Annotated in this window: 424 protein-coding genes, 3 tRNA genes, 3 rRNA genes, 1 pseudogene and 5 riboswitches (1 of these 436 running past the window's edge); of the genes and pseudogenes, 207 read left to right on the plus strand and 224 right to left on the minus strand. The window is 61.5% G+C overall.

The genetic code is table 11. The features are described from left to right. Window positions 1–915, plus strand: partial view of an MFS transporter gene (locus tag M1D89_RS17070; protein WP_498645280.1) — the 3' portion only. The gene continues 411 nt to the left of window position 1, outside the view; the window shows 915 of its 1,326 coding nt (coding positions 412–1,326); its start codon lies beyond the left edge, outside the window; it ends in the stop codon at window positions 913–915. Between the two features lie 25 nt (window positions 916–940). Here the strand turns inward: M1D89_RS17070 and M1D89_RS17075 are convergent, their stop codons facing one another. The 8 genes from M1D89_RS17075 to glyA form a co-directional block, all read right to left on the minus strand. Next, window positions 941–1,774, minus strand: coding sequence for an ABC transporter permease (locus tag M1D89_RS17075; RefSeq protein WP_026542871.1), 834 nt, complete (start codon window positions 1,772–1,774; stop codon window positions 941–943). Further along, on the minus strand, window positions 1,771–2,610 hold the full coding sequence (locus M1D89_RS17080) for an ABC transporter permease (protein WP_498650980.1): 840 nt from the start codon (window positions 2,608–2,610) through the stop codon (window positions 1,771–1,773). Before M1D89_RS17080 ends, M1D89_RS17075 begins: the two co-directional genes overlap by 4 nt. 31 nt (window positions 2,611–2,641) lie before the next feature. Continuing rightward, window positions 2,642–3,571, minus strand: coding sequence for an ABC transporter ATP-binding protein (locus M1D89_RS17085; RefSeq protein ID WP_498645282.1), 930 nt, complete (start codon window positions 3,569–3,571; stop codon window positions 2,642–2,644). 159 nt (window positions 3,572–3,730) lie between these two features. Continuing rightward, complete coding sequence (locus tag M1D89_RS17090; RefSeq protein WP_498645284.1) at window positions 3,731–4,051, minus strand: SHOCT domain-containing protein; 321 nt, start codon at window positions 4,049–4,051, stop codon at window positions 3,731–3,733. Window positions 4,052–4,201: 150 nt separating this feature from the next. Then, a complete protein-coding gene (locus tag M1D89_RS17095) occupies window positions 4,202–4,867 on the minus strand; it encodes a response regulator transcription factor (RefSeq protein WP_498645286.1) in 666 nt (221 codons plus the stop codon). Further along, the gene (locus M1D89_RS17100; protein ID WP_498645288.1) at window positions 4,864–6,048 is read right to left on the minus strand and encodes a sensor histidine kinase; all 1,185 of its coding nucleotides are present in this window, start codon (window positions 6,046–6,048) and stop codon (window positions 4,864–4,866) included. The genes M1D89_RS17095 and M1D89_RS17100 overlap by 4 nt, the downstream gene beginning before the upstream one ends. A gap of 171 nt (window positions 6,049–6,219) precedes the next feature. Beyond that, window positions 6,220–7,113, minus strand: coding sequence for a bifunctional methylenetetrahydrofolate dehydrogenase/methenyltetrahydrofolate cyclohydrolase (locus tag M1D89_RS17105; protein WP_498645290.1), 894 nt, complete (start codon window positions 7,111–7,113; stop codon window positions 6,220–6,222). Window positions 7,114–7,264: 151 nt separating this feature from the next. Continuing rightward, on the minus strand, window positions 7,265–8,560 hold the full coding sequence (gene glyA, locus M1D89_RS17110; RefSeq protein ID WP_498645291.1) for a serine hydroxymethyltransferase: 1,296 nt from the start codon (window positions 8,558–8,560) through the stop codon (window positions 7,265–7,267). Window positions 8,561–8,675: 115 nt separating this feature from the next. Next, window positions 8,676–8,761, minus strand: a riboswitch (ZMP/ZTP riboswitch). 35 nt (window positions 8,762–8,796) lie between these two features. Between glyA and purU the strand changes: the two genes are divergently transcribed. From purU to M1D89_RS17125, 3 genes are all read left to right on the plus strand, one after another. After that, a complete protein-coding gene (purU, locus tag M1D89_RS17115; RefSeq protein ID WP_498645293.1) occupies window positions 8,797–9,648 on the plus strand; it encodes a formyltetrahydrofolate deformylase in 852 nt (283 codons plus the stop codon). A 21-nt stretch (window positions 9,649–9,669) separates the two neighbouring features. Further along, window positions 9,670–10,347 (plus strand): class I SAM-dependent methyltransferase, encoded by a 678-nt coding sequence (locus M1D89_RS17120; protein WP_498645295.1) that lies wholly within the window; start codon window positions 9,670–9,672, stop codon window positions 10,345–10,347. 72 nt (window positions 10,348–10,419) lie between these two features. Next, window positions 10,420–10,938, plus strand: a complete 519-nt coding sequence (locus tag M1D89_RS17125) for a gamma carbonic anhydrase family protein (protein ID WP_498645297.1) — start codon at window positions 10,420–10,422, stop codon at window positions 10,936–10,938. A gap of 76 nt (window positions 10,939–11,014) precedes the next feature. On the opposite strand, the gene M1D89_RS17130 is transcribed toward M1D89_RS17125, so the two are convergent. Next, a complete protein-coding gene (locus tag M1D89_RS17130; RefSeq protein WP_498645299.1) occupies window positions 11,015–12,721 on the minus strand; it encodes a flavin monoamine oxidase family protein in 1,707 nt (568 codons plus the stop codon). Then, a complete protein-coding gene (locus M1D89_RS17135; protein WP_402938464.1) occupies window positions 12,718–14,148 on the minus strand; it encodes an amino acid permease in 1,431 nt (476 codons plus the stop codon). Before M1D89_RS17135 ends, M1D89_RS17130 begins: the two co-directional genes overlap by 4 nt. Window positions 14,149–14,342: 194 nt before the next feature. Here M1D89_RS17135 and alr point away from each other — a divergent pair, with 194 nt between their 5' ends. Together alr and M1D89_RS17145 are read left to right on the plus strand one after the other, a co-directional pair. Beyond that, window positions 14,343–15,590 (plus strand): alanine racemase, encoded by a 1,248-nt coding sequence (gene alr, locus M1D89_RS17140; RefSeq protein ID WP_498645301.1) that lies wholly within the window; start codon window positions 14,343–14,345, stop codon window positions 15,588–15,590. Beyond that, window positions 15,580–17,193: a PucR family transcriptional regulator gene (locus tag M1D89_RS17145; RefSeq protein ID WP_498645302.1), complete on the plus strand. Its 1,614-nt coding sequence runs from the start codon at window positions 15,580–15,582 to the stop codon at window positions 17,191–17,193. Before alr ends, M1D89_RS17145 begins: the two co-directional genes overlap by 11 nt. On the opposite strand, the gene M1D89_RS17150 is transcribed toward M1D89_RS17145, so the two are convergent. Continuing rightward, window positions 17,190–17,999, minus strand: a complete 810-nt coding sequence (locus M1D89_RS17150; RefSeq protein ID WP_498645305.1) for a carbon-nitrogen hydrolase family protein — start codon at window positions 17,997–17,999, stop codon at window positions 17,190–17,192. The two genes, M1D89_RS17145 and M1D89_RS17150, sit on opposite strands and share 4 nt — an antisense overlap. Window positions 18,000–18,308: 309 nt before the next feature. Between M1D89_RS17150 and M1D89_RS17155 the strand changes: the two genes are divergently transcribed. From M1D89_RS17155 to M1D89_RS17180, 6 genes are all read left to right on the plus strand, one after another. Continuing rightward, on the plus strand, window positions 18,309–19,499 hold the full coding sequence (locus M1D89_RS17155; protein ID WP_498645307.1) for an ROK family transcriptional regulator: 1,191 nt from the start codon (window positions 18,309–18,311) through the stop codon (window positions 19,497–19,499). A 130-nt stretch (window positions 19,500–19,629) separates the two neighbouring features. Further along, window positions 19,630–21,198 carry a multiple monosaccharide ABC transporter ATP-binding protein gene (gene mmsA, locus M1D89_RS17160; protein ID WP_498645310.1) on the plus strand — a complete coding sequence of 523 codons (1,569 nt, stop codon included), beginning with the start codon at window positions 19,630–19,632 and terminating at the stop codon, window positions 21,196–21,198. Between the two features lie 52 nt (window positions 21,199–21,250). Then, window positions 21,251–22,537, plus strand: coding sequence for a multiple monosaccharide ABC transporter permease (gene mmsB / locus M1D89_RS17165; RefSeq protein ID WP_498645315.1), 1,287 nt, complete (start codon window positions 21,251–21,253; stop codon window positions 22,535–22,537). 28 nt (window positions 22,538–22,565) lie between these two features. Further along, entirely contained in the window at window positions 22,566–23,663 is a 1,098-nt protein-coding gene (locus M1D89_RS17170) for a substrate-binding domain-containing protein (RefSeq protein WP_498650981.1), read from the plus strand. A 187-nt stretch (window positions 23,664–23,850) separates the two neighbouring features. Next, complete coding sequence (locus M1D89_RS17175; RefSeq protein WP_498645317.1) at window positions 23,851–25,314, plus strand: ABC transporter permease; 1,464 nt, start codon at window positions 23,851–23,853, stop codon at window positions 25,312–25,314. 2 nt (window positions 25,315–25,316) lie between these two features. Then, window positions 25,317–26,009 (plus strand): ABC transporter ATP-binding protein, encoded by a 693-nt coding sequence (locus tag M1D89_RS17180; protein WP_498645319.1) that lies wholly within the window; start codon window positions 25,317–25,319, stop codon window positions 26,007–26,009. Here M1D89_RS17180 and M1D89_RS17185 read toward each other — a convergent pair. Genes M1D89_RS17185 through M1D89_RS17195 form a run of 3 tightly spaced genes read right to left on the minus strand, consistent with a single transcriptional unit; the run spans window position 25,987 to window position 29,002 of the window. Continuing rightward, window positions 25,987–27,168 (minus strand): ABC transporter permease, encoded by a 1,182-nt coding sequence (locus M1D89_RS17185; protein WP_498645321.1) that lies wholly within the window; start codon window positions 27,166–27,168, stop codon window positions 25,987–25,989. The two genes, M1D89_RS17180 and M1D89_RS17185, sit on opposite strands and share 23 nt — an antisense overlap. Further along, a complete protein-coding gene (locus tag M1D89_RS17190) occupies window positions 27,165–27,893 on the minus strand; it encodes an ABC transporter ATP-binding protein (RefSeq protein ID WP_498645323.1) in 729 nt (242 codons plus the stop codon). The genes M1D89_RS17185 and M1D89_RS17190 overlap by 4 nt, the downstream gene beginning before the upstream one ends. Window positions 27,894–27,907: 14 nt before the next feature. Continuing rightward, window positions 27,908–29,002 (minus strand): efflux RND transporter periplasmic adaptor subunit, encoded by a 1,095-nt coding sequence (locus M1D89_RS17195; RefSeq protein ID WP_498645325.1) that lies wholly within the window; start codon window positions 29,000–29,002, stop codon window positions 27,908–27,910. Window positions 29,003–29,504: 502 nt separating this feature from the next. Here M1D89_RS17195 and M1D89_RS17200 point away from each other — a divergent pair. After that, window positions 29,505–30,575, plus strand: coding sequence for a Gfo/Idh/MocA family protein (locus M1D89_RS17200; protein ID WP_498645327.1), 1,071 nt, complete (start codon window positions 29,505–29,507; stop codon window positions 30,573–30,575). Window positions 30,576–30,679: 104 nt separating this feature from the next. Here M1D89_RS17200 and M1D89_RS17205 read toward each other — a convergent pair whose 3' ends face one another. The 3 genes from M1D89_RS17205 to M1D89_RS17215 form a co-directional block, all read right to left on the minus strand. Continuing rightward, window positions 30,680–31,120 (minus strand): DoxX family protein, encoded by a 441-nt coding sequence (locus M1D89_RS17205; RefSeq protein WP_498645328.1) that lies wholly within the window; start codon window positions 31,118–31,120, stop codon window positions 30,680–30,682. Between the two features lie 63 nt (window positions 31,121–31,183). After that, window positions 31,184–31,855: a phosphonatase-like hydrolase gene (locus tag M1D89_RS17210; RefSeq protein WP_498645329.1), complete on the minus strand. Its 672-nt coding sequence runs from the start codon at window positions 31,853–31,855 to the stop codon at window positions 31,184–31,186. Then, the gene (locus M1D89_RS17215; RefSeq protein ID WP_020372790.1) at window positions 31,852–32,619 is read right to left on the minus strand and encodes a GntR family transcriptional regulator; all 768 of its coding nucleotides are present in this window, start codon (window positions 32,617–32,619) and stop codon (window positions 31,852–31,854) included. The genes M1D89_RS17210 and M1D89_RS17215 overlap by 4 nt, the downstream gene beginning before the upstream one ends. A 127-nt stretch (window positions 32,620–32,746) precedes the next feature. On the opposite strand from M1D89_RS17215, the gene M1D89_RS17220 reads away from it, so the two are divergent. The 4 genes from M1D89_RS17220 to phnE all read left to right on the plus strand — a co-directional run bounded on the left by M1D89_RS17220 (window position 32,747) and on the right by phnE (window position 36,676). Continuing rightward, entirely contained in the window at window positions 32,747–34,003 is a 1,257-nt protein-coding gene (locus M1D89_RS17220; protein ID WP_498645332.1) for a TIGR03364 family FAD-dependent oxidoreductase, read from the plus strand. A 68-nt stretch (window positions 34,004–34,071) separates the two neighbouring features. Continuing rightward, window positions 34,072–34,986, plus strand: coding sequence for a phosphate/phosphite/phosphonate ABC transporter substrate-binding protein (locus tag M1D89_RS17225; RefSeq protein WP_498645334.1), 915 nt, complete (start codon window positions 34,072–34,074; stop codon window positions 34,984–34,986). Then, window positions 34,986–35,825, plus strand: coding sequence for a phosphonate ABC transporter ATP-binding protein (locus M1D89_RS17230; protein WP_498645336.1), 840 nt, complete (start codon window positions 34,986–34,988; stop codon window positions 35,823–35,825). The genes M1D89_RS17225 and M1D89_RS17230 overlap by 1 nt, the downstream gene beginning before the upstream one ends. Beyond that, on the plus strand, window positions 35,822–36,676 hold the full coding sequence (phnE, locus tag M1D89_RS17235) for a phosphonate ABC transporter, permease protein PhnE (protein WP_498645338.1): 855 nt from the start codon (window positions 35,822–35,824) through the stop codon (window positions 36,674–36,676). The genes M1D89_RS17230 and phnE overlap by 4 nt, the downstream gene beginning before the upstream one ends. Before the next feature lie 61 nt (window positions 36,677–36,737). On the opposite strand, the gene M1D89_RS17240 is transcribed toward phnE, so the two are convergent. Further along, entirely contained in the window at window positions 36,738–37,895 is a 1,158-nt protein-coding gene (locus tag M1D89_RS17240) for an IS30 family transposase (RefSeq protein WP_498645340.1), read from the minus strand. 162 nt (window positions 37,896–38,057) lie between these two features. On the opposite strand from M1D89_RS17240, the gene M1D89_RS17245 reads away from it, so the two are divergent. Beyond that, on the plus strand, window positions 38,058–39,167 hold the full coding sequence (locus M1D89_RS17245; protein ID WP_498645342.1) for an FAD-dependent oxidoreductase: 1,110 nt from the start codon (window positions 38,058–38,060) through the stop codon (window positions 39,165–39,167). Between the two features lie 63 nt (window positions 39,168–39,230). On the opposite strand, the gene M1D89_RS17250 is transcribed toward M1D89_RS17245, so the two are convergent. From M1D89_RS17250 to M1D89_RS17260, 3 genes are all read right to left on the minus strand, one after another. Beyond that, a complete protein-coding gene (locus tag M1D89_RS17250) occupies window positions 39,231–41,450 on the minus strand; it encodes an NADP-dependent isocitrate dehydrogenase (RefSeq protein ID WP_498645344.1) in 2,220 nt (739 codons plus the stop codon). A gap of 114 nt (window positions 41,451–41,564) precedes the next feature. Continuing rightward, on the minus strand, window positions 41,565–42,404 hold the full coding sequence (locus tag M1D89_RS17255) for a cytochrome c oxidase assembly protein (protein WP_498645345.1): 840 nt from the start codon (window positions 42,402–42,404) through the stop codon (window positions 41,565–41,567). A gap of 3 nt (window positions 42,405–42,407) precedes the next feature. After that, window positions 42,408–42,974, minus strand: coding sequence for a DUF2243 domain-containing protein (locus tag M1D89_RS17260; protein WP_498645347.1), 567 nt, complete (start codon window positions 42,972–42,974; stop codon window positions 42,408–42,410). 129 nt (window positions 42,975–43,103) lie between these two features. Here M1D89_RS17260 and M1D89_RS17265 point away from each other — a divergent pair, with 129 nt between their 5' ends. Beyond that, window positions 43,104–44,213, plus strand: a complete 1,110-nt coding sequence (locus M1D89_RS17265; RefSeq protein WP_498645349.1) for a trypsin-like serine peptidase — start codon at window positions 43,104–43,106, stop codon at window positions 44,211–44,213. An 89-nt stretch (window positions 44,214–44,302) separates the two neighbouring features. Here M1D89_RS17265 and purH read toward each other — a convergent pair whose 3' ends face one another. Together purH and M1D89_RS17275 are read right to left on the minus strand one after the other, a co-directional pair. Continuing rightward, window positions 44,303–45,973 carry a bifunctional phosphoribosylaminoimidazolecarboxamide formyltransferase/IMP cyclohydrolase gene (gene purH, locus M1D89_RS17270; RefSeq protein ID WP_498645351.1) on the minus strand — a complete coding sequence of 557 codons (1,671 nt, stop codon included), beginning with the start codon at window positions 45,971–45,973 and terminating at the stop codon, window positions 44,303–44,305. Between the two features lie 258 nt (window positions 45,974–46,231). Continuing rightward, window positions 46,232–47,206, minus strand: a complete 975-nt coding sequence (locus M1D89_RS17275; RefSeq protein WP_498645353.1) for an endonuclease domain-containing protein — start codon at window positions 47,204–47,206, stop codon at window positions 46,232–46,234. A gap of 190 nt (window positions 47,207–47,396) precedes the next feature. On the opposite strand from M1D89_RS17275, the gene M1D89_RS17280 reads away from it, so the two are divergent. Genes M1D89_RS17280 through M1D89_RS17290 form a run of 3 tightly spaced genes read left to right on the plus strand, consistent with a single transcriptional unit; the run spans window position 47,397 to window position 50,673 of the window. After that, complete coding sequence (locus tag M1D89_RS17280; RefSeq protein ID WP_498645355.1) at window positions 47,397–48,344, plus strand: N-acetylglucosamine kinase; 948 nt, start codon at window positions 47,397–47,399, stop codon at window positions 48,342–48,344. After that, window positions 48,319–49,269, plus strand: coding sequence for an N-acetylmuramic acid 6-phosphate etherase (gene murQ, locus M1D89_RS17285; protein WP_498645358.1), 951 nt, complete (start codon window positions 48,319–48,321; stop codon window positions 49,267–49,269). The genes M1D89_RS17280 and murQ overlap by 26 nt, the downstream gene beginning before the upstream one ends. A 51-nt stretch (window positions 49,270–49,320) precedes the next feature. Then, entirely contained in the window at window positions 49,321–50,673 is a 1,353-nt protein-coding gene (locus M1D89_RS17290) for an MFS transporter (protein ID WP_498645360.1), read from the plus strand. 57 nt (window positions 50,674–50,730) lie between these two features. Here M1D89_RS17290 and M1D89_RS17295 read toward each other — a convergent pair whose 3' ends face one another. Together M1D89_RS17295 and purN are read right to left on the minus strand one after the other, a co-directional pair. Further along, window positions 50,731–51,666 (minus strand): hypothetical protein, encoded by a 936-nt coding sequence (locus M1D89_RS17295; RefSeq protein WP_498645362.1) that lies wholly within the window; start codon window positions 51,664–51,666, stop codon window positions 50,731–50,733. A 120-nt stretch (window positions 51,667–51,786) separates the two neighbouring features. Next, window positions 51,787–52,368, minus strand: a complete 582-nt coding sequence (gene purN, locus M1D89_RS17300; RefSeq protein WP_498645363.1) for a phosphoribosylglycinamide formyltransferase — start codon at window positions 52,366–52,368, stop codon at window positions 51,787–51,789. An 11-nt stretch (window positions 52,369–52,379) separates the two neighbouring features. On the opposite strand from purN, the gene M1D89_RS17305 reads away from it, so the two are divergent. After that, entirely contained in the window at window positions 52,380–52,829 is a 450-nt protein-coding gene (locus M1D89_RS17305) for a hypothetical protein (RefSeq protein WP_017197777.1), read from the plus strand. Window positions 52,830–52,870: 41 nt separating this feature from the next. Here M1D89_RS17305 and M1D89_RS17310 read toward each other — a convergent pair whose 3' ends face one another. The 5 genes from M1D89_RS17310 to M1D89_RS17330 all read right to left on the minus strand — a co-directional run bounded on the left by M1D89_RS17310 (window position 52,871) and on the right by M1D89_RS17330 (window position 57,094). Then, entirely contained in the window at window positions 52,871–54,202 is a 1,332-nt protein-coding gene (locus M1D89_RS17310) for a cell division protein PerM (protein WP_498645365.1), read from the minus strand. A gap of 314 nt (window positions 54,203–54,516) precedes the next feature. Next, window positions 54,517–55,554, minus strand: a complete 1,038-nt coding sequence (locus M1D89_RS17315; RefSeq protein WP_498645367.1) for a VOC family protein — start codon at window positions 55,552–55,554, stop codon at window positions 54,517–54,519. A gap of 91 nt (window positions 55,555–55,645) precedes the next feature. Further along, window positions 55,646–56,023 carry a hypothetical protein gene (locus M1D89_RS17320; RefSeq protein ID WP_017197775.1) on the minus strand — a complete coding sequence of 126 codons (378 nt, stop codon included), beginning with the start codon at window positions 56,021–56,023 and terminating at the stop codon, window positions 55,646–55,648. Continuing rightward, window positions 56,020–56,445, minus strand: a complete 426-nt coding sequence (locus M1D89_RS17325; RefSeq protein WP_498645370.1) for a J domain-containing protein — start codon at window positions 56,443–56,445, stop codon at window positions 56,020–56,022. Before M1D89_RS17325 ends, M1D89_RS17320 begins: the two co-directional genes overlap by 4 nt. Window positions 56,446–56,671: 226 nt before the next feature. After that, window positions 56,672–57,094, minus strand: coding sequence for an Hsp20/alpha crystallin family protein (locus M1D89_RS17330; RefSeq protein ID WP_420180434.1), 423 nt, complete (start codon window positions 57,092–57,094; stop codon window positions 56,672–56,674). A 153-nt stretch (window positions 57,095–57,247) separates the two neighbouring features. On the opposite strand from M1D89_RS17330, the gene M1D89_RS17335 reads away from it, so the two are divergent. Continuing rightward, window positions 57,248–57,694 (plus strand): MerR family transcriptional regulator, encoded by a 447-nt coding sequence (locus M1D89_RS17335; protein WP_498645372.1) that lies wholly within the window; start codon window positions 57,248–57,250, stop codon window positions 57,692–57,694. Window positions 57,695–57,771: 77 nt separating this feature from the next. On the opposite strand, the gene M1D89_RS17340 is transcribed toward M1D89_RS17335, so the two are convergent. Continuing rightward, entirely contained in the window at window positions 57,772–58,806 is a 1,035-nt protein-coding gene (locus M1D89_RS17340) for an Abi family protein (RefSeq protein ID WP_498645374.1), read from the minus strand. 223 nt (window positions 58,807–59,029) lie between these two features. Here M1D89_RS17340 and M1D89_RS17345 point away from each other — a divergent pair, with 223 nt between their 5' ends. From M1D89_RS17345 to M1D89_RS17355, 3 genes are all read left to right on the plus strand, one after another. Further along, window positions 59,030–60,199 (plus strand): glycosyltransferase family 4 protein, encoded by a 1,170-nt coding sequence (locus tag M1D89_RS17345; protein ID WP_498645376.1) that lies wholly within the window; start codon window positions 59,030–59,032, stop codon window positions 60,197–60,199. Next, complete coding sequence (locus M1D89_RS17350) at window positions 60,196–61,581, plus strand: UDP-glucose dehydrogenase family protein (protein ID WP_498645378.1); 1,386 nt, start codon at window positions 60,196–60,198, stop codon at window positions 61,579–61,581. The genes M1D89_RS17345 and M1D89_RS17350 overlap by 4 nt, the downstream gene beginning before the upstream one ends. 391 nt (window positions 61,582–61,972) lie before the next feature. Next, window positions 61,973–62,401 carry a hypothetical protein gene (locus M1D89_RS17355; RefSeq protein ID WP_498645380.1) on the plus strand — a complete coding sequence of 143 codons (429 nt, stop codon included), beginning with the start codon at window positions 61,973–61,975 and terminating at the stop codon, window positions 62,399–62,401. A 24-nt stretch (window positions 62,402–62,425) separates the two neighbouring features. Here M1D89_RS17355 and M1D89_RS17360 read toward each other — a convergent pair whose 3' ends face one another. Next, a complete protein-coding gene (locus M1D89_RS17360; RefSeq protein ID WP_498645382.1) occupies window positions 62,426–63,688 on the minus strand; it encodes a plasmid pRiA4b ORF-3 family protein in 1,263 nt (420 codons plus the stop codon). Window positions 63,689–63,795: 107 nt separating this feature from the next. Between M1D89_RS17360 and M1D89_RS17365 the strand changes: the two genes are divergently transcribed. Then, window positions 63,796–64,209 (plus strand): hypothetical protein, encoded by a 414-nt coding sequence (locus M1D89_RS17365; RefSeq protein ID WP_498645384.1) that lies wholly within the window; start codon window positions 63,796–63,798, stop codon window positions 64,207–64,209. Window positions 64,210–64,445: 236 nt separating this feature from the next. Here M1D89_RS17365 and M1D89_RS17370 read toward each other — a convergent pair whose 3' ends face one another. From M1D89_RS17370 to cspE, 3 genes are all read right to left on the minus strand, one after another. Further along, window positions 64,446–65,708 (minus strand): APC family permease, encoded by a 1,263-nt coding sequence (locus M1D89_RS17370; RefSeq protein ID WP_498645386.1) that lies wholly within the window; start codon window positions 65,706–65,708, stop codon window positions 64,446–64,448. An 81-nt stretch (window positions 65,709–65,789) separates the two neighbouring features. Beyond that, window positions 65,790–68,348, minus strand: a complete 2,559-nt coding sequence (locus M1D89_RS17375; protein WP_498645388.1) for a helix-turn-helix transcriptional regulator — start codon at window positions 68,346–68,348, stop codon at window positions 65,790–65,792. A 390-nt stretch (window positions 68,349–68,738) separates the two neighbouring features. Then, window positions 68,739–68,942: a transcription antiterminator/RNA stability regulator CspE gene (cspE, locus tag M1D89_RS17380; RefSeq protein WP_011773907.1), complete on the minus strand. Its 204-nt coding sequence runs from the start codon at window positions 68,940–68,942 to the stop codon at window positions 68,739–68,741. 446 nt (window positions 68,943–69,388) lie between these two features. On the opposite strand from cspE, the gene M1D89_RS17385 reads away from it, so the two are divergent. From M1D89_RS17385 to M1D89_RS17400, 4 genes are all read left to right on the plus strand, one after another. Beyond that, window positions 69,389–69,754 (plus strand): TfoX/Sxy family protein, encoded by a 366-nt coding sequence (locus M1D89_RS17385; RefSeq protein ID WP_498645390.1) that lies wholly within the window; start codon window positions 69,389–69,391, stop codon window positions 69,752–69,754. Between the two features lie 76 nt (window positions 69,755–69,830). Further along, window positions 69,831–70,694, plus strand: coding sequence for an SDR family NAD(P)-dependent oxidoreductase (locus M1D89_RS17390; RefSeq protein ID WP_498645392.1), 864 nt, complete (start codon window positions 69,831–69,833; stop codon window positions 70,692–70,694). Window positions 70,695–71,036: 342 nt separating this feature from the next. Continuing rightward, a complete protein-coding gene (dcm, locus tag M1D89_RS17395; RefSeq protein WP_498188396.1) occupies window positions 71,037–72,284 on the plus strand; it encodes a DNA (cytosine-5-)-methyltransferase in 1,248 nt (415 codons plus the stop codon). A gap of 99 nt (window positions 72,285–72,383) precedes the next feature. After that, window positions 72,384–73,664: a type II restriction endonuclease gene (locus M1D89_RS17400; protein ID WP_498645395.1), complete on the plus strand. Its 1,281-nt coding sequence runs from the start codon at window positions 72,384–72,386 to the stop codon at window positions 73,662–73,664. A gap of 566 nt (window positions 73,665–74,230) precedes the next feature. Here M1D89_RS17400 and M1D89_RS17405 read toward each other — a convergent pair. Genes M1D89_RS17405 through M1D89_RS17425 form a run of 5 tightly spaced genes read right to left on the minus strand, consistent with a single transcriptional unit; the run spans window position 74,231 to window position 81,427 of the window. Beyond that, window positions 74,231–75,049 (minus strand): DUF6339 family protein, encoded by an 819-nt coding sequence (locus M1D89_RS17405; protein ID WP_498650982.1) that lies wholly within the window; start codon window positions 75,047–75,049, stop codon window positions 74,231–74,233. A 5-nt stretch (window positions 75,050–75,054) separates the two neighbouring features. Further along, window positions 75,055–75,894: a hypothetical protein gene (locus tag M1D89_RS17410; RefSeq protein WP_498645397.1), complete on the minus strand. Its 840-nt coding sequence runs from the start codon at window positions 75,892–75,894 to the stop codon at window positions 75,055–75,057. 41 nt (window positions 75,895–75,935) lie between these two features. Continuing rightward, complete coding sequence (locus tag M1D89_RS17415; RefSeq protein WP_498645399.1) at window positions 75,936–77,798, minus strand: hypothetical protein; 1,863 nt, start codon at window positions 77,796–77,798, stop codon at window positions 75,936–75,938. Further along, entirely contained in the window at window positions 77,791–78,798 is a 1,008-nt protein-coding gene (locus M1D89_RS17420; protein WP_498645401.1) for a PD-(D/E)XK motif protein, read from the minus strand. Before M1D89_RS17420 ends, M1D89_RS17415 begins: the two co-directional genes overlap by 8 nt. After that, entirely contained in the window at window positions 78,788–81,427 is a 2,640-nt protein-coding gene (locus tag M1D89_RS17425; RefSeq protein ID WP_498645403.1) for a Z1 domain-containing protein, read from the minus strand. The genes M1D89_RS17420 and M1D89_RS17425 overlap by 11 nt, the downstream gene beginning before the upstream one ends. A 252-nt stretch (window positions 81,428–81,679) precedes the next feature. Between M1D89_RS17425 and M1D89_RS17430 the strand changes: the two genes are divergently transcribed. Then, the gene (locus tag M1D89_RS17430; protein ID WP_498645405.1) at window positions 81,680–82,933 is read left to right on the plus strand and encodes an ABC transporter permease; all 1,254 of its coding nucleotides are present in this window, start codon (window positions 81,680–81,682) and stop codon (window positions 82,931–82,933) included. A gap of 107 nt (window positions 82,934–83,040) precedes the next feature. Here M1D89_RS17430 and M1D89_RS17435 read toward each other — a convergent pair whose 3' ends face one another. Beyond that, a complete protein-coding gene (locus M1D89_RS17435; RefSeq protein WP_498650983.1) occupies window positions 83,041–83,940 on the minus strand; it encodes an EamA family transporter in 900 nt (299 codons plus the stop codon). Between the two features lie 87 nt (window positions 83,941–84,027). On the opposite strand from M1D89_RS17435, the gene M1D89_RS17440 reads away from it, so the two are divergent. From M1D89_RS17440 to M1D89_RS17450, 3 genes are all read left to right on the plus strand, one after another. Beyond that, on the plus strand, window positions 84,028–84,531 hold the full coding sequence (locus M1D89_RS17440; RefSeq protein ID WP_498645407.1) for a MarR family winged helix-turn-helix transcriptional regulator: 504 nt from the start codon (window positions 84,028–84,030) through the stop codon (window positions 84,529–84,531). Between the two features lie 38 nt (window positions 84,532–84,569). Then, window positions 84,570–85,082: a hypothetical protein gene (locus M1D89_RS17445; RefSeq protein WP_498645409.1), complete on the plus strand. Its 513-nt coding sequence runs from the start codon at window positions 84,570–84,572 to the stop codon at window positions 85,080–85,082. Window positions 85,083–85,574: 492 nt separating this feature from the next. Next, a complete protein-coding gene (locus M1D89_RS17450) occupies window positions 85,575–85,814 on the plus strand; it encodes a PLDc N-terminal domain-containing protein (protein ID WP_402938116.1) in 240 nt (79 codons plus the stop codon). A 51-nt stretch (window positions 85,815–85,865) separates the two neighbouring features. Here the strand turns inward: M1D89_RS17450 and M1D89_RS17455 are convergent, their stop codons facing one another. Beyond that, window positions 85,866–86,171: a winged helix-turn-helix domain-containing protein gene (locus M1D89_RS17455; RefSeq protein WP_498645411.1), complete on the minus strand. Its 306-nt coding sequence runs from the start codon at window positions 86,169–86,171 to the stop codon at window positions 85,866–85,868. Further along, a complete protein-coding gene (locus tag M1D89_RS17460; RefSeq protein WP_498645413.1) occupies window positions 86,168–86,611 on the minus strand; it encodes a hypothetical protein in 444 nt (147 codons plus the stop codon). The genes M1D89_RS17455 and M1D89_RS17460 overlap by 4 nt, the downstream gene beginning before the upstream one ends. A gap of 185 nt (window positions 86,612–86,796) precedes the next feature. Between M1D89_RS17460 and M1D89_RS17465 the strand changes: the two genes are divergently transcribed. After that, on the plus strand, window positions 86,797–87,984 hold the full coding sequence (locus M1D89_RS17465; protein WP_498645415.1) for a TerC/Alx family metal homeostasis membrane protein: 1,188 nt from the start codon (window positions 86,797–86,799) through the stop codon (window positions 87,982–87,984). Window positions 87,985–88,015: 31 nt separating this feature from the next. On the opposite strand, the gene M1D89_RS17470 is transcribed toward M1D89_RS17465, so the two are convergent. From M1D89_RS17470 to M1D89_RS17480, 3 genes are read right to left on the minus strand one after another with little or no spacing between them, the layout of a single operon-like run. Next, window positions 88,016–88,618: a TetR/AcrR family transcriptional regulator gene (locus M1D89_RS17470; protein ID WP_498645417.1), complete on the minus strand. Its 603-nt coding sequence runs from the start codon at window positions 88,616–88,618 to the stop codon at window positions 88,016–88,018. Between the two features lie 28 nt (window positions 88,619–88,646). Then, on the minus strand, window positions 88,647–89,501 hold the full coding sequence (locus M1D89_RS17475) for an alpha/beta fold hydrolase (protein WP_498645419.1): 855 nt from the start codon (window positions 89,499–89,501) through the stop codon (window positions 88,647–88,649). A 32-nt stretch (window positions 89,502–89,533) separates the two neighbouring features. After that, window positions 89,534–90,529: an NADP-dependent oxidoreductase gene (locus M1D89_RS17480; protein WP_498645421.1), complete on the minus strand. Its 996-nt coding sequence runs from the start codon at window positions 90,527–90,529 to the stop codon at window positions 89,534–89,536. Between the two features lie 178 nt (window positions 90,530–90,707). On the opposite strand from M1D89_RS17480, the gene M1D89_RS17485 reads away from it, so the two are divergent. After that, the gene (locus M1D89_RS17485; protein ID WP_309073779.1) at window positions 90,708–90,920 is read left to right on the plus strand and encodes a metallothionein; all 213 of its coding nucleotides are present in this window, start codon (window positions 90,708–90,710) and stop codon (window positions 90,918–90,920) included. A gap of 95 nt (window positions 90,921–91,015) precedes the next feature. Here the strand turns inward: M1D89_RS17485 and M1D89_RS17490 are convergent, their stop codons facing one another. From M1D89_RS17490 to M1D89_RS17500, 3 genes are all read right to left on the minus strand, one after another. Then, window positions 91,016–92,380: an MFS transporter gene (locus M1D89_RS17490; protein WP_498645423.1), complete on the minus strand. Its 1,365-nt coding sequence runs from the start codon at window positions 92,378–92,380 to the stop codon at window positions 91,016–91,018. A gap of 78 nt (window positions 92,381–92,458) precedes the next feature. Then, window positions 92,459–93,847, minus strand: a complete 1,389-nt coding sequence (locus M1D89_RS17495) for a hypothetical protein (RefSeq protein ID WP_498645425.1) — start codon at window positions 93,845–93,847, stop codon at window positions 92,459–92,461. Between the two features lie 284 nt (window positions 93,848–94,131). Next, on the minus strand, window positions 94,132–94,869 hold the full coding sequence (locus M1D89_RS17500) for a GAF and ANTAR domain-containing protein (RefSeq protein ID WP_498645427.1): 738 nt from the start codon (window positions 94,867–94,869) through the stop codon (window positions 94,132–94,134). 268 nt (window positions 94,870–95,137) lie between these two features. Between M1D89_RS17500 and M1D89_RS17505 the strand changes: the two genes are divergently transcribed. Next, a complete protein-coding gene (locus M1D89_RS17505; RefSeq protein ID WP_498645429.1) occupies window positions 95,138–95,572 on the plus strand; it encodes a hypothetical protein in 435 nt (144 codons plus the stop codon). A gap of 9 nt (window positions 95,573–95,581) precedes the next feature. Here the strand turns inward: M1D89_RS17505 and M1D89_RS17510 are convergent, their stop codons facing one another. From M1D89_RS17510 to M1D89_RS17525, 4 genes are read right to left on the minus strand one after another with little or no spacing between them, the layout of a single operon-like run. Further along, window positions 95,582–96,601, minus strand: a complete 1,020-nt coding sequence (locus M1D89_RS17510; RefSeq protein ID WP_498645431.1) for a LacI family DNA-binding transcriptional regulator — start codon at window positions 96,599–96,601, stop codon at window positions 95,582–95,584. Window positions 96,602–96,623: 22 nt separating this feature from the next. Then, the gene (locus M1D89_RS17515; RefSeq protein ID WP_498645433.1) at window positions 96,624–97,385 is read right to left on the minus strand and encodes a cupin domain-containing protein; all 762 of its coding nucleotides are present in this window, start codon (window positions 97,383–97,385) and stop codon (window positions 96,624–96,626) included. After that, window positions 97,372–98,334, minus strand: a complete 963-nt coding sequence (locus tag M1D89_RS17520; protein WP_498645436.1) for a DUF6807 domain-containing protein — start codon at window positions 98,332–98,334, stop codon at window positions 97,372–97,374. Before M1D89_RS17520 ends, M1D89_RS17515 begins: the two co-directional genes overlap by 14 nt. A gap of 26 nt (window positions 98,335–98,360) precedes the next feature. Continuing rightward, entirely contained in the window at window positions 98,361–99,467 is a 1,107-nt protein-coding gene (locus tag M1D89_RS17525; protein WP_498645439.1) for a Gfo/Idh/MocA family protein, read from the minus strand. A 196-nt stretch (window positions 99,468–99,663) separates the two neighbouring features. On the opposite strand from M1D89_RS17525, the gene M1D89_RS17530 reads away from it, so the two are divergent. Together M1D89_RS17530 and M1D89_RS17535 are read left to right on the plus strand one after the other, a co-directional pair. Next, the gene (locus tag M1D89_RS17530) at window positions 99,664–102,018 is read left to right on the plus strand and encodes a glycoside hydrolase family 3 N-terminal domain-containing protein (protein WP_498645441.1); all 2,355 of its coding nucleotides are present in this window, start codon (window positions 99,664–99,666) and stop codon (window positions 102,016–102,018) included. A 125-nt stretch (window positions 102,019–102,143) separates the two neighbouring features. Continuing rightward, window positions 102,144–102,644, plus strand: coding sequence for a GNAT family N-acetyltransferase (locus tag M1D89_RS17535; RefSeq protein WP_498645443.1), 501 nt, complete (start codon window positions 102,144–102,146; stop codon window positions 102,642–102,644). Between the two features lie 115 nt (window positions 102,645–102,759). Here M1D89_RS17535 and M1D89_RS17540 read toward each other — a convergent pair whose 3' ends face one another. Then, on the minus strand, window positions 102,760–103,449 hold the full coding sequence (locus tag M1D89_RS17540) for a hypothetical protein (protein ID WP_498645445.1): 690 nt from the start codon (window positions 103,447–103,449) through the stop codon (window positions 102,760–102,762). A 55-nt stretch (window positions 103,450–103,504) separates the two neighbouring features. Beyond that, window positions 103,505–103,996 (minus strand): hypothetical protein, encoded by a 492-nt coding sequence (locus M1D89_RS17545; RefSeq protein WP_498645447.1) that lies wholly within the window; start codon window positions 103,994–103,996, stop codon window positions 103,505–103,507. Between the two features lie 142 nt (window positions 103,997–104,138). Here M1D89_RS17545 and M1D89_RS17550 point away from each other — a divergent pair, with 142 nt between their 5' ends. Together M1D89_RS17550 and M1D89_RS17555 are read left to right on the plus strand one after the other, a co-directional pair. Continuing rightward, window positions 104,139–104,570 carry a VOC family protein gene (locus M1D89_RS17550; protein WP_498645449.1) on the plus strand — a complete coding sequence of 144 codons (432 nt, stop codon included), beginning with the start codon at window positions 104,139–104,141 and terminating at the stop codon, window positions 104,568–104,570. Continuing rightward, complete coding sequence (locus tag M1D89_RS17555) at window positions 104,567–105,061, plus strand: DinB family protein (protein WP_498645451.1); 495 nt, start codon at window positions 104,567–104,569, stop codon at window positions 105,059–105,061. Before M1D89_RS17550 ends, M1D89_RS17555 begins: the two co-directional genes overlap by 4 nt. Before the next feature lie 24 nt (window positions 105,062–105,085). On the opposite strand, the gene M1D89_RS17560 is transcribed toward M1D89_RS17555, so the two are convergent. From M1D89_RS17560 to M1D89_RS17580, 5 genes are all read right to left on the minus strand, one after another. Beyond that, window positions 105,086–105,796, minus strand: coding sequence for a YesL family protein (locus M1D89_RS17560; protein ID WP_498645452.1), 711 nt, complete (start codon window positions 105,794–105,796; stop codon window positions 105,086–105,088). A gap of 6 nt (window positions 105,797–105,802) precedes the next feature. Continuing rightward, window positions 105,803–107,467 (minus strand): ABC transporter substrate-binding protein, encoded by a 1,665-nt coding sequence (locus tag M1D89_RS17565; RefSeq protein ID WP_498645454.1) that lies wholly within the window; start codon window positions 107,465–107,467, stop codon window positions 105,803–105,805. A gap of 5 nt (window positions 107,468–107,472) precedes the next feature. Next, on the minus strand, window positions 107,473–108,342 hold the full coding sequence (locus M1D89_RS17570) for a carbohydrate ABC transporter permease (protein ID WP_498650984.1): 870 nt from the start codon (window positions 108,340–108,342) through the stop codon (window positions 107,473–107,475). A 68-nt stretch (window positions 108,343–108,410) separates the two neighbouring features. Further along, a complete protein-coding gene (locus M1D89_RS17575; protein WP_498645456.1) occupies window positions 108,411–109,391 on the minus strand; it encodes an ABC transporter permease in 981 nt (326 codons plus the stop codon). Window positions 109,392–109,401: 10 nt separating this feature from the next. Continuing rightward, the gene (locus M1D89_RS17580) at window positions 109,402–111,450 is read right to left on the minus strand and encodes a beta-galactosidase (protein ID WP_498645458.1); all 2,049 of its coding nucleotides are present in this window, start codon (window positions 111,448–111,450) and stop codon (window positions 109,402–109,404) included. A 466-nt stretch (window positions 111,451–111,916) separates the two neighbouring features. Between M1D89_RS17580 and M1D89_RS17585 the strand changes: the two genes are divergently transcribed. Next, the gene (locus tag M1D89_RS17585; protein WP_091467577.1) at window positions 111,917–112,669 is read left to right on the plus strand and encodes an ArsR/SmtB family transcription factor; all 753 of its coding nucleotides are present in this window, start codon (window positions 111,917–111,919) and stop codon (window positions 112,667–112,669) included. 85 nt (window positions 112,670–112,754) lie between these two features. Here the strand turns inward: M1D89_RS17585 and M1D89_RS17590 are convergent, their stop codons facing one another. Continuing rightward, a complete protein-coding gene (locus tag M1D89_RS17590; protein WP_498645461.1) occupies window positions 112,755–113,747 on the minus strand; it encodes a nucleoside hydrolase in 993 nt (330 codons plus the stop codon). 97 nt (window positions 113,748–113,844) lie between these two features. Further along, window positions 113,845–115,317, minus strand: a complete 1,473-nt coding sequence (locus M1D89_RS17595; RefSeq protein WP_498645463.1) for an MFS transporter — start codon at window positions 115,315–115,317, stop codon at window positions 113,845–113,847. 134 nt (window positions 115,318–115,451) lie between these two features. On the opposite strand from M1D89_RS17595, the gene M1D89_RS17600 reads away from it, so the two are divergent. From M1D89_RS17600 to M1D89_RS17615, 4 genes are read left to right on the plus strand one after another with little or no spacing between them, the layout of a single operon-like run. Beyond that, window positions 115,452–116,225, plus strand: coding sequence for a GntR family transcriptional regulator (locus tag M1D89_RS17600; RefSeq protein WP_498645465.1), 774 nt, complete (start codon window positions 115,452–115,454; stop codon window positions 116,223–116,225). A gap of 37 nt (window positions 116,226–116,262) precedes the next feature. Then, window positions 116,263–117,156: a ribokinase gene (locus tag M1D89_RS17605; protein ID WP_498645467.1), complete on the plus strand. Its 894-nt coding sequence runs from the start codon at window positions 116,263–116,265 to the stop codon at window positions 117,154–117,156. Between the two features lie 56 nt (window positions 117,157–117,212). Further along, window positions 117,213–117,479 (plus strand): type II toxin-antitoxin system Phd/YefM family antitoxin, encoded by a 267-nt coding sequence (locus M1D89_RS17610; RefSeq protein ID WP_419200820.1) that lies wholly within the window; start codon window positions 117,213–117,215, stop codon window positions 117,477–117,479. Next, window positions 117,476–117,868, plus strand: coding sequence for a type II toxin-antitoxin system VapC family toxin (locus M1D89_RS17615; protein ID WP_498645470.1), 393 nt, complete (start codon window positions 117,476–117,478; stop codon window positions 117,866–117,868). The genes M1D89_RS17610 and M1D89_RS17615 overlap by 4 nt, the downstream gene beginning before the upstream one ends. Window positions 117,869–117,875: 7 nt before the next feature. Here the strand turns inward: M1D89_RS17615 and M1D89_RS17620 are convergent, their stop codons facing one another. The 3 genes from M1D89_RS17620 to M1D89_RS17630 form a co-directional block, all read right to left on the minus strand. After that, window positions 117,876–118,160: an acylphosphatase gene (locus tag M1D89_RS17620; protein ID WP_498645472.1), complete on the minus strand. Its 285-nt coding sequence runs from the start codon at window positions 118,158–118,160 to the stop codon at window positions 117,876–117,878. A gap of 94 nt (window positions 118,161–118,254) precedes the next feature. Next, window positions 118,255–119,205 carry a pullulanase X25 domain-containing protein gene (locus tag M1D89_RS17625; RefSeq protein ID WP_498645474.1) on the minus strand — a complete coding sequence of 317 codons (951 nt, stop codon included), beginning with the start codon at window positions 119,203–119,205 and terminating at the stop codon, window positions 118,255–118,257. 145 nt (window positions 119,206–119,350) lie between these two features. After that, a complete protein-coding gene (locus tag M1D89_RS17630; RefSeq protein ID WP_498645476.1) occupies window positions 119,351–120,382 on the minus strand; it encodes an adenosine deaminase in 1,032 nt (343 codons plus the stop codon). A gap of 83 nt (window positions 120,383–120,465) precedes the next feature. Here M1D89_RS17630 and M1D89_RS17635 point away from each other — a divergent pair, with 83 nt between their 5' ends. The 4 genes from M1D89_RS17635 to M1D89_RS17650 all read left to right on the plus strand — a co-directional run bounded on the left by M1D89_RS17635 (window position 120,466) and on the right by M1D89_RS17650 (window position 123,860). Further along, entirely contained in the window at window positions 120,466–121,380 is a 915-nt protein-coding gene (locus M1D89_RS17635) for an MSMEG_6728 family protein (RefSeq protein WP_498645478.1), read from the plus strand. Between the two features lie 89 nt (window positions 121,381–121,469). Beyond that, on the plus strand, window positions 121,470–121,715 hold the full coding sequence (locus M1D89_RS17640) for a hypothetical protein (RefSeq protein WP_498645480.1): 246 nt from the start codon (window positions 121,470–121,472) through the stop codon (window positions 121,713–121,715). A 754-nt stretch (window positions 121,716–122,469) separates the two neighbouring features. Then, window positions 122,470–122,832: a DUF1622 domain-containing protein gene (locus tag M1D89_RS17645; protein WP_498645482.1), complete on the plus strand. Its 363-nt coding sequence runs from the start codon at window positions 122,470–122,472 to the stop codon at window positions 122,830–122,832. After that, window positions 122,829–123,860, plus strand: a complete 1,032-nt coding sequence (locus M1D89_RS17650; protein ID WP_498645484.1) for an alpha/beta hydrolase — start codon at window positions 122,829–122,831, stop codon at window positions 123,858–123,860. The genes M1D89_RS17645 and M1D89_RS17650 overlap by 4 nt, the downstream gene beginning before the upstream one ends. Window positions 123,861–124,041: 181 nt before the next feature. Here the strand turns inward: M1D89_RS17650 and M1D89_RS17655 are convergent, their stop codons facing one another. Beyond that, the gene (locus tag M1D89_RS17655) at window positions 124,042–126,519 is read right to left on the minus strand and encodes a Tex family protein (protein ID WP_498645486.1); all 2,478 of its coding nucleotides are present in this window, start codon (window positions 126,517–126,519) and stop codon (window positions 124,042–124,044) included. An 88-nt stretch (window positions 126,520–126,607) separates the two neighbouring features. Here M1D89_RS17655 and M1D89_RS17660 point away from each other — a divergent pair, with 88 nt between their 5' ends. Further along, window positions 126,608–126,904, plus strand: coding sequence for a hypothetical protein (locus M1D89_RS17660; RefSeq protein ID WP_309073757.1), 297 nt, complete (start codon window positions 126,608–126,610; stop codon window positions 126,902–126,904). 48 nt (window positions 126,905–126,952) lie between these two features. Here the strand turns inward: M1D89_RS17660 and M1D89_RS17665 are convergent, their stop codons facing one another. Next, on the minus strand, window positions 126,953–127,387 hold the full coding sequence (locus M1D89_RS17665) for a CBS domain-containing protein (RefSeq protein WP_402938196.1): 435 nt from the start codon (window positions 127,385–127,387) through the stop codon (window positions 126,953–126,955). A gap of 324 nt (window positions 127,388–127,711) precedes the next feature. Here M1D89_RS17665 and M1D89_RS17670 point away from each other — a divergent pair, with 324 nt between their 5' ends. Beyond that, window positions 127,712–129,997, plus strand: a complete 2,286-nt coding sequence (locus tag M1D89_RS17670) for a hypothetical protein (RefSeq protein ID WP_498645489.1) — start codon at window positions 127,712–127,714, stop codon at window positions 129,995–129,997. Between the two features lie 24 nt (window positions 129,998–130,021). Here M1D89_RS17670 and M1D89_RS17675 read toward each other — a convergent pair whose 3' ends face one another. Then, window positions 130,022–130,474 carry a nucleoside deaminase gene (locus M1D89_RS17675; RefSeq protein ID WP_498645492.1) on the minus strand — a complete coding sequence of 151 codons (453 nt, stop codon included), beginning with the start codon at window positions 130,472–130,474 and terminating at the stop codon, window positions 130,022–130,024. Between the two features lie 98 nt (window positions 130,475–130,572). Here M1D89_RS17675 and M1D89_RS17680 point away from each other — a divergent pair, with 98 nt between their 5' ends. After that, window positions 130,573–134,160, plus strand: a complete 3,588-nt coding sequence (locus M1D89_RS17680; RefSeq protein ID WP_498645494.1) for a TM0106 family RecB-like putative nuclease — start codon at window positions 130,573–130,575, stop codon at window positions 134,158–134,160. A 92-nt stretch (window positions 134,161–134,252) separates the two neighbouring features. Here M1D89_RS17680 and M1D89_RS17685 read toward each other — a convergent pair whose 3' ends face one another. The 13 genes from M1D89_RS17685 to M1D89_RS17745 all read right to left on the minus strand — a co-directional run bounded on the left by M1D89_RS17685 (window position 134,253) and on the right by M1D89_RS17745 (window position 146,303). Next, complete coding sequence (locus M1D89_RS17685) at window positions 134,253–135,020, minus strand: triose-phosphate isomerase (RefSeq protein ID WP_498645496.1); 768 nt, start codon at window positions 135,018–135,020, stop codon at window positions 134,253–134,255. 6 nt (window positions 135,021–135,026) lie between these two features. Further along, entirely contained in the window at window positions 135,027–136,376 is a 1,350-nt protein-coding gene (locus M1D89_RS17690; protein ID WP_498645498.1) for an MFS transporter, read from the minus strand. A 147-nt stretch (window positions 136,377–136,523) separates the two neighbouring features. Continuing rightward, window positions 136,524–137,288, minus strand: a complete 765-nt coding sequence (locus M1D89_RS17695) for an SDR family NAD(P)-dependent oxidoreductase (RefSeq protein ID WP_498645500.1) — start codon at window positions 137,286–137,288, stop codon at window positions 136,524–136,526. Between the two features lie 20 nt (window positions 137,289–137,308). After that, window positions 137,309–138,307: a 3-hydroxyacyl-CoA dehydrogenase family protein gene (locus M1D89_RS17700; RefSeq protein WP_498645502.1), complete on the minus strand. Its 999-nt coding sequence runs from the start codon at window positions 138,305–138,307 to the stop codon at window positions 137,309–137,311. A 2-nt stretch (window positions 138,308–138,309) separates the two neighbouring features. Then, a complete protein-coding gene (locus M1D89_RS17705; protein ID WP_498645504.1) occupies window positions 138,310–138,792 on the minus strand; it encodes a ribose-5-phosphate isomerase in 483 nt (160 codons plus the stop codon). Continuing rightward, complete coding sequence (dhaL, locus tag M1D89_RS17710) at window positions 138,789–140,543, minus strand: dihydroxyacetone kinase subunit DhaL (RefSeq protein ID WP_498645506.1); 1,755 nt, start codon at window positions 140,541–140,543, stop codon at window positions 138,789–138,791. The genes M1D89_RS17705 and dhaL overlap by 4 nt, the downstream gene beginning before the upstream one ends. A 3-nt stretch (window positions 140,544–140,546) precedes the next feature. After that, window positions 140,547–141,548 (minus strand): sugar phosphate isomerase/epimerase family protein, encoded by a 1,002-nt coding sequence (locus M1D89_RS17715; protein ID WP_498645508.1) that lies wholly within the window; start codon window positions 141,546–141,548, stop codon window positions 140,547–140,549. Between the two features lie 676 nt (window positions 141,549–142,224). After that, entirely contained in the window at window positions 142,225–142,923 is a 699-nt protein-coding gene (locus M1D89_RS17720; RefSeq protein ID WP_498645510.1) for a GntR family transcriptional regulator, read from the minus strand. A 170-nt stretch (window positions 142,924–143,093) separates the two neighbouring features. Further along, window positions 143,094–144,164: an alkene reductase gene (locus tag M1D89_RS17725; protein WP_498645512.1), complete on the minus strand. Its 1,071-nt coding sequence runs from the start codon at window positions 144,162–144,164 to the stop codon at window positions 143,094–143,096. A gap of 102 nt (window positions 144,165–144,266) precedes the next feature. Beyond that, entirely contained in the window at window positions 144,267–144,890 is a 624-nt protein-coding gene (locus tag M1D89_RS17730; RefSeq protein WP_498645514.1) for an SIS domain-containing protein, read from the minus strand. A 27-nt stretch (window positions 144,891–144,917) separates the two neighbouring features. After that, window positions 144,918–145,475, minus strand: coding sequence for a hypothetical protein (locus M1D89_RS17735; RefSeq protein WP_498645516.1), 558 nt, complete (start codon window positions 145,473–145,475; stop codon window positions 144,918–144,920). 110 nt (window positions 145,476–145,585) lie between these two features. Then, window positions 145,586–146,008: a hypothetical protein gene (locus M1D89_RS17740; RefSeq protein WP_498650985.1), complete on the minus strand. Its 423-nt coding sequence runs from the start codon at window positions 146,006–146,008 to the stop codon at window positions 145,586–145,588. Window positions 146,009–146,099: 91 nt separating this feature from the next. After that, the gene (locus tag M1D89_RS17745) at window positions 146,100–146,303 is read right to left on the minus strand and encodes a hypothetical protein (RefSeq protein WP_498645518.1); all 204 of its coding nucleotides are present in this window, start codon (window positions 146,301–146,303) and stop codon (window positions 146,100–146,102) included. Between the two features lie 131 nt (window positions 146,304–146,434). Here M1D89_RS17745 and M1D89_RS17750 point away from each other — a divergent pair, with 131 nt between their 5' ends. Next, window positions 146,435–147,610: a zinc-dependent alcohol dehydrogenase gene (locus tag M1D89_RS17750; RefSeq protein ID WP_498645519.1), complete on the plus strand. Its 1,176-nt coding sequence runs from the start codon at window positions 146,435–146,437 to the stop codon at window positions 147,608–147,610. Between the two features lie 26 nt (window positions 147,611–147,636). Here M1D89_RS17750 and M1D89_RS17755 read toward each other — a convergent pair whose 3' ends face one another. Further along, complete coding sequence (locus M1D89_RS17755) at window positions 147,637–148,617, minus strand: SDR family oxidoreductase (RefSeq protein WP_498645521.1); 981 nt, start codon at window positions 148,615–148,617, stop codon at window positions 147,637–147,639. 109 nt (window positions 148,618–148,726) lie between these two features. On the opposite strand from M1D89_RS17755, the gene M1D89_RS17760 reads away from it, so the two are divergent. Further along, entirely contained in the window at window positions 148,727–148,912 is a 186-nt protein-coding gene (locus M1D89_RS17760; RefSeq protein WP_498645523.1) for a CsbD family protein, read from the plus strand. A 158-nt stretch (window positions 148,913–149,070) separates the two neighbouring features. Here M1D89_RS17760 and M1D89_RS17765 read toward each other — a convergent pair whose 3' ends face one another. Next, window positions 149,071–150,798, minus strand: a complete 1,728-nt coding sequence (locus M1D89_RS17765; protein WP_498645525.1) for a purine-cytosine permease family protein — start codon at window positions 150,796–150,798, stop codon at window positions 149,071–149,073. Window positions 150,799–150,991: 193 nt separating this feature from the next. Here M1D89_RS17765 and bioB point away from each other — a divergent pair, with 193 nt between their 5' ends. The 7 genes from bioB to M1D89_RS17800 all read left to right on the plus strand — a co-directional run bounded on the left by bioB (window position 150,992) and on the right by M1D89_RS17800 (window position 157,064). Continuing rightward, window positions 150,992–152,026: a biotin synthase BioB gene (gene bioB / locus M1D89_RS17770; protein WP_498645527.1), complete on the plus strand. Its 1,035-nt coding sequence runs from the start codon at window positions 150,992–150,994 to the stop codon at window positions 152,024–152,026. 113 nt (window positions 152,027–152,139) lie between these two features. Continuing rightward, window positions 152,140–152,247 (plus strand): biotin synthase auxiliary protein BsaP, encoded by a 108-nt coding sequence (bsaP, locus tag M1D89_RS17775; RefSeq protein WP_498650986.1) that lies wholly within the window; start codon window positions 152,140–152,142, stop codon window positions 152,245–152,247. Continuing rightward, window positions 152,244–153,581: an adenosylmethionine--8-amino-7-oxononanoate transaminase gene (locus tag M1D89_RS17780; RefSeq protein WP_498645529.1), complete on the plus strand. Its 1,338-nt coding sequence runs from the start codon at window positions 152,244–152,246 to the stop codon at window positions 153,579–153,581. The genes bsaP and M1D89_RS17780 overlap by 4 nt, the downstream gene beginning before the upstream one ends. 8 nt (window positions 153,582–153,589) lie before the next feature. Beyond that, complete coding sequence (locus M1D89_RS17785; RefSeq protein ID WP_498650987.1) at window positions 153,590–154,747, plus strand: 8-amino-7-oxononanoate synthase; 1,158 nt, start codon at window positions 153,590–153,592, stop codon at window positions 154,745–154,747. After that, window positions 154,744–155,427 carry a dethiobiotin synthase gene (bioD, locus tag M1D89_RS17790; protein WP_498645531.1) on the plus strand — a complete coding sequence of 228 codons (684 nt, stop codon included), beginning with the start codon at window positions 154,744–154,746 and terminating at the stop codon, window positions 155,425–155,427. Before M1D89_RS17785 ends, bioD begins: the two co-directional genes overlap by 4 nt. Next, the gene (locus M1D89_RS17795) at window positions 155,424–156,596 is read left to right on the plus strand and encodes a cytochrome P450 family protein (protein ID WP_498645532.1); all 1,173 of its coding nucleotides are present in this window, start codon (window positions 155,424–155,426) and stop codon (window positions 156,594–156,596) included. The genes bioD and M1D89_RS17795 overlap by 4 nt, the downstream gene beginning before the upstream one ends. A 9-nt stretch (window positions 156,597–156,605) precedes the next feature. Beyond that, a complete protein-coding gene (locus tag M1D89_RS17800; RefSeq protein ID WP_498645534.1) occupies window positions 156,606–157,064 on the plus strand; it encodes a very short patch repair endonuclease in 459 nt (152 codons plus the stop codon). Here the strand turns inward: M1D89_RS17800 and M1D89_RS17805 are convergent. Then, window positions 157,061–157,234 (minus strand): hypothetical protein, encoded by a 174-nt coding sequence (locus M1D89_RS17805; RefSeq protein WP_498645536.1) that lies wholly within the window; start codon window positions 157,232–157,234, stop codon window positions 157,061–157,063. The two genes, M1D89_RS17800 and M1D89_RS17805, sit on opposite strands and share 4 nt — an antisense overlap. Before the next feature lie 191 nt (window positions 157,235–157,425). Between M1D89_RS17805 and M1D89_RS17810 the strand changes: the two genes are divergently transcribed. From M1D89_RS17810 to fdxA, 10 genes are all read left to right on the plus strand, one after another. After that, a complete protein-coding gene (locus M1D89_RS17810; RefSeq protein WP_498645538.1) occupies window positions 157,426–157,806 on the plus strand; it encodes an Hpt domain-containing protein in 381 nt (126 codons plus the stop codon). A gap of 91 nt (window positions 157,807–157,897) precedes the next feature. Further along, window positions 157,898–158,497 carry a helix-turn-helix domain-containing protein gene (locus M1D89_RS17815; protein WP_420180356.1) on the plus strand — a complete coding sequence of 200 codons (600 nt, stop codon included), beginning with the start codon at window positions 157,898–157,900 and terminating at the stop codon, window positions 158,495–158,497. A gap of 164 nt (window positions 158,498–158,661) precedes the next feature. After that, window positions 158,662–159,993, plus strand: a complete 1,332-nt coding sequence (locus tag M1D89_RS17820; protein WP_498645541.1) for an MFS transporter — start codon at window positions 158,662–158,664, stop codon at window positions 159,991–159,993. Window positions 159,994–160,002: 9 nt separating this feature from the next. Further along, window positions 160,003–161,367 (plus strand): FAD-dependent oxidoreductase, encoded by a 1,365-nt coding sequence (locus tag M1D89_RS17825; protein WP_498645542.1) that lies wholly within the window; start codon window positions 160,003–160,005, stop codon window positions 161,365–161,367. After that, the gene (locus M1D89_RS17830; protein WP_498645544.1) at window positions 161,364–162,614 is read left to right on the plus strand and encodes a CaiB/BaiF CoA transferase family protein; all 1,251 of its coding nucleotides are present in this window, start codon (window positions 161,364–161,366) and stop codon (window positions 162,612–162,614) included. The genes M1D89_RS17825 and M1D89_RS17830 overlap by 4 nt, the downstream gene beginning before the upstream one ends. After that, complete coding sequence (locus tag M1D89_RS17835; RefSeq protein ID WP_498645546.1) at window positions 162,611–163,417, plus strand: enoyl-CoA hydratase-related protein; 807 nt, start codon at window positions 162,611–162,613, stop codon at window positions 163,415–163,417. Before M1D89_RS17830 ends, M1D89_RS17835 begins: the two co-directional genes overlap by 4 nt. A 38-nt stretch (window positions 163,418–163,455) precedes the next feature. Then, a complete protein-coding gene (locus tag M1D89_RS17840; protein WP_498645548.1) occupies window positions 163,456–164,418 on the plus strand; it encodes a dihydrodipicolinate synthase family protein in 963 nt (320 codons plus the stop codon). Then, window positions 164,418–165,230: an SDR family oxidoreductase gene (locus tag M1D89_RS17845; RefSeq protein ID WP_498645550.1), complete on the plus strand. Its 813-nt coding sequence runs from the start codon at window positions 164,418–164,420 to the stop codon at window positions 165,228–165,230. The genes M1D89_RS17840 and M1D89_RS17845 overlap by 1 nt, the downstream gene beginning before the upstream one ends. A gap of 26 nt (window positions 165,231–165,256) precedes the next feature. After that, a complete protein-coding gene (locus M1D89_RS17850; protein ID WP_498645551.1) occupies window positions 165,257–166,735 on the plus strand; it encodes an aldehyde dehydrogenase family protein in 1,479 nt (492 codons plus the stop codon). A 6-nt stretch (window positions 166,736–166,741) separates the two neighbouring features. Continuing rightward, window positions 166,742–167,062: a ferredoxin gene (fdxA, locus tag M1D89_RS17855; RefSeq protein WP_498645553.1), complete on the plus strand. Its 321-nt coding sequence runs from the start codon at window positions 166,742–166,744 to the stop codon at window positions 167,060–167,062. A gap of 71 nt (window positions 167,063–167,133) precedes the next feature. Here the strand turns inward: fdxA and M1D89_RS17860 are convergent, their stop codons facing one another. After that, entirely contained in the window at window positions 167,134–167,874 is a 741-nt protein-coding gene (locus tag M1D89_RS17860; RefSeq protein WP_498645554.1) for a response regulator transcription factor, read from the minus strand. A 99-nt stretch (window positions 167,875–167,973) separates the two neighbouring features. Here M1D89_RS17860 and M1D89_RS17865 point away from each other — a divergent pair, with 99 nt between their 5' ends. After that, complete coding sequence (locus M1D89_RS17865) at window positions 167,974–169,644, plus strand: sensor histidine kinase (RefSeq protein ID WP_498645556.1); 1,671 nt, start codon at window positions 167,974–167,976, stop codon at window positions 169,642–169,644. 3 nt (window positions 169,645–169,647) lie between these two features. Here M1D89_RS17865 and M1D89_RS17870 read toward each other — a convergent pair whose 3' ends face one another. The 6 genes from M1D89_RS17870 to M1D89_RS17895 all read right to left on the minus strand — a co-directional run bounded on the left by M1D89_RS17870 (window position 169,648) and on the right by M1D89_RS17895 (window position 176,865). After that, window positions 169,648–169,908, minus strand: coding sequence for a PLD nuclease N-terminal domain-containing protein (locus M1D89_RS17870; RefSeq protein ID WP_498645558.1), 261 nt, complete (start codon window positions 169,906–169,908; stop codon window positions 169,648–169,650). Window positions 169,909–169,941: 33 nt separating this feature from the next. Continuing rightward, on the minus strand, window positions 169,942–171,150 hold the full coding sequence (locus M1D89_RS17875; protein ID WP_498650988.1) for a 5-methylcytosine restriction system specificity protein McrC: 1,209 nt from the start codon (window positions 171,148–171,150) through the stop codon (window positions 169,942–169,944). Between the two features lie 115 nt (window positions 171,151–171,265). Continuing rightward, a complete protein-coding gene (locus M1D89_RS17880; protein WP_498645560.1) occupies window positions 171,266–173,500 on the minus strand; it encodes an McrB family protein in 2,235 nt (744 codons plus the stop codon). Between the two features lie 96 nt (window positions 173,501–173,596). Beyond that, a complete protein-coding gene (locus tag M1D89_RS17885) occupies window positions 173,597–174,199 on the minus strand; it encodes a DUF1349 domain-containing protein (RefSeq protein ID WP_498645562.1) in 603 nt (200 codons plus the stop codon). A gap of 102 nt (window positions 174,200–174,301) precedes the next feature. Beyond that, entirely contained in the window at window positions 174,302–176,239 is a 1,938-nt protein-coding gene (locus tag M1D89_RS17890; protein ID WP_498645564.1) for a DUF5107 domain-containing protein, read from the minus strand. Between the two features lie 62 nt (window positions 176,240–176,301). Next, the gene (locus M1D89_RS17895; RefSeq protein WP_498645566.1) at window positions 176,302–176,865 is read right to left on the minus strand and encodes a CGNR zinc finger domain-containing protein; all 564 of its coding nucleotides are present in this window, start codon (window positions 176,863–176,865) and stop codon (window positions 176,302–176,304) included. An 88-nt stretch (window positions 176,866–176,953) separates the two neighbouring features. Between M1D89_RS17895 and M1D89_RS17900 the strand changes: the two genes are divergently transcribed. From M1D89_RS17900 to M1D89_RS17915, 4 genes are all read left to right on the plus strand, one after another. Further along, window positions 176,954–177,454: a DinB family protein gene (locus tag M1D89_RS17900; RefSeq protein ID WP_498645568.1), complete on the plus strand. Its 501-nt coding sequence runs from the start codon at window positions 176,954–176,956 to the stop codon at window positions 177,452–177,454. Then, window positions 177,451–178,671 (plus strand): MalY/PatB family protein, encoded by a 1,221-nt coding sequence (locus M1D89_RS17905; protein WP_498645570.1) that lies wholly within the window; start codon window positions 177,451–177,453, stop codon window positions 178,669–178,671. The genes M1D89_RS17900 and M1D89_RS17905 overlap by 4 nt, the downstream gene beginning before the upstream one ends. 115 nt (window positions 178,672–178,786) lie before the next feature. Next, the gene (locus M1D89_RS17910) at window positions 178,787–180,178 is read left to right on the plus strand and encodes an MFS transporter (RefSeq protein ID WP_498645572.1); all 1,392 of its coding nucleotides are present in this window, start codon (window positions 178,787–178,789) and stop codon (window positions 180,176–180,178) included. 21 nt (window positions 180,179–180,199) lie between these two features. Then, window positions 180,200–180,631, plus strand: a complete 432-nt coding sequence (locus M1D89_RS17915; RefSeq protein WP_498645574.1) for a RidA family protein — start codon at window positions 180,200–180,202, stop codon at window positions 180,629–180,631. 84 nt (window positions 180,632–180,715) lie between these two features. Here the strand turns inward: M1D89_RS17915 and M1D89_RS17920 are convergent, their stop codons facing one another. The 8 genes and pseudogenes from M1D89_RS17920 to speB form a co-directional block, all read right to left on the minus strand. Continuing rightward, the gene (locus M1D89_RS17920) at window positions 180,716–181,480 is read right to left on the minus strand and encodes a copper homeostasis protein CutC (RefSeq protein WP_498645576.1); all 765 of its coding nucleotides are present in this window, start codon (window positions 181,478–181,480) and stop codon (window positions 180,716–180,718) included. 25 nt (window positions 181,481–181,505) lie between these two features. Next, window positions 181,506–181,922, minus strand: coding sequence for an acyl-CoA thioesterase (locus M1D89_RS17925; RefSeq protein ID WP_498650989.1), 417 nt, complete (start codon window positions 181,920–181,922; stop codon window positions 181,506–181,508). 56 nt (window positions 181,923–181,978) lie between these two features. Next, complete coding sequence (locus M1D89_RS17930) at window positions 181,979–184,057, minus strand: ABC transporter ATP-binding protein (RefSeq protein WP_498645578.1); 2,079 nt, start codon at window positions 184,055–184,057, stop codon at window positions 181,979–181,981. After that, the gene (locus M1D89_RS17935) at window positions 184,054–185,787 is read right to left on the minus strand and encodes an ABC transporter ATP-binding protein (RefSeq protein ID WP_498645580.1); all 1,734 of its coding nucleotides are present in this window, start codon (window positions 185,785–185,787) and stop codon (window positions 184,054–184,056) included. Before M1D89_RS17935 ends, M1D89_RS17930 begins: the two co-directional genes overlap by 4 nt. Window positions 185,788–186,098: 311 nt before the next feature. Continuing rightward, a complete protein-coding gene (locus M1D89_RS17940; RefSeq protein WP_498645581.1) occupies window positions 186,099–188,168 on the minus strand; it encodes an MFS transporter in 2,070 nt (689 codons plus the stop codon). 10 nt (window positions 188,169–188,178) lie between these two features. After that, window positions 188,179–188,661 carry a MarR family winged helix-turn-helix transcriptional regulator gene (locus M1D89_RS17945; RefSeq protein WP_498645582.1) on the minus strand — a complete coding sequence of 161 codons (483 nt, stop codon included), beginning with the start codon at window positions 188,659–188,661 and terminating at the stop codon, window positions 188,179–188,181. Window positions 188,662–188,875: 214 nt separating this feature from the next. After that, window positions 188,876–190,578 (minus strand): annotated as a pseudogene (locus M1D89_RS17950) (thiamine pyrophosphate-binding protein). Further along, window positions 190,575–191,645, minus strand: coding sequence for an agmatinase (speB, locus tag M1D89_RS17955; RefSeq protein WP_402938302.1), 1,071 nt, complete (start codon window positions 191,643–191,645; stop codon window positions 190,575–190,577). Before speB ends, M1D89_RS17950 begins: the two are co-directional and overlap by 4 nt. 219 nt (window positions 191,646–191,864) lie before the next feature. Between speB and M1D89_RS17960 the strand changes: the two genes are divergently transcribed. Then, the gene (locus M1D89_RS17960; RefSeq protein ID WP_498645584.1) at window positions 191,865–193,838 is read left to right on the plus strand and encodes an APC family permease; all 1,974 of its coding nucleotides are present in this window, start codon (window positions 191,865–191,867) and stop codon (window positions 193,836–193,838) included. Window positions 193,839–193,928: 90 nt separating this feature from the next. Here M1D89_RS17960 and M1D89_RS17965 read toward each other — a convergent pair whose 3' ends face one another. Next, a complete protein-coding gene (locus tag M1D89_RS17965) occupies window positions 193,929–194,504 on the minus strand; it encodes a helix-turn-helix domain-containing protein (protein ID WP_024819844.1) in 576 nt (191 codons plus the stop codon). A gap of 266 nt (window positions 194,505–194,770) precedes the next feature. Here M1D89_RS17965 and M1D89_RS17970 point away from each other — a divergent pair, with 266 nt between their 5' ends. Continuing rightward, the gene (locus M1D89_RS17970; protein WP_498645586.1) at window positions 194,771–196,288 is read left to right on the plus strand and encodes a sodium:solute symporter family protein; all 1,518 of its coding nucleotides are present in this window, start codon (window positions 194,771–194,773) and stop codon (window positions 196,286–196,288) included. Window positions 196,289–196,681: 393 nt separating this feature from the next. After that, a riboswitch (SAM riboswitch) is annotated at window positions 196,682–196,801 on the plus strand. A gap of 16 nt (window positions 196,802–196,817) precedes the next feature. Next, the gene (locus M1D89_RS17975) at window positions 196,818–197,129 is read left to right on the plus strand and encodes a hypothetical protein (RefSeq protein WP_498645588.1); all 312 of its coding nucleotides are present in this window, start codon (window positions 196,818–196,820) and stop codon (window positions 197,127–197,129) included. On the opposite strand, the gene M1D89_RS17980 is transcribed toward M1D89_RS17975, so the two are convergent. Beyond that, window positions 197,126–197,317 (minus strand): hypothetical protein, encoded by a 192-nt coding sequence (locus tag M1D89_RS17980; RefSeq protein WP_498645589.1) that lies wholly within the window; start codon window positions 197,315–197,317, stop codon window positions 197,126–197,128. The two genes, M1D89_RS17975 and M1D89_RS17980, sit on opposite strands and share 4 nt — an antisense overlap. Before the next feature lie 255 nt (window positions 197,318–197,572). On the opposite strand from M1D89_RS17980, the gene M1D89_RS17985 reads away from it, so the two are divergent. The 3 genes from M1D89_RS17985 to M1D89_RS17995 all read left to right on the plus strand — a co-directional run bounded on the left by M1D89_RS17985 (window position 197,573) and on the right by M1D89_RS17995 (window position 200,772). After that, window positions 197,573–198,739 carry a VIT1/CCC1 transporter family protein gene (locus M1D89_RS17985; protein ID WP_498650990.1) on the plus strand — a complete coding sequence of 389 codons (1,167 nt, stop codon included), beginning with the start codon at window positions 197,573–197,575 and terminating at the stop codon, window positions 198,737–198,739. 142 nt (window positions 198,740–198,881) lie between these two features. Then, a complete protein-coding gene (locus M1D89_RS17990) occupies window positions 198,882–199,718 on the plus strand; it encodes a matrixin family metalloprotease (protein ID WP_498645591.1) in 837 nt (278 codons plus the stop codon). Between the two features lie 52 nt (window positions 199,719–199,770). Then, the gene (locus M1D89_RS17995) at window positions 199,771–200,772 is read left to right on the plus strand and encodes a matrixin family metalloprotease (RefSeq protein ID WP_498645593.1); all 1,002 of its coding nucleotides are present in this window, start codon (window positions 199,771–199,773) and stop codon (window positions 200,770–200,772) included. A 4-nt stretch (window positions 200,773–200,776) separates the two neighbouring features. Here the strand turns inward: M1D89_RS17995 and M1D89_RS18000 are convergent, their stop codons facing one another. Then, window positions 200,777–201,910 carry an LOG family protein gene (locus M1D89_RS18000; protein ID WP_498645595.1) on the minus strand — a complete coding sequence of 378 codons (1,134 nt, stop codon included), beginning with the start codon at window positions 201,908–201,910 and terminating at the stop codon, window positions 200,777–200,779. Window positions 201,911–201,987: 77 nt separating this feature from the next. Here M1D89_RS18000 and M1D89_RS18005 point away from each other — a divergent pair, with 77 nt between their 5' ends. Continuing rightward, window positions 201,988–202,779 (plus strand): gamma-glutamyl-gamma-aminobutyrate hydrolase family protein, encoded by a 792-nt coding sequence (locus M1D89_RS18005; protein WP_498645597.1) that lies wholly within the window; start codon window positions 201,988–201,990, stop codon window positions 202,777–202,779. Window positions 202,780–203,088: 309 nt separating this feature from the next. Further along, complete coding sequence (locus M1D89_RS18010) at window positions 203,089–205,818, plus strand: chitobiase/beta-hexosaminidase C-terminal domain-containing protein (protein ID WP_498645599.1); 2,730 nt, start codon at window positions 203,089–203,091, stop codon at window positions 205,816–205,818. Between the two features lie 138 nt (window positions 205,819–205,956). Here the strand turns inward: M1D89_RS18010 and sucD are convergent, their stop codons facing one another. The 5 genes from sucD to M1D89_RS18035 all read right to left on the minus strand — a co-directional run bounded on the left by sucD (window position 205,957) and on the right by M1D89_RS18035 (window position 212,476). Beyond that, complete coding sequence (gene sucD, locus M1D89_RS18015) at window positions 205,957–206,859, minus strand: succinate--CoA ligase subunit alpha (RefSeq protein ID WP_091465756.1); 903 nt, start codon at window positions 206,857–206,859, stop codon at window positions 205,957–205,959. Between the two features lie 12 nt (window positions 206,860–206,871). After that, window positions 206,872–208,041 carry an ADP-forming succinate--CoA ligase subunit beta gene (gene sucC / locus M1D89_RS18020; protein ID WP_498645601.1) on the minus strand — a complete coding sequence of 390 codons (1,170 nt, stop codon included), beginning with the start codon at window positions 208,039–208,041 and terminating at the stop codon, window positions 206,872–206,874. A 264-nt stretch (window positions 208,042–208,305) separates the two neighbouring features. After that, entirely contained in the window at window positions 208,306–209,004 is a 699-nt protein-coding gene (locus M1D89_RS18025; RefSeq protein WP_498650991.1) for a hypothetical protein, read from the minus strand. A 14-nt stretch (window positions 209,005–209,018) separates the two neighbouring features. After that, a complete protein-coding gene (gene pcrA / locus M1D89_RS18030; protein WP_498645603.1) occupies window positions 209,019–211,565 on the minus strand; it encodes a DNA helicase PcrA in 2,547 nt (848 codons plus the stop codon). A gap of 65 nt (window positions 211,566–211,630) precedes the next feature. Beyond that, the gene (locus tag M1D89_RS18035; RefSeq protein ID WP_498645605.1) at window positions 211,631–212,476 is read right to left on the minus strand and encodes an inositol monophosphatase family protein; all 846 of its coding nucleotides are present in this window, start codon (window positions 212,474–212,476) and stop codon (window positions 211,631–211,633) included. A gap of 33 nt (window positions 212,477–212,509) precedes the next feature. Here M1D89_RS18035 and M1D89_RS18040 point away from each other — a divergent pair, with 33 nt between their 5' ends. After that, on the plus strand, window positions 212,510–213,133 hold the full coding sequence (locus M1D89_RS18040; RefSeq protein ID WP_498645606.1) for a hypothetical protein: 624 nt from the start codon (window positions 212,510–212,512) through the stop codon (window positions 213,131–213,133). Beyond that, window positions 213,130–213,555: a hypothetical protein gene (locus M1D89_RS18045; protein ID WP_498645608.1), complete on the plus strand. Its 426-nt coding sequence runs from the start codon at window positions 213,130–213,132 to the stop codon at window positions 213,553–213,555. Before M1D89_RS18040 ends, M1D89_RS18045 begins: the two co-directional genes overlap by 4 nt. On the opposite strand, the gene M1D89_RS18050 is transcribed toward M1D89_RS18045, so the two are convergent. Beyond that, window positions 213,542–214,327: a DUF998 domain-containing protein gene (locus M1D89_RS18050; protein ID WP_498645610.1), complete on the minus strand. Its 786-nt coding sequence runs from the start codon at window positions 214,325–214,327 to the stop codon at window positions 213,542–213,544. The genes M1D89_RS18045 and M1D89_RS18050 overlap by 14 nt on opposite strands. A 108-nt stretch (window positions 214,328–214,435) precedes the next feature. Here M1D89_RS18050 and M1D89_RS18055 point away from each other — a divergent pair. The 4 genes from M1D89_RS18055 to M1D89_RS18070 all read left to right on the plus strand — a co-directional run bounded on the left by M1D89_RS18055 (window position 214,436) and on the right by M1D89_RS18070 (window position 216,614). Next, window positions 214,436–214,508: transfer RNA gene (locus tag M1D89_RS18055), tRNA-Arg, on the plus strand. A 1-nt stretch (window position 214,509) separates the two neighbouring features. After that, entirely contained in the window at window positions 214,510–214,968 is a 459-nt protein-coding gene (locus M1D89_RS18060; protein ID WP_498645612.1) for a DUF6314 family protein, read from the plus strand. Next, entirely contained in the window at window positions 214,965–215,378 is a 414-nt protein-coding gene (locus M1D89_RS18065; RefSeq protein WP_498645614.1) for an NUDIX hydrolase, read from the plus strand. Before M1D89_RS18060 ends, M1D89_RS18065 begins: the two co-directional genes overlap by 4 nt. 78 nt (window positions 215,379–215,456) lie before the next feature. Continuing rightward, window positions 215,457–216,614 carry an IS30 family transposase gene (locus tag M1D89_RS18070; RefSeq protein WP_498645340.1) on the plus strand — a complete coding sequence of 386 codons (1,158 nt, stop codon included), beginning with the start codon at window positions 215,457–215,459 and terminating at the stop codon, window positions 216,612–216,614. A 49-nt stretch (window positions 216,615–216,663) separates the two neighbouring features. Here M1D89_RS18070 and M1D89_RS18075 read toward each other — a convergent pair whose 3' ends face one another. Together M1D89_RS18075 and M1D89_RS18080 are read right to left on the minus strand one after the other, a co-directional pair. Then, window positions 216,664–218,577 carry an ABC transporter ATP-binding protein gene (locus M1D89_RS18075; RefSeq protein ID WP_498645616.1) on the minus strand — a complete coding sequence of 638 codons (1,914 nt, stop codon included), beginning with the start codon at window positions 218,575–218,577 and terminating at the stop codon, window positions 216,664–216,666. A gap of 4 nt (window positions 218,578–218,581) precedes the next feature. Then, on the minus strand, window positions 218,582–220,243 hold the full coding sequence (locus M1D89_RS18080; protein ID WP_498645618.1) for an ABC-F family ATP-binding cassette domain-containing protein: 1,662 nt from the start codon (window positions 220,241–220,243) through the stop codon (window positions 218,582–218,584). A gap of 208 nt (window positions 220,244–220,451) precedes the next feature. On the opposite strand from M1D89_RS18080, the gene M1D89_RS18085 reads away from it, so the two are divergent. The 7 genes from M1D89_RS18085 (at window position 220,452) to M1D89_RS18115 (ending at window position 226,312) form a co-directional block, all read left to right on the plus strand. Then, on the plus strand, window positions 220,452–221,174 hold the full coding sequence (locus M1D89_RS18085) for a hypothetical protein (protein ID WP_498645620.1): 723 nt from the start codon (window positions 220,452–220,454) through the stop codon (window positions 221,172–221,174). Then, complete coding sequence (locus tag M1D89_RS18090) at window positions 221,171–221,878, plus strand: hypothetical protein (protein WP_498645622.1); 708 nt, start codon at window positions 221,171–221,173, stop codon at window positions 221,876–221,878. The genes M1D89_RS18085 and M1D89_RS18090 overlap by 4 nt, the downstream gene beginning before the upstream one ends. 230 nt (window positions 221,879–222,108) lie before the next feature. Beyond that, window positions 222,109–222,924: an amino acid ABC transporter substrate-binding protein gene (locus M1D89_RS18095; protein ID WP_498645624.1), complete on the plus strand. Its 816-nt coding sequence runs from the start codon at window positions 222,109–222,111 to the stop codon at window positions 222,922–222,924. After that, window positions 222,925–223,584 carry an amino acid ABC transporter permease gene (locus M1D89_RS18100; RefSeq protein WP_498645625.1) on the plus strand — a complete coding sequence of 220 codons (660 nt, stop codon included), beginning with the start codon at window positions 222,925–222,927 and terminating at the stop codon, window positions 223,582–223,584. After that, entirely contained in the window at window positions 223,571–224,377 is an 807-nt protein-coding gene (locus M1D89_RS18105; RefSeq protein WP_498645627.1) for an amino acid ABC transporter ATP-binding protein, read from the plus strand. The genes M1D89_RS18100 and M1D89_RS18105 overlap by 14 nt, the downstream gene beginning before the upstream one ends. Before the next feature lie 28 nt (window positions 224,378–224,405). Next, window positions 224,406–225,302, plus strand: a complete 897-nt coding sequence (locus M1D89_RS18110; protein ID WP_498645628.1) for a hypothetical protein — start codon at window positions 224,406–224,408, stop codon at window positions 225,300–225,302. A 2-nt stretch (window positions 225,303–225,304) separates the two neighbouring features. Next, a complete protein-coding gene (locus tag M1D89_RS18115; RefSeq protein WP_498645630.1) occupies window positions 225,305–226,312 on the plus strand; it encodes a hypothetical protein in 1,008 nt (335 codons plus the stop codon). Between the two features lie 26 nt (window positions 226,313–226,338). On the opposite strand, the gene M1D89_RS18120 is transcribed toward M1D89_RS18115, so the two are convergent. From M1D89_RS18120 to M1D89_RS18165, 10 genes are all read right to left on the minus strand, one after another. Beyond that, window positions 226,339–229,368, minus strand: coding sequence for an alpha-mannosidase (locus tag M1D89_RS18120; RefSeq protein ID WP_498645632.1), 3,030 nt, complete (start codon window positions 229,366–229,368; stop codon window positions 226,339–226,341). A 128-nt stretch (window positions 229,369–229,496) separates the two neighbouring features. After that, window positions 229,497–230,408: a formate dehydrogenase accessory sulfurtransferase FdhD gene (fdhD, locus tag M1D89_RS18125; protein ID WP_498645634.1), complete on the minus strand. Its 912-nt coding sequence runs from the start codon at window positions 230,406–230,408 to the stop codon at window positions 229,497–229,499. A gap of 1 nt (window position 230,409) precedes the next feature. Then, complete coding sequence (locus M1D89_RS18130) at window positions 230,410–232,716, minus strand: FdhF/YdeP family oxidoreductase (RefSeq protein ID WP_498645636.1); 2,307 nt, start codon at window positions 232,714–232,716, stop codon at window positions 230,410–230,412. A gap of 51 nt (window positions 232,717–232,767) precedes the next feature. Next, window positions 232,768–234,126: a molybdopterin molybdotransferase MoeA gene (locus tag M1D89_RS18135; RefSeq protein WP_498645638.1), complete on the minus strand. Its 1,359-nt coding sequence runs from the start codon at window positions 234,124–234,126 to the stop codon at window positions 232,768–232,770. After that, window positions 234,123–235,037 carry an NTP transferase domain-containing protein gene (locus M1D89_RS18140; protein ID WP_498645640.1) on the minus strand — a complete coding sequence of 305 codons (915 nt, stop codon included), beginning with the start codon at window positions 235,035–235,037 and terminating at the stop codon, window positions 234,123–234,125. The genes M1D89_RS18135 and M1D89_RS18140 overlap by 4 nt, the downstream gene beginning before the upstream one ends. Before the next feature lie 43 nt (window positions 235,038–235,080). Continuing rightward, on the minus strand, window positions 235,081–235,581 hold the full coding sequence (locus M1D89_RS18145) for an HNH endonuclease (RefSeq protein ID WP_498645641.1): 501 nt from the start codon (window positions 235,579–235,581) through the stop codon (window positions 235,081–235,083). A 218-nt stretch (window positions 235,582–235,799) separates the two neighbouring features. Then, window positions 235,800–236,597: an NlpC/P60 family protein gene (locus tag M1D89_RS18150; RefSeq protein ID WP_498645643.1), complete on the minus strand. Its 798-nt coding sequence runs from the start codon at window positions 236,595–236,597 to the stop codon at window positions 235,800–235,802. Between the two features lie 97 nt (window positions 236,598–236,694). Next, complete coding sequence (locus tag M1D89_RS18155) at window positions 236,695–237,438, minus strand: C40 family peptidase (RefSeq protein WP_498645646.1); 744 nt, start codon at window positions 237,436–237,438, stop codon at window positions 236,695–236,697. Window positions 237,439–237,442: 4 nt separating this feature from the next. Beyond that, a riboswitch (cyclic di-AMP (ydaO/yuaA leader) is annotated at window positions 237,443–237,605 on the minus strand. A 145-nt stretch (window positions 237,606–237,750) separates the two neighbouring features. Continuing rightward, entirely contained in the window at window positions 237,751–238,587 is an 837-nt protein-coding gene (locus M1D89_RS18160; protein ID WP_498645648.1) for a M23 family metallopeptidase, read from the minus strand. A 4-nt stretch (window positions 238,588–238,591) separates the two neighbouring features. After that, window positions 238,592–238,792: riboswitch (cyclic di-AMP (ydaO/yuaA leader) on the minus strand. A gap of 225 nt (window positions 238,793–239,017) precedes the next feature. Continuing rightward, on the minus strand, window positions 239,018–239,713 hold the full coding sequence (locus M1D89_RS18165; protein ID WP_017197636.1) for an iron-dependent transcriptional repressor DtxR: 696 nt from the start codon (window positions 239,711–239,713) through the stop codon (window positions 239,018–239,020). Window positions 239,714–240,005: 292 nt separating this feature from the next. Between M1D89_RS18165 and serC the strand changes: the two genes are divergently transcribed. Next, window positions 240,006–241,136: a phosphoserine transaminase gene (gene serC, locus M1D89_RS18170; RefSeq protein ID WP_498645649.1), complete on the plus strand. Its 1,131-nt coding sequence runs from the start codon at window positions 240,006–240,008 to the stop codon at window positions 241,134–241,136. Window positions 241,137–241,223: 87 nt separating this feature from the next. Here the strand turns inward: serC and M1D89_RS18175 are convergent, their stop codons facing one another. The 3 genes from M1D89_RS18175 to M1D89_RS18185 are packed head-to-tail and all read right to left on the minus strand — an operon-like array spanning window position 241,224 to window position 243,563. Beyond that, the gene (locus M1D89_RS18175) at window positions 241,224–242,531 is read right to left on the minus strand and encodes an MFS transporter (protein ID WP_498645652.1); all 1,308 of its coding nucleotides are present in this window, start codon (window positions 242,529–242,531) and stop codon (window positions 241,224–241,226) included. A 43-nt stretch (window positions 242,532–242,574) separates the two neighbouring features. Beyond that, window positions 242,575–243,171 carry a DUF3027 domain-containing protein gene (locus tag M1D89_RS18180; RefSeq protein ID WP_498645655.1) on the minus strand — a complete coding sequence of 199 codons (597 nt, stop codon included), beginning with the start codon at window positions 243,169–243,171 and terminating at the stop codon, window positions 242,575–242,577. 8 nt (window positions 243,172–243,179) lie between these two features. Further along, window positions 243,180–243,563: a cold-shock protein gene (locus tag M1D89_RS18185; protein WP_011773749.1), complete on the minus strand. Its 384-nt coding sequence runs from the start codon at window positions 243,561–243,563 to the stop codon at window positions 243,180–243,182. A gap of 227 nt (window positions 243,564–243,790) precedes the next feature. Between M1D89_RS18185 and M1D89_RS18190 the strand changes: the two genes are divergently transcribed. The 5 genes from M1D89_RS18190 to M1D89_RS18210 all read left to right on the plus strand — a co-directional run bounded on the left by M1D89_RS18190 (window position 243,791) and on the right by M1D89_RS18210 (window position 251,111). Then, a complete protein-coding gene (locus M1D89_RS18190) occupies window positions 243,791–244,006 on the plus strand; it encodes a hypothetical protein (RefSeq protein WP_498645657.1) in 216 nt (71 codons plus the stop codon). Between the two features lie 53 nt (window positions 244,007–244,059). Beyond that, window positions 244,060–246,522, plus strand: a complete 2,463-nt coding sequence (locus M1D89_RS18195) for a helicase-associated domain-containing protein (RefSeq protein ID WP_498645658.1) — start codon at window positions 244,060–244,062, stop codon at window positions 246,520–246,522. Window positions 246,523–246,595: 73 nt separating this feature from the next. After that, on the plus strand, window positions 246,596–248,254 hold the full coding sequence (locus M1D89_RS18200) for a DNA repair helicase XPB (RefSeq protein ID WP_017197630.1): 1,659 nt from the start codon (window positions 246,596–246,598) through the stop codon (window positions 248,252–248,254). Window positions 248,255–248,474: 220 nt separating this feature from the next. Further along, window positions 248,475–248,948 carry a hypothetical protein gene (locus M1D89_RS18205; RefSeq protein WP_178994263.1) on the plus strand — a complete coding sequence of 158 codons (474 nt, stop codon included), beginning with the start codon at window positions 248,475–248,477 and terminating at the stop codon, window positions 248,946–248,948. 12 nt (window positions 248,949–248,960) lie between these two features. Then, complete coding sequence (locus M1D89_RS18210; RefSeq protein ID WP_498645661.1) at window positions 248,961–251,111, plus strand: multicopper oxidase family protein; 2,151 nt, start codon at window positions 248,961–248,963, stop codon at window positions 251,109–251,111. A 40-nt stretch (window positions 251,112–251,151) separates the two neighbouring features. Here M1D89_RS18210 and M1D89_RS18215 read toward each other — a convergent pair whose 3' ends face one another. Both M1D89_RS18215 and M1D89_RS18220 read right to left on the minus strand, forming a co-directional pair. Further along, window positions 251,152–251,373 carry a hypothetical protein gene (locus tag M1D89_RS18215; protein WP_498645663.1) on the minus strand — a complete coding sequence of 74 codons (222 nt, stop codon included), beginning with the start codon at window positions 251,371–251,373 and terminating at the stop codon, window positions 251,152–251,154. Window positions 251,374–251,475: 102 nt separating this feature from the next. Continuing rightward, window positions 251,476–252,417 (minus strand): LysR family transcriptional regulator ArgP, encoded by a 942-nt coding sequence (locus M1D89_RS18220; protein WP_498645665.1) that lies wholly within the window; start codon window positions 252,415–252,417, stop codon window positions 251,476–251,478. Window positions 252,418–252,485: 68 nt separating this feature from the next. On the opposite strand from M1D89_RS18220, the gene M1D89_RS18225 reads away from it, so the two are divergent. The 4 genes from M1D89_RS18225 to M1D89_RS18240 all read left to right on the plus strand — a co-directional run bounded on the left by M1D89_RS18225 (window position 252,486) and on the right by M1D89_RS18240 (window position 255,832). Continuing rightward, complete coding sequence (locus M1D89_RS18225) at window positions 252,486–253,121, plus strand: LysE/ArgO family amino acid transporter (protein ID WP_498645667.1); 636 nt, start codon at window positions 252,486–252,488, stop codon at window positions 253,119–253,121. Window positions 253,122–253,207: 86 nt separating this feature from the next. Further along, window positions 253,208–253,918 carry a response regulator transcription factor gene (locus M1D89_RS18230; protein WP_024819794.1) on the plus strand — a complete coding sequence of 237 codons (711 nt, stop codon included), beginning with the start codon at window positions 253,208–253,210 and terminating at the stop codon, window positions 253,916–253,918. A gap of 3 nt (window positions 253,919–253,921) precedes the next feature. Next, window positions 253,922–255,385: a sensor histidine kinase gene (locus tag M1D89_RS18235; RefSeq protein WP_498645668.1), complete on the plus strand. Its 1,464-nt coding sequence runs from the start codon at window positions 253,922–253,924 to the stop codon at window positions 255,383–255,385. 156 nt (window positions 255,386–255,541) lie between these two features. Next, complete coding sequence (locus M1D89_RS18240; protein WP_498645670.1) at window positions 255,542–255,832, plus strand: WXG100 family type VII secretion target; 291 nt, start codon at window positions 255,542–255,544, stop codon at window positions 255,830–255,832. A 129-nt stretch (window positions 255,833–255,961) separates the two neighbouring features. Here M1D89_RS18240 and M1D89_RS18245 read toward each other — a convergent pair whose 3' ends face one another. The 5 genes from M1D89_RS18245 to M1D89_RS18265 all read right to left on the minus strand — a co-directional run bounded on the left by M1D89_RS18245 (window position 255,962) and on the right by M1D89_RS18265 (window position 260,589). Further along, window positions 255,962–257,008, minus strand: coding sequence for an RNase H family protein (locus tag M1D89_RS18245; protein WP_498645672.1), 1,047 nt, complete (start codon window positions 257,006–257,008; stop codon window positions 255,962–255,964). 236 nt (window positions 257,009–257,244) lie between these two features. Beyond that, the gene (gene groL, locus M1D89_RS18250; protein ID WP_011773738.1) at window positions 257,245–258,870 is read right to left on the minus strand and encodes a chaperonin GroEL; all 1,626 of its coding nucleotides are present in this window, start codon (window positions 258,868–258,870) and stop codon (window positions 257,245–257,247) included. A gap of 324 nt (window positions 258,871–259,194) precedes the next feature. Further along, entirely contained in the window at window positions 259,195–259,398 is a 204-nt protein-coding gene (locus M1D89_RS18255; protein ID WP_011773737.1) for a cold-shock protein, read from the minus strand. Between the two features lie 173 nt (window positions 259,399–259,571). After that, window positions 259,572–260,204, minus strand: coding sequence for a LytR C-terminal domain-containing protein (locus M1D89_RS18260; RefSeq protein ID WP_498645676.1), 633 nt, complete (start codon window positions 260,202–260,204; stop codon window positions 259,572–259,574). Between the two features lie 49 nt (window positions 260,205–260,253). Continuing rightward, window positions 260,254–260,589: a DUF3263 domain-containing protein gene (locus M1D89_RS18265; RefSeq protein ID WP_498645678.1), complete on the minus strand. Its 336-nt coding sequence runs from the start codon at window positions 260,587–260,589 to the stop codon at window positions 260,254–260,256. 106 nt (window positions 260,590–260,695) lie between these two features. Here M1D89_RS18265 and M1D89_RS18270 point away from each other — a divergent pair, with 106 nt between their 5' ends. Continuing rightward, entirely contained in the window at window positions 260,696–261,466 is a 771-nt protein-coding gene (locus M1D89_RS18270) for a uracil-DNA glycosylase (protein ID WP_498650992.1), read from the plus strand. Window positions 261,467–261,540: 74 nt separating this feature from the next. Further along, complete coding sequence (locus tag M1D89_RS18275; RefSeq protein ID WP_498645681.1) at window positions 261,541–262,380, plus strand: siderophore-interacting protein; 840 nt, start codon at window positions 261,541–261,543, stop codon at window positions 262,378–262,380. A 56-nt stretch (window positions 262,381–262,436) separates the two neighbouring features. Here M1D89_RS18275 and M1D89_RS18280 read toward each other — a convergent pair whose 3' ends face one another. The 10 genes from M1D89_RS18280 to M1D89_RS18325 all read right to left on the minus strand — a co-directional run bounded on the left by M1D89_RS18280 (window position 262,437) and on the right by M1D89_RS18325 (window position 275,135). Beyond that, window positions 262,437–263,924: a threonine/serine exporter family protein gene (locus tag M1D89_RS18280; RefSeq protein ID WP_498645683.1), complete on the minus strand. Its 1,488-nt coding sequence runs from the start codon at window positions 263,922–263,924 to the stop codon at window positions 262,437–262,439. Between the two features lie 28 nt (window positions 263,925–263,952). After that, a complete protein-coding gene (locus M1D89_RS18285) occupies window positions 263,953–265,269 on the minus strand; it encodes a peptidoglycan bridge formation glycyltransferase FemA/FemB family protein (RefSeq protein ID WP_498650993.1) in 1,317 nt (438 codons plus the stop codon). Window positions 265,270–265,380: 111 nt separating this feature from the next. Then, window positions 265,381–266,469 carry a lipid II:glycine glycyltransferase FemX gene (locus M1D89_RS18290; protein WP_498645685.1) on the minus strand — a complete coding sequence of 363 codons (1,089 nt, stop codon included), beginning with the start codon at window positions 266,467–266,469 and terminating at the stop codon, window positions 265,381–265,383. 109 nt (window positions 266,470–266,578) lie between these two features. Next, window positions 266,579–267,400 (minus strand): DNA/RNA non-specific endonuclease, encoded by an 822-nt coding sequence (locus M1D89_RS18295; RefSeq protein ID WP_498645687.1) that lies wholly within the window; start codon window positions 267,398–267,400, stop codon window positions 266,579–266,581. Window positions 267,401–267,415: 15 nt separating this feature from the next. Further along, window positions 267,416–267,667 carry a hypothetical protein gene (locus M1D89_RS18300; protein WP_498645688.1) on the minus strand — a complete coding sequence of 84 codons (252 nt, stop codon included), beginning with the start codon at window positions 267,665–267,667 and terminating at the stop codon, window positions 267,416–267,418. A gap of 42 nt (window positions 267,668–267,709) precedes the next feature. After that, complete coding sequence (locus M1D89_RS18305; protein ID WP_498645690.1) at window positions 267,710–269,122, minus strand: L-serine ammonia-lyase; 1,413 nt, start codon at window positions 269,120–269,122, stop codon at window positions 267,710–267,712. A gap of 436 nt (window positions 269,123–269,558) precedes the next feature. Then, the gene (gene gcvH, locus M1D89_RS18310; RefSeq protein ID WP_024819780.1) at window positions 269,559–269,945 is read right to left on the minus strand and encodes a glycine cleavage system protein GcvH; all 387 of its coding nucleotides are present in this window, start codon (window positions 269,943–269,945) and stop codon (window positions 269,559–269,561) included. A 274-nt stretch (window positions 269,946–270,219) separates the two neighbouring features. Beyond that, window positions 270,220–271,368 (minus strand): glycine cleavage system aminomethyltransferase GcvT, encoded by a 1,149-nt coding sequence (gene gcvT / locus M1D89_RS18315; protein ID WP_498645692.1) that lies wholly within the window; start codon window positions 271,366–271,368, stop codon window positions 270,220–270,222. Window positions 271,369–271,377: 9 nt separating this feature from the next. Continuing rightward, a complete protein-coding gene (gcvP, locus tag M1D89_RS18320; RefSeq protein WP_498645694.1) occupies window positions 271,378–274,224 on the minus strand; it encodes an aminomethyl-transferring glycine dehydrogenase in 2,847 nt (948 codons plus the stop codon). Between the two features lie 180 nt (window positions 274,225–274,404). Further along, window positions 274,405–274,502, minus strand: a riboswitch (glycine riboswitch). 93 nt (window positions 274,503–274,595) lie between these two features. After that, window positions 274,596–275,135, minus strand: coding sequence for a TetR/AcrR family transcriptional regulator (locus M1D89_RS18325; RefSeq protein WP_498645696.1), 540 nt, complete (start codon window positions 275,133–275,135; stop codon window positions 274,596–274,598). Window positions 275,136–275,207: 72 nt separating this feature from the next. On the opposite strand from M1D89_RS18325, the gene M1D89_RS18330 reads away from it, so the two are divergent. Beyond that, entirely contained in the window at window positions 275,208–276,758 is a 1,551-nt protein-coding gene (locus tag M1D89_RS18330; protein WP_498645698.1) for an MFS transporter, read from the plus strand. A 50-nt stretch (window positions 276,759–276,808) separates the two neighbouring features. On the opposite strand, the gene M1D89_RS18335 is transcribed toward M1D89_RS18330, so the two are convergent. Continuing rightward, window positions 276,809–277,468, minus strand: a complete 660-nt coding sequence (locus tag M1D89_RS18335; protein WP_498645700.1) for a cyclodeaminase/cyclohydrolase family protein — start codon at window positions 277,466–277,468, stop codon at window positions 276,809–276,811. A 90-nt stretch (window positions 277,469–277,558) separates the two neighbouring features. Here M1D89_RS18335 and M1D89_RS18340 point away from each other — a divergent pair, with 90 nt between their 5' ends. After that, the gene (locus tag M1D89_RS18340; RefSeq protein ID WP_498645702.1) at window positions 277,559–278,782 is read left to right on the plus strand and encodes an amidohydrolase; all 1,224 of its coding nucleotides are present in this window, start codon (window positions 277,559–277,561) and stop codon (window positions 278,780–278,782) included. Window positions 278,783–278,892: 110 nt separating this feature from the next. Here the strand turns inward: M1D89_RS18340 and M1D89_RS18345 are convergent, their stop codons facing one another. Next, window positions 278,893–279,105, minus strand: a complete 213-nt coding sequence (locus tag M1D89_RS18345; RefSeq protein WP_498645704.1) for a hypothetical protein — start codon at window positions 279,103–279,105, stop codon at window positions 278,893–278,895. Window positions 279,106–279,217: 112 nt separating this feature from the next. Continuing rightward, the gene (locus tag M1D89_RS18350) at window positions 279,218–280,219 is read right to left on the minus strand and encodes an NAD(P)/FAD-dependent oxidoreductase (protein ID WP_498650994.1); all 1,002 of its coding nucleotides are present in this window, start codon (window positions 280,217–280,219) and stop codon (window positions 279,218–279,220) included. 109 nt (window positions 280,220–280,328) lie between these two features. On the opposite strand from M1D89_RS18350, the gene M1D89_RS18355 reads away from it, so the two are divergent. Beyond that, window positions 280,329–280,910, plus strand: coding sequence for a helix-turn-helix domain-containing protein (locus M1D89_RS18355; RefSeq protein WP_498645706.1), 582 nt, complete (start codon window positions 280,329–280,331; stop codon window positions 280,908–280,910). A gap of 2 nt (window positions 280,911–280,912) precedes the next feature. Here M1D89_RS18355 and M1D89_RS18360 read toward each other — a convergent pair whose 3' ends face one another. Further along, window positions 280,913–281,215, minus strand: coding sequence for a helix-turn-helix domain-containing protein (locus tag M1D89_RS18360; protein WP_498645708.1), 303 nt, complete (start codon window positions 281,213–281,215; stop codon window positions 280,913–280,915). A 67-nt stretch (window positions 281,216–281,282) separates the two neighbouring features. Between M1D89_RS18360 and map the strand changes: the two genes are divergently transcribed. Next, the gene (gene map / locus M1D89_RS18365; RefSeq protein ID WP_498645710.1) at window positions 281,283–282,062 is read left to right on the plus strand and encodes a type I methionyl aminopeptidase; all 780 of its coding nucleotides are present in this window, start codon (window positions 281,283–281,285) and stop codon (window positions 282,060–282,062) included. Between the two features lie 82 nt (window positions 282,063–282,144). On the opposite strand, the gene M1D89_RS18370 is transcribed toward map, so the two are convergent. Continuing rightward, a complete protein-coding gene (locus tag M1D89_RS18370) occupies window positions 282,145–283,770 on the minus strand; it encodes an HNH endonuclease (RefSeq protein ID WP_498645712.1) in 1,626 nt (541 codons plus the stop codon). Window positions 283,771–284,087: 317 nt separating this feature from the next. Here M1D89_RS18370 and M1D89_RS18375 point away from each other — a divergent pair, with 317 nt between their 5' ends. The 3 genes from M1D89_RS18375 to M1D89_RS18385 are packed head-to-tail and all read left to right on the plus strand — an operon-like array spanning window position 284,088 to window position 286,792. Then, window positions 284,088–284,219, plus strand: a complete 132-nt coding sequence (locus tag M1D89_RS18375) for a hypothetical protein (RefSeq protein ID WP_498645714.1) — start codon at window positions 284,088–284,090, stop codon at window positions 284,217–284,219. Window positions 284,220–284,230: 11 nt separating this feature from the next. After that, window positions 284,231–285,241 (plus strand): agmatine deiminase family protein, encoded by a 1,011-nt coding sequence (locus M1D89_RS18380; RefSeq protein ID WP_498650995.1) that lies wholly within the window; start codon window positions 284,231–284,233, stop codon window positions 285,239–285,241. Window positions 285,242–285,253: 12 nt separating this feature from the next. Further along, window positions 285,254–286,792, plus strand: a complete 1,539-nt coding sequence (locus M1D89_RS18385) for an APC family permease (RefSeq protein ID WP_498645716.1) — start codon at window positions 285,254–285,256, stop codon at window positions 286,790–286,792. A 112-nt stretch (window positions 286,793–286,904) separates the two neighbouring features. Here M1D89_RS18385 and M1D89_RS18390 read toward each other — a convergent pair whose 3' ends face one another. The 12 genes from M1D89_RS18390 to M1D89_RS18445 all read right to left on the minus strand — a co-directional run bounded on the left by M1D89_RS18390 (window position 286,905) and on the right by M1D89_RS18445 (window position 297,378). Then, window positions 286,905–287,450 (minus strand): AMIN-like domain-containing (lipo)protein, encoded by a 546-nt coding sequence (locus M1D89_RS18390; RefSeq protein ID WP_498645719.1) that lies wholly within the window; start codon window positions 287,448–287,450, stop codon window positions 286,905–286,907. Between the two features lie 216 nt (window positions 287,451–287,666). Continuing rightward, window positions 287,667–287,969, minus strand: a complete 303-nt coding sequence (locus M1D89_RS18395; RefSeq protein ID WP_017199882.1) for a DUF4193 domain-containing protein — start codon at window positions 287,967–287,969, stop codon at window positions 287,667–287,669. A gap of 126 nt (window positions 287,970–288,095) precedes the next feature. Next, window positions 288,096–288,311 carry a hypothetical protein gene (locus M1D89_RS18400; RefSeq protein ID WP_498645723.1) on the minus strand — a complete coding sequence of 72 codons (216 nt, stop codon included), beginning with the start codon at window positions 288,309–288,311 and terminating at the stop codon, window positions 288,096–288,098. Window positions 288,312–288,388: 77 nt separating this feature from the next. Further along, window positions 288,389–289,609 (minus strand): L-2-hydroxyglutarate oxidase, encoded by a 1,221-nt coding sequence (lhgO, locus tag M1D89_RS18405; RefSeq protein WP_498645724.1) that lies wholly within the window; start codon window positions 289,607–289,609, stop codon window positions 288,389–288,391. A gap of 128 nt (window positions 289,610–289,737) precedes the next feature. After that, the gene (locus tag M1D89_RS18410; protein WP_498645726.1) at window positions 289,738–290,235 is read right to left on the minus strand and encodes a DUF805 domain-containing protein; all 498 of its coding nucleotides are present in this window, start codon (window positions 290,233–290,235) and stop codon (window positions 289,738–289,740) included. Between the two features lie 181 nt (window positions 290,236–290,416). Next, window positions 290,417–290,887 carry a DUF3237 domain-containing protein gene (locus M1D89_RS18415; protein ID WP_498645728.1) on the minus strand — a complete coding sequence of 157 codons (471 nt, stop codon included), beginning with the start codon at window positions 290,885–290,887 and terminating at the stop codon, window positions 290,417–290,419. Further along, window positions 290,884–292,434: an o-succinylbenzoate--CoA ligase gene (gene menE / locus M1D89_RS18420; protein WP_498645730.1), complete on the minus strand. Its 1,551-nt coding sequence runs from the start codon at window positions 292,432–292,434 to the stop codon at window positions 290,884–290,886. The genes M1D89_RS18415 and menE overlap by 4 nt, the downstream gene beginning before the upstream one ends. 12 nt (window positions 292,435–292,446) lie before the next feature. Beyond that, on the minus strand, window positions 292,447–293,772 hold the full coding sequence (locus tag M1D89_RS18425; protein WP_498645732.1) for an MFS transporter: 1,326 nt from the start codon (window positions 293,770–293,772) through the stop codon (window positions 292,447–292,449). A 57-nt stretch (window positions 293,773–293,829) separates the two neighbouring features. Beyond that, window positions 293,830–294,285, minus strand: coding sequence for a MaoC family dehydratase (locus M1D89_RS18430; protein WP_017199888.1), 456 nt, complete (start codon window positions 294,283–294,285; stop codon window positions 293,830–293,832). A 42-nt stretch (window positions 294,286–294,327) separates the two neighbouring features. Beyond that, window positions 294,328–295,545 (minus strand): acyl-CoA dehydrogenase family protein, encoded by a 1,218-nt coding sequence (locus M1D89_RS18435; RefSeq protein ID WP_498645735.1) that lies wholly within the window; start codon window positions 295,543–295,545, stop codon window positions 294,328–294,330. A 1-nt stretch (window position 295,546) separates the two neighbouring features. After that, window positions 295,547–296,437 carry an amidohydrolase family protein gene (locus tag M1D89_RS18440; RefSeq protein ID WP_498645737.1) on the minus strand — a complete coding sequence of 297 codons (891 nt, stop codon included), beginning with the start codon at window positions 296,435–296,437 and terminating at the stop codon, window positions 295,547–295,549. A gap of 2 nt (window positions 296,438–296,439) precedes the next feature. Next, complete coding sequence (locus tag M1D89_RS18445) at window positions 296,440–297,378, minus strand: SDR family NAD(P)-dependent oxidoreductase (protein ID WP_498645739.1); 939 nt, start codon at window positions 297,376–297,378, stop codon at window positions 296,440–296,442. 139 nt (window positions 297,379–297,517) lie between these two features. Here M1D89_RS18445 and M1D89_RS18450 point away from each other — a divergent pair, with 139 nt between their 5' ends. From M1D89_RS18450 to M1D89_RS18465, 4 genes are all read left to right on the plus strand, one after another. Next, complete coding sequence (locus tag M1D89_RS18450; protein WP_419203061.1) at window positions 297,518–297,976, plus strand: MarR family winged helix-turn-helix transcriptional regulator; 459 nt, start codon at window positions 297,518–297,520, stop codon at window positions 297,974–297,976. A 132-nt stretch (window positions 297,977–298,108) separates the two neighbouring features. Next, window positions 298,109–298,327 carry a hypothetical protein gene (locus M1D89_RS18455; RefSeq protein WP_498645741.1) on the plus strand — a complete coding sequence of 73 codons (219 nt, stop codon included), beginning with the start codon at window positions 298,109–298,111 and terminating at the stop codon, window positions 298,325–298,327. A 107-nt stretch (window positions 298,328–298,434) separates the two neighbouring features. Continuing rightward, window positions 298,435–299,307, plus strand: a complete 873-nt coding sequence (locus tag M1D89_RS18460) for a glycosyltransferase family 2 protein (RefSeq protein ID WP_498645743.1) — start codon at window positions 298,435–298,437, stop codon at window positions 299,305–299,307. 84 nt (window positions 299,308–299,391) lie between these two features. Next, window positions 299,392–300,657: a MinD/ParA family ATP-binding protein gene (locus tag M1D89_RS18465; RefSeq protein WP_498645745.1), complete on the plus strand. Its 1,266-nt coding sequence runs from the start codon at window positions 299,392–299,394 to the stop codon at window positions 300,655–300,657. A 19-nt stretch (window positions 300,658–300,676) separates the two neighbouring features. Here the strand turns inward: M1D89_RS18465 and M1D89_RS18470 are convergent, their stop codons facing one another. The 6 genes from M1D89_RS18470 to M1D89_RS18495 are packed head-to-tail and all read right to left on the minus strand — an operon-like array spanning window position 300,677 to window position 308,509. After that, window positions 300,677–301,561 (minus strand): DUF6177 family protein, encoded by an 885-nt coding sequence (locus M1D89_RS18470; protein ID WP_498645747.1) that lies wholly within the window; start codon window positions 301,559–301,561, stop codon window positions 300,677–300,679. Continuing rightward, complete coding sequence (locus M1D89_RS18475) at window positions 301,558–301,938, minus strand: hypothetical protein (protein ID WP_498645749.1); 381 nt, start codon at window positions 301,936–301,938, stop codon at window positions 301,558–301,560. Before M1D89_RS18475 ends, M1D89_RS18470 begins: the two co-directional genes overlap by 4 nt. Next, complete coding sequence (gene eccCa / locus M1D89_RS18480; RefSeq protein ID WP_498645755.1) at window positions 301,928–305,905, minus strand: type VII secretion protein EccCa; 3,978 nt, start codon at window positions 305,903–305,905, stop codon at window positions 301,928–301,930. Before eccCa ends, M1D89_RS18475 begins: the two co-directional genes overlap by 11 nt. Window positions 305,906–305,908: 3 nt before the next feature. Beyond that, window positions 305,909–306,904, minus strand: a complete 996-nt coding sequence (locus M1D89_RS18485; protein WP_498645760.1) for a hypothetical protein — start codon at window positions 306,902–306,904, stop codon at window positions 305,909–305,911. Beyond that, entirely contained in the window at window positions 306,897–308,249 is a 1,353-nt protein-coding gene (eccD, locus tag M1D89_RS18490; protein WP_498645762.1) for a type VII secretion integral membrane protein EccD, read from the minus strand. Before eccD ends, M1D89_RS18485 begins: the two co-directional genes overlap by 8 nt. Next, complete coding sequence (locus M1D89_RS18495; protein ID WP_498645764.1) at window positions 308,246–308,509, minus strand: hypothetical protein; 264 nt, start codon at window positions 308,507–308,509, stop codon at window positions 308,246–308,248. Before M1D89_RS18495 ends, eccD begins: the two co-directional genes overlap by 4 nt. 238 nt (window positions 308,510–308,747) lie before the next feature. Here M1D89_RS18495 and M1D89_RS18500 point away from each other — a divergent pair, with 238 nt between their 5' ends. The 7 genes from M1D89_RS18500 to M1D89_RS18530 all read left to right on the plus strand — a co-directional run bounded on the left by M1D89_RS18500 (window position 308,748) and on the right by M1D89_RS18530 (window position 315,130). After that, the gene (locus M1D89_RS18500) at window positions 308,748–309,086 is read left to right on the plus strand and encodes a hypothetical protein (RefSeq protein ID WP_091465631.1); all 339 of its coding nucleotides are present in this window, start codon (window positions 308,748–308,750) and stop codon (window positions 309,084–309,086) included. 2 nt (window positions 309,087–309,088) lie between these two features. Continuing rightward, entirely contained in the window at window positions 309,089–309,394 is a 306-nt protein-coding gene (locus tag M1D89_RS18505) for a pore-forming ESAT-6 family protein (protein WP_054808765.1), read from the plus strand. 18 nt (window positions 309,395–309,412) lie between these two features. Continuing rightward, window positions 309,413–309,784 (plus strand): DUF6507 family protein, encoded by a 372-nt coding sequence (locus M1D89_RS18510; protein ID WP_498645767.1) that lies wholly within the window; start codon window positions 309,413–309,415, stop codon window positions 309,782–309,784. A 4-nt stretch (window positions 309,785–309,788) separates the two neighbouring features. Then, window positions 309,789–312,203 carry a DNA/RNA non-specific endonuclease gene (locus M1D89_RS18515; RefSeq protein WP_498645769.1) on the plus strand — a complete coding sequence of 805 codons (2,415 nt, stop codon included), beginning with the start codon at window positions 309,789–309,791 and terminating at the stop codon, window positions 312,201–312,203. Further along, a complete protein-coding gene (locus tag M1D89_RS18520) occupies window positions 312,175–312,840 on the plus strand; it encodes a hypothetical protein (RefSeq protein WP_498645770.1) in 666 nt (221 codons plus the stop codon). The genes M1D89_RS18515 and M1D89_RS18520 overlap by 29 nt, the downstream gene beginning before the upstream one ends. 368 nt (window positions 312,841–313,208) lie before the next feature. Further along, window positions 313,209–314,063: a hypothetical protein gene (locus tag M1D89_RS18525; protein WP_498645772.1), complete on the plus strand. Its 855-nt coding sequence runs from the start codon at window positions 313,209–313,211 to the stop codon at window positions 314,061–314,063. Window positions 314,064–314,473: 410 nt separating this feature from the next. After that, window positions 314,474–315,130, plus strand: coding sequence for a hypothetical protein (locus tag M1D89_RS18530; RefSeq protein WP_498645773.1), 657 nt, complete (start codon window positions 314,474–314,476; stop codon window positions 315,128–315,130). 87 nt (window positions 315,131–315,217) lie between these two features. Here the strand turns inward: M1D89_RS18530 and M1D89_RS18535 are convergent, their stop codons facing one another. After that, the gene (locus tag M1D89_RS18535) at window positions 315,218–315,382 is read right to left on the minus strand and encodes a hypothetical protein (protein WP_498645775.1); all 165 of its coding nucleotides are present in this window, start codon (window positions 315,380–315,382) and stop codon (window positions 315,218–315,220) included. A gap of 318 nt (window positions 315,383–315,700) precedes the next feature. Between M1D89_RS18535 and M1D89_RS18540 the strand changes: the two genes are divergently transcribed. The 6 genes from M1D89_RS18540 (at window position 315,701) to M1D89_RS18565 (ending at window position 320,671) form a co-directional block, all read left to right on the plus strand. Continuing rightward, window positions 315,701–316,351, plus strand: a complete 651-nt coding sequence (locus M1D89_RS18540) for a hypothetical protein (protein WP_498645777.1) — start codon at window positions 315,701–315,703, stop codon at window positions 316,349–316,351. Between the two features lie 624 nt (window positions 316,352–316,975). Then, window positions 316,976–317,632: a hypothetical protein gene (locus M1D89_RS18545; protein WP_498645779.1), complete on the plus strand. Its 657-nt coding sequence runs from the start codon at window positions 316,976–316,978 to the stop codon at window positions 317,630–317,632. 238 nt (window positions 317,633–317,870) lie between these two features. Beyond that, the gene (locus M1D89_RS18550) at window positions 317,871–318,083 is read left to right on the plus strand and encodes a hypothetical protein (protein ID WP_498645781.1); all 213 of its coding nucleotides are present in this window, start codon (window positions 317,871–317,873) and stop codon (window positions 318,081–318,083) included. 3 nt (window positions 318,084–318,086) lie between these two features. Continuing rightward, window positions 318,087–318,737 (plus strand): hypothetical protein, encoded by a 651-nt coding sequence (locus tag M1D89_RS18555; RefSeq protein ID WP_364308054.1) that lies wholly within the window; start codon window positions 318,087–318,089, stop codon window positions 318,735–318,737. Between the two features lie 483 nt (window positions 318,738–319,220). Next, window positions 319,221–319,781 carry a hypothetical protein gene (locus M1D89_RS18560; RefSeq protein ID WP_498645784.1) on the plus strand — a complete coding sequence of 187 codons (561 nt, stop codon included), beginning with the start codon at window positions 319,221–319,223 and terminating at the stop codon, window positions 319,779–319,781. 158 nt (window positions 319,782–319,939) lie between these two features. Further along, window positions 319,940–320,671, plus strand: coding sequence for a DUF72 domain-containing protein (locus M1D89_RS18565; RefSeq protein ID WP_498645786.1), 732 nt, complete (start codon window positions 319,940–319,942; stop codon window positions 320,669–320,671). 5 nt (window positions 320,672–320,676) lie between these two features. Here the strand turns inward: M1D89_RS18565 and M1D89_RS18570 are convergent, their stop codons facing one another. Next, on the minus strand, window positions 320,677–321,138 hold the full coding sequence (locus M1D89_RS18570) for a GatB/YqeY domain-containing protein (RefSeq protein WP_498645787.1): 462 nt from the start codon (window positions 321,136–321,138) through the stop codon (window positions 320,677–320,679). Window positions 321,139–321,346: 208 nt separating this feature from the next. Between M1D89_RS18570 and M1D89_RS18575 the strand changes: the two genes are divergently transcribed. After that, entirely contained in the window at window positions 321,347–321,631 is a 285-nt protein-coding gene (locus M1D89_RS18575) for a DUF3040 domain-containing protein (RefSeq protein ID WP_498645789.1), read from the plus strand. Here M1D89_RS18575 and M1D89_RS18580 read toward each other — a convergent pair. Continuing rightward, window positions 321,617–322,912 carry an NAD(P)/FAD-dependent oxidoreductase gene (locus M1D89_RS18580; RefSeq protein ID WP_498645791.1) on the minus strand — a complete coding sequence of 432 codons (1,296 nt, stop codon included), beginning with the start codon at window positions 322,910–322,912 and terminating at the stop codon, window positions 321,617–321,619. The genes M1D89_RS18575 and M1D89_RS18580 overlap by 15 nt on opposite strands. A gap of 124 nt (window positions 322,913–323,036) precedes the next feature. On the opposite strand from M1D89_RS18580, the gene M1D89_RS18585 reads away from it, so the two are divergent. Genes M1D89_RS18585 through M1D89_RS18595 form a run of 3 tightly spaced genes read left to right on the plus strand, consistent with a single transcriptional unit; the run spans window position 323,037 to window position 325,248 of the window. Beyond that, entirely contained in the window at window positions 323,037–323,822 is a 786-nt protein-coding gene (locus tag M1D89_RS18585; protein ID WP_498645793.1) for a histidine phosphatase family protein, read from the plus strand. Further along, a complete protein-coding gene (locus M1D89_RS18590) occupies window positions 323,800–324,723 on the plus strand; it encodes an NAD(P)H-hydrate dehydratase (protein ID WP_498645795.1) in 924 nt (307 codons plus the stop codon). The genes M1D89_RS18585 and M1D89_RS18590 overlap by 23 nt, the downstream gene beginning before the upstream one ends. Before the next feature lie 18 nt (window positions 324,724–324,741). Next, complete coding sequence (locus M1D89_RS18595) at window positions 324,742–325,248, plus strand: hypothetical protein (RefSeq protein ID WP_498645797.1); 507 nt, start codon at window positions 324,742–324,744, stop codon at window positions 325,246–325,248. Here M1D89_RS18595 and M1D89_RS18600 read toward each other — a convergent pair. Further along, complete coding sequence (locus M1D89_RS18600) at window positions 325,245–326,909, minus strand: RecQ family ATP-dependent DNA helicase (RefSeq protein WP_498645799.1); 1,665 nt, start codon at window positions 326,907–326,909, stop codon at window positions 325,245–325,247. The genes M1D89_RS18595 and M1D89_RS18600 overlap by 4 nt on opposite strands. Before the next feature lie 127 nt (window positions 326,910–327,036). Beyond that, window positions 327,037–327,657, minus strand: a complete 621-nt coding sequence (locus M1D89_RS18605) for a dihydrofolate reductase family protein (RefSeq protein ID WP_498645801.1) — start codon at window positions 327,655–327,657, stop codon at window positions 327,037–327,039. A 102-nt stretch (window positions 327,658–327,759) separates the two neighbouring features. Between M1D89_RS18605 and M1D89_RS18610 the strand changes: the two genes are divergently transcribed. Next, the gene (locus M1D89_RS18610) at window positions 327,760–327,993 is read left to right on the plus strand and encodes a hypothetical protein (protein WP_402941223.1); all 234 of its coding nucleotides are present in this window, start codon (window positions 327,760–327,762) and stop codon (window positions 327,991–327,993) included. Window positions 327,994–328,019: 26 nt separating this feature from the next. On the opposite strand, the gene M1D89_RS18615 is transcribed toward M1D89_RS18610, so the two are convergent. Continuing rightward, window positions 328,020–329,579, minus strand: coding sequence for a glycoside hydrolase family 32 protein (locus M1D89_RS18615; RefSeq protein ID WP_498645804.1), 1,560 nt, complete (start codon window positions 329,577–329,579; stop codon window positions 328,020–328,022). 226 nt (window positions 329,580–329,805) lie between these two features. Between M1D89_RS18615 and M1D89_RS18620 the strand changes: the two genes are divergently transcribed. From M1D89_RS18620 to M1D89_RS18650, 7 genes are all read left to right on the plus strand, one after another. After that, window positions 329,806–331,242, plus strand: a complete 1,437-nt coding sequence (locus M1D89_RS18620; protein ID WP_498645806.1) for a family 43 glycosylhydrolase — start codon at window positions 329,806–329,808, stop codon at window positions 331,240–331,242. A gap of 47 nt (window positions 331,243–331,289) precedes the next feature. Next, entirely contained in the window at window positions 331,290–332,627 is a 1,338-nt protein-coding gene (locus tag M1D89_RS18625; protein WP_498645808.1) for an ABC transporter substrate-binding protein, read from the plus strand. Window positions 332,628–332,673: 46 nt separating this feature from the next. Beyond that, window positions 332,674–333,555 carry a carbohydrate ABC transporter permease gene (locus M1D89_RS18630; RefSeq protein ID WP_309075846.1) on the plus strand — a complete coding sequence of 294 codons (882 nt, stop codon included), beginning with the start codon at window positions 332,674–332,676 and terminating at the stop codon, window positions 333,553–333,555. After that, on the plus strand, window positions 333,552–334,454 hold the full coding sequence (locus tag M1D89_RS18635; RefSeq protein WP_498645809.1) for a carbohydrate ABC transporter permease: 903 nt from the start codon (window positions 333,552–333,554) through the stop codon (window positions 334,452–334,454). The genes M1D89_RS18630 and M1D89_RS18635 overlap by 4 nt, the downstream gene beginning before the upstream one ends. Window positions 334,455–334,492: 38 nt before the next feature. Continuing rightward, complete coding sequence (locus M1D89_RS18640) at window positions 334,493–335,572, plus strand: LacI family DNA-binding transcriptional regulator (protein WP_498645810.1); 1,080 nt, start codon at window positions 334,493–334,495, stop codon at window positions 335,570–335,572. 209 nt (window positions 335,573–335,781) lie between these two features. Then, window positions 335,782–336,378, plus strand: coding sequence for a DedA family protein (locus M1D89_RS18645; RefSeq protein WP_498645811.1), 597 nt, complete (start codon window positions 335,782–335,784; stop codon window positions 336,376–336,378). Window positions 336,379–336,431: 53 nt separating this feature from the next. Further along, a complete protein-coding gene (locus M1D89_RS18650; RefSeq protein WP_498645812.1) occupies window positions 336,432–336,926 on the plus strand; it encodes a DUF2306 domain-containing protein in 495 nt (164 codons plus the stop codon). 38 nt (window positions 336,927–336,964) lie between these two features. Here M1D89_RS18650 and M1D89_RS18655 read toward each other — a convergent pair whose 3' ends face one another. Together M1D89_RS18655 and M1D89_RS18660 are read right to left on the minus strand one after the other, a co-directional pair. Then, entirely contained in the window at window positions 336,965–337,987 is a 1,023-nt protein-coding gene (locus tag M1D89_RS18655) for a GlxA family transcriptional regulator (protein WP_498645814.1), read from the minus strand. Window positions 337,988–338,056: 69 nt separating this feature from the next. Continuing rightward, window positions 338,057–338,695, minus strand: a complete 639-nt coding sequence (locus tag M1D89_RS18660) for an HD domain-containing protein (RefSeq protein WP_498645816.1) — start codon at window positions 338,693–338,695, stop codon at window positions 338,057–338,059. Window positions 338,696–339,139: 444 nt separating this feature from the next. On the opposite strand from M1D89_RS18660, the gene M1D89_RS18665 reads away from it, so the two are divergent. The 9 genes from M1D89_RS18665 to M1D89_RS18705 all read left to right on the plus strand — a co-directional run bounded on the left by M1D89_RS18665 (window position 339,140) and on the right by M1D89_RS18705 (window position 348,510). Continuing rightward, the gene (locus M1D89_RS18665) at window positions 339,140–340,036 is read left to right on the plus strand and encodes an ABC transporter substrate-binding protein (RefSeq protein WP_498645818.1); all 897 of its coding nucleotides are present in this window, start codon (window positions 339,140–339,142) and stop codon (window positions 340,034–340,036) included. Further along, on the plus strand, window positions 340,033–341,022 hold the full coding sequence (locus tag M1D89_RS18670) for an amino acid ABC transporter permease (protein WP_498645820.1): 990 nt from the start codon (window positions 340,033–340,035) through the stop codon (window positions 341,020–341,022). The genes M1D89_RS18665 and M1D89_RS18670 overlap by 4 nt, the downstream gene beginning before the upstream one ends. Further along, window positions 341,019–341,792: an amino acid ABC transporter ATP-binding protein gene (locus tag M1D89_RS18675; RefSeq protein ID WP_498645822.1), complete on the plus strand. Its 774-nt coding sequence runs from the start codon at window positions 341,019–341,021 to the stop codon at window positions 341,790–341,792. Before M1D89_RS18670 ends, M1D89_RS18675 begins: the two co-directional genes overlap by 4 nt. A 96-nt stretch (window positions 341,793–341,888) precedes the next feature. Then, window positions 341,889–342,755: a LysR family transcriptional regulator ArgP gene (locus tag M1D89_RS18680; RefSeq protein WP_498645824.1), complete on the plus strand. Its 867-nt coding sequence runs from the start codon at window positions 341,889–341,891 to the stop codon at window positions 342,753–342,755. A 41-nt stretch (window positions 342,756–342,796) separates the two neighbouring features. Continuing rightward, on the plus strand, window positions 342,797–343,516 hold the full coding sequence (locus tag M1D89_RS18685; protein ID WP_498645826.1) for a B3/B4 domain-containing protein: 720 nt from the start codon (window positions 342,797–342,799) through the stop codon (window positions 343,514–343,516). Window positions 343,517–343,571: 55 nt separating this feature from the next. Continuing rightward, window positions 343,572–344,450 carry an EamA family transporter gene (locus M1D89_RS18690; protein ID WP_498645828.1) on the plus strand — a complete coding sequence of 293 codons (879 nt, stop codon included), beginning with the start codon at window positions 343,572–343,574 and terminating at the stop codon, window positions 344,448–344,450. A gap of 232 nt (window positions 344,451–344,682) precedes the next feature. Next, window positions 344,683–345,729 (plus strand): homoserine dehydrogenase, encoded by a 1,047-nt coding sequence (locus tag M1D89_RS18695; RefSeq protein WP_498645830.1) that lies wholly within the window; start codon window positions 344,683–344,685, stop codon window positions 345,727–345,729. Next, complete coding sequence (locus M1D89_RS18700) at window positions 345,722–347,137, plus strand: aldehyde dehydrogenase family protein (RefSeq protein WP_498645832.1); 1,416 nt, start codon at window positions 345,722–345,724, stop codon at window positions 347,135–347,137. Before M1D89_RS18695 ends, M1D89_RS18700 begins: the two co-directional genes overlap by 8 nt. Continuing rightward, window positions 347,134–348,510, plus strand: coding sequence for an aspartate ammonia-lyase (locus tag M1D89_RS18705; RefSeq protein ID WP_498645834.1), 1,377 nt, complete (start codon window positions 347,134–347,136; stop codon window positions 348,508–348,510). The genes M1D89_RS18700 and M1D89_RS18705 overlap by 4 nt, the downstream gene beginning before the upstream one ends. Window positions 348,511–348,604: 94 nt before the next feature. On the opposite strand, the gene M1D89_RS18710 is transcribed toward M1D89_RS18705, so the two are convergent. Together M1D89_RS18710 and M1D89_RS18715 are read right to left on the minus strand one after the other, a co-directional pair. Then, the gene (locus M1D89_RS18710) at window positions 348,605–349,060 is read right to left on the minus strand and encodes an Lrp/AsnC family transcriptional regulator (RefSeq protein ID WP_498645836.1); all 456 of its coding nucleotides are present in this window, start codon (window positions 349,058–349,060) and stop codon (window positions 348,605–348,607) included. Continuing rightward, window positions 349,038–349,985, minus strand: coding sequence for a LysR family transcriptional regulator (locus M1D89_RS18715; protein ID WP_498645838.1), 948 nt, complete (start codon window positions 349,983–349,985; stop codon window positions 349,038–349,040). Before M1D89_RS18715 ends, M1D89_RS18710 begins: the two co-directional genes overlap by 23 nt. 151 nt (window positions 349,986–350,136) lie before the next feature. Here M1D89_RS18715 and M1D89_RS18720 point away from each other — a divergent pair, with 151 nt between their 5' ends. The 3 genes from M1D89_RS18720 to M1D89_RS18730 are packed head-to-tail and all read left to right on the plus strand — an operon-like array spanning window position 350,137 to window position 352,719. Further along, entirely contained in the window at window positions 350,137–350,739 is a 603-nt protein-coding gene (locus tag M1D89_RS18720) for a helix-turn-helix domain-containing protein (protein WP_498645839.1), read from the plus strand. Then, window positions 350,732–351,505, plus strand: coding sequence for a B3/B4 domain-containing protein (locus tag M1D89_RS18725; protein WP_498645842.1), 774 nt, complete (start codon window positions 350,732–350,734; stop codon window positions 351,503–351,505). Before M1D89_RS18720 ends, M1D89_RS18725 begins: the two co-directional genes overlap by 8 nt. Continuing rightward, window positions 351,502–352,719, plus strand: a complete 1,218-nt coding sequence (locus M1D89_RS18730; protein WP_498645844.1) for a trans-sulfuration enzyme family protein — start codon at window positions 351,502–351,504, stop codon at window positions 352,717–352,719. Before M1D89_RS18725 ends, M1D89_RS18730 begins: the two co-directional genes overlap by 4 nt. A gap of 124 nt (window positions 352,720–352,843) precedes the next feature. On the opposite strand, the gene M1D89_RS18735 is transcribed toward M1D89_RS18730, so the two are convergent. The 3 genes from M1D89_RS18735 to M1D89_RS18745 all read right to left on the minus strand — a co-directional run bounded on the left by M1D89_RS18735 (window position 352,844) and on the right by M1D89_RS18745 (window position 355,800). Continuing rightward, window positions 352,844–353,215, minus strand: a complete 372-nt coding sequence (locus tag M1D89_RS18735) for a hypothetical protein (RefSeq protein WP_498645847.1) — start codon at window positions 353,213–353,215, stop codon at window positions 352,844–352,846. A 419-nt stretch (window positions 353,216–353,634) separates the two neighbouring features. After that, window positions 353,635–354,912, minus strand: coding sequence for an MFS transporter (locus tag M1D89_RS18740; protein WP_498645850.1), 1,278 nt, complete (start codon window positions 354,910–354,912; stop codon window positions 353,635–353,637). Continuing rightward, a complete protein-coding gene (locus tag M1D89_RS18745; protein ID WP_498645852.1) occupies window positions 354,913–355,800 on the minus strand; it encodes a dihydrodipicolinate synthase family protein in 888 nt (295 codons plus the stop codon). Window positions 355,801–355,914: 114 nt separating this feature from the next. On the opposite strand from M1D89_RS18745, the gene pdxR reads away from it, so the two are divergent. The 3 genes from pdxR to M1D89_RS18760 all read left to right on the plus strand — a co-directional run bounded on the left by pdxR (window position 355,915) and on the right by M1D89_RS18760 (window position 358,122). Further along, a complete protein-coding gene (gene pdxR / locus M1D89_RS18750; protein ID WP_498645854.1) occupies window positions 355,915–357,312 on the plus strand; it encodes a MocR-like pyridoxine biosynthesis transcription factor PdxR in 1,398 nt (465 codons plus the stop codon). A 145-nt stretch (window positions 357,313–357,457) separates the two neighbouring features. After that, a complete protein-coding gene (locus tag M1D89_RS18755) occupies window positions 357,458–357,772 on the plus strand; it encodes a DMT family transporter (RefSeq protein ID WP_498645856.1) in 315 nt (104 codons plus the stop codon). After that, a complete protein-coding gene (locus tag M1D89_RS18760; RefSeq protein WP_498645858.1) occupies window positions 357,772–358,122 on the plus strand; it encodes a DMT family transporter in 351 nt (116 codons plus the stop codon). The genes M1D89_RS18755 and M1D89_RS18760 overlap by 1 nt, the downstream gene beginning before the upstream one ends. Before the next feature lie 239 nt (window positions 358,123–358,361). Here the strand turns inward: M1D89_RS18760 and ppnP are convergent, their stop codons facing one another. Then, window positions 358,362–358,673 (minus strand): pyrimidine/purine nucleoside phosphorylase, encoded by a 312-nt coding sequence (gene ppnP, locus M1D89_RS18765; protein ID WP_091465575.1) that lies wholly within the window; start codon window positions 358,671–358,673, stop codon window positions 358,362–358,364. Between the two features lie 168 nt (window positions 358,674–358,841). Here ppnP and M1D89_RS18770 point away from each other — a divergent pair, with 168 nt between their 5' ends. The 18 genes from M1D89_RS18770 to M1D89_RS18855 all read left to right on the plus strand — a co-directional run bounded on the left by M1D89_RS18770 (window position 358,842) and on the right by M1D89_RS18855 (window position 378,350). Then, entirely contained in the window at window positions 358,842–360,404 is a 1,563-nt protein-coding gene (locus tag M1D89_RS18770; RefSeq protein WP_498645861.1) for a helix-turn-helix domain-containing protein, read from the plus strand. A 117-nt stretch (window positions 360,405–360,521) separates the two neighbouring features. Beyond that, complete coding sequence (locus M1D89_RS18775) at window positions 360,522–361,889, plus strand: MFS transporter (RefSeq protein ID WP_498645863.1); 1,368 nt, start codon at window positions 360,522–360,524, stop codon at window positions 361,887–361,889. 1,478 nt (window positions 361,890–363,367) lie between these two features. After that, entirely contained in the window at window positions 363,368–364,288 is a 921-nt protein-coding gene (locus M1D89_RS18780) for an ABC transporter ATP-binding protein (protein ID WP_498645865.1), read from the plus strand. Beyond that, complete coding sequence (locus tag M1D89_RS18785) at window positions 364,285–365,163, plus strand: ABC transporter permease (RefSeq protein WP_498645867.1); 879 nt, start codon at window positions 364,285–364,287, stop codon at window positions 365,161–365,163. The genes M1D89_RS18780 and M1D89_RS18785 overlap by 4 nt, the downstream gene beginning before the upstream one ends. Next, a complete protein-coding gene (locus M1D89_RS18790; protein WP_498645868.1) occupies window positions 365,160–366,077 on the plus strand; it encodes an ACP S-malonyltransferase in 918 nt (305 codons plus the stop codon). The genes M1D89_RS18785 and M1D89_RS18790 overlap by 4 nt, the downstream gene beginning before the upstream one ends. Beyond that, window positions 366,058–366,804 (plus strand): 3-oxoacyl-ACP reductase FabG, encoded by a 747-nt coding sequence (gene fabG / locus M1D89_RS18795; RefSeq protein WP_498645870.1) that lies wholly within the window; start codon window positions 366,058–366,060, stop codon window positions 366,802–366,804. Before M1D89_RS18790 ends, fabG begins: the two co-directional genes overlap by 20 nt. Before the next feature lie 13 nt (window positions 366,805–366,817). Further along, window positions 366,818–367,111: an acyl carrier protein gene (locus tag M1D89_RS18800; protein WP_498645872.1), complete on the plus strand. Its 294-nt coding sequence runs from the start codon at window positions 366,818–366,820 to the stop codon at window positions 367,109–367,111. Between the two features lie 11 nt (window positions 367,112–367,122). Continuing rightward, window positions 367,123–367,575, plus strand: coding sequence for a 3-hydroxyacyl-ACP dehydratase FabZ (fabZ, locus tag M1D89_RS18805; RefSeq protein WP_498645874.1), 453 nt, complete (start codon window positions 367,123–367,125; stop codon window positions 367,573–367,575). After that, entirely contained in the window at window positions 367,572–369,731 is a 2,160-nt protein-coding gene (locus M1D89_RS18810) for a GNAT family N-acetyltransferase (RefSeq protein ID WP_498645876.1), read from the plus strand. Before fabZ ends, M1D89_RS18810 begins: the two co-directional genes overlap by 4 nt. After that, complete coding sequence (locus M1D89_RS18815; protein WP_498645878.1) at window positions 369,728–370,723, plus strand: aminomethyl transferase family protein; 996 nt, start codon at window positions 369,728–369,730, stop codon at window positions 370,721–370,723. Before M1D89_RS18810 ends, M1D89_RS18815 begins: the two co-directional genes overlap by 4 nt. A 3-nt stretch (window positions 370,724–370,726) precedes the next feature. After that, window positions 370,727–373,114 carry a beta-ketoacyl synthase N-terminal-like domain-containing protein gene (locus M1D89_RS18820; RefSeq protein WP_498645880.1) on the plus strand — a complete coding sequence of 796 codons (2,388 nt, stop codon included), beginning with the start codon at window positions 370,727–370,729 and terminating at the stop codon, window positions 373,112–373,114. 1,657 nt (window positions 373,115–374,771) lie between these two features. After that, window positions 374,772–374,945, plus strand: a complete 174-nt coding sequence (locus M1D89_RS18825) for a hypothetical protein (RefSeq protein WP_498645883.1) — start codon at window positions 374,772–374,774, stop codon at window positions 374,943–374,945. A gap of 96 nt (window positions 374,946–375,041) precedes the next feature. Then, the gene (locus tag M1D89_RS18830) at window positions 375,042–376,235 is read left to right on the plus strand and encodes a Fic family protein (RefSeq protein WP_498645885.1); all 1,194 of its coding nucleotides are present in this window, start codon (window positions 375,042–375,044) and stop codon (window positions 376,233–376,235) included. 56 nt (window positions 376,236–376,291) lie between these two features. Next, the gene (locus M1D89_RS18835; RefSeq protein ID WP_498645887.1) at window positions 376,292–376,513 is read left to right on the plus strand and encodes a hypothetical protein; all 222 of its coding nucleotides are present in this window, start codon (window positions 376,292–376,294) and stop codon (window positions 376,511–376,513) included. A 100-nt stretch (window positions 376,514–376,613) separates the two neighbouring features. Next, complete coding sequence (locus M1D89_RS18840) at window positions 376,614–377,015, plus strand: hypothetical protein (protein ID WP_498645889.1); 402 nt, start codon at window positions 376,614–376,616, stop codon at window positions 377,013–377,015. Then, the gene (locus tag M1D89_RS18845; RefSeq protein ID WP_498645891.1) at window positions 377,012–377,359 is read left to right on the plus strand and encodes a hypothetical protein; all 348 of its coding nucleotides are present in this window, start codon (window positions 377,012–377,014) and stop codon (window positions 377,357–377,359) included. Before M1D89_RS18840 ends, M1D89_RS18845 begins: the two co-directional genes overlap by 4 nt. 59 nt (window positions 377,360–377,418) lie before the next feature. After that, window positions 377,419–377,946, plus strand: coding sequence for a hypothetical protein (locus tag M1D89_RS18850; RefSeq protein WP_498645893.1), 528 nt, complete (start codon window positions 377,419–377,421; stop codon window positions 377,944–377,946). After that, the gene (locus tag M1D89_RS18855; RefSeq protein WP_498645895.1) at window positions 377,946–378,350 is read left to right on the plus strand and encodes a HEAT repeat domain-containing protein; all 405 of its coding nucleotides are present in this window, start codon (window positions 377,946–377,948) and stop codon (window positions 378,348–378,350) included. Before M1D89_RS18850 ends, M1D89_RS18855 begins: the two co-directional genes overlap by 1 nt. A gap of 9 nt (window positions 378,351–378,359) precedes the next feature. Here the strand turns inward: M1D89_RS18855 and M1D89_RS18860 are convergent, their stop codons facing one another. The 3 genes from M1D89_RS18860 to M1D89_RS18870 form a co-directional block, all read right to left on the minus strand. Further along, the gene (locus M1D89_RS18860) at window positions 378,360–379,169 is read right to left on the minus strand and encodes a hypothetical protein (protein WP_498645896.1); all 810 of its coding nucleotides are present in this window, start codon (window positions 379,167–379,169) and stop codon (window positions 378,360–378,362) included. Between the two features lie 182 nt (window positions 379,170–379,351). Next, window positions 379,352–379,723 carry a hypothetical protein gene (locus M1D89_RS18865; protein ID WP_498645898.1) on the minus strand — a complete coding sequence of 124 codons (372 nt, stop codon included), beginning with the start codon at window positions 379,721–379,723 and terminating at the stop codon, window positions 379,352–379,354. Then, window positions 379,680–380,189, minus strand: coding sequence for a hypothetical protein (locus M1D89_RS18870; RefSeq protein ID WP_498645900.1), 510 nt, complete (start codon window positions 380,187–380,189; stop codon window positions 379,680–379,682). Before M1D89_RS18870 ends, M1D89_RS18865 begins: the two co-directional genes overlap by 44 nt. Before the next feature lie 98 nt (window positions 380,190–380,287). Here M1D89_RS18870 and M1D89_RS18875 point away from each other — a divergent pair, with 98 nt between their 5' ends. After that, window positions 380,288–380,716 carry a hypothetical protein gene (locus M1D89_RS18875; RefSeq protein WP_498645902.1) on the plus strand — a complete coding sequence of 143 codons (429 nt, stop codon included), beginning with the start codon at window positions 380,288–380,290 and terminating at the stop codon, window positions 380,714–380,716. Window positions 380,717–380,732: 16 nt separating this feature from the next. Next, the gene (locus M1D89_RS18880) at window positions 380,733–381,077 is read left to right on the plus strand and encodes a hypothetical protein (RefSeq protein WP_498645904.1); all 345 of its coding nucleotides are present in this window, start codon (window positions 380,733–380,735) and stop codon (window positions 381,075–381,077) included. A 503-nt stretch (window positions 381,078–381,580) separates the two neighbouring features. Here M1D89_RS18880 and M1D89_RS18885 read toward each other — a convergent pair. Next, window positions 381,581–382,915 carry an MFS transporter gene (locus M1D89_RS18885; protein WP_498645906.1) on the minus strand — a complete coding sequence of 445 codons (1,335 nt, stop codon included), beginning with the start codon at window positions 382,913–382,915 and terminating at the stop codon, window positions 381,581–381,583. Between M1D89_RS18885 and M1D89_RS18890 the strand changes: the two genes are divergently transcribed. Beyond that, entirely contained in the window at window positions 382,914–383,051 is a 138-nt protein-coding gene (locus tag M1D89_RS18890; protein WP_498645908.1) for a hypothetical protein, read from the plus strand. The two genes, M1D89_RS18885 and M1D89_RS18890, sit on opposite strands and share 2 nt — an antisense overlap. Before the next feature lie 77 nt (window positions 383,052–383,128). Here the strand turns inward: M1D89_RS18890 and M1D89_RS18895 are convergent. Both M1D89_RS18895 and M1D89_RS18900 read right to left on the minus strand, forming a co-directional pair. After that, window positions 383,129–383,205 (minus strand) — tRNA-Thr (locus M1D89_RS18895). A gap of 154 nt (window positions 383,206–383,359) precedes the next feature. Further along, window positions 383,360–384,238, minus strand: a complete 879-nt coding sequence (locus tag M1D89_RS18900) for a DsbA family protein (RefSeq protein WP_498645910.1) — start codon at window positions 384,236–384,238, stop codon at window positions 383,360–383,362. Between the two features lie 175 nt (window positions 384,239–384,413). Between M1D89_RS18900 and M1D89_RS18905 the strand changes: the two genes are divergently transcribed. The 5 genes from M1D89_RS18905 (at window position 384,414) to M1D89_RS18925 (ending at window position 391,133) form a co-directional block, all read left to right on the plus strand. Continuing rightward, the gene (locus tag M1D89_RS18905) at window positions 384,414–385,916 is read left to right on the plus strand and encodes an alpha,alpha-trehalose-phosphate synthase (UDP-forming) (RefSeq protein ID WP_402941139.1); all 1,503 of its coding nucleotides are present in this window, start codon (window positions 384,414–384,416) and stop codon (window positions 385,914–385,916) included. After that, a complete protein-coding gene (otsB, locus tag M1D89_RS18910; RefSeq protein ID WP_498645912.1) occupies window positions 385,906–386,703 on the plus strand; it encodes a trehalose-phosphatase in 798 nt (265 codons plus the stop codon). Before M1D89_RS18905 ends, otsB begins: the two co-directional genes overlap by 11 nt. Before the next feature lie 206 nt (window positions 386,704–386,909). Next, window positions 386,910–387,992: an ABC transporter ATP-binding protein gene (locus M1D89_RS18915; protein ID WP_207596410.1), complete on the plus strand. Its 1,083-nt coding sequence runs from the start codon at window positions 386,910–386,912 to the stop codon at window positions 387,990–387,992. Between the two features lie 103 nt (window positions 387,993–388,095). After that, window positions 388,096–389,721, plus strand: coding sequence for a beta-N-acetylhexosaminidase (locus tag M1D89_RS18920; protein ID WP_498645914.1), 1,626 nt, complete (start codon window positions 388,096–388,098; stop codon window positions 389,719–389,721). Beyond that, the gene (locus M1D89_RS18925) at window positions 389,718–391,133 is read left to right on the plus strand and encodes a DUF4032 domain-containing protein (protein ID WP_498645916.1); all 1,416 of its coding nucleotides are present in this window, start codon (window positions 389,718–389,720) and stop codon (window positions 391,131–391,133) included. Before M1D89_RS18920 ends, M1D89_RS18925 begins: the two co-directional genes overlap by 4 nt. A 61-nt stretch (window positions 391,134–391,194) precedes the next feature. On the opposite strand, the gene M1D89_RS18930 is transcribed toward M1D89_RS18925, so the two are convergent. Continuing rightward, a complete protein-coding gene (locus M1D89_RS18930; RefSeq protein ID WP_498645917.1) occupies window positions 391,195–391,896 on the minus strand; it encodes a GntR family transcriptional regulator in 702 nt (233 codons plus the stop codon). A gap of 34 nt (window positions 391,897–391,930) precedes the next feature. Then, window positions 391,931–393,397, minus strand: coding sequence for a chlorohydrolase family protein (locus M1D89_RS18935; RefSeq protein WP_498645919.1), 1,467 nt, complete (start codon window positions 393,395–393,397; stop codon window positions 391,931–391,933). Window positions 393,398–393,557: 160 nt separating this feature from the next. On the opposite strand from M1D89_RS18935, the gene M1D89_RS18940 reads away from it, so the two are divergent. From M1D89_RS18940 to M1D89_RS18965, 6 genes are all read left to right on the plus strand, one after another. Beyond that, window positions 393,558–394,589 carry an ABC transporter permease gene (locus M1D89_RS18940; protein ID WP_498645920.1) on the plus strand — a complete coding sequence of 344 codons (1,032 nt, stop codon included), beginning with the start codon at window positions 393,558–393,560 and terminating at the stop codon, window positions 394,587–394,589. A gap of 42 nt (window positions 394,590–394,631) precedes the next feature. Further along, on the plus strand, window positions 394,632–396,356 hold the full coding sequence (locus tag M1D89_RS18945) for an ABC transporter substrate-binding protein (protein ID WP_498645921.1): 1,725 nt from the start codon (window positions 394,632–394,634) through the stop codon (window positions 396,354–396,356). Between the two features lie 100 nt (window positions 396,357–396,456). Continuing rightward, window positions 396,457–397,458, plus strand: a complete 1,002-nt coding sequence (locus tag M1D89_RS18950; protein WP_498645923.1) for an ABC transporter permease — start codon at window positions 396,457–396,459, stop codon at window positions 397,456–397,458. After that, the gene (locus M1D89_RS18955; protein WP_498645926.1) at window positions 397,455–398,513 is read left to right on the plus strand and encodes an ABC transporter ATP-binding protein; all 1,059 of its coding nucleotides are present in this window, start codon (window positions 397,455–397,457) and stop codon (window positions 398,511–398,513) included. Before M1D89_RS18950 ends, M1D89_RS18955 begins: the two co-directional genes overlap by 4 nt. A gap of 8 nt (window positions 398,514–398,521) precedes the next feature. Further along, window positions 398,522–399,544, plus strand: coding sequence for an ABC transporter ATP-binding protein (locus M1D89_RS18960; RefSeq protein WP_498645929.1), 1,023 nt, complete (start codon window positions 398,522–398,524; stop codon window positions 399,542–399,544). A 36-nt stretch (window positions 399,545–399,580) separates the two neighbouring features. After that, on the plus strand, window positions 399,581–400,810 hold the full coding sequence (locus tag M1D89_RS18965) for an amidohydrolase family protein (RefSeq protein ID WP_498645931.1): 1,230 nt from the start codon (window positions 399,581–399,583) through the stop codon (window positions 400,808–400,810). 90 nt (window positions 400,811–400,900) lie between these two features. Here the strand turns inward: M1D89_RS18965 and M1D89_RS18970 are convergent, their stop codons facing one another. The 7 genes from M1D89_RS18970 to M1D89_RS19000 all read right to left on the minus strand — a co-directional run bounded on the left by M1D89_RS18970 (window position 400,901) and on the right by M1D89_RS19000 (window position 410,672). After that, the gene (locus M1D89_RS18970) at window positions 400,901–401,413 is read right to left on the minus strand and encodes a pyridoxamine 5'-phosphate oxidase family protein (RefSeq protein ID WP_498645934.1); all 513 of its coding nucleotides are present in this window, start codon (window positions 401,411–401,413) and stop codon (window positions 400,901–400,903) included. 35 nt (window positions 401,414–401,448) lie between these two features. Then, on the minus strand, window positions 401,449–402,684 hold the full coding sequence (locus M1D89_RS18975) for an MFS transporter (RefSeq protein ID WP_498645936.1): 1,236 nt from the start codon (window positions 402,682–402,684) through the stop codon (window positions 401,449–401,451). A 491-nt stretch (window positions 402,685–403,175) separates the two neighbouring features. After that, window positions 403,176–404,639, minus strand: coding sequence for an FAD-binding oxidoreductase (locus M1D89_RS18980; protein ID WP_498645938.1), 1,464 nt, complete (start codon window positions 404,637–404,639; stop codon window positions 403,176–403,178). A gap of 100 nt (window positions 404,640–404,739) precedes the next feature. Beyond that, complete coding sequence (locus tag M1D89_RS18985; protein WP_498645940.1) at window positions 404,740–406,683, minus strand: glycoside hydrolase family 13 protein; 1,944 nt, start codon at window positions 406,681–406,683, stop codon at window positions 404,740–404,742. Between the two features lie 2 nt (window positions 406,684–406,685). Then, entirely contained in the window at window positions 406,686–407,618 is a 933-nt protein-coding gene (locus M1D89_RS18990) for a sugar ABC transporter permease (RefSeq protein ID WP_498645942.1), read from the minus strand. Next, window positions 407,618–409,276 (minus strand): ABC transporter permease subunit, encoded by a 1,659-nt coding sequence (locus M1D89_RS18995; protein ID WP_498645944.1) that lies wholly within the window; start codon window positions 409,274–409,276, stop codon window positions 407,618–407,620. Before M1D89_RS18995 ends, M1D89_RS18990 begins: the two co-directional genes overlap by 1 nt. Window positions 409,277–409,373: 97 nt before the next feature. Beyond that, on the minus strand, window positions 409,374–410,672 hold the full coding sequence (locus M1D89_RS19000) for a sugar ABC transporter substrate-binding protein (protein ID WP_498645946.1): 1,299 nt from the start codon (window positions 410,670–410,672) through the stop codon (window positions 409,374–409,376). Between the two features lie 208 nt (window positions 410,673–410,880). On the opposite strand from M1D89_RS19000, the gene M1D89_RS19005 reads away from it, so the two are divergent. Together M1D89_RS19005 and M1D89_RS19010 are read left to right on the plus strand one after the other, a co-directional pair. Beyond that, the gene (locus tag M1D89_RS19005) at window positions 410,881–412,629 is read left to right on the plus strand and encodes a glycoside hydrolase family 13 protein (RefSeq protein ID WP_498645948.1); all 1,749 of its coding nucleotides are present in this window, start codon (window positions 410,881–410,883) and stop codon (window positions 412,627–412,629) included. A gap of 20 nt (window positions 412,630–412,649) precedes the next feature. Next, window positions 412,650–413,672: a LacI family DNA-binding transcriptional regulator gene (locus tag M1D89_RS19010; RefSeq protein WP_498645950.1), complete on the plus strand. Its 1,023-nt coding sequence runs from the start codon at window positions 412,650–412,652 to the stop codon at window positions 413,670–413,672. A gap of 7 nt (window positions 413,673–413,679) precedes the next feature. Here M1D89_RS19010 and M1D89_RS19015 read toward each other — a convergent pair whose 3' ends face one another. From M1D89_RS19015 to M1D89_RS19050, 8 genes are all read right to left on the minus strand, one after another. Beyond that, window positions 413,680–414,201: a GNAT family N-acetyltransferase gene (locus M1D89_RS19015; RefSeq protein WP_498645952.1), complete on the minus strand. Its 522-nt coding sequence runs from the start codon at window positions 414,199–414,201 to the stop codon at window positions 413,680–413,682. Further along, window positions 414,194–414,688, minus strand: a complete 495-nt coding sequence (locus M1D89_RS19020) for an SRPBCC domain-containing protein (RefSeq protein WP_498645954.1) — start codon at window positions 414,686–414,688, stop codon at window positions 414,194–414,196. Before M1D89_RS19020 ends, M1D89_RS19015 begins: the two co-directional genes overlap by 8 nt. A gap of 103 nt (window positions 414,689–414,791) precedes the next feature. Further along, window positions 414,792–414,908: ribosomal RNA gene (gene rrf / locus M1D89_RS19025) — 5S ribosomal RNA — on the minus strand. A gap of 147 nt (window positions 414,909–415,055) precedes the next feature. Then, a 23S ribosomal RNA gene (locus M1D89_RS19030) occupies window positions 415,056–418,198 on the minus strand. A 546-nt stretch (window positions 418,199–418,744) separates the two neighbouring features. Continuing rightward, a 16S ribosomal RNA gene (locus tag M1D89_RS19035) occupies window positions 418,745–420,265 on the minus strand. Together the 16S, 23S and 5S rRNA genes form the textbook arrangement of a ribosomal RNA operon. A gap of 514 nt (window positions 420,266–420,779) precedes the next feature. After that, a complete protein-coding gene (locus tag M1D89_RS19040; RefSeq protein ID WP_498645956.1) occupies window positions 420,780–424,442 on the minus strand; it encodes a 1,4-alpha-glucan branching enzyme in 3,663 nt (1,220 codons plus the stop codon). Between the two features lies 1 nt (window position 424,443). After that, complete coding sequence (treS, locus tag M1D89_RS19045) at window positions 424,444–426,240, minus strand: maltose alpha-D-glucosyltransferase (RefSeq protein ID WP_498645958.1); 1,797 nt, start codon at window positions 426,238–426,240, stop codon at window positions 424,444–424,446. After that, entirely contained in the window at window positions 426,240–428,327 is a 2,088-nt protein-coding gene (locus M1D89_RS19050) for an alpha-1,4-glucan--maltose-1-phosphate maltosyltransferase (protein ID WP_498650996.1), read from the minus strand. The genes treS and M1D89_RS19050 overlap by 1 nt, the downstream gene beginning before the upstream one ends. A gap of 125 nt (window positions 428,328–428,452) precedes the next feature. On the opposite strand from M1D89_RS19050, the gene glgP reads away from it, so the two are divergent. Beyond that, the gene (gene glgP / locus M1D89_RS19055) at window positions 428,453–431,077 is read left to right on the plus strand and encodes an alpha-glucan family phosphorylase (protein WP_498645960.1); all 2,625 of its coding nucleotides are present in this window, start codon (window positions 428,453–428,455) and stop codon (window positions 431,075–431,077) included. 119 nt (window positions 431,078–431,196) lie between these two features. Here the strand turns inward: glgP and M1D89_RS19060 are convergent, their stop codons facing one another. The 7 genes from M1D89_RS19060 to glgX form a co-directional block, all read right to left on the minus strand. Further along, on the minus strand, window positions 431,197–433,152 hold the full coding sequence (locus M1D89_RS19060) for an ABC transporter ATP-binding protein/permease (RefSeq protein WP_498645962.1): 1,956 nt from the start codon (window positions 433,150–433,152) through the stop codon (window positions 431,197–431,199). Window positions 433,153–433,211: 59 nt separating this feature from the next. Then, window positions 433,212–434,252 carry a hypothetical protein gene (locus tag M1D89_RS19065; RefSeq protein WP_498645964.1) on the minus strand — a complete coding sequence of 347 codons (1,041 nt, stop codon included), beginning with the start codon at window positions 434,250–434,252 and terminating at the stop codon, window positions 433,212–433,214. A gap of 164 nt (window positions 434,253–434,416) precedes the next feature. Next, entirely contained in the window at window positions 434,417–435,313 is an 897-nt protein-coding gene (locus tag M1D89_RS19070) for a hypothetical protein (RefSeq protein ID WP_420180213.1), read from the minus strand. Window positions 435,314–435,452: 139 nt separating this feature from the next. Next, window positions 435,453–435,779: a hypothetical protein gene (locus M1D89_RS19075; RefSeq protein ID WP_498645967.1), complete on the minus strand. Its 327-nt coding sequence runs from the start codon at window positions 435,777–435,779 to the stop codon at window positions 435,453–435,455. Between the two features lie 350 nt (window positions 435,780–436,129). Beyond that, on the minus strand, window positions 436,130–436,489 hold the full coding sequence (locus M1D89_RS19080) for a barstar family protein (RefSeq protein ID WP_498645969.1): 360 nt from the start codon (window positions 436,487–436,489) through the stop codon (window positions 436,130–436,132). Between the two features lie 8 nt (window positions 436,490–436,497). Then, window positions 436,498–436,971, minus strand: coding sequence for a guanyl-specific ribonuclease (locus M1D89_RS19085; protein WP_498645971.1), 474 nt, complete (start codon window positions 436,969–436,971; stop codon window positions 436,498–436,500). Between the two features lie 29 nt (window positions 436,972–437,000). Further along, entirely contained in the window at window positions 437,001–439,115 is a 2,115-nt protein-coding gene (gene glgX / locus M1D89_RS19090; RefSeq protein WP_498645973.1) for a glycogen debranching protein GlgX, read from the minus strand. 239 nt (window positions 439,116–439,354) lie between these two features. On the opposite strand from glgX, the gene M1D89_RS19095 reads away from it, so the two are divergent. Both M1D89_RS19095 and M1D89_RS19100 read left to right on the plus strand, forming a co-directional pair. Further along, window positions 439,355–440,164 carry a carbon-nitrogen hydrolase family protein gene (locus M1D89_RS19095; protein WP_498645975.1) on the plus strand — a complete coding sequence of 270 codons (810 nt, stop codon included), beginning with the start codon at window positions 439,355–439,357 and terminating at the stop codon, window positions 440,162–440,164. 113 nt (window positions 440,165–440,277) lie between these two features. Continuing rightward, window positions 440,278–440,577, plus strand: a complete 300-nt coding sequence (locus tag M1D89_RS19100) for a transposase (protein WP_498645977.1) — start codon at window positions 440,278–440,280, stop codon at window positions 440,575–440,577. A 297-nt stretch (window positions 440,578–440,874) separates the two neighbouring features. Here M1D89_RS19100 and rlmB read toward each other — a convergent pair whose 3' ends face one another. From rlmB to M1D89_RS19130, 6 genes are all read right to left on the minus strand, one after another. Then, complete coding sequence (rlmB, locus tag M1D89_RS19105; protein WP_017198049.1) at window positions 440,875–441,864, minus strand: 23S rRNA (guanosine(2251)-2'-O)-methyltransferase RlmB; 990 nt, start codon at window positions 441,862–441,864, stop codon at window positions 440,875–440,877. Between the two features lie 80 nt (window positions 441,865–441,944). Continuing rightward, on the minus strand, window positions 441,945–443,399 hold the full coding sequence (cysS, locus tag M1D89_RS19110) for a cysteine--tRNA ligase (protein WP_498645978.1): 1,455 nt from the start codon (window positions 443,397–443,399) through the stop codon (window positions 441,945–441,947). A gap of 35 nt (window positions 443,400–443,434) precedes the next feature. Beyond that, entirely contained in the window at window positions 443,435–443,788 is a 354-nt protein-coding gene (locus tag M1D89_RS19115; protein ID WP_498645980.1) for a hypothetical protein, read from the minus strand. Next, the gene (ispF, locus tag M1D89_RS19120; protein WP_498645982.1) at window positions 443,781–444,338 is read right to left on the minus strand and encodes a 2-C-methyl-D-erythritol 2,4-cyclodiphosphate synthase; all 558 of its coding nucleotides are present in this window, start codon (window positions 444,336–444,338) and stop codon (window positions 443,781–443,783) included. Before ispF ends, M1D89_RS19115 begins: the two co-directional genes overlap by 8 nt. After that, window positions 444,338–445,120 carry a 2-C-methyl-D-erythritol 4-phosphate cytidylyltransferase gene (ispD, locus tag M1D89_RS19125; RefSeq protein WP_498645984.1) on the minus strand — a complete coding sequence of 261 codons (783 nt, stop codon included), beginning with the start codon at window positions 445,118–445,120 and terminating at the stop codon, window positions 444,338–444,340. Before ispD ends, ispF begins: the two co-directional genes overlap by 1 nt. Window positions 445,121–445,241: 121 nt before the next feature. Then, the gene (locus M1D89_RS19130; RefSeq protein ID WP_011690592.1) at window positions 445,242–445,724 is read right to left on the minus strand and encodes a CarD family transcriptional regulator; all 483 of its coding nucleotides are present in this window, start codon (window positions 445,722–445,724) and stop codon (window positions 445,242–445,244) included. 293 nt (window positions 445,725–446,017) lie between these two features. Here M1D89_RS19130 and M1D89_RS19135 point away from each other — a divergent pair, with 293 nt between their 5' ends. Then, a complete protein-coding gene (locus tag M1D89_RS19135) occupies window positions 446,018–446,560 on the plus strand; it encodes a hypothetical protein (RefSeq protein ID WP_498650997.1) in 543 nt (180 codons plus the stop codon). 82 nt (window positions 446,561–446,642) lie between these two features. Here M1D89_RS19135 and M1D89_RS19140 read toward each other — a convergent pair whose 3' ends face one another. After that, window positions 446,643–447,323 carry a winged helix-turn-helix domain-containing protein gene (locus tag M1D89_RS19140; RefSeq protein WP_091465482.1) on the minus strand — a complete coding sequence of 227 codons (681 nt, stop codon included), beginning with the start codon at window positions 447,321–447,323 and terminating at the stop codon, window positions 446,643–446,645. Then, window positions 447,320–448,600, minus strand: coding sequence for a sensor histidine kinase (locus M1D89_RS19145; RefSeq protein WP_498650998.1), 1,281 nt, complete (start codon window positions 448,598–448,600; stop codon window positions 447,320–447,322). The genes M1D89_RS19140 and M1D89_RS19145 overlap by 4 nt, the downstream gene beginning before the upstream one ends. 199 nt (window positions 448,601–448,799) lie before the next feature. Here M1D89_RS19145 and phoU point away from each other — a divergent pair, with 199 nt between their 5' ends. Then, a complete protein-coding gene (phoU, locus tag M1D89_RS19150; RefSeq protein WP_498645987.1) occupies window positions 448,800–449,453 on the plus strand; it encodes a phosphate signaling complex protein PhoU in 654 nt (217 codons plus the stop codon). 136 nt (window positions 449,454–449,589) lie between these two features. Here phoU and M1D89_RS19155 read toward each other — a convergent pair whose 3' ends face one another. Continuing rightward, the gene (locus M1D89_RS19155) at window positions 449,590–450,336 is read right to left on the minus strand and encodes a phosphoglyceromutase (protein WP_043469799.1); all 747 of its coding nucleotides are present in this window, start codon (window positions 450,334–450,336) and stop codon (window positions 449,590–449,592) included. A 94-nt stretch (window positions 450,337–450,430) separates the two neighbouring features. On the opposite strand from M1D89_RS19155, the gene M1D89_RS19160 reads away from it, so the two are divergent. Then, window positions 450,431–451,252, plus strand: a complete 822-nt coding sequence (locus tag M1D89_RS19160) for a class I SAM-dependent methyltransferase (RefSeq protein ID WP_498650999.1) — start codon at window positions 450,431–450,433, stop codon at window positions 451,250–451,252. A gap of 22 nt (window positions 451,253–451,274) precedes the next feature. On the opposite strand, the gene M1D89_RS19165 is transcribed toward M1D89_RS19160, so the two are convergent. Continuing rightward, window positions 451,275–451,616 carry a DUF2516 family protein gene (locus M1D89_RS19165; RefSeq protein WP_017198060.1) on the minus strand — a complete coding sequence of 114 codons (342 nt, stop codon included), beginning with the start codon at window positions 451,614–451,616 and terminating at the stop codon, window positions 451,275–451,277. Between the two features lie 10 nt (window positions 451,617–451,626). Then, window positions 451,627–452,811 carry a trans-sulfuration enzyme family protein gene (locus M1D89_RS19170; RefSeq protein ID WP_498645990.1) on the minus strand — a complete coding sequence of 395 codons (1,185 nt, stop codon included), beginning with the start codon at window positions 452,809–452,811 and terminating at the stop codon, window positions 451,627–451,629. A gap of 73 nt (window positions 452,812–452,884) precedes the next feature. Here M1D89_RS19170 and tmk point away from each other — a divergent pair, with 73 nt between their 5' ends. The 3 genes from tmk to M1D89_RS19185 are packed head-to-tail and all read left to right on the plus strand — an operon-like array spanning window position 452,885 to window position 456,389. After that, the gene (gene tmk, locus M1D89_RS19175; RefSeq protein ID WP_498645992.1) at window positions 452,885–453,568 is read left to right on the plus strand and encodes a dTMP kinase; all 684 of its coding nucleotides are present in this window, start codon (window positions 452,885–452,887) and stop codon (window positions 453,566–453,568) included. Beyond that, window positions 453,565–454,716, plus strand: coding sequence for a DNA polymerase III subunit delta' (locus M1D89_RS19180; RefSeq protein WP_498645995.1), 1,152 nt, complete (start codon window positions 453,565–453,567; stop codon window positions 454,714–454,716). Before tmk ends, M1D89_RS19180 begins: the two co-directional genes overlap by 4 nt. An 8-nt stretch (window positions 454,717–454,724) precedes the next feature. Next, window positions 454,725–456,389 carry an alpha/beta hydrolase gene (locus tag M1D89_RS19185; RefSeq protein ID WP_498645998.1) on the plus strand — a complete coding sequence of 555 codons (1,665 nt, stop codon included), beginning with the start codon at window positions 454,725–454,727 and terminating at the stop codon, window positions 456,387–456,389. On the opposite strand, the gene M1D89_RS19190 is transcribed toward M1D89_RS19185, so the two are convergent. Continuing rightward, entirely contained in the window at window positions 456,386–457,132 is a 747-nt protein-coding gene (locus M1D89_RS19190) for an HAD family hydrolase (protein ID WP_498646002.1), read from the minus strand. The two genes, M1D89_RS19185 and M1D89_RS19190, sit on opposite strands and share 4 nt — an antisense overlap. 233 nt (window positions 457,133–457,365) lie before the next feature. Between M1D89_RS19190 and M1D89_RS19195 the strand changes: the two genes are divergently transcribed. Beyond that, window positions 457,366–457,438 (plus strand) — tRNA-Thr (locus tag M1D89_RS19195). Window positions 457,439–457,493: 55 nt separating this feature from the next. Here M1D89_RS19195 and M1D89_RS19200 read toward each other — a convergent pair. The 5 genes from M1D89_RS19200 to M1D89_RS19220 form a co-directional block, all read right to left on the minus strand. Beyond that, window positions 457,494–457,796 carry a DUF3592 domain-containing protein gene (locus M1D89_RS19200; RefSeq protein WP_498646005.1) on the minus strand — a complete coding sequence of 101 codons (303 nt, stop codon included), beginning with the start codon at window positions 457,794–457,796 and terminating at the stop codon, window positions 457,494–457,496. Window positions 457,797–457,856: 60 nt separating this feature from the next. Next, a complete protein-coding gene (locus tag M1D89_RS19205) occupies window positions 457,857–459,026 on the minus strand; it encodes a DUF6226 family protein (RefSeq protein ID WP_498646007.1) in 1,170 nt (389 codons plus the stop codon). A gap of 189 nt (window positions 459,027–459,215) precedes the next feature. Beyond that, window positions 459,216–460,055, minus strand: a complete 840-nt coding sequence (locus tag M1D89_RS19210) for an aldo/keto reductase (protein ID WP_498646008.1) — start codon at window positions 460,053–460,055, stop codon at window positions 459,216–459,218. 138 nt (window positions 460,056–460,193) lie between these two features. Continuing rightward, complete coding sequence (locus M1D89_RS19215) at window positions 460,194–460,634, minus strand: hypothetical protein (protein WP_498646009.1); 441 nt, start codon at window positions 460,632–460,634, stop codon at window positions 460,194–460,196. Between the two features lie 8 nt (window positions 460,635–460,642). Then, a complete protein-coding gene (locus tag M1D89_RS19220) occupies window positions 460,643–461,296 on the minus strand; it encodes a bacterial proteasome activator family protein (protein ID WP_498646011.1) in 654 nt (217 codons plus the stop codon). Window positions 461,297–461,373: the final 77 nt, after the last annotated feature.

Here is a 461,373-nt window from a genome sequence, read left to right on the forward strand (position 1 = left end):
GTTCAAGGATTCTCTGCCGGCGGTGAATGGGGAGGCGCTGCCTTGTTGGGAATCGAGGCGGCACCGGCGGGTCGCCGAGGACTGTGGGGAAGCTTCACCAGCATGGGCATCGGGTTGGGCGTGCTGATGGGTTCCGGCGTTTTTACGCTCACTGACGCCATCGCGGGCGGCGAAGTGGCCAGCTTCGCTTGGCGGGTACCCTTCTGGATCGGCGGCCTGCTGGTGCTGGCTGGCCTTATTGCCCGGCTGACCCTCCCCCAGGACGAACGCCCTTCCGGGACCCAGGCACCCCGGATTCCACTGTTGGCAGTCCTCAGGTCGCATCCGCGGCAGATCCTGATGTCGATCGGCGTCAGCTACGGCTACAACACCTTCACTTACATCGCCACAGTGTTCCTCATGTCGTACGTGCTCCAGCGCGGCTATTCCGACAGTGAATCACTTCAGTTCCAGCTGTGGGGTGCCCTGGCCAGCGTCATCTCCGCACCTCTCGCGGCGATTCTTTCCGACAGGATCGGCCGTAAGCCGGTGATGATAGGTGGTTCGGTGATGCTCATCATCTACTTCCTGGCGTTCTTCCCGGCCATCGAGACACACACCGGCTGGCTTGCCCTCCTCATGTTCACGCTGGGCGGCGCGCTGAACACTGTTCCGCAGGGCCCGTTGCCGGCATTCCTTGGAGAACAGTTCCCGGCAGCTTCCCGCTACTCGGCCATTTCGGCCAGCTATCAGATCGGCTCAGCCTTGGGTGGCGGCACGGCAGCCACTGTGGCCACGGCATTGCTGATCGCCACGCATGGCGACCCGATCGGCGTCGTGATTTACACAGTCTCCGCGCTGGCAGTCATGGGACTGTGCTCCTGGGGCCTGCGCGACAACGCGAAACTGACCATGGCTGAGATCGAGACGGCCTAGAAGGTGCGGGCTGCGCCGGCTGGTCCTACTTCAGGAACAGCTGGCGCAACCTCGCGGTGGTCAACATGATCCCGAGCGCGATCATCACAACGTAGTAGCCAACATGGATTGCGGTGGCCGGGCTGAACGAGCCCACGCTGATCTGGCGCAGGAGTTCCACCCCGTGCCACAGCGGCATGGCCTGGATGAACCACTGGATGACCTGCGGGTAGACGCTGAGCGGGTAGAACGTGGCGCTGAACAGGAACATGGGCAGCAGGAAGAAGTTGATCCAGTCCATCTGCTGGAAGGTCTTCATGAAGCTGGTGATGCCCATCCCGAAGCTTGCGAAACCGAACGCGATCAGCACCGAGGCGGGAATAACCAAGATGGCCCACCAACTCGTGAGCAGGCCCATCACCCCCATGACAGCAGTGAATCCGGTGGCGTACAGCAGGCCCCGAAGGAGAGCCAGGAAGATCTCGCCGATCGCCACGTCCAGCGGCCCCAAGGATGTGTAGAGCATCCCCTGATAGAGCTTGGCGAAGTTCATCTTGAAGAAGACGTTCCAGGTGGAGTCGTAAATGGCTCCGTTCATGGCCGAGACCGCCAGGAGTGCCGGCGCAATGTACGCCGCATAGCTGATTTCTTCGCCGCCTGGACCTTGGACTGTGCCCACGATGGAACCCATGCCCACGCCCATGGCCAGCAGGAACAGAACAGGCTCGAAGAAACCGGACACCATCACCAGCCACGTGCTGCTCTTGGCAGCCATCAGCCCACGGCCCACCACTGCCTTGGCGTTGCGGGAGTACAGCGAACCGAACTTGCGCTCACGGGCAAGATCCGTGGCGCTGTGGCCACCTGTCAGGACACTCACGAGCCCATCCTTTTCACGAACTGGCGGCGGACAAGTATCCAGCCAACAGTGGCGGTCACCAGCAGGAACACCACGTGGGTGATGGTCAGCAACGGGTTCTGGTCCATCCCGTAGGTGAAGACCCGGCCCAACTCAGTACCGTGCCACACGGGAGAGATCCAACCGATCCAACGAACTGCGATCGGCAGCGAATCCAGCGGGAAGAACGTCCCGGAGAACAGGAAGAGCGGCATGACGATGAACCGCTGCACCAGCGCGAACTGACCCTTGTCCTGCTTAATGCTGGCGGCATAGGCCATCAGCGGCAAGCCGAAAGAGAGCGCCGCAACGGTAGCCACGATCGCCGAAACCCAACCCCAGGGGTTCGGCGAAGCACCAAACATGGCCACCACCACAAAATAGACCACCGACTGCAGCAGGAAGCGCAGGGAACTGGCCATGATGTGGCCACTGGCGATCTGCTGTGGAATCAGGGGCGAGGCGTGCGGGCCATAAAACACGCGGCGCCATTTGAAGCCGTCCATGATGGGGTACGAAAATTCCCCCGACGCCGTCATCACCGCGGCGGAGACCAACAACGCAGGAGCCACGAACTCCAAGTAGCTGACGCCTCCGAAGGCAGCCTCGCTGTTGGCATCCACCAAGCTGGCGAGCCCCACTCCCATGGCGAAAAGATACGCCACGGGCTGCCCCACGCTGTACAGGATCACGGACCAGCCGTAGTTCCGCATGACGCGGAGCACTTGCTCGGCGTAGAAGAAGGAACCCCAGCGTCGCGCCCTGGCAGCCGAAACCTCAGGTGAGTGGGCACGCAACGGCTGCTCCGCCGTCGTGATTAATTTGTTCGCCGAGTCAGTCAACGGTTCCTCAGTCAACGAGACTCCTACCGGTAAGCCGCAGGAAGACGTCCTCCAGCGACGAGCGACGCACCAGTGAGGTCATGGGGTGCAGCCCGCGGGCAGTGACCTGCTCCAGCGCGGCCTCGCCGTCGTGTGCGTAGATGAGCACGCGGTCCGGCAGCGTTTCCAGCCGCTCGCCAATGCCTTGAAGTTCGACGCCGATGGTCGCGTTCCGCTCGGACCCGAACCTGAGCTCCAGTACTTCGCGCGATGAATGCTCGCGAATCAGGGCCGCCGGAGATCCTTCCGCCATAATCTTGCCCTTGTCCACCACGATCAGACGGTCGCAGAGTTGCTCGGCCTCGTCCATGTAATGGGTGGTGAGGATGAGGGTGACGCCGCTTTCCTTGAGCCGAAACAGGCGGTCCCAGAGAATGTGGCGCGCCTGCGGATCCAGGCCTGTAGTGGGTTCGTCGAGGAGCAGGATCCGGGGCTCATTGATGAGCGACCGCGCTATTGTGAGCCGTCGCTTCATGCCGCCGGAGAGCGCATCCACCTTGGAATTGGCTTTGTCGGTCAGCTGCGCGAATTCCAGCAGCTCGTCGGCTTTCGGGCGCAGATAGCTCAAGGGCAGGCCGAAATAGCGCCCATAGACGATCAGGTTCTCGCGAACCTTGAGTTCTTCATCCAGGTTGTCCTGCTGCGGGACGACACCAAGATGCGCCCTGACCTCCGGACCGTGCGACTCGGGGTCCAAGCCCATTATGCTCAGCGTGCCCGAGGTGCGTTGGGAGACGCCACCGATCATCTTCATGGTGGTGGATTTGCCGGCACCATTGGGGCCCAGCAGCCCGAAGGACTCCCCCGCCGGTACGTCGAAGGAGATGTTGTCCACGGCGGTGAGATCACCATAGGCCTTGGTGAGGTTCCGCGCGCTGATGACGGATGGTGGGTTCATGTCGAAGCCGGATTGCGACGATTCTGACTGTGTTGGTGACGGTGTCGGAGAGCGGATTGCTTCATTGTGCACCCTCAGCAGACTAGTAGCGCCCACTGAGATGTGAAAGGGCTCTTGCAGATAATCTTGCGAGAGCCCTTTCGATTCACTAGGTTTCGGTTACGCGACCGGCTGCGAGCGCAGCACCTCCAGCCGCTGCCGGAACTCGGTCTCGTCAATCTCGCCGCGGGCATACCGCTCACGGAGTACTCCCTCGGCGCCTTGCGTCGCGGCCCACTGATGGTTCCGGCGCCACGTCCGGCGCGCGACGAAGATGATCAGCCCGATCACGAGGATCCAGAACAAGGGGAACAGCAGGAAGAACGGCCAGGGAGTTCCGTCTCCCCACGAACCGTGCATGGCGACGGCGGCCGGCACTTGTACCAGGGCTCCCCCGAGGGTTGTGGTCTCCCCAACGATTGAAGTGATTGCGGTGAACATGTCAGTGATCCAAACTCTCTGCGCCGGTGCCCGGCGTGAACCGTCTTTCGGCTCTGCTTCGAGTCTGCCGATCCTCGGCCGGTGAGGCATCCGCCGTCGGGAGTCACCTTGGGAAGCGCCGCTACTCTTGGCGGAGTCGCCTTGGGAGCGTCAACTGCTCCACCCCGGGCGAACCAGGCCGGAGTCGTAGGCGAGGACCACCAGTTGTGAGCGGTCGCGGACCATGAGTTTGGTCATGATGCGTGAAACGTGGGTCTTCGCCGTGAGGGGTGTGATGAAAAGCCGTTCAGCGATCTCAGCGTTGTTGAGCCCCTCGCCCACCAGGGCCAGGACTTCCCGTTCGCGTTCCGTGACGTGTTTCAGCGGGATCACTTTGGCTGCAGCCCTGCTCTGCGATGCCAACTGGGCCATGATCCGCCGGGTCACTGACGGCGAAAGCAACGCATCACCGTCGTGGACCACCCGGACAGCGCGGATGAGCTCCGCGGGCTCGGTGTCTTTGACGAGGAACCCTGCTGCACCGGCCCGGACGGCTTCGGCAATGTACTCGTCGAGTTCGAAGGTGGTGAGGATGATGATGCGCGTCCCAGTCAGGTTCGGGTCGCTGAGGATCTTGCGGCTGGCGGTCAGGCCGTCGTCGTGCGGCATGCGGATGTCCATGAGGATGACGTCCGGCTTGTCCCGCGCAGCCAAGCTCACAGCATCCCGGCCGGTGCCGGCTTCTCCCACCACTTCCATGTCCGGCTCGGCGTCCAGGAGTGCGCGAAAGCCTGCCCGGATAAGGGTTTGGTCGTCAGCAAGGAGGATGCGGATCACTGGAGGTTTCCTTCTGCTGATGGTTGGCTGGGCAGGATCGCTTCGACCCGGAGGCCGGGGTCGAGTTCGTGTATTGAGAGCGTCCCGCCCAAGGCGGCTGCCCTCTCCCGCATTCCCGTGAGTCCATTGCCCGGGAGCGCGCCACGCATGCCGGCGCCGTCGTCGTCTACGGTCACGGTCAGCAGTCCGGCGGAGTCGATGACCCGTACGACGGCGGATTGGGCACCTGAGTGCCGCCCGACGTTAGTGAGGGCTTCCTGGATCATCCGGTAGGCGGCTTCCTGTTGGGCCTCTCCGACCGCTTGGTGGTTCGAGTGGTCCTCAAGGGCCACCCGCAACCCGCTCAGCTCCGCGTTCTTCACAAGCTCGGGGATTCTGGCCAGGGTAGGTCTGGCTGCCGGTGCCAGGGGAACGTCCTCGCGCAGCACGCCGAGGAGTTGCCGGACCTCCGTGAGCGATTCCTTGCTGGCAGCCTTGATGGCTTCGAGGGCGGGCCTTAGCTTTTCCGGATCATCGGCACCAACATGCAGCGCCACAGAGGCCTGCACGTTGATCATGGACAGGGAATGCGCCACGACGTCGTGGATGTCCCTGGCTAAAGTAAGCCTGTATTCATCGCGCTCGGCCTTCTGCGCTTCCTCGCGGCGCCGCCGGTATTCCGCCAAACGTTCGCTCCGGCGTCGGATTCCCTGCCCGATCAGCACCAGAATGGCTGCCCACGCTACGCCTGCGGAAGCACGCACGGGCCAAGTGGCGTCGCCGCTCATGGCCGCTCCTGTGATCACCGAGGTCGCTGCAATCCCCGCACCTGCCCAAGCCTGCCATCGCAGGCCTGCAGCTGCGGTCAACACGATGGCCACCGCCAGCGAGACCACGATCGGACCCCAGGCGTAGCCCAATGCCAGATACGTGCCGGTAGCAAGGAGGGCGACGGGGAGCATCATCTGCGGGGCGCGTTTCCGGAACGCCAGCCCGGCGGGCCCGGCCAGGAGCAAAAAGATTGCCAGTGCGTCCAAGGGACGTGCCGCGTCCTGGTGGCTCGCGGAAGCCAGTGTCCCCACCATCTGAATCACAGCGACAGTGATGACGATGAAACTCGTGGGCGGACGGGCGAATCGGCGCTGGCCCGGAATTCGCTGGGACCCCGGGTGCCGCTGTGATTCAGGGAAACGGGGCTGCATACACAGAGCCTAGCTTTGGTCCCCGGGTAAGTCGTCGGGTTAACGGAGCAGGGTGCCTACTCCCGGAGGAGTAGGCGAGGCCATTTCGAGGGTTCCCTGCCGAAGATGCCGTGCGCACGGCATCTTCGGCAGCTTAGCCCCGTAATGGCCCTTGCCGTGAGTCGCAGGAACCTAGGCGATGCCCGCCTGGCGCTCCGCACTCTCCACAACGTTCGCGAGCAGCATGGCACGGGTCATCGGACCCACGCCGCCGGGGTTCGGGGATAGCCAGGCGGCGACGTCGGCAGCTGCCGGGTCCACGTCTCCGGTAACGACCGCCTTGCCGTTGCCGTCGTCCACACGGCTGACGCCGACGTCGAGCACTATGGCGCCGGGCTTGAGGTCTTCGGCCTTGATCATGTGCGGTACGCCGGCAGCGGCAATCACGACGTCGGCCTGTTTGAGTTCCGCGGGCAGGTCCACCGTTCCGGTGTGGGCCAGGATGACCGTGGCGTTGACTTCCTTGCGGGTCAGCAGGAGGCCGATGGGGCGGCCGATGGTGACGCCGCGGCCAACAACCAGGACACGCTTGCCCTTGAGTTCAATGTTGTGACGACGGAGCAACTCCACACAGCCCTTGGGCGTGCAGGGCAGCGGGGACTTCATTTCGCCGTTGACGTTGGCCACCAAGCGGCCAAGGTTCATGGGGTGCAGGCCGTCCGCGTCCTTGTCAGGGTCCATGGCTTCCAGGATGACGTCCTGGTCGATGTGCTTGGGCAGCGGAAGCTGGACGATGTAGCCGGTGCATTCCGGGTTGTCGTTGAGCTCGCGGACAACTTCCAGGAGGTCTTCCTGTGAGATGTCTTCGGGGAGGTCGCGGCGGATGGACTGGATGCCAACCTCGGCGCAGTCCTTGTGCTTGCCGCCAACGTACCAAGTGCTGCCGGGGTCGGAACCCACCAGGATGGTGCCCAGGCCGGGGACGATGCCCCTTGCTGCGAGGACGGAAACGCGTTCGGTCAGTTCTGCCTTGATGGCTGCGGCGGTGGCCTTGCCGTCAAGGATCTGTGCGGTGGACTGTGTCATTCCATCTGCTCTTTCTGGTGGGTGACCTGTGTGAGGAAGCCTCTTAGGAGGCCCATGCCAACGGGACCCGCCGCCGTAGGTGTGGCGGCGGATCCCGTCGGCTCCGGTTCAATGCCCGGGTAGTGCGTTACCTATCCGCGGGGACGCGGATTTACCACTGCTCGTGCTGCGGGTACAGCGGGAAGTCAGCGGCCAGCTTGTCGACGCGTGCCTGGAGGCTTTCGACGTCGGCGGCGGAGCCTGCCTTCAGCGCGGTGGCGATGATCTCGGCAACCTCGGTGAACTCGGTGGCACCGAAGCCGCGGGTAGCCAGGGCAGGCGTACCGATGCGGAGGCCGGAGGTGACCATCGGCGGGCGGGGGTCGAACGGAACAGCGTTGCGGTTCACGGTGATGCCCACGGAGTGCAGGAGGTCCTCGGCCTGCTGGCCGTCCAGCTGCGAGTTACGCAGGTCAACCAGGACCAGGTGAACGTCGGTGCCGCCGGTGAGGACCGAGACGCCGGCTTCGGCGACGTCGGACTGGTTCAGCCGGTCAGCAATGATCTTGGCACCCTCGAGGACGCGCTCCTGGCGCTCCTTGAACTCTTCGCTGCCGGCGATCTTGAAGGCAACGGCCTTGGCTGCGATGACGTGCATGAGCGGGCCGCCCTGCTGGCCGGGGAAGACGTTGGAGTTGAGCTTCTTGGCCCACTCCTGCTTGGCCAGGATCACACCGGAACGCGGACCTGCGAGGGTCTTGTGAACCGTGGAGGTGACGACGTCGGAGTGAGGGACCGGGCTCGGGTGCAGGCCTGCTGCAACAAGGCCGGCGAAGTGTGCCATGTCCGTCCAGAGGAGGGCGCCAACTTCGTCGGCGATGGAGCGGAAGGCAGCGAAGTCGAGGTGGCGCGGGTACGCGGACCAGCCGGCGATGATGACCTGCGGCTTCTCGGCGATGGCCTGCTCGCGCAGCTTCTCCATGTCGATGCGGAAGTTGTCTTCTTCAACCTGGTAGGCAGCTACGTTGTAGAGCTTGCCGGAGAAGTTGAGCTTCATGCCGTGGGTCAGGTGTCCACCGTGTGCCAAGGACAGGCCAAGGATCTTGTCGCCCGGGGTGATCATGGCGGACAGTGCTGCAGCGTTTGCCTGTGCACCGGAGTGCGGCTGGACGTTGGCGTACTCGGCGCCGAAGAGTTCCTTGACGCGGTCGATGGCGAGTTGCTCGGCGACGTCGACGTATTCACAACCGCCGTAGTAGCGGCGGCCCGGGTAGCCCTCGGCGTACTTGTTGGTCAGGACGGAGCCCTGGGCTTCCATGACGGCGCGGGGGGCGAAGTTTTCGGACGCAATCATTTCCAGGGTGCCGCGCTGGCGGCCGAGTTCCTGGTTAAGGACTGCTGCGATCTCGGGATCGAGATCGGCGAGCGACTGGTTGCTGACAGACGCGGAAGTGGTTGTGGTAGTCACGGAAATCTCCTGGCTAGGCAACGGGTGGTGCTACAGGTCAGGCTACCGGCAGCAGCATTCCCGCGTCCCCTTTTTGACGGAGGGATCGGTCACGTGCGTGCAGCGGTAAGACATGACCCTCGGCCCAGGCGTACGATCCGTGGTCTTCATGATTGCCGCTCCCTGGTGGTAGTCCACCCAACGCCAGTTGCGACCCATTAACAGTACAACAAGGCAGCACAGGTAGGCTTGATCGTGTGACTGACTCCACCGCTTTCGTAGTAACACTCTCCTGCCCCGACCGCCCCGGCATCGTGCATGCGGTAGCTGGCGCCCTCCTTGAGGCCGGCTGCAATATCGCCGACTCCCAGCAATACGGAAGCCCCAGCACAGGCAACTTCTTCATGCGCGTGGAGGCAACGACGTCGTCCCCCCAGGACGAACTGGCCACTGCCCTGCGGCCTGTAGCCGAATCGTTCGGCATGACCTGGCAGATCAACCCTGTTGGCGAAAAGGTCCGCACCATCATCCTGTGCTCCAAGGACGCGCACTGCCTTAATGACCTCCTGTTCCAGCAGCGCACCGGCACCTTGCCCATTGACGTTCCGGCCATCGTGTCCAACCACCGTGACCTCGAAGAACTGGCCAATTTCTATGGCATCCCGTTCCACCACATCCCAGTCACGCCTGAGACCAAGTCCCAAGCCGAGGCGCAGCTGCTGAAGCTGATTGCCGAGCACGACGTGGAACTCACTGTCCTGGCCCGTTACATGCAGGTCCTCTCCAACGATCTGTGCACGGAGTTGAACGGCAAGGCCATCAACATCCACCACTCGTTCCTTCCCTCGTTCAAGGGTGCCAAGCCGTATCACCAGGCCCACGCCCGTGGGGTGAAGATCATCGGCGCCACGGCACACTACGTGACTGCGGACCTCGACGAGGGCCCGATCATCGAGCAGGAAGTCATCCGCGTTGACCACGCACGCACGGCTGCCCAGTTCGTCCAGATGGGCCGCGACGTCGAAGGCCGCACCCTGGCCCAGGCGGTCCAGTGGCACGCCGAACACCGGGTGCTCCTGGACGGCACCCGCACCGTGGTGTTCAACTGACGCCACTCCTATGCTGGGGGTATGCGGGGCATCCCTGACGCCGACCACGAGGCTGACCTGGCTGTCTTTTACGACCGCCAAGCACCGGTGCGGAACACCCGCGCGCTGACACCGCACCGGGTTGAATGCCGGGAATGGTTCATCCGGCTGTTGAAGTCCGAACACCGTCATTCGTTGTTTGAACTGGGTTGTGGCACTGGGGTTGAGGGCGTGGAATTTGTCCGCGCCGGGTTGCACTACACCGGAGTGGACCTGTCCTCGGAGAGCGTTCACTTGGCGCGCTCCGCCGGGCTTGATGCCACTGTTGCCAGCGGTCGCAGCTTGCCCTTTCCGGATGCCGTCTTTTCGACTGCCTGGACCATGAGCACTCTTCTGCACGTCCCCAACAGCGGAATTCACGACGTCGTCCGCGAACTTGTGCGGGTCACCGCACCTGGTGCGCCAATCGCCGTCGGGCTCTGGTCAGGTGAGGACGATGAAGTCCTGAACCCGGAAGATCTCGAGGAACCGCGGCGGTTCTTCAGCCGTCGCAGCGACGAAACCGTCCAGCGTATTTTTGGCGAGCACGGCTCGGTGGAGCATTTCCGGACGTGGCCGGAGGGCGTGGGGGTAGAGTCCGGGCCGGGCGCAGGAAACTGGTCCCAGCACTACCAATTCCTGATCCTCCGCACCCCTTCCCCCGCACCCGCACCCAACTAGGTCGCAGTTCAGGTCGTTCCCAGCGCTGAGAACGACCTGAACTGCGACCTACTTGGGAACTAAGCTGGGCTCATGGCTCCCTCTTACACTTTCGCCGGGGACACCCCGGCCATCCATGAAACCGCCTTCGTGGCACCCACGGCTTCCGTTATTGGCAAGGCCACGTTGGCCGAGGACTCCAGCGCTTTCTACGGCGTCTCCGTCCGGGCAGATACGGCGGCCATCAGCGTCGGCGCAGGGTCCAACCTCCAGGACAACGTAGTCCTCCACGCCGACCCCGGTTTCCCCTGCACAGTGGGCGAGCGCGTCTCCGTGGGGCACAGCGCCGTGGTCCATGGATGCACTGTGGAGGACGACTGCCTCATCGGTATGAGCGCGACCATCCTCAATGGCGCGGTGATCGGCACCGGCTCGCTCATCGCTGCCGGCGCAGTCGTGTTGGAAGGTACCGTCATTCCCCCGCGTTCCTTGGTTGCCGGCGTGCCCGCCAAGGTCCGCCGTGAACTCACCGACGAAGAGTTCGACGGCGTCAAGCACAACGCCGCCCACTATAAGGAACTCGCTGCGGCGCACAGGGAAATGCACGCTTAAACGCCGAATGCGAGGCCCGCTTTGTGCCCTAACCCGAAGGTTTAGGGCGCAGAGCGGGCCTCGCAACGTAAGGAGACTAGTCCAGGGAGATCGGGCCGAGCTCGTCCAGGAGGTCACCCGGTCCGGGGTTCCCGGCAGCCGACGAACCGCCCAGGTGATTTACTACTCCCCACACGGCATTCAGGCCCGTAGTTACAGCACCCTCAGCCCAGCCGGCGGTGAAGGACACGTCGTCACCGGCGAGGAAGATGCCGCGCTGGTGCTCCGGCAACTGATCCTGCTTGAAGTGGGTGAACAGGCGCTGCTGGTACCGGTAGTGGCCCGGCAGGTTGGCTTTGAACGCGCCCATGAAGTTGGGATCCGCTTCCCAGGACACCGTGATCGGCTGCCCCACGATGTGGCTCGCAATGTCAACGCCCGGGTAGATCTGTTCCAAGGAGTGCAGCATGAGCTTCACGCGCTCCTCTGCAGTGAGTGCAAGCCATTTCAGGGCGTCGTCGTTCCACGTGTAGGACAGGAGCATGACAGCGGGCTTATCGGGACCGTCGTCGAGCAAGTACGTGGCCCGGTTAAGGCGGTCGGTGAGGGTCATGGAAAGGACTTCACGTCCGGTCTCGGGATCGATGTCCTTCCAGAACGGGCGGTCCACCATCACGAACGTCTTGGACGACTGCATGTAGTGCGAACGCTCAATAGCGGTCCACAGCTCGGCCGGGAACAGGGCTTCCTCAGTGTGGATGCGTGTGGACAGCAGCCAGGACTGGCAGGTGGTCACCACGGCCTGGTAGGTGGCTTCGCGTCCCCAGTTCTCGCGGACCAGGAGGTCGCCGTTCTCTACCCGGCGGATGTTGTCCACGGCTCCGCGGGGCGAGCCGGAATGCAGCGACGCCAGTGAGGTGCCCTCCGGCCAGTACTTCAGGTCCGACGGCGCGTGGTTCCAGAGTGCCTCGGGGAGCCTTTGTGCTCCTCCCGCAATGGAGCGGTGCTGGTCGTCGGCGTCGGTGTAGACCACGCGGAGGATTTCGAGGATGGAGTTGGGGAAGTCGGTGTCCCAACCGCCCGTACCGAAACCTACCTGGCCGAATGCCTCGCGGTGTGCAAAGCCGGCCTCTTTGAAGGACTTGCTGGCGGCGATGAAGCCGTAGAAGGTTTGTTCGTCCAACTCCGGGAGGAGCGCGTTCCAGAGTTCTTTGATCCGTTTGGTGTCGCGGGCCTTGATGGCTTCCTGCATCTCAGCAAAGGCCGCGCCATCGTTGACTGCTGCTTTCCAAGCGTCGGCTACTTCGAGGAAGAACTCCGGCAGCTCGTCTGCAGTGGTGGCGTAGTGCTTCTTGCCCGCGAGCTCGATCACTGTGGAGGAAGTTGCCGGCGCCATGGGGTTAGGGAAATCGTTGGTATCCAGGCCCAGCAGGTCCACGTAGTGGTAGAACGCTTTGCCGGAGACCGGGAAACGCATGCCGCCAAGGTCCGCCACGACGCCGGGAGCAGACGGGAAGCTCGCAGTCCGGAGTCGTCCACCAATCTGGTCGGCCTCGTAGATGACCGGCTTGAGGCCAAGCTTCATCAGCTCATAGGCCGTGACCAGCCCGGACAGGCCTGCACCGATGATGGCTACTTCCGTGCCGTAGAGCGCTTCCGGGATTGAGCCGAGCCCATCAGGGTGCGCCAGGTAGTGGTCGTAGCTGAACGGGAAGTCCGGGTTCAGCATGGTGATAGGTGCTCCAGCGGCTGCGGCGGGCGCCCCTGGTTCCTCGATGACGGGGAGTTCTGTGGCGATGGTCATGAATTTGCTGCTTTCACAGATTCCGGGCTCACGGCCCTGGTGGTTAGTTCACGGTAGTCCTGCTCGCTGAGCGCGGCTACCTTGGAGTTCCGGCGTCCGTAGCCGAAGTAGATGGCGACGCCTACCAGCATCCAGATACCGAAGGTGATCCAGGTGTCGGCTCCCAGGTTGAGCATCAAGTAGGCGCACATCAGGGTGCCCAGGATCGGTGTAATGGGGTACAGCGGGACCCGGAAGCTGCGCTCAAGGTCGGGGCGGTTGCGTCGCAGGTAGATGACGGCCACGTTGACCAGCGCGAAGGCAAAGAGGGTTCCGATGCTGGTGGCATCCGCCAGGGCACCGAGCGGGACCAAGCCCGCAGTGAGGGCGACGGCGGTACCTATGATCAGCGTCCCAGCCACCGGAGTGCCGGTACGGCGGGAAACGCGGCCGAAGATTTTGGGAACCATGCCGTCGCGGGACATGGAGAGCATGATGCGGGTTTGGCCGTAGAGCACGGTCAGAACGATGCTTGCGATGGCTAGTACAGCACCCACCGAGAAGACCAGGGCGATCCATGGCTGGCCGGTGATCTCGTGCAGGATCTGAACCAGTGCAGCTTCTGTGCCGTCGAACCAACCCCACGGGCGGGCGCCGATGGCTGCAACGGCAACCAGAACGTAGATGGTGGTGACGATGACCATGGAGAGCATGATGGCCCGGGGAAGGTCGCGCTTGGGGTTCCTGGCTTCCTCGCCGGCGGTGGAAGCGGCGTCAAAGCCGATGTAGGAGAAGAAGACGCTGGATGCGGCAGCGGAAACACCGGCGGCACCCATGGGCAGCAGGGGCTCGAAGTTACCGGCGTTGAAAGCGGTGAAGGCTACTGCGCAGAAGAAGATCAGGATGCCTACTTTGATCACGACGATCGCCGTGTTGATCCAGGCACTCTCGCGGGCACCCCGGACCAGCAGGAGCATAGCCAGGATCACGATCACCATGGCGGGCACGTTCACCAGCCCGCCGTCCCCCGGCGGCTGGCTCATCGCGTCCGGCAGGAACTGGCCAAACGCGGCGAGTGTCTCGTTCACGTACTGGCCGGCGCCCACAGCAACGGCTGCCACGGAGACCGCGTACTCCAGCACCAAGCACCAACCACAAATCCAGGCCATGCCCTCGCCCATGGTGGCGTAGGAGTAGGAATAGCTGGAGCCTGCCACAGGGACAAGCCCAGCCATTTCGGCATAGGACACTGCCGAAAGCAGCGCGGCGAGGCCGGCAATGACGAAGGAGATCCAGATGGCCGGACCGGCCAGCGGCACTGATTCGCCGAGGATCACCAGGATGCCGGTGCCGAGCGTAGCTCCGACGCTGATCATGGTGAGTTGGAAGACGCCAAAGCTGCGGACCAGCGGCGTTCCGCCTTCGCCGCTACCGGCTTCGCTGACCATCTGGCCAATTGGCTTACGGCGCAGGAGTTGCGCGCCGAGGCTCGGCCTGGCGACGCTAGCCGCGGCCGGGTTTTTGGTGTTCACAGGCACAGTCACCCTTGACGTCCCTTCAAAGTAGTTTCGATTTCCCCTCCACAAGACTGGCATGTGAGCCACCTCTCACCGCGGTGCAAAATGACCTATAGTGTTCAACCATGAGACGTAATGCACACTATCAAGAGGCTGCCGCCGCAGCCCTTTCCGGGCAGGTCAACGTGGATCTGTCCGCCATTTCAGACAATGTCAAAGCCCTGAAGAAGCGCACCGAGGCGCCACACTTCATGGCTGTAGTCAAGGGCAACGCCTACGGTCATGGCCTGGTGGAAGTTGCCCGGACAGCAGTGGAAGCTGGTGCAGATTGGCTCGGCACGGCACAGCTCAGCGAAGCAATCACACTCCGTCAAGCGGGCATCACTGTTCCCATGCTTTCTTGGCTATATCTGGCATCCCAGACAAGTGCGACCATCCTGGAGGCACTGGAAAACGACATTGATGTGTCCCTCGGAAGCGTCAGCCAACTGGAGGTGCTGGCAGGGATCGCCAAGCGCCTTGGGCGTCCCGCCGTCGTGCATCTGGAACTGGACAGCGGCCTCAGCCGAGGTGGAGCACGCAAGGAAGACTGGGCCGAACTTGTGGCGCAGGCACGATCAGCTGAACTCGATGGGACCCTGCTGGTACGAGGCCTCTGGACTCATCTGGCCTGGGCCGATGTCCCGGCCCACCCTGGTAACGTCACCGCCGTCGCGGAGTTCGAAGAAGCAGTCCAGCAAGCGCACGAGGCAGGACTGGAGCCGGAACTCAGGCATGTTTCCAGTTCGGCGAACATCCTGGACCGGCCCGAATTCCACTTCGACATGGTCCGCGCAGGGCTGGCCATCTACGGGCTCGCCCCGGCCGATCACCTGAACCCGGCTGACTTCGGCCTGCGTCCGGCCCTCAGCGTGACTGCTCCGCTGGTCATGGTCAAAAAGGTCCCCGCAGGCACGGGCGTCAGTTATGAACACCAGGCCATCACCTACGAGCCGCGCTACCTCGGGCTCATCCCGCTCGGCTACGCGGACGGCATCCCCAAGGGCATCAGCGGCCGCTCCGTAGTAAACATCGCCGGCCGCACAGTGCCGGTGATCGGCAAGGTCTGCATGGACCAGTTCATGGTTGACCTCGGTCCGGACGCTTCGGGAATCGACGTCGGGGACACCGCAGTGCTGTTCGGTGACCCGGCCTGCGGGGCGGCGAGCGCCGACGACTGGGGTGCCGCGATCGGAAGCCACGGCGACGAGATCATCAACAGGATCGCCCCGCGCCTGCCGCGCGCCTATGCAAGCGGCGCCAACCAGCACACCGCTTACGAGTGCCCCGACTACCAGGAGCCGGCCGCCGCCGGGCAGGGCAATGTCGCCTGAGCCCGCCACCGCCCGCCTGAGTTTTGTCACGCTCGAACAGTTCCTGGAGCAGCTGCCGCCGGAGTTGAAAATGCTTCACGACGGCGGCAGCGGCGCCTCGCTGTTGCGGTGGGTGGAACCCAGTGAGCTCGAAGACCCCACGCCGTACCTGCCGGAGGGCGAGTTCCTCCTCACCGCCGGGTTGCCTTTCCTTGGGAAGGGCGGCTCGGCGGCCAAGGTTGACGCCTACGTCCGGCGTCTCGTGGATGCCAAAGTTGCGGCGCTCGGTTTCGGCATCAGGCCCTATTTCGACGCCGTCCCGGACGTCCTGCTGGACGCTTGCCGCACGCATAACCTCACCTTGTTCGAGGTACCGGAGTCTGTGCCTTTCGCGGCGATCGGCCTGGAGTTCTCCCAGCTCCTGGAGACTGACAACGCGAGGGTCTTCCGGCAACTGGCAGACACCAACCGCCAACTCATGCGGGCGGTCCTCTCCCCCCGGCCGGAGCATGAACTGTTGGCCGCCCTGGTGCAGAGGGTTCCCGTGTGGGCTGTTCTGGTCGGCGCTGACGGACGGGTCCGCGCCAGGGGGCACAGCGGTGGCGGCAGCAGCGGCGTCGAGCATTCCTTGCTGGCACCGCTACTTGAGCGGTTGCTGTCCGGCAGCGGTCCGCGTGTGGAGATGGACGGTTTCGACCAGCCAGGTTCAGCGCTGGTGTTCGGGCACCCGTTGCGCAGCACCAAGGACGCCAACCTTGGCGCTTTGATCCTCGGTTCGGATGCGCCCCTGACACCTGCGCAAAACAACGTGGTGCAGTCGGCCGTGGGCTTGCTGGAGTTGTTGGTGAGGCAGCGGACCAGTGGCTCGTTGGCTCCGAGCCAGCTGGCTACGGCTGTTTTATTGCACCCGGATTCGCTGGCCTCCGGCGGCACCAAACATGTCAACGGGCTCAAGGACCTGCTGGCGCAGAGCTTGTCCTCCACCCGTTCGGCGCAGATGCGGGTGGTGCAGGGCATCCGGGTGGACGGTGCGGCAGACGACGGTCCGGTGCGGGAACTACTGCAGTGGCGGAGGCTGTTCGATACCAAACTGGTGGAAATTACCGAGTATGGTTTCGCAGCGATTACGCGTTTGAGGGTGGATGACTCTTTGCTTGCCGACGTGGAGAAGCTGGGCTGGCGGCTGGTCATCGGGGAACCGACCGAGCTCCTTGGACTCCAAGCGGCCTACCAACGTGCAAGCTCCCTCCGCGGCCGCGTTCTTTCCACCGGGAAAAGCACCCGTGTTGATGAGGTCACATGGTCTGTCACAGGACTGCTGGGCCGCGAAGCCGGGACCATGCTGGCCGAACGACTCCTTGCCCCCGTGCTCGCGCTTGAACCGGACCGTCGGGACCCGCTTCTTGCTGTCTTGCGCGGTTGGCTTAGCGAAAATGGCAGTTGGGACGGCTCGGCCAAGCTGCTGGGGCTGCACCGAAACAGCGTTCGGCGGCAGATCGGTGTGCTCGGCGATCTGTTGGACATGGACCTCAACCAGGCGCAGGTTCGGGCCGAGTTGTGGTTTGCGTTGCAGTACGGGGATGAGCTGGTGGCTCGTCTTTCCACTGATGGGACGGGCGACTAGCCGCGGTTGTCCCACTCCTCGTAGAGTTCCGGCCGGCGTTCGCGCAGGTACGGGACTTCTTCGCGTGCCGCTTTTACTGACTCCGTGCCGACCTCCGCGAACAACAAAGCGGCGGACTCCCCCGCAGCGGCAAGCAACGATCCGTCCGGTCCGGCAACAACGCTGCCGCCCAGGAAGTTGTAGATGTCCTCGTGCCCACTGTGGTTGGCGTAGGCCACGTTGAGTTGGCTCTCCAACGCGCGGGCACGGATCAGGACCTGCGGCACGTTGTCGAAACCAGCCGAAAGGGCTGTTGGCACGAGGAGGAGTTCAGCGCCTCGTGTGGCCGCTGCCCGCACGGATTCCGGGAACTCGACGTCGTAGCAGATCACCATCGATGTGCGGATTCCGTTGAAGTCCACGACGGCGGGAGGTTCTTGGGCGCCGACGAACGCTTTGTGCTCCTCCGGACCGAAGAGGTGCACCTTGGCGTAGTTGAGGACCTCTTTGCCTTTGGCGTCCAGGAGGGTGGCGGTGATGTGCCAGGTCCCTTCGCTGCCAGCGGCCGGTGCCGGAAGGCTGTAGACCAAGCCAATACCGTTGGTGCGGGCGATCCCGGCCAGCCGTTCACGGATGGCCGGGAGCGTTGACGGGTCCAGTTCAGCGTGGAGGCGTAAGGGTGCGTAGCCCACGGGGAAGAGCTCCGGCGTGAGGAGCAACCCGGCCCCGGCTTGGGCGGCGCGCTGCGCGGCGTCGTCGATTGTGCGCAGGTTCGCCTCAACGTCCATGACGGAAGCGTTCGCCTGCAGGACTGAGAGCAGCATCATTACCACCTTGGTTTCTTCTGTTCCCGAGGCCCCCTACACGGGTCCGGGACGTTTCTTGCTTCCAGCGTAGGCGCGGGACTTGGTCAGCGGGTGAGGCAATTGGACCCGCACGCGTTCGGATCGGGACGCAATGCACGCAACTCTCCTGTTGCGCGGCCCGCTCTGCAGGCAAACACCGGTTCATAGTGCGCATAGTGGGCCTCACAAAGGGTGGTATCCCATGTTCTTGCGTTGGAGTATGTCGGGCAGGGAAGACTCGCTGTGTTCACTTCTTGACTACAAGGTTGCTTCTGGGGCAGTCTTCTTGTCATGCCCGCTACGCAGCGCTCAACGAAGAGCCAACCAAGAAAACCCGGCTCGCAGTCCGCGCTCCGCCACCTCAACCAGCAGCGCATCATCGAATGTTTGCTGAGCGGGCCGTCTACCCAGGCGGAGCTTTCCCGGCAGACCGGACTTTCCACGGCCACCATCTCCAACATCGTGAAAATCATGCAGGACGCCGGGTTGGTTTCCACCGAGCCGACCACCAGCTCCGGGCGCCGGGCAACCAACGTAAGACTCAACAGCAACGGTGCTGTGGCCGTCGGAATCGACTTCGGGCGCCGGCACCTGCGGGTGGTGTTGGCTTCGCTCGGCTACCACGTGATCGCAGAGGATTACATTGAGCTGCCGCTGGGCCACCGAGCGGAAGAGGGCATCGCCGCGGCAGTTCCACTCCTTGACAAGCTGCTGCGTGCAAATGGCATAGACCGCACCGCGGTGGTGGGGGCGGGTGCAGGTATTCCGGGGCCCATCGACCGCCGCACAGGAACGGTTGCCCAAGGCGCCATCCTCCCCGAATGGGTGGGAATCGACATTCTTCATCGCTTGGAGGAGGCGCTCAACTGCCCAGTCTTTGTTGACAACGACGCCAATCTTGGCGCCTTGTCCGAGGTGACATGGGGACCGCATAGCGGGGTCTCAAATCTCATGTTCCTCAAGATCGGCTCCGGCATCGGTGCCGGGCTGATTCTCAACGGCCTCCCCTACTACGGAAACGTGGGCATCACCGGTGAAATTGGCCATGCAACCATCCATGAACACGGTTTGATATGCCGCTGCGGCAACCGCGGATGCCTGGAAACAATAGCCTCAACCACCACCATGATCGAGTTGTTGGGTCGCGGGCAGGAGAAGCTGCTTACCCCGCAGGACATCGTCCGCAACTGCCTGGCGGGAGACTCCGCAACCCAGCGAGTGGTTGACGATGCCGGCTTGGCAGTGGGCCGGGCCCTGGGCAACGTTTCCAACTTGATCAACCCTGAAGTGATTGTTGTCGGCGGACCCTTGGCAGGCCTCGGCGACCTGCTTCTGGACCCCATTCGCCGAGGTCTGGTCCGGCATGCCGTGCCCGTGGTGGGCGAAACGACCCACCTGGCAATGTCCTCCTTGGGAGCGAGGGCAGAGGCCCTTGGAGCGGCGGCCTTAGTGTTCCAACACGCAGGAATTACCGGCAGGTAACAAAATCGTTAGCAGGCTCTTGCGTTCAAGTCTTGACGACAAGGCCCGTGATCCCGTTTACTTTTTCATCAGACAGCTCCGACGTTTGCGGAGCCGACAACGAAGTCATGCATTGGAGGCGTAAGGGCTGATGACAACCCTCGACACGCAAGGTGAACCCATCCTTTTGGAAATGCGGTCCATCACCAAGGAATTTCCCGGAGTGAAGGCCTTGTCGAATGTGAGCCTGCGCGTAAAGGCTGGCGAAATCCACGCGATTTGTGGTGAGAACGGCGCTGGAAAATCCACCTTGATGAAGGTCCTTTCCGGCGTCTACCCCTACGGCAGCTACACGGGCGACATCGTGTACCAGGCCGAAACCCAGCAATTCAGGGACATCCGGGCAAGTGAAGCTGCCGGCATCGTGATCATCCACCAGGAACTGGCGTTGATCCCGGAGCTATCCATCACGGAGAACATCTTCCTCGGCAACGAACCTACCAAGTGGGGTGTCATCGACTGGGCAGAAGCGCGCAAACGTTCCTTGGAACTGCTGGCCCGAGTCGGGCTTCGTGAGGACCCTGACACGCCCGTCAAGGAAATCGGCGTCGGCAAGCAGCAGTTGGTGGAAATCGCCAAGGCACTGAACAAGTCCGTCCGCCTGCTGATCCTGGATGAACCCACGGCGGCGCTGAACGAATCCGACTCGCAACACCTGCTGGACCTGATCATTGGCCTGAAGGCCAAAGGCGTCACCTCGATCATCATTTCGCACAAGCTCAACGAGATCGAACAGATCGCTGACGAGATCACCATCATCCGCGATGGAAAGTCCATTGAAACGCTGAACGTCAAGCGCGACGGCGTGGACGAGGACCGCATCATCAAGGGCATGGTGGGACGCTCGCTTGAGTCCCGCTTTCCTGAGCACACACCGCAGATTGGCGACGTGTTCTTCGAGGTGAAGGACTGGACCGTGGCACACCCCCAGGTGCCCGACCGGCTGGTATGCAAGAACTCCTGCTTCACGGTTCGCCGCGGCGAAATCGTTGGCTTTGCCGGACTGATGGGTGCCGGGCGCACCGAACTGGCACGCAGCTTGTTTGGCCGCTCCTACGGCACATACATCTCCGGCCGGGTCTACAAGGATGGCAAAGAGGTGACCCTACGCAGTGTCCCCCAAGCCATCGACGCCGGCCTGGCCTACGTCACCGAAGACCGAAAGTCCCTCGGCCTCAACCTCCTGGACGACATCAAGACCACCACTGTGGCTGCCAACCTCAAAGCCATTACCCGCGGCCTGGTAGTGGACGACCGCGAGGAATACAGGGTTGCTGAGCAATACCGCAAGGATCTACGCACCAAGGCGCCCACGGTCAACGAAGGTGTTGCCAAGCTTTCCGGCGGCAACCAGCAGAAAGTTGTGCTGGCCAAGTGGATGTTCACTGATCCGGATTTGCTCATCCTTGATGAACCCACCCGAGGCATCGACGTCGGAGCGAAGTACGAGATTTACGGCATCATCCAGCAACTGGCCAGCCAAGGGAAGGGCGTCATCGTCATTTCCAGTGAGCTGCCGGAACTGCTGGGCCTGTCCGACCGGATTTACACCATCTTCGAAGGTTCCATCACCGGAGTCCTGGACAAAGACCAGGCCGACCAGGAAAGCCTCATGAAGCTCATGACGCAGCCCGCGAGGCCACAGGCTTCCGTAGCTTGAGCCCGCGCTCGTATCAGCTCCGCAGAAACTCACAGACAAGCAGGAAACGCATATGAATCCATTGAAAAGGATCTTCGGCGGAGACACCCGCCAGTTTGGCATGATCATCGCACTTGTTGCGCTGGTGTTGTTCTTCCAGACATTCACGGGGGGCAAGGTCCTCACCCCCACAAACATGATCAACCTGTTCAACGGCAACTCCTACATCCTGGTCCTGGCCATTGGCATGGTCATGGTCATCATTGCTGGGCATATCGACCTTTCCGTTGGTTCAGTCGCCGCTGCTGTAGGCATCGTTGTGGCAATATCCATGCGGGACTGGGGCTTTCCATGGTGGGGTGGTATCCTGCTCGGTTTGGCGTTGGGGGCAGTCATCGGTGCATGGCAGGGATTCTGGGTCGCTTACATCGGCATACCCGCCTTCATCGTCACACTTGCCGGAATGCTCTTGTTCCGCGGCCTAAACCAGTTCATTGGAAAATCGCTCACCATCCCGGTGCCGGAAGAATTCCGGATTATGGGAGCCGGATTCCTTCCTGAAATCGGCAGCTTTGCACGTTACAACTGGCCCACGGTCATCATCGGCGTTTTGCTGATCGCCGTCCTCGTGGTCCTCGAATTCCGCAAGCGGAGCGTCGAGAAGAAGACGGGCGCCACCCCTGATCCTCTCTGGGTACCCATCGTGCGCCTCGGACTCCTGGCCGCCGCGCTCCTTTACGTCACTTGGCTATTCTCGACCGGCCGCTACGGTACGTCCTTCCCGGTCTCCGGATTGATTCTGGTGGGCCTCGCCGCACTCTACGTCTTCATCACCACCAAGACCGTGGTGGGTCGCCATGTCTACGCCGTGGGTGGTAACCGCCACGCCGCCGAGCTGTCCGGGGTGAAGTCCAAGAAGGTCAACTTCCTGGTGATGATGAACATGTCCATACTGGCCTCCCTCGCCGGCATGATGTTCGTGGCCCGGTCCACCAGTTCAGGACCTGCAGACGGCGTCGGCTGGGAACTCGACGCGATTGCAGCTGTCTTCATCGGCGGCGCTGCTGTCAGCGGCGGCGTCGGCACGGTTGTGGGATCGCTCGTCGGTGGCTTGGTGATGGCCGTTTTGAACAATGGGCTGCAGCTCCTGAGTGTTGGTGCGGATGCGCAACAGATGATCAAGGGCCTGGTGCTCTTGCTCGCCGTTGCCGTGGACGTTTACAACAAGAGCCAGGGCCGGCCTTCCATCATTGCCCTGTTGACCCGAGGCTCACGCGGCGGCTCCAGGCCAGAACCATCCGCCAAGACTGAAACCACCAAGACCTCCGAACTCATCTCGCCGTCCGGTCCGGCCAACTAGTCCGCACGTCAAAGAAAGAGAAATGCATATGCGAAAGATCGCCAAAACCCTGACTGTGCTGGCCGCCATTGCCACGCTGTCGCTGACCGCTTGCGGGCGTTCGGACGTCGATGCCGAGGCCGCTAAGGCCGGGACGGGGCTGTCCGGCTTCGCCGCCGACTCCGTCATTGGTGTCGCACTTCCCAAGAAGACCTCGGAAAACTGGACGCTGGCAGAAAATCTGTTCAATGACGGCCTGACCAAGGCCGGATACAAGCCCAGTGTGCAGTTCGCCAGCGGCGGTGTTTCTGATCAGCAGAACCAGATCAGCGCCATGATCACCTCAGGCGCCAAAGTCATCGTGGTCGGTGCCGTTGACGGCGCCCAGCTCGGTGCCCAACTGCAGCAGGCCAAGGATGCCGGCGCTGTCATCATCGCCTACGACCGCATGCTGACCAACACCGCAGCCGTGGACTACTACGTGGCCTACGACAACTTCGAGGTTGGAAAACTTCAAGGCGAGGCACTCCTGAAGGGCCTCGCTGCCAAGAAGCCCGCCGGCCCGTACAACATCGAACTCTTTGCCGGTTCCCCGGATGACGCCAACTCCAAGGTGTTCTTTGACGGCGCCATGAGCGTACTCCAGCCGAAGATCGCTGATGGGACGCTGAAGGTTGTTTCCGGTCAAGCCGACTTTGGTCAGGCTGTGACACAGGACTGGAAGGCAGAGAACGCCCAGAAGCGCATGGACTCACTGCTTTCGGGCAGTTACGCCTCCGCTCAGTTGGACGGGGTCTTGTCCCCCAACGACATGCTCGCCCGGGCAATCATCACCTCGGCGAAGTCCGCCGGCAAGAGCGTCCCGGTTGTCACAGGTCAGGACTCCGAAGTTCAGTCCGTGAAGTCCATCATGGCCAACGAGCAGTACTCCACCATCAAGAAGGACACCCGCAACCTGGTTGAGCACACCATCACCATGGTCAAGGACCTGCAGCAAGGCGTTGCTCTGGAAGTGAATGACAACAGAAACTACAAGAACGAGTTCAAGCGCGTTCCTGCATACCTGCTGCCTCCCGTAATCGTGACGGCAGAGAACGTCAAGACGGCTTACGTTGACGATCCGGAACTCGGCCCGATCACCAAGTAGTGATCATCAAGTAACACCGCTCCTAGCTAGACACTAAGCCCCGGTCCGCCACCAGGCGGGCCGGGGCTTTCACTTTCACAGCCCCCGCATAGCTTCGGCAGGCTTCCCGCACAGCAGCCTTCACGAGTCTTGGATCTGCAGCCCGCGTCCAGTGGGAACAACGAACTTGCAGGTCAAGAGGAGAAACGTGAGCGTCCTTGCCCGAAGCGTAGGCAATGCCTTCCGCAACAAAATCAGAACGGCGGCGGTTGTCGCCGTGCTGGCCGTAGCCATCGGCCTGGCACTGGCCATGCTTGTGGCCAACCAGGCAGTGGGCGCCAAGGTCCAGGAGCTCAACGCCTCCGTTGGCACCACCTTGACGGTGAATCCGGCGGGCGGTCAAGGCTTCGAAGGTGGCGGCGAACCCCTCACGACGGCGGAGGCTGAGACTGCGGCGTCGGTGGCCAACGTGACGTCAGTAGTTGGCACCAAGGCACTGCGCCTTCAGACAGCGACCACCACGACAGGGACCACCGACGCAGCCACCACACAGCAGACCGGCCCGGGCGGCTTCGGTCCCGGCGGGCAGCAGGCGACGGTCAGCACCAACCTGACGGCCGCCGTCGACGCCGGCACGCTCGGCAACCGGAACAACGCGAGCGGCACAACGGGCACAACTACCCAGCCCGCGCGCACCCTGCCGATCACCGCTACGGGCATCGGCGCCGAAGTGGACAGCACCGGCAAGGCCCTGGAGATCACCAGCGGCACGGGCCTGGGCGACTACACGGCATCCGAGGCGAAGGCTCTGGTGGGCACGTCCTTGGCTGAGAAGAACGGCCTGACCGTAGGCTCCACGTTCACCATCCAGGACACGACCTTCACGGTAGCGGGAATCTTCGACGCCGGAACCACGTTTGGGAACAACGCCGTTTATGTCACGCTTCCTGAAGCGCAGACGCTGGCGGGGACCTCGGATGAGCTGTCCACCATGATCGTCACGGTCAACAGCATGGAGAACGTGGACAGCACCAAAACTGCCGTTCAAGACGCGCTCGGCACCGAAAGGGCCGACGTCACCCAAGGCCAACGCAACCTCGAAACCGCCGTCAGCTCACTGGACAGCGTCAAGAACATCTCGATGATCGCCTTCATCGCGGCCCTAGCAACCGCTGGAATCATCATCCTGCTCATCATGGTCATGCTGGTCCGCGAGCGCCGGCGCGAAATCGGCGTCCTGAAGGCCATCGGTGCCCGGAACCGCACTATCGGCCTGCAGTTCGTCCTCGAGTCATTGGTCCTGGTTGCCTTGGGCAGTGTTGTGGGCGCTGTGATCGCTTCGCTGGCCAGCGGTGGTATCGCGTCGGCACTCATTAGTTCAAACACCACCACGACGGCGGCCACCACCACCCAGCGCGGCGGCGGACTTGCAGGGGCCATGCCCAACGGCACAGTCCCGGGCGCCGGGATGCCTGGCGGTGGAATGGGCGGCGGCCAGGGTGGCCCCTTCGGCGGAGCGTCGCAGTTGCTCACCTCCGTCACGGCGAGCGTCTCCCCCGGCGTCCTCGCTGCAGGCATCGCCGCAGTCTTCGCAGTAGCCATCATCGGTGCGCTGGTCCCGGCACTGCTGACCGCCCGCATCCGTCCCATCGAAGTACTCCGAGGAGAATAGCCGTGATCGTAGTCAAGGACCTGGTCCGTCAGTTCAAGTCCGGTGATCGGACCATCAAGCCAGTAAACGGGGTCAGCTTTGAGCTCGACAAGGGCTCGCTGGCGTCCATCGTCGGCAAGAGCGGCAGCGGCAAAAGCACACTGTTGTCCCTCCTGGGTGCGCTGGACAAGCCCACCTCGGGAGACGTCGTCGTGGACGGCGTCAGCCTGGCCGGGCTGCCGGACGCCAAGCTGACCGAGTACCGCCGCCGGGACATCGGCTTCGTGTTCCAGCAGTTCAACCTGATTCCCAACCTCAGTGCCGTGGACAACGTCATGCTGCCCATGGAGTTCGCGGGCATGCGCAAGGCAGCACGGCTGCAGCGGGCCAAGGAGCTGCTGGAGCAGGTGCAGTTGGATCCGGAGAAGCACACGCGCCGCACCAACCGGCTATCAGGTGGCGAGCAACAGCGCGTCGCAATTGCCCGTGCTTTGGCCAATGAGCCCAAGCTGATCCTCGCCGATGAGCCCACCGGAAATTTGGATGAGCAAACCGGCGAGCACATCATCGAGCTGTTGAGTTCCCTGAGCCGCGATCACAACACCACCATCCTGGTGGTCACGCATGATCGCAGCCTGGCGCAGAAAACCGAGCGCTGCTTCCGTCTTCAGCAGGGCAGGCTCACCGAGGAGGTCAGAACCGGATCGCGTCGATGACCTTGACGCGCACCGCCACGAGCGCAGGGATGGCTCCGGCGAGTGCGCCCACAAGGACAGCCGCGCCAAAGCCCATCAGCGCGGCGTCGATGGGGAAGGCCGGGTACTCGGTGAGTCCCGGCGCTACCTTCGATTCGATCCACGGGTGCTTCACCACCGCGACTGCCAGCATGACTCCCGCCAGGCCGGCGACTGCGGTGGCCACCACGGATTCCATCATGACGCCCACGAAAATCCGCCCGGACGTTGCCCCGAAGCTGCGCCGGATGCCGATTTCGCGGACCCTGTAGCGCACAGTGACCATGGAGATGTTGAGCATCCCCACGGCTCCGAGCAGGAGCACCAGCCCGGCCACGCCGCCCACCACCAGTTGGACGGGAGCCAAGGGATCTCCCCATGCTGCATAATCCATGCGGTTGGCTTGGGCGTAATAGCCGGGGAACTGGCCTTGGAGATCGGCGGTAATTGCTGCGGTGAGGGCTCCGGCTTGTGCCTCGCCAACCCAGATTTTGAACTCGGACATCTGCGGCTTGATTCCGGTCATGGCCGCACCCTCGGCAAGAATGAACGCGGAAGGCGGCGAGTCCGGGTAGGAATCAGGTACGACGCCGATCATTACCGCCGTCGCTGGCTGGTCACCAGGGATGCTCACCGTGGGATGGGTGGTGAGGTTGGGCCTTCCCGCTTGGTTATAGAAGGATTCAGAGACGACGACGGCGGGTGCGAGCCTTTTGCCGTCGTCTGCAGCGAACCAGCTTCCTTGCTGAAGCGGAACGCGGTGGATGATGCCGTAGCCGACATCCACAATGGTCATATTCACGGTTGTTACACCGCGGGGAAATTGAAAGCCGGCCTGGGTCTGGCTGACGTGCGTGGAGGTAGTGATGCCGTAGCGCTGTTGAATACCTTGGTAGGCCTTCTCAAGTTTTTCCGGGTCCGGCATGGTTGGCCCCTGGACGTTCAAGGACAGTGTGGCCACCCGGCCGCCGTTACGTTCGGACTGAACTTTCATGCCTTCCCGGGCCAAACTGCCTACGCCCACCACCGACGTCAACGCGGCAACGGACAGGGCAACACCCAGCAGGGCCAGGAGAATGCGAACCTTGTTGATGCGGAGTTCCTGCCACGCTTCAACGAGCGTGGAAATGAAGCCGGTCATGCGCCGACTCCTGCCGCTGCCGGTGCCGGTAGCGGGCTGAGCACCCCGGAATCCAGCCGGTAGCAGGCGCGGGCCAGGGCTGCCACATTGGTGTCGTGCGTGATGGTCACCAGCGCGGCGGCCGTTTCCGTCGCCACAGTATCCAACAGGGCCATCACCGACTGCCCGGTTTCCACGTCCAGCGCACCGGTTGGTTCATCGGCGAGGATCAGCCTCGGCCTGCGGACCAAGGCACGGGCGATAGCTACGCGCTGCTGCTCGCCACCGGACAGCATGTTGGGCATGGTCTTGGCGCGGGAGGCCAGGCCAACCCGGTCCAGCATGTCCATGGCAATCTCGCGACGCCGCCAGAACTCCTTGCCCTTGGCGTAGAAGAGCGGCGTAATGACGTTGTCCAGCGCACTGCGTCCGGGCAACAGGTTGAACTGCTGGAACACGAAGCCCACCCTGGAGCCCCGCAGCCGGGCGCGGGCGTTGTTGCCCAGCCGGTTTGCGGGCTGGCCTAGGAAATCCAGCTCGCCCGACGTCGGGATGTCCAGGAGGCCAAGCAGGTTCAGCAGTGTTGACTTGCCGCAGCCGGAACGGCCCACGATGGCTGTGTGGTCTCCGCTGCGGACCTCGAGGTCGATACCCCGGAGAATATTCAGCTGCTTGTCGTCGGGCAGCCTGACAGATCGGGTGACTGCCCTGAGACTGACGAGGGTTTCTTTAGGTGATTCGTCCATGCCGTTAGCTGCCCCTAGCCCATCGGGCCGTAGGCGGCCTGGCCCGGACCCATCATGGGACCTTCAACGGCCGGTGCCCCGGGAACAAATTCCAAGACCTGTTCGCCTTCGGTCAGGCCGGAGGTCACTTCCACCACAGAGCCGTCGTTGAGCCCCAGCTGGACAGTGCGCTGCTCGGGCGCGGCACCCGTTCCTCCCGGCCCGGCGATCCACACAATCCCGTCCTTCACGCTGCCCTTCACGGATGTCAGAGGAACAGTCACTACGTCGGGGGCAACACCGGCACTGACCGTCATGGTGGCGCCAAGTCCTGCGAAGACCTGTTGGCCTGAAGGAATCGGGCAGCTCAGCGTTCCCGTGGGAGTGCCGCCCTCTTCCGGTTGGTTGCCTCCGCCGGGACCCGCAATCGCTGCGCCCACGCCCATCCCGGCACCTCCACCTGTGGCGGCCAGCCCGCCCGAGGCAGCCCCGCCGTCGTCGGACGAGTTGTTCTTGAGCGTCACGTCGGCGCACTGGAACGGCGCCGGTCCACCTACCAAAGCGATTTCCGCAGGACCGGGTTTGCCCAGCAGGCGGTACTGCTGCGCGGCGGTGACGGATCCCGCCACGGTGTACGTTCCGGGATCGATCTTGCCCACGGACTCGCCCACAGTGACCTGCTGGTCAATGAGGGTTGTGAGCTGCTGCAAGGTTCCGGCACTCGGAGCGAGGATGTCGAAGTAGTCGTACACGGGCTTGGGAGCTGTTTGCGGCCCCTCCTGTGAAGTCTGCGTGGGGGTAACCGCGCGCTCCGCCTTGACTTGGAAAAGGACCTCACCCTTGGCGACGGTGGCGCCCTGCTCAACGAAAATCTGGACCACTTTTCCCGCTGATGTGCTGCGGACAGTTTCGGCTGCATCGCTCTGAACGGTGCCTTTGATTTCCACGGTGTTCGTAACGGTAGCTCGAGTGGCCGGGACTACCGGGATATCCACCTGAGCCAAAGGTGCGGGCTCGGCAGCGGCCGATTCCAGGCCATCCACAAAAGCGATCTTAACCAAGGCCACCGCAATAATCGCGAAAACCAACAACCAGGCAACCGGCAAAATGACACGCCGAAAAGTACCCATCCCTGCTCCATTTCGGTAACTCCCCACAGAACCTCTGCGAGGGATGATTGCCTAAGCCTAAGGGAGGAATTTCTGCGCACCGGGCATTCCTATGACTTGACAGAAGCCTTACCGTGTCGGGAGGTCAGGGCGAGCCGAGGGGACCAGGGGCACCCGTACCCGCCATGCGCACCCTACGTTTCCTACAGGCGCACCCGTACCCGCCGCGCGCGCCCCTGGTTCCTGTCGGGCGCACCCGTACCCGCCGCGCGCACCAGAGGTTACGGCAGCGATCGGCGTAAAAGGGTGCGCACCACGTCCTTACCCAAACTCCCGCACTTTGTCTGGACCGGCCCTGCCGTGTCCGTGTAGGGCGCGCCCGTACCCGCCGCGCGCGCCCCTGGTTCCTGTCGGACGCACCCGTACCCGCCGCGCGCACCAGAGGTTACGGCAGCGATCGGCGTAAAAGGGTGCGCACCACTCCTTCAGAACTGCCGTCTGCCGGAATGAGAGGATAAACGGCATGACACTTCCTATCGCCGTGCCGTGGCTTTCCACCCAAACCAACCAGGATCCCCGGGCAGCCACCGGCCGGCCCCTGCGATGGGGAGTGGTGTCTACAGGCAACATCGCCAACAGCGTTTCCCAAGACTTGGCGCTCCTTGAAGACGCGGAGCTGTACGCCGTGAGCTCCCGCACCCAGGCTGCCGCGGATGCGTTCGCCCATACGCTCGGCTTCACCAAGGGCTACGGGGACGACGACGGCGTACCCGGCTACCAGCGCTTGTTCGACGATCCCGCCGTGGACGTGGTCTACGTTGCTACGCCGCATGCCCAGCACTTCCGGATTGCATCCGCCGCTTTGAGGGCCGGGAAGCACGTGCTGTGCGAAAAGGCCCTCACCATCAACGCCCGCGAAGCCAGCGAACTGGTGAAACTTGCCCGGGAACAGAACGTGTTCTTCATGGAAGCCGTATGGAGCCGCTTCCTGCCGAGCATGCAGCGGGCGTTCGAGATCGCGGCCTCCGGCGAGCTGGGACAGATCCAGTGGGTCAGCGCCGACCTCGGATTCCCAGCACCGTACGATCCCGCCGCACGGATTTGGGCCCTCAACGACGGCGGCGGGGCACTCCTGGACATCACCGTATACCCGTTGCTCTGGGCACTGGGAACGTTGGGCTTTCCACAATCGGTCACCGCGATCGGCACCCTCAACGAGGACGGCGTGGACAGCCAGAACGCACTGACCCTCGGCTACGACACGGGTGCCCAGGCGCAGCTGACGTCGTCGTTGATGGCGCATGGGCCTCGGACCGCGACGGTGGCCGGCGGGCTCGGGTTCCTGCAAACCGTGGGCTCCGTGAACAACCCCCGTGAGCTGATGATCCGGATTGGTTGGGACGAGCCGCGTCGCGAACATTTTGACGTAGTGGGCATCGGCTACACCTACGAACTCCGGGAAGTGACCCGCTGCATCCAGCAAGGCCTCACCGAGAGCCCGGTCATGCCGCTGGAGGACTCGGTTAACGTCATGCGCCTTTTCGACGGCGTGCGGTCGCAGCTCGGGATTCGGTACCCCAACGACGCCAGGTAAGCAGATCCCGGGCGGTGACCCAGCGACGTAACCCCGTGACCCAGCCTAAGTGACGGGTGCAGCCCCGGCGGCGCGTGCCGCCGTCGTGAGTTAACTCAGCTGTACTAACGCCCTTGGCGGGCAGGTTGCCTTGCCAGCTTGCGGTCCAAGGACAGCGCGCCGGGGCCAAGGAAGACGAACGCTATGGAGATGGCGACGTAAACGATCAGGAGCTCGGCGGTGACGCCGGACTTGTCGGTGAGCAGGGGTTTTCCCGCTTCCGTGACGAACCAGATCCCCGCGAACATGATCGCAGCCAGGAATCCGGCCACCCGGGTCAGGGCGCCCAGCACCAGGAGCAGGCCAAGGCCCAGCTCACCGGCGATCACCAGCCACGCCACGATCTCCGGCTTCTGCACGCCCATGGCAGCTACCGACGCCGCGAATGCAGCATGCCCGGCCATGAACTTCTGGAAGCCGTGCACCATCAGGAGCGCACCGAACACCACTCGCAGGATGGTGACTCCGCGAGCAGAGGACTTGGGAGACGGGTGCAGGAATTTCACGGGTTCCAATCTTCCATGCCTGCGCGCCTACCGCCAACACGGCTTGCGCCATCCGGCGGGTCGCTAGGACAGAAGCGCAGGAATGTCCTTCACACCGTCCAGAAGGTGGTGGTGCGGGTGCGCGGCCAAAGCGTCGCGGTCCAGCTTGCCGGTGAGGACACCCACGGCGGTGACGCCCGCGTTGTTAGCTGCGGCGAGGTCGTTCACGGTATCTCCCGCAGCGATAACGGCGCGGACGTCCTGCACACCCGTCAGTTCCATGGCCCGGTGGATCATGTGCGGTGCCGGCCGGCAAGCGGCCACTTCGTCGGAGCATACGACGGCGTCCAGCAGGTTATCGTCGTCGACGCTCCAGCCCAGCCGCTCAAGGAGGGGCTCGGCGACGTCGCGCGAGAAGCCGGTAGTCAGGGCCACCTTGATGCCTAGGCGGCGGAGTTCCCGGAATGCGTCTTCTACACCCTCAAGCGCAACCGGCGGGTTGGCGTCGTAGAACTCCACGAGCAGTTCCTTGAAGCGCTTGAAGGCGGCAGCCACTACTTCGGGCGTGGCCGTTCCTCCCCCGGCTTTAATCAGCGCGGTGATGGCCTCAACCTTGTCCGCGCCCATCCACTCCTGCACAGCCTCTGCCGTGGTGGTCACCCCCGTTTCTTCAACGCAGCGGGCAAGGGCTACGTAAACGTCGCCGTGTTCGTCGATGGTGGTTCCGGCCATATCGCAGGCAACAAGCTGAATCATGGGGTGGCTCCTTCAGTGTGGATGCGGACCAGGGCGGCCCGGCGGTCCACGGTGTTGTCGATGGTGAAGTTGGTCAAAGCCGGCAGGTAGCGGTCCTCGGAGTATTCGAGGGGTTGCCCATCGGCGGATCGGGTGATGCGGCGTTCGCGCAGGAGCGGAATGCCCTCGGGTTGCTCCAACAGTTCGGCGTCCTCGTCACTGGCGGCGACGGCGTCGATGGTGTGGCGGGCACTGTGCAGGTCCACGCCTTGTTCCTTGAGGAACGCGAAGATGGACCCGGAATCGGTGTCGAAGTCGAACAGCTTCCGGCCAACGTCCAGGATGAACGTGGTGCGTTCGATCATGGCGGGAGCCTCATCCAGATAGCGGACGCGCAAGACCTCCACGACGGTGGTCCCGGGCATCAAGCCAAGTGCCTCCGCCGCTTCCGGGCTGGCTTCCCGCCTTGCTACTTCCAGAGTCCGCTGGCCGGGCTTTTTGCCGATCCCGCTGGCCCATTCGGTGAACGAGTTGAAAGTGGAGAAGGACTGCGACGGCACCGACGAACGAACCATGGGAGGTCGGCCTCGGCCACCGGTCACCGCACCCTCAGATCGCAGAAAGGCGAGTGCCTGGCGAATCGGACCGCGCGACGTTCCGAACTCGCGGCACAGCTCCGCCTCGCTGGGCAGCTGGAAGCCCGGAGGCCAATCGCCATCAGTGATCCGACGCATGAATTCCTCACTGAGACGGACGTGGAGGGGTGCATTCTGCTGTGTGCTCACAAGTTGATCATACAAGTCTGACCGGCCGCTTGAACGGGTTTTGAGGCGTTCCAGATGAACGCATCGTGAATTTAGGTAAACAAATATTAAATTCAGATTAACTTGTATATACAAGTCGCCTTCTGGCTTGATTCCCCTTCCCGGAGCGGCCAATGTCAGTGGTGTGAACAACCCGAGCACCTCTTCCAAAGCCGCCAACAGCAGCCCAAGCCAGCCTGTCGACGTCGTAATTGTCGGCGCTGGAATTGTGGGACTGGCCCACTCCGCCCACGCTGTTGCCAACGGCCTGACCGTCACCATCATCGAGCGTGACCACCACGCTGCCGGCGCTTCCGTGCGCAACTTCGGCCACTGCTGCATCACGGCCCAATCCGGCGAACTATATGAACTCGCGCAGACCTCGCGGAAGTACTGGCTCGAGTTTGCCCAACGCGCCGGATTCTGGGCGGCCGAAGCCGGAGCCGTGGTCCTTGCCCGAACTGAAGCCGAAATGAAGGTCTTGCGTGAACTCTCCGCGGTGCGGGAACCGGGACAGGTCGAGCTGCTGTCCCCCGCCGGGACGCGGGCCCGGTTGGCTGGTTCTGTGTCCACCGCTGAAGAAGCGCACGACGACGGCGGTACTTCAGGCGGCGAATGGCCCGGCTTGGTAGGCGGCGCCTTCCTCCGGGACGACCTGCGGGTAGATCCCCGCACCACGGTGGCAAAGTTGGCCGAGTGGCTAAGCCAGCAGCCCGGCGTCGAACTTCATTGGAACACGGCCGCGCTGGGCTTCAACCAGAATGCTGACGGTGTCACCGTCCAGACGTCGCGCGGCGACCTCCGTGGGCGGCAGGTCTTCGTGTGCGTCGGCCACGACGTCGATTACCTCTTCCCGGACCTTGCCGAAGAACACCGGATCCAGCGGTGCGCGCTGCAGATGTCGCTGGCGGCCAAGCCCACCGGCGTCGAGTTCGCGCCAGCGGTTCTCACAGCGACATCGATGCTCCGGTACCCGGCTTTCACGGACATGCCCGCTGCTGCAGCCCTGCACTCCGAAGTATTGGAGAAGCAGCCGGAACTGCTGGAGATCGGCGCCAATGTCATGTTCACCCAACGCCCCGACGGCACCATCATCCTGGGCGACTCGCACCATTACCACCGCACGGCCGATCCCTTTCTGGACGAGTCCGTGACCGACACACTCAACTCTGAAATCACCGGCCGGATCGGTGAACCGCTGGAGATCATCCAGCGCTGGCAGGGCATCTACGCGTCCTCGGACGTGGCACCGATCCTGGTCCGCGACGTCCAGCCCGGCGTCACGGTGGTGTCCGTGACCTCCGGCGTCGGCATGACCCTTTCCTTCGGCCTGGCACACCGCAACGTGTCGCGCCGCCTGCACTGATTCATCCTGCACTGCCCCATCTTTGATATCCGTTCTGCCCTCCCAATCCCCTTCGCATAAGGATTCCCATGAAAACCACGCACCTCACCGGTTCCGCGCTTGCCCTGGCCACCGTTCTGGCGCTTACTGCCTGCGGCGGCTCGGCACAGTCCTCCCCCGAAGCCACAACGGCTACCTGCCCGAACGGCGAGATCAAGTTCGGCATCGAGCCCTATGAGGACCCGGCCAAGCTCAAGCCGGCTTACGATGTCCTGGCTGCAGCCCTGTCCAAGAAGCTCGAATGCCCGGTCAGCGTCCAGGTTGTTGAGGACTATGCCGCCGAGGTGCTGGCCATGCGCAACGGCAAGCTGGACCTGGGCCAGTTCGGCCCCTTGGGCTACGTGTTCGCAGACGCCAAAGCGGGTGCTGAGCCCTTGGTTTCGTTCGGCACAGCGGAGAAGGAACTCAGCACCTACACGGCGGGGATTTGGGTTTCCAAGGACAGCCCCATCCAAGAGATTGGTGATTTGAAGGGCAAGTCCCTCGCGTTGGGCAGTGTTGGATCTACCTCAGGCGATGTGCTGCCCCGTTTCGGTCTCCGTGAAGCCGGAATCGCCGATGCTGACATCAAGATGGACTACACAGGTGGCCATCCTGAAGCCCTGCTGGCACTGACGAACGGCAAGGTGGATGCAGCGCAAATCAACTCGCAGACGCTCGCCACGGCCATTGCCGCCGGCACCTTCACTCCGGCTGACTTCCGCCAGGTGTGGACGTCCAACCCCATCCCCAACGATCCCATCACCGTCCGCGGCGATGCCGATCCCGCGTTCAAGGCGGCCGTGAAGGATGCGTTCCTGAATCTGGAACCCGCCGATGTAGCCAAAGTGGGCGAGTTCCTGGATGTCACCCCTCCGGGACCATTGCTGCAGGTCACCAAGGACAACTACACGCCCTTGTTTGAGCTCGCCGACACCATGGGCCTCACCGAGAAGGATCTGTAATGCCTCTCTCCGCTCAGGGCCCACTCCTCTCTGTGCAGGGCTTGCGCAAATCATTCAACGGACGGACCGTGCTGCAGGGTGTCGACTTCTCCGTTGCAGCCGGTGAGCTGGTGGCCTTCCTGGGCGCCAACGGCTCCGGCAAGTCCACCACCCTGCGCTGCGTCATGGGCATCACTTCGCCGGATTCCGGAAGCATCAGGATCGACGGAGCTGCGCTGGATTCCTTGCAGGGCCGTGAACTGCAGCAGACGAGGCAACGGATGGCCATGATCTTCCAGAAGATCCATTTGGTCCCCCGTCGCACGGCCTTGGACAACGTCTGCGCAGGAGCCCTGTCGCGGATCCCGACCGTCCGCTCACTCACTCCCTTTCTGTTCCCGGCCGACGTTCAGCAGGAAGCCCTCGACTGCTTGGACCGGGTAGGCCTGGCGGACCGCGCCTTTGACCGCGTGGGTCGGCTTTCCGGCGGACAGCAGCAGCGCGTGGCCGTAGCCCGGGCACTTTGCCAGCGGGCCGACGTCGTACTCGCAGACGAGCCGGTGTCCGCGTTGGATCCGCACGCCGCCGAGCAGGTCATGGCGCTGCTGAGGGAACTCGCGCATTCGGAAGGACTGGCCGTAGCCGCTGTGCTGCACCAGCCCGATCTCGCACTTCGGTACGCGGACAGGTCCATCGGCCTCCTCCAAGGCTCCATGACTTTCGACCTCCCCTCCACAGAGGTCACGGCGGCGCACCTCGACACTTTGTACGCCCCGGACAGGATCGTTTCAGACGGGGCCGTTCCGGACAGAAACGTTCCGGACAGGAACCTTTCCGTAGACAGGACGCAGGCAGCATGACTCCCCATACCTTGACCCGGGCCGTCCCGCGACGGGGCTCTTCGGCCCAAAGCCGGGTGGCACTGGTCCGCCCGAAGAAGCCGCTGCGGTGGATCACGACGGCGGCAGTGGCGGCCGCCGTCGTCGGACTTCACGCCGTGGCCATCGAAGGGACGGACTTCAAACCCGAGCTTTTGGTGGATGGCTGGAAGGGCATGGCTGCGTTCGTCGGCGACGCCTTCCCACCGGACCTCAGCTGGGAAAAGACGCTCAAGCCCGGCCTCGAAGCCACGCTGGTGACCCTGTGGATCGGGCTCCTTGGCACCACGTTATCCGTGCCGTTCGCCCTGTTGCTTGCAGCGCTGGCTGCTGAGAACACCACCCCGCACCGGCTTGTATATCAGGCAGCCCGCGCCATCCTGTCCTTCTTCCGCGCCGTGCCGGACATCGTGTTCGCGTTGATCTTTGTCACCGCCGTCGGCCTTGGACCGTTCGCGGGCGTACTCGCGCTGATCTGCCACAACACCGGTGTGATGGGGAAGCTGTGGGCGGAATCGATGGAGGAGATCGATGCTGGCCCCCAGGAAGCGCTAAGAACGGCCGGCGCCAACCGGATCCAGCAGGTAGCCAACGCAACGCTGCCCATGGTGGTTCCGCAGTTCGTGGGCCTATTGCTCTACCGCTTCGACGTCAACGTGCGGTCCTCGCTGGTTCTTGGCCTGGTGGGCGCCGGTGGCATTGGCCTGCTGATAAACCAGTCCATCAAGTCGTTCCAGTTCGACTCCATGCTCACCCACATCCTGATCGTGCTGGTGCTGATCATCGTGGTGGACCAGTTCTCCGCGTGGATCCGCAGGCGCCTGGCTGCGTAGCCTGCGTGCCCACCCAAGTAAGTAGCAGTTCAGGTCGTTCTGAGCAGGTGGTTTCTAGCGGTTATCGCAACAGGAAGGTTCTGATCATCTCATTGGGGGTGCAGAAGTCGAATCGTTGGCGGGGTCTGTCGTTGAGTTCGTGGGCGACGTAGTCGAGGTCGGTTTGGCTGTAGATGCTTAGGTCTGCGCCTTTGGGGAAGTACTGGCGCAGGAGCCCGTTGGTGTTCTCGTTCGAGCCGCGTTGCCAAGGTGAGTGGGGATCGCAGAAGTAGATGTCGATGTCGGCTGCGATCTTCACTTCCTTGTGCCTGCGCATTTCGGTGCCTTGGTCCCAGGTCAGTGAGAGCCTCAGTTCGTCGGGAAGGGCGCCCATTTTGCGGATCAGCCCATCCCGAACAGACTCGGCACGGTTTTGACCGGTCGGGACATGGAGGAGCATCACGAACCCGGTTGTGCGCTCCACGATGGTGCCGATGGCGGTTTTTCCGTCCTTGCCTACGATCAGGTCCCCTTCCCAATGCCCTGGCACGGCACGGTCTTCGACCTCGGCGGGACGGTCGGCGATCATGACCTTGTCCTGGATTCTGCCGCGGCGTTCGTCGGGGCGGCGTTGGGGTTTGCGCAGGGTCCGGCCGGTGCGCAGGTTCTTGACCAGTTCCCGCTTTAGCCCGCCCCGGGACTCGAGATAGAGGGACTGGTAGATGGTCTCGTGTGACACCCACATCTCCGGGTTGTTCGGGAAGTCCTTGCGGAGTCTGCCAGCGATCTGGACCGGTGAGTCTTTCTTTTCGAGCCGCTTTTCGACTTCCAGGCGCAAGGGCTTGTTGCTGTTGAGCTTAGCGGTCTTGGGCCTGGCTGCCCGGGCGTGGGCGCGGGCATGGGCGGTGGTAGCCCGGTAGAAAAAGACCTTGTCAGCGTTCCGCCGGAGCTCCCGGGAGATCGTTGACGGGGAACGACCCAAACGTCTGGCGATCTCACGGACCGATTCCTTGCCCCGCCATAACGAGATCAACTCCCGCTCCTGGAACGATAGGGAACGGCCGGTCAGGGTCCGGCCCCGACGGGGCCGGACCCCTCCTGAGGACCTCAGCTCACGGCGGACCGTCGTTACGGACCACCCGACGAACGCACCAGCATCTTCAAAACGGGCACCGTCCGCAACCTGCTGCCAGAACGACTGGACAACCTCAGCAACCAAACGATTCGTGAACTTCACCATGGCAATCGACACCCTTCAATAATCAGGTGTTGCGATCACCGCATGATTCAGCGCACTGAGAACGACCTGATCTGTCACCTAGTTGGGTGAGTGGGGGCAGAATGGGAGGTGGCCCTCTTCGGGGGTCGCGTTTCAAGAGGGCCGACGGTGGATGGAGCAGGCATGCAGGTTGACGTTGTAGTTGTTGGCGGAGGAGCCATGGGATCGGCTGCCGCGTGGCAACTCGCCCGGGCGGGTCGCTCGGTGGTTCTGTTGGAGCAGTTCGAGGCCGGACACCACATCGGCGCATCCCACGGCGCCACCCGCAACTTCAACACCGCCTACGCAGAAGCGGACTACCTGGACCTGCTCGCCGAGTCGAAAATCCTCTGGGACGAGCTCGCCGCAGAGCACGGCGCACCACTCCTGGATATGGTGGGGCTCGTGAACCACGGAAACGTCCCCCGCCTGCAACAGGTGAGGGAAGCACACGAGGCCCGTGGCATTGAAAGCTACTTCATCTCCCCCGATGAAGCCGCCAACCGCTGGCTGGGAATGAATTTCGCCACCGATGTCCTCTTTGTGCCAGGCTCCGGCCGGATCCGCTCCGCTGACGCTTTACTCGCGCTGCGAAAATCAGCTGAAGCCCACGGTGCCGTTTTTGAATACTCGACGCCGGTTAAGGACATCCGCGTCACCGGCGGAGAATCAGCGGTGGTTGTCACGGAGGACGTGGAGTACACAGCCAGGCGCGTGGTAGTTACGGCCGGTGCTTGGACTCCGAAGCTCATCGGCAAGCTCACTGATCTGCCGGCATTGGTGGTAACCCAAGAGCAGCCGGCCCACTTCACTCCCAGGGATAACACGCTGGTGTGGCCGAGCTTCAACCACAGCCCGGACCCCGATCCGAACAACGAAGCGTACGAGTACTGGTACAGCCCCGTCTACGGAATGCTCACCCCCGGCGAAGGCGTGAAGGCCGGCTGGCACGGAGTTGGTCCGGTCATGGATCCGGACGAGCGCACGTTCGAGCCCATCCCCCACCAAATGGAAGCCTTGGTGCGGTACGCAGAAGAGTGGCTTCCCGGCGTCGACCCTTCCACCGCCGTGCCCATCAGCTGCACCTACACCACCACGCCCAACGAGGACTTCGTGCTGGACCATTTCGGTCCGCTGGTGGTGGGCGCTGGTTTCTCGGGTCACGGTTTCAAGTTCACGCCGGCTATTGGCCGGGTGCTGAAGGACATCGTCGACGGCGGTGTGGCACCGGAGCGGTTCCACGCGGAACGGTGAATCCACACTTAAAAGCAACCGGCCCGCAGGCATTGCCTGCGGGCCGGTTCCGTTATGCCGGGACTACTTCAGGGTCGCGAGGACCTTGTTGAAGGTAGCCGACGGGCGCATGATCTCAGCGGCCTTGGCGGCGTCCGGACGGTAGTAACCGCCGAGGTCGACGCCGGGACCCTGGACTGCTGCCAGCTCGCCGACGATTGCCTCTTCGTTGGAGGTCAGGGCTTCAGCGATTGCGGCGAAGTCCTTGGCCAGCTCGGCGTCTTCGGTCTGCTTGGCCAGTTCCTGGGCCCAGTATGTGGCCAGGTAGAAGTGGCTTCCACGGTTGTCCAACTCGCCAACGCTGCGGCGCGGAGACTTGTTTTCCAGCAGGAACGTACCCGTGGCGCGGTCCAGCGTGTCAGCCAGGACCTGTGCGCGGGCGTTACCCGTGGTGGTGGCAAGGTGCTCGAAGCTCACGGCCAGCGCAAGGAACTCGCCCAGGCTGTCCCAGCGGAGGTGGTTTTCCTTGACCAGCTGCTGGACGTGCTTGGGAGCGGAGCCACCGGCGCCGGTCTCAAACAGGCCGCCACCGTTGATCAGCGGAACGATGGAGAGCATCTTGGCGCTGGTGCCGAGCTCGAGGATCGGGAACAGGTCCGTGAGGTAATCGCGGAGGACGTTACCCGTGACGGAGATGGTGTCCTCGCCCTTGCGGATGCGCTCCAAGGTGAAGGCCGTGGCCTCAACCGGGGAAAGGAACTTGATCTCCAGGCCCTCGGTGTCGTGGTCCTTGAGGTACTCGTTGACCTTGGCGATGAGGTTGGCGTCGTGGGCGCGGGTCTCGTCCAACCAGAACACGGCCGGAGTCTGGGAAGCGCGGGCACGGGTGACGGCCAGCTTGACCCAGTCGCGGACCGGGACATCCTTGGTCTGGCATGCGCGCCAGATGTCGCCCGGGAAGACCTGGTGCTCGGTGAGGACGTTGCCCTTGCTGTCCACGAGCTGGACAGTGCCGGCTGCCTGGATCTCGAAGGTCTTGTCGTGGCTGCCGTATTCTTCGGCTGCCTGTGCCATGAGGCCCACGTTGGGAACCGTACCCATGGTGGTGGGATCGAAGGCACCGTTGGCACGGCAGTCGTCCAGCACAACCTGGTAAATACCGGCGTACGAGCTGTCCGGGATAACAGCCAGGGTGTCGGCTTCCTTGCCGTCCGGGCCCCACATGTGGCCGGAGGAACGGATCATGGCAGGCATGGAGGCGTCAACGATGATGTCGGACGGGACGTGCAGGCTGGTGATGCCCTTGTCGGAATCGACCATGGCCAGCGCCGGACCGTCTTCGAGGCCCTTGGTGATGGCTGTCTTGACGCCCTCGCGGACGTCCTCGGGCAGGTCTTCCAAGCCGCTGAGGATGGCTGCGAGGCCGTTGTTGGGGCTGATGCCTGCGGCGGCGAGCTGCTTGCCATAGGTGTCGAACAGCTCGGAGAAGTAAGCCTTGACCACGTGGCCGAAGATGATGGGGTCCGAGACCTTCATCATGGTGGCCTTCAAGTGTGCGGAGAAGAGGATGCCCTCTTCCTTGGCGCGGGCAACCTGAGCCTTGAGGAACTCATCCAGTGCCTCGGCGCGCAGGACGGTAGCGTCCACAACTTCGCCGGCCAGGACAGGGAAGTCCTTCTTCAGGACCTTGGTGGTGCCGTCTTCGCGCACCAGCTGGATGGTCAGGGAGTCGTCGGCCTTCAGGACCACGGACTTCTCGTTGGAGCGGAAGTCGTTCTCGCCCATGGTGGCAACGTTGGTCTTGGAGTCAGCGGTCCAGGCACCCATGGAGTGTGGGTTCTGGCGGGCGTAGTTCTTTACCGACAGGGGTGCACGGCGGTCCGAGTTGCCTTCACGCAGCACCGGGTTCACAGCGGAGCCCTTGATCTTGTCGTAGCGCGAGCGGATGTCCGTCTCGGTGTCCGAGGAGGGGTTGTCCGGGTAGTCCGGGAGGGCGTAGCCCTGGGCCTGGAGCTCGGCGATGGCAGCCTTGAGCTGCGGTACTGAGGCGCTGATGTTGGGCAGCTTGATGATGTTGGCTTCCGGCTGCTTTGCCAGTTCACCAAGTTCAGCAAGGGCGTTGCCCGTGCGCTGTTCTTCAGTCAGGAAATCACCGAAGACGGCGATGATGCGGCCGGCCAGCGAAATATCGCGGGTCTCAACCTCCACTCCTGCGGTCGAGGCATACGCTTCCACAATCGGCAGGAATGAGTAAGTTGCCAGCATCGGCGCTTCGTCTGTGTGGGTATAGATAATCTTGGCCATTGGCGGGGTTCTCCCTGAAAGTCTGCAGATTTCAACATCTCTAACTTACCCGAGTAGACGGTTTTGACGGCCCTTCGTGTCCGGGATCACGTGTTCGTTACCACTCTCCGGTGATTAGCGCCCGACGGCGGCCTGACCGCCTTTGCTGCCCGCCGCCGTCGAGCGCTGGCTGCTTTCCGTTCCGGCTTGCCTCCCCCTGACGCTGCCCCGAGCGGGCCGCCATGACGAAACGAGGGCGAACGCTAACAATAGTTCGGCAATGTCGCCGGCGTAGTACATGAGCTCTCCCGCTTGCCTTCGCTCCACGCTTTGGCCGGTGACCTGGACAATCAGGCCCGCGTAGAGCAACTGGGAAATGACCGCGTGGCCGGCGATTGCCACGCCCAACACCACCAGTCGGGCTGGGACGGAGGGCCTTCGTGGAGCAGGATCCGGTCCGGCAATCGCCCAGGCGAAGAGGATTCCGGCTGCAATGAAGTGGACATGGATGAGCATGTGCAGAGTGGGGTTATGCGTTGCTGCCTCGTACAGCGGCGTGAAGTACAGGACTGCCAGGCCGCCGACGTTGAGGACCAACGCCGTGACGGGGTGCGCGATGACATGCACGGGTCTGGAGCGAAGGATTCGCCCCAGTATTCGGCCCTGTTTCCGCGGAATAGTCCGGAGCAGCAGCGTCCCGGGCGCCCCGAGGACCAGCCCGATGGGCGCATACATGCCGATCAGGAGATGCTGGAACATGTGGGCGGGCAGGCTCCCGTGCCGGTAGGGCGAGAGTTGCGGGGCCAGGCCGACTCCTAGGACAACCAGCCCTGCGAGGAAGAGGACCGTTCGCCAGCGCGGCCAACCCTTGGGTTGCTTGCTTTGCTGAGCAGCCAAGACCACATACACGGCTGCGAGCGCGATGAGGATGATCAGGATGCCTGGTGGGCCGGTCTCGACGTGGTGCTGGTGCATGCGTCAGCGCTCCCGTTGCGTGGGTCGCACGCTCAGCGGTTCGCGCTGAGTGCGTCTCCCGCTGCGCTGAAGCAGCCAGCCGCCCACCATCAACAGCCCACCGAACACCAGGAACAGAACATCGGCCACGAGTTGGAACTCGCCGGTGATCACGTGATGGATGCCCAGGATCTGGTGGTCGATGAGGCCCTCCACCACGTTGAACAAACCCCAGCCGAACAACATCCAGCCCCACAACAGTCGCGAGGCCCAGACCCTGTTCCGGAAGCGCGTGTCGTTCAGCCGCGAGTAGAGCATCCCGAGCCCGATCAGTACGGCCAGCCAGGTCACCGTGTGGAATAACCCGTCCCATAAGGTGTTCATTTGCAGACCGTGAACGGTGGTCACGGGGTAGGCGCCGACGTCGATATTTGCCGTCTCTGAACTGGACAACATGTGGTGCCATTGGAGAATCTGGTGGAGCAGGATTCCGTCCACGAACCCGCCTAGGCCGATTCCCAGAATGATTCCCGGCAGGCCGACATCCCCCAGCCTGCGGCCGAATTTGCTGTCCGATGATGTTTGGGCCATGTCTGCTCCCATCCGCCCCAACCAGATACACAGTACCCTTAGTACCTCATGCAATCCACGGCACGCGCAACCGCGCGCCAAAGCGACCTCGCTACTTAACAAGGAAGTGACAGCAAATTATCACAAACTATGAAACATCTCTTTACAAACTTGTCATACGTTCGATACCTTCAATTCCGTCAGTCGGCGGTCGCCATCACTGACCGCCTCACTCCCTCGATAGGTAGGAACAACGTGACAAAAACCAAGACCCTGGCCACAAGCCTGCTGAGTCTGTCCGCTGCCGCAATCCTGGCGCTGGTTGGAACCACCAGTGCCAACGCGGCTCCGGCCAACAACACAGACTCCAGCGGCGCTGCGGTCAGCAGCCATGTAGTGTCGGACGCCGGCGCTGCAGACTACTGGACGACGGAACGCATGAAGAATGCCAAATCCGGCGAAATCCTTGCCGCCAAAGCACTGGAACGCGGCAAGCTCCTCAACCTCGGCAAAGCCCCGGTCACTGAAGCCCCGGGCGCCGTCAGCAGCATCGCAGGGCAGCCTGCAGCAACCGACTCCAAGACAATTGACCGGAAGGTGAACCAGAGCGAAACGCCGGTCAAGCACATCGGCAAGATCTTCTTCACCCTGGGCGGCTCCAACTACGTCTGCTCAGGCAACTCCGTCATCGCAGCCAACAAGAGCACCGTGTCCACCGCCGGACACTGCCTCAACGAAGGCCCAGGCGCTTACGCCACCAACTTCGTCTTCGTTCCCGCCTACCTCAACGGTGCAGCACCCTACGGGAAGTGGACGGCAAAGGCGCTGTACGCCCCCACCCAGTGGGCTTCCAACGGCAACATGCAGTACGACACCGCGTTCGCCGTCATGAACACCCTCAACGGCCAGCGCCTCGCCGACGTCGTAGGTTCCTCGGGCGTCCAGTTCAACGCCGCCCGCGGCCTGAGCTACAAGGCCTTCGGCTACCCTGCAGGCTCGCCCTTCAACGGTGAATCGCTCAAGAGCTGCTCCGGCAAGGCCACCAACGATCCCTACAACCCGCAGTTCAACAGCCAGGGAATCCCCTGCAACATGACCGGTGGATCCTCGGGCGGTCCGTGGTTCATTGGCACCAGCTCCACCGGCTACCAGAACTCCGTAAACAGCTACGGATACGGCAGCAACTCCACCACCATGTACGGCCCGTACTGGGGCACCGTGATCCAGTCCACGTACAACACTGCAGCGGCGGCTTCGTAGCCGTCCTGATGTATCTGGCACGTCCCTGTTAAGCACGACGGCGGCCGTCCCCTTCCGGGGGCGGCCGCCGTTGCGTTGTGCTGGAACTTTTAGTGGAAGAAGTGGCGTGCTGCCGTGAAGTACATCGTGATGCCGGCAGCGTTGGCTGCGGCGATGACTTCCTCGTCACGGACGGAACCGCCCGGCTGGACGACGGCGCGGACACCGGCGTCAATCAGGATCTGCAGCCCATCAGCGAACGGGAAGAACGCGTCCGAGGATGCAACGGCACCGCGTGCGCGCTCCGGTGCGTCGCCACCGCTGGTGTTGGACGCGCCGCCTGCACCTTCGACGTCGGACTCCACCTTCACGCCCAGCGTGTTGGCGCGCTCCACGGCCAGACGGCAGGAGTCCAGGCGGTTGACCTGGCCCATGCCGATGCCGACGGCTGCACCGTGGTTGGCGATCAGGATGGCGTTGGACTTCGCAGCGCGGCAGGCAGTCCAGGCGAAGGCGAGGTCAGCCAGGGTTGCTTCGTCGGCGGCTTCGCCGGCTGCGAGGGTCCAGTTGGCGGGGTTGTCGCCGTCGGCGTCTACCTTGTCGCTCATCTGGACGAGGACGCCACCGGAAACCTGGCGCATCTCGGAGGGGTAGCGGCCGTAGCCCTCGGGCAGGGCGAGGAGGCGGATGTTCTTCTTCTTGGAGAGGATCTCCACGGCTTCGGGCTCGAAGTCGGGGGCGATGACAACCTCGGTGAAGATGTCCGCAACCGTGCGGGCCATGCCTGCGGTGACGGTGCGGTTGGCAGCAATGACGCCACCGAAAGCGGAGACGGGGTCGCAGGCGTGGGCCTTGGCATGTGCGTCAGCGATCGGATCTGCGGCGTCGGCGGAACCAACAGCTACGCCGCAGGGGTTGGCGTGCTTGATGATCGCAACGGCGGGCTCTGCGAAGTCGAAGGCAGCGCGCAGGGCGGCATCGGCGTCGACGAAGTTGTTGTAGCTCATGGCCTTGCCGTGCAACTGATCAGCCTGGGCGATGCCCGCCGGAGCAGCCTTATCCACGTACAGTGCGGCCTGCTGGTGCGGGTTTTCGCCGTAGCGGAGGACCTCGGAGCGCTCCAAGGACAGACCGGCGTAAGCGGGCCAGTCGATGATGCCGTCGCCATCTTCGTCCAGGAACTGGCTGGCGGTCCAGGTGGCCACAGCGTTGTCGTAGCTGGCCGTGTGCGCGAAGGCCTTGGCAGCCAGGCGGCGACGGGTGTTCAGGTCGAAACCGCCGTGTGCTGCGGCGTCGACTACTGCGCCATAGAAGTTCGGGTCGGTGACAATGGCGACGGCGGCGTGGTTCTTGGCAGCCGAACGCACCATGGCGGGGCCTCCGATGTCGATCTGCTCAACAACGTCGTCCTGTGCCGCGCCGGACTTCACAGTCTCGACGAATGGGTAGAGGTTCACCACAACGAGGTCGAAGGTTTCGATCTCCATGCCGGCGAGGGTGTCCATGTGGGCCGGGACGCGGCGGTCGGCCAGGATGCCGCCGTGCACGCGCGGGTGCAGGGTTTTGACGCGGCCGTCCAGCATTTCCGGGGAGCCGGTGACTTCTTCGACTTCCTTGACCGGGATGCCTGCGGCGGCGATCTTCTTGGCGGTGGAGCCGGTGGAAACAATGGAGACGCCCGCTGCATGCAGGCCCTTCGCGAGCTCCTCCAGTCCCGTCTTGTCGTAAACCGAGATCAGTGCACGGCGGATGGGAACACGGTCAAGCTGCGTCAAGCTCACAAAAGTCTCCGTCTTAGTTCGCGTAGATGTCGCGGGTGGTGGGATACGGAGAGTTTATCGTGTTTCGTTGCCGCCCCGGTTTTGCGTCTTGGGGAACCCCTTGCGTTGCGAGGCCCACTCTGCACCCCTAGCGAGCCCCAATCCCTGCACACCAGGCCCCACAAACCCACCCCGCCCGTTGCGAGGCCCACTCTGCACCCCTAGCGAGCCCCATACCCTGCACACCAGGCCCCACAAACCCCGCACCAGATGCGGGCTCTACGACGCCGGCCCTCGCCACCCGCGCGACACCAACGCTTCGCGCACCTTACGTTCGGCGTTGGCCCATCCACTTTTCATCTGAACATCCGAGAACTTCAGCACGATCCACCCCAAGGCGCGAAGACGGTCGTCGCGTTCGATGTCCTTTCCCCACTGCACGGGGTCGGACCGATGATGATCCCCCTCATACTCCATGGCAATTTTGTACTCCTTGTATTGGAGATCCGGCGTGGATACGTACCTACCGTGTTCATCGAAGACGGGCTGCGTGACCGCTGGCTCCGGCAGCCCGGCGTCGACGATTTTCAACCGCAGCCGGGATTCCTGAGGAGAGTCCACCCCGACGCGCAGCAACGGCAGTATCTCCCGGGCCATCCTGATCCCCTTAACCTTGGGGCGCCTGTCAATGACTTCCTGGATCGCTTCGATCGACGACAACGGTTCGTCCCGTGCCAACAGAAAGTCTCCGGCCGCCACGAGCGAAGACCTCCCCAAATGCCGGGCCAAATCCACCCAGGTCCACTCGGGCGACGTCAGTTGAACTCCGTTCACTGCACGAACATCTCGGGCCAGCAGCGGAGCCCGATGCCCGATCACACCGCGGCGCTTGACCCGACCGATCTCGTGTCGTCGCGTCACGTGAATAACGCCGTTGTTGCCCTCCTCCTCCAGATATATCGGAAGAGGGATCGACCACATGAGCGCAGCGGTCACATGGCTGACCGCACAACGGGGAGTGACGGCCGTATGCAGCCGTGCAAGTAGCGCCACGTTGGGGTTATCGCTCCGGTCAAGCCGGATTCCCCGGCTAGGTGTGACGAGGCCTGCCGATTGCAGCCTCCCCCGTGGCACGCCGGCCGCGTACGCGTCTCTGACAAGGAAGCCTCCCGGGTCGATCTCTCCCGGCAAAGGAATGGGTTTCCGCATTGGACCATGCTTGCCGGAAACGGTCAGCAGCGTTGCGTTATCCACAGATTTGGCCCCTAAAGGGCGCTGGACTGTTCCTCCACAGGCGTTGCGAGGCCCACCCTGCACGCAAAACACACCCGATACCCTGCAGAACAGGCCTCACAACTCAGGGCACAGGCGTTGCGAGGCCCACTCTGCGCGGCAAACCCACAAACAAGCACGCAGAGCAGGCCTCGCAACATAGGGTTGATCCATGGAAGCCACCGAGGTCGTTCTTGTTGCCGATGTAGGGAAGAGCCGCTGCCGCGTTGAGTTGCGCAGCGATACCGAGTTACTGGGCGCCGCCGACCAGCATGGCTTCCCCGGCGTACACGTGGACAACGGGCCCACCCTCGCGTTCGAGCTCCTCCTCGAGACGGTCAGCCTGTTGCCTCCCACGCTTCCCCTGGCTGGGGTTACCAGCGTTGGAGCGGCTGTGGCTGGCGTCGAAGCGTCCGCGGAAAAGTCGCAGGAACTCGCCACCATGTTGTCCCAAAGGTTCTCTGTTCCTGCGGCAGTCCTGTCCGACGCCACGGCCGCCCAACTCGGCGCACTTCAAGGCGCCCCCGGCACCACGCTCATCGTGGGCACGGGTGCCGTGGCCTTCCGCTTCGACGAAGCCGGCGTCCTGCACCGGGCCGACGGCTGGGGACCCTATCTTGGGGATCGCGGCAGCGGACGATGGATCGGTCAGCAGGGGCTCCAGGCAGTTCTTGAAGCGCACGACGGCGGCCCGGCCACGTCATTGTCGGCCGCAGCCGGCGCTCTGGTGGAATTACCGGAAATGCTTCCGGCGTGGCTCGCCTCAAACGAAAACCCCTACCGGGCGATGGCCCGTTTCGCGCCGCTGGTTCTGCACGCAGCGGAGGCGGGCGACGCCGTCGCACATGGCATCATCGCTGAGGCTTGCCGCATCCTGACCCATACCGTGGTGCTCGCGTCCGGCGGCGACAACGGCAGCACGCCGCGCGTGGCGATGCTGGGCGGAGTGGTGGAATCGGACTTCTTTGCTGCGCTCTTGCGGAAGTCCCTCGCTTCGGCTGGGATTGAGGTGGTTGCACCGCTCGGCGATGGCTTGGACGGTGCCGCCCTCGCTGCGACGCGCCGCGGGCTCATCCAGGAAAGGTACATCCACCGTGACGGAACAAACTGGCCCGACTAACGCCGACAAACTTGCGGGCCTGCGCACGGAACTCGCCGGATTGGCGACTGAGGCCACGGCCGAGGGCCTTGAAAACCTGGACATCCTGGGCACCGAAGAACTGGTTGCGGCGATGCTTGCCCACAGTGCAGGAGTACACGCTGCGGTTGAGGCTGCGAGTCCCGCCATTGTTCAAACCGTCGACGCCGTTGCGGAGCGACTCCAGCGCGGTGGCCGCCTTTTGTATGTGGGAGCCGGAACGGCCGGACGGCTGGGTGTGCTCGACGCAAGCGAATGCCCGCCTACGTTCGGCACCCCGCCTGGACTCGTCGTCGGACTTATTGCGGGCGGAGTGCAGGCGATCCAGAAACCCGTTGAGTATGCCGAGGACAACGCGACTGCCGGCGCGCGCGACTTGCACGACATCAACGTGACCGAAGCCGACGCCGTCGTGGGTATTACAGCCTCGGGCCGGACGCCCTACGTGATCGGTGCACTGGAAGAGGCCCGAAAGCGGGGCGCGTTTACGGCGTCGCTGGCCTGCAACAAGGGCTCAGCCGTGAGCCACCTGGCGGATGCCGCGATCGAGGTTGTTGTGGGTCCGGAGTTCATCGCGGGCTCCACCAGGCTGAACTCGGGCACGGCGCAGAAACTTGTCCTCAACATGATCAGCACGTTGGTGATGGTGAAGCTGGGCAAGACCTACGGGAACCTCATGGTGGATCTGCGGGCCACCAACGAGAAGCTGCTGGCCCGCTCGCAGCGGACGGTTCAGCATGCAACCGGCGTGGACGCGCACGAGGCTGCTGCTGCTTTGGACGCTGTGGGCGGTTCTGTGAAGGCGGCCATTTTGGTGCTCCTGACGGGCATCGAGGCTGGTCAGGCCAAGGGTGCTTTGGAAGAAGCCGGCGGTTTCCTGCGAAGGGCGATTGAGAACCAGAAGTAACGCGGACGGCGGTGTTGGCCCCAGCGCATAAAGTTGCATGCAGGAGGGCAAATGAATACATACACAGCCGTGCCCAGCGGCGAACAAGTTGTGCAGGAACTGCCATGGCGGTGGAAAGTCCAAGGACGGATTTTCCTGATCGGCGGGCTCGGGTTCATGTTCGACGCGTGGGATGTCACGCTCAACGGCATCCTGATTCCGCTGCTGTCCAAGCACTGGTCGCTGCAACCGGCTGACGCCGCGTGGATTGGCACGGCCAACCTGATCGGCATGGCTGTGGGCGCGTTCGCGTGGGGCACCATCGCGGACACCATCGGCCGCAAGAAGGCGTTCACTGCCACCCTCCTCATTTTCAGCATCTTCACGGTTCTGGGTGCTTTCGCCCCGGACATCGTGTGGTTCTGCATCTTCCGCTTCATGGCCGGCTTCGGCTTGGGCGGCTGCATCCCCGTGGACTATGCACTGGTGGGTGAGTTCACGCCCCGCAAGCAAAGGGGCAAGGTGCTCACGGCCATGGATGGTTGGTGGCCGATCGGCGCTGCGCTCTGCGGTTTCGTCTCGGCCGGGCTGGTTGCGGCCTTTGGCGACTGGCGACTCACCATGCTGATCATGGTGCTGCCCGCGCTGCTCGTGTTCTGGGTTCGACGTTCGGTTCCCGAGTCGCCGCTGTTCCTGATTCGTGCGGGTCGGCGAGCTGAGGCGGCCGCAGTGATTGATGGTTTGGTCGAGGCAACCGGTGCAGAGCCGCGCGCTTACAGCCTGCCCGAACCCCAGGCCGCACCGCGCCTCTCCCCCGGCAGCGCGTGGACGCAGCTCCGTCGGATTTGGGAGTTCAACTGGAAAATCACGACGGCGGCCTGGGCCCTGTTCTTCAGCATCCTGTTGGTCTACTACTTGTCGCTGACGTGGATGCCCCGGATTCTCATTGGTGCGGGATTCGAGGAGTACAAGGCGTTCGTCACGACGGCGAGCATGGCCGCCGTCGGACTCCTGGGCGTCATTGTTGCAGCGCTGCTCGTGGAGCGGGTGGGTCGTAAGTGGATCCTCGCCGTGACTGGCCCTCTGTCCGCGTTGACCCTGGTGATCGTGGCGATCGTGGTTGATGTGCCGTCGGCCGCGGTGTTCTGGCTGCTGGTGTTCGGGTTCGTGGTCCAGGTGGCCATTCCTGTGCTCTATGCGTATGTGTCCGAGCTGTACCCCACCGAGCTTCGCGGCTCGGGCTTTGGCTGGGCATCGACGTTCTCCCGTATCGGCGCAGGGTTCGGCCCTTTGGTGTTTGCCTCGTTCTTCTGGCCGGAGTTCGGGTTGGCGCAGTCGTTCGCGATGGCTGGTGGCCTGGTGCTGCTGTCCGTGCTGTGGATGGCGTTCTTCGCTCCGGAGACAAAGCAGCGCGTCCTCGAGTAACCCAACTAGGTAACAGCAAACGTCCCATTGAGCGCTCAGTGGGACGTTTGCTGTTGCCTAGTTGGGAGCCCACCCATGCTGCTCCAGCGCCCTCCGGACCTTGGCCACGGCGGTCGTCGCGCCCGTAGACATGTGGCGCTTGGAGATTCGCACAAGGATCCATCCGGCACGGCTGAAGTCCTCTTCACGGGCAATGTCCCTCACGATCTGCTCCGGATCCGAGTGGCCCTCACCTTCATATTCGACGGCGACCCGCCGCTCGCGATAGGCCAGGTCCGGTTGGCGCACGACGCCGGGACCTAGTTCTGTGCGCACGTTTACTTCCGGGGCGGGAAGCCCAGCCCGCTCAAGCGCCAGCCTCAGTCGCGTTTCGGGGGCAGAGTCGGCCCCCACGCAGGCTTGCTCCAAAGCGAGGCGGGCCTTCCGAATACCCGGTGTCCCCCAGTGTCTGTCCAGCATCTCCTCCAGCTCATCCGTAGTGCAGTGTGGCTCACTGCGTCCTTCGAATTCCGGCCTCGGTATACGCAGCAAATGATCGGCCACAACCGTGATCTCGTCGATATCCATCTTCCGCGCGCAATCCAGCCACGTCCGGGCACGGCTGGTAATAAGCAGGCCATCGAGCGTGGTGATTTCGTCTTCGAAGAACTGTCCCCTATGCCCGATCACGCCCCGGCGGCGAGGGATCCCGACGGTGTCAGGGCGGGAAATGTGAGTACCCGCCTCATGGCTGCGCGGGAGGAAACCGGGAAACCCCCAAAGAAGGAACGCCGTGGCATGCGAAGCCGCGGAGAACGGCGTGACCAACGTCAGGGGTCTGGCGCGATCGGTCAATGGCAGCTCGTCAAGGGAGCTGGGTATGTATATCTGACGGCTTGGTGAGTCCAGATCCCGGTAACGCAGGCGTCCAACTGACACTCCGGCGTCGAGCGCTTCCTGCCTTGTAAATGGTTTCGAAGTGAGGTCTGCCGGGAGCGGCCGCGAAGTCTTCATCAGCCCATGCTGACAAATGCGCCGAGGACTTGGGGAGTTATCCACAGCCCTTCGCCCCTGCCACTCAACTAGGTAACAGCAGACGTTCTAATCAGGGCTCATTGCGACGCTTGCTGTTACTTAGTTGGGTAAGGGGGTGGGTGCGGCGGCGAGGTCTGCCAGCGTCTGGACCAGCAGGCGGCGCTCCACAACCTTGATGCGCTCGTGCAGGGATTCTTCGGAGTCCTCGGGGAGGATAGCGACGGCTTCCTGCGCAATGATGGGTCCGGTGTCTACGCCGGCGTCGGCCCAATGGACTGTGCAGCCCGTAACTTTTACGCCGTATGCGATGGCGTCGCGCACTCCGTGGGCGCCCGGGAAGGACGGCAGCAGCGCGGGGTGCGTGTTGACGTACTTGCCGCCGAAAGCGTCGATGAAGTCGGCGCTCACAATCCTCATGAAACCGGAAGAAACCACCACATCCGGCTTGTAGGACAGGACTTTGTCGCGCAAGGCGGAATCCCATTCGGCGCGGGTTTCAAACGAGTTGAAGTTGACCACGAACGTCTCAATACCAGCCTCGTCTGCGCGCTCGACGCCGTACGTGTCGGGCCGATCCGCGCCCACAGCCGCGATCTCGACATCCAGTTCACCCGACTTCACGGCGTCGATGACAGCCTGAAGATTTGAACCGGTACCGGAGACAAGGACAACAATGCGCATTGCACTAGCTTATGGGCGGCTCGCGTAGGCTGGAAAACATGAATCCCGACGTCGGTTCCAAGCCGAGCCAACAACCCCGCTCCGAGGCCGAAAAGTCCGCCCTCGGCGTGAGCCAGAACCTCTTCCGTGCTTTCCTTTTGGCGGCTTTGGGTGCGTTCTTCGTGTTCTCGCTGAACGTGAACTACGTGTGGTTGAGCGCCATCCTCACGCTCGCAGCATTGGTGCTGGGCATCGTCGTCCTGGTGCGGACGCTGAAGCACAAGCACCCAAAACTGATGCTGTTCGGGACCATCTCTGGCCTGGTTGTCACCGCCGTCATGTGTTTGCTGATCCTGACATCCGTGCTTTTCTTCAACCAGGTCAGCACGTACCAGGACTGCTCACGCGGAGCTCTGACGGAATCCGCCAAGACACAGTGCCTGACGCAGCTCGAGGACTCAATGCCGGGCCCGCTGCGGTAAAGCCCGCTGCGGTAGTCCAGCCGTAAGTTGAGCGAACCCGCTCAGGCGTGTTCGTCGTCGTACGCCACTTCGTCGAGGTTGGCCTCGCGCAGCTTCTGGCGGCGTTCCAGCCACGGCCCCACGGCGTAGCCAATCACGACGCCGATGCCCACTTCGGCGGCCAGCCAGACTGCCGTCCACAGCGGGTGGGGTCCGATCTCCGTGAGCCGACCAATACCGGCTGACCCACGCGCGATCCATGCCAAGGCCCCGCCGAGAAGCCCTGCAACGATGCCTATGAACGCGCCCAGGAACAGGGTGGAGGCGGTAGCCGTGAACCAGCGGGCTTTGACCTTGATGGAGAGCCACTCGTCGAAATGGTTCTCGCCTTCACGCAGGAACCACCAACCCGCCAGGATGCCGGCAACGACGGGAAGCGCCAGGGCCATGGCGCCGGCGTCGAGCTGTCCTGCGGGAAGTGCCCCGAGGACAGGGACGGCCGGAAGCGGTCCGACGGCGGTACCCAGCGGACCCGCTGTTGAGCCGACGCCGAGTGAGAAGCCTGCACCGGTGGACCAGGACAGGGCGAAAATGACGAGGTTTGGCAGGAAACCGAGCTGCGCGATGGTGAGCACGGCCCCGCCCATGGCGCCCGCCTGCAGACCTTCGTAGACGGCAATGATGTCTGTCCAATGCCACACGATAGTCACAGCCAGCAGCAGTGCGGCCAAGCAAACGGCGGCCATCGCCGCTACGAATCCGGCCTTCAACGCTGAGCCTACATATGAGCCTGCCCAGCGGGAATGTTGGCTGGTCTTCGCGAGCCAGGTGACGGCGTCGACGCCGATCAGTCGGCTCCACGAGCCCGCTTCGCGTCTGGCGCCGACGATCATGCCGAGGCCGAAGGAGATCAGCGGGATGGTCATGGCGAACCACAGGTTGATGACAACTTCGGGGGTGCGGCAGACGAATCCCGTGGCCGTCCCGAATGCCGCGTACACCACGAACGCGCCAAGGAACGCCTGCCAAAGCTGGTCCGTGTACGACGCCCGGGCTAGCCGACGGCCCGCACGCCAAGCGAGCAGGAACGGAATGAGTGTCAGGCCAAGCGGGATGAGGGACAGTAGCCCTGAGCCGGGTTGAGCCGCAGTGCCGAGGTTGACGTGCGCCAACTCCAACGGGACCCCGTGGATCAGCAGCCAGGCTTGGCCAGCGAGGCGCGCCAAGGCGTCCACGTTCCGGTTCTGGAATCCGTCGGTAGCCCACACTCCCACCAGGGGAAGAATCACGACAATGGCTGAAATGAACGCTGCCTGAGCCGCTTCCAAACCACCCTGCAGCCAAAGGGGCATCGGGAGGCCACGGTTTCCGGTCTGATCAGCGCGCAGTTTCATCGTGATCTATCGTGCCACGGCAGGCACCGCTCCCCCGGCAGGCACCCCTGAAATACCGTGAATTCCAGCGCTTTTTCCCATGGGCCGCCGTAAAATGGGAGGTGTTCTCCCGGGGACGGAGCCCTCAACGACCACCTCAGCTTCGCCCCGCCCTGCACAGGATTTTGAAAGGCCCGGAAACAATCGAAGCCGGGAACTAGGAGCGGCCAATGAATAGGTGTCACAACTCATAACAGAAAGTCGTACTAGCAGCTGGTGCAGCCGCCTTGGGATTCTTTCCAGAGGCTGCACCAGCCTTCTTTTGCTCTCAGGAGCTAACCCCTCGCGAAGAAGTCCACGCCCGATACATATTCCATAGCCTTCACGAACTTCGGATCGCCCATCCGCGCGTATGCCTCCACCTCAGACAGCTCTGCCACCCGGCAATGGATCCACCAAAGATTCCCCAACGGATCCCGGACCCGTCCCACTGCTTCGCCCCAGAACATCTCCGTCATGTCGGTGACCGCCGTGGCCCCGGCGGCGAGTGCAGCAGAGAAGGTGGCATCGTCGTCGTCAACGTACACACGAAGGAAAGCGGGAGTGGGAGGCCAGTCGGGACGCGAATCGAAGGCGAGGATATTGGAGTCGCCGATCTTCGCCTCCGCATGTCCGATGGAGCCGTCCTCCATGGGCACGCGGAACGCTTCCTGGGCGCCGAAAGCGGCCGTGATGAACTCAAAGAGCTCAGTAGTGCTGCGGGAAATGATCCAAGGCTCCACGGACCGGTACCCTGCCGGGACGGCACTCACTCCGTCGGCACGAACCAGTGGTTCCATCGCTTTGACCTCATCCGGGACCGGCGCCTCCGGCTGACGGGTCATGTGCCGATGAAGCGACTCCATGGCGTAGCTCATACCGGCCGCGTACTCAGGGGCTTCCCATCGGCTCGCCGAGTCGTCATCGGAGACGTCTTCCATGTGGGACATAATCCACCAGACGTTTCCCAGCGGGTCTTGGACGCGGGCGCCCCGATCACCCCAGGCACTGTTGTCGAGGACCGAAACTGTGGTGGCCCCCGCGGCAAGGGCGGCATGGAAGGCGGCATCGGCGTCGTGCGTGTAAAGGCGGAGGTACGACGGCGTTGCTGGCCAATGCGGTCGGCTGTCGAAAGCGAGGACTACTGAGTCGCCGATCCGCGCCTCCGCGTGCCCGATGCTGCCATCCTCACCGACAACGCGGTGGATCTCCTTTGCACTGAACGCGGCCGTGATGAATTCGAAAAGGGCGTTGGTGTCGCGGGTGATCAGCCAGGGGCTGACGGTGGAGTAACCGGTAGGAACTGTGCTGATGCTCGGGTCTGCCGCAGTCATGGCCGTGTCCTCTGGTTCGGGGTTCGTGGTTTCAGGCTACGACTGATTGAGGTCAGGAGACGTCCGCAATGCGCTCACACCGGGACACCATTCAAAGCTGCGGTCCGTAAATGAACTCCTTGGCATGGTTGACGGCCTTCTTGAACGCGTCGTTGCGGAGTGTCACCTGCTCCTTGTTGGCACCCCCGCTCGGTTCCAGGAACGTCGTTGGTCCTGGGCGAAGCATCCAGATGTCCCCGGCCGGCGGGAGGTAGAAGACGCCGAAGGAGCGGTGCTCGGGGTCGTCGGTCCAGATGGGGACCACGGCGACGGCAGCCCCGGTGTCCGGGTTGATCCATTGAGCGCGGGGCAACGGTTGTTCATGGACTTCAGGGTCCAGGAACGGGGCCGTCCCTCTCCCCCAACGTTTCTCGAACCGCTCGTAGAACGCTGGAATGATATGACCGTCGTACGGACGCCAAGCACTCATGGATTACTCCTCGGTGATTTCAAATTGCGGGATGAAGGTTGCCAACGGGGTGGTCCAAACGCGAGCGGCGACTGGTCCCGGTCGCGGCCCGCAGAGTCTCGGCCCGGGGTAGTTTCGGGCCGATGGAATCGCACTTTCACCGGCGTTCCGCCCGTACCGACGGATCCGCCCTTACCGCCAGGACTTAGCCGCGCACGATCGTATGCCGCCCGCTTCCCTGGGTCCGACAAAACGACGTACGCCTGCATGATGGCATGCAGCTCATGGAGGTCGGCCGCGGAGGTGGTGTCGCCGTCGTCGACCCTTTGGCGCGTGTCGGGGTGGTGGGTCCGAAGCAGCGTGCGGTAAGCGCGGCTGATCTCACGGGCCGTCGCGTCCGGCGACACGTGAAGAGTGGCGTAGTGGTCAGGTTGCTCGCTCACTGCTGGTTCCGGTTCCTGCTGCGGATTTGGAGATGGCCCCCGGCTGAGCCAGGGGCCATCATTCGGGAGACGACGGGCGGGGGTCGCTTTCATGTGCGCTAAGAAACGCTGTGACGTGGCGCGAAGCCTGCGCCCAACTATTCCGATGCGGCCGCCTCCGTTGTTCCCGGCCGGCGCCCTGCCGGTTGGCCACCCCCGGGTGAGCCTTCCGGCGGGGCGGACGGGATTAGGCGTTGATCTCCTGCCGTTGCCCGCTGGATTGGATCTCGATGCGCCGCGGCTTTGCCTTCTCGGCGACGGGGATGCGGAGTGTGAGCACCCCGGCGTCGTAGCTGGCCTGGACGCCGTCGGTATCCAAGGTGTCACCGAGGATGAGCTGGCGGCTGAAGACGCCCTGTGGGCGCTCGGCTGCGATCATCTCGGTGTTCTCGCCCGCGGGCGACTTACGTTCTGCCTTTACCGTGAGGACGTTCCGTTCGACGTCCAACTCAACTGAATCAGGGCTTACACCAGGCAGATCGAAGGCAACAACAAATTGTCCGTCCTCCTGCCATGCATCCATCGGCATACCGGCCGGGCGAGCTGTTGTGCCAAAAACCTGTTGGGCGAGCCTGTCGAATTCGCGGAACGGGTCAGTGCGCATCAGCATGTGGTTCTCACTCCTTTGGATCTTGATGCTGATTCTGTTGTTGGTGCCAGCCTGCTCAGTCCTGCTTATCTGTGTTGGCTGGTATAGATTTTTTATAGCACTGGTGAGAGAGTTGATGCAAGTAGTTTTCCGGAACATTTTTGGAGGTCTTTGATGGCAGCTTCGGATGCTGAGACTGCCGCAGAAGAGTACGACGGCGGCCTGGCTCCTTCCGGTGCGGACGGCGCCTCAGGTGAGGGCTCGGCCGCCGACCGGGACGCGCGCGGGGTCTATGCCATCTCGGTGGCAGCTGAACTCGTCGGCACAGGACAGCAGAACATCAGGCAGTACGAGCGCAAAGGCCTGCTCACCCCTGAAAGGACCGACGGCGGCACTCGCCGCTACAGCGACAGCGACCTCGCGAGGCTGCGCAGGATCGGGGTGTTGTTGGACGAGGGGCTGAACCTGGCCGGCGTGAAATTGGTGCTCGAGTTGGAGGCGGAGAACCGGGGGCTGACGGAGGACAACAAGGGGCTGGCTGACGACAACCGGGAGCTGCGGGCGGACAACCGGGGGTTGCGGAAGGATCTGAAAAGGGCGCGGGGTGGGGGGCAACCCTAAGCTAGTCCGGACTTTGTGTAGTTCGACTGTCATCGGCAGGACGGAAGAAACATACCCACATCGGTTCACCATGACGATCACCCGCTGGAGCCGGTTCCTTTGTCCCAAAGGGCCAACGCTTGCCAGTCGACTGGGAAGCCCATGCTTGCTTCCGGTGAGATGAGCCTGGATCCATCGGGCGCTATCAACTCGACATTGAATTTTCGTATCTGCGTCCGAAACGTCAGAGGCCAATTTGACCCGCCCACGTGGGACCGGAGCATGAAGGCCAATGTTGCTGCGTAGATATACAACCTCTGATGGGGCTTAGGGGCTTGGGTGAAGTCTGGAGCCGCAAGGTGCGCCAACAAGTCACCTTCAGTTTCGTGCTCCCTAAGAACCAGTGCCCGTTTGAATGCCCGATTGAATAAACGAGAGCCGTGCGCGCAGGTGTTCCGAAAGTCAACCATCATACGAAGAACGGAAGCGAACGGCCGGGGATGGACAAAGCCGAACATGCGGGCAACGTGTCGAGCATCGGCAGGTTCCATAAGGTCAAAAAGGTATGGGAGTTTTCCAAAACTCAAGACCTCGATAAGTGCCCAAATAGGCACAGGATCCTGTGGGTACTTCAATACGTGGTGAGTGATGAAATCCTCGTCCCCTGCGGCTAAACGCACCGCTTCCTCGCAGGTGTTTAGCCACGCGTCAAACTTGGTCTTGTCTCCGATCAATTGCCTGCAGATCTGCTTGTCCAGGTGGTCCTCGGACAGGTGCGCGGCAACATTCTTTTCAGCCAAGGTGTGTGCAATTGCGGCGCGTACCCGGACTTCGAAGTCCAGCAGCCCTTCGAGGCAAACTCGCGAGAGCCTGAAGTCGAACGCCTCGAGCTTCACTACATGTTCAAAGTCGGCGCCCGGCACATACCTGTCCCGGCGATACTGTCGTAGCCGTTCGTTCACCTCACTCGGCGGAAGCAACTCACGAAAAACGTATCGGTAGGCCCCGGATCGGAAGTAGCCTACGCGGGTCAAGAACTTCAGCGCAGCGTCGCGATCCTGAATGGAAAGACCTCGCGCCTCCAGCTGCGCGAGTAGCTCAGCGCGCTCCTTAAAATCCTTCGTATATTCCACGCATCACCATTTGTCCCCCAAATGAAAATCGCCCCCTTGAGCCGAGGCTCAGAGGGGGGCGATGTCTGATGCTTAGAATGTACCACAGGGGCAACAAGTCGCCGGGTCAACCGGCAAAAGTTGACGTGATTCCTGCCACCCAACCCACCTGTTAACCCACTCTTCCTCCACAGGCCACCCGTTCGAACCCGCTAAGCCAACCGCCGCGACCACCGTTGAAGGCGTGAGGATCGCAATCGTCGCCGAATCATTCCTGCCACTGATGAATGGGGTAACCCACTCGATACTGCGGGTGCTGGAGCATCTGCAGGAGCGCGGGGATGAGGTGATGGTGATCGCGCCGTCGACGTCGGACACTGATGTTTCGAGCGTCGAGAAGGGTGCGTATGTGCACCGGCTTCCTTCGGTGCCGCTGGCCGGCTACACGAATGTGCGGGTTGCGTTGGGTGGTGTGAATCGGGTCAAGCGAATCCTTGCCGATTTCTCCCCTGACGTAGTGCACCTCGCTTCCCCGTTCGTCCTCGGCTGGCGCGCCGTGCAGGCCGCCCATCAGCTCGGCATCCCGACTGTCGCGATCTACCAAACCGAAGTTCCCAGCTACGCCGCCCGCTACGGTGTGCCGTTCCTGGAGAACTGGGCTTGGAACCGCGTGGACAACATCCACCTCCTGGCCACCCGAACACTGGTGCCGTCAACGTTCGCGCTGAACCAGCTGCGCGGACGCGGCATCCTGCGCGTGGACATGTGGCGTCGCGGTGTGGATACCGCGCGTTTCAATCCCGCAAAGCGTTCGACGGCGTGGCGCAGCTCAGTGGCGCCCGACGGTCACCGCATCATCGGCTACGTCGGCCGACTCGCCGTCGAGAAGCAGGTTGAGGATCTGGCCGTGCTGGCTGATTTGCCGAACACGAAACTGGTCATCGTTGGTGATGGCCCGCAACGGGAAGCACTCCAAGCGGCGCTGCCGAACGCCCACTTCGCCGGTTTCCTCGGCGGGGATGCGCTGGCTCAAGCTGTCGCCGGCTTCGACCTCTTCGTCCATCCCGGCGAGTTCGAGACCTTCTGCCAAACCATTCAGGAGGCCATGGCATCGGGTGTGCCTGTGGTCGCGACCGGCCGCGGCGGTCCCTTGGACCTCGTGGAGAACTCACGCACGGGCTGGCTGTATGAGCCGGGAAACCTCACCCAGTTGCGCGGCTATGTGCAGGACCTGATTGGCGACGACGCCAAGCGCCGCGCGTTCGCAACGGCAGCTATCGCTTCAGTCCAGGGGCGGACGTGGCCTGTCCTCAGCGCGGACCTGGTGCGCCATTACAACGACGTCATCTCCGGCATTCCCACCGGAACAATCGGGCCCAGTGAATTCACCTCAAGCAAAGGACGCTCCTCATGAAGATCTCCGTGATCGGCTGCGGCTACCTCGGCGCAGTCCATGCAGCAACGCTCGCTTCGATGGGCCACACCGTGGTGGGTATCGACGTCGAATCCTCCAAGGTTGAGCAGCTCAACAAGGCGATGGCGCCCTTCCACGAGCCCGGACTGGATGAGCTCCTCAAGGACGGTCGCACCACCGGCCGGCTCGTTTTCACCACGGATTTTGCGGCTGCCGCAGATGCCCAGGTCCACTTCCTCTGCGTGGGTACGCCGCAGTCCAAGACCTCAGACACCGCCGATCTCTCATACCTGATGGGCGCCACGAAAAGCCTCCTGCCGCACCTGGCCAAGGGCGCCGCCGTCGTGGGTAAATCGACGGTGCCGGTAGGCACGGTGGAGACGCTCCGCGCGATCCTGGCCCGACGCTCGGACGTGCTGCTCGGCTGGAATCCCGAGTTCCTGCGTCAGGGCACGGCCGTAAAGGATTCGCTGGTGCCTGACCGGTTGGTTTACGGCGTTCCTGGCGGCAAGGGTGCCGCAGCGGGTACGCCGATCACCGCCGTGTTGGATGCGGTGTACGAACCCCTGATCAGCGCCGGCATCCCGCGGCTGGTTTGCAACTTTGCGACGGCTGAGCTCATCAAGTCGGCGTCGAACGCGTTCCTGGCCACGAAGGTCAGCTTCATCAACGCGATGGCTGAGCTATGCGACGCGTCGGGCGCCGACGTGAGCGAGCTGAGCGAAGCCATGGGCTTGGATCCGCGCATCGGCAACCGATACCTGCACGCCGGGCTCGGCTTCGGCGGCGGCTGCCTGCCCAAGGACATCAGGTCATTCCGTGCTCAGGCGCGCGAACTTTCGGTGCCGTCTGTAGACGAGTGGATGGCCTTGGTTGATTCGGTGAACCTGGACCAGCGTTCCCGTGCTGTGGAGGTCGCCCGCGAGATGTGCCGCGGCTTCTTGTCCGGCCGCACGGTGACCATCCTTGGCGCCGCGTTCAAGCCCGACACCGACGACATCCGGGACTCCCCCGCCTTGGACGTCGCCCAGCAACTCGCCGCCGCTGGCGCACACGTGACCGTCACGGACCCCAAAGCCATCAACAACGCCTGGATCCGCTACCCGCAAATCCGCTTCGAAGCCTCTACTAAGCGCGCCCTCGAAGGCGCCGAACTGGTGCTGCTGCTCACCGAATGGGACGAATACGTGTCGCTCTCGCCCGTTGTTGCGGGAGCACTCGTACGACGCCGGATGGTGCTGGACGCCCGCAACGCACTGGACGCTGAGGCTTGGCGGAGTGCGGGTTGGACGGTCCGCGGGTTGGGGACGGGCGCTTCGGTTGTGCTTGCTGATGGAGGCCAGGCGAAGCCCGCCGACCGGAAGAAGCACGCGGCGCGCTAAGTCATAGACAACTTCCCCTCCCTTTGCTGTTCAGCACGGTGTTATGGTCACTTGACGCGCCATCGCATCGGCGCATCTACAAGGGGGCAATACATTGAAAAAGCGTTCTATTCGCATGTCCAAAATCTGGCATTTCCAAAGCAAGTCTTCGTGGTCGCAAGGGCGAAAAGCACTGGGGCTGGTTGCCGTGACGTCGCTGCTGGTTGGGGCCACAGCGTGCGCTCCGGGAGCGCCGACAAGCGCCAGCTCTGTAAACAGTACGAAGGCAACTCCTTCCGCAACTCCTTCTCCAACACCCAGCAAGGTCGCTGGCACGGTCTGCGCAACTGAGAAGGCGACTCAGACTTCCGCGGGTGAGACGTTTGTTTGCGCCATCGACCAGGCTGGCAAGATGACGTGGTTGGACTCTGCGAGTGCGAAGAAGTTGTCCGATCAGCGAACTGCGGAAGCGGCGGCAAAGGCAGCTGCTGAGAAGGCTGCAGCCGACAAGGCGGCTGCAGATAAAGCCGCGGCGGACAAAGCCGCGGCCGATGCCGCAGCAGCCATTCAAGCTGCGGCCGACAAAGCGGCCGCCGATAAAGCTGCTGCGGACGCTGCCGCAGCGCAAATCCAGCCGAAAGTAGTTCCCGCTGCCCCTCCTGCCCAAAGCAGCTGCGACCCCAACTATGCGGGAGACTGCGTGCCCATTGCATCGGACGTAGATTGCGCCAGCGGCAAGGGCAACGGTCCGGCCTACGTGAAGGGTCCTGTGACCGTGATCGGTACGGATATCTACCAGCTCGACGGCAGTGACAATGATGGGATCGGCTGCGAGAAGTAGCCGTCAGTTGGAGCGGCCGCAGCCTCAGACGCTGCGGCCGTCCCAGCGGCTCTGGACGTCGAGCAAGAACTTGACGCCGGCGTCGGACAGTCCCAGCTCATCGGAACCCCATTTTGTCGAGCCCCGAAGCCTCAGACAGAGCAAGCTCTGATGGACATCGATCCTCAAGCCACGTGCCCAGTCCAGTGGAATATCGGCACCCGTCGCGGTTCGCAGACCGTATTCGTGGAGCGCGAGCTGAACCACATCGTCCACGATTTTGCGGGGCGGTTGGCTTGCCGACAAGTCCCAGTGCACCCTCAGCTGAGTCGCGATCTTCACGCCCTCGTGCCCGGGTGACGCCAATCGGTCAGCGATGTAATGCCAGAGCATCGCGGGCCTGTTTATGAGCTTCCTGGCTGCCGGTGTCAGGAGCAGCCTGTCCTTGCTCTTGCGAAGGAGTTTCCATTCTTGGAGCCGTTCGCGCACGATGCGGACAGGTGCTGCGTGACTTTCTGTGGAGACGTTCGTGTTCCAAGGTTCGATCCATCCGAGTTCTGTCATCGCTCGCTTAACCACGATCGGTTTGAGATAGCCCGCCGATGTCAGCGGCAACCCATCTGGGTCCGCCTGCTTTAGGAACCAAAGGGCGGGCCCCAAGACGAACACTACGTCCTCTTCGGTGACATCCCCCGGCCACAGCCGACGAGCCAACAGTCGGAGCTGATCGTTGATTGCCACTAGATTGAAAGCAGCGGGATCGAACTTGGACACACGCTCCTGAGTCACCAACTCGAGCCATTCCACGGCTTCTCTGTGCTCTGGATGCTTGGGGTTGGACACAACGGCAACCACGTTGGCATACCCACCCACTCCCCCGGAATCCTCTATCGGCCCCCGCATCGCGCCGTCAAGGCAGGTGATGGTGTTCTCGTGGAGCACGGCCGGTCCCACAACTTCGATCTCGTGGGTCCAGTTGTCCCCGAAGTCGTAGTCGTACTGAAGGTCCGACAGCCCTGGCGAGTGTGGGTCAAAAAGCTCAGCTAGCCGAACGTCAACCGCGAGCTCAGTACCATCTGGACCGTCGCCGTCGTCGACTCCCATGATGATGCGTTTCTTGCCCGCGCGGTCGTGGCCGGCAACGGCGTAGAGATGAGCGTCCTTCCACCCGAATGCCGTCTGGATAGCACCGTGCAGCTCAGCGACTGTGGCGGTTTCGGGGAGGACGAGTTGCCGCCAAATGAGCGGTTCAGTCTCACTGATAGAAATGCGCAACACAACGGCCGGAACGGTGGTGGGTGACTCCATACCCGCCATTCTGCCAGTGCGAATGGAAGGTTTCGCGTCATATGTCCTTGGTTCGGACTACTACCACTAAGGACGGGGGTTGAACCTACAACGACAAGGACTTACCAGTGATCACGCACTTCTACCCAGCAGCGCTTCGCATCATCACCTGCGTCATAGCTGTTTGCTCGGCGGTGTCAGCCACCTTGCTCGGAACTGCGCCCCCTCCAGAAGGCCTGGAAATCCTTGATCCTTCAGATATGCGGACCACGGCTGTCGTTTTCACGATGGCTCTGGGTGTTGTGGCGCCCGTAGCGATGTTGATTGTCGAACCACTCACCTGTCTGCTCCTGAAAGCCGGACTCTTCGCTGCATCCGGCTTTGGCAATGCCATGATGCTCAGCCCGCTGGTGGTGGTGCCGTTCCAGGAAGCGTCTACTGCGCTGGCTGTTGTCTGCTCGGTAGCCCTGACTATTGCGAGCATCGTCACCTACATGGAGTCCGTGGAACGCAGGAACGCTCGACGGCGGGCCAACACCTAGACGCTACCGCTCAGCACCTATTTTTGATGAACTTACCCCCAAATACCCGCCTCCCGACCACCTAGTTTGAGGTTTCGAACACCTAGAGACCATGTTCCGGCCATAGTCTCCTTTTGTGCCTCCCGGGGCGGGATTCCCGGTGTCCGGCGGGTTACCCCACTCGCTCCACGCGAAGGAGGCACTGCGGCACGGCTCCACCCGACTACCCCCAGGTGGGGCCGTGCCCAGCCGGGACATCAGCCGGCGCGGCGATCAAACCGCAAACGCACCAGGCGGTACACGATGCCCACGGCGAACATCAGGACACCCAATCCCGCTGACAAAGGCGGAAGGGTGGCAACAAGAACTACGCATGCAACAGCACCAGCCACCTGAAGGAACTTCGGGTAGCGGCGGTCTTCCCGGGGCTGAGTGTAGGCGGCGATGTTGGCAACCAAGTAGTAGAGCAGCACTCCGAATGACGAGAAGCCTATCGCCCCTCGAAGATCAGCAATTGCGATGATCAAGCAGATCACCACGGCTAGTGTGACTTCAGCACGATGCGGGACCTTGTAGCGCGGATGCACAGCGGAGAGCCAGTGCGGCAGATCGTGTTCGCGGGCCATGGCCAGGCTCGTTCGGCCAAGCCCTGCGACGAGTGCCAACAACGCTCCCAGAGAAGCAACAGCGGCACCGATTCGGACCACGGGCGAAGCCCACGCCAAGGTGCCGGCACCTACCACATCGGCCAACGGTGTGGCCGTATCAGCCACGCCGTCGGGTCCGAGCGCCGCCAGCAAAGTAACCGCTATAACGGCGTAGATGATGATGGTGATCCCCAGGGCAATGCTGATCGCCCGGGGTATGGTGCGCTTGGGCTCACGCACTTCCTCACCCATCGTCGCGATTCTTGCGTACCCGGCAAACGCGAAGAACAGCAGCCCCGCTGATTGAAGGATGCCGTACCAGCCGTGGGCCAGCAGCCCCTCCCCCATAAAGCTGGCAAAGTCAGGACCGGAGCCACCCCAGACCGCCGCGACAGCAATAGTCAGGGCAGCAAGTACAGCGACCACCAGCACGCGCGTCAGCCCGGCGGTGCGGGTCACTCCGTGATAATTCACAGCTGTCAGAATTACGACGGCGGCGATCGCTACCGGGCGCTCCCAACCTTGCGGTGCGGCATAGGCGGCGAAGGTCATCGCCATAGCAGCGGCACTCGCCGTTTTGCCGATGACGAATCCCCATCCTGCCAGGAATCCGGACCAAGGCCCGAGCCGTTCCCAACCGTAGATGTAGGTACCGCCTGAGGTTGGGTAGGCCGCAGCTAGTTGGGCGGACGATGTCGCGTTGCAGAAGGCAACGAAGGCGGCCACTACCAACCCGATCAGCAGCCCTGATCCGGCGGCTGCAGCGGCTGGGGTGAACGCCGCGAAGACTCCCGCACCGATCATGGATCCTAGGCCAATCAGCGATGCGTCAAACGTGCCTAGTCGGCGAGCCAAAGCCGGAGAGTTGCTCACGGATACCCTTCACACTGAGGAACCGGCTCAGCGGAGAGCGTCAGAGACCGGTGATTGGAGGTGAATCCAGCCTATCCCGGGTCAGCGCGGCGGAAGTGAATTCCCCACCAGCATGAAAAGACTATTGCGGGATGTTGCACCCGTCTTCCGCAGCGCGTTGGAGATATGGTTTTCAACTGTTCTCGCGCTGATGCCGAGGTGTTCCGCGATTTCCACGTTGGTGCGGTGTCCGGCTAGTACAGCGACCTCAATCTCCCTTTCGGTCAGCGGTGTGGTCCTGAACGAATTGAAGGAGAGCTGCTCGTTGGCCGATGGGAAGCGGACAGCGAAGATGGAGGAAGCTTGCGCCATGGCGTCAGCTGCGGCAGCATCACCGTCGATCACGTGGCGCTTGAGGGCTCCTCGGAGCAGCATCCCCACTTGGTAGGTGTCGATGTCAGGTTCGTAGTGCTTGAGGAGCAGTCCGAGCAGCTTATGGTCACCTTCAACCACAGCGGTGGCAATGGCAATGAGCTGGTCATGGACCGGGATGGCGCTCTCCCGCAGGATTTTCTGCAGCAGATCCAAAACGGGGCGGCCCGGGCAAAGGCAAGTACAAAGAAGCGCAGTCATCATGGCTTCAAGGACGTAGCCGCTCTTAAGCTGCCGCCGGATGAGTTTGGCGGCTTTGCGGTCGAACACTGAAGGTTGGGCGTTGTTATGAGCGATGAGCTCGTAAGCTCCCTTGCCGATGCCGGGTATCGGACCGACGTCCGGCACCTCAGTCCGCGCCTGTGCGGCTATGGAAAGCGTCGGCACTATGGCAGTTGTCGCGTGCCTGAGCCCAGCCAACCTGAGCATGGCATCGTAGAGCGAGTCGACAACGAAGCCGGGCCGCCCCATCGCAAAGACGCTGCTCATCAGGTACTCGGCCTCTTCAAAGTGGCCTCGGTAAAGCAGTCCGTGTGCGGCCACGTAGCTGCTGGTGACCACGCCGAATTGGTCCAGATTCTTGCGGGCTTCTGCCCGCCAGTCCAAGGCGAAGACCAACGACTCCTCTACGCGTCCAGCGGCAAAGAGGCCGAAGCCGTGTATGAACGGCCGAAGATGGGAAAAAGCATCATCGTCGCCTGCACCGTCAACGGCTTCCAACGCTGCGCCTGGCTTGAAGCGGTACAGCTCAAGCAAACCATGGACCAACATCCCCATTCCCGGTCCTTGGCCCCCGGAAACGCCTGGCTCGTCAGCGGGATCAGCTGGAACCCTGCCATGAGAAGCACTGATGAACAGAATGGCATTCTCCACTTCAGCTACCAGCTGCGGATTGTCCCCGGCGAACTTTTGGAGGATGTCGACGGCGGCACCTGGCCCCCGCCCTGTTTGGATCGCAAGCAGGGCCTCTGTGATGGTGACAAACAGGCGGTCCCTGGGATCGGCGTCGAAGTCTGTTGTTTCGGCGCAGACAAGACTGGCACGCGCCACATTCACGGGAGCACCCCAGTAGATGCGGAGTAGGGCTGCGGCATTAGCGGCTGACTTGTTGGCTTGCCAGCGTTCGAAACGGATGTGTTCCCGATCCGCGTTGTGGTCGTGGAAGTGCCGGGAAGTAATGGCGTCGTCGTCGCCCTTCTCCAGACGAAGAGATGAAAGCACGCGGGAGAGGCAGTCTGCCGTGGTGTGCTTCTCCGGGGCCACCTGAGGGGCAGCTTCAAGGACGCCAGCGATCTTGCTGCGGAGCAATTTCCGGTCCCGGAGCTTCTTGTTCCCTCGGAAGTAATCAGCGATGACGGGCGGACTAATGGCCGCTATTGAGCCATTGTGGTGGTCCGCCAAGACGGACAGGAATCCCCTGCGCTCCAAGCCTTCCAAGGCGTCCGGCTGGATGACTTTGTGGAGAACATCAACCCGTGCGGTACCCAGAATCGCCATGATGTGCAGCGCCGTGAACTCCTCAGCATTCAGTTCGGCCAGGAGAGCCTCAAGTGTGCCGCGAAGGTGTTCGTTCCATAGGGTGTCGGCCGTCATGCACCACTGCTTGTTCTTCATGACCAGGAGGTTGCTTAGCGAGGCTGTCTCTGCGATCCGCACGATGAGCCGCGGATTGCCAGCCGACTTGGTGAGGATGCGAGCAGTTGTGTCAGCGTCTGCCGGGGCACCGAGAACCTTCGCGATGAGTAGGTGGACCTGCTCGTAGTGGAGTGGGTCCAACTGCAGGTGCGCCTCCCTACCGTTGTTGAGCACGGCCAGCTGGCCCCGGGAGAAAGCCCATGTTTCCGGGGCCGTAGCCACCATAGGACAATCGGATCTCCGCCTCACAGCCTCCAAGACTGCCAGGGATTCGCTATCCACAAGGTGGAGATCGTCAACAACCAGCAGGTGTTTGCCGGCCTTGGCCAGCTGGCTCGAGAACACATCGGCGATATCGAAGACACCGCTTCGGCCAGGCCTCATTTCCAAGCCAAGACCCTTGATGGCCGAGTACGGGATGGTGCGGTGTGTACGGAGTCCACTGATGAAGTGCACGGAAACTCCGGTCTTCTCCAGATTGCTCATGACGCTGCGTACTACCGACGTCTTACCGCTACCCGGTGCGCCGACAACCCGCACACCGATGCCGCGGGCAACAAAGTCGAGGATTCGCTGAACCTCTGAATCGAACACGCGACCTAGCCTTCTGTTTTTGTGGATGCCCGTCATGAGGCTCACTTCGCAGGCTAGATCTTGAAAACGGGACTAGGTGGCAAAACGGCCTTGCACAGACCGATTTGGGGCAGTCTAGGTGGTGATTCGGGCAAAACTAGGTGCTGGCACTGTGCGTCTAGGTGGTGGGGCTGTTCGAATATCGGGCGATCCAAGGGACGCTCCTTCAGCTCTGCGGGTGGATTACTGTCCACGGTACGGAGAGCTCGAAGTGAATTACATGGGTGTAATTCACTATGTGGATATGTGTTCTATAGTCCAAACAAACGCTAGAAGATATCTTCTATCTGAGGGCAGACAAAAAAGCAGGGCCGGTCAGTGACCGGCCCTGCTTTTTGAGTTATCCGAAGACTAGATAGCCTGGATGTTTACTGCCTGGGGACCCTTGGGGCCCTGCTCGACGTCGAAGGAAACCTTCTGGTTCTCTTCGAGGGAGCGGTAGCCCGAGGAGTTGATCGCAGAGTAGTGAGCGAAAACGTCCTGGCTGCCATCTTCAGGAGAGATGAAGCCGAAGCCCTTTTCGGAGTTGAACCATTTCACGGTACCTGTAGCCATTTTTTCAGTCCTTACTGAAGGTGGAGATTGTCCCGACTTTCGGGTCTCCGGGTGTGGGGTGTTCTCCACCGTTACTTCAGAAGGTCACGATCCGGAAGGATCATGGGGACTGCCTGAACTACCAAATGCCAAACACAACAACACCGTCAAGTCTACATAGATCTGAGCAGATAGCTAGTGCTGGGAAATATTTATCCAACGGATGGCCGGGCTGGCCGGGAAATGTATCAACGTCCTGGCCCACCTCGGCCTGCCAACCTCTGTCAATCTTCGGCTCCAGCTAAGGCTGACAGGCACTCCCCAAGCCGGTGTCGTGCCGAAGTCGCAACTGCAGATGACACGGATTTTCGTATTGCTTTTCCCGCGGCGCGGCTGCAGGATCAAGCAAAGCGACCGCATGCATAGCTTTAGCGGCCGCTCGCAAAGCTTTGTAGGAGGACAACCAAATGCAGATGCCCAAGCCCTCTGACGCCGATAAGGAACGCTTCCGTTCGGTGCTGCCCGATCGTCCGGATGTCATCGTCAAGCCGATGTTCGGCAATCTGGGCGCATTCGTGAATGGCAACATGTTCGCAGGACTCTTCGGCCCCACCATCGGCGTCCGCCTTTCCGAGACTGACAAAGCTGAGCTCGAGGCTGATCATCAAACTCAACCGTTCGGTCCCGAAGAACGTCCTATGGGCGGATACTCAGGTCTTCCCGAAGCTTGGAACGATGACGCCGAGAAGGCCGAGCCCTGGGTGGCCAAAGCCTTTGACCACGTGGCCTCGTTACCGCCGAAAGCGCCAAAGTCGCGTCCGACGAAGAAGTAACCACTGCCAGCTCAGCCAGCGTCGCAAGATCCTCGCAAAACCCAGCGTTTCGTGCTGAGATCAAGCCATGGGCTCGATGGATGGACGAACAGCGCTCGTTACCGGCGCTACGGGTGGTCTTGCTAAGGCCATCGCCACTGCACTGGCCCGCGAAGGTGCCACCGTCGTCGTGGTTGGACGGACAGAAGCTCGGGCAGAAGAGGCTATGCGCGACATCCGTGCGGTGGTCCCGGCCGCTACCCTGGAACCCCTTGCCTGCGATCTGTCAGGCCAAGCTTCAATCCGCTCCGCGGCGGAGGCGTTCCTTTCCCGCCACGATGAGCTGAACGTCCTCGTCAACGCGGCCGGTGTTTTCCGCAAGGAACGCCACGTGACCGCCGATGGCCTCGAGCTCACGTTCGCTACCAACGTGATGGGCTACTTCCTTCTCACGAATCTGCTCCTGGATGCACTCAAACGCGGCGCGACCAGGGATCAGGGACATCCATCGAGGATCGTAAACATCGCCTCCAAGTATTCGGGCGGGCCCTCAGTGACCAAGATTGATTTCGACGACCTTCAAACTGCGAAAGGCACCTACAGTTACCTGCGCTCAACCCCGCCAACCATGCTCGGCCGGGTTTTGTTGACGCAAGAGTTCGCAGAGCGCCTTCGCGGATCAAACGTGGTGGCCAACGCAGTGCATCCGGGCCTCGTCAAGAACACCGGTCTTCTGCAGGACGTTGGCGGGCCGTTCCGATGGGTGACAAATACCTTCGGCAAGACGGCAGAGAAGGCAGCTGACACGGCCGTTTGGTTGGCCACCTCGTCAGAAACTGCGGCGGTCACCGGCAAACTCTGGGCGAAGCGCAAGGAACTGCCGACGCCGGGCATGGGCTCTGATCCCGCCGCCCGGAAGCGACTGTGGGAAGAGTGCACGCGGCTGTCGAAAATTTTGTGACCTGGGCAGTGTCCTCGTAGAGGATGTCTTCCGAACTATCGGCCTCTAACCTTGCTCAAGCTCCAACTGCGGGGCAGGCTTGCGGAATCCGCGAGTCAAGAAGGGCCGGATAGACCACGCACGCGCCCATGCGAGCCCGACGTGAACGACAACCCATCAAAAATGTCAGAGCCTGAGGGCAGCGTAGGAATCGCATCCGCAAATCGGAACCTCCGACGAACGAGCTTTGTCGTGGCCTGCTGGCCTCAGAGCAAGCAAAACTGCTCCGGGGACCGGCGCGTCATTCGGAATCCGGGTCAAAAATACGACAGAATGTCGGGTGAACAACCCAGATAGGACGTAATGGACAAGGTAACCGCGCTTCTCAATCAAGCCCGCGCACGATACACACAACGACAGCTCGCGGAGCAACTCAACGTCTCAGACCGCACCGTGGCGCGGTGGGAAAGCGGAGAAACAGCATGTCCGACGATGCTTGCCCCAGCATTGAAAGAACTCCTTGGCATCCGCCCGGATGTTGGCTCGGATGATTTCACATTCATCGACCTCTTTGCCGGAATCGGAGGCATTCGCAAAGGCTTTGAAGCCCACGGTGGCCGCTGCGTGTTCACGAGCGAGTGGAACAAGTATGCCGAAAAGACGTACCTAACCAACTTCCCCGATGACCAAGGAGAGTCGCACACCTTCGTCGGCGACATCCAGCCGTTCCCGGCCAGCGATGTCCCTGACCATGACATCCTGTTGGGCGGCTTCCCCTGCCAACCGTTTTCCATCGCCGGCGTAAGCAAGAAAAACTCCCTCGGCCGGCTGCACGGTTTTGAAGACGCCACCCAAGGCACCTTATTCTTCGACGTGGCCCGGATCATCAACGAAAAGCGCCCGGCCGGCTTCATGCTCGAGAACGTCAAGAACCTCCGCTCGCACGACAAGGGCCGGACCTTTGCAGTGATTATGGAAACCTTGCAAGAAGAGCTCGGTTACGAAGTCCACACGAAGGTCATCGACGCCATAAAATTCACCCCACAGCACCGCGAGCGAATCATCATCGTCGGATTCCGGGAGCAAACTGACTTCACTTGGGAGGATCTGGAGATCCCGCCCGTTGGCCCGAAACTGGACACCATCCTGCACAGGACCGACGGCACTGAACCGTTCCTAGAGTGGGATGGGGACCGCTTCTTTGATCATGACAATGCAGAAGTGCAGCCCAAGTTCACTCTGACCCCCAAACTGTGGGCCTATCTTCAGGCGTACGCCGCCAAGCACAAGGCCGCGGGTAACGGCTTCGGCTTCGGTCTAGTTCACCCCACGGGGACGAGTCGGACACTGTCTGCCAGGTACTACAAGGACGGTTCCGAGATCCTTGTGGCACAGGACGGGCTTCGGCCTCGCAGGCTCACGCCGCGGGAATGTGCCCGACTGATGGGCTACGAGGACACCTTCCGGATCCCTGTCAGCGACACGCAGGCCTACAAGCAGTTCGGAAACAGTGTCGTCACCCCGGTGATGTCCGAAATCGCCCGGATCATGACGCCTCACATCTTGAAAATTACGGACAAGGAGGCCGCCGCCGAGCCGATTTCTGCCTGATCCGGCGGCTTCCGGACGTGTCGTGGCGCCCGCTCTAGGCAGGCGCCACGATACTGTCAATGCTCGAACACAACCAGCTTACGGCGGCATGGGGGACTTATGGACTTCGGAGACTTGGCAGACCACTTTGACGGCGTTGCGGCCAAGATTCTGAGCGCAGTCGAAACTGTCGGCCGCAGCTCGAATCAGCACGAGCTCGACGGAGTGCGAGCACTCCAAGCATTATTCGGCCGCCCAACCGAGAAACTTTTCGTTCCCACCCGCTTTCTTCAGGTTTCCGACGACTCGGATGAACCTGTTACTGAGGACGGGATTTTGACGTTTTACGACGCCCGCATCAACATTCCGAACCGGTCTGAATACCGTCTCTACTATCCGGCATCCATCAATGCGATGAAGATGGCCCAACCTGGCGACATCGTCTTCATCGCAAAACAGAAGACCGGTGGCGTCCTGTTCATCGTGGCACCGGCGGACTCAAGCGTCGCCGCTCAGCTCGACTGGCTCTTCGGCACGGACGTCTTGCAACACCGAGGCTTCTCAGTCCGGAGCGGCCTCGAGACCGGCCACGACAGCCTCAGCCTGCCCGCGATGTATTTGCTGGACATGCTCGGTATTGCCGTCGAGCCAGGCAACGAGGACTGGCTGGACAGGATTCTGCAAAAGTTCGGGCCCCGGTTCCCTACGTCGGCGGAATTCGGCGCCTTCGCCCGTTCTACCCTGCCCGATCTTCACCCTGCCCATAACCCGGACGGTGTACTCATGGCTTGGATCGAACAGGAAGAAATGCTCTTCAGAACTTTGGAACGACACTTAGCGGCTGACACCCTCGATGCGCTCTATGCAGACGGACACGTGGATGTCGACAGCTTCATAGAGGTATCACTTTCCCTACACAACAGACGCAAAAGCCGAGCTGGCAAGGGTCTGGAAAACCACCTCATCGCACTCTTTAAGATGTTGAACGTCCGCAACACTTTCAATCCCGTCACAGAGAACAGGGCCCGTCCGGACTTCGTCTTCCCAAGCATTGACCAGTACAGGGACACCAGTTTTCCTTCACCGGATCTCACCATGCTCGGCGTTAAGACCACGTGCAAGGACAGATGGCGACAAGTGCTTAGTGAAGCAAAACGAATAGACCACAAGCACCTCCTGACACTGGAAAGCCCTATCAGTCCTGCACAAACCGACGAGATGAAGGATCACAAAATTCAACTCGTCATCCCCCAACCCTTGCACGGACCATACAAGCCCGAGCAACAGAAGTGGCTCATGAACGTTGACGACTTCATCGTTATGGCCAAAGAACGCGACGGCAAAGGACGCGAAGCACTTGCATCCGACCTGCAGGTCCCGACAGAGGAATCATCCAGATGAGCCAGCCTACGCTCCAAAAACGACAGCAGTTGAGATGTTTACTATCTAACTGATCCAAACAACCCAATCGCCGAGAAGCAGGAACAGACTCCCCTCAACGTCTCTCTAAGCATCGAATCGAGAATTGATCTCTTCGACCATGGCGTGAAGCCTTGCAAGTACTCCCCTTACGGATCATTGACTCCTTGAAAGCCACCCCTTCCTGCTTCTTCAAAGCAATGCCGCAATCTTCACGAACTCTTAGGACCTAATCCTCCGCCAGGTCACAGTGGCACCCGATAACCGCCACGAGCAATCCTTTAGTGACTCACTCATCCCAGCAGGGCCACGGGCTCTCTTGTCTTCAACGACACGAACTCAATTCCCTACCAACCCGAAGAGCGTGGAAACCATCGTATAGGCCATCCCTGTCTCAGAGTCACCATCTGAATGGCATCGCCGATTCTAAACTCGGAAAACGCTAGCCCCAAAATTCATGGTAGAAATACATTCCACAAGCACTACTATGCAGCGGAAAAACGGACCAATTCAAGTCACTGCATAATTCAAAATTTGAAAGCGTTCAATCAGACTGTGACTCTCAAATTTGGCAAGGAATCGACGCTATTCAATTTTAGATCAATACCTAGTGCCGCGGCCGACGATACCAAGCAACCATCTATCAGTATTGATAATTGATCTTCTTCAAGAGCTTGGAATGCTATATGAGATTTTTGTGCACGTAGTCGTATTATAAGCTCGCGAAGCAAATCGTTGCGGGTGACACTATTGTCCACGCCAGTCAGAACGGGATTGATCGCCAAAATGCGTGCCTGCAATGCCTGCGCCGTCCTTCTATCCCCCGATATACTAGTCCTCTCCATAATCTGGAAATAGTCGTCTTCCTTTAGGGGTTGCGATCCTGCAGGTGTCGAGGTTAGATCGGGGCCAAGGGACCATGCCCGCCACCACAGCCTTCGAAATGTATTTCTCGGTTTTCCGAGTATACGATTGGGATGTCGACTCGGAAAACGCCAAGGGGCTATTTCTGGGACAAGGACCAGCGAAATGAAGGACCACACTCCCTCCTCAGCCGCGTCACCTGGCACCACCCGCATTCGATCGTATAGTACAGTTCCGCAGATACGATCAAATTCCTGCTGACGTTCTAAATTCAGGGGTTCTGGAAATTTGAAGTCGTCGGCTATTTCCCGAAGAAGCGTTTGTAAGTCTCCCAACAGTCCAAGGGGTACTGGGATCCCACCAGTAGCAGAGGCGGCCGCGTGAATATGCGAAGTGTCCGTACGCATTCGGAGGCCAGAGAGGGCCTGTGAGGCCTGATCGTCTAACTCCCGTAATGCCGTGGCGGGATCGAGACGCGGATAGAGATATATGCCTTCGTCCATGAGTGTCACGTCAACTTCCGTACTGCTTGAATCTTTGCCTCAATTTTCCAAGGTGTCCGTTTATAGTCGTTCCAAAGTTGTTTAGCGTCCGTCGCCGGCCAAATCATTTGAAGGATATTGCGAAGACCGTGTAACAGGTCCAGTTCGTCAAAATCAACTTCAGCATCCATGACTTCTGTAAGGTTGAGGGCGCAGTGAACTAGCTGTCTGGTCACATCAGTGTCAATGGTGCGCCTAAGCAATTGCGTTGCTGTATCCTTGCTACCCGCTAATAGTCTTCTCACCTGAGTCTTATCGGCATTCAGAAAAAGTCTCACGCTAGACAAGAAGGATGCTTCCAAATCGGAGGTTTCAATTTGGAGAAACCAAGATGCGTCCCTAAAGTCAGGGTATCGTTCAGAAAAGCTCTCCGCATACGTCGGGAATTGAGACCCGACGCCTTGAAGGTGCGTGTGCGTTCTTGTGCTCCACAGAACACTCCCCGGCCGCCTCGCGGAAACTGCCGACAGAGGATGAGCGTCCAAGACCACAACGGAGGTGGTTATGGTGAGACGCCCACCCATTTCTTGCCCGGGGATGGCGACTTTCAGGTTCAGCGACTCAGCAGTTATTGGAATCTCGACGCGTGCTAAGAGCATCTCAACTCTTGTCTTGTCTGATTTGGCCGTCACTAGACACGCAAGCTTCGTTGACGAACCAAGTTCACACCATGACAGCAAATCTGCACGAATTAGGGCCAATCGCGAATTGACTTGCAGCGTTGCCTGGTAGTCCCAATGTTCTAGCTCATCATGTAATTGCACATCACGACCGTCGCCGGCGAAGAACCAACCCGAGAATTCCACGTGTTCTGTCTTGGCCATCCTAAACGGCGGCACGCTTAGTTTCACTCGGGTCCCTCGTCCGCCGGGCCAGCTTTGACTTCCCATAGAACGGAAGTTTGGCCGGAGCAAGCTGCCTCCAGCAGAATCTCACAAGACTTCCTTGGTTCGATTGTGAACGATGCGTTCAGGCCAACCAGTGAGATCACCTCGCTGTCAACCCAGGCAGCGCGCAACGCTAGGTTCTCGTCGAGAGAGACGTCCCTCTGCGATCCTTCAAGAGCTACCCCCACTGCAACAGAAATCGTAATGGGCCGGCTTGCATCTGAGTTCAAAGTAAAACTGGCTACGGAAACCAAGGCATCCTCGCGTTGGATAACGTCGGTCCAGTTGGATACCAACCCGCTCTGGGCGACAGCCTTCCTCGTTCTAGGTACCGGAGGCTTTTCGGGCCTCCCCCTACCCGCACCTGGAGATCCTATTACCAGGTGAGACAAAGCGTCCGCAACGAGAGCTGTGCTCAACGCCGAAGTTGCCTCAGGCTGCGGCTGCGTACCCCATCGTCCCTCGACTAGCTTCCTGATGTCTCGAAGACACTTTTGAACTATAAGTCGATCCTGTTTGTCTTCCAAATAGTCCGGAGTCCAAGCATCGTGCGTAGGCGGTTCCGCTTTAGCGAACACTTCATCCAACCCCTCGTCGGCACGAAAGACTCCACCCCATTCCACGGAGTGATCTGGAGCCTCTGGGCCTGGAAGATACTCAACGACAAGTTCGGGCGATCTCATGAGCACCACATGGTGGCTGGCCAGATTGCCAAAGGGCGAAGCAGGAGCAGGTGAGTCATCGTCTTCAGGGTCATGCCCGTCATCGACAATTCTGCGGGGCTCACGAACGAACGGCACAGTAGCAAGGCGACCCAAGGTAGACACGCTTCCACCCGCATGTCTCTTCAATGTCTCCTCCACGTAGCCAAGAGGTCGAACGTCAGAAGAACGAAGACCCAGAAATGCGTCGACGTACTTACTCAAGGGAGGGGTCGAAGCGAAGCTGGGGACTGGAACCGGTTGGCCATTGTGGAAGAAGGCAACTTCCATGGGAATTAGACCTTTTGCACCGGCCAGTAACTTAGGCCAAAGGTGCCAAAGTGCAGATTCGACCAAGAAGTTCATTGCCTGCTCCGGCGTTCTACCTCCGAAGGAAGGAGCCAAAATCAAAATTGTCGTTCCATATTCACCAGGCAGGAATGGCGGAAAGCCTATCTTCGAGGCCAAAGTATCGGCTACCTCACCCACTATGGGCGTCGGAACACCGTCTACGTCGCTTCCCCACCAGTGGCGGCCCGTGAAGTTGCTTCTGCCATCGTTGAACTTGTCGCCAATAGCCGAGGCAATCAACCTAGTTGCAGGCTGCTGATCATACTCAGTTCTCGAATATATGACGATTGTATTAGCTTGGGAGACAACAAACGAAATTGTCTTCCCAAATCCATATGTTCCACCGGTCTTAACCTGATGATTTGCCTTTCCGACGTTGAGAACAAAATCGACCCAATCATAAGAATCAGTGGGGTCGAGAACATCGGCCCGAACCGGACCTCCGAGTCCTTTGGTATTTCTATCTGAAATAAAGAGGCCGTTGAGACCAGGACTGTCTAGCGTCTTGGCTAAATCTGTTCCGATTACGCGTCTAGCTCCTGGAAAAACCTCGTCACGGAGCAGAAGCCTAACTGAATCCTGAATGTCAGTTAAATTCATAGAGAACTTGACCGGCAGGTCATCACTTTTCCTCGCATCCCAACTGTTCTGCGCTGTTTCTCGTACGAGAACAGTTAGAGGATCAAGGCTAGGGCGACCAAGGAGTTTAGTGAAACCTTCAGCCGATAGTCCACCGCTCGGCGGCAACGCTTCTGGAATCCAATCAAGCACCCTTTACACCCTTCATGTTGACGTAGACCTCTCCGAGCTCGTCAGGGCTGAGGGGCGATGTAGAAGCGTTCGATAAATCTATCGTGTATGAAAGCCTCTCCGTTCCGCTAGGAAGACGCCCTGAAACGAAAGAGGATGGGGTGATGCGGGGAAAGCCAGACTCTTTTACGTCGTAGACATAGTGGCCCGACGTCTTAAATCGATACGCCTGATAGACATCACTGAATTGGCCCCGGTATCCGGACTTCAGAAGTAAACTGCTCAAGAGTCCGGGCTCAACCTGCAACGCTTGGATCCTAGCCACGGCGGCGGGAAGAGAGTCGCCCTCTGGGCTAGGTTCGTAGCGATAAACGTCAAGGTGGAGACTTACGTCTGCGTCGCTGTTGAGCTGTTCAACGCTGCTAATCCTTACCCTGAGTCCCTCTCTGCCCGTTGTTGCCTTAACCTCAAGCGCGTGTCCTACTGTTCGAAAATCGTGTTGCGACTTTCCTGGCCCAGTCCAGACGTTCAGGTCACGGTATGGATCGCCTATTAGGATGTTCTCGAGAGTGTGAAGTTCCGCAAGTAGGCCTATGATCTGGGGGATCGAAAGTATGGCTGCCTTCTCCGCTTCCGCGAACAACGAGCGCCAGCGGTGAACGACATCCACAACTACGTCGCACACCTTGCCGCGGTGGGGCAACGACCGAATCAAATCGTGAACAAACATAAGAAAGACATCGTTGAGATCTGGCTTCAGACAGGAAACGCCCACGTACGCCTTACCGCCTGCTTCCTGACGACGCAGTTGAACTGTTGACGCTGTGTTGTCGCTTGGGACTGTCTCACCGTGCGTCAGCGGCACCAGAACTACGAAGTGGCCATCCATGTCAACTGCGGCTTGAAGCTCACCTGCACCGACACTGTACGGAAGCGCATGCCACGTAAGCACTGAGCTTTGTTTCATGGCTAACGCTTCAACGACACCCCACACGGATTCAACCGTCGGATTAGTGTCCATCGAACGAAACCTGGTTCAGGGAGCTTTCGCTGTCTTCGTATTCTGCATCATCGGCATCGTATGAGTCGCTAACGTCCGTTGAACTCAGGCTCCGAAGATCGACTTGAATCATGTCCTCTGGTTCAGAGCCATCCACTGCCTGGGGCAGTGAAAGCGCGACGCCAACGAGCGTGTTCACAGCCTCAAGTGGAACGCGCACCACGCCGTTAGGTTGCCTGTTAGCCTGTGGGCCTGGAACCGAATTGGCTTCGATCGGATACAGCACCAAGAGCGGCACTCCGCTATCGTTCCTGGCTGCGATTGCATCCTGAGTGTTGCTTATCGAGTATTCCTCGGCAATATCTGCACTAAAGTCCGCAGTGGACGTTATGGCTTTCAGGTATGCTGTGTTTGGAACATCGGACTGGTACCCCTGAATCTGAGATCGATTTACAGGATGGAACCATAAACCACCCCCAATTTCGACGGGCTTTACCGAATTATTTGAGGCATTCTTATTTCCTACGATGGCAATATTCCACTTACGGAGTCCACCAAAGTCCACTTGTCGTTTCACATACTCAGCCACATAGCCGCCAGCCATCTCGCTATCAGCGTGGAAACTGTACCTGTCAAGGAATCTAATTACTTCCTTCGCATCGACTCCGCGAAGAACCTTGGTACCCGAATGTAGCTGACCGGAGAATTCGGCAGTGAGCCCGACATTTTCTAGGAGTGCCCGTGCGACATCGAGATTACGGTTGACGATCTCGTAGTTCTTGTGTTCAAAGTGAATGGTTTGTGGGCGTGATTCACTAAAGGACGATGTCACCGGTACGGCATATTGCATTTTCAGTTTCGCAGTTGCCTGCATTTTAGGATGAAGGAGGAGGCGAACAGCCAGTTTGCTTGGCGTGATACCTTTCTCCGCATATCGATTTATGTCTTCACGAATGGAAGCCTCTACGCGTGACAAGAATTCGAAATTGCTGGCCAGGGCGGCAGTAGTCCAAACGCGAGGGAGGTCTGCATAGCCAGGACGATATCCGAACCACCGACCCATCTGCAGAGCAGAATCATACATCCCGGAGCTTCGTAGGAAGAATGACGAAACGAGACCTTCGAGGGTCAAGCCCCTCGAAAGCGTATTCCCACCGATGGCAATTACTGTTGCTGGATCGTCCGAGTAAATTAGGCGATCATCTGAGGAGCTGTTATCTGCCACCACATGGACCTTCGACAGAACATCGTTGACGGATACAGACATCTCAGAAAATGAAATGGGCGTGAGACCGTGCCTCTCAGCCGGTTCCGCAATTGTTTCAAAATCCCATTGCGAACGCCAAGAGTCAACATGCCCAGACGCCCATTCAGCGGCTAAAGCCTTTAGGAATTTGCGTACGACAGGAACGAACTGCATTTGAGGCGCTACTCTCATGGTCGTATGCACAAGCATGCTGGAGTGGGAGACTTCCCCAGACCTCGCCCTGCGTGCTGCGGTGGCCATCACAAACCAGCGAATCGCATCCCCTAAAGACGGGGAAATCAACGGTGAGTAGGCTTGTTTGTTCTTTACGGCATAACCTAATGCTTCTTGCGCGGGAACGAAACGAATCATGTCATGTCCGGGCATGACCCGTGACTCTTCGTCTTCCAACACGGCCGCGCCGAACAGCTCTTCGGCCCCAAAGTACCCCTCGGGCTTCGGAAGTGAATAAATGAAATCCCTAGGATAAATTCCTAAAGCATCCTTGGGATTGCATAGAACGTTTGCAAAGGGAGTCGCAGTGTAACCAAGATAGCTCACCTTTGGAAGACTCAAAAGCTCCTTGATCTTGGCATGAATGGCCGTCTGATCGAGTTCAGCATCTTTAGCCGTATTGACGCTGGCTTGATCGGCTTCATCATCAATGATGAGCACTGGGCAGTCATCCAACGCACCGTGCTTTTGAGCCGTGCTGAGCCATTCGACGAGATTGGAAAGACGTGAAACATTCTTTTTTACGACGGCCAATAGGCGAAGAGGGCTCCCTGCCAACAGCGGGAGGGCTTGGACCGGGTTGCCAAAATCTGCAGTTTCAGAGGTGAGGGTGATCCAGTTTATCGGGTTGAGATCGACTATCTGCTTCTCTAGGCGAAGTTGTGTCTGCCGTCGCAGCGAATTGTGGACGCCGGACAATACAACGAACAGGCGATATCCTGTGTCCGCTGCTTTTGCAATCGTTGCTGTGAAGTTAGCAGTTTTTCCCGATTGTACATATCCGACCACAAGGCCACGCTTCGCGAAGTGCGTCAACGAGGGGTCACCGAGTCGCGCCACAACATCTCGAGAAGTGCTGTCCAGCGACGTTACCGCCGGGGCCCAGTTCGCGTCCTGCATAAGATGGTCCCGCAACTTCGGCCAGAATATATCTCCAGGCTGGACACCGGCGTACCAAGGCTCGGCGTCAGACGCGTCAACAGTCGGGCTCGTTTTCAACCTGAAAACATCCGCGGCGATGGCCACGTGTCGTTCCACTACCTGCTCAATGAAGTCTCCGTCAAGGCCAAGCACAGCCAGGGTTCTTCCGCCTTCTTCGCGACTCTTGCCTTGTTTGATCAGCAAATTTAGCTGTTCAAGTGCTGTCTCGTGCTTTGACGTCCACGTCATCCTTGCCCCAATGTCCTTTAGTACGATGCGAGTATGCCTAATATTGCCTGCGGGATCCCAGTTTTTCTAGGCACGACACGGTGAGGCGTTTCAGCGTGCACACGCCAGTGGATGCCCGGAGCACAAATCATTCGAGTTTCAACGCCGTCCATTTCCAAGGAGGAGGGCTGCATGATCTGGAGGAAACCTCTAGTTTCCTGCAGTGGGTGGCGTGGAGCGAGCTAACTTATTGAATTTCGGGCGGGAGTAGCCATGGTTGCTACTGTCGCAACTGGGTACTTCGGTTGTTCGACGACTGACCGCCCTGCGACCCCGCTGGCGGCCCGGTTCAAGATTGCGAGCAAGGCTATGCTCTCTTCCTTCAATTCACTCTCCACCCGTCCGATGCGGACTGCGCTGCTGTTGATGGCATTTCTCCTTGGTGCCGGTGGGTTGGTCGCCGCCACCGGCACCACGCAAACGACCTCCGCGCAGGTAGCGGAGCGTCTAGACCTGGCTGCGTTGGACGAGATTCGTTTTACAGACAATCGGCGTCCAGCGGGAACCCTGCCAACCAATGCCGAGCTGGAAGCAACCTACAAGGCTGTTGATGCCATTGAGGGTGTCGAACGTGTTGGTCTGACTTCCATCGCCGCCCCCGCCGACGCTCAGATAACACGAACATCCCCCTCAACTGCATACTTCGACGGACTCATCGAGATAGCCGACGCCAATCGCCTGTCGATTTTGGATAGCCAACTGATCCCGCAGACTGCGGAGAGCAATCTGGCAGCTTACCCGGACCTTCCCGCCACCGTTGTGGGGAGTAAGGCGGCCGCCACGATCGGCATCGAGAGAGCTGCGCCAGGGGTTGTCATCTGGGTCGGGGGAAAGCCTGTTCCCGTCATCGCCCTCATTCAAAGCAGCACGCGGGACGCATCGGCCGAGGACAAAGTCTTCCTTAATCCGGCCGCCGCCTCCAGTATCAAGAACCTGCAGCCCTCCTACATCGCAAGGACCAAGCCCGGCTTCCCAGCACCGCTAAGCGACGCAATTCCACTGGCTTTGAGTCCTGATAACCCCGGGGCCATCAACGTCCAGACGGTAGCTGATCTGCGGAACCTGAAAACAGGGGTCAGCGACCAACTCGGTCTTATGGTCGGCCTCGTTTCAATCGTTCTGTTGGTGTTGGCCTCGCTAACGGCCGCAACTGCCATGTACTTGTCAGTACAGGCGAGAGCCGGAGAAGTGGCGCTACGACGTGCATTGGGCGCAAGCAAATGGTCTATTGCACGCATGTTTCTTTTGGAGGGCATATTCGTTGGCGTTGCGGGAGGCGTCGCCGGCAGCGTCCTCGGCACCACTGCGGTCATAGCCATTTCAGCCGCCAACGTGTGGACACCAGTGATTACGCCCAACATGCCTCTGATCGGGATCGCAATCGGAGGGCTGACAGGAGCGATCTCGGCCGCATACCCAGCAATTGTCGCAGCGCGCGCCGACCCAGCGATGATACTCAGAAGCTAGAAGCCTGAACTCGAGGCTAGCGCGCAACCATTCAAATTGTGAGTGCTGCCGGGAATCGCGGAGGGCTGTGCATCGGAGAAGCAACCAGCACGATGCCGTTGCACCAATCATCGAATCGGTATCGCCTTGCGCCGCGCCTGCCGATCAACGACAGCCCCCGGCCGCTGCACCAAAAAAACAGCCGCCAGAACTAACAGAGCCCCCACAATCTGCCAGCCCGACAACGCCTCCCCCAGGAACGCAAACCCCAACACCGTAGCTACCAAAGGGCTCAGGAATCCCAGGAACGAGACCACCATCGTGGGCAATCGTTGAATCCCCCGGAACCAGACCGCGTAGGCAGCCAGCGCACCGATCACGCTGAGGTACGCAAACCCTGCCAGGTTGGGCAGCGAAACGGACCCCGGCAGCCCTTCAACCACCAGCGTCACCGGCAGGAGCATGACCCCGCCCATCGCCAACTGCAGGCCGGTGAACCCAAGCAGCCCCACGCCGTCGGGCCTTCCCCAGCGTTTGGTGAGCGCAATCCCCGCCGCCATGCTCAGCGCGCCGGCCATCCCGGCAATCACACCGATAACCGTCAGCGTCGCGGTGGACCGCAGGACAAGCAAGCCGACTCCCGCCGCTCCCACAGCGCACGCGACGATGTGCGTCATGCGGATCCGCTCCCCCAGCAGCGGCACTCCAAGAAGCAACACGAACAGCGGCTGAATCGACCCGACCAGCGCCGCCACCCCGCCGGGCAGTTGGTAGGCGGTGAAAAACAGGAGGAAGAAGAACAGCCCGATGTTGAGTGCGCCCAGGGCGGCCGCCTTGAACCACCAGCTCCCCCGCGGCCATGTGCGGGTGACGAGCATCAGCACGATGCCAGCCGGAAGGGCACGGACGGTTGCGGCCAGGAGCGGCCTGTCGGCGGGGAGAAACTCGGTGGTCACCAAGTAAGTGGACCCCCAGACCATGGGCGCCAGTGCAGTGATGAATAGATCCCGGGGAGACGCCTTAACCATTGTCCACTTCCATACATTTTGATGTCGAACTATTTGATGTAAGACAATGTAGGTGTTGTACTGTTTGAGGTCAAGCACGGGAGGACAATGGACCGCGACGCAGTAGACACGATTCTTGAGCAATGGAACAAGGAGCGCCCCGACCTGGACGTCAGTTCGATGGGCGTCCTGGGCCGGCTGAACAGGGCCAGCCGACTGGCATCACTGGACGTGCAGAAGTTCATGAGCCAGTTCGGCCTGGAGCCGTGGGAGTTCGACGTGCTGGCAACGCTCCGGCGCTCGGCAGCAGAAGCGCCGCTGACTCCCGGACGATTGGCCAGCCTGACCATGATCGGTTCCGCAGCCATGACCAACCGCGTGGACCGACTCGTAAACCGGGGGCTGGTTCATCGTGAGACCAACCCGGACAACCGGCGGCAACTGCTGATCAGCCTCACCCCTGAGGGACTCGCGTTGGTGGATGAAGTGGTAGACCACCACGTGGAGAACCAGCACAAGATGCTTGAAGGACTGTCCAAGACAGAGCGAGCGCAGCTGGCGAACCTCTTGCGTAAGTTCCTACTAACAATTAACGACGGCGAACACTCCTAAGCACGGAGCAGCCGCCCGGGCATGACTATGCTGAACGCGTGACCTCAGAGCTAACGTCAGCGATCATGGAGCTTCTTGCGGCGCGCGCTCTATGGCTTATGAAGCAGGATGCAGCAGAGGTCGGGGTTACCGCTGCAACGAATGCCCTTCTAGAGGGTCATGACAGCGAAACGCTCCGTGAACTCGCTGGAGCATCCGTGAAGATCAACGTGTTTCACCTCGGAGCTCTCATTGAAGAAGCTCTTCGGGAGCAAGGTCTGGCGACTGCAAGCATGACGCTAGACGACGCTCAGCTAATCGCAGCCCACTTTAATGCCCGCCGAGTCATTGAAGGAACACTTCAAATACGCGAGCTTGCGGCTTGGGCGCACACCGTGGTGCGGCATGAAGGACACCCGCTCGCCCAAGGTCTGGTTGAACTGGACGACGCTTATGACGCCGACGTATGGGGATGGAGAGAAGGGCCGGCACCCATGCAAGCGCTCGTCGATTTTCTCGATGCATCCACGGACGAAGTTCGCAAACTTCTTGAAACTGCAAGGGACCAGTAATTGGTGGCAAATCTCATCGCATGGAAATGGCCGGCTGCTCGCCAAGGCGACAGCGTTATGCAGTGCCTCGTCGACTACGGCTTCGGCATAACAACAGAGAGCGGAATGGCGCTCAGGATTGAATGCGCCTTTACATACAGAAAACCCGATTCGGTCCCGGTCCTGTATGACCCCCAATGGGGATCCTCCGCTGCTCGGGCCGGTGCTTGGTATCGTCCGTTCGGCTGTCGTTAATGGCTTTTCTGACGAAGCAGGCGGGATAGCACGCTGGAGGGCTGACGCAACATCTGCCACTTACGACGAGGAGAAGCCAAGCTCTACCCCTATGTGACTCCCATTAGATATCCATGATGTTCAGCCCTTCGTTCACCAGAGCACTCCCCTACCGCAGCGTTACAAGTTCTGGGTACTGAGACGAGCGGTGGCAGGAGGCTACTCCGCCGCCATCAAGGGGTGCTACCTTGATCGGACCATCTGGTCGAGGGGGACGACGTGGAAGCTTGGCAGTGGATCTTGGTGTTGTTGGCGGGAGCGTCCGCTATTTTCGTTATGGGATCGATCATCTGGGCAGTCTTTGATGTGCTCAGCGAGGTTCGTCTCGACCAAACCACCCGGGTGCTCTGGGTGGTCCTACTTTTTGTACTCCCGCTCCTCGGACTCCTCGCGTGGCTCTACGCGAAACCGCGCCTGGCCAGCTTCGGAAATAGCGCCAGGTTGCGGAAGACACTCTGACCCCAAGGCGAGTCCAGGCGTCGCGCTTGCCTCACCGCTACAACGAAACACCTAGCCGCCGGCAATCTCCCGCAGCGTCTGCAAGTGCACCGCCCATACGTCCCGGCCGGCAGCCGTCAGGCTAGCCGACGTTCGGGGCATCTTGCCGGCGAAGCTCTTCTTGATCTTCACGAACTCGGCCTTCTCCAAAATTGAGAGCTGCTTGCTCAACACGGAGTCGCTCACTTGGATGGCATCTCGCAGGTCCTTGAAGTCCAACGCCTCAGCCCTGGAGAGGGCCGCCATGATGGAGAAACGGACTGGCGAGTGGACGAGCTCGTTGAGCTTGTGCCGCGGGTGTTCTGCTGGTGTGCTCATGCGCGCAGCTCACGGAATGCTGCGGCAAGGCCGATGGCAGCCAGGGCGATAGCGGCCGGGATGTAGAACCAGAGACTACCGTTCGGGAAGAAGTAAGCACCGCCAACCAGCGCCACAACGTATAAAGCGAAGTAGGCGGTGAGGGATGTGAGGAAGCGTTTGGTGAAGCCGGCTTTCGTTGACCTTTGGAACGTAGGCCAGATGCACGCAGTGATCGCACCCCAGACGCCCACTGAACATGCCAGAAGGGCCGCGCCGTATCCGGTATGGGTCACAATGTGCATCCCGATCATTAGCAGTGAACCCATGATTGCCAGGCTGGTGAAAGTGACGGCGACCGGCCAAGCGGCAGCATTAATTGATGTTGCGCCCAGCGAATCCGCTTTAGCCAAGAGTTCGCGCGCTTCAGCTGCTGACACGTTGCCTGTGTTCTCGTTCATGATTCCCCCAAGTTGTGACATCCAATGGCCTCACTCTAGGAAAGTACTTTCCATGATGTCAAGTACTTTCCTGACCAGCGCCATGTCATCCAGTTATCACCCGCCGCAGCCAAGCCGGTAAATTTGAGCCCAGAAGTTCTGACCCTCGGTGAGTACCACGCCGCACCTCACGAAAGCAGGATCATATGACTGTCTCTCCCCTCATTTGGGGCATCACCATCGTCGTTATTCTGGCGCTGCTCGCCTTCGACTACTTCTTCCACATCCGGAAGGCGCACGTCCCCACCTTGAAGGAAGCGGCCGTCTGGTCCTCCATCTACGTGGGACTGGCTGTGGTCTTCGGCATCTTGGTGTTGATCTTCGGCGGCGGCCAAATGGGGTCGGAGTACTTCGCCGGCTACATCACGGAGAAGGCCCTCTCAGTGGACAACCTCTTCGTGTTCCTGATCATCATGGCGAGCTTCCGGGTACCGCGTGAAGATCAGCAGAAGGTCCTGCTTTTTGGCATCGTGTTCTCCCTGATCGCCCGGACAGGGTTCATTTTCCTGGGCGCAGCGCTGATCAACTCGTTCGCCTGGGTGTTCTACATCTTCGGCCTGATCCTGCTGCTGACGGCAGGAAACCTGCTCAAGCCCGACGGCCACGGCGACGATCAAGCCAATAACTTCATGATCCGGCTCGCCAAGAGGTTCTTCCACACCACGGACAAGTACGACGGCGACAAGCTCTTCACCGAGGTCAACGGCAAGCGGGCCCTTACCCCCATGCTCCTGGTGATGGTGGCCATCGGCGGCACGGACATCCTCTTTGCCCTGGACTCCATCCCGGCGATCTTCGGCCTGACGCAAAACGTCTTCATCGTCTTCACAGCCACGGCCTTCTCGCTGATGGGCCTGCGCCAGCTTTACTTCCTCATCGACGGCCTGCTGGATCGCCTCATCTACCTCTCCTACGGCCTGGCGGCGATCCTCGCGTTCATCGGCGTCAAGCTGATCCTGCACGCCCTGCACGAAAACAACCTGCCGTTCATCAACGACGGCGAGCACGTCAACGTCATCGAAATCACCACCGGCCTCTCGCTGAGTGTCATCGTCGGTACGCTGATCATCACCGTGGTGCTCTCGCTCCTCAGCCCTGCCGGCAAGGCCCAGACTGCTATCAACAACGCCCGCCGTCACGCCGTCAATTACCTCGACCTCGACTACACGGCCGACGCCAACGAGCGCGAGCGTATCTACCGTGCGTTGACCGCTGAGGAAGCGCAGATCGTACAGATGCCCCTGAAGTACAGGAACAAGGCCAAGGACGTGGAGACGATCCGCGAGCAAGTGGCCGAAGCGCACCGCCAGCACGAAGCGTTCCTCAACCGCTAAGCCAACTCAGCAAGCGGCCAGCCCTTACAAGTCAGGCGCCCAGGAGCACGTTGATCTGATCCCGGATCTCGTCGCCAACCTGGGCGTCCGTGTGTCCGACGTTGGCTGATGACGTCATGCTGATGAACATGATCGACGAGACGATCCGGGCCAGCTTCTCCGGATCACGGGCCACCAGCTGCTCATCCCGGGAAAAAATCTCTGCAATGGCGGCTTCAGTGCGAATAGTGAGCGACAACGCCTCTGCATGGTGCGGCTCTGAAGGATCGCCGAAGACGATTTCCCTCAGGTAAGTGCGGCCATTTTCGATCTGAACGCGGTTGCATTCAATGATGGGGCGAATGATGGCCATCACGGCGTCGAGCACCGATCTTTCCGTGGAGGCGGCTTCGATTCCCGAGTCCAGGGCCTGGGCGTATTTCACGTTGTGCACCAGGAGAAGTAGCTCCGCCTTGGTCTTGGCGTACAAGAATAAGGTTCCCGATCCGACGTCGGCCTTCTCCGCCACCTGCTGGGTGGTGACCTCATCTACTCCGTACTGGGTGAAAAGTTCTCGTGCGGCCGCGGTGATGCGGTCAAGCTTTTCCTGCTTATTCCGCTCACGTCGGCCAAGTGTCTGGGGCGCAGGCTGCATTCAGCTACCGTATCAGCGGCCCGACGTATTAGCGGCCCAGGAATTCGAGGGCTACAGGGACGAACTTGTCATGGAACTGGAAGATGCCGCCGTGCCCTGAGTCAGGATAGATAACCAGCTCGCTCCCGGGAATCCGCCGGTGCATGTCGCTCGAAAGAACCGAGGGCACCATGCGGTCGTTGTCACCGTTAGCGATCAGCGTCGGCTGGGTGATGGCGCCCAGATCGGCCGACGGCGACAGTCCCCACCGGCGAATGGCCTTCAGTTGCGTCTGGAACGCCTGGAGCTTGATGGGCGTCTCGCAGTTGGTGGTGCGCTGTTTCAGCCGCTCGATGAAAGCCCGTGCCGCAGCTTTTCCGGCAGCATTGCGGTTGAAGAACAGGAACTCCTTGGGGTCCTGCCTGGTCAAGGTGCCCCGGAGTATGTCGTAGTACGTGGTGCCAATGATTTTCTGGATTCCTTCTCCACCGGCAGGACCCGTGCCGGCGAGCACAAGTTTGCGGACCAGCCCGGGATGCTTGACCACTAGCGACTGGGCGATCATGCCTCCGAGTGAGAAGCCGAAGAGATCCACCTTCTGATATCCGAGGGCTTTGATGAAGCTCGCGGCATCGTCGGCCATGCTTTCAATGCTGTCCGGAACGGACCCTGTGGATGCGCCCACCCCGCGATTACTGAACGTGATCACATGATGTTTCTCCGCGATGGGATCGATGATGCGCGGATCCCAGTTGTCCATGGTCCCCGCAAGGTGGATGAGGAAAACCACCGGGACACCGCCTTTTGGCCCCAATTCGCGGTACGCGTAGCTGACGCCGTTAGCCGTCACGGTCTTCGCGGGCACCTGGAAGTATCTGCTCTGGTTGTGTTGTTCACTGCTCATGGTGTCCGTCCTGTCGCTTCGAATGGTTTTGGCTAGAAATGGCTGACGACGGTCTTGCCGCGGATGCCGCCCTTTTCGAGTGCTGCCAGGACATCGGAGGTCTGATCAAACGGAACCACCCGTCCTACTACCGGCTTGATGTCTCCGGCATCGATGAGTCCCGCAATCTCCCTCAGCTGCTTGCCGCTGGCCTGCATGAAAAGAAACTCATAGGTGACGCCAAGGCACTTGGCTTTGCGGCGCACACCTGAACTCATCAGGGTCATGGCACCCCGCAACAGCGCGTTCGCACCTATTTGGCGAGCGAAGCCGGCGTCCGGAGGCCCGGCGATGCCGATGACTTTTCCACCGGGCTTCAGGACTGTCAGGGATCGCTCGAGGTTCTCGCCACCGAGGCTGTCCAGGACGAGGTCATAGTCGTGGACGATTTCCGCGAAGTCCTCGCTCCGGTAGTCGATCACCACATCCGCGCCGAGTTCCCGGGCGAAGTCCTTATTTCCCGCACTGACCGTTGTAGCCACCGTGGCCCCGAGATACTTGGCGAGCTGGATAGCGATGGAGCCTACTCCCCCGGCACCGGCATGGATGAGTACCTTTTGGCCCGGTCGCACCAAGCCCCGCTCAACCAACGCCTGCCAGGCAGTCAACGCCACCAGTGGAAGCGATCCGGCCTCGTCCATGCTGATGGTTGCCGGCTTGATGGCCAGGTCTTCCTCGGCTACGGCAATGCGCTCGGAGAACGTCCCGATGCTGTCATTTCCGGGACGGGCGAATACTTCGTCGCCGGGCTTGAAGGACCGAACCTTCGCCCCGACCTGGAGAACCGCGCCTGCGACGTCGTGACCAAGAACCTGCGGCAACTTGTAAGGGAGGATCCGCTTGAACTCACCCAGCCGGATCTTCTCGTCCAACTGATTCAGGCCGGCAGCTTTCACTTCCACCAACACATCGTGGTCTCCGAGCACGGGCTCAGGCACATCGATCTGCCGCAACGGCTGCTTGTACTGCGTGAGGACGAAGGCTTTCACTGAAACTCCCTTGAGCGATTACTGACTTAACTCAATTATGAGCAGACTCAGTTATTTCGTCAAGGGATCACTTTCGACAGCATCTTGATGAGGAATAGTAAGCATGCTTAGGTTAAGAACATCCCGGCTCCCACCTCCAGCGGGAGCCGGGTCCGCCTCTTCGAAATGGAGCTCCACCATGGCAACCTGCGATACATGTGGCAACGATTACGACAAGACCTTCACCATCACCCAAGGCGAGCGAACCGGCACCTACGACAGCTTCGAATGCGCCATACACGCCATGGCCCCCAACTGCGGACACTGCGGCTGTCGCATTCTGGGTCACGGCGTGGAAAACGAACGCGGCATGTTCTGCTGCGAGCACTGCGCGCAGCACACCGGCGCATAGGCCACACCGGCGCGTAGGCCACACCGGCGCGTAAGTTACACGCGCGAGTAATGTACACCGGCGCGCGAGCTACACCCGCAAGAAAGCTCGGGGCGTTATACCGCGGGCTTCCGCCACATCACGGCCAGCGCCAGCACCACAGCACTGAGGCCAAGCATCACCAGGACCATAATCCCCCAGTTCGCCTGATTCACGCCGGGGCCATAGAGCACGCCGATCAGTACAGTCGCGGTGATGGCCCCAAGGTAACGGCACGTCTGGAAGATCCCGGCGGCCACTCCCCTTTCTTCGGGGCGGGCGGAAACGTAAAGGCCTTGGTTGGAAGCGGTGCTCACCACGCCATACGGCACCCCCATCAATGCGGTCAGTACGAACACCAGCGGAGCCCACAGGGTCATGGTGAGGAACCCGAGCGTGCCGGCCGCAATGGTCAGGATCAACACCCCGGTGATCAGTACGGAACGCACGCCGAACCGCTCAATAAGCCGCACGGTCAGTGGCGTCACCACAACCGACAACGCCGCAAGGGGCAGCATCAGCAGGCCCACCACACCGGCGTCGTAATTCCCCGCCTCCTGCAGCAACTGCGGAAGCCCGAAGAACGCAAAGTAGTAGACGCCGCTGAACACGACGAACAGCAGGTAGACCAGTAGCAGCGGACGGTTCCGGCCCAGCAAGCGAAGGTCCAGGAACGGCGGCTGGAAACGCAGCTCGCGCCAGGCGAACAGCGCGCCGATCACCGTGGCGGCGCCCAGCAGATACCAGCGGTATCCGGGCATCACGTTGAGCAGCGCCATCATGGCCAGCATCAGCGAAGTGACGAACGCGAGGATGCCGGGGATGTCGGAATCGCGGATTAGCTGCCCGAGCTTGCCGGTCTCGCGCCCGGAATCCACCGGTGCCACCTTGTACACCACGATCATTGCCAACAAGGCGATGGGCACATTGATCGCGAACAACGCCTGCCACCCCACCAAACTCACCAAGAGCCCGCCCACCACGGGGCCCACAGCCGCAGCCGACGTGTTCGCCATCTGGATCCGGCCCAACGGACGCGTGGACGGCAGGTTAGCCAGCCGGCTCAACTCGGTGACCATCACGACGGCGGACGGGTACGCCGTCGCGGTCCCTACAGCCATGAGCGCGCGGGCCACGCAGACCAACGCGAAGTTGGGCAGGAACGGTGCGATGGCGCACGTGACCGCAACCAACGCCATGCCAAACATGAACAGTCGGCGCGGACCGAAACGGTCGGCCAGCCGGCCCATGAGAGGCTGGCCCGCCGCGGACGCGAGATAGAACGACGTGATCACCCAAGTGACAGTGGCGACGTCGAGCTCGAAATGCTCCCGCAGAACCACCAGCGCCACAGCAATCATGGACGAGTTCAACGGGTTCAGTGCCGTCCCGAGGCTCAGCGCGGCGATCGCAAGGCCGGGGTGGGGTTTATTGGCGGTCACCCGTCTAAGTCTGCTCCATGGTTGCTTCGGGTCACGAAACAGGTTCGCTGGGCGGACTTCGAGCTACTGCTTCTTGTCTCAGCTCTCAAGATTCGGCAACCACGGATTCGCAGGCAAGGTAACCAGACGGAGTTCAGGCAAAGAGCCAGTGAGAACCTGATAGCTCTTGGTCGCTGTACTCACAGCGTCGATGTTGTCCTGCCGGGTTGCTTCGATGAGCCCGGCCCAAACTTCCAGGTACCGTGAGTGGGATTGCAGGACTCGCCCCGACTCTTGGTGTGAACCCGGCCATGTGGAAGCCGCGGCAGGACTACACAACTTGTAGAGGAGTTGCTGGGAAGGTAAGCCCAACGACGGCCAATCGCTCACCAGTTTGGTCAGTGTCTGGGGGGACTCCATACCAAGGTTGACGAGGTCCATCAGCAAATGGGCGCCGAGCCGGATGATACCCAACGAGCGGCGGAGCTCGTCGATATCTTTCGCCCCGCCAAACATGAACAGGCGATCCGACTTATTGTTTGGATTATCGAACTGTATGAGGGCCAGCAAAGTCTTCTTGAGCGTGTGGTTGGAGTACAGCGGAGTCCTGATGCCATACCGGTACTTCAGAACAGAATCAAGGGCGTCATTGGCCGGCAAAGTTTGCCCAACGGCACTTTCCAAGTGACCCAGCTGGATCAGGAGCCTGTCTCTGGCTCCGGATAATTGGGCAACGGCACCGGCAATGGCCGCAGCACCCGCCCGGAAAGTCACTCCGGCACTTGAATAGGGTGTGGTTTCCGCAGAGGGAAAAGCAGTAATTTTTCCACTCCATCCGGCGGCTACCTGTTCCTTAGCTCCGCCACCCTCGGCAGCCCACCACAATTGGACAAGCTGGTCCTCTCTGGACGGGTCCGACGTCATGGCAGCAAGGGCCGCGACGACGGGTGGACATGACCGCTCCGTAATCCGATCCGCCAACTGCAGCAGGCTGATGCTGAACTGCGGCAGTTCAGCGATTTTTGCCAGGCCGGCGCCAAGCAAGGCTGCAACCGCACCGACCTCCCGCTCGCCATTCGCTGAGTACTTCACACATGCAACAAGAAGTCTCATCGCGTGGGGAAGATCCCCCAGCCGGAAGGCTGCCAGCGCGCCAATGAGATACGGCGTAGCCCTGTACGGATACTTTTCAACACTGGCCAAAGCGTCACGAAGGGAATCGTCAAACCAGCCATGGGACAGGGCCGTTGCGGCCCGCTGACACAGTTCGTTGCCAGCCGTCTCAGTAGGACGTTGAAGGACTTCGATGAGCTGGGAACCCTGGTCCATGATCGTAGTCAAAGAATCCAGAACAGGCTTCAGGTCCAGGGCTGGTTTGGGGTCTCTCTTCGGCCCGACTCCCATGGCGTCAAAGCCTACGTCCACTACTGCACCCACCACCCTGTCTTCGAATTCCTTTTCCAGGTCTCCAAAGAAGTCTTCAAACATGGCCCGTCGCCTCCGGGATATGCGGTCCAAAACGGCAGTGATACCCGCATTAGAACACCGGGGAACCCGGCGCACAAGAACCCTCCGCTCCCCGCCATTTACAGTAGGGCAGTCTCGTAATTCTCAATCAGCTACGCCGTGCTCCCCAGGCCACGAGAAGCTGGTGTCTTAAGGCGTGTTTCGGCGGTGAACTCTTAATGAATCATCGCGGAACGCTCACGCACACATGCCCGCGGTGGGAGGGTGCCCCGGCGTGGGCGCAGCGATGATCCAGCAAAATTTGCTTACTCCTCGAAGTGCGTGGTGATCTTCCCCGACGAGACTGCAGAGATGATCGACTTCGCCAAATGCCGCAGCTTGATGTTGCGGTTGCTGGACGCGGTGCGGAGGATGGTGAAGGCCTCGTCCTGGCTGCAATGGTTCTGCGCCATGATTGCCCCTACGGCAAGGTCGATCACCGTGCGGGACTGCATGGCCGCTGCGAGATCGTTCCGGGCATCACTGAGCTGCGCGATCTTCAGGGCGAGCCGCAACGACTTTGAGGCGTGGGACGCAAAAACTTCAGCCCGCTCAATATCGTCATCGCTGAAGGCATCCGGCTGCTCCGAGTAAAGGTTCAACGCAGCACGTGTATCGCCTTCCACCAAGAGTGGGACGCTGAGGATGGACCGCAGGCCTGAATGCGAGGCAGCCTGCACATACTCCGGCCAACGGTGCTCCCGAAGAAGATCGCGCACCATTACGGCGGTGAGCTTGTCCATGGCGGTGAGGCAAGGGCCATCAAAGTCGTTTTGGAGCTCATCCATCGCTCTGGCGCGATCATCACTGCTGGCTGCGGTGGCCGACTTCTTACGACGCAATACAGTGATGCCACAAAAGACGGGTGTTTCCGGGTGCGAGAGGCTTTCGGCGGAGAAAGCCGCGAGATCGCCGAGAAAAGCTTCGACATCTTCGCTGCCCAGGACTAGATCCAAAAAGTATCCATTCTGGAGAGCTTCCTGCTCAGGGCGGGGGTTGACCATGCACGTTCCTACTGACTGAAATGCGTCCCCAGCAGACAGCAAAGGAGCGAATATTGCCGCCCTCTGCAAAACGGTCTGGCAATACCTTATCCTCCAACGATCACCGGTACAAAGTGCGGCCCGAGTGGGCTTGACCTGCGGATACATGAGTGGCGAAGAGGCGTTTGTCAACCCCGGGAAGGGTTTCGTATGCTCACGGAAGTAAGTAGGCTTACTAATGCAATCCGAGATCCGGAATACGGACCATTCGTGCAAAGGAGTCGTTCTGATGGGCGTAGAAGACAGCATCCGCAAGGCCACCGAAAACGCGATGGAAGATCTGGCAGGCACCTCCGACCCTGTCGACGACGGGCATGTCCCCGAGCCGGGCGACAAAGACGACGACATCCAGGTCCACTCCTCCATCAGCGAAGGCTCCAACGCCATGGATGAGGACCTCTCTCCGAATGACACCCAGCGGAGCCGCACCGCGACAGGTGACGCGCCAAGGCACCGCGACGCTGGCGCGAACGACACTGGCACGCACCACGGCGGCACGCACGACGGCGGGACTCGCCAGGACGCCGAAACTGACGCTGACGTTTCTTCAGGCTCCGGCGACGTGTCAGGCCCGGCGGGTTTGCCGAGCGGCGACCCTGATGACCTACGCGCCGACCCCTCAGAAGGTGGCGGCGACCCGTCGACGAGCATGGGCCGCGGCTAAGGAACAGCGCTAGGAAGCCGCTGCAGTCGAGCCCCTCACCACCAGTTCCGTTCCCAGTTCAATCCGCTGCGGCAACTCCTCGTCACCTTCCAGGTGGCGAAGGAGTGCGCGCATGGCAGTTTCAGCCATCTGGACCACTGGCTGGCGGATGGTAGTGAGGCCGGGCTCGATCCACTCGGCGGCCGGGATATCGTCAAAGCCGATAATGGAGAGATCCTCCGGAATGCGAAGTCCAGCGGATCGGGCCGCCCGATACGCGCCGAGGGCCTGAGCGTCGTTGCCGGTGAAGATTGCGGTGGGCCGGTTCTTTAGCGCCAGCAAGGCTTCGGTTCCCCGCGCGCCGGACTCAGTGGAGAAGTCGCCCGGCACCATGAGCGCAGGATCGGCCTCGATTCCCCCTCGCCGCAAAGCAGCCACGTACCCATCCTCTCGGGCACTGCTGCACTGCAGATCCTCACGGCCGCCAATCATGCCTATTCGGGTGTGACCGAGCTTCAGCAGGTGTTCGGTGGCCGAGAATGCACCGTCCCAGTTCGCAGCGCCAACAGTCATGAGGTCCGGCCCCGGCTGCCCCACAGGATCGATCAGGATCACGGGAATGCCGAGGGATTTGATGCGCTGGATCTGCTTGGAGTCCAGTTCGTAAACGGCAAGTAACACGCCGTCGGACTTGCGCTCCGCCAGGTTGGCCAGCCATGGACGGATCCGCGAACCGTCCAACGACAGGCTGCTGACCACGGTCCCGTAACCGGCCTCCTGGGCCACGCGTTCCACGCCCTCGATGATCTCGCACGCCCACTCCGAGCCCATTCCGGGAAACACCAAGTCAATGAGCCCAGCCTTCTTGCTGCGCTTGGCAGGTCGGCGGGCGTAGTCGCGCTTGGCAATAATTTCTTCAACTTTGGCGCGGGTAGCCGCGGCGACGTGGGCGTGGCCATTGAGGACTTTGGAAACCGTGGGCACGGACACCCCGGCCTCCCGCGCGATCTCACTGATCGTTGCCCGCCCTGAATCCTGCTTGGCCACCATGGTCCCCACTTCCAGCCGGAATCTATGTCCCGGCGATAACAGTTTCGGAAAGTTCCCACGCCTGAATCCGGCCGCACATGCCGTAGATCCTGCGGGTTTTCCGTTCGCCCATCGTAGTCCTCGCCTCCTGCAAGTAGAAACTTTCCAATGACCCGAGAGAATCCAACTGCTGCCCCGTCACGACGGCCTGCCGCTCCGCTCCCCCCATGAGAAGGTCACGCCAATTTGCAGTCTTGGCGCTCACCAACCGTGCCGCTGCGGCGTGGAAATCAGTCAGTGCCGCGACTCCCGATTCCAACACGGCAGCCTTCAGCTCCAAATACCCCTCCAACGCCAGATCACGACGACGGCGCGCAGCCGCCTCGGCTGCCACGTCACCGCCGTCGGCGTCTCTTGACTTCAGAGTCGCGGCGCGCGAGTAAGCGTCGACGTCCACCAGATGCTCCGCCGGGAAGGTCAGGACGGCGTCACCATTCTCCGGCAACCCGGCATTCTGCATAATGACGAGCACCCTGAGGTCGCCACTGTCATTGATGGCGCGGTGGATGGTGCCGGGCGTAAACCAGACAACAGTCCCCGGCGCCAGCGATGTAGAGGTAAAGCCCCGCGAATCCAGCGACTCCAAGCGGCCAAACCCTTGCTGCACCACATAAGCCTCCGTCGACGCCGTATGCATATGCGGGGAGCCGCCGGCCGCGCCGTCCAAGCCGGGCCAGTCATAGATACTGACCTCGGACACCGCTGTGGCACCCGGGAAAGAGTTGCACATCTCAGGCCCAGGCATTCAGCGCGGACTTTGCGGCGTCGGCGAGTGCGGCGGCTCGCTCGTCCTCAAGCGCGCCATCTGCGATCACGACGGCGTACCGGTATGTGAGTGGTTCGCTCACCTTCAACGGGACCACCTCGCTGAAGAACGGGGCCGAGCCGAGGCAGGCGAACATGGAGGAGCGGGCGAACCATTGGTTGGAGGCGCCCGGGTTGGCTTGGTCCTCGACGAACAGGATGCTGGACTTTCGGCACGTGACGTCATGCTGGCCGGTGAACGCGATCCAGGGTGAGCGTGTGCCCATGAAATCGTCCGCACCGGTTCCGTTTGCTGATTGGAACTTACCGCCGGTGAAGGATCGGGGGCCGCGCCAGAACAACCCTCCATAGCCTGCGTTGTCGCGGCCTTCCGTGGTGGGGCTGCCAATGTCGATCTGTCCGCCGGAGACGTTGTCCATGGTGGTTTCGAAAAGAAGCGTCCACACGTTTTCGGCGGGCAGGAGTTGGATGGCGAAGCGACGCTGCTCCCTGATCAGGGGTTCAGCTTCCTGTCCGGCCTCGTGCGGCTGGGCTGTCCAGAGCAGCGTTTCCGCCGCCATAACTGAGGTCTCCGAGTCTTCGATGCTGGTGAACGCCTCGTGTTTCATGGCCCCGTTGTTGTCCAGGTTGGCGTAGCCGGTTTCCCGGGTGTACGTGGCTCCGCCCCAGAAGTTGTGCTCGCCGACGTTGGGCAGCGCCCAGGAAAGACCTTTGTGCCATACGTGGTCCCACGGCCGGGAAATGGTGACGTCGTCCCCTTCCAGGGTGGTTAACGGGTGGAAATACGGGCGGGGGCTCTCGTACTGGTCATCGCTGGGGAGGTAGGTGTAGCTGGCGATGTCCTGGTTTCCGACAGTGAAGGTCAGGGAGCGGCCGTCGTCGGTGTAGCTGAGGGTCTCGGTCAAGGTGGATTCAGGTGCTTTTGTCATGGGGCTCTCTCCGTTGAGTGAAGGTTCTAGGCGCGGGCTGTAGTGGCCAGGACGCGGGTGCCTTGACCCTCGCCGTCCATGCCTTCGTAGAAAGGGTGACCGGGGACGATGTCTCCGCGTCGCACGGACTGTCCGGTGAACGCCGAGGCGTAAATCGCGGCAGCGAACTCCAGTGTTTGCCGTGCTGAATCCGCGCCGGCTGGGAGCGGCAGTCCGGCGTCGAGCGCGTCATACATGGCGAGGAACTGGGCGGAGTGTCCGCTTCCCCGCTCCAACGGCTGCCCGGTCCAGATGCGCGAAACAGCGTCCTCGTGCCCGGGTGCCGCGGTGATGGTCCAGTCCTTGGTGCTGTAGCCGTAGAGGTGGCTGAGTTCGATCGTGGCGAATTCGCAGTCGATGCGGATGTCTGAGGTTTCCCGCGGTGAGAGCAGCGAGTTGATCACGGTGGCAGCGGCGCCATTTTCGAAGCGGACCAGCGCGGCGGAGAAGTCCTCGGTTGACGTGGCACGGGCCTGGCGCGAGGCGATGGCGTTGACCTCTTCCCATGGGCCGAGCAGGTGGAGGAGAAGATCGAATTGGTGGATGCCGTGCCCCATGGTCGGCCCGCCGCCCTCTGCCGCCCAAGTGCCACGCCATGGGAGCTCAAAGTACTCGTCGGGGCGGTACCAGAGGGTGTCGCAGCGGGCCACGAGCGGACGCCCAAAGTCGCTGCCGCCGATCAAGTTCCGCGCCGCAGCCGACGCGTCGCCGAAGCGGTGCTGGAACACGCAAGAGAACTGCGCGCCACCCTTCGCCTCCGCTTTATTGAGGCGGTCGAAGTCGGCCAAACTGAGGGCTGGGGGCTTCTCGGAAAGGGCGTGCACCCCGGCCTCAAGGCACTCGATCGCTTGGTCGATGTGCATCATGGGCGGCGTGCAGAGGTGCACGACGTCCGGCTTGGACTCAGCCAGCAACTCCGTGAGGCTCTGGTAGCGGCCTTCTATTCCGTGCTCTTCGGCGAAGGCTTGGAGTCGTGCGTCGTCAACGTCGCATGCGGCCACCAGCTCGGCCCGGTTGTCTGTGCGGGCCAGGTTTGATGCGTGCACTGCCGCGATCCCGCCTGTGCCCACGATGGCCACTCTGTACTTCTGCATCTGAGTTTCTCCAAGTCTTCATTGATCATGTCCGAAAGTTTCTGATTATGAGCGGCAATCTGTCGCGCTGCATCTTTGATCGATCACTCAACGCTAGGGATATTGTTCTGATAAATCAACATATTTTGGCCCTAGAAACTAATTCAAAGTTTCTGATAGTTTCTAAAAATCATCTTCAGCATCCAAGGAGAAGCCTGTGAGCACCGGCGCCGCCGATCAGCAAGCACTTGCCCGTAAACCCGCATCAGACATCGTCGAGCACCTCATCCGTGAGATGACCCTCGAGGAAAAGCTCGCGCAGCTGGTGGGAGTGTGGGTCAACGCCTCCACTGACGGCGATTCCGCGGCTCCGCTACAAAGCCAAATGGCCGGTGACACGCGTTCCTGGGAGGACATCATCGCCAACGGTCTCGGGCAGATCACCCGCATGTACGGGACTGTTCCCTTGGAGCCTTCAGAAGGCGCCCGCCGCCTCGCCGCCGCCCAGGAACAGATCATGGCCGCGTCCCGTTTTGGGATACCGGCACAGGTCCACGAAGAATGCCTGGCCGGTCTGGCCGCATGGAAGGCGACGGCTTTCCCCGTACCGCTCGCGTGGGGTGCTACGTTCAACCCGGCCTTGGTGCGGGAGATGGCTTCACGGATCGGGACCAGCATGCGGACCTTGGGCGTTCACCAAGGTTTGGCTCCCGTGCTCGATGTTGTGCGTGATCTCCGTTGGGGCCGCGTGGAGGAAACCATCGGCGAGGACCCGTACTTGGTAGGGACGGTTGCAACTGCCTACGTCCAAGGCCTGGAATCCGCCGGAATCGTGTCCACGCTCAAACACTTCGTGGGCTACTCAGCATCCCAAGCCGGCCGCAACCACGCTCCCGTCTCCATGGGCCCCCGTGAAATCGCCGACGTGATGCTCCCGCCGTTTGAAATGGCGATCCGTCACGGCGGTGCGCGTTCGGTAATGCACGCCTATACCGACGTCGACGGCGTACCGGCCGCCGCGAATCGCACCCTTCTGACCGGGCTGCTTCGTGAGGACTGGGGCTTCGGCGGTACGGTGGTGGCCGACTACTTCGGCGTTGCCTTCCTGGACATCACGCACGGAGTAGCCGCAAACTCCGGTGACGCTGCTGTGCTGGCATTGCGGGCCGGCGTCGACGTTGAACTTCCTACCGTCAATTGTTTCGGTGAGCCGCTGCTTCGTCGCATCCGCGAGGGTGCCCTGGACGAGTCGGTGGTTGACGATGCACTGCGCCGGGTCCTCACGCAGAAGGCCGAGGCTGGGTTGTTGTCGCCGGACTTTTCCGCCGTTCCCCCGGTGTTGGCCGGTGTGAATGGAATTGAGCTGGATCCTGCGGAGAACCGGGCGTTGGCGCGGCAGTTGGCCGCTCAGTCCCTGGTGCTGTTGAGCAATCGGGAGTTCATGGGTACTCCGGCGCTGCCCCTCGATGTGGTTTCGAACGGTTCGCTGGGCGTTGTGGGACCGTTGGCCGAGGACCCCTTCGCGATGCTGGGCTGCTACTCCTTCGACGCCCATGTTGGTGCGTCGCACCCGGAGGTGCCCATGGGTATATCTGTTCCTTCGGTTGCGGCTGTTGCAGCTGAACGGTTCAGGAGTGTGCTCACCTCCGTCACCGGTAATTGCGAAGCTGCCACCGACGAGCAGATCGCCGAAGCGTGCCGGATAGCATCCTCCGTGGACACGTGTGTGGTGGTAGTCGGGGACAACGCCGGACTGTTTGGCCGTGGCACCTCGGGCGAGGGAAACGACGCCGCCGACCTCCGCCTTCCCGGCGACCAGCATCGGATGCTGGACGGTGTTCTCTCCGCATGCGAGGCGTCCGGGACACGAGCCGTGGTGGTGGTGCTCAGCGGACGACCCTATGCCTTGGGCGACTTCATTGACCGTGCCGACGCTATTGTCCAGGGGTTCTTCCCCGGCGAAGAAGGCGGCGAGGCACTCTGGGACCTGCTCACCGGCGTCGTCAATCCATCCGGCAAGCTGCCCGTATCCGTTCCGCGCTCCCCCGGCGGTCAACCCGGTACCTACCTACATTCCAAGCTCGCAGGACCCAGCGGGGTCAGTGCGCTGGACCCCTCGCCACTGTTCGCTTTCGGGCACGGATTGTCCTTTACGACATTTGAGTTGACCGGTCACCAATGCAGCGCACCCACAATGTCGACGTCGGACTCGGTCACCGTCAGCTGTACGGTCACGAACACCGGGACCCGTGGCGGCGCCGAGATCGTTCAACTTTACTTGGAGGATCCGGTGGGTGAAGTGGTTCGCCCGGTCCGCGAGTTGATCGGCTACGCCCGCGTCGAACTGGACGCCGGCGCGTCCGCCGTCGTGGATTTTGTGGTTCACGCGGACCGCACGTCCTTCACGGGGTTGGACCTTCAGCGCGTCGTGACTCCCGGGCTAGTGAAGCTGCACGTTTCCACGTCCAGCACGTCCGACGCCGCTTCCCATGAGGTGATCCTGCATGGGCCTCGACGCATTGTGGGGTTCGAACGCGAAATGTTGACTCCGGCGAAGGTGCGGCAGGGATAGCGTGGCGTCGCCACCCCCTTTGGATTCCTAGGGGCTCTAATTCAGCCGTTTATGGTTGATTTGATGCCCTGCTTATTTCAAAGAAGGTGGTGAAGGCACCGCTCTGCTGCAGCTAGGCTTCGGAGATGCTTCCCCACCCGACAGCCCGCCTCCGCTTTCGCGAGATGACACTCGATGACCTGGACGAGATGAGCTCGATGCTCGGCGACCCTGCAGTGATGACGTACTACCCGGCTCCCAAAACGAGGGATGAAGCAGCGGCGTGGATTGAGTGGAACCAGACGAATTACGCTCGCGACGGTTTTGGGTTGTGGATTGTGGAAACGCACGACGGCGGGTTCGTCGGCGACTGCGGGCTGACGTGGCAACAAGTCAACGGGCGGTCCGAGCTCGAAGTCGGTTACCACGTTCGCCGGGATCTGCAGGGCCGGGGTTATGCAACGGAGGCGGCCTTAGCATGCCTGGAACTTGTGCGGGATGTTCTCAGGGTTGGTCGCCTAGTGGCGATTATCCACCCGGACAACGTAGCCTCGCGCCGAGTGGCTGAGCGGCTAGGAATGCGGCAGCTTGAGGACGATCGGGGCGCGGAGTTGGTGCGGACGGTGATGGGTGTCGAGTTTGGTTAGCGGCTGTGCCTTGCCCACCCGCTTTGGATCCTGAGAGCTTGGAAAGCACCCTATATCGGTTGAATGGCCCGCGTCGCGGGTTCAAAGAGGGTCAGGAAGCCACACCATCAGAGCCTCAAGCGAACCGGACGTCCGTATCGGGGTCCTTGCGGGTGTCCAGCATGCTGATGATCTTGCTTTCAAGCGCGGCGACGGTTGCCTCAGGGAGGACGATCAGGCCATCGAGTTCCTTACGTGCACGCTTGTACGCCGTTTGACGTTCGGCGGGGGTTGCTGCGGTGTCTTCAGCAATGCGGAGCAGCTTTCTTGCCGTAGCCAATCGCTGCCGTTCCGGGCCGCTGAAGTTGCCGTCCTTGATGCGCCTGGCTTCCCGTTCGGCAACGTCGAAAGCGAGTTCAAAGCTGTGGACAGCTGCTCGATACTCAGCCAAGCGCGCCGGCGTCGTAATGTCCTCCGCTGCTGCGGGGCGTAAGCCGTCGGCTTCTTTTTTTGCCCTGAGGAACGCGACTGTAAGGGGTTCGCGGACGTCCGTCATGAGCGGGAAATCAATGAGGTTGCCTACGTCGAGCTCGTACTCCAGCCATCGGTGGTTCACGGAGTCATGTGCGGCCATCAACGAGACCACCTCTGCTTGATTGGCTTCCTCATGGACCGCCAGTTGGTTCCGTAATTTGAGCAACTCAACCTTGCGCCGGTGCCGCTCCTCGCTGGCCTTGGACCACGACCTTGCCCAGCCACCAGCCATCCCGCCGATAGGAAAAATGAGCCACCAGTAACTGCCAAGGAAGTCGAAGAGGGGTTCCACTGGTCCATCCTCCCATCAGCTTTGACCGGGCCTCAACAGGACCCGGCAAATCGGACTAGTTGGTGACGTTGAGGGGCTTCGTGGGGAGGACGCAGGATGCCCTCTCGAGTGGAGGCTCGCCCCGCCCAACCCGGTTGTTCTTGCCTGTGTCGTCACACCAATCGACGCCATGGGGCATGGCATTCACAGCCATGACGCCTGGGGCGGAGTTCAAAGGGACTTCCACCGTGAAGGTGAACCCGCCGGCATCCGCCATGGGTGCTGTCGAGTTGAGTACCTCTACCCCAGCCGCGTCAATGAAGACGATACTGATCCGCGCGTCGTCACCGTATCGGGGATCGCACTTGGCATCCGGTGCAGAAACAGTCACTGACTCACCCGGTTTCGCCGAGGACGGACTGACGCTATGTTCCGGCGGCAAACACGGCGGGGCCCCGCCTGCGGAGGGACCGCAACCTGCAGAAGCCAAGGTCACCAACATCGCCGTCGATATCGGCAGGGCCGCGCGTTGAAGCCGACGCAGGGTCAGGCGTGCAGAAGAACTCATGTCCCCATTGTTGCCACGGTGGACGACTGAGGTTCCTGATTCCCATGAATGACCACCGGATTGTTGCAGGAGCACCTGAGCGGGTCTGCCGTCAGGGCCATAGCCGGCTATCGCCGTCGTACCTTACCGCTACGATTCCCGTATGGACCAGCGACTGCATTTTCTTACGTTCGCCACAAAGGACCTCGACGCCGCGCGAGCCTTCTACAAGGACGGGCTCGGTTGGGATCCGACCATGGATGTTCCCGGCGAGATCCTTTTCTTCCAAGTTGCGCCCGGACTGATGCTCGGCCTCTTTGACGCCGAAAAGTTCGATCAGGACCTCGGCGCACCAGCCTCAACGCCAGGTGTCAGCGGCGTGACACTTTCACACAACGTCGGCAGCCGTGCTGAGGTGTCCAGCACCATCGACGCCCTGGCAGCGGCCGGTGCCACTGTGGTGAAACCCGCCCAATGCGGGGCGTTTGGCGGCATCTTCCACGGTCACGTGAAGGACCCGAATGGGATTGTTTGGGAAATCGCGCACAACCCCGGTTGGGGCATAAACGACGACGGCACAGTGGTTTTCGGATGAGTGCCACACCGCCGACCTTGGCTGAAGATGCCATCCAGCTCGATCCCCGAATGCAGTTCGACGCCTTTCTGGACGAGCACCGCAGAGCCCTCAATGAGTGCTTGGACGGGCTCACGGAGGAGCAAGCGCGGCGCTCTTTGGTGTCTTCCCGAACAACACTTCTGGGTTTGGTGAAACACGTGACCTTTGTGGAGAAGGTGTGGTTCGACGAAGCCATCACTTCTCGGCCGCGGAGCGAGATTGGCATCCCGGCCACGCCTGACGAGTCGTTCATTCTGGACGACGAAGACACCATTGCCAGTATTCAGGCAGCGCATCGAGAGGCGTGCGAAGCCTCCAGACGGGCGGCCGCTCCCCTTGGACTCGATGACCTGGTGCTGGGCAACCGACGCGGTCCGCTGCCCCTCAGATGGGTGTACCTGCACATGCTCCGCGAGCTCGCACAGCACTGCGGTCACGCCGATATCCTGCGTGAGCAGATCACCCGGTAACCGCTCGCTCTAATAATGATGCTCCTATTGCTGTCGGGCTAGGTACGGACAAGGTTCGCCCACGGTGAACTTCTCCTCGATCACCTTGAGCAATGATCGGGAGTTGAGGCAGAGCAGGTAAATCAACAATCCACAGACAAACACGATCAGCCAGGCCGTGGTCATCATCAAAACGAATGCGGTGACAAAGAGGATCCCGGCATTCCCGAACGACACCCTCCTCTGCGCGGCCAGACTGTAGAGGGACAATCGGTATACGTCCCTCACGCGGAAGGTGAAGCGGGACAGGAGGAGCATCGCGTTGATGGCGGCGGCGCCGACCATGAGCGCGAACCCCACCAGTCCTATTCGTGCAGCGATCTGCGCAGGATCGGCCACTCCTCCAGGCAGCACAGCAAGGTTCAACGCGATTATGCCCAGCAACAGCAAGTACGGCAGCCACACCACTAGTGCTTGGCCGAAGTTTCGCCGATACGACCTGAGAAAGTCGTGGAAAACTCCGCTGTCCTCGCCTGCCAGGAGCCTGTTGAAGGCGTAGCACGAAGCCACAACAGAGGGCCCAAGCAGCACAAAGCCCAGCAGTGCTGAAATACCACTTAGCCCGAGCAGCAGAGGAAGGAGAACCACCAACACGTTGGCCAGCACCAGCAAAGCGCTGCCCACCATTACTCCGTACGCCGTGCCTGCCGCTTTGAAGAGCGGCCCGGAGCCGTATTCAGCCTTCTTCGCTGCCACCTGTAACTACTTCTTGTCCGCGTAAGCCTTGTAGGCCTTGTTCGCCAGGTCGACGTACTTGGTCTGGCCCTTGCTGTCTAATTCCTTCACGTAGGCGTCGAACTCGCTGAGGTTGCGCTGCCCCGTAATGAACTTCAGCGTGTTCTGTTTGACGTGGTCCTTGAGCGGGGTGAGCGCCAACGTGGCTTGTTCGCGGTCGACATCGTTGAACGGCACCGGAGGTGCAACCGGGCGCGGCTTCTTGGACTTCATGGCCTTCTGGAAGGCGAGTTCTTCGTCATTGAACGTGGAGTGCAGCAGCTCCGTGGCGCCTCCGTAGGCGAAGTTGCCACCTGCGAACCCATAGTCCACCCGCAGGTCCTTGGTGCCGGCTGGGTTGAGCCCTTGGAAGTTGATGTCGGCCGCAAGTTGTCGCTTGCCGCCTGACTTGGTGAACGTAGTTCCTTCCACACCCCACTTACTGAATTCCTGACCGGCGTCGCTGTAGAACAACCAGTCGATGTATTGGATGAGCGCCACAAAGCTGTCTTTGTCCTTCACGGACGAGTTCAGCATGAGGCCGTTCTCCAGCCGGGTCCCGCCGATGATGTCTCCTGCGGGACCTCCGGGAACCGTTATTTTGCCGATCTCGAAGTTGCCTTTCCCCACGGACTGCTCCATTGAGGTGCGGTAGGTGATGACGTTCTGCGAATTGGCACTGATCACAAAGGACTTGCCGGACACAAACTTCTGAATGGCAGCATCGTCGGTCTGCGTAAAGCTCTCGGGGTCCATCAATCCTTCGGAAACCAAAGAGTTGAAGTAGGTCACCACTTCCTTGAACTCGCCCGTGCCGGCTGCGAAGCCGAACTCCTTCTTGTCTTCATCAAACTGCAGCCCATCCACCAGTCCCCACCCGGCAACAGTTCCAAAGGAAGGGGCGGCAACATTGAGGACGCAGTCGCCTTTGAAGCGGTCCGAAAAGGGCACGACGTCGGGATAAGACTTCTTGAGCGACCGCAGCACTTCGCGGAATTCGTCCCAGGTGGTGGGCTCGGAAAGCCCTTCCTTCTTCAGGATGTCCTTTCGGAAGCAAAGCGAGTAGTCCGGCCACAGTTCCTCGTGCAGGCCTGGAAGGACGTAGTACTTACCGTCTTCCTGAGTGAGTGCTTCAATCTCGGGCTCGAGCTTCCATTTCTTCACCTTCTCCTGAAAGTGCGGCATCAGGTCCACGTAGTCACTGACTGGCAGCACCGCACCGGCGGAAACAAACGCTGCTTCCTGCCCGGGGTATGTTTTCGCGATGATTTCCGGGGCACTGCCGGAGCTGATGAGCAAGCTGCGCTTCTGCTCGTAATCACTGTTGGGAACGATGGTGGGTTCCAGCGTGACGTTGTTATCGCTGGCCATCTTGGTAAACAGCAGCCAGTCCTTCTTGTATGGGTAGGTGGGCTGGTCAGAGAAAAGGAACGTGAACGTCAAAGGCACCGTCGCCTTGAAAGTGTCACCTACGCCGAAGCTGTCCATCGCACCATTGCGGGATTTGGTGGTGTCTACTTTCTCGCTGGTGTCAGAGTCGCAACTGGTCATCATCAAGCCGATGGTCACCACGGACGCAAGTCCAAGGAAGTCGCGCCTACGGAACTCTCGTGTTCGGAACTCAGGTTTGTGGATCATTGGATGTCCTTTCATAAGGGTTATTCCTTGACGGAACCGAGCATCACGCCCGAGAAGAAGTACTTCTGGACGAACGGGTAGATACAAAGGATGGGGATGACGGTCAGGACGATGGTGACCGACTGGATGTTCGCGGCGATCTGGCCGACGTTCTCCGCTGTGCCGCCGGCTGAGCCCGCTGTGGTGACTCCGGCGATCATGTTGCGCAGGTAGATGGTGACCGGAAAGAGATCCGGGTTGTCCAGATAGAGGAAGGCCTGGAACCAGGAATTCCAGTTGGCCACCGCGTAAAACAGCACCATGGTGGCCACGATTGCCTTGCTCAGCGGCAGGACAACCCTGAACAGAACCCCGTACTGGGTGAGCCCGTCAATGGACGCTGCTTCCTCCAACTCACGGGGCATGTTCTCGAAGAACGACTTCATAATGAGCAGGTTGAAGACGCTGATGGCGTTCGGCAGCACCACGGCCCAGATGGTGTCCCGCATACCAAGCGAACTGATGAGCACATAGTTGGGAATGAGTCCGCCGTTGAAGAACATGGTGAACACTGCCAGCCCAATGAAAACGCTGCGGCCTTTGAGTTCTTTCTTGGCGATTGCGTACGCGAAGGACGTCGTCAGCACCATGGATATGGCCGTCGCTACCACCGTGTACAGCACGGTGTTCCCGTAGTTGTTCCAGAATGTGGAGTCGGCCAGGATCAGCTTGTACGTTTCGGTGTTGAACCCCATGGGGAACAGGTTGACCTGACCGGCGTTGATGAAGCCTTCGCTGGAGAATGATTGGGCAATGATGTTCAGGAACGGGTATGCCGTCAAGAACACCACGAGCAGCAGGAACACCAGGTTGAGGGCACGAAACACCCGCATGCCAACGGAGACCTTCATGTCTTTGAGGAGGACACCATCGCCGGAAGCTGCAGGCAACGTAGAGGGAGTCTTGGTCGCTGTCTTGTTCACCACAGGCTCGTTCCTGCGACGCGCTTGGAAATAGCGTTCGCTGAGAGGATCAGCGTGAGGCCAATGACGGATTCGAACATTCCGATGGCGGCCGCGTAGCTGAAGTTGCTGGATTCCAAACCCACCCGGTACAGGTAGGTGGAGATGACATCTGAGGTCGCGTAGTTGAGCGGGTTGTAGATGAGGAGGATCTTCTCGAAGCCCACCGCCATGAATGTGCCGATGTTCAGGATGAGCAGCGTGATAATCGTTGGCCTGATGGCGGGAAGGGTCACATGCCAGGTTTGCTGCCAGCGGTTGGCACCATCGATCCTTGCCGCCTCGTACAAGGACTCATCCACGCGAGTCAGGGCGGCGAGGTAGAGAATGGCGCCCCAACCCATGGTCTGCCACACTTCGGAGCTGATGTACATGGGCCGGAACCAGCCGGGATCCTGCGTGAAGTTCACGGTGGTTCCGAAGAGCGATTCCGCGATCTGGTTCACGGTTCCGGTCATGGAGAAGTTCTGCAGGATCATGCCGGCGATGATCACCACTGACATGAAGTGCGGCAGGTAGGCCACGGTTTGCACGAACTTCTTGAACTTTTGGGATCTGAGTTCGTTGAGCATCAGCGCGAAGATGATGGGCATCGGGAAGCAGAACACCAGGGTCAGGACACCCAGGATGATGGTGTTCTGAAAGGCCTGCCAGAAGCTGGGATCGTTGATGAACAGGGTGATGTATTTGAGGCCCACCCATTTCTCGCCGAAAATACTCCCACCAGGCTGAAACTGGCGGAACGCGATCACGTTTCCGGCCATCGGCAGATACCGGAAAATCAGCAAGTAAAGCAACGGCAGCGCCAACAGCGTGTATAAGCGCCAGTCGCGTTTGAATGCCAACTTCCAACTGCCGGGCTTGTCGCGCCGTTTCTTCGCCTTACCGGGCTCAGCCTTCGGGACAATTTTGGGAGGAACATCCACTCGTAGTGCCATGATTCCCCTCCTATCCTGCTGCTTCTTCGAGGATCAGGACGCCATTGGCAGGGAGCTCAACCGACCCCTGAACCGCCCGTCCGCTGATGCGGTCGGTGCCGCCGTCGAGGACATTCACACTGGACGGTGCGTCGTTGTGGTTGAGCACCATGAGGAAACTTTTGTTGGTACCGGCACGACGGCGGACCTGGACTCCCGCAGGCGTCTTCAGTTCCGGTTCGACACCGGCGGCGAGGAGTTCGTCGTCGAGGAACTGGCCAAGCAGTCCGTCGTCAACTCGTGCCGACAAGTACAGCGCGGTGCCAAGCCCAAAAGAATTGCGCGTGACAGCAGGAGTTCCTGACAAGCGACCTGATGAGTAGCTGGCCAGGACCTCCGCCGTTTCGGTGTGCAGATGCTCAGTCCAGTAGCTCGCAGAGGAGGTCCCGCCGTCGGGTGTTGAAAGTTTTACTTGCTCACTTTCCCCCGCGAGCGGATGCATCTCCTCGCTCCATGCGCCAAGGACGTTCCTCAACGCCCCGGGGTAGCCGCCCAAGCGGATGGTGTTGTTCTGATCGACGATGCCTGAGAGGTACGAAACCACCAGCCGTCCGCCGTCGGCGACGTAGGTCTCGAAGCGCCGCGCAGCGTCGTCCGTGAGGAGATACGACGCCGGCATGATCACCAGGCTGTATCCGGAAAGGTCGCTGTTCGCGCTGACAAAATCAACGGTGATGTTGGCGTCGAAGAGTGGTCGGTAGAAGCGCAGGACTTCCTGCGCATAGTTCAGGTCGGACCGGGGAGAGTTGCCCAGCTCCAATGCCCACCAGCAGTCCCAGTCGAACACGATGGCCACCTGAGCCTTGGACCGAGTCCCGGTCAGATCCCCCAACGCCCTGAGTTCCTGGCCCAACTCACACACCTCACGGAAGATCCGGGTGTTGGGACCAGCGTGGTTCACCATGGCCGAGTGGTAGCGCTCCGTCCCGCCCTTTGCCTGCCGCCATTGGAAGAAAAGGATCGAGTCGGCGCCCTGGGCAATGGCCTGGTACGAACCCAGGCGCATCTTGCCGGGAAGCTTGGACACGTTGACGGACCATTGGCTGACCGCTCCTGTAGCTTGCTCCATCACCATCCATGGCTGGCCGTTGCGCAGCGAGCGCATGAGGTCGAAATTCAAGGCAGCAGCAATGTGCGCGTCTTTTTCGCGTGGGTCCGGGTAGATATCCAGTGCGGCGGCGTCTTCTTCAGCCGCCCAGGCCCAGTAGTCGTTGGTCTTGTAGAAGCGCATGAAGTTGGTGACGATCGGCAGGTCCGGGCTATGCCGCCGGAGAATGTCCCGCTCCGCGGTGAAGTGCTCCAGCATGCTGTCCGAGGTGAAGCGATGAAAGTCCAAGCGGCGCGAGGGGTTGGACCACGTACGGGGCTGGGCGGGGACCCGCACCTGGTTCCAATCGGAGTAGAGCTGGCCCCAAACAGCGGTGCTCCAGGCCTCGTTCAGCTCATCCAGCGACGAGTACTTCCGCTGCAGCCACTCGCGGAAAGCTTTCTCAGCCCAAGGACCGTAGGACACGGGCCCGTATTCGTTGCCAACATGCCACATGCGGAGGGCAGGATGATTGGCGTAACGCTCCCCCATCTTCTCCGCCAAAGCCAGTGACTTGGCCCGATACACAGGATGGGAAACGTCGAAGTGCTGGCGGGACCCGAAGCCGAAGATGCTGCCGTCCGCTCGTTCCGGCATCATGTCCGGGTGCTGCTCAACCAGCCATGCGGGCGGAACGGCATCGGGCGTGGCCAGGTCCACACCAATGCCATGCTCATGCATGAGGTTCATGACGTCATCCAGCCAGCCGAAGTCGAAGACACCATCACTGGTTTCCAAACGGCTCCATGAAAACACCGCCAAGGTAACCAAGTTCACTCCTGCTTGCTGCATGAGTTTGGCATCCTCGAGCCATACGTCGCAGGGCCATTGCTCGGGGTTGTAATCCCCGCCGTAGGCGATCCCGCCTAATCGTTGATGCAGTTGCTGCAGCCGCGCCTCAGCGGTCCGCGCGTCCTCAGGGTGGATGGTCATCGTTGTCCTTCACTCGGCCTTCGTCGCCCTGAACAACAGTGCGACGCACATCACAGAGAGAAACTATCGTAAACTTTACGCAATAACAACAGGTGAGTATCGGAAACTCGTGAATAACCTACAAACTGCTAAATTCGCACGTAGCCCTTGGGATATGCTGTGTTTCGGAGCAGTAGATCGCACTCGTGACGCGCGTAAAGGAACCATTGATCAAGTAAGTTTCCGATGATTTATGGAAACTATCGGAAACTGATTTCGGGGTGACTCTGCAAGCTGCCCGATCTCAGCCAGATCGCCGGAAGAGCATAGGAATCGCGGGAAGTGGACAGGATCGCTGGGCCGGACCGGCGAACTCGCAGCGATGCCGCGACCTCACTGCACGCTGGCGGGGCAGGAGCACCTGACAGAGCGGACCCCGGCCGGAAACTCATTGACACGTGACCAATTGGTCACCTATTCTGAGCCCATGGACGTAGTGTTCAAGGCCTTGGCAGACCCGACCCGCAGGGAACTCCTGGATGAGCTGTTCCGCGAGGACGGTCAGTCTGCCTCTGCCTTGGGGGCCCGGTTCGAGATGACCCGTTTCGGCATCGCCAAGCACCTCAAGTTGTTGGAGGATGCGGGCTTGGTGGTCACCCGCCGTCGGGGACGTGAAAAGCTGCACTTCCTGAATCCGGTTCCCATCCGCCTCATCCACGATCGCTGGGTGAGCAAATACGCAGAACCATGGGCCGCTGCCCTCAGCGACCTCAAATCCAGATTGGAAAGTCCCATGGAAAAGATCTTCGAAATTTACATCAAGACCACCCCGGAGCGGCTCTGGGAAGCCATCACCAATAGCGAGATCCGCAGCAAATACCAGTTCGGAAACACCTTCACCTCGGACTGGACTCCGGGCAGCCGCTTCGAGATGCACAACGTCAAGGCGGACGCGCCGCTCGGCGAGGGCGAGAACATCGAGGTGGATCCCCCACGCCGGCTCGTCCAAACCATGCGTGCCCTCTGGGGCGAGGATGTGAAGGCCGAGGGAACGTCGCGGATCACGTGGGAAATTGAGCCCGTCGGCGATTCCTGCCACCTCACTGTGACGCACGATCAGCTCCGCGAAGGTGCCAACGACCAACTGTACGGCGGCTGGCCCATGATCCTCTCGGGCCTCAAGACCTGGCTGGAAACCGGCGAAACCCTCACCACACCCGGCTCGCTCATGTACGCGTAGCTACTCGAGGACCACGGCTTAAAAGAGGACGACGACGGCGGGCCGCTTGGGCCCCGTCGTCGCCAATACCTCAGTCTTCCGCCAGTCAGGCGACCGATGCCGCCGCCTGCGCCTCAGTCAGCCAGGCCGCCTGCATGGTACCCAGGAGGTGCGGTGCGAAATCCTCACCAATTTCCATCACTACGCGGCAACGTGCACCGCGCTGCTCGGGGAATCCCGCATACAGGCCACGGAGATCGCAGACCGTCTGGCCGCGACTGGGCCCGTCGGTGGTATCCACCTGAACCCGGACAGTCGGTGCAAGCGTGAGCTCCACTCCCCTGACAGCAATGGCCGCGGAAAGGGGATCGTGCATCGCCGAGCAAGCCCGGCCGAAGATGTCCACGTAGAAGCCGAAGTAGTAGCCAAGCATTTGGCCCAGTGCCTGCGAGACCGGGTGCTCGGTGGCGAGTAGTTCCTGGCGGTGGTTTTCCTCCAGGACGTTGGTCATGGTGACATCCAACGGCACCAGCGTCACGTTCCAGTCGGCGGCCAGGACTTCCGCGGCAGCCTCGGGATCGTTGGCGATGTTGGCCTCGGCAACAGGCGTGATGTTTCCCGGAGCCAGCGCTGCGCCGCCCATGATGGTGACCTCGGCGATCAGCTCAGGTAGTTTCGGTTCCAGACGCAGCGCTTCGGCGATGTTGGTCAACGGGCCGATGGCCACAAGGCGAAGCTCCCCCGCATACTGATGCGCCAACTGGACCAGCAGTTCCGCGGCTGTGGCCTTGACGGGTTCACGGTCGGACGGGACCAGCTCTACCCCGCCGATGCCGTTATCACCATGGACGTGCGGAGCTCCGCCGTGGAACGCGCCAACCTGCGGATCGTGGGCGCCGATAGCCACGGGAATGTCCGGGTGGCCGGCCAAGTTCAGCAGGTCCAGGGTATTCCGGGCACCGCCGGCTGCACTGACGTTGCCGCTCACGGTGCCAATGCCCACGAGGTCGGCCCGCGGGGAGGCAAGGAGATAGGCCAGGGCGAGGGCGTCGTCGATGCCGGTATCGCAGTCGAGGAAGAAGGGCGCGGGCTGGGTCATGTTGGTCTCTCGTTTCAGGTGAAGCGGACTACTTGTTGTGCGGAGTGGGCTGAAGCCGCGGTGAGTTGCACGCGCAGCCGCGTGCCGGCGTCGTGCGTTAGATCTTTTCGCCTTTGGGGGCCGCGATGAACAGGCTAACGATGAAGGCAAGCGCCGTGATGGACACCGAAATCCAGAGGGCCGCCGAGTATCCGGCTGCGGTGCCCTGGCCTGCGAACGGTGCAACAATTACGACGCCGAGGCTCGCCCCGATTCCGAAGGAGGCACCGTTGATGCCCGGCAGTGCAGCCGGCGCTTCCTTTGGCGAGAGCAGCACGGACAGGCCGTTGATGGCGGTGAGGAAGAAGCCGTTGTAGAAGATGCCGAGGGCGGCGACGGCGATGAGGACTGCTACCTGGTTGTGGGCGAAAAGCGCCGCGATGATTGCGCAGGCGAGGCTGGTTGCCGTGCCAACACGGACGGTCTTGATCCAGCCGCGGCGGTCGGCAATCCAGCCGGCGAGCGGAGCTGCGAACACACCAATGAGTGCTGCGGGTGTGAGGAACAGCAGGGCGGCGACCGAAGCTGACAGTCCGAAGCCGTTTTCCTTGTCCTGGCTCAGCAAAACCACAGTGAAGTTGATGATGGCGAAGATGCCCGCGAGCGTCAGCACGGTGGTGGCGATGACCGGCCACACCTGACGTGACCGAAGGTGGTGAACGGCCACGAGAGGGGTTTCGCGCTTCTTCTCGATGAGCCAGAAAGCCGTGAAGGACGCGATGCTGCCGGCAAGCAGGCCAAGGGCCGCCGGTGAAGTCCAGCCCGCCGACGAGCCCGTGGACACGAAGTAGGTGATGAACACCAGGAACACGGACAGCGACCCCGCGCCCCACCAATCCATCCGGCCTGGAGCAACAGCTGACTTGCCGCTCGGGACCACTTTAATGACACACACGACGGCGATCGCGGCCAGTACCAGGACGGCGACAAAGATCGACTGGAAGCCAAGGGTCTCAGCCATGAGTCCGCCGAAGTAGCCATCCACGCCGCCAACCCCGCCGTTGATGGCAGCGATGATGCCGATGGATGTTCCGAAGAGTCGGGCAGGCAGGTACTCATTCAGGACGATGTAGGAGAGCGCAAAGATGGCACTGGAAACACCCTGCATGAAGCGGCCGGTGACCAGCAACGGCAGGGTGGGAGCGAAGATACACAGCACGGTCCCCGCGCCCATGATGGCAAGCACCAGGAGCAGTGCATTACGGCGTCCGATGAAGTCGCTCCAGCGGCCGATCACAGGTCCAGCGATGGCGCCGGCGAGGAAGAACATGGACTGCACTTGGGCCACGGCCTCGGGCGTTTCGCCGAAGAAGGAGCCGATGTGTGGCAGGGCCGGGGTGATCATGCTGGCGTTGAGCTGGAATGCCAGCACAGCCAGGACCAGCGTGGTGATCAGCAGCGCGGCGGCCTTGCCGTGGAAGCGGCCTTCCTCCGTGGCTGCTTCAGTTGGTGTCACCTGTGATGGGGCCGTCTGATCTAGAGCTTGGGGATCTTCAGACTGCGGCTCAACCGCGGTATTGGGGATGTTCACATCAAACTCCTTTGTCCGAGGGCGCGGGCGGCGCCACGAGATGTGAGTTGTTATACAAGCATGTATTACGAGCTTGTGCAACCTATCACAGTCATCCGGTACAGTATCCGTAACCCATCTCAAGTGAGGCACCCTTGACCGACAACGCCGTCCAGTTCCTGTCACGACCCATCGCTGCCCCACCTGGGCAGCCTTTGCGAGTCGCGGCCTACTCCCGAATCGCCGAAGCGATCCGGACCAAAATCCTGCCGCCGGGTTCCTTGCTCCCTACGGAGACTGAGCTGGGCATCATGATGGACGTCAGCCGCACCGTGATCCGGGAAGCGCTGATGTTGCTGGAAGAAGATGGCCTCACCCGGGCACGACGCGGAGTTGGTCGGTTTGTTGCCGATTCGCTCCCGCGCATCGGCATTGAACACATTCGACCGTTCGATCAGCTTCTTGGCGGAACCGACCAGGACATCCAGGTCAAACGGGTAGCCGCGATCAAGCAACCGGCTTCGGAATTCGTGGCGCCGGGCATCGGTGTCCAGCCTGACGAGGACGTGTGGTTCTGGGAAAGCGTGCTGATCCGGAACGGTGAGCCCCTGGCGCATCTCCAGGAGAACGTTGCCCAAGGAATCCCTGAGGCCGAGGCCCTGGCCGAAGCTGCAGAGGCTCCCACGCTTTCCGCGTCAACGCTCCTGGAAGTCCTCAGCGGTCTGCCCGGCACCACCCTTGGCCCCGGTGAGTGCCAGATCAGCCTGAGCACCGCCGGCCCCAGCCGCGCGAAGTTGCTGGGCCTCCGCCCCTCCGATCCCGTGCTGGTCCTCACCCAATACGTCCGCCGGAGTGGTTCTCCGTTCTATCTCGCCAAATGCCTGGTGGCTGCCAAGGCCGGGCACCTCTCCGTCATCCAGTCCTCCTGAAATCTCCCCTCCGCTAATATCCCGAAAGGGTTCTCCCATGAGCACGTCCCTGCAGTCCCCTGCGCCCAAATTGGCCTCCACGCTCACGGTTGTGGGCAGCATCAACCTCGACATCACGGCGACAGCCGACCGCCTCCCCTCGCCCGGTGAAACCGTAGGCGGAGGCGTTCTCCGCCAGCAACCCGGCGGGAAGGGCGCCAACCAGGCCGTTGCTGCGGCGCGGCTCGCCGGACGCTCCCGCATGGTGGGGGCAGTAGGCCAGGACGACGCCGGCCTCAGCCTTCTCAGCGCTATGGCGACCGCCGGCGTCGACGTCCAAGACGTTTCCCGCGCGGATGCTGCCACGGGAACCGCCCTGGTGCTGGTGGACGGTGAGGGAGAAAACCAGATAGTGGTGTGCCCCGGCGCCAACGCTTCCGTGAGCTTGGAAGGTGTTACGTTCGCTGACGACGAGGCCGTCCTCTGCCAACTCGAAGTGGACCAGGAAGTTGTGCTGGAAGCCGCGCGCCGGGCCAAGGGCTTCTTTGTCCTGAACGCTGCACCGGCAGCACCGCTCATTCCCGAGCTGCTGGAGCGCTGCGACCTGGTGATCGTGAACGAGACGGAATATGAACTGATTCCGGCCCTCCGCGACGCTCCCCTGGTTGCTGTAACCTACGGCGGCGACGGTTCGGCGATCTTCGTCGACGGCGAAAGGGCGGCTGAAGCTCCGGCAGTGCGAGTCACTGATATTGCCAACACCATCGGTGCCGGGGATGCATTCTGTGCAGCGCTGGTCCTGGCGCTCCAGTCCGGGCTTGAGTACGCGCACGCCCTCGCCGCAGCCAACACCGTTGGTGCCGACGCTGTCAGGGACAGTTCCTCTCAGCCTGCGCTGAAGCCGCTGGAGCACTACATCGAGGCATCGCGCGCTGCCATTCAGCCTGCCTGAGACAGCAGACGACCCCTCCAGCCCGGGGCGTGCTACGTTTGCTACGGAGGCTAATCATGACAACTATTCCGCACCGGGAACTGCGTAATCAGAGCAGTAAGATTCTGGAACGCGTCAAAAATGGGGAAGTCATCGACGTCACCAACAACGGCGAGGTGGCGGCAACCCTCATTCCACCGTCGGCTTCACCCTTTGAGCGTCTACTCCAAGCAGGTAGCGTCCGGCCGGCAAGCGAGACACCTGTGGACTTCACAATCTTGCCCCGCGTCAGCAGCGACATGACTACAGCCGACATCCTGGCCGATCTGCGCGGCGACAGGTGATCGTTTACGTTGACACTTCTGCGGTCATGAAGTTGGTGGTTAGCGAACAGGAGTCAGCCGCCGCTGCTGCCTACTTGGTGGAGATGGCGGCCTCCGGAGCACATCTCGTGGCTTCCATGCTGCTCTACACGGAACTGCACTGTGCGGCTCGTCGGACGAACATGGCGTTCGACGTCGTCAATTCCGTTTTGACCGGAATCAACTTGGTTGACGTAACCCGCTCAGACCTCATGTACGCAGCGGCACTCCCGGGACAGTTGAGAAGCGCGGACGCTATTCACTTGGCAGCAGCCATTCGACTTCAGACCGACAGGCTGGTCGCCTACGACCACGAGCTACTACTCGCCGCTACCGAATCAGGGCTCACCACGGTGTCGCCCGGGACCTAGCAAGGACCTAGCCCAAAATACGGAAGTCGTCGAACTCTCCGGTTGCTTCGGAAACCTCAAAGTCAACATTCGCTACCCGCCCTGGTGCTTGCGTGGAGTGGAGCCAAGAGGTGAGCTGACTGACCTCGGATGCTTCCCCCTCTGCGACCAACAGCACCGAGCCGTCGTGGTCGTTGCGGACCGTTCCCTTCAGCAGCAGCTCGTCAGCTTTACGGGCAGTCCAATAACGGAACCCGACCCCTTGGACCACTCCGGTGATTCGGGCTGTGAGGCGAAGGGCTTCATCAGTCATGGAACCACTTTAACGAGACCTGCCCTTGTTCGTCCCACTCACCGTACAACGGGACGTGGGACGAACAAGGGCAGGCTTCGAGCCGGAAATAGACCTAGCCGACCACAATGTCCCGGGTCGCGTGGCTGTACGTGATGGTGACGGGACCGCCGTCGTGGTTCAACTCGTGGTTCGCGCCATCACGGGCGCCAAACGCGCCGTAGTTTTCGTCCCATGAGCGGTTCAGCGCGATCTTGTAGGTGTAAAAGCCGGCGGGCAGTTCAGCCGTCAGCGTCCACACCTGGACCAGCGGGTTGAACTCCATCTGGGCTTCGTCGTACTGCGGCGCCCAATCCTCGGGTGCTCCAAGGATCTTGTTGAAGTCACCGGCGATCGCCACGGCGTCAGGCTGCGGCAGGGTCTCGACGGCGGAGGCTGCTGCTGCTTTCGCCGGCGCCTTGCGGGTGGACTTCTTCGCGGTGGACTTCGTCGCCGCGGGTGCAGCCGCGGGTGCAGCCGCGGGTGCAGCCGCGGCGGAGGAAGCCTTGGCTGTTGCTGCTTTGGCCCTCGGCGCGGACACCTTGGCGGCAGCAACCTTCGGCTCAGCTACGTCAGCGGCCGCGACTTTAGGCTCGGTGGCCTTCTTCGCAGCGGCCCGCTTGGTCGCAGCTGTCTTCTTGACTTGGGGCTTCACAGGCGGGGCCGTTGGAACGGCGACGTCGGCCGGTACTGGAGTTCCGGCGTCGAGCGCTGCTCCAAATGCTTCCGCGTCCGGGAAGGCCACTGTCGCACGGAGGCCGTCCTCCGGGATGGTCCAACCCGAGCGGCCCTTGACCAGCCAGCCAGCCTTGACCAGCTTCGCCGAGGCCGACGTCAGGGTCTTGTGGCCGCGGGGGATGCCGCCACTGAGAAGTTCAGCCTCGTGGTCATTGAAAGGTACTCGGACGATCGCTTCGGCCAGCACCTCGCCGGCGTTCAACGTTGCCCCGGACCATACGCTCTCAGCGAGGATGTCCAGTACGGCCTTCAGACGAAGGTTGGTGTTCTCGGCGGTATTCGCGCCCATGCTTCTCCTTCAACGGTGGATACTCCCTCAAAGTTTGCCAATGAATTGTTAATTCCCGCGACTGCAGAAGGTAAACACCGTGTGTCGTGACTGAGTGTGACATCACAGACGCCGCAAGTGATCTACGGGTCTCGGCTGCCGTGCTTCAAGCGGGCGTTACGGACGCCTTGACCCACTCGGTGACCTCGTCCAACAGCACCGCTTTGCGGGCGTCACCGGCGAAGGAGGAGCGGATGGAATTGGCAGCCAGGGTGGCCTGCTCCGGAACCGAGAATTCCAGGACCTTGACCAGTTGCTCGAAGTTGTCGTCCACGTAGCCGCCAAAGTAGGCGGGGTCGTCCGAATTCACGCAGACGTTCAAGCCAATCGCCAACATCTCGGGCAAGGGGTGGTCAGCCAGTTTGTCCACCGCACGGAGCCGGACATTGGAGAGCGGACAAACGGTCAAGGGAACCTGTTCAGCCACGAGCCGCTGCACTACATCTGTGTCTTCCATGCAACGGATGCCGTGATCGATCCGCTCCACGTGGAGCACATCCAGCGCCTCGGTGATGTAGGAAGCAGGTCCTTCCTCGCCCGCGTGCGCGATCCTCCGCAAGCCGGCCTCCCCGGCGCGCTGGTACAGGCGCTCGAATTTCGACGGCGGATTGCCCACCTCTGCGGAGTCCAAGCCGATGCCGGCGATCGGAGCGTGCATGGCCAGGAGCTGGTCCAGCACCTCAAGCGCCGAGTCCTCGGACATGTCGCGCAGGAACGCAGCGATGAGGAGCGTGGAGACACCAAAGTCTTCCTCGGAGGTGGCCAGTGCGTTGGCCACACCGTTGACGCAGGTTTCCAGCGCCACACCCCGGGACGTGTGGGCCTGGGGGTCCATCATGATTTCCGCATGGCGCACTCCCCCGACAGCGGCCCGCGTCAGATAGGCGCGCGTCATGTCAGTGAAATCCTGCTCTGTCTGAAGGACGGCCATATTGGCGTAGTAGAGATCCAGGAAAGACTGCAGGTCAGTGAACTCGTACTTTTCCCGGAGTTCCTCAATGTCTTCGTACGGCAGTTCGATGCCATTTCGTTCGGCCAGGGCAAAGATCAGCTCTGGCTGGAGAGTCCCTTCGATGTGCAGGTGCAGTTCGGCAACCGGAGGCGCCGTGGTCGTAGTTTTCTCGCCAAAAGTTTCCACCCGACAACTCTAGGCCCCAACACCGGCACGTGTCCCGGAGCACTCAACTTGGTTCTCACGCCCGGCACCCTCAAACTGAAAGGATGCAGACTTTCCTCCCTTTCGCCGATTTCCGTGAGAGTGCCGCGGCGCTCGACACTTCAAGGCTCGGCAAACAGCGCGTCGAAGCCCTCCAGGTTCTCCGCGCGTTGGTGATCCCGGAGTACGGTTGGCAGTCCCACCCCGCCGTGCGCATGTGGATGGGCCACGTCCCCGCGCTCACCATGTACGGCCTGGCCATGGCCGACGAGTGGATCAGGCGCGGCCACCCGGACAACACCCGCACCAACATCACGGAGTTCGCGCCGCAGGCGGCCCACCCGGACTACGCCTCCAGGATCATCATGCCGCCGTGGCTCGGACACGAGGACCTGCACCTCAGCCACCGGTCCAAGCTGATCTCCAAGGATCCCAAGCACTACTCCCAGATCTTCCCCGGCACCGAGGAAAAGCTCGAGTACGTGTGGCCGGAACCCAAGCACGAGTTCCACCCGGAGGACCCGGAAGAGGATCGCCTGTTGATCCTGCGCGCCAATGTGGAAGACCTCCGTCCGGAGCAACTCACCACCGTCGCCATGCCGCCGCACGGCAAGGCCCGCGCCGCCGCACCGTCAGACCCGGACGAGTACCAGTTCGTTTACGCCGAGGAAAAGTCCCGCCGCCAGGTCAAGGGCCCCAAGAAGCGGCCCGTCAAACAGCTTGAGAAGAAGCCCACGCGAAAGCGCCAAGCCCAGGAACAGGCGTTCAACACTCTGCCCGGCAAGACCGAGCTGGCCGTGCCCTTCGATGGTGGCCAAATCTTCGCTGTTGGCCTGATTCAGGGCCGACCCATCACCGTTGACGGCCGATTCGCGCGCAACTTCGAGGTCACCAACGTGATCAAGCGCACCGACTTCGACTATCCCGCACTGCTTCAGGATCCCCGGGTGTTCTTCCCGGTCCCGGCACCGGCACTGTAGCGGCCGACGCTGTAGCGGCACCTTTCACCAACGCCCGACGGCGGCAGCCAGGTTCTGTTTCAATGGAACCCGGCTGCCGCCGTCGTTAATTGCTGGGAGCAACCCACACCACTCAGCCAAGTGACACCGCACCCTCACCCGCCGGACGCACCCTTTACCCCGCCGCGCACCCCACGATCGCCGGCACCGCACCCTCCACCGCCGAGCGCACCATCTCCCGCGCCGCGCACCACACGATCGCCGGCACCGCACCCTTCCGCACCATTCGCACCAGCGGTTACAGGGGCAATCGGCGGCAACAGGTGCGAGCAACCCACCACGACTCAGCCAAGTGACACCGCACCCTCCACCGCCGGGCGCACCCTTTCCCGCGCCCTTCCGCACCATTCGCACCAGCGGTTACAGGGGCAATCGGCGGCACCAGGTGCGTGCAACCCAACACCACTCAGCCAAGTGACACCGCACCCTCCACCGCCTGGCGCACCCTTTCCCGCGCCGCGCACCACACGATCGCCGGCACCGCACCCTTTCGCACCATTCGCACCAGCGGTTACAGGGGCAATTGGCGGCACCAGGTGCGAGCAACCCACCACCACTCAGCCATGCGGCACCGCACCCTCACCCGACAGGCGCACCCTTTCCCGCGCCGCGCACCACACGATCGCCGGCACCGCACCCTTCCGCACCATTCGCACCAGCGGTTACAGGGGCAATCGGCGGCAACAGGTGCGAGCAACGCACCACCACTCAGCCAAGTGACACCGCACCCTCCACCGCCGGGCGCACCCTTTCCCGCGCCGCGCACCACACGATCGCCGGCACCGCACCCTTCCGCACCATTCGCACCAGCGGTTACAGGGGCAATTGGCGGCACCAGGTGCGAGCAACCCACCACCACTCAGCCAAGTGACACCGCACCCTCCACCGCCGGGCGCACCCTTTCCCGCGCCGCGCACCACACGATTGCCGGCACCGCACCCTTTCGCACCATTCGCACCAGCGGTTACAGGGGCAATTGGCGGCAACAGGTGCGAGCGGGCGATTACTCTCTGTGAGACGGTGGAGGCACGCACCTAGGCAGGGAGGGCCATGGATTTCCAGCACGTCATCGAAGAAGTCGGCCGGTACATGGACTTCGCGGGGGTGGCAGTCATGGTGATCGGAGCCCTGGTGTCCGTCCCTCTGGCCCTGCGCGGGTATCAACCAAAACGCGCCAGGGGCCTCGCTCCTTTTTCTCCCTACCGCTCGTATCGGCAGCTGCTGGGCAGGTCCATCCTGCTGGGGCTCGAGCTCCTGGTGGCCGCCGACATCATCCGAACTGTCGCCGTGACCCCGACATTCGAGAGCGTCGGCGTCCTGGCCATCATCGTGCTCATCCGCACTTTCCTCAGCTTCTCCCTCGAGCTCGAAATAACGGGCCGCTGGCCGTGGCAGAAGGAAAAAGAATCATGACGCAGCAGTGGAGCCCGGACATCCTTGGCCAAGGATTTGAGCAACAAACGCTGAAGCTCGACGGCGGCGCTACCGCCACCTTGGTGCGGTACCTTGGCTTTGCTCCGGAGTGGTTCGCGGTCTCCGGCGAAACTCCGGACGACGCTGGAATCGACGCCGACGTCCTGTACGTCCATGGCTGGTCCGACTACTTCTTCCAAAAGCATGTGGCCGAGTTCTGGCATCGGGCCGGCGCTCGCTTCTACGCCCTGGACCTGCATAATTACGGCCGGAGCCTCAGTCCGGGAATGGTGCCGGGCTTCGTCACGAACCTCGCCGAATACGATGCCGACATCGAAGCAGCGCTGTCAGCCATGGGCCGCTCTGTTGTTCCGGGCGTGGACCGGCCGCTTATCCTGTTGGGACACTCCACCGGTGGGCTCACTCTTAGCCTGTGGGCCGCCCGCCATCCCGGGATCGCATCCGCCGTGATCCTCAACAGCCCTTGGCTGGAATTCCAAGCAACCGAGCTGGGCAGGCGGGCGATCGCACCCCTTGTGGGGCTCCACGCCCGCCTTCATCCCTTGACGCCGCTGCCGCCAGTAGATCCGGGAATCTACACGCGAGCCGTATCAGCCACTCTTGATGGCGAATGGGACTACAACCTCGAGTGGCGCCCCGACCGCGGATTCCCCATCACTCCGGCCTTTCTCGATGCCGTGTTCCGTGGCCAGGCGACCGTCGCAGCCGGCTTGGGCATCGAGGTTCCCGTGCTCGTGTTGCTCTCGGACAAGAGCTATCTCCAACCAAAGTGGTCCGCCGACGCGCTCACCGCTGACGTGGCACTCAACGTCGATGCCGTAGCCCACCGCGCACTGTCCCTGGCGGACACCGTCACGGTGAGCCGGCTGCCGAACGCGTTCCACGACATCTTCCTCTCGCCGGAACCCGTCCGGCGGCAGGCCTTCGAACGCATTGGGCGCTGGCTACCGATGGCTCTGCAAGCTTCAAACGCAGAGGCGTGGGAGGCCAGGACGGCGGGTTTGTGAGGCATCCGGCTCACGAATCCGGCCCTTGTTCGTCCGACTCACCGTAGAACGGGGCGGCACACAAACGAGAGCGGGACTCGTGAGCGGAGAGGCTTACTTGCCCAGCCCGGCCCTTGTTCGTCCGACTCACCGCAGAACGGGGCGGCACACAAACAAGAGCGGGACTCGTGAGCGGAGAGGCTTACTTGCCCAGCCCGGCCCTTCGCAGCGCCTCAGCCATGGCTGTGTTGGCGGGAGCGGCCGGAGCCTGCTGAGGCTTGCCTTGGCGCGCGCCGCCCTGACGGCGATCGCCCTGGCCCTGCCGTTGTGAACTCTGGCCGGGTTGTCCCGAACGCTGTCCGGGCTGGCCGCCACCACGTTGGGCAGCCCCCTGGCCGCCGCCGCGCTGACCGCCAGCACGTTCGCCAGCACCCTGGCCGCCCGAAGCACGTCCGCCCGAGGTGCGCCCACCAGCTGTGCCGGGTTCGTCGTCGAGCCTCAGGGTCAGGGAGATGCGCTTACGCTCGGGATCGGCCTCGAGCACCTTGACCCGTACCACCTGGCCGGACTTCACGATCTCTCGTGGATCCGAGACAAACTTGTTGGACAGTGCCGAGACGTGGACCAATCCGTCCTGGTGCACGCCGACGTCCACGAAGGCGCCGAACGCAGCCACGTTGGTGACAGTGCCCTCCAGAATCATGCCGGGCTTGAGGTCCGAGATCTTCTCGATGCCTTCAGAGAAGGATGCCGCCTTGAACGCGGGACGGGGGTCGCGGCCGGGCTTCTCCAGCTCGGACATGATGTCCTTGACCGTAGGCAGGCCGAACGTGCCATCGACGAATGCCTGCGGATCCAGCGCTGTGGCGGGACCGCCACCAGCTGCTACGACGATCTTCCGAGCCACGGAGTAGGCTTCCGGGTGCACGCTGGAGGCATCCAATGGCTCCGCTCCCCCGGTGATCCGGAGGAAGCCCGCGCATTGCTCGAACGCCTTGGCGCCCAGCCGGGGCACCTTCTTGAGGTCGCTGCGCTTGGCGAACGGCCCATTCTCGTTCCGGTAGGCCACGATGTTCTCGCTCAGCAGCGGCCCGACACCGGCCACGCGGCTAAGCAGTGCGGGTGATGCTGTGTTCACATCCACGCCCACGGCGTTCACGCAGTCTTCCACCACGGCATCCAGCGAGCGGTCGAGCTTGGCGGCGGTGACATCGTGCTGGTACTGCCCCACGCCGATGGACTTGGGTTCGATCTTGACCAATTCGGCCAAGGGGTCCTGAAGCCGCCGGGCGATGGAAACAGCACCCCGAAGGGAAACGTCCATGCCCGGGAGTTCGGAAGCCGCGAGGGCAGAGGCTGAGTACACCGAAGCCCCGGCCTCGGACACCACCAGCTTCTGGATCCCCGTGGAGCCTGAAGCTTCGAGGGATTTGATGAGTTCAGTGGCCAGTTTGTCCGTTTCGCGGGAAGCCGTTCCATTACCGATCGCCACCAACTCCACGTTGTACTGCTTGGCGAGCCGTCCGAGCGTGGCCAACGCCTCGTCCCACTTTTTCGCGGGTGCGTGCGGGTAGATGGTGTCCGTAGTGACAACCTTGCCGGTGCCGTCCACAACGGCCACTTTCACGCCGGTCCGGAGTCCGGGATCGAGGCCAAGCGTTGCCCGGTTACCGGCCGGAGCGGCAAGCAGGACATCCCGCAGGTTGGCGGCGAACACTCGAACAGCTTCATCTTCTGCGTCGGCGAACATGCGTCCGCGAAGGTCCGTGGTCAGCCGGTCCAGAATGCGTCCCCGCCAAGCCAGCTGCGCGGTTTGTGTCAGCCAGGCGTCCGCAGGCCGCCCCTGGCTGGCGACCCCAAGGCACTTGGCCACAGCGTTTTCATAGCGACCGCGGGCGGCGGCCAGGGCGTCGTCGTCGGCTGGGTCTGCTTCGGCGAGATCCAACTCAAGGACACCGTCCTTCTCACCACGCAACAGGGCAAGAACACGGTGCGAGGGCATGCCGGACGGCACCTGGGTAAAGTCGAAGTAGTCCTTGAATTTCTGGCCTTCAGCTTCCATGCCTTTTTTGACGCGCGACACCATGCGTCCCTGCTTCCAGAGGCGTTCACGGAGGTCCTCCGCGAGGTCTGCGTCCTGCCCGACGCGCTCCACCAGGATTGCGCGGGCTCCTGCGAGCGCGGTGGCGGCGTCGTCGATGGAGTGCTCGGCATTCAAGTACTTGGCGGCCTCAATGGCGGGGTCCAGTTGCGGGTTGCCCAGCAGGGCATCGGCCAGCGGCTCCAGCCCGGCTTCGCGCGCGATCTGGGCTTTGGTGCGGCGCTTGGACTTGAACGGGAGGTAAATATCCTCCAGGCGCGCTTTGGTATCGGCCCCGACGACGGCGGCTTCCAGCTCCGGGGTCAGCTTGCCTTGGGCGGCGATCGCTTCCAGGACGGACTTGCGTCGTTCTTCCAGCTCACGCAGATATCTGAGGCGTTCCTCGAGGTCGCGGAGCTGGGTGTCATCGAGCGTCCCGGTGACTTCCTTACGGTAGCGGGCGATGAAGGGGACGGTGGATCCGGCGTCGAGCAGTTCCACCGCGGCTTTGACTTGCCAGGTTTTGACGCCGAGTTCTTCGGCGATCAGTGCATGGATGGCGGAGTCAGCTGACTGGTGTTGGAGATTTGAAGTCACCATGACAGTTTGCCTCACCTGGCCGACAGTTTCCGAAGGCGGCTACTAGGAAGGCCTATCCCGTGGGGGCAGTTAGTGCTGTAGTTGGACCATGCAGGAGCTGCTCATCATCCTTCAGGACGGGTTTGTTTCCGATGACGTGACCGTTACCGTCAACGGCAAGGAGGCCGTGTCCGAGCGGGATGTATCCACAAAGATGCTGTTGGGGATGGCCGATGAACTAACAGTGGAGCTGCCAGCGAAGGGCGCCACCGTGGGTGTGGAGGTCAGCAGCCGAAAACTTAGCGCCACGAAGAAGCTCGCGGGGAAACCCAAGAGCCTGCTCGTCTCCATAGAAGACGGCGAACTCGTGTTGCGTGAAGGAACGGGCCGCGAGGCGTTCCTCTAGGGGGACGCCTCGCGGCGGCTGGGTTGGGCTATCAGCTGGCCTGCGTTATCAGTGCGACATGCGTTCCTTGGCTGAAATATGCTCCACCATCTCGCCGAGGCGCTGTTCTGCATAATGGTTGCGCGCGATATCGCCCTGGCTGATGATGCCTACCAACTTGTGGTCGCTGATGACGGGCAAGCGGCGCACCTGATGTTCCTCCATCATGGTGACGGCCTCGTCAACGTTGGCATCAGCGTCCACCCAGAAAGGCTTGCCGGTGGCGAGTTCGCTGGCGCGGACTTCGCGGGCGTCCTTACCTTCGGCCAAACACTTGACCACAATGTCGCGGTCGGTGATGAAGCCAGTGAGTTTGCCGTCGTGGCCGCAGATGGGAAGTGAACCGCAGTCCATATCCCTCATCAGCCTGGCGGCTTCCTGAAGAGTCTTGTCCTCTTCGATGCACTGAGCGTTGGTTGTCATGAATTCACGTACGGCACTCATGGGTCCTCCTCATCGATTGGGGTTATCGACGCGGGGCCTCTCGGCACCGACGCCGATGATGCCAGCCTACGCTCGGCGAGTATCTCTGACCAGATAATTCGGTCAGACGTGAGGAGGAAAATCGCCCCACAGCCCTAGTTAAAATCCATTCGCTGGAGTATCCTCAACATGGGTTTATACACGGCTTCTGGGCACTGGCCACTTTGACTCTTTCTGAGCTTTCCCACGCGCACCTCGCCCCGCCCTGAACCGTCATGTCGCACATCCGCAGCAGCGCCTGTGCGGACGCATATTGGCTGCTTGCAGAGCGAGAAAGATCCCCCCATGGACTCCCCCAACGTCCCCGGTTCCCAGCACACCCCTGTCCCTGACGGCCCTACCCCAAGCCCGGTCCCGCCGTTTCCTCCGGACCCTTCGCCGTTTCCGGAACCGCCCTTCCCACAACCATTTCCCATCCCCCGGCCACCGGATGATTGGTGGAAGTGTTGGCGTTCCTCACCCATCAGTGGTCGCTATGAAGGAACCCAGGCCGGGCCAGCCCTGATTGGGAGTTCGCTGGACCTCCGTTTGGATATGGATCCCCGCCGCGATGTGGAATCTCCAGTGCTGAACAAGGTCAGTGGTGACTTCTACAGCACGCGATTCGTGCGAATCGCCGGCCGCTTCCAACTGGTGAAAACGTATGTTGAGTCGTGGGTCGTGGATAACCCCACCGTGTCCATCACCCGCTGCAACGCCCGAATTTCCGGAACCGTCCGGTACTGGAAAGGAAACCACCCGGCCACCGCAGTGGACATCCTGGTCTCCTGGTTCCAAGGGGCTATCACCGGTGCCGTGGCTTCCTTTACTGCCGGCGGTGTTGCCGGCAGGCCATACTCCTGCGCTTACCGCTCGGATTCCTTCCGGGACATGAATCTGGAGTTGGACTACTGCTCCTCCGTGGACGTTGAGCCGAAGATTCCCGTCTACAACAGCCACGCGCACAACAACCGTCCCGCCGATCTTTCCAACAGGACCATCACCATCGAGTCGTCGTACCGGGACGCCGGGATCGCCGTCACGGTTGATCCGCTGCATACAGTCATCGACGACAGTGCCCCCGGTTTCGCTTCCTGGAATGTTGGCGAACTCCATGACGCCATGGAAACCTCGTTCGGCAAGTTCAATGCCGGCTGGCCGGCCTGGAACATGTGGGGCATCCAGGCAGGCATTTTCGACAGCGCCGGGGTGGGTGGCATCATGTTCGACGCCGCAGCAGGCTTTGGTGGCGCGGGTCGCGGACCCGATCGCCAAGGTTTTGCGGTATTCCGGAACCACTCCTGGTTCACCAACCTCGTCTCCAACCCGACTACCCAGGACGAGGCCTGGGCCATGCGCCATTTCCTCTACACCTGGGTTCACGAGGCCGGGCATGCTTTCAACTTCCTGCATGCGTGGGACAAGGCCAGACCGGACTCATTGTCCTGGATGAACTACGACTGGAAATACGATCAACGCAATGGCACGGACACTTTTTGGGGTAACTTCCGTTTCCGCTTCGACGACGATGAGCTGCTCCACATGCGTCACGGCGATCGTGCAGCCGTGATAATGGGCGGCGATCCGTGGGCATCCGGCGGCCACTTGGAATCCCCTGCAGGCGCCATGACCGTGAGCGGCCCGGGCAGCGACGTTGAACTGACGTTGTCGGCGAAGAGCCATTTCGACTACATGGAGCCGGTCTTCGTGGAGTTCCGGCTGCGCAACACCAGCGATGCACCGGTGCTGGTGGATGGCAGGTTGGACCCTCGCTACGGCAACACCACGGTCTACGTCCAGAAGCCGAACGGGAACATCGTGCTGCATGAATCGGTGGTGTGCTTTTACGGCCTTCCGGAAATGATAGAGCTTGGCCCCGCACCACGTGGCGAAAGCGATGGCGGTGACCGCTACAGCCAACTGGTCCAGCTCGCCTATGGCGTGGAGGGCTTCGCTTTCGACGTGCCCGGGCAGTACTTGATACGGGCTGTCTACTCCACGGACGGCATCATCCAAGCGTCCAATACGCTGCCACTTCGCGTCGGTTTTCCTGTTACACGGGAAGAGGATCGTTTTGCGCCGGAATTTTTCACCCGGGAAGTCGGATTGACGCTGGCGTTCGAAGGTTCCATGTCACCCTATTTGGCTAAGGGATTGGATGCTCTCACGGAGGCGGCCGAGCGCTTCGGTGGCGAGCCTTTGGGCGTCAAGGCGGCAACCGCCGTCGCACAGTCTGTAGGAGATGACTTCTACCGGCGCAGGGACGAAAAGATGGTCAAGCACCATAGCGCAGATCCGCAGCGCGCCCTTGAGCTGACAGACGCAGGTCTAGCCAGTTACCAGCAGGCAGGTGGCGCGGCGAGCAACCTTGCCTACCGGGGCTTGGTGGAATTGCGGACGGAATTGCACGCGAAGGCGGACGATTCTGCGGCCGCAAAAACTGAGGTGGAGACTCTGGTCAAGGATTTGGGCAGCCGCGGGGCCAACGCTGCTGTTGTAGCGCAGGTCAAGGAACTGATCCCATCAACTCCGTCGGCCCGTTCCCGCCGGTCGGCTCCGAGGAAACCTGGCAAAAAGCCGTCGGATGGCTAGTTGCTCCTTCTTCCCTTAGTGCCGTTATTCGGCGATATCCTCAGCCCACAATTCGGGGTGTTCCTCCTGGAATGTACGCATCATGTCCACACACCGGGGGTCGTCCAGCACCACGACTTCCACGCCGCGTGAACGCAGGAGGTCAAATTCACCGGGGAACGTTGCGGCCTCACCCACAACAACTCGCGGGATTTTGAACTGGATGATGGTTCCCGTGCACATCGCGCATGGTGCCAAGGTGGTGTAGAGGGTGGTGTCGCGGTAGCTCTTTTGACGCCCGGCGGCCCTCAGCGCGGACATCTCGCCGTGCGCGATCGGGTCGCCGTGCTGGACGCGTTCGTTGTGACCGCTGGCAATGACGTCCCCTCCGCGTGCCAATGCGGCTCCAATAGGGATGCCGCCCTCGCTGAGGCTCTTTTGTGCGGCTTGGTAGGCGGCTTCGAACGCGGGATCCGGGGTCGGGGCTGTTTCAGTCATGCGTGCAGTCTAAAGTGGCTGCGCTCTATATTGTCAGGGCCCGCTGATAGCTTGGTTGCAAGGGTTTAATCACGGCATGGAAAGGCAGGTGGGTCGCGGTGTTCTTTCTCGATCCTCAGATCGCGGGCGCCCCGCAGGACTTGGTGTTCTCGGCCAGCGACCTCGTTATCGCCGCCACCTGCGAGTACCAGCTACTCCGGAAACTCGACGAAAAACTGGGCCGCACGCCTAAGCCGGACTTCGCAACTGATGCCATGTTGGAGCGCACAGCCAAACTGGGTGACGTCCACGAGCACCGGGTACTGGATGAATTCGTGGCTGAGTTCGGGCCATGGGACGCGGCCACCGGAAAAGGCGTTTACGACGTCGTCCCCGCCACAGCGATGGACCGCGCCAACCTTTCGGCCAAGCATGCGGAATCCATCGACGCCCTGCGCTCCGGGGCAGACGTCGTCTTTCAGGCCGCCTTCTTCGATGGCCAGTTCCATGGCCGATCCGACTTCCTGCTGAAGCGCCCCGGCGGGCAGTATGCCGTCTTCGACACCAAGCTCGCACGGCATGCCAAGGTCACAGCCCTCCTGCAGCTTGCCGCCTATGGAGATCAACTCCTCCAGGCAGGGATCACACCGGACCCAACGGTCACCCTGGTGCTGGGCAACCGTGTCCACAGCGACCACCCCCTTGCCCAGATCCTTCCCGTCTTCAGGGAGCGCCGGGAACGCTTCCTTGGCATGACCGAGACGCACGTTTCGGAAAACGGGCCCGTGGAATGGGGTGACTCCCGCTATTCCGCCTGTGGCCGGTGTGATTACTGCGTTGAGCAAGTACAACTTCATCGGGATCTCCTCATGGTGGCGGGCATGCGGATCAGCCGGCGGAAGAAGCTGATCGAGGCCAGCGTCACCACTATCGACGAATTGGCAGCCCTGCCCGAAGCGGGTGATCCCACGCTGCTGCGGCTCCGTGAGCAGGCGCGGCTGCAGACCGGAACAGGCACGCCTGATGGCACGGTCAAGTACATGGACAAGTCTGGTGAAGCCAAAGCCATCAGCTACAACGTCCTGCCGGACCACACGTTGGGCAGGCTACCCGCTCCGGATCCGGGCGACATCTTCTTCGACTTCGAAGGCGATCCCCTGTGGCAGGACCCCGTCACCGAAAAGTGGGGGCTGGAGTACCTCTTCGGGGTCATCGAGAACCCTGCAGAACCCGGTGCCGAGCCGGTGTTCAGGCCCTTCTGGGCGCACTCACGGGCTGAAGAAGGCAAGGCCTTTGTGGACTTCCTTGAGTACGTGGCCAAGCGGCGAGCACAATATCCGGGCATGCACATCTACCACTACGCTGCCTACGAAAAGACTGCTCTGCGCAACCTGTCCCTGACGCACGTGGTGGGCGAAACCGCCGTCGACGACCTCCTGCGCCAAGGTGTTCTGGTGGACCTCTACGACACCGTCCGGCACAGCATCCGGATCTCGGAGAACTCCTACAGCATCAAGAAGCTCGAACCTCTCTACATGGGCCAACACCTGCGCTCGGGTGACGTGACCGACGCCGGTGCCTCAGTTGTTGCCTACGCGGACTACTGCATGGCAAGGGATACGGGAAACCTCGAGGAAGCGGCCGTGATCCTCGAAGGCATCCGGGACTACAACGAATACGACTGCCTCTCGACGCTGGAACTGCGCAACTGGTTGCTTGCCCGCGCTGCGGAACGTTCCATCGTGCCCGTGGGTGGAACGGACGAAGCGCCCCTAACAGATACCGGAGCGGATAAGACCGAACCGGATCAATACGAGGCGGCGCCGGAAGAGAAAGCACTCTTCGACTACATCGCAGGACTGCCCGAGGAGCAGAGAGCTACTCCCGATTCGCTCGCAATTGGTATTGTCGCCGCGGGAGTCGGGTATCACCGTCGCGAGGACAAGCAGCACTGGTGGGGACACTTCGACCGTTTGGAAAAGCCAACCTCCCAGTGGCCTGACGAGCGCGACCTCTTCGTTGTCGACCACGCCGAATTGCTGCAGGAATGGGCAAAACCGACACCTCGGAGCAACCCTGCGCGGCTCGTGAAACTCTATGGCCGGTCCGGTGACGGCGCGGGGCTGGAACCCGGCAAGAAATACTTCCGCATGTACGGCCCTCCTCTGCCGGACTCGCTCCAAGGCAAGGAATCCGAGGCGCTTGGCCGTGCAGGCTGGAACGGAACCTTGGTCACGGAGGTCGGGGACGACGAGGACTTCGAAACAGTCACCATCGCCGAAGGCCTGCGCAAGGACTCCAAGGCGTTCAGCCAACTGCCCATGGCGCTTACTCCGGATCCGCCCATTGCCACCAATGGACAGCGGGCAGCACTCGCGGCTTTGGCCACGAAACTCAGCGCTGCCCTGCCGCAGTGGCCTCGGGACTGCTCCTTGGATCTGGTACGGAGGCAGCCTCCGAAGCTTCGTAGACTGCCAGCTCTCCCCGCCGTCGCGGCCGGAGCGGACGGGTACGTTGATGCCATCACAGCAGCGGTGGAGGACTTGGACAATTCCTATCTGGCCGTGCAGGGACCTCCGGGCAGCGGCAAAACGTATGTCGGATCGCACGTCATCGCCCGGCTCGTCGCTGCTGGCTGGAAAGTGGGTGTCGTAGCCCAGTCGCACGCCGTGGTGGAGAACATGCTGTGTGCTGCTGTGGACAAGGCTGGAGTAGATCCCCAGCGGGTGGCGAAGGAGGTCAAACACGACGACCCCGTGCCATGGACACAGTGCGCCAAAGGCGACGTTGAAGAACTGTTATCCAAGCCAGGCGGGGCCTTGATTGGCGGCACAGCCTGGACCATGGTGGGCAGTTCGGTTCCGGCGGGCTCGCTGGATCTCCTGGTCATCGACGAAGCCGGACAGTTTTCGTTGGCAAACACCATGGCCGTCAGCCGGGCTGCTAAACGCCTTCTGCTTTTAGGCGACCCGCAGCAGCTTCCGCAGGTCACCCAAGGGAAGCATCCGGAACCCGTTGATGAATCAGCACTCGGCTGGCTCTCAGACGGGTACAACACGTTGCCGCCGGAACTGGGCTACTTTTTGGCGCTCTCATGGCGTATGCATCCAGAGCTGAGTGGGGCAGTTTCCGAGCTTTCCTATGACAACCGACTTGAAGCAGCCCCCGCGGCCAAGGAACGACACCTGGACGGTGTCGCTCCGGGCATTTCCTGCGTCTACGTCCCGCATACCGGTAACGCAACGTCCTCACCCGAGGAAGCTGGGGAGGTGGTTCGGCAGGTCCAGGCCCACCTCGGCCTGACTTGGCTCGACCCTTCGGAATCGCCGGACCCCCGTCCCCTTGAAGAGACCGACGTCCTGGTGGTCGCCGCGTACAACGCCCAAGTGCAGCTGATCAAGCACCATCTCCGCGTCGCCGGACTAGGCAAGGTGCGGGTGGGTACCGTTGATAAGTTCCAAGGTCAGCAAGCTCCCGTGGTGATCGTTTCCATGGCCGCGTCAGCAGCTGGAGAAGTCCCGCGGGGTATGGAGTTCCTGCTATCCCGGAACCGGATCAACGTGGCAGTGTCACGCGGTCAGTGGCGTGCCGTCGTCGTGCGTTCACCAGAACTGACCAACTACCTGCCGACGCATCCCGAGGGTCTTGAGAACCTCGGCGGCTTCGTGGCCCTCTGCCAGCGAGCAGTCGCCCCGGCGCACCTCTGACCATCCGTCTCCCCACCCAAGTAGGTAGCACTTGAGGCCGTTATGAGCCCTCCAAACGGCCTTAAGTGCTACTTAGTTGGGGAGGGTGCTACTTAGTTGGGGAGGGCGAGTGCTTCGTCGAGGACTCGTCCGAAGTTGGTGGCGTCGTGCGCAAAACGGCCGAGGAAAAGCCCGGACACCCCGTTCAGCTGCGGCAGGAGGCCTGGCCTGGCCGAACCTCCATAGATGATGGGCAGTCCGGTCAGCCCATGCTGGGCCAGTGAATCCCGCAGTGCCTCCACCACCTGCGAAACATACCCTGCGGAAGCCGGCTCGGCAGCACCGATCGCCCAAACAGGCTCGTAGGCAATGACCACCCGGGAGGCAACCGACCAGTCGCCGGAAACTGCTGCCTTGATCTGCCGGTAAACCGTGTCCGCCGCTGCCGCCGGGTTCAGTATTTCCGGCTCCCCCACACACAGCAGCGGCGTCAGCCCGGCGTCGACCGTCGCGCTCACCTTAAGGGCAATCATCGACTCATCTTCAGCGAAGTACCGGCGACGTTCTGCATGACCGATCTCCACGAGGCCGACGCCGAGTTCCCCGAGCATCGACGGGGAAACCTCGCCCGTCCACGGACCGTCCGACCAACCACAGTTCTGGGCGCCCAGGATCAGCGGCGTGCCTCCAAGCAGCCGCGCCGCCTCGGGCAGCACCGGAAAGGAAGGGATCACAAACGGGACCACCCGCCCGGCCGCGAGGGCCGGACGGGCGTCCACTTCCGCTATCAACTGTTCCAACCATTCCAGGCTCTGTGCGTAGCCCATGTACATCTTGGTGCTCACACCGATGAACAGGGTGTCAGTAGCAAGCAGCTTCATGGACGACTACTTCCCCAGCAGTTCGTCGGCTTTGTTGCTGAAGCGCTTGGTACCGAACATCAACAGGGCCGCTACGAAGGGCAGCACACCCAGCGCGTAAACACCCATGGTGCCGGTGTCCGAGGCGGTGACCTGGTTGACCGTGGTTCGCAAGATCGGGGCAACGAACCCACCCAGGTTTCCAAGGGAGTTGATCAGACCGATGCCCGCAGCCGCTGCAGTTCCGGTGAGGAACGCCGTCGGGTATGACCAGCAGATGGGGCCCGTCGACAGGAAGCTGCACACCGCGAGGGTGATGAAGATGATGCCAACGGCGGGCATCTGGTTCGCGCCTGCCCATGCGGAGCCGAAGATGCAAAGGCCTGTGGAGATGAACAATGCCGTGCCCCAACGGCGGCGGCGTTCCACAGTGTTGGCAGCTTTCCCGATGAAGTAGCAAGCGAAGATGCCGAAGAACCACGGGATCGCGGCCAGGAGTCCGACGGCGATACCCACCTTCTGCCCGGTCAACTGCGCCACCTGCTGTGGCAGGTAGAACGTCACGCCGTAGACCGCAACCTGCAGGCAGAAGTAGATGACAGTGAAGTACCAGACCCGGCCGTTGCGCATGGACGCCAGAACGCCGCGGGGACCCGTTTCTTCCTTCACAGTGTCTTCGAGCGCCATGACGTCGGACAGGGCCCGCTTCTCTTCCTTGGTGAGGAACTTGGCGTCCTGGGGGCTGTTGATGAGGAAGAAGTAGGCTGCGATACCGGCCACGACGGCGAGCATGCCTTCTACGAAGAACATGACCTGCCAGCCAGCGACGCCCGGCACCTGGTCGCCGATGTTGATGAGCCACCCGGACAGCGGTGCTCCCATCATCTGGGAGAAGGGCTGGGCCAGGTAGAAGATGGCGAACATCTTCACGCGGACCTTGTTGGGGAACCACGCCGCCAGGAACATGATGACGCCCGGGAACAGGCCCGCCTCGGTGACGCCCAGCAGGAACCGGAGAATGATGAAGGATGTCTCACCCTGGACGAAAGCGAAGCACGCCGAAACGATGCCCCACGTAATGGCGATGCGGGCGAGCCACACCTTCGCTCCGAACTTGGTGAGCAGCAGGTTGCTGGGAATCTCGAACAGGGCGTAGCCGATGAAGAAAATACCGGCGCCCAGCGCGTAGGCACCAGCGGTAATACCCTTATCCACTTCCAGCGCGGCTTCGGCGAAGCCAACGTTAGTGCGGTCCAGGAAGGCCACCACGTACAGGATGACGAGCATTGGCATGAGCCGCCGCGAGGCTTTGGAGATCGCCGATTTCAGGACCGGCGTATCCAGCAACTCCTTAGTGGAATTGGTGGCAACAGACATTGAAACTCCTCTTTGAGTGACAGGAAATGACTAGTGCAGCGCGATCAGCGCGGGAAGAAAATGAGCACCATGCCCACTGCGCAAGCGAGGACGCCCACGGCAAGGTAGATCTTGCGTTCTCGTGTCCAGGTCTTCATGGCACGGGCCCTAGTGCATGTACAGTCCGCCATCCACATTCAGCGTCTGGCCGGAGATGTATCCGGAGTCCTCGCTGATGAGGAAGGCGATGGCGGCGGCGATGTCCCGGGTGGAACCCACACGGTTCACTACAAGGTCCTTGGTGAGTTCGTCCTTGCGTTCCTGGCTCAGCGTCCCGCCCATGATGTCGGTGTCGATGGGGCCGGGAGAGATGGCGTTGACGGTGATGTCATACTCGCCAAGTTCGCGGGCGGTAGCGCGGGTCAAACCGATGACGCCGGCCTTGGCCACGGAGTACGGGGTTTTGGAGAACGTGCCGCCGCCGCGCTGGGCGGAAACGGAGGAGATGTTCACGATGCGACCGATCCGGTTCTTGACCATGGATTCGGCAACACGGCGGGTGGCGTAGTGGACGCCGTTGAGGTTGATGTTCAGTACGCGGTCCCACTCAGCAGGTTCGAGTTCCAGGTACCCGATGGGCGAGCTGACACCGGCAACGTTGGCCAGTGCAACGATCTGCGGCAGTTCCACCTCAAGTTCGTCAATGGCCGCACGGACCTCAGCTTCACTGGCCACATTTGCGCCCACACCGTGAGCCTGCACGCCGTACTCTGCGGCGATTTCCTTGGCTGCGACCTTGCAGGCGGCGTCATCAAGATCGATGATGCCGATGTTCCAGCCTTGGGCGGCCAGGTAGTTGACGGTAGCGCGGCCAATGCCGCGTTCAGAGACGGCGCCAGTGACGATTGCGGTGCGTTCAGCGGGGAATGTCATGTGTTTTCTCCTAAGAAGAGTTAGTTGATGGGGGCCGGGCCGAGCTCTTCAATGAGCTTCTGCATGGCGACGTAGGCCTTGTTGCGGTAGGCGATGAGTTCCGGAGTGCGCTCGGCGGGCACGTTGAGGAAGCCTGCGCCGGTCTTGGTGCCGAGCTTGCCTGCTTCCACCAGGTCGGAGAGGATCTTCGGCGTCGCGAAGCGTTCCGGGAAACCGGTCTGCAGCGACTTGTAGCAGAAGTTGTAAACGTCCAAACCGGCCATATCCGCGATGGCGAACGGACCAAAGAAGGGCAAGCGGAAGCCGAAGGTGGTACGCACCAGGGTGTCGACGTCGTCCGCCGTTGCGATCCCCTGCTCCACCAGCTGCGCTGCCTCGTGGAACAACGCGTACTGCAGGCGGTTCAGCACGAAACCGGTGACGTCCTTGACGACGGCGGTCTGCTTGCCGGCCGCATGGACCAGTTCGCGCGATACGGCCACCGTCGCAGCCGAGGTCTCAGCGTGAGGGATGATCTCGACGCCGGGAATGAAGGGCGACGGGTTGGAGAAGTGCACACCCAGGAAGCGCTGGGGATGGGTGACGGCTTCGGCGAGGGCGGCGATGGAGATAGTCGAGGTGTTGGACCCGATCACGGCATCCGGGCGGGCTGCGGCGCTGATCCGGGCCAAGGACTGGTGCTTGATCTCCAGCACCTCGGGAACGCACTCCTCGATGAAGTCAGCGTCCGCAACAGCTTCCTCAATGTCCTTGGCTGCCCACAGGTTCTGCTTCAGGATTTCGGTTGAACCGGCCGGGAACAGGCCATCGGCAACGAACTGGTCCGACTCCACCAGCAAGCGGTCGAAGTTTTTCTGCGCTACCTCAGCGGAGACATCGGCAAGCGCAACGCGGGCGCCACCGAGCGCCAGCACTTGGGCGATGCCGCCGCCCATGTAGCCCGAGCCTACGACGGCGATTTTCCGGGTTGCGCTGTTCGCGGCGCCTTCGCTTGCAACAGGTGTGTTTGTCTCGGTCATGATCAGACTGCCTTCGTGTAATCGGGCTCGTACGAGCAGATGGCGTCCACCTTGGCGGCGGAGGATGAGTTTTGGTCGAAGCGGTGGTCGAGCCACTCCCCTACGAGCTTTTTGGCCAGTTCCAAGCCAATCACCCGCTGTCCGAGCGTGAGGACCTGGGCGTTGTTGCTCAACACCGATCGTTCAACGGAGTAGCTGTCGTGGGCTGTGACAGCGCGGATTCCGGGGACCTTGTTGGCCGCGATGGCCACTCCGAGTCCAGTGCCGCAGATCAAGAGTGCCCGGTCTGCTTCACCACCAGCAACTTTGCGCGCGGCATCGACGGCTACGTGCGGGTAGGCGGTGGAGTCATTGAAGCCAACGCCGACGTCCGTCACCGAGGCCACACGCGGATCTGCTTCCAGCAAGGCAACAAGTGCCTGCTTGTACTCGACACCGGCCTCATCGTTGCCGACGATAATGCGCCAGCCTTGGGTGTTGCTCATGCTTGGGCTCCGTTTCCTGCCGCTGCCGCTGAAGACGCGGTGGCCAGTTGTGAATCGATGAAGTGGGATATCCTGGCGGCGATCAAGCCAAAGGACACTGCGCCTGGATCAGGATGGCCGATGCTCTTTTCCGCGAGGGGACGCGCCCGTCCCTTGAGCGGCCTGAGCTCAGCTGTCTTCGCGGCAGCGGACTCAGCTGCCGCAGCGGCAACTGCCAAGGCCCTGTCAACGGGAGTCCCGCCGTCGAGCTCCGTAAGGAAGGCGTCCCGGAAGGGCAGGAGTGCATCCACCATGGTTTTGTCCCCGGGGTCGGCTTTGCCGAGTTCAGTGATAGCGCGGACGAAGGCCTTCACAGCGGCCGCCGCGTCCTCCGAGGTGTACGTTTCGCGGTTCCCGAGCGACTGCCCGGCCGCAATGACCGCCGAGCCCCACAATGCGCCCGAGGTTCCGCCCGCACGTTCACTCCAGGCTTCCCCGGCTGATGTCAAGACACGCGCTACTGAAGAACCGTTAGCAGCCTCGCTTGCGGCCGCTGCAGCATCAACACCGCGCCGCATGCCGATACCGTGGTCGCCATCGCCTGCAATCGCGTCCAGCTTGCCGAGTTCCTCTTCATGCTCGACGACGACGTCACGCGCCTGAGCGAGGATGGCCACTGCCTGCCGCCCGAGTTCAGCGGCTGCGGGGGTGGGCTGTTCGACGTCGGCGGTTTCGGCGTCGTCGATTGCTGCCTCCGCGCGAAGGGCGCGAGGCGACATGCTGCCCTTGCGGAACGCCGGAGTGTCAGCTGGCGCAGCCCAGTACTGCTCAAGTTCATCGTCCAACCACAGCAACGTCAGGGAGAGTCCGGACATGTCCAGGCTGGTCACCAGCTCACCGCACTCGGGCTCCACCACGGTGAGGCCCGCAGCGCTGAGAAGCTTCTCGATCTTGCCGAACAGCAGGAAGAGTTCGTCATACTTCACCGTGCCAAGGCCGTTGACGATAGCCACCACGCGCTGGCCGGCGTCCTCAGGTTTGTCCGCGAGCAGCTTGGTCACCAGCAGCTCCGCCAGCTCGGAAGCAGTGGGCATCGGGTGTTCCGAGATTCCGGGCTCGCCATGAATTCCGAGGCCCAGCGACATTTGTCCGGCAGGAACGTGGAACAGCGGATCCTTGGCGCCTGGGAGCGTGCAGCCGTCAAAGGCCACGCCCAGCGACCGCGTCCGGAAGTTGGTCTTGATGGCCAGACGCTCGACGTCGTCGAGGTTCAGTCCCGCTTCTGCGGCGGCACCGGCAATCTTGAAAACTGTCAGGTCGCCGGCGATTCCCCGGCGCTTCTCCAGTTGCTCGATCGGCGCACTGGCGATGTCATCGGTGACGGTGACGGTTCGTGTTTCGATGCCCTCGGCGTTGAGCCGGAGCTGTGCTTGGCCGAAGTGCAGGACGTCGCCGGCGTAGTTGCCGTAACTGAGAAGGACTCCGCCACCGGCGTTGGCCGCCTTCGCGACGCGGTACACCTGACCGGCTGCCGGGGAGGCGAACATATTGCCGCAAGCTGATCCCGTCGCAAGTCCGGGGCCTACCAGTCCGGCGAACGCCGGGTAGTGTCCCGAGCCGCCGCCGACTACCAGGGCCACCTGACCGGAAGGGACCTCCGTGGAGCGGACCACGCCGCCGTTCACTCGGGTAACATAGCCGCGGTTGGCGGCTACAAAGCCGTCCAGCGCTTCATCGGCAAAGTCTGCCGGGTTGTCGAAAATCTGTGTCATTTCCTAGACTCCTGCGAGCTGGGTTGCCGGTACTTGGCGTCCCTGGGCCACTTCGCTCTTGCCGAGTTCGTAGCCCTCGGTCTTCGGCAGGACATGCCTGCGGAGGTAGTCCTGGTTGCTGGCTGTGACGCTGAGTCCATCGCCGCCGTAGTGCTCTGTGCAGAGAATGCCTTGGAAGCCGACGGAAAGCGCAACCTTGAACGCCTCGCGGTAGTTGATGAGCCCGCTTTCCATGGGAGCCGGCATGGTGATGTAGCTGTCGCGGGCCACGTCTTCGTCGCGGATGTAGTTCTTCATGTGCCAGTAGTTGGAGTACGGGAGGGTCTTCGCCACCATTTCGCGCCAGTCCTCGATCGGCCGGTGCAAGCGGATCAGGTTGCCGAGGTCGGGGTTCAGGCCAACGTTGTCCAGGCCAATGTCCTGGACCAGCTGCACGGAGGAATCAGCGGTCCCAAGGTAGGTGTCCTCGTACATTTCCAGCGAGATCAGGATGCCGGCTTCTGCCGCATGCTTTCCGAGCTCACGGATCCTGGAAACTGCGTTGCCCCATGCTTCCTGGTCACCCACGGGGTCCTTGTAGCCCTCCACGGTCCAGAACCACAGTTGCTTCTGCTGTTCCGGGGTGATGGCCTGGTGGAGTCCGAAGGAGACAACTTCGCAGCCGAGCTCGGCAGCGGCGTCAATGGTGCGGTGGCTGTAGGCGAGGTTGTCGGCCCAATCCGTGGCGTGGATGACGCTGCGGCGAATGGCGGAGATGACGGGGACGCCGATTCCCACTTCGTCAGCGGTCTGCTTGAACTCGGTGAGGCGTTCTTTGCTGAGATCGCCCGGGCGGACCCAGCTGTCGGTCAGGTCCGCGTTTGCGAACCCCGCCTCTTTCACTTCCCGGAGAACGGCCGCCCAAACGGAAGCGTCGGCGTCGTTGACGTGCTGTCCCGAAGCATCGGTGCCGGGGAACTGCAGGAGGGCCGCGGTGATGGGCCAATTCTCGGCGGTGTACGCCATGATAATCACTCCTTCGTGGAATCCTGTTTCCTATAGGATTTACGAACCGAGCGGTGCTGTCAACCCTTTTGCGGAAACTTCCTAGATCCTATATGTCTTACATATGCGTGTGAAGGGGGTCACGGATTGGTTCATTGGGCGTGTGCTCCGCCCGCACCCCTACCCGCCGACCGCACGCTCCGCACAGCCAGGCGGCCCGCACCCCTACCCGCCGACCGCACCCGTAACCTCTGGCGCATTCGGCGCGAAAGGGGGCGACACCAAGCACGAACGGGTGCGGCGGGCGGAAACGGGTGCGTTGGGCGGAAACGAGCGCGCAGGTGACACACTCACCCCTACCCGCGAACCCACGCTCTGCAGCCAAGCGGCCCGCACCCGTACCCGCCGACCGCACCCGAAACCTCTGGCGCATTCGGCGCTAAAGAGGGCGACACCCAGCACGAACGGGCGCGGCGGGCGGAAACGGGTGCGTTGGGCGGAGACGAGCGCGCAGGTGACACCCTCACCCCCACCCGCCGACCCCACGCTCCGCAGCCAAGCGGCCCGCACCCGTACCCGCCGATCGCACCCGTAACCTCTGGCGCATTCGGCGCTAAAGGGGGCGACACCCAGCACGAACGGGCGCGTTGGGCGGAAACGGTCACGAACGTGGTACCCCTCAAGCGTGAGCGCCGGGTTAGTCCTCCGGCGCGTCTGCCATCGCCCGGCCACGCACCTTCTCGACGTGATCCACCATCATGGCGGCGGCCTTCTCGGAGTCGCCGCTAGTCATGGCATCGAGCACTGCCTGGTGCTCGGCAATTGCCTGTTCGGCGTCTGTAATACCCACTCCCCCGAACAATCGGAAACGCTGGATCTGGCCACCCAAGGTGTTGTAGGCCGCGAGCAGGAATTGGTTGTTGGCCTGCGCAGCGATGAGCTGATGGAAGCGTTCATCTGCTTCGAGATAGCTGCGATATTCAGCGAAAGTGCCACCGCGGGGCGCGGTCTTGAGATCTTCCACAGCTTGCTTCAAAGCCTCGAGGCCGTCCGGCGTCATACGCGAACAGGCCAATCGTGCGTTGACCGGCTCAATGGACAATCGCGCTTCCATGAGCTCAGCGAAGTCCTCGCGCGTGAAAACCGGAGCCACCCGATAGCCCTTCAAAGCGACACGCCGCACCATGCCGGTGTGCTCCAATCGGGCCAAAGCCTCCCGCACAGGAGTCGGCGAAACGTCGAGTTCCCTCGCCATCCCGTCAATGCTGACTGCTGCCCCGGGCTCCAGCCGGCCATCCATCAGCCACTCGAGGAGGGCCTCGTAAACATGGTCGGCCAGCACTTGCCTGCTGACGGGAAAGCCAGCACGGGCAACGGACGTGGAAGGATCAGCCATGCCACAAATCCTATAGGAACGCAGGAGGATGGCCGGGGCGCAGTTCTGTCATATTCGTACTTGCCCCATGGGCTGAGTGACCGCACGTTAAACCACGAAGTCGGCACCCGGGCGGGTGCCGACGTCGTCATCTTATTGAGGTGCTTTGCGCTCCTAGTGCGTAGGTGCGCTTAGTTCGCGTAGAACGGGTAGTCGGTGTAACCTTCGGCGCCGTCGGCATAGAAGGTGGAAGCATCCGGCTCGTTCAGCGGCAGGCTTTCACGCCAGCGGCGGGCGAGATCCGGGTTGGCGATGGCAGGGCGACCCACCACCACGGCGTCGGCGAGGCCGTCTTCGATGATTGCGAAGGCTTCGTCACGGGTGGTGATTTCGCTGAAGCCGGTGTTCACCAGGAACGTGCCGTTGAATCGCTCGCGGAGGTCCTGCACCAAGTCGCTCTTGGGGTCATGGTGGAGGATGCTCAAGTAGGCCAGGTTCAGCGGAGCGATGGTTTCCACCAGCACCTCGTAGGTTGCCCGGACATCAGCGGCGTCAGTTTCGGCAATTCCCTGCACGTTGTGCTCCGGGGAAATGCGGATCCCCACGCGGTTGGCGCCGAGGGCCTCGACCACCGCGTTCACGGTCTCGATCACGAAGCGGGCCCGGTTCTCCGGGGAGCCGCCGTAGCTATCGGTGCGAACGTTCGAGTTGGGTGCAAGGAATTCGTGCAGCAGGTAGCCGTTGGCGGAGTGGAGCTCAACGCCGTCGAAACCTGCCTCGATCGCGTTCTTGGAGGCGGTGACGATCTCCTGGATGACTCCCGGGAGTTCGTCCGTCCGGAGTTCACGCGGCACCGGGTAGGGCTGCTTGCCGTTGGGAGTGCGGACCTCGCCGTCGATAGCGACGGCGCTGGGGCCAACGATCTCGTGGCCTCCGGTGATGTCGGCGTGCGAAACCCGGCCACCGTGCATGATCTGGGCGAAGATGCGGCCGCCCTCAGCGTGAACAGCGTCGGTGGCCTTCTTCCAGCCAGCGATTTGCTCCTCCGTGACGAGTCCCGGCTGTCCCGGGTACGACTGGCCTGCGGGCGTCGGGTACGTTCCTTCGCTGACGATCAGCCCAAGGGAAGCCCGCTGGCGGTAATGCTCGGCGATCAATGAACCTGGCACACCGTTCTGACCTGCACGGAGACGGGTCAAAGGCGCCATCACCAGTCGGTTGGACAGTTCAAGTTCGCCGAGGGCCAGTGGGGAAAACAGCATGCGCAGTTCCTTTCAGAATGAATCAGGTTCATCCTGAGCAACTGCATGGCGTCTGCAACTATTCCGGAAGAGCCGCACATCACATGCACATGGTTCGGAGAGCTACTCCGGGTTGATGGTCTTCAGGGCGTCGTCGAAACACTCGCACAGAGCCAGTACGGCCACGAGGTGCGCTTCCTCGGCGTGGGGAGGATCAGTGTCGATGCATATTGCCTCGTTGACTGACTTCGCCAGGTCCTTGGATTCTTTACCGGTGAGGGCCCACACGCGAGCGCCTTTGGATTTCGCGGCCGCAGCGGCCTCCCGCAGATCGTCGGTGATGCCTTTTGCGGCAAGCAACACCACAATGTCACCACGACGCACTTGGTCCGATACCTGGCTGCTGATGGTGCCGCCCGCACCGTCTCCCTTGGGATCGGCGCCCTTGATGGAGATGGCTTTAAACCCGGATCCATTCGTGGGATCGTGGGCGTTCAGCTCGGAGGTGAACCTTTGCGCTTCGTGCGAGGATCCGTCGCTGCCCGCGGCAAAGACGCTGCCTCCGCGCAGCCTGACACGGGCCAGTTCTTCGCCCCATTCAGCGAGCCTTGAAGATTCGCGACGCAGTGCCGCAACGGCAGGTCCGATCTCGCCTAAGTGTCCCAGAACCACGTCGACTGCATGCCGGTTCGGCTTCTTTTCGGTCGACCGCAGTGCCTGGCCTGTTCGCCTCACCACGATACTCACTTCCCTACCTCCGATCCTCCAATGAAACTACAAGTTCCTGTCACCCTCACGCGTTGAGCCGTCGCGCGTTGAGCCGTCCCTCGTTGAGCCGTCCCGCCCGCTGCGGTCCCGGGTAAGTCGCTCGCCCTCGGCGATATCTGACCTATTGCGATCTCCGTCGCGCGAGCCTTCTCCTTCGCGTGAGCGATCAGCGTCCGCCGGACGATCCCGGTCCAGGTCCCCGCCCCTGCTGTCTGCAGCATTGGACCTGCCCGGATTCGAGTTCGGGTCCAGTTTGTCGGCGCGGCGAAGGTGCTCCTCGACGCGCTCGTGGGCTTCGCCGGCCTTATGCGCGTGGTTTTCCGCATCCTTGCGGAGTCGGTTCGCCTCAACTTCTGCCTGCAGCGCGGCGGCCTCGGCCTGGGCTGACTCGGCTTTCGCCTGGTGCGCACCGATGGCTTCTTCAGCCGCCTTCTCGCGCAACTCCTCCGCGCGATGGCGGTTGACCTCTGCTTTTTTGCGGCGCCCGATGACAACCGCAACGATCACAGCGGCGATGACGACGACGGCCAGCACGATGATAAGTACCAGTTGTCCTGTATCCATGTGCATTACCTCCCTGGTGAGCGGCTTTTGTGGGCGCCGCTCGAGGCCCGCGCTGTGCTTGGTACCTGAGCTGTACCCCGATCAGGCTTCCTCGAAACGATTCCGGGATCTCAGGCGGGCAGCTCCATCCGGAAGCCGCACCGGCATTGGATGACCCGGGTCTGGAGATACACATCCAGCAGGCCGTCATCCACGTCGTCGGTTGTCATGGGGGCGTACACGCTGCGAGCAGAGGATTTAGCGAAAGACATGGGCTCGCCACAGTGAAAATATGACCCACCGAACTGGAGCAAGCCGGACACGGCACCGTTCCGGTTAAGGACGGCGGCGACGTCTCGGAACGCGGCGTTGTGAGCATATGATGCCTCGCAGCCCAAGCAGGTGTAGGAAACCCAGACCATCAATTCGCCTGCATGCGGTTCGATGGATTCGATGGTCTCCAAGCTCAGGCGATCACTCGTCCGGCACTTGGTGCAGCTCAGCGCTTTCGCAGGCAGGTGCGATACGCCCCCGGTAACCAGCGGGTTCTTCATGGTGGACAATGCGATCACTCCTCGGTCAGCTCTGCCCGAAAACTCTCTCCCTCCACCATATTAACACTAATAATCAGGGTGCTTACTAGTTTCAGCTTCCGGTGGCTTCCGGGTGCTCCCTGGCGCGCTTCTCTTCCGGCGTCTCAGCACTTTCGTCCGGGATGAAGGTGGGGTCCAGCTCGGTGGTGAAGTCACCCGTGCCCGCGGCATCTTTGTCATGCTCGACGCCGGCAGGCACCTTGGATTCCGAGGCTTTGGAGGGCGTCTGTTCAGCTTCGCTCGGTTCTTCGCTCATAGCCTCAATCTAAGCCTGCCCCCTGGCGGTGTCGAGGCTGCCAGCCTTGTGCACCTCTACCATCTCTGCTTCGCTGGGAGGGTCTCCAGAAGCGAGGGACCCACCCAGCCGGAACGCAGGGAGAACCAATCGTGAAAGCAGTGACATGGCAAGGCCGGCGCTCAGTCAGCGTCGAAGACGTACCTGATCCCTCCATCCAGGAACCCACGGACGCGATCGTCCGGATCACGTCCACAGCCATTTGCGGCTCAGACCTTCACCTTTACGAAGTGCTGGGCCCTTACATGCACAAGGGCGATGTGATCGGGCATGAGCCCATGGGAATCGTGGAAGAAGTAGGCTCCGGGGTCCACCGGCTCAAAAAGGGCGACCGCGTGGTGGTACCGTTCAACATCTCCTGTGGTCATTGCTACATGTGCAACCAAGGCCTTCAATCGCAGTGCGAAACCACCCAAGTGACAGCAAAAGGATCAGGGGCGGCACTTTTCGGTTATTCGGAACTGTACGGCTCCGTTCCAGGCGGACAGGCGCAATACCTGCGCGTCCCCTTCGCGGATTACGGACCCGTGAAAATCGACTCGGACGCACCGGACGAGCGCTACTTGTTCCTTTCAGACATCCTGCCCACAGCATGGCAGGCAGTGGAGTACGCGAATGTGCCGGACGGTGGCACGCTTGCCGTGCTCGGGCTGGGCCCCGTGGGCCAGTTCGCCGCAAGGATAGGTGTCCACAAGGGCTTCCGGGTGATTGGTGTGGATCCAGTCCCCGAACGCCGCGCGATGGCGGAGACGCACGGCGTAGAAACCATGGACTACAGTTCCGACGTCGCCTCCCACATCAGGGAGCAGACACTCGGCCGCGGCCCCGACTCCGTGGTGGACGCCGTGGGCATGGAAGCTCACGGATCCCCCGTGGCATCATTCCTTCACCGGGCGGTCTCCTTGTTGCCGGACAAACCTGCACAGGTGGCCATGGAAACCATGAGCGTTGATCGGCTTGCGGCCCTCCACACGGCCGTGGACCTGGTGCGACGCGGTGGGACGGTTTCCTTGAGCGGTGTCTATGGCGGCCAAGCCGATCCCATGCCCCTCATGACCATGTTCGACAAGCAAATCCAGCTCCGCATGGGCCAATGCAATGTGCGCAGCTGGACCGACGATCTGCTCCCCTTGGTAGAGGACGACGCCGATCCGCTGGGGGTCATGCATCTGGTCACCCATACTGGAGGGCTAGAGGAGGCACCTGCCCTCTACGAGAAATTCCAGAAGAAGCAGGACGGCTGCATCAAAGTAGTGCTCAAGCCCTGATCACGGTCTGCCGCTGAACCCGCAGCCTAGGCCAGGTGCTTTCCGCCGGTCACACCGATGACTGATCCGGAAATGTAGCTGGATTCCTCCGTTGCCAAAAGAACGTAGGTGGCGGCTAGTTCGGCAGGCTGCCCCGCCCTACCCAGCGGGGTGTCCTGGCCGAACTTTTCGATCTTTTCCGACGGCTGGGTGGGTGGTTGCAGGGGTGTCCACACGGGACCCGGCGCCACAGCGTTGACCCGGATGCCCTTAGGCCCCAGTGACTCTGCCAGCGAGAAGGTCATGCTGTTGATCGCCGCCTTGGTGGCTGCATAGTCAATCAGCGACGGACTCGGGTGGTAGCCCTGAATCGAAGAAGTGTTGATGATTGCGGCGCCGGGCTTCATGTGTGGCAAGGCGGCCTTGGTGAGCCAAAAGAGCGCATACACATTGGTCTTGAAGGTCCGATCAAACTGTTCGCTGTGGAGGTCCTCGATGCCCTCACTCGTGGTCATCTGGAAGCCCGCGTTGTTCACCAGGACGTTGAGTCCATCGAATTCGGCCACAGTCTGGGCAATGACTTCCTGGCAAAATTCCTCGTCCTGCAAGTCCCCGGGCAAAGCCAATGCCCTGCTGCCGGCGTCTTCGATGAGCTGGACGGTTTGCTCGGCGTCCTGTTCTTCCTCAGGCAGGTACGTGAAGGCGACATCCGCGCCTTCGCGGGCATAGGCAATGGCCACCGCCCTGCCGATCCCGCTGTCACCACCAGTGATCAACGTCCGCAGGCCCATCATGCGGTGATGCCCCACGTAGCTTTGCTCGCCATGATCGGGCCGGGGCTTCATAGCTTCGGTCCACCCGGGATAATCCTGGGTCTGCGGCTCGAATTCATCGGACGGATACTTGGTCCTCGGATCCGTTTCCCCGGACTCGTCCGGGGTGTTGATGACGTGGTTCACCAATGCCATGGCGATGTCCTCGTCAAGGTCGGTCTGCTCCGTTTTTTCGTTGCGGGTCTCCTCAGCCATGCTCTCAGTGTAAGCATGCTTACGATCCTTGGGGACGTGTTCAGGAAGTACCCAGAATGGCTCGTTAGCCTAGCAACCGTCAGTGTTGGATTACATCGAAGGAGGGCCCATGGGACTCGGAGACAAGATCAGCAACAAGGCACAGGAAGTCACCGGCAAGGCGAAGGAAGCCCTGGGTGACGCCACCAATAACGAGAAACTGCAGGCCGAAGGTGTCGCTGACCAAGCGGCTGCCAAGACCAAGCAGGCGGGCGAGAACGTGAAGGACACCGCAAAGGACACCTTCGACAAGTAAGCCCGCAGCAAGAAACACACATAGAACGAAACACGCAGCACAACGCCCCGGCCCCCAAAGGAAGCCGGGGCGTTCTGCGTGCACCCAAGTAAGTCGCAGTTAACGCCGTTCTCAGCTCTCAGAACGACCTGATCTGCTACCCAGTTGGGTTAGGGGAGTTACTTTTGCGGGGGGAGTACCAGCTCGCCCGACTTATCCGTGGACAAGGCGAGGGACGAGATGTACTGGGGTTCGCCGTCGGGCCCGTCCTGGGCTGAGCGGAGCATGTCCGGGCGTTCGAACTCAAGCCCCCTGACATGGCAGAGCAGCTTGGCGTCGCTGGGGTTTCCGTCGGCGTCGAACATGGGCAGGTCGATTCCGTCGTCGGTCCTGCGAAGGTAGTAGCGGCCCTTGGTCAACAGAGCCAGCACAGGTGGCAGCACCAAGGCCAGACCAACCGCGAAGATGGGCGAGAACGGCTGGACAGCTGCACCGAACGCCCCGAAGAACACTGCAATGGACACCCCGGCGGAGACGAGCATGGACACGAACCCCACGGGATTCACTGCGTAGAGCATCCCGCGGCGGAACTCCGGAACCTTGGGCGAGATCTTCAGCAGGTACTTGTTGATGGCGATATCGGAGGCCACCGTGACAACCCAGGCCATGGCGCAGTTGGCGTAAAAACCCAGGATCGTGTTGAGGAACTCGAACATGTTGGACTCCATCAGGATCAGCGCGATGACCAGGTTGACCACTACAAATACCATGCGTCCCGGGTAGGTCTTTGTGATGCGCGTGAAGGAGTTGGTCCACGCCAACGAGCCGGAGTAGGCGTTGGTGACGTTGATCTTGATCTGCGAAATGACCACCAGCACCACGGCCAGGGTCATGGCGAGCCAGGCCGGCATCATTTCTTCGTAAACACCCAGGAACTGGTGGACAGGTTCATTGGCGGAAGCGGCTGCTGCGGGGTCAAGTTTGGCGATGAGGTAGATCGCGATGAACAAACCAATGATCTGCTTGATGGCACCGAAGATGACCCAGCCCGGTCCGGCGAGGATCACCGCGCGCCACCAAGCGCCCTTGTTTTCGGCCGTCTTGGGCGGCATGAAGCGAAGGTAATCGATCTGCTCGGCGATCTGCGCCATCAGGGACAAGCAGACACCAGCGGCCAGCATCACCGACGCCAGGTTGGGGCCGCCCTCGCCGGAAGCACCGGTGAAAGCGAAGAAGGCATCGATGCTCTCCGGATGGGACAGGAGCAGATAGCCCACTGGAACCACCATGAGCAGCAGCCACAGGGGTGTTGTCCACACCTGCAGGGTAGCCAGGGTCTTCATCCCATAAATCACCAGCGGAATGATGATGACGGTGGACACGGCGTAACCGATCCACTGCGGGATGCCAAGGCCCAGTTGCAGGCCCTGAGCCATGATGGAGCCCTCGAGGGCGAAGAAAATGAACGTGAAGGTGGCAAAGATGATGTTGGTGACCACCGAGCCGTAGTAGCCAAATCCTGAGCCGCGGGTGATCAGGTCCAGATCAATGTTGTACCGCGCGGCATAGTAGGCCAGCGGGAAACCCGTGGCGAAGATGATGACCGCGGCCACGATGATGCCGAAGATCGCGTTCACGGTTCCGTAGGCAATGCCGATATTCGCGCCGATCGAGAAGTCGGCCAAGTACGCGATGCCACCCAGGGCACTCGTCGCCACTACCCCGGCACTCCACTTCCGGTAGGAACGCGGGGCGAACCGGAGTGTGTAGTCCTCCAAGCTCTCCTTCGCGGCACTCATCGCGTCGGCGTTGCCTGCCGCCGGCACACCTGAAGTGCCGGTTCCGACGGCGGTTCCTGCCGCCGTCGACGGCTCCAATGTGGCGGTACTCGTCTTGTCGTCGCTCATTCGTGGTCGCTTTCGTCGGGGATGTGCCTCGTCCCCGACGCTAGTCACGCAGCGCGTCAATTCAGTCACGTCCATGTTTCACAGCTGTAACTTCTGTATCAGCCGCCCCGCGCATCCAAGACCAAAATCAAGCATCACGGTTTGTACGCACCCCACAAAATCGCCGACTACCTGCGCGGATACCGTCAAGGACATGACCACGCAAGCAACAGAAGAAGCCCATGAAACCGGCACCTATGCCATCCTGGACACCGCCCGGCAACAGGTACTCGAACACGGCGAAGGCCTGAACGAGTCTCAACTCAAAGAAATCCTCGAGCTGCCGGACGATGCCATCCCCGCTGCCCTGCAACTCGCCCATGAAGTTCGCCTCAAGCACTGCGGCGAGGATGTGGAAGTGGAAGGCATCATCTCCATCAAAACCGGCGGCTGTCCCGAGGACTGCCATTTCTGCAGCCAATCCGGCTTGTTCGACTCCCCCGTCCGCGGTGTGTGGCTGGACATCCCGGAGCTCGTCAAGGCCGCGAAGGAAACCGCCGCAACGGGTGCCACCGAGTTTTGCATCGTCGCCGCCGTCAGGGGCCCGGACATCAAACTCATGAACCAGATCAAGTTCGCGATCGACCGCATCAAGGAGGAAGTGGACATCAACATCGCTTGCTCCCTGGGCATGCTCACGCAACGCCAAGTGGACCAGTTGGCCGAGTGGGGCGTCCACCGTTATAACCACAACCTTGAAACCGCCCGCAGCTTCTTCCCGGAAGTCGTGACCACGCACAGCTATGAGGAACGCCTGGAAACCTGCGCCATGGTGAAGGCTGCCGGGATGGAACTGTGCTGCGGTGCGCTGATCGGCATGGGCGAATCAGTGGCGCAACGAGCTGAACTCGCAGCCCAACTCGCTGCCCTCGAACCCCACGAAGTCCCCCTTAACTTCCTCAACCCGCGCCCCGGCACACCGCTGGAGAACCAAGGCATCATGGATGGCAAAGACGCTCTCCGTGCCATCGCCGCATTCCGGCTCGCCATGCCGCGCACGGTCCTTCGGTATGCGGGCGGGCGTGAATTGACCCTCGGCGACCTCGGCACCCGCGAGGGCCTGCTCGGCGGCATCAACGCCGTCATCGTGGGCAACTACCTCACCACTCTGGGCCGGCCGGCAAACGCTGACCTCAACCTCCTGGTGGAGCTCAACATGCCCATCAAGGAATTCCAGAAGTCGCTGTGACCACCGCAGTCTCACAGCAGTTTTGCGGGCACTGCGGCGGCGACGGCGTTGGTCCCGGCCCGAGTGACGGCCCGACGTCGGACGCCCACCGCAGCTGCCAGCAGCGTTTGGCGATGGAGCCGCCGCGCTTTTGCCCGCAGTGCCGCCGTCGAATGAAAGTGCAGGTCACGCCTTTGGGGTGGACTGCGGACTGTTCCCGGCACGGAAGGTTTGCGTCATGAGCTCGCTGATCGAGCGGGACCGGGCTACGTTGTGGCACCCGTACGCGCCGGCCTCGGCCACCTTGCCGTTGTGGGAAGTGGAAGCGGCCGACGGCGTGGCGCTGCGGCTGCGCGACGAGCAAGGGCGGACGCATGCGGTGCTCGATGCCATGTCGTCGTGGTGGTCGGTGATCCACGGCTACCGGAACCTTGTCGTGGACGCCGCCATCCGACGCCAATTGAGCAGTTTCAGCCACGTGATGTTCGGCGGGCTTACGCATCAACCTGCTGTTGAACTCGCGGAAAGGCTGCTGGGCATGGCACCGGGCGAACCGGGGCGTCGCCTGGAGCGCGTGTTCCTGGCAGATTCCGGTTCCATCTCCGTAGAGGTCGCCCTCAAGATGGCTATCCAATTCCAGACGGCGAGCGGCCGGCCCAAGCGGCAGCGTTTCCTGACCATCCGCGGCGGCTACCACGGGGACACGTTCGCGGCCATGGGCGTCTGCGATCCTGTGGACGGCATGCATTCATCCTTCCCCGGGTTGCTGGCGCGCAACGTTTTTGCGCCGCGCCCGCCTGCGGCTGCAACTGCAACCACAACAGCCATCAGCACAGCCATCGCCAGGTGGCGGGCAGAAGTGGAGGAACTGGCCAGGCAGCATGCCAACGAGCTCGCGGCAATCATTGTGGAGCCGATGCTGCAAGGTGCCGGCGGCATGTTCATCTATCCGGCCGAGTGCGTGCGGATTCTGCGCGACATCGCGGACCACCACGGCTTGTTGCTGATCCTGGACGAGATCGCCACGGGCTTCGGGCGAACCGGCGAACTCTTTGCCGCGCAGCACGCCGGCGTCGTCCCGGAGATCCTGTGCGTTGGCAAGGCGCTCACCGGCGGCTACCTCACCCTCGCTGCCACGCTGTGTACGGGCGAGGTGGCCCGCACGGTTTCCGCAGGCGAGGCCGGAGCACTCCTGCACGGGCCCACCTTCATGGCCAACCCCTTGGCATGCGCCGCGGCCAACGCCAGCCTCGGCATCCTTGCAACGGGGGCTTGGCGTGAGGACGTCACACGCGTTGGTGCCCGTCTCACAGCGGGGCTGACTCCTGCGTTGAAGCTCGACGCCGTTGCTGACGTCCGCACCCTCGGCGCCGTGGGGGTCATTGAGTTAACGGACGCCGTGGACGTCCCCGCGGTGACACGTGCCGCCGTCGAACACGGCGTGTGGATACGCCCCTTCAGAAACCTCGTCTACGCAATGCCGCCGTACACCAGTTCCACCGCCGAAGTGGACGTGATGGCAACCGGAATGGTGGCTGCCGTGGAAGAAGCTGCCAAACAAAGGGCGGCTGCGTGAGCATCACAATGACCCGGTGGCTGGAGGAGCAAGCCCGGGTCCGCGAGCGCAGGGGCTTGGTGCGAAGTCCGCTGGTGCGCGGAGTGACGGACCGGATGATTGATCTGGCCAGCAACGACTATCTCGGCTTGGCCACGGATGCCAGGCTCGCCAAAGCCGCAAAGGAAGCCATCACGAAGTGGGGCACGGGCGCTACGTCATCGAGGTTAGTGGCGGGCACCACCGAGCTTCACATGGAGTTGGAGCACGAACTCGCTGAGCTGACGGGAATGGACGCAGCGTTGGTCTTTTCCTCCGGTTACCTCGCGAATCTTGGAGTCACAACGGCTTTGGGCGGTCCAGGTACGTTGATTGTGGCCGACGAGCAATGCCATGCCTCGTTGATCGACGGCTTCCGGTTGAGCCGCTCCGAAGTGAAGAATTTCAGGCACAACGATGTGCAGGACGCAGCGGACAAACTGGCCGACCGCACCCAGCCACGGGCCCTCATCGTTGTGGAGTCCATTTATAGCGTAGGCGGGGATGCGGCACCGCTAATGGAACTCCTGGAGTTGGCGGAAGCACACGACGCCATGCTTCTGGTTGACGAAGCCCACAGCCTGGGTGTCTCGGGCTCGGGGCCCAGGGCCGGGCACGGCACCGTAGCAGGGACCAGGTTGGCCGGACATCCCAACGTCATCGTCACCGCCACCCTTTCCAAGGCACTCGGCAGCCAAGGCGGCGCTGTCCTTGGCTCACTGTTACTCAGGGAGCACCTGGTCAACCGGGCCAGAAGCTACGTCTTCGACACCGCATTGGCTCCCCCTGCGGCAGCAGCCGCGCTCGCGGCCATTGGCGTCATCAGGGATGAGCCGTGGCGTGCCGAATCAGTCCACCACAATGCAGCCGCGTTGGCCGCCGGACTGCAAGCTGCGTACGGAAGGCTCGGCACCGCCGTCGACTATTCCCTGGGAGCAGTCCAGTCCATTCGCACGCCGTCCGCCGAAGCTGCCCTCGCGGCCGGCAAAGCAGCATACGAGGCTGGCATCCGTGTGGGGTGTTTCCGTCCACCGTCCGTCCCGGATGGGGTGTCGCGGCTTCGTCTCACGGCGCGCGCCACCCTCACACCGGCGGACATCGAGCAAGCCTGCGCAACGTTGCGCAGCATCCTGCAGAGAACATCATGAAACTGCCTCCCGTCATTCTGGTCACCGGTACCGATACCGGCGTCGGCAAGACCATCGCGTCGGCCGCCATCACGGCCGCACTTCATGCACGTGGCCGAACGGTTGCCGTTTACAAACCGTGCCAGAGCGGGAATGCGCTGGGTGATTCAGATTGCGCCGAGGTGGCACGGTTGGCCGGTCCGGTGACGTCGGAAGCCGGAATCGTTCTCGAAGAGCCCATGGCACCCGTCCCTGCCGCAGCACTGGACGAGGTCACGTTGCCGTCGCTCGCCGCCCACGACGGCCGGATCCGTGAGCTGACCGCCAGACACGACCATGTGCTGGTGGAAGGCGCAGGCGGCTTGCTGGTGGAGTTGGACCACGACGGCGGCACGCTGGCTGATCTCGGCACGCACCTTGGAGGCATGGCTGGATTTGCCGTGGTGGCCAGGCCGGCGTTGGGCACGTTGAACCATACGGCGCTTACCCTGGAGGCCTTGGACGCCCGGACCCTGCCGGTGGTGGGGGTAGTCCTCGGGAGCTGGCCGGCAACTCCAGGTGCCGTGGAGCTCAGCAACCGGGCGACTCTGAGGAGTTGGCCTGTCCCATTCCTGGGTGCCGTTCCTGCCGACGCCTCCCGACTGGATCCGGCCGATTTCCGCTCTCATGCATCCGAGTGGCTTGAAGGGTTGCCGGTATGAGCGCGGCGTTGTCTGCTGTAGCTGGACTTCCCGGGACCGGCCGCTGTCCTTACCGGGTCTTGCGGAACCCCGACACTGTGCGGGAAGTGCTGCACAGGCCCCAGGACTTCAGCCCGGCCAATGCCCTGCTGGCGGTAACTCCCTTGAGCGGACAGGCGCTGCGCATATTGCAGAAGGCCCGGTTTGCGCTGCCGCCGATCCTTGCGAGCAACGATACCGAGACCCATGCAGGGATTCGAAAAGTGGTGGCTGGCTTCTTCACCCCGGCAAGAGTGGCGGCCATGGAGCCCCGTATTCGCGGCCTGGCCCGGGAATCGGCAGCCCGCGCCGCGCAGCGCCTGGCCTCGGAGGGCAGCGTGGACTTGGTGCAGGCCGTCGCCGCAAATCCTCCGGCGGTCATCATGCTGGAAATGTTGGGGCTGCCCGTGCGTGACCTGCCCGTGTTGAAGGCTTGGAGCCTGGACTCGCTGGAGCTGTTCTGGGGTTGGCCCGATGCTGACCGGCAACTCGAATTGGCACACAGCGCTGCGGATTTTTACCGCTGGTTGAGGGAACTGGTTGTGGAGTTTGTGGCATCCTCGGACACCAACCTCTTCAACGCGCTGGCTCGCCACGGGCTGAGCACAGCGGAGATCTGCTCTCTGGGCTATTTCCTCCTGATCGCCGGGCAAGAGACCACTACCCAACTCATCAGCACCACGCTGTTCCGGCTGGCCGAAGGCTCCCGGGGTATCTCGTGGAGCGAGGCAGCAACCGCTCTAAAGGCACGCGACCTGGTCCGGCACGTCCTTGCAACCGAGTCCTCCGTCCCCACATGGCGGCGTGTTGCAATGCAGGACACCTTTTTGGACGGACGAGCCGTCGCGGCCGGCGAGGAGCTGCTGCTGGAATTGACCGGAAACCACGGATTCCCCTGGACCGAATCAGCGGGGGCGGAACCAGGAGACTCCGAGGCTTCCGGCCGTTCGGGACCGACACCCTACGGCCTGGCGTTCGGCTCCGGGATCCACCGCTGCCTCGGCGCCAAACTCGCGGAACTGGAGGCCGCCGTCGTCGTTCACGAAACAGCAGCGGCCCTTAAAGGAATCCGGCTGCAGGATTCAAATCCGGACTGGATCCGGCTACTGTCCTTCCAGGCCCCCCGAACAGTGGTGGTGGAGCCTGGGTAGGCTGGATGTATGGCCGAAAGCCGGGACCTTCTGACGCGGGAGCAGCGCAGCCGCAACATGTCCAAAATCCGTGGGAAGAACACGAAACCTGAGTTGCTGGTCCGCAGGCTCCTGCATGCGAAAGGCTACCGGTACCGGCTGCACGGAAAAGCCGGAACGGCGAAACTACCGGGTAGCCCGGACCTGGTGTTCGCGGGGCGTCGCAAGGTCATTTTCGTCAATGGCTGCTTCTGGCATTTCCATGATTGCAAGGCAGGGCAGCACGCCCCGGCAGCGAACGCGGAATTCTGGGAAGCCAAGAGAACGCGAACCCGCGAAAGGGACGCGCTGCAGCGGAAGCAGTTGGAGGCTGCCGGGTGGGAGGTGCTCACGGTGTGGGAGTGCCAGCTGAAGGACAGGTCCATGCTCGAGGACCGGCTTACGGAATTTCTGGAATCAGCTGTGGACGAAGGCGCAACGGTGGACTAAGGCGTGGTGGTGCTGGTCGGTGCGGACTCCAGGGATCGATCTGTGACAGACGTTTGGGAGCTCTGCTGCCAAAGGGCAAAGGCAGCCGACCCACCAATGCCCAGCAGCACAGTCATGCAGACCACGATGATGAGCATGAGGCCCGGTGACGGGCGAGCACCACTTTCCATGTTGTTTCCCGTTCCCCTGGTTCAGCCTGGCAACGCCCGGATCTGCTTTTCACTACTTTGTGGGGCGGGGATCAAGAGTGGCTCTGAGTCCGCTCAAGATTGGATCAATCTTTGGCTATATGGCGCTGTGGAAGTTCCACTGGTCCTACTGTTGAATCGTGAATCTATTGTTTGGAGGCGGGAGGGGTTTGGTGTCTGAGTATGAAGAATGCACCGACGCCCTGGTGGATCCCACCGTCCTCACCGAACTCCAAGCTGAACTCGGCGGCGACCCAACCATCATCAGCACCTTCGTCGGCAACTACGTGGAGCTTCTGCCGTGGCGCGTGGACCGGCTTCATCATGCCCTGGAAAAGCTTGACATTGAAGACGCCATGGATGCGGTCCTAAGCCTGAAGACATCCAGCCACATGGTGGGTGCCATCTGCATGAGTCGATTGGCCACGGAGCTGGAGATCAGCATCAGGCTCCTGCCCAACGCAGCCCACTTGGACGAGCTCCGCCCGCTGGTCAATGAAATCGAGCACTTCGTCCCGGCGACGATCCGGGAGCTGGGAACCCCGCTTTTGTAAAAATCTTCACGTTAGTGAAGAGAAAACCATTGACTCGCTAAAGATCTTCACTATAGTTGTGTGAGTTAGCTCACCAACGAAGGATGCGGCAATGACAACCGAGACTCCTGCTCCACCAGCCACCAGCGAACTGCTGGCAACTGTGGGAAACAAGGTGCGCACCATGCGCAAGGCAAAGGGCATGACCCTCGCCCAACTCTCGGACATCACCGGCCTCAGCCAAGCGATCGTCAGCCAAATCGAACGCGGCATGGCCAACCCTTCCTTCACCACGTTGGCCCAGCTGGCCCACGGCCTGGACATCCCCGTAGGGAGATTCTTCATCGGCCAGGACGAATCAAAGTCCCCCGTGGTCCGCAGATCCGATCGACGCAACCTTAAGAACGTCACCCGCGAATCCGTGGGCGAAGCAGTGCACGAGCTGCTCACCCCGAACCGCGATGGAAGCATCGAAGCGCAGTGGATCAGTACGCCCCCAGGGCACGACACCAGCGACACCCCCTTTACCCACAGCGGTGAAGAGTTCTGCTACATCATCTCCGGCCGTAAGGACGTCTATTTGGACGGCGTCTGCTACAGCCTTGAAGAGGGCGACTCCATCACCTACTCCTCAGAGATCCCCCACTGGTACAAGAACAGCTACGAAGAGGTATGCGTAGCCATTTGGGTCAACGCACCACACGCGTGGTAGCCACGCCGCCCCCATACGGCGCCAGCGTTTTCCCTTAACTGTCCGGACACGAAACCGTGGCCGCTGACAATCCTTGCCACTTTCGCATCAAACGCCTCCTCCAACAGGCGTTCCTGCGTCATACCCTCCCACGCCCTAATGGGCGTCAGCGTAAGGACACTTCCATGCTCCACAGCACAACGACGGACAACGTAGTCCCGTCACCTAATACCAGCCACTCATCCCCCGTAAAGAACACCAAGTTCACCCCCGAAGTCCGTAAAGGCTTACTCGGGCTAGGCCTGGGCAACGCCCTGGAATGGTACGACTGGATGGTCTTCGGCCTTCTGTCCGCCTTCATCGGCCCTAATTTCTTCCCCAATACCGATCCGCTCTCGGCGACGCTGAACGCGTTGGCCGTGTTCGCCGTCGGGTTCGCCTTCCGCCCCTTGGGCGGCATCCTCCTCGGAACCCTGGCAGACCGGATCGGCCGACGCCGCGTGATGCTGCTCTCCATCATGTTGATGGCCGGCACCACCCTGATCATCGCCGTCACGCCGAGCTATGAGACGATCGGCCCCGCAGCGGGCATCATTTTGGTGGTATGCCGCGTCCTGCAAGGTATCTCCACCGGCATCGAAGCGCCGCTGTCCACCTCGCACGCTGTGGAACTCGCACCTGCTGGCCGCGAGGGCTACGTAGCCGGCATCATGTCCTTTTACGTCAACATCGGGATCTTGCTCGCCTCGCTCATCAGCTTCCTGTGCAGCCTCGTCCTAGGCGGCGCAGCAATGGCCGAATGGGGCTGGCGCGTACCCTTCATCATCGGAGCCCTCTTCGGATTCGTGGTTCTCTACCTCCGCCGTTCCCTGCCAGAAACCCTCAAAGCCGAGGAAATGGCCACCAATACTCCCCGCGCAGTCTGGTCCGGAGTCCGTAAGCACTGGCTGTCCGTCCTTGCCATCATCTTCGTGGTGGGTGCAGCACAGGCCTACAACTACGCTTGGAACGTTGGCCTCCCCAGCGCAGCACGCAGCGGGTTCAAAGAAGACCCCACCGCAGTCTTCGCCCTCACCACCATCCTGGGCGTCATCTTGGTGGTTGGCAGCTGGATCATCGGCAAGCTGGCCGACGGCAAGGCAATGTCCAAGTGGTTCCTGGTCACCCGCATCCTCGCCATTCCTTCCGTGTTCCTCATGCTCATGTACGTCCAGCCCGGCATCGGTGGCTTCGCAGCTGTCCTCCTGGGTGGTTCGATCGTCCTGGTTTTGAACATGACCCTCTACAACGTGGTCAGCTCGTCCCTGATGCCCAAGAACATCCGCGGCACAGGCGTGGCCCTGGGCTACGGCGTCGGTGTGGCGCTCTTCGGCGGTACAGCCTCCTATCTCCTGGTCTGGCTTCAATCGCTGAACCTCACCTGGGTTTTCCCGGTCTACGTGGCCATCCTCTCCATTCTCAGCATCGTTTTCTATCTCGCCGCTCGCCGTTCCAACGGCATCTTCGTCGGAAAGTAAGGACTCACCATGAACTCGCTTGAACTCAGCACTACGACGGCGGACCTCACCGCCCCGGTCATCTCACGTTCCGACGTCCTGGTAGTGGGCGGTGGCCCCGCAGGCGTGGCTGCTGCGGTTACCGCGGCCCGCTCCGGGGCCAAGGTCACTCTGCTGGAACGCTACTCATCGTTGGGCGGTCTGGCCTCCGGCGGCATGGTCCTGGTGTTGGACGACATGATCAACGGCCAGGAAATCACCGTCACGGGCATCGTCTCCGAATACGTCGAGCGCCTACAGAAACTTGGCCTCGCAATCGTCCCGCCAGCTGATGACCGTAAGACCTCCGAGGAACTCTGGAACAAGTGGGGCCGGTTCGGAACTTTCGACTTCCACTCCCACACCAATCCCAAGCCCATCTGCTACGCAGCCGCCTTCGATCCCGATGGCTGGAAGCGCGTCTCCAACGACCTCGTCCGCGAGGCCGGCGTGGACCTCCGCCTGCACTCTTGGTTCTCCCGCCCCATCGTGGACAACGGCATCATCAAGGGTGTCATCTGCGAAACGAAACTGGGCCCGCAGGCCTTCATGGCCGACGTCGTGATCGACACCACCGGCGACATCGACGTCGCTTCCCGTGCCGGTGCCAGCTACGCCAAGGACAACTACCTCACCACGCTCGTGTTCCGCCTTGGCAACGTGGATACCAATGCCGCAGAAGCTTTCGAACAAGCCAACCCGAAGGAAGCTCGCGCCATCAACCGCAAGATCAAGCGGCTCCTTGGTGGCGCCTGGGAACTGTGGTGGCTCAAGACTCCCATCGACGGCGTGGTCTGGTGCAACGCCCCGCACATGTCAGGCTTCGACGGCGTGGACCCTGCCGACATGACCGCGGCCGAGTTTGCAGCCCGGGATCGTATCTCCGAGGCCGTGGACTACGTCCGCGCCCACCTCCCCGGCTTCCAAAACTGCTACATGCTGGACGTCGCATCCCAGATGGGTGTCCGCCAGACCCGTCTTCTGGAAGGTGAATACGTCATGACCAAGGACGACGTCACCCAACGCCGCCACTTCGAGGACACCGTGGCACGAGGCCGTGACTACTACTACCCGTACCGCTCCCTGCTGCCCAAAGAAGTGGACCAGCTCCTGGTGGCCGGCCGGCACTACTCCGCCACACCGGAAGCGCAGAAAATGTCCCGCGAGATCCCGCCCTGCATGGCAATGGGCCAAGCCGTCGGCGTCGCCGCAGCCCTCGCCGTCGAGAACAACCTCCTTGTCCGCGACGTCTCCGCACTGGACATCCAGCAGGGCATGCGCCGCCACGGAGCAGACCCCGGAGACGTCCCGTCGTCGAACGCCACCGTCAACGAAACCGCGGCGGTGCCGGCATGAGCATTGTGACTTTGGAACAGGCAGAAGGCACGACGGCGGCACTCACCAACGCGGACCCGGCAACTACCCCGCTCCCCCTGGACGGCATCAAGATCGTGGACTTCACCCAAGTGTTCATGGGCCCTTCCTGCACGCAACTGCTGGGCGATTACGGCGCGGACATCATCAAAGTGGAACGACCGGGCGCCGGGGACATTTCCCGCAACTCGTTCCCGGACCAGGACGGCCAGGACAACCCGATCTTCCTGTCCATCAACCGAAACAAACGCAGTGTCTCCGTAGACACGCGCACCGCCGAAGGCCGTGAGGTGCTGCACCGCCTCATGGCTGATGCTGACGTAGTGGTCAGCAACTTCCGCTCCGGCGTCATGGAGCGCATGGGCTTCGGCTACGAAGAACTCAAGGCCAGCAACCCTGGGATCATCTGGGCCTCGGGCACCGGCTTTGGACCTGCCGGCCCTTACTCACACAAAGGGGGCCAGGACGCGATCGCCCAGGCCTACTCCGGTGTGATGTGGCGGCGGGAGTCCGAGGACTCCAAACCGTCCATCTACCCCACAACGCTCTGTGATTACATCACCGGCATGCACCTCATGCAAGGCATCCTGCTGGCACTGCGCACGCGTGAAACCTCGGGCATCGGCCAAAAGGTGGAAGTGACCATGTACGACTCCATGTTGCACCTGCAGATGCAGGAGGCGTGCATGCAGCTCAACCGCGGCTACGAGGTCAACTGGGGTGCCATGCCGCTGAGCGGTGTCTTCGAAACCACCGACGGCGCCGTCTGCATGGTGGGTGGCTTCACCCCGGACCCGTTGGCCCGCATTTCCGAGGCCCTAGGCCTGGATGAAGACCTCACCCAGCGCCCCGAGTTCTGCAACCTGGAGCAACAGTTCAAGAACAAGCCGGCTTTGCAGGCGATCTTCCATGAGCGCATCGCCACAAATTCCACTGAGTACTGGACTCACCAACTTGAGGAGCAAGGGCTGCTCAACGCTCCGGTTCACACACTGGAACAAGCTCTGGCCGATGCCCAGACGGAGGCCAACGGCATGATCGTGGAAGCGGAACACCCCGCTGTAGGTACCATCCGTATGTTGAACGCACCCATCCGGCTTTCGGCCACCCCTCCGACGATCCGCCGTGCTGCTCCGCGTCTCGGCGAGCACAACGTGGAGGTGCTGTTGGAAAACGGCTTCGATGAGGAAACCATCGAGCGCCTGCAGCAGTTGGGAGTCCTGCGATGACCGCTTTCGTACAAGAGCGCGTTGACACTGTCACCCTCACCATTGAGAACCATGTGGCGACCGTGGTCATTGACCGCCAGCACGTGCTCAACGCCGTAGACAACCAGGCCCAGGGCCGGCTCAATGGGATCTGGGCCCAGCTGGAGAACGATCCCTCGGTACGTGTCGTGGTGATTACAGGTGCCGGGTCCCGGGCGTTCTCCGTTGGCGCAGACATGTCTGCCTCAGCCGTGGATAAGACCGGCCTGGAGTACTGGGCCAGTCTGGACCCCAATGGCTTCGGCGGCCTGAGCCTGCGCACCACCCTCAATATCCCAGTGATAGCCCGCGTCAACGGCTACGCCCTCGGCGGCGGGATGGAGATGGTGCTCGGCGCAGACATCGTGGTGGCCGCCGATACAGCGAGGTTCGGTTTGACCGAGCCCCGCGTTGGGCGGTTGGCGCTCGACGGCGGCATCCACCAGTTGGTGCGGCGGATCCCGCATACGCAGGCCATGGGCATGTTGTTGACCGGACGGAAAGCCGACGCGACGGAAATGCAGTCGATGGGACTCGTCAACGAGGTAGTTCCGGCCGAAGAGCTCGACGCCGCGGTGCAGCGTTGGGTGGACCAGATCCTTGCCTGCGCGCCCACGTCAGTCAAGGCAGTAAAGCAGATGGTCACGCAAACTTCGCACCTGACGCCCCAGGAGGCCCGGGGCCTGCGCTTGCCAGCCCTGATGGCTGCCCTGGACAGCGAAGACTCAGCCGAAGGCGTGCGTGCTTTCCAGGAAAAGCGCCAGCCAGTGTGGCCGGGCCTCTAATGCCAGTCATCACTTCGAATGAATACAAGGAGACACAGATGCAGCCATCAGTTGCGCTCGAATCCCTTCGCCGTGAGTCCTTGCCCGGAGGCGTTTGGGGCGTCGTTGCCACACCCTTCCAGGGCAGCACTTTGGATGTGGATCTGGACAGCTTGGCCGAGCTCGTGGAGCACTACGAGTCCATTGGCGCCACTGGGCTAACCGTCCTTGGCGTCTTTGGCGAAGCAGCAGCCCTCACACCTGACGAACGCCGCGATGTCTTGGAAACCGTGGTCGAGTGCCCTTCGCTTCCGCTGGTGGTGGGTGTGACCGCTTTGGCCACGCGGCCGGCCATTGAGGAAGTCCTGGCAGCTCAAGAAGTGGCCGGCAGCCGTCTCGCGGCTGTGATGGTGCAGGCCAACTCTGCCAGGGCGGAGACCGTCATTGCGCACCTGGATGCCATTCAACGCACTACCGGCGCCAAAATCGTCCTCCAGGATTATCCGCTGGCCAGCGGTGTCAGCATCGCGACGTCGGCGCTGATTTCTGTTGTCATTGCCTGCGAGTCCGTCATTGCCGTCAAGGCTGAGGCGCCGCCCACCAGCGTCGCGATCGCAGAACTGAGTGCCGCCGTCGGGGTGTCTGTTTTTGGCGGTCTCGGCGGGCAGGGACTGCTGGACGAACTCATGGCCGGCGCGGCGGGAGCCATGACGGGTTTCTCGTACCCCGAAGCACTGATCGCCTGTGTCCGGGCATGGCACCAGGACGGCTACGAGGCCGCCCATCGCGAGCTGCTGCCATACCTGCCGCTCATCAATTTCGAGCAGCAGGCCAAGGTGGCGTTAGCCATCCGCAAGGAGTGCCTGCGCGAGCGCGGACTCATCAAGGACTCCGGTGTCCGGGTACCGGCAGCGGGTTTCCCCGAGAACCTTCGGAACAGCATGGAGATTCATCTCCGCGAAGCAGCCGTGGCGCTGGAAACCGCGAAAACAACAGTGAAGACAACTGCAGGGAGCTTCTAATGGACCTCGGAATCGCCGGCAAGACAGCCTTAGTTGCTGCCTCCACGGGCGGGCTGGGCTTGGCCGTTGCCCGTGCTCTCGCAGCTGAGGGCGTCCGGGTAGCGATCGTGGGCCGTCGCAGGGACCGCGCCAAGGAGATCGTCGAAGAACTGCAGGCTGCGTACGGAAGCGGTTCGCTCGGTGCCACCGGCTTCGATGCCGTGGCCATCGAGGCTGATCTAACAACCCCCGAGGGCATCGAGTCAGCCGTGGAACAGACCGTCGCGGACCTCGGGCCCATTGACATCCTGGTCCTGAACGGTCCCGGCCCCAAACCCGGCGCCGCTGCGACCCTGGGCTCCGACGACATCGCGGCGGCGTTCGATCTGCTGGTCAAGCCGCACCATGCCCTGGTCACGCACGTCCTTCCCGGCATGCGGGAACGGCGTTGGGGTCGCATCCTGGCCATCGGGTCCAGCGGTGTGACAGCCCCGCTGCCCAATTTGGCAGTGTCCAACACCGGACGCGCCGCACTTGCCGGGTACCTCAAGACACTCGCGGCTGAAGTCGCTCTGGACGAGGTCACCGTGAACCTGCTGCTGCCCGGAAGGATCGCCACTGACCGGGTGACGCAGCTGGACCATGCTGCCGCCAAACGACGCGGCACCACACTGGAAGACATTCAGCTCGAGTCCCGCAAGACCATCCCCGCCCGCCGCTATGGAGAAGCCGCCGAGTTCGGTGCGGCTGCCGCCTTCCTGTGCAGCGCGCCGGCGTCGTACATCACCGGAGTCGCACTCAGGTGCGACGGCGGCCTGATCCGCAGCCTCTAAACCCCGCTACTTTCAAAGGAAACACCATGACGTCCATAGCCTTGGAAACCGCCACCACCAACGACACCGAAACGAGCACCGCCCAACACCTCATCAACGGCAAGTGGCTGGGCGAAGCCGACACTCAGCGGATGAACCCGGCCAGGCCCGGGGAACTCGCCGCCCTCTCCCCCAGCGGCACAGCTCACGACGTTGACGCAGCCATCACGGCAGCCGCAGCAGCGCAGCCGGGCTGGGCTGCCATGCCTGCGCCATCGCGTGGCGCCGTCCTCATCGCTGCCGGGAACCTGCTGATCGAGCGGCAGGCCGCCATCGCCGAGGACTTGGTCCGCGAAGAAGGCAAGACACTGGCCGAGGCCAAGGGCGAAGTGAAACGTGCCTCGGACGTCCTTCATTTCTTCGGCTCGCTCGGTTGGGCAGCCACCGGTGAGGTCCTGCCCAGCGGCCTGCCGGACACCACCATCACCACGCGCCGCGAACCGCTGGGCGTCATTGGGCTCATCACTCCGTGGAACTTCCCCATCGCCATCCCGGCATGGAAGACCGCCCCGGCGCTGATCAGCGGCAACACCGTGGTCATCAAGCCGGCGGAGCTCACACCATTGTCCGCCACGCACCTGGCTCGTGCCCTGCAGGATGCCGGGCTTCCGGCCGGAGTGTTCAACGTGGTGCACGGCAAGGGACGCGTGGTGGGCGATGCTCTAGCCCGTGATCCGCGCATCGCTGGCCTTTCCTTCACCGGCTCCACCAACGTGGGCCTGGGACTGCAGGAAATCCTGAACGCTCGTCGCGCCCGGGTCCAGTTGGAAATGGGCGGCAAGAACGGGGTTTTGGTCCTTGACGACGCGGACCCCCGCAAGGCTGCCCAGGTGGTGGCAGCAGGTGCATTCGGCCTCACCGGACAGGCATGCACAGCGACATCACGTGTCTACGTGACGCCGGGAATCCGCGCTGCCTTCACGGAAGCTTTGGTCGAGGAAGCCGCTGCCTACACCACCGGTGACGGCTCGGGAAGCGGCATGCGAATGGGTGCTGTGGTGAGCAGGCAGCAATTCGAACAGGACCAAGCCGCGGTGCGCACCGCCGTCGAACGCGGTGCCACCCTCCTTCACGGCAGCTACGACGGAGACCCGAACGGCCCGCTGTTCTTCCTGGCCGCGGTTCTCACGGACCTGCCGATGGACGATGCAGCGGTAACAGAGGAGATCTTTGGACCGGTAGTTACGGTACTTGAGGTGCCCGATTACGAGGCTGGATTGAATGCCATCAACGATTCCCGCTACGGCCTCACCGCCGGCATCTGCACGGACTCGTTGGCCCTCGCTACGGACTTCGCTGCCCGGGTGCAGGCGGGTGTGATTAAGGTAAACCGCCCCACCGCAGGCTTGGACCTTAACGTTCCCTTCGGTGGCGTGAAGGATTCATCCACCAACACGTTCCGCGAGCAAGGGAGGTCCGCTTTGGACTTCTACACATGGGGCAAAACCGTTTACACAGGGGTGTAGCGTGCCATGAGCTACGTGATCGCCCAGCCGTGTGTTGATGTGAAGGACAAGGCGTGCATCCAAGAATGTCCGGTGGATTGCATCTACGAGGGTGATCGCTCGCTTTACATCCATCCGTCAGAATGTGTGGACTGCGGCGCGTGCGATCCCGTGTGTCCCGTTGAAGCGATCTATTATGCAGAGGATGTCCCGGACGAATGGGCAGATTACGTTAGGGCCAACGTTGAGTTCTTCGAGGAACTGGGCTCACCGCAAGGTGCGGTCGGGCTAGGCAATTTGGGCCGCGACCATTCCGTCGTCGCTGCAGAGCCCCTGCGCGTCCGCTAACCCAAGTAGGCCGCAGTTAAGGCCGTTATGAGCGCTCATAACGGCCTCAACTGCGACCTACTTGGGTCTTTTTAGTTGTTGCTTGAGGGAGCCAGCCGGTAGCCAACCCCGCGGACCGTCTCAAGCCAGCGCGGCGCCTGGATGCTGTCGCCAAGTTTCTTGCGCAGGTTTCCCATGTGGACCTCAACGGCGCGCTCGTCTGCGTCGCTGACGTAACTGCCGACGTCGTACGGTTCATTACGGAGGCGACGCGCGAGGTCTGCCTTGGTCCGCACTATCCTTCCGGTCTCCAGCAAGGCGAGCAGGAGGTCGAACTCCGTGCGGGTCAGCTTGAGCTCTTTGCCGTTCAGGACCGCGGTGCGGGAACCGGCAGAAACGGCCAGCCCGTTGTGGCTCACTTCGGGATCCACTTCTTCCGGGACGCTCTTGGACTCCGACGACGCGCGGGGACGCCGCATCATGGCTTCAACACGGGCGCGCAATTCCCGGGGGCGGAAAGGCTTGGTGAGGTAATCGTCGCCGCCGGCTTCCAGACCCATGAGGGTGTCCAGCTCTTCGGCTCGGGCAGTCAACATAATGATGTAGGCGTCTGAGGATTTCCGAATCTGGCGTGCTACCTCAAAACCATCAATATCGGGGAGGCCGAGATCCAGCGTAATAACGTCCGGATTCAGCTCGCGGGCCGATGTAACACCTGCGGATCCCGTGGACGCAACATGTACATCAAATCCCGCCTGGGATAGAACTACGCGTACCAATTCGCGGATATCCTGGTCATCTTCAATGACCAGCCCCACACGTGCTTCACTCATCGCTGCCCCTCAGCCCCTTCGATAACCTCAGAAGTATATCCATTATGGTTAGGCTGATCTCATGAACCGACTTTCTTCCGCGTCTTTGGTGGATGTGCCATGACCCACCCTTCAACTTGGGATATTGGTGACAAGAAGAAATTGTTGGTTTTCAGGCGCTCTTTCCACGAACATACCCTGCGTATGCGCGTTGTCCTCAGCCAACTGCCGTTGTCTGTGTGTGTCTGTATTTCAGCCATCCTGGTTTGGCTGTATTTCCCCGCCACACTTGAGAATCCGCTGTTCCTCATTTTCCTGCTGAGTCAGGCACTCCTGCTTGCACTGTGCATCATTGTGCCGTGGCACCGGCTCCCCTTCGCCAGCTTCCTCAGCATCCCCATCCTGGACATGGTCTCCATCGGATTTGCCAGGGAAGGCGCGGTGGAATCCATCACCGGCCTCAGTGTCCTGGTGGTACTCCCGGTCATCTGGCTGTGTGCCTCAGGGTTGTACCCGAAGCTCGCCATTGTCATGTCCTTCCTGGGACCGTTGGGAATCGTCTGGGTTCCCCTGTTCGTGCGCGGAACCCTCAGTGAACAGGACTTCACCAAGCCGCTGCTGTTCCCCATCCTCATGCTGGGAATTGGAGTTTCCGTCAGCGTCCTGACGCTGAGCATGGTCCGCCAGCAGCGCGCCTTGGAAGAGAAGGACGAGGCACTCAAGGAAGCCTTGAGCGTCAGTACCAAGCAGGAACGGCTCCTCAACACCGTCATGGAAGCCCTGCCGCTGGGTGTGGTAGCTGTGGATGGCGATGGGCACGACATCCTCATGAACCGCCGGCAACGCCAAACACATGCCCTGGCAACTCCCCCGGGCAATGATGATCCCAACGAATCCCAATTGCTGATCTTCGACACTGACAGGACATCGCCGATGCCTGCGGACAGGCGACCGGTGCGTCGTGCCGTCTTGGGTGAAAGGTTCACGGACCAGTTGGTGTGGTTGGGCACGGGAAGCGAACAGCGAGCCTTCACCGCGAGCGCACGGCCCATGGTGGACGACGCCGGGAAGTTCGCCGGTTCGGTGGTGGTGTTCAGCGATGTCACGGACCTGGTGAACGCGCTGGCCGCCAAGGACGACTTCGTTGCCAATGTCTCCCACGAATTCCGTACCCCGTTGACGTCCATTCTTGGCTACGTCGAGCTCATCCTGGACGAGCCGGACGCCCTCAACGCCCGGGCACGCAAACAACTCGATATCGTCAGGCGCAATGCAGAGCGGCTGCTAACCCTCGTCTCAGATCTGCTGGCCGTGCGCTCGGGACAGATCGTCATTCAACCGCACTCAGTGGACGTGGCGGAGTTGGTGCGGGGCAGCGTCACCTCTGCAGAACCACGCGCAGCCAAGGCGGGCATCCGGTTGTCCGTGGACCTCCCGGATGCGCTGGAAGCCCACGTTGACTCATCGCGGATTGCGCAGGTGCTGGACAATCTGGTGTCCAATGCGATCAAGTACTCCCCCGACGGCGGGGATGTGGAGGTAGCTGCCTGGGAGGAGCAGGACTTTGTTTTTTGCCGGGTCACTGACACCGGAATGGGCATGAACGAAGAGGAACAGGCCGAGGCTTTCACCAAGTTCTTCCGCGCCGGCGGGGTACGCAAGAGTGCCATTCCCGGCGTCGGGCTGGGGTTGCCCATCAGCAAAGCCATTGTTGAAGCGCACGGCGGGACCATCACCTTGGAGAGTGTCCCCGGGCAGGGCACCACTTTTACGGTGAAGATGCCCGCCTGACCGTCAGCGCTTTACTGTCGCTGCGCCCTTCCCTGCATGTTCTGCATCCCGACGGCGTCCGAAGAGGAAGTAGCTGACGGGCCCGAAGAAGTTAATGAAAGAGACCGCACGCCAGATGGCCTTCTTGCCCCTGATCTGATCGTCCGGGGTCTTGCCGATGCTTCTCTGCGCAGCACCTAGCAGGGCCATATTCACCGCTCCACTTACCAACAGCATGATCCGTTGGCCTTTGGTCATATCGCGCCACGATTTCTTGCGGGCCATGATGCCTCCATCCGTGAAGATTTAGTTATCAGGCTAGTCCGACGCCGACCGGCCCGCCACCGCTTGGCGTACTACTTCGCCCCATGATTGTTCGGCCAGGTCAGCTACAGCGGCCAGAATTTCCGACGACGGCATGGACAGGTCCAGCGGATACTCCACGATGTCGATGTCCGTGTTGAGAATGCGGCGGAGCTTCATTTCCCCCGCCCCCGCATAGACGAGCCAAGCGGTGGGAACCCTCAAGGCCGTGCAGTACGCCAGCAGCTGGTAGTGGTCTGCGCTCAGGGAGGCACCGACGTCGGAGGCTGCTTGGTATTTTGAGTCATAGACCACCACGGGGCGGCCACCAAGGAAGTGGACGGCGTCCGGACGGACAGTCAGTCGATCAGAGTCCCTGACGGCCTCGTTGAGCAGCGCCCCGTAGTGGAGGCGCATCTCCCCCGGATGGGCGCTCATGGCGGACCTCAGCGCGGTTCCCACGAATTCTTCAAACACCTGGCCCATGTCCACCACGAAGGACGCGGTTTGATGCTTTCCCTCGCCCGCCTCGGCGGAGGCATTGCGCAGAATTACCTCGGACAGCCGCAGTACGGCGTGATACCTGAGGTTCATCCTGCTGGCCCGCCACGGCGGCAGCGGCGCTCCGGACTGAAGCCGGGTAACGGCGTCGAGCTTTCCCTTGAGCTGCCGCAAGCGACTCAGGACATCCGGCCGCACCCCGGGAACCTTTCCCATGCGCTCCAACGCAGCACGGAGAATGCGGTTCTCAGCAATGTCCTCCGTGAATTCGTCGTAGGAGACCTCCAGCGGCACCATCATTCCGGGACGCCGGGAAATCTGGTCCGAAATGCGGATGCGGCCCTTGACGGTTCGCAGGGACTCTTCCACGGTCAGGTAACCCTGCAGGACGCCACGGCTCAGGGCTTTATCTGCCAATTGAGCGAGGGATTCGGCCAGTGCACTCCACAAATCCGGGTGCTCCACGGCCTCCACGGAATGGTCACGGAAGCCTTGGTCCCCGGCGTAACTGAGCAGGAAGAGAAGCCGGCTGAGGCCAAGCCGATCCTTGGGGCGGACTTCAAGCTGCACTGTGGAGGTCCGGACTGAGCCCACCTTGCCAACGGGCTCAATCCTGTAAAGGCCCATGCCCATAGGCGACGCTTTGGCCAGGCCGCTGGTATTGATGAACGCAGCCGATTCGGGATCGAGTTTGTCCACCACCCCGCGGGAGAGCTCGTCCATGACGATATGCCGCGGCCCGGAGTTGACCCGCCCGGCAGAAGCAGGCGCCCGGCTGGCGCTGGCAGGCGCCCGCCCGGCGGAAGCTGGCGCCCGGCCCGGCCTGGGCGGGATGGATTTAGCGGGCTGCAAGACGTCCCAGCAACTGGTCAAGGCCGAAGCGTTCCTCAAGCTGCGCGCGGTTCAGCTGCCCGTGGTAGTGCTCCTCCAGCAACGGCATGAGCTCGTACTTCCAGATGCGACGTAGTCCTGTGGGGTTCTGCGCGGCGTTCTTCATGAAGTAGGACGGTCCGATCATCAGGTCCCTGTCCCAATCGTCGATCGCGTCGTTGAGCGCGTCCAGCAGGTCCGCGTTGAGGGTGTCCAGCCCTCGGGCTTCCAGGAAACGACGCAGCGTACCGCGGATCGGCTCCTCCTTGGGGTGCAGCTCGATGAAGGCAAACCGGCGGCGGATGGCGGCATCCATCATGGCAATGGAGCGGTCCGCGGTGTTCATGGTGCCGATGATGTAGAGGTTATCCGGCAGGCTGAAAGGCTCGTTGGGGCTGTACTGCAGGTAAATGCGATCGTCCCGGTACTCCAAAAGGAAATAGAGCTCACCGAAGACTTTGGCCAGGTTGGCGCGGTTCATTTCATCGATGATCAGGAAATACGGTTTGTGCGCATTCTCGGCCTTGGCGGCTTCCTCCGCTAGACGCCTCAACGGCCCGGCCACGAGTTTGAAGGACACCTGGCCATCATCGGTTTTGTCCGGCCGGTAGCCCTCGAAGAAGTCCTCGTAGGCATACGAGGGGTGGAACTGCACCAGCTTCACCCGTTCGTCGGTGTGGTCGCCGGCCAGCTCCGCGGCGAGGTGCTTGGCCAGGTAGGTCTTGCCGGTCCCCGGAGGACCGTACAGAACCAGTTGGCGGTTGTCTTCGAGCAGTTCCGCAATTTCCTTGAGCGGTTCGAGGTCCATGTGCAGGGACGCCGCGAACTCTTCCGTCAGGGGCCGGAAACCTTGCTGGACAACCTCGACGACGGTGGTGGGCGGAGCTTCGTCCTCACCATCGGTTTCGGCCTCCACCGGCAGCAGTTCCTGCAGGGCTTGGATCACCCTGGTGACGTCCACGATGATGCCAGGCGTGGAAAGCTGCCGCTGCGCATGACGGGGGAGCTCGGGGATGGCGTAACTGTCCTCGAACCAGCGGACCTTGCGGCGGATGCGGCGATTGTCCTCGTGGTGTTCAGGCTCGCCAAGAACCACGCCCACCCGTACCCGGCCGGCATGCTGATACAGCGTGAGGTCACCCGGTTTCATGACCGTCAGGAAAGCGAAAACAGCCGTCTTGGTGTCTTCGCGTTCCACGTAGCCCAGGTGCTTGTAATCCTCGTCCACGGCATGCTGAACCACGCCGGCCGTAACGCCCGCCGTGAGGGTACGCAGGTGCTCCACGTCCAGGGTGGCCTTTTCCTCGGCGACCCAGCTGGCCAAGAGGTCACCATTGTCATGATGGGTGCGCAGGAGCCAGGATCGACGGCCCGGATCCCCCACCTTGCGCCACTGACTCACCAGCTGGCGGGAATACCAGTCGATGCGCTGCCCGGCTTGCTCGTCCAAGTGGAGGCGGATGCGGTGAATGTCCGCGGTGATGTCCTCGTCCGTGTCACCTTTGGCACCGCCCACGAGTGAAGCGAAGGCGTCCCGGATCTCCTGGCGTTCAACATCGGCCACCACGGGCTCAAAGTAGCTCGGCCACACCAGGTACTCGATGCTGCGGCGAAGTGCGGGCTGATCCTCGGGCGTCGCTGCGGCGAGTTCGTGGAACTTCAACGGGTCCGCAAGCGCTTGGTTGATGGTGGCCGTACTTTGGCTGTCCACGTGGGCCACGAAACGGCACAGCCACTTCAAGTGGTCCCAAATGGTCCAGTTGAACTCGGCTGTGCGGTCCCGGATAACGCCGTGGTCCGTCATGCCCTCATAGAGTTCTTCCGGCAGCTCGATGGGCGGCTCAACCCAGGACGCCGCTTCCGCAACTCGAGCCCGCTTGACCCTGAGGGATTTGACCTCATGCGCGAGCGGCAGTGACTGCAGGAACAGCAGTTCCACGGCCAGCAGTTTGGCCTCCCGGGACGCGCCTTCCAGGTTCTGCCGAAGGTTGGTCATCATGGGAGCTTTTGAGTCCTCGACTCCGCGTTCGAGCCTTTCGAGAAGCTCTCCGGCCGCATCCGCCGTCCACGTCAACGTCCTGCCGTCCAGCGCCGAAGGTCTCCCGTGAAGCGCCGGACCGAGCACATACCAGGCTGCGTCCTCGATCTCCTTGGAGACTCCGGGGGCACGGTCAATGGCAGTTTTTACGGAGGGAATCACCATGCCAACTTACCTTGTTTGGCTTATCCAAGCATCTGGATATCCACAGGCTTGCCGTTCCACCGGCGTGACCCCTGACTGGCCTGCGTTTCCCCGCCGCTAACTTCCGTCGCGGAGGTCCGCCGGGGGTTCGTCCTTCAATTCGATGGCGTCGAATCGGGCCTCGCAGCTCTCCCCCATCGGGGCTTGCGACATGAATCCTACGTGCATAGGTTTCTCCGTATCCAGCCTGAACAGCCGGACGAAAGACCATTCCCGGCCATCCGGTGACCAGTGGAAAGCCCACGCTGGACCCACCCGGCTGACCCGCAGATAAACCCACGGGGCAGTCACCACAGGCCCGTTGGAATCGTCCGAATAGCTGTTGGTCACCACGCTGACCACCATGGCTTCCCCTTGCGGAGAATACTCGAAGCAGAGCTTGGCCCAGTGCTCGCTGTCCGCCCACAGGGTCAACACCCCGGCGTCGAACGTTGTCCGTGGTGAGGCCACCAGAACCCTGGCCGACAACGAGAAAGCCGCCGGCGCCCTGAACCCCAGCGCAGTGGCGCCGTGCTGCGGTTCTCCCCCGAGGGAGTCGTTGGTCCAGTCAACCCCGGGCGCGGCCGTGAGAGTCAGCGTCCCCTCGGTCTCGTCATAATTGGCGTGACCGGCGGACGACGTCCACTCCAAGGATGGGAGTCCTGCTATTTCGGGGATCAATTTGGTGCTCCTCTGTGTCCTGAAAAAATGGTCAAGAACACGCTTTCAGAGATTGCCGGAGATGTGCGGGAGGCCACACCCGGGCGCCACCAGAAAAGATTTTTAGTGCATCCCGAACTGATAGCTGAACGGAACAGGCTCGCCCGGACATACCTCTTCCCACAACGCTGCGATGGCGTCCTCCCCTTCGCGGAGATCCGGAATTTCAACGCCCTCACGCAGGATGGCGGCCGCCTCTCCGGGGTTTCCCGTCCGCGCAAACGCAAGCGCCCGGAGGAACCTTAAACGTCCGACGGCGGCACCCTCCTTGGGTGCCGACTCCATCACTTCCAGAGCCAGGGCCGGGTCTCCGTGGCGGATGCTGAGCGTGGCCGCCTCCGTGAGCAAGGCTGTGGCGGAATGGTCAGCCTCCACGCCGTTCCGAAGCTCGGCAAGTCCTTCGGTTTCCTGTCCCTCGGCGAGGAGTGCCAAGCCCAGCCCACGATGCGCGAGTGCCTTGGTCCGCGGCCCCACATCACCGGCCGCAAGGACCTCGCGATACAGCCCCTTCGCCCCGTCCAAGTCCTGCCGTGCATGCCTCATGGTGGCCAGGTGGAGTTTCGCTTCAACGTTGTTCTGCGCCGCCAGCAGCTCCTCCCAATCCGCCCCGGCGACGAAGCTGGGCGCGCCGTCGAACGCTTTTCCGTGCAGTAGCCCAAGCCACGGTTCCTGCTCGGCCGTGACGCTCTCCTCCACGAAAGGTGTGCCGCTTTCATCAATCCAGGCCATGCCTGACCTGCTGCGCCGGGTACGCTCCACAACGCCCCAACCGCTGCCGTGCAGCAGCATTTTCGACGGCGGGACATCGGCATTGCTGATGGCTGCGGGAAGCATGGACTCGAGTTCCTCGTGGGGCAGGAGTTGTTCCAATCGTTCGCTGGCGTGTGCCACCGCAGCATTCCAGTCGGCACCGTGCGAAGTGTCCGGATCAAGGTGCCCGTTTCCGTACGCTTCAACCCATGCCCACTCGGCGCCGGCGGGCATCACCAGGTGTTCGAATTGCGTCTGCGCGAGGCCGGCCTGGATTTCGGCGTACGGTCCTGCCCCTGGACTCAACCACTCCTGCCAACGTTTGCCGCCTTGTCCTTGGCCCCACACGAAGAGCTTCTTTCCCCGTAGGAGGCCCGTGGACAGCATCGCCAGCCCGTCGCCGTCGTCGTCCGCTGCCACAACCCAACGCCGTTCGGAAGGGTCGATGTCGAAGAAGAAGTCAGCCGCGTGCGGGCTCTTGACCAGCCACGTGCCGTCATACCCTTCGTGGTCAGTGGGCTTCACCCTGGTGATATCCGTGGCGTAGTCGCTGCCGAAAGCCTCGTCCGCCGGAGCGATGACCCGAGTACGATCCGTTTCCGGGATGGCTGCGTTGCTCCACCAATACATGGGGACATCGTGATCGTTCGGGTTCCGCAGCCTGACCGCGGCGAAGAGGACGTCCGAGTCCGCAGGCAACCAGATGTCCACTTGGAACACCACTTCCCTCAGCCGCTCGTACTCCCACACGCGCAGGATGTGTTTGCCATCCGGGGTGTGAACGATTGCCGTGTGCAGCGGATCGCAACTGGTGGGCGAATGTCCACGGGTGCCGATATTCCATTCCAGCCCGCCCGCGAACCACGCCTTGCGCAGCGCAATGTTGGCCAGTTGCGGGGCATCGTGGGTGTGCAGGAGCTGTTTGCCTGTGGCTTTGTCGAACAACTCCCAGATGCGGCCACCCAATGAAGGGATGACGGTCACCTTGAGTTTGCTGTTTTCAAGCACGACGGCGGGAAACTCCTTGGGTGCCGCGTCCCTGCTGTAGCCGTCCTGCATGAGGTACGGGTACACGTTGGGCACCACTCCGTAGCGGGCCGAGGCTTGGAGTTCCTCAGGCACACCCTCGCCCACGGTGTAGGGCTGGTCCAGTTCCGCTGCCACCACCGGCAGCGGGTTCAATGGGCCGAGCTCAGCCATTGTCAGGGAGATAGTGGTGACGGTGAGGTTGGAGCTTGCGGTGATGGCCACGTCAGTATCCGATCGTGAGAAGGAGGCCGCGCCCATGGCCGCCTCATCATGCTTGGGGGCAGCTAGGAAACCGCAGCGAGTTGCTCTGATTTCGCCTTGCGACGCGAGCGATAATTTGCAGCTTTGATGCGGTTGCCGCATTCCTCCATACCGCACCACGTTCTGGTGCCGCTACGGGATCGATCAATAAATATTCGCGTGCAGTTCTCGCGCCCGCATTCCTTAAGCTTCGATTTCTCGTCCCCTGTCAACAGTTCGACCGCAGCCGTTGCAATGCTCGTGGCGAGGCTGGTTGCATCTCCGGATCGAATCAAATCCGCTCCCTTGAGCCTGAGGTGAGGAGTCCTGCCTTCGAGCTTCTTATTCACTATCCGCACATCGGGATCTGGAAGGGCCGAACCCGCCATATGGGTGGTCACCATGCGGTATAGGGCCTCGCGAAGTCCAAGTAACTGAGCAAAGTCATCATCGGAAACGGCCAGTGGGGTGGTTATGATCCCCGCTTCGGCAGCCCAAACCTCAAGATCATGGGGCGAATTGAGCAACTCCTCAAGGTCCGAGCGGCGCCACTTCAACGTCCCGATGAAGTCCAATGCGGCGTTGCCGCTGACAAAAACAAAGCTCATGTAACCATCTTGACAGGTGACGAACATCGCAGCAAGCTTGAGTCACCCCCTAAGCCGGTGACGGCTTTACTCGACTAAAGGAACAGCAATGCTAGACCGTCAGGATTACTTGTATTTCACGGAGCGCGCCCTTGATGGCATGGCTTCGATTGTCCGCGGACTGGGCGATGACCTCGCAAACCGCAAACCCTCACTCCAGGGAGCCAATTCACCTTTCGCCCTTCTTACCCATTGCGTTGGAGTCATCGAGTATTGGGTGGGGGATCTGGTCGCGGGTCGACACACCGACCGGGACCGCGAATCGGAATTCCTCTCTTACGGACCCATCGAGCCGCTCCTTCGTGAAGTTCAAGCCACCAAGGTGCAACTGATCGAGGACGTACTCAGTGCCGACCCCCAGGCACCCCTGCGAAGCGTGCCACCAGCGGACTTCCAGGGCCCGGACCGGATGCTCACTCAAGGCGGGGCACTCCAACACGTTTACGAGGAACTGGCGCAGCACCATGGGCAGATGGAACTGATGCGGGACGTCATTGTCGCCGAAGACTCCGGGCAATTGATTCCAGTGATCAACATGGTCCGGCCATGAGCACTGGTCAGTTCGATGCCGTCAATTTGGAACGACTCCGGGGTGGCCACGGAGTGAAGTGGGGTGCAGTGCCCCCCGATGTCCTGGCGTCTTGGGTGGCGGACATGGATTTCGGAACACCGCCCGCGGTTCGTGCCGCCATCCATGAGGTGGCCGAAAGGCAAGACCTCGGGTATCCGTTTTGGCAGGGTGAGGATCCTGTTGTCGCGGCATTCGAAGCCCGAATGACCAACCATCACGCTTGGACGCCTGGCCCCGGCAGGACACGTATCTATACAGACCTTATCCAGGTACTCCAAGTCATGATCGAACATTCGACGTCCCCTGGGGAGGGCATCGCAATCCACGTACCCACTTATCCGCCGTTCTTGGCGACAATTGAGCGATCCGGTCGCAAAATAGTCCCCCTACCCATGATCGACGCTGGCGATACGTGGAAGTTCGACACCGAGGGACTCACAGATAAATTGCGGCAAGAGAACTGCAGAATGCTGATCCTGGTCAACCCCCACAACCCCACGGGGAGAGTCTTCACCGCGGAAGAACTAACCACCTTGGCAAACACGTCCAAAGAACTCGATCTTGTGGTGCTTTCAGACGAAATCCATTCCGATCTGACTTTCGATGACCATCGCCACATACCGTTCGCGTCACTGGGAAAGGATGCGGCGGCCCGCACAATCACTGCAACCTCGGCCACTAAAGCCTTCAACATCGCAGGCATGCGGTGCGCAGTTGCGCACGTAGGGCCGCAAGCGGTTTGGGATGCCCTGGAAAGTGAACCACTGGACTACTTCGGGCAACCAAGCATTCTCAGCAGAGTGGCAACCGTTGCCGCTTGGACACAAAGTGACTCATGGCTGGCTGAACTGAAAGTCACGCTCTCAGCCAACCGCCGAATCATCCAGCAGTGGGTTCAAGACCTTCCCTATGAAGTACCGAGCCATGCGCCGGAGGCGACCTACCTGAGTTGGCTCGACCTCTCCGGAGCTGGAGTGGATCTGCACGACCCCGCAGCTGACCTGGAACGCAGAGCCCGGGTAAGGGTCAGCCAAGGGGCCGAGTTCTCGCAGCACACCGGCGTAAACACCACGACGTTTGTTCGCATCAACTTCGCCACCAGCACATCGAATCTTGTGGACATACTGGGGCGCATCCGTGGTGCCACGACCCGAGCCGCCGTACGGCAGTGGTCCGAAAAGAGCTGCGTCTTCTGAACAGCAAGCGCCAAAGCACCAAGAGCACATATGAAATCCAGCCGTCACCGCCGCAGCGCATGACGGACATTGACACGCGTTCAAAGATGATCGCTTCACTCCAAGGGAGAAAACCGTGTTAGAACCCTCAACAACCCACACTGCCGTCGCGCAGCAGACCCCCGGGTCGCCGTCGTCCGTGTCCGCACGGCTGGAACGGCTTCCGTGGAGCCGGTTTCAAAGGAACATTTTCCTCGTCGTAGCCACCGCCTGGCTCTTCGACTCCATCGACCTCGGCGCCATTACTTTTCTTCTGTCACCGATTAGCACCGAATTCCATCTCTCCGCTGCGCAAGCAGGTCTGCTGGGAAGCGCCAGCTTCGCCGGAATGCTCACCGGCGCCATTGCCGCCGGCTCACTGGCAGACCGCATCGGGCGGCAGAAAGTGTTCCAATACAGCATCTTCATTTGGGGAGCAGCCAGCTTGGCACTTGTCTTCGCCTGGGACTTCAACAGCGTCGCAAGCTTCCGGTTCCTCCTGGGAGTGGGTATGGGCGCGGAATTCCCCGTCGCCGCGGCCCTTATCGCCGAGTTCATGCCCGCCAGCAAACGGGGCAGGTACGCAGCACTTCTCGAGGGCGCCTGGCCTGTTGGATTTATCGCTGCCGGGGCAATCGCCTACTTTATGGTTCCTGCCTGGGGCTGGCGCGGATTCTTCGCCCTCCAAGCTGTCCTGGCTCTCTGGGCACTGGTCATCCGCCGGAGCGTCCCGGAATCCCCGCGCTGGCTGGCCTCACGTGGGCTGACCCTCGAAGCGGACCGAGTCATGACTGCCATTGAAACTGCCGTTACCAAAGCATCCGGCTCTCCGCTCCCCGACTACGAGGTGGCTGGCACCGCTGGCACAACCTCCGAACAACCCCGAGGTATTCGCGCTCTCTTTGTTCCGGAGTACCGCCGTCGCACCCTCATGTTGTGGCTCGTCTGGTTCTGCATCCTCTTCGGCTATTACGGCCTCACCACATGGATCGGCAAGCTACTGACCGATAGCGGATTCGATGTCGTCAAGAGCATAGGTTTCGTTCTCCTCATGGCCCTCTGGGGCATTCCCGGGTTCCTCTCGGCGGCCTTCCTCATCGAAGTCATCGGCCGCAAATACTGCCTCGCCCTCTACACGGTGCTATCGGCTGCGGCTGCCTTCTTCTACGGCCAAGCGGCCGGCGAAACGCAACTCATGATCTACGGTTCCCTTTTGCAGTTCTTCTTCTTCGGGATGTGGTCCTCCATCTATGCCTTCACCCCCGAGTTGTTTCCCACCAGAGCCCGCGGCATCGGCGTCGGAACGGCCACGGCCGCCGGGCGGCTCGGCGCGCTGCTGGGACCGATAGTCGTCCCCATCTTGCTGGCGGCCGGCGGCACAAGCTTGGTCTTCAGCGCCAGCGCCGCCTTGTTTGTCCTAGCCGCAGTCATCGTCTTGATCGCCTTGCCCGAGACGAAACACGCCGTCCTCGAAGACATATCCCACTAACCGCAGGTGACCAGGAGCACAATGAACGCGCTAAGAGAATCACAGGCCATCAGCAGGATCGTGACAGACACCGCGCCGCCTGCGGCCGGTCCATACGCCCAAGCGGTGAGGCACGGCAACGTTCTTCATGTCAGTGGACAGTTGCCGATCAATCCCTTGTCCCTCCTCGTAGAGAGCCCCCACGACGCGTCGGCTCAAGCAAGACAGGTCCTCGCCAACATAGCCAGCATCTTGAACCATGCCGGTGGGAGCCTGGAAAACGTCCTTAAGGCAACCATCTTCCTGACAAGAATTGAGGACTTCGCTGAAGTCAACCAGGTCTACAAGCAGGTGTTCGGTGAGACTTTCCCCGCAAGATCGTGCATAGCAGTTTCCGCGCTTCCCCATCCTGAGGCTTTGGTGGAGATCGAAGTGACAGCGGCCCTTTCCAGTCCTGTTGAAGTAGCGCTCTAGCAAGCCGGGGAGGCCGGGTATGTTCGAACAACTCATAAGGCCGGCCTCCCCCCACTTCCACGACCGGACTCGTGGGCGTTGGAACTACGCCCGTGTACCCAACCCCAGCGCATTGACTTTCGCCTTGGCTGCTCTCACAACCTCGCGGTCAGTGACGGTATAGGCAGTCGGATCGCCGCCATCCTCGGCGCCCAGGGAGATCGCTCCTTCTCCAAGGGTGGAGACGGTCTTCTTTGCCGAGAGATGAACGGCGGACAGGCCAGCCGCGTGCATTGCCGGGATGTCCTCCAAGGACAGTCCCCCGCCGGCCATGATTTCCAGAGCGCCCCCTGCACGCTCCACCATGGAGGTCAGGGTTCGCAGGCCTGCTCCGGCGGTAGCTTCATGCCCTGACGTCAGGACCCGGGTGAAGCCCAGTTCCATGAGTTGCTCAAGGGCGGCCAAGGGGTCTTTTGACTGATCGATGGCCCGGTGGAAGGTCAGTTGCGCTTCAGGATTGGCATCCCTGGCTGAGCCCACCAGACGCTGCACTGCTTGCACGTCCACCTCTCCTGACGGGGTGAGCGCGCCAACCACCACCCCATGGGCTCCTTGGGCGAGAAGGTGGCGGATCTCGTGGACCATGGTGTCCAGGTCGGAAGCCGAGTACCGGAAATCGCCTGGCCTGGAGCGAATCAGGGGATGAATCTCCAGACGGCCATCGACGTGCTCCATGCTCGCTTCCATGAGTCCTTGGCTTGGAGTGATGCCACCAAGTTCGAGGCTGCTGCACAGCTCAACGCGGTTGGCTCCTTCGGCGGCGGCCGTGCCTGCACCGGCCGCGCTCACCACGGCAATTTCAAGTTTCATGCTGAAACTCTACGGGCAGCAGGGGCTACGCGCGGTAGCGTTCGAGCTTTTCCTTTTGCTGCGGAGTGAGCCTGAGGACCCGTCCCGTAGCCTCCGCCACGAAAGCCAAATGAGTGGTGGCTTTGACGCAGTCTTCCCGCGTGACGGGGTCCTTAATGACGTAGTGGAGATCGAAGCTCGCGCCCTTGATGGCGCCGACCCAGATCTCAACAACGGCCGGGATGTTGCGGTAGTCCAGCGTCCGGACATAGCGGACTTTGTGCTCCACAACCAGGGTCATGATCCCCTCCTCAACATCGTTGAAGAGGGCAGCGGGAGGTTCGACGCCGGGGAGGCCAGCACCGCGGGGCGGCCCGAAGGCTGCGATACGGGCTTCCTCGAGCATGCGCACAATCTGGACGTTATTGATGTGTCCGTAGGCGTCCATGTCACCCCAGCGCATGGGTACGAGGACCTCAATGCGCCGGGGTGCCATAGGCTCCTTCAGTGTTTCCGTGCTCAGCTGTGCACCGCCGTCGAGTCGTCCACAGCGGTTTCTTCCTCACCTGCGAACTGGGACATGTACAAGCGGTAGTACGCGCCCTGGAAAGCGAGCAGCTGGGTGTGGTTTCCCTGCTCCACGATCTTGCCGTTTTCCATCACCAGGATGGTGTCGGCGTCCCGGATCGTGGAGAGTCGGTGTGCGATGACGAAGCTCGTACGGTCCGTTCGGAGAGCTGCCATGGCCTTCTGCAGCAATAGCTCGGTACGGGTGTCCACGGAGCTCGTGGCTTCATCCAGGATCAACAGCGAAGGATCGGAGACGAAGGCACGGGCGATGGTGATGAGCTGCTTTTCACCGGCACTGACGTTGTTACCTTCTTCGTCGATGATCGTCTGGTAACCGTCCGGAAGGGCACGCACGAAGCGGTCCACGTAGGTGGCCTTGGCCGCCTCCATGATCTGCTCTTCGGTGGCGTCCAGGTTTCCGTACTTGATGTTGTCGTAGATGGTCCCGCCAAAGAGCCAGGCATCCTGCAACACCATGCCGACTTTGGACCGTAGCTCGGCACGACTGAGGTCCTTGATGTCCACGCCGTCCAAGGTGATACGGCCGGCGTTGAGCTCGTAGAAACGCATCACGAGGTTCACCAGCGTGGTCTTGCCGGCACCGGTGGGGCCAACAATGGCCACGGTGTGACCGGGTTCCGCAGCGAAGGACAGGTCCTCGATCAGCGGCTTGTCCTCCACATAGCTGAAGGAGACGTGCTCGAACTCCACGTGGCCGTCGGTCTTGGAGGGCAGGTGGCGCGTAGCGTTCTCTTCAACTTCTTCATCGGCGTCCAGGAACTCGAAGACGCGCTCTGCTGAGGCGACGCCGGATTGCAGCATGTTGGCCATGCCTGCAATCTGGCCCAGCGGCTGGGTGAATTCACGGGAGTACTGGATGAACGCCGTGGCGTCGCCGAGGCTCATGGAGCCCGAGGCAACACGGAGCCCGCCCACCACGGCAATGCCGACGTAGGACAGGTAGGAGACGAAGTTCATGGCCGGGAAGATCACGCCGGACACGAACTGTGCACCGAACGATGCTTTGTAGAGTTCCTCGTTCTTCTCATCGAACCGCTCCAGCATGTCGGCATCGCGCCCGAAGACCTTGACGAGATCGTGGCCGGAGAACGACTCCTCGATCTGGCCATTGAGTGCGCCGGTGTTCTTCCACTGAGCGGCAAAGAGCTTCTGGCTGCGGGCACCAATGACGCCCGCAACAATGCCGGACAGCGGCAGGGCGATCAAGGCAATCAGCGCCAGCTCCCAGGACACGATGAACATCATGACCGTGATGCCAAGGACCGTGAGCACGGAGCTGACCAGTTGGGAGAACGCCTGCTGAAGACCCTGCTGGACGTTGTCGACGTCGTTGGTGACGCGGGACAGGATGTCGCCACGCTGGCGGGTGTCGAAGTAGTTCAACGGGAGTCGGTTGAGCTTGGCCTGGACGTCGTTGCGTAGCTTCTTGATGACCCGCATGACGATTCTGTTGAGCAACCAACCTTGAGCCCACAGGAAGATGTTTGCCACAAAGTACATGAGCAGCACGATCGAAATCAGGAACGTCAGCTTGGGGAAGTCAATCCCGTTTGTGAGCTCCATCTTGGAAACCATGTCCGCAAAGTTGCCTTGCCCCTGCTGACGCATGAGCTCCACGAATTGCTCTTGGGAGACTCCCTCGGGGACCTGCCTGCCAATGACGCCGCCGAAAATGACGTCCATGGCAGTACCCAGGACCTTGGGCGCGATCACGTTGAGCACCACCGAGACGATGACGAGGCCGATCACGATGTACACACCAACGCTCTCGGGCTTCAGCAGGCCCATGAGCCGCTTAGCAGACGGCCAGAACTCCTTGGCCTTCTTTGCCGGAACGTCGCCGAACATGCCGCCATCGGCTTCGGAAGGGACGTATTCCTCTTCGACGAAGTCTTCGTCATCAATCAGCTCTGTTGCTACTTCGGCCTCGGCCGTTGCCTTGGCATCTTTGGCGGCCTCTGCCTTGGCAGCCCAGCCACGCTTCTTCTGCTGGTTCTGCTCGCTCATGCCACTTCCTCCACGCTCAGCTGGGATTCAACGATTTCCTGGTACGTGGGTGACGTCTCCAGCAATTCGTCGTGCGTTCCACGGTCAACAATCCGGCCGTTATCCAGCACAAGGATCTCGTCCGCGTCCGCAATGGTTGAGACACGCTGGGCCACAATGATGACCGTGGCGTCCCGGGTCTTGGCTTTCAACGCCTTGCGCAGCCTGGCATCGGTAGCGACGTCCAGAGCGGAGAAGGAATCATCAAAGAGGTACACATTCGGTTTGGTAACCAGCGCCCTGGCGATGGACAGCCTCTGGCGCTGGCCACCGGATACGTTGGTGCCACCTTGGGCAATGCGCCGGTTCAAACCGGACGACTTTTCCTCGACGAAGCCCTTGGCCTGCGCCGTCTCCAACGCCTCCCACAGTTCTTCGTCGGTGGCGTCGGGCTTACCGAAGCGCAGGTTGTGCTCGATGGTCCCGGAGAACAGGTAGGGCTTCTGCGGAACCGCCGAGACCCGGCTGGTGATTTCCGATGCGTCCATCTTGGTGACGGGCACGCCGTCGAGCAGCACGTCGCCCGAGGCGACGTCGTAAAGCCGAGGAAGGAGCGAAACCAGGGTGGTCTTGCCTGCGCCCGTGGATCCGATGATGGCCAGGGTCTTACCCGGCTCGGCGGTGAAGGAGATGTTGCTCAGCACCGGCGCCTCCGCACCCGGGTACTTGAACGTGACGTCGCGGAATTCCACGCGGCCCTTCTTCTCAGCCGGCACCACCGGGGAGGTGGGGTTGTGAATGGACGGCTCGACGTCGAGCACCTCGCCGATGCGGTCTGCACAGACGGACGCGCGGGGAATCATCATGGCCATGAACGTGCCCATCATGACCGCCATCAGGATCTGCAACAAGTACTGGAGGAAGGCCGTGAGCGCACCCACCTGCATTTCACCCGAATCAACGCGCTGGCCGCCGAACCACAGCACGGCTGCCGTAGACAGGTGCAGGATCATGCCGATGGCCGGGAACATCAGGACAAACAGGTTGCCGATCTTCACGGACACTGCGGTGAGGTCTTCATTGGCATCGCCGAAGCGCTTTGCCTCATGGGGTTCACGCACAAAGGCGCGGACCACGCGAATGCCGATGATTTGCTCGCGCAGGACACCGTTGATCGCGTCGATCTTGGTCTGCATGGAACGGAACAGCGGCATCAGACGGACTACGAGGTAGCCCACAACGGCCACCAGCACCGGAACGGAAACCCATACGAGCCAGGAAAGGTTGAGGTCCTCGCGGAGGGCCATGATGATGCCGCCAACACACATGATAGGCGTGGAAACCATGAAGTTCAGGCCCATGAGCACCAGCATCTGCACCTGCTGGACATCGTTGGTGCCGCGGGTGATCAGCGTGGGAGCACCGAAACGGTTGACGTCCTGGGCAGAGAAGCTGCTGACCTGCCGGTAGACACTTCGGCGCAGGTCGCGGCCGATTGCCATGGCAACGCGGGAGCCGAAGTACACGGCGATAATGGCGGTAAGCACCTGTCCAAGGGCGACACCGAGCATGAGCAAACCGGTTTGCCAGATGAAGTCGGTGTCTCCGCGGGAAACTCCCTCATCAATGATTTTGGCGTTGAGGCTGGGGAGATAGAGCGTGGCGATGGTGGACGCCAACTGAAAAATCAGCACAGCCACAATCTGCGGCAAATACGGCTTGGAGTAGCGCCGTATAAGGGTGACAAGCATGCCCACGGGTCCTTAGAAAGAGTGCGCGAATGAGATAAGAGAAGTTTGGCAGCAGGGGCTGACAGTATTAGCCTCCCCACTCTACGAAATCCGTTGCCCGGGCGAAACAACTTACGGAAAAGATCATCCCAGCGGAGTATTTCCCGTGTCGGTCATGCTCGCCCTGGGGTAGACCCTTGCGGTAGACACCGGCCGCCGGCAACAAAAAACGCCGGCTGGTTTCCCAGCCGGCGTTTTCAGTCCCGCCCTCGTTGGCCAAGCTCCACGTAGTACGCGAGGAGTATCAAACAAGGGCGGGATCCGTAGTGGAGTCAGCCCGCGTGCTTGCCGTGGTCTGCACGGGCTTCGACGCCCTGGAGGAGCAACAACGCCATCCGTTCCTGCTGCCTGCGTTCGCGCTTGAGCTCCTTACGGATCGCGGCGAGCTCCTCCGCGGTATGGGCCTGCTGCTCCGCAATGGTTTGCTGCTCCCGCAACCGGGCCTGTAGCTCCACGTTGGCCCGACTGAGCTGCAGCTGCTGTTCTGCCAGGACGTACTGGGTACGGGACAGCTGTTCCTGAACTTCCTTCACATCAGCCGTGCCTTGGGGTCGTTCCTTGGTGAGGATCCGGGCAAACTCGAGGTCAAGATCGGATCCGGACTGCTCGTTCGAAGCCGGTCGCTCCGCCACCGGAACCTGACGGGCGCCCCGTGGAACCGCAGCGTCGGCACCCAACCCGTGTGCGCCGTCGTCGGACGCTTTCACTGCGTCCATGGACGCGGTGTCCAGCGACATTCCAGCGTCTCCTGAAGCCGTGGCAATGAGTTCCTTTTCCGGAGCAGCATCAACCGTGCGGCGCAGTGGGCGTTCCTTGATGAACAGCACAGCCAGGAGGGCCACAACGCTGATGATCGCCGAGATCAGGAAGATCTGTGCGGTGGCGTCACCGTAGGCTGCCCGCATGATCCCGGCGATGGGAGCGGGCATATCGGCCAGGTCCATGCTGGCTCCGGAGGCACCACCCTGAGCCCGAATGCCCGCGGCAGTCATGCCTTCAACGGCAAGTTCCTTCACATGGTTGGACATGATGGCGCCCAGGACGGATACGCCGATCGCGCCACCCACGGAGCGGAAGAACGCCACCGAAGCACTGGCTGTTCCGATGTCCTTGGCCTGGACAGTGTTCTGAACAGCAAGCACCAGGTTTTGCATCAGCATGCCGAGGCCGAGGCCGAACACGCCGGTGTAAATCGCCACGATCCACAGTTCAGTGGTGTGGTCCATGGTTCCGGCGAACGCGAGGCCGCCGATGAGGAGGACGGACCCTGCAATCAGGAATCTCTTCCACTTGCCGAAACGGCTGATCAGGATGCCGGATGCAACGGAACCGATCAAGTTGCCGGCGATCATTGGCAGCGTCAGGAGGCCGGCCTCGGTGGGCGTGGCACCGCGGGCAACCTGGAAGTACTGGCCCAGGAAGGTGGAGGAACCGAACATGGCGATACCAACGGCAACGGAGGCAACGATAGCCAATGCGGTGGTGCGTTCGGAGATGATCTTGAGCGGAATGATGGGCTCGGGAACCTTCGTTTCCACCAGCACCAGAAGTGCCAGCAGGGCTACGCCGCCGCCCACCATGAGCGCGGACTGCCAGGAGAACCAGTCGTAGTAGTCAGGGTTGCCGGCGAAGGAAACCCAAATGAGGAGCAAGCTCACGCCGGACGTCAGCAGGATGGAACCCAGCCAGTCGATCTTCGCCGGGCGCTTGATGTGCTGGATCTTCAGCGTCACCTGGAGCAGGATGAGCGCGAGGACGGCCAGCGGCACACAGACGAAGAACGTCCAGCGCCAGCCGAGCGGGCTGTCAACGATGAAGCCGCCCAGCAGCGGGCCGCCAGCGGTTCCTACGGCCATGACAGCACCCATGTAACCGGAATACTTGCCGCGGTCACGCGGCGGAATCATGGAGCCGATGATCGCCTGGGCCAAGGCGGTGAGGCCACCCATCGCCACGCCTTGGATGACACGGGCGGTCAGCAGCAGCGGAATGGTTTCAGACAGGCCTGCCATGACCGAGCCCGCCACGAAGATGATGATGCTCAGCTGGACCAGAAGCTTCTTGTCGAAAAGGTCCGCGAGCTTGCCCCAAATGGGCGTGGTGGCAGCGTTTGCCAACAGCGCAGCCGTGATAACCCAGGCGAAGTCGGTTTGCGTGCCCTTGAGCTCGGACATGATGGTGGGCAGCGCATTCGCCACGATCGTGCTGCTGAGGATCGCTGTAAAGAAGGCGGCGAGAAGCCCGGTCAGGGCTTCCATGATCTGCCGATGGGTCATGGGCGCGGAGGCCCGGGTAACTGAGGCGTCCACCGCCTGGGAGTTTTGTACTGCTGGTGTAGCCATGCGTGGGCTCCTAAGCTGTCTGGTTTGTTGTGATGGAGCCGGCCGCCGTTGCCCGGATTGAGTCCTTGAGGGACACAGTGAGTTTGTTGATGACCTGGGAGGCCTCGAGGGCGTCGGCCTCGCTCCAATCCGCCAGGTAATCCCGCAGTCTCACGCTGCGTTGTTCTTCGAATTCGCGCAGTTTCGCCGCGCCGCTTTCCGTCAGGGCGAGGAGCTGGGCCCTACCATCAGCAGGATCAGGCCGCCTGGCCACAAAGCCGAGCTCCTCGAGTTCGGTAATGTGCCGGCTAAGGACCGGGGCGCTAACGCCGAGTCGCGTGGCCAGCTGGGTAGCGCGGGTCTCCCCCTCGCCGATGAAACGCATCACCCCCTGAAGAGCCATTCCGACGTCGGGAACGCGGGCCATGTGGGCGGTCACCACACAGCGCAGCGTGCGCTGAAGATCGAAAATCTGATGCACAAGATCGGTTGCTGTGGCAGAACCGACGGACATGCGAAACACCCCTCTTTTTGTTTGCCTAAAGCAACTATAACTCAGATTGATTGCTTTGGGAAACTAAAGATGCGAGGAGTGTCTAAGTTGTGGGGCCCGCTCTGCGCCCTGTTTTCGGGCAATTGGGCGCAGAGCAGGCCTCACAACGCAGTCAGCCCCCGCACGGTGTTCCGTGCGGGGGCTGGCTGTTTGGCTGCTAGTTTCTTTAGTCGCTCTAGTTGTCCAAATGAGTGGGGCCGAACATCTTCAGCAGTGTTTCAACCACGACGACGTTGGGTCCGTCTGCTTCGAAGGACGCCTTGAGCGCGTCCCCCACTTCCTCGGGCGCAACCCTGCGGGCCGGGACGCCAAAAGACTCAGCAAGCTTCACGAAGTCCGGGCGGGCGAGTTCGGTGGCGGTGGCTTGGCCGAAGGCGCCCACCATGTATTCGCGCAGGATGCCGTAGCCGCCGTCGTCCACGATCAGCCAGGTGACCGGGACGTTGTGCTGCTTGGCGGTGGCGAGCTCGGAGATGGAGTACATGGAGGAGCCGTCACCGGATACGGCGAGCACGCGACTCGGCTTGCCAGTGGTTTCAAGACCCACGGCACCGCCGATTGCCGCTGGGAAGCCGTAACCCAGGCCTCCAGCGCCCTGGGCGGAGTGGAACTGACCCTGCCGGGCGTCCCAGCAGCTCCAACCCCAGTAAGCGGAGATGGTCATATCCCAGAACGTCTGCATGTCAGCAGGGACAGCCTCGCGGATGTCCGACATGAACTTCAGTTCCTTGGCCAGGTCCTGTGATTCCAGGCGTGCCTTGACCTTGACCAGGGACTCCTTGACCACATCTTCCGGGCTGGCGCCGTGCCAGGACCGCTGGGCGGCGTCCGCGGCTCCAGCTGCTGCGAGGGCTTCGTCCAAGGCTGCGAGTGCTTGCCCTGCGTCGGCACGGATGCCCAAACCAGGCCGGTTGGATTCAAGGACCCGGGGCTCGGCGTCGATCTGGATGATCCGGCCCCGGGGTTCAAACGTGAAGTAGTTCGAGGTCACCTCACCCAAGGAGGAGCCGATCACGATCAACACGTCGGCGTCTTCCAGGACGTCGGTCATGTACCGGTCCTCGATCCACGACTGCAATGACAGCTCGTGAGTCCACGGGAACGCGCCGTTACCACCGGGCGTGCAAATCACCGGTGCGCGCAACTGCTCTGCAATCGAGAGCAACGACTTCTCAGCCCGGCCACGGCGCGTACCGCCACCGGCGATGATCGCCGGACGTTCCGCCGTCGAAAGCCACTTCACGGCCTCGCGGATCAGCTCGACGCGCGGCGGGTTATCGAATGCCTCGGCGAGGGCGTCCTCAACCGGCGGCACCATAATGGGGTCCAGCAGGACGTTCTGCGGGATTTCGATCCAGACTGGCCCTGCGGCGAGGAGATGGCCTCGGTCCAGGCGTCCTGAATGGCCGACGGGATACCGGAAGCGTGCTGGATCAGGCGCTGGCTCTTGGTGACGTTCGCGGCCGAAGCCTTCTGGTCATCAAGCTGGTGCAGCATGCCCTTACGGCGAGCGCCGAGACCGTCGAGCGGGATCTGGCTGGCCACAACCACCATGGGAACACCCGTAGCGTAAGCCTCCTGCAAACCAGCAAGGGACGTCAGTGCGCCCGGACCGGTGGACAGGAACAGCACACCTACCTCGCCGGTGGCACGGGAGTAACCATCAGCGGCGAACGCCGAGTTGTTCTCCACACGGGAGGACACAAAGTGCAGGTTGCCGCGGCCCATGGCATCGAACAGCCCGAGAGCGTGCTGGCCCGGAATGCCGAAGACCGTCTTGGCGCCCAGGGCCTCGAGGGTCTCGACGACGAGGTCCCCGCCGTTGCGCTGGTTGGTGCCCTTCGTGGGGGCTGCCGTGCCGGGGTCGAAATCAATCATCGCTGGTCTCCGGCTGTTCCGGTTGCCTGTGCGAGTTCTGCCATGCGAGCGCCGAGCGCCTGCTGCGCGTAACCGTTCGGGGCACCTTGGCGGTCGCCTTCCACGGCGTTGTCCGCCATGAGGGTCACGAGCTCGTACGCTACGTGGCTGCCTGCAACACCGGTGATCTCTGCGTGGTCGTAGGCAGGAGCAACTTCAACAATGTCCGCTCCAACGAGGTTCATGCCGCGGAAGCCACGGATGATTTCGAGAAGTTCGCGGCTTGTGATGCCGCCGGCTTCGGGGGTGCCGGTGCCGGGTGCGTGGGCCGGGTCCAAAACGTCGATGTCCACAGAGATGTACAACGGGCGGTTGCCGATGCGATCACGGATCTTGGCTACGGTTTCCAGGACGCCTTGGTAGTAGACGTCAGCGGAGGTGACGATTCCGAAGCCGAAGCGGTGGTCGTCGTCGAGGTCCTTCTTGCCATACAGGGGGCCGCGGGTACCTACGTGGCTGATGGCTTCGGTGTCCAGGATGCCTTCTTCCACCGCACGGCGGAACGGGGTGCCGTGGGTGTACTCAGCGCCGAAGTACGTGTCCCAGGTGTCCAAGTGGGCGTCGAAGTGGAGCATCGCAATGGGCTCGCCTGCCCGCTCCGCTGCTGCCCTCAAGAGCGGGAGTGCAATGGTGTGGTCGCCACCGAGGGTTACCAGCTTGCTGCCGTTGGCCGTGAGGTCCAAGGCGTTCTGCTGGACAGTCTCGATTGCCTCGTTGATGTTGAACGGGTTCACAGCCATGTCGCCGGCATCGGCAACCTGGATGTTCTCGAAGGGACTGACGTCCCAGGCAGGGTTGTACGGGCGCAGGAGTCGGCTGGCTTCGCGTACGTGGTTGGCACCGAAGCGCGCGCCGGGGCGGTAGGAGACACCGGAGTCGAAGGGAACGCCGACTACTGTGACGTCAGCCTTGGAGACCTGGTCCAGCCGGGGCAGGCGGGCATAGGTGGCGGCACCGGCGTAACGCGGAATGCGGGATGAATCGATGGGTCCAAGGTTCCCGTTGGCCGTAATGCGAAGCTCTTCCAAAATATGCCTCTCCTTCGAGTTGGGTCAGTGGCTGTGACTCCCATCATACACTCGAAGTTGCCTTATATGCATCACCTGTTTACAAATCAGATTCGGGCGCTTGCGGCATGAGATGCCGGTCACAGCGGGCGTTAAGATTCCATAAAAACCGGGGTCCCGACGTCGAATACGGTCATACGCTCCTAGCGGACGCAGCATCCGGCTGCACGAAAGGACACCGTGACAACCCTTACGAGGCCCCCGGCCGACCCGGCCGATAAGCCCAAAAATTCCTTCAAGCTCAAATCCTGGCTGCTGGAAGGAATGCCGGACACCTCAGGGAAACGGCAGGGACCTCACGGGCGTCCTGCGGACTCGCATAAGCCGCAAGCCTGGTGGAAGGTCATGTGCCTCACTGGACTCGACTACTTCTCCACACTCGGCTACCAGCCGGCCATCGCCGCCCTTGCCGCCGGATTGCTCTCCCCATTGGCCACGCTACTTCTGGTCCTGGCAACCCTCGCCGGCGCGCTCCCCGTCTACAGGCGCGTGGCCAAGGAAAGCCCCCGCGGCGAAGGGTCCATCGCCATGCTCGAACGCCTGCTTCCACGATGGGGAGGCAAGCTCTTCGTCCTTGCCCTCCTTGGCTTCGCCGCAACCGACTTCATGATCACCATCACGCTCTCCGCCGCCGACGCCACAGCCCACCTCATCGAGAACCCCTTCGCCCCGCATTTCCTCGAAGGCCAACAAGTAGTCATCACCCTGGCTTTGATCGCCGGCCTGGGCGTCGTCTTCCTGCGCGGATTCAAGGAAGCCATCAACGTGGCCGTAGTGCTGGTGGCGGCGTTCCTTGCACTCAACCTGGTGGTGATCGCCGTCTCCATGACTCACCTCTTCACGGAATCACGCGTCATCACCGACTGGTGGACCGCACTCACCACCTCCCACGGCGACCCCATCATGATGATCGCCTTGGCACTACTGGTGTTCCCGCGCCTGGCACTGGGACTCTCCGGATTCGAGACCGGCGTCGCCGTCATGCCCCAGATCAAAGGCCACGCCACAGACACCGAAGCCAACCCTGCAGGCCGGATCAAGGGTGCCCACAAACTCCTCACCACCGCCGCCATCATCATGAGCTCGTTCCTCATCACGTCCAGCTTCACCACCGTCATGCTAATCCCCGCCGCAGAATTCCAAGACGGCGGCAAGGCCGAGGGCCGCGCGCTCGCCTACTTGGCCCACAAATTCCTCGGCGACGGCTTCGGAACTGTCTACGACGTCAGCACCATCGCCATCCTCTGGTTCGCAGGCGCGTCAGCCATGGCCGGGCTGCTGAACCTTGTCCCCCGATACTTGCCCCGCTACGGCATGGCACCGGCTTGGGCCCGGGCTCTCCGCCCACTCGTCCTGGTGTTCACAGTCATCGCCTTCTTCGTCACCATCATTTTCCAGGCGGACGTCAACGCCCAAGGTGGCGCCTATGCCACAGGCGTGCTGGTCCTGATTACCTCTGCCTCAATAGCCGTAACCCTGTCCGCGAGGCGAAAGAAGCAGCGGGCGCAGGTCATTGGATTTGGGCTGATTTCGCTCGTTTTCGTCTACACCACCGTGGTCAACTCGATCGAGCGCCCCGACGGCCTGAAGATTGCGGCCCTCTTCATCCTGGGCATCATGGTGGTCAGTTTTACCTCCCGCATGCGCCGCGCTTTCGAGCTCCGCGCAACCCACATCAAGATGGACGAGAAAGCCCTCGAATTCACCGCCAACGCCGCCGAAGGACCTGTCCGGATCATCGCCCACGAGCCCAAGCACCTCAGTGCCAGCCGTTACAGGGAGAAGCTTCAGCACGCTCAGCAGGCCAGCCACCTGCCCGTTGACTGTGACGCCGTATTCATCGAAGTCATCGTGGACGACAGCTCAGATTTCGAGCAGGAGCTCCAGGTGGTGGGAAAGCTCCGGCATGGGTTCAAGATCCTGGAGGTGCACAGCAACAATGTGCCCAACACCGTGGCCGCAGTACTCCTCCACATCAGGGACGTCACCGGGTTCATGCCGCATATCTACTTCCGCTGGACCGAGGGCAACCCGATTTCCAACCTCAGCAAATTCCTGTTCTTTGGTGAAGGAGAGATCGCGCCGGTAACGCGCGAAGTTCTGCGGGAAGCCGAGCCGGACATCACCCGCAGGCCGTGGGTGCACGTGGGCTAACCGCCGGGATTCGCGCGCCGAGACTACAGATAATGCCCATGTTTGTTGCAAACATGGGCATTATCTGTCACCTCGCGGGGAAGCCCAGGGCTAGCGGCTCGCCGCAGGAACCAGGACCCAGAGCACCTCGACGGTCTCATCCGTGGGGTTGATCCACGTGTGGGGTTCACGGCCGGGGAAGGAGAGGGTGTCCCCTTCTTCAAGGTCATACTCCTCATTGGTGAGGATGAGCTTGATCCTGCCCTTGACCACGTGCAGGACATCTACATCGCAGTCCACGGCGTAGAGCTCATTTTCACCACGGCCCCGCGGCTCGATGGTGGCCTGCAGGATTTGAAGCCGCCGCTCCGAGCGGGCTGTCAACAAACGCTCCACTATGCCCTGGCCACCCAGGGAGATGCGGGGGCCGTCGTCGCGCTTGGTCAGATGGGTCTCCGGAGCTGCGAACAAGTCGCCTACGGATACGGACAACACTTGGCAAAGAGTGACCAGCGAGGCGACCGACGGCGATGTCAGGTCACGCTCCACACGGCTGAGGAAGCCCTTGGTCAGCCCGGTAGCATCTGCCACCTGCTCGATGGTGAGGCGCTGCGCTTGCCGGGCTGCGCGGATTCTGGAACCGATGGCAACGGGAACATTGCTCGGTTCAACGGGTAGAGCCTTCATTCACGAACCTTTCAGGCCTGTCATGTGGCCCTGTCATTGGAGCAATAGTAGCCGGGAGACAGGCCGAGAGCGCCAGAATACGCGGAAGCATGACTAAAGGATCTTGACTGTTACTCCCATCACAACATATCCTCATAGGCAACAAGTGTTGTCTGTGAGGCACACAGCACCTCCCCAATCTCCAATCGTCAGCACAGAGACTTCGACGCTTCGCAGGAGTATCGTCGAAAACCCCAACCTCCGTGCATCAGCTCCAAGGACCGTTCATGGAATCTTCGGCTATAAACATCGCAATCGTGGTGGTGTACCTGCTCGCCATGCTGGCATTCGGCTGGTGGGGCAAGTCCCGCACCAAGAACAACAGCGACTTCCTGGTGGCCGGCCGCCGCTTGGGACCCTTCCTTTACACCGGCACCATGGCCGCAGTTGTCCTCGGTGGCGCATCCACCGTGGGCGGCGTCGGCCTCGGTTACAAGTTCGGCATCTCCGGCATGTGGCTGGTAGTGGCCATCGGTTCAGGCGTGCTGCTGCTCAGCCTGCTCTTCGCCGGGACCATCCAGAAGCTCAAGATCTACACGGTCTCCCAGATGCTGACCCTCCGCTATGGCAGCACGGCAACCCAGACCTCGGGCATCGTCATGCTGGCCTACACGCTGATGCTGTGCGCCACCTCCACCGGCGCCTACGCCACCATCTTCGTGGTCCTCTTCGGCTGGGAGCGTTGGCTCGCCATCGCCATCGGCGGCGCAATCGTGCTCGTCTACTCCACCATCGGCGGCATGTGGTCCATCACCCTGGCCGACCAGGTACAGTTCGTCATCAAGACCGTGGGAATCTTCTTCCTCATGCTCCCCTTCGCCCTGAACGCTGCAGGTGGCCTCGACGGCATCCGAGCCCGCGTCGATGAGAGCTTCTTCGACATCGGCGGCATCGGCCTCCAGACGATCATCACTTACTTCGTCGTTTACACCCTTGGCCTCCTCATCGGCCAGGACATCTGGCAGCGCGTGTTCACCGCCAAGACCCCCACGGTTGCCCGTTGGGGCGGCGCTACCGCTGGCGTCTACTGCATCCTCTACGGCTTCGCAGGCGCCCTCATCGGCATGGCCGCCAGCGTGGCCCTCTCCGGCGTCGAAATCGCTGCCAAGGACGACGTCTACGCAGAGGTCGCTACCCGGCTCCTGCCCATCGGCATCGGCGGCTTGGTGCTTGCGGCAGCTGTGGCCGCCATGATGTCCACGGCGTCAGGCGCACTGATTGCTGCAGCAACAGTTGCCCGCGCAGACGTTATGCCTTTCGTTGCCAGCTGGTTCGGCAAGAAGGTAGACACCTCCGACTCCGACAACCCTGAGCACGACGTCAAGGCCAACCGTTACTGGGTCCTCGGACTGGGTATCGTTGCAATCATCATCGCCATCTCCACCAAGGATGTGGTGGCCGCACTGACCATTGCCTACGACATCCTGGTTGGTGGCCTCCTCGTAGCCATCATCGGCGGCTTGGTCTGGAAGCGTGGAACAGGCATCGCGGCTGCATGGTCCATGGCGGCAGGATCAGTGATAACCCTCGGAACCATGATCATCCTTGAGATCAACGCCGAAGTTCCCCTCGATGGCATCTACGCCAACGAACCCATCTACTTCGGTTTGATTGCCTCGGCTTTGGTGTACGTTGTGGTCTCCTTGGCGAGCAAGCCCACGGATCCGGCAGTCATGAAGGCTTGGACGGACCGCGTTGCCGGCACCCGAGTGGCCGAGGAAGAGCTCACCACCCCCGCTTCCTAGGCTGGCACTAAGCAAGGTTCAGGAAACAAGTAAGGTTCGACGGCGGCGCCTCCCCTTTTCGGGGCGGCGCCGCCGTTGCGTTATGTCCGGGAAGCATGCGTTGGAAGGCCCGCTCTACACACCAAAACCACCCCAAAGCGCGCAAAGCAGGCCCCACAACGCACACCCTCCGTTGGAAGGCCCGCTCTACACACCAAAACCACCCCAAAGCGCGCACACCGGGCCCCGCAACACACCCCACCAGTTGGAAGGCCCGCTCTACACACCAAAACCACCCCAAAGCGCGCACAGCAGGCCCCGCAACACAGCAGGCCCCGCAACACAGCAGGCCCCACAACAACACACCACACCCCCCAACGGGGCCCGGACAGCTATGGGATAGGGTGGTCCCAGCTTCAAGAGATGTGGTGCCAAGCTCCGACTGGCCACACACCAACCCCATGTTCACGGGTGGTTCGGATGAGGAAGCGGCCCGTCCCGGACCAGAGACAACCGAGCGGGCAAGAGCACTCCCCCAAGGAGCAGTCCCTTGCCGTACCAAGGCGATACCACTCAGGTAAACACAACGTCAGCGCGCACCCTCGCCAAAACCGCCACACGAACAGTGGCGGTGATTCCCGCCGTCGACCTCTTCCTGGGCACGGTGACCATCACTGCCAAGGCTGGAACCGAGCAGTTCAGACATGCCCAACCGCAACTTATCGCGCAGGCGTTGGCGCAAGCCGTCCGGCCGACGAGCTGGTGTGAGTCGTCCAAGACCCTAACGGTGACTGTTGCCGCCGTCGGCAAACGGGCGGGCCTCCAACGTCACTTCACACTGAGGCACGAGGAACAGGCTTAGATTTCCTCGTCTTCCTCGCGGAACTCTTCGGTTTCGTCAAGGGGGACAACGCGTTCGTCGTCCTCGGGGACGTCGACTTCCTCCACCCAGGGCTCGTCCACTTCCTGGTCTTCGGCGTAGTCGTAGGCCGGGTCGGACTCAATGGTTGTCCGTTCCGGGTAGTTGGCGTGTGATTCGGTGGTGTTCATGGTGCAACCTCCGTCTCTTGGGCCTGTTCTGGTGGGCGCTTCAGCCCGTTGACCCGAATGCAGGAATCCAGTGGCGGGAGGGTCCCACCCCTGTCCTTCCATCTGAGCACCGGCACAGGCGAGGGTCAAGGAAATTACGGTGCACCGAACATTCCAGTTACGGAATACCAGCCAAAAATCCGCGCGGATAAGCGGTAGTGTGGGGCGTGCAATGGGGCCGCAACTACCCCACCAAGCACAGGAGACAAAGTGCAGATGCACCAGGAATCCCATAGTTCGTCGAGCTCCGCTCCGGACCCAACCCCCGAATCAGCAGCCGCCGAAAACGCCGCGACTCAGCCAGCGACGCCCTCGCATGCGGACATCCGCCGGTGGCGCCAGTACCTGGCCGATGAGCGTGCCGAGGCCGCCGTCTACCGCGAACTGGCGCAGCGACGCGACGGCGAAGAACGCCAAATCCTGCTCGCCCTGGCCGAAGCCGAAGGCAGGCACGAAGCCCATTGGCTCAAGCTTCTTGGCGAGCATGCCGGTATGCCCAAGGCAGCTTCCACCCGCAGCCAGTTCCTGGGCTTCCTGGCCCGCAACTTCGGGTCAGTGTTTGTCCTCGCTTTGGCACAGCGCGCCGAAGGCCGTTCCCCGTACGGTACCGAACCTGCCGCGACGCCTGCCATGGTGGCCGATGAACAAATCCACGAAGAAGTAGTCCGGGGCTTGGCCACGCGTGGACGCAACAGGCTCTCCGGAACCTTCCGCGCCGCCGTTTTCGGTGCCAACGACGGCCTGGTCAGCAACCTTTCCTTGGTCATGGGCATGGCCGCAACCGGCGTGCCCAGCCCCGTGGTGCTCATGAGTGGCGTCGCGGGTCTCCTCGCCGGGGCCCTATCCATGGGTGCAGGCGAGTACGTTTCGGTTCGTTCCCAGCGGGAACTCCTTAACGCCACGTTGCCCACGCAGGCCACACTGACCGCAGCGCCGTCATTGGACATCGAGCACAACGAGCTGGTCCTGGTGTACTTGGCCCGTGGCATGACGCGTGAAGCCGCGGAGCATCGTGCTGCCGAGCGCATGGGATTGTTTAGCTGCGACTGCGACCCCAGCCTCTCCTTGCAGCCGGAAAAGCCACCCACTGACGATCACGAATCCGTCGGTTCGGCGTGGGGTGCAGCGATGTCCAGCTTCTGTTTCTTCGCCTCGGGGGCAATCGTGCCCATCCTGCCGTTCATTTTCGGCATGACGGGCATCGCCGCCTTGCTGGTGGCCGGCGTTCTGGTGGGCATCGCGCTTCTGGCTACCGGCGCCGTCGTCGGCTTGCTGTCCGGAACCTCGCCGCTGAGCCGCGGGCTCCGGCAGCTTGCCATCGGCCTGGGAGCGGCGGCGGCCACGTACGGGCTGGGCCTGGCGTTCGGGGCAGCGATCGTCTAAGTTTGGACGGCTCGGTCCGGAGACCGTAATGTTGGTTCGTCCTCCGCGCTGCCCCGCGTGACCAGGGCATCAGGAATGGAGAACCGTGGACCCGGAGCGGGAAGCAACGCGCGTGCCGAAACACCGACGCACTGGAACAGCCATGCGTGTTCTCCGCGGCGTCCTCATGGCCATCATCGCCGCCGTCGTTGCCGTTCTGGTCAGTGGATTCCTGCAGGGCGACCCTCGCATCACTGCGCTGTTCCCGGGTGTGAGCGTGCCGGGAACCACACAGGACCAACCGGGTGGAGCAGAACCGGCGCGCCCCCTCGACGCGCCGCCGCCCGGACTTGAGGAGGCGGAAGCCCCACTGGCCTCGCCCCCAGCGCCCGGCACCACCAACGATTCGTACAAGTTCCTGGCCACCAACGACGACGGTACCCCGGTAGGCTACTCGCCTTGCCGCCCGCTCCATTACGTTGTGAACGATGCGTCCGCACCCCTTGGTTCCGAAGCCCTCCTGACCGCTGCCCTGGCAAATATTTCCGCGGCGTCCGGCATTCAGTTCATCGACGACGGCACCACGGACGAGTTGCCAGTGGACCGGCGTGAACCATACCAGCCGTCCAAGTACGGCGACCGGTGGGCTCCCCTGCTGATCTCCTGGACCACACCCCTGGAAGCACCTGCGCTGGCAGACAACGTCATCGGCACGGGAGGCAGCACCATGTACTCCCTCAACAAGGGACCCAAAAGCTACATCACCGGGAGCTTGGAGCTGGACACGCCACAGGTAACGGAACTGCTCGCCAGTCCCGGCGGGGCTGACTACGTCTTGGCGGTGATGCAGCACGAGCTGGGCCACGTCATGGGCCTGGACCACGTGGATGACCCGATCCAACTCATGTACCCGGAAATCGGGGCCCCCGACGGACTCGCGGCGGGCGATCTTAATGGCCTGCACCTACTTGCTTCGGCACCCTGCCGCAAGGACATCTGACTCTTTCGCGCCTCAAGCATTCCCGGCATGGACTCCCGGTGGAGTGGGACTTATGCTGACGAATACGGCCGACGGCGGCGCCCCACTTCCCGCCGCAGCCGCCACGTCAGGGGGTTCCATGGAACCTTACGGGTCGCCCAAGTGGCCGGACCCCGATCCCCCTCGTCCGAATTACCTTCCGCATGCCCCACGCCCGCCGGACCCTCCACCGGTCAGGCCGCCGATCAAGCACAGCAGCATCGCGGCCATCCTGTTCCTTTTCAGCGTGCTGGGCCTGGTGTGCGCGGGAGCCTACTTCAGCGGCGAACTCCAGCAGCTCCTTTACGGATCGTCCGCCACTCAGAGCGAGGCGCCCCGACCCGGGCTGGTACCGTTTGGCCAACGCCAGGAGCCCGTCCCGGGACTTGAGGAAGCTGACGCACCGCTGGGAACGCCGGCACCATTGAACCGCACCAGTTCCTCGTACAAGTTCCTGGCCGTCAAGGAAGACGGAACTCCGCTGGCGTACTCGCCGTGCCGGCCCATCCACTATGTGATCAACTCGGACCTCGCACCGCCCTCCTGGCAGCCGCTGGTGGAAGAAGCCGTGAGGCAGGCGGGCGAAGCCACTGGATTGAAGTTCATCTACGACGGCCCCAGTTCCGAAATTCCCTCCCCCAACAGGTCCGGGTACCAGCCCGAAAGGTACGGAGACCGCTGGGCTCCTGTCCTCATTGCGTGGAGCACGCCGGAGCAGGTGCCACGCCTGAGCGGGCAGACCGTGGGCCTTGGCGGAAGCTCCTCCATTGGCCTCAGCAACGGCTACAAGGCCTATGTGACAGGCACAGTGTCCCTGGATGCCCCACAATTCGCGGATATCGTGGACGCTCCCAGCGGAGAAGAGATCGGCGTAGCAGTCATCATGCACGAGCTGGGACACGTCCTCGGCTTGGACCACGTGGATGATCCCCGCCAGCTCATGTTCGACCAAGCGTCCTGGGTGCGCGGCTACGCTGCGGGCGACCGGACGGGTTTGGCCCAACTGGGCACCGGCCCCTGCAGCAAGGACTTCTGAGGGCCTACCCGGCAACCACTGCTAGCGCGTCCTCCACCGTATCCACCAGGAAAATCCGGTCTTCCATGGGCTTTCCGGCCGCGAGGCTCCGCAGCATGGGCCAGGCAGGAAACGTCTGTTCCCAGTGTTCGCGGCCTACCAGAACCATGGGCGTGATGGTCTCGGGGGCTCCGTAGTAGTTCTCGCACGCGTCCTGGAAAATTTCCTGCACTGTCCCTGCGGCGCCCGGGAGAAACACGATCCCACCGTTGCAGAGCTCCAGCAGGATGGCTTCGCGGACAGCGTTGGCGAAGTATTTGGCGATGTGGGTGGCGAACAGATTTGGCGGCTCATGCCCGTAGAACCATGTTGGAATACCGAGCGTCGGGGTGCCGCCAGGATAACGTTCGACGACGGCGGCTGCTTGCCGAGCCCAAGCCGTCACGGAGGGCATGAACCCCGGCACAGCGGCGAGCGCCCCAAGCGCGTCGGTGGAGTCGGCGTCGGGCAGTCCGCTTAAGTAGGCGCCAAGGTTGGCGGCTTCCATGGCGCCGGGACCCCCGCCCGTGGCTACCGTAAAGCCCGCTTGGGCCAGCAGCCGTCCCAACTGCGCGGCGTCGGCGAATTCTTTGGTTCCCCGTTGCGCGGCGTGTCCACCCATGACGCCCACCAGCTTGGTTCCGGACAGCGCGCCATGGTCCAGCAGCTCGTCCAAGGCGTCGCCGATTGCGTGATCGTGCAATGCTGCGGCGAGGGTGGCGTCCAGGCTGCCCCGCTGCCCGGGTAGGATGCTCCACTGGTAGACGCGCGCATCGAGAGTGGATTCGTACTCCGTGGAAGCGATGTCCTCGTACAGTTCACTAGCCGTGTAAACGCTGCTTCGGTACGGGTTGAAGGGCACGTTGTGAAGCTGGGGGAAGATGAGGGCTCCGCGCCGGCGGAGGCTCTCTTCCACACCGTCATCGAAAGTGCACCCCAGGAAGATCGCGCCTTGGGGATCCAGCGCCTTCAGGTCCCGTGAATGGCCCCGAAGGTCCAAAGACTGTGCGTGCCAGCCGTTCATGGACTCTGCCCCGGCGCTTACCAGTTGGTGGAAGTGGATGACGCTTTCGACGTCGAGCGTTCGCGGACTCGGGTTCAAGGCTCCGGAGCGATTCATGGTTTCAGCGTAGTGGTCCGCCGGGCTCGACGGCCGGGTGTTTGGGTGTGCGGCAGCAGTCCGGTGCATCATGAAGCATGAAGAGTTCAAGAGTTGTTCGTCCGCGCATCGGCGTTCCGGTCCGTCTCAGTAGTTCGGACACCCCCGATGCCCGCGTGGGTGAAGCCAACGAGCTCTTTACGTACATTGTGGACCTGCTGCGCGAGGCAGGCGCAGTTCCGGTGCTGTTGACCCCTGTTTCCGCTGACAGCGCCGGGCGGCTGGCCACCGAGATGCAAACGCTCGACGGCGTGTTGTTGCCGGGTGGCGGCGACATCAGCCCACGCCTCTATGGGCAGGACCCTGTCGATTCCCTTTACGATGTGAACCCCGAGCAGGACCACCTGGACATGGACGTTGCCCGGGCGACAATTGACGCAGGGCTGCCGCTGTTAGGCATCTGCCGCGGACACCAACTGCTGAACGTCCTCTACGGCGGAACACTGATCCAGGACATGGCGCCGTCGGCGGTCAACCACAACGGCCTGGATCCGCACGATCCCGAGGCCAGCGAATGGGTCTGGCATGATGTCCTGCTAACGGCCGGTTCCAAGGCTGCAGGCCTGTATGGATCTCCTGATGGAAGTACCATCAAGATCGCCTCGGGACACCATCAGGCCGTGTCCAGGGTAGGCGAAGGCCTGCAGGTCACGGCGGTGGCGGATGATGGAACCTTGGAAGCCTTGGAAGACCCTTCGCGGTGGGTCGTTTCGGTCCAATGGCATCCGGAGGCCTCCCAGCTGCCCGACACTGAGCGGTTGATGCCCTTCAGGAATTTTGTGGATGTTTGCCGGAACCCTACCCATGGTCCATCTGCCGGAGTACAGTAGCGCTCACTGCATCGCTTTCACACCGCTGATAAACGGGGCAGTGTATAACTCCATTCGAAATGACGTCCTGGGGGCGTCGTAAGTTTGCCGGCTGGGGGGCCCAACATCTGCTCAAGGAGCATGGTTGTGGACCGTCCAAAATACGCTCGTCGTCATACCCGCTTATCATTCATCAGCACCCGTTCATTCGTCCGGCGAATCCTTGGATTCCTGCTGGGCCTTTCTGTTGCCCTTTCTTCGCTGGTCTTCGGCTTGGCCATGCCCGCTTCGGCAGCCGTACCTCCTTGCCCAGGCACCGGCGGTGCGCAAATGATTGTCGCTCATACAGATGACGATCTGATCTTTGTCAGCCCGGACTTCATGCGGGATGTTCAAGCAAAGCGTTGTGTCCAGACGATCTACCTCACTGCGGGTGATGCCGGAGAGGGCCAATCCTATTGGGCCGGCCTTGAGGACGGGATCCGGTCAAGCTACGCCTTAATGGCGGGGGTCGCGAACGCATGGACGGCGTCGGACGCCGGCGTTCCCGAGCGTCCGGTAACTGTGCACACGCTCAACGCGGCGCCGAATATCTCGGTGGTTTTCCTGCGGCTCCCGGACGGCTTCCCCAACGGTAATGGCAGCAGCCGTTTCAATGGCCAGAGCATCCTGAAGTTGTGGGACGGACGCATTTCTTCAATTCGACCTGTGGACGGATCGGCCACCTATTCAAAATCGCTGCTGCAGACGGTGTTGAACCGGCTGGTTGCCAACTACAAACCCACCACGTTCCGCACCCAGGACTGGACAGGCAATTTCACCACTCCCTATGACCACAGCGACCACTGGGCTGCGGCAAAGTTCGGGCAGTTGGCCACTCGCGCCTACACCGGACCGCATACCTCGTCCGCGTACGACGCTTACGTGATCGACGAGTACGCACAAAACGTGCACGGCGCCGAACTCACCAGCAAGGTCAACACCTTCAGGCACTTTGCCGAATTCGATGAGTTCCTGTGCGGGAACATCTGCCCGGACGTGCCTTACAGCGACTGGCTAAAACGGCAGTACATCACCGCCATCGAGTGGACCGGCAATGCGGCGAAATCGGCAGGAACCACCGTCTCAGCGTCTTCCCAGAGGGCCTCGGGACAGAGTCCGGAGAAAGCGCGGGACGGATATGCCTGGGGAACCCCCATGGATGCCAACCGGGAGTGGGTCACCAATGGCGGCCGTGCAGGGAGTTGGATCCAGTACAACTTCACCCCCGCACGGACCATCAACGCCGTGACGCTTTTTGACCGCCCTCTACCCAGTGACCAGGTAACCGGTGGCAATCTCACCTTCTCGGATGGAAGCACAGTCCCGGTTTCCGCCCTCCCGAATAACGGGTCAGGACTGACAGTGAATTTTCCTGCCAGGACCGTCAGCTCCGTGCGCTTCAACATCAGCTCCGTCAGCGGTTCCACCACCAACGTGGGCCTGGCGGAGTTCGAGGCGCACATCACCGCTGACGTCGTTGCCCCCGTGGTGACAGCTACACCCGCGGGCGGCACCTATGACATCGGGCAAAAAGTCACGCTGACCGTGAATGAGCCGGCTACCATCTACTACACCGTGGACGGGTCCACGCCCACAGTGGCCAGCAGCAAATACGCCACCCCCATCACTGTGAACGGCCCGCTGACCCTGAAGTACTTCGCGGTGGACTCTGCGAACAATCCCTCCGCCGTGGTCACGCAGACATACTCCACCGGCCCGGATGTGACTAAACCGGTGGTAACGGCAAACCCGGCGGGCGGCGCCTACGCTCCCGGCACCACCATCACCCTCACGGTCAACGAGGCCAACTCGGTGATCAAATACACCACCGATGGTACCGACCCAATGACAGCCGGACAGGTGTACTCCACACCGATAGCGTTCCCCGGCACAGCTCCAATGACGCTGAAGTACTTTGCCACGGATCCTGCGGGGAATGTCTCCACCGTGGTCACCCAGACGTACACCGTACCGCCGGACACCACGGCTCCCGTGGTCACCGCCAACCCCACCAGCCGGGCCTTGGCCAGCGGGGCCACCGTCACCCTCTCGGCGAATGAACCAGGAGCGGCCATCTACTACACCACCGATGGCAGCACACCCACGGCAACGGAATCGGCCACGAATATCAAGTACGCGGCTCCGATTGTCATGGGGAATTCCACCCTCATCCTCAAGTACATCGGGGTGGACACCGCGGGCAACACTTCGTCAGTGGGCAACCAGACGTACACCGTGCCCGCCGCCGGACCTCCGTCGGCCCATGATTACAACGGTGACGGCAAAGCCGATGTCCTCGCCTCCGACACTGCCGGCAATTTGTATCTTTACCCAGGAGACGGCGCAGGGGGCCTTTTGCCCCGGCAGGTAGCCCTGCCAGCACCTGCATGGTCCACCGTGACTGACACCATCACCCCGGGTGACTTCAACAAGGATGGCAAACCTGACCTGTTGGCCCGTGCCGGTGACGTCCTGTGGTTCTACCCAGGCAACGGTGCAGGCAGCTTCGGGGCTCGGGCACAGGTCAGTACCGGCTGGAGCACCATGAGCCAACTGTTCTCCCCCGGAGACTTCAGCGGCGACGGTATTCCGGACTTCATTGGCCGGCTCAGCTCAGGGGAGTTGCGGCTCTACGAAGGCAACGGAACCGGTGGTCAGCGGACGCCCACCACCATTGGGTCCGGCTGGAATGTTATGAATGCAATCTTCAGCACGGGGGACTTTAATGGAGATGGTAAGGGAGATGTGCTGGCGCGACGCTCGGACACAGGCGCCCTCTGGCTGTACCCCGGAAACGGAACCCGCGGATGGCTTCAATGGAAGCAAATCTCCACGGGTTGGGACAATCGAACATCGATGGCAGGGCCCCGCGACCTCAACGGCGATGGCAGCAACGACGTCATAGGCCGCATCGCAGACACCCTGTGGCTGTATCCCGGCACAGGCAGTGGAGCGTTCAGCACCGTGCCGCCCATCAGCCTCGGCACCGGCTGGCAGGCCATGAAGATCATCGCCTAGCCAGCCCCTTGGACCTGGCGCGGGTCGGAGTTTTCCCCCAGACTCTTCGGCCCGCGTCAGCTAACGTGAAGAACGACGACGGCCCGTCACCTTCCGTGGGGAAGGTAACGGGCCGTCGTCGTAAGTCAGCTGTAAAGGCTAGAGCGTTGCGTAAACTTCGCGCAGCAGCTTGGCGGTCTCGGACGGCGTCTTGCCGACCTTCACACCAGCGGCTTCGAGAGCTTCCTTCTTGGCCTGGGCCGTACCGGCGGAACCGGAAACGATGGCGCCAGCGTGACCCATGGTCTTACCCTCGGGAGCGGTGAAGCCGGCAACGTAGCCAACAACCGGCTTGGTGACGTTGGCCTTGATGAAGTCGGCTGCGCGCTCTTCAGCGTCGCCACCGATCTCACCGATCATGACGATTGCCTTGGTTTCCGGGTCAGCTTCGAAAGCTGCCAGGGCGTCGATGTGCGTGGTGCCGATGACGGGGTCGCCACCAATGCCGATCGCAGTGGAGAAGCCGAGGTCGCGGAGTTCGTACATCATCTGGTAGGTCAAGGTACCGGACTTGGACACGAGGCCGATGGGGCCCTTGCCCGTGATGTTCGCCGGGGTGATGCCAACCAGGGCTTCGCCGGGGGTGATGATGCCGGGGCAGTTCGGTCCGATGATGCGGGTGATCTGCTTGCCGTCAGCGTCCACCTTGGACTGGGCGAGTGCCCAGAATTCGGCGGAGTCCTGAACAGGCACGCCTTCAGTGATCACAACGACGAGGCCGATGCCGGCTTCAATTGCTTCAACCACGGCGTCCTTGGTGAATGCCGGGGGAACGAAGACGATGGAGACGTCGGCGCCGGTTTCAGCGATGGCTTCCTTGACGGTGCCGAAGACGTTGATTTCCTTGTCGCCGTGCAGGACCGTGGTGCCGGCCTTGCGGGCGTTGACGCCACCAACAATGTTGGTGCCGGCCTTGAGCATCAGGGCGGTGTGCTTGGTGCCCTCACCGCCGGTGATGCCCTGAACGATGACCTTGGAGTCCTTGTTGAGGTAGATAGACATTGTCGCGTCCCTTTACTTAGCTGCGTTGGCGAGCTCGGCGGCCTTGTCGGCGCCCTCGTCCATGGTGGCGGCCAGGGTAACCAGCGGGTGGTTGGCCTCGGTCAGGATGCGGCGGCCTTCCTCAACGTTGTTGCCGTCGAGGCGAACTACCAGCGGCTTGTTCGCGGAGGTACCAAGCTCAGCCAGTGCACCGACGATGCCCTTGGCAACGGCGTCACAAGCAGTGATGCCACCGAAGACGTTCACGAATACGCTCTTGACCTGGGAGTCGCCAAGGATAACGTCCAGACCGTTGGCCATGACCTCGGCGGATGCTCCACCGCCGATGTCCAGGAAGTTGGCGGGCTTCACGTTGCCGTGGTTCTCGCCGGCGTAAGCAACGACGTCGAGGGTGGACATCACAAGACCGGCGCCGTTGCCGATGATGCCTACTTCGCCGTCCAGCTTGACGTAGTTGAGGTCCTGCGCCTTGGCCTTGGCCTCGAGCGGGTCAGCTGCGTCTTTGTCTTCCAGGTGTGCGTGGTGCACGTGGCGGAAGTCAGCGTTCTCGTCCAGGGAGACCTTGCCATCGAGGGCAACGATCTCGCCTGCGCCGGTACGGACCAGCGGGTTGACCTCAACCAGGGTTGCGTCTTCCTTCTTGAAAACGTCCCAGAGCTTCAGAATGACGTCGGCTACCTTGCCGCGCAGTTCCTCGGCGAAACCAGCGGCTGCAACGATCTCGTCAGCCTTGGCCTGGTCGATGCCCACAGCGGGGTCGATGGCGATCTTGGCCAGGGCCTCGGGACGCTCGACTGCAAGCTGCTCGATTTCCATGCCGCCTTCTACCGAGCACATGGCCAGGTAGTTGCGGTTGGCGCGGTCCAGGAGGACCGAGAAGTAGAATTCCTCGGCGATGTCAGCACCCTGGGCGATCATCACCTTGTTGACGGTGTGGCCCTTGATGTCCATGCCCAGGATGTTGGTGGAGTGCTCAAGTGCCTCTTCGGCGGTCTTGGCAACCTTGACGCCGCCAGCCTTGCCGCGGCCACCAACCTTAACCTGTGCCTTTACGACAGTTACGCCGCCGATCTTCTCGGCAGCTGCCTTCGCTTCTTCAGGAGTGTGCGCCACGATGCCGGCGAGCACGGGTACACCGTGCGCCTCGAACATATCGCGCGCCTGATATTCAAACAGGTCCACGGTTTAGTGTCCTTCTACGTCGAAGTAGTTTTCTGTTCAGCCGGGAACCGCGATGACCGCGATAGCCAGCTGCGGAAAGTACGCGGTAACAACCGGGATTGAAGCCGGTCACATTGCGTAAGGTCCTCTCGGAACTTTAGCCCTTTGAGGAGTCCCGCCAGCTACACACTACCTGTTAAGTGAGTAACCTTACACTTCTATCGGATGTAGAAAAACCGCATAATGGCGCGGTTTTTGGGCTGTCGGAGGGCGTTCGGGAACGGTTCAGGACACATCTTTCAGGTTCCCGCGGACCGTTTTGCCGCCGTCGGAAATCAACTGGTATCCCTCGCGGTTCACGAAGAATGCCACCCCACCTGAGACGTTTCCGCAGGCAACGCCGCCGTTATAGGCCGAACACCGGAGACCGTTGCGCTCGATGTTCTGCCCGTCCGGAAGCTCCCGGAGTTTGGAGATGGGACCCCCGCCACTGCCCTTCGGCCCGAACTCTGACTCCATTTGTGTTACGCCCGAACGACATGAGCCGTAGACCGCCTTCTCAGGAGTCAGTAGTGCCGTCCCGCCGAGGTAGCCAAGGCCTGTTCCCGCGCAATCCTCCACAATGTCATCCAGTTCCGGTTTGGCATACTTCGCCAACTCGCAATGAGCCACAGGTACAACTGCGAACTTGTTGTTGGCCGCGTCGGAGTAGGAGTTGGCCTCATAGGGCAGGTTGAGGTGCCCGCCCCGGGAAGATGTCAGGGCGCACACGATGTTCTTGTCAGCAGTGACGAACGCCGTAACGTCCTCGCCCGCGGACAGGGTGGTCTGCTCGGTGACAGGAACCTGTTGGAGCTGCTCCAGCGGCGGCAAAGGAGCCGGTGGCACATAGTCGGGATCTTCGGTGGCGAAGGAGCATCCGGTGGCCAGCACCATGATCAAGGCGGCCAGGATCCCCCAAACAGTCCGTCGCATGCCCCTCATTATGCCGTGCCGTTTCATGCATCGAGTTTGGTCAGGGGTGCGTACCGCAACAGCAGCCGCTTCTCGCCGACGTCGAACTTCACCTTCGCAACCGTCTTGTCCCCCGCGCCTTCGATGCCCAGCACCACGCCGTTGCCGAAGCTGGTGTGGTTGACTTTGTCTCCCACCACCACGGAAATGACTTCTTTCTGCGGCTGGACCCTGTTGCGTACGACGGCGGCAGGGACGTCGGCGTCGAACCCTGCGGTTGGGCTCGCGGCAGCACCGCGGGACGTGCCCGCACCCCAGAACGAGCCACCATAACGGTTGGACCCGATGGGGGCGCTCCCCCAGCCACCCGCGGCCTGACGGCTCATTCCCTCGCGCTTCCACTCCACCAACTCGGACGGAATCTCTTCCAGGAACTGGCTGGCGGGGTTGTACTGGCTCTGGCCCCACATGCTGCGGACCTCAGAGCGAGTCACGTAGAGACGCTTGCGTGCCCTGGTGAGGCCCACATAGGCCAGTCGCCGTTCTTCCGCGAGTTCCTTGGGATCCGTGGCGGAGCGCTGGTGCGGGAAGATGCCGTGCTCCATGCCGGTGAGGAAGACCACCGGGAACTCCAGGCCCTTGGCTGTGTGCAGCGTCATGAGCGTGACAACGCCCATCCGCTTGGCCTCCGCGACGGCGGCATCGATGTCCGCCCCCGGGGCATCCGGAATCTGGTCGGCATCGGCCACAAGGGAGACCTGCTCCAGGAATTCGCCGAGCGAACCGTCCGGATTGTCGCGTTCGTATTCCCGGACGACTGCCACCAGTTCGGCGAGGTTCTCCACCCGGGATTCATCTTGGGGATCGTTGCTGGCCCGCAGCCCGGCCAAGTAGCCGGTCTGTTCGAGGACGGCTTCCAACGCAGCGGCAGCACCAGAGCCGGAGGCTACCTCCGCAAGGTCATCGAGCAGCTTAACGAAGCCCAGGACGGCGTTGACGGAGCGTGTGGCCATGCCGGGCGCTTGGTCGGCACGGCGCGCAGCGGCCATGAACGAGGTGCGTTCCCGTTCGGCCAAGGCAGCCACGGCGCCCTCAGCACGGTCGCCGATCCCGCGTTTGGGTTCGTTCAGTACCCTGCGGAGGTTGACGTCGTCGTCCGGGTTCACCAGGACGCGAAGGTAGGCCAGGGCATCCTTGATTTCCTTGCGCTCGTAGAAGCGCGTCCCACCAACAACCTTGTACGGCAGTCCCACCCTGACCAGAACGTCTTCAATGGAACGCGACTGTGCATTGGTGCGGTAGAAGATGGCGACGTCGCCGGGACGCAGGCCTTCCTCATCCTGCAGCCGGTCGATTTCCTTGGCGATGAACTGGGCTTCGTCGTGTTCGTTCTCACCCACGTAGCCAATGATTTTCTCACCGTCACCTTCCGCGGTCCACAAACGCTTTTCCTGGCGGTTGGGATTGCGGGAGATGACCGAGTTGGCAGCGCTGAGGATGTTCTGAGTGGAGCGATAGTTCTGCTCCAGTTTGATGGTGCGGGCGTTGGGGTAGTCGTGTTCAAACTCCACAATGTTGCGGATGTCCGCCCCGCGGAAAGCATAAATGGACTGATCGGAATCGCCCACCACCGTCAGTTCGCTGGGAGCCACGTCCGTGTCCGTTCCCAGGCCCACGATTTCCCTGACCAGTGCGTACTGCGCGTGGTTGGTGTCCTGGTACTCGTCCACCAACACGTGGCGGAAGCGGCGCCGGTAGGATTCCGCGAGCGCAGGGAAGGCCCGGAACATGTACACGGTTTCGGCGATGAGGTCATCGAAGTCCATCGCATTGGCTTGCCGGAGACGCTGCGTGTAGCCCTTGAACACCTCGGCCACAGCTTGTTCGAAGGGGTCGTTGTGGTTTGCCGAGGAGACGTAGGAGTCGGCATCAATGAGTTCGTTCTTGAGCGCCGAAATCTTGTGCTGGATGGCCTTGGGTGCGAACTTCTTGGGATCCAGGTCCAGGTTCTTTGCCACGAGGGTGATCAGGCGCAGCGAATCAGCGGAGTCGTAGATGGAGAAGTTCGAATTCAGCCCGACGTTGGCAGCTTCCCGGCGCAGGATGCGCACGCAGGACGAGTGGAACGTTGAGATCCACATGCCCTTTGCGCGGGCGCCGACCAAGGCTTCGATGCGTTCCCGCATTTCGGCCGCCGCTTTGTTGGTGAAGGTGATGGCCAGGATTTCGCCGTGATGCGCACGCTTGGTGGCAATGAGGTAGGCGATCCTGTTACTCAGTACACGGGTCTTCCCCGAGCCTGCGCCCGCAACGATCAGCAGCGGGCTTCCGGCATGCTTCACAGCCTCTTCCTGCTGCGGATTCAGTCCCTGGAGAAGTGCCTCAGCGGTCGGCAACCCGTGGGCCCCCTGGCCGCCCCATCCCCCTGGGGCGGGCGCTTGGGAAGCGTTCCCTGACCCGCCGGTTCCCTCTTGGAGGCGGGGCCCGGAGGCACCTCCGCCGGAATGGGAAAGCTCCGGGGCAGCCTTGACTGCGGCTTTGGTGCCAGCTTTGAAGGGTCCGTCTGCGTAGGGGTCAAACAACATATCCATGGTGCCTACCAGTCTAGGCGGTGCCCCTGACACTATAAGGTCGCCGTGGTCAGCAGCAGTGAATGCTAGGCAAATTGGGGAACAGAGGTGAGGGCTGCACTCAACTCGCGCACCGCCGTCGGGCCTCCCGCCACGAACCAATTCAATCCGTTGACCTGCACGACGGCGGTGTCCCCGCCGGCAGCGCGGACGATCGCCTTGCCGGGGAGCCAGTCCCATTCCGGGCAGCTGTGCTGGAACCAGCAGCCGAGCTCCCCGTCAGCCACCCGGCCGAGGTCGCAGGAGCCTGACCCGAACATGCGCAGGGACGCCGCGGACACCGCGGCCGCGTGCCAGGGCATGGCAGCCCGCGGGTCTGCGAGCCAAGTGGGGTGGATGTACGTCGCTGCGGAGATTTGGCCAACGGGGAGGTCGCCCGAACCGGTGATCGCCTCGCCGTTCAAGGTGGCCGGGCGCTCTTCCCCTCCCAGCCAGAGCTTATCCAGTTCGGGCTGGTAGATGGCCCCGAGCAACACGTCCGGATCGGCAACCGGGTTGCCGCCATGGTCCGAATCGTCACGCTTGAGGGCAATGGCCGAGCACCAGTACGTGGACCCGTGCAGGAAGTTGTAGGTGCCGTCAACGGGGTCGATCACCCAGGTCCGGCCGCTCGTCCCCGCAAAGGAGGCACCCTCCTCGCCGAGGATGCCGTCTTCCGGACGGCAGCGCCGCAACTGTTCCAGGACATAAGCCTCGGCCGCGTGATCGGCTGCAGTGACGACGTCGGACACTGACGTCTTGCGTTCGCCCTGCAGTCCACCCATCCGCATGAGCAGCGCCAGCTGGCCCGCCTCGCGGACCAGGGCGCTGGCCAGTTGGTAGTCATCCAGTGATGGATCGAGTTCAGTTGCTGTGTGCCTGCCGGTGGTCATGGATCCAGCTTATGTGGCGGAATAATGGATGACATGGCCAAGACACCAGCCCAGCGCGTCAAGAAGCACGGAGCAAAGGCAGTGGTTCCCGATCACTCGCTGCCTCCTGTGATCAACACCACCACGCAGCGCACTCCACAAAAGGCGCAGAGCAACTCCAAACTCATTGTGATCGCGGGTGTGGTGGCCAGCCTGTTTCTGTTCTGGTACCTGCACCTGCTCACCTTGAACCAGATGACGCAGCTCTCCGGTGGCCTGGCGATGCCGGATTCGCTGATTGGCGGCTTCTCGCAGGACTACATCGTCCAGCTTCGAGAGGCCATGGATGATTCGGCGCGCGGCCAGCTCAATTACGTCCACAAGACTGCCGGCACACTGTTTCCGCTGATCTTCGGCTTCAGTTGGCTCCTGCTGATCGGCACCAATGTGGCGCAAAAATCGTGGCGTTGGGCCATGTGGGCCGCTCCCCTGCTGTTCGCCGTGGCCCACCTGTGGTCCAATGTCGCCATCGATTCCGTGCTGGCCGCGGAAACGCCCGACGCCGGTTCGGTGGATCTGGCCTCAGCTGTCACCGTCGCGTCGTGGGTGCTGTTCCTGATCAGTCTCCTGTGCGGAGTGCTGGCCGTGTTCCTTGGCAGGAAGAGCCCCAAACAGTGAGCTTCCGAAGATTTTTCAAACCGGCCGTTTCAGCCATAACCGTGGGCCTGCTCATCGTGGGCGCCTCCGCCTGTGGACTCGGAGGCCCGTCCAAAGCGGAGCGCCTGGGCAAAGACCTGGAGACAGCCGCATTGTCGGTACCCGGAGTTGAGTCCGCCAAGCTCAACGTCAACATGAACACGTCAGGAAATTTCATCACCGTCAAGTTGGTCGGAAGCAGCCACGACGCGGACGTCCTCGCTGACGTGCTCGGGAACGCGCTTCCGCCCATGCTCGAGGAAACTGAAGAGCTTCAGTCAGGTACGTTCGGGATCGGTATCTTCTCACCGGATGATGCCGTGTCCGCCAGCGCGGGAGATCTGGGCTACTCGGGCGGTTCCTCCCTTAACAGCTTCCGCGAATACTTCCTCAGCGGGCCCTGAGTACTTTTCGTTCCGTGTGGACACGCTGGGCGATCACCAAGCCGGCCGCTGCCAGGCCGATGGTCACCGGGTAGCCCATGAACCGCTCCAGCAAACCCGGCAGGGGCACCTCCATCCCGGTGATGGCACCAATGATGAGTGCCCCGATGCAGACGAGTCCGCACGCGGCCAGGAACCAGCTCACCGGCGTCTGCCGCCACCATAGGATTCCCAGGAGCAGGAGGGCAAACCCTCCAGCGATAAAGAACATGAGTGCACCCGCAAAGTGCCAAGGGGAACCCACGTCTTCGGGAACCAGACCCACTAGCACCGTTCCCACTCCCGCAACACCGGTGAGGATCCGGATGGCAACAGCCAGTATCCAAGGAACGGTCAAGACCCGGGTTTGGGGGGAATCTCCTGCTACGGCACGAAATCGTCGTGCCGTTACTCCGGGCCGCGCGGCCACGCTCAGCAACCCTGCCGTCAGGAACAGCGCGCCAAGGACCAGGGCCAGGCCTTGAACCAAGAACGAGGCATTCATCAGCCAGTGCAAAGGGGAGCAGACAGCTCTGTCCTCGTAGATCCCGCAGGAGATTGCTCCCAGGTCACTGATGAATCCGGTGGCCCTGCTATAGGGCTCCGGACCTGCCCAGGCCTCGATCACGGCGGCCTCGGCTACGAAGTATTGGACCACGCTCAGCTGCGCCCACCCTCCGATGTTCGCCCTGATGCTACGGGTATCCGGAAGGAACCATCCAGCTGGCGCCGGTGCAGTCGCATGCCCTTTCATGAACGCCAGCCTAGCGGTGTTCGGGCAGCGCCCCCGCAGCTTGTATGCTTGTAGTCGTGTCCGGGCCCTCGAGCTCCAGCAGTGGGATTAAGAGCCATGGACACACAGGCCCTCGTAGCTCAGTGGATAGAGCACGGCTCTCCTAAAGCCGGTGTCGTTGGTTCGATTCCAATCGAGGGCACTTGAACCACCAGCAGCCCACCCAGGACTTGCAGGCCTACTTGGCCGGCAGCTGGATTGTGGAGCGCACCCTCCTGGACCGGACGTCCGGCACCAACGGAACCTTTACCGGCGTCGTGCGCTATACCCGGAACGCCGACGGCGGCCTGGACTACCGCGAAGACGGAACCATGCACTGGCCTACCCATTCGGGTCCGGCATTCCGTGAGTATCTCCTGAAACCCGGTTCCGAGCCGGAGTCGATGGACGTATTTTTCCCCGACGGCAGGGCCTTCCATGTGATGAGCTTCTCCGAACAGGGCAACCAGGACAAACACTGGTGCGACCCCGACGACTACCGCGTCAAGTACACATGGGAGGGTCCGGACTCGTTCAACTTCACCTGGGACGTCCGTGGGCCCGCCAAGAATCTGCTCCTCGAATCGCACTTGGTCCGAATCGACGCCGGGAGGCAACCATGAATGGAACCGGCACTGACCTGATCATCGTGAGCGCCGTCTGCGTCTACAACGACGAAGGCCAGCTTCTGACCGTCCGCAAGCGTGGCACTGACAAGTTCATGCACCCTGGCGGCAAACCCGAACCCGGTGAAACCGCCGCGGAGGCCGCTTCCCGTGAGCTCCTGGAGGAAGTCGGCATTGACGTGGCCCCGACCCACCTCGAGCCACTCGGCGTGTGGTTGGCCGTGGCGGCGAACGAGGCAGCGACGAACATCGAAGCCACCGTTTTCACTGCGCCCGGAACGTGGGAGGCACACCCGTCGGCGGAGATCGCCGAGATTCGCTGGCTGGACCTCGACGCGCCTCTTCCCACGGACTTGGCCCCACTGCTGACGGACCACGTACTTCCAGCGCTCGCCCCGCCCAAGTAGGTCGCAGTTAAGGCCGTTATGAGCGCGCTGAATCATGCGGTGATCGCAACACCTGATTATTGAAGGGTGTCGATTGCCATGGTGAAGTTCACGAATCGTTTGGTTGCTGAGGTTGTCCAGTCGTTCTGGCAGCAGGTTGCGGACGGTGCCCGTTTTGAAGATGCTGGTGCGTTCGTCGGGTGGTCCGTAACGACGGTCCGCCGTGAGCTGAGGTCCTCAGGAGGGGTCCGGCCCCGTCGGGGCCGGACCCTGACCGGCCGTTCCCTATCGTTCCAGGAGCGGGAGTTGATCTCGTTATGGCGGGGCAAGGAATCGGTCCGTGAGATCGCCAGACGTTTGGGTCGTTCCCCGTCAACGATCTCCCGGGAGCTCCGGCGGAACGCTGACAAGGTCTTTTTCTACCGGGCTACCACCGCCCATGCCCGCGCCCACGCCCGGGCAGCCAGGCCCAAGACCGCTAAGCTCAACAGCAACAAGCCCTTGCGCCTGGAAGTCGAAAAGCGGCTCGAAAAGAAAGACTCACCGGTCCAGATCGCTGGCAGACTCCGCAAGGACTTCCCGAACAACCCGGAGATGTGGGTGTCACACGAGACCATCTACCAGTCCCTCTATCTCGAGTCCCGGGGCGGGCTAAAGCGGGAACTGGTCAAGAACCTGCGCACCGGCCGGACCCTGCGCAAACCCCAACGCCGCCCCGACGAACGCCGCGGCAGAATCCAGGACAAGGTCATGATCGCCGACCGTCCCGCCGAGGTCGAAGACCGTGCCGTGCCAGGGCATTGGGAAGGGGACCTGATCGTAGGCAAGGACGGAAAAACCGCCATCGGCACCATCGTGGAGCGCACAACCGGGTTCGTGATGCTCCTCCATGTCCCGACCGGTCAAAACCGTGCCGAGTCTGTTCGGGATGGGCTGATCCGCAAAATGGGCGCCCTTCCCGACGAACTGAGGCTCTCACTGACCTGGGACCAAGGCACCGAAATGCGCAGGCACAAGGAAGTGAAGATCGCAGCCGACATCGACATCTACTTCTGCGATCCCCACTCACCTTGGCAACGCGGCTCGAACGAGAACACCAACGGGCTCCTGCGCCAGTACTTCCCCAAAGGCGCAGACCTAAGCATCTACAGCCAAACCGACCTCGACTACGTCGCCCACGAACTCAACGACAGACCCCGCCAACGATTCGACTTCTGCACCCCCAATGAGATGATCAGAACCTTCCTGTTGCGATAACCGCTAGAAACCACCCGCTCATAACGGCATTATCTGCGACCTACTTGGGTTACAGCTCCGGGACCGCTTCCTGGGCCACCGCCGTGGCTTCGGCAAACTGGGTTTGATACAGCTCGGCGTATCGTCCGTCCGCGGCCAGCAGCTCGGTGTGCGTGCCACGCTCCACGATCCTGCCGTCCTCAACCACCAAAATGGCATCGGCCGCACGGATGGTGGACAGCCGGTGGGCAATCACGACGGCGGTGCGCCCCTCGAGTGCCTCGCCCAAGGCCGCCTGGACGGCGGCTTCGTTGGTGGAGTCCAAGGCAGCGGTTGCTTCGTCGAGGATCACAACACGAGGTTGCTTGATCAGCAGGCGGGCGATGGTGAGCCTTTGGCGTTCGCCACCGGAGAGCCGGTAGCCGCGCTCCCCCACCACGGTTTCCAAGCCATCGGGCAAGGACCGGATCATCGGCTCCAGACGAGCGCGCCGGAGCACATCCCACATGTCAGCTTCCGTAGCGTCCGGCCGGGCGAGGCGCAGGTTGGACGCGATGGTTTCGTGGAAAAGATGGCCGTCCTGGGTCACCATGCCCATGGTGTCCCGCAACGAATCGAAGCTCAGATCGCGGACGTCCACGCCTGTTCCGGGCTTTTGCCCGCCAAGGCGCACTGAGCCGGAGTCGACGTCGTACAAACGCGAGAGCAGCTGTGCCACCGTGGACTTGCCCGCCCCGGAGGAACCCACCAGGGCAACGGTCTGCCCCGGTTCCACCCGGAAGCTGACTCCGTGCAGGACTTCCTCGCCTCCACGGGTATCCAAGGTGGCAACGTCCTCAAGGGAAGCCAGTGACACCTTCTCGGCGGAAGGGTAGGAGAAACGGACGTCGTTGAATTCCACGGCAACCGGGCCCGCCGGAACTGTCACGGCGTCCGGCTTCTCGGTGATCAGCGGCTTAAGGTCAAGAATTTCAAAGACCCGCTCAAAGCTGACCAAAGCACTCATGATTTCCACGCGGGCATTGGACAGCGCCGTCAGTGGGGCGTAGAGCCGGGTGAGGAGGAGGGCAAGAACCACCACGTCACCGGGTGCCAACTGCCCGCCAATGGCCAGCCAACCGCCCAGTCCATAGACCAAGGCCAGAGCCAGCGCCGACACCAAGGTCAGGGCGGTCACAAACGTGAACTGCAACATGGCAGTCCGGATTCCGATGTCCCGGACCCGGCCGGCCCGATCAGCGAACTCACGGGATTCCTCATCCGGGCGGCCGAACAATTTCACCAGCGTGGCGCCCGGCGCCGAAAACCTCTCGGTCATCTGCGTGCCCATGGCAGCGTTGTGCGCGGCAGCTTCGCGGCGGAGGTCCGCCAGTTTGGAGCCCATCCGCCGGGCCGGAATCAGGAAGATCGGCAGCAACACCATGGCCAGCACGGTCACCAGCCAAGAGGTGTTGAGCATGACCACAAGAGTCAGGGCCAAAGCCACCACGTTGCTGACTACCCCGGACAGCGTGCCGGCGAAGGCCGACTGCGCTCCGATGACGTCGTTATTCAGGCGACTGACCAGGGCACCGGTTCGAGTTCGGGTGAAAAAGGCGATTGGCATGCGTTGCACATGATCGAAAACCCGTGTGCGGAGGTCCACAATGACACCCTCGCCAATGATGGAAGACAGCCATCGGGTCAACAAGCCCACACCCGCCTCGCCAACGGCGACGATGGCGATCAGGACAGCCAACCAGATCACAGTGCCCACGCCGGCGTTGGCGATGATGGCATCCACCACCTGACCGGCCAACACCGGAGTAGCGACGGCCAGGAAAGCACCCGCAATGGAGGCGATCACAAAGGCGATGAGCTTGCCCTTATGCGGCGCGGCAAAAGCCATCACCCGCTTCAAGGTCTCCTTGGAGAACGGTTTCGAGCCACTCTTGGCAGTAGTGATGTTGTACAGCGAGCTCCAGGCCACGCGGTCCATGCTCATCGGGTTACTTCTCCTGGCTTGGGGTGTGATGAAGCTCTTGCACTTGTCCGTTTTCCAGATGCCAGCGCGAATCGAGCCTGACGTTCTCCAGCAACCTTCGGTCATGGGTGACCAGCAGGAGCGCGCCCTCGTAGCTTTCCAGCGCCTCCTCCAGTTGCTCAATGGCTGGAAGATCCAAATGGTTGGTGGGTTCGTCCAGCACCAGCAGGTTCACGCCACGGGCCTGCAGCAACGCAAGAGCAGCGCGGGTCCGCTCCCCCGGGGACAACGAATCCACTGTGCGGGAGGTGTGATCCGCCTTGAGGCCGAACTTTGCCAAGAGCGTCCGCACATCCGCGCTGTTCCAGTCCACCAGCACCGCTTCCACAGCGTCGCCAAGCTGCCGGCCGCCGTCGAGCAGTCCGCGCGCCTGGTCAATTTCGCCGATGGCCACAGACGCACCCATGGAGGCGTCGCCGTCGTCCGGCTCCTGCGTCCCCAACAACAGGCGCAAAAGCGTCGACTTCCCGGCGCCGTTCGGTCCGGTAATGCCTATGCGCTCGCCCCCGTTGAGCTGGAGGTTCACAGGACCCAGGGTGAAGTCACCTTGGCGGGCGACGACGTTGCGTAAGGTAGCGACGACGGCACTTGAGCGGGGCGCTTGGCCAATACTGAACTGCAGCTGCCATTCCTTGCGCGGTTCCTCCACCTCAGTGAGCCTTGCGATGCGCGACTCCATCTGGCGGACTTTCTGGGCCTGTTTCTCCGAAGATTCGCTGCTCGCGGCGCGACGGATCTTGTCATTGTCCGGGTTCTTCTTCATGGCGTTCCGGACGCCTTGGGAGCTCCACTCACGCTGGGTGCGTGCGCGGGAGACGAGATCGGCCTTGGTGTTGGCAAACTCTTCGTAACGTTCCCTGGCGTGGCGCTTTGCCACGGCGCGCTCTTCGAGGAACGCTTCGTAGCCACCGTCGTAGACGGCCACAGAGTTCTGGGCGAGGTCCAGTTCCACCACGGTAGTGACGCAACGGGCAAGGAATTCGCGGTCGTGCGACACCAGGACCACACCGCCCCGGAGGCCTTGAACGAAGGCCTCAAGCCGGGCAAGTCCGTCAAGGTCGAGGTCGTTGGTGGGTTCGTCCAAGAGGACCACGTCGAAGCGGCTGAGCAGCAGGGCGGCCAAAGCCACGCGCGCAGCCTGACCGCCGGAAAGGCCCGTCATGAGGGCGTCGGCGCCAAGCTCCAAGCCGAGGTCGGCGAGGACAGCGGGAATCCGGTCCTCCAGGTCCGCGGCGCCGGAGGCCATCCAGCGGTCAAAGGCCAAGGAGTAGGCGTCATCGGTTCCGGGAGCCCCCGAGCCGAGGGCTTCGGCGGTGGATTCCATGTCGCTTGTTGCTTGGGCGCAGCCAGTGCGACGGGCAATATAGGCCGAGATTGTCTCGTCGGCGGCGCGCTCGTGTTCCTGCGGCAACCAGCCCATGAAGGCGTCCGAAGGCGCCAGATTGACGCTCCCCGCCTGGGGCTGGTCCACGCCGGCGAGAATGCGCAGCAGCGTGGACTTACCGGCACCGTTCGCGCCCACCACCCCCACAACATCGCCTGGCGCGACGGTCAGGGACAGGTCCGAGAAAAGTGTGCGATGGCCATGACCACCGGCAAGATCCTTGGCCACCAAAGTTGCAGTCATTGTCTATCCTCCAGCAAGGGAACGCAGAAATTCAGGCCGCGATTCCCGCGGGCATGGAAAAACCCGCTGGTCCGGACTTGGGGGGTGTACGGACCAGCGGGTTCAATCAACAAGCATAATTCAATGTGGCTTCGGCGTAAAATCGTTTCGTACTCCCACTTACGGCTTACTCAGCCTTGCCCTCGCGGCCCGTCCAGGAAAGTCCCACATGCCCTTACCGTCCAAGGCGTTCCAGCGCTGGCTTCATGGCATTGCGCCCGAGGCCAGCACTGCTGACGTCTGCAGGATTGCCGGCATCAAGCGAACAACACTGGCCCAGCAGCTGGTTCGCGGCAAGGTTGCCGAGTCCACTTTGGTGAGCATCAGCCGCGGCTTCCACATCAATCCTGTGCAAGCCCTGTCCACTTTCGATCTTTACGCCGAGCTTCGGGGCGACCCCGTCCCGCCCACGCCCTGCGAACTCGTCAGCCAGGTGGCCACCATCGATTTGCTACGTGCAGTTGTGGACCGCAACGAGCCCGGCACCGCCCCCGCTCCCCGCCTTTCTGAACCACCGCACCCCACCTCGGTGCGTAACTGGGTGGATGCGATCGACGACGGCGAGTTGCGGCACCGGGTCAGCCATACCACCGGGATCGCGCCACAGAACTTCTCCGCCCACTTGACGGCCAACAGGCTTCCGCCCGAGTTGGCCATCGCCACATCGCGCGCGGCGGGGGTTGGACCTGCAGGAGGTTTGGTGGCTGGTGGGCTGATCACGGAGGCCGAAGCCGGATGGCCGCCCAATGCCCGCCAGGAAGCGCTGGACAAGTTGTCGCAGGGACGCCTGGTGACGTTGGCCGGCGAACGGCTTTTGGCGCTCGGCAAGACACTGCGCCGGCAGGAACAAGACCACGAACGAACTGAACGAATTTGGGAGAACCTCGGATGACGGCTGTCCTGCCCTGGGTCACGCTGGCAGTGTGCCTGGCGATTACCCTTGCCCGGGTTCCGAGCGCCTTGCGCGGGGAAAACCGTGAGGTTTTCTACATTTTCTCGCTGATCTCGTTGAGCATCTTAATCAGCATTGAGGCCCCCTACCTGGTGATCGACGGGTGGCTCGGCGGGATGAACATCGGCAACCTGATCCTGCGTTTCCTGCTGTACGGAACTTTCTTTTTCATGGGGATCAAGATCGCTACCGCTTTCGGCTCAGCCTCAGCCGTGCGCGCTATCCGGGGGCCCCTCGGGATAGCCGCGGCGGTCATTGTTGGCGCCCTGACTATCTACTTCTTCGTCATCACGGACACGCAAGGATCCTCGGCGGGGATGAGCGGACTGAAATGGGGCCCTTCCCTGGATGGATATGCGGCGATGGGTCGCTTGTATCCGGGGTTCGTGGCCGCCTGTTTGGTACCTGCCATCTGGCGCACGGTGGTAAGCACGGCGCCCGTCCTGCTCCGGGTGGCCTCGGGGGTCTTGCTGTTGGGACTTTCTTTGCTCCTGTCATCCCAACTCTTTCCCCTCATTCCTTTCTCGGAGGCCTGGTTGCGGGTACTCATCAACTATTCGGCCGCCCTGTTCACGTGCCTGGGACTCGCGGGAATTTGGTTTTCCAAGTCATTTGCGCGGAGAAAGCAACGTCTCTCGACGTAAGACTTTCACAAAACCATTAGATCGTGGCACAATCATGAATGTGTGAACGCGGCTTGCAGCCTGACACCGGAATCAGAGAACGGGTTTCCGGTGGATGTGGCGCCCACGTGATCACAATTGGGGGGATGAGTGGTGGCGGGCTGTTGGGGACCGCCCCCACTCAGCCTTTTTAACGGCCTTTTCGCAAGCCGCCCGCCAAGCCTGGCCCGGGCGGTGACTAAGATGGCTCCATGAACAGCCTTCGCACCCGCCGCTCTGTCCTCGCAGCCACCCTGGCCTCGGCCGCCCTTGCGCTTTCTGCATGCGGTGGAGGATCGGCACCCACCCAGACCGGTGGGGACACGTCCCTTTCGGACGTGAAATCCAAGGGCGAACTCGTCATCGCCACCGAAGGCACCTACCGTCCGTTCAGCTTCCATGCTGACGGAGCCGGGGAGCTCACCGGGTTCGACGTCGAAATTGCCCAGGCCGTGGCAGGGAAACTTGGAGTGAAGGCTACCTTCCAGGAAACGCAGTTCGACGGCATCTTTGCCGGGCTGGAATCCAAGCGGTTCGACACCATCGCCAACCAGATCTCCATCAATGACGAGCGCAAGGCCAAGTACGAGTTCTCAACGCCGTACACCATCTCCACCGGCGTAGTAGTCACCAAGTCGGACAACAACAGCATCAACAGCTTCGCAGATCTCAAGGGCAAGACCACCGCCCAGTCGTTGACCAGCAACTTCTACAAAATGGCCGTTGAAGCCGGCGCCAACGTCCAGGCAGTGGAAGGCTGGGCGCAGTCTGCCACACTGGTGCAGCAAGGACGCGTGGATGCCACGGTGAACGACAAACTCACGTACTTGGACTACGCCAAGAACACTCCTGATTCCGGCCTGAAGGTCGCCGCCGAAGCACCGGAAAAGACCGAGAGCGCCATGGTCTTCCGCAAGGGGTCTACGGAACTTACGGCAGCAGTGGACAAGGCGCTGGCTGAACTCCAAGCCGATGGCACCTTGGCCAAAATTTCGGAAAAGTACTTCGGCGCGGACGTCACCAAATAGATGAACTGGGACCTCATCTGGAGTTCCTTCGGTCCGCTCATCACCGGCGCTGTCACGGGGACCATACCGCTGACGCTCGCGTCCTTCGCCTTCGGCCTGGTGCTCGCGCTGGTGGTTGCCCTGATGCGCCTGAGCCCAAACTGGTTGCTCTCAGGGATCGGCCGGTTCTACGTCTCGGTGATTCGCGGCACTCCCCTGCTGGTGCAGCTCTTTGTCATCTTCTTCGGCCTGCCCAGCGTCGGCATCCGGCTTGATCCCTGGCCAAGCGCCATCATCGCCTTCTCCCTGAACGTGGGCGGCTACGCAGCCGAGATCATCCGTGCTGCCATCCTCTCCGTGCCCAAAGGCCAATGGGAAGCCGGCCACACCATCGGAATGTCCCGTCCGCAGGCCTTGGTGCGCATCATCCTTCCGCAGGCAGCACGGGTGTCCGTTCCTCCGTTGTCCAACACCTTCATTTCGCTGGTGAAAGACACGTCCCTCGCCTCGCTCATCCTGGTTACTGAACTGTTCCGCAACGCACAGCAGATCGCCGCGTTCAGCCAGGAGTTCATGGCCCTTTACCTGCAGGCAGCCCTGGTTTATTGGGTCATTTGCCTGGTCCTTTCCACTGCGCAATCCGCCGTGGAAAAGAGATTGGACCGCTATGTCGCTCACTAACGAACCCACCCGGCAGCCGCCCGTCACGTCGGTCCTGAAGGCACGGAGCCTTGCCAAAGCCTTCGGAAGCAATGTGGTCCTGCGCGACATCGACATCGATATCCGGCGCGGCCAGGTGGTGGCCCTGATCGGGCCCTCAGGCTCCGGCAAGACCACGGTCCTGCGTTCCCTCAACGGCCTGGAAATTCCCGACGCCGGCACTGTCACCTTTGGCAGCGGCGACTCCTCAGCTGAGCTCGCCATCGACTTCGGTGCCAAGGTAGGGAAGAAGGAAGTGGCTGCGCTCCGCGACCGCAGCGCCATGGTCTTCCAGCACTACAACCTTTTCCCGCACATGACCGTGCTGAAGAACATCATCGAAGGCCCCGTACAGGTCCAAAAACGGCCTCGCGCCGAGGCAATTGCCGAAGCCGAACGCCTGCTGGAACGTGTTGGTCTTGCAGACAAGCGCGACGCCTACCCATTTGAGCTCTCAGGCGGCCAGCAGCAGCGCGTGGGAATCGTCCGGGCATTGGCACTCAAGCCCCAACTGCTCCTGTTCGACGAGCCCACGTCCGCGCTGGACCCCGAGCTTGTGGGGGACGTCCTGGGCGTCATCAAAGAACTCGCCGAAGAGGGCTGGACCATGGTGATCGTGACCCATGAGCTCGCCTTTGCCCAGCATGTGGCGGACGAGGTAATTTTCATGGACGGCGGCGTCGTAGTCGAACGCGGGCCGGCAGCCGAGGTATTGCGGGCACCGCGCCAGGAACGGACCAAGCTCTTCGTAAAGAGGCTCCAGCACGACGTCTAAATGGTTCACGAATATGGGGGATAAGAACGTGGAAGAGACAATCAGCGAACCCAGGCGGAGTGGTTCCAAGCGTACGGCAATCATTGTGGTTGCCGTAGTGGTGGCCTTGGTAGCCGCCGGGCTTGGCACTTGGTTCGCCCTCTCCCGGCCGGCAGGACCAGGCCGTGCCGACGTTGTCCGCTTGGACAAACAACGCGTCATCGTTGACAACTCGATGAACCTCTACGATCCCCTGGTGCAACAGTTTTCGGGCCGCTACTCGAACGCCATTTCCGAAAAAGCGGGACAGGCGGAAGAGGATAAAGTCCTCAGCCTGGACCGTGAGCGCATCGTGCGTGAGTCACAGGTAAATCGTGACCGCCTGCAACAGATGGCGGAATCGCCGGGGCTGCAGGATCAGGAAGTCGCCGAATCCTTCAACCGCTTCAAGGATCAGTACAGTGCGGTGATCGCCTACAACGATCAACTGGTGGTCAACACTTCCAACATCTACCGCTCTGTGGGCGGGCCGTGTGCGGCCCTGCATTCATCGCTGAACGTTGCAAGTGAGTCCTACGCCCAGGACTACGTCAGGAGTGCCGATGAGTGCCTGGCCGCGCTGGGCACCGCCAAGGATGGTGCCGACGCCGAGACCACCACCCTGCTCACGGAGGTAGAGGCTGTCATTCGCGGGCAGCGGGACAAGCAACAGGAAGTGGTTGATAGCAAGGACACCTTGGAGCGCCTCAGCAAGAGCACCCTTGCTGGCCTTGCACTGTTGGATATCAATGATGCGTTCGCCAAGGCGCAAACAACCTATGAAACTGCCACCAAGGACAAATACTCAAAGATCATCGAAAGCGCCAACAGCTCAAACTCCGAATTCGAAGGCGTTCTCAAGAAGAGCCTGGAACAGTTTGATGCAGCATCCGGTGAGGGGAAATAGCGATGACCATTGAGCCCGTTCGCAGTAAGCGCCGTCCGGTCCTGATTGCCCTCGTCATTGCCGTTGTGGTGGCGGTGGTTGCCTCGGTAGTGGTGATCGCCTTGACCAATCTCGCAAGTCAACAGCGCAGGGAAGGCCTGGCCCTCCTCAAGGACGACCGCCTGACGGCACTCGTTGAGGCAAAGAGCAAGATCCAGCCCGCAGCCAACGCCTATCTGGCCGCATATAAGAAGGCGCGCAACGCCCCCGCTTCACGGGAGGAGGCGGAGAAAAACTCCGTCAAAGAGCGCGACGAGTTTCAACAGGCCACCAACTCCGCACGCACTGCCTTGAGCAATGTGCACACTGGCTACAGCGCAGGTGAAGAAGCGGATGGGATCGGTGTGGCTGAAGCCCAGCTAAGCGATTCCTACCAGGCCTACCTCGACTCCATGGAGGGCCTTGTGGAGTCGTATCCCCAGTTCGAAGGCTTGTTCAGGGAGGATGCAGGGTGCAGCGGACTCTTTGTGGGCTCCAAAGCAGCCAACCTCCGGGAACGCCAAACACTTCTTGGACAGGCAGCCGTCCCGTGCCGGGAAGCCGTGAACCAACTCAAACAGTCCAAGAACATCTCCTATGTTGAATTTGCCCGCACCTTGGACAACGAGATTGCACAGCTGGAATCGCACGCAGAAACAACGGCCAAGTCCGAGGAGAACTACAACGAATTTGTCCGGCTCAAGGATGAGTACGTCAAGAAGGTTGATGACGCCACCTCCCGGAATGCCCCGGAAGCGGAATACCTCAAGATTGCCGACGAACTCAAGGCGCTCAACACCCGGATAAAGAACAACAGGTCAGAGTTCGACTTTGCCGCCAAGCGCTACCTCAACGGCGTGAAGGACATGCCCACCTTGGTTGAGGACGTCTTCTCGAAGAACGTCTCAGACCAAATCAAACACCATGACACTGTGATTCCCCTTCGGGTCCAAGTGTTAAAGGATGCTATCGAGGCGGAACTGGCGGAGTAACCCAGACGGCTCAGCGGTTGAGGCAATCAGCGAACAAACCTCAGCGTGACCAACTGGAAGGGCCGGAGCACCAGCTTGACGGCAGGCCCCTCCTCCACAGCCACACCGGGGGCCTCCGTGGGGCGCTCCAGCAAGTCCGTGGCCACTGCATCAGAGCACTCGAAGTTGGCCGTCAGGAGGCCTGTTGAGCGCTCTCCCAACGATTCGTAGAGCCGGACAATAACATCGCCGGAGCCGTCTTCGGCCAGCTTGATTGCCTCCACCACGATTGCGGGATTGGACACGGAAAGCAGCGGTTCCACGGGCCGGCCGCCGGAGATGAACCTGGGTTTCAGGTTGGTGCGGTATCCCTCTTCCACTGCGTCAGCGATCGCGGCGCCGGGCCTGATGGACACCTCAAGTGTGTGCTCACCCCGGTCAGCTTCCGGGTCCGGGAACCGGGCCGAGCGCAGCAGCGAGGTGCGGACCGTCGTCGTGGTTCCGCCATCGGCACGGACGGCCCGGGTGACGTCGTGCCCATAACTGGAGGAATTGCTCACTGCGACGCCATAGCCGGGCTCGGCTACGTGGATCCAGCGGTGGGCACAGATCTCGAACTTGGCCGCTTCCCAGGATGTGTTGGTGTGCGTCGGCCTGAAGACGTGGCCGAACTGCGTCTCGGACGCTGAACGATCCGCCCTGACGTCCAGCGGGAAGGCGATCTTGAGCATCTTTTCACGTTCCTGCCAGTCCACTGTGGTGGCGATCCCCAGCGACGCCGCACCGGCGTCTAGAGTCAGGCGTTGCGTGATGCTGGAGGCACCCACCTTGCGTTTGACCACCACGACGACGCCCGCCGGCGAACGCTCAACATCGACGCCGTCGGCTTGGGTCAACGGTGTGACATTTCGGCGATAGAACTCTTCAATGTCCCAGGCATCCCACTCGTTTGGAGTATCCCTGAAAAGCTCCAGCAGGTTTCCGGCCTGTCCTGGAGCGATGGCGTCGCGGCCGCTGGCGTGGTCAATCAGGGAGGTAAGCAGGCCGTCCTGGTTCAAGACCGCGCGGATGATGCCGTTGTCCAAGACGTAGCCGTCGTCGAGTTCGTCCAGCTGAACACTGGAGTCGGGCTTCGTGGCCTCCGCTGCGCCCAATGCAGGCACGCCGTTGCGTTGATGTGGCGCAGCGTTCAAGAGGAACTGCTGATCGCCGTCCCCTACCAAGGCCTGAGCGGCCTGGCTGATGATGTCCTCGAGATTCCTGGCTATGGCCTCGTAGTTGCGCTCTGCGTCCTGGTGGACCCAGGCAATGGAGCTGCCTGGAAGGATGTCGTGGAACTGCTGTAGGAGGACCAAACGCCAGAGTCGCTTGAGTTCCTCCGTGGGATACGCGTAGCTTGCACCGAGCCGGACAGCAGCAGTGGCACACCACAGCTCAGCCTCGCGCAGGAGGTGTTCGCTCCGACGGTTGCCACGCTTGGACTTGGCCTGGCTGGTGTACGTTCCACGGTGCATTTCCAGGTACATCTCACCCACCCAGACGGGCAGGTTGGTGTACTCCGCCTCGGCCTTGGTGAAGAAGCCTTTGGCAGTGCCCATGCGGACTTTCGGGGAGCCTTCCAAATCCGCCGTGCGATGAGCGGCGGCAACCATTTCGCGCGTAGGTCCGCCGCCGCCGTCGCCATAGCCGAACGGCACCAAGGACATGGTCCCGTGGCCGTGATCACGGTAATTACGCTCTGCATGGGCCAATTCACGTGCGTGCAGTTCAGCGTTGTAGGTGTCCACTGGCGGGAAGTGCGTAAACAGCCGCGTGCCGTCGATGCCCTCCCACGCAAAGGTGTGGTGAGGCATCCGGTTAACCTTGTTCCAGGAGATCTTCTGTGTGAGGAACCAGCGCGAACCGGCTTCCTTGACGATCTGCGGGATGGCACCGGAATAGCCAAATGAATCCGGCAGCCAGGCTTCCTGGCACTCGATATCGAACTCGTTCAGGAAGAAACTCTTGCCTTCCACGAACTGGCGGGCCATGGCCTCGCCGCCTGGCATATTAGTGTCTGATTCCACCCACATGCCGCCCACCGGAACGAACTGGCCGGCCTTCACTTTTTCCCTGATGCGCACAAAGAGCTCAGGGAAGAACTCCTTCATCCACGCCATTTGCTGCGCCGAAGAACAGGAGAAGACAAAGTCCGGGTCTTCATCCATCAAGGCCACCACGTTGGAGAAAGTACGGGCACATTTGCGGATGGTTTCACGAACGGGCCACAGCCAGGCGGAGTCGATGTGTGCGTGGCCTGTAGCCAGGAGTTCATGGGCGGATGCGTAGGCGGGCCGGCTGAGGACCTGCGCCAACTCTGCACGGCCTGCGGCAGCAGTTCCCGCAACGTCGTCCGGATCCATGATGTCCAGCATGCGTTCAAGTGCGCGCAGGATCTCGTAGCGCCTGGGCATGTCCATGGGAAGTTCGTGCATCAAGCCGCTGAGGGTCCAGATGTCCTGGTTGAGTTCCCACACGGTTTCGTTCAGTTCAGCGATTGCTATGCGACCCAGACGGTACCGGGGCTCATCACCGGAGGTGGCCTTATCCCCCAGCGGGGTGGGAGCGAAGGACCATCCCTGCGCTACATCCGGGTTGGCGGCAGCCTCCACATAGAAGTCCACGGAGTGCCCTCCGCCCAGAAGCTTGAGCGGAACGTGGAAGTTCCTGGGCGAAATCGCCTTGATGATGCTTCCATCAGAGCGCCATGCGGTGCCTTCACACTGAAACCCCGGGACATCGCTGTTGAAGCCAAGATCGACGATGATCTCCACAGTGGTGGAATCCGTCATTCCCCAGTCCTGCGGCACCTCACCTTGGAGGCGCAGCCACTTGGTGCTCCAGGCCTTGCCCCACGCGGCGGCGGGCTCCTGCGGAGTGAAGACCTGGCGCAGCGCTTCCGCGACGGGCACGGGTTCGCCCGGCGCGTCCCAGCTGCTGAGCTGAAGCGGAATCGCCCTGCCGTAAATGGCCGGAAGAATGCGTTCCCGAACAAATCGATCGAGACGCTGTTCAGTGATCCGGCGGTCGTCGTGCAATTAATTCCCCTTTGGGCGTTCGCTGGGTGACAAGGCTTATTTACCGCGACCCGGAACTGCTGGGCGCGGGCGGCGAATCTTGGCTCGCCGTGCTTCCAATCGATGGATAAAATCTACGTTGTTCCAGCTCAATAGCCAAGTGATTGCCGGCTATCCCCCACCGCCTGCGAGTCCGTTCCCGCAGCTTCTGCCACAATTCTGTCCCGTCCGGCATAGACGTTAAGGCTGAGCCCGCGGCTGAAACCCGCCAAGGTGATCCCCGTTTCCTCCGCCAGTTCCGCCGCAAGGCTGGAGGGGGCGCTCACAGCCGCCAACACGGGAATCCCCGCCATGGCAGCCTTCTGGACGAGTTCAAATGAAGCCCGGCCCGAAACCTGAAGAACAGTCCCCTTGAGCGGCAACATGCCCGCACGCAACGCCCAGCCCACAACTTTATCCACGGCGTTGTGCCTGCCCACGTCCTCCCGGAGGCAAAGCAACTCAGTAGCGCCGTCGTCGTGGATCCTGAAAAGGCCGGCAGCGTGCACGCCACCGGTCTTGTCAAAGACCGCCTGCGCCTCACGGAGGCGGTCCGGCAATGCGGCGAGCGCCCGTACCGGAACAGTGACGCGGTCTTCCTTGGGGCTATGGTGCGAGGACTTGCGAACGGCATCAATGGAGTCCGTGCCGCAGATTCCACACGAGCTGGAGGTGTAGACGTTTCGGCCCGTGTCGGGCCGTGCAACGTCAGGACGAAGCTGCGCATCCACCACGTTAAAGGTCTGCACGCCGTTCTCGTCCTCACCAGCGCAGAAACGCTCCGAGACCAGCTGACCCGGCTCCCACACGATCCCTTCCGAGACCAGGAATCCCGCAACGAGGTCGAAGTCGTCCCCGGGGGTCCGCATGGTCACGGAGAAAGACATGTCACCCAAGCGGATCTCCAGCGGCTCCTCCACAGCCAGGACGTCTTCCTTGAAGCGGATGGGATGCTCCAAGGCCTGCGGTGAGCCATCCAGGACAAACTTATGCACCTTGCGGCGCTGGGTTACTCGTCCCATGTCAGGACCCGCTCTCCTCATGCTTCACGAAGCGTACGGTCATTGCTTTGTAGCCGGGGGTGTTGGATTCCCGGGCCACCAGTTCACGGTGCACCAGGGCGTTGGCCTCCGGGAAGTACGCCGCGGCGCATCCTTTGGCCGTGGGGTACCCGATGAGGCGGAACTTGTTGGCACGGCGTTCCGTTCCCGCGAAGGTGGAGATGACATCCACCAGGTCACGGTCCTCAAAGCCCAGTTCCTCCAGGTCACCAGGATGGACCAGGACCACCCGGCGGCCGTCCGAGACACCGCGGTACCGGTCATCCAGTCCGTAGAACGTGGTGTTGTATTGATCATGGCTGCGGACAGTCTGGAGGATCAGATGGCCATCCGGTGCCTCCAGGTACTCAAGCGGCCGAACAGAGAAACGCCCCTTGCCGATGTCCGTGGCAAAGGTACGGGTATCCCGGGGAGGGTTGGGGAGGACGAAGCCGTTCTTGGTACGGACCCGGTGGTTGAAATCCTCAAAGCCGGGAATGACGCGCGAGATATGGTCGCGGATGACGTCATAGTCCTCGGCCATGGCGCGCCAGTCCACTGTGTGGTTGTCCCCCAGTGTCGCCTGGGCCATTCGTGCCACAATCACCGGTTCGCTCAGCAGGTGTTCTGAAACCGGCTCCAGCCGCCCTTGCGTTTTGTGGATGACGGACATGGAGTCCTCCACCGAGAGGAATTGTTTGCCTTTGGGGTGTTTGTCGTCAGTGTCCGTCCGGCCCAGCGTGGGCAGGATCAGGGACGTCTTGCCGTGGACGATGTGTGCCCGGTTGGGTTTGGTGGAGATGTGGACGGTGAGTCCTGCTTTCTTTAAGCCTTGTTCCAGCGCTGCGGTGTCCGATCCGGCTGCCGCGAAGTTCCCACCCATCGAGACGAAAACATCCACTTCGCCCTTTTCCAAGGCGTGCTGGGTTTCCACTGAGTCAAAGCCGTGATCACGCGGCATGTGGAAGCCGAACTCCTTGTCCAGCGCGGCAAGGAACGACTCCTTGGGTTTCTCCCAGATGCCCATGGTCCGGTCGCCCTGCACGTTTGAGTGGCCCCGGACGGGACAGGCGCCGGCGCCCCGCTTGCCGAAGTTGCCCTGGAGCAGCAGGAGGTTGATGATCTCGCGGAGCGTATCCACAGAGTGCGGTTGCTGGGTCAATCCGAGCGCCCAGCAAATGATGGTCGCCTTCGACGCCGCCATCATCCCCGCTGCTTTGGTGATCTCTTCCCGGCTCAGCCCTGTTGCCCGCTCCGTCTCGTCCCAGTCCAGCACCGAACGGGCTTCCTCATAGGCTTCGAAGCCTTCGGTCTGCTTCCCGATGAAGGAATGGTCCACTACGGTCCCTGGGTTGCGTTTCTCTTCCTCCAGGAGCAGGTGGCCCAGTGCCTGGAACAGCGCGAGATCGCCACCCACTTTGATCTGCAGGAACTCATCAGCGATGGTGGTGCCGCCACCGATAACGCCGTTGAGGGACTGGGGGTCCTTGAAGTTCAGGAGGCCGGCTTCGGGAAGCGGGTTGACCGCGATGATTTTTCCGCCGTTGTTCTTGCAGTCACGGAGGGCGGACAGCATGCGCGGGTGATTGGTTCCAGGGTTTTGGCCCACAACCAGAACCAGCTCCGCATGGTGGATGTCCTCCAAGGAAACAGTGCCTTTGCCGATTCCGATGGTCGGGTTGAGGGCGCTGCCGGAGGACTCGTGGCACATGTTGGAGCAATCGGGAAGGTTGTTGGTGCCAAGGCTCCGTGCAAACAACTGGTACATGAAGGCGGTCTCGTTGGCCGTCCGGCCGGAGGTATAGAACACACACTTGTCAGGCGTGGTGGCCTTGATGTGTTCACCGATCAATGCGAAAGCTTCAGTCCAACTGATCGGCGAATAGTGGGTGTCGCCTGGTTTGATGACCACCGGCTCGGAAAGTCTTCCCTGGCTTCCCAGCCAGTACTCCGTCTTGTCCTCGAGGTCCGCAAGAGAATGCTTGGCCCAGAATTCAGCCCCGACTGTCCGGGTGGTGCTCTCCTCGGCGATGGCCTTGGCGCCGTTCTCGCAAAACTCTGCGGGGCTGCGCCTGCCGGTGATCGATTCCGGCCAAGCACACCCCGGGCAGTCAAAACCATCATGCTGGTTGACCCTGAGCATGGAACGGACCGTACGGGTCACTCCGGCCTGGGCGTAACCTCGTTCAAGGGCAACGGTGACAGCTTTAAGGCCTGCCGCGGCTTGTTTGGGCGGATGGATTTGCAGGTCATCTTCGTTGATGTCCTGTTCTGGAGCATGCCTGTTCATGAGTCCATCATTGCACTTTGTCCTCAGTCCAAAATCCGGTCCAGGGTCTTTTCAAGCGTCCAACGCGCTCCAGTCAACCGGGCCGGAAGAAGCCTTCCTCTGTTGCCGGGGCGCCGCTTTTCGGGTCTTATCCTTCGGCGCCTTCGGCACGGGCAGCGGTTTGCCCCATGGCAAGGCGAACGCAGGCACCATCTCGCCCAACTGGACTCCGTGGGGCGGCACCACCATCACCCCGTCTGCACCCGCCAGGCCACGCATCATTCCCGGGCCTGCATGTTGCGCCGGCGACGCCAGCCCGTACACCAACTTGAACGGCAGCAAGCGGGTGCGTCCGGGGTCCGCGTCGATAGTGGTGCCACAGGGAACCTCACCCACTTCTTCCAAGCGACCGTGGCCCAAAGCAGCCAGCAGGGGGCCGCCCACTGTAAACAAGGCCACCATCGCGGCCAGCGGATTCCCTGGAAGTCCCAGCACAAACCTGCCATCGGGCAACTCCGCCAACACGGCAGGATGACCCGGGCGCATCGCAATGCCATCAATCAGCAAACGGCCACCCAGCTCCGCCACCGCTTTACGGAGGTGGTCCGTTCCCGAGCGGCCCGTCCCGCCCGTGGTAATAACGACGTCGGCAGGGGCCTCCGCTTCAACGTAGGGTTCGTCCGGTGTCAGTTCATCTGATGAGGGCTCCGTGTCCCGAAGTGCGGCAATCCACTCTTCGTAGCTGTCGCCCACCTTGAGTTGCTCCCCTGCGATACCGCCCAAGAGCTCGACGACGGCGCCCAGCTGCGGGCCGAAGGTGTCCCTGACCTGCCCGGGCAAAGGAACACCCCGGGCCACCACTTCCGAACCCGTCAGGAGGAACCGGACCAACGGTTTTCCGAGGACTTCCAAGTGGTCCAAACCCGCCAGCGCCGCCAAGGCAATGTGCGCCGGATTCAATACCGTGCCGGCTTTCAACAGGACGTCACCCTCAGCGGCCTCTTCTGCAGCTTTACGGATGTGTTGGCCGTTCCGAGGCTCCCCCGGTTTGGCGGTGCCGCCCAGCACGAGAACCGGCAGGCCGTCGTCGTCCGTGCTGATAACACCACTCTCGCTGCGCAGCACAGCCTTGGCACCGGGCGGTATCAGCCCGCCGGTCACAATGGGACTCGCTTGGTGGGGTGCCAGCCGCTGCCCGGGCTCACTCAGGATCCATGGACCGCTGCCGTTAACAGCCCAGCCGTCCATGGCCGACGAAGCATAGTGGGGCATGTCCTGCAGGGCCAAGGCATCGGACGCCAAGGTGCGGCCGAGTGCGGAGCTGAGCGGCACAGGGCCGGGCGGGATGGGGGCAGCAACATCGAACGCGCGCTGCCGGGCCTCCTGCCACGTGTGTGCCGCGTGATGGCCCTCGTTGGGGGCCGCCGTCATTCCGGGTCAGTCCCGGACTCCGAGTACTCCTTGGCTACTTTGCGGGCCAGGTCAAGGGCAGCGTTCATGGACGCGTCATCGCTGGCCTGACCGATCCCGCGGGCCATGCCTGCCGCGTATCCGGCAATGAACGTAGTCAGGGGTGCGGCGGGGCGCACCACTGAATGTGCTGCCACCCCAGCAACCGCGAGTACCTCGTTGACGTCCACCTCCACGCCCTCAAGCTCGAAAGCCTGCAGCAGTGTGCGGCACCATTCCTCGAGCGTCTCTTCCTGGCTCTTCACGTCCGCCTCCAACTCGTAATTAATGCCCAAAGCCGCGGCGTCCTCCCATGTGTCCACGTCATCCGTGGACCCCGCGGGGACGTCAACGTCCAGCACGTTCAGCCTAGCAAGCAGGCGGAACACTGAAGAGTTCGTTAACCCCGAGCCTTCGGAAGCTACGGCCACTTCCCTTTCCAACGCAGCTGTACTGTAGGCACCCAGAAGTGGCTGCTTCCGTCCATCAGGAGAGACAGCCATGGCTCCTTCCACGTTCGGACTGGATGAGAGTGCGGCCCAAAGAAGGCCTACACCGCGGGAAGCGTGCGGCATATCGCATGCCAGCACCAAGGTCCACGGGGTGGTCGGACTGTTCTTCTTCAGTGCAGCCATGCCCGCCGCGATTGCCGCAGCAGGACCGGCGAACACCGGTTCTTCCCGTGCCCGCAAGACACCGTCCGGCAAGCGTTTGCTACTCCCTGCCTCATCATCTGGAACGTCCGGTCCCACGACAACCACAGCCGAAGCACCCCGGGCTGCCTGCAGGGCATGCGAAAGGAGGGTGTCGCCGTCGTACTTCAACGATGGTTTGGGCACACCACCGAGGCGGGCGGCCCGGCCACCCGCCAAAATCACGGCATTGAACTCCATTCGCCCAGATTACCCGGGACGGCCGGAGACCAGCAGAAATCGATCAGGCAGCGGATTCCGGCAACAGGAACGGGTCCCAGTCCGGCGCAGGTTTCTCGAGTTCCTTAATTTGCCACATGGTTCCCTGGGGCACACCGGGTTTGAAACGGAGTTTCCAACCCATCTCTGCCAGTGTGTGGTCGCTCTTGGCGTTGTTGCATGTCAAGCACGCCGCAACCAGGTTTTCCCAGGAATCCGCGCCGCCCCTGGATTTGGGGTGGACGTGGTCTATTGTGTGGGCTGTTTTCCCGCAGTAGGCGCAGCGATGGCCGTCGCGGCGAAGTACCCCGCGGCGACTCACGGCAGTAATCCTGTTGTACCGGGGACGAATGTAGCGGTTGAGGAGGATCACGGAAGGTCTTCCGAGGATCTCCTGTGGCCCGACGACAGGCTCGTCGCCTTCGGCCACCACGCTAGCTTTCCCAGTCAGCACAAGGACCAGCGCCCGGCGGAATGTTATTACCGCCAGCGGTTCATATCCAGCATTCAGAACGAGTGTGCGCATGCACGTACCTCTTCACGGCCGCACCCGTCAGGGGCACGAGGGCCGGCTGCCCTCTGCATGTACGGGCTGTGGATCGACAACATAAGGGTAAGCACTTATATGCCGTATCAACGAATTTTTCCTTCGTTTCGTGTGCGGTGTCGGCAAGAGTTCATGCGCGGTTAAAGCAGAACACCCCGCCGGCCGAAGCCCGCGGGGTGTTTCTTCTGCGATGTAGATCAGCCGTTGACGCGGATGAAGACCGGGCCGGAGCCAACGTTGGCGCTGAACAGTGCCGTGGTGGATCCGTTCCATCCACCATGAACTGCTTGGCCGTTGCCCACGTATACAGCGATGTGGGCCTGTCCGGCCAAACCGCCGTTGGCATAGTAGGCGAGGTCGCCAGGCTGGGCCTCAGCTGCACTCACTGTGCGGCCCAGGGAGAGGTAGCCAGCGGGCCAGTCGTGGAAGTTGATACCCACGGCAGCCAGGGAGTTGGTCACCAGCATGGTGCAGTCCTGTGTCACGCCGAGCTGCGCGTAAGCTGCAGCAGCGATAGCGGCACCGAGACCACTGGATGCGGCGGGGGCTGCCGGAGCGGGGGTCGCGTTGTTGACGGCAACGGTTGCATTGGCTGCCGGAGCGGCAGTGGCGGTAACCGCGGTTGCCTCTTCGGCTTCGACCGTGGCTTCAACCTTGGCCGGAGCTTCCTCTACTACTACGGGAGCCGGGGCTTCCACCGTGGTGACCACGGGTCGCTCGTAGGAGATGGCCACAGTGGAGTCCGCGGCGATGGTGGCCTGGACTACCGACTGCACATCCAAAGTGGAGGTGGACGTCGATTCACGGTCCACGTTGGTGTCGGCAGCGTTGGCGGCGATGCCACTGGTCAGGACCAGGCCTGAAGCTGCGGCAATAACTGCTGCCTGGCGTCCAACGCCACCGGCGTTGTTGCTGACGGCCTTGGCGATGACGGCAAGCGAAGTGGTCTTGGGGGCCTCAGCGCGGTGCCGTGCAACCTTGTTTGCACTGGTCATGATTTTCTCTTTTCGTATCCGCGTGCAGTTGGGGTGCATGCGGGTAGCGGGTTGGCCAGCATGAGGGGTATGCGGCCGACCCCGAACCGGATTATTTTTAGCGGAGGGTGTAGAACGAGGAGGTGCCGGTGGACGCTACGGAGTGCAGGAGCGTTCCTTGGCCGGGGTTCAAGGCGCTGATCATCATGCCGTTGCCGACGTAGATGCCCACGTGGGCTCCGCCGTTCTGCATGACGAGGTCGCCGGGAGCAGGAGTGCTGGTGGGCGTCATAGCCGTCCAAGCGTTGACGCGGGGGATGCTGATCCCGGCCTGTGCGTAGACCCACTGGGTGAAGCCGGAGCAATCCCAACCGTTAGGTGTGGTTCCGCCCCAAACGTAGGGAGAACCGATGCCGGTGTAGGCAATGGCGGCGAGACCGGAGGCAGCTGCGCTGGAGGCCGAATCTTTGGCCTCGGAGGACTTTGCCGTAACTGCTTCCGCTGTTTCCTCAGTGGTGGCTGCTGCGCGCTCGGTAACCTGCGCTGCGCGCTGGACTACCTTTGGGGCTTCCTGGGTGGCCACGGTGGGGCTCTCGAAGGAAACAGTGGCTGTCGGTTCCGCGGTAACCACCGCGGTAGCAACCAGCTGTTGGGTGCTGGAGGCTTCCGACTTGGAAACGTCGGTGTCTGCTGCTTGTGCCGGCAAGCCGACGGTGAGGACGAGGCCTGAGGCTGCTGCAAGGACGGCGGCCTGACGGCCCATGGTCCCTGCATTGGAGGAAACAGCCTTGGAAAGAGTGTTTAACGGGTTCGTGCGAACCGTTTGGGCGCGATGGCGCGCAGGGGTAGTGCGTGATGACACGTAGGTAGCCTCTCCCAATGCCTGCGAGGTGAGCTGTCGGATTCGGATGGGAGTCATCCGGCCGCGCTGCTTCCAAGGAAGCTTTTGCGACTTAACCCCAAGGCCTTCTTTCGAAGACCAGAAGTGGTTCCCCCGCCCCTGCCAGACGATTTATGCGAACGGACCTTGAGTGGTGGCAGAGCTAGGCAATCCACTCAAGTGCATCGGCCCCCTAAAAAGCCGATGCGCTCTGTACGCTACAACAGTTGACCGCGAATGTCACATTCAGGTCACGGGGCGCCTCGGGAATGCGAGAGGCAACCATCAAATGGCTTAGAGCCAGCCCATGGGGTCTACGACTTCACCGTTGACCTGGACCTCAAAGTGGAGGTGGCAGCCAGTGGAAGCGCCCGTGGTGCCGCTCAGGGCGACGGTGTCGCCACGGTTTACGGTCTGCCCTACCTGGACGGTGAAGGACGACAGGTGGTTGTACGTGGTCTCGAGGCCATTGCCGTGATCAACGACCACGCGGTTGCCTCCGCCGTACTCGTGCCATCCGGCGAAGGTGACCTTGCCGGTGGCTGCGGCGTGCACAGCCGTGCCGCACTGGGCAACGAAGTCCTGGCCGCGGTGGAAATCACCGGCACCACCCGTGAGGGGGCTGATGCGGTACCCAAAGGGGGATGCCGTGGTGAGCGTGTCAAGGGGGCTGGCCATGCTGCCAACGGACGAGGCCCGCTGGATGCTGTCAGCCGACTGGGCGCTGAGCAACTGCTTCAGCTTCCCATCCGGGTCGGCAGTAGTAGCGACGGCGGCGCGGCTGAAGTCGATCTTGGCTGATGCGGCAGCGGAAACCTCGGGCTGGCTGCCCGCAGGTGCGGCAACGGCAAGGGCAGACTCGGTTTGGCCTGATTCCGAGGTGGCCATGACGGGACTCGTGGCGGGCAGCCCGACAGTCAGGGCAAGTCCGGTGGCGGCTAGCGCAACACCGGCCTTCTGCCCGACGCCGCTGGCAGCGGCGAAGTCGGCAACCTGGCGCATCGGGCTCTTACGGCGGCGCACCTGACGCTCGGTGTCGCGAGGCCGGATCTCCGTTACGACGGTGGCTGGCCGCAGCTCAGCAGCGGGGCCGGACGCACGGCGGCGGCCCCTGACGTTCTGCGATGTCAAACTCTGTTCCTCTCTCAAAAGCCTGCGAAGTTAGCTGTCGGATTCGGGTCAGAGAGTACAAAGACCCGGTCCGCACGAGGCGCTCACGGCACACAGGTATCCCAAGAGGGACTTGCATACGTGGTCACTTCTGCTGCGGACTTCACCCCAAGGCTGCTTCTTTAGACAGCCGCTTGTGGTTCCCCCGCCTCTGCCAGTGGTGTGTAACACACCTGATCCGCTGGCAGAGCTCGGCTCCGGATCAGGTAACGCTTTGGTATCAGCGCTAGTAGATAACTATAGGGGATTAAGGCCTTCGGTAATAAATTCGTTATCAACAGGAACGGGCTGAGCGGAAGAGCCCTTTATCATCAATTCCGGAAAACCGCAGGTCACACGCGCGGCGAAGGTCCAAAAGTGAGGTTTGACACCTGTGCTGGCCCAGCGCCCGTCAGCTAAGTGAGACGAAGACGTGCGCAGCAACTTCGGGAGGTAGCTCCAAGGCGCCCTCGATACCGGGGACCCGGACCGAGATGTACTCGCCGACGCGTTCCAACGAGACGCTGGCACCCGGACGGATTCCGCCTTCGTCCAATTGGGTGAGGAGCTCAGGCTCCACCTGGATGGGCTCCGCGAGGCGGCTCACAACTACGCGGGAATCGGTAGCGTAGCCGTCCATGGCCTGCAGCAGGTTGACATCAAGCCGGGGGAAGGGCTGGCTGGCAAGGCCACCCAGTGCTTCAAGTCCAGGAATAGGGTTGCCATAGGGAGACTCCGTGGGGTGCTCCAGGAGCTCGTACAGCCGGCGCTCCACCCGCTCGCTCATGACGTGCTCCCAGCGACACGCTTCGTCGTGCACGTAGGCCCAGTCCAGACCAATAACGTCGGCCAACAGCCGCTCCGCAAGGCGGTGCTTGCGCATGACCTCGGTAGCGCGCTTCCGGCCCACTTCAGTGAGTTCCAGGTGGCGGTCGTTGGACACGATCACCAGTCCGTCGCGCTCCATGCGTCCGATGGTTTGGGAAACAGTGGGTCCGGAGTGGCGCAATCGCTCAGCAATGCGGGCCCGGAGAGCCACAATGTTTTCTTCTTCAAGCTCCAAAATGGTCCGAAGATACATCTCAGTGGTATCGATCAGATCCGTCATCCAGCTCAGCTCTCCTCGAACGCAGTTCCTTGCGTAATCTCCACCGTACCGCGTCCCTAGCAAGGGCGGACGGTGTGCACCGCCGCCCCATGAACGCCAACCACCAGCCTAGCTTATTTGGAATTACTCTGGATAATTTTGGTCGCATCCGGTTAGTCTGCATTCCACGTGGCGGACTATGACGGCCGCAGGTTCCTGCGCCCGGGCCGGGTCAGGCAGAATTGGGGTGTCGAAGGGGCAGTTGATGCCCCCTGCCACGACCCATCTCTAGCCGATACCATTGGAGCCCTACGTGAGCGACAACAGCATCACCATTCCCGCCGACCTGCTGCCCAAGGATGGACGCTTCGGCGCTGGACCGTCCAAGGTTCGCCCGGAACAGATCGAAGCGTTGTCTGCCGCGTCGACCACCATCCTCGGCACCTCCCACCGTCAGGCTCCGGTCAAAAACCTGGTGGGTTCTGTCCGCGAAGGACTCAGCCAGTTCTTCCGCGCACCTGAAGGCTATGAGGTTGTCCTCGGCGTTGGCGGCTCCACGGCGTTCTGGGACGTGGCTGCGTTTGGCCTGGTCGAGAAGAAGGCCCAGCACCTCTCGTTCGGCGAGTTCGGCTCAAAGTTCGCTGCCGCCACCAACAAGGCACCGTTCCTGGATGCTTCGTCAATCATCAAGGCTGAACCCGGCACCCGCCCCGTGGCTGCGGCCGAAGCCGGAGTGGACGTCTACGCTTGGCCCCAAAACGAAACATCAACCGGTGTGGCCGCTCCGGTGAAGCGCGTTCAGGGTGCCGATGAAGGCTCCCTCGTCCTGGTGGACGCCACCTCCGCGGCCGGCGGGCTGGACGTAGATGTCGCCGAGTCGGACGTTTACTACTTCGCCCCGCAAAAGAACTTCGCCTCCGACGGTGGCCTCTGGCTGGGTCTCTTCTCCCCCGCCGCCCTGGAACGTGCAGCACGGGTCAAGGCGAGCGGCCGCTGGATCCCGGACTTCCTGGATCTGCAGACCGCCATCGACAACTCCAAGCTGAACCAGACCTACAACACCCCTTCGCTGTCCACCCTGGTAACCCTGGACGCCCAGGTGCAGTGGCTCAACAGCAACGGCGGCCTGGACTTCGCCAGCAAGCGCACGGCAGACTCCGCCAACCGTATCTATTCCTGGGCCGAGGCCTCGGAGTACGCAACGCCCTTCGTTGCCAACGCTGAAGACCGCTCCAACGTCATCGCCACCATCGACTTCGATGACTCGATTGACGCTGCGGCCATTGCCAAGGTCCTGCGCGCCAACGGCGTTGTGGACACCGAGCCGTACCGTAAGCTCGGCCGCAACCAACTGCGCATTGCCACGTTCGTCGCCATTGAGCCGGACGACGTTTCCGCTCTGCTCGCAAGCATCGACTACGTCGTGGGCGAGCTCAAGAAATAGCACCACGGCCTTGAGCGGCGTCGTGCGGGTAGCTCCCGGACGGCGCCGCGGCCGTTTAAGGCGCGTTAACCTCCCTGCTAAGGCGCGTTATCCGCCCTGCCGACCTGCGCCGTCGTCGTCGCTCTCTGGACGGGAAAGCAGCGACTCCACCCGGAAGTGCTTCAGTCCGCGGGCCCGGCGGTCGAAGCGGAGCCGCAGCTGATTCGCACGGATGATCCACAGCAAACCCACGACGGCGGTGCTGACGCCGGCAACCGCCGCAACGCCGACCGCCCACCGTGGGCCGCCGGCGTTGGCCACCAAGCCCACCAACGGTGCACCGATGGGAGTGCCGCCCATGAAAATGGCCATGTAGAGGGACATGACCCGCCCTCGCATGACAGCCTCGGTGGTGGATTGCACGTAGCCGTTGGCGCTGGTGATCAGAGTCAGGGCGAAGAGGCCACAGGGAACCAAAGCGAGCCCGAAGAGCACCGCATTGGGTGCCAGGGCGGCCAAGGCGCTGGCAACGCCGAAGCCGCCAGCGGCCCCGAAGATCAACCTGAGACGCGGTCTCCCGCGTCGGGCAGCCAAGAGTGCACCAGTCACCGACCCGATGGCCATGACCGAGTTCAACGCTCCGAACGCGCCGGCGTCCATGCCGAATTGGGTCCCCACCATCGCGGCGATGAACAACGGGAAGTTCAGTCCGAAGGTACCCACAATAAAGATCGCCACCAGGACCACCTGAATATCCGGCCTGTTCCTGACGTAGCGCAATCCTTCCCGGATGCGCCCTTTACCGGCCGCCGCCCTGGGCTGGATGCGGAGGGACGCCGCGGGAATGAGTTTGAGCGCCCACAGCATGGCCACGAAGGACACGGTATTGATGAGGAACACCCAGCCGGGCCCCACCACCACCGTCAGCACGCCTGAGACAGCGGGCCCGATCATACGGGCCACATTAAAGGACGCGCTGTTGAGGGCCACTGCGTTAGGAAGGTAATCGTCGGTGACGAGTTCGGAGACGAAAGTCTGTCGGACCGGAGCGTCCAGGGCGGTCACGATTCCCAACAGCAAGGCAAAGAGGTAGACATGCCAAAGTTCGGCGATGCCCAGCAGCACCAGCACTCCCAAGCCCGTGCTGAGGAGGGCCATGGCCACCAGGGTGAGGAGAAGCAGCTTCCGCCGGCTATATCGGTCGGCCAGCAGGCCCGCCCACGGAGCAAGGAAAAGCTGGGGACCTAGTTGGAGTGCCAAAGTAATACCCATGGCACCGGCGTCGTGCGCTGTCAGGTGGTCGAAGACCAACCAGTCCTGCGCCGTACGCTGCATCCAGGTGCCGATGTTGGAGATCAGCGCACCGAAGAACCAGATGCGGTAGTTGAGGATTCCGAGTGACCTAAAGGTGGACATCAGCGTCCGCCTTCACTGTGGTCACCCCGGGTTTCCGCAAGGCCTATTCAGCCCCGGTTTCGTCGTCTTCGTCGTCCTCGGTTTCATCGTCGGCCAGCTCGGTGGCCTCGTCCTCGGACTCAGCTTCGGCCGGTTCCGTGGCCTCGTCTTCGTCCGCCTGCACGGACTCTTCCGTGACGTCTTCAACGGTCTCTTCCACCAGCGGCTTCTCATCCTCGGGGCGGACGCGCTTGGCCCACGGCACCCATTCAGGAGCCAGGATGGAGTCCTCGGAGGGCAGCAAACCGAGCTCGCTCACCGTCACGATCTTGGAGCGCGAGTTACGGGTCACCACGGCATACCACTGCCAGCCGCCGTAGCCGGCCAGCCGGGACTCGAACAGGTGGGTGACCACGCGGTCGCCCTCCGACTTGGCGCCAAGGTGCGCCCCCACCTCACCCGGGTTGGCTATGCCTTCAACTGCCTCACGCGCAGTATCGACGGCGGCAGTCAGGAAGGCGTCCGGCTTACCGGTGCGCCACACGGGCAAACCGGCGCGGGACTTGGCCGCGACGGGCTTCCGCGCGGGGGCGTCCCCGTTTCCAGGAGCCTGGGCAGCGTCAGGGCCGGCCTTGGTGTCCTGTGCGGATTCCGATGTCATAGCCGGTCCTAGGCTTCCAGCTCGTCGGCAACCTTGCGCAGTGCCATGCTGATGGCCTTGGCCTTGTTGCCATCAGGATACTTGCCTGAAGACAAGGAGCCCGAGAGGTTGTCCAGCACGGTGACCAGGTCCTGCACCATGGGTGCGAGGTCCCTGGCGTTCATGCGCTTGGCCTTGGCAATGGACGGTGTCTTCTCCAGGACGCGGAGTCCCAATGCCTGTGCTCCGCGGCGACCGTCGGCCACACCGAACTCCACGCGGGTTCCAGCTTTGAGCTCCGTTACGCCCGCAGGCAGGGATGTCTTGGGCAGGAACACTTCCTGGCCATCTTCAGCCGCGAGGAATCCGAAGCCTTTTTCCTTGTCATACCACTTGACCTTGCCGGTAGGCACGTAATCAACCTTCTTCGTTCTTGCTTTTGGGAGACACGTCGGGCCGATCACCGCATCCACAGGGATCTGCGGGATCGAGGGTGACAGCCCGGTCCGTGTTGGTCTGTTCCTTCAAGGTTATCCTGCCGAACCCCCTATTCCCGCTTTGCCGCGACCACGCAGTACACGAACAGGGCAAGAGCAGCCGCAATGAATCGTCCCGGCGTGCTGCTGCTAGCGTTGTGGGCATGACTTCCCCGGGTTACCGCCGCCCCATCATGATCACTGCAGCCGTCATTGCCGTCATCTCTTTGGTTGCCGTCGGCACGGTCATGGCTGTGGCGTTCAACGGTGGCGTGCCGCCGGTATGGGTGACGTGGACGGCCCTTTACGGACTGCCGGTGGCCTTCATGCTCGCCGTAGTCCTGGTTGTCGACTCCGTTCGCCAGCGCCGCCGACAGTAACCTCCTGCCCCAGTGACGGGCACGAGCGGCCCGGGGGCGGTAACGTTGGATTGATGTCCCTTATACGCGCGCTCAGCAAGGAACTCGAAGCGCGCAGCGACAATTCGCTGCGGGCCTTGTTTGCCGCGCGACCGGACCTGATCTCCCCCATGGCTCCAGACTTCCCGGCTTTGGCTGCCAGGGCTAGCGCCCGGGTCAGTGTCCAGAGGGCTTTGGAGCGGCTGAACAAGCCTGAAATGCAGGTCCTGGAAACACTGCACCTGTGCACCAATGCCGATACCGGCCACAGTATTTCCGCGGCCGGGCTGAAGAAGGTTATTGCCGGTTCCACCCTGTCGGCGCTGGACCCCATCCTCGCCAAATTGCAGGAATTGGCACTAGTACACAGGGCAGATCCACCCACTGGCTCCCCGGCAACGTCGTCCCGTCAGCGCTTCTACCTTCCCGTGGGCAGCCTCAAGGACGTCATCGGCATCTATCCGGCCGGCCTTGGCCGCAGCTACACCGAACTTGTACGGCTCCAACCGGCCTTTGCCCAGCGGGTGGTGCAGTTGGTAGCCGAGCTACATCAAAGCGGTGCGGGCATTCACCCCGCCAGCACTCCGATGGACGCAGCTTTGGCCCTGCAGCGGTGGACGTCCACTCCTGAGAACCTTCGTGCCATCCTGGCTACGGCACCGGAGCGGACCGTGGGCCTATTGGACAAGTTCGGCAGCTGGGCCATGGGCGCAGTACCCCAAGCGCAGCGCCGGGCGTCGGTCACCCACGAAAGTCACGACGTCGGGCCTATCGATTGGCTGTTGGCGCGCGGCTTGCTGGTCCCCTTGGATGCCGGCCACGTGGAGCTGCCCCACAGTGTGGGTCTTGCCTTGCGCGGTGGTGCAATCGTGGATGACTTCACGCTGGCCCCGCCTGTTCCGGAGCTTGGCCATACGAGCGCTGCCCTGCGACGCAACGCAGCAATGGGTGCCATCGCCGAAATCCTGCGGTTGACTGCTGAGCTGCTGTTCGCAGTCAGGGAGCAACCCCTGGCCACCCTCCGTAGCGGTGGCGTGGGTGTGCGTGAACTGAGGCGTTTGGCGGAGTCCATCCGTTTGGGCGTCCATGAGGCCGCCATCCTCTTGGAGTTGTGCGCCATGGCCGGGCTGCTCCGCCTGGACGTGGACAGTTCCACGTGGATACAGCCGCCGTCGCTTGAATGGCTCAACCTGCCCCGGCAGGAACAGTGGCTGTGGCTGGTCAACGCTTGGTTGGCCAGTGAGAGGGCACCTTCACTGGTGGGGCAGCCGCTCAGTGGTTCGTCGTCGTCAGCCCATCAAGGCGCAGCCGGCACCACCATCAACGCCTTGTCCGCGGAAGCACAGCGGCCCGACGCCCCGGTGGTACGCCGCCGGGTCCTGGAGATCCTGAACGAGCTCACCGTAGAGGCCGCAGCGCCGGATGGAAAGGCACCCGTTTTGGATGCTCGAGCCGTCCTGCAGCGCGCCGAATGGGCGCAGCCGCGCATGTCCCGCCGGTTCAGTTCCCTGGTGCGCGGCATCTTGGAGGAGGCCACAATCCTGGGCCTCATGGGCTCCGGTGCATTGACGCAGCTCGGTTCGGCTATGGCTGACGGCCAGCCGGAAAAAGCCATGACCATCCTCGGCGAGCACTTGCCGGCTGCCGTAAACCACATCCTCCTCCAAGCGGATCTCACGGCGGTGGCCCCCGGTTACCTTGCGCCGGAACTCAGCGAAACCCTCTTATTGATGGCCGACGCCGAGGGCCAAGGCCCGGCGTCGATCTATCGGTTCTCTGCCGCCACCATCAGGAGGGCGCTCGACGCCGGACAGGATGCGGAATCGCTGTTGGCGTTCCTCCGTGAGCATTCCGCCACGGACGTACCCCAACCGTTGGAGTACCTTGTTCAGGACACGGCTTCCCGACATGGCCGCCTTCGTATCGGCACCAGTGCCAGCTTCATCCAGAGCGACGACGAAACAGCCATCACCGATCTCCTCCGCGAGGCCCGCACGTCGGCGTTGAGCCTGGTGCGGATCGCCCCCACTGTCCTGACGTCCTCTGCCAGTCCGCGCGAAACTGCGCGTGTCCTCCGCGAGCTGGGACTCTCGCCTGCCGTGCAGGAGGCCGAACCCGCCGTCGTGCGTTTCAAACGGACCACGGCGGTGCCCGGGAGCGCCCGCCCGGTTTATACAGCCCCCCGAACTGCACCGCCGGACGACGACGTCGAGGCACAGCTTTCGGTCCTGCGGCAACACCGCGCGGTCCCGGCCGAAGCGACGGGCGAGGCGGCCACCCAGCTCGGTCTGGAGACACTCCAAACCGCGATCCGGCTCAAACAGGCTGTCACTATGAACGTGGTGGACAGCTTGGGGAATGCCAACACCGAAACTGTTGTTCCTGTATCCGTCTCCGGTGGGCGCGTCAGGGTTTTCGATCCCGCCAAGGACACCGAAAGGGTGTTGTCCATCCACAGGATCATCGATGTGGAACCCGCCGGAGAACTGCGTTCATGAAAGCCCGCGCCGTTCATGAAAACGGCGCGTGATGCTGTGCAAGTGAGGACTCAACCCCAGTGAGGATTAAACAGTGACCGACGGTCCGCTGATCGTACAAAGTGACAAGACCATCCTGCTGGAGGTCGACCATGAGCTGGCTACGGAGGCCCGGCACGCAATCGCCGCCTTCGCCGAGTTGGAGCGCGCCCCGGAACATATGCACAGCTACAGGCTGACGCCGCTGGGTCTCTGGAACGCCCGGGCGGCAGGTCTGGATGCGGAGCAGGTGCTGGACACGCTGCTGAAGTATTCCCGTTTTCCCGTGCCGCATGCGCTGCTGATCGATATCGAAGAGACCATGTCACGCTACGGCCGGCTCAGGCTTGAGAAGGATGCCCAGCACGGACTGGTGATGCGGACGGACGATTACCCCGTGTTGGAGGAAGTCATCCGCGCTAAAAAGATCGCTCCCCTGCTGGGGCCGCGGATCGACGGCGAAACCGTGGTGGTGCATTCGTCCCAGCGTGGACAGTTGAAGCAGCTGCTCCTCAAGCTGGGCTGGCCCGCAGAGGACCTTGCCGGCTACGTGGATGGGCAACCGCACCTCATCATGCTGGACGAGAGCGGATGGCAGTTGCGTCCGTACCAAAAGCTGGCCACGGAAAACTTCTGGGCTGGCGGCAGCGGCGTCGTCGTACTTCCCTGTGGTGCGGGAAAAACACTGGTGGGTGCGGCAGCGATGGCCACGTCCTCCACCACAACGCTGATCCTGGTCACCAACACGGTCTCTGCCCGGCAGTGGAAGGATGAACTGCTCAAGCGGACATCGTTGACCGAAGACGAGATCGGCGAATACTCCGGTGCCGTCAAAGAGGTCCGGCCCGTCACCATAGCCACCTATCAGGTCCTCACCACGAAGCGCGGTGGGCTCTACCCGCACCTGGAACTCGTTGATGGGCATGACTGGGGCCTCATCATCTATGACGAGGTGCACCTGCTGCCCGCCCCGATCTTCCGGATGACCGCGGACCTCCAGGCCCGGCGTCGGCTCGGCCTCACGGCAACGTTGGTTCGGGAAGACGGCCGGGAAGGTGAGGTGTTCAGCCTCATTGGTCCCAAGCGCTACGACGCACCCTGGAAGGACATCGAGGCGCAGGGTTACATCGCGCCGGCCGACTGTGTTGAAGTCCGCGTCGACCTCCCCCGTGACGAACGGGTGGCCTACGCAATGGCAGATGACGCCGATAAATACCGGCTCTGCGCTACGTCGGAGACCAAGACAAAACTGGTGGAAGACCTCGTGGCAGTCCACAAGGGTGAGCAGTTGCTGGTGATCGGCCAGTACATCGACCAACTCGATGAGATCGCTGAACGGCTGGACGCTCCCCTGATCAAGGGCGAAACCAGCGTCAAGGCACGGCAGAAGCTCTTCGACGCGTTCCGCAAGGGTGAGATCCACACCTTGGTGGTGTCCAAGGTGGCCAACTTCTCCATTGACCTCCCTGAAGCATCGGTCGCCATACAGGTTTCAGGTTCCTTTGGCTCGCGGCAGGAAGAGGCCCAGCGGCTGGGGCGCCTCCTTCGGCCCAAGCAGGACGGCCGTGCGGCCAGGTTTTACTCGTTGGTAGCGCGGGACACCCTGGATCAGGATTTCGCGGCGAAGCGCCAAAGGTTCCTCGCCGAGCAGGGCTACGCGTACAGGATCATGGATGCCAAGGATGTTGGCAAGGACGTTGGACAGGAGCAGTAAGCAGCCCCTGCTGATTTCGGCCGGAATAATAATCCTCAGGCCTCTTGCTATTCATCTCCAGCAACTTTACGATTCCAAGTGAAGCTCTCCGCCCTTATTGGTTGCCCCTGGTCCAGGCAACCTGGCGGCCAGCCGTCGGCAGTGGGGGAAGCCCGCAGCCAGGGAGCCGACGGTTTGAAGGCCTTGAAGAATCTGTGAATTGATTACCAGAGGATTCCCCATGCGCAAAGCCCTCCTGGTCCTCTCCGCGATCGTCCTGCTGTCAGCACTCGCACAGCTGTTTTTCGCCGGATACTTCCACTTCCAAAACACCATCGAAGCCCAGCGTGAAGCTGGCGTCTACCATGCCGTCAACGGCCAATATGTGCTGCGATACTCGGCATTGCTGGCCGCGATCGTAGCTGCCATTGCCAAGGTTGGATCCCGCACCATCTGGTTGGCCGCGGGCATCTTCCTGCTGACCTGGCTTCAACTGTTCATCTTCATCATCGGCGGCATGTTGACCGGTTCCTCACCGGAATTCATCACTCCGGCAGGCTCGTGGGTAGTCTCCATCCACCCGATTGTTGGAGTGCTGATGATCTTCATGTCCTATTGGTTGTTCAAGCGTGCCCGCGCGGCAGCCCTCAACCCTCAACCGCTGCCTCCCAAGGCTGCCTCCTCGGATGCTTCCACGTCGTCCAGCACAGCGTGAGCACTTGCAGCTGTGAACACCTCGCAGCTGCTGGCGGTGGACCTGCTGCTGTCCGTGTTTGCGGCCGGCGCGTGGATTGCCGCTGCTTGGATGACCGCGTCCTTGAGGGACAAGTCCCGCCGGACTGATCTGGCATTGCTGTTAGTGGGTATAGCCGTCGCGGTGACAGTGGGGCGGTATGCATTGCTTCCTGCTTTGGTGGCGGGCAGTTGGTGGTTTGCCAGCGAACGCATAACCATCAACGTGCTCCTGACCGCCATCCCCGCGGCTTGGGCCGCGGCGGCCGGTGTTCCGTTCTTGCTGAGGAGGCGGAACGCCGGCCCCCAATCAGTTACTGAAGATCCGCGACCGTACCGTGAGTGGGCGGTGCTGGCTGTGATTGCAGCTGCCGCCTCTGCCGTGGCATCACTTGCCCTGACATTGCTTCTCGGGCCGTTCCCGGCTCCTTGGAGCCGTGTGGTGCTGCTGTTTATGGTGGCCGCGTCCGTGCTGATCGCCAAGCTCGCACTGTTTTCGCCGCGGCCTTCGTTGCGACGCGGTACGCAGTTAAGCGCTGCCGTTCGGGCGGGACGCAGTGGCGGCGCTTCACCCGCCGGCAGGCGTCCGACGGCGGCTACCGCCGTTGCCGGGCTCATGATCTGTACCGCTTTGGGCTCTGGAGTCTTTGCGTGGCTTGGGAGCCGGTCCGCCGACGGCGCAACCATCGCTGCCGCCGTCGCGCATCACGGTGGTGCTGACGTCGTGGTGACGGATCCGACGTCGGTCAACAGCTTGGTAGGCGAAACCCCCACCAACGCTATGGTCCGGCACTACGAACTGACTGCCCGAGTGGAACAGGTGGTGCTGTCATCCGGGCAAACCACGGAGGCCTGGACCTACGGCAGCCTTCCCGGTCCAGCCTTGGAGGCCCAACTGGGCGAAGTAATGGAAGTGGTGCTGACCAACCGCGACGTGACTGCTGGCGTGACCCTTCATTGGCACGGTTACGACGTCCCCAACGCCATGGATGGTGTAGCCGGGGCGACACAGGACGCCATCATGCCCGGGGAATCCATGACCTATCGTTTCCTGGCGGCCCAAACCGGCACCTATTGGTACCACACGCATCAAGATTCAGCCGAGGGGGTCCGCAGGGGCCTCTACGGCACGTTCGTCGTGCACCACCCGACTTCGCCCCGTGCTGACACGGACATTGTGGTGGCCGGGCACGACCTCAGCGGTCTGGGGTTGCTGGGCTCCTCAGACCGTGCCACCGGGCATACTGCTACCCCTGGCTCAAGCGTGCGGGTCCGGCTCATCAACACCGATTCCGTGCAGCAGCGATACCTGATCCAGGGCACGGCCTTCAAAGCCGTTGCGGTTGACGGAACTGAAGTGAACCAGCCGCAGGAAGTGCACGACAAACTGGTCCGGCTTGGCGCCGGCGGCCGCATGGACATCGCCTTCACCATGCCTGACTCACCAGTCACCGTACGTTCCGATGCTGCGGCCAACGCCGTCGTCGTCATCGCTCCGGGTGGATCCGCTGGCTCGGCTGGCTCGGCTGGCTCGGCTGCCGCAGATCAAGCCACCAAACCTGAGGAGATGGTTCCCGAAAAGGCGCCAGCAGGCGTTTTCGCCACCATGCCCGTGCTCGACCTTTTGGAGTATGGCAAACCCCTGGCCGAGGGAGTGGATGGTGCCGGGGAACTGGAAGATGCCGGCAAGGCGGCAGAGCCCGTACGTCCTATCGCCCGCGAAGAGGTGATGGTGCTCGACCGGCAGTTCCGTTTTGTTGACGGCATACCCCGGTACGCATTCACCGTGAACGGGGCAGCATATCCGCTGGTTCCGTCCATTGAGGTTGCCGAGGGCGACACCATCAAGGTGACCGTAGTGAACCGCACCTCCGAGCCGCATCCCATGCATCCCCACGGGCATCACGTGCAAGTACTGAGCAGGAATGGCGTAGCTCCAAGCGGGTCACCGCTCGTCCTGGACACCGTGGATGTGTTACCCGGCGAAGTGTGGGAACTGCTGCTTCATGCCGATAACCCGGGCATCTGGATGGACCACTGCCACAACCTGGACCACGCAGCCGAGGGAATGATGATGCTGCTGAAGTACCAGGGTGTGTCGTCGCCGTTCGTGCACGGCGGACACTCCAACAACCGGCCCGAGTGAGCTGGTCGGGCCGGAGTGAGCTGGTAGGGAGGCTTGCGCTTCAGGCGACCATCCGGCTGGTGACCTCGATCTTGACGTGGTCTACCACTGCCCAGCCGTCTTCATCGCGCAGTTGGGCACTGGCGAACCGTTCGGCTGCGGCCAGGTTCTCAAAATCTTCCCGCCGGATGCGGCCGGAATCGGTATCCAGGTACGTCACGTGGAACTCGACGTCACTGTCACGGTGCTGGTGGATGCTTGCAGGAGCTGCTGTGTTTGCCATGTTTTAAGTGTGGAGGGGGGCACTGACATTTTTAGAAGCATCCGTGGGCGTGTTCGGATTTCGGGGATGCGGCACGTTCGACCATGCAGTACTTTCGCCGCCTCAGGGTTTCCGCAGATACAGCGCTGAAACGTCGCGGACGGTTTCGCTGAGCACATCAAGCACACGGGAGGCGGTCCGCCAGCGTTGCCAGTAGAGCGGCACATCGATGGGATGGCCGGGGGCGAGCTCGATCAGCCTGCCGTCGGCGATTTCCGGTCCGCATTGAACTTCCGGAATGAGCCCCCAGCCGAGCCCCAAACGGATCGCGTCACCGAAGTCCTGGGACGCAGGGACGTAATGGCGCGGTCCTTTCCGTTCCGGAAGCGCCTCGCCCTCAGCTTTGAATGCCGACTTCACAAAGGCCCACTGGTACGTGTCCTTGCGGTCGAAGTCCACGGTGGTCGCGGCATTGAGCGCGGCCCCGGTCAAGCCCCTTCCCGAGTCCAGGCCCTTCCACAATTCCGGGAACCAACGGTCCACAAAATGCTTTGCCGCAACCGCGCGGTACCGCATGACGCCGAGGCTCTCCACGCGGCAGCCCTGCACAGGCTCTGGTGTGGCGGTGACGGCAGCCATGACCGTGCCGGAGCGCAGCAATGAAGTGGAGTGTTGTTCGTCGTCCCGGTGAAGGTCGAACGTGACGTTAAGGTCTGCGGGAACTTTGGCCAACGCTGCGAGGAACCACACCGCCAGCGAATCCGCGTTGACCACGATCGGCACAGCCAACTGCGCCCCGTCGGCGCCCAAGCCCAGTTCCCGCCCGGCATCAGCTTCCAGTTGCGCCACCTGCCGGGCAAGACGCAGCACAACCTCGCCTGCTTCAGTGGCTCTGGCAGGGTTGCTGCGTTGCAACAGCACGCTGCCAGCGGACTGTTCGAGCGCCTTTAGCCGCTGGGAGACGGCCGACGGAGTGATGTGAAGCAGGCGCGCAGCAGCGTCCAGCGTGCCCTCGGAGAGGACGGTCGCGAAGGTCAACAGCTGCTCGGACGGAAAGTAAGGCATAAGAAGATCTTATGTTGCGTGAGAATCTTTAGCTGGTCTAAATGTGGTGATCACCATAGTTTCGAAGGGTGAACCATACTGATTTCTTCCACTCCGCAGGCTTGGGCATGGCCACCGGACTCGCCCTTATTGTCGCCATCGGAGCCCAGAATGCTGTCGTACTCCGCCAGGGAATCCGGGGCGAGCACGTCGTCCCTGTCGTGGTGGTGTGCGCGTTGAGCGACGCCGTCCTTATCGCTGCCGGAGTCCTTGGCACCGGTGCCCTTATTACGGCAGCTCCGACCGCCGTCGTCGTTCTTCGCTACGTGGGGGCTGCCTTCCTGGTGACTTATGGCATCATGGCCGCCCGCCGGGCGTTGCGTCCGCAATCGCTGACAACAAGTAAAGGACCAGTCAACGACGGCGGCGCGAAGCGCAGTCTCCCTGCCGCCGTCACCACAGTCCTGGCATTGACGTGGCTGAACCCGCATGTCTACTTGGACATAGCCCTCCTTGGCTCGATTGCCAGCGCTCAAGGCGCTCAACTGCAATGGTGGTTCGGTGCCGGCGCCATGCTGGGCAGCATCATATGGTTCTCGTCGTTGGGATTCGGCGCGCGTTTCCTCCGCGGTTTCTTCGCCCGGCCACTGGCTTGGCGATTCTTGGATGGGGGGATAGCTGTGACCATGGTTGCGCTGGGAACAGGGTTGGTGTTGGGGGCCTGAACGTAGGCCCAACGGGCCGCAGCCACGCAGTCCGCTCACATGCAGCATCCAGTGAACTCCCAGTTTCTGGGAGCATCATGGATGTCATGAAAAAGAACGGTCCCGAAGCCAAGCTTCTCGTTGTCGACGACGAGCCCAACATCCGCGAGCTGCTTTCCACGTCGCTGCGTTTTGCAGGCTTCGAGGTCGTCGCGGCCGCCAACGGTCGCGAAGCACTTGCCGCGGCCGATCTGCATTCCCCGGATCTGGCCGTCCTGGACGTCATGCTGCCGGACATGGATGGCTTCACGGTGACCCGGCGCCTCCGCGCTGCCGGCAAGCACTTCCCCGTCCTCTTCCTCACGGCGAAAGACGATACCGAGGACAAAGTCACGGGCCTCACTGTGGGCGGCGACGACTATGTCACCAAGCCCTTCAGCTTGGACGAAGTGGTGGCCCGCATTCGTGCCGTCCTTCGCCGCACGCAGCCGCTTGAGGACGACGACGCCGTGATCCGCGTCGACGATCTTGAACTCGACGACGACGCCCATGAGGTCCGCCGGGGTGGCACCGTGATCGAGCTGTCCCCCACGGAGTTCAAGCTCCTGCGCTACCTCATGCTGAATCCCAACCGTGTACTGTCCAAGGCCCAGATCCTGGATCACGTCTGGGAGTACGACTTCAACGGCGACGCCTCGATCGTGGAGTCCTACATCTCCTATCTGCGACGCAAGGTGGACATCGATCCCGATGCCGCTGCCCTCATTCAGACCAAGCGCGGCGTGGGCTACGTGCTGCGAACGGCAGAGAAGCGCTGACCCTTGCTGCTTCGCTGGAAATCGGCCTCCCTGAGGTCGCAGCTCGTCGCCATCATCATGGGCCTGCTCCTGCTTGCCCTGGCGGCTACGGGCGCGGGAACGCTAACGCTCGTCAAGAGTTACCTGCAGGGTCAGGTGGATGACAAGCTCAAGGCCGCGGTTGCTTTGGCACAGGATCAGCAATCCTTTGACAGGCTGGCTCAACCCAACCCTGCGACTCCCACCGACTCCGCCGTGCCCACGGACTACTCGCTGACGCTGTATGTACCGGGCCTCGAACCGTACCCCTTCGGCGGCAGCCAGAGTGATCGTCCCGCGATCGCCAACATCACCGCAGCTGAAGCTAAACTCCGTGGCAACTCCCCCTTCCAGGTCAAGGGCACTGCCGGTACCAACTGGCGCGTGGTGGCCATCGGCGTCACTGCAAATGGCCAAAACGGCGTAGTCATCATCGGGCTGCCTCTCACGCCCGTAGACAAAGTGATGGAGCATGCTGTCCTGGTGGTTGTCGGCGTTGGCCTGTTAACGCTCGTCTTGGCGTTCTTCATCGCCACCTGGACTGTTGCACGCTCCTTCCGTCCCCTCGCCAAGGTGGAAAAGACTGCTGCGGCCATCGCGGCCGGTGATCTGTCCCGCCGTGTGGAAGTGGACAATCCCCACACCGAGGTTGGCCGGCTGGGCGGTTCCCTGAACGCCATGCTTGCCCATATTGAGGCTTCCTTTGCTGCCCGCGCCGCTTCTGAGGGGCGCATGCGCCGCTTCGCAGCCGACGCCTCCCATGAGCTGCGTACCCCCTTGGTAACCATCCGTGGCTTCTCTGAGCTATACCGTCACGGCGCCTTGGGCACCAAAGAGGATGTGGCGATGGCGATGGGCCGGATCGAAAGCGAAGCCAAGCGCATGGGCTCCATGGTGGAAGACCTGTTGATGCTGGCCCGCCTTGATGAACAGCGCCCACTTCAGCTCAAGCCTGTGGACCTGCAGCTCCTTGCACACGATGCAGTGGTTGATACCAGGGCCTCATCCGGAGACCGGAGTATCACGCTCACCGGACTCGACGACGCCGCCCCCACTGCCGCGCCGGTCCAAGGTGACGAGGCCAAACTTCGGCAGGTCATCGGGAACCTCGTGGGAAATGCGCTGCGGTACACGCCCGAGGGAAGCCCCATAGAACTGGCCGTCGGTGTTCGAAACTCCCCCAGCGGTTCAGTTTCCGTCATCGAAATCCGCGATCATGGGCAGGGCATTCCGGAGTCTGAAACCAACAAGATTTTCGAGCGCTTCTACCGTTCGGACACCTCGCGGACCCGCGAGACGGGCGGCAGCGGCCTCGGTCTCGCGATTGTTGCCGCGATCGTCGGTTCCCATGGCGGTACGGTCCAAGTGGCAGAGACCGACGGCGGCGGTGCCACTTTGGTGGTCAGCCTTCCGTTCCACGAGGAATCGGCCGAGCTCCTGTCCACCTGACGCCCCTTATCCACATATCGCCATTTTCCACATAACGCCTTTGTCCACATAGCGACGAACACCTGTTCTGCGGTTGCGGGAGTCTGCCTAGGCTCGATGTTGTAGCCAAGCATCCTGCCGCAATCCGCGGAACATCCTCGTCGAAAGGCACCACCCATGAGCGTCATCTCCGTCGATACCGAATTGCTCCAGCTAAAATCGGCCAACGTCAAAGGAACTGTTGATCGCATCAGCTCCGACGTGCAGACCATGCGGCGCGGCCTGGAGGAACTTGAGGCGACTTGGCGGGGAACAGCTGCCACAAATTTTCAGGCGCTCGTCATGGAGTGGGCACTGACTCAGAGCAAGGTTGAGGCCTCCTTGGCTTCCATCAACATTGCCCTGTCCTCAGCAGCCACGAGCTATTTGGAAGTGGAGCAGGGAAACACCCAGCGCTTCACGTACTAACTGCCCTGTACCCGGTCCTCCCTCACCCATGAACTCCTGCGGGGCTGACTGTCTTCCCCCTGTGCAGCAGCCTCGCAGGTCATGAGGAATTGTCTCCGGGCTCGGTTCTACCGGTTCAGTGCTCCAGCGTTAGTTCTCGACAGTCCCTTGGTGGAACCGCAGACGCCATTGACCGCGGTCGAGCATCCAGACGGAACTCCGGAGCGCCGAGCCTGTGTGCGCGAAGCTCCGGTAATTCAGCAGGATGGTGTTGTCACTGAGCCTGTCTGCGCTAAGTAGTTCAAGTTCAGTCGGTTCACCGGGGTCCTCTTCCAGCGCCATCATCATGGCGTCCCGTGTCCAAAACCTGCCCGAGCTGCCGATCTCCGCGAAGTCAGGGTGGAGAAGCACACCGATCCTGCCAATGTCAGCCCTCACGTCGGGCCTGAGCAGTTCCCGTTCCAACGCCAGGACTGTGTCCTCAGCTGACAGTTGCTGCGCCGAAGCGTCATCTTCAAGTTCGCTGAAGAGATCGGCTTGGCCAAAGATGCCGGACTCGCCAAAGAGCGTGGGCTCAAAGTGCGGCCGCGGAGTGCGATCAGGCTTTGCGGACGCAGAACCAACGCTTGCGGAGGAGACCCCGGCAGCAGCGCTTGCAGGGACCGGCTCTGAAGAACGGGTTTGTGCTGCCCGTGCTTCCACCTGCGGCTGAGAATCGTTCTGCTCGTGCGCACCAGGGAAGCCGGGGCCCGCCCGGTGCGCTACGCCCTGCTGGTACGCCGTAGCAACGGCGCGTGCTCGCTCATCAGCGGCTTCGTTGAGGTCGTGGCCGGCATGGCCCTTAACCCATTCGAAGGTATATTTGCGGCCAACGATTGCTTGGTCGATGTCCTTGAGAAGGTCCACGTTCAGCACGGGCTTTCCATCAGCTTTCCGCCAGCCCTTCCGCTTCCATCCCGGCATCCATTTGGTGATGCAGTTGATGACGTACTGACTGTCGCAAAGGATCAGCAATTCTTCTTGTGGCACGTGGGCAGTGGACCGGAACAGGTCGAGGACGGCCATCAATTCGCCCTGGTTGTTGGTACCGTGCGGCCAACCTCCTGCTCGCCAACAGGAGTCGTCAACATACCAGGCCCAACCGGCCGGCCCAGGATTACCGAGGGCGGAGCCATCGGCGGCAGCAATAATCGTCATAACGTTAATCCTGCCAGACCCCACCGACACTGAAACCGTGGTATCACCCAAGTAGGTCGCAGTACACGTCGTTATGAGCGCTCAAAAGGGCCTGATCTGCTACCTACTTGGGTACGCGGCCCTGTCCTTCCAGCTTTGACGAGGCAACAAAACGGCGGCCCCCTCCAAAGGTGAGGACCGCCGTCGTGATGCTGTTCAGTGTGATGCTGGGCGCTGTATCGCTACAGCAGGTTGGCTTAGAAGCCGCCCATGCCACCCATGTCGTCGCCGCCAGGAGCCGGAGCGTTCTTCTCGGGCTTGTCGGCAACTACAGCCTCGGTGGTCAGGAAGAGACCAGCGATGGAAGCAGCGTTCTGGAGAGCCGAGCGGGTGACCTTTACGGGGTCGTTGACGCCGGCAGCCAGAAGGTCTTCGTAGACACCCGTGGCAGCGTTCAGGCCGTGGCCGGAAGGCAGGCCGCGAACCTTGTCCACCACAACGCCCGGCTCGAGGCCGGCGTTGAAGGCGATCTGCTTCAGCGGTGCGTCGATGGCAACCTTGACGATGTTGGCACCGGTTGCCTCGTCACCCTGCAGGGTGAGGTTGGCAAATGCCTTGGCGCCGGCCTGGATGAGGGCAACGCCACCACCGGCAACGATGCCTTCTTCAACAGCAGCCTTTGCGTTGCGGACTGCGTCCTCAATGCGGTGCTTGCGTTCCTTGAGCTCAACTTCGGTTGCGGCACCGGCCTTGATGACTGCAACGCCGCCGGCCAGCTTGGCCAGGCGTTCCTGCAGCTTCTCGCGGTCGTAATCGGAGTCGGAGTTCTCGATTTCGGCGCGGATCTGGGCCACACGGCCTGCGATCTGCTCGGCGTCGCCGGCACCTTCAACGATGGTGGTCTCGTCCTTGGTGACAACAACCTTGCGGGCGGTGCCGAGGAGTTCCAGGCCAGCGTTTTCGAGCTTGAGGCCAACTTCTTCGGAGATGACCTGGCCACCGGTGAGGATGGCGATGTCGGCCAGCTGAGCCTTGCGACGGTCACCGAAGCCCGGAGCCTTGACGGCAACGGACTTGAAGGTGCCACGGATCTTGTTGACGATCAGGGTGGCCAGGGCCTCGCCCTCGATGTCTTCGGCGATGATCAGCAGCGGCTTGTTGGACTGCATGACCTTCTCCAGAACCGTGACGAGTTCCTTCACGTTGGAGATCTTGGAGTTGACGATCAGGATGTACGGGTCTTCGAGGACCGTTTCCTGGCGCTCTGCGTCAGTAACGAAGTAAGCGGAGATGTAACCCTTGTCGAAGCGCATACCTTCGGTGAGTTCGAGCTCCAGGCCGAAGGTGTTGGATTCCTCGACCGTGATGACGCCTTCCTTGCCCACCTTGTCCAGGGCTTCGGCGATGAGGCTGCCGATTTCCGGGTCACCGGCGGAGATGGAAGCCGTAGCTGCGATCTCTTCCTTGGTTTCGATTTCCTTGGCGGAGGCGAGCAGTTCGCTGATGACTGCCTCAACAGCCTTCTCGATACCGCGCTTGAGGGACAGCGGGTCGGCGCCGGCGGCAACGTTGCGCAGCCCTTCCTTCACCAGTGCCTGGGCGAGAACGGTTGCAGTGGTGGTACCGTCGCCAGCGACGTCATCCGTCTTCTTGGCAACTTCCTTGACCAGTTCTGCACCGATCTTCTCGTAAGGATCGTCCAGCTCGATCTCCTTGGCGATGGAAACACCATCGTTGGTGATCGTGGGGGCGCCCCACTTCTTTTCGAGGACGACGTTGCGTCCACGCGGGCCGAGGGTGACCTTGACGGCGTCTGCGAGGATGTTCAGGCCCCGCTCGAGGCCGCGGCGTGCCTCTTCATCAAATGCAATGATCTTGGCCATAACGGCGGTAGTCCTTTCGGGACAGTCGTTAAGAAGGTACCTGTCAGATGGGGTGCCCGCGACGGACGGTCTTTCGCTTGCGGCCTCTGTATGCCCCGCGCTCCGGACCTCACCCCACCAAGGTGTTTCTTGATCCTCCGCCGGTCCGATGCCTGTCCGCCGCCGGGATCAACCGGGCCGGACTTAGCAGTCGAACCATAGGAGTGCTAAATCAATAATTAGCACTCGACCGGGGAGAGTGCAAGCAGAGATGCCACTTTGCTCTATAAACGAAGGGCTTTCAGCCGTAGGCTGACGGAAATTGGCGCAGACGCCGCGAACGAACTACGCGACGCGGACGCCTTCGGCTTGCGGACCCTTCTGGCCCTCCCCTAGTTCAAACTCAACCCGCTGTCCTTCTTCGAGGGCGCGGAAGCCATCCATCTGGATGGCGGACCAGTGCACAAAGACGTCGTCGCCGGATTCATCCACAGTGATGAAGCCGTAACCTTTTTCGGCATTGAACCATTTGACGGTTCCCAGAGCCATGATGCCCACACTTTCGCAGTAGCCAAGACCGGTAGCCGGGATCTCCGTACCGGAATTAATCCACTGTAACCACTGTCACTAGCGCCGCGCTGCCGTGGAGGGGCAGGGCACCACTTTTGTTATTGAGGCTTAACCGAGTTGGGGCTTTTCGGCTCGGGAACGGGGCCCGATGCCTACTGGTATCCGGGCCCGGCCACAACCACAAGTGGCTGTTGAACCTCAGGCGTTTCAACGATGGTCTGGATGCCCAGCAGGGTACCCAGCGCCTCCGCGTTGGCCTTCTGCTCCGGAGCGTTGTAGAAGATCACGGATGTCTGCTGCGGCAGTCCGCCCCAGTTTCCTACGGTGCTGAGCGCCCAACCGTCGCCCTGGACGAGGCCAGCCACCCGCCCGGCCAATCCTGCCGTCCCGGCGCCGTTGTAGACAGCCACAGGAGTGGCCTTATCCACGGGAGCCGATGTCGGAGTGGCAGAAGGAGTTTCCGACGGCGTCGGTTCGGTGCTGGGCTCGGTGCTGGGTTCACTGGAAGCGGGGGGCGCGCTGCTGGATTCAGTGGGGGCAGCGGACGGTGCCGCAGACGTCTGCAGGGGTGCCGACGTCGTGGTGTTGGACGAAGCGCTGGGTGCTACCAGTCCAAGGTTGGGGAGGATCAGGAAGGCCACCAGCCCGAGCACCAGGGCCACTGCCCCAACGGTCAGAACAGGCCACAGAGTGGGGCGTGCAGTCTCTTGGGCGTCGCGGTGAACGCCTTGGCGGGACGTGTTCTGCGGAACCTGGTCGAATTCGTCCTTGGCATATTTGGTCATGGTGAAGCGGTGTCCTTGCTGGTTGCTGCTGACAGATCAGCCTGGCGATTTACGCGTCGGACCCCAAGCGACGTGCAGTCCTCGCACGCTGGCGGGACGTACGTAGTCTACGCAGTCTCTTGACGAGCATGGGATCGTGGGCCAACGCGCCCTCGGTATCTATGAGCGCGTTCAGGATCTGGTAATAGTGTGTGGCGGAGAGATCGAACAGCTCGCGAATAGCTTGCTCCTTGGCTCCGGCGTACTTCCACCATTGCCGCTCCAGCGCCAGCATCTGCTGGTCCCGCTCACTCAACGGAGAGTCACTGCGGGTCTCGGCCGCGAGGTCCTCAAGGGCAAAGCCTGTTGCCTGCGACGCCATCGGTTCCGGTGCTGGTTCTGCCACGGCACACTCCTTCGACGCTTGTTGGGGGAAAATGTCCTACCCCCTATGTTACGGGTGAATAACAACGGTGTCATTCGCAGGCGCGCGCCGCGCGGGAGACAATGGCGTGGTGACTGGCGTGGATGCACTCTTTGATCTCGAACCTGCCGATGCTGCTGACCAGGACTTCGCCGCCCTGCTCAAACAGCCGCTGGAGGAGCTGATGGCTCCCGATTGGGCCGATGCATTGCGCCCTGTTGAAGCTCAACTCCGTGAGGCACTGGACTATGTCGCGGGCCAATCGGCCAACGGCGCCCAAGTTCTGCCTGCTGCAAGGAACCTCTTGCGCGCCTTCAAACAGCCGCTGGCCGACGTCAAAGTCTTGATTCTCGGCCAAGACCCCTACCCCACCCCGGGACACGCCGTCGGGCTGTCCTTCGCCGTCGCCCGCCCTACTCGGCCCATCCCTCGAAGCCTCGCCAACATCTACCGCGAACTCCACGACGACCTCGGACTCCCGCCCCGCGTCCACGGCGACCTCAGCGCTTGGACGGATCAAGGCGTCCTGCTCCTGAACCGCGTCCTCAGTGTCGAAGCGGGAAACGCCGGCTCTCACCGCGGCAAAGGGTGGGAGGCCATCACGACGGCGGCGGTCACCGCCGTTGCCAACCGCACTGACGGCGCAGGGCGGCAAAGTCCGCTGGTGGCGATCCTGTGGGGCAAAGATGCCCAGGGCGTGATGCCCCTGCTGGGCGGGGCGCCTTCCATCGTCTCGGTCCATCCGAGTCCCCTCTCTGCATCACGGGGATTCTTCGGCTCCAAGCCCTTCAGCCGGACCAATGAACTGCTGATTGGCTTGGGGGCTGAACCCATCAATTGGGAATTACCTGTTCTGTAACGCTATTCCGCCAGGTCCGTAACCTTCGACTCATACCCAGCCGATGCGCAGGAAATTAGCTTAGGCTTACCTTCATGACTGCTCTCCCCGTCACTTCGTCCGCCTCACGCAAAACCCGTCCACAGGTAAACCTGACCGTCCTTCGAAATGAACGCCTGTCACCGCATATGGTGCGGATCGTGGCGGGCGGGCCTGGTTTCAGCGACTACGCGAACAACGAATACGTGGACCGCTATATCAAGATCGTGTTTCCGCAGCCGGACGTCGAGTACGAACTCCCGCTGGACTTGTGGGCCATCCGCGACACCATGCCCCGTGAGCAATGGCCCCACACCCGCACGTACACCATCCGCTGGGTGGACCTTGAAGCACAGGAACTGGCTATCGACTTTGTGGTGCACGGTGATGAAGGACTGGCCGGTCCTTGGGCTGCCGCTGCCAAGCCCGGCGATTCGCTGATCTTCACGGGCCCGGGCGGTGGGTACAACCCCTCCCCCGCTGCCGATTGGTACTTGTTCGCCGGCGACGACGCCGCGATACCGGCCATCGCAGCCTGCGTCGAGGCACTTGCTCCTGAAGCCCGCGGAACGGTGTTCCTTGAGGTGGATAGCGAGGCCGACATTCTTCCGATTTCCGCCCCTGCCGGAGTGGAGTTGCACTGGCTCCTCCGCAAGGGAGTTCACGCGGGGTCCAGCGAGCTGCTGCTTAAAGCCCTTCGCACTACCGAATGGTTGCCCGGACGCGTGGATGTCTTCGCCCACGGCGAGCGGGGCTACATGAAGGGACTCCGCGAGATCTTCTTCGCGCAGCGCGGCTTGGAACGTTCGCAGGTCTCACTGTCCGGCTATTGGGCCCAGGGTCGCGTAGAGGAAGTTTTCCAAGCTGAGAAGAAGCTGCCAGTGGGACAGATCTAGCCTCAGTTTTTAAAGCCGAACGGCGCCGCCTCCTGGCGGCGCCGTTCGTTTTGTCATCAGCGCCTGCGTACCCTGCGCCGTTCGTTGCTGGACAGGCCCTTCGTCAGGGGCCTGGCCAGGTTGTCACCGAGCACGATGCCGGCCGCCACTCCCAGCACAATGGCGCCGGCGTTGAGCATGCCACCCGCACCGAGCAGGATGTTGCCGCCTTCAACGGTCAGGGCGTACATGGAACGGAAGATCGTCAGACCGGGCAGCAGGATCAACGCGGCGGGGACGGCCACTACGAGTTGCGGAGCACCCAGCTTGAGCGCCACCACGCGGCCCAGCAAGCCGATGACCACCGCAGCGACGGCCGGCGACAAACGGTCGCCGAGGCCGGCTTCGCCGACACCCCACAAGACGAAGAAGCCCACTATGCCCACTGCCGCCGTCGGGAGTAACAACCGCATCTGCGTCTGCTCGGTGACGCCGATGGCGACCACCGCAATAGCAATAAGGACTGCTTGAATCCACAAGGGATACGCGTCGGGGAATGTCTGGGTGACGTCCAAGACTGCGCTGCCCATCAGCGTTCCCACCACCACTGCGACACCAATTCCCGCAACGATTGCACCGAAGGTGAGCAACGTGGAGAGGAACCGGCCCGCGGCCGTTACCGGGAAGCCGTTGATGGCGTCTTGTACCGATGAAACGAGACGGCCCGTGGGGAGCAGCAGGAGGATTCCGCCCGCCACTACAATGGATGGCGCAATTTCCACACCTGCCCAACGCAGCATCAGCGCAATGAAGGTGACCAGGAACGCGCATGCCATGGTGTTGAAGAAGTCTGCCGTCCGCCATCTGGCAAGTTGCCTGGAGAGCAGGCTGATGAGGATGTTGGAACCAAAAGCCACCGCGGATGCACCGATGCCGCCGCCGAGGACGCCCACGAATACTGCCGCGAAGATGCCGAACGCTATGGTGACCATCCACCGTGGGAAGGGTTTGGCACTGCGGATGATTTCATTCAACCTGCGCACGGCTTCGTCGCGGCCCACTCCCCCGGCCACGATGTCCGTGACCAACTGGTGAACCTGGGCAAGGCCGGCGTAGTTGTTGGTCCACGAGCGCACCACACGCAGCAGCGTGATGGGCGTCTGGTCCTTGGGCGCGTAGTTGATGGCCACCGACTGGTTGGTGATGTCCACTTCAACGTTCTTCAAGCCAAGGGCGGCAGTCACCGCAATCATGCTGGTCTCCACCTCGAGGGCACCTGCACCGTAACGGAACATGACCTCAGCAAGGTGAAGAGCGAAGTCGATGGTCTTGCGGGCGGAAGCGTCTACACCCACAACTTGAATGGTGGGGTTGGCGTAAGGACTTCCGGCCAGCCGGTCCACGATGTTCATGGGGGCTGTTGGCGGGCTGTCGCCTTGAACCAAACGCATCAGCATGCGTTTGGCGTTGACATTCTGCCGGACCTGGGACGGCCGCAACGGCTGTGTCTTGGGCAAACCGTCGGTATGGGGCCTGTCGGCGGACCCGTCGGGGCGTTCAGTCACGCGGTGATCCTCCCTTGGCTTTTTGTGATTAGCGGTTCCTGCGCAATTTTCCTACTACCGGCAATTTCTCAAGTGGCAATCGTCCCAGTACTGTCTGGGCGACCCCTGCAAGCTTCCTGACCGCCCGGTAGCCATGGAAGACGAAGGGGTTCACCGGTGCAACGAAATCGCCCACCAATTGGACCACCTCACCACCGAAGCCCTTCTTGAATTCGTACCCGCCGTGCCCGGTCTCATCCTGGCCTTGGATGCCGAACGTGCCGTAGAAGTTGTAGCGCGAATAGCCGTTGTTCAGGGCGTGCAGCATCATGCCCCAGTACAACGACGTGGCACCGTTGAAGTAGATGTAGTCCTGAACAGTGCCACCAATGACGCACACCAGCTCGTCACCGGAGCAGGCAAAGTGGATGGCTGCCACGGTGGCGACACCGACGGAATTGGGGAAACGTTCGATGTCCTTGAGGCTGCGCTCGTAGCTATCCACGAGGTCCTGGACAACTTTGACACGGTTGGCCTTCTTCTTGCTCCCGGTCTCCTCGACCTCACGCTTGAGGTCTGCCAAGGTCTTGGATTCAGCATCCAGGCGCTCCGTGATGGAAGCTCGATATTCGGGGATATTGATCTTGGCCATCATGAGCTTGGTGAACTCATCCGAAGTGTTCCGGAGGAGTTGCTCGTAGTACTCGCGTTCGCGGTACGTGAAGCCCTTCTCATCGCCGGCCGTGCTCAGGGCGTTATAGAACTCATCCAGCGTTTCCAGCGTGGCCTGCTCCAGGTAGACGCCGTTCTTCTCGGCTTTACGGATGGCCTTGCGGGTGCGGTAGTTCATGCCCATAATGAGCTCTTCGGAATCAGCGATCCCGTCCAGCTGCTTGATGAACATCCAGTTGATGTTGGCGAAGTTCATGTCGAAGCCCTGGTGCTTGAAGCCCAGGCCTTCGAACTCCTTCAGCAGCGGACGGTTGTCCTCAACTTCGGGGTGTTCCGCACCTTCTTCATCCCGCGCTATGTACCGGATGTTGGGCGAGATACTGAGCTCTGCAGCCTTCTTCGAGGCTGCATGCTTTTTCAACTGCTCGACGACGAAGCGCACCACTGTGGGGTCGCTGTAGTCCATCAGGGGCCCCTTGGCGCAGTCTGCGGTTTTGTAGCCCAGGCGGTTGGACGAGTAGACGAGCTTCCCCGCAGCAATGAGGCTGTCGCCGCGCGTCACACCAAAAAGCTCAACTTCCTGGCCACGGGCACGCTGGAAGCGCGTGAGGTCCATGGACTGGATGAAGCTGCCCTGAGGGTGTCCCTTGGCGAATGTCTCGAAATCAGCGTCACTGAGAATCACGAATTCCATGTCGGTTCCAGCCTCGATCGGAGTCAAAGAAATTACCTCACCTAAAAAGTAGATTGCACCCGTTGGTGGCCGGGGCGGGCCTGAAGTTGGTTTGCTGGCTGCGGGTGGCCGTCAGTAGAACTGGCCGCCGGTACGCATGGTTTCGAGTCGGCGGAAGATGCGTTCCGCACCCTTGAGCCACAGCTTGTGGCGGAAAGGTCCCAGGACAAGGTCATAGCAACCCACAAAGTCCGTGACGGTCTTGGTGAAGCTCGTCTTGAACAATCCCATGCCGTACAGAGGGTGGGTCTTGTCCTTGATCCTCGCGGCGGGGGGCGTGCCACAGAAGTCGTACTCCACGCATCCAAGTTCCTGCATGCGCTGAATCGCCGCCCACTGGGCCAGATGGGAGTCACCGTACTGCTTGCGGTTCTGCGTGGAACCGCCGTCCTTGTACGTTGCTTTGGATCCGTAGTTGATGACGAAAGCACCAACACTTGGTGCACCGTCCTCGTGGATGAAGAAGAAGTGACCCTGGCCGCGGCTGCAGAACTCTTCCCAGAACTTGGAGTAGTACTCGTAGCTCCGCAGCGGCATGGCGCCCTTGGCATTAACGGTGTTCTGCATGAGGGCGTAGAGCTTGCGGTAGCTGTCTTCGCCAGGCTCGGCCTGAATCACTTCGCAGCCTTCGCGTTCAGCCCTGCGAACTGCGTTGCGGGCACGTGAGGAAATGCTGCGCAAGACTTCATTTGCGGGCGCTGAAATGTCCAGCAGGGCCGTGGAGTCGTTGGATTGGATGTTGGGAGCCTTCACCAGGCCAGCAGCCTGAAGTTCTGCCACGGCCTTAGCCGAGTCCTCAATGTCAGGCTCGATCTTGATGGTGAAGACGTTCATCTTCTTCTCACGGGCCAGGGTGGCTACTGCTTTCAAGGCGGGCTGGATGTCGCTGATATCTGCGACATCCGGTCCCTTGATGAGGTACCAGAGGCGCCCCATCACAGGGAACTTCTTCTCCAGGAGTAAGTTGTAACTGCTGTACTCCTGAGTCTCGATGACGAGCCGGCGGACCAACCAGCCGTTACCGTCCTTGACTGCCGCGTAGGCGTCCGACTGCAGCATGTTGCCGCCGTTCGGATTCGCCGTCACGTGCTTGTCCCAGTTATCGATTTCCTCGGCGGTGGCAAAGCGGGCGGTAAATTCTCGCAAGGTGGCCGTGTCCAATCTCAGGGTTTTGATGCAGTGTTCAAAAGCGTAGTGCGCATGCGGACATGCAGCCCCAAGTCTATCGGGGTATGTGGATATCCCCCGATTCTGCTGATTTACCAAGGGTTTAGAGCCTTATGTGGTCTGCCTTCTCCAGCCTGATGGCCCGCGGCTCAAGGCCGGATCGCAGCTGGCCCCTGACAAGGCGGTCCGCATTGATGAGCCTGCTGAGGCGGAGCCCGGTAAGGTCCGCGATCTGCCCAATAGGGACTTGGAACGTCCTGAACGGTCCCAGCGGCGGCGGCTCACCGTCAAGGAGCCGCTGGCTGATCGCTTTATTCAGCTCTACTTTGCCCAACATCGGCGATTGATCCAGGACAAAGCCGACGCTGGCCAGATTGGCATCGTTGGTCCATGCCGCGATCTTCCAGAACTTTCGAGGGATCTGAACTCCCCTATAGACAGGATCGTCATGGAGGAACACCGGCCCCGTGAAAACGCTCAGCTTTGCTTCATGCGCGTCGGCGTGGCCCAAAACGTGGTCTTCGAGCCCTACCCAAAGTTCCTTGCCTTGATTGAAGTCATCAATCTGTGGTGCCGCGTTGGTGTAACTAAAGGTGTCCTGGTTGGCTTTTTTGGCTGTTGCGGCATCGCCCCACACCGGATCCAGCCGCCGGACCAAGTGCCCGCGATCAAACGCATTGTTCTTGTACAGATCCGGGCCAGCCTGCTGCTCCCGTGGGATCCTGTCATCCAAATGCCAAGAACCCTCGCGGGCCAGGGGTATCAGTTCCTTGCCGTTGATGTTCACACCCACAATCGCTGCGAGCTTCCGGGAAGCCCGGAAGCGTACAGAAAAGTGGGTGTAGTCCAAAAGTGTCGTCGTTGCCGACGGACTGGGCAGTTCAAGCCGTGTCCGCAAAAAGTCCCTGCTGTATCCCCCGCTCATGGATACAGCATGGCATCAGGGACTGACAGAAATAGGGCGTCGGGCCTTTCGCCGCTCAAGGAGCACCAAAACAATGCCCACCAGCGGGCCAGCGACAGGGGCAGCGAACACCAGCACCGCCAACGCAATCCGAACTCCGGGTGAGAAGGATTTCGTGCTGAGTACCAGAATCAGAGCAGCCGCGACCAGGAGAACCGCCACTGCTCCGGCTCCCAGTACTGCGGTCTCCCAAACCGTTGGAATTATGGGATTTACTTCATCTTTCATGTGCTCCCCCAAAGACACGTTCTGAAGTCACAGCCTACAGACTCAGCATTCGACGACGTTGACGGCGAGGCCGCCCATCGCGGTTTCCTTGTACTTGGAGGACATGTCCTTGCCCGTTTCACGCATGGTCACGATCACCTCATCCAGCGACACCCGATGCGTCCCATCACCCCACAACGCCATCTTCGCCGCGTTGATCGCCTTCGCCGCCGCGATCGCGTTCCGCTCAATACACGGAATCTGCACCAACCCCCCGATCGGATCACACGTCAACCCCAGATTGTGCTCCATCGCGATCTCCGCCGCGTTCTCCACCTGACCCGGCGTACCACCCATCACCTCAGCCAACCCAGCAGCAGCCATCGACGACGCCGAACCCACCTCACCCTGACAACCAACCTCAGCCCCGGAAATGGACGCCTGCTCCTTATACAACACACCCACCGCACCCGCAGTAAGCAGGAACTTCACCACCACATCGTCCCGATCGGCCTGCGTGGCCTTGTCCATCCCCGGCGCGTAATTCAACGCGTAATACAGCACCGCAGGAATGATCCCCGCAGCACCATTCGTCGGCGCCGTCACCACCCGCCCACCAGAAGCGTTCTCCTCATTGACCGCCAACGCGATCAGGTTCACCCACTCCTGCCAGTACTTAGGATCGTTCCGGTCCTTGTCCTCCTTCAACAACCGCTCCAACCAATCAGGAGAACGACGACGAACCTTCAACCCCCCAGGCAACACACCCTCACGCTTCAGGCTCGTTTCAACACAGGCCTCCATCACGGACCAAATATGCAGCAGACCCTCCCGGATCTCCTCCTCGGACCGGGACGCACGCTCATTGATGAACATGATCTCGGAAATCCCCAAACCCTTCGACGCGCACCGGCCCAGCAACTCCGCAGCCGTCCTGAACGGCAACGGCAACTCCTTCTTCGACTCCTCCAACTCCCGCTGCGCAGCGCTCTCCTCACCCTCACGGACAATGAACCCACCACCAACCGAAAAGAACGTCGCCTCCCTCAGCACCTTCCCCTCAGCATCAGAGACAGCAAACTTCATCCCATTCGTATGCCGCGGCAACACCGTCAACGGATGCAAGACCATATCCTCCACCGTATACGGCAGCTCCACGCCTTCGCCGGAGGCACCGGCCAGATTCAGGACACCAGTTTCAGCGATCGTCGCGAGCCGCTCCTCTACCTCGTCAGGCAGGATCAGCTCCGGGTGATACCCCTCCAAGCCCAGCAGCGTGGCCGTCATGGTGCCGTGCCCACGACCCGTGGCAGCCAACGAGCCATATAGGTCAACCCGCAACGACGCCACCGAGCCCAGGACACCGGCGTCCTTGAGCTCACCAGCGAACACAGCAGCGGCCCGCATCGGCCCCACGGTATGAGAACTCGACGGGCCAATACCCACGGAAAACAGATCGAAAACGCCAACAGCCATGGTCGGGATTCCTTAACAAAGCTTGAAAACGGTCCGGCAGATGGTCCTGCCGGAGGGCCGCCCCGCTTATGGCGGAGGTCGACCGAAGCACGACGCCGGATGGCCCCCAAAGGCGGCAACCCGGCGTCGCAATTTTATTCAGTTCTACAATCCCACGCTACGCCCTGGGCACGTTTGATGCCCGTTGAGTTCGGCCCATCGGCCGACGTCCTCCGCGGCCTCCACCATCCAATACGGGGGTTCCGCTGCCAAACATGCCGTTCGCACGGCACACTCCGCAGCCAGCCCACGAATCGGCGGGAGGACGAGCGTGATGTGGCCCCTATGGGACCGGCATCCGGCAGCGACCGTCCAAGAGAGCATCACGTCCGCCCAGCGGGCGTCTTTGCGACCGAGGTCGCAGAGGATGTCGGACCCAACGGGCCACCTCAGGAACCTAGGAGAGGTCTCCGCCATTCTTGGAGGCGTATTCCTCAGCCGAGAGCAGGGGGCCCTCGGACTCGGCGGCAACCTTGAACAACCAACCGGCGCCATAGGGGTCGTTGTTGATCAGGGCGGGGTCGGAAACAACGGCGTCGTTGATTTCCGTGACTTCACCGGTGACGGGCGAGTACAAGTCCGATACCGACTTGGTGGACTCAACTTCACCGCAGGTCTCGCCCGCAGTCACGGAAGAACCAACCTCAGGCAGGTCAACGTACACAATGTCACCCAGTGCGTCGGTGGCAACCTCGGAGATACCAACGGACACGGAGTTCCCATCTCCGCGGGAAACCCACTCGTGTTCGTCGGAGTACTGAAGTTCGGGCGCTACTTTGGGCATTCTGTTTCCTTACTGTGGTTGATCAAAACAATGGCTGGCGAGGTGCGCTGACAGGAATACATACGGCCGGTTGCCACTCCCTCAGCACCTTAGCGGTTCGAGGGGCGCCAGAGCGGCCGCGGGTCCTGGTGAGGTGCGCAGCCCCATCGGGCCCGGTATCCGGAAGCGGCCGTCTAAGGAAGCCTCGCGTCCGCCCAGCGGGCGCTTAGGCGACCGAGCCCGCGGAGGATGGCGGACCCGACGGGCCAAGGCGACCCGGCGGGACGACCCCCGCTTACTTTTGGCGCTTGTAGAACGGCAGTGCGACGACTTCGAACGGCTCAGACTTGCCCCGCAGGTCAATGTCCAGCGCGGTTCCAAGCTCTGAGTGCTCGACGTCGACATACGCCAACGCTACCGGGTAGCCAAGCGTCGGGCTGGGCTGACCGGAGGTGACTTCGCCGACCACTGCGCCGTTCTTGAGGACCGGGTAGTGACCGCGTCCGGCCCTGCGGCCCAGGCCTTTGAGGCCAACGAGTTTGCGGCCGCTGGTGGAGCCGGCACCGTCGGCCTTGAGGGCAGCGAGTGCCTCTTTGCCTACGAAGTCGCCTTCCTTTGACAGTGCCACCACGGGGCCGAGTCCCGCTGCGAAGGGGTTGCCTTCGCGGGAGAGTTCGTTGCCGTAGAGGGGCATGCCGGCTTCGAGGCGGAGTGAGTCGCGGGAGGCAAGGCCGGCCGGGATCAGCTCGCCTTCTTCAGCAGCGTTGGCGATGGCCTGCCAGAGCGCTGCTGCGGAGTCGTTGGCTACAAAGATTTCGAAGCCGTCTTCGCCGGTGTACCCGGTGCGGGCCAGCAGCAGGTCCTGCGTGCCGCCGTCGAACGTGAACGGAACTTCAACCGCCGCGTAGTACTTGAGGTCGGTGACCAGGGCGTGCTGTTCGGCCGGGACCAGGCGGAGGAGGATGGCCTCAGCAAGCGGCCCCTGAACTGCGATCAGCGAAGTCTCAGCGGAAGCGTCCTCAACAACCACGTCGAAAGCTGCAGCGCGCTCCAGCAGCGCCGCGGCAACAACCTTGGCATTACCGGCGTTCGGAACCACCAGGAATTTGTCGGTGCCTTCCTGGGGAGAGGGGCGACGGTAGGTGATGAGGTCGTCGATGATGCCGCCGTCTTCCTGGCAGATCAGCGAGTACTTGGCCTTGCCGACGGCCATGGCGGAGATCTTGCCCACCAAGGCGTAGTCCAGGAAGGCAGCAGCCTCGGGACCGGTGACCCAGACTTCGCCCATGTGGGAGAGGTCGAACAGGCCCGCGGTCTTGCGGACGGCGTGGTGCTCAGCCAACTCCGAGGAGTACTTGAGGGGCATCTGCCAGCCGCCGAAGTCGGTGAAGGACGCGCCGAGTTTCTTGTGCTCTTCGTACAGAGCTGTGTAGTTCTCAGTCATGACCTGTCCTTAGTTTTCAAAGTCTTCGATCGGCGGGCAGGAACACACCAAGTTGCGGTCACCGGCTGCGCCGTCGATGCGGCCGACGGGCGGGAAGTACTTGTCCTGCTTGAGGTGGTGGACCGGGAAGGCGGCCTGCTCGCGCGGGTACGCACGATCCCAGTCAGAACTCACGACGGCGGCAGCGGTGTGGGGTGCCTTGCGCAGCGGCGAGTTCTCGACGGTGAAATCACCATGGGCGACCTGGTCGATTTCCTTGCGGATGGTGATCATGGCTTCGATGAAGCGGTCGATCTCCACAAGGTCCTCGGACTCAGTTGGCTCCACCATCAAGGTTCCGGCAACCGGGAAGGCAAGGGTGGGGGCGTGGAAGCCGAAGTCGATCAAGCGCTTGGCAACGTCCTCAGCGGTGACGCCGGTCTTGGCCGTCAGTTCGCGGAGATCCAGGATGCACTCGTGAGCCACGAGTCCGCCCTCGCCGGTGTAGAGGACCGGGAAGTGCTCGTTGAGGCGGGAAGCGATGTAGTTCGCGGCCAACAGCGCGGACTTGGTTGCTTCGGTGAGGCCTTGGCCACCCATGAGCTTCACGTAGGCCCAGGAAATCGGCAGGACACCGGCCGAACCGAAGCGGGACGCCGAGATCGGGACGTCGTTGCCTTCGGTCCACGATGCAGCGTCACCGGGCATGAACGGCGCGAGGTGTGCCTTGGCAGCAACCGGGCCAACGCCCGGACCGCCACCACCGTGAGGGATGCAGAACGTCTTGTGCAGGTTCAGGTGGGAGACGTCGCCGCCGAATTTACCCGGCTGTGCAAGGCCGACCAGGGCGTTGAGGTTGGCACCGTCGATGTACACCTGGCCGCCGGCCTCGTGGATGGCATCGCAGACTTCGCGGACGTCGGCGTCGTACACACCGTGCGTGGATGGGTAGGTGATCATGATGGCCGAGAGCGCGTCCCGGTTGGCCTCGATCTTGTTCTTGAGGTCAACATGGTCGATGGTGCCGTCGGGAGCCGTGGCCACCACCACAACCTTCATGCCCGCCAGCACAGCAGAGGCTGCGTTGGTGCCATGGGCCGATGCGGGGATCAGGCAGACGTTGCGCTGCTCGTCGCCGCGCGACAGGTGGTATCCGCGGATGGCCAGCAGACCGGCGAGCTCACCCTGGGAACCGGCGTTCGGCTGAATGGAGACCTGGTCGTAGCCGGTGATCTCGGTCAGCTGGGATTCGAGGTCGGTGATGAGTTCGCGCCAGCCCTCGGTCTGGGAATCCGGAGCGAAGGGGTGGATGGAGGCGAACTCCGGCCAGGAGATGGCTTCCATCTCAGCCGTGGCGTTCAGCTTCATGGTGCAGGAACCCAGCGGGATCATGGTGCGGTCCAGTGCCAGGTCGCGGTCCGAGAGCTTACGGATGTAGCGAAGGAGCTGGGTTTCGGAGCGGTGGGTGTTGAACACCGGGTGCTGCATGAAATCGCTCGTACGCTCAACGGAAGCCTCAAGCGCGAAGCCTTCGGCGGACTCAAGTATTGAAGCGTCGAAGACCGAGGCGACGTCGGCGACAATCTCGGAAGTAGTGGTTTCATCAACAGAGATGCCAACCGTGTCAGCGTCGATGCCTCGGAGGTTGATGCCCTTGGCCTCGGCAGCGGCGACGATTTCAGCAGCCTTGCCGGGAGCGCGGACGGTGATGGTGTCGAAGAAGGAACCGTGGAGGACCTCGACACCGGCAGCCTTCAGTGACGTTGCAAGCGTGCGGGCGTGGCCGTGGGCGGTTTCGGCGATCGCTTTCAAACCTTCAGGGCCGTGATAAACGGCGTACATCGAGGCCACGATGGCCAACAGCGCCTGCGCGGTGCAGATGTTGGACGTCGCCTTCTCGCGGCGGATGTGCTGCTCGCGGGTCTGCAGCGCCAAGCGGTAGGCGGGGACACCGGCGTCGTCCTTGGAAACGCCCACCAGACGGCCGGGCATGGAACGCTCAAGGCCTTTTTGGACGGCCATGTATGCGGCGTGCGGGCCGCCGAAGAAGAGCGGAACGCCCAAGCGCTGCGCCGAACCAACGGCGATGTCGGCGCCCTGCTCGCCTGGAGGGGTGATGAGGGTCAGGGACAGGAGGTCGGCAGCAACGGTAACCAGCGCACCGCGCTCCTTGGCGTCGGCAATCACGGCAGAATGATCGAACACGCGGCCGGAAACGCCGGGTTGTTGGAGGACGACGCCGTTGATGGCACCTTCCGGCAGACCCAAGGAAAGGTCAGCCACCTCGACTTCGAAGCCGAGCGCCTCGGCACGCCCCTTGACGATGGCGATGGTCTGCGGGAGGCAGTCAGCGTCGAGGACGGTCTTGCCATCCTGGACAGCCTTGTTCTTGTTGGCTCGGCGCATCATCAGCACGGCTTCGGCCACTGCAGTTGCTTCATCCAGTAGGGACGCGTTGGCAATCGGAAGCCCAACCAGGTCCTGGACCATGGTCTGGAAGTTCAGGAGCGCTTCGAGGCGGCCCTGCGAGATTTCCGGCTGGTAAGGGGTGTAGGCGGTGTACCAAGCCGGCGATTCGAGGATGTTCCGGCGGATCACGGGCGGCGTCACGGTGTCGTAGTAGCCCTGGCCGATCATCTGAACGGCCGTCTTGTTCTTGGAAGCGAGCTTGCGCAGCTCGGCCAGAACTTCAACTTCACTCAGCGCGTTCTGCAGGGTAAGGGCAACTTCCTGGCGGATGTCGTTCGGGACGGCGGTGTCGACCAGCGAATCAACAGTGTCGTAGCCGACGGACTTGAGCATGGTCTCAATGTCGGCCTGGCGGCGGGCGCCGATATGCCGATCGACGAAGGTGGTGGAGGCAGAACTAACCGTCACGAAGGAACTCCATTACTTGGGCAGCGTTTGGGGACGCCACAGCGGCTGGGTTCCTCCCCGCTCTGTATTGGACCTGAGAGTTTCCGCGCGTTGCGTGAACAACCATCGCTTGCACCGTCGGTGAGCACAGCACTCTTCGACCCGAAGGTGGGCTGAGTACCTGCTGCTTTCCAGAGTTGCCTAGCCGCGGCGGTGCGTGGGCCTGAGAGATTCCTGGGGAGGGTTTGCTCCTACGGCGCCTGCATCACTTGCTTGCAGGACTCTCCCGCCGCAGATCAAAGGCATGTTCAGTTGTGTGTGGGCACCGCTTAAGGCACGCCACGAGTGTTAATTGTCCTACGTGCCGGGCCCTGCAGCAAATGGATGGCCCGCTACTTCCGCAACCGCTCAAGGACTCCCAGCAGGATTTCGACGTCGGCCTCCCGCCCGGCGTTGCCTCCCTCCTGTCCGCCTTCAAAAATCGCGTTGAAATAGAGGCCGTCACCCATGTAGCTGACGGCCTTGGCGACCTCCGGCCCAACGTCCTCAGCGAGCACGTCCAACCACCGCTGCTGGATCGCGGCAAACCTGCGACGGGTTTCCTCGTGGGCAACTTCGGCCAATCTTGTGGCAGCGACGAAGGCCCGGTCCATGGGCGTATCTGCCCAGAGCGAGGATCGGATGAAGTAGGTGGCTGAACCATCGGGGGCAGCCTTCATCAGTTCGGTATCTTCTTGGGCGAGCAAGTCCAGGCGTTCCAGAAGTGCCGCGATCAACGCTTCCTTATTGGGAAAGTGATAGAGCAGCCCGCCTTTGGACACGCCTGCCCGCTTGGCAACGGCGTCGAGCGTGGCGGCACGCTCCCCCACCTCAATAAGGAGGGCTTCGAAGGCATCCAGGACGGCGTCCCGGGCAACTGGTTTTCGTGGCATGTATCCATCATTCCCTAAAGGCTTACCGGCTTCTATTTGAAACTGTACCGTCTGGACGGTACAGTAAGTTACATGTTCTCGCCGTCCTCAACCCAAGCACCCCGTTCCGCTCATCCCGTTAAGGGCCAGGCAGCACCGTGGCGCGACTGGACGGCACTGGCGCTCCTGATGTTTCCGGTGCTGCTGGTGGCCGTCGACAACACCGCGCTCACTTTCGCTCTGCCCGAAATCGCCCGTTCCCTGGATGTGGGCGGTGTCCAATTGCTGTGGATTGTTGATGCATACCCGCTGGTCCTCGCCGCATTGCTGGTGTCGATGGGCAACTTGGGCGACAGGATCGGACGACGTCGGCTGCTTTTGATCGGCAGCACGGGCTTCGCTGCGGTTTCGGCTGCTACGGCCTTCGCGCCTTCCGCTGAGTGGCTCATCGCCGGCCGCGCGGGCCTGGGTGTCTTCGGCGCCATGCTGATGCCGTCAACCCTTTCCCTGATCCGGAACATCTTCACCGATCCCAACCGGCGTCGGCTCGCGATCGCCGTCTGGGCCGCCGGTTTCTCCGGTGGTGCCGCTCTTGGTCCGATCTTCGGTGGCTGGCTGGTGGAGCACTTCTGGTGGGGTGCCGTGTTCCTGGTGGCGGCTTTCCTGCTCCTGCCGCTCCTGGCCTTCGGCCGGGTGCTGATCCCCGAGTCCAAGGACGCCAATCCTGGCCGGGTGGATGTGCCCAGCATTGTCCTGTCCGTAGTCACCATGGCGCCGTTCGTTTACGGCATCAAGGAATTCGCGGTTCATGGTTTCGGGGCGTCCGCGGTTGCCTTCATGGGGTTTGGCGTAGTGATGGGCATTATCTTCGTTCGCCGCCAGCAGCGGATCGCGAGCCCCATGCTGGACGTCTCTTTGTTCAAGAACAAGGTGTTCAGTACCGCAATCGTGGCGAACGTCCTGTCCCTCTTCTCCATGACGGGTTTCATCTACTTCTTCGCCCAGCACCTGCAACTTGTTGAGGGCCAGTCCCCCATGGAGGCCGGCATCGCGATGATTCCCGCTCTCCTGGCCACTGTCGTCGCCGGCCTGCTGGTGGTGCCGCTGGTCAAGCGCGTTCGGCCTGGTTTCGTTGTGGCCGCGGGCCTGACGCTCAGCGCCGCGGGATACCTGATTGTGGTTGTGGGTGACCACGGCAGCGGACCCGTGTTTCTGTTGTCAGCCCTGACCGTACTCGCAGTGGGCGTTGGGGCCGCGGAGACCATCTCCAACGACCTCATCCTTGCCTCAGTACCGGCCGACAAGTCCGGGGCAGCCTCGGCTATTTCCGAGACCGGTTATGAGTTGGGGTCCCTCCTGGGAACGGCGGTGCTTGGGTCGATCCTCACTGCTTCCTACCAGCACAACCTCATCATTCCGGACGGTGTATCCACGCAAGCGGCCGGCAAGTCCACTGAAACGCTCGCAGGCGCTGTTGATGCGGCGTCTGCCCTTCCGGCCCCATTGTCGGAGGCGCTGACGGTGGCCGCCCGGACAGCTTTCGAGTCCGGCGTCCACATCACTGCGGCGATTGGGCTGGTACTGATGGCCGGCGCGGCAGTGCTCGCCGCCGTCGTACTCCGGCGTGTGCCGAAGGCGCAGTAACGGGCACAGCGCCGAAGGCGCAGTAGTAGTAAACACGGCGCCGGCTGAAGCTAGATAGCTTCGGTCGGCGCCGCTTTTTTGTCGACGCCGGCGGTTAGTTCGTCGATCCTGTCGAGGGCGTCGCTGAGCCGAGTGACCGTATTCCATAGCTCTGGATGCTGTTCCCTGACTCCCTCGAGTGTGGCGCCTGCGGAGGTCAGGGATGCGAGGTCGAAGCTCACGTTGGTTCTGGCTCCGGCTATTGCTGCGCGGAGGGCTCCGAAGCCAACTACGACGTCAGCGATCAGCGCCGGATTTCCGTTGGAAGCGAGCCAGCCGAGGTCTTCAATGGCGTCGATGGCCCGCTCCCCCAGAACTGCTGATGCCTTGGCAGCGTCGACGGATGCTTGATGTATCGCGTCGTCGCGTTCAGGGCCGGGGTCCAGGCGGAAGGCAGCGCCGAAGGCGTTGGAGGCGGAAGCGTCGTCGTCGGCTAGTTGAAGGGCAGTTCGTCGAAGTTCGTGCGCCCGGGAGTGGATGCCGGTCAGCTGTTCGCGCTGGGTCTCTTCCGCCTCGGTATATCCGGCCACCATGGACGTCAAGGAGGCCGCGATGGAGAGCATGACCCCGGTCCCCGCGCCCCCGCCTGGCGAGCCCGTGGATTCCGCCAAGGCCTTAGTCCATTCCTCAACGGTGGATTGCTGGGTGGTGACTGATTCAGAATCGTTCATGCCATCCAGTGTGCCGGGGCTTCCCGGCCTTTGCAGCTTCGGGCTGGATACACTGGCCAGACCCAGGCGTCGAATGAAAAGGGCAGACTCATGACCATTGACCTCGAAGAGCTTTATAAGGACCTACATGCCCATCCTGAGTTGTCCTTCCAGGAGACCCGAACGGCCGGGATCGCCGCGGGCTATCTCGAAGATCTTGGCTTCACCGTTCATCGCAACATCGGAAAGACCGGGGTTGTGGGCGTTATGGACAATGGGCCTGGACCGGTGGTGATGCTCAGGGCCGACATGGATGCCCTGCCGGTCAAGGAAGCAACAGGTTTGGATTATGCAAGCTCCGCTGTGGGTGTTGATCATGAAGGCAAGGACATGCCGGTCATGCATGCTTGTGGACATGACGTGCACGTGAGCTGCCTCGTTGGTGCTGTGGATGTTCTGGCCGCGCAGCGTCATGAGTGGCAAGGCACCCTGATCGCGCTCTTCCAGCCGGCTGAAGAATGGGGCGGCGGGGCCGAAACCATGGTTGCCGACGGATTGTACGATTCAGTGCCCAAACCCGATGTCGTCCTGGGCCAACACGTGGCCCCCTTCCCCGCCGGATGGTTCGGTATCCGTCCCGGCGTCACCATGGCATCTGCCGATTCCCTCAACATCACCTTGCATGGGCGGGGTGGTCACGGATCACGTCCGGAGACCACCATTGACCCGGTTCTGATGGCTGCGGCAGCCACTGTGCGGTTGCAGGGCATTGTGTCGCGTGAGCTCGCCGCCAGTGACTCCGCAGTGGTGACCGTTGGGCAGATTCACTCTGGCACCAAGAACAACATCATCCCGGAAACGGCCACTTTGGGCCTCAGCGTCCGTACATTCAGCAATGCCACCAGGGATAAGATCCTCGGTTCAATTGAGCGCATTGCCAAAGGGGAAGCCACAGCTTCGGGTGCCCCAAAGGAACCGGAGATTCATTTCGAAGAGCATTTCCCCCTGACCGTTAACGACCAAGCTGCCACCGAGAGGGTGTCCGCAGCGTTTAAGGCAAAGTTCGGCGAAACCCGGATCATCGACCCTGGACCTGTGTCCGGAAGCGAAGACGTGGGAGCATTGGCAAAGGCTGCCGGCGCCCCACTGGTCTTCTGGTTCCTTGGTGGTGCCGAGCCTTCCTTGTTCAAGGAGTGGGCCACAACCGGTCGCCTTCCCGAGGACATTCCGTCGAATCACTCGCCGTACTTTGCGCCCGTCATCCAGCCGACGCTGGCGCACGGAACGGAAGCACTGGTGACGGCTGCCCGGGAATACTTGGCTGCTAAGTCCTAGCTGTATCTCGCAGGGCAAGCCTGCAAAGGAAAGGCGCTGCGAGAGCAGCGCCTTTCCTTTTGCTTACTTCTGCTATCGGGTCCAGCTCCTTGGATCGGATCCAGGGGTGCCTAGACCTTCTCGCGGATGCGGTCGATCCTCGGTTCGGAAACCTCGGATTCCCTGCGACGGCGGGCCAGGAAAGTCCACAGTGTTCCTTCCGTCCGTGGACGGTTCTGTGCAGGTTCCTGATCCTTGGGTGTCTCAGACGTGTGCGCTTCAGGCTTGCGCACGGAGTCCTTCTTCGTGCGCCGCTCGAAGTCGTCATAGTACGCGTAGCACATGTCCAACCTCCTTAGTGGCTGTCCCTTAATCGTCCTCGGACTGTGCCCTCACGTCGATGGTTTTGTGCTTTGTGATCAGTTGGAGCATTTTCCCGCGTAGTTACACACAGGCTTAGTGGGCTAGTGCTGTCTGGCGCGCTTCCTCTACAGCCCTCCTGGTTTCCTCCATCATGAGATCCGCATTGATGGAAGCGCCTGCCATGACACCTGCGGCTGAGGAGGCCATCACTTGCCCGGTCAGATCCGTGACGTTCCCGGCGGCCCATACTCCGGGTACCGATGTTGCCCCTCCAAGAGGGTTCACTTCAACATGGGTCCCGACGCCCATCGGGTGCTCCACAGTTGGGACGCCCAGAGACTCCAACACGCTGGACCTCGCCTCCAACCGTGGGCCGGTGACAACGGCGTCCGCCGGTATCACCGTTCCCGAGGCCAGGACCACTCCAGTCAACGCGTCGTCAGTTACTTCGAGCGCCTGGACTTTCCCGTCCACCACCGTGATGGAGCGGGCAGCCAGTTGCTCCCACTGTTCTTCCGTCGGCTCCACAACGTCATTGAGGAACAAGGTGATGTTGGGGCTCCATTGGCGGAACAGCAACGCTTGGTGCAGGGCCATTGGCACTGAACCCAGGATTCCGATGGCTTTGTTCCGAACCTCCCAACCGTGGCAATACGGGCAGTGCAGAACGTCACGGCCCCAACGTTCCCGGATGCCCTCAACGTCGGGCAGGATGTCGGCAAGCCCCGTGGTGACGAGTAAGCGGCGAGCCCTCACTGTTTTGCCATCTGCCAGGTCCACCTCGAAGGTGAGATCGGATCCGTCCGTTGGGTTCGCCGTCGAACGTGCCCCAACCGCGACGCTGGACACGAGGTCCGCCCCGTACTGGAGCGCCTCTGCTCGTCCCAGTTCAAGCAGTTCTTTGGGATTGATCCCGTCGCGGGACAGGAATCCGTGCACCCCGGCTGCGGGCGCATTCCTGGGCTCGCCGGCGTCGATAACCAAGACGGACCGCAAGGCCCGGCCCAAGGTAACAGCAGCACTTAACCCAGCCGCGCCACCTCCCACCACCACGACGTCGTACTCCTCGCCCACTCGGTTGTTCGCTGTTTCCATACTCACGATGCCTCCACGTGTATCAAACGGCCCTCTGCCGTTCCTTCCATGGTTGGCCTGTAAGGTCAGAATCAGCAAGGAAGTTTGCCAATATGGCAAACTGGAAGGCATGACTACCGATTTCAGCACAATGCTCGACGCCGTCGGCCCTCGCCTGCGTGCCATGCGGACCCAACGCAATGTGACCCTCGCGGAGGCTTCGGAAGTTACAGGCATTTCTGTCAGCACGCTCTCAAGGCTGGAATCAGGCCAACGTAAACCGACACTGGAACTTCTCCTTCCCATTGCCAGGTTGCATCAGGTGCCGCTGGAAGAATTGATTGACGCTCCGGAAACGGGCGATCCCCGCATTCACCTCAAGCCGCACGTTCACGAGTGGGGAACTGCGGTTCCCCTGACCCGACGCCCCGGCGGCATACAAGCCTTCAAAATGGTGCTGAAGAGCGGCACTGGAAAAGAGATTCCACAGCCCCAATCCCATGAGGGGTACGACTGGATGTACATCCTCAACGGCAAGCTGCGGTTGGTACTGGGTGAGAACGACTTTGTCCTGAAACCGGGCGAGGTGGCGGAATTTGATACGCGCACACCGCATTGGTTTGCCAGCGCCACCACAGAACCCGTGGAGTTGCTAACCCTCTTCGGGCAGCAGGGTGAACGGCTTCACGTGCGGGCACGGCCCAAACGCTGAGGCTACGAAGCCAACCATTCGCGCGCGTTCCGACGCGAGCTGCCTGACTCAACACCATGGTCTGGCCTGTTCATTTCGGCCCACACCTCGTCGAGGGAGAGTCCGAGGACATCGGCAATTGCAGCAACGGTAGGAAAAGCCGGTGTCGCAACCCGGCCCGACTCGATCTTTCGTAGCGTCTCGGGCGAGACGCGGGCGTCGAGCGCCGTCTCCAGCATGGAGCGCTCACCCCGGGCGCGACGCAAAAGAGCACCGAGGCGTTGTCCGCGCTCGGCCTCTGCGGGTGTAAGCGGCAACCTGACCATGGCTCCAATTGTAATACCGGGATAATATGGCCGGGATAGTTATTGGTTTTCGTACGAAAGGCCCCGCATGATTGAGATCCTGAGCCGCACAGAACTAGGCCGTGCAAAGGAGGCCGGCACCCTGGTCGCCAACATTTTGCACACGCTCAAGGGCCGCGCAACTGTAGGCACAAATCTCTTGGACATAGACCGGTGGGCAAAGAGCATGATCCTGGAAGCCGGGGCCGTCTCCTGTTACGTCGACTACGCTCCTTCCTTCGGCCGTGGACCGTTCGGCCACTACATCTGCACGGGCGTCAATGACGCCGTCCTTCACGGATTGCCCACGGATTACAAACTGGCCGACGGCGACCTGCTGACCCTCGACCTGGCCGTTCTGAAGGACGGAATCGCAGCAGACTCGGCTATCAGCTTCATCGTGGGCGAGTCGAAGGCGGCGGAGAGTGTCGCGATGATCGAAGCAACCGAACGGGCATTGCGCGCAGGCATAGCGGCGGCCCGGCCCGGTGCCCGCATTGGGGATCTCTCCTACGCAATCGGTTCGGTCCTCAGCGACGCAGGCTACCCCGTCAACACCGAGTTCGGAGGCCACGGCATTGGCTCCACCATGCATCAGGACCCGCATGTGCCGAACATGGGACGCCCCGGCCGCGGTTACAAGCTGCGCCCCGGTTTGCTGCTCGCGCTGGAACCATGGGTCATGGCCGACACCGCCGAGCTTGTCACCGACGCCGACGGATGGACGCTCCGCAGCGTGACAGGATGCCGCACCGCCCACAGTGAGCACACCATTGCCATCACCAACGACGGAGCAGAGATCCTGACTCTACCGACACTCGTCAGCTAAGTTCCGGCAGGTTGGCCTCCTGGCAGGTCTATCGCCGGGGCAGCAGTCGCTGGGGCAGGCAGTCGATACCCGACCGGAGGAATCAAACGACCGCGCACCCTTGGACTCCGACCATGGCCGCTGGTGATTCCCTGCCTGGGCGCAGAGAGTCGGCAGCCTCAGTGGAAGGTTTAGTTGGCGACGGGCTTGGGCGTGCAGCAGGCTCGGGCAGCTCCGATGAAGGCGCCGCAGATCGGACGTAACCTGGCAGCGCTGGCGCCTTGGACCGATACGTATGTCCTGTGGGCGTGCGAAGTTCCAGAGTGTGCACGTCTTCGGCAAGCGGCCTACACTTCCATCCCGGGTTTTCTTTGGTGTGGTTGCAGGCTTCGCACAGACCTGCTCCGTTGGTCAGGGTGGTGGTTCCGCCTGAGTGCCACGGGACGATGTGATCGATGTGCCGGATGGGCGCGTCGCAGTAAGGGGTGCGGCAGATGTCATCGCGGGTTTCGATGAAGCGCCGCATACGGCCAGGGAAGAGCCGTGCTTTGGAGTCCATGCTCAGGAGCTCGCCCGTGCCCGGCGCGGTGTAGAGCCGGCGAAGCCAGACGGTGAGCTCCTGGTCCTGGGCTGATTGCTCGTGACTTGCGTTCGCTTGCATCGAGGGAGCTTTCCCGGTTCCGGTTGGTACGCCACCGGCACCCTGCGGTGGGGCTGCTGACCGTCCGGAGTTAGCTGGCGGCCGTGAACTTTCGGCTTGTCCCGATCCGAGCAGTTCCCTTGCGCATTCGGCCGGGACGATTCCGTAGCCCTGAAGCCGGGCTGGTTCGCTGTCGCCTTGGAAGAGGGTGCGGTCGGTCATGACGAGGTCCAGGTTGACCCCCGAGACCCCGCCGGGTGCGCCCGTGACGCGTTCGACCAGGGTGTCGGCCATGACCTGGCCACGGTTCCGGACAACCCCGACAGACCCCGCGCCCCCGACGGATTTTGGATCACCGCTGGAACGTGCCGAATCGGCCGCCCGGCTCAGGGCTGCGTAGACGGCTACGCCTTGGGCGACGGGAAGCAGGGCGGTCAGGTAGGTCATGGTGTCCGGCGCCGGGCGCAGGCTCACGGTCCGTTCGGCGGCGGCCCGGCTGGCACGCCCGACCACGGACCGGGGATCCCGCCGATACGCGGCAGCTTTCGCCGCCGCAACGATCACCTTATCCCCGGCACCATCGAAGGTCCCGGTATCGGCGGCGAGCTCTTCATCCACCGCGCACCGGTCCTCAACAGAGAGGCACGCGGTCTCTTTCACCAAAAGCGTGGCACGCCATTCATTCAACTGGCCCGTCTCCAACGCAGCCAAAGTCCGTGGCATCTCCATCACGAGGGCCTTCGCCAAACCAAGCAACCGGGACCCGCGGTTCGGTGACTCCCGCCTCGCCAACGCCACCTGAGCACCCACGCCCTGGCCACGATCGGACACAGGGACCCCGGCTGCTTCCTGCTCCCGGCGCTGGGCGAGATCGAAAGCCACAGCCGCCCGTGCATGCACAGCGGAAATTGCCGATTTCAGGTTCTCCAACCCCCGGATTTGCTCGATCAGCCCGGCACTATCGGCGCCCAAGCGGACAGTGCTCAGGAGCGAGAGGACATCGGAAACCCGGGGCCCATCCGGAGAGCCCTCCGGATCGCGACGAAGCACGACTGCATCAATCGCCTCGCCCTCCCGTAGTTGCTCCATGCCCCCACTCTTCCAGCCACCAGAGAACGCAATAAGACCGCAATCCTCCTATGTGGAAAACCAACCACCCCCCAAAATCAACCACCCCCGAACTCAGCACACCCCGAATCCCGCCCCAATCCGTATGACCCACCGCTGTGCGGCCCGCGCAGCGAACGAACGCGGGACCTGCCGGCCCGGTCCACCCCGCTTCGAGGAACGCACGCCGGTCACAAAAGAGGGGCCGCCACTCGCACCTTGCGCTGGAGGGTGACTCCGGTCATACTAAATGAACGCTATTCATTTAGTGACTGTCGTCTCACGGAGTAAAGCCCCCCATGATTGAAATCAGACATCCGGAAGCCCGGGCTTCCATCGCCGCCCGTCCGGCAACACACGTCCACCCGGCCGGACTGGTCCATCCCCACGCCAATCCAGCCGCAAAACAAACCCAGGCAGCTACCGCGTGAGCGCGTGGCGTATGCCGTCGGAAACGGGTCCACAGGATCGCGTTTGGATGGCTTTCCCCACCGGCGGATACACCCTGGGTGACACCGAAAAAGAGGCCCACGCGGCACGTTCCACTTGGGCTGCGGTGGCTAACGCCATCCTTGAGTTCGAGCCGGTCACCATGGTTGTATCGGCCGACGACGTCGACACCGCCGCGCGCTATCTGGACCCTCGCGTTGAGGTAGTTACCGCTGAACTCAACGATGCCTGGATGCGGGACATTGGACCGTCGTTCGTACTGGATTCCAACAAGCAACTGGGCGCCGTGGACTGGATCTTCAACGGCTGGGGCGCTCAGGACTGGGCGGAGTGGGACAAGGACTCGCTCATTGCCGAGGACATCAGCCGCCGCGCCAACGCCCAGCATCTCCCTTCGGGGATCGTCAACGAGGGCGGTGGCATTCAGGTTGATGGTGAAGGCACCGTCCTGGTCACTGAGACTGTTCAGCTCGACCAGGGTCGCAATCCCGGCCTGACCAAGGCAGACATTGAGCAGGAACTTGCCCGCACCATCGGCGCTACCCACGTGGTGTGGCTTCCTCGCGGCCTCACTCGGGACTCCGAAAAGTTCGGCACCCGCGGTCACGTGGACATCGTGGCCGCGATTCCGAGCCCGGGCACCCTCCTGGTCCATTCCCAGCAGAACCCCGAGCACCCCGATTACAAGGTGTCCCGCGAGATCATCGACTTCCTGCGCACCACCCATGACGCAGCTGGCCGGGACTGGAACATCATCGAAGTTCCCGCCCCGGTAACCCTTAGCGACGACGAGGGGTTTGTGGACTACAGCTACATCAACCACCTCGTGGTCAACGGCGGTGTTATCGCCTGCACTTTCAACGACCCCATGGACGAGAAAGCACTCCGCATTCTCGCCGACGCCTACCCCGGACGCCGCGTAGTCGGTGTTGACGCGCGCGAACTCTTCGCACGGGGCGGCGGTATCCACTGCATTACCCAGCAGCAGCCTTCGGCCATCTAGAAAGGGCCTCACATGAGCCAGACAATCCGCCGCAGCGGCAATGAAGCTGCAGAGTCGCACAACATTAGCGGCAAGGGACTTAAGACGGGGCAGTTGGGGCTCCTCGCCGTCGTCGTTCTTGGCATTTCAACCATCGCCCCGGCGTACACGCTGACCGGTGCGCTTGGTCCAACCGTCAATGAAGTCGGGCTCCAGCTGCCCGTCATTTTCCTGATCGGGTTCATCCCGATGATCCTCGTATCGCTGGCCTACCGGGAACTCAACGCAGACTCCCCGGACAGCGGCACCACCTTCACCTGGGTCACCAAGGCCTTCGGTCCGTGGGTAGGCTGGATGGGCGGTTGGGGCCTGCTCGCAGCCAACATCATTGTCCTGTCCAACCTGGCCGGCGTCGCCGTGGACTTCTTCTACCTCTTCCTTGCGCAGGCCACGGGCTCACCCGAGCTCGCCGACCTCGCCTCAAACAAGCTGCTCAACGTTGCCACGTGCTTCGTTTTCGTGGCGCTTGCCGTCTGGGTGAGCTACCGCGGACTGCACACCACCAAGATCGTCCAGTACGGTCTGGTCGGTTTCCAGTTGCTGGTACTCGGACTGTTCGTCGCCATGGCCTTCGCTAACTGGTCCACGTCCGAAACTGCTGTCCCGTTCAGCTGGGACTGGTTCGACGTCACCAAGATCGAGACCTTCGGCCAGATCGCTGCCGGCATCTCGTTGTCAATCTTTGTCTACTGGGGCTGGGACGTCTGCCTCACGGTGAATGAGGAAACCGCCAACGGCAAGAAAACCGCCGGTCTTGCCGGAACCCTGACGGCCGTGATCGTCTTGGGCATCTACCTCCTGATCACTATCGCCACGTTGATGTTCGCAGGCGTCGGAGACACCGGAATCGGCCTGAACAACGAGGAAAACCACGCCAACGTCTTCACTGCACTCGCATCTCCGGTGATGGGTCCGTTCGCCATCCTCATGTCCCTCGCAGTGCTCTCCAGCTCTGCAGCGTCCCTGCAGTCCACGTTCACCTCGCCTTCGCGCAGCCTGTTGGCGATGGCCCACTACGGCGCCCTGCCGGAGCGCTTCAGCCACATGAGCAAGAAGTTCTCGACGCCGGGCTTCGCCACCATTGCGGCGGGTGTCCTTTCCGCGGGCTTCTACGCGGTGATGCACGTGATCAGTGAGAACGTCCTGAACGACACCATCCTGGCCTTGGGCCTGATGATCTGCTTCTACTACGGACTCACAGCCATCGCCTGCGTCTGGTACTTCCGTAACAGCGTGTTCTCCAGCGCCAGGAACTTCTTCCTGCGACTCGTATGCCCGCTGATCGGTGGCGTAGGGCTGTTCGTGGTGTTCCTGCAAACCGCCGTGGACAGCTGGGCTCCCGAGTTCGGCAGCGGCTCGGAGATCTTCGGCGTGGGGCTCGTGTTCGTCCTGGGCATCGGGATCCTGGCCTTGGGTGCCGTGGTCATGCTGATCATGTCCCGCGTTCGGCCCGGCTTCTTCCGCGGCGAGACCATCCGGAAGGATACTCCCGCCCTCGTAGTTCCGGAGTAACCGCGACCAGAGTTCGCCTTCCACCGACTTCGTAGGAAAGCGGCGAGTTCGCAGGGAAGTTTCCCGCGAACTCGCCGCTTTCCCGTGTTTTGGGGAGTAGCGGCAGCGCTTCCTACCAGCGGTGGGCCACATCCACCACTAGGCGAGAACCGCCGTCGGGCCCGTCCAAGGTGAACACCCGGAACGGAAGCCGAGCCCGGACGCCCAGCCCGACGCTCGTGGTGCCTTCAAAACTGCCAGCGAAAACAACCTGCCGGAACGTCTGGTACCCGGAAACGTTGGACAGTTCGGCCTTGGCTGCCGGTTCGTAGGTCGGCTGGCTGTACTGGTTGTACGACGGCGCCGTCACCATCACTTGAAGATCGGCGTCCCCCAGCACAGGAATGGGGTAGCCAGTGGCATCCTGGGTCACCACTGGAACGTACTGAACCACGTAACCGGCCACCTTGCCGGTCATATCAATCACCAGACGGTCGTAGCAGGGCTGTTGTCCAGTGCGAACGCCAGTGACATGGGCGGAGCTCCAGTCGAGATCGGCCTTAGCCATGGAACCCCACGAGATACCGCAGTATGTTGCTGCCGAGGCTGGCCCCGGCGCCACTAGACCGAGCCCTGCAGCTGCCAGGACCGCTGCCAAACCCGCTCCAAATTTCCTCATTTTTTGTGCCCCCTTCAGGCGAAGTTGATACTTCAACAGTAGGGGCGCATCGGGGGCTTTGGATGGGTTGTGGCCGCTTCGGAGCGCAACCGTTAAATGGGCGCCAGTGTGGTCACAGGAGGGTGATTGATGGCCGGATTTATGGGTCTTTACCAGGCCCTCAAGGGCTCTTCAGGCACGTGTTCGTAACCCAAGATAACGAGACCCGGGCGTTACTTAGCCTTCACAGTCCTTGCAGTACTTAAGACCGTTCTTTTCCAGCGCAATCTGGGACCTGTGGCGGACCAGGAAGCAGGAGCCACACGTGAATTCGTCAGACTGCTCCGGGACCACAATGACGGTCAGTTCTTCACCGGAAAGGTCGGCGCCGGGGAGGTCGATTCCTTCAGCCGTATCGTTTTCCTCGACGTCGATGACCGCAGTCTGTGCAGTGTTCCCACGTGATGCCTGAAGGGCTTCAAGCGACTCAGCGGGAGACTCTTCTTCTGTCTTGCGCGGGGCATCGTAATCAGTAGCCATTGAGGGTTCGCTTTCGTTGCTGCATAGTGCCTATCTCGGCACCTCAGTGAAGCAGTTTAGGGCATGTTACACGCGATAAACGAATGGTGTGCCCAACGCGACATTCTGCAGCTTTGCGAGCGCCTTCTAGGACCCTGTGCCCGCCCTCGCGGCGTGCGCTTGGATGGCCTGGGCGCTGGCCACTGTTACACCGCTGAGAGCCGGGAGCCACGCCAGATTAGTCATGTATCCCTGGGCCTCGGCGTGCTCTTCGGCCGTGCAATCCAGGACGTAGGCTGCCTCGATCCAGGCCGCAATGGTGGTGCCGATTGAGGTGGCAAGCGAGGCCAGTGATCCGATCATGCGGCAACGGTAGCCACTCTGGGTTTGGGCCCGGTTTCCGGTTGGTCACGGGCTTGTTAACTGTCACGCAATACGGTTTATCGGTCCTGCAAAGCCTGCTCCACGATGTACTCCGCTATCGCCATGGACGAAGTAGCCCCGGGGGACGGTGCGTTGCGCACCAAAACTGCGTCCCGTCGTCGTGCAATCACAAAGTCGTCCACCAGCGAACCGTCACCGTTCATGGCCTGCGCGCGGACGCCGCGGGTGCCCGGAAGAATGGTGGCACCCTCCAGTGAGGGTACAAAGCGCATGGCCTCCCGGATGAACTTTTTCTTGCTCACGACGGTCTGGAATTCACGAACAGCTGAGGGCACGTTTTGCCGGGCGAAGTTCCAGAATCCTGGAAAGAGCGTGTAATTCAGGACGTCGCGCACATTCACCTCACTCCATGCATAGGACTCGCGTCCGAAGGAAATAAACGCATTCGGACCAAGCATCATTTCACCGTCGATGCGTTTGGTGAGGTGTACTCCGAGGAACGGATGTTTGGGGTCCGGCACCGGGTAAATCAGGCCACGCACTTGATCCCGGGCTTCCTTACCCAAGAGGAAGTACTGCCCGAAGAATGGCACGATGCGCGGCGTCTCCGGTTCGCCAGCCGCCTCGGCCACGCGGTCTGACTGGAGGCCCGCACAGGCCACAACAAGGTCGTAGTGTTCGCCGCCGTCCTTGGTGGTGACCACCACTCCACTGCCCTGCTGCTCGAGCGCTATGACCTCCTGCTCCAGGCGGATGGTCCCGCCCGAGCTGCGGACGTCGTCGGCGAGCGCGTTGGTGATGGCCGGGTAGTCAACGATCGCCGTTTCCGGTGAGTGCAAAGCTGAAAGTCCGACGGCGTTCGGCTCCACCTCGCGTATCTGCTTGCCATGCAGCATCCGTGCGCCGGGAACGCTGTTGGCAACGGCTCGGGCGAAGATGTTGTCCAGCCGCTGGGATTCCCCGGGTGTTTGGGCGATGACCAGCTTCCCGCATGCTTCGTAGGGCAGGTTCTTCATGGCGCAGAATTCCTGCAGCAGCTCCACTCCCCTGCGGCACAGCTTTGCCTTTAGCCCTCCGGGTTCGTAGTAAAGGCCGGCATGGACGACGCCCGAGTTATGCCCGGTTTGGTGTGCGGCGAGCCGGTCTTCCTTTTCGTAGACGGTGACCTGGGCCTCGTCCAGTTTGTTGGCAAGTTCCCTCGCCACCGCGACACCAATGATGCCACCACCCACCACGGCGCAACGCTTGATGGTCCTCATCTGTAGAGGGTTGGACATGGCACTCCTCGTCATTGGGGGTCGGTCCGTGTCAGTCACAGCATTTCACAGCGTGGCGCGGGCACGGAGATGGCACGTAAAAAGGGGCGGCACACGAAGTGCCACCCCTTTTTTTGATGCGTGATCGACTAGGCAGCCGTGGGCTTGTCGAAGCGCTGACCGGCCGGGTTGGACGGCAGGAGCGAGAGGACGAATACTGCAAGGACGCCAAGGAACGGCACCAGGACAAGCAGTGCAAGCCAGCCAGTGAAGTTACCGTCATGCAGGCGCCGAACCAGCAGTGCCAGCGACGGGACTAGCGTTGCGAGGCCCCAGATGCCGAGGATGACATAGAACGCAATGGCTCCGCCACCGAGAGTGACCGTTCCAGAATCGCTGACGGTTGCTCCTGCTGAGCCGACGACTGTTGCGAGGGTGTTGAGAATGGTGGTTACGATGGCGGAAACCAGGGTCCACCACCAGTATTCGCTACGGCTCGCACGGCCGGAGAAGTCGGCGTACTTCTTGAAGAAACGCTTGACGGCGGCGCCAATCGGGGCGCCGTAGTACGGGGCCCACAGCGGCGGCTCGCCGGCCTGTGCACCGTACTGTTCGGTCTGCTGCGGTTGTTGCGGGTATGTGCTCATTGTTATATCCCCCGGGGTAGGTGTGAGTTGTGACGAAGCGTCTTGCTCAGAGTCAGTCGTGCTTATCGTAATGCCCTGACAGCGAATTAGGCAGTTCGATGGAGGAAATTAACCCGGATTTAGCTTGGTAACGGAATATTTCGTTCGGCAGCGCTTTTCCGGAACAGCATCTTCCGCTGCTCTAGCCGACTGTGAAGACGTCGATTTCCACCGCATCCGGGCGGCGCCGGCCCGTTCCCACCGCAATTGTGTGATTTAGCCAGGCCCATTCCGGCGCTGCAGTGGAAAACCGCGGGGTGCACCGGAAGTAGATCAGTCCGGGGTCCACATCTTCTCCCCTATTAAGCCGGGCAATGTCCTCCGCCTCCCCATGGCGAAGAGCCAGGTTATGTACGTAAACCACGGCTCCACCATCGAGCTCCATGGCGTACCTGGCATCCAGCTCCGTCAGTTGGGCGCTTCGGAGAATTTGGTAGTCAGCCCCGGCTGGCAGTACACGCCCTTGTAACTGTGGCCCCGTTACAGTGCCCCCAATGATGGGAACGATCCGCCGGTGTCCCTCCGGAGTGATACCGACATCAATTGGTTCGCCTACTTCGACTCTCAAGGTTGCCAGGAAAGTCAACGCGGGCGGCTCCGGAATGGTCCTCACCGGGCGTATTGCTTTCGAAGGTCCATCTTCCGGATTTTCCCGCTGGCGGTTCGCGGCATCTCCTCGACGAACACCACGGACTTGGGAATCTTGTACCTTGCCAGCCGGCCCTCAAGATGCGAGCGCAGTTGCTCCTCGGTCAAGGATGCACCCTCACGCAAAGTGACGATCGCCCGGGGCACTTCTCCCCATTTCTCGTCCTCAACTCCGATCACGGCTACGCTCCCCACAGCGGCCAGCTCCGCTATCGCAGCCTCTACCTCGGCCGGGTAGATGTTCTCCCCGCCGGAAATGATCATGTCCTTGATGCGGTCGGAGACGAACAGGAAGCCTTCGCTGTCCTGGTAGCCCATGTCGCCGGAGCGGAACCACGACGCATCGGAGTAGCTTTCGGCGGTGGCCTCCGGCCGGTTCCAGTACTCCTTGATCACGTTGGGGCCGGAGATTTGGATCTCGCCCACCTCGCCCAGGCCGGCAACGCCGCCCAGGGGATCGGCAATTCGCACGTCCGTAAAGAAGTGCGGCAACCCGGCAGAGCCAGCCTTCTCCTTGGAGGCGGAGACCGGCAACATGGTGGCCCCGGGCGCGGTTTCAGTCATGCCGTAGCAGCTGGTAAACCCTATGCCGCGCTGCTCGTACGCGTCCAGCACCCTCTGCGGAACTGCGGAACCGCCGCAGGTGAGCTTGTCCAGTGAGGTGAGGTCCGCCGTCGACCATCCGGGATGGTCACAGAGCATCTGGAACGTGGTTGGGACGCCGTTAAGCGTGGTGACCTTGTGCTGCCCCACCAGTTCCAGTACGCGGCCGGCGTCGAACTTGGATTCAAGCACCACCGTTGCGCCCTTGAGCAGCATCGGAAGCAGGCCCATATCCAGGGACGCTACGTGGAACAGCGGCGAAATCATGAGCGCCACATCGTTGCGGTTCAGGTCCATGTCCACCACCGTGTTGATGCAGTTCCAGGTGATGTTGCCGTGGGTGAGGAGCGCCCCCTTGGGCTTGCCCGTGGTACCTGAGGTGTAGAGGATCATGGCGGCGTCGTCCAGCGTTACGGCTTCATCCATCGGCGTCGCGGATGCGGCCTGAAGCACCTCGCCATAGTGCTCGACGCCGGATGGCAGCTTGGGAGCGGATGCCTCAGTGACGTTGTCGGGCGCCACCACAAGACGGTGGGTTACCTCTGTGTCGAGGGAGGACGCGGCGGCTACGGACTCCAAGGCAGCGGAACCGACCACGAGCCGCGCGCCTGAGTCCTGCAGTTGAAACTGCAGCTCAGGGGCCGCCAAACGAGTGTTGAGCGGGACGAAGATCGCGCCAATCAGTCCGCAGGCGAAGAACGCCTCCACAAAAGACGGGTCATTCTCGCCGAGGTAAGCCACCCTGTCCCCCTTGGCCACTCCCCTGTCCTTGAGGGCGTTGGCCAAGCGGTCGGTCCTGTCTGCGAGGTCCGCGTAGCTCACAGTCCGTTCACCGGAAATGACTGCCGTTTTGGTCCCGGACTTGATCCGGCGCCGGTGCAGCCAGGATCCAACTCCGTTGTTGTTCATGGTGCGGTACTCCTAACTGACCGTAGAGAGGTCGTTGTTCTTAGACTCCCGCGTCAGCAGGATGAAGACAATCGATACCAGCGACATGACGGACAGGAACACCACCACCGGGACGATGCTCTGGCCGGCGTCCTTGTAGAGTCCGGCAACGATTCCTGGGGTGAAACCAGCACCGATCAGGGTTGCCAACTGGTAACCAACGGCAGCACCGGTATAGCGGTTAGTGGTACCGAACTGCTCGGAAACGAACGCTGCCAGCGGTCCGTAAAGGGAAGAATGCAGGATCAGCGCCACCGTGAAGGCCAGGAAGACCAAGGCGATGCTGCCGGAACCAAGCATTCCGAACATCGGGAACAGGTACAGGATGAACAATGCCAGGCCGGTGACCATGACGGGACGGCGTCCGAATCGATCAGAGAGCCTGCCACCCAGGAGGACGAACAGGATTGAGATAGCCGAGGCGCCTGCAAATGCATAGAGCACGCCCTGCTGAGGTGCGCCCTTTGATACTGCATAGGTCACGGAGAACGTGGGCAGCACTACCTGCAGGCCGAATCCGGCGGCACCGGCAAACATGATCATAATGAGCGCCTTGGGACGTTTCAGCACTTCCAGCAGCGGGATCTTGCGTTTGGTGCTTTGGGCGCTTTCCTTAGCGACAGCTTCGGCGAAGATGGGGCTCTCGGAAACCCGCAGCCTTACGAACATGCCTACGATCAAAAGCACGAAGGACAACAGGAACGGCACACGCCAGCCCCAGGCCAAGAACGCGTCCTGAGGAAGGGCCGAGAAGATTCCCATCACTACGGTGCCAAGGACTGCGCCCGTCGGGGCACCGGCGTTCACGAATGACGCCGCGAAGCCACGCCGCTTGGGATCCGAATGCTCCAAAGCCATGAGTGCGGCCCCACCCCATTCACCACCGACGGCGATTCCCTGGCAGACGCGCAGGACCACCAGAATCACGGCACCCCAAGGACCGATGACGTTGGCTCCAGGAATCAGGCCAATCAACGTGGAGGCAATACCCATCATGGCCATGGAGATGATCAGCATGCCCTTGCGGCCGATTCTGTCGCCGAAGTGTCCGAAGATGATGCCACCCAAAGGGCGGGCAACATAGCCGGCAGCGAACGTGGCATATGCGGCCACGACGCCCACCCACTCGTCAGTACCGGCGAAAAACACCTTGGGGAAGGCAACCGCTGCAGCCGTTGCGTACAGCAGGAAGTCGTAGAACTCGATGGTGCTGCCCAGATAGCTGGACATGATGACCGTGCGCGCCTCTTTGCGCTTCGCGGCCGTGCTCGATGGTGCGAGCGCAGTTTGTCCTGACATGGCTGTTCCTTGGGAGAAGAGGGAAGGGATTGGGGTTTTTACTTGTAAAAACGGTTCCTACTTGTAAAAACGGGCGAGGAACTCGGCGACGACGGCGGGACGTTCCTGGCCTTCAATTTCGATGGTGGCGTTCACCTTGATCTGGGCCCCACCTTTGACTTCGGTAACCTCAGCGATGGCGCCCTGCATACGGACCTTGGAGCCGACCTTGACCGGGGAAGTGAAGCGGACTTTGTCCAGGCCGTAGTTGACCTTGGTAGTCACGCCGTCCACGTCGAAGAGCTCTCCCCAGAAGGGGATGATGAGGGACAGGGTAAGGAAGCCGTGCGCGATGGGGGCGCCGAAGGGGCCGTCCTTGGCGCGTTCGGGGTCAGTGTGGATCCATTGCTGGTCGTCCGTGGCGTCGGCGAACAGGTTGATCTGTTGCTGGGTGATTTCGCGGTAGTCAGTAGTGCCGAGGTCCTTACCGGACATGGTGAGCAGGGTGTCGAAATCGACGACGAGATTGGGCATCTTTGCCTCCAGGTAGTTGTGGTCTTGCGGTGTGAAAAGGGATTAGCTGGTAAAGGCGCTCTCGCCCGTAAGCGCGCGGCCGACGATGAGGGCGTTGATCTCGTGGGTGCCTTCGTACGAATAGACAGCTTCCGCATCGGCATGGAAGCGCGCGACGTCGGCGGCGAGAGTGATGCCGTTACCGCCTACCACTTCGCGGGCAAGGGCGGCGGTTTCGCGCATCATCAGGGACGTCTGCATCTTGGCCAGGGCCGAGTCCTGGTCACGATAGATCCCCCAGCCCTGCTGTTCGGTGAGCCTAACCACCAGCGAGAGTGACGCAGTGATGTTTCCAAGCATCCGTGCCAGCTTTTCCTGCACCAGTTGGAAGGAACCCAGGGAGCGGCCGAACTGCTGGCGTTCTTTGACGTACGCCAAAGCAGACTCGAACGCGCCTGCTTGGATACCGGTGGCGATCCACGCAACGTCGGAGCGCATCGCCCGCAGCATCGCGGCGACGTCCTTGAACGAATTCACGTTCTGCAAGCGCATGGCCTCGGGAACCCGCACTGTATCGAGGGTGATGTGGGCATTCTGCATCATTCGCAGCGAGGTCTTCCCCTGGATTTTCTCCAGAGAGACGCCCGCAGCAGTTCGGTCCACGAGGAACGCCTTGACCTGTCCGTCGGCGACATCGCGGGCGAACACACACAAGACGTCCGCTGTGGAAGCACCGCCGATCCACCGCTTCGCACCGTGTAGAACCCAGCTACCGCCGTCGGTATCTTTTTCAAAGCGAGCGGTGGTGGCGAGGCCGCCGGCGATGTCCGAACCATGCTCCGGTTCGGTGAGGGAGAAGACGCCCTTGAGCGAGAAGTCGATGACCTGGGGCATCCACTCCTTTTGCTGTGCCTCGGAGGCGCCCACCCGGATCGCAGTCCGGAACAGGCCCGCCTGGGCGGTGTACCACGTGGCCAAGGACGCGTCCGTACGGGCAAGTTCGAAGATCCGGAAACCGTGGTAAATCCCCCTTGCGGGTGCCTCGACAGTAAGGTCGGCCGGTTCCATTAAGTCAAGGTCGATCAAAGGTTGCGCAAGTTGTTCCGGGAACTCTCCACGCTCCCAATACTCGGCCATCAAGGGCTTTGCCTCGGCGTCCAGGAAATTTCGCAGCCGGCCCAACACCCGGCGTTCCTCGATGGTCAGGAGCGCTTCGGCGTCGTACCAGTCCGCTACGGAATACAGCCGCTGATCCGTAACTGTTGCTGTCGTCGTCGTCATCTCAGCCACTCAATCCGAGCAGCCGGACTGCGTTGTCCTTGAGAATCTTGGGCCGCACTTGGTCCTTCAGTGGCAGGTCAGCGAACGCACCGAGCCACTTCTGCGGCGTGATGAGCGGGAAGTCCGTGCCAAACAGCACCTTGTCCTGCAGCACCGAATTGGATAGACGAACCAGCGACTCCGGGAAGTACTTGGGCGACCAGCCGGACAGATCAATGAAGACGTTGGACTTGTGGGTCGCGATGGAGTTCGCCTCGTCCTGCCACGGTACAGAAGGGTGGGCCATGATGATCTGCAGCCCAGGAAAGTCAGCGGCCACAGCATCCAGCAACAAAGGGTTCGAGTACGCGAGCTTGATCCCGTACCCGCCCGGAAGGCCCGCACCCATTCCATTCTGGCCTGTATGGAAAATACACGGCAACCCCAACTCCTGGAGGGTTTCCCAGAGCGGGTAGAACGTCTCGTTGGAGGGGTCGAAGCCCTGCAGCGACGGGTGGAACTTGAACCCACGGGCACCGAGTTCAACAGCCTGATGCTTCGCACCGGCGATCGCGTCCTCGCCCGTGCGGGGATCCACGCTACCGAACGGAATCAACACATCGTTATTCCGTGCCGCTCCCGCGATCAGTTCCGGAATGCTGTTCGGCTGGTGCTTGAGCTGGGTCCGGGCATCGACGGTGAAAACGACGGCGGCCATGTTCAGCTCCCGGTATAGCTCGGCGATCCTGTCCAGCGACGGCGTCCGGTCCTCGGCCTTGAAGTACTTCGCCGAAGCCTCCGTTAACGCTTCCGGAAGCGACCCATGCCCGCAGCTATCCACTTCGAGGTGGACGTGCATGTCGATCGCTTCAACCGCGGAGGCATCGATGCCCAACTCATAGCGGTCGGTCATGATCAGCGCACCTGTGCCGGTTCCGGTTGTAGTTCCGCCGGCAACGGCAGGAATTCCTCACCGAAGCTCTGCAATACCTGCGGGCCAAACAGCGAGTCGGCGTTTTCCTTCAGTGCCTCGTAGCTCCAGCCGCCCTCGCGGTATTCGGTGCTCGCCGCCGTCGGGTGCGTCCACACCTGCAATCGGTCACCCCCGGCACCGATCGCCTGGCCGGTGATCCCGACAGCCGCATCCGAGGCAAGGAACGCGATAAGTCCGGCGACGTCGTCGGCCGTTCCAAAACCGAGGTCATGACGAAAGAAGGACGGCATCGCCTCGCCACGTTGCTCCGCTTCCACAGCCTTTTGGAAGTACGGAACAGTCTCGGTCATGGCCGTAGCAGCCACCGGGATCACGGAATTAACCGTCACTCCGGCTTTCTTCATCTCCAACGCCCAGGTCCGGACCATGCCCACAATCCCGGCTTTTGCTGCCGCATAGTTTGTCTGCCCGAAGTTGCCGCGCTGCCCGGTGGGCGAACCGATGGTGATGATCCGGCCCGCGATGTTGTTTTCCTTGAAGTACGCGAATGCCTCACGGACGCACGTGAACGTGCCCTTCAAGTGCACGTTGATGACCAGGTCAAAATCTTCATCGGTCATCTTCAACAAACTCTTATCCCGCAGTATCCCGGCATTCGTCACCAGGATGTCCAAACGGCCGAACGCCTCAACAGCACCTGTCACCAAAGCCTTCGCGGCATCCGTACCTCCAACCGGAACCACCACGGCGGTGGCCCGGCCGCCGTCGGCCTCGATCTGTGCAACGGCCTCCGCAGCGGTCTCACCGTTCACGTCGTTAATCACGACGGCGGCACCCTGGCGGGCGAGCTCCCTCGCGTAAGCGAGTCCAAGACCCTGTCCACTTCCAGTGACGATTGCAACCTTGCCGTTCAAGCTCATGGCGTGCTCCTTCGCATGCAGTAACCGGCTGGAGCCGGTGAGGCCGATCCCACTGCAGCGTGAGATCCTTGTCATGATCAATGAGAATACGGATCATTGAAAAAGTCAACGATTGTTTTTCATTACTATTGGAGTTGTCATGGGCCCGCAAAGCACAGAAGTGGAAACCCCGCGCCTGGCCGCAGCAAAAATCGGCAGTGATGTGGGCCTGTTGCTGGCCAAACTGCACGCCACAGGTTCACTCCTGAACAACAAAGCACTGGCTGATTACGGTCTCCGGGAGCGGTCTTTCTCTGTGCTGACACTCGCGTGCAGCGGGCTGGAACCCACCCAGCGTGAGCTCGCCGATTTCCTCAGCCTGGATCCGAGCCAGGTGGTCAGCCTCGTTGACGACCTCGAACACCGCGGACTGGTTAAACGAGCCCAAGGCAAGCAGGATCGACGAGCCAAGATCATCGTTTCCACAGCCGAGGGTCGGCGGATCCACAACAAGGCGCGGGCGGCACTGGAAGTGTGCGAGCAGACCCAACTCGCGGCGCTTAGTGAGGAAGAGAACGTACAGCTCAGGGCACTGCTGAAGAAGGCGCTGTGGGGCTAGGACCAGCACCGCCGGGCCGGACACCGTCTGCCCGAACATAGTGCGATCGATGGACATCTGCACAGCAGCCTTTGGCTACCGTATGCACCTGTCCATATCGGCATCGGGGCGCTTCTGTCAGGATCAGGGACTATGAACTTCCCTCTCTTCCACGATCCGCTGCAGGGCACCGTCACCGTTGACGCCCCTGTTCGTGATCCTCAAATCCACCGCCCAACCCGCACCTCCAATCGACCAGCCAGGCCCGCAACACACCGACCGGAACAAGCAAGAAGCGTCAGGCAGCGGGAAGTAGCCAAGGTTGCCGAAGACCTCCGCGCCCTCATGCAAAGGTCCGCGGCCAAAAGCTGACTTTGGAGCCGAAACCGGGCTTTTGACGGCATAGATCCGGCGTAACTGGGTATAGATAGGGGAAACCCTTCACGATCTATGCCAATACTTACGGCCGGAGGTGTGTTGTGAGCTGGAAGACTTCCAATCGATGGGCGGAGCGCCGAAACTCCCCCGAGATGGCGATCCTGGATGTGCTCATCCCGACCTGCAACCGTCCTGCGGAAGCAGCAGTGACTTTGGCCGGCTTGGCCGCTCAATCCCAACCAACGTTCAGGGTGGTGATGAGCGACCAATCGGATGGTAGCCCTGACTGGGAACATCCCGCGGTTGCTGCCATGATCCGGCTACTTGAGGCACAAGGGCGTCCGGTTGCCATGTTCCGCCACTGGCCGCGGCAAGGCCTCGCCGAACACCGGCAGTTCTTACTGGAGCAGTCCACTGCCCCACAGTGCCTCTTTCTTGACGATGACGTGTGGCTGGAACCCGGCGCCCTTCAGCGGCTAAGCCAAGCTTTGGACGAACTGGGCTGCGGTTTTGTGGGTATGGCGCCGCAGGGACTGTCCTATCTTGGGGACAGGAGACCGGAGGAAACTGCAGTTTTTGAACGGTGGCATGGGCCGGTAACGCCGGAACGCATCCGACCCGGCACCAGCGCCTTTGACCGTTGGCCTCTTCACAACGCGGCCAACCTGAGCCACCTCAGCTCCGAGCTTCCCTTGCCTCCGGAAGGATGGGTGCCATACCGGGTAGCTTGGTTGGGCGGCTGCGTGCTCTATAACAGGCAGGCCTTGATAGATTCCGGTGGTTTTGCTTTTTGGCCAAGCCTTCCCGCCAACCATTCGGGTGAGGATGTGGTGGCGCAGTGGCAGGTCATGGAAAGGTTCGGGGGCGCAGGAATCCTGCCTTCAGGTGCCGTCCATCTCGAATCGCCAACCACTGTCAGTGATCGACGTGTTGAGGCGTACGAGGTCGTATTGGGTGCCAAGCCACGCACGTGACATGACCCGCCCTGCCTACCCCGGCTAGTATCACTGGTTGGAGCGTCACCAAGATGCACAGAGGAAATATCGAAGGGTACAGCGATGGAACTGGGGGCCACACGCGTCGAAGTGTTTGCCGACGGCAGGGTAACAGTAGGCGGGGAAACCATTTCTCCGCCCGAGGGAATTGATCCCTACTCGGCTGCAATAGCGGTACTCGCGGACTATGCCAAGTCGTCCGGAGCGCCGGTTTTGGCGGATGCGATCGACCACGCCAAGGGGCAGGAAGGCCGGTTCCACGTGCATCCGGACGGCCGCGCGGAGGCGGTGGCAGGATTCCCGGGCGCCGTGGACTCCCCCGCTGCACAATCGACCCAGCCCACCGCGGAATCAGCCGACGCCGGCCCGGCAAACACGAGCGCTGCTCCAACAACCGCAAGCTACGGTTCTGCGCACCTCGAGACCCAATTCGTGAGGCCGGACAGGCCACGCCCCACCACAGGCTTCCGCGGCGTGCTGTATTCGGCTACGGGCGGTTTCGTGAACCTCGGCCCCAGCGCAAAGGACCAGGACGAAGCAGAACTGGAACGCCGGATCGCCCGTCCGCTCTCCGGCAGCTTCAACACAGCGATCCTCAGCCTCAAGGGCGGCATCGGCAAGACATCCACCACGGTGGGCGTGGGCATGATCCTTGCCGAGTACCGTGGTGACCACCCGTGCGCGATCGATGCAAACCCTGACAGCGGTGACCTGGCCGAGCGGGCCCTGGGCGAAATGCTCTACCAAAAGGTCAAGCCTCGCACCATTACGGACATCGTCCGGGACATCGACCAGATCACTTCGCTCACCATGCTGACCGACTACATGCACCACGCCAACCGGCTGCACCTGGTGGCAGGCGAGCAAGATCCGGCGTTGTCCGATGCCCTGACGGCCGCTGAGTACCTCAAGATCAAACAGTTGGTTTCCCAGTACTATTCGGTGACCCTCACCGATTGCGGCACGGGTGTGTCACACCCGGCCATGGCCGGCGTGCTCCCCGAAGCAACCAATCTGGTCATCGCGTCCGGCTATGCAGTGAGCGGCGCGAAGCGTGCCCGCAATACGCTTCAGTGGCTGGCCGACCATGGGTACGAGGACTTGGCACGGAACGCCATTGTGGTGGTCACGGACAAGGACCAAGTGTCCAGCCGTGTCAACAAGCGTGCCATCGAAGAGCACCTCGCCGGCTTCTGCCGGCAGCTCATTACAGTGCCTCACGACCGCGGCGTGGCAGATGGCGACCGCATTTCGTTGGACAAGATCTCGGGCGGGACCCGCCGGGCGTACAAGGAGATTGCCGCAGCGATCGTGGACGGCTACATCTAGGCAGCTATTGGTGGCCCCGCTACTTGCCCTGCGCCGCGCTGAGGATCCGTTGCTGCGTGACGCGGGCTACGCCACCATCCCACGCGGAAACCACGGGGTACCGTACCGCCAGGTGCTGAAAAGGCGCCTGGCCAAGGATTTCCATTGCCATGCCTTCAGGCTGCTTTATCAGGGTTTCAGGAATGCTTCGGTGCAGGGACGGACCCAGCATCAGCAGCTGCGGCACCCTCAAGGCCTCCCTGCCTGCAGGGACGCTGAGCCCTGAAGCCCCAAAGTGCAGTTCCAAGCCGATTTCCTGTGCGTTCGCCCCCACGGCAGCGGCCTCAAGGGCAGCAGGATCGGGAAGAGCATCAACGTCGGGGGCAGAAATCAACACATCGAAAGCCTCCACCACACCTGCTTCCGTGCGGTAGGCAGTCACTGCCCCGGCGAACCCCTGACCCGACACCAGTTCAATCCCCCAGGGCATGTTCTCCCGAAGCCTGGTAGTCAGCACGGCCGGATCCCAAGGCTCCTGAAGCGGCTCTACGGGACCCATATATTCCGGAGTACATCCCGCGGAAGCCAACATCCCTGATGTGAAGGTCCCCAGCATTAACTCGGCCGAGGCTGCGTGCAGCACACTGCCATAGATCACGACGGCGGGATTCACCTTGGGTGCACCGGTGGCCACCAATGCATCGTGCAGCTGGCCGCCGGTTCCTTCTACAACCCAAGGGATTCCGGCGGCTTTGAGAAATGCCACCAGGGGATAACTCGCGGATGCGTCAGGAAGCGACTGCAGGGCCACTACGCCGGTCCCCGCCGTTGCAACCGCAGCTTGCTGCAGATCCCTGCGCAACGTCCTGCTGAGCCACGGACGGGCCGCGGGAGTTGAGACGGGGACGAAAGGTATTGACCTCATGCTCCCCATTCCGCGTTGATGACCTCATTGGATTGCGGGTCGATCAGGAGTCCTTTGGTACCGATTACCGTAATCATCAGAAGGGCTCGCACGGCTTCGGCAGTGTCCTTGTCATAGGGGCAGTTGACCTCGGACACCCAGGCGTCACCGCCAAGCTGGTGGGCCACATCCTCACCGAAGATCCGGCGCACTTCAGGGTTCGACACCCGGCTGGGAACGCTGACGAGCCCCAGGTCCTCCCCCGCCAGGTTCACCACAAGATTCTCTGAGCCCTCTACGGCATTGAGTTGGAACTTGTTCTCGAACTGCTCACATGCATAGGCAAAGCGGCCTTCCCGAGGGTCCTGATCGCAAATCAGGTGAAAGTCATAGCTCATGGTGGACAACCTCATGATCGTGGTGGAAGGTCTGAACCGTTACAGCCGGACGGCTGGTGCGAAGGATCCTTGCCCTCCCCGTCGGAAGTGGGACGGGGCGCTCACCGTTAGCGATCACTCCTTCTGAACGGTCTCCCGAGAACATGACAACAGGAGCGCCAGCGGCTCGAAGACTTGCGATGAAGGGATCGTGCATCATCATGCCGCTACCCGTCGTCCGGCTGGTAACCATGGCAAAAAGCCCAATATCGGCCCCCGAGGGAAGGTAACTTGCGAGTGCGCGCAGCGGCTGGTTTCCCGTTGCGGCCAGGATGTCGTAGTCATCCACCAACAGGACAATCTTTGGAGTCTGGACTGGTGCGCTGCCCCCATCGCCCAGCCGGTCCCGCGCTTGGCCGGCAACGAACTCGGCCAACTGGGCCGCTCTTTGCCCGTTGGAGGCATACTCCCCCAGATACACCTCGGGGATGAAGTCCTGCAGCTGTTGGCGTGGATCGAACACCGCAAAGGCCAGCTCACCTGGTTCGTGCGATGCCATCAACTGCGAGGCCGCCGTCCGCAGCAAGTTGGTACGGCCTGTTTCGGGATCGCCCACCACCACCGCTCCCCTGTCCGCGCCGAACAGATCAAGGTTCTCGGTGCCGGCGTCGTGCTCCCGGATACCCAGCGCAACGCTGCCGCCGACCGGACGGCGGTCCGGCGAAAGCCGCGTCAGTGCAGGCAGGACGCGCACGGGCGGTGCCGTTGAGGCGTTGTACTTGCGCAGGACGGCGCTGAGCTCCGCCAGTTCCTGTCCTGCATTGTCCCCATCCGGGGTTGCGGACAACGACGGAAGGGAGAAATGCCCAATCGTCTTGTCCATTGTCAGGGCGCGCCCTGGCCGGTTTGCCCCGAGTGTTGTTGCGAGGCGACGATCGAGCGAATCGGCGGGGTCGGCAAGGTGCAGCTCGATCCTGGTTCCCAAAAGTGATTGTCGGGACATCCGGACCTCCGACCAACCCCGCAGGCTGACCACCACGTGCACGCCCAGGGTGCTGCCGCGTGTCATGACGTCGTGCACAGCGTCTTCCAGTTCAGGGAATTCGGACGTCAGGCTTCCGAAGCCGTCGATGAAAAGGAAGGCGTCGGTGCATGCCAGATCGCTGAGCCCACCGCGGGACCGGAGCACACGCATCGCTTGAAGGGAATCCAGCTTGTGCTGATCGAACACGGCTTGCCGGATGTTCAACAGGCCCTGGACTTCTTCAATGGTTCTCCGGAGCAGTTCCCGGTTGCCACGGCCGGCCACACCGCTGCAGTGCGGGAGCCCCGCCAGCCCGGCGAGCGCATTTCCGAGCAGGTCCACCGCGTAGATGTTGACGTCCTCCACCCCATGGCTCAGAGCCAGCGAGGCGGCGATGGTGCGGAGCGCTGTGGATTTCCCACTCTGTGGTGCACCGATGATGGCGAGGTTCCCGCCCCGGGCGGATAAATCCAGGTGCCATGGCCCTTGCCATTGCCGGGCAGGGTCGTCCAGGATTCCGACGGCGGGGCTCAGGTACTGGGGTTGGGCAAGCCTGGGGCCTGTGGAGGTGAGGTCGAGTGAGGCGCCGGCCCCCGCTAGTGACACGGCTACCGGCAAGGGCGGAAGCCACACGGGTTGCGTCAATCGCGGCTGCGCAGCGGCGAAACCCACGACGGCGGAGAGGATAGTTGCGCTTTCAGCTTCGACTGAGGGGCCCTTGCTTTCCAACGCACCGCTTCTCGCAGAGGCGAAATCCGGTGATAAGGCGAGACCCGGCACTTCGGCGACTGAATCCGCTGCCAGGCGGAAGGACTGCACGGGGACAGACTCCGCAACTGTACTTCCGGCGTCGTCATCCGGTGAAGGCAACGCACCCGAAACGTAAGCCGCACGGAATCGTTTGAACACCGTGGTGTCTACTTTCAGGATGCCGTGACCGGGGGTGCTGGGCAGGTGGTAGGCATCGGGGACATCGATGATGGTCCGGCTTTCGCTCTCCGAATTGGTGTGGAGGGCAATGCGGTAGGCCAGATAGGTATCGAGGCCGCGGAGCATCCCTTGCTCCACTTTCTGCGACGCCAGGAGCAGGTGGATGCCGATGGAACGGCCGATCCTGCCGATAGACAACAGGAGATCTATGAAGTCTGCGCGGGCGGTCAGCAGCTCACCGAACTCATCAATGCACACGAACAAGTAGGGCAACGGTTCGGCGAGTGCCGGGTTGTCCGGGTTCCTGTTACGGGCGCTCCGATAATCGTTGATGTCGGCGAAATCGCCACCATCCTTCAACAACTCCTGACGGCGTTTTACCTCCCCCGCCAGGCTGGAGTAGATCCTGTCCACCAGGCTGGCGTCGCTGACCAGGTTGGTGACCAACCCCGAAACATGCGGCGCGGCCTCGAACGGAGCGAACGTCGCTCCACCTTTGTAGTCGACCAGGACCATGCTGAGGTCCTCAGGGGAATGCGTGGCAATCAACGACAGGACAATGGTTCGCAGGAGCTCGGACTTACCCGAACCAGTTGCGCCCACGCATAGCCCGTGGGGACCCATGCCTTGTTGGGCGGGTTCTTTCAGGTCGAGGTGAACGGGTGTTCCGTCCTCGTCTTCTCCGATGGCAACCCTCAGGAAATCTGAGCCGCGTTGGCTCTTCCACAACCGGAGCATGGCCTCGGCCGTGTACTCGGTGAGGCCCAGGGCTTCGGCATAGCTGCGCGAAGACTTGTGCTCCCCGAATTCGTGGGACAACTCTGAAAGACGCAGCGGCGCCAAGGCCCGGGCTACGGATTCGGCGACTACCGGAGGCACGTCATCAGCAATGCCCCGCATGGTTTGGCCAGTTGCTGTGGCTTCCAGCGTCAGGGCTCCAGGAGAGACCGTCAGGCGGAGGTCTACCCGTTCCGGCTCCTGTTGTTGCTCAGCCAGAACATGTATCCGGGTCACCGCGAGCCGGGACAATGGAAGGTCAGCGGGCAACCCGGGCAGCGCCACAGCGTTTTGCCCTGGCAGGTCCGTGATAATTATCAGTCGCGGAAGGGCATCTGCGGGGACCTGTTGAAAGTTACGGGCGGCGCTGTTCACTGCGGCGAGCCGGGCACCCAGGGAGTTTTCCAGCAAGCCGGCCAGATCGGCCAAGGAATCGGCCCTCCGCAGTGTTCCGCGGTCCTGCAGGTGGGGAAGCCATTTGGTCCACTCCCAGTCCTCCAGCTCGGCACCGGTAACAACAATCGCGAGCTCCACGTCCTCGGGAGATTGCGCCGAGGTGAGCTGGCAGACCAGGCTGCGGCACACCATCAGTGCCGTTTCCCGATCACCCACGATTGATACGTCAGACACTGCACCCAGCGGCAGAGTCAGCGGCATATCCGGGTTGCTCCCAAAACGTTGGCGGAGCTGCTCAGCTTCAGAGAGCATGAAGGCATCCGGGCGTTCAACGGCGTCGCCGCTGTCCTGGATCGTGATGGGCCTTCGCGGAACGCTGCCGGTTCCCAAACGGGTGACCAGGAAGTCAGGGCTGGTCCGGCGGCGTTCCCAGAGCCGGTGGGGATCGTTGACCACGCTTTGCACCAAGCGATTCACCGGCGGATGGGCCGCATTTGCGCCAGCCCGCGCGCGTTGCTCTTCAGCCTCAAAGTCTGAGCGGCGGCGCCTGAGGTAGTCCATGTACAGACGGCGCTTGGCCGCCCTTTGCCGAGTGGCCTTGCCGCGCTGTGAGAACATCAGCACCACCGAAGCGAGGACGGTGGCAACCATCATGATCGCGCCTATGCCGGCCAAGGATGATCCCCGGAAGAGCATCATGACCGTAACCGACGTGGCAGCGCCCAGCATCGGCACCAAGGCAAGTAGGTTCATCCCGCCTGCTCCCCCGGCCAGCTGCGGCGGGGCATCCAGGACTGAAGCTTCGGGTGCCTTTTCGGGAAGTGTGGTCCGCGCAGGACGATGGACTATCCGTGTGGTCATGCGCTAGGCCCTGTTCGCGGCCATCAAGGCCTTGCCGGTGAGTTCCGTGGCCGCGATCCTGGTTCGGGAGCCCAGACGGCTGAGTTGCAGGCTGCTGCCACTGGCCAGGTGCCGGTCGTAGGGCAACATGCCATCGCTCAGCGCTGCCTCATGGTTCTGCCGGGACCTTACCACCACTGATATCTGGTGAACCTCCGGGAATGACTTGCCCAGAGACTCTTGAATGGAAGCGAGTTTGGCTGCTTCCGGGTTTCCCGGAGGAGAAACCAGCACCACGGCATGCGCGGTTCCCAGTAGCGCGGCTGCGTGTCGGGACAAAGGTGATGCGCCGCCGTCGACGACTGTTACGGCCATGAAGCGCGACAGCGTGGACGAGACGTCCGTCCATTCCTGCAAAGCGATGGGCGCGTCCGCCAGAGCGGGAACGTCCGCTCTCCCGGCGGCGAAGACCTGGCTGCCGCAGGACGCGGCGTGCTTGACGGCGTCGGGCAACGTACGGACCGATTGTGTACGGAATTGCTGCATGAGCTCGGTCAAAAGGGCGGCCTGCCAGGACCCGAGGTAGCGCAGGAGGTTTCCGCTGTGATCGGTGGCATCCACGGCGATGACCGGCTCCTGCCGGATGCTGCCCAGCAACTTAGCCAATAGTGCCGCCACGGTGGTGGTGGCCGCGCCGCCTGCCGTCCCCAAAATTACGATCCGCCGCCCGGTGGTGATGGGGGCTTCAACCGCGGAACTCGCCCGGATCAGGCGCTCGGACAACGCCCCTGAGGTCACGGCGTCGGTCACCTCGAAGCGGACGCGTTCCCACCAGGTGTCGCCACTTCTCTTGCGTGATGCGGCTTGCGGGACAGTTGCGGTGACGGGTGCGGTTTGTGGCGCAGGGGCAGGAGGGGTCAACGGCGGTACCTCCGCGGTGGTGCCGCCCATCCCGGGAAAACCGCCCACCGGTGCGGGCGGCTGGCCAATCGGGAATCCTGAACGCGATACTTCAGCCAAAAGTCTGTCCTAGCTGTGTGTAGGCACCGGAAAGTCCGAGCACTAAGGGAATCGTGGCGAGCACGCACAGGAGTTCGAGCCGCGAGGCGATGACGCGAAGCCGGGCGGCAGTCTGTTCCCGGACCTTGACCACGCAGGCCACCAGCACCAGAACGGCCAGCGCTGCTGGGACCACAAGCCAGAGAGGCTGCTTGGATGCCAGGACAAAGATCAGGGTGGCGCCCCAGCAGGCACCAACCGCTGCCACATAGACACCGGCACGTTGTGCAAGCAACGGCAAGGCCAGCCCCCTGAACGTGAGGGCCCCCAATAAGGCCACCGCGAGCAGGACCGCCCAGACGGGCCGGTTCTTCGCCGTCGCAACAACCACCACTGCCACGCCGGCAATCATGGATGCAGTGAGCGTCCAGCCCGTCAGGGTGGCGTGCGCCGCGTGAACGGCGTCCAGCGTCGTGTTGCGGGTAATCCGCTTGCCTTGGCGTTGATCGTCATCCAAACCGCTAAGGCCTGTCAGTATTGTGGCCAGTCGGGGCGCCACACCCAGGGCAAATATGGCCACGATGCCTGCGATACCGGCCGAGAGTGGCTGGTCCCGTGTGCTGATGCCCAGCAATGCCCACAAACCACCCAAAGTGAGGAGCAGTCCAGCGCTTGAAAGGAAAGGTATATATTTGGCCGTCGCGACGCCCGAGGCAGCTAATGCGACGATCAAGGCCGCGGACAGGAGCAGAGCTCCAGTCGCGAAAGGTGTCACTATGAAACATGTGGCCGCAGCAGTCGCCAGCCCGGCGGATACGAGCGCGAGTCCTGCCGGGATGGAACGTGCGCGGCCGGCTATGGCGCCGAGCAACATGAGGGCGGCCGCGATCGCGATGCCGATGAGGGCGGCGTCCCTGTTTCCTGTTCCGCGCAGAACTACCACGAACGACGAACTGGCAGCGGCCATCAACAAACCAGCTACGGTCGAGAGACCTATGGACCTCAGGTTATCCGCCCACAGTGCCGGGAGGCGCTCTGTGGATTCGGCCGTGAAGGAGGGGACGTCGTAAACGTCCGGCGCTGACGGAACATCGCGTTCGTCGCGGAGGTAGAGCATGGAGCCATCGGAGATGCCTGCTTGGCGTAGCGTCAGTGAGCTTTCCAAAGTGACACCAACGCTGGTGGTCAGCACCAACGAGGTAAGGAGCGCGGTAGTGGTGCCAGCGGATGTTCCGGCACTGGCGGGCTCATTCATCAGGTCCAGGATCTGGGGCATGAGCGATGCTATGGGCTCATCGGAAGGGAGCCTCACATCAAGGTGCCGGTGGGCCGCAATAACTGTGACCCGGCTCAAGGCTGTGCTCATGGGGTTCCTTCGATGAGAGTTACTGTTGCTGAAGGCCCTGCTTGTTTGGCAGCCTGTTCGTTAAGCAGATGCTGGACAAAACTGAAACCAACACAAATGGCAGCGATGAGGGCCGCAATCAGAAGTGATTGCATCAACCGCGGTGTCGCCGTCTTATAGTTGCGTTCCTGCGGGTTCTGCCCGAACAGCAGGGAATCGTCGAGTCTATGCTTCCTTACCCGGGCAGACTCAAGCAGCCGGGAATCGTAATCTTCAGCCATGTGCGGCCACCCCCATCAGGCTCCTGTACGGCGTCATAGTGCCATCAACCCTAATCCATGGGTGGGTTTCAGTACGGTCCAGACCTTAGCATCCGGTCTGTGACGGGGCTGTCATAAAAAATTCAGCTCCTTGTTACTGCATCGACTGGACTTATCATGTCGTATTCGCAATGCTGGTTAAGCTTGTTCCTGTCCTTCGGGGCCGGTACTGACCTTTTATCTTCTACTGGGGGAACCAATGGCCATCTTTGATATGGGTGCCGAGACACTCGGTAACCTGACCAAACAAACCGACGCATCCCATCAGGACCTCGGCGCCTTGGTGCGCCGGTTCGTGGACGCCGTCACCCCGCTGGAAGGTAAATTCAGCGGCGCCGGCAAAGCCGCGTTCGACGCGTTCAAGAACCGCTCGGACCTGGTCGCGTCCGAACTGAACACCGCCCTGGCCGGGATCGTCCAAGGCCAGTCCGGAATGAACACCGCCTTCACCCAAGGCGACCTGTCCGCATCGGACAACGCGCGCCGCTCCGAAGGAGCCGCGAACTTCGACGCCGCACGATTCCAAGGCAGGGCATAACCATGACCAGCAACCGCATCGCCTACGACACCAACGTCTCCGCCCAGGTCCAGTCCGACATCCAAGCCCTCGCCGCGCAACTGGAAACTCTCATCGCCGCCCGCCAGTCCGACGTGAACCAGGCCATGGCCGACTTCCGCGCCGACGGCGTCGACGCGGAATACCAGGCTGTCGAAGCGCGATGGACCTCCGCCGCGGACGAAGTCAAAGCCATCATCGCCCTGGTCCGGACCACTTTGGGCACCAACGACGACACCGCCACCACCGCCGCGACCTCTGCCCGCAACGCCGTGCAGAGCATCGGCTAACCGCAGCCTCCTAGAGCTATGGCTGCATGGAATATAGACGTCGCCGCCTCTTCTTCGACCATCAAGGCCACCGCGGCCCAGGTTGAAGGTGTCCAGCCCTCCCTTGAAGGCATGGGCAAGGCCTTGGAACAGGCCGCTGCCGCGCTTCCTGGAGACGCGGGCGTGGTCCTCGCGGCGCTGAACGATGTGGTGGCTCTCAAACTTGCGCCAGCGGCCACTGAAGTGGTGAGCCGCTCGGAAAACGTCATCACCTCGACCGCCCAGGCGCTGAACTTTTACCAACAAGGTGACCTGACCATGGCTACGGCTGCTCAACGGAGCGCTGGCCAGGTAGATCAACACCCCACTACTGCGCCCCATGGCGGTCCCGTGAAACTCGTAAGGGACTAAGAAGATGTCAAACAGTTCGGACGTTGGCCCCTCCGGGTTGAACCCCACCGGCGGGTTCGCACTGCCCGACGTTGATTCCCTGGACGCTGCGGCGCAATCGCTAAGGCAGCACGCCGATGATTTCCTCTCCGGCGTAGCTACCTCCACGGCGATCTGGCGCGGACTCTCCGGTTCCTACTCCTCGGACGAGTCACCCACCGTGCTCGCGGCGTTCGGCACCATCATGCCCTCAGCCCAGCGCGTGCAGGGAGCCGGGGCATCCACGTCTACAGCTTTGGCGACCTTCTCCTCGACATGCCGGGACCTGAAGCAACGCCTCGAGGCCTACGGCCGGCAGGTTCATGCACTGGATGCTGACATCGGGGCCTTTCCCACGTCGGTGGAAAAAGTCACCATGGTCAAGGGTGAACGTATAGTTCGGAATGAACAGCAGCACTGGACCGGAGAAGCCGACCTAACCGCCCGGCACGACACGCTCGCCGCTGAGGTCAAAGCCATCCACGATGACTACCTCGCAGCACAAAACACCTGCGCAGGCGCCCTCGCCGCTGCCTCCGGCGGAGAAACATATACCGTCTCCCGCCCCGCCGCTCCAGACCTGAAAACCGGAAACTGGATGGACGAACTCCTCTGGAACGCCGGGACCTTCCTCGGAAAAGAACACCCTCAAGAGGAGCAGCCCTGGGGCAAAGCAACAGTCCCCTATCGCCCCAACGGGGTTGTAGGGCTCTTGCAGGGCTTCGGCGCCGGATTGATCGAGACCGTTGATGGAGTCTGGTCTCTGACAGGAACGTTGAACCCGGGAAAGCGCGACCAAGCCTGGGGCGGAGTGAACGCAATGGTGGGCGCAGCCGGAACACTTGCGCTGGTGCCCCTGACCTCCTTCGATGCCAAACGTCGGGAAGAGGACGCACCAAAGGTCCAAGAAGCCTTGGACCTGTTCGGGTCGATAGGCCCGGCTTTCATTCACCAAGACGAAGCAGACACAAACGCAGGTTGGGCCGCCGGAGCAACCACCTTCAACGTGGCTAGCCTTTTTGTTGGTGCTGGGGCTGGCGCCGGTGTGAAGGCCGGAACCCTGGCAACAAAGACTGGAATGGCGGCGGAAAGACTCAGTGTCGTCGCATCCCAGAGCACGCGGCTGAGCGGGACGTCGGCCATGCTAGGCACTACTGCGAGTGCGCTGAAGGTAACTGGCATCTTCCTCGACAAGCCAGGCTCGCTCGCGTTGAAGGTCTCCGACATCCTCATGCCGAACACCACTGCCAAGGTCCAGGACACAATGACCAAGACGAGCGTAGCCACCTGGGCTGCGATCACAGACGCGAAATCCACGGCCGTGGAGGCCGTCGGCGGTGCCAAGCGGCTGGTGGCCAGCGGGTTCGAAAAGCTCGCCGACGACGTCAGGACTGTGGAAGCCAGTTTCCCTGGGGCCCTGATTCCGGAACCCAGCGGTGTCATGACCCGCACCGGTATCCACACTGGCCTTCCGGAGTTAATGGACAACAAAGCGGCCACCATCCGAGAGAACAATCCCCCCGCATTCGTGCCACCCAAGGCTGCCAGCACAGACGTGCCCACCCATCCGGCCGAACCAACCGTCGTGCCAGACCACTTCGTCCACCCGACCAAAGTCGAGAACACGATAATTGTCAGGCACGGAGACCTGCACTTCCCCGTCAGCCGGAGAGACAACTTCGCCGCCAAAACCGGGTTGGAGCCAAACACCGAGTACATCGTGGACCACCGCACCAAAATGAAGGACGCCGACGGGGGCCACGACGCCAATACGTTGGAGAAGTTCTACACCGACGAAAACGGCAACGTGACCATCGTCAACACCTACGCCGGCGTCAGAGGTGGCTGGTCCGTGGAGCTGAACAAGCCCATGCCCAACGTCACCTACAACGTCGTCGCCCAGGTCGACGGTGGACTGCAGAACACCTTCACCCTCAAGATGGACAACAACGGACACCTCGCCTCAGCCAAGGGCCACATCGTCTCAACCTTGGTCGGCGACGCCAACCGCAACGGCTATCAACAACGCAAAGCCGGCTGGCTCGGCGGCCGGGGCTACGATGGCGGCCACGCAGCACCATCCGCCCTAGGATTCATCGGTGAGCGCGGCGGGATCTTCCCCCAACACGAATGGCAGAACCGCAAGGCGGGAACACCCAACGAAATCGACGAGGCAAACAACTTCCACGACACAGAGATGGAAGTCATCAGGGACCTGAAGGCGCGGCTGGCAAGCGGTCAACCCGTAAGCTTGAACTGGGAGATGGAGTTGGTCCCGAGCTCAAAACCCGCTCTACCTTCCACCATTCGGCTCCGCTATAACTTCGCAGGAGAAGAGATAGAAAGGGTTCGTTTCAATAACCTAAACAGGGATGGAGTTCCTGCCGATGCGCGAAAGTAGGACGTTAGAGAACGAGTTTGTGAGAGAGGGGCTCACACGCCTTCAGGAAGAGGCATTCTCTGAGCGCGGACCCGGTTACGGTGCCGAAGAAGTGGTGAGTACTTCGGTCGTCCAACAAGCGATTTCGCGCCGGTACGACGACGTCAGGCTTAACGGGAAGTGGGGTCAGGCGGATATCTCCTCGGACTTCTCAGACGAGGCCATGGACAGGTGGCTCCTTGAGTTGCGAGAACGTTGCTATGTAGTCGGTGAGGGTACGTGGATGACCTACCGGGTGTTCCTTTATCCCGATGAGCCCGGGCGACTTGAAGTCTTCGACGAAGAGATACTAACGAAAGGTCTTCACTCCACGTCAGGCCGGCTCAACGCACCCTCAAGCGCGGCAACACTAGCATCTGAACTCATTGCATTCCCTCGTACAGCGGAGAACATCCCACAGTGGATGTGGGCGACGTTCAGCGCGGAAGGCGTAACACCTCCCTTATATAATCCGGAGTTCCAGTCCGTGGACTGGAAGAACCGTCGCCGACCGGTCACTGACAGAGGAACCGACTTCACAGTCGAACCGACAGTTATAGACCCTTCGTTGGAGCCGGGCGTCTTCGCCAAAATCAGCAAGAAGCTCTTCGGAGCATAAGACAACGAGCCCAGTCGCCCCTGTCCGGTTCACCCAGTCGGACGTCTTGCCATCCGCGAAACCCTAGGCCGCCGTCGTCGACCTCTAATTCCTGCAGAAGGCTAGCCGGGGTGCGAGCATCCACTAGCGCTCCGACGTGAAGGACGCCGACTGGGGCCACATCGTCTCCACCCTGGTCGGCGACGCCAACCGCAACGGCTATCAACAACGCAAGGCCGGGGCTCGGCGGCCCCGGCTACGACGGCGGCCACGCATCACCATCCTTCTTCGGATTCATAGGTGAGCGCGGCGGAATCTTCCCCCAACACGAATGGCAGAACCGCAAGGCCGGAACAGAAAACGATGATACTAACGTCCATGAGATCGAGATGGATGTCATCAGAGAAGCCAAAATACGTCTAGAAGAGGGCAGCGCACCGGACTTAACGTGGGAGATGGAACTCGTTCCAGGGAAGAAACCCGGAGTACCCGACTCCATGGAATTGAGTTATGCATTCGGAGATGAAGAGGTCAGCTTCGAGAGATTCAATACCTCCCCCGCAACCCGAGTTAGGCTAGTCGCGATGCGCAACAACTTCTTGAACTCCGAGGCCCTGGTTATTGATGGACTGCAGAGGCTGTCATATGAAGCTTACGGTCCTGAAGGTTTCGCCCGCGGATCGGATGAGGTCATCCACGTTCTAATTCATCGCGGTTCCAGAACGATGGGTTATGGATACCTAATTGCAGGCGCCCAGAAGACCAGCAGGGGTCTAAAGGGAGGGAAAGACGAATTTTCTCGAGAAGCCCTCCATGATTGGCTGGACGAGTGCCGCGACCTCGCGTACTCCCCAGGAATCGGAACTTGGACTACGGCTGAGGTCCACGTCTTCCCGGACAAGCCAGGACGACTGGACTTTTTCGAAGAGGAACGCCTCCGAAAAATGAGCAACGGCCGCTGGTACCCCGGCGCCGAGCCAGCGGACGCTGTTGTGTGGACCAAACAACTACTGAGATATCCAAGAACGGCGGATAACATCCCCTCTTGGATGTGGGACGTTTTTCGCGCCGAAGGCGTAACTCCGCCGATTTACAACCCTGAGTTCAAGTCGGTTGACTGGAAGAACCGTCGCCGGCCGGTGACTGAACGTGGAGCTGACCTCACCGTCGAACCAACTGTGATTGATCCCTCGCTGGAGCCGGGTGTTTTCGCCAAAATCAGCAAGAAACTCTTCGGTGCATAGGAGAAGACGTGGCCAGTCGCCCCTAATCGGTTGAGTTCAGTCCGTCGGACGTCTTGCCATCCGCTAAACCCTAGGCCGCCTCCAATTCCTGTAGAAGGCTAGCCCGCAACGGCTATCAGCAACGTAAGGCCGGCTGGCTCGGCGGCCGCGCAGCACCATCCGCCCTAGGATTTATAGGTAAGCGCGGCGGGATCTTCCCCCAGCACGAATGGCAGAACCGCAAGGCCGGCGATCCGAACGACCAGTTCAATTTCCACGACTCAGAGATGCAGGCCATTGATAGGGTCAAGATCTTATGCCACCGGTGCGGTCAGGCCTGCCAGGAAGCTTCCGCTTGACATACTTCTTCGGCATAGAAAGACCATACGATCAAGTATTCAGCAATGTCCCCCTACGAAAATTAGGCTCCAATGGTCACGTTTGACTTGAATTCAGAACCCTTTGTCGAGCTCGGATTGCTGCGCCTATCCGGCGAAGCGTTCGGCCCTCAAGGCTTCGCCCAGGGAATGGACGAGGTTTTTCATATGTTGATCCATCGCAGAACCAGCACATTTGGGTATGGCCATATGGTTTCAGGCGAACGTCTTATCTTCACTGGACGGTCAGATGCCGATAGGTTCTCCTATGACGGCTTGAACGCCTGGCTCGATGAATGTCGATTTCTGGCGTATTCGCCGGGTGTAGGAACGTGGACTACGGCCGTCGTCCATGTCTTTCCAGATCGGCCCGGACGGCTCGACCTCTACGACGAAGAGATTTTGGAGAGAGATGCCCAAGGTAACTGGCCGCCCGGCGGGCAGCCTGCCGGGGCCCAAACGTGGGCCCAGCAGCTCCTCGCTTTCCCGCGACTCCTCAACAATATCCCTGGGTCTATGTTGGAGATCTTGAGGACTGAAGGCGTTACCCCTCCGATTTACAACCCGGAGTTCACTTCGGTGGACTGGAACAACCGTCGCCGACCGGTCACTGACAGAGGAACCGACTTCACAGTCGAACCGACAGTTATAGACCCTTCGTTGGAGCCGGGCGTCTTCGCCAAAATCAGCAAGAAGCTCTTCGGAGCATAAGACAACGAGCCCAGTCGCCCCTGTCCGGTTCACCCAGTCGGACGTCCTGCCACCCGCGAAACCCTAGGCCGCCGTCGTCGACTTTCCTCAAACCTTCAGGAGATCTGCCGCGGTGGCATCAACTACTGCACCAAAATGAAGGACGCCGACGGGGGCCACATCGTCTCCACCCTGGTCGGCGACGCCAACCGCAACGGCTATCAACAACGCAAAGCCGGCTGGCCCGGCGGCCCCGGCTACGACCGCGGCCACGCAGCACCATCCTTCTTCGGATTCATAGGTGAGCGCGGCGGCCTCTTCCCCAACACGAATGGCAGAAGCACAAGGCCGGAACACCCAACGAAATCGACGAGGCAAACAACGTCCACGACACCGAGATGGAAGTCATAGCCAAGGTCAAACGTGATCTGACTGAAGGGAAACCGATAGATCTTACTTGGAGATAACTCTTACGAGAAGTAACCACTCAGCCGTTTCTCCGACCGTGAAATTGGAATACTCGTTCGAGTCAATGGACCCAGTCATTGCAAGATTCAATAATCTGAAGATAAGCGAGTAGGTTTAAAAAATGTGACCACCTTTGATCTGAACGAGGACCCGTGGGTTGAAAGCGGACTGAACCGACTCCACGATGAAGCTTTCGGAAGTTCGGGGTTCGCTCACGGCGCCAGTGAACTGGTCGATGTCCTCGTGCACAGAACCAGCGGCACATTCTGGCGCGGACAAATGTATCAGGGCGGTAGGCGCGTCCCCCGCGGAAGTGATTTTCACTTCTCGGACGATTTCTTGGCAACGTGGCTGGATGAGTGCCACGTCCGAGCTTATAAGCGCGGCACGGGGACATGGACCACGGCCGAGGTTCACATCTACCCCGACCGGCCCGGAAGACTTGATCTTTTCGAAGAGGAGATTCTGGAGAGGATGCCGGACGGGCATTGGTACCCCGGAGCCAAGCCCTCTGGAGCCGCAACCTGGGCGCAGCAGTTGCTGAGCTTTCCAAGGACTGTAGACAATATCCCTCCGTGGTTGTGGGACCTCTTCCGGGCTGAGGACGTGACTCCACCGATTTACAACCCGGAGTTCAAGTCCGTTGATTGGAAAAACCGTCGCCGACCGGTTACCGAAAGCGGAACGGACTTCACCGTCGAACCGACCGTGATCGACCCATCCCTAGAACCAGGCACTTTTACCAAAATCAGCAAGAAGCTCTTCGGAGCATAGGACAAACGAGACTAGTCAAACGTGTTCGGTCAAGCGCAGACAATCGGACGTCTTGCCTCCCCGCAAAACCCTGGCCCGCCGTCGTCGACCTCTAAATGCTGTAGAAGGCTAGCCGCGGTATCCGTACCCACCAGCGCACCAAAATAAGGACGCCGAGTAATCAGCGAAGTGAAACAGCGCTTGTCCGCAGGAAGACCCGTAAGTTTGGAGTGGGAAATGACCCTCACCCCGAGTCCGCCAACCGGAACGGCTAACAACAACGCAAGGCCGGCTGGCTCGGCGGCCCCGGCTACGACCGCGGCCACGCAGCACCATCCTTCTTCGGATTCATAGGTGAGCGCGGAGGAACCTTCCCCCAACACGAATGGCAGAACCACAAGGCCGGAACACCCAACGAAATCGACGAGGCAAACAACTTCAACGACACCGAGATGGAAGTCATCAAGAAAGCCAAGACGCTCTTGCAAAGTGGAGCCCCGTTAGATCCAAGGTGGGAAATGAAACTGGAGCCGGGATCGAACCCAGGCATGCCGCAGATCCTCAAGTTGCTTTACTCCTTTGATGACGAGCTTTCTGTTACAAAGGAATTCAATAACCTTCGAAGCAAGCAGATAAGGTGAATCAGTGACTGCTGCGGATTTGAACGCCAACATTTTCGTAATTGAAGGTCTTCAGAGGCTCGCTGAGGAGGCTTTCAATCCGGAGGGATTTGCGCACGACGTGGACGAAGTGGTTCATGTTCTGGTCAATCAAGGATCAGGAACCTTCGGGTATGGACACAAGGTTGTCGGCGACAGACAAATCCACAAGGGGCGTAGTTTTGACGATGACTTTTCTCACGATGCGCTAAACAACTGGCTGCGTGAGTGCAGGGCTCTCTCCTACTCCCCGGGCTACGGAACGTGGACAACGGCCGAGGTCCACGTCTTTAGGGACAGGCCAGGGAGATTGATCGTTTTTGATGAAGAACACCTACCGCGAATGAAGGATGGTGGATGGTACCCGGGAGGTAAGCCTGCCAGGGCAGCTTCATGGTCCGATCAACTCTTGGCATATCCGCGGACGGTGGACAACATCCCGTCGTGGATGTGGGATATCTTCCGTTCTGAGGGCGTTACCCCTCCGATTTACAACCCTGAGTTCAAGTCGGTTGACTGGAAGAACCGCCGCCGACCGGTCACTGACAGAGGAACCGACTTCACAGTCGAACCGACAGTTATAGACCCTTCACTGGAGCCGGGCATCTTCGCCAAAATCAGCAAGAAGCTCTTCGGAGCATAGGACAAACGAGCCCAGTCGCCCCTGTTTGGTTGAGCTAAGTCGGTCGGACGTCGCTCCGCCCGCGAAACCTTAGCCGCCGTCGACTTTCCTCAAGCCTTCAGGAGATCTATCGCGGTGGCATCAAGTACGGCACCAAAGCGAAGGACGCCGACGGGGGCCACGACGCCGATACCTTGGAGAAGTTCTCACCGACGCAAACGTCTGCAGTCCACCGTCTACTTGGGCGACGACATTGTAGGTGACGTTGGACAACTTCCACGACACCGAGATGGAAGTCATAGCCAGAGTAAAGAACGATTTGACCGAGGGTATGCCGGTCGATCTTCAATGGGAGATGGAACTGGTCCCCGGACGTCGGGCCGGGCTCCCAAACAATCTGCGATTGAAGTACAGATTTGGACACGAGGAGTGGCAGGATTTCGAGTTCAACAACCCTAATAAGGAAGGCTGAGGTATGACTGAGTACAATCTCGGCTCACAGCCGTTAGTTCTTCAAGGACTTGCACGGCTTCACGAAGAAGCGTTCGGTGCATCCGGTTTTGCTTTGGGGATGGATGAGGTGGTTGACATCGTCATTAAGCGACCATCGTCGACGTACAGGCGCGGGCACATGAAGTTAGGCGCTGAAATTGTGCCGCGTGAACGTGATGCCAAGTACTCAAGGGAGGCACTTAGCAAGTGGCTGGACGACTGTAGAGCCCTCGCGTATGTTCCTGGTCGAGGAACGTGGACAACAGCCGAAGCACACGTTTTCGCGACGAGCAGTGGTCTGCTGAATCTCTTTGACGATGAACATCTGGATCGGATGCCCAACGGCGATTGGTACCCGGGAGCCAAGCCCTCTGGAGCCGCAACCTGGGCGCAGCAGTTGCTGAGCTTTCCACGGACTGTAGACAATATCCCTCCGTGGTTGTGGGACATCTTCCGGGCTGAGGACGTGACTCCACCGATTTACAACCCGGAGTTCAAGTCCGTTGATTGGAAAAACCGTCGCCGACCGGTCACCGAAAACGGAACTGACTTCACCGTGGAACCAACCGTGATTGACCCATCCCTTGAACCAGGCATTTTTACCAAAATCAGTAAGAGGCTATTCGGTGGTTAAAACAACTATCGTTCAATAACTAGAACGATTGGAGAGTGTAAGCACTTGACCTCTTACGACGTATCCGGCGAACCATTGACATCAAGAGATTTGCGACACTTAAGGGGGGAGGCGTTCGGGCATCCGCCCTAGGATTCATCGGTGAGCGCGGAGGAATTTTCCCCCAACACGAATGGCAGAACGGCAAGGCAGGAACACCCAACGAAATCGACGAGGCAAACAACTTCCACGACACCGAGATGGAGGTCAGCAATAAATCGCAGACGCATTTCGGAAGCACGCGAGCCGGTGGATTTGACCTGGAAAATGAGGCTCGAACCCAGTGTGGCGAGCAATCCACAATCGCGAGATTCAACAACCTCGCTGAGCCCGAAGTAGGCTAAAGACGTGGATTCCCTCAGGCTAAACTCTGACCCTTTTGTTGTTACCGGTCTCCAACGGCTTTCTTCTGAGGCCTTCGGCCCCGCGGGTTTTGCTCTCGAAATGGATGAAGTAGTCCATGTTCTGGTTCACTACGGGACGCGCACTTTCGGCTATGGCCATAAAGTCAGCGGAAACGAAATCATCTACAAGGGCCAAAGCTTCGAGGACGATTTTTCAGCGCAAGCCCTCGATCACTGGCTGGATGAATGTAGGGATCGGTCATATACTCGCGGTGTTGGATCTTGGACAACAGCAGAAGTCCACGTTTTTCATAACAAAGCTGGCCGCTTGGATGTGTTCGATGAGGAACATCTCGAACGAATGAGCAACGGTCGTTTGCACCCCGGCGGCAGGCCCGCCGGTGCCCAAACCTGGGCTCAACAGCTGCTCAGGTACCCCCGGACCGTGGAAAACATTCCGGCTTGGATGTGGGATATCTTCCGGGCAGAAGACGTGACTCCGCCGATTTACAACCCTGAGTTCAAGTCGGTTGACTGGAAGAACCGCCGCCGACCGGTCACTGACAGAGGAACCGACTTCACAGTCGAACCGACCGTGATCAACCCTTCGCTGGAGCCGGGTGTTTTCGCCAAAATCAGCAAGAAGCTCTTCGGAACATAGAACAAACGAAGCAAGTCAAGGGTCTTCGGTTAAGTGCAGCCAGTCGGAAGTCTTGTCCGGCGCAAGACCTTGGATTGGCCCCTCGGATCTAGGCCAGCGCCGGAGCGCCGCCCAAACAAACCACCGCTTCCTGTGAATAACCCGCTACCATCCACTTCATGGGCATCCACATCGGCACCTCGGGCTGGAGCTACGACCATTGGGAGAACGTGCTGTATCCACCGGGCCTCCCTGTTGCCAAGCGTCTGGCCCATTACACAGCGCGTTTCAACACGGTGGAGCTGAATGCGAGTTTTTACCGGTGGCCTCGCGACACGTCCTTCGCAAGTTGGAGGGAGCGGCTCCCGCCCGGCTTTGCCATGTCGGTGAAAGCGCCGCGGGGCCTCACGCACGGCAAGAAACTATATAGTCCAGAAGTCTGGGTGGAACGGATCGTCCGCTGCTGGCACGAACTCGGCGATAAGAGGGCTGTGCTGCTGGCCCAGCTCCCGCCAGATTTTGAACGCGACGACGCCCGACTCGACTACTTCCTGGCTACCCTGCCGCAGTGGATTCGCGTCGCCGTCGAGTTTCGCCATGACAGCTGGGACCACCCGGACGTCTACACCCTGCTGGAACGCCGAGCTGCTGCCTACTGCATCATGAGTGGTGCCCATCTGCCGTGCATCCTCCGGGCCACCGCACCATTCGTGTACGTTCGACTGCACGGCCCGGACCATCAGCACCTCTACGGCGGCTCATACTCCGATGACGATCTCCAATGGTGGGCGGACCGGATTCGCGAGTGGGACGGCGCCGGCAAGGATGTCTACGTCTACTTCAACAACGACGGCGGTGGTAACGCCGTGCGGAATGCTGACACTTTGCGGTGGCTGCTTGGGGTCGGCTGACCTCGCTACGCCAAGCGTCCGCGCACGATCTCGCTGACAGTCTTGCCGTCAAAACGTCCTGCAACCTTGGCGGTGACGGGCTTCATGACGGCTCCGATGGAGCGCATGGAGAGTTCCTGACCGTCAGCCTTCAGTGCCTGGATGGCGTCGTCGACGATCGCCTCTACTTCTTCCCTGCTGAGGGCCTTCGGCAGGTAAGCCTCGATGATTTCAGCCTCAGCAACTTCGGCGGCTGCACGGTCGGTTTCGCCGGCCTCCGTGTAGATGCGGGCTGTGTCCCGGCGCTTGGCGGCTTCCTTTTGAAGCAGTGATGTGACCTGGGCGTCGTCCAGCTCCACCGGAGTCTTCCCGGACTTCTCGCGGGTAGTAATCTCGCCCAGCACGTTGCGGACAGTAGTAAGGGCGGTCTTGTTGCCGGCCTTCATGTGGTCGACGACGTCGGCTTTCAAGCGCTCTTTGAGTGTCATGATGTTGCTCCTTGTTCGGGGTTCCTCCTGCTATCTTTCCAGCTTGGGTGCTCAAGCGGGTCTCCCTCCGCACGAACACAGAATTCATGCTTGAAATCTGAATAGTAAGCATGCTTAGCTTATCGAGTCACTGGAAATCAGGTTTACCCGCGAAACCAGCTGACCCGCCAACCGCACAAAGGAGCCGTAGCGCTTAGGAGGAACTCCCATGCCACTTTCAGAAAGGGAGCGCAAAGTACTGCAGCAGCTTGAGCGCGAGCTCTTCATCCAAGACCCGGATTTGGCCCGACAATTGGAATCCGGGGTTCCCGTACGCGGTCCTGTTCAACCCCGCATCCGCGACGTCATGGCCGCCGCCGTCGGAGTGCTGTTGATCCTGCTGTCCATCCCCCTGCACGTCTTTCCGCTTGCCCTCGGTGGCATACTTCTTGTTGCCCACGCATTCCTGGCTCACAGGACTTACAAAAACGAGTCCTCGTCAAGACTCCTTTGAAGGCAATGCGCCCGGCGGGTCCTGTTCCGTTGGTTCCTTCTCAATCGGTCCGCTGACCACTACCTGCGCAGGGCTGTGGAGGAGGTAGCCGTTGAGCCAGGAGAACAAGGCCCGGATCTTTTGTTGGACCCCGGACAACAGTGCGAGGTGCACCAAAAGCCAGGACAAGAAGGCAAGGATGCCTTGCAACTGGAGGCGCTTGCGGCCCAGCTCTGCCACTGCGGCGCCACGCCCCACCATCGCCATATAGCCTTTGTCCACATAGCGGAAGGGTGTCCGGCTGCCACCACTGAGCTCCGCGAGGATGTTCTTAGCGGCCCATTTTCCGGCCTGTTGAGCGACCGAACCCAGTTGCGGCAATTTTGCACCCGTTGAATCCGTGATGTTGGCTGCATCTCCAATGACGTAGACGCCTTCCGCATCGGGGGCAGTCAAGTCAGGACGGACATCGATACGCCCGCCTCTCCCCTGGGCAAGACCCGATCCGGCAATGAGGTCCCCCGCCTTCAATCCGCCCGCCCACACCACGATTTGTCCAGGTACAGAACTCCCGTCAGCCAAAGTCACCCCGTCCTGCCGGACTTCAGTCACGCCCACTCCCATGTGCAGTTGGACTCCCACCTTCTTCAAGTGGTCCGTGGCATAGCTCTGGGACTTCTTGGAGAACATGTTCAGGACACTGGGAACCATATCCACCAGGTGCACACGGCAGCGCTCTGCCAGCTCCGGCGAGAAGTACTTGCTCACAACGTATTTGACGTTTTCGGCCATTGCCCCAGCCGTTTCGACTCCAGTGGGTCCGCCTCCCACCACAACGACATCCACAGACCCGTCGGGGTTTCTGTCAGCCTGATCCAGCAACCGGGTGAGGCCCGTCCCAAGCCTCGTGGCATCGGTGACTGAATACAGCGGGAATGCATGCTCTTCCGCGCCGGGCGTATTAAAGAAGTTCGGGACCGCCCCAACAGCGATGACCAGGATATCGGCACGCATGGAACGGCCATCAGCAGTCCTGACCACACGCTCAGCGGCGTCAACGGATTCCACCTTCGACGTTAGAACCTTGACTGTCTTGTAGCGGCGGAAAACCGAACGAAGAGGCCGGGCGATGGCTGACACTCCGATCTGCGAGGTTGCCACCTGATACAGGAGCGGCTGGAACTGGTGGTAGTTGTTCGAGTCGATCAGTAAGACGCGAACTCCCTTGCGCCCGAGCTCCTTGGCCGCTGCTACGCCCGCGAATCCGGCACCGACAACGATGACTGGGTATGAGTCCTCCATGCGAGCAACTTACTTCACTCCTCGTCCGGACAACAGGGGTTCGCGATCGCCGTCGAGCGTTTATCTTCTGGTCCTGTGGGTACGCAGTGGGTAGTGTTCTGCATTCGGCGACGCATGCGAAAGGGTGATCTTTGTGAATGAGGACGGGCTGACGGACGCAGTGCAGGAAGCCGGCGCTGTGGAGTTGATCCTGATCCGGCATGGCGAGAGCGAAGGCAACGTGGCCGCAACAGAGGCTCGTTTGGCTGGAGCCGAAGTGATTGATGTTCCGGCCAGGGATGCTGATGTGAACCTATCGGGTACCGGAAGGGACCAGGCCAAGGCACTGGGAACGGCGCTGGCCCGGATCGCCGATGAGCTCCGCCCGGATGCAGTTGTCTCCTCCCCCTATGTGCGGGCCCGGCAGACCGCGGAAATCGCTGTCGAAACGGCCGGCTGGCCCGTGAAGGTGCTCACCGACGAACGCCTCCGTGACCGGGAACTGGGCATCTTGGACCGGCTTACACGTTTGGGCGTGGAGACCCGATATCCGGACGAAGCTGAGCGACGGCTATGGCTGGGCAAGCTCTACTACAGGCCGCCGGGCGGTGAATCGTGGGCCGACGTCGCACTCCGACTACGTTCAATTCTGGATGAGCTCAACACCTTGGGAACAGGGCACCGGGTGATGCTCGTCTGCCATGACGCCGTCATCCTGCTGGTCCGTTACGTCCTGGAGGGCATGTCCGAGCAGGAAATCCTTGACCTTGCGGCCACGACATCGGTGCTGAACGCATCGATCACCCGGTACGTGCGGCCTTCGGGCGCGGGGCCTTGGCAACTGGAGAGCTTCAATGTGGCTGACCACCTTACGGAGCAGGGTGTCACTGTCACAGAACACGCAGGAGATGCCAGTGTCCACCCACAGTGATTCCAGCGCACTCACACTGGTAACACCGTCGCTTCTGCGTGATTGGCCGCTGCCGTCGCCCGGAGAGGACAAATACTCACGCGGTGCAGTGTTGGTCATTGGTGGAGCCCGGGCGACCCCTGGCGCGGCTTTGCTCGCCGGGACCGCGGCCCTTCGCGCGGGCGCGGGAAAAATTACCTTGGCCGTGGCCGAATCCGTAGCGGTGCAAGTGGGAGTCGCGCTGCCGGAGTGCGGCTCAATCGCCCTGCCCGAGACCGCCGACGGGTCCGTGACAGGTGAAGGATTGGACCGGATCTCGTCGTACTTGGAACGGGCCGACGCCGTGCTGATCGGCCCGGGTTTGGATGATCCCGAACTCGCCGAATCGCTGCTGCGAGCGCTGCTGGAGCGGGAGGAAACCCGCAGTGCCACGGACGACGGCGGAGCTCCCGCCGTCGTTCTTGATGCCTACGCCTTGGGCGGAATGGTAAAGATCGAGGACGAGTTGGGACCGTGGCGTGGCCGGATGATCCTGACTCCGAACCCCACGGAAACCGGAATTCTTCTGGGCAGGGACGTGGAGGATCTTGGGGCTGATGTTGCTGAGGTCGCCCGGCGATTTGATGCGGTGGTGAGTTGCCAGGGATACATCGCCGCTCCGGAGCCCACGGAAGACTCGACTCTGTGGAAGATCACCACGGGCTACGGCGGCCTGGGAACATCGGGAAGCGGCGATGTTTTGGCGGGGGCCATCGCCGGACTCCGGGCGCGCGGTACCAGCGATGCCCAAGCCGCGTGCTGGGGCACCCATCTTCACGCGGCCGCCGCCGACCGGCTAGCGAGCAAGCTCGGGCCCCTGGGTTTCCTGGCCCGGGAACTCGCGGACGAACTGCCAGCCCTCATGCTGGAGCTCAATACCTGATTCCCCTAGGCTGCCTCCATGGGGACAAAGGGAAGCAGCAGTCAATCATCGCGTGCAATCGTCAGCATCGTTGGGCTGCTTGCAATAGCGGCCTACGCTCTCTGCGCGGCGTTGCAGATCCTCGTGTGGAATCCTCTCGCTGCTATTCCGGGTGCCACCCTGGACGAAATACATGAGGGGCTGACCCGACGCAACGAATCAATTTCGTTGGCCGCGGTGTTGACGTGGTCAAGCATTGGAACGGTTCTTGGTGCCGTTGTGGTCCTGCTGACTGCGAGACGCGTTATTTCACGGATGAGAACCGTTGTGATTCTCCAGCTCTTGATCCTGGTGCTCGGCGCTCCTATGTATTTCTTCGCGTCATTCTCTGCCGGAATGGCCTTGGCGGACGCGTTTTTCATCTCCGGCGGCGATTACTCTCCTTGGGGCAGTCTGCTGTATCTCGTCAGCGGGACGGCATTGACCGGACTGCTAATGGTGATGATCTTTCGTGGAAAGTCCGGCGTGCATCCGGCCCGCGCCTAGGCAGGCTTCAGCAATTCATGCTCGACGACGGCGGTGCGCGACAGGGTTTTGTAGCCCTCCTGTTCGAACAGAACAGTCATGACGTCGTCCTCATGCCGCATCACCAGGCCCGGACCCCATTCTTTGTGGATCACCGTGGACTGCAAGGGGAACAGGTTCTCTGCGTCTGAGGTGGGGTGTCCGGCGGAACCCGGCCCGGCGTCGTCGTGAATTTCAGTGCAGGCATCGCAGTTGCCGCAGGGCTCCGGCAGGTTCTCCCCAAAGTAGCCCAGCAGGAACTGACGACGGCAGGCATCCGTCTCCGCAAAGCCTCGCATCATGGTGAGCCGCGACTGGTCCACGCGCTGCCGCGCCTCAGCCAGTTCGACGGCGCGGTCCACCAATGTGGTCAGCTTGGCCTTGGAGCTGAGCCGGGTGCCCCGCTTACCTGTTGTCACCGCGCCGGCTTCCTCCAGCTGGTTTACCAGTGCCGTGACCCGGCGGGCAGGGAAACCGCTGAGCTCCACCAAGGCCGTCTTCGGAGCAGGCGCGCCGGCGTTCTTGATGACTTTCAGGACGGCCATGAGCGACTCCGCGTCCGGGGAGTGGGTTGCGAAGAACTTGCGCAACCCCAAGTCCTCGGCACGGTAGTGCAGTATCGCAGCTGCCGGTTCACCATCGCGGCCGGCCCGACCGATTTCCTGGTAATAGGAGTCCAGGGACTCCGGAATATCCGCGTGCACCACAAACCGGACATTGGGTTTGTCAATGCCCATGCCAAAGGCAGTGGTAGCAACCACTACGTCCAGTTGGTCATCCAGGAATTGCTCATGGATGCTCTCCCGGTCGGTGTCCGTGCGGCCTGCGTGGTAGGCCTCTGCACGAAGACCTTCTTCTGTCAGCTTGGCCGCGTACTTCTCAGTGTCCTTGCGGGTGGCGGCGTACAGCAGCCCCAGGCCCTCCGCCTTGGCTAGCCCTACGACTTGTTCCACCACGGCTTTTCGCTTGCCTTTGTCCTCTTGGTGCCGGATAACGTCGAGGCTGATGTTGGGGCGGTCGAAACCTCGAACCAGGACCAGCGGCTCTGTCATGCCGAGTCGCTTCACGATTTCGTCACGCACAGGTGGGGACGCCGTTGCGGTGAGGGCTATGACCGGCGGCTTACCCAGACGTTCGCGGACATTGCCCAGTTCGAGGTAGTCCGGCCGGAAGTCATGGCCCCATGAGGAGACGCAATGTGCCTCGTCCACTACGAACATGGTGATGTCCAGCTTGGCGATCCGCTCTACGGTCTCCTGCTTGGCCAATTGCTCGGGGGCAAGGAACAGGAAGACCGCTTTACCGGTCTCAGCTGCCTGCCAGGCTGATTCCACCTCTGAATCGCTGCGGGAAGAATTGATGGCGACGGCGGCGCCCTCACCCAAGTCTTCAGTCAACCCGTCCAGTTGGTCTTCCTGCAAGGCAATGAGAGGAGAAACGACGACGGCGGGTCGGCCCGTTTGGTTGTAAAGGTGCAGCGCTGCGACTTGATAGGTAGCAGACTTTCCATACCCGGTGGGCATGACAGCCAGCACATCACGCCCTTCTGCGAGCGCGGTCATGCCGGCGAGTTGGCCGTCGCGCAGCTCAGGCAAGGAAAAGGAAGAGGCCGCCAGGGCGGTCAGGGCAAGGTCATCGGACATTAAAAAGTGGCTCCGCGTTGTGGTTCCTGCGGCCACTGGCATCAGCCGAGGTGACCAGCCTAGCGCGCGCAGGCACCCGCCGTCGTATGCTGTTTCTCCGGTTGTGGATAACCTCGCATTCGTGACGTTAGCGCGGACCCGGCGAGCGTACCTGATAGACAAGATGGGTGACGCGGGTTCCAGGAAGGATCACGGGATCATCGAGCACGATGTCACTTGCCAAGTCCCCGAACCAACGGATTCCGCTTCCGAGCAGTACCGGCACCAGGTCAACACGCAGTTCGTCCACCACGCCGCGGCGCAAGCACTGCTGCACCACGTCGGCGCCGGCGACGCCAATCTCCCTACCAACCGCCAGGTGGGCGGCACGCTCCAGTGCCGTTTCCAGGTCCCCTACGAATTCAAACGGCGCGGGTTTGCCATCCCGGCGGACCGGTGGCCAGTCCGGCGGGGGTTCGCGGTGCGTCAGGACAACGGTTGGTGACTCGTTGGGCGGGTGACCACGCCACCCCTTTGCCACGTCGAAGATACGTCGGCCGGAGATGAACGCGCCCTCCCGCGGAAGTGACCTCCAGTAGTCGGCGTCGGCTTCGCTGAGATGAAACGGCACAGGGTGGCCGGGCAGCCAGGTTTCCACGGATCCGGCCTCGTACCAATCAAACAAAGGGCCGATTCCGTCATCCTCACGGGCGATGAATCCATCAAGGGACATGGAAAACTGGGCTGATACACGGCTGTTCCTGTACATGGAATCAGTGTCGCGGCCCCGCTGGACTTGTCAAGGATGCTGCCCATCGCAAGGGTGATCAGGATACTTATAAACGGTGACAGTTGTGCCTATGCTTAGTCCATGGAGCCCACTTCAGCCATCCTTCTCGTGCTTATCGGAGTGGTTGTCTGGCTCGGAGCCACCATCCTGCCCTTGGCACTGCTTCCCTCGTCGCGTGCCGAGGAGGAGCATAAGCCGAGAGCACGCCACCCCCGTCATCCACGGCGTGAGCCGCGCGCCGTCCACCGTTTTCGACCATCCTCACTGAAGGTCCGCTCGGGCCATCACGCCCATGCGCGGCCGCACGGCGCTTAGCTTGGGACTCTCCGGCTACAGCCCGGCTACAGCGGATTGCCAAACTCCCGGATGGTGATTCCGGTGAAGTTCGCGGGGCCACCGTCCGCATACAGTGAAAGCCCCGTGTCGCCGTCTGCGAAGTGAACCTGCTGTGAAATCACGGTGTGCCCCGAGTTCACAAACACCTCAACACTCTGTGTGTCCACAAAGATGCGTAGGTGGACTGACCGCGCGTTGGCATCAATACGCGCTGCGGCCCGAGTGTATGGCACCAGCGTGTAGCCGCCCTGGTCTGAAGGCGCACGATCAACATATATCTCGTCGCCGTACTTGCCGATATTGGTATGACGGGAGCCGTCCGGGGAACGGCCAACAGATACCCCAATGTTGGCGGCCTCGTTCCAGGAAATGTGGAGCTCCAGCTCGTAAGCACGCCCGTTCCACGGAAGTACCACGCTGCCGTTAACCGTTCGATCAGGTAGGGACGTAGTGGCGGTAACATAACCCTCCAGCGCGCCAACCGGGGAGCTGAGCAAGCTGTACCAGCCTCCGGACTGGCGCTCCAACCGCAGTTCACGCGTAATGGAGTTCTGCCCGTTGTAACCATCGGAGGCATCTGTAGGCACGTGGCGGGCGGCGTACTTCCAGTTGTTCATCCAGGCGATGGCCAGGCGCTTCGTTTCGGGGGCCTCGACGGACGGCCACGTCACGGCGGCGTACCAGTCCCATCCCCAATCGAGCCACTGCGGAGTGAGGTCATCAGCAATGAACGCTGTGCCGGTCCATGTACCCGTCCAATAGGCAAAGGTCATAGGCAGATCGATGCTGTATGCATCCATGCTCGCGCCAAACACCCAATGCCGCGTGCCGTCGTCGGCGGTCATCTCAAACAGATCAGGACATTCGATACCTCCCAGGGCGTGGTTCGGGTAGTCGAAGTTGGATATCCAGTTCCAGTCCCGCAGGTTTGCTGAGGTATAAAACGCTGCGTATCGCGCCCGTCCGATCACACATACCCACTCATTGCGTGCCGCGTCCCAGTGGATCTTCGGGTCCCGGAACCACTCTGCGTTCTCAATCTCAGCTTGGGTGGTGGCAGTTCGTCCGTCAGTGTTCACGATCACTGGGTCCGGGAGGGCGGAGAACGTGTAACCGCCGTCGGTTGACCAGTAGAGGTACTGCTCCTGGAACTTTCGAATGCCCCCGGTCGGCTGAGTAGCCAGCGCGACTACGGCCCCGGCACCGAAACCAGCGGTGTTCGCGGCGTCCACCACCGCCGATCCCGACCACACCGGGAAGTCGGGCCGCAAGGGCATCACCACCCCGTGGTGCGTGAAGGCCACGCCGTCGCCTGTAGTTGCGTGGTCCCATCCACCCGGGCCGTTGTTCTGCCCGGAGTGGAGGTAGTAGAGCTGGTAGGCGCCCTTGGTATGGACGGGGCGTTGGGGATCGCACAGCCAGCCCGAAGGCGGAGTCATGTGGTAAACGGCCCGAAGTGACGCCGGGGCGTCTGCGGCTGCTGGAGCGGCGTTGCTCAAGAACAGCGCGATGGCGCCAGCGCCTGCGCCCTGCAGTGCAGTGCGGCGAGAGATGTCGTACGTCATTGATTCGTTCCTCTCAAGGTTCGGCGCAACAGCGCGCCAAAAAGTCCTTCATGTGGTGGGGAAGCCGAAGCTATGCAGGACCCTAGCGGCATTGTCTGACTGCGGTCAAGCGTTTTAGCAGGAGCAAAAATGTTAGGAACTAATTTTGCTAAAACGCTTGAACGCGCTGGGAATACACGCTAGCTTTCAGTGATCAAACGCTTTAGCAGAATGGACATCAGCGCAGATGAAACGCTCAGTCTTCTTCCAACCCGCCAACGGCTGGGTTGGGGACCTCATCCCCTTCGAGAAGGACGGGGAGTTCTGGCTCTTCTACCTTCACGAAGACCGCTCTTCGCCTAAACCTGGCACCTCATGGAACCTGGTCACCACAAAAGACCTCACTCAGTTTGAGGACCACGGCGTTTCGTTGCAGCACGGCAGCGAAACCGACCTGGACTTCAACGCCTACACAGGCAGCATCATCACGGACCAGTCCGGCGTGCACCACCTGTTCTACACCGGCCACAACCCCCGCAACCTCGGCCAGGACGGCGCGCCCCTTCAACTAGTCATGCACGCCACAAGCACTGACGGCATGGGAAGCTGGCAAAAACACCCCGAGCTCACCTTCGGAGCTCCGGACGGCTACGAGTCCGGTGACTGGCGCGATCCCTTTGTGTTTTGGGACGACAGCAAGAACCAGTGGCGGATGCTTCTCGCGGCAAGGCACTCAACCGGTCCGGAACGTCGCCGCGGCGTCATCGCACAGTGTGTGTCCACGGACCTCACCACCTGGCAGCACACCGAACCGTTCTGGGATCCGCGTCGGTACATTACCCACGAATGCCCGGACGTCTTCTCGTGGGGAGACTGGTGGTACATGGTGTACTCCGAATTCTCGGAATCGTTCACCACCCGGTACCGCATGTCCAAAAGCCCCGACGGGCCTTGGACCGTGCCCGCCTTGGACAGCATCGATGGCCGCGCCTTCTACGCGTCAAAAACCGCAGAGCGGGAAGGACGGCGCTTCTTCTTCGGATGGATTGCCAGTAAAGAAGGCAACGCAGATCAGGGTCCATGGCAGTGGGCCGGAACAATGTCCGTGCTGGAAGCCCTCCAAAACCCCGACGGGACACTGGGGTTTTCGTTCGCAGATGAACTCGTGGAGAGCTTCTGGGACGAGGTCCCCCTGTCCCTTGCCAGTTCCTTGCCGGCTCGCCTCCACGTGCCGGACGGTTACACAGCCATGGTCTCCGACGAGGAACTGCCCCAGCAGTTTTACGCCAAGGCTGTCATTGACATCGCCGCCAACACCACCGAGTGCGGGCTGCTGCTGCGTTCAAGCCCCGACGGCGATCAGTCCTACGTTCTGCGATTGGAACCCAAACGCGGGCGGCTTGTCTTCGACCACTGGCCGCGCAGCATCACCGGGGACGCACAGTGGCATGTCTCGGGCGACGTCCCCTTCGACATCGAGCTCGAGCGGCCCTGCGACCTCACCCCGGGCGAGCACACCCTTGAGGTCATCGTCGACGGCGACATTTGCGTCGCCGTCGTCGACCGTCAGGTTGCGCTCAGCACCAGGATCTATGACCTGACGGCAGGGAGGATCGGCGTCTTCGCCGGCGAAGGAACCGCCACCGTCACCGAATTTGAGATACGTCAGCGCACCGACAACTGAATACCGCCCCATCCCCAACCTCTGTTCAATCAAGGGAGATTGCCGCCATGAAGAAACTATTCCGTGCCGCTGCCGTCGCAGCCGCCGCTGCCCTGGCTTTGACAGCCTGCGGGGGCGGAGGAGCCGCCAGTGACCCCTCCAACGTCAGCCCTACCGGCGAGATCAAGCCCCGCGAAATATCCTGGTTGCTCTCCAGGCCCGCCGATGGAGCTGTCATCAACATCATGAAGAAGCTGGCGGACGACTACGCCAAGGAACACCCAGGCTTCGTACTGAACCTCATCACCACCCCGGACCGGCCCTCATACATTCAAAAGCTTGAAACCCTGGCCGCGGCCAACAAGCTACCGGAGTTGTTCGACACGGATGCCACCCCCTTCGCCCAGGAATTGGCCAAGCAAGGCAAAATGGTTGACGCCGACAAGCTCCTGAAATCACTGGACGTCTACGACGATTACCGGCCTGGTGCACTGGACTACCAACGCTTCGACGATGGCTCCTTGTACATGATTCCGTTCCAGTTCGAACTCGAATTCATCTGGTACAACAAGGCCTTGATGGAGAAGGCCGGCGTTTCCGTGCCAAAGTCCCTCGATGACATCCCCGCCATGTGCACGGCCCTGCGGAATGCCGGGATCACACCGATCGCCATCGACGGGCAGGACCAGTGGCCGCTGGAACGCTACGTCGCGTACCAGCCGTTCCGTGAAGCGGGGCCCGATTTCATTCAGAAGCTGAAGAAGGGCGAGGCGTCCTTCTCGGATGCCGCCGGCCAGAAGTCCGTGAAGTGGATGGCTGACCTTGGCAAGGCCAAGTGCTTCCAAGAAGGTTTCTCGGCCCAGGGTTACTCGGACGCACAGAATCAATTCACCTCGGGACAGGCCGCCATGTACAACATCGGCACTTGGGAACTTCCGAGCCTCGCCACAGACAAGCTCAACCCTGAGGTCCGCGACGACATCGATTTCTTCACCTTGCCCACCACGGAAGGTTCGGTGACCGCTGCAAACGAATTCGTCTCACCCTCCGGCATTGGAATGGCAGTGAACTCGAAGACCTACGATCCGTTGGTGAGCGACTTCCTGAAGTTCGCCCTGGAGAAGTACCCGGCTGAATACGCTGCCACCGGAGCTCTCTCCCCCACCGCCAACGTACAAACGGCCATCCCGGCGAACGCGACTCCGCTGTACAAGAAGGCGCTGGAAACGGCCAACACCCTTGGGGACAAGCAAGCAATGCCGTGGGATACCCAGCTGGACCCCACCACCAACGGCCGGCTGCAACAGGAACTCGTCCTCCTGGTCCAGGGCAACATCACGCCCGAACAGTTCACCAAGACCATGGACGACGCCATCAAGCAGAACGCCCCCAAGTTCTTCAAGTAAACCGAAGCGGCGGGGGCTCCCAAGGCCCCCGCCCGAAAGGCCCACCATGCTACCCAACAGGTCAAGGACCTCGGTCCTGGTTTTCCTGCTTCCACCGCTGCTCCTCTACTGCGCAGCCGTACTCTTCCCGATTCTTCAGTCGTTGTTCCTCAGCTTCTTCTCGTGGAACGGCATCAGCGAGATGGAGTTCGTAGGGCTCGCCAACTATGTCCGGATGCTCACCGCGGACGACATTTTCTGGAGGTCCTTCTTCAACGCACTCCTGTACCTGGCTATCTGCCTGGTGCTGCAGCTCGGCGGAGCGCTGGTTGTAGCCAGCCTGCTCACGTCACTTCGCCGGGGCCGGGAGCTCATCAAAACCCTTTACTTGCTGCCAGCCGTGATCTCCACCGTCGCGATCGCATTCCTCTTTGTCCGCATCTACTCCATTGACCCCGTCGGTTTGTTGAACCAGCTGCTGCATTGGGTCGGTTTGGGTTCCTTCGAGCGGGCCTGGCTGTCCGATGTGAACACCGTGTTGGCCGCCGTATCCGCCCCCGAAGGCTGGCGGTTTACAGGGCTGTACATGCTTATCATCTACGCCGCGCTGATCGCCGTGCCCAAGGAACTGGAAGAAGCAGCGGTCCTGGACGGCGCCTCGAAGTGGACCCTCTTCACCAAGATCCGGTTCCCCTACATACGTCCTGTGTGGATTACCACCACCATCATGGCCACTACCTACGGCCTGCGAGGCTTCGATATCCCGTACCTCATGACCAACGGTGGCCCGGGGCAGTCCTCCGAACTGCTCACCACCTACATGTATAAGACAGCCTTCACCAGCACGGACTTCGGCTACGCAAGTACCATCTCCGTCTTCATCGTGATCGAGTGCCTCGTCGCCGTCGGCCTCATCTTGTTCATGCTCAAGCGGAAGGCAGATTCATGATCACCCAGACAGCCCCTTCTTCCCCGCGCGCTTCCGCTCCGACGTCGCCGGTTCTTAAACGACGGCGGCGTAAGCCCAGCCTGTACCGGACACTCTCCCGGGTCCTCATCCTGCTCATCGTGATCGTGCAGGTCTACCCGCTCGCTTGGCTGTTCGTTACCAGCCTGCGGACGGAACACGACTTCGCAACCGGCGATCCCTTCGCGCTCCCCAGCTCGTTGACGTGGGAAAACTATGCGAGGGCCTTTGAAACCGGCGACTTGGGCCGGAACATCCTGAACAGTTTCATTGTCACCATGGGCGCCAACATCCTCATTGTGTTGTTCGGCATGATGGCTGCGTACGCCATTCAGGTTCTCGGCTTCCGTCTGAGCCGCTTTGTGCGCGGTTTGTTCCTGGTGGGAATCATTGTTCCCGTTCAGATCGCTTTGGTCCCGCTATTCATCGACTACTCCGCAGTGAACCTGTTGGACACGTACCAGTCGATGATCATCCCCTTGGCCGGCTTTGCCTTGCCCATGTCCATATACCTGTTCTCATCCTTCTTCGAGTACATTCCGCGGGAAACCTACGAGGCCGCATCCTTGGATGGTGCCGGCCCGTACAGGATTTTTGGTTTGATAACCCTGCCCCTGTCACTGAACACCGTGGTCACTGTTGTCCTGGTGAACAGCATCTTTATTTGGAACGACTTCATCTTCGCCAACACTTTTGTTCTCTCCGAGGACTTGAAGACGATTCCGCTGGGCCTGCAAAACTACATCGGCGCCATGGGCAAGGTGGATTGGACGGCCACCTTCGCTGCGGTCTGCGTGACCATCACTCCGCTGCTCCTGGTCTTCCTGGTCCTGAACAAGGCCATGATTCAAGGCCTTGAAAGCGGAGCGACGAAGGGATGACCGCCATGGCAGACGGATATACTCCAAAAGGAGGACAGATGATTTCGCAGGAGAAAAATTCAGGCAACGCGGCCGCCCCCGTCGTTCATGCCAGAGCGGGCCGCGCCCATCCGGTGACCCTCCGCGAAGTAGCTGAACTAGCGGGCGTGTCCACTGCCACGGTCTCCCTGGTCATCAACAAAAAGAAGAACGCGCGCATTGCAGACGAGACTCGTCGACGGGTCACGGAGGCGATCGCTCAACTGGGATACCGTCCAAATGCCATGGCCAAAACACTGGTCAGCGGAAGCTCGAAGTTCATCGGGTTGGTAGCCGACGGCGTAGCCACCACGCCCTTCGCCGGCCAGATCATCCATGGTGCCCAGGATGAAGCTTGGAAGCATGGTTACGCCCTGCTGATCGCCAATACCGAAGGCAACCAAGACCTCGAAAAAGATGCGATCGCCATGATGTTGGAATACAAAGTCCGCGGCATCCTTTACTCAACGTGGTTCCACCGCCCCACCGACGTCCCGGATACCCTTCGTGAGGCGGATTTTGTCCTGGTCAACTGCTTTTCCCCCGACGCCGGGACCGCGCGGGCCGTAGTACCGGATGAGGCGCAAGGTGGACAATCTGCCACTGAGATCCTGCTCCGCGGTGGCCACCGGCGCATCGCGTTCATCAACACCACCACCCCTGCACCGGCCAAGGACGGTCGACTCCAGGGCTACAAGGACGCACTCGAAGCCGCTGGAATTCCTTTCGATCCCGATTTGGTGCTCGAAGCGTACCCGGATCAGGAAGGCGGATACGGTGCCACGGAGGATTTGCTCAATCTTGGGGTCAGCGCCGTGTACTGCTACAACGACCGCATGGCCATGGGGCTTTACGACGGCCTGCGGGAAAACGGCCTCTCCATTCCGGAGGACATTGCCGTGGTGGGTTTCGACAACCAGGAAGTCATCGCGGCCCACCTCCGGCCGCCGCTTTCAACGGTGTCACTGCCCCACTATGAACTAGGCGCTGCGGGTGTTCGGATGCTCTTGGGCCTTGACGCTGCGCCTCTCGAGTCCGCTGTGAAGATCGCCTGCCCGGCCGTTGAGCGCGACTCCGTTGCCGTTCACTCACCTGCCTAGAAACCTCTTGACATTGCTTGTTGCCCGAGGGCGTGGATAGGCATAGCGTTGAGGTGGAAGCCCAGTGGTCCCCCATCACTGGGCTTCCCTTTGGAACCGGCAGCTTGCGCTTCAGGCCTCTACGGCAGCGTCGCTTAGGAAAGGAGATCGACCTGATCAGTTTTCTCAAGGCGACTGCTGCAGCCGATGAATTGACCGGGATTGTCGGTATGGCCGCGAAAGTAATCGAAGCCCTCGGTGAATGGGGCGTGGGGTTGCTGACGCTTCTGGAGACTGTCTTCCCGCCCATACCCAGTGAGGTGATCCTTCCGCTGGCTGGATTCCTTACCCAGCAGGGAAGCATGAACCTGATCCTGGTGTTCGTCACCAGTACCCTCGGGGCATATGCCGGCGCAATGCTCCTCTATTGGCTGGGGTACAAGGTGGGGCTGGAACGGTCCATCAAGCTACTTTCGAAGCTGCCGCTGGTTGATCGGGAAGATTTCGAGAAGGCCGCTGATTGGTTCGAGCGCCACGGTAAGTCAGCTATTTTCTTTGGTCGACTGCTACCCGGCGTGCGCAGCCTTATCTCCCTCCCGGCAGGCGCCGAACGCATGAATCTGGTGACGTTCAGCCTCTTTACCGTGGCCGGGACCGGTGTATGGAACGCCCTGCTCATAGGGGCAGGGTCGCTGCTCGGCACGCAATATCACCTTGTCGACCAGTACTCACGGTTCCTCAATTACGCTGTGTACGCCGGACTTGCCGCCTTCGTAGTGTGGCTCATCATCCGACGGGTCAACAAGCGCAAAGAAAGCACCAAGTAGCTGAGGAAAGTGCCAGTTACGAAGCCGCAGGTGACGGCTACTAGGCTGGCCGTATGCCCTCGCCATGGACCTTCCTCATCACCCTGCACGCCATCGCAGCCGGCTACGCCTTACTCTTCGGCGCCGTGAACCTGCTCCGCCGCAACAAAGGCAGCGCAGCGCACAAGATCCTGGGCCGCATCTGGGCAGTGGCCATGTACGTAGTCGTCCTCACCTCCTTTGGGATCAGAACCATCGACGGCGGCTTCAACTGGCTCCACGCCCTCTCCGTGCTGACGTTCTGCACGCTGACCATGGGCTTATGGTCCGTCCGCCGCGGCAATATCCGTGCACACCAGCGGTTTATGACCGGCAGCTATTTCGGACTGGTCGGTGCATTCATCGGGGTCGTAGCCGTACCGGACAGAAGGCTCCCGCAGATGGCCATCCATGACCTCGCCGGCCTCACCCTCTGGGTGGCGGCCCTCGCACTTACCGCCGGGCTGACCGTCGCGGGGCTGATGCAACTGCGCCCGAAACAGGTACTTAGCCCGAGCAGCCGGAAGTAGGGGCCCACTAAGCTCTGAACCGTTATCGCCGCCGCCTCTTAACCGTCTTTGATGTTTTCGCTGGCGTTGCGAACGTCGTCCAGCGCAACGCGGTCATCCGTGCGGGCCATCGTTGACTGGAAGCGGGCTCGATATTCACTGGGCGACACACTAAGACGCTGGTTGAAGATCCTCCGCATGGACTCCGAGCTTCCAAACCCTGCCACCGCTGCTGTTTTTGCGATGCCCTGTCCGGCCGCAAGAAGTGCTTTCGCCCGGTCAAGACGAACCTGCTCAACAAACTTCGTCGGGGAAGTTTGCAGTTCCGAGGCAAAAAGGCGCGCCACCTGCCGGGGGCTCAGTCCCACCAGCCTGGCAATGGAGCGGGGCGTGTGGTTTTGCTCCGGATGCGCCGAGATCAGTTCTACCGCTTCACGCAAGGGTTGATTCTTGGGCTTTTCTACGGATAGGGGTGCCGAGAACTGTGACTGTCCTCCTGGCCTCTGCATAAACAGAACCAACTTCTGAGCCACCTCACGGGCGAGGGCAGGGCCGTGGTCTTTCTCCACTAACGCCAGTGCAAGATCAATGCCGGCAGAGACACCGGCAGATGTGAGGACATTTCCGTCTTCGACGAAAAGCGCATCAGGCTGCACCCGGATCTCGGGATGGGCCGCGGCAAGGAGCCTGGTGTGCTGCCAGTGCGTTGTCGCCCGTCGTTGGTCCAAAAGACCGGCAGCAGCAAGAACGAACGCGCCGGTACAGATGGCAACCACCCTCCGGGAACGTCCCTGAATGGACTGAACGGCCGCCACCAGTTCCGTTGCGATAGGGGAACAGGGCAGGTGATCAGCGCCCGGAACGATCAGCGTATCGAGGTTTCTTAAGTCGCCGGGTCGTCCGTCCACCCCTGCTGGCAGACCGATGGAAGTGCTGACGGGCTTCCCGGAGACAGAAATGTATTTCAGGGTGTAGGAAGCGCCGAGCTTGTTCGCTTCGGTAAAAACTTCTGCAGGCCCTGCTACATCGAGCATGGTCACCCCATCGAACACAAGGAAAGCGACGAACCCATCGTGCTGCATGCGACCATCCTGACCTGGTTGTAAACGATGCTGCTGGCACCGACGGATACACCGGCGCCAGCGAAAACCTTATTCCGGCCAGTGGTTTTTCTGGATGATGTCCACAAAGTTCGCTCGCACGAATGACGGATCGAAGTGAGCGAGCACGTCGTCGTTCATTGTTCCAAACGTCGTGTCCGGGCGCTCCCGCATTCCCTCGTAGAAAGCCTCCAGAATTTTTCCTTTGAACCCTGGCCTGGGATGCGAAGCGAGGACGTTCGCACGTTCATTCGGCGAGATCCGATCAAGGTTCATTCCCAGCACGTCAGTCTCCACCCCCAGCGATACGACCGCCACGTCAGGACCCAGATGCTCGGGAATCCCAGGTGTTGTGTGGAGTGCGATCGCCAACCAGACGTTCCGGGCGTCTTCCTCGGAACGGCCGTGCTCCTTCAGGAAATCAAACGCCAAATCGGCGCCGTCAACTTCGAAACGCTGCCCGATGGTTCTGTACTTGGCTGTTAGTCCCAAATCGTGGAACAGCCCACCGACGTAGGCGAGTTCGGGGTCCACTTCCCAATTCCGTGCGCGGGCCTGCAGCGTTCCCCAGAGGAAGACCCTGCGGGAATGGTGAAAGACAGCTTCCTCTGCTGCATCCGTCACCAGTGATGTGGCTTCGCGGACCAGTTCAGTTTCGGGCACTTCGACGCCGGCGATAAATTCGGTCATTTTTCCTCCTGGATGGGTTACCTACCCAGCATTTCGTGGCGCCGACGGCGAAGGAACTGACCAAAACGACAACCATCCCACAGATCCGGACATTTTCGCTAAGGGGCCGGGGGGTCGATTTCTGTAGTCGTCCAGAACAGATTCTCGTAAGGCTTACCTTAAGCGTCGATTCGAACATAGACCGTTGGTGCCCGGTGTTGTGATCCATACCATTGACCCATCCCGCTTTCCCGCAAACCCTTACGACGATCAGTGCAGCGCTGCAGAGATTCGACATGGGCAGCACCCTCATCTTTCGCCCGCATCGGCGCACCATCATCAGGAGACAGCATGTCGGAATCGACAAACAGATCAAACAACCATCAGTTGCCCCCGGCGCAGCATCGGGACGCAGGAGTCAAACGGGCTCCGCGCGGATTGAGGACCCTTGCCAAGGGTGCGATCATGCTGACCACTTGCTTGCTCGCCTTGTCCGCGTGCACTAATGCTTCCGGGTCCGGAGCGAGCCCCACCTCTGGCTCGTCCAATGCCACGTTCGACCCCGTCAGCCTAACGGCGGATGAAACGCTCGCGTCACAGGTGCCGGAAGCCATTAAATCCAAGGGCACCTTGGTCATCGGCTCCGACACAACGTACGCTCCGGCTGAGTTCCTCGGTGGCGCGGATAACCGCACTCCCATGGGCTACGGCGTCGACCTGGCGAAGGCCATCGGAGCGACCCTCGACTTGAAAGTGGACGTACAGACCGCAGAATTCACGGGCATCCTCCCTGCCCTCGGACCCAAATATGATCTCGGCATCAGTTCCTTCAGCATCACCAAGGAGCGGCTCGAAGCCGTCAACTTCGTCAGCTACCTCAACGCCGGGACTACCTGGGCCGTCCAGAAGGGCAACCCCAAGAACTTCTCCCCCGATGATGTCTGCGGCAAATCCGTGGGAGTGCAGACGGGAACAACCCAGGAAGATCCTGACCTCAAGCACCGCAACGATGAATGCCTCAAAGCCGGCAAGCAACCCATCGACATTGTCACGCTGAAGAACCAGACGGATGTCACGACACGCTTGGTCAACGGAAGCATCGACGCCATGATCGCCGAGTCCACCCTGATCGGATACGCCATCCAACAGACCAATGGAGCCGTGGAAAAAGCCGGAGGCGTCTACAACACCTCCCCGGTAGGCATCGCTGTCCCCAAGAATGACACGGCGCTGGCCGAGCTCGTCCGAAAAGTGGTTGCCAAGTTGATCGCCGACGGAACGTACCAGCGCATCCTCGATTCCTGGAACAACTCCGACGGCGCCATCACCAAGCCCGAAGTCAACCCTGCGGTGCAGTCATGAGCATTACCACAGACGCATTGAGCACCACGCAGGGAAACCGTTCACCGGAGCTGATCAAGGCAGTTCCCGTCCGCCACCCCGGGCGCTGGGTGGGGGCCGCCGTCATTCTCGTGGTGGCCGCCGTCGGTATCCAAAGCCTGGCCACCAACCCCAACTTCCATTGGGATACTTTCGGCCTGTATGTCCTCGACGAGAACGTTATCCGAGGCGTTGGGTGGACTCTTCTGCTCACCGTCCTGTCCATGGCGATAGCGGTGACCCTGGCTATTTTGCTGGCCTTCATGCGCCAGTCTGACAACCCCATCTTCCGGTGGTCCAGTTGGTTCTGGGTGTGGTTCTTCCGGGGCACACCTGTCTACACCCAGTTGATCTTTTGGGGATTGGTGGCCGTCCTTTATCCCAAGATCACTCTCGGAGTGCCCTTCGGCCCGGAACTGCTCAGTCTGACAACCCAAGACCTGCTGAACGCTTTCTGGGCTGCCGTTCTGGGCCTCGCCCTGAACGAGTCGGCCTACTTGGCGGAGATCTTCCGCGCCGGCCTGAAATCAGTGGACAAGGGACAGATTGAAGCCGCTGAAGCCTTGGGCATGCGTGGCACGAAAATCATGTGGCGGATTGTCCTTCCACAGGCGATGCGCATCATCGTCCCGCCAACCGGCAATGAAACCATTGGAATGCTCAAGACAACCTCCCTGGTGCTCGCAGTGCCTTTCACACTGGATCTAACCTTCGTCACCAACACCCTTGCCAACAGAAGCTACCTCCCCATCCCGTTGCTCATCGTGGCGGCGTTCTGGTACCTGGTCGTCACCAGCATCCTGATGGTGGGCCAGCACTTTATCGAGAAGCACTACGGGAAGGGCATCGATATTTCCACTCGAATCACAATCAACCCCGCAGCCATTCAGGTAGCCGGCGCAAGAGTCAACCGGGCACCGGCCACCACCCCTGATAGCGCACCAGCCATTGAGGAGAGCGGCCGATGAGGGCAGCAACCACCGATCTGGTCAGGATCGAGGGAGTCCACAAGTATTTTGGGGACCACCACGTCCTGAGTGGCATCGATATGACCGTCAAACAAGGTGAAGTCGCAGTCCTGATCGGCCCCTCGGGGTCAGGAAAGTCGACCCTCCTGCGCTGCATCAACCATTTGGAGAGCATTAGCGCCGGCCGGATCCGCGTCAACGGCGAACTCATTGGATACCGCGAAAAGGACGGAAAGCTCCACGAACTGCCTCTCAAGGACGTCGCCCGCCAACGCCGGAACATCGGCATGGTCTTCCAACGCTTCAACCTCTTTGGGCACAAGACAGCCCTGGAGAACATCATTGAGGCTCCCGTACAGGTCAGAGGGCTCGAAAAAGTTCCCGCCAAACGCCGTGCCCAGGAGCTTCTCGACCGCGTGGGACTCGCCCACCGTGCCAGTTATTATCCGGCGCAGCTCTCCGGAGGCCAGCAACAGCGCGTTGCCATCGCCCGGGCTTTGGCCATGGATCCGGAGTTGATGCTCTTCGATGAACCGACCTCCGCGCTCGACCCCGAACTGGTGGGAGACGTCTTGGATGTTATGAAAGACCTCGCAAGGTCGGGCATGACCATGATCGTGGTAACCCACGAGATCGGTTTCGCCCGGGAGGTCGGAGACACTTTGACGTTCATGGACGGCGGAATCGTCGTAGAGTCGGGCAATCCCCGCGAGCTCATAGCCACCCCTCAGCAGGAACGCACCAAGAGTTTCTTCAGCAAAGTCCTGTAAGCAACGTCTCGATCGCGCCCAGGTGCGGGCCGTCAAGTCACGGCGGCCCGCACAGAGGCAGGACCCAAACCACACCAAGGTATTCACGTTTAGACCATGAACTTCGAACATCTGAAGGCTCTGAGCGCCATCGTCGAGACCGGATCTTTCGATGCTGCCGCGACCCTGCTCGGCATCACGCCTTCCGCTGTCAGCCAACGCATAAAAGCCTTGGAAACCTCCGCCGGGCAAATACTGGTCCGCCGCAGCCTGCCGAGCAGCCCCACGGAAGCCGGCGCCGTACTCTTGCGCACAGCCCGACAGATTCAGGCGCTGGAGGCAGACGCCCTGCAGTCGTTGGGCCAAGGCCCTGAAGGACGGGCCACTGTTGCCCTCGCCGTAAACGCCGATTCGCTCGCCACGTGGTTTATCCCTGTTCTGCACGATGCAGCCACATGGTCGGATGCAGTGCTGGACCTACACATCGAAGACCAAGACCATAGCAGCCGGTTACTGCGCCAAGGAGACGTACTGGGGGCAGTCACCACCGATCCCAAAGCCGTCGGGGGATGCCGTGCAGAGCCGCTCGGCGTAATGCGCTATGTCCCGGCCGCCTCGCCCGCACTGCGGCAACGGCACGAAGCTTCTGATGGGGTGAACTGGTCGGAAATGCCGATGCTCCGCTTCAGCACCAACGATGACATGCAGCACCGTTTCCTTCGTTCCCAGGGTGTTGAACACTTTCCCCCAACCCATACCGTCCCTTCCTCCGAAGCGTTCCTTGCGGCCGCATGCGCCGGACTGGGATGGGGCATGATCCCCGAGCAGCAACTCCAGCAGGACCTGCCCCGAGGCCTGGTCCCCCTTCCCGGGGCCCCAAATGACGTAGCGCTGTACTGGCAGTGCTGGGCAATGGCCTCACCACGGCTCGAACGAATCACTGGAGCCGTACGGGCGGCCGGCAGTAAGCTGCGCCAAATCTGATTTCATTCCATAATGCACTAAAAGTGCAGTATGCTGCCTTTATGGAAACTTCTACCCTTCTCGTGGACGCCAGCTACGTTGATCCGGCCATCTATGAATTGCGCCCGGACTATCGAGCTCTACTGCTCACCGTCGATGGCCTCGTACCGGGGGCAAGCAATGACGCAAGCGAGGCGCTACTCCATAGAGCGGAAACTTCCGCCCGGCTGGCACTTCAGGAGCAAAAGGTGGAGGCACTCCCCCATGTCGCCGCGTGGCGAGCGGCCTATCAAGGCTTCGGTGCCAAGCCAAACCGAACACGGAACAGCCTTGAGGCGCTCCTCCGGCGCGCTGCCACAGGACTCCCCAGAGTGAACCGGCTGACAGACATCTACAACGCCATCTCCGTGCTTTACCAAATCCCGCTCGGCGGTGAAGACCTCTCCAAATACAGCGGCCCACCCCGGCTCATCCGCGCTACCGGCGAGGAGCCTTTCGACACAACAGCCAACGGCGAGGCCGTCGTCGAGTATCCCGAACCAGGCGAAGTCATCTGGTGCGACGACGACGGCGTGACTTGCCGACGCTGGAACTGGCGGCAGGGCCGACGGACACAGCTACGGGACGAAACCTCCAGCGCGTTGTTCATCCTGGATGCCCTGGATCCTGTTAGCACTGAGGCCCTGCAGGCGGCCGCCGAGGAACTGGCAACCCATCTGGCCGGGCTCGGGCCCGGCATCACCATCACAGACCATCTCATCAACAAAGCCACCCTGACGTGACCAGGCCTCCGAGGTTGCGTGCAAGCAGTGGATGCCCGACCAAGGGGAACCAACAATGACCACTTCCAACCCCGCAATACCACCGTGGGCGCTGACCATAGCAGCCATGTTTTCCATCCAACTTGGCTCCGCCCTGTCCGCAGGATTGATGCCGGCGCTAGGACCCATCGGAACGGCATGGCTTCGACTCAGCATGGGCGCGCTCATCCTGCTCCTCCTGGCCCGTCCACCACTGAAGTCCCTCCGCCTTCGTGACGCCCCGGCCGTCCTGGGTCTTGGCATCGCCGTTGGGGTCATGTCAGTGACGTTCCTCGCCGCCATGGAACGCCTTCCACTTGGCACCGCTGTAGCCATTGAATTCCTTGGCCCACTCAGCGTCGCCGCCCTTCGAGGGCGGGGAGTCCGCTCGTTGGTCCTGCCAGCAACTGCACTGGCAGGAGTCCTCCTGCTCACCGAACCTTGGACCGGCGAAGTAGATCTGATCGGCGTTGGTTTTGCTGCCATGGGCGCGGTCGGATGGGCAGCCTACGTCCTCTTGACCCAAAAAGTCGGTGACCGGTTCAACGGAATCGGCGCCCTTGCGCTGACCATTCCTATTGCAGCCGTGGTTGTGACACCATTCGGACTGCCCCAGGCTTTCGGGCACTTAACGTGGGAACTCGTTGCCGTGGCCGCCGCCCTGGCGGTACTGATACCGGTGCTGCCCTACATCCTGGAAATGCGGGCGCTACGTCGGATGACGCACACAGCGTTCGGCACCCTGCTGGCCTTGGAGCCGGCCATCGGCCTCCTTCTGGGTATGGTCGTGCTCGCCCAATCCCCTTCGGCTCTCCAATTCGCGGGAATCCTGCTGGTTATCTTTGCAGGCGCAGCGGCACAACGCGGAGGGCGCCGCCAACAGCAGCCCCACACATTTGCGCCTGTACAAGCGTGAAACACAGTCTCGGCAGCTCGGACGCAGACAAAGCGGCCTTTCACACATTCGTGGAAGGCCGCTTTTGCCTTTCCGTGAAGATTCCGGAGCATCGGGCCAATGGCCGATGCGGCCAAACTGCCCGCATTTTTGGGCGTTTCGGCATCTCCGACAGGCGATTCGTACCTAGGTAACTGACATATCCGGGAACGAGGCTTAAAGGACAGCATCACCGCCCTACCAAGGAGAACCCGTGACTACTTACAATCTGGCCCTCATCGGTTTCGGAGGCGTCAACCGCGCCCTCGCCGAACTGATCCGCGACGAATCCCAGCGCTTCACTTCCCTCGGGTTCGAGCTCCGCGTCGTAGCCATCACCGACCTTGCTTTCGGATCTCTCGTCCAAGGCGACGGCATCGACCTTGCAGCCGTCCTGGCCATGCCCCGCGGATCCTCCTTCGACGGGCTCCCCGGCGGCAGCTCCGACCCCCGCAACGAAGACGTCATCAAGAACAGCCCTGCCGACATCGTCGTCGAAGCGACCTTCACCAGCCCAATCGACGGCGAACCCGCTGTCTCGCACGTGAAGTGGGCCATCGAGTCGGGCAAGCACGTGGTGACCACCAACAAGGGACCCGTCGCACTCCGAGGCCCTGAACTGAGCAAACTCGCCGCAAGCAACGGTGTCCGCTTCGAATACGAAGGCGCCGTCATGAGCGGCACACCTGTTATTCGTCTTGCACACAAGATGCTCGGAGGTCTCGAGTTGACCGCAGTGCAGGGGATCCTGAACGGTACCAGCAACTATGTGCTGGGCCGTATGGAAGCCGGTTTGCGCTTGGACGAGGCGATCGCCGAAGCCCAGGATCTCGGCTACGCGGAGGCTGACCCGACCGCGGACATCGGCGGCTCCGATGTCCGGCTCAAGGTCGCCATTCTGGCCAACGAACTGCTCGGCGCCAGCATGAACCCCAGCGATGTAGAGACCACTGGCATCCAAGACATCAAGAGCGATGACGTGGCCAAGGCCTTGGCACGTGGACTTCGTTGGAAGTTGATCGGTGAAGCCCGCCGCGAAGCGGATGGCCGGGTCGTTGCCACCGTCAAGCCGATCGCCCTGCAGGCCGATCACCCACTCGCAGGCATTTCCGGTGCAACCAACGCGGTGTCCTTCACCACCGACCTGCTCGGGGCAGTCACCGTATCCGGCCCGGGCGCTGGTCGTGTGGCGACCGCCTACGCCCTCATCTCGGACATCATGGCCGTCAACGAATTCTTCAAAGGAGCCGTCCGTGCCTGAAACAGCGATTGCCGAAGCGAACTCCCCAGTGACAACTCAAGATCTGGTGGTGCACAACAAATTTGACGGTTCCGTTTTGGCAGCCTTGCCCCAGTGCAGCCAGGCAGATGTACAGGTGGAACTGATCCGGGCCGCTTCCGCCGCTCCGGCAGCCGCCGCCGTGCCCCGCCACGAGCGCGGCCGGATCTTGGACACCGCCGCGGACCTTCTTCAGGAGCGGTCCCAAAAAGTCGCGGAACTAATCGTGGCCGAAGCCGGCAAGACCATCAAACAGGCACGCAAGGAAGTGGCGCGGGCCGTCAACACGCTCAAGCTTTCTGCAGCGGAGACGCGCCGGAATGTCGGCGAAGTAGTTCCCTTCGACTCCTTCGCAGGCTCCGAGAACCGGCAGGGTTGGTTCACCCGTGAACCGCTCGGACTCATTGCGGCCATTACCCCGTACAACGACGCTTTGAACTTGGTGGCCCACAAGCTCGGCCCAGCGATTGCCGGCGGCAATACCGTGATTCTGAAGCCATCGCAGCTGACTCCGTTGACAGCCATCCTTCTCGTGGACCTGCTGCGTGAGGCCGGCCTGCCGGCGGAGTTCGTCACCGTTGTCTTGGGTGATCGCACTATTGCGCAGACCATCATTGCCTCCAAACTGGTCCGCATGGTTTCCTTCACCGGAGGTTTTGCTACCGGGCGTGCCATCGCGGCGAACGCCGGTATCAAACGCCTGTCCATGGAACTCGGCGGCAACGCGCCCGTCATTGTGTTCGACGACGCCGACCTTGCCACCGCCGTCGAAGCCTGTGTCTCCGGCTCCTTCTGGGCAGCCGGACAGAACTGCATCGGCGCCCAGCGAATCCTTGTCCAAAGGACTGTCTTCGATGCCTTCTTGAAGGACTTCGTCGCCCAAACGGCTGCTTTGAAAACCGGCGACCCGCGCAACGAACAAACCGACGTCGGACCCATGATCAGTAACGGCTCCGCGGTCGAAGCGAAGCGCAAGATCGATGACGCAGTGGCTGCCGGGGCACAGCTACTCACTGGCGGCACCCTCACCGGGCCAGTCCTGACGCCCGCTGTGCTCACAGGCGTCCCCCGCAACTGTGAGGCCTGGAGCGAGGAACTGTTTGCCCCCGTAGTCCTGGTGGAACCGTTCGAGACCGCCGAGGAAGCCATCAAACTGGCCAACGACAGCGAATACGCCTTGCAGGCCGGGGTATTCACCAAGGACCTGGGCCGAGCACTGGCAACCGCCAAAGCGATTGACGCAGGCGGCGTGATGATCAACGACTCCTCGGACTACCGGCATGACGCAATGCCATTCGGTGGTTCAAAATACGGCAGCATGGGCCGCGAAGGTGTCCACTTCGCGTACGAAGAAATGACCCAGCCCAAAGTCATCGCGATCGCCTCATGACCACAGGCGTGAGAATTGAACAGGACAGCCTGGGGACCTTGGCGGTCCCCAGGTCCGCCTTGTGGGGAATCCATACTGAACGGGCCATCCTCAACTTCCCCATTAGCGGCATCCAGCTGGGAACCCACCGGCATCTGGTCCGAGCCCTTGCCCACGTGAAGAAGGCTGCGGCGCTGACCAACACCGAGTTGAGCCTGATCCCGGCAGACATTGGCCACGCCATCGTTGCAGCCTGTGACACTGTGGCCTCAGGCGACGTCGATCACGCTTTTCCGGTGGATGTCATTCAAGGTGGCGCCGGAACTTCCACAAACATGAACGCCAACGAGGTCATCGCCAACCTAGCCTTGGAAGCCTTAGGCCATCCCCGAGGCTCCTACGATGTGGTCGACCCCATCGGGCACGTCAACAAGTGCCAGTCCACCAACGACGTCTACCCGACGGCGGTGCGCCTTGCCCTCGTGTTCGCGTTGGAGGATCTGTTGGAGCGTCTGGCCCTGCTTTCGGCTGCGTTCGCCGAACGAGGTCAGGCGTTCGCCTCCATCCCGAAGGTTGGTCGTACGCAGTTGCAGGACGCTGTGCCCATGACCCTTGGTCAGGAGTTCACCGCATTCTCCGTGACCTTGGAGGAAGACCAGCGCCGGCTGCGCGAGGCAGCCGCGCTGTTGCTTGAGTGCAGTCTGGGTGCCACGGCCATCGGCACGGGCATCACCGCCGATCCTCGCTACGTTGAGCGCGTCATCGACAAGCTTTCAGCAGTGAGCGGTGTGACGTTGGTCCGTGCCCACGACTTCGTCGAAGCAACATGGGACACCGGCGCCTTTATGACGTTCTCCGGAGCGCTCAAACGCACCGCCATCAAGCTCTCCAAAATCTGCAGCGACCTGAGACTGCTTTCCAGCGGACCACAAACGGGACTCGCCGAAATCCGGTTGCCCCCGCGCCAAGCGGGCTCCTCGATCATGCCCGGCAAGGTCAACCCAGTGGTGCCCGAGGTCGTCAATCAGATCGCCTTCTTCGTCGCCGGAGCTGACGTAACAGTAACCATGGCGGCAGAAAACGGACAGCTTCAGCTGAACGCATTCGAACCAGCCATAGCTCACGCCCTGCTTCAGTCAGTGAGCTGGCTGACCAACGGTGCCGACGTGCTGCGGGACCTTTGCGTGGAGGGCATTGAAGCGAACGAGGCTTTACTGCGCTCCCGGGCGAGGGCCTCCACAGCGCAGGCCACTGCGCTGCTCCCGTTGCTGGGCTATGCAGTGGCGGCAGAGCTCGCACACCGCGCCCTTGCTTCAGGGCACAGTGTCATGGACCTCGCTGTCACCGAAGGCCTGCTCCTGCCCGAGCAGGTCGAGGCGCTAATGGGCGCCTGACCAGGGTCACAAGCTTGCAGCAAATCCGGCGTTGTGGACTTACTCGTTTCCGCAACGCCGGATTCTATTTACTTACTCGGTATCAGCGCCCCATTTAGCGTGGAGTCTGCCTGTCTATCACCGTTGAGAGGGACAAGGCAGTGGTTGTGTCGCGGACTCCGGGAAACTCAGAAACCTGCCGCCAGATTTCCTGGATTCTGGCTGCGTCAGGTGCCTCCACCCGGGCGATCAGATCAAGCTCCCCACTTACTACGTCGCAGGTGATGATTTCCGGAATCGCCCGCAACCCGGCGATGACGTCACCACCCCTCATCCTGTCCTGACGCTGAATCAGGAGCACGGCGTTGACTGTGGGCGTTCCGTTCCCCGTGGATTCTTTGATGGTGTAACCGTTGATGAAGCCGTCCCGTTCCAGCCGTTCGACGCGCTGCCGCACAGCGTTACGGGAAAGCAGCACCTTCTCGCCAAGTTGAGCCAGGCTGATGCGGGCGTTTCGACGAAGCTCGGCAAGAATCTGCGCGTCTATCTCATCGCGTGGATTCTTGGGCATGGGCGCTCCTGACTGAGGGGGTTTGAACATGCGATTGGGCGATCCCGCGCAAAGCATCAATAACGACTGCCACTGCCCGGTGAATTACCCGTTCGGGGCGGACCAGCATGTCCACGTGGCGAACTGTCTGGACGCCTTCCAACGGACGCAGGACCACGTCCTGGGATGCAGGAATCCGAATGGTATGCCGGGGCAGCAATGCAAGGTGTCCGCCTTCGGACACCATGGCCGCGGCAGTGCTGAAGTCATTGATCCTGTGCACAACGCGCATCGGATACCCGGCCGCAGCGGCTACGGCGTCAAGCATGTCGGCTGGTGAGAAACCAGCATGGGTGGAAATCCACGTCGTTCCCACCAAGTCAGAAGGTTTCAGCGTCTTCTTCATCGCCAGATCATGGGACGAGTGCATTGCAACGTCCATGGGTTCCCGCAACAACGACAAGACCGCAAGCCTGTCCCTGGGCCACGGCGGTGTGTGACTCATTCTGTGGCCGATCACAATGTCGTAGCTGGCCGTCAGAGCCGGGAACGAAACACGGTCGACGTCTTCATCGACGCATTCAACCACGGGGAATCCTTCCGTATGTTCCAAGGCGGCCAGCTCTGGGAAGAACGTCATCGCGGCGCTGTGGAAAGCACTGACGCGCACAGTCCGATCGATGCCTCCGACAAACTCATCCACCGTTGCTTCAGCGCGGGTGATCGCCTCGGAAACAGCGATAGCCGCTACCGCTAGAGCCTGTCCGGCATCAGTGAGTTCAACGGATCGCCCCCGTTTCTGGGTTAAGGGGGCCTTGAACTTACGTTGAAGCGCGGCGAGTGACTGGGAAATCGCCGAGGGACTGACGCCAAGAGCGCGTGCCGTAGCGGCCACACTGCCATGATCACCGAGCTCGCGCAAGACGCTAAGTTGATATGGATCCATAAGCCTTACCTTAATCGTTGATAACAACGTATCCCATGGGCGCTCGGCTTCGGCCAATCCCGGCTCCGCCAGGAAGAAACAAAGGAATTGGTCACCCTCGCTGGAATCAGCACTCATTGAAAGTGCACTCTAAGTGCACTATGCTGCATTCATGGATGAAAACATCGCAACTTTGGCTTCGGCCATCGGCATACGGGTCAAGCAGGAGCGCTTGACTCGGCGCATGACGCTGGATCAACTGGCCGAAGCCGCGGGCGTGAGCCGTCGCATGCTGATCAACGTTGAGCAAGCCACCATGAATCCGAGCGTCGGCACTCTGCTAAGGATCAGCGACGCCTTGGGCGTCGGGCTGCCGGACTTGGTCCAGTCGCCCGAACCCAAGGCCGTCAAAGTGACCCGCAAGGGTGAAGGTGCCGTGCTGTGGACCAGCGATTCAGGCGGACGGGGCGTTTTGGTCGGCGGAACAGAGCCACCGGAAGTAGTGGAGTTATGGGACTGGATCCTCGGACCGGGCGACCAGCACTCAAGCGAAGCACATACTTCCGGCACCAAGGAACTCCTACAGGTTCAAGAAGGCACCGTCACTGTGGGCATTGCGGACCAAACGGTCATTCTCGAAGTCGGGGACTCGGTCACCTTCCCCGGGGACGTAGCCCATTCGTACGGCAACAGCACATCCGAGCCGGCACGATTCTCCCTCGCGGTCTTTGAACGCGGCGTCGGGTCAGGACATCGGGAGGCAGGCAATGCCTAGGACCCAAGCCCTTCAGGAAACCCTGGACGCCGCCCGAGTTGAATCCGATGTTTTCGAACTTCGACCCGACTACCGGGCCCTGCTGATTGCGGTCGATGGCCTCGTCCCCGGCGCCAGCGATGAAACTAGCAATGCCTTGCTGGAGCAAGCTGAGGAAGGTGCCCGGGAAGCCCTCCGCGAGCAGAAGGCCGAACACCTTCCGCACATTGCCGCCTGGCGAGAGGCGTACCAAGCCTTCGGAGCCAAGCCCAACCGCACACGCAACAGCCTTGAAGCATTGGTTCGGCGGGCGGACGCGGGTCTCCCAAGGGTCAACAAGCTCACGGACCTTTACAACGCAGTCTCGGTACTGCACCAGATTCCGCTCGGCGGTGAAGACCTTGTCCGTTACAGCGGGGCACCACGACTGATCCGTGCGACGGGTCAGGAACCCTTCGACACCATAGCCAGCGGCGAACCAATCATCGAATACCCCGACGCCGGTGAAGTTCTCTGGTGCGACGACGACGGCGTCACCTGTCGCCGATGGAATTGGCGTCAAGGTCGCCGCACGCAATTGCGTGACGAGACCACCTCAGCTTTGTTCATTTTGGACGCACTTGCACCCATGAGCACCGAATCGTTGCTTGCTGCAGGAGCTGACCTTACGAAGCACCTGTCCACGCTGGGTTCAGAGGTCGTCAGCGCCCAGCGACTGATCGGCCACCAGATCTCCCCCTTGACCGCTGACGAGGGCATACCCTCCGAAAGGAAACCTGAACAATGAACCGCACACCTGACAAGCACAACCGGGCCTCCGTCCATGACGCTACCTGGGCCGTCCATGGAGGAAACAGCATCGACAAAGGCACCGGCGCCCTCCGCACTCCCCTGGTCATGGCCAACTCCTACCTTCTCCCGGACGACCCCTCGGACATGGACTGGTCCAGCGTTGACGACGGACTGGTCTACACCCGAAACGCCGGAGCAAATCAGGTCGCCCTTGAAACAAAGCTTGCCGCCATGGAAGGCGCCGAAGCGGCAGCCGCTTTCGCCACCGGCGTCGCCGCCTTGCATGGAGTGTTCTTCGCCCTCCTGAAGTCCGGCGATCATGTTGTGGTTTCCAACGTCACCTACGAAGCGGTCTACCGTCTCTTCGGGGAACTTCTTCCGGAAAAGTACGGCATTGAGGCCACCTTCGTTGATGCAGACGACTTGGACGCAGTCCGGGCAGCCGTTCGTCCGAACACCAAGCTGATTCACGCTGAAACCATCGCCAACCCCACCACCAAGGTGGCCAACGTCGCAGCCCTGTCCAGGATCGCCAAGGACGCCGGCGTCATGCTGACCATTGATGCCACGTTCACTCCGGCACCTTTCTACCGGGCCCTCGACGACGGCGCAGACTTGGTCATCCACTCGCTGACCAAGTACATCAACGGTCATGGCGACGCCATGGGCGGTGTGGTCATTGGACGGCGTGAACTCGTCCAGCACATCCGACACGATGCCATTGTTGACGCCGGCGGCGTCATTTCCCCTTTCAACGCCTGGATGATCATGCGCGGTTCCGTGACGCTGCCGCTGCGCCTCAAGCAGCAATTCTCCAGCGCGGAGAAGGTAGCAGCGGTTCTCGAATCCGACCCGCGGATCGCGTACGTCCTCTACCCTGGTTTGGTCTCCCACCCGCAGCACGAACTGGCCGGCAAACAATTCGGAGGCCGCGGCTTCGGGGGCGTTCTCGCATTCGCTGTGGAGGGTGACTCAAGCACCCAGAACACCTTCGTGAAGAACCTGCAGGTCATCACGTCGGCAGTCTCCCTCGGACACGATGAAACGCTGATCGTCCACGTGGGCCCGGATGCCCGAGGCGGTTCGGAAAACTACCCGGCATCGTTCCACAAGTACGGCCACCTGCGTCTGTCCATCGGGCTTGAAGACCCTGAGGACATTATTGATGACATCCTCAGCGCCCTGGACAAGACCTTCGGAGACAAGTAGTCCGCCTCGCTCGTTTCTCCAGCCGCAACTTGCTCTGGCAAAGAGCCGGACCCGGGTTCCCCGGGGCGGTGGGCGTCTCCCCAGGAACAGGCAAAAGGGCGCGAGCCTGCCCAAACAAGACGAATCAGTGGCTGACGAGCTGCTGCGCCCGCTGATGGGAGACTCCCAGGACTGCCCCAATGTCGCGGACAGTGACGCCCTGGCGCTTGAGCACCATCGCCGCCTCGTGGCGTTCCTTCGCCGACGCCGCCTTCAGTTCATCGGCTTTGGCCGCCAGTTCCTCGGCAGCACGCAGGTGCGCGGTGACCTCAGGGGCGTCGAACCTAATATGGACTTCGAAATCCGCTTCCGGTCGCCCGGTGAGCAGGGACGCCAAGTCACGAACCATGTCCGGGATTTCCGAAACCGTACGGGCCTGCGTGGTCAAACCCGGAATCTGAGCTGATTCCAAGAACCACAGCCGGCCGTCACGGCTGGCTGTCACTTCGAGCTTCACTTGGTGTCCTCTCCCTTGGCTTGCTTCATGATTTCCTTGGCCAACTTCTCGCCGATCTCATTGTGGCGAGGCACGAACGTGGTGTTCCTACCAACGCTAACGCGGGTGTGCCTGCCGCCTTCTTCAGTGCTGTAGTCGACGCCAAGATCCTAGCGGCTCGTTTTAGCCTGCTTAGAAGATCCCGCCGCTTCATCATCATCTTAGTCTATAGCCACCTAGACAAGATTGTCTATGTCGCTATAGACAATTTTGGCAGAGGGGACATTTCAAGGCAACACCCACATGACCAAAAGGACCACTCCCGAGGGGTTCCTGACTCTTGATCTACAGCACCGGGATGCAAGCCCGCAACATTCCAGAGGGCGCAACTATCGCCGCGTCCGGACCATATGGACCCCTCCCGTAGGGGAACCGACCATCTACGGTGAGCTTCGGGACCGATCGAGATGGCGGTCAACCAAGGAGACCACCACAGCCGAGACGACGAGCCCGGCTGCCAGGTACAAGGGCAGCTGCGCCGTGGGCGCGATGAGTGCCCCCGCCAGCGCTGTCCCGGCCGAACCGGCAGTGATTTTCAGTGCGCCGATCCAGACGAATACCTGACCTCGCGCCGCGGGCGGCGCGTATTCGCTGCGGGCCGCCAAGGTGGAGGCGAAAAAGTAGGAGTTCAGCACGCCGGCGCAAGCAAAGGCTCCAACCGCCGTCGGGAATATCCCCGCTATGGCTGCACCGCCCAGGGCAATCCCTACCGCAGCGGCCAGCCAGGTCATTAATGGGTCTGCGTCTGTTTGCAGGGGCCGGATCATGACGCCCGCTGATCCCAGGAGTCCGCCCAGTCCATAGGCTGCTGTCAAAATGCCGGCTGCTGCCGGCGCTACTCCCAGCTCGCCCGTGGATGCCACAGCGGTGATCGGTAGTGCGGCCACTGACAGGGCCACGACAACGGTCATGTAGAGGGTTCGTCGCAGCGGGCCGTTGGAGATCATCATCAGCAGTGTCCGGCCAGGCCGGGGAACTTCGGCGGCAACCGAAGCCGGAGGCGTGTAGGGCAACAGCCTGATGACAGCAGCGGCCAGAAACGTTGATCCTGCAAGGATCAGTGCGGCAGTGGCGGGGTTGGCCCAGGCCGAGACGGCCGCCACCAAGGACGGTCCGATCGTCCCGCTGATGCCGTACGTGGCCACGTCCCAGCCCTGAGCGCGCCGTTGGCTGGTGCGCTCAGGGCCCGCGATTGCTGCCAATCTGCTGCTGATGCCGCCCGTGAGCAGAGGACCGACCAGGCCGGAGGCGATGAGCAGGAGGCCGGGGACGATGGGCGGAGTTACCGGGAAAAGAAGAACCGCGGCCGCCAGGGTTGCCCCATGGACAACACAAGCCCACGCAATTACTGTCCTGCCATCCTTGGCTGTATCCAGGCTGCGCGCAATGAGGGGCCCGAAGAGATGCGGCGCCGTGATGCAAGCACCCAAAATTCCCGCCAACCAGCCGGGCGCTCCGCTCGTAGTTGCCAGCAGGACTATCGCGACAACTGCGCCGCCATCGGCACTACGCGCCAGGGTGGCAGCCACGACATAGCGTGCAAGGCCACCCGGAGAGCCTGGCTGGTTCGTCCGACGGTGCTGGTTCTTCCCTGCCAGGGTGACTGCCGCGCTGTGCCCTCTGCCTTCGGTTGTTTCGGAAGATTCAATCTGAGACATCTAAGCTTCCAAACCGCATTGCCGAATAGCCTCGGCCACCCTTTCCCGCCCCTCGGAATCCAAGCCGCGGAGAGGCAACGGCAAAGCCGAGGACGGCACGACGCCTAGGTCCTCAGCCAGGGCTGCGGTGACGCGAAGGCTTCCATAGCTACGGAACAGAGACCAGAGGGGTTCCAGATCGGAGGAGGCGGCCAATGCCAGATCGCCTCGGCCCGCGACAGCATGATCAACAAGGGTCCTTGCCTGTTGAGGCAACACCCCGGCAATCACTGAGTACCAAACGTTGCATCCGGCCAGCAGCGCCTCGGCGGCAGCCCAGTCTCCACTGATGCCCAGTGATGTTTCCTTTGGCAAACCGGCCTTGAGTTTGGCAACCCTGGCCCCTACTTCACCGGAGGCGGGCGGAGGAATCTTTATGGAGGCAATTCCCGGGATCCTGGCAATCCTGGCGTGCAGGTCATCGCTGAAGGTGAAGCCGGTGGTGTTTGGGTTGTCGTAGACAACAATTGGAAGATCCGACTCTGCCGCCACAGTATCGAAAAGTCCGAAAACCTCGGCCTCCGATAGCTTCTGGTAGGACACCGGGGCCAGGAGCAATGCGGAAGCACCTGCTGCATGCGCATCAGCCGCGGACAGCAGCACGTCCCGGGTGCGCACTGCGCCGACTCCGGCGAGAACAGGCACCCCGTTGGCAGCCTCCACTGCAGCTTCAAGGACTGCCCTACGTTCCTCGCGGGAGAGATAGGCGTAGTTTCCGGTGGAACCGAGAACACCCAGCGAATCCGCTCCGGCCTTCGCAGCACGGTTCACCACCCGGCCAAGCGCCTTGAGGTCGACGCTTTCAGCGGCCATGGGGGTGAGGGGGAATGCACTGAGGCCGTTGAACACTGGTTCCTACTTTCGTCATGCCGCAAAATCGCAGCGCTTCGGGGTGACAGGTCCATGCTTCCAAAAGCCTTGGTCCTACACTAGGTCCAAGAACGTATAAGCCTGGAGGTCCAAGTGAGCGAAGCGGAAATACCGATTGAACTGGACAGGAACAGTCCAACGTCGCTCACGGCACAAGTGGCCAGCAAGCTACGCACCGCAATCCTCGATGGCATTCTCCAGCCAGAGCACACGCTGCCTGCGACCCGAAGACTCGCAATGGAATTGGGAATTTCGCGAGGTGTGGTGGTGCGCGCCTTCGAACAACTGGCAGGCGAGGGGTTCCTTGAGAGCAACGGAGCGGGCGGGACCAAGGTGGCCGTCCGTCCCGACATCCACCCCCGCCCCTTCAACGGGAGACAACCCAGCAGGAGCACACCCCCGGCCGACGTAATCGACCTGACGCCGGGCCGCCCATCCGGGTCACCGTTTCAGGACAGGCAATGGCGTAGCGCGTGGAAGTCGGCCCTGGCAGAACAGGGGAACATCCAACTCCCGCCGGCCTTGGGGACCACGGCACTTCGGGAGGCAGTGGCTGATCACCTTGCTGTATCCCGAGGGCTCGCCGTCGATGCAGAAGATGTCATCATTACCGCTGGCACCAGTGACGCTCTGCATCTCGTAGTAGCCATGCTCCGCAACCGATCGGCACAGCCGCGCATCCTGGTAGAGGATCCCAGCTACCCCACAGCACGCCGGGTCATGACGGCGGCCGGCGCTCAGCTGGCGACAGTTCCGGTGGATGAAAACGGCCTCAACAGCTCGCAGCTGGCCGTGCTGGAGGAAGTACCGGATGCAGTCCTGGTGACCCCGAGCCACCAATACCCCTTGGGCGGCAGGATGGCCGTCCAGGAAAGGCTGGGGCTGCTCAAATGGGCAGAACAACATGGTGTTCTGGTGCTGGAGGATGACTATGACAGCGAATTCCGCCACAGCAGAATGCCCCTTCCGGCCATGGCATCCCTCCCAAGCGCGGCCGACGTCGTCCTGCTGGGAACGTTCTCCAAGAACCTCAGCCCGTGGCTGCGATGCGGATATTTAGTGGTTCGGGGCAACGCCGGCGAAGTGCTGAAGGCCACGAGGGAGGCCCTGGACACGCCGGTGGCCGGGGTGCTGCAATCAGCCATCGCCCACTACATCAAGGGCGGCGGGCTTTCCCGGCATATCACTCGCGCCAGGCGCGAATATGCGCACCGCCGGTCCCTCCTCATCGACCGTCTGGGCCCGCGGGATGACTTGGAGCTCACCGGACTCGACGGCGGACTGCATGCCGTCATTCGCTTCAAAAGCCCCGACGCTGCAAGCGTGGCAACAAAGGCCTTGGAGTTAGGAGTTCGAGTGGTTCCCTTGGCCGGATACTACGCCGATCGCCCAGTCGAAAACGGCCTGGTTGTGGGGTATGGGGCCGTCTCCGACCTGCAACTTTCCAAGGCCCTGACCGTTCTTTCGGGCCTGATAGGGGGCAGCGCCTAAGCGTCGAGTGCAGAATCCTTTCGATTAGATAGCCAGCAGTGCACTTCAATGCCCTAATAGTGCATAATAAGAGTCACCCGCAGTGTTCACTAATCCATCAGCACCAGAGTGCAGATCAGGATTTCTCTTCAGCAAGGAAAAGCTCATGGCGTGGCTCGTACTCATCCTTTCCGGCGTGCTGGAAGCCGTCTGGGCAACAGCTTTGGGAGCCTCAGACGGTTTCAAGCGCAAGCTTCCTACGTTCACCTTCATTGCCTCCATGGCCGTCAGCATGGCCGGCCTGGCCTACGCGATGAGAGAACTGCCCACCGGCACGTCCTACGCCGTCTGGGTGGGCATCGGCGCGGTGCTCACCGCCGTGCTTGCCGTCCTTCGCAAACAGGAGAAACTTTCCCTTTCACGCGCCGCACTGCTCACCGCCCTGATTGGGTGCGTCATCGGGCTGAAGGTGGTCAGCTGATGCACTGGATAATACTTCTTGCCAGCGCCGTCCTCGAAGCCGTATGGGCCACCGCCCTCGGGCAAAGCGAGGGATTCACCAACACCATTGCAACAAGCGTGTTCACTGTAGGTCTGGTGCTCAGCATGCTCGGTTTGGGATTTGCAGCCAAACGGATTCCAATGAGCACCGCCTACGCCGTATGGACCGGCACAGGAGCCGCACTGACAGTTACGTGGGCAATGATTGAAGGCAACGAGACACCCACTGCGCTCCGAATATTCTTCCTTGTGGGCATCATCGCCTGTGTCATCGGCCTGAAACTCATACCCGCAAAAACCATCAAGTCAGCCGACACATCAATTCCGTGACGATCGAAACGCCCAACCCGTGGCACACGTCCCCAACCCGAGCCTCCTATCTCAATAATTACGACGGCGATCCCGCCCTGAGCGCCGCGCTTCTGGACGCTTGAAAACCATCCCGTTCACGGCGCTGCTGAGCCTGGGCCTGATCCGCGTCTCACCCGAATCAGGCCCAGCTGCTCACGGTCCCTTCGGCCGGTCCACCGCTGAAACCTCACAACAAGTGGTGTCTCATTCTTTGAGGACTACATGTCCAGGTGGCCGAGGAACTCTCCGGTATATGGGCAAAGGTAGGCGACCGTGTCATTTACACGGACCGTGAAGTCGGTACCCCCAGGGACCTCGAACCGTTCGCCTTCCTTGTAGGTGGTCCACTCCCCCTGACCGGCAGGCTGCTGGACATCCCAGGTACCGCGCACGAGATGCATCCACTCCTTGACGGGAGCTTCGAACTTCCACTCGCCGGGCTCCATCACCCCGACGGTGAAGTTGCCCTGCTCGTTCTTGAATTCGAGGCTGCGTACCTGTCCCTCGAAGTATTCGTTCTGGCCGATCATGACATGCTCCCATTCGCAGTTGCGGTCTTCGGCTCGCTGATTGCGGCCTGCTGAGAAATCACACTATTGAAGCCATGCTTCCCAAACCATCGCCGGAGCGTACTCTTTGCCGGGTAAGTAGTGGCCGCTATGTACAGGAATACAACCTTTCGTTGTTAAGATAGGGCCATGGCACTTGAATCAAAGTCGTTCACGGTGGCCAGGCTTGCTTCCATTCCAAACATCGGGCTGACCATGGCGCAAGGAGGCAGCGGAGTTGAACGAGCCGCCGGTATCCCGATCTCCGTCGAGCGGAAGGGGCGGTTCCCTGAGCTCCACGGCGGTGAGATAGTGCTTACCAGCGGGCTGCACATCGGTGAGGATTGGACAGCCTGGAAGAATTTCCTGCTGGCAGCTTCGGGCGCCGGCGCCTCCGGGCTCATCATTGGCCTCGGCACAGAGGCAGCCTTCGAAAGCCTCCCGGCACAGGTGCTGACCCTGGCAAGCGAACATGACCTGCCACTGCTGACCTGCGACATTTCCGACTTCGGGCGGATTGCGCACACTATCGCCGTTCTCCACTCGGAGGGACAACGGGAATCGTTCAGGCAACCACTCGACCTTCAGATGGAGATCACCGCGATCGTGGCCCGCGGCGGTTCGTTTGGAGACCTGCTCGCTGGCTGGCAGCAACGGACCGAGGAGCCGGTAGCCGCGTATGATCGCCTCGGGCGGGTCATGGCCAGAAGCTCGTCCTTCCCAGCGAACCTGCTCGCTCCGCTGGGCAAACGCCTCGCCGGTCAGGAAGCTCCACGACTCGGAGAACAACTTCGCCTGAACGCAACCGAGCTGGCTGCCGATCCCGATGGCACGCCTGCAAGCCCCGAAGGAACGGTGGAAGTCTCCCCCTTCGCGGGCAACGACACTGTACGCGGGTTCTGTGTCCGCATTACTACAGGCCATGAGACGGCCGAACTCGCTGCACCGGCGCTGCGTTCCCTCCTTGCCCTCGAATTTGAACGTGTGTGGTTCCTTGACGAGTCAGCGCGCCGCAAACGCGCTGAACGGTTTGCCCGTCTCCTGACGCTTACGGAGCCGGGCAGTGCTCGGACATTCCTCCGCAGTATCGGCATCGATTCGGGTCCGCTGTGGGGTGTAAGCATCGAAGCTCGCAATGAGACACATGCTGAAGTTCTCATCGACGACATCGCCGTGGTGCTCGCCGCCCCCTTCGTCCGGCATCGCCACCGGATCGTGGAGTGCTTGGCAACTGTCGATCCCCGGCAGGCATTGGCTGACTACGGCCTTGCCGTCCCCACGGGCATCGGCACGCGGGGGGCTCCCGAGCATTCAGCCCGCAGCATCAGGCAGGCTACCCTGGCACTGGAGACCAGCCGTCGGGCCGGCACTCCCATCGAATACGTCGACGGGGCCTCGCACGAGTTCCTGATCAACGCCGCCCCATCGGACTACCTGGAATCTTTCTCCAGCGCCGTCCTTGCCCCCATCGAGAAGTCGCGAGGAGGCGAAGCCCTCCTGAACACACTGCACACGTGGCTTCTTGAGCGCCGATCCGTCGAGGCGACGGCGGAACGGATGGGGGTCCACCGACACACTGTGCGGAACCGGATGCAGCGGATCGTCCAGATCACCGGTCACGATCTGGACGGCATCGATGCGCAAACCGAGCTGTGGCTCGCGCTGAAAGTCCGAGGCTTCCGCGACAATGGAGACTCACCCATAGGGCGATAACCAACAGTCGAGGTTCGCCGCAACGGCCATATTCTGTCGTGACCTTCGGTGCCATGATGGTCGTCACATCCTGCGGACCCACCGCGAAGATCCGGTACTCAAATGAGGAACGACATCATGCCCATCACCGTAGCCACCACAGATTCAGTCCCCCGATCCATACTCCGCCGAGTCGTCATCGCCAGTGGGCTTGGCACCTTGCTGGAGTACTTCGACTACGCCAGCTACAGCTACCTCGCGACCACCATCGCCATGGTCTTCTTTCCCCCGGAGGACCGGGCAGTTGCGCTGATGAGCACCTTTGCGGTGTTTGCACTTTCGTTCCTTGTTCGCCCGCTCGGGGCCTTCGTTTGGGGCAGCCTTGGCGACAAAATCGGCCGTAAGAGCATCCTCGCCACGACAATCATCCTCATGTCCGGAGCCACCTTCCTCATCGGATTCATACCGAACTACGCCACCATCGGCATCGCAGCACCCATCCTGCTCCTGCTGCTCCGCGTAACACAGAGCTTCTCAGCCTCCGGCGAATACGCCGGCGCAGGCACCTTCGTCGCCGAGTACGCCCCCGTCGCCAAGCGCGGACTGCTCACGAGTGTGGTACCCATCGCAGCTGCCGCAGGGTTCCTGGCAGCCTCGCTCATGGCGACCATCCTCTACGCCAGCACCTCACCGGAATTCATGCAGGAGTGGGGCTGGAGGATCCCGTTCCTCATCGCAGGCCCGCTCGGAATCGTTGGTCTCTGGCTTCGCCTGCGTTTGGAAGACACCCCGCAGTTCCGCCGGGTGCTGGAACTCGAAAAGAAGCAGCGCCAGAGCGCAGTTGATCAGCCTGCAGCCGCAAACCGCTGGTCCGAGACCCGCAAGAGCCTCCCGTCGATGTTCAAGGCACTGCTCGTCATGTCCCTCAATGCCGGCGCCTACTACCTCCTGCTCAGCTACACACCCTCATTCCTCATCGAGGAGGCGGGGATGAGCGAGGCGACCGCAACACTGGTTGTCACGATCGGACTCGTCGCACACATCATTTTCATCCCACTGGCGGCCCGCCTCTCCGACCGGATCGGACGCAAACGGACCTTGATGATCTCGAGCATCGCCTTCATCGTGCTGAGCTACCCGATCATGACGCTGCTCTCTTTCGGAGGAGTGGTCCTCGCCTCCACGGTCCTCATCGTGTCCCTGATGTTCTTCGCCATGAACGATGCCGTCTTCCCTTCCTTCTTCACCGAGCTGTTCGGCACCCGCTCCCGCTACCTCGGGTTCGCGCTGCCCTTCAACGTCGGAGCCATGCTCTTCGGCGGCGTCGCACCACTCATCGGCACCTGGCTGATCGCCACCACCGGCAACCCCAGCTCACCGGCATTCTTCCTGATGGGTATCGGAGTCCTCTCACTGGTTGGACTCCTCATGAGCGCAGAAACCGCACGCAAACCACTCGCCGACGAGCAAGCTGAAGTAAGCAAGGCGCCGGTCGCCACGGTGTAGCGCCCCAACACCAAACGACTCGCCTTCAGAACCAAGCTCAGGGTCGGACAGCATTTCCGGTAATTGCTGTCCGGCCCTCAGTGCAGATGTGAGCAGTAGTTACTCGCCCAGGCGAGCTCCGCATCTAACGAGGCACGACTTCCCGGGTACAGCGGAATCGCTCGTGGTTTGCATAGCATGGGGCTCAACGACTATTGGGGGGTAGCAGTGAATTTAAGTCCGGCTTTCGGAATCATCGGGATTCTATACGCGGTCTTCGTTATCGCGGTGGCCGTCTTGGCCGTGTATGCCCTGGTCTTGTCCATCATCTTCTTGCGGCTGAGGATCGCAGAGTTGAAGAGGGGTGCAGGGACCGAGGACAGCTGACTCCCCTGCGAAACGGCAAGAACGCAGCAGCGCCTGGTCAGGACCTGGTAGCGGTCGACCAAGTCGCGCAGCACGGCAGAGGTTAGGGAGCGGACTGCGCTGGGCTCACCGAACCGCTCACGAGGCACGCTACAAGGATGGCCAAGGTGATCGGCCACAGCGGCCGCCGCTGTAGCATCCGGGCTCCCCCTGCCGGCAAGTCAACCAGGGGCAAATCACGGATCTTAGCCGTCGACTGAAAGGCGCAAGCAATGCACCCGCTGTTCATTTAGCGGTCACTTTCAAGTAGCCCATAAGTACCGGGTTGTTATGGTCGGTGCCGAAAAACCTGGGATTGGAGTTCGTGTGATGGTGATTCCGGACCGAAGCAATGCGGATCTGCAGCAGTACTCTGCCTTATCGGCCTGCCGCTCGGGCCGAGCGAACCGTTTATGACGTCTCACTGAACCCGGTATTGCCCGTCGACACATTCGGGCATCACAGCCAGCCGTCGCTGATCCGCGAGTGTCCGGTTCAGCTAATTTCTCCACTGACGAGCAAAGCAGGTTCCGAATTATTCAAGACAAGCGAAAGTCAGCAGGGAACTTGAATTACTTGTCATGAGATTGACAGAAATATCCTTGCGACGCCAAAACGGCAGACTCATAAAGACAACCCGATTGTCGGATATTATGAAATTTCGTCCATCGTATCGTTGGCCGAAATCCCTTCGCCCTAGTATCAGTACACGTATCGGCTAATCCAAGGACTAGAGGCACCGTGGACGCCGACGCCCAACACTGCACGGGCCGCCTCGGCCAAGGAACTGCACAAACATGTTGAGAACTTGAGAATTTATGTGACTGAAATGAGTACCACGCAGAATTTCACCATGACTGGCACAGGGCCGATTGCGCATCTAATACCTCGAGGCAATTGAAGTCTCGACCATCACATCATTGCGGCCCCGCAGCATACTTGCATCGACAGCAGTGAGGATCGGGGCACACTTTCCACCGGGAGCCGGTTTTGCGGCACTCATATCCATCGGGTACGTTGTGGTTACTTTGTCGAATGGGGACGACATTTGTTGCCCCATAGAACTGTTTCAAGGCACACAGTGGGGGCTATGCGTGACCAGTAACGTCATTAAAATCAGTAACCTAAGCAAGAGATACGGCTCTTTGCAGGCCGTCCAGGATTTGTCCCTGCAAGTAGAGCGCGCATCCATCTTTGCCTTTCTGGGAACCAACGGTGCCGGCAAGTCCACCACCATCGGCTGCATCACCACGACTCTCGGATTCGACAGCGGAACCATTCAGGTCGCCGGCCATATCGTGGGCAAGGAAGACGATGAGATTCGACGCAAGATTGGCGTCGTTTTCCAACAGTCGCTGCTGGATCCGACACTGTCGGTCAGGCAGAACCTCGACATACGAGCAGGTTTTTATGGACTCACGAGGCCCGAGCGGACCCAGCGCATCAGTGAACTCGCCCAGCTCATAGGTCTCGAATCTTTCCTTGAGAAGCCCTTCTACGGGCGGCTCTCCGGTGGCCAGAAGCGCCGGGCGGACATCGCGCGGGCTCTTATCCATCGACCCGAGATTCTTTTCCTTGACGAGCCGACCGCCGGCTTGGACCCGCAGAGCCGGGAACAAGTCTGGCAAACCATTCATAAACTTCGCGATGACGACGGCCTGACCGTTTTCCTCACGACCCACTACATGGAAGAGACCGAGGTGGCAGACCAGGTCTCCATCATCGACTCCGGAAAATTGGTCGCCCAGGGAACGCCTGCGCAACTGCGTGAACAGCACAGCAACAGCATCCTCACCGTCACCACAGACGATCATGAATTCCTCGCGGAGTACTGCAGGACCGCCGACCTGAGCTGGACACTCGACAATGATGTTTATCGCGTTGAGGTAGATGACTCGAAGCAGGCCCGGCACCTGCTCATTGTGGGCGCAGAACGCGTCCACGACTTCGAGTTCCGGCACGGACGCATGGACGATGTCTTCCTTGCACTGACATCCAAGAGGAGCGAACCGTGAACAGCATCATGATTCTCAGCGGCCGTAACCTGATGATCTTTTTCCGCGACAGGGCCGGGGTATTTTTCTCCCTGCTCTCGGCGCTGATTCTCATCGCCCTTTACGCCCTGTTCCTCGGCAACCTGCAAGTGGATAACCTGCAGACAAGATTCCCTGACGCAAGCAGCTCGGAAATCAGCGCTTTCGTCAACGCCTGGGTTTTTGCGGGCATCACGATGATCACTACCCTAACCACCGGACTTGCCGCCCTCAACGTATTTGTTGACGATGCGTCGACCGGGCGTTTCCGTGACTTCCTCGTCTCCCCTATAAGGCGGACGAACATGATTCTCGGATACTTGATCGCGAGCTTCGTCATCTCCGTCATCATGACAGCGGTGGTTATCCTGGTAGGCCAGCTCTACATCCTCTTCCGCGGGGAACCCTTGATGACCTTGGCCCAGCTTGGACAATGCGCCGCCGTCGTCCTGGTTTCATCTGCGGCGTTTGCCGCGCTGTCCAGCTTCGTAGTCACGTTCATCAAGTCCAGCACCGCCTTCTCAGCCCTGAGCACCATCGTTGGAACCATCATCGGCTTCCTTGCCGGCGCTTACATCCCGGCTGGCACCCTGCCCTCCGGTGTGGTCAATGTCCTGAACGCACTTCCTTTCGCGCAATCAGCCATGTTGATCCGCCAGCCTTACACGTCGCAGGCACTTGAAGCGCTGACAAATAACCAAGACCAGGCCGTTGACGCAGTCCAGACGTTCTACGGCATCACAGCTTCAGTCGGGGATCTCGCTGTGACGAACACACTGGCGATCTCGGTGCTCCTTGGAATGGTTGTCGTCTTCATCGCACTGGGCTCCTGGCGAATCGGTCGGCGCATACGATGACCGGCAACGAGGACCTGTGGGGAGGCCTCGAGTCCACCGTCGCTATGTTCCCGGGCCAAGGCAGCCAGCGTCCGGGAATGGGCAAGGCCCTGACAAAGAATTTCCAGGTGGCCGGCGATGTCTTTGATGAATGTTCCGATGTGCTCGGCATTGATGTCCGTGAACTTGCCTGGGATTCAGCCCCGGAGGATCTGGGGAAAACCGAAAACACGCAAGTGGCGCTCGTCGCGGCCAGCATCGCCGCTTGGAGGGTGTGGACCCAGGTGGGCGGCAACCTGGCCCACGCAGTAGCCGGACACAGCATCGGGGCGCTGTCAGCGGCCATTGCAGGCGGATACCTACCGTTGGCAGATGGCATCAAACTTGCCAGGCGCCGAGGTCATTTGATGGCCTCGGCCCCTGGACGAGGGTCGATGTTGGCCGTGGCTGTCCGAGGAGAGGAACAACGAGATGGACTCATCGCCTCGGCAGCAACGTTCGGTCTCGACGTAGCCGCAGTCAACGGCGAACGCCAGATCGTTCTCTCCGGGCCCATCAACGACATTGAGGACGCGCGGAAACACTTCGGGGCTAAATCAACCCAGCTCAACGTCAGCCACGGATTCCATTCCCGGTTGATGGACCCTGTGATGGGCGAATGGCGGGAGTTACTGCGCCACGCGCCGTTCCGCGACGGGGACGTACCACTGCTGGGCTGCACCTCACCCCAGCGCCTGGAAACCGCGATGGAGGTCTCCAACGAGCTCTATTTCGGTATCCGACAACCGGTGCGATGGGACCAGGTCCTTCAAAGCGCGGACAGTTTCGGGACCTGGGTTTACTTGGGAACAGCAAAATCACTTTCCCGTCTCAGACGGAATCAAACTCAAACAGTTCAGATCGTGGAGGACACGTATGTTGGACGTCGAACCTAGCCTTATCACCTTGGTTGTGGGCGCATCCCGGGGCATCGGCAAAGCCTGCGCGCTGGAACTTGCCAGGAACGATCATGACATCGTGATCTTCTACCGGCAGGACGACGAGGGCGCTGCTGGAACAGTTGAAGCGATACGGGAACTGGGACGCAGGGCCTTGGCGGTCCGCGTCGACGTTTCCGTTGAAGCCGACGTCCGCGCAGCCTTCCGCACGGTTCTCAAAGACTTCGGACGAATCGGCTCCGTTGTTTACAGTTCCGGAATCACCGCTGACGGGCTCCTGGCAACAATGTCCCTGAACAACTGGGAGCGCGTCATCAGCACCAACCTGACCGGCGCGTTCCTGGTCTGTCGCGAAAGTGTCAAGGCGTTACGCAAAACAGGCGGCTCAATCGTGCTCATCAGCTCCACCTCGGGTATCAGCGGCCAGCCCGGCCAAGCGAACTACAGCGCGACCAAGGGCGGAATCAACGCCCTGACCCAATCCATGGCCAAGGAAATGGCGTCCTTCGGCATCAGGGTAAACGCTGTGGCACCCGGTTTTACGAACACCGACATGCTCAAACAGATGGATGCCAGAGCACGTCGCGAATATACCCAGCACATCCCGCTGCAACGAATCGGTGAACCCCACGAGATAGCTGCAGCTGTGGCATTCCTCATAGGACACCAAAGCTCATACATCACCGGTCAGGTCCTCGCCGTCGACGGCGGCCTGACCTCCTGAAGGAGAACTCCCAATGAACGACATTTATGAAGCCTCCCTGTCCGCCGGGCGGAAGAGGACCGAACTCAACGCCCGCCTGAAAAATCTGCTGTCCGAAGGATTGGAGTTGCCTATCGCCGGTGACCAGATCGAGGACGACCAGCCCCTCTTTGGGCGCGGCCTCGAACTCGACAGCCTCGACACCCTTGAAATCGTGAGCTTGGTTGAAGAGGAGTTCGGTGTCTACATTACCGACGAGGACCGGACAGTTTTCGGGTCAATCAACAAGATTGCCGATTTCATCGCTGCCAACAGCGACGACGACTAAGGGCCAGGGCAATGACCATCGCCCTCAAGGCCAGCGACATCCTGGCCAGGCTCCCACACCGTCACCCCATGGTCCTCCTGGATAGGGTTGAAGACTTCAACTACGGCAAATCCGCGACTGGAATCAAGAACATCACGATCTCGGACCCCGTCTTCCAAGGCCACTTCCCCAACAACCCTGTGTACCCTGGCGTCTACATGATTGAAGCCTCGGCACAGCTGTGCGGGCTGCTGTTGGGCTCCCCTACAGGTGAAGACGGCCCCGTCCTTGGGTACCTGGCGTCAGTGCGCAAATTCAAGTTCATCACCCCGGTCTTCCCTGGCGATGTGCTGAGCATCCAAGCACGAGCGGGCGTAAGCCACGCCAATCTTGCGGACTTCAGCGTCGACATCAAAGTCAGCGGCAAGATCGTGGCCTCCGGGTCCCTGGCGCTTGCACGCATAGACCCGGACCCATCAACATGAAACCGGCAGTAAGGCTCTACGACCCGGAAGTGGATGCGGCACGTGTCGCGGAGCTCTACAACCGAAACAACTACGGCACGATCCAGAGCGGCTCACCTCTTACTGGCAACGACGTTAACGCAGTGTTGAAAGAACGCGGCGCAGCACTGTTCATGGTGGGGGAAGACCGCGGGAACATTGTTGGCACCATAGGTTACCTGAAGGTCTCGGGCCGACGGGTCGCCGGCGACGGAGAACTCTTTTCCGGCATGTTCCTCATCGACCCGGGCTACCGGATGGGCTTCCTGGCCGGTGACCTGTTCATGCAGTCCTTCATCAAGCTGGTCGAACAGGGTGTCCGGGCTCTGCGCCTTGAAGTTGACCCAGCCAACCAAAAGGCTTTCCCGCTCTACGGACGGGTTGGCTTCAGGACGGCAGGCATCATCAGGCCTGATGAGGATGGCTACATCGAACTCATCAGTTTCCTCCCCGGCGTCGTATCAGATCTGCTTCAAACACCCTTTGCCGGCGCCTCCCCAGAGGACATGTTTTCGAAGTACTCCTGGCGAAGCATGGGCTCAGCCCGCGGCAGAGACCTCATGGACGGCGTCTCCGTCCAGGACGGCACCCCGCTGCTGACCTACACCTTCCCCGTGAAGAAGGACGTCGTTGAAGTCCAGGTCAACATGTCAACAGGTGCCGTCGTCCAGGCGCGCCACAACGGCAAACTCTTCGACTGGCCGGAATCCCCTCAACGCGCTGCTCCGAACGGCAACCACGGGCCTTCAATCGGCTCCCGCCGGCTTGGCGCTTTCACTATCTCCCTGGACGCGGCAGGGACGTTGACGATTGAGCATCCTCGACACCCGGGTCCGGTACTGACCGATCATTTCCCCGTAGGAGCCGACGGTGCACCTTTCTGGCGGCGTCCCGCCGCGTTGAACGTCACGTGCCAGGATCTTCCCGACGGATGGACGACCCGGCGGGGACCGATTTCCCGCGAAATCCGTGTTCATGGCAGCAAAGTCAGCATCGCAGTGAGCCACCAAAGAAATCAAAAGGTGACGGCGTTCCCGTGGGTGAATCTACGTTCAGGGGAATTCCACCTCAACACGAAAAACCGCCAGCGCCCCTTAGGCGGTCCAATCGTCCGCGGTATCTGGCCGCCGGACAGGACCGACTTTGAAGCCGCCGAAAGTGCCTTCGATGATCAAAGCAACGGCGCTTCCGCCCTCTGGACCGATACGGCGCTGGGGCTCGCATTGGCTGCTACCTGGAACTCGGATGGGAAGCTCCGCGTCGAAGGCTCCCATCTTCCGGCGGCGTCCTCCGAAAACGGTTCCATCCTGTATGACGTGGACCTCTTCGACGGCGCAGATGCTATGCCCGTTCCCGAAAACCCGGAAATCCTTACTTCATTAACACCGGTGTTTCACTCCTTGTCCTCCGGAACCCAGGGGGATTGGAAGCCCATCCAGTGGGTGGCGGCGGAAAGGTCGCGTGTCGATGTGCTTGAGGCCGTAGGGAGCAACGGGTTTTTGCTCGTCGCTCCCGACCGGGGCATCGTTTCGTGGAAGTCAGGCCAAACGCAGGTCCTCGCGGCGCCGTTCCCGAAAACCCGGACACTTGGGCCCCTGACGGCATGGCATTCCGGTCTTTGGGTCTCGGACCAAGGAGGGCGAGAAGACCCGGAGCAAGGCATCGAGTGGGGCTGCGATGGTTGCACATCCCACCTAGCTGACAGCCCATCAGATCGACCCCGCTGGGAAATCCAGCAGTGCGACAGCGATCTGACAGCGCTCCGCATCGTCGTTGACGGCGCCAACGGGTCTGAACAGGTCACGCACCTCACGCCGAACGCCCAAATGCAGGCCCGAAACCGGGCGCCGATACTTTTTCAGACGGATACCAACACCGACCTGTGGTGGGCAGCAGCCCGGGACCGGACTCCGTGGCGGGCCTCAGTGCGGAGAGCGGCCATAGGTCTCGGCGGGACGACCTGGTTGGTCATCGAAAACGACGAAGGCAGCCATCCCGAAATTTTGATCAGGTCCTCCGGTGAGTACCTCCTGCTGTCCCTCCTTGCCAGAGCCGGGGACACCAACACGACATCATGGCTCCTTTCCGCTCAGGAACTAGGAAGCCCCACCACAACCATCAAGGAGAATCCGTCATGACAGCTACGACTGACTACGAGGCAATTCGTTCCACCGCCGCCGTTTACCCCACCGGTGAACTGGTTCTCGAGATCGCCGGCGAGCAGCGGGAGGAACTGGTTTCCTACCTGCTAGCCAAACGCACCGAATTCGCCCAACCCGGAAGCGTCGTTGAATCATTGGTGCTCCGGGAAGATGCTTCCGTTGCAGGCCACGTCGCGGCCTATATCGAAGAGGAACGCGTCCTGCTGATTGCAGAACAGCCCATCGACGTCGACATCATCACCATCGCGAAGCAACGCGGACTGGAGTCCGTCCGCGTCACCGACCTGTCCGCGTCCACAGCCGTCGTAGCTGTGGAAGGACCCGTGGCCTGGAAAGTTGTCCAAGACTTCGCCGACGAAGAAATCGCAGGCGTCCTCTTGGGCGAAAGCTGCACTGCGACGTTGCCGGTATCAGAGCAGCCGGCGACCATTATCCGTACCGGCACCACCGCCGAGTACGGCTACCTGATTCTCGCTCCGGACACCGACCGCGACGCGCTGCTGAAGTTAATCTCAACGATCGCCACGGAATTCGGCGGTCAGCGGGTCGGCACCGAGGCACTACAGCGCGCTCAGGCCGAAGTCAGCCACCCCCTCTACCCTGAACAATTCAGTGGCCTGACCGTCCGGGAAGCTGCTGCCCTCTGGATGCTCTCAGCGGACCGTGATGACGACTTCCTCGGCAGCGACCAGCTTGAGAAGGAAAAAGCCGCGCGTTCACTAGTTGCAGTCACTGCCACCACGTCATCGATCCCGGCGGCAGGAACCAGCGTTACCGCAGGGGAAACCGAAATCGGCCGGATCCACCACACGCTTCCCTCCGCTGGTCAACCTCAAGGGTTCGCCCTGGCCCTCTTGGATGCCCCCTTTAACGTGCCGGGTCTGGAACTGCAAGCAGGCGGAGTGACTTTGACGACGATTTCGCGCCCCTCAGTTGATCCGGTCTCCTGGACCGAACCGATCGGTTAAGCCATGAAAATAGTTGTCACCGGATTCGGCCTCAGAGCAGCAGTAGGCCCGGACGCAGAACAAAGCTGGGAATCCATATCCAACGGAAAATCGGGGATCGTTCGAACGACCGTAGTTCCTACCGATGGTCTGGTTAGTTCAATGGGTGGCCAAGTCGAGTCGGAAGTGGAAACGGGGCCCCCGTCGTCCCGGACCACTTACGTTGATCGCTGCCACAGGCTTGCTTCAGCCGCCGCGACCGAAGCTTTGACCCATGCCCGGGTCGACCAGGCCTCCGTTGACCGGACCAGAATCGCGTTGTCATTGGGAACATCGTTGGGTGGGGCCCGCAGTGGAGAAGAATTCCATCGCCAGTGGATACAGGACGGATTGCGTAAAGCAAACACCGGTCTGCTGCGGCAATACCCACTCCATAGCGTCGCGGACTACCTTGCCTCTGAGTTCCAGCTGTTCGGACCCCGGAGTGTCCAATCCAACGCCTGCGCGGCCGGCGCTGTCGCCATCGCCTACGGGATCGAACTCCTCGAATCCGACGCCGCTGACATGGTCCTCGCCGGCGGCGTTGACCCGCTCGCGCTGTTGTCCTTCGGTGGTTTCTCCAGCCTGAAGGCACTGGATCCCCTGCATTGCGCACCGTACACCCGGAGTTCGGGACTCAACCTGGGTGAAGGAGCTGGTTTCCTTGTTCTGGAAAGTGAAGCTTCGGCTGTCGGCCGGGGAGCTGCGATCTACGCTGAAATCGCAGGGTACGGGCTCAGCGCCGACGCTTACCACGCTACAGCTCCGGACCCCATGGGCCGAGGAGCGTTACGGGCCATGCACGCGGCACTGCGGATGTCCGGGAACACTGTCGACGACGTCGACTACGTCAACGGCCACGGAACCGGAACGGCTGCTAATGACAGCGTCGAAGCCAAAGCCATAGCCAACCTGCGAGAGGGCGCCGCTCCGCCGGCAAGTTCCACGAAGTCCATGATCGGACACACCCTTGGTGCCGCCGGAGCCATTGAAGCGGTGACATCAGTGCTTGCCATCCAAAACCAGGAGATGCCTCCAACGGTCACACCCGATGGCCTGCGCTCACCCACAGGCCTGGACATCGTTGCAGAAACAGCCAAGAAGGCGCGGCTGAAAACCGTGCTTTCAAACTCGTTTGCCTTCGGCGGCAACAACGCTTCGCTAGCCATCCGGGAATACAGCGCTGACCCCTCAGCCCAAGCACCAAAGAGCGTACGACCGGTGGTCATCACCGGCATCGGCGCACTTGCCGGTGATGCCGTCACCACTGAGGACGTAAAGGCCGCCCTTTTCGAGGGCCGGCCCGTCTACGGTGACGGGACTGTCGAGGTCGAGGGATTCGGTTCCTTCCCCTTTGGCGACATTCCGGTCGACAAGCTCAAAAAAGGGATCGACCCGAAGTACCTGCGTCACATGGACACCTTGGGACGCAGGTCGGCGCTGGCTGTCAGCCAACTCCTGAAACAACGGGGCCTCTCACGAGCGGAGGCAACCAGCACCGGGCTGTTGTTCGCCACCGGCACCGGACCGATCTCCACCGTTGAGGCGTTCGAACGTGAGCTCCTGACTACGGGCAGCGGCAACGCCCTGCTGTTCCCGAACACGGTCATGAACGCCGCGCCCGGGCACGTCGCGTTGTTGAACAAGCTGCAAGGACCCACCGCGACCATATGTGCCGGCAACACGGGGGCTATCACTGCGCTCCATTTCGCCCAGAACCTCATCTCGAACGGGGTCGTGGACCGGATGATCGTCTTGGCGGCGGACGAAGCACCGCACGCGATGCTCGCCGCCTACGCGCCGATTCCGGGCTACTTGGCACGTTCGGTCTGCCTCCCCTACACGAACTCGGGCCGGGTCATCTCCGGTGCCGCCGTGGCCATCCTGTTGGAAAGCGAAGACAGCGTCGATCCCGGGAGAGTTCTTGGCCGCATCGAGAACTTTGGCATGACCGGTGACGGCAGTGGCCCCAGCCGTCTGCGCCAAGGGTCAGGGGCTTGGGCGCGGTCCTTCCGGCTGGCCCTCGACGGCCATTCACCGGAAACCGTTGATGCCGTTGTTGCTGCCGCTTGCGGGCGGGAAGCCGTGGATACCTTGGAGATCGAGGCATTGGCGGCAACTGGCCTGAGCAGGCGGCCTATTTCGACGCCCAAGGCAATCTTCGGCGATGCGGGCGCCTCAGGTGGTCTGTTGGGTGTCGCACAAGCAGTGTGGATGAGCCAGGAAAAGTTCATCCCAGGCAACGCCGGAGTCGTCGCGTCCGGCCCTGCAGGACTCGTACCAGGCAGCGGCAAGGCCGGAGAGGTCTACCGGACCCTGGTATCCACTTGTGAGGCCGGAGGCAGTTTCCAGTCCGTCACCATCGCGACGTAACAGGATGGTGGATGTATGGATTCATTCGACAGGCCCAGCACCTACTGACGACTTTGGGCGGTACAGGTCCCGGTCCGGTGCCCGCTTTCTCGCGGAAGCGGCAAAGTCGACCCGATGCCCGGATGACCTGTCCCGACCCTGCCACGTCATCCGGGCAGAGGACGGCAGGTGGTTTTGCGGAAGCTGTTTGTCAGGCTGGTCGGTTTCACACACGCAGAATATTCTTGTCGCAGCACGGGCAAGAAGTTGGGTCGGTGTGGACATTGAAACACCAAAGAGACGGAACGCCGCCTTCAGATGGCTGGGGCGCGTCACGGGTGTGCCCAGTGTCGGCATCGAGCAATGGACCCAAGGTGAAGCCTTATGGAAAGCGATGGGCAACGCGGCACGGCGCCCAAAAACGGGCGAACTCCGTCTCAGCCCACAGTGGCACTATGGCTGGCAGAGCTCTGCGGACGGGGATTGGTACGTCCACACAGCCGCCAGCCGGGATGCCGTCTGGAGCCTGGCGTCACAGAACATCGAACCACTAACACTGCACTCGTGGAGCCCCCTGTCGGATTCGAACCGACGACCCGCGCTTTACATATTGGGGTATCCCGGAAGTGCCCGGCAGCTCCCTGAATTTAGGCCTGACCAGCGATTTTGCGACATTTGATGGTGAAATCGTATCCCTAAAGTTCCCCCTAGTTCCTGCCCAAAGCGTGTCGTAAACGTGTCGTATCCGTGCGATTACCGGCAAATACCTCTCAGCATCGTCACCCCACATGCGAAGACGCTTTCCTTGCCGAGCTCGCTTGACGGCACAACGAGAAGGGAACACTGACCGGCTCCGTCACGAGGATGCTCAGGCGAGCCTGCAGACACTCGTGAGCGTACGCGATCACCTCGCTTCCATTACTGCTCCTCCTGAGCTCTGAACCGGTCATGGTGCGTGCTCCTATGAAGTGGACCGGAACCATCAGCATCAATGAACGCAGCTCTACCTGCACCTTGCCAGATTGGCTGGATCACGGTTGTCGGAGTTGCGAGCAAGTCCAGAGATTCCGGGGACATCTCCGCCTTGGAGTAACCCACTCGGAGATGAAGCTCGTGCGGTCTACATAGTCGTCAATAGGTACGGCAAATGTTGCTACGTCGGTCAAACCCGTCCCACAAGCAGAGCGGAGAATGTCGCTGCCATTCGCCTTGGGCAGCATATGAGTGAGCCATCGAAGCAGGAGAATTGGACTAGTTAGGTGATTCCACTTCGGGCGGATACGCCTAGCACTTTTGTCGACTTGCTTGAGAAGCGGATTGCTCTGCGCTTGATGATCCCGCTTCGTCATTTTGCCTCGCGACGAACTCCACCAAGCCCTCCCCGGCCTCCGGGGCAGCTCCCAAGGCAAGAGGCCCTCGTGGCCGTAAGGTTTCAGAACCGAAGGTCTGGATCGCCCGTGCTGATTCCTGCGTACCCGAGTTTAACGTGTGTCTCCGTCCTGTCTCGTCTCGGTAGTCCTTAAGGACTTTCAAGACTCCACGATGAGACAGAGTGCATGAGACACCTCTGGACGCTGAACGAGCCTCAAATCCCGAGACCGAGTCTGATCCCACTTAACTAGAGTTTGTGAGACGCCTGACGGCATGCTGACCACAGCTCGCTTGTAACCGTGGCTCTATGCCCTGCCGCCCATCGAAGCGTCTTTGCAGACGACTGGGCCTGGACGCCGGACACCTTGTTCCTGCGTTGCGCGCGACCGCTGCCCGCACGGTGACCACGGCCGCCATCATCGTCACCGTCACCGTCGTGCTTATGCCCGCCCCCGTCGCCGTCGTCGCATCCCCCATCTGAGGTCGGCTTCTCAAATGAGCAATAACCGTCGGACTATTTTGATTTGATGGCTAAAATCTAAATAACTCCATCCTTATTCAGACTTTTGAGGACTCCATGACTGACGCCTGGCCGCCGCACAGCTCCAAACCCATACCTTGGACGACTTCTGGGAGGGCCCCACGCGAAGACCGTGAGTTCACCGAAGTCGAGGTTTCCCTGCCACCCATGATCGGGGACCTCTGGTACAGCCCGAGCCGGGAAACCATCGTCGCATTGGAAAAAGCTGCGGTCTCAGTCGCCTCCCTGGATGTCACGGCCGGAACGCGCATGGCCGCCATCAGCGGGTTCCTCCTGCGCAGTGAGGCTGTGTCGTCCTCAAAGATCGAACACGTAGACGCCAACCGCAACGACTACGCGAAGGCCATGATCGGCTTGAAGGCCAGCGAGAACGCCAGGTCGATGGTCGCCGCCGCTGACGCCGTGCAGTTCATGATCGACGACGCCGGAAAGAGTGGCATGGTGCGTCTGGAGTCTCTCCTCAAGGCCCACCACACCTTGATGAAGGACGACCCGCTGGACTGGAAGCACGCCGGGAAGATCCGGGACGTCCAGAACTGGATCGGCGGCAGCGATTACTCACCGCGCGGAGCCGTCCATGTTCCCCCTCCGCCGGAAATGCTGTCAGAGCTGATGGAGGACCTAATAGTGTTCTGCAACCGGGACGACGTGCCGATCATGGCGCAGGCCGCGATTGCCCACGCGCAGTTCGAATCCATCCACCCCTTCACGGACGGCAACGGCCGCATCGGGCGGGCGCTCATCGGTGCCATCTCCCGTCGGCGCGGCCTGACGAAGAATACGGTCACGCCCATCGCCTCGGCGATGGTTGCCGATGTGCAGCGGTACTTCACCCTCGTCAACAATTACCGGACAGGCGACGCCGACCCGTTCGTGCTTTACCTGGCCAGCTCCGCCCTGCGCGCTGCGGATGCCGCGAGGGAAAGTGTGGCCGCTCTGGACGCCTTGCCGGCGATGTGGCTGGAGATGTCCAAGCCGCGCAAGGGCTCCGCCGAGGAGAAGATCATCCCGTGGCTTTTGGAGCGGCCCGTGTTCGAAGCGAATCATGCAGCGCACATCGCCGGAGTGGCCGAGACGTCCGTGTACGGCGCCCTGGACAGACTTACGACGGCTGGTGTCATCACGCCAATCACCCAGAGCAAGCGCAGCAAGGCGTGGGCAGCCACCGAGGTCCTCGACGAAGTAGACCGGCTCAACGCCCGGCTGGCGAAGGTGGAAGCGGCCGCCTAACAACGCCGAGCCCAGGCACGAGGAGCCGAAGGCACCATCCCGCACACATAGGGCCTATGGACAATCTCCCTGCAGCCTTGGCCACGCTGGTGGCCAGACATGAAGTCGATCCGATCAAGGACTTTGACGCCCTCATCACGGAGGTGAAAGAGGTGGCCGGCTATCGGTCGCTCACTGCCGGCGAAAACGTGGAGTTGGATTGGGAAGCCGTCGAGCAGGACGGGTACGCCTTCAGGGCGATCTCGGTCAGGACAGCTGAGAGCGAGACTCAACCATGAGGCTCGGTCGCACGATCAGAACTGACCAACCGATGGGCAATGTCCCGAAGTGCCACGCCGGCTGCCAGCCCACCCACCCAAAGAAGGGGTGAAATTGTTGATGCAGTACTGGGACCTGGAGCCACTCACCGAGTACTACCTGGAGGACAGTTTCGTGCTGGACGTCCGGGCCACCCCGGGCAGGTTTTCCATCATGCTCGACTTTGTCCTCCGCGAAGGCCACCCGCAGTACGCCTCTCCCCTGCCGGGAGAACAGTACTGCTACCGAAAAGGCCGCCTAGTGTTCAGCGGAGTCAAAGAAATTTCATGGAGCGGTCAGGGCCGCATCAACCCGGCGATCGACGCCAACGACGAGATCGATTACGGCGGAATCGACTCCTTCAGAATCGAAGACAACGTCTACCGCTTGGAAGGTGATTTTGGGCTAGTCGAGGTCAGCGCCGCCTCAGTCGGTGCCGAGCTAGAGGAGGGCATGACTACTGGCCCAAAGGTGTCATCATGAGTACCTTCCTGGAACGCTTCGCTGCAGCGACCGATGAAGAGGGTCTGCGGTCCGGATGGTCACCGGCTGCCTACTTGGAGGCTTGGGCGGCCTTCACGGAGGACTGCGATGAGGGCTACCAAGGAAACATCTACGAATACGAGAACGACATCAGTGTCCGGGACGTGATCGAGAAGGCACTGACTTCGCTTGGTCCGGCCGAAGACGCTGCAGTTGCCGTCTTCGCGGATGCTGTCGCTGAAATCGATGCCCGTTTCGCCGCCGTTCTGAACTCCGGCCCAGCAATACGAGTCGAAACCGTCCCCTGGTGGCGCCGACGGCTGCCCAGCAGCACTTCTCCGTGACGCTTTCTCCCGTCGAGGCCTAGAAGCGGGAGCTGTCCCGAGCATGGCAGGATTGCTCCGTGATGACCGAGACGATGAACGAGGCGATGCGGCCGCTCCGCGCCTTGGCGGAGCCTTTCGTTGAATCTGGCCGCTTGGATCCCCCACTGCAGGCCCAACTCGATGAGGGTCTGACAATCCGGGACGGGTGCCTGCTCTTCGTCTCGCAACTCCGCAACATCCGGAGCCAAAGCGCCGCCGAATTCGGCGGCCCCAGCGGCGTCGAGGGTTACATCAACAAGCTCCCGCTGGGCTGGCTGATCGACGGTGCCGACGATTCACCGACGTGGCAGGATTTGGTCGGCACGAGCGAGTGGGCGGCGCGTTGCCTGGCACAAGGCATCTTGCTGGGCCGTAGCATCGCATCGGCGGCCTCTGATCTAACTCAGGCCCCCATCGACGTGTGGGTGTCCGTCGATTACGGGCCAGACGAGGAGTACCCCTCCTCTGCCTTTCGCTTCGTGACCTACAGGGAAGACGACTTGTGGGCTTACAATGTTGCAGGTTTCGAGCAACCAGTCCTGCGGATGACGTCGGGTGGCACATAGTGATCGCGTCCGCTGATGAGTTCGTTGCTCTGCGGTGTAGCGAAGACCCCGCGGAGTATCAGAGGGCAGCCCATGACGAGGCTGACCTTGCAGTGTGGGTCGAGGTCATAGATAAACACCCGGACATGCGGTTTTGGGTGGCCCAGAACAAGACCGTCCCCTTGGAGATCCTTGAGCTGCTCGCCTCCAGTCCGGACGTGCGGGTCCGCTCGTTCGTGGCCATGGAACGCAGGATCGGCATTGATCTCCTGCTAAAGCTCGCCCTGGACGAAGACGACGCTGTCCGGGCGAACGTTGCCCGCCACCGCCGCGCGACACCCGAGCTGATCGAAACGCTGCTTCATGACGAATCATGGGTCGTCAGAAAAGCCGCGACGGAGGCGTTGGCCAAGAGAGCGGGCTAAGATCCCGAGTTAGCGTTCTTGCCTTTGGGAGGTCCTGGCGGGGCCGAATTCATCATGGACTTCCCTCCAAGCGCTGGAAAGGGGCTCCGCGAGGCTTGTCGGCATCGGCGTGTTCATGTCTGCCACGTACATTTTGACGTCCCCCGGCGGAACCCATTCCGTGGCGGTCACCGTGACCTGGGTTGTGAACAGGTCGTCCGGGAGGTCCAGTAACCCGTCAACGACGAGCCGCTCTATCAGATGGAGGCCCTCGACGGTTGCGAGCATTTCGCTGCACACGGTTTTCGTGGCGTTCAGCAGCATTTCTTCGGCGGCAATGCCCTCCGCGTAGGAGCGGCGTACATCATCTTCATGCAGAAGGTGGCCGTACAGCCAGGCTCCGGCGATCTCCTTGTTCGACGTCATGAGCGCTGATCGACGTGCACGGGGCCGGCCATGCGGATAGTCAGGGTCTGCCTCCCTGAACTTTGCACGGATGGCCTCCACTTCTTTCCTATGCGCGGGCGAGCCGCTCACCAACTCAGTGAGCGCATTCAGGACCTTGTCGTAATGAACCCCATCGTCCTTCAGGAACAATGGCCGGACCCTCGCTGCGGCCGACTCAACCTGCTCCGTAGGGAGCAATGGTGCCGGTTTCATCTCGACGGACTTCGCACCAGTGACAGTGTTGAAGACCATGTTGAATGTCAGCGTCCATGCAGCATGTTTCACGAGTAGTTGCTTGTCTGCGGCCAAGGAGTGTTCTTGTACCAAACGTGCGCGCAGCACAAACTTTGACAGTGTCCGCAAAGCCGCGGTCTTCCGTGCCTCCTTGGACATGACCGTCACCTCGTTTCCGCGCCTCGCTCAGTTGAACCCGTCGTGATTCTGCCACACCGCGAAGCGTGTAGTCGGAGGGCACCTCCGGAAATGCTGTCAGCGAATCCAATTGATGGTGAAACCAGGCAGTCATAGTTTTGAAGTGGAAGCCCGCCGGTCCCCCATCGGCGGGCTTTCCTGGGTCAGTTTTGATTGCGGAGTGCCTGCAGTTCCGTCTCTGCTTGCTGCAGCAGTTGCTCGGCTTCCTGCTGGCTGTAGGGCGTGACGTGGATCCACTCCCAGCCTGCCCCCTGGTAGTCGTCATAGACGGCAATGCGCGCGATCCGGATTAGCCGTCCCAGCTTGGTCGGGGAAAGGGCAGCGCCGGCTTCCAGCTGCACTGTGAGCTCCTGCCGCCATGCGGTGAAGGCAGCGGCGTCGTCAAAGCCGTGCTGCCGTGCGAAGGCGCCAGAGGCTCTGGCTGGCCCTCCCCAGACACCCAGTGCCGTGTGGAAGAAGACCCGCAGTTCCTTATCCGACGTTCTGACTCGCCTGCCGGCTGCTGGAGTCCGCAACTGCAGCGCCAGGCTTGAGCCGCAGGAGTCTGATCGTCTGCACGATGAGGCCGAACTGGAGGAACAGTATGAAGTACGGAAAACTGCCATTGACTTCGAGGGTGTCGACAATGCTCAAGAGATCAGACGCCAAGCTGATCCCCGCTATGACCAGGGCAGCGATGAGGGGCACCAACGATGTGCTTCTCCGGGCGAGAATGTTCCAGATTCCAATCCCGACCAGCGCCAGAATGAGAAGAACGACGAGAGCATCCGCCACGACGACTTCGCTCTTTTGGCTCGCGGTAAGGGTTTCGAGAAGATACCCGTAGGTCGAGTACGCCCAGATCATGCTGTACACATTGAAGGCGCCAACAATAAGAAGGGCGATACCAATACTGGTTCGCCCCCTGCGGAGTTGTTTCGTGTCCGCAGGGGGCGTTTCAGCTGCAGGTAAGTCGCTTGGGCGCGGAAGTTGAAGGCTCATACGGGTTCCCTCTAGGAGTGCAGGGAGTACCCAGTGCGCCCCCATCGTCAACAATGTAGCAGTCGGTATCAATGGCCAAGTTGTGGTTACCTCTGACCATGGGATTTTTTCGCAAGAAGGTCCACGGCCCACCGCTGGCTGTCCAAGCAGTGAGCACAGCGGCCGCCGAGAACGAGGCACAGACACCGCTGCTATTGACGGCTGAGGAGCTGCCCGAGGGGTTCGTATACCCGCGGGGACTGCTGCGGCTAGTGGAACTGGAACTGTTCGAATTGGAGCCTTGGTGGATCCTCACCAGTGATCAGCTTCGACGACACAACCGGGGCCTGGCCGACCGCTATCCCGACCGAAGGCTGATCTTGTTCGCCAGGCGTCAGGACAACGACGACACTGCCTGCTGGGATCTGAACACCGGCAAGGTCGCGATCGTTCACGATTTCGCCTCCCCCGGGTGGGAGGCCCAAGGCGAATTCGAAGACTTCGACGCCTGGTTGCACTCGGCCATCGATGACCTCATCGAGTTCTAAGGCAGGCTGACTCCCAATGCACCTGGTTCAGCACATACATGATGCAGTCGATCGCTACTGGACGGTGGACGTGCAGATCATCGGCATCTGGGAGGACGGACCGGCCACCTGCGTAGTACACCGCCGCACCATCGACCCGACCACGATCCTGGGACACCGGTTCGAGTTCACCCCCACCGCAGCAGACGGCACCATTGAAGGCTACGCGCGGGACATAGCGATCAACCTTGCCGAGCCGATCGGAATCCTCGCGGCCACCACCCGTGAGGACGAGCACGGCATCGTGTGGGTGGTCATCCCCGAGGACCGGCCAACACCAGTGCCACCTGCCGACGTCTTGGAAAAGCTCGGCAATCGGTAGGCGCCAGTTCACTTCACCACAGCAGTTCGAGGCAGATATTCTGTGACCACAAAGCTGTTGTGCATGCTAGTTGTCCCGCTGCCCTGAGCTGCAGATCCCTCGCTGAGCCGTGCTGTGAATGGAGAGCAGGCAGATGACCAAGTCTGCCTTATCTGCATTTATCTCACAGGTTGGTCTAACTTTCGCTCCGAAAAGGGTTCTTCATTCTGAAGCGCGATCCAGGCGATGCTTCCATCCGGTGTGGTTTCGACGACCCTTCCTCCTGCGTTGCGCAGGGTCTAGCTGCAGGGCCACACCTTCTCCTACCGACCGTGGTGGTCCAGTCGTTGGCTGGAACAAACTTCCGTAGTGTGGTTCCGGACTCCGGCCTCGCCTCGGGCATGAGCCGGGAACCCCCGCCTCTGGGATTGCTTGTCCAGAGACGGGGACCTGATGGAATCTGTTCCGATCTTTTCAATCCTGCGTCTGTATATTGAGTCTGTGACGCGGGCTTGTTGGATCAGTCAGGGTATGAGGACGGGTTTTTCGGCTTTGGTGGCTGCTGATTTGAATCGGCGCGCTGTGACGATGATGACAGCCGTCACGCCAAGAACTGCGGGTATAGTCAGCAGCACAAAATTCATCTGTAATGGCAGGCCCGACGCGACCAGAGCGCCTCCGAGAATGGGTCCGGCAATGGCGCCGATACGTCCTGTGCCGGTTGCCCATCCGACGCCGGTACTGCGGACGTGGACCGGGTAGAACTCCACTGCGAAGGCATGGATTACGGCCAGGATCCCGATCACTGCGGCTCCAGCAGTGAACAGAAGGACATTCAGCATGAACGCGTTGGGCTTTATGGACAGAAGGACTAAGGACACAATGGCCAAGGCGAAGTAGCCAACGAGGGTCTTGCGGTACGAGGTCCGTCCGGCGATCCAGCCACCTGCGATTGAGCCGAACAGACCGCCGGCGTTGAGGATAACGAGCGTCCACATGGCCGGGCCGAGCTCGAATCCGGCGTTTTGCATCAACTTGGGCAGCCAGGTGTTCAGGGCGTAGCTGAGGACCATCGTCATGATGAAGAAGACCCACATGAGTGAGGTTGCCAGGGCGTTCCCGTGAGTGAAGAGCTGCGCGATGCGTGACTTGCCGGAGGACGGGATCGGGGGTGCGATTACCGTATTCGGACTCCAGCTGGGTTCGATCTGCTTCATCACTGCGTCCAGGCGTTCCCGCTGCCCGACGTGGGCCAGGTATTCCGGGGATTCAGGAAGGTGCTTGAGCACCAAGGGCACCAGCAGAATGGACAATCCGGCCACGTAAAACACTCCGCGCCAGCCCAGTACAGGCTCGATGTAGATGGCCAGCAGCGCTGCGCCGACTCCTCCTACTGCGTAGAACGCCGAGACGGTGGCGACGAAGAACGCCTTGGACTTGGTGGGAGAGAGTTCTCCCATGAGCGCCATGAAGTTTGGAACCAACGCGCCCAGGGCCACGCCTACGACGAAGCGCAGCGCACCCAGAACCATCGGGGTGTCGGCGAACGCACACGCAAATGCAGCGACACTGGCGAGGATCAGCCCGGCGACGATGAGTTTGCGGCGGCCGTACTTGTCAGCCAATGGTGCGACCATGAGCCCGCCGGCGAACATGCCGGCGAGGGCCATGGAACCCACGACGCCGAGGGTGACGGGGTCAGTGCCCCAGTCTTTCATTAGGTGGGGAATGACGGAGCCAAAGGATACAAGATCATATCCATCGGCAATCATAAGCAGAGCGCAGATAGCGGCTGCCTTGAGGTGGAAACGGGAGATTTTGGCGCTGCCGACGACGGTGGCGACATTGGTTTGGGACATGGGGATTCCTTGGGAGGTGGTGGTCCGGCTGGACGGGTCTGTTTTCCCGGTCAACTGGCCAGCGGCGTCACTGCATGGTTCCCTCTATGCAGCTGAGGAGCCCGCTGGTGTCGTCTGCCTTCTTGAAAGCGTGTAGTAAACGTGTAGTGCCCTGCATTTCAGACACGAAAAACCCCTCCATTCCGGGCAAAATCGCCGGAATGGAGGGGTTCGTGGAGCCCCCTGTCGGATTCGAACCGACGACCCCCGCTTTACAAGAGCGGTGCTCTGGCCAACTGAGCTAAGGAGGCACGCTCCGGTTACCCGAAGCAAAGCGCAAAAGAGCGCTAGATAAGGTTAGCCCAGACCATCCCCGTCAACGAAATTCACCGCTCAACACTGCTACAAAGCAACAGCGGCCGGCCTCCCGCAAGGGTGACCGGCCGCCGTCGTGATTTCCCAGGGTTAGCCCTTGGCGGTAATTGCCGTCTGGATCTCGGCGTTGAGGTCGGACCTGCCGTCCCACTGCTTGCCGTCGATGAACACTGTGGGCGTACCGGTGACGCCGATCGCTGCAGCTTCCTGCGTGGCAACCTTCACCCACGGACGGAACTGCTTGCTGTCGATGCAGGAGTCGATGTTGGCCGCGCCGATTTCGGTGGCCATCTTCTTCAGGTCGTTGTCAGAGATGCCTGCTCCGCCTTCAGCCGGCTGGCGTTCGAAGAGCAGGTCGAAGAATTCCGCGTACTTCTCGGGGGAAGAGTTGACTACGCAGGCAGCAGCGTTGGCTGCGCGGGATGAGTAGTTAGTGGTGGACTGGCGGTCCAGGAAGCCGAGGGCGCGGTACTCGACGGAAATCTTGCCTTCGTTGCGAAGGTTCGTGAGTGACTCGCCGTAAGCGGTCTCAAACTGCTTGCAGACCGGGCAGATGAAGTCGATGTAGGCAATCACCTTGACGGGCTTGCCGGCCTCGGCCTCGCCACCCGGAACGGCTACCGTAGCCGGCTTGGTAGCAAGAGGAGCCGGCACGTCTGCCACGTTGACGGTGGCGGGTTCGGACTTCACAACTTCAGTGTTGGCCAGCAGCGTGATGCCGCCGTGCACGTTGCCGTTCGCCGGTGTTGGCCCCTGATCGGCCACAGGCGCGTTGTTCTGAGCATTTCCGATAACCACAAACGCAATCAAAGCGATGATGACAACCACGGCCACCACGATGCCCCAGCCGACAAGAAGCTTGTTGCGCTTCTCCTTCTTCAGCTGTTCTTCGCGGATAGCCCGCGCCTTCTCCCGCGCCTGGGCGGTCTTTTCGGCCTTGGACAGGCGTGGTTCGTTTGCGGGGCTCATCAGTTCCTCGGGGTATTCGACGTCAAAGTGCATAGCTAGGGCAACGGGGTCAGTTTACGGGAGCAAACTTGAGCTTTGCCCCACACCTCGTGGCCCGGTTGTTGAACGATCAAGTGCCGGGGAAGATTCCGCTAGTAGGCTGGGAGTTGAGTCACAGCAACCCCAGGGAGCGTTAATGCAGGATTTGGCAAGCGAAAAACTCACTACCGAACAAAGCGCCAAGGCTTCTCCAACAAAGAAGCCTACGGCGAGCACGTTCGATTTCATGGTGGTTTCCAACCGGCTGCCCGTGGATCGGTGCAGCAGCGACGGCAACGACGACGGCGGAGATGGCTGGCGTCGTTCGCCCGGCGGCCTGGTCACTGCTCTCGCCCCGATGATGACGAAGTCCGACGGCGCGTGGGTGGGTTGGCATGGCGCCCCGGACGAGACTGTGCGCCCGTTCAGCCACGAAGGCATGGACCTGGTTCCGGTTCAGCTCAGCAGCCACGAGGTGGAGCTGTATTACGAAGGTTTCTCCAATGCGACCATCTGGCCGCTCTACCACGATGTCATCGCACCGCCCGAGTTCCACCGTACGTGGTGGGATTCGTACCGCCAGGTCAACAAGAAATTCGCCGACGCCGTCATTCGCCACGCCGCCGACGGCGCCACTGTCTGGGTCCAGGACTACCAGCTCCAGCTCGTTCCGCGAATGCTCCGCGAGGCACGGCCGGATCTGAAAATCGGCTTCTTCAACCACATCCCTTTCCCTCCCCCGGAGATTTTCGCGCAGCTCCCGTGGCGCCGGGAGATCATTGACGGACTGCTGGGCGCTGACCTTCTGGGCTTCCAGCGCCCCAGCGACGCAGGCAATTTCATGCGCTCTGCACGCCGGTTCCTGGGTGCCAGCGTCAAGCAGCAGCAAGTTCACGTGAAGGGCCCGGACGGCGAAGTCACCCACATCGCCCGTGCGCAGGCCTTCCCTATCTCGATCGACGTTGATCAGATCCGCGAGCTCGCGGCCAGGCCGGACATCATCGAGCGGGCCAAGCAGATCCGCAAGGACTTGGGCGATCCCAAGACCATTCTGTTGGGTGTGGACCGGCTGGATTACACCAAAGGAATCGGCCACCGCCTCAAGGCATTCGAGGAACTCCTTCGCGAAGGCAGCATCAAGGTGGAGGACGCCACACTCATCCAGGTGGCGAGCCCCAGCCGTGAACGCGTGGAACAGTACAGACTGCTGCGCGAGGAAATCGAAGGCACAGTTGGCCACATCAACGGCACCTACGACACCATCCAGAACACGGCAGTCCGCTACCTGCACCACAGCTATCCGGTGGAGGAAATGGTGGCGCTGTACCTTGCCGCGGATGTCATGCTCGTAACCGCCCTGCGCGATGGCATGAACCTGGTGGCAAAGGAGTATGTCACCGCCCGCTCGGAAGACGACGGCGCCTTGGTACTCAGCGAGTTCGCCGGTGCCGCCGATCAACTCAAGCAAGCACTCCTGATCAACCCGCACGATATTGACGGACTAAAGTCGGCCATTTTGCGTGCGGTGAACCTCCCGCCCAAGGAAGCCCGCCGCCGCATGAAGCTGATGCGCAAGCAGATCCTGGATCACGACGTAGATCACTGGTCAGCTGAGTTCCTGGCCGCCTTGGAGGAAAAGGTGGTGCGCGATGACAGCTGAAAACCTTTCCCTGTCACCGGAACTGTTGGACGCTGTCCGCCGCATATCCGGCACGGAGCACCTCCTGGTCGCCCTCGACTTCGATGGGACCCTGTCCCCTATCGTGGACCACGCTGAGGACGCACGCCCCCTGCCCCGCTCCGCTTCTGCGCTGGAAGCCCTCGCCCGACTTCCACGCACGACGACGGCCCTCATCTCGGGCCGCGCACTGGACAGTTTGCGGCTGGTCGCCTCGCCTCCGGTGGACACGCTGCTGATCGGCAGCCACGGCGCCGAGGTCTGGCTGGGCGAGGGGTCTTTGGGCCTGGAACTGGACGAAGACCAGCGGCTCAAGCTGGCCTCGGTCCGTGAGGTCCTTGCGGAAATCGTGAACATCGCTCCAGGGACGTTGCTGGAGGACAAACCCGCCGGCGTCGTCCTCCACACGAGGATGGCCGACGACGACGTTGCGGAAGACGCCGTCGAGGCCGCGATGAGGGTGCTCCGCGAGCATCCAGGGGTCTACCTGAAGACGGGCAAGCGCGTGCTGGAGACGTCAGTAGTCCACGCATCCAAGGGTGAGGCCGTGGAATTCCTCCGTCAGGCAACCGGCGCTACGGCCATCCTGTTCGCAGGCGACGATGTGACCGATGAGGATGCCTTGGGCCGGTTGATGGGCGACGACGTTGGCATCAAGGTGGGCTTGGACTTCACTCAAGCGCAGTACCGCGTTGAAGCGCCGGTGCATGTGGCGGAGCTGTTGGAAGCCCTGCTGCGGGAGCGTCGGCGGGTCACGGCTGAGGCCTGATGCGTGTCGAACCCAACATGTGACGTTCGTAACATTTAGGTAGTTAGTCAAAAAGTCTGACATACTCTTGGTTGTGATGTGACGCACAGTACCGTGCGGCGTCACGCGATCCTCCCCGGCCATTGGCCGGGGAGTTCAACTGAAGAAAATGAACCATTCACAACGGATCGTCCGGCACGTACCTGCCGGTGAAGGGATTGATAACTGTGGCTACAGTTACTTTTGATAACGCTACGCGTCTGTACCCGGGCACAGATAAGCCCGCCGTCGATAAGCTCAACATCGACATCGCCGATGGCGAATTCCTGGTCCTCGTTGGACCCTCCGGTTGCGGTAAGTCCACCTCGCTGCGCATGCTCGCAGGCCTTGAGGACGTCAACGCCGGCCGCATCCTGATCGGTGATCGCGACGTCACGGACGTCCCGCCGAAGGACCGCGATATCGCAATGGTCTTCCAGAACTACGCCCTGTACCCGCACATGACCGTTGCGGACAACATGGGCTTCGCACTCAAGATCGCCGGCGTCTCCAAGGAAGAGCGTGCCGAGCGTGTCCGCGAAGCCGCCAAGCTTCTCGACCTTGAGCAGTACCTGGACCGCAAGCCGAAGGCACTCTCCGGTGGTCAGCGCCAGCGTGTTGCCATGGGCCGTGCAATCGTCCGTAACCCGCAGGTCTTCCTCATGGATGAGCCGCTTTCCAACCTTGACGCCAAGCTCCGCGTCCAGACCCGTACGCAGATCGCGTCCCTGACCCGTCGCCTCGGCGTCACCACGGTTTACGTGACCCACGACCAGGTCGAAGCAATGACCATGGGCGATCGCGTTGCAGTCCTGAAGGACGGCCTGCTGCAGCAGGTCGACACCCCGCGCAACCTGTACGACCGCCCGCAGAACGTCTTCGTCGCAGGCTTCATCGGTTCCCCGGCCATGAACCTGCTCGAACTGCCTGTAGTCGACGGCGGCGTCCAGTTCGGTGGAACGGTATACCCCGTGCCGCGCAACATCCTCGAAGAAGCTCACGGCCAGACCGTCACCGTCGGTTCCCGTCCGGAAGACCTCGAGACTGTCGGCAACGGCGAAGGCCTCCAGGTTGAGGTTGACGTCGTCGAAGAACTCGGCGCCGATGCCTACGTCTACGGCCACACCATCCTGGATGGCAAGAGCCACGACATCGTTGCGCGCGTCGACGGTCGTCGCCCCCCGATGAAGGGTGAGTCCATCTTCGTCCGTCCGCAGTCCGGCCACGTGCACCTGTTCGACACGAAGACCGGCCTCCGCTTGGGCGACTAGTCCCCATCGGCGCTGACGCGTCTGTACGTTCCGCAGTGTGATAGCGGCCCGACCCCTCCGGTCGGGCCGCTCTCGCGTTAACCTTTCTCCCGGAAAGAACGGCATGAACACCACAGATAACCTGATCCCACGGCCTTCGCACGTGGCACTCCTGGACGGCCAGGCTTTCACGCTCGCATCCGCAGCACGGATCGCCGCTCCCCACCAAGCAGTACCGGTCGCTGAGCAGCTCGCCTCGGTGTTGCGCCGCGGCACCGGATTTGGACTGCCCATAGTTGAGGACACCCGACCAGGTGACATAACACTGGAGTTGGTGGAAGCGTTCGACGGCGGCGCGGAAGCTTACGCGATCAGCGTCACCGAGGGTGGGGTCAGGCTCACGGCCTCCACTTCCGCGGGTCTTTTCAACGGAATCCAGACGCTTCGCCAGCTCTTCCCGGCGGCCGTTGAGGGCGCTGAGGGCGCTGAAGGCGCTGAGGGCGCTGAAGGCGCTAGCTCAAGCGAACACGCGTGGGTGATTCCCGCCGTCGAGATTGCGGACGCCCCGCGCTTCGCGTATCGCGGGCTGATGCTGGACGTTGCCCGCAGCTTCTTCACAGTGGAGGAGGTGAAGGAGCAGATCGATGTCATGACGCAGTTCAAGCTGAACGCCCTGCACCTGCACCTTACTGACGATCAAGCATGGCGGATCGAGATCCACGATCCAGGGTCCGCGCGCAACCCTTCGGGAATGCCCTACGCAAATCTCACCGGGCTGGGCGGCCGAGGCGCTGTTGAGGTCCCCACGGCAATGCCTGCGCGGGGCCGTGAAGGTTATTACACGCAGCAGGACTTCAAAGACATCCAGGCCTATGCCGCCAGCAAGAACGTCCTGGTGGTGCCCGAGATCGACCTCCCGGGACACGTCAATTCCGCCCTCGCCGCCATTCCGCAGCTCAATCCGGATGGCGTGGCCAAAACCATGAGCACAACCTCGGCCGTCGGTTGGTCAACGCTGGACGAGTCGCTTCCTGCCACCTACGAGTTCGTCCGGGAAGTCCTCGGCCAGCTCGCGGCCATCACGGTGGGCCCGTACCTCCACATCGGTGGCGACGAAGCCCTGGTGACCGGACATGAGAACTACGTGACCATGGTTCAGGAGTTTGCCAACATTGCCGCCGGGACCGGCAAAACGGTGGTGGGCTGGAACGAGTATGCCGCCGGCGACCTTCCCCGGGGCGCGGTGATCCAGTACTGGTTCGGCGATCTCGCTCCGGTAGTCAAGCAGGCGGAGATCGGTGGTTCACCTGTGATCATGTCGCCGGCCGCCAACACGTACCTGGACCAAAAGTACGCTCCGGACTCGCCCATTGGACTCGAATGGGTGGAAGGAGGCCCGTTCACCTGGGCCGAGTACTACAACTGGGATCCTTCCCAAGGCGGGCTGAAGGACCACCACATCCTCGGCGTCGAGGGTCCCCTGTGGACTGAAACAGTCCGTGACAACCAGCAAGCCCAGTGGCTCCTTTATCCGCGGGGGGTTTCCTTGGCCGAGGTTGCCTGGTCCGGTCAGGAGGTCCGGAACGCGGGTGACTTCCGACGCCGTTTGGGCGCCTTGGGTGAGCGGCTCGCCAGGCAGGGAGTCGCCTTCCAGGAGGCGCCCGACGTCGAATGGTCCGCGACGTCTAACTGGCCTTTTCCGGACGCGACACCGTCCTCCCCTTCCAAGTACGGAACAATTGAGGCATGAGCGAGCAAAACGAAGCCCAGTGGCACGACGAACCCACCGACTACGGGCAGATCGGCAAGCTCCCCAGGACCGAGGCCGCCAGTGCGCAGGACACCGCGCCGCCTGCGAGTGTCATCGGTTCCCTTAACATCACTGCAGCTGCTGCGGATCCGGAATTGCTGGACCTCCCGTGGCATATCGCCTTGGAAGACTGGCCCGCCGAAAACCTGGCCGCGCTACCCCGCGGTATTTCCCGGCACATCGTCCGCTTCGCTCACTTGGGTGGCTCGGTGATCGCCATCAAGGAAACCTCGGAGCACGTTGCCCGCCACGAGTACCACATGCTGCGGAAGCTGGCCCGGCTGGACGTTCCCTGTGTGGAACCCGTGGCTGTCATCACGGGCAGGACCACCGCGGACGGCAGGCCGCTGAACCCCGTGCTGGTCACACGGCACTTGAAGTTCTCCATGCCGTACCGCGCACTGTTCTCACAGATGCTCCGCAAAGACACCTTGACGCGCCTGATTGATGCCCAGGCACTGTTGCTGGTGCGCTTGCACCTTGTGGGCTTCTACTGGGGTGATGTTTCGCTCTCCAACACGTTGTTCCGCCGCGATGCCGGCGCCTTCGCCGCGTATTTGGTGGATGCCGAGACGGGCGAGCTCTACCCGGACCTCTCCATGGGCCAACGTGAATACGACCTCGAAATCGCCCGCGTGAACATCGCCGGCGAACTGATGGACCTGCTGGACGGCGGGCTCATCGAGGAAAAAGTGGATCCCGTAGCCACCAGTGAGCTGATCATGGACAGTTACCGCCGGCTCTGGACTGAGTTGACGGAGAAGGAGTCCTTCGAGCTTGGCGAAAGGTGGCGCGTGGCCGCCCGCATCAGGCGTCTCAACGAGCTCGGCTTCGACGTGGAGGAGTATGCCATCAAGACCACGGCGGACGGCTCCACCATCCAGCTCCAGCCCAAAGTCGTCGACGCCGGTCACCACCAGCGTCGCTTGCTGCGCCTTACCGGACTGGACGCCCAGGAGAACCAAGCCCGCAGGCTCCTCAATGACATGGACCAGTTCCGTGCGGACAACAACCCGGACCTGGACGAGGAAATCAGCGCCCACATCTGGGTCAGCCAGATCTTCGAGCCCATTGTGCGTTCCATTCCCCGGCACTTGGCCGGGAAGTTGGAGCCCGCGGAAGTGGTGCACGAGGTTCTGGAGCACCGCTGGTACATGAGCCAGAAGCAGGACAGGTACGTCCCGTTGGCTGAGACCGTTCAGTCCTACCTGGACACGGTGCTGCAGCACCGCCGCGACGAAGCTGCCATCATGCTGAACCCGGACACGGAGCTGCTCAAGATCCTTGAGGTCGAGGTGGAGGAATCCGGCCGGTACGACGAAGTGGATGAGTACCCGGACGCTGACGACTAAGGTTCGCTGAAACAAGCTCGACGTCGGCACTCACGTAAGTGCCGACGTCGAGCTGTTTAAGCTACGGTTCCAGGGTCTCGGCGAGGCCAGCCAGGACTGGTTCGCGGCCCAGTTCGATGTGCGAGTACGCCAGCGAATAGGCCAGGTCCGGCTTACCCTTCAGAATCGCGTTGCATAGTTCGGTGTGTTCATCGCGCTGCAGCTCGTTGCTGCGGTTGTGCGCCAGCCCGAAGATCCAGCGCATCCGTCCGAACAGCGGTTTCACGGATTCAATCAGCAGCCTGTTCCCAGAGAGGCGCACGATCTCGGCATGAAGCTCGGCGCTGATCACGGCCACGTCGTCGGTACGTTCGTCGTCGATGGCTGCCTTTGAAGCCTCCATAAGTTCTTCCAGCCGGCCGCCATCGCTGCCTTCGGCTACACGCGTGGCAGCCATCCGGGCGGCGAACGTCTCCAGGCAGAGGCGAACATCGAAGAGCTCGTTGACATCGGTCAGGGTCAGCTGGCGCACCACGGCACCGCGCCGTGGGAAGGTCGCGACGAATCCGTCCTGCTCCAGGCGCTGGATGGCTTCGCGGACGGGAATGCGGGAGACGTTGTAAAGCTCGGAGAGTTCGCGTTCCCGCAACCGCATACCTTGCGCGTACGTGCCCGTGACGATGCCCTCCAACACCAGTTGGTAGACGTTCTCCGCGCGGGCCTCTTCATCGCGGCCATTTCCGGTTTCCGGCATCGCCTCAGCCACTGTCAAACTTCCCTTCATGCCAGTGTCCGCTCCATGTGCCGGACGGCGCCGGTCAGCGTTCCAACCGAGCATACACGGGAGGAAACAGCTCATCTGCCGCACGGTTCCGGGCATCCCGCACGGTGTAGGCGTTGCGCATCTTGTCGAAGAGTTCCTGCCCCTTGAGGCGCCAGTAGTCCAGGTCCACTCCCTCGATCACACCGTTGGTCATGATCGTCCTGCCTGCCACCACTGAGAGCACGGCCTGGCGGGCTGTGCCGTTCAGGAGGAGCGTCCGGAGCGGGTCATCATGGACACCGTCGCGGATGTCTCCCAGCGAGAAGGCCACAAGGTCTGCTTGGGCACCGGGTTCGAGCCGCCCAAGGTCAGGACGGCGCAGTGCATGCGCTCCTCCCACTGTGGCGGCGTCGAAGTATCCGGCGACGTCGCCGGCGTCGTTGGTCCCCGCCATGATTTTGGCGAGCTGCACACCGGCATCAATGCCCCGGATCAGGTCTGGCGGGAACGAGTCAGTGCCCAGGGAAATGTTGATGCCTGCCGCCTTATAGGCGTTGAAGGAATCCAACGTGCTGCCGTAACGCATGGAAGTCAAAGGGCAGTGAATGATGCTGGCACCGCTGGCTGCCAGCTGGGTGAGGTCGCCGCGGTCCTCGCCGTGTACCGCCGGATTCCGGTCCGTGTAGGTGGCATGGGGGATCAGCAGGCGTTCGTTGAGCATCCCTACCTGCTCCAAAAGCTCAAGGGGCGTCACGCCGTGCCAGTCCAGAATGAGCTCGCGCTCCACGAGGCCTTGGAGTGAGTGCAGGCGCACCAACACATCGCGTTCCGCGGAGGACGCCGCTGTCTCCTTGAGCAGCTCGAGATCCAGCGTCTCGATCCGGCACGGGAGCAGGACTCCGTTGACCAATGGGTCATCGAGTTCCGCTGCGTGGTCAATGAAGCGCAGGGCATCGGCCAGCCCCTTCCGCCCGCGGTCGACGTCGAACATCACTGAACGTTCGCCGTTCTCCAACACCACGTTGACGCCCGAGCGGTAGGCCGGTCCCAAGTAGCCTCGCAGGCCCAGGCGTCGACTGGTCTCGGCCATGCCTACCAGTTCCTCAAAGGGTTCTGCCCACTCGGAATGAACTTCCGATGCGATGGGCATGTAGGTGGTGATGCCGTGCAGAACCAGCTGGATCAGTGCGTACTCGCGAATCTCCTGTCGTTCTTCGGCCGTGAAGACGTCGGCGCGGCGCCGACTGAAGTAATCCTCGGACCACTGGTGCCCCTTGGCCTGCTCCGGCCCGGCCCAACTGTCCAGGATGAGGTGGTCAATGTCCGTGAGGGCGTCGAGGTCGATCAATCCGGGCATGAGCAAGGCTTCGCCTACGTGGACTTCTTCGTCCACCGGGCCCGTGTAGTCATTCCCCACGTAGTCAATGGTGTGGCCGCTGTAGACCACGCATGCATTCTCCAGCAGCACGTGGCATCCCTTGTGGTGGCCCAGCACATAACGGGCGGTGACCTTGGTAAGCACGGCGACTCCTGTTTCCTGTCCGCCAGGGACAGCTCGTATTACTCTCTGGTATTCCAAACAGTACATTATTTGTGATTTACATCGCATCAATCCTGCTCTAGTCTATTTTGGTATACAAGAACTCCGGAGCCAGCTCCTGATCACGAAACGAGCAGAACCGTTGACCCAGATACAGTCCGTCGAACCGAGCATCGGCAGCCCGCCGCTCCCTCCGGCAACGTCGCCGGAGGACAAGGCACCTGCCGAAGCACGTTCCCTCCTCGCCACAGCTTGGATGAGGATCCGGCGCAGCAAGATTGCCCTCCTCAGCCTGTGCGTGGTGGTGGCCATCCTGTTGTTCGCCATCCTGGCTCCCGTCCTGAGTGCCATGTCCGGCAACGACCCCTACACGTCAAATACCAGCCCCGAAGTTCTGGACGACTTTCAAACGCCCGGACTGCCGCTGCCCGGCTACATGTACCCGTCGGCCCAGCACTGGTTGGGCGTGGAGCCCGGGCTGGGACGCGATCTCTTCGCGAGACTCGCATACGGCGGACAGGTCTCCCTCACCATCGCCCTGCTCTCAACCGTTGTTTCGGTGGTCCTCGGAACCGTCCTCGGCGCGGCAGCCGGCTACTTCGGTGGCAAGACCGACGCCATCATCAGCCGCATCATGGACTTGTTCCTGGCCTTCCCGCACCTACTTTTGGTCCTCTCCCTGACGCCCATCCTGCAGTCACGGCTCAGGGATACGCCGCTGGGTGAAGGAAGCTTCCTGCCCATGGCCTCCTTGGTCATCATCCTGGGCTTCTTCGGGTGGGCGTACCTCGCCAGAATCGTCCGCGGGCAGGTGTTGAGCCTCCGCGAGCGCGAGTTCGTGGAAGCCGCCCGATCCTTCGGCGCCTCACACCTCAATATTCTCTTCCGGCAGATCATCCCCAACGTCATGGGAGTGGTCCTGGTGTACGCCACCATGCTGATCCCCACCAACATCTCGGCCGAGGCAGCATTGTCCTTCCTGGGCGTCGGCGTCAAGGACCCCACACCGTCGTGGGGCCAGATGCTCAACGCTGCCCAATCCGGCAACTGGTACCTCAGTGATCCGTGGTTCCTGGCTGTTCCAGGCATCATGCTCATCATCACCGTCCTGGCCTTCAACCTCCTGGGCGATGCCGTCCGGGATGCCTTGGACCCTAAAGCTTCGCGCCACTAACCCACATCCCTGCATCGCCTTCACCCCCTCACTAGGAGCATCATGAAAACCCCTGCAAGAGCTCTGGCACTTTCGGTGTTGATCGCCATGGCCGCTACTGGTTGCGGCGCCGGCCAAAGCCAGCCCAGCAGTTCCAAGCCCGCCGGGTCGGTCACGGAGCTGGCCCCCAACGTGGTCAAATCCGGATTCAATGGCAAGGGCGGCAATATCAACGTCCTGATGTCCTCCGATTTCCAGACACTGGACCCCGGAAACAGCAACTACGTTCAGACGGCCAACGTCGGCCAGCTCTACTACCGCACCCTGACCATGGCCAAGGAGACAGCCGGCCAGCCGCCAACAGTGGTCCCCGACCTCGCAACGGACACTGGCATGGTCTCGGATGACGGCCTCAGCTGGACGTTCACCCTCAAGGAAGGCGTGAAGTTCGAGGACGGAACACCCATCACCTCAGCCGACATCAAGTACGGCGTGGAACGCACCTTCGCGCAGGACGTCTTCACCCAGGCACCCCAAGAGCTGAACGCAGCGCTCGACGCCGGCGGGTACAAGGGGCCGTACAAGGATCCTTCGGCTGTGCTCCAGGCGGTTGAAACGCCCGATGACCGCACGGTGGTGTTCCATCTGAAAAAACCGTTTGCAGAGTTCCCGGCGCTGGCATCACGCTCCAACACGGCTCCTGTCCCGAAGGCTAAGGACACCAAGCTGGACTACACCAACCACCCGGTGTCCTCGGGTCCGTACATGGTGGAGTCCTATAACCGCGGCAAGTCCCTGAAACTGGTCCGCAACCCGCACTGGGATCCCGCCACGGACCCCAACCGCTCCGCGCTCCCGGACACTTTCAGCTTCTCGCTCTCGACTTCCCAGGCCACCATCAGCCAGCAACTCCTGGCCGACTCGGACCCCAATGCCATCACTTTGGACTCCAACGGCGCGCTTCAGACCTCTGACTCCGCCAAGCTGGCAGACGCCAAGGTCAAAGACCGGGTGGCCTCGGGTCTCCTGGGTTGCAACGACGTACTGAGCTTGAACACGGAAAAGATCAAGGACCCGGACGTCCGTAAGGCGATCGCGTTGGCCCTGGACCGCCAGTCCATCCTGGTGCAGTATGGCGGACGACGCTTTGGTGAAATCACGCAGAGCCCGCTGAACTCCAAGATGCGCGGCTATGTGGAGACCGAACTGGAACTGGACCCCGCTGGAAAACCAAAACTGGAAGAAGCCAAGAAGCTCTTGGAAGGCAAGGACTTCCCCAAGACCTTGACTTACGGTTACGCCAACAACAGGGATGCCTTCAAGAACACCGGCACAGTTGTCCAGCAGAACCTCAAGGCCCTGGGCATCGAGGTTGAACTGGTTCCGATTCCGGCACCCAACTACTACTCCGTCCTGGCCAGTGAGCAGCTGCCGGACATGGGCCGTTCCGGCTGGTGCGGCGGAGCCGACCCGGCTTCAGTCCGAACCTCCGCGGATCCCCTGCTGGGACCCAACAACGAGGGCACCAGCTACGGCTTCTCCAACACGTCCCGGTACTTCGATCCCGTAGTTTCCAAGGCCATGTTCGACCTGCGAAATACAGACGGCAGCTCCGAGGAACTTGGCAAGAAGTGGTCCGAGGCGTTCGGCTCAGCCCTGAAGACCTACCCCATCATCCCGCTCATCCGCAGCCACACCAACAGCGTGGTGGGTTCCAACGTCCGCAATGCCCAGGTGGGCTACTTCTTCGGCGGCATCGATCTCTCGATCGTCGGCGTCGAGCAATAACCGGGCTTCGTCAACTAATCGGGCATAGTCAACTAATCGGGCATAGTCCAGAAGGAGAAGCGGGCCGCACGCATCAGCGGGCGGCCCGCAAACCACCACCATGATGACTTTCATTCTTCGCCGGACCGGCTCGTTGGTCCTGCTTCTCGCCGCGGTCAGCTTCATCACCTTCACGCTTTTCCAGCTCGGCCCCTCTGATCCCGCAGCCGCTGCCTGTGGGCAGGAATGCACGCCGGAACGAGTCGCCGAGGCCCGCGTTGCCTTGGGCATGGATCAGCCCTTTTTCGTCCAGTACGCCGACTACATCCGCGGGCTCTTTTCGTCACGAATGATCGGCGCCCCGGGTGCGCAGACTCTGTGCGAATGGCCGTGCCTCGGAAAGTCCTTCCAAACCAATGAGAACGTAGCCGACATCATCGGCCGTTCACTCCCCTACACCTTCTCCATGGCCATCGGCGCGCTGGTGCTGTGGACCATCACCGGCGTCGGGCTTGGCCTTCTGGCCGCCCTCCGCAAAGGCTCTCCCGTGGATAAGTTCATTGTGGGCGCCGCCTCCGTGGGCGTTTCACTGCCGATCCCCGTCACAGGCCTGTTCCTGCTGCTCCTGTTCGTCAACCAGTTGCACCTTTTGCCCTTTACTACCAATGAGATCAACAGCCCGTTCGGTCCCCAAGGGCCTGGAGCCTGGGTGGCCAACTACCTGCTGCCCTGGATTGCGTTGGCGGTGCTCTTCAGTGCCTCCTACATCCGGGTAACCCGCACCAACATGATCGAGACGTTCGGCGAGGACTTCATCCGGACGGCCCGCGCCAAGGGCCTGGCACCGCGGACGGTCACGTTCAAGCACGGCGTACGGGCAGGCATCACGCCGGTCGTGACCATGTTGGGCATGGACATCGGCTTGTTGCTGGGCGGGGCAGTCCTCACCGAACAGATCTTCTCTGTCCCCGGCCTGGGCTTCACGGCCGTACACGCCGCCATTTCGGGTGACCTCCCCGTCACCATGGCCATCACCATGCTGGCCGCGTTCTTCGTCATCGTGGCCAACGTCGTAGTGGACCTCGCCTACGCCGCCATCGATCCCCGAGTGAGGCTCCAATGATCCAGTTGCATACCACTACCAAGACGGCGAGCGCCCTGGCTGGCAGCACCGCCACCGTCCCGTTTCTGGAGGTCCGCGACCTTACCGTGAAGTTCCCTACGGATGACGGCGTTGTCTCCGCAGTTAATGGGATGGACTTCTCGCTGGATCGCGGCCAGACCCTAGGCATTGTGGGCGAGTCCGGTTCCGGAAAATCCGTTACCAGCCAGGCCCTCATGGGCCTGCTCAAAGGCACTTCGGCGCAGGTCACCGGCCAGGCGCTATTCCAAGGCAAGGACCTGGTCACCCTGCCCGAGTCAGCGATGCGGCCGCTCCGTGGCCGCAACATCGGGATGATTTTCCAGGATCCCCTCTCGGCACTGCACCCTTTCTATACCGTGGGACACCAGATCGCCGAGGCATACCTGGTCCACAACAAGGCGAGCAAAAAGCAGGCCCGGGCTGCCGCCGTCGACATGCTGGGAAGGGTGGGTATCCCCAGCCCGGAACAGCGCTACGATGAGTACCCCCACCACTTCTCCGGCGGCATGCGCCAGCGTGCAATGATCGCCATGGCTCTGATCTGCGAGCCTGAGCTCTTGATCGCTGATGAACCAACAACGGCTCTGGACGTGACGGTTCAGGCGCAGATCCTGGACCTCATGTCAGAGCTCCAAGAAGAAACCAACTCCGCGTTGATCCTCATCACTCACGACCTCGGGGTGGTGGCTGAAGTCTGCGACAACGTGCTTGTCATGTACGGCGGGCAGTGCGTCGAATCCGGGCCAGTCGACGAAATCTTCTACGACACCCAGCACCCCTACACCTTGGGCCTGCTCAACTCGATGCCCACCCTGAACAGCGCATCGGGCCAGCTGAACCCCATACCCGGCCAGCCGCCGTCGCTCCTTGACCTGCCCAAAGGCTGCATCTTCAGCGCAAGGTGCCAATACGCAGAACTCGCCGGCGACGGTATCTGCGCCAGCCAGCGGCCTGAACTGCTGGTTGAGGAAGGGCACGGCAAGCGCTGCCATCTGAGCGGCCCGCAGATCATCACCATTCGGAATTCGCGTTAGGACCTGCCATGGAACATCAGCCAATCCTCCAGGTGGAGAACCTGCAAAAGCACTTCCCGCTGAAGGGAGGCCTGCTTCCGGGAGCCGCGAAGCGCTCAGTCAAAGCGGTCGACGGCGTATCGTTCAGTCTCGCCCGAGGCCAGACTTTGGGTCTCGTGGGTGAGTCCGGGTGCGGTAAATCGACCACTGGCCGGATGGTGGCGCGTCTTATGGACCCGACGGGCGGGCGGATTCTGGTGGACGGCGAGGACATCAGCCAGCTTCGAGGCAAGGATCTGTATAACTTCCGGCGCAAAGTCCAGATGATCTTCCAGGACCCCTTCGCGTCCCTGAATCCGCGGCAGACAGTGGGTACGGCCATCGCAGCTCCCATGGTGGCGCAGAAGATGAGTCCGCCCGGTGGCCTTAAGAACCGGGTGAAGGAACTACTGGACCAGGTGGGGCTCAATCCGGAGCACTACAACCGTTTCCCGCATGAGTTCTCCGGAGGCCAGCGTCAGCGCGTGGGTATTGCCCGGGCAATTTCCCTGAATCCGTCAGTGATTGTGTGCGACGAACCAGTGTCCGCGTTGGACGTCTCAGTGCAGGCACAGGTGGTGAACCTGTTGCAGCAGATCCAGCGCGACACCGGCGTTTCCTACATCTTCATCGCGCACGATCTCTCTGTGGTCCGGCACATCTCCCACGAAGTCGCTGTGATGTACCTGGGCAAGATCGTAGAGCAGGGGCCTCGGAACGCGTTGTTCAGCGATCCCTTGCATCCGTACACCAAGGCATTGCTCTCGGCAGTGCCCCTGCCGGATCCCCGGGCAGCACGTGAACAGGTGAAGATCCGGCTTCGTGGCGACCTCCCCTCGCCAGCCAACCCACCCAGCGGCTGCGTCTTCCGGACACGGTGCCCGCTTATTGGCACGCTTCCCGACGAACAGCGCCAAAAATGCATGGACCAGATCCCCACACCCGCCAAGCCCGAGGCGCCCGCCTGCCACCACACAGGTATGGCCGCGACGGTGCTGGCGGGCGTGCAATAGAAGCAGGCAATAGATTCACTATCAAAGGAGTAACCATTGAATACCCTGATCCGCGCCGTCCGCCCTTGGGGGCAAGCGCTCAGCGACGTCACCCTGGTGGCGGGCGAAGCAGGCGGCAAGATCACCGCCGTCGAACCGCATGATCCGGCCCGTGTGGTGCCAGGCGGCGTTACGGTGGTGGAAGGCCGCGGACGTTTGCTGCTCCCGTCCTTCTCGGATGTCCACGTTCACCTTGATTCCACCCGGATCGGCCTCCCGTTCCGTGAGCACACCGGAGGTCCGGGCGTGTGGACCATGATGATGAACGACCGTCAAAACTGGCGCAACGCTGAGGTCCCGCTGCAGGATCGCGTGAATGACACCCTCGCCCGGATGATCGCACGGGGCACTACTCGCGTCCGCTCCTACGCGCAGGTTGACGTGGACTGCAGGCTTGAGCGTTTCGACGCCGTTGCTGCCGCCAAGGAGAAGTTCGCAGGCCAGGCTTCCGTGGACATCATCGCTTTCCCGCAGGCTGGACTGTTGCTGGAGGAGGGGACGGTGGAGCTCATGGAAGAGGCGCTGAAAGCCGGCGCCAACGTGATGGGTGGCATCGATCCCTGCACCCTGGACCGCGATCCGGCGAAGCACCTGGACATCGTATTTGGCTTGGCAGAGAAGTATCAGGTTCCCATCGACATCCACCTCCACGAGCCCGGCGAATTGGGTGTTTTCAGCACCGACCTGGTGCTCGAGCGCACCCGGGCTTTAGGAATGCAAGGGAAGGTAACAATGTCCCACGCCTACCAGTTGGGCAGCGTTAATGAGGCCACTACGCGCAGGCTCATTGATGCCTTCGCGGAACTGGACGTGTCCTTGGCCTCGGTTGCTCCGTCTGCTGCTGGCCAACTACCCATCCCCCTGCTTACCGAAGCCGGCGTTCGTTTGGGCTTGGGCGAGGACGGCCAGCGCGACTACTGGTCCCCGTACGGCAACACGGACATGCTGGACCGCACGTGGCAACTCGCCTTCACCCACGGTTTCCGCAAGGACGAGCTGATCGAGCATTGCCTGGCCATTGCCACTATCGGTGGTGCGAGCATCCTTGACCCCGGCGCCACCAGGCTGAAGGACACCGCGCATCGTCCCGGCGTCGAGGTTGGCGATCCTGCGGAACTGTTGCTGGTGGATGGCGAAACCGTGGCTTCCACAGTGATGGACCGGGGCAAAGACCGGACCGTCATCCACGCCGGAAGAGTTGTGGCTGACCAGCTGGAACTGGTCTAGCCTCACTGGAACCCGCTCTTGTCCGATCTCCTCATCGTTGAACGCGGAGGAGATCAGACAGGGGCGGGTTTTTGCGTGCCCGGCTGCTCGCTACTCGCCTCTGGCCGTGGGCGCATCATCCAGCGGCGACCACCATGTCACAGCGGGAGTGACGGTGAAGCGACGGCCTGTCACTTCACTGGGTGTGATGCGGATGAACTGGTCCTTCTGGCCGGCTTCCCACGGGAACAGCAGGAGTCCGATGGTATCCAGCACGTCCTGCGTCAGCTTCACGGCCGACGCCTGACCCTTGACCACCACACTCCACGCCACCCCTGTTTCGGCGTTGACGCCGTCGGCTTCGATGGCCACAGGCGCGTCGCCCAGGGCTGCATGAAGTTTGGTCCCTTCACCGGTCCTGAACACCATGGTCCCGTGGTCAACCTTGTAATTCACGGGAAAGATGTCCGGGTGGTCATCAACCACGACTGCAAGCCTGCCCACTGAGACACCGCGGAGGAGCTCCCAGCATTCGTTGGTTTCCAGGATTTCCGTAGCAGGTGTTTCCGGCTGTTGAGTCCCTGATGGTGAGTTCGTCATAACGCCGAGGATACGCCGCAGCATAGCCTGCCGACAGTGGCCGAACACCATCTAACGGACTATTCACCCCTGCGTGCGAGGGTGAACAGTCCGTTGGAGGACGAATTTCGGCTCGATGGCTCAACGTTGACCACCGGCCCACGGATTGCCAGGAACCCGGCACCGGCCAGCACAACGGCTTCGGCGGCGAGCGCCCAGAACGTCAGCTCCCAGCCGCCTGTCATGGTGTGCAGTAACCCTGCGCCTAACGGACCGAGGGACGCCAACGCGAAGCCAATTCCCTGGCTCATTGCCGAAAGCTTTCCCGCAGATTGTGGTCCGTCGGATCGGATCACCACCAACGCCATGGCCAGCCCGAATCCGGCACTCTGGACAACCCCCAGAATCCCGACCATGAGGAACTGCAGCTCAACCGGCGATGTCAGGACTCCCAGCAGCGCGAGCGCCACGGACACGCCGAGCCCCGGGGCCATGATCCGCAGGATGGCAGGACGACCGGCCAGCACGGGTGCCAACAAACTTGCCGGTAGCCCGGCCAGGCTGAACCAAGCGAGCAGGGCAGCGGCATCGGCTGTTGCGAGCCCACGGGATACCAAAAACACCGCCAACCAGGACGTGATCGCGAAGTAGAGCATGGCTTGCAGGCCGAAGAACGCTGTCACCCCCCACGCGGTGCGCTGCTTCCGGAGCGGGACCGCCCGCTTTCCCGTGGCAGTCGTCGACGGCGCGTCCCCGCCCGGCGTCGTCACCGCGCCGCCCTTAGGCCCTCCTGTTCGGTGGATCAAGAAGGCTCCCAACAGTGCCGGAACAGCCCACACAGCCAGTGCTGATGGCAGGTTGCCGCCGAAGGCCTGCTCCAGTGGTTGGACCAGTCCGGCCCCAAGTGCCGCTCCGAGCCCGAATCCCATGGTGCATAGCCCTGTCCACCAGCCGGTGCCTCGGTTTGCTTTGACGATCTGGGGCACCAGTACACTCGCGGTCATGATTGCCATGCCGGCCAGGAACGTGCCCGGTAGCAGGAGTGCCGGCACGGTCGCCCGAACCACCAGGGCGGCAGCGAGAACCAGCAAGGCAAGAGCCACAGCCCGCCCAGTGCCGAATCGTCGAGCCAGCCAAGGCCCGACTGGACCGGAAATACCAAACGCCAGCACGGGCAAGGTCCCCAACAACGGCAGCAGCGCGGGGTCCAAGCCGAAAACTCCCGGAACCTGGTCCATGACCCCGGCGACGGTGGTAATCGCCGGTCGAAGGTTAACTGACACCACAACAAGTGCGAGCAGCACGAGGCCAGTCATCAACCTCGGATTCAATCCGGCCTCAGCCAACCGCTTCACACGCACGTCAATCCCCTCTTAGCCCGCTTGGTATACCAAGTTAAGACTAAGAGCTGATAAGCCGAAAGTAAATGCTGCGAAGTCGGGGGACTAAGATGACTCGCAGTACAACCACTGAAAATTTGGAATACCAAGCAGTGTCAGCGCGATCCGCAAGGGCTCTCGGAGGTGATAGAGCGTCAGACTCAAACACGAGGGACGTGATAGAGCGTCAGACTCAAACACGAGGGACGTGATAGAGCGTCAGACTCAAACACAAGGGACGTGATAGAGCGTCAGACTCAAACACAAGGAACGTGATAGAGCGTCAGACTCAAACACGAGGGACGTGATAGAGCGCCAGAGGGTCTTTTACCTGCGCCCGCAGGGCCGGAACGCGGCAGCGCGCGTCTAAGGGAGGAACGACCGAGCGCGCCGAGCGTTCCGGCCCTGCGGTACGCCTCAACGCCTGATCAGATAGCTTTCCCCGGGTTCAGGATCCCCTGCGGGTCGAACAGTTCTTTGATGCGCCGTTGCAGCTCCCGCACGGGCTCTGGCTGCTCCAGGCCCAGCCATCGCAGCTTGTATTGGCCAACGCCGTGCTCGCCCGTAATAGTGCCGCCCATATCAAGGCCGACTCGAATGGATTCGTCCAAGGCAGCATTCAGCCTCTTCAGGGCCTCCGCATCGGTAGCAGGGTCAACCCTGTCCATCCAGAAGGTGGGGTGCAGGTTGCCGTCGCCGGCGTGGGCTACTACTTTGAGGCGCACTTGGAAGCGGGCTGCCATCGCTTCGAGTTCGGCGACGAAATCTACCAGCTTGGAGCGCGGGACGGCGATGTCTTCACCTACCCTGAATTCGTCGTCCACTTCGACGCCGCGGCTGTTGCGTCGCATTTCCACCAGCATTTCGGCTTCGGCGCTGACTTCCGTGGTCACCGTGGCGCCGCCTTCAGCGAGGACCTGCCGAACGACGTCGGCCTCCGCGGCAGCACCGAAGCCGTCAGTCTGGATCAACAGCAAGGACTTGCCGCGCTTTTGGAGGTCTCCGCCATGGAGTTCGTCGAGCTGCTCCAAAGTGCCATTGTCCAGGAGCTCCATGATGGCGGGCTGTACCCTGGCCCTGCCCACGGCGAGGACTCCGGCGGCGGCGCTGCGGAAGTCCTGGTAGAAGGCAGCGATGGTGTGCACCTCGCGAGGCAGGTACTTCAGGCGGACGGTCACGCCCACTACGATTCCCAGCGTTCCTTCAGACCCAACAAGCAGCGCGGTCAGATCATAGCCTGCCACGCCTTTGAAGGTCTGATGGCCGGTGTGCATCAGTGAGCCGTCGGCCATAACAACGTCCAAGGCCAGTACGGAATCGCGTGTTACGCCGTATTTGGCGCAGCGCAGTCCTCCGGCGTTAGTGGCCACGTTGCCCCCGATGGTGGACATTTTGTAGCTGGCGGGGTCGGGCGCATACATCAGACCGTGTTCGGCGGCGGCAGCGTTCAGTTCGGCGTTGATAACGCCGGGTTCGACGACGGCGGTCTCGTCGTCGGGGTTGAGGTCCAGGATGCGGTTCATCCGTTCCAGGCTCAGGACGATACAGCCTTGGGTGGCGTGCGCTCCTCCGGAGACTCCGGTTCCGGCTCCCCGGGGAACGATCGGCACGTGATAGGCGGCGCAGCGGCGAACAATGTGTTGTACATCTTCCACTGACTCAGCCCACACCACAGCGAGGGGCAGGTGCCTTTCCAGCATTGGTCCTTGATCCACCGAGTACACGGTGAGGGTTTCTTCATCGCCCGCCACTTGCCCGGCCCCAAGTCCAGCTGCAAGCTCCTCCAGGAAAGTCCCCTGGATGGCAGGTGGCTGGGTGGCTTCCGCCCCGCCCACCGTGCGTTCCTTGATGCTTTCCCCTGATGTTCCGGCGATGGCCGTTTCGTCCGACAAGGCTTTCCCTCCACATGAGCACCGCGGACACGCCAAACCGGCAGTCTTCGCAGTCTTTTCATTGCCAGTCTAGCCAGAGCGGCATTGTCTCGGATGCCCTCTAGTGCACGGGAAGCGGGGTTCCGGGGATCGGCCAGACTGCCGCGGCGATACCGTCCGCCTGAAGACGGACACCTTCGACGCCGGATGGACCGGCAGTTGCCGATGCCACCATTCCGGAGTGGTGAAGTGGCGACAGAAGCAACGCCTCAAGCTGCGCGTCGCTAAGAACCGAATCGTCGAGGACCACATTGGCAGCGTCCCTCGAGACGAAGACCAGCACTGACGACTCCACGGTTTCCCGAACAAAGACCATGGCGTCGCCCTCTGCGTGCAACCATCTCACCCCGCCCTTAGTCAGCGCGGGCAGTTCCCTGCGAAGCCGCGCGAGGTTTGCGTAGACGGTCCGCAGGTCCTTGACCACGCGATGCTTGACCACAGCAGCCGGCTTACCGGCCGATCCCGAATCAGGCCATGGCATGGGAGTCCTGGAGTCCTCGCCGTTGAACCCTTCGAATCCGAACTCATCGCCGGCAAACAACACCGGAAGTCCCGGCAAGCAGAAGGTGAGCACCGCGCCCACTTCCGGGCCGCCGTCGACCATCACGGTTGCTGCACGCGCTGTGTCGTGCGTATCGAGGGCGTTCATGTTGTTTTGTCGCACACCCCAGCTAAATCCCGCTGCGAGGTCCTGGTGCGTCGCGAGGAACTCTTCAGCGGAGATCCTGTTGGGTCCGGACTGGGGCGAGCCGAAGAAGTTTACGTTCGGTGCGTCTTTTGCAAGCCAGGACCATAGCGGCCGGGTGAGATTGGAGTACGTCATGGCACCCTGCCAGTGCTCACCCGTAGCGTCGGGGGCGGCATCGGAGGTGGACTCAGCGAGCAGGGCCGCGTTCGGGTTGAAGTCACGCACGCGGTCAGCGATGAGCCGGGCAACTTCATGGTTGAGGTCTATCGCGCCCAGGCGACCCGTCATGTTGCCTACATCGATCCTCCAACCATCCAGGTTGAACGGCGGCTTGAGCCAACGGGCAACCACGGAATCATGGTCGGTCACGAAACGCCGGCGGAGGGCTTCCGAGGACCAGTTGAACTTAGGCAGTGACGGCACGCCCCACCATGACTCATAGCTGGAATGGTCCGGGCTGAAGTAGTAGTAGCCGGCTTCCTCTGATCCCGGATCGGCGAGCGCTTTGACGAACCACTCGTGGGCAGCGCCGGAGTGGTTCGCGGTGAGGTCTCCCATGACGCGGATGCCCCGCGCGTGAGCCGCTTCAACCAAATCCACCAACGCTTGGTCGCCACCCAGGAGCGGGTCCACAGAATCGAAGGTGGACGCGTCGTAGCGATGGTTGGAACGTGCAGGGAAGAACGGCGTCAGGTAGAGGACATCGACGCCCAGTTCCTGCAGGTGGTCCAGTTTGCCGGTGATCCCGGGGAGGTCTCCCCCATAAAACTGTGTGGAGGCTTGCTCGCCCGTCCCCACCACCGGCGTATCCCAGGAGCAAGCGATGGCCCAGTCTGGTGTGGGGTGTCCGTCTGCTTGGGTGGACCGGGCGAACCGGTCCGGGAATACCTGGTACATGATGCCCTTCCGCAGCCACTCCGGAGCAGGGGCGAATGCCGTCAGCCTGAAGTCTGCTGCATCCGAAACGTCCCTGGCGAACAGGCCTTGGGCGTTGAGGTTCCAGTAGCGCCGCCGCCCTGGACCGGCAACAGCGGAGGTACTGGTGACTTCCAGCAGGAAGCGGTACTTGGCCACGGGATTCGCCACGAGCATCGCCGCTTCCCACCAATCCCAGCCATCCGTCGAACCGAGCCGGATGGCGGCGTCGTAGCGGGGTTCACCGTCCTGGACTGAACGGACCCAGACTTTCGACGCCGGCCCCCAGCCCTGCGGTATGCGGACCCGGAGGCGAACGGTATCGCCGAGGGACACGGACCCAGGCATGGTGCTGGATACGAAAAGGCTCGAGCCGTCGTGGTGCGGAAGGGCGATTGGCATGGTTAGCCTTTCACTGAGCCGGCGGTAAGTCCGCTGACGATGTACTTCTGGAGGAAGAGGAACAGTGCCATGACCGGGATCGCGGCGATCACAGCCCCGGCCGCGAAGACACCCCAGTTCTCGGAGCGCTGCTGGGCCACGTAGGAGTAAAGTCCGACGGCGAGTGTCTGGCTGTCCGGATCCGTCAGCACCACGCTGGCGATGACGAACTCGCTGGAAATGCCGATGAAGGCCAAAAGACCCACAACCGCCAGAATGGGCGTAACAAGGCGCAGGATGATGCCGAAGAAGATCTGCACGTGGCTTGCACCATCGATCTTTGCGGCTTCATCCAGTGATTGCGGAACCGTGTTGAAGAACCCGTACATCAGGTAGGTGTTCACACCCAGCGCGCCGCCGAGATAGACCATGATGAGGCCCAGCTGGCTGCCCAGCCCCAAAGCCGGAATAACTTGCGAGATCCCGCTGAGGAGCAGGAAAATCGCGACGACGGCCAACAGTTGCGGGAACATCTGCAGCAGGAGGAGGGTCAAGAGCCCCATCCGGCGGCCTTTGAAGCGCATGCGGGAGAATGCGTAAGCGGCCATGGCGCCGAGGAAAACGGTAGCGGCGGACGTCACCGTACCTACCACCAGGGTGTTCACGAACCAGCGGCCGAAGGGCCGGGTGGGGTCGCTGAAGAGTGCCACGAAGTTGCCGGTGTCGAATCTGGAGAACAGTCCATTGGAACCCACCAGCGTGCCATTGGAATCGAGGGCAGCAGAGAGCACATAGAGGAGCGGGAACACGGCGAAGATGGTGGTGACGATGCCCACCACATGCCGCCAGCCTTTGTCCTTGAACCAGACCCCAAAGGGACGGCGCTTGGGAGCCAGCGGCGAGGGGCCGCCGTCGAACGTTGTTTCCTTGCTGGAGGCGAGTGTGCGTACGCTCATCAGTTCACGTCCTCGAGTGCTTTGGTCTGCTTGAAGCTGATGGCCGAAATGGTGGCCACGATGATGAAGATGATGATGGCGAGCGCGCTGGCCAGGCCGTAGTCGCGCCCCGTGCCTTGGCCGAACGCCACTTTGTACACCAGCGTGATGAGGATGTCGGTGGACCCGATATCGCGGTCAGTGTCCGCGAAGCGCGGCCCACCGCCGGTGAGCATGTAGATGACGTTGAAGTTGTTGAAGTTGAAGGCGAAGGAAGAAATGAGCAGCGGTGCCACGGATACCAGCAACAGGGGCAACTTGATGGATCGGAACACCCGCCAGGCAGAGGCTCCATCCATACGGGCTGCCTCGTCGATTTCGGAAGGCAGGGATTGCAGGGCGCCCGTGCAGACCAGGAACATGTACGGGAAGCCGAGCCAGACGTTGACTACCAGCACGCTGATTTTGGCCAGGACCGGGTCCGTAAGCCAACCGATGTTCGCGCCGCCGAGCAATGTTTGGTTCAGCCAGCCGAACTCGGGGTTGAGGATGCCGGACCACACCAAGCCGGACAGGAAGGCGGGGAAGGCGTAGGGCAGGATCATCAGGATCCGGTACGCCTTCTTGCCCCGGAGGTCCTCACGGTTGAACGTCATTGCCAGGAAGAGGCCCATCACAAAGGTGAGGGCGACGGACGCGATGGAGAAGGTGAACGTCCAGAAAATCACGCCCACCAGCGGTCCGCGAAGGCTGGGATCCGTGAAGGCCCGGACGAAGTTGTCCATGCCCACATCGATTTTCCAGCCGGTGGCCAAGGTCTCCCCGTTGGCACCAGCAAAGGCGCCCTTGCCGTTGTCGCGGTATTCCGTGCCGGTTTCGGTGTCCACGAAGGTGTCCGTGGCGGCATCGTAATTGAGCGCCGGTTTGAACTGGTAAGCCGTGCTGCCGTCTGCTGTACGCAGCGTTCCATCGGCCGGATCATCCGAAACCGGGACCGTGATCTTCAGGATCTCCTGCTGGTTGGCCACGATTTCCTGGAACTTCAGCGTCTGGTAGCCCGGCAAGGAGTTGGCCTTGCCTGTTGAGTCTTTGCCAGCGTCGGGGGCTTCGGCGAGCGGATCTTCGCTGCTGCCGAGTTGCGCCTTTCCTTCCGGATCGGTGAACAGCAGATAGAACTCGTTGTCCTTGGTCAGCACGGATGCCTTGTAAGCAGGCGAATCCGGGACGCGTTTCTGCGCTGTCAGCTGGATTGCCGAAATGGCATCGTTCTTGGTGCTGTTGTGCCCATCGCCGTAGTTGGTGAAGGCGATGTAACCGCTGAACACCACCACCAGGACTTGGAACACCAGCAGGAACAGCACCCCGGGAGCCAGGTATTTGGCCGGGAGCCCGCCCTTGCGGAGGTAGATCCAGTTAATGGCCAGAACCACCAGGGACGACACCGCCAGTGCCGCCCACGACTGGCTGAGGAAAAGCATCATCAGGACGTACACCGCGAAGGCATCCACAAGTCCCAGCAGGACAACTTTGAGAATGGTGCCCTTGAGGGAATCCGGATGGCGTGCGGGCTTGGCTGGGCGCGCGGGTTTGGCTGGGCGGCTGGCGCTGCTGTTGGCGGCCTCAGCCGGGGCCCCTTGGCCTTGACTTGAGGGCAGTTCGCGGAGATCTGGTTTTGGCATTGTGGATCCTTGGGTGAAGCGGTTGGCGGCAGGCAGGGCCGGGCGGTGGAGTGCCACCCGGCCCGGGGCAGACCGGTGGAGATATCCGGTTGCGGTGTTAGCCGCCGATCTTGGACTTGATGCTGTCGGCCATCTTGGTCCAGGCCTCAGCCGGATCGCCCTGGCCCTTGATGATGGCCAGTTCGGTAGCACCCCAGTCAGCCCACACCGCGCTCATTTCCGGGATGGCCGGCATGGGAACGCCGGTGGCACCGATCTTGCCGAACGCCTCCACGACGGGATCGCTTGCCGCCTTCTCGAATGACGCTTTGAGCGCCGGGGGCCGTCCGCCAGCTGCATACATGGAGTCCTGCGCCGACTCGGAGGTGAGGTAGTTGGTGACGAACTCGTTGGTGGCCAAGGCATTGGCACTCTTGGCGCTGATGAAGAATCCGTTGACGCCGATGAACGGCTGGGCTGGCTCGCCGCCGGCGGTAGGCAGCTCATCTACGGAGAACTTGATGCCCTTCTTCTGGACATCCGGAACGTTCCACGGGCCCGTCACGAAGTACGGGGATTCGCCGGCCAGGAACTTCTCCTTGGCAATGTCACCCGTGATGTTGGAGTTGATGATCTTCTCACCGGCGTCGCCCCAAGCAGCCAGCTTCTTGGCGAATTCGACGCCGGCAGCGTCACCGATGAGGAGCTGCTTGGGATCATATTCGCCGTCGGCGTTCTTACCGAAGACCTGCGAACCCATGGAGGACTGCAGCGGGTACAGGTGGTACGGATCGCCCTGCTTCGGGTCCATGCCCACCAGGAAGGGGAAAGTGGCTTTGCCATCTGCCACGGCCTTCTTACCGTTGGCCACTACTTCGTCCAAGGTGGCAGCCTTGCTGTCCACGATGCTGGTGTTGCGCAGCAGGGCAATGTTTTCGATGGCGTAAGGGACGCCGTAGACAGCGCCGTTGTAGGTCATGGCCTTGATGGAAGAATCCTGGAACTGTCCGGCTTTGTCTCCCAGCTCGACAGGTGCGATCACGCCGTTCTGGACGAACTTTCCAATCCAGTCATGGGGTCCGACAATCAAGTCCGGCCCCTGGCCGGTTGGCACCTGGGTGATGAAGTCGTCGCGCACAGCGGCGAAGTCCTTGACCACGAGCTTCACCTCGATGCCGGTATCGGACTTGAACTTCTCCGTGATGTCCTTCAATGCCGGGGAGCGCTCCGCGTCCACCCACATGGTGATGACACCGGCGCCTGCGGCCTTGAGGTCCGGTTTTGCGGCTTCCGAGCTTGGTGTGGTGGAGGCGCTTCCACCGCAGGCGCTCAGTGCCAAGGCTGCGGCAACGGAGAGCGCCCCGGTGGCGAAAACACGCCGGGTAGTGTGAGTCGCGAGGGTATTGTGCACCTTCATTGGTGTCCCTTTCGTTCTTTTTGCTTCGACGGCAAGGGCTTAGGACCCGTCGCATCGCCGGTGACATGGCTCACAACTGCAAGCGCTTCCACACACTACAGGGCTCGCGGCATATTTGAAAAGCCCACCCCTCCCGAGCAGCGCAAAGACAGCACCCTTAGGACTGGAAACGTTTACAACTTTGCGATTTCTCTTCTACGATGTGTTCATGTCCGTTGATTCCTTGCTCTCGGTTGCGAGCCCCGAGCCCACTACTGTTTTCACGCATCTGACCCCGGTCCACGACGCCTCAAAGGCGCACGGATGGTGGCGTTCCGCTGTGATCTACCAGATCTATCCGCGGTCCTTCCGGGACCTCAACGGTGACGGCGTGGGAGACCTGGCGGGCATCACTGCCGAATTGCCGCAGCTGGCGACATTGGGGGTCGACGCCGTCTGGCTGTCCCCCTTCTATCGCTCACCTCAGCGGGATGCAGGATACGACGTCAGCGACTACTGCGACGTCGACCCCCTGTTCGGTACCTTGGCTCACTTCGACGCCCTCATCGCAGAGGCCAACAGACTCAACCTGCGCGTCATCGCGGACCTCGTCCCCAACCACTGTTCTGACCAGCACGTCGCTTTCCAAGCAGCACTTACCGCCGGCACAAACAGTGCAGAACGGGACATGTTCATCTTCCGGGACGGCCTGGGACCCGACGGCAACGAGCCACCCAACAACTGGCAATCACACTTCGGCGGCCCAGCGTGGACGCGCATCATCGAACCTAACGGACAGCCCGGCCAGTGGTTCCTGCACCTCTTCGACTCCTCACAGCCGGACTTCAACTGGGACAACCCTGCCGTCCACGCCGAGTTCGAACGCGTCCTCCGTTTCTGGCTGGACCGCGGCATCTCCGGCTTCCGGGTGGACGTTGCCCATGCGCTGGTTAAAGCCGCCGGCCTCCCCAATTGGGGTGGGCGTGCAGACGGCAACAGCACCGACGGCTTCCCTGGCCAGGATGCTCCCATGTTCGGCCAGCCCGCCCTGCACGATATCTATCGCAGGTGGCGGTCCATCCTGGAAGAGTACGGACCGGACCGCATCCTTTGCGCTGAAGCGAACGTGGACCCGCTCCCCCGGCTGGCTCAATGGGTCCGCCCCGACGAAATGCACCAGGCCTTCAACTTCCCGTACCTGCACGCAGGATTGGACGTGAACCGCCTCCGCCACGTCATCACTGACTCACTGGTCTCACTGGACGCTGTGGGTGCCCCGAGCACCTGGGTGTTGTCCAACCACGATGTCGTAAGGCACGTGTCCCGCTTTGGCTACGACGGACCGGGGCCCCGCGACGGTGATGGCATTGGGCCAGATGACGTTCAACCCAACGAAGAACTCGGACGACGACGCGCTGCCGCGGCCACCATGTTCATGCTTGGACTCCCCGGCGGTGCGTACCTCTACCAAGGCGAAGAGCTGGGCCTTCCCGACTCTTCCAGCATCCCCGGCAGCATGCGCCAGGACCCCACGTTCGCCCGCACCGGCGGAGCCCGCATTGGCCGCGATGGCTGCCGCGTGCCGCTCCCTTGGCGTTCGTCCGAACCACACTCCGGGTTCGGCAGCGGCCTGAACCCGTGGTTGCCCCAGCCCGAGTCCTGGCCCGCACTGGCAAGGGATAAGCAAGTGTCAGATCCGGCGTCGCACTTGAACCTTTACCGCCGGATGCTCGCCCTCCGGGCCACACACCGGCTCGGCGAAGGCTCCCTCGCCTGGGTGGAGGACTACTGTAGCGAGACCTCGCTCGCCTACCTCAACGGCGAGACCCTGGTGATCATGAACGTCGGGGCTGATGCCATGCTACTTCCGGCAGGCGAAACCATCCTGCGGAGCTCCGCTGCAGAAGAGGGCGCCGCTGATCTACCAGGCGTTGATCTACTAGGCTCGGGGGAGACAATCTGGCTCAGGGCCAGCTAACTTTTCCACCAAGGAGCAGCATGACCGGCATCAAGGACGTAGCCGAGCGAGCAGGGCTGTCCGTTGCCACGGTCTCACGGGCGTTGAGCGGGAAGGGCAACGTTTCCCCAACAAGCCGGGAGCGTGCCCGTGCTGCAGCTGCCGAATTGGGATTCGTGCTTTCCTATCATGCGTCGAGCCTGGCCTCCGGCCGTACGCACAACGTCGGCTTGGTGGTGCCCTCGGTCCACCGTTGGTTCTTCTCAGCGGTGATCGAGGGCGCTTCAGCGGCATTGCTTGAGGCCGGCTACGACCTCACCCTGTACAACATCGGCGAAAACCCCGCGCACCGGCAGAGCGTCTTCAGCGATTTCCTGCTCCGCAAGCGGGTGGACGCGGTCATTGCAGTATCCCTGGAGCTCAGTGAAGACGAAATCGAGCAGCTTCACGCGGTACACCGCCCCATTGTGGGTATCGGCGGCCCCTTACCGGGGGCGTCCACCATTAGGATCGACGACTCCGGGATCGCCCTGAAAGCCACCAACCACTTACTGGGTCTGGGTCACACCAAGATAGCGCACATCACCGGTCACGAAGCCTATGACCAAGACTTCCACCTTCCGGGAACCCGGCGCAGCGGTTTTGAAAAAGCAATGAACGACGCCGGCTGCCCGGTCAGGCCGGAATGGATCGTTTCCGCGGACTTCACTATAGAAGGCGCGTACGCGGCTGCCCGGCAACTGCTGGCCAGCGCACCGGAACGCCCCACGGCCGTTTTCGCAGCGTCGGACGAAATGGCTATCGGCACCATCCTCGCCGCCCGGGACTTCGGCTTGCGAATCCCCGACGATCTCTCGGTCATGGGCATCGACGGGCACGACCTGGGCAATGTCCTTGGCCTTACTACCATCGATCAGGATGCCAAGGGACAGGGGGCATTGGCTGTCCGGACCCTCTTGGGTGCCATCAACAACGGGCTGGTTCTGGAACCCGCAGACACGGAGCACCCCACCAAGCTGGTGGTGCGGACAAGTACCGCTGTGCCCAGGCCCGGAACATCCTAGGACGTTCCTAGGGCAGCGGCCGTTCCATCACGAGCTCCAGCTTTGACGTGTCCTGCGGATAGGGTCGACTGGCACCCGTGCTCTCAAATCCGTGACGCCTATAGAACGCAAGCGCCCTTGAGTTGTCCTCATGCACCCCGAGCTCAATGCTTTCCGCTGCCAGTTCTTCAGCTGCGGTCTTGCACGCCTCGTTGAGTAGTTCGTCGGCCAGTCCCAGCCCGCGATGCTCAGGGGCGACATAAACGCTGATCAGCATAGCCTGCAGCGGCTTCTCCGGGCTCTGGGGGTGTTTGGCCACCACGCGCATCAGGCCGCAGAATTTGCTGCCATCTTCGCCGCCATCGGCAACCAGGGTGATACTGGCCTCCCCGGACATCGCGGCAGCGCGTTCCTGCCACTGGGTGTCCGTTTGCCGGCGGGCAGCATCCAGGCTTTCCACGTAGGCCATGGGCGTATCTGTGAGCATCTCCAGCCGGACGGCCCTCAACAGGGGCCAGTCGTTCGCGTGGAGCCTGCGGATCCTAGGCAACTGCTCCGCCCATGAATCTCACATAACGCTCCAGGACATGGGGCCAGCCTTCGGCGTAGGACGCACGCGAGGCCGCAGGGTCTTCGGCACCCTCCCAACCGTCATGGACCAAGCGAACCTCAGTGCCCTCGTCCACGGCGCGGAACGCTACACGGATCTCAGTGGACCAGAGGGGTGTACTCGCCGGATACCAGCTGGCGTGGAAGGACAACGGCGGCTGCCAATCGTCGATGGTTCCCCACACGGAAGTACGTCCATCCTCGGCCGTTTCGAGGATCAGGTTCTCCTCGAACTCAACATGTGATCCCTCGCCAAACACACTCTCTTGTCCCAACGGCCACCAAAGATGCGGGTGATCTGTGAATCCCTGGAACGCGTGTGAGACGTTCGTGGGGACAACCACGGTGATGATGAGCGGCTCAAGGGCGTCATTGTCCTGCTGGGACGGCTCGGGCGCCGATTCGGGATGGCTGAAGAGGTTTTCCATGACCACCAACTCTACCGGGGGCAGAAGACACACACTTGGGTTAAACAGGACTGTTAAATGCAAAGAGCCCCGACCGTGAAGGTCGGGGCTCTTTTCAAATTATGTCCGGCGGTGTCCTACTCTCCCACACCCTCCCGGGTGCAGTACCATCGGCGCTGTGGGTCTTAGCTTCCGGGTTCGGAATGGGACCGGGCGTTTCCCCCACGCTATGACCGCCGTAACCTTGTTACCCGTCCCCCCGTGCCGTTTGGTGTTGGGGGTGGGAAATCTGTTGTGGTTACAACTGTGGTGTTGTGTTATTTAGTTGTTTGGTTCCTGGAACGGTTGTTGTTCGGGAACCACATAGTGGACGCGTGCAGTGTGTTGTGTGGTGTAAGTTGTTGGCCTATTAGTACCGGTCAGCTTCACGAGTCTTTAGTCCTCGCTTCCACATCCGGCCTATCAACCCAGTGGTCTGGCTGGGGGCCTCTCACACATGATGTGTATGGAAATCTCATCTTGAAGCGAGCTTCCCGCTTAGATGCTTTCAGCGGTTATCCCATCCGAACGTAGCTAATCAGCGATGCACTTGGCAGTACAACTGACACACCAGAGGTTCGTCCGTCCCGGTCCTCTCGTACTAAGGACAGCCCTTCTCAAATTTCCTGCGCGCGCAGCGGATAGGGACCGAACTGTCTCACGACGTTCTAAACCCAGCTCGCGTACCGCTTTAATGGGCGAACAGCCCAACCCTTGGGACCTACTCCAGCCCCAGGATGCGACGAGCCGACATCGAGGTGCCAAACCATGCCGTCGATATGGACTCTTGGGCAAGATCAGCCTGTTATCCCCGAGGTACCTTTTATCCGTTGAGCGACGGCCATTCCACAATGTACCGCCGGATCACTAGTCCCGACTTTCGTCCCTGCTTGAGATGTCTCTCTCACAGTCAAGCTCCCTTGTGCACTTACACTCGACACCTGATTGCCAACCAGGCTGAGGGAACCTTTGGGCGCCTCCGTTACTTTTTAGGAGGCAACCGCCCCAGTTAAACTACCCATCAGGCACTGTCCCTGACCCGGATCACGGGCCGAAGTTAGATGTCCAAAGTGACCAGAGTGGTATTTCAACGATGACTCCACCCGAACTGGCGTCCGGGTTTCAACGTCTCCCACCTATCCTACACAAGCCACTCCGAACACCAATACCAAACTATAGTAAAGGTCTCGGGGTCTTTCCGTCCTGCTGCGCGTAACGAGCATCTTTACTCGTACTGCAATTTCGCCGAGTTTATGGTTGAGACAGCGGGGAAGTCGTTACTCCATTCGTGCAGGTCGGAACTTACCCGACAAGGAATTTCGCTACCTTAGGATGGTTATAGTTACCACCGCCGTTTACTGGGGCTTAAATTCTCAGCTTCGCCCGCAAGGGGCTAACCGGTCCTCTTAACCTTCCAGCACCGGGCAGGAGTCAGTCCGTATACATCGTCTTGCGACTTCGCACGGACCTGTGTTTTTAGTAAACAGTCGCTTCCCCCTGGTCTCTGCGGCCCACACCCGCTCACGGAGAGCAAGTCTCCATCACGGGGCAGGCCCCCCTTCTCCCGAAGTTACGGGGGCATTTTGCCGAGTTCCTTAACCATAATTCTCTCGATCGCCTTGGTATTCTCTACCTGATCACCTGTGTCGGTTTGGGGTACGGGCGGCTAAAACCTCGCGTCGATGCTTTTCTTGGCAGCATAGGATCACCGGATCCCCCCATACGGGGGTCCCATCAGATCTCAGGAACGTGCTCGAAGCACACAGGAACGGATTTGCCTATCCCTGACCCTACATCCTTAGACCGGGGCAACCATCGCCCGGCCCGGCTACCTTCCTGCGTCACACCTGTTAATACGCTTACCTCCCGGGATCAGGTCCCGCGCTCGGCCAAAACCCACAACACCACAAGGGTGAGCGGGCAGGCTCCGGGCGGTTAGTATCCCCCGCTTGGCATGGGCGGTTTTTCGCCGGTACGGGAATATCAACCCGTTGTCCATCGACTACGCCTGTCGGCCTCGCCTTAGGTCCCGACTTACCCAGGGCAGATTAGCTTGACCCTGGAACCCTTGATCATTCGGCGGACGGGTTTCTCACCCGTCTTTCGCTACTCATGCCTGCATTCTCACTCGTGTAGGCTCCACCGCTGGTTTCCACCGCGACTTCACTGCCCACACGACGCTCCCCTACCACTCCACACCCCTGAACCACGAAGGCTAGGGCATTATGTGAAATCCACAACTTCGGCGGTGTACTTGAGCCCCGCTACATTGTCGGCGCGGAATCACTTGACCAGTGAGCTATTACGCACTCTTTCAAGGATGGCTGCTTCTAAGCCAACCTCCTGGTTGTCTTCGCAACTCCACATCCTTTCCCACTTAGCACACGCTTAGGGGCCTTAGTTGGTGGTCTGGGCTGTTTCCCTCTCGACTATGAAGCTTATCCCCCACAGTCTCACTGCTGCGCTCTGACTTACCGGCATTCGGAGTTTGGCTGACGTCAGTAACCTTGTAGGGCCCATCGGCCATCCAGTAGCTCTACCTCCGGCAAGAAACACGCAACGCTGCACCTAAATGCATTTCGGGGAGAACCAGCTATCACGGAGTTTGATTGGCCTTTCACCCCTACCCACAGCTCATCCCCTCCATTTTCAACTGAAGTGGGTTCGGTCCTCCACGACGTCTTACCGTCGCTTCAACCTGGCCATGGGTAGATCACTCCGCTTCGGGTCTAGATCACGCCACTACACTCGCCCTATTCAGACTCGCTTTCGCTACGGCTACCCCACACGGGTTAACCTCGCGACGTAACACTAACTCGCAGGCTCATTCTTCAAAAGGCACGCCGTCACAACTACAAGGCTGCTCCGACGGATTGTAAGCACACGGTTTCAGGTACTGTTTCACTCCCCTCCCGGGGTACTTTTCACCTTTCCCTCACGGTACTGGTCCGCTATCGGTCATTAGGAAGTATTTAGGCTTATCAGGTGGTCCTGACAGATTCGCACGGGATTTCTCGGGCCCCGTGCTACTTGGGATACTCCCCAGGCCGTGCACAACATTACGGTTACGGGGCTCACACCCTCTCTGGCCGGCCTTTCAAGACCGTTCACCTATGCCTGCACCTCACCTCACTGGTCCGGCAGAACCAGAACGGAAAGTCCCACAACCCCGCCCATGCAACGCCCGCCGGCTATCACACATGGAAACGGTTTAGCCTGATCCGCGTTCGCTCGCCACTACTAACGGAATCACTATTGTTTTCTCTTCCTGCGGGTACTGAGATGTTTCACTTCCCCGCGTTCCCCCCACGCACCCTATGTGTTCAGATGCGGGTCACACAATCACCTTGCAGCGTTGTGCGGGGTTTCCCCATTCGGACATCCTGGGATCAAAGCTCGGTTATCAACTCCCCCAGGCTTATCGCAGATTCCTACGTCCTTCTTCGGCTCCTAATGCCAAGGCATCCACCGTGTGCCCTTAAAAACTTGACCACACAAGATCAATAAACTTACTCGAGAGAACCATGACCACAAGGGCCAGGTTCATTCATAAGAAATTGCTGTAAGAACACACACCCACCAACCCCCAAAAAGGGCCAGCCACGTGTGTGTTCTAGATGCTCGCGTCCACTATGTAGTTCTCAAACAACAACCCCGTCAACCAGACCACCACCACCCCGCAAAACGGGGACACGATGGTAAGAACCGGAAGCAGGAACAAAAGAAACACCAGAAGATGCTCTCTGCATTGCTGCAAAAAGGTCCTGTTGCCTCAGGACCCAACAGTGCGCCAAACACAACCCCACACACACCACGCCCCGACGCGTTCCACACAACACCACACCCCCCAAAAGGGACACAGGATTGCCGTACTGGCACCAGGACACAACCGGTGAAGGCCATGCCAAACAAGTTTGATTCGTTGATATTCCACCCATGAGCACCCACCGCAGAACAGACGCCTGCGCAATGGGCAACACTGACAACCACTCACATATCCGCATGCACGGACACCAGCAGTTGCTAGCAGCTCCTTAGAAAGGAGGTGATCCAGCCGCACCTTCCGGTACGGCTACCTTGTTACGACTTAGTCCCAATCGCCGGTCCCACCTTCGACGGCTCCCCCCACAAGGGTTAGGCCACCGGCTTCGGGTGTTACCAACTTTCGTGACTTGACGGGCGGTGTGTACAAGGCCCGGGAACGTATTCACCGCAGCGTTGCTGATCTGCGATTACTAGCGACTCCGACTTCATGGGGTCGAGTTGCAGACCCCAATCCGAACTGAGACCGGCTTTTTGGGATTAGCTCCACCTCACAGTATCGCAACCCTTTGTACCGGCCATTGTAGCATGCGTGAAGCCCAAGACATAAGGGGCATGATGATTTGACGTCGTCCCCACCTTCCTCCGAGTTGACCCCGGCAGTCTCCTATGAGTCCCCGCCATAACGCGCTGGCAACATAGAACGAGGGTTGCGCTCGTTGCGGGACTTAACCCAACATCTCACGACACGAGCTGACGACAACCATGCACCACCTGTAAACCGACCGCAAGCGGGGCACCTGTTTCCAGGTCTTTCCGGTTCATGTCAAGCCTTGGTAAGGTTCTTCGCGTTGCATCGAATTAATCCGCATGCTCCGCCGCTTGTGCGGGCCCCCGTCAATTCCTTTGAGTTTTAGCCTTGCGGCCGTACTCCCCAGGCGGGGCACTTAATGCGTTAGCTACGGCGCGGAAAACGTGGAATGTCCCCCACACCTAGTGCCCAACGTTTACGGCATGGACTACCAGGGTATCTAATCCTGTTCGCTCCCCATGCTTTCGCTCCTCAGCGTCAGTTACAGCCCAGAGACCTGCCTTCGCCATCGGTGTTCCTCCTGATATCTGCGCATTTCACCGCTACACCAGGAATTCCAGTCTCCCCTACTGCACTCTAGTCTGCCCGTACCCACTGCAGAACCGGAGTTGAGCCCCGGTCTTTCACAGCAGACGCGACAAACCGCCTACGAGCTCTTTACGCCCAATAATTCCGGATAACGCTTGCGCCCTACGTATTACCGCGGCTGCTGGCACGTAGTTAGCCGGCGCTTCTTCTGCAGGTACCGTCACTTTCGCTTCTTCCCTACTGAAAGAGGTTTACAACCCGAAGGCCGTCATCCCTCACGCGGCGTCGCTGCATCAGGCTTGCGCCCATTGTGCAATATTCCCCACTGCTGCCTCCCGTAGGAGTCTGGGCCGTGTCTCAGTCCCAGTGTGGCCGGTCACCCTCTCAGGCCGGCTACCCGTCGTCGCCTTGGTAGGCCATTACCCCACCAACAAGCTGATAGGCCGCGAGTCCATCCAAAACCACAAAAGCTTTCCACCACCATGACATGCGCCAGATGGTCGTATCCGGTATTAGACCCAGTTTCCCAGGCTTATCCCAGAGTCAAGGGCAGGTTACTCACGTGTTACTCACCCGTTCGCCACTAATCCCCCAGCAAGCTGGGATCATCGTTCGACTTGCATGTGTTAAGCACGCCGCCAGCGTTCATCCTGAGCCAGGATCAAACTCTCCGTTGAAGTAAAACAAAACCAAACAGACACAACCACACCCACCGGAAATAACGGCGAACACGGCTGCACAAAATTCGAAACCAGCTGAAAACCAGACCACCACACACGGGGGTGCGCAGCAATCCAGCCATAATTTCAACCAATTGAAAAACAATCGGTATCAACAAACTTGGCACACTATTGAGTTCTCAAACAACAGGTCACTATTCCAAAGCAGTACCACCAGCCTTCGCCGGCTCGCTCTGGAGCAACTTTTCTAACTTACCGGCTGGATCTCTCTGAGTCAAATCGGCCAGCATGACTTGATTTTTCCTTGCGGTATCTTGTCTGCGTGGCGATCTCCACTCGGGGACCAGCGCGGGTACTAACTATACCCCTACTTCCCCGAGATGGCAAAACCCGGCAGCGACACGCTCCCTCCGTCACCCAAAATCCCCGGAAACACGGGCAGAACGTCCCGGAGAACACAGGGAAGAGGGCCCGGAAGCCAAGGCTTCGGGCCCTCCCCTGTCCTCAGGAACTACTCAGCCGGCGTGAACCAGGACGCCCCGAGCGGGGGAAGCGTGACAGTCAAAGCTGCGGGCTGGCCATCAGTTCCGGGCGTTGAAGCCTTCAAGGCTCCAGCGTTGACAACTCCGGAACCGCCGTACGTTTCAGAGTCGGTGTTCAGGACTTCCGTCCACTCCCCTGCTGCCGGAACCCCCAGGATGTAGTCCTTGTGAGGACCGCCAGAGAAGTTCACTGCACAAACCAACGGCTTGCCATCCTGATCCCAGCGGATGAAAGTCAGAACGTTGTGATCGGCATCCGCGCCATTGATCCACTGGAATCCGCCGGCTTCGTTGTCCCGCTGGTAAAGGGCCGGCGTAGACCTGTAGAGCTCGTTGAGATCCTTAACCAGAAGCTGCAGTCCGCGGTGCGCGGGGATATCAGCAAGGAACCAATCCAAACCATACTGTTCGGACCACTCGGCTTCCTGGCCGAACTCCGTACCCATGAAGATCAGCTGCTTGCCGGGGTGCGCCCACTGGTAGGCAAAGAATGCACGCAGGTTTGCCAGCTGCTGCCAGCGGTCACCGGGCATCTTGCGCAGCATGGAGCCCTTGCCGTGAACTACTTCGTCGTGGCTGATGGGCAGCAGGAAGTTCTCGGTGAAGGCATAGACCATGGAGAACGTGATGGTGCCGTGGTGCCACTTGCGGTTGATGGGGTCTTCGGAGATGTACTTGAGCGAGTCATGCATCCAGCCCATGTTCCATTTGAGCCCGAAGCCCAGCCCGCCGTGGTTGGTGGGCGCCGTAACACCCGGGAATGCTGTGGATTCCTCGGCGATGATGATGGCGCCGGGGTGGGACTTGTAGACGGTGGCGTTGACTTCCTGCATAAAGGAAATGGCTTCAAGGTTCTCGCGGCCGCCGAACTTGTTGGGCCTCCACTGCCCTTCTTCACGGGAGTAGTCCAAGTAGATCATCGAGGCCACGGCATCCACGCGCAGGCCATCGATGTGGAATTCCTCCAGCCAATACAGAGCGTTGGCCACCAGGAAGTTGCGGACCTCGCTGCGTCCGAAGTCGAAGATCAGGGTCCCCCAGTCGGGGTGTTCGCCCAGGGCGGGGTCTGAGTGCTCGTACAGCGGCTGGCCGTCGAACTGGGCCAGCGCCCAGGCGTCCTTGGGGAAGTGTGCGGGGACCCAGTCGAGGAGGACGCCGATGCCGGCTTGGTGGAGCGAATCCACCAGGAACCGGAACTCGTCGGGGTGTCCGAAACGTGAGGTCGGCGCGAAATAAGACGTCACCTGGTAACCCCACGAACCACCGAAGGGGTGCTCCGCGACCGGCATGAACTCAACATGGGAGAACCCAAGCCACTTCACGTAGTCCACGAGTTCCTTGGCGAGTTCCTTGTAGCCAAGGCCAAGCCGCCACGAGCCCAAGTGGACTTCGTAAACGCTCATAGGCGAGTTGTGCGGATCCTTCTGGGCGCGGGCACTCATCCATTCCGCATCCTTGAACCGGTAGCTTGCGTCAACCACACGTGAGGCAGTCAGCGGCGGAACCTCAGTGCCGAAAGCCAAAGGGTCGGCTTTCTCTACCCAGTGACCGGCTTTGGTGAGGATCTCGTATTTGTAGCACGCCCCTGCTACAACGCCGGGGATGAAGAGTTCCCACACGCCCGAGGAACCTAGGGAACGCATCCCATGGGAGCGACCATCCCACCCGTTGAAGTCGCCCTTCACGCGGACGGCTTGCGCATTCGGGGCCCAGACAGCGAACGAGACTCCGTCCACCTCGCTCAACGCGGAGCGGTAGTGCTGGACGTGCGCGCCGAGGACATCCCAAAGGCGTTCGTGGCGCCCCTCACCGATCAGGTGCAAGTCCACCTCACCTACGGTAGGCAAGTAGTGGTATGGGTCATCGATGGTGACGGGTTCGGCGTCGTACACCACTTCCAAACGGTAATCCGGCACGTGGCCGGCCTGAAGCGGTTCCAGGACTGCAGCCCAGACACCGTGGGCCTCATGGGCCATTTCCGTGCGGCCGGCTTCAGTCACTACAACCACGGACTTTGCCAGGTGTTTCACAGTACGTATAGTGACGTGGCCATGATCGTCCAAGTGCGCGCCAAGTACTGAATGCGGCGCGTGGTAAGCGCCGGCGGCCACGCGTTCCAAGGTCTCGGAGTCCACGTGCAGGGGAACTCGGGGCCGTTCGGTGCGTGCTGAGCCAGTCATGTCATTACCTTCCGCTGTAGCTGCCGCATGCTTGCCGCGGCTTGTGTTGTCGAGGATTCGTCGTGATGCGTTCACCGGGATCGACAGCCAGTCGGGCCGGTTCCGCAACTCGTAAACAACCTCGTATAAGGCCTTGTCCAGCCACAATGCCACAAAGAGAGGCGAGCGGCGGTCTATGGTTCCCGGGGTGACTTCGCTGTAACCCTCAAGGAACGCGGCAGCGCAGTCATCCACCCAGGTTTCAGGCACCTTGACGGCCGCTTTTTCGTTTTCACGCGCGGCGGCACCGGCTGCGTAGTCGAATGAACGCAGCATGCCCGTAACGTCCCGCAGGGGCAGATCAGGAGTATTGCGTTCATCGATGGTCCGGAGCGGCTCGCCTTCAAAGTCGAGGATGGCCCATCGTGCCGGCTGCCCCTCAGCGCCGGGAACCAACAGGATCTGTCCCAGATGGAGGTCACCGTGGACGCGCTGCAGCTGACCGACGTCGCTGGGATCCAAGGCCGCCAGCAGCTCATCAAGGTTTTCGTCGTAGGGCCCGACGGCGGATGACGCTTCCGCCCATGAGCCCCGGACGCGCCGGGCTACTGTGGCGATGATGTCCTGGCCCTGCTCTTGCCCGTCCTGGGTACCAAAGGTTTCGGCGAGCCTGGCGTGAACCGTGGCGGTTGCAGCGCCGAGCCCGCGGGCTTCTGCCGTGAAATCTTTGCCGGCGGCCGCTGCCTCTACCGCCAGGCGCCAGGCATCCAAACCTCCGACGAGGAATTCGTGGGCGACAGTCAGCTCGCCCGTGGCCGCAATGCCACCGTTCGACGCCGGTCCCGCCCACAAGCCGGTAATCCAGCCGAGCGTTGCGGGAACCTCGCTGGTTCCCGCTGCTGTCAAGGCGGCCCCAAGTTCCACTTCGGGATTCTTGCCGGCGGCGAGCACGCGGAAGATTTTGACGATCGCTGCCGAGTCGCCGTCGTCAATAATGACGGATGTGTTGGATTGCTCGCCGGACAGGACCTTGACGGAGGTGGGTTTTTTCGGAAGTGCCACACGGCCGCGCGTAAGGTGCCCCTGGGCACCGCCTACCTTCCCTTCACTGCGCATAAGTTCCAGCCAGGCAGTGACAAAATCCGCATCGTAGACGGCGTCGTACACGAGCTGTAGCCCTAGGTCAGGATCCGTGAACTCGCCCAGCAAAGCCGTAGGAGCATCCGCCAGAGGCTTGCTTCGGTAACTCAATGGAACCTGGACGACGTCGGTCCGCGAACCGCCGTCGGCAGTTCTGTGTGTCACTGCCAGCAGCACAACTTCCAGCGCCGCTTCTCCGCCGGTATCCGGCAGTCTGAAACCGCCCACCTGCTCCAGCGCAAAGTCGGGGCTCTTGACCGGGAACCAGCGCTTGCCTGGCAGCCAGTTCCGGAGAAGTCCTTCAATGGAGGGGTTCAAGTTTTCCTTGCTCATCTCATCCTTTGGAGGTCACCACGGGAATCGCCTGGGTAAAAGGCGACGAGGGATTCGAAAATGCCGAGCGGACCCGCAGCCAATAAAAGCTGTGGCTCCCCAGCATCACGGTCAATTGACCGTTGTCACCGACAGCCGGGAAAGGCTGGCCGCCGAAAATATCGCGCAGGCCGCGGCCTGCGAACTCAGGCACGTCCAACGTTGCCGCAACGGGGTGCTGTGAGAGGTTGAAAACGCACAGAATGGTCTCCCCGTCCTCTCCTTCAGGGTTGCCCGCCGGCAATTCCCTGACGTAGGCCAGCACCACCTCATGGTCCGCCTCAATATGCCGGAATCCGCCCAAGCCAAAGACCGGGTGGTTCTTCCGGACGCTGAGGATCTGGCGGGTCCAGCGCAGCAGCGAACCGGAGTGCGCGGCCTCGGCTTCAACGTTGGCCATGCTGTAGTTGTAAACCAGTGACTGTATGACCGGAAGGTAAAGCTTGCCCGGATCGGCCCCTGAGAAGCCGGCGTTGCGATCGGGGTTCCATTGCATCGGGGTACGGACGGCATCGCGGTCGTCGAGCCAGATGTTGTCTCCCATGCCGATCTCGTCCCCGTAGTACAGGAAGGGGCTTCCCGGCAGGGAAAGCAGCAGCGCGTTGATGAGCTCGATCTCGGAGCGGGAGTTATCCAGCAGCGGAGCCAAACGTCGGCGGATACCAATGTTGGCCCGCATCCGGGGATCCGGGGCATACCATCCGAGCATGGCGGCGCGCTCTTCCGCGGGCACCATCTCCAACGTCAGTTCGTCGTGGTTCCTCAGGAAAGTCCCCCACTGAGCACCTTTCGGAATCTCCGGGGTGTTCCGCAGGGTCTCAATGATGGGAGCGGCTTTCTGGTCCCGCAGGGCGTAGTACAGCCGCGGCATGATGGGGAAATGGAAGGCCATGTGGCATTCCGGGGCTTCCTCGGTGCCGAAGTACTCCACCACTTCATGCGGAGGTTGGTTTGCCTCAGCGATGATCACCCTGCCGGGATAGTTCGAGTCCACCATCCTGCGAAGATCCTGCAGGAACGTGTGCGTGGCTGGCAGGTTCTCGCAGTTGGTGCCGTCTTCTTCGAACAAGTAGGGAATGGCGTCGGCCCGGAAGCCATCTATCCCTTGGTCCAGCCAGAACCGGATAACGTCATAGAGCGCCTCAATCACCTTGGGGTTCTCGAAGTTGAGGTCCGGTTGGTGGCTGAAGAAGCGGTGCCAGAAGAACTGGCGGCGGATGGGATCGAACGTCCAGTTCGATTCTTCGGTGTCAACGAAGATGATGCGCGCGTCCTGGTACTTCTCGTCGGTATCGCTCCACACATAGAAGTCGCCGTAGGGACCCGTGGGATCCTTTCGCGACTCCTGGAACCACGGATGCTGGTCCGAGGTGTGGTTCAACGGCAGATCGATGATCACCCGGACGCCACGGGCGTGGGCCTCGGCAACCAATCGCTTGAAGTCGCTGATTGTGCCGAACTCATCCAGCACAGACGTGTAGTCCGCGATGTCGTAGCCGCCATCGCGCAACGGGGAATGGAAGAACGGCGGCAACCACAGGCAGTCAACGCCCAGCCACTGGAGGTAATCCAGTTTCTCGATCAGGCCGTGGAAGTCGCCGGAACCATCCCCGTTGGCATCCGCAAAGGCCCGCACCAGTACCTCATAGAAGACTGCCTTGCGGTACCAGTGCGGATCATGCTGGAGACCTGGGGCGTTCAACTCGAAGGTGTTCTTCGGAGTGAAGTACTGGCTGGGGTTCTGCGGAGAAAAACTCACTAAGGCTGCCTCCGGATGCTAAGTACGTGGGCCGGCTCAACGTGGGCATCCAGGCGGACGTAGTTGTGCTCGCCCCATTCCCAGCTCTCGCCGCTGATCAAGTCGTCCACCCGGAACCGGCCGTCCTCGTTGAAGTCCGAGGGGGCCAGTTGCAGCGCTTCCAAGTTCAGGGACACCGTGCTTTCACGGGTGCTGTGAGGGTCCACGTTGACCACAATGATCAAAGTGTCCTTGGTGCCGTCCGGGAGCGTCTTGTGCTTGGAGTACACAATCGTTGCGTCGTCTGTGCTGCTGTGCAGCGTCAGGTTCTGCAGATCGCCCAAGGCCAGGTGGTCCTTGCGGATGGTGTTGAGCCTGGTGATGTACGGCGCCAGGGTGCGCCCTGATTCGGCAGCGCCTTCCCAGTCCCTCGCCTTGTACTCGTACTTTTCGTTGTCGATGTACTCCTCGGCGCCCGGGCGGGCCACGTGCTCGTACAGCTCATAACCGGCATAGACGCCCCACAGCGGGCTCGCGGTAGCGGCCAACACAGCCCGGATGCGGAACGCGGCCGGGCCGCCGTACTGCAGGTACTCGGTGAGGATGTCCGGGGTGTTCACGAAGAAGTTCGGACGGAAGAATGCGGCTGTCTCGTGGCTGACCTCGTGGAAGTACTGCTCCAGCTCGGTCTTGGTGTTCCGCCAAGTGAAGTAGGTGTACGACTGCTGGAATCCTGCGCGGCCCAAAGCGTGCATCATCGGCGGGCGTGTGAAGGCCTCCGCCAGGAAGACAACCTCGGGGTTCTTCTTATTGATTTTGCCGATCAGCCATTCCCAGAACCACACAGGCTTGGTGTGGGGATTGTCCACGCGGAAAACCTTGACACCGTGGCTGATCCACAGCTGGACGATCCGCAGGATTTCCTTGGAGAGACCGGCCGGATCATTGTCGAAGTTCAGGGGATAAATGTCCTGGTACTTCTTCGGCGGGTTCTCTGCGTAGGCAATGGAACCGTCAACGCGCGTGGTGAACCATTCAGGGTTGGACGTCACCCAGGGGTGGTCCGGGGCTGCTTGCAACGCCAGGTCCAAGGCAACTTCGAGTCCCAGTTCGTTGGCGCGCGCCACGAAAGCATCAAAGTCCTCAAACGTACCCAGTTCCGGGTGGATGGCGTCATGTCCACCGTCCTTGGAACCAATGGCCCACGGCGAACCCGGATCCTGCGGCCCCGGCGTCAGCGTGTTGTTGCGCCCCTTGCGGTGCTGGTAACCGATCGGGTGGATGGGCGGGAGGTAAATGATGTCGAAGCCCATATCCGCGACGGCGTCGAGCCTCTTGGCTGCCGTACGGAAGTTGCCGGAGGTCCAGACGCCAGTGGAGTGATCCAACACGGCACCCTCTGACCGGGGGAAGAACTCGTACCAGGAACCGCGGCCTGCGAGATCGCGTTCCACCTGCAACGGGAAGCGTTCCGAGACGGTCACCAGCTCACGGATCGGTACGCGTCCGACGGCGGCCAGCACCTCGGGGCTGAAACCGGCGCCAAGGCGCTCCTCGGCAGTCTTGGTGGTGTCGGCCAGCACGACGGAAGCGGCGCGCAAGGTGCGCTTCTCCACGGCGCTGCGCCCGGCGTCGTCGTCTGCGGCTTCCGCAAGGAGGGCAGAGCCTTCGGCGAGCATCAACTCGACGTCAATGCCGGCCCCTACCTTGACTTCGGCGTTGTGGTGCCAGGTGCCGTACCGGTCATGCCAGGCCTCAATGACGAAGGACCAGGCGCCGGTGCCGGTGGGCGTAATCAGGCCCTCCCAGCGGTCCAGGCCCTTCCATTGCTCGCCCTGGGCGGGGGTCAAGCGGACTCGCTGACGCTCCTTACCCCTGGGATCGAGCAGCACAGCGGAGACGCCGAGCTGGTCATGGCCTTCACGGAAGACCGTGGCGCCGACAACCAAGTCTTCGCCAGGCAAGGCCTTCGCCGGGAAACGGCCACCCTCAACCACCGGCTGCACGGCCGTGATGGGGAACCGGCCGAAGCGAAGTCCGTCGGTGATGTCCGTAGTCGTCTTGGATTTCAGAGCGGTGATGGTTCGCGCGGTTTTCGTCACAACCACGACGTTAGCGACAAAAATCACAGAATGCTAAGCACACGACCTATCTCCTCGACGCAAGATGACTTTTACCTAAAAGAAACCCAATCCAGTTCCGGCTGCCATGTGAGTCCGTTAGTGTGGCGCTCGTGAAGGCTATTCGAAGGTTTACAGTCCGTACCGTCCTCCCTGAGCCCATCAGGCCCCTGGCCCGTCTGGCGACCAATTTGCGCTGGTCCTGGCACCGGCCCACACGGGAACTTTTTGCGAGCCTTAACCCGGCTCTCTGGGAGGAATCGCAGCACGACCCCATAGCCCTGCTGGGGTCGATCAGCCGCGAGCAACTGCAGGACCTCGCGAATGACGGCGATCTGGTGAACCGTGTCCAGGACGCCGCAGCGGACCTGGACCGCTACCTCAGTGAACCGCGCTGGTACCAAGGCCTCGGCGAAGACGCTCCGGCTTGCATCGCGTACTTCTCGCCCGAATTCGGCATCACCGAAGTGCTCCCGCAATATTCCGGGGGCCTCGGCATCCTCGCGGGCGACCACCTCAAGGCCGCCTCCGACCTCGGCGTGCCACTGATCGGCGTCGGGCTTCTGTACCAGGCCGGATACTTCAAGCAGTCACTCTCCCGCGACGCTTGGCAGCAAGAGACCTACCCAGTGCTGGACCCAGACGGCCTGCCGCTGACGCTGCTCCGGCACCCCGCCAAGGACGGCGCCCAAGGCAAGCCGGTCCACATCTCCCTGCCGCTGCCCAACGGCCGGGAGCTCCACGCGCACGTGTGGCGTGCCGACGTCGGACGCGTTCCGCTGCTGCTGCTGGACTCCAACGTCCCCTCCAACGACGAAGCCGCCCGTGGCATCACCGACCGCCTGTACGGCGGTGGCGGCGACCACCGGCTCCAGCAGGAACTCCTCCTGGGCATGGGCGGCGTCAAGGCGCTGCGCATCTACCAGGAGCTCACCGGCACACCCGCTCCGGAAGTGTTCCACACCAACGAAGGCCACGCAGGCTTCCTGGGGATCGAACGCATCCAGGAAGCCATGTCCGACACCAACTCGCCCCTGAGCTGGGACGAGGCCCTCGCCGCCGGCCGCGCGTCCACAGTCTTCACCACGCACACGCCCGTACCCGCCGGCATCGACCGCTTCGAGAGCGTGCAGATCAAGCACTTCTTTGAAGCCGGCCTGGCGCCTTCCGTGCCGACCGAGCGGATCCTTGAACTGGGCCGCGAAAACTTCGACGGCGGCAACCCGTCCGTGTTCAACATGGCAGTCATGGGCCTTCGCTTGGCGCAGCGTGCCAACGGTGTGGCCAAGCTGCACGGTGTGGTCTCCCGGGAAATGTTCGCCGGTCTCTGGCCGGGATTCGACCACTCCGAAATCCCCATCACCTCCGTTACCAACGGCGTCCACGTGCCCACGTGGGTGGACCCCCGCATTTCCTCCCTGGCACGGAACCAGTTCGGCGCGGAAGCCGAAGCCCTTGGACGCTGGGACCTGGCGTACAACGTCAGCGACGAAGACGTCTGGGCCCTCCGCCGGGAGCTCCGCGCACAACTCATCGAAGACGTTCGACGCCGGCTCCGGGCATCATGGAAGAAGCGTGGCGCTGCCGATGCCGAACTCGGCTGGACCGACTCCGTACTTGACCCGGACGTCCTCACCATCGGATTCGCACGCCGTGTGCCCACCTACAAGCGGCTCACGCTCATGCTGCGCGACCCTGCCCGTTTGAAGGCCTTGCTGCTTGACCCCAAACACCCCATCCAGCTGGTCATCGCGGGCAAGTCGCACCCGGCAGACGACGCCGGCAAGAAAATGATCCAGGATCTGGTCAAGTTCACGGACGACCCGCAGGTCCGGCACCGGATCGTGTTCCTGCCCAACTACGACATCGCCATGGCGAGGACACTGTTCCCCGGCTGCGACGTCTGGCTCAACAACCCCCTCCGTCCGCTGGAAGCCTGCGGCACCTCCGGCATGAAAGCCGCCATCAACGGCTCGCTCAACCTCTCCGTCCTGGACGGCTGGTGGGACGAAATGTACGACGGCGAGAACGGCTGGGCAATCCCCACCGCCAACAACAATGCATCATCCGAGGAACGCGACGACATCGAGGCATCAGCACTCTACGAGCTGCTGGAAACCCAGGTAGCACCGCGCTTCTACGGAACCACCGTTGCCCAAGGCGCCGGTGCAGCAGGACCCTCCGAATCCAGCCGTGAACCCGTGCCTACCCACTGGGTGTCCATGATCAAGCACACCCTGGCTAACCTGGGCCCCGCAGTCTCGGCGGAACGCATGCTCCACGACTACGTCAACAACCTCTACTGCCCCGCCGCTGTATCCGGGCGGCGCGCTGTTGCCGAGTCCTTCAAAGAAGCCAAGGAACTCGCGGCCTGGACCACCAAGGTCCGGAACGCCTGGCCCGAGGTAGTGGTGGAGCACGTTGACTCCGTAGGCGTCTCTGAGGAACCCCAGGTGGGCGACTCACTCCAAGTCAACGCCTACGTGGCCCTCAACAACCTCACCCCGGACGACGTCTCCGTGGAAGTGGCCTTCGGCCGCGCGGAAGACACCGACGAGCTCGAGGACATCGTGGTGGCCGAACTGGACTCTTTGGAAGACCTCGGCGGCGGACGCCACCTGTTCAGCGGCTCCCTGGTGATCAACCGCTCAGGGTCCTTCGGCTACACCGTCCGCGTGTTCCCGAAGCACTCTGCGCTGGCTTCCAAGGCTGAGCTGGGATTGATCGCGAACGCCTAGCCCGTTGTCCGCCCGGACGTTCCTGGCCCGCTGTTCCGTTGTTGCCCAACAACGGAACAGCGGGCCAGCGACGTCGGAGCCTGGCTCAGGGCAGCATGACTCCTTTTCACCCTCATTCTCTAGCCGCGAATGGCAATAGCGGGATCTTTACGACTGGCGACCCACGCAGGGTATATGGCGCTTAGAATGCCGGTGGTCACCCCGAGGGAGAGTCCTACCAGCCAAAGCTCTGGGGGCAGCACGGGCGGCCAAGCCTGGATCCAAGAGACATAAAGCGTGGTCAAGTTTCCGATGATGCCGCCAAGTGAACCTGCTGTAATTCCCACGATTAAGCCCTCCAAGATAAAGGAGCGGCAAATTAGCCATCGACTTGAACCGATCGCTCGTCGCAGCGCTATCTCCTCCGATCGGTTCTGAACGGTCAGGTACATCGCGGACGCCGCAGTGATGACAGCCAGGAGCATCAGGACAAGGGACAGCAATGCGATGAGTGACCCTAGATCATTTGAGACACCCTGCCTGATTGACTGAATATCGGCCGTGACGTCTACCCTTGCCTGCCCTGGGTCGCTCGGCGAGTATGCCAGCGGAGCTACTCGCGCGATCGCAGCGGAGAAGCCCTTTTCGGTTCGAACTTGAATTTTTAGTTCTGCTCTGGAGACAGCACTCATGACACTGGCATCCACGAATACGGAGTTAGTGTACTCAGGAAAATTTGAGCCGGGCTCGAATACGCCAACAACCGGCACAAGTCGGTCATCGATCCAAATGCTCGCCCCTGCCGACGGTCCGGTTTGCTTGCTGTACGCGACGTCTAGCGCAATTGCTGCCTTGGTCGAGACTACTGCGAGCGGACCCGCTCCTGGGTCGTCGAGGGCACTTCGGCTGTTGTGGGGAATTAGCTGCATGTCGAAGTCATCGAAGTAGGTCTTCGAGGAGGAATGAAGTGACAAAGGTGTTTCGGGTTCCAGGTCGGTGGGTCCAACTCGCGTAATACGGACGTCTGCCGGTACAGCTGAGTACACATAGGATGCGCCAACTACATGAGGAAGGCTGGCGATTCGATCTACCCCGGAACGAAGTCCATCGAAATCGTCTCGAAGCACAGCAGGTCCGCCTCCGACGGAGATGGACAGCCGATCCTGTGACGCGATTGCCAGCCGATTATTTATGGCATTCGAAGTCGTCGAACTGATGCCAAGGGCACCCGTCATCCCGCCAATAGCAATCGCGAACGCGGTGATAAGAAGCATTGTTCGGAGAGCACGAGCGGAGAGGGCGGTAACTGCATCGCCCCAATCATCCAGTAGGGAGCGCGCGACGCGGGATAACCAAGTCTGCTGTCTTGATGCATCGAAGGCCTCTGGGGCGGACGGGACCATAAGATTCCGTCTTATGTGAGAATCGTTTTGGACATCACGGCTGATTTGACCGTCCCGGATTTCAATCTGGCGATCTGTTTGGTTCGCCACATCCAAATCGTGGGTGATGATGATCACTGTGACGCCTCCGGAGTTGAGCTTCCGAAGGTATTCGATGACCCGACTGCTGTTGTTGGAATCAAGATTGCCTGTCGGTTCGTCGGCAAGGATGATCTGCGGGTGCGTCGCAATCGCTCGTGCAATGGCAAGTCGTTGTCGCTCACCGCCTGAGAGAAGCTTCGCTTGGACCTTGCGCTTATGCACCAGCCCAACGAACTCCAGCGCGTCCAAGGCAGCCACGGCCCGTTCATCCATCGGCACACCTTGGACACGCAATCCGATTGCTGCGTTACTGATCACACTGTCGTCACCGATGACGTTCGAGGACTGGAAAACGAACCCAATCCGATGCAGCCGCACCGTGTCAAGGCTTCGTTCCGATGCGGTCTCGACGGCTTGCCCACGAATAGCGAGACTCCCCGAGCTTGCTCTATCCAACAAGCCCATGATGTTCAAAAGTGTCGATTTCCCAGAGCCTGAAGGGCCCACAATGGAAACGAACTCACCGCACTCAATAGCCAGTGAGACGTCCAATAGAGCCGGAGCCTCGGCGCCGGGAAAGGTGCGGGAAACTCCCTGCAGGCTGATGGCCAATGCGTCATCCGAGTCCGTAGATTCCGCAGTACCAGCTAGTCGCTTCGATCGTAAAACCGTCACGATATTTGGACCTCGTCTCCTTGGGCGAGGTCGCCAGAGACTGCGGCGAAACCTCCCCCTGACCGAAGAACCGTTACAGGGACACGCGTTGCAGACACCTTCGAAGCTCTATCGTCCGGCGAGCTTCTCAGAACGTAGGTCCCTTCGGCATCCTGTCGAATGCCAGATAACGGTACAGCGAGGGCCTGCTCCGCAGTACCCTGACCAGCCACAGTGACGCTTAGGTTGGGAGTCAATAGGGCAAGATCTGCCTTGTTCGTAGGCTCCACCATCACGGCATGTCCCGCACGCTGGCCATTCCCCACATCCGTGAATGGACCTACTGAAGTTATCCGTCCCGTCACTAGCTTCTCAACGACCCTGACAGAGACTTCCTGCCCAGTCTTGAGGAATCCAGCCTGCTGGACCTCAGCGATGAACTCGACGAAGTTGTCTTCGGCCTGGAACCTGGCGAGAGGGCTTTCGGCCGTAACCTTCTGCCCTACCTCCAGAGAGGAGACGACGGTCGTACTGGCAACGGGGAGGACTATCAGTTGCCTGAACGGGATCGTCACCTCAGGGGTTTTCGAGTCGTCTAGTGCAGGGGATTCGGGTGTCGCACTAGGTTCGACCTGATGATTTTTCACGGCAGTTTTTCTTCCGCTGCTCAAGGTGAATCCCTCGCTAGCAAAGAACGAGGATGCAGCTTCCATGGTTGCGCTGTCCATGCGACCAGTTTCGTAAGAGAGATACCCCACCTGCATCAGCGCCCGTTGCAAAGCCGAGACGTCATCTCCCTCATCGCCTAGTGAGAGATCACGATACAACGGGAGCGGACCTGGCAGCACGAAATAGGGCTTGCCAGAGACTACACCAGCCAGGTCGCCCCACTTTAGGGCCTCCCCAGCCTGAAGTGTCTGGCGCACGACAATCGGTTCTTGTCCCTCCAGATCGATCTGGATTGGCACTGCCGGGCCGGATTTTATAACTCCGGAGAATGCAAGACGGTCATCGACGATGCGGTTCTCAACCTTTGCATAGACCGGGACGTCAGCCATCGAGTCCTCTGGCCGAATGATCTCTGAACGACCAAAGATTCCTCCAGCCAGCAAGCCCACTCCGGCGGACATGGCTGCGGTGACTGCCAACAGGACGACAAGCCACCGTCGCGAGATTCGAGATAAGCCGACGGTTGCCGCCCCCTGCCGAGGTTGTTTATGGATCACTGCGTCTCTTTCAAGAACTTCTGAGCGACGTCCACGTACTTCTGGCTCTTCTTCTTGAGTTCAGTAAGAACTGCCTCGTTCTGTCTGATGAGGGGCAGCTGGTAGCTTGCCTGAATATCACCAAGCGTTTGGGTTAGCCGGACTTTTTGATTGCATTCGGCCTCAACCGTAGCGATTCGGATGCCCTCGGCGGCATCCGATGTCGACGGGTTTTGCTGATCTGCCCTCATCTGCAGGTCAAAGGACTGCTGGCTCGACCACTTGGCTTTATCGGCGTCCCGCCCCGGCGTCAGGCCTGCCGCTGAGATGCACTTGTCCCAGTTGTCCTTGGCATCCTTCCAAGCATCAGTTTCTGATGCCATGCTGAGGCTTTTCAACGCGATCTCAGCCGCTGCCCCGCCATTCATCAGATCGTCGGGGGGAGTGATTTCTTCGATCCTGCTCTTTTCGCTGGCGAGACACTCATATCGGGCGTCCCCCCACTCGCCTGCCTCATCATGCTTCTGGTTCGATGGACCGTCTTCTCCAATAAGCCGGAAGCCGTACTGCCTCACACGGTCAACGTTCCACACCCCGAAGTTCCGATTTTCCGCCTTTGGATAAGCTGCATTCGGATCATCTATGAAGCCAAATTTCTTCATGCATGTAGTCATGATGACTTCTCGCGCAAGGAGAATTTGCGAGCGATCACTGGCCGAAATTCTATATACATCAACTGGGAAAATTATCAGGGAGTTCTCATAATCCAGCTTCACTTTCCCAGATGGATCCGGCGTGATTGATGCATCCGGAGTTCCGGAACAAGATGAGATAGCCAGGGCTACGCCTATGGCAAGAGCGGGAGCGATGCAGCTAATCCAGCGTGCCCGTCGTTCAGGAATTCTTATTGACACTTTTCGCGTCCAATCTTTTTTGTGCCTCGATTGGGTACCCGGGCCTGTCCCGGAAAGCAACTTTGACCTGCCGAAACTTTAGTCGGCAGGTCAAAGCACAACCGCGCTCAGTTAGTGTTAATCGAAGCGCATGCTATGTTTAGCCACGGTGAAAACTGCTGATGTTGTCATTCCACGTTCCCAGGAAGGGCACGTACCAACCCATGGCGCTGTAATCGTTAGCGCTTCCGAATCCAGCACCGCCGTAATTGATGTTTTCCCACCAAGTTACGTAGTAGCCGAAGTTCTTTACCGAACTTGCCTTGTTGTCAAACGATCCCACCCAAGTCGAATTGTCTGCTCCGTACGTAGCACCGCTGTAGTTATTGTTGTCATAGAAAATACTGGCATTCGCAGATTGACTCGCAGCAAAAAGTGCAGCAGTGGACAATGCAACGACAGCGGCGGCCCGTGTGAGTTTTTTCATATCTTGGTCCTCATTTTGGCTGGTGCGACTTGAGGCAAGCAATTAACTCCGCGTGTTCCCCAATACGCAAGTGGCGAGGCAGATAATGTGCCTCGCCAAGAACGTATCGCTCGATTCATTTAATTTCAAGTTTTTGAAATAATCCGAGAGGATATAGAAATATTCAATATTTCGCGTCACGATCAGGTCGCAAGCACCACTTAAGTGGATTTCGGCGGTAGTCATAGCTCACGTGGGAAACCAACGCTGATTACATCTCAGCTGCCCGTAAGACGAGCCAATGAAGTTGCCTCTTCGGGCGCGTGCCCACACGGGTAGGACGCCGGTGCAGTTAACGCCCGCTGGACCGACTAATTCTCGAAGACAGCGATGACTGCCAAGTCTCGTCCGGCGTAGCGCTCTGCGTCTTGGAGGATTTCGCAGACGACGCCGAAGGACCGGTCCGTACGGTAGGCCGCGGGGACCTGCCAGATCATGGTGACGGGGCTGCCATCATCCTCCGAGAGGGCATCGGCGTAGTCGTGCAGGGAATCGTTCAGGGCGTCGAGGTTCACGCCGTAGTACTCAGGGAAATCGAGGACCTGGCCGAAGACCTCGAGGACTGCCTGCTTTGTGGTTGCCGGCGGGACCAGGAGGGTCCGTCGGCCGGCGTCGGAGACCTGCTCTTGCAGTTCTTCGAGGGTCCAGGTGTCCGCGGAGTAGATTTTCATGGGCTCCTCTATTTGCCTTCGACGATAAACATGAACGACTCGTAATGGTCAGGGGTGTAGTACTTGGCGGAGTCCTTGCCCACAATGATCCGGCGGGCACCCCGGTCCGGCTCTCCCGGCGTGGGCACGGTGTATTCCTTGTAGAAACCGCCGGACTTCTTGGGCAGCAAACCCTCGAAGTTGCCGAAGTTCACGCCGTCGCGCTCGTAAGGGTACGGGCCGCCCTTCGCAATCAGGGCAAGGGTTTGGCGCGCTTCCTTGGGCAACTGCGCAGCATTGATGGTGGGCAGCGTGGAAGGGTTTGTACTGGCCGGGTTCGTAGATGCCGGACTGACTACGGCTGGTGACGCTGACGAGAAGTTAGGTGCCGGCGTCGTGCTTTGCGTCGTCAGTGAGCCGCCGCCCACCATCGCGACCACCAGCACGACGACGGCGATCACCAGTCCCGCGAAGGCCACCAGTTTGTTGCGGTTGCGGTTCATCCGGTGGGCTCCCCTCAATGGTTGGTTGGCTACGTGCGGTAGATGTTGATGGTGTTGGCTTGCAGGATATCCCGCTCGCCCGAGGCCACCAACGCGCCTTTCCGACGGTCGTGCAACACCGAAGTGGTGAAGCGAAGTTCAAACATTCGCTTGCCGATGCCCGACTCGCTCAGGATCTCCGGCAAGACCATCTTGACGTCTTGGTTGCTGCCGTTCACCGAGATCAAGCCACGGATCTCACTATCCTCGTGACCCATGAGCAGCTGGACCGAGCGGACATTGGGATCATTCCAGCGCGCCGGAGTCATCTTCTTACCCTTGTCGTCAAACCATTGAAGGCTTGAATCGTTGGCCTGGCCCGGGAAGCTCTCAGGTTGGTGACGCAGGAACCAGCGGCGGAGCCGGACCAGTTCACGGGTAGTCCTGAACATGGCGTTCGCTTCCTGCGTCCGGCTCCAGTCCAGCCATGCCGTGGGGTTGTCCTGGCAGTAGGCGTTGTTGTTGCCTTGCTGCGTACGCCCGATCTCGTCACCGGCTGTGATCATGGGAACGCCAATGGACAGCAGGAGCGTCGCCATAAGGTTGCGGATGGACAGCGCCCGGGCAGCCACGATGGCCTCGTTCTCGCTCCGGCCCTCGAAACCATGGTTGTAGCTTCGGTTGTCGCCGTGACCGTCGCGGTTCTGCTCGCCGTTGGCCTCGTTGTGCTTGCGGTCGTAACTGACCAGGTCCTTAAGCGTGAAGCCGTCATGGGCGGTGATGAAGTTGACGCTGGCCAGGCGGGTGCGACCGGATGATGCGAAGAGATTGGCAGAGCCCGCCATGAGCTCAGCCAAGGACGCCACCGAGCCACCTTGGCCACCGGCCTCCATGGCAGCACGGTCGGACAGCCAGAAGCTTCGGACGCCATCGCGGAAGTGGTCATTCCAGTCGGACCATCCCTGCGGGAAACGGCCGGTCTGCCAGCCACCGTAGCCAACATCCCAAGGTTCAGCGATCAGCTTGACCTCAGAGAGCACCGGGTCCTCGGCAATGGCTTGCAAGAAAGGGTGCTGGGGATCGAAAGTGTTGCCGGCATCCCGGCATAGGGTAACGGCCAGGTCAAAGCGGAAACCGTCCACATGGAAGTCATTTACCCAGTACCGCAAGGAATCCAGTGCCAGATCCACCACTACGGGATCACTGAAATCCAAGGTGTTGCCGCATCCGGTGGTGTCCAGATAGCGCCCGTGAGCATCGTGCCGGTAGTAACGCTTCTCTGCCAGTCCGCGGAAACTCAGCGGCGGTCCGTCAGGCCCTGCTTCGGCGGTGTGGTTGTACACCACATCCAGGATGACCTCGATCCCCGCCGCATGGAGCAGTTTGATCATTCCCTTGAGCTCATCCTGCACCGCGTGGGGGCCCGTATTCCGCGCCGCTTCCGTTGCGTAGTCCGAGTGTGGAGCGAAGAAGGCTGCTGTGTTGTAGCCCCAGTAGTTGGTCATGCCCAGGTCCTGGAGGTGCGACTCATCCAAGTGGAAATGAATGGGGAGCAGCTGGACGGCAGTGATGCCAAGTTCAGTCAGGTGCTGGATCATCACCGGGTGGGCCATGCCAGCGTACGTTCCGCGCAGGTGCTCCGGGATGTCCGGGTGGAGCATCGTCTGGCCACGGACGTGTGCCTCATAAATCACCGAAGTGCGCATGGGCGTTCGCGGCGCATGATCGTCGCCCCAGTCAAAGCCTGTCTCCACGTGGACGCTTGTGAGGAACTCGCCCCGCTGGTCCACTGCGCGGCCGTAGGGGTCGAGCAGCACTGGCTGGTCGCCGTCGTCGTCCAGGTCCAAAGCCGGGATGGACAGCGGGAGGCCGCCCTCACTGGGGGCAGCTCGGAAACCGTAGCGAGTGCCGGGCGGCATGCCGTCCACAAGGCCGAAGTGCACGCCGTCCTGCACATTGGACAGAATACGCGCGCGCCAAGGTTCACCTGGGGCTTGGAACACCACCTCCACCCGTTCCAGGTCAGGAGCGAAAACGGCCACGTTCACCGAATGGTTCTGTGTAGTTTCGGCGTCGAAAACTCCGGGCTGGGGCGTGCTCAGTCCGAGGGGCCTGGGCTGCGACGCATCCAGGGCAGCTTCTGTGTCAAAAATAGGCATAACCATTGCTTGCAAGTTTAGTTCCACGCCAAGTATGTACCGCGCGGGCCTGCCATGTGACGACGTTCAACGTCGCGATTTCATTACTTGCCCGAAGATGGCGGGATTTCATCCGCCGCTCACGTGCTGCAATACTGCCTCCGTGCTGTCCGCCTTTGAGCTGGTTGGCATCGATTGTGTCGCGTTCTGCTGCCCCGTCCGAGTCCGCTTGGCATACTGGGACGGAGACAACTGGAGGTTTTATCGTGCGCGTGGCACTTGCCCAAGTCATCACCGGCCGGGATCTGGCCGAGAACCTGCGGCTCCTTGAGGAGTACGCCCGCCGGGCCAAGGACGACGGCGCCGAGTTGGTGGTCTTCCCCGAGGCGATGATGCGCGCGTTCGGAAACTCGCTGCTGGACATCGCCGAACCACTGGATGGGCCATGGGCGAGCCGGGTACGATCCCTCGCTGACGAACTTCAGTTGGTGATCGTGGCGGGCATGTTCACTCCGGGCACTCCCTCCAATTCGGGATCCGCGCGCGTGCGGAACACGCTTCTCGCCACCGGACCCGGCGTGGAAACGAGCTACGACAAAATACACCTTTTCGACGCATTCGGCTTCGCGGAATCAGACACCGTTGAGGCGGGTACAGATCCGGTGACGTTCGACGTCGGTGGCCTCACCTTTGGTTTGGCCACCTGCTACGACATCCGTTTCCCTGCCCTGTTCACGGCCAACGCCCAACGCGGAGCCATGGTGAATATTGTTTCTGCGTCCTGGGGATCCGGTCCGGGCAAAGCCGAGCAGTGGCAACTCCTGGCCCGCGCCCGCGCAGTGGACACCACCACGTTCGTGCTCGCCTGCGGCCAAGGCGATCCGGCCACCCAAGGCGTTGAGGTCAAAGGCACCGCGCCCACCGGAGTGGGGTACTCCGCCGTCGTATCCCCGTTCGGCCAGGTGCTGGAAGCCCTGGAAGGCGAACCGGGTGTCATTTTCTACGATCTCGACCCTGCCGTTGTGGAAGAAGCCCGCACCAAACTCCCGGTGCTGGCCAACCGCCGCGAATTCTAACCCTCGCTCACATCCCTAGCCCTTCCCACCAACGCTCGCTCACATCCCTACCCCTCCCTCTGAGTGCGGCCGTATGGTTTTCCGAGACAGCTTGATGGGAGATTGCGTTTCAGATGAGCACGCCCAGAAGAAAATATGATGCCGCGTTCCGTGAGGAAGCAGTGCGGTTGGTTTTGTCCACGGATCGTTCGGTGAAGCAAGTCGCCGAGGAGATCGGGGTAAAGGAAAGCACGTTGGGGAACTGGCTCGCTCGGGCTCGTGCGCGTTCAGCGGACGGGCCGGTCCCGGTGCCCGATCGTGGGCCCGTGGCGTGGGAGGAGCACCGGAAGGCTTTGGCCGAGAATGAGCGGTTGAAGGCCGAGGTCGAGTTCCTGGGAAAAGTCAGCGCATTCTTTGCCGCGAAGCAAAAGTAGAGGACTTCTATGAGTTCATCCTGAGACAGGGCGCGGCTCAAACCCGCGGGACATGACAGAGCGTGCGGCGCAAGCCTGCGGGACATGACAGAGCGTGCGGCTCAAACCCGCGGGACATGAGAGAGCGTGCGGCTCAAACCCGAGGGACGTGAGCGAGCGTTAGGCGCAAACCCGCGGGACATGAGAGACCGTTCAGCTCAAGCACGAGGGATGTGAGAGAGCGTCGCACCGCAGGCGCACGAAAGGCGCCGCAAACCCCATCCGCGGAGGATGGCGCTGCGGCGCCTTTATTGAGAACTAGCTAGCGCGTTGCCTCGACACTTCGTACAGCGAGATTCCGACGGCCATGGATGCGTTGAGCGACTCCATGGCGGAGTCGATCGGAATCGAGACGATCTGGTCGCAGTTCTCGCGGACCAGCCTGCTGAGGCCCTTACCTTCGGAACCGACCACAATGCAGACGGGTTCGGTGGCAACGGTGAGGTCGGGCAGCGAGACGTCGCCGTCGCCGTCCAGGCCAAGGACATAAATGCCCATGTTCTTGAACTGCTTGAGCGCGTTGTTGAGGTTCGCAGCACGGGCAACGGGGACGCGCACGGCGGCGCCGGCACTGGTCTTCCATGCGGATGCTGTGACGCCGACGGAGCGACGCTCGGGGACGATGACGCCGTGGCCGCTGAAGGCAGACACGGAGCGGATGATCGCGCCGAGGTTGCGGGGGTCGGTGATGCCGTCCAGTGCAACGAAGATGGGGGCGTTGGAGATGTGCCCCTTCTTCCATTTGGCGAGGGTTTCCTCGGCGAGGTCGTAAGCGTCCTCGTATTCGTAGGGCGGGATCTGCAGAACGAGGCCCTGGTGGACGGCGTCCTCGGTCATGCGGTCCAGCTCAGCCTTGCCGGTTTCGAGCAGCGGGATGCCACGCTCGGCCGCGAGTTTGAGGGATTCCTTGACGCGGTCGTCCATCTCAATGCGGATGGCGACGTGCAGGGCCTTAGCCGGAATACCGGCGCGGAGCGCTTCGACCACCGAGTTACGGCCCGTCACCAGCTCTTCAGTGGCACGGCCCTTGGGGCCGGAGCGGGCGCCGGCGCCACCGGGACGGGTGCCCGTTCCGCGCTTGGCAGCCGAGCGCTCAGCCAGCTGCTTGTTCTTGTATGCCTTGTGGTAGGTGCGTTCCTCCGCCTTGGGCGTGGGACCCTTGCCCTCCAAGGCCTTGCGGCCGTGGCCACCGGTTCCGGTGGTGGGGCCCTTCTTCTGCTTGACCGACCGGCGACCATTGTTGGCCATGAGATTCCATCCTTGATTTTGTGAGTAAGTCTGGAATCAAGTCTACTGACCCGATGCAATTCGGGCGCCGCGCCGGTTTGTCAGTCGCGTTTGAGGCTCCAGCTGGCGCCATCCGCACCATCTTCGACGACGACGCCGGCCGCGGCGAGTGTGTCACGGATAGCATCGGATGCTGCCCAGTCCTTGTTGGCCCTGGCAGCGGCACGGGCTTCGAGTTGAGCTTCGATCAGCACTTCCAGAGCCGTATGCTCGCGCCCTTGAACAGCTTCCGGACGTTTCACGGAATCCAGGCCAAGAACTTCGGTCATGGACAGCACGCTGTAGAGAGCCGTCTTCGCACTCTCCAGATCGCCGGAAGCCAAGGCCGTATTTCCGGCCCGCACGGTTTCGTGCAGCACGCCGAGGGCCTGGGGCACGTTGAGGTCGTCGTCCATGGCCGCGATGAAAGCAGTGGGCATGTTGGCCTGCGGGGAAACGTCGGAGGCGTCCGTGCCCACCTTGGAGGATGCCTTGTGAATGAAACCGTCAATGCGCTCGACGGCGGCTGCGGCCTCCTGCAGCGACGTAGGCCGGTAATCCAGGATGGAGCGGTAGTGCGCCTGGCCGAGATAGTACCGAACCACGCGCGGTGAGGCGAGCTCCAGCATTTCGGCCGGGCTCACGGTGTTGCCGATGGACTTGGACATCTTTTCGCCCTCGTACGTGACCATGCCGTTGTGCATCCAGAAGTTGGCGAACTCGTCACCGGCAGCCTGGGACTGGGCCATCTCGTTCTCGTGGTGCGGGAAGCGAAGGTCAAGTCCTCCACCGTGGATATCAAACCGCGGCCCAAGATATTTGGTGACCATGGCTGAGCACTCGAGGTGCCATCCGGGACGGCCGGCACCCCACGGTGACTCCCACTTGGCGGTGACGGGTTCGCCGTCTTTGAAACCCTTCCACAGCGCGAAGTCGCGGGGATCGCGCTTGCCGCGGGGGTCGGCGTCGGGCGCTCCCTGCATGTCATCGATATTCTGCCGCGTCAGCGAGCCGTACTTGCTCCAGGAACGGACGTCGAAGTAGACGTCGCCGGAATCGTCCAGTGCGGGGTAGGCATGGCCGCGGTCGATGAGGCGCTGGATGAGCGCGTGCATTTCCGGGATGTGGCCGGTGGCACGGGGTTCATAAGTGGGCCGTTGGACGCCGAGGGATTCGTAGGCGTTCTCGAACTCCTGCTCGTAGCGGTACGCCAGGGCCCACCACTCTTCGGCTTGGCGCGCCGACGGTTCAGCGTCCCAGTCCGGACCGAACGACTGCGCGGACTTGGCCAGGATCTTGTCGTCGATGTCCGTGACGTTGCGCACCACCGTAACCCGGAGGCCGCGGAATTCGAGCCAGCGGGTCAGTTGGTCGAAGGCGATGGCCGACCTGACGTGGCCCACGTGCGGCATTCCTTGGACGGTGGCCCCGCAGTAGTACACGCTGGCCTTGCCGTCTTCGAGGGGAACGAAGTCGCGGACTTCGGCGGAGGCGGTGTCATAGAAGCGCAGGGTCACCGCTCCAGATTAGCCGATGACGCGGCGTGACCTGCCTACTTGCAGTATTCGCCGATCTTGTTGAACTGCACCTTGAGCTTCTCCTGCTGGTCCTGGGTAGCTGCCCCGAGGGATGACGACGCCGCTTGGTCCATGATCGCAGCCATTTCCTTGATGGGGTTTCCGATCTCGGGAGCGAGTTTGCCTGCGATCTGGTGATAGTGCTCAGCGATTTGCTTGGACTGCTGCTGCTGATTGCCGTCGGGCTTGAAGGTGTCATTGTTCAGGAACTCGCAGCTAGCTGCCACGTCCATCGTTTGGGTCCCGCCACAGCCGCTCAGCAGAAGCGATGCAGCCAAGCCTGCGGACACCATAGCGGAACGCACGACGCCGGCACTTGGCTTAGCCATGTGGCGCACCTTTCGCTGGACCGGGCTCGGATGCCGTCGCTTCGTATCCGGAGACCGGGTACACCAACGCCGTGGCAACAGCGGAGATACCTTCGCCGCGGCCGGTGAAACCGAGGCCGTCACTGGTGGTTGCCGTGACGCTGATCGGCGCGCCGGCAGCTTCGCTCAAGACCCGCTGGGATTCTTCCCGGCGCGGACCGAACTTGGGACGGTTGGCCACAAACTGCACTGCGACGTTGCCGATCTCGAATCCTGCCGCCCGCACAATGCGTGCCGCTTCACCAAGGAGCTTGACCCCGGAGGCACCTGCAAACTCGGGGCGGTCAGTACCGAAGTGGGTGCCCAGGTCACCGATGCCGCACGCGGAAAAGAGTGCGTCGGCAGCGGCGTGAGCCACGCAATCGCCGTCGGAATGCCCTGAAAGCCCCTGTTCGCCTTCCCAGAAGAGCCCGCCCAACCACAGCGGCTGTGGGTCATTTTCCGGAGCAAACGCATGGACGTCTATGCCGACGCCGGTACGCGGAAGCACCATGTTTTGGTTCAGGGTCATCAGCCTTCAACCCAACGAATTCCCAGCGGGCCTTCCAGCAATCCCTCGGCAATGATGAGATCCAAGGGCGTGGTGATCTTCAGCGACTGGCTGGCCCCGCGGACAGCATGGACCGGAACGCCGAGGAGCTCCACCAGCATGGCGTCGTCGGTGACAGCTGCGGATTGCTTGTCGTCGAAAAGTTCAGCGGCTTCGTGTGCTTTTCGCAGCACGGCCAGTTCGAAACCTTGCGGAGTCTGCACGGCGCGCAGCTGCTCACGGGGTGCTGTTCCCGTGACAACTTCCGGGGCGATCGAGGAGTCTGAGCCGTTCGTTTCGGTGACGGTCTTGATGGTGTCCACCACCGGCATGGTGGGAATGACGGCCTTCGCGCCGGAAGCCAAAGCGTCGGAGACACGCTGGAAAACCCGTTCGGGGGTGAGGGCACGTGCGGCGTCGTGGACCAGGACCAGTTCGGTGCCGTCCTCCAAAGCACCCATGGCGGCTCGGACGGAATCCGCGCGGGAGGAACCGCCGTCGACAACTGAAATTTCGGGGCCTCCGTCCACCAGGTCAATGGTGAACTCGGAGATCGATTCGCGCAGGGCTGTGTCCCCCTTGGGCACGGCGACGCAGATCTGGCGCGCAACATCAGAGGCAACCACACCGCGGAGGGCATGCATCAGGATGGTTTCGCCACCCAGTGGAACCTGGGCTTTGGGCATGCCGTAGCCGAGGCGCTCACCGGAGCCGGCGGCAACAACGATCACGGCCGTGACGGCACGCTTGGAAGGAATACTCATGCGCCCAAGATTATGCGGAATGTGCATGGAAAACCCACATGCCGGGTAACTCCGCACGGCTGCGGCTACTTTTGTGGCAAAAAGAAACCCGGCGGCGCTTTCGCACCACCGGGCTCAATTCTTAGGAAGCCAAGACCTCGTCGAGAACGCTTGCGGCCTTCTCTTCGTCTGTCTTCTCAGCCAGGGCCAGTTCTGAAATCAGAATCTGCCGCGCCTTGGCCAGCATCCGCTTCTCACCTGCGGAAAGGCCGCGATCGTGATCACGACGCCAAAGATCGCGAACGACCTCTGCCACCTTGATGACATCGCCTGAAGCAAGCTTCTCCAGGTTCGCCTTGTAACGACGTGACCAGTTGGTAGGCTCTTCAGTGAACTCGGCGCGGAGAACGTCAAACACGTGCTCCAAGCCTTCTTTGCCCACTACGTCCCGGACCCCAACAAGGTCAACATTCTCTGCTGGAACTTCAATGGTCAGATCACCCTGAGCCACCTTGAGCTTGAGATACATCTTCTCTTCGCCCTTGATGGTGCGCATCTTGATTTCCTCAATTTTTGCTGCACCGTGGTGAGGGTAAACTACTGTCTCGCCGACCTCAAAAACCATGTGGACTTTCCCCTTTCCCGCAGATTAGTCTATCACGATTAAGGCATACGACTGGCATCGGACAGGGCCTTCTGCCGCGCCAATAAAGGGAATAAGGCCTTAAACGACTTCCTCCAAGGTCTTGACGTATTCCGGGAAAGATGCTTCGAGCAAGCAACGTGCGAGCAAGATCTCCTCCGTTGACGGCGCCACATAGCCTTCCCGAATCCATATTTCCGGGGGTTTGCCGATAGGCTATGGCTGAAAAGTGTTCCAATGACTCTTGAGGAGTAGGTGTCGTGCGCAATACTGCGATGAACCCTGTCCAGCGCGGCAAGCTGGCAATTGCGGCGGCTGCAATCGGCGTCGGTCTTCTGTCCGTCACCGGCTGTGGATTCGTCAACGCCCAGCAGACTACCCACCAGTACTCGGCATCGGACGGGATCAAAGCTGATCTCGGTCCCCTGCAGTTGCGCAACATCCTGATTGTTGCCTCAGGCGAGAACGAGCCCGGCCGCGTCATCGGCGCCGTTTTCAACACCTCAGCCACCGACGCCACCCTCACCGTGAGTGGTGCCAACGGCGCCCAGACCGAAATCCCGGTCAAGGCCAATGGGGAGACGTTCCTGACCGACACCGCCGATGCAGCGATCCTCAGCACCGCGGGCGTCATCCCAGGTGGTCTGGTACCGGTCACCATCCGCAGCGGTTCCGACTCCGCTACCGTCAACGTCCCGGTGCTTGACGGCACTCTGCCTGAGTACGCCAAGTACCTGCCCACCACGCCGACCCCGACGGCAACGCCGACGTCGACGTCCACGGCTACGTCCTCGGAGGCTCCGGCGGCCGGCCACTAGGCCCGCTACAAACCATGCAGACAAGGAAGGGTCCCGCCTCGGCGGGACCCTTCCTTGTTGTCTTACCTGCTGCTGCAGACCTTTACGGCTCGAACTTGTAACCCAGTCCGCGCACGGTGACCAAGTAACGCGGCACCGACGGGTCCGGCTCAATCTTGCTGCGAAGTCGCTTCACGTGCACATCCAGTGTCTTGGTGTCCCCCACATAGTCCGAACCCCAGACACGGTCAATCAATTGTCCACGCGTCAACACCCGGCCTGAGTTGCGGAGCAGCATCTCCAGCAGCTCGAACTCCTTGAGAGGCAGCGAAACCTGCTCACCGTTGACGCTCACCACGTGACGTTCGATGTCCATGCGGACAGGACCGGCCTGTACGGTGGACGTAATCAGTTCCTCCGGCTCACCCTGCCGGCGCAGCACCGCACGGACGCGGGCCACGAGCTCCCGGGAAGAATAGGGCTTGGTGACATAGTCATCCGCGCCCAACTCCAAGCCAACAACCTTGTCGATTTCCGAGTCCTTGGCCGTCAGCATGATGACGGGGACACTGGAGCGCTGGCGGAGTTGTCGGCAAACTTCAGTGCCCGGCGTTCCTGGCAACTGCAGGTCCAGAAGGACCAGGTCGGCACCGTTCCGGTCGAATTCCACCAAGGCGTCGCTTCCGTTGTCCACTACCTCGACGTCAAAACCCTCTTTGCCCAGAAGATAGGACAGGGGGTCGCTGAAGGACTCTTCGTCCTCCACTATCAAAATCCGGCTCAAGCGCTGGCTCCTTGCTCTTGGGCGCCGCTGGCGCCCCCTTGATGATTCACGTGATGGGGTTGTTGAATCGCGTGATGAGGCTCGACGGCGGCGGCGGCAGCCGCCGGAAGTTCGGAAGGTACAGCCGCAGCGGAAGCCGGAAGGCCGGCGTCGTCGTCCTGGCCTTCCATCTCGGGCAGGCGGATGGTGAAGGTGGATCCTTGGCCGGGCTGGGACCACACGGTCACCTCACCACCGTGGTTGGACACGACGTGCTTGACGATGCTGAGCCCCAGGCCTGTGCCACCGGTATGCCGGGATCGTGCCGCGTCGACGCGGTAGAAGCGCTCGAACACACGCTCCTGGTCCTCCGGCGTCAGGCCTTCGCCTTGGTCCGTGACAGAGATGGCCACCACGCCCTCCCGAGTCCGGACGCCGACACCCACCCGCGTGTTTTCGGGTGAATAGCGGATGGCGTTATCGATCAGGTTGCGGAGGGCTGTCACCAAGAGGTCGCGGTCACCGAAGACCAGCGACTCAGAGTGCCCGCCGACCACGATCTGGATGTTCTTGCTCTCGGCCGGCAGCTGCGAACGGTCCACTGCCTCTGTGATCACCGTATTGATATCCACGGGGTGGCCTTGCTGGGCGACGTTTGCGCCCTGCAGGCGGGACAGTTCGATGATGTCCTGGACCAGGGCTGCCAGCCTGCCGGACTCCTTGTGCATGCGCTTGGCGAACCTTCGCACGGCTTCTTCGTCATCCGGCGACGCTTCCAAGGCCTCAGCCAGGAGCGAGATGGCGCCCACCGGGGTCTTCAGTTCGTGGGAAACGTTGGCCACGAAGTCGTTGCGGATTTCCTCGGTGCGGGTGATCTCAGTGCGGTCGTCGGCCAGGAGCACGATGTATTCCCAACCGAGCATGGCTGCCCGGACCTGGACCACAATGGTGCCCTTGCCCAGCGGGCCACGCGGGAGTTCGTACTGTTCCTCAAGGATCACACCGTCCCGGCGGACTTTGGCGGTCATGTCCAGGAGCTGCTTGTGGACCACCGTGTGGCCACGCACCAGGCCGTAGGCATACGCTGCCGGACTTGCGCGGACCACGCCGTCGATCGCGTCCACCACAACAAAGGCGCGTCCGACGACGGCAAGTACTTCCGCTGCGCCCTCAGGAAGCAGTGGCTCAGTTACGTCCAGGTCCACGATGCTGCGTTGCCGCTCGCTGATCCTGAATGCGAGCATGCCAAAGACGCCCAACGACAGGCCTACGAGACCTGCGACGACACCTATGAGCAATGGATCCACGTGTCCAGCTTATGCTGTGGAAACACGGGCAAGCAGTGATCCGACGCCAAACGCCGACGGTTCAACTAACGTTCATCTAAAGGAGCCGAACAGTTCACTGGCCCCTGACACAGTTACTGGTTGGACTGTCAATGGTTTTGAAATCCGACCCCCATCATGGGAACAGGATTTCCAAGGAAAGGACGCCTTAGTGCGCAAGGTTTTTCAGGAGGAGCTCACCCAGGTAGGTGACGACCTCATCGAGATCTCCAAGCTGGTTCACGAAGCAATCACGAAGGCTACTACGTCCTTCGAAGGCGCCGACGTGGATCTTGCCCAGGACGTCATCGCGGCAGATGCCCGCATCGACTTCCTGCAGAACAGCCTCGACGAGCGCGCCATCGACATCCTTGCCCTGCAGGGTCCTGTCGCGAGCGACCTCCGCATGATTGTGGGTTCGCTGCGTATGAGTGCCTCGCTGGAACGCATGGGAGACCTGGCCCGCCACGTCGCCCAGCTGGCGCGCCTGCGCTACCCGGCCACCGTGATCCCCGCTTCGCTGACCCAGACCTTCAAGGCCATGGCCCAGTACGACATCGAGATCACCGCCAAGGTGATTGAACTGTTGGAGACCCGCGATCTTGAGGTAGCCCGCGACATCCTCAAGATCAACATCGCGGTGGACGACCTCCACCTCAGCGTCTTCAAGGCCATCGCTTCTCCCGAGTGGAACGAAACTCCTTCCACCACTGTGGACGTCGCCTTGGCCAGCCGCTATTTCGAGCGCTTTGCGGACCACGGCGTCTCCGTCGCCCGCAAGGTCACCTACCTGGTGACGGGCGAATGGCAGCCTGAAGGCTTCTAGCCCTGAATTAACGACGACGGCGGCCGGTCACCTAAGGTGACCGGCCGCCTTCGTTTAACTGCGGCGCAGCGCGTTCTTCGGCCGGAATGCGTCTAAGGGAGGAACGACCGAGCATCCGGCGAAGAATCGCGAAGCCTTATTTTTTGCCCTGGTTAGCCACCGCGAGGATGGCCTGTGCTGCTGCGTCGGGATCCAGGTAGGTTCCGCCCGGGTTAATGGGCTGGAAGTCCTCATCCAGTTCATAGACCAGCGGGATGCCTGTGGGGATGTTCAACCCGGCGATGGCGTCGTCGCTGATGCCGTCCAGGTGCTTCACAAGGGCACGCAGGGAGTTACCGTGGGCGGTGACCAGGACCGTCTTGCCGGCCTTGAGGTCTTCCTTGATGTCCGATTCCCAGTAAGGGAGCAGGCGGACCAGGACGTCCTTGAGGCATTCGGTGCGCGGCAGTGCGTCGCCGAGATCCTTGTAGCGGACGTCATGTGCCTGCGAGAATTCGCTGTCGTCGGACAGGGGCGGCGGCGGGGTGTCGTAGCTCCGGCGCCATTCCATGAACTGCTCTTCGCCGAACTCGGCCAGGGTCTGGGCCTTGTCCTTGCCCTGCAGGGCGCCGTAGTGGCGCTCGTTCAGGCGCCAGTCGCGCTTGACGGGGATCCAGCCGCGGTCGGCCTTGTCCAGAGCCATGTTGGCGGTGTTGATGGCACGCTTCAGGAGCGAGGTGTAGAGGACGTCCGGGAGGATCTCGTTCTCAACAAGGAGCTCTCCACCGCGCACTGCTTCTTCGCGGCCTTGATCGTTCAGGTCAACGTCCACCCAACCGGTGAACAGGTTCTTGGCGTTCCATTCGCTGTGGCCATGGCGCAGCAGAATCAGCTTGTAAGTCATGGCTTTCATCCTAGCCGAGCAGTTACGTGCCCTGCCCGGCGTTACGTCCGGCAACGAACCCCGGACTGACGCAGGCAGGGATAAAGTGGGGGCCGTGGTGCAAAAAGCGGAACGGGTGGGCTCTCCCCGCAGTCGGGGCGGAAAGCCGGTTGGCAATATCACTCGCGGAACCACGAATCCCAATCGCATGCGCCGCTTGGACCGCTGGTTGGCGGGACCGCAAGCGTGGCGGCTGCGCGCCGCCGTCGACCCCCTTGTTGTGGACCTTGGCTATGGCGCCTCGCCGACCACCGCCGTCGAGCTTTTCGAACGGCTGCAGGTCGTGCGACCGGATGTCCGGGTCTGCGGGATCGAGATTGAACCGGAGCGCGTACGGAGCGCCAAAGCACTCGAGCAACCAGGCCTGAGCTTCCACGTCGGCGGCTTCGAAGTCCCTGTTTCCGGTGACCCGGTGTTGGTGCGGGCCTTCAACGTGCTGCGGCAGTATGAGGAAGCGGATGTCGCCGGAATTTGGCGGTTGGTGCAGTCACGGCTGGCACCGGGCGGCCTGTTCATTGATGGCACTTGTGATGAAATCGGCCGGCGCGTCACGTGGGTGGCGTTGGATAAAGAACGTCCTTTGAGCCTGAGTTTATCCGTGCGGTTCGGCAGTTTCGAGCTGCCTTCCGAGGTGGCGGAGCGGCTGCCCAAAGCCCTGATCCACAGGAATGTGCCGGGCGAACCGATCCACGCGTTTCTACAGGCCATGGATAAGGCGTGGCTGGAAGCGGCACCCTTGGCGTCGTTCGGAAACCGCCAGCGCTGGACGGGCATGTGCCGTTCACTGCGCGACGCCGGATGGCCGCTTCAGGATGGTCCGGCCCGGTGGCGCTTGGGTGAAGTGACCGTAGCGTGGGACGCCGTAGCGCCGCGCTAAGCCTGATTTACCACTAGCGCCTTTACCAAGGGCCGTACGGACCGACATTTCGGTTGCCGCCACTGCCGGCCTCACGCACAGCGGGACGGACATCGGCAAGGTAGACGCAAGCAGCGGTGACGGCAGCGATGCCGAACAACCCCAGGCCGCTGCCGCCGGTGAGGACGGTCAGTGCGCCGATCGCCAGCGCCACGCCAGTGAGCGCAAGCCAAAAGGTCTTGGTGCGCTTGGAGGCCGCCACGAAGAGCGTCGGCTTATGGCGCAGGCAGTCCGCGAAGGCCCACAGTTCCAAGGCAAGGGCTACCAAGCCAAGGATGAAGTACACCGCGTTGGTGACAATCGCGATCAAGAATTTTCCGTCCACGCTCTCCAGCCTAACCGTCCAGCGACTTCAGCGCTTGCTCAAGGTCGGACCAGAGGTCGTCCACGTTCTCGATCCCGACACTCAACCGGACCAGGTTCTCCGGAACGCTGAGCGGCTCGGCCGTGTGCCGGCGTCGGCGTTCAATCAGCGACTCGACCCCACCCAGGGACGTCGCCGGAAGCCAGAGCTGCAATGCCCGGACCAATTCGTCTGCGGCATCGGCACCGCTGCGTTGTTCGTCGCCGGCGATTTGGATGCAGAGGATGGAACCGAAACCCTTCATCTGCTCTTTGGCGCGCTCGTGTCCCGGATCCGTGGGGAGGCCCGGGAAGCGGATGGCTTCCACGCGAGGGTGGCTGCTGAGTCGTTCAGCGAGCGTCGCCGCCGAGGCTTGGGAACGCTCTATCCTCAGCGCCAAGGTGCGAAGGCCGCGCAGTGCCAGCCAGGCCTCAAAGGGTCCGGCGATACCGCCGTGAATGATCCGGTGGTGAAGCAGGGTGGCGCGCAGTTCCGGGTTGGATGTCACCAGGGCACCAAGGACAACGTCCGAATGGCCGGCCAGGTACTTGGTCACTGAGTGAAGCACGACGTCGGAACCCAGGCTGAGGGGCTGCTGCACCAAGGGTGTGGAGAAAGTATTGTCCGTGACCACAATTGCGCCGACTGCGTGTGCGGCTTCAGTGAGCGCGCGGACGTCGGCGATGCCGAGCATCGGGTTGGTGGGGCTTTCCAGCCAGAGCAGGTCCGCTTTCTTGCCGCTTTCAGGGCTGATGAGGGCCTTCACCGCGTCCGTGTCCGTGATGTCCACGGTGCGAAGTTCCAGGAAGCCCTTCTCCGCCAGTTCAGTGGCCATTACCAGCGAACCGGCGTAACTGTGCGAGGGCATCACTACCACACCGCCAGCGGGAACAAGCGACAACGCTGAGCTGACCGCGGCCAGACCGGAGGCGTAGAGCAGGCCCGGCAAGGTGGCGCCTTCAAGTTTGGCCAGCGCGTCCTCGAAAGGATCCCAGGTAGGGTTCGCGTAGCGTCCGTAACCGCGGTCGCCGTCGCCCAATGAACCTGTTCCGAAGTATGTGGAGGACAGGACGATTGGCGGGTTCACCGGCTCGTCGTGAGCGCGGTCGGGGCGACCGGCCGCGACGACAACGGTTTCCGGAGACAAATCGGCGGCGTGCTGATCGGAAAGGCTCATGGTTTCAGCGTAGTCGTGGGCAATGCTGTGGATAAAAGCCGTCTCGTATGCCGGTGATCGGTAGGCTAGTCGAGTGAGTATTAAGAGCCCAGGCCTTTTCATCGCCTTCGAAGGCGGGGACGGAGCGGGCAAGTCCACGCAGGCCGCCCGGCTCTCTGACGCCCTCGAGTCACAGGGCCTTTCCGTGCTGCGCACGCGCGAACCAGGCGGCACCCCCATTGGCGAGAAACTGCGTTCCCTGGTTCTGGACCATGGGCACGGCACCATCGATCCCCGCACCGAAGCCCTCATGTTCGCCGCCGCCCGCGCCGCCCATGCCAGCCAGGTGATTCGTCCCGCGCTAGCCGACGGAACCGTTGTCATTACTGACCGCTACATCGATTCGTCCGTTGCCTATCAAGGTGCCGGCCGCGGCCTCGGCGCCGAGGGTGTTTTGTCACTCAACGAATGGGCCACCGAAGGCCTGCATCCGGACCTGACGGTACTTCTCGACGTCGACCCCTCCGACGGTCGCCAGCGCCGCACCGCCGGGGACGCCACCGAGGACAGGCTGGAATCTGAGCCTGACGACTTCCACTCCGCCATACGGCACGCTTTTTTGGACCTCGCGGCAGCTGCACCATCCAGCTACCTGGTGCTGCCCGCCAAGGCCGACATTGAAACGTTGGCCGCCCGGATCCTGGAGCGGGTGGAGTCGCTGCTCGTTAACAACGGCGTGCCAGTAGTGGGCGAAACGACTTCGGGCGATCGCCCGTGAGCGTCTGGGACGACCTCCAAGGGCAAGCGCCGGTGGTTGCCCAACTCAAACAGGCGGCGCAGGGCGAGACCGGACTTACCCATGCCTGGCTCTTCACCGGGCCGCCCGGATCCGGCCGTTCGAACGCTGCCAAGGCCTTCGCCGCCGCCTTGAACTGCGAGCAGGACGACGTCACCATGCGTGGCTGTGGCGAGTGCGCAGCGTGCCACACGATCCTCGGTGAGACGCACTCTGATGTGACGTTCGTGCGCACCGAGAAGGTCACCATCACCATCGACGAAGCCCGCGAACTCGTGTCCAAAGCAGGCGACCGGCCAGCCACCGGACGGTGGCGGATCATCGTGGTCGAGGACGCTGACCGCATGGCCGAGCGCACCACCAACGTTCTGTTGAAAGCCATCGAGGAACCCACCCCCAGGACTATCTGGATGCTGTGCGCGCCCTCCCCCGCCGACGTCCTGGTCACCATCCGTTCGCGATGCCGTCCCGTGAGCCTGCGACTGCCGCCAGCTTCCGACGTCGCTGACCTTTTGGTGAGGCGCGACGGCGTCGAACGCCAACTCGCGGACCGTGCGGCGCGGGCCGCGCAAAGCCATATAGGAATTGCCCGGCGCTTGGCCCGGGACGCCGATGCGCGGCAACGTCGGCTGGATACCGTTCGTATCCCGCTTGGCCTGCGAGGCGTCACCGCTGCCGTGATGATGGCCGAAAAGTTGGTCAAGATTGCCACCGAAGAAGCCAACAGCTCCAACGACGAACGCGACGCCGCGGAGAAGATCGCGCTCCTGGCGAGCCTGGGCGCTCCCGAATCCGGCACGCTCCCGCCCTCCATGCGTAGCCAGGTCAAGCAACTTGAGGACGACCAGAAGCGGCGCGCCAAGCGCTCCATTACTGACTCGTTGGACCGCACGCTGACGGATCTGCTGTCCTTCTACAGGGATGTCCTCATCATCCAATTGGGGAACGCAGTGGAACTGGTCAACGTTGAACTCAAGAGCGAACTGGAAGAATACGCGGGCCATTCAACGCCGGAAACCACCCTGGCCCGGATGGACGCCATCAACAAAGCCCGTGTCCGAATCACCACCACCAACGTGGCGCCGCTGTTGGCGGTCGAGTCCATGGCTACCAGCCTCATCCAGCAATAGGAGAATGCATGAAGTCCGCACCCCGCCGGTCCGCCGGTACCCCTTCAAGGGACCGGTCTGCCCAGCTTGATGCGGGTGGTGATCCGGCAAACCGGGGTGTCGCAGGGCGCGGCGCTGCAGGGCGGGGTTTCGCAGGGCAAGGATCCCGTGGGTTCGCGGGGCTATGCATTGCCCTCGCTTCCATGCTGGTACTGAGCGCCTGCACCATTCCGTTCCTGCCAACCCCAACGGCCAAGCCATCCACCAGCACGGTGGATCCGTCCATCGCTGCCTCAGCTCCTGAAGGCTTGGAAAAGTTCTACTCGCAGTCGGTGGAGTGGAGTTCATGCGAGGACGGCTACCACTGCGGCAAGGTCCAAGTGCCTAAGGACTACGCTAATCCTGCGTCCGGGGACATCACGCTTTCCGTCATCAAGTTGCCCAGCATCGGCAACAAGCAAGGGTCAATCCTGGTAAACCCCGGTGGACCTGGGGGCTCCGGCGTAGATTTCATCAAGGATGCCGGCAACACCCACTTCACCGAGAAGCTACGGGCCAACTACGACGTGGTTGGTTTTGATCCCCGGGGCGTGGGCCGCTCCGCTCCTGTGACCTGCATGACCGACGCTGAACGTGACGCCGCCCGTGAAAAAGTGTTCCGCAAGAACACCGACGAAGGTCTGGCTGCCGCACTTGCCTTCAACAAAGCATTCGCTGAGCAGTGCGCCCAGCAGACCGGTGATGTCTTGGGCCACATCGATACCGTGAGCGCTGCCAAGGACCTGGACATCCTGCGCGCCGTAGCGAACGATGCCAAGCTCAACTACCTGGGCTTCTCCTACGGCACGTTCCTCGGATCCACCTATGCTTCGCTCTTCCCGGACAACGTGGGCCGCGTGGTCCTTGACGGCGCCGTGGATCCAGCCATCAGCAACGAGGAACTAACAGCCGGTCAGGCACGCGCCTTCGAAAGGGCCCTCCGCACTTACGTGACCAGCTGCCAGGGACAACAACAGTGTCCCCTAAGCGGATCCGTGGACAACGGCGTGCAGGAAATCCGTGACCTCATCAACGCCGTTGACCAGAATCCCCAGACCGCCAAGGACGGCCGCTTGGTGACGTCCAACGACTTCGTCAACGGCCTCATTCTGCCCCTCTACAACGACCAAAGCTGGCCGGCCCTTACCCAGGCCCTGGAGAGCGCCTTCTCCGGTGACGTCTCGCAGATGATGCGGCTTGCGGACCTGGGTGCCGACCGCGAACCCAACGGCACATACAGCTCCAACTCCGCATTCGCGTTCCAAGCCATCAACTGCCTGGACTACCCGATGGTGACGGACACTGCCGGCATGCGGGCCGAGGAAGTCCGTCTCTTGCAGGACTCCCCCACGTTCGGTGCGTTCTTCGCTTACGGAGGTGTCACCTGCAAGGATTGGCCCTACGCCAGCACCCGCACACCGGCACCAGTGGAATACAACGGATCTTCGCCCATTGTGGTGGTGGGCACCACCGGCGATCCCGCCACCCCGCTCGAATGGTCCCAGTCACTGCGCAAGCAACTTGAGAATGCTTCACTCGTCACGTGGGAAGGTGAGGGGCACACAGCCTACGGCCGCGCGAACTCGTGCATCAGCACCGCCGTCGACGACTACTTCGTAGATGGAAAGCTGCCGCAGGACGGCCTCAAATGCTAAAGGTGCCGGGCTTCCCGTTTCTCCACCAGGAGCGGGAGTTGCTTGATGGAATCCACGACGACGGTGGCTCCGGCCGCGCGTAGCGTCGCCTCCGAGTGGGAGCCTGTGAGGACGCCCGCCACGAGGGATGCTCCGGAACGAACGCCCGACAGCATGTCCGAGCTCGTATCGCCCACCACTGCCACCTCCCGCACGTCATCGAGGTCCAGTGCGAGCACGGCTGTCAGGATCATGTCCGGGTAGGGACGTCCACGCCCGGCATCGGCAGGGCAGAGGCTAAGGTCCGCCAAGCCCATCCACCCGAGCGATTCCAGCACCATGTTTTGCGTGTGGCGGCCGAATCCCGTGGCCAGGCAAACCTGCATGCCGGACTCACGCATCCACAGAATGGCGTCCTCCGCTCCGGCAATGGCGCGAACACCGCCGTCTTCAATGAGCTCGTCATAGGTGTTTTCGAATATTTTGTTGGCGCTTTCGGCCACAGCGGAATCCTCGAAGAGGTGGCTGAAGACTGTCATTTTCGAGAAGCCCATGGTGTCCCGGGCATAGCCGAGCATGCTCTCGAACCGGTTGGTGCCCGGTTCGATGCCGTGTTCCACAAGTGCCTTGGACATGGCCCGCTCTGTTCGGCCATCATCCGTGATGGTGGTGCCCACCATGTCCACAACGGCGAGTCTCAGCCGGTTCGGTGTATGGCTGGCGTCCCTGCTAGTTTCATCCCCGGTTGTTGCATCACCTGTCATGGAGCGGCTCCTTCGGCTTGTTACGCGACTTCGCTTGTATGCATGGCGATTGGATCTCACCACAGTTGATTCCCCAGCTTCCGGTTGTCGGGGAACCACCGCCTGAACCCGGCCCGACGACCGGGTGAACATCCCCGCAACGGCCGCCGCCGCCCTCGTTTTGACCCGGGCGCGGTGCCTCTATTACAGTTATGTCTTGCGTGATCGCCCGGGAAACCGGTGATGAACGCGGTGCTTCCTTAGCTCAGTCGGTAGAGCGTTTCACTCGTAATGAAAAGGTCATCAGTTCGATTCTGATAGGAAGCTCAGAGAAAAAGCCCCGCTGGTTTGGTGAACCAGCGGGGCTTTTGTTTGCTGCTTGTCATCCCACGGGGAAAATCCCGATGAACCACAATGAGCCCGCAGCGAAGACCACAAAGACGGGAATCGGGCAACCAACCAGCATTTTGGACTGGCTGACGACTTGGTAGGACTCCTGTGGGTCTGCAGGGTTGTAGGTCACGGCCAGCGGTGAGCCGGGTAGGGTTTCGTTCACCGTTGAGACATCAGATTCTCCCCCGTAGACAACACCGCGGGAGTCGCTGAAATGGTAATACGGCCGGAAACGGCGGTTGCGGTTGGAGTTGGCCGTACCATTGGTCCAGCCGGCGCAGCTACCAGTCACAGTCGCTAGAACTTTACGACTTTCACAACTGATCCCCCACGTCAGGTCCTCACGATCAGGTCAGTCGCGGGCACGCCGGGTCTTCCTCGGCGGCCAGGGCCGCCAGCCATCTTGTACAGCTTTGAGTCGTTCCTCCGCGGCGGCGAGTTTTTCCGGCGTGGAGCCCCGGGGGCCCCTTCCGCTGCGGCTCCCGGATCCGTCAGCAGCAAAGAGCGCGTATTCAGCCCACCGTTCACGTCCCACCGGGTAGCGTTCGCCAAACCCGCCTGCAGCAACGCCAAGGACCAGCTCCTCCAGGCGGGACGCTTCACTCTCAGCCGTCTCGTCGCAAGCGTCACAGCCGCAGATGGGAAACGGGAAGTCGTGCAGCACACCCGCATGGACCACTACACCCGGGAAACTGGTCCAGACGAAAGTCAATGGCGCCGCGAGCGGGTCGCGCGGTGTCAGGCGCGCGACGTCGATCACGTCGCCGATGTTCGTGAAGACATCCGCCGCGTGGGCGGGATCCAGGCTGACATCGACGTCGAATGAGCTCTCCAAGTACTCGAGGAGGGATCGGGCTACCTTGTGGAGTCCTTCAAAGCGTTCAACGTGGGTCTCCACGCTGTAGGAGTCCTCCGGTGGGCTAACACCGCCCCACCGGTTCCCGTACTGGATGACTTGGCCGTCAACGTCGCGATATTCGTGCCATGGCAGGTCCGGCCGCTCATACAGTTCATGGGCTTGCCCCACAGGAACGGGCCGCAATTCCGGAAGCTCAGATTCGTCCGGCTCGTCAGTTGACCACACCACAAGGTGGCTAACGAGTCCGGCCACCATGGCATCGTCGGCTTCCCCCAGCCCATCAAAAAGGCGATCCACCGTGATCTGCATATCCCGGGTTCCTACTTCGCGGGATCCGTCCGCCAAGACCCTCCAGTGTGCTTCCGGGTGCATCGACACAATGACGTTCCCCACGAATATGGTGGCCGCATCGCGTAGCTTGGGGTCGCCCAGGATGTGGTCGACGCTGTTTCGCAAGAAGGCGAGCAATTTGACTACATCGAAAGCAAGCTCCTCTGCGGGCACGCCGCTGCTTGCGCAGAACACCACAAACGGCGCATAACCAGCAAGATGCCTGACCGGAGCATCTTTCTCCGAAGCTAGCTTGTATAGCGCAGCCTTGTAGGATATTGGCGCAGGCAGCTCGGATGCAGACCCGTCAAAAAGACCTTCGATATCCCCCATGGGCCCATCCTAGGGCGACCCCATTTGTTTGGACCCGGAACGCGGGATTAAGTTTCCGGCTCCTGCGCCATCAGTGCCGTCGTTATCAATGCCGGAGCCTGGCCCGCCGAGGCGAGTGGCGTCGTCGAGCGTTAACGGCAGGCGCCCCGCCCCGGGAAGGGGACGGGGCACCGCGGTAAAGCTCAGGGGTTAGGCGAAGTCGGAGACTGCCGGGTCCGGTCCGATGCGGCCTTCAGCGCCGCGGTCCAGGCCGTTGATGGCCTCGACGTCGGTGGCGTCCAGTGTGACGTTGAGAGCTGCGAAGTTCTCCTGGATGCGGGACTCAGTGACGGACTTGGGGATTACCACGTTGCCGATGGCCAGGTGCCAGGCGATGATCACCTGGGCCGGAGTGGCATCATGCTTGGCGGCGATCTCCGCCACGGTAGCGCTTTCGAGGAGTTCGCCACCCTGGCCCAGCGGGGACCATGCCTGCGTCAGGATGCCCTTCGAAGCATTGAACTCACGCAAGTCGGCCTGGTTGAAGAACGGGTGCAGCTCAACCTGGTTGATGGCCGGAACAACGCCGGTTTCATCGATGATGTGCTGCAGGCCTTCCTTGGTGAAGTTGGAGACGCCAATGGACTTGACCCGGCCGCGCTTCTTGAGCTCGATGAGCGCCTTCCAGGTGTCCACGTACTTTTCCTGCTTGGGCTGCTGCCAGTGAATCAGGTACAAGTCCAGGGTCTCGAGGCCGAGACGATCCATGGACTCCTCGAATGCTGCGAGCGTGGATTCGTAGCCTTGGTCCGCGTTCCACAGCTTGGTGGTGATGAAGATTTCCTCGGCGGTAAGGCCGGAGGAAGCAATAGCCCGGCCCACGCCTGCCTCGTTGCCGTAGATCTTGGCGGTATCGATGTGGCGGAACCCGGCCTCGAATGCCTGGCGCACCACCTTTTCGGCTACATCGTCTTCAACTTGCCACACCCCGTAGCCGAGCTGGGGGATGGTGTTGCCGTCGTTGAAAGTAAGTGTTGGTGACGAAGTCATGTCTGCCATCCTGCCAGCACGCGGTCCACAAAAGCCCGGAATGTTACGCAGATCAGCTATACGCTTAACTTGTTGCATGGAAGGAATAAAGGCGCGCGCGGGTAGTTGCGAACGCCTTGCATTTAGTCCGATTACGTATCAGGCGGCGAGTTGGCGCTCCGCGTCAGCAACCTGTTCAAAAACAGACTCAGCGCGCCGCCGCACCGACAAAGCACCTACCGGGACGGGTCCAACGGCCAACCTCAACATGGCCGCGGCCTCTGCCGTGGTGGCGAGGGAATTTCCTGCTTTGGACAAAGCCCGGTGCACACCGGCAAGCCCTCCCGGGACATCCAAACCGTCGCTGGGAGACCTTTTCTGTGCCTCAACGCAGATGGTCCTGACCCGGGGCGATAATTCGGCGAGTTCGTTGGCTATTTGCACGAGCTCGTTGTAGAGCTGCTCATCATCCACGCCCTCAAGGACCTGGTGGTACCGATCCAGTCCACGATGAAATCGGTCATGGGCGCGGCGCCACAGCCCCTTGCCAAGCTCCAAATCGTCCTTCCGCCCTTGCCGGACGACCCCAAAGAAACCCACCCGGGAACTCAGAGGTACTGACCCGGACCGTGGTCGGGGTCTTCCCTGCGGCCCTGGGCGGCAGCGCCGGGCGCACCGGGTGCAGCCGCCCGTTGGGGCTGTCCGTTCTCACCAATGATGATGCCCGGCGCAATCACCGTTCCCGGCGGGAGCTGACGGAGCTGCATCTGCGCGGCCGCGTGCTCTTTGGCAGCCTGCTGAGCGGCGATGGCGGCCTGGATGCCATGGAACAAGCCCTCCAGCCAGCCAACGAGTTGTGCCTGGGCGATGCGAAGCTCCGCATCGGAAGGCGCCTTCTCGTCGGGGAAAGGCAAGCTGATTCGTTCCAGCTCCTCAATAAGTTCCGGAGCCAACCCGTCTTCGAGTTCCTTAATGGAGCGCTCATGAATCTCCGCAAGGCGGCCGCGTGCAGCGTCATCCAAAGGTGCGGCCTTCACCTCTTCAAGGAGCTGGCGGACCATGGTGCCGATCCTCATCACCTTGGCCGGCTCATCAACGAGTTCGTGAAGGTTACCTACCTTGGGTTTGGCATCCTTCGCCACCTCTTCCGCCAAAGGTTGCTGTGCCGCGGGCTTCTCCAGGCCCTCGTCCAGCGTGGTTCCCTCCACGGGGGTGTCGTCCGAAGCCTCATCCGTGGGCTGAATGTTGTTCAGATCGCTCATTCGTTCATACTCTCACGTGCTTCTCGCGAAGCTCAGGCCGCAACCCGTTTTTGGACTTCGTTCGTAGCGAAACTTCG

Source organism: Arthrobacter sp. D3-18 (genome assembly GCF_054408525.1).

Bases quoted from the DNA above. Each gene is read 5' to 3' on its own strand.
- M1D89_RS17085 (WP_498645282.1), bottom strand. From the start codon at position 3,571: ATGAACCCACCATCCGTCATCAGCGCGCGGAACCTCACCAAGGCCTAT.
- M1D89_RS17090 (WP_498645284.1), bottom strand. From the start codon at position 4,051: ATGTTCACCGCAATCACTTCAATCGTTGGGGAGACCACAACCCTCGGG.
- M1D89_RS17100 (WP_498645288.1), bottom strand. From the start codon at position 6,048: ATGCAGCCCCGTTTCCCTGAATCACAGCGGCACCCGGGGTCCCAGCGA.
- M1D89_RS17105 (WP_498645290.1), bottom strand. From the start codon at position 7,113: ATGACACAGTCCACCGCACAGATCCTTGACGGCAAGGCCACCGCCGCA.
- M1D89_RS17120 (WP_498645295.1), top strand. From the start codon at position 9,670: ATGCGGGGCATCCCTGACGCCGACCACGAGGCTGACCTGGCTGTCTTT.
- M1D89_RS17125 (WP_498645297.1), top strand. From the start codon at position 10,420: ATGGCTCCCTCTTACACTTTCGCCGGGGACACCCCGGCCATCCATGAA.
- M1D89_RS17130 (WP_498645299.1), bottom strand. From the start codon at position 12,721: ATGACCATCGCCACAGAACTCCCCGTCATCGAGGAACCAGGGGCGCCC.
- M1D89_RS17135 (WP_402938464.1), bottom strand. From the start codon at position 14,148: ATGGTCAGCGAAGCCGGTAGCGGCGAAGGCGGAACGCCGCTGGTCCGC.
- alr (WP_498645301.1), top strand. From the start codon at position 14,343: ATGAGACGTAATGCACACTATCAAGAGGCTGCCGCCGCAGCCCTTTCC.
- M1D89_RS17145 (WP_498645302.1), top strand. From the start codon at position 15,580: ATGTCGCCTGAGCCCGCCACCGCCCGCCTGAGTTTTGTCACGCTCGAA.
- M1D89_RS17150 (WP_498645305.1), bottom strand. From the start codon at position 17,999: ATGATGCTGCTCTCAGTCCTGCAGGCGAACGCTTCCGTCATGGACGTT.
- M1D89_RS17155 (WP_498645307.1), top strand. From the start codon at position 18,309: ATGCCCGCTACGCAGCGCTCAACGAAGAGCCAACCAAGAAAACCCGGC.
- mmsA (WP_498645310.1), top strand. From the start codon at position 19,630: ATGACAACCCTCGACACGCAAGGTGAACCCATCCTTTTGGAAATGCGG.
- mmsB (WP_498645315.1), top strand. From the start codon at position 21,251: ATGAATCCATTGAAAAGGATCTTCGGCGGAGACACCCGCCAGTTTGGC.
- M1D89_RS17170 (WP_498650981.1), top strand. From the start codon at position 22,566: ATGCGAAAGATCGCCAAAACCCTGACTGTGCTGGCCGCCATTGCCACG.
- M1D89_RS17185 (WP_498645321.1), bottom strand. From the start codon at position 27,168: ATGACCGGCTTCATTTCCACGCTCGTTGAAGCGTGGCAGGAACTCCGC.
- M1D89_RS17190 (WP_498645323.1), bottom strand. From the start codon at position 27,893: ATGGACGAATCACCTAAAGAAACCCTCGTCAGTCTCAGGGCAGTCACC.
- M1D89_RS17195 (WP_498645325.1), bottom strand. From the start codon at position 29,002: ATGGGTACTTTTCGGCGTGTCATTTTGCCGGTTGCCTGGTTGTTGGTT.
- M1D89_RS17200 (WP_498645327.1), top strand. From the start codon at position 29,505: ATGACACTTCCTATCGCCGTGCCGTGGCTTTCCACCCAAACCAACCAG.
- M1D89_RS17210 (WP_498645329.1), bottom strand. From the start codon at position 31,855: ATGATTCAGCTTGTTGCCTGCGATATGGCCGGAACCACCATCGACGAA.
- M1D89_RS17225 (WP_498645334.1), top strand. From the start codon at position 34,072: ATGAAAACCACGCACCTCACCGGTTCCGCGCTTGCCCTGGCCACCGTT.
- M1D89_RS17230 (WP_498645336.1), top strand. From the start codon at position 34,986: ATGCCTCTCTCCGCTCAGGGCCCACTCCTCTCTGTGCAGGGCTTGCGC.
- phnE (WP_498645338.1), top strand. From the start codon at position 35,822: ATGACTCCCCATACCTTGACCCGGGCCGTCCCGCGACGGGGCTCTTCG.
- M1D89_RS17240 (WP_498645340.1), bottom strand. From the start codon at position 37,895: ATGGTGAAGTTCACGAATCGTTTGGTTGCTGAGGTTGTCCAGTCGTTC.
- M1D89_RS17245 (WP_498645342.1), top strand. From the start codon at position 38,058: ATGCAGGTTGACGTTGTAGTTGTTGGCGGAGGAGCCATGGGATCGGCT.
- M1D89_RS17250 (WP_498645344.1), bottom strand. From the start codon at position 41,450: ATGGCCAAGATTATCTATACCCACACAGACGAAGCGCCGATGCTGGCA.
- M1D89_RS17255 (WP_498645345.1), bottom strand. From the start codon at position 42,404: ATGCACCAGCACCACGTCGAGACCGGCCCACCAGGCATCCTGATCATC.
- M1D89_RS17260 (WP_498645347.1), bottom strand. From the start codon at position 42,974: ATGGCCCAAACATCATCGGACAGCAAATTCGGCCGCAGGCTGGGGGAT.
- M1D89_RS17265 (WP_498645349.1), top strand. From the start codon at position 43,104: ATGAAACATCTCTTTACAAACTTGTCATACGTTCGATACCTTCAATTC.
- M1D89_RS17280 (WP_498645355.1), top strand. From the start codon at position 47,397: ATGGAAGCCACCGAGGTCGTTCTTGTTGCCGATGTAGGGAAGAGCCGC.
- M1D89_RS17290 (WP_498645360.1), top strand. From the start codon at position 49,321: ATGAATACATACACAGCCGTGCCCAGCGGCGAACAAGTTGTGCAGGAA.
- M1D89_RS17295 (WP_498645362.1), bottom strand. From the start codon at position 51,666: ATGAAGACTTCGCGGCCGCTCCCGGCAGACCTCACTTCGAAACCATTT.
- purN (WP_498645363.1), bottom strand. From the start codon at position 52,368: ATGCGCATTGTTGTCCTTGTCTCCGGTACCGGTTCAAATCTTCAGGCT.
- M1D89_RS17305 (WP_017197777.1), top strand. From the start codon at position 52,380: ATGGGCGGCTCGCGTAGGCTGGAAAACATGAATCCCGACGTCGGTTCC.
- M1D89_RS17310 (WP_498645365.1), bottom strand. From the start codon at position 54,202: ATGAAACTGCGCGCTGATCAGACCGGAAACCGTGGCCTCCCGATGCCC.
- M1D89_RS17315 (WP_498645367.1), bottom strand. From the start codon at position 55,554: ATGACTGCGGCAGACCCGAGCATCAGCACAGTTCCTACCGGTTACTCC.
- M1D89_RS17320 (WP_017197775.1), bottom strand. From the start codon at position 56,023: ATGAGTGCTTGGCGTCCGTACGACGGTCATATCATTCCAGCGTTCTAC.
- M1D89_RS17330 (WP_420180434.1), bottom strand. From the start codon at position 57,094: ATGCTGATGCGCACTGACCCGTTCCGCGAATTCGACAGGCTCGCCCAA.
- M1D89_RS17335 (WP_498645372.1), top strand. From the start codon at position 57,248: ATGGCAGCTTCGGATGCTGAGACTGCCGCAGAAGAGTACGACGGCGGC.
- M1D89_RS17350 (WP_498645378.1), top strand. From the start codon at position 60,196: ATGAAGATCTCCGTGATCGGCTGCGGCTACCTCGGCGCAGTCCATGCA.
- M1D89_RS17355 (WP_498645380.1), top strand. From the start codon at position 61,973: ATGACGTGGTTGGACTCTGCGAGTGCGAAGAAGTTGTCCGATCAGCGA.
- M1D89_RS17360 (WP_498645382.1), bottom strand. From the start codon at position 63,688: ATGGAGTCACCCACCACCGTTCCGGCCGTTGTGTTGCGCATTTCTATC.
- cspE (WP_011773907.1), bottom strand. From the start codon at position 68,942: ATGGCTACAGGTACCGTGAAATGGTTCAACTCCGAAAAGGGCTTCGGC.
- M1D89_RS17385 (WP_498645390.1), top strand. From the start codon at position 69,389: ATGCAGATGCCCAAGCCCTCTGACGCCGATAAGGAACGCTTCCGTTCG.
- M1D89_RS17390 (WP_498645392.1), top strand. From the start codon at position 69,831: ATGGATGGACGAACAGCGCTCGTTACCGGCGCTACGGGTGGTCTTGCT.
- dcm (WP_498188396.1), top strand. From the start codon at position 71,037: ATGGACAAGGTAACCGCGCTTCTCAATCAAGCCCGCGCACGATACACA.
- M1D89_RS17400 (WP_498645395.1), top strand. From the start codon at position 72,384: ATGGACTTCGGAGACTTGGCAGACCACTTTGACGGCGTTGCGGCCAAG.
- M1D89_RS17405 (WP_498650982.1), bottom strand. From the start codon at position 75,049: ATGGACGAAGGCATATATCTCTATCCGCGTCTCGATCCCGCCACGGCA.
- M1D89_RS17420 (WP_498645401.1), bottom strand. From the start codon at position 78,798: ATGGACACTAATCCGACGGTTGAATCCGTGTGGGGTGTCGTTGAAGCG.
- M1D89_RS17425 (WP_498645403.1), bottom strand. From the start codon at position 81,427: ATGACGTGGACGTCAAAGCACGAGACAGCACTTGAACAGCTAAATTTG.
- M1D89_RS17430 (WP_498645405.1), top strand. From the start codon at position 81,680: ATGGTTGCTACTGTCGCAACTGGGTACTTCGGTTGTTCGACGACTGAC.
- M1D89_RS17435 (WP_498650983.1), bottom strand. From the start codon at position 83,940: ATGGTTAAGGCGTCTCCCCGGGATCTATTCATCACTGCACTGGCGCCC.
- M1D89_RS17440 (WP_498645407.1), top strand. From the start codon at position 84,028: ATGGACCGCGACGCAGTAGACACGATTCTTGAGCAATGGAACAAGGAG.
- M1D89_RS17455 (WP_498645411.1), bottom strand. From the start codon at position 86,171: ATGAGCACACCAGCAGAACACCCGCGGCACAAGCTCAACGAGCTCGTC.
- M1D89_RS17460 (WP_498645413.1), bottom strand. From the start codon at position 86,611: ATGAACGAGAACACAGGCAACGTGTCAGCAGCTGAAGCGCGCGAACTC.
- M1D89_RS17465 (WP_498645415.1), top strand. From the start codon at position 86,797: ATGACTGTCTCTCCCCTCATTTGGGGCATCACCATCGTCGTTATTCTG.
- M1D89_RS17470 (WP_498645417.1), bottom strand. From the start codon at position 88,618: ATGCAGCCTGCGCCCCAGACACTTGGCCGACGTGAGCGGAATAAGCAG.
- M1D89_RS17475 (WP_498645419.1), bottom strand. From the start codon at position 89,501: ATGAGCAGTGAACAACACAACCAGAGCAGATACTTCCAGGTGCCCGCG.
- M1D89_RS17485 (WP_309073779.1), top strand. From the start codon at position 90,708: ATGGCAACCTGCGATACATGTGGCAACGATTACGACAAGACCTTCACC.
- M1D89_RS17495 (WP_498645425.1), bottom strand. From the start codon at position 93,847: ATGTTTGAAGACTTCTTTGGAGACCTGGAAAAGGAATTCGAAGACAGG.
- M1D89_RS17500 (WP_498645427.1), bottom strand. From the start codon at position 94,869: ATGGTCAACCCCCGCCCTGAGCAGGAAGCTCTCCAGAATGGATACTTT.
- M1D89_RS17505 (WP_498645429.1), top strand. From the start codon at position 95,138: ATGGGCGTAGAAGACAGCATCCGCAAGGCCACCGAAAACGCGATGGAA.
- M1D89_RS17510 (WP_498645431.1), bottom strand. From the start codon at position 96,601: ATGGTGGCCAAGCAGGATTCAGGGCGGGCAACGATCAGTGAGATCGCG.
- M1D89_RS17515 (WP_498645433.1), bottom strand. From the start codon at position 97,385: ATGCCTGGGCCTGAGATGTGCAACTCTTTCCCGGGTGCCACAGCGGTG.
- M1D89_RS17520 (WP_498645436.1), bottom strand. From the start codon at position 98,334: ATGACAAAAGCACCTGAATCCACCTTGACCGAGACCCTCAGCTACACC.
- M1D89_RS17525 (WP_498645439.1), bottom strand. From the start codon at position 99,467: ATGCAGAAGTACAGAGTGGCCATCGTGGGCACAGGCGGGATCGCGGCA.
- M1D89_RS17535 (WP_498645443.1), top strand. From the start codon at position 102,144: ATGCTTCCCCACCCGACAGCCCGCCTCCGCTTTCGCGAGATGACACTC.
- M1D89_RS17545 (WP_498645447.1), bottom strand. From the start codon at position 103,996: ATGAGTTCTTCTGCACGCCTGACCCTGCGTCGGCTTCAACGCGCGGCC.
- M1D89_RS17550 (WP_498645449.1), top strand. From the start codon at position 104,139: ATGGACCAGCGACTGCATTTTCTTACGTTCGCCACAAAGGACCTCGAC.
- M1D89_RS17555 (WP_498645451.1), top strand. From the start codon at position 104,567: ATGAGTGCCACACCGCCGACCTTGGCTGAAGATGCCATCCAGCTCGAT.
- M1D89_RS17565 (WP_498645454.1), bottom strand. From the start codon at position 107,467: ATGAAAGGACATCCAATGATCCACAAACCTGAGTTCCGAACACGAGAG.
- M1D89_RS17570 (WP_498650984.1), bottom strand. From the start codon at position 108,342: ATGAAGGTCTCCGTTGGCATGCGGGTGTTTCGTGCCCTCAACCTGGTG.
- M1D89_RS17575 (WP_498645456.1), bottom strand. From the start codon at position 109,391: ATGGCACTACGAGTGGATGTTCCTCCCAAAATTGTCCCGAAGGCTGAG.
- M1D89_RS17580 (WP_498645458.1), bottom strand. From the start codon at position 111,450: ATGACCATCCACCCTGAGGACGCGCGGACCGCTGAGGCGCGGCTGCAG.
- M1D89_RS17585 (WP_091467577.1), top strand. From the start codon at position 111,917: ATGGACGTAGTGTTCAAGGCCTTGGCAGACCCGACCCGCAGGGAACTC.
- M1D89_RS17590 (WP_498645461.1), bottom strand. From the start codon at position 113,747: ATGACCCAGCCCGCGCCCTTCTTCCTCGACTGCGATACCGGCATCGAC.
- M1D89_RS17605 (WP_498645467.1), top strand. From the start codon at position 116,263: ATGAGCACGTCCCTGCAGTCCCCTGCGCCCAAATTGGCCTCCACGCTC.
- M1D89_RS17610 (WP_419200820.1), top strand. From the start codon at position 117,213: ATGACAACTATTCCGCACCGGGAACTGCGTAATCAGAGCAGTAAGATT.
- M1D89_RS17620 (WP_498645472.1), bottom strand. From the start codon at position 118,160: ATGACTGATGAAGCCCTTCGCCTCACAGCCCGAATCACCGGAGTGGTC.
- M1D89_RS17625 (WP_498645474.1), bottom strand. From the start codon at position 119,205: ATGGGCGCGAATACCGCCGAGAACACCAACCTTCGTCTGAAGGCCGTA.
- M1D89_RS17635 (WP_498645478.1), top strand. From the start codon at position 120,466: ATGCAGACTTTCCTCCCTTTCGCCGATTTCCGTGAGAGTGCCGCGGCG.
- M1D89_RS17645 (WP_498645482.1), top strand. From the start codon at position 122,470: ATGGATTTCCAGCACGTCATCGAAGAAGTCGGCCGGTACATGGACTTC.
- M1D89_RS17650 (WP_498645484.1), top strand. From the start codon at position 122,829: ATGACGCAGCAGTGGAGCCCGGACATCCTTGGCCAAGGATTTGAGCAA.
- M1D89_RS17655 (WP_498645486.1), bottom strand. From the start codon at position 126,519: ATGGTGACTTCAAATCTCCAACACCAGTCAGCTGACTCCGCCATCCAT.
- M1D89_RS17660 (WP_309073757.1), top strand. From the start codon at position 126,608: ATGCAGGAGCTGCTCATCATCCTTCAGGACGGGTTTGTTTCCGATGAC.
- M1D89_RS17665 (WP_402938196.1), bottom strand. From the start codon at position 127,387: ATGAGTGCCGTACGTGAATTCATGACAACCAACGCTCAGTGCATCGAA.
- M1D89_RS17670 (WP_498645489.1), top strand. From the start codon at position 127,712: ATGGACTCCCCCAACGTCCCCGGTTCCCAGCACACCCCTGTCCCTGAC.
- M1D89_RS17675 (WP_498645492.1), bottom strand. From the start codon at position 130,474: ATGACTGAAACAGCCCCGACCCCGGATCCCGCGTTCGAAGCCGCCTAC.
- M1D89_RS17685 (WP_498645496.1), bottom strand. From the start codon at position 135,020: ATGAAGCTGCTTGCTACTGACACCCTGTTCATCGGTGTGAGCACCAAG.
- M1D89_RS17690 (WP_498645498.1), bottom strand. From the start codon at position 136,376: ATGTCTGTTGCCACCAATTCCACTAAGGAGTTGCTGGATACGCCGGTC.
- M1D89_RS17695 (WP_498645500.1), bottom strand. From the start codon at position 137,288: ATGACATTCCCCGCTGAACGCACCGCAATCGTCACTGGCGCCGTCTCT.
- M1D89_RS17700 (WP_498645502.1), bottom strand. From the start codon at position 138,307: ATGACCGAGACAAACACACCTGTTGCAAGCGAAGGCGCCGCGAACAGC.
- M1D89_RS17705 (WP_498645504.1), bottom strand. From the start codon at position 138,792: ATGAGCAACACCCAAGGCTGGCGCATTATCGTCGGCAACGATGAGGCC.
- dhaL (WP_498645506.1), bottom strand. From the start codon at position 140,543: ATGACACAGATTTTCGACAACCCGGCAGACTTTGCCGATGAAGCGCTG.
- M1D89_RS17715 (WP_498645508.1), bottom strand. From the start codon at position 141,548: ATGGCGTACACCGCCGAGAATTGGCCCATCACCGCGGCCCTCCTGCAG.
- M1D89_RS17720 (WP_498645510.1), bottom strand. From the start codon at position 142,923: ATGGCTGATCCTTCCACGTCCGTTGCCCGTGCTGGCTTTCCCGTCAGC.
- M1D89_RS17725 (WP_498645512.1), bottom strand. From the start codon at position 144,164: ATGCTGTTTTCCCCACTGGCCCTCGGCGAACTTGAACTGTCCAACCGA.
- M1D89_RS17735 (WP_498645516.1), bottom strand. From the start codon at position 145,475: ATGGATACAGGACAACTGGTACTTATCATCGTGCTGGCCGTCGTCGTC.
- M1D89_RS17740 (WP_498650985.1), bottom strand. From the start codon at position 146,008: ATGAAGAACCCGCTGGTTACCGGGGGCGTATCGCACCTGCCTGCGAAA.
- M1D89_RS17745 (WP_498645518.1), bottom strand. From the start codon at position 146,303: ATGAGCGAAGAACCGAGCGAAGCTGAACAGACGCCCTCCAAAGCCTCG.
- M1D89_RS17755 (WP_498645521.1), bottom strand. From the start codon at position 148,617: ATGGCTGAGGAGACCCGCAACGAAAAAACGGAGCAGACCGACCTTGAC.
- M1D89_RS17760 (WP_498645523.1), top strand. From the start codon at position 148,727: ATGGGACTCGGAGACAAGATCAGCAACAAGGCACAGGAAGTCACCGGC.
- M1D89_RS17765 (WP_498645525.1), bottom strand. From the start codon at position 150,798: ATGAGCGACGACAAGACGAGTACCGCCACATTGGAGCCGTCGACGGCG.
- bioB (WP_498645527.1), top strand. From the start codon at position 150,992: ATGACCACGCAAGCAACAGAAGAAGCCCATGAAACCGGCACCTATGCC.
- bsaP (WP_498650986.1), top strand. From the start codon at position 152,140: ATGGAGCCGCCGCGCTTTTGCCCGCAGTGCCGCCGTCGAATGAAAGTG.
- M1D89_RS17780 (WP_498645529.1), top strand. From the start codon at position 152,244: ATGAGCTCGCTGATCGAGCGGGACCGGGCTACGTTGTGGCACCCGTAC.
- M1D89_RS17785 (WP_498650987.1), top strand. From the start codon at position 153,590: ATGACCCGGTGGCTGGAGGAGCAAGCCCGGGTCCGCGAGCGCAGGGGC.
- bioD (WP_498645531.1), top strand. From the start codon at position 154,744: ATGAAACTGCCTCCCGTCATTCTGGTCACCGGTACCGATACCGGCGTC.
- M1D89_RS17795 (WP_498645532.1), top strand. From the start codon at position 155,424: ATGAGCGCGGCGTTGTCTGCTGTAGCTGGACTTCCCGGGACCGGCCGC.
- M1D89_RS17800 (WP_498645534.1), top strand. From the start codon at position 156,606: ATGGCCGAAAGCCGGGACCTTCTGACGCGGGAGCAGCGCAGCCGCAAC.
- M1D89_RS17805 (WP_498645536.1), bottom strand. From the start codon at position 157,234: ATGGAAAGTGGTGCTCGCCCGTCACCGGGCCTCATGCTCATCATCGTG.
- M1D89_RS17815 (WP_420180356.1), top strand. From the start codon at position 157,898: ATGACAACCGAGACTCCTGCTCCACCAGCCACCAGCGAACTGCTGGCA.
- M1D89_RS17820 (WP_498645541.1), top strand. From the start codon at position 158,662: ATGCTCCACAGCACAACGACGGACAACGTAGTCCCGTCACCTAATACC.
- M1D89_RS17825 (WP_498645542.1), top strand. From the start codon at position 160,003: ATGAACTCGCTTGAACTCAGCACTACGACGGCGGACCTCACCGCCCCG.
- M1D89_RS17830 (WP_498645544.1), top strand. From the start codon at position 161,364: ATGAGCATTGTGACTTTGGAACAGGCAGAAGGCACGACGGCGGCACTC.
- M1D89_RS17835 (WP_498645546.1), top strand. From the start codon at position 162,611: ATGACCGCTTTCGTACAAGAGCGCGTTGACACTGTCACCCTCACCATT.
- M1D89_RS17840 (WP_498645548.1), top strand. From the start codon at position 163,456: ATGCAGCCATCAGTTGCGCTCGAATCCCTTCGCCGTGAGTCCTTGCCC.
- M1D89_RS17845 (WP_498645550.1), top strand. From the start codon at position 164,418: ATGGACCTCGGAATCGCCGGCAAGACAGCCTTAGTTGCTGCCTCCACG.
- M1D89_RS17850 (WP_498645551.1), top strand. From the start codon at position 165,257: ATGACGTCCATAGCCTTGGAAACCGCCACCACCAACGACACCGAAACG.
- fdxA (WP_498645553.1), top strand. From the start codon at position 166,742: ATGAGCTACGTGATCGCCCAGCCGTGTGTTGATGTGAAGGACAAGGCG.
- M1D89_RS17860 (WP_498645554.1), bottom strand. From the start codon at position 167,874: ATGAGTGAAGCACGTGTGGGGCTGGTCATTGAAGATGACCAGGATATC.
- M1D89_RS17865 (WP_498645556.1), top strand. From the start codon at position 167,974: ATGACCCACCCTTCAACTTGGGATATTGGTGACAAGAAGAAATTGTTG.
- M1D89_RS17870 (WP_498645558.1), bottom strand. From the start codon at position 169,908: ATGGCCCGCAAGAAATCGTGGCGCGATATGACCAAAGGCCAACGGATC.
- M1D89_RS17875 (WP_498650988.1), bottom strand. From the start codon at position 171,150: ATGGACGAGCTCTCCCGCGGGGTGGTGGACAAACTCGATCCCGAATCG.
- M1D89_RS17880 (WP_498645560.1), bottom strand. From the start codon at position 173,500: ATGGTGATTCCCTCCGTAAAAACTGCCATTGACCGTGCCCCCGGAGTC.
- M1D89_RS17895 (WP_498645566.1), bottom strand. From the start codon at position 176,865: ATGAGCTTTGTTTTTGTCAGCGGCAACGCCGCATTGGACTTCATCGGG.
- M1D89_RS17900 (WP_498645568.1), top strand. From the start codon at position 176,954: ATGCTAGACCGTCAGGATTACTTGTATTTCACGGAGCGCGCCCTTGAT.
- M1D89_RS17905 (WP_498645570.1), top strand. From the start codon at position 177,451: ATGAGCACTGGTCAGTTCGATGCCGTCAATTTGGAACGACTCCGGGGT.
- M1D89_RS17915 (WP_498645574.1), top strand. From the start codon at position 180,200: ATGAACGCGCTAAGAGAATCACAGGCCATCAGCAGGATCGTGACAGAC.
- M1D89_RS17920 (WP_498645576.1), bottom strand. From the start codon at position 181,480: ATGAAACTTGAAATTGCCGTGGTGAGCGCGGCCGGTGCAGGCACGGCC.
- M1D89_RS17925 (WP_498650989.1), bottom strand. From the start codon at position 181,922: ATGCGCTGGGGTGACATGGACGCCTACGGACACATCAATAACGTCCAG.
- M1D89_RS17930 (WP_498645578.1), bottom strand. From the start codon at position 184,057: ATGAGCGAGCAGAACCAGCAGAAGAAGCGTGGCTGGGCTGCCAAGGCA.
- M1D89_RS17935 (WP_498645580.1), bottom strand. From the start codon at position 185,787: ATGCTTGTCACCCTTATACGGCGCTACTCCAAGCCGTATTTGCCGCAG.
- M1D89_RS17940 (WP_498645581.1), bottom strand. From the start codon at position 188,168: ATGGCTACACCAGCAGTACAAAACTCCCAGGCGGTGGACGCCTCAGTT.
- M1D89_RS17945 (WP_498645582.1), bottom strand. From the start codon at position 188,661: ATGTCCGTCGGTTCTGCCACAGCAACCGATCTTGTGCATCAGATTTTC.
- M1D89_RS17965 (WP_024819844.1), bottom strand. From the start codon at position 194,504: ATGAAGGCTCTACCCGTTGAACCGAGCAATGTTCCCGTTGCCATCGGT.
- M1D89_RS17970 (WP_498645586.1), top strand. From the start codon at position 194,771: ATGGAATCTTCGGCTATAAACATCGCAATCGTGGTGGTGTACCTGCTC.
- M1D89_RS17980 (WP_498645589.1), bottom strand. From the start codon at position 197,317: ATGAACACCACCGAATCACACGCCAACTACCCGGAACGGACAACCATT.
- M1D89_RS17985 (WP_498650990.1), top strand. From the start codon at position 197,573: ATGCACCAGGAATCCCATAGTTCGTCGAGCTCCGCTCCGGACCCAACC.
- M1D89_RS17990 (WP_498645591.1), top strand. From the start codon at position 198,882: ATGCGTGTTCTCCGCGGCGTCCTCATGGCCATCATCGCCGCCGTCGTT.
- M1D89_RS17995 (WP_498645593.1), top strand. From the start codon at position 199,771: ATGCTGACGAATACGGCCGACGGCGGCGCCCCACTTCCCGCCGCAGCC.
- M1D89_RS18000 (WP_498645595.1), bottom strand. From the start codon at position 201,910: ATGAATCGCTCCGGAGCCTTGAACCCGAGTCCGCGAACGCTCGACGTC.
- M1D89_RS18005 (WP_498645597.1), top strand. From the start codon at position 201,988: ATGAAGAGTTCAAGAGTTGTTCGTCCGCGCATCGGCGTTCCGGTCCGT.
- M1D89_RS18010 (WP_498645599.1), top strand. From the start codon at position 203,089: ATGATTGTCGCTCATACAGATGACGATCTGATCTTTGTCAGCCCGGAC.
- sucD (WP_091465756.1), bottom strand. From the start codon at position 206,859: ATGTCTATCTACCTCAACAAGGACTCCAAGGTCATCGTTCAGGGCATC.
- M1D89_RS18025 (WP_498650991.1), bottom strand. From the start codon at position 209,004: ATGAGGGGCATGCGACGGACTGTTTGGGGGATCCTGGCCGCCTTGATC.
- pcrA (WP_498645603.1), bottom strand. From the start codon at position 211,565: ATGGATATGTTGTTTGACCCCTACGCAGACGGACCCTTCAAAGCTGGC.
- M1D89_RS18035 (WP_498645605.1), bottom strand. From the start codon at position 212,476: ATGACCACCGGCAGGCACACAGCAACTGAACTCGATCCATCACTGGAT.
- M1D89_RS18040 (WP_498645606.1), top strand. From the start codon at position 212,510: ATGGCCAAGACACCAGCCCAGCGCGTCAAGAAGCACGGAGCAAAGGCA.
- M1D89_RS18050 (WP_498645610.1), bottom strand. From the start codon at position 214,327: ATGAAAGGGCATGCGACTGCACCGGCGCCAGCTGGATGGTTCCTTCCG.
- M1D89_RS18065 (WP_498645614.1), top strand. From the start codon at position 214,965: ATGAATGGAACCGGCACTGACCTGATCATCGTGAGCGCCGTCTGCGTC.
- M1D89_RS18070 (WP_498645340.1), top strand. From the start codon at position 215,457: ATGGTGAAGTTCACGAATCGTTTGGTTGCTGAGGTTGTCCAGTCGTTC.
- M1D89_RS18075 (WP_498645616.1), bottom strand. From the start codon at position 218,577: ATGAGCATGGACCGCGTGGCCTGGAGCTCGCTGTACAACATCACTACT.
- M1D89_RS18080 (WP_498645618.1), bottom strand. From the start codon at position 220,243: ATGACTGCAACTTTGGTGGCCAAGGATCTTGCCGGTGGTCATGGCCAT.
- M1D89_RS18085 (WP_498645620.1), top strand. From the start codon at position 220,452: ATGCCCTTACCGTCCAAGGCGTTCCAGCGCTGGCTTCATGGCATTGCG.
- M1D89_RS18090 (WP_498645622.1), top strand. From the start codon at position 221,171: ATGACGGCTGTCCTGCCCTGGGTCACGCTGGCAGTGTGCCTGGCGATT.
- M1D89_RS18095 (WP_498645624.1), top strand. From the start codon at position 222,109: ATGAACAGCCTTCGCACCCGCCGCTCTGTCCTCGCAGCCACCCTGGCC.
- M1D89_RS18100 (WP_498645625.1), top strand. From the start codon at position 222,925: ATGAACTGGGACCTCATCTGGAGTTCCTTCGGTCCGCTCATCACCGGC.
- M1D89_RS18105 (WP_498645627.1), top strand. From the start codon at position 223,571: ATGTCGCTCACTAACGAACCCACCCGGCAGCCGCCCGTCACGTCGGTC.
- M1D89_RS18115 (WP_498645630.1), top strand. From the start codon at position 225,305: ATGACCATTGAGCCCGTTCGCAGTAAGCGCCGTCCGGTCCTGATTGCC.
- fdhD (WP_498645634.1), bottom strand. From the start codon at position 230,408: ATGGGACGAGTAACCCAGCGCCGCAAGGTGCATAAGTTTGTCCTGGAT.
- M1D89_RS18130 (WP_498645636.1), bottom strand. From the start codon at position 232,716: ATGAACAGGCATGCTCCAGAACAGGACATCAACGAAGATGACCTGCAA.
- M1D89_RS18135 (WP_498645638.1), bottom strand. From the start codon at position 234,126: ATGACGGCGGCCCCCAACGAGGGCCATCACGCGGCACACACGTGGCAG.
- M1D89_RS18140 (WP_498645640.1), bottom strand. From the start codon at position 235,037: ATGGAGTTCAATGCCGTGATTTTGGCGGGTGGCCGGGCCGCCCGCCTC.
- M1D89_RS18145 (WP_498645641.1), bottom strand. From the start codon at position 235,581: ATGCGCACACTCGTTCTGAATGCTGGATATGAACCGCTGGCGGTAATA.
- M1D89_RS18150 (WP_498645643.1), bottom strand. From the start codon at position 236,597: ATGACCAGTGCAAACAAGGTTGCACGGCACCGCGCTGAGGCCCCCAAG.
- M1D89_RS18165 (WP_017197636.1), bottom strand. From the start codon at position 239,713: ATGACGGATCTGATCGATACCACTGAGATGTATCTTCGGACCATTTTG.
- M1D89_RS18175 (WP_498645652.1), bottom strand. From the start codon at position 242,531: ATGTCCACCTTTAGGTCACTCGGAATCCTCAACTACCGCATCTGGTTC.
- M1D89_RS18180 (WP_498645655.1), bottom strand. From the start codon at position 243,171: ATGACATCGGAATCCGCACAGGACACCAAGGCCGGCCCTGACGCTGCC.
- M1D89_RS18190 (WP_498645657.1), top strand. From the start codon at position 243,791: ATGACTTCCCCGGGTTACCGCCGCCCCATCATGATCACTGCAGCCGTC.
- M1D89_RS18195 (WP_498645658.1), top strand. From the start codon at position 244,060: ATGTCCCTTATACGCGCGCTCAGCAAGGAACTCGAAGCGCGCAGCGAC.
- M1D89_RS18205 (WP_178994263.1), top strand. From the start codon at position 248,475: ATGCGCAAAGCCCTCCTGGTCCTCTCCGCGATCGTCCTGCTGTCAGCA.
- M1D89_RS18215 (WP_498645663.1), bottom strand. From the start codon at position 251,373: ATGGCAAACACAGCAGCTCCTGCAAGCATCCACCAGCACCGTGACAGT.
- M1D89_RS18220 (WP_498645665.1), bottom strand. From the start codon at position 252,417: ATGCCTTACTTTCCGTCCGAGCAGCTGTTGACCTTCGCGACCGTCCTC.
- M1D89_RS18230 (WP_024819794.1), top strand. From the start codon at position 253,208: ATGAAAAAGAACGGTCCCGAAGCCAAGCTTCTCGTTGTCGACGACGAG.
- M1D89_RS18240 (WP_498645670.1), top strand. From the start codon at position 255,542: ATGAGCGTCATCTCCGTCGATACCGAATTGCTCCAGCTAAAATCGGCC.
- M1D89_RS18245 (WP_498645672.1), bottom strand. From the start codon at position 257,008: ATGACGATTATTGCTGCCGCCGATGGCTCCGCCCTCGGTAATCCTGGG.
- groL (WP_011773738.1), bottom strand. From the start codon at position 258,870: ATGGCCAAGATCATTGCATTTGATGAAGAGGCACGCCGCGGCCTCGAG.
- M1D89_RS18255 (WP_011773737.1), bottom strand. From the start codon at position 259,398: ATGGCTCTGGGAACCGTCAAATGGTTCAATGCCGAAAAAGGTTACGGC.
- M1D89_RS18260 (WP_498645676.1), bottom strand. From the start codon at position 260,204: ATGACCAAATATGCCAAGGACGAATTCGACCAGGTTCCGCAGAACACG.
- M1D89_RS18275 (WP_498645681.1), top strand. From the start codon at position 261,541: ATGACTGCTCTCCCCGTCACTTCGTCCGCCTCACGCAAAACCCGTCCA.
- M1D89_RS18285 (WP_498650993.1), bottom strand. From the start codon at position 265,269: ATGGAATTCGTGATTCTCAGTGACGCTGATTTCGAGACATTCGCCAAG.
- M1D89_RS18295 (WP_498645687.1), bottom strand. From the start codon at position 267,400: ATGAGCGGGGGATACAGCAGGGACTTTTTGCGGACACGGCTTGAACTG.
- M1D89_RS18300 (WP_498645688.1), bottom strand. From the start codon at position 267,667: ATGAAAGATGAAGTAAATCCCATAATTCCAACGGTTTGGGAGACCGCA.
- M1D89_RS18305 (WP_498645690.1), bottom strand. From the start codon at position 269,122: ATGGCTGTTGGCGTTTTCGATCTGTTTTCCGTGGGTATTGGCCCGTCG.
- gcvH (WP_024819780.1), bottom strand. From the start codon at position 269,945: ATGCCCAAAGTAGCGCCCGAACTTCAGTACTCCGACGAACACGAGTGG.
- gcvT (WP_498645692.1), bottom strand. From the start codon at position 271,368: ATGACTGAGAACTACACAGCTCTGTACGAAGAGCACAAGAAACTCGGC.
- M1D89_RS18325 (WP_498645696.1), bottom strand. From the start codon at position 275,135: ATGCCACGAAAACCAGTTGCCCGGGACGCCGTCCTGGATGCCTTCGAA.
- M1D89_RS18330 (WP_498645698.1), top strand. From the start codon at position 275,208: ATGTTCTCGCCGTCCTCAACCCAAGCACCCCGTTCCGCTCATCCCGTT.
- M1D89_RS18335 (WP_498645700.1), bottom strand. From the start codon at position 277,468: ATGAACGATTCTGAATCAGTCACCACCCAGCAATCCACCGTTGAGGAA.
- M1D89_RS18340 (WP_498645702.1), top strand. From the start codon at position 277,559: ATGACCATTGACCTCGAAGAGCTTTATAAGGACCTACATGCCCATCCT.
- M1D89_RS18345 (WP_498645704.1), bottom strand. From the start codon at position 279,105: ATGTGCTACGCGTACTATGACGACTTCGAGCGGCGCACGAAGAAGGAC.
- M1D89_RS18350 (WP_498650994.1), bottom strand. From the start codon at position 280,219: ATGGAAACAGCGAACAACCGAGTGGGCGAGGAGTACGACGTCGTGGTG.
- M1D89_RS18355 (WP_498645706.1), top strand. From the start codon at position 280,329: ATGACTACCGATTTCAGCACAATGCTCGACGCCGTCGGCCCTCGCCTG.
- M1D89_RS18360 (WP_498645708.1), bottom strand. From the start codon at position 281,215: ATGGTCAGGTTGCCGCTTACACCCGCAGAGGCCGAGCGCGGACAACGC.
- map (WP_498645710.1), top strand. From the start codon at position 281,283: ATGATTGAGATCCTGAGCCGCACAGAACTAGGCCGTGCAAAGGAGGCC.
- M1D89_RS18370 (WP_498645712.1), bottom strand. From the start codon at position 283,770: ATGGAGCAACTACGGGAGGGCGAGGCGATTGATGCAGTCGTGCTTCGT.
- M1D89_RS18375 (WP_498645714.1), top strand. From the start codon at position 284,088: ATGATTGAAATCAGACATCCGGAAGCCCGGGCTTCCATCGCCGCCCGT.
- M1D89_RS18380 (WP_498650995.1), top strand. From the start codon at position 284,231: ATGCCGTCGGAAACGGGTCCACAGGATCGCGTTTGGATGGCTTTCCCC.
- M1D89_RS18385 (WP_498645716.1), top strand. From the start codon at position 285,254: ATGAGCCAGACAATCCGCCGCAGCGGCAATGAAGCTGCAGAGTCGCAC.
- M1D89_RS18390 (WP_498645719.1), bottom strand. From the start codon at position 287,450: ATGAGGAAATTTGGAGCGGGTTTGGCAGCGGTCCTGGCAGCTGCAGGG.
- M1D89_RS18395 (WP_017199882.1), bottom strand. From the start codon at position 287,969: ATGGCTACTGATTACGATGCCCCGCGCAAGACAGAAGAAGAGTCTCCC.
- M1D89_RS18400 (WP_498645723.1), bottom strand. From the start codon at position 288,311: ATGATCGGATCACTGGCCTCGCTTGCCACCTCAATCGGCACCACCATT.
- lhgO (WP_498645724.1), bottom strand. From the start codon at position 289,609: ATGTCCAACCCTCTACAGATGAGGACCATCAAGCGTTGCGCCGTGGTG.
- M1D89_RS18410 (WP_498645726.1), bottom strand. From the start codon at position 290,235: ATGAGCACATACCCGCAACAACCGCAGCAGACCGAACAGTACGGTGCA.
- menE (WP_498645730.1), bottom strand. From the start codon at position 292,434: ATGAACAACAACGGAGTTGGATCCTGGCTGCACCGGCGCCGGATCAAG.
- M1D89_RS18425 (WP_498645732.1), bottom strand. From the start codon at position 293,772: ATGTCAGGACAAACTGCGCTCGCACCATCGAGCACGGCCGCGAAGCGC.
- M1D89_RS18430 (WP_017199888.1), bottom strand. From the start codon at position 294,285: ATGCCCAATCTCGTCGTCGATTTCGACACCCTGCTCACCATGTCCGGT.
- M1D89_RS18435 (WP_498645735.1), bottom strand. From the start codon at position 295,545: ATGACGACGACGACAGCAACAGTTACGGATCAGCGGCTGTATTCCGTA.
- M1D89_RS18440 (WP_498645737.1), bottom strand. From the start codon at position 296,437: ATGACCGACCGCTATGAGTTGGGCATCGATGCCTCCGCGGTTGAAGCG.
- M1D89_RS18445 (WP_498645739.1), bottom strand. From the start codon at position 297,378: ATGAGCTTGAACGGCAAGGTTGCAATCGTCACTGGAAGTGGACAGGGT.
- M1D89_RS18450 (WP_419203061.1), top strand. From the start codon at position 297,518: ATGGGCCCGCAAAGCACAGAAGTGGAAACCCCGCGCCTGGCCGCAGCA.
- M1D89_RS18455 (WP_498645741.1), top strand. From the start codon at position 298,109: ATGAACTTCCCTCTCTTCCACGATCCGCTGCAGGGCACCGTCACCGTT.
- M1D89_RS18465 (WP_498645745.1), top strand. From the start codon at position 299,392: ATGGAACTGGGGGCCACACGCGTCGAAGTGTTTGCCGACGGCAGGGTA.
- M1D89_RS18470 (WP_498645747.1), bottom strand. From the start codon at position 301,561: ATGAGGTCAATACCTTTCGTCCCCGTCTCAACTCCCGCGGCCCGTCCG.
- M1D89_RS18475 (WP_498645749.1), bottom strand. From the start codon at position 301,938: ATGAGCTATGACTTTCACCTGATTTGCGATCAGGACCCTCGGGAAGGC.
- eccCa (WP_498645755.1), bottom strand. From the start codon at position 305,905: ATGACCACACGGATAGTCCATCGTCCTGCGCGGACCACACTTCCCGAA.
- eccD (WP_498645762.1), bottom strand. From the start codon at position 308,249: ATGAGCACAGCCTTGAGCCGGGTCACAGTTATTGCGGCCCACCGGCAC.
- M1D89_RS18495 (WP_498645764.1), bottom strand. From the start codon at position 308,509: ATGGCTGAAGATTACGATTCCCGGCTGCTTGAGTCTGCCCGGGTAAGG.
- M1D89_RS18500 (WP_091465631.1), top strand. From the start codon at position 308,748: ATGGCCATCTTTGATATGGGTGCCGAGACACTCGGTAACCTGACCAAA.
- M1D89_RS18505 (WP_054808765.1), top strand. From the start codon at position 309,089: ATGACCAGCAACCGCATCGCCTACGACACCAACGTCTCCGCCCAGGTC.
- M1D89_RS18510 (WP_498645767.1), top strand. From the start codon at position 309,413: ATGGCTGCATGGAATATAGACGTCGCCGCCTCTTCTTCGACCATCAAG.
- M1D89_RS18515 (WP_498645769.1), top strand. From the start codon at position 309,789: ATGTCAAACAGTTCGGACGTTGGCCCCTCCGGGTTGAACCCCACCGGC.
- M1D89_RS18520 (WP_498645770.1), top strand. From the start codon at position 312,175: ATGGAGTTCCTGCCGATGCGCGAAAGTAGGACGTTAGAGAACGAGTTT.
- M1D89_RS18525 (WP_498645772.1), top strand. From the start codon at position 313,209: ATGGATGTCATCAGAGAAGCCAAAATACGTCTAGAAGAGGGCAGCGCA.
- M1D89_RS18530 (WP_498645773.1), top strand. From the start codon at position 314,474: ATGGTCACGTTTGACTTGAATTCAGAACCCTTTGTCGAGCTCGGATTG.
- M1D89_RS18555 (WP_364308054.1), top strand. From the start codon at position 318,087: ATGACTGAGTACAATCTCGGCTCACAGCCGTTAGTTCTTCAAGGACTT.
- M1D89_RS18560 (WP_498645784.1), top strand. From the start codon at position 319,221: ATGGATGAAGTAGTCCATGTTCTGGTTCACTACGGGACGCGCACTTTC.
- M1D89_RS18565 (WP_498645786.1), top strand. From the start codon at position 319,940: ATGGGCATCCACATCGGCACCTCGGGCTGGAGCTACGACCATTGGGAG.
- M1D89_RS18570 (WP_498645787.1), bottom strand. From the start codon at position 321,138: ATGACACTCAAAGAGCGCTTGAAAGCCGACGTCGTCGACCACATGAAG.
- M1D89_RS18575 (WP_498645789.1), top strand. From the start codon at position 321,347: ATGCCACTTTCAGAAAGGGAGCGCAAAGTACTGCAGCAGCTTGAGCGC.
- M1D89_RS18580 (WP_498645791.1), bottom strand. From the start codon at position 322,912: ATGGAGGACTCATACCCAGTCATCGTTGTCGGTGCCGGATTCGCGGGC.
- M1D89_RS18590 (WP_498645795.1), top strand. From the start codon at position 323,800: ATGCCAGTGTCCACCCACAGTGATTCCAGCGCACTCACACTGGTAACA.
- M1D89_RS18595 (WP_498645797.1), top strand. From the start codon at position 324,742: ATGGGGACAAAGGGAAGCAGCAGTCAATCATCGCGTGCAATCGTCAGC.
- M1D89_RS18600 (WP_498645799.1), bottom strand. From the start codon at position 326,909: ATGTCCGATGACCTTGCCCTGACCGCCCTGGCGGCCTCTTCCTTTTCC.
- M1D89_RS18605 (WP_498645801.1), bottom strand. From the start codon at position 327,657: ATGTACAGGAACAGCCGTGTATCAGCCCAGTTTTCCATGTCCCTTGAT.
- M1D89_RS18610 (WP_402941223.1), top strand. From the start codon at position 327,760: ATGGAGCCCACTTCAGCCATCCTTCTCGTGCTTATCGGAGTGGTTGTC.
- M1D89_RS18615 (WP_498645804.1), bottom strand. From the start codon at position 329,579: ATGACGTACGACATCTCTCGCCGCACTGCACTGCAGGGCGCAGGCGCT.
- M1D89_RS18620 (WP_498645806.1), top strand. From the start codon at position 329,806: ATGAAACGCTCAGTCTTCTTCCAACCCGCCAACGGCTGGGTTGGGGAC.
- M1D89_RS18625 (WP_498645808.1), top strand. From the start codon at position 331,290: ATGAAGAAACTATTCCGTGCCGCTGCCGTCGCAGCCGCCGCTGCCCTG.
- M1D89_RS18630 (WP_309075846.1), top strand. From the start codon at position 332,674: ATGCTACCCAACAGGTCAAGGACCTCGGTCCTGGTTTTCCTGCTTCCA.
- M1D89_RS18635 (WP_498645809.1), top strand. From the start codon at position 333,552: ATGATCACCCAGACAGCCCCTTCTTCCCCGCGCGCTTCCGCTCCGACG.
- M1D89_RS18640 (WP_498645810.1), top strand. From the start codon at position 334,493: ATGATTTCGCAGGAGAAAAATTCAGGCAACGCGGCCGCCCCCGTCGTT.
- M1D89_RS18645 (WP_498645811.1), top strand. From the start codon at position 335,782: ATGGCCGCGAAAGTAATCGAAGCCCTCGGTGAATGGGGCGTGGGGTTG.
- M1D89_RS18650 (WP_498645812.1), top strand. From the start codon at position 336,432: ATGCCCTCGCCATGGACCTTCCTCATCACCCTGCACGCCATCGCAGCC.
- M1D89_RS18655 (WP_498645814.1), bottom strand. From the start codon at position 337,987: ATGCAGCACGATGGGTTCGTCGCTTTCCTTGTGTTCGATGGGGTGACC.
- M1D89_RS18660 (WP_498645816.1), bottom strand. From the start codon at position 338,695: ATGACCGAATTTATCGCCGGCGTCGAAGTGCCCGAAACTGAACTGGTC.
- M1D89_RS18665 (WP_498645818.1), top strand. From the start codon at position 339,140: ATGCTGACCACTTGCTTGCTCGCCTTGTCCGCGTGCACTAATGCTTCC.
- M1D89_RS18670 (WP_498645820.1), top strand. From the start codon at position 340,033: ATGAGCATTACCACAGACGCATTGAGCACCACGCAGGGAAACCGTTCA.
- M1D89_RS18675 (WP_498645822.1), top strand. From the start codon at position 341,019: ATGAGGGCAGCAACCACCGATCTGGTCAGGATCGAGGGAGTCCACAAG.
- M1D89_RS18680 (WP_498645824.1), top strand. From the start codon at position 341,889: ATGAACTTCGAACATCTGAAGGCTCTGAGCGCCATCGTCGAGACCGGA.
- M1D89_RS18685 (WP_498645826.1), top strand. From the start codon at position 342,797: ATGGAAACTTCTACCCTTCTCGTGGACGCCAGCTACGTTGATCCGGCC.
- M1D89_RS18690 (WP_498645828.1), top strand. From the start codon at position 343,572: ATGACCACTTCCAACCCCGCAATACCACCGTGGGCGCTGACCATAGCA.
- M1D89_RS18705 (WP_498645834.1), top strand. From the start codon at position 347,134: ATGACCACAGGCGTGAGAATTGAACAGGACAGCCTGGGGACCTTGGCG.
- M1D89_RS18710 (WP_498645836.1), bottom strand. From the start codon at position 349,060: ATGCCCAAGAATCCACGCGATGAGATAGACGCGCAGATTCTTGCCGAG.
- M1D89_RS18715 (WP_498645838.1), bottom strand. From the start codon at position 349,985: ATGGATCCATATCAACTTAGCGTCTTGCGCGAGCTCGGTGATCATGGC.
- M1D89_RS18720 (WP_498645839.1), top strand. From the start codon at position 350,137: ATGGATGAAAACATCGCAACTTTGGCTTCGGCCATCGGCATACGGGTC.
- M1D89_RS18725 (WP_498645842.1), top strand. From the start codon at position 350,732: ATGCCTAGGACCCAAGCCCTTCAGGAAACCCTGGACGCCGCCCGAGTT.
- M1D89_RS18730 (WP_498645844.1), top strand. From the start codon at position 351,502: ATGAACCGCACACCTGACAAGCACAACCGGGCCTCCGTCCATGACGCT.
- M1D89_RS18740 (WP_498645850.1), bottom strand. From the start codon at position 354,912: ATGTCTCAGATTGAATCTTCCGAAACAACCGAAGGCAGAGGGCACAGC.
- M1D89_RS18755 (WP_498645856.1), top strand. From the start codon at position 357,458: ATGGCGTGGCTCGTACTCATCCTTTCCGGCGTGCTGGAAGCCGTCTGG.
- M1D89_RS18760 (WP_498645858.1), top strand. From the start codon at position 357,772: ATGCACTGGATAATACTTCTTGCCAGCGCCGTCCTCGAAGCCGTATGG.
- ppnP (WP_091465575.1), bottom strand. From the start codon at position 358,673: ATGATCGGCCAGAACGAATACTTCGAGGGACAGGTACGCAGCCTCGAA.
- M1D89_RS18770 (WP_498645861.1), top strand. From the start codon at position 358,842: ATGGCACTTGAATCAAAGTCGTTCACGGTGGCCAGGCTTGCTTCCATT.
- M1D89_RS18775 (WP_498645863.1), top strand. From the start codon at position 360,522: ATGCCCATCACCGTAGCCACCACAGATTCAGTCCCCCGATCCATACTC.
- M1D89_RS18790 (WP_498645868.1), top strand. From the start codon at position 365,160: ATGACCGGCAACGAGGACCTGTGGGGAGGCCTCGAGTCCACCGTCGCT.
- fabG (WP_498645870.1), top strand. From the start codon at position 366,058: ATGTTGGACGTCGAACCTAGCCTTATCACCTTGGTTGTGGGCGCATCC.
- M1D89_RS18800 (WP_498645872.1), top strand. From the start codon at position 366,818: ATGAACGACATTTATGAAGCCTCCCTGTCCGCCGGGCGGAAGAGGACC.
- fabZ (WP_498645874.1), top strand. From the start codon at position 367,123: ATGACCATCGCCCTCAAGGCCAGCGACATCCTGGCCAGGCTCCCACAC.
- M1D89_RS18810 (WP_498645876.1), top strand. From the start codon at position 367,572: ATGAAACCGGCAGTAAGGCTCTACGACCCGGAAGTGGATGCGGCACGT.
- M1D89_RS18815 (WP_498645878.1), top strand. From the start codon at position 369,728: ATGACAGCTACGACTGACTACGAGGCAATTCGTTCCACCGCCGCCGTT.
- M1D89_RS18820 (WP_498645880.1), top strand. From the start codon at position 370,727: ATGAAAATAGTTGTCACCGGATTCGGCCTCAGAGCAGCAGTAGGCCCG.
- M1D89_RS18825 (WP_498645883.1), top strand. From the start codon at position 374,772: ATGCCCTGCCGCCCATCGAAGCGTCTTTGCAGACGACTGGGCCTGGAC.
- M1D89_RS18830 (WP_498645885.1), top strand. From the start codon at position 375,042: ATGACTGACGCCTGGCCGCCGCACAGCTCCAAACCCATACCTTGGACG.
- M1D89_RS18835 (WP_498645887.1), top strand. From the start codon at position 376,292: ATGGACAATCTCCCTGCAGCCTTGGCCACGCTGGTGGCCAGACATGAA.
- M1D89_RS18840 (WP_498645889.1), top strand. From the start codon at position 376,614: ATGCAGTACTGGGACCTGGAGCCACTCACCGAGTACTACCTGGAGGAC.
- M1D89_RS18845 (WP_498645891.1), top strand. From the start codon at position 377,012: ATGAGTACCTTCCTGGAACGCTTCGCTGCAGCGACCGATGAAGAGGGT.
- M1D89_RS18860 (WP_498645896.1), bottom strand. From the start codon at position 379,169: ATGTCCAAGGAGGCACGGAAGACCGCGGCTTTGCGGACACTGTCAAAG.
- M1D89_RS18870 (WP_498645900.1), bottom strand. From the start codon at position 380,189: ATGAGCCTTCAACTTCCGCGCCCAAGCGACTTACCTGCAGCTGAAACG.
- M1D89_RS18875 (WP_498645902.1), top strand. From the start codon at position 380,288: ATGGGATTTTTTCGCAAGAAGGTCCACGGCCCACCGCTGGCTGTCCAA.
- M1D89_RS18880 (WP_498645904.1), top strand. From the start codon at position 380,733: ATGCACCTGGTTCAGCACATACATGATGCAGTCGATCGCTACTGGACG.
- M1D89_RS18890 (WP_498645908.1), top strand. From the start codon at position 382,914: ATGGGGATTCCTTGGGAGGTGGTGGTCCGGCTGGACGGGTCTGTTTTC.
- M1D89_RS18885 (WP_498645906.1), bottom strand. From the start codon at position 382,915: ATGTCCCAAACCAATGTCGCCACCGTCGTCGGCAGCGCCAAAATCTCC.
- M1D89_RS18900 (WP_498645910.1), bottom strand. From the start codon at position 384,238: ATGAGCCCCGCAAACGAACCACGCCTGTCCAAGGCCGAAAAGACCGCC.
- M1D89_RS18905 (WP_402941139.1), top strand. From the start codon at position 384,414: ATGCAGGATTTGGCAAGCGAAAAACTCACTACCGAACAAAGCGCCAAG.
- otsB (WP_498645912.1), top strand. From the start codon at position 385,906: ATGACAGCTGAAAACCTTTCCCTGTCACCGGAACTGTTGGACGCTGTC.
- M1D89_RS18920 (WP_498645914.1), top strand. From the start codon at position 388,096: ATGAACACCACAGATAACCTGATCCCACGGCCTTCGCACGTGGCACTC.
- M1D89_RS18925 (WP_498645916.1), top strand. From the start codon at position 389,718: ATGAGCGAGCAAAACGAAGCCCAGTGGCACGACGAACCCACCGACTAC.
- M1D89_RS18930 (WP_498645917.1), bottom strand. From the start codon at position 391,896: ATGAAGGGAAGTTTGACAGTGGCTGAGGCGATGCCGGAAACCGGAAAT.
- M1D89_RS18945 (WP_498645921.1), top strand. From the start codon at position 394,632: ATGAAAACCCCTGCAAGAGCTCTGGCACTTTCGGTGTTGATCGCCATG.
- M1D89_RS18950 (WP_498645923.1), top strand. From the start codon at position 396,457: ATGATGACTTTCATTCTTCGCCGGACCGGCTCGTTGGTCCTGCTTCTC.
- M1D89_RS18955 (WP_498645926.1), top strand. From the start codon at position 397,455: ATGATCCAGTTGCATACCACTACCAAGACGGCGAGCGCCCTGGCTGGC.
- M1D89_RS18960 (WP_498645929.1), top strand. From the start codon at position 398,522: ATGGAACATCAGCCAATCCTCCAGGTGGAGAACCTGCAAAAGCACTTC.
- M1D89_RS18970 (WP_498645934.1), bottom strand. From the start codon at position 401,413: ATGCTGCGGCGTATCCTCGGCGTTATGACGAACTCACCATCAGGGACT.
- M1D89_RS18975 (WP_498645936.1), bottom strand. From the start codon at position 402,684: ATGACTGGCCTCGTGCTGCTCGCACTTGTTGTGGTGTCAGTTAACCTT.
- M1D89_RS18985 (WP_498645940.1), bottom strand. From the start codon at position 406,683: ATGCCAATCGCCCTTCCGCACCACGACGGCTCGAGCCTTTTCGTATCC.
- M1D89_RS18990 (WP_498645942.1), bottom strand. From the start codon at position 407,618: ATGAGCGTACGCACACTCGCCTCCAGCAAGGAAACAACGTTCGACGGC.
- M1D89_RS18995 (WP_498645944.1), bottom strand. From the start codon at position 409,276: ATGCCAAAACCAGATCTCCGCGAACTGCCCTCAAGTCAAGGCCAAGGG.
- M1D89_RS19000 (WP_498645946.1), bottom strand. From the start codon at position 410,672: ATGAAGGTGCACAATACCCTCGCGACTCACACTACCCGGCGTGTTTTC.
- M1D89_RS19005 (WP_498645948.1), top strand. From the start codon at position 410,881: ATGTCCGTTGATTCCTTGCTCTCGGTTGCGAGCCCCGAGCCCACTACT.
- M1D89_RS19010 (WP_498645950.1), top strand. From the start codon at position 412,650: ATGACCGGCATCAAGGACGTAGCCGAGCGAGCAGGGCTGTCCGTTGCC.
- M1D89_RS19020 (WP_498645954.1), bottom strand. From the start codon at position 414,688: ATGGAAAACCTCTTCAGCCATCCCGAATCGGCGCCCGAGCCGTCCCAG.
- M1D89_RS19040 (WP_498645956.1), bottom strand. From the start codon at position 424,442: ATGAGCAAGGAAAACTTGAACCCCTCCATTGAAGGACTTCTCCGGAAC.
- M1D89_RS19065 (WP_498645964.1), bottom strand. From the start codon at position 434,252: ATGGCTGACGTCCCGGTCTATGCAAAGGTTGAGAACCGCATCGTCGAT.
- M1D89_RS19075 (WP_498645967.1), bottom strand. From the start codon at position 435,779: ATGAAAAAACTCACACGGGCCGCCGCTGTCGTTGCATTGTCCACTGCT.
- M1D89_RS19080 (WP_498645969.1), bottom strand. From the start codon at position 436,489: ATGAAAATCTACTCCGCGGACACCTGGACCCTCGAAGAACTGCAAGAG.
- M1D89_RS19085 (WP_498645971.1), bottom strand. From the start codon at position 436,971: ATGAACCGCAACCGCAACAAACTGGTGGCCTTCGCGGGACTGGTGATC.
- glgX (WP_498645973.1), bottom strand. From the start codon at position 439,115: ATGGTTATGCCTATTTTTGACACAGAAGCTGCCCTGGATGCGTCGCAG.
- M1D89_RS19100 (WP_498645977.1), top strand. From the start codon at position 440,278: ATGAGCACGCCCAGAAGAAAATATGATGCCGCGTTCCGTGAGGAAGCA.
- rlmB (WP_017198049.1), bottom strand. From the start codon at position 441,864: ATGGCCAACAATGGTCGCCGGTCGGTCAAGCAGAAGAAGGGCCCCACC.
- M1D89_RS19115 (WP_498645980.1), bottom strand. From the start codon at position 443,788: ATGGCTAAGCCAAGTGCCGGCGTCGTGCGTTCCGCTATGGTGTCCGCA.
- ispF (WP_498645982.1), bottom strand. From the start codon at position 444,338: ATGACCCTGAACCAAAACATGGTGCTTCCGCGTACCGGCGTCGGCATA.
- ispD (WP_498645984.1), bottom strand. From the start codon at position 445,120: ATGAGTATTCCTTCCAAGCGTGCCGTCACGGCCGTGATCGTTGTTGCC.
- M1D89_RS19130 (WP_011690592.1), bottom strand. From the start codon at position 445,724: ATGGTTTTTGAGGTCGGCGAGACAGTAGTTTACCCTCACCACGGTGCA.
- M1D89_RS19135 (WP_498650997.1), top strand. From the start codon at position 446,018: ATGAACCCTGTCCAGCGCGGCAAGCTGGCAATTGCGGCGGCTGCAATC.
- M1D89_RS19155 (WP_043469799.1), bottom strand. From the start codon at position 450,336: ATGACTTACAAGCTGATTCTGCTGCGCCATGGCCACAGCGAATGGAAC.
- M1D89_RS19170 (WP_498645990.1), bottom strand. From the start codon at position 452,811: ATGAGCCTTTCCGATCAGCACGCCGCCGATTTGTCTCCGGAAACCGTT.
- M1D89_RS19185 (WP_498645998.1), top strand. From the start codon at position 454,725: ATGAAGTCCGCACCCCGCCGGTCCGCCGGTACCCCTTCAAGGGACCGG.
- M1D89_RS19190 (WP_498646002.1), bottom strand. From the start codon at position 457,132: ATGACAGGTGATGCAACAACCGGGGATGAAACTAGCAGGGACGCCAGC.
- M1D89_RS19205 (WP_498646007.1), bottom strand. From the start codon at position 459,026: ATGGGGGATATCGAAGGTCTTTTTGACGGGTCTGCATCCGAGCTGCCT.
- M1D89_RS19210 (WP_498646008.1), bottom strand. From the start codon at position 460,055: ATGACTTCGTCACCAACACTTACTTTCAACGACGGCAACACCATCCCC.
- M1D89_RS19220 (WP_498646011.1), bottom strand. From the start codon at position 461,296: ATGAGCGATCTGAACAACATTCAGCCCACGGATGAGGCTTCGGACGAC.